At 43.5% G+C, this 461,373-nt stretch carries 377 protein-coding genes, 2 tRNA genes and 1 riboswitch (1 of these 380 running past the window's edge); of the genes, 161 read left to right on the top strand and 218 right to left on the bottom strand.

The genetic code is table 11. The features are described from left to right. Window positions 1-28: 28 nt before the first annotated feature. Window positions 29-427 carry an ExbD/TolR family protein gene (locus ACTUJY_RS00690; protein WP_463614107.1) on the bottom strand — a complete coding sequence of 133 codons (399 nt, stop codon included), beginning with the start codon at window positions 425-427 and terminating at the stop codon, window positions 29-31. A gap of 278 nt (window positions 428-705) precedes the next feature. Between ACTUJY_RS00690 and acs the strand changes: the two genes are divergently transcribed. Both acs and phaR read left to right on the top strand, forming a co-directional pair. Further along, window positions 706-2,643, top strand: coding sequence for an acetate--CoA ligase (gene acs / locus ACTUJY_RS00695; protein WP_463614108.1), 1,938 nt, complete (start codon window positions 706-708; stop codon window positions 2,641-2,643). A gap of 262 nt (window positions 2,644-2,905) precedes the next feature. Further along, window positions 2,906-3,403, top strand: coding sequence for a polyhydroxyalkanoate synthesis repressor PhaR (phaR, locus tag ACTUJY_RS00700; protein ID WP_463614109.1), 498 nt, complete (start codon window positions 2,906-2,908; stop codon window positions 3,401-3,403). Window positions 3,404-3,433: 30 nt separating this feature from the next. Here the strand turns inward: phaR and ACTUJY_RS00705 are convergent, their stop codons facing one another. Together ACTUJY_RS00705 and ACTUJY_RS00710 are read right to left on the bottom strand one after the other, a co-directional pair. Further along, complete coding sequence (locus ACTUJY_RS00705) at window positions 3,434-4,297, bottom strand: DUF1853 family protein (RefSeq protein ID WP_463614110.1); 864 nt, start codon at window positions 4,295-4,297, stop codon at window positions 3,434-3,436. After that, window positions 4,297-5,049 carry a DedA family protein gene (locus tag ACTUJY_RS00710; protein WP_463614111.1) on the bottom strand — a complete coding sequence of 251 codons (753 nt, stop codon included), beginning with the start codon at window positions 5,047-5,049 and terminating at the stop codon, window positions 4,297-4,299. The genes ACTUJY_RS00705 and ACTUJY_RS00710 overlap by 1 nt, the downstream gene beginning before the upstream one ends. A gap of 236 nt (window positions 5,050-5,285) precedes the next feature. Between ACTUJY_RS00710 and ACTUJY_RS00715 the strand changes: the two genes are divergently transcribed. Then, window positions 5,286-6,548, top strand: coding sequence for a DUF3667 domain-containing protein (locus ACTUJY_RS00715; RefSeq protein WP_463614112.1), 1,263 nt, complete (start codon window positions 5,286-5,288; stop codon window positions 6,546-6,548). Between the two features lie 17 nt (window positions 6,549-6,565). Continuing rightward, window positions 6,566-8,074 carry a hypothetical protein gene (locus ACTUJY_RS00720; protein WP_463614113.1) on the top strand — a complete coding sequence of 503 codons (1,509 nt, stop codon included), beginning with the start codon at window positions 6,566-6,568 and terminating at the stop codon, window positions 8,072-8,074. A gap of 32 nt (window positions 8,075-8,106) precedes the next feature. On the opposite strand, the gene lipA is transcribed toward ACTUJY_RS00720, so the two are convergent. The 15 genes from lipA to leuS all read right to left on the bottom strand — a co-directional run bounded on the left by lipA (window position 8,107) and on the right by leuS (window position 22,874). Next, window positions 8,107-9,087, bottom strand: coding sequence for a lipoyl synthase (lipA, locus tag ACTUJY_RS00725; RefSeq protein ID WP_463614114.1), 981 nt, complete (start codon window positions 9,085-9,087; stop codon window positions 8,107-8,109). Between the two features lie 19 nt (window positions 9,088-9,106). Then, on the bottom strand, window positions 9,107-9,766 hold the full coding sequence (gene lipB, locus ACTUJY_RS00730) for a lipoyl(octanoyl) transferase LipB (protein ID WP_463614115.1): 660 nt from the start codon (window positions 9,764-9,766) through the stop codon (window positions 9,107-9,109). A gap of 31 nt (window positions 9,767-9,797) precedes the next feature. Then, entirely contained in the window at window positions 9,798-10,079 is a 282-nt protein-coding gene (ybeD, locus tag ACTUJY_RS00735) for a DUF493 family protein YbeD (protein ID WP_463614116.1), read from the bottom strand. Window positions 10,080-10,090: 11 nt separating this feature from the next. Then, window positions 10,091-11,026 carry a D-amino acid aminotransferase gene (locus tag ACTUJY_RS00740; RefSeq protein WP_463614117.1) on the bottom strand — a complete coding sequence of 312 codons (936 nt, stop codon included), beginning with the start codon at window positions 11,024-11,026 and terminating at the stop codon, window positions 10,091-10,093. Continuing rightward, window positions 10,965-12,116 (bottom strand): D-alanyl-D-alanine carboxypeptidase family protein, encoded by a 1,152-nt coding sequence (locus tag ACTUJY_RS00745; protein WP_463614118.1) that lies wholly within the window; start codon window positions 12,114-12,116, stop codon window positions 10,965-10,967. Before ACTUJY_RS00745 ends, ACTUJY_RS00740 begins: the two co-directional genes overlap by 62 nt. 266 nt (window positions 12,117-12,382) lie before the next feature. Further along, entirely contained in the window at window positions 12,383-13,171 is a 789-nt protein-coding gene (locus ACTUJY_RS00750; protein ID WP_463614119.1) for a septal ring lytic transglycosylase RlpA family protein, read from the bottom strand. A 3-nt stretch (window positions 13,172-13,174) separates the two neighbouring features. Beyond that, a complete protein-coding gene (gene mltB, locus ACTUJY_RS00755) occupies window positions 13,175-14,197 on the bottom strand; it encodes a lytic murein transglycosylase B (protein WP_463614120.1) in 1,023 nt (340 codons plus the stop codon). A 29-nt stretch (window positions 14,198-14,226) separates the two neighbouring features. After that, the gene (gene rodA / locus ACTUJY_RS00760; RefSeq protein ID WP_463614121.1) at window positions 14,227-15,345 is read right to left on the bottom strand and encodes a rod shape-determining protein RodA; all 1,119 of its coding nucleotides are present in this window, start codon (window positions 15,343-15,345) and stop codon (window positions 14,227-14,229) included. After that, window positions 15,342-17,213 (bottom strand): penicillin-binding protein 2, encoded by a 1,872-nt coding sequence (gene mrdA / locus ACTUJY_RS00765; protein WP_463614122.1) that lies wholly within the window; start codon window positions 17,211-17,213, stop codon window positions 15,342-15,344. Before mrdA ends, rodA begins: the two co-directional genes overlap by 4 nt. 76 nt (window positions 17,214-17,289) lie before the next feature. After that, window positions 17,290-17,760, bottom strand: a complete 471-nt coding sequence (gene rlmH, locus ACTUJY_RS00770; RefSeq protein WP_463614123.1) for a 23S rRNA (pseudouridine(1915)-N(3))-methyltransferase RlmH — start codon at window positions 17,758-17,760, stop codon at window positions 17,290-17,292. Then, entirely contained in the window at window positions 17,757-18,089 is a 333-nt protein-coding gene (gene rsfS, locus ACTUJY_RS00775; protein ID WP_463614124.1) for a ribosome silencing factor, read from the bottom strand. The genes rlmH and rsfS overlap by 4 nt, the downstream gene beginning before the upstream one ends. A 25-nt stretch (window positions 18,090-18,114) precedes the next feature. After that, window positions 18,115-18,765, bottom strand: coding sequence for a nicotinate-nucleotide adenylyltransferase (gene nadD, locus ACTUJY_RS00780; protein WP_463614125.1), 651 nt, complete (start codon window positions 18,763-18,765; stop codon window positions 18,115-18,117). Between the two features lies 1 nt (window position 18,766). Next, window positions 18,767-19,786 (bottom strand): DNA polymerase III subunit delta, encoded by a 1,020-nt coding sequence (gene holA, locus ACTUJY_RS00785; protein ID WP_463614126.1) that lies wholly within the window; start codon window positions 19,784-19,786, stop codon window positions 18,767-18,769. A 12-nt stretch (window positions 19,787-19,798) separates the two neighbouring features. Beyond that, window positions 19,799-20,287, bottom strand: coding sequence for an LPS-assembly lipoprotein LptE (locus ACTUJY_RS00790; protein ID WP_463614127.1), 489 nt, complete (start codon window positions 20,285-20,287; stop codon window positions 19,799-19,801). A 4-nt stretch (window positions 20,288-20,291) separates the two neighbouring features. Further along, entirely contained in the window at window positions 20,292-22,874 is a 2,583-nt protein-coding gene (leuS, locus tag ACTUJY_RS00795) for a leucine--tRNA ligase (RefSeq protein WP_463614503.1), read from the bottom strand. 195 nt (window positions 22,875-23,069) lie between these two features. Between leuS and ACTUJY_RS00800 the strand changes: the two genes are divergently transcribed. Continuing rightward, window positions 23,070-23,852, top strand: a complete 783-nt coding sequence (locus tag ACTUJY_RS00800; RefSeq protein WP_463614128.1) for a YdcF family protein — start codon at window positions 23,070-23,072, stop codon at window positions 23,850-23,852. 67 nt (window positions 23,853-23,919) lie between these two features. Here ACTUJY_RS00800 and ACTUJY_RS00805 read toward each other — a convergent pair whose 3' ends face one another. From ACTUJY_RS00805 to ACTUJY_RS00840, 8 genes are all read right to left on the bottom strand, one after another. Next, window positions 23,920-25,443 (bottom strand): tryptophan halogenase family protein, encoded by a 1,524-nt coding sequence (locus ACTUJY_RS00805; RefSeq protein ID WP_463614129.1) that lies wholly within the window; start codon window positions 25,441-25,443, stop codon window positions 23,920-23,922. 202 nt (window positions 25,444-25,645) lie between these two features. Next, the gene (locus tag ACTUJY_RS00810) at window positions 25,646-28,357 is read right to left on the bottom strand and encodes a TonB-dependent receptor plug domain-containing protein (RefSeq protein ID WP_463614130.1); all 2,712 of its coding nucleotides are present in this window, start codon (window positions 28,355-28,357) and stop codon (window positions 25,646-25,648) included. 227 nt (window positions 28,358-28,584) lie between these two features. Beyond that, entirely contained in the window at window positions 28,585-30,156 is a 1,572-nt protein-coding gene (gene lnt, locus ACTUJY_RS00815) for an apolipoprotein N-acyltransferase (protein ID WP_463614131.1), read from the bottom strand. 1 nt (window position 30,157) lies between these two features. Beyond that, window positions 30,158-31,027: an HlyC/CorC family transporter gene (locus ACTUJY_RS00820; protein ID WP_463614132.1), complete on the bottom strand. Its 870-nt coding sequence runs from the start codon at window positions 31,025-31,027 to the stop codon at window positions 30,158-30,160. Between the two features lie 80 nt (window positions 31,028-31,107). Then, window positions 31,108-31,590 carry an rRNA maturation RNase YbeY gene (ybeY, locus tag ACTUJY_RS00825; RefSeq protein WP_463614133.1) on the bottom strand — a complete coding sequence of 161 codons (483 nt, stop codon included), beginning with the start codon at window positions 31,588-31,590 and terminating at the stop codon, window positions 31,108-31,110. Beyond that, window positions 31,590-32,576, bottom strand: a complete 987-nt coding sequence (locus ACTUJY_RS00830) for a PhoH family protein (RefSeq protein ID WP_463614134.1) — start codon at window positions 32,574-32,576, stop codon at window positions 31,590-31,592. The genes ybeY and ACTUJY_RS00830 overlap by 1 nt, the downstream gene beginning before the upstream one ends. A 34-nt stretch (window positions 32,577-32,610) precedes the next feature. Beyond that, window positions 32,611-33,936 carry a tRNA (N6-isopentenyl adenosine(37)-C2)-methylthiotransferase MiaB gene (gene miaB, locus ACTUJY_RS00835; protein ID WP_463614135.1) on the bottom strand — a complete coding sequence of 442 codons (1,326 nt, stop codon included), beginning with the start codon at window positions 33,934-33,936 and terminating at the stop codon, window positions 32,611-32,613. Window positions 33,937-34,101: 165 nt separating this feature from the next. Continuing rightward, window positions 34,102-34,440: a hypothetical protein gene (locus tag ACTUJY_RS00840; protein WP_463614136.1), complete on the bottom strand. Its 339-nt coding sequence runs from the start codon at window positions 34,438-34,440 to the stop codon at window positions 34,102-34,104. Window positions 34,441-34,508: 68 nt separating this feature from the next. Between ACTUJY_RS00840 and ACTUJY_RS00845 the strand changes: the two genes are divergently transcribed. After that, on the top strand, window positions 34,509-35,105 hold the full coding sequence (locus ACTUJY_RS00845) for an acyl carrier protein phosphodiesterase (RefSeq protein WP_463614137.1): 597 nt from the start codon (window positions 34,509-34,511) through the stop codon (window positions 35,103-35,105). Beyond that, complete coding sequence (locus ACTUJY_RS00850; RefSeq protein ID WP_463614138.1) at window positions 35,098-35,505, top strand: ACT domain-containing protein; 408 nt, start codon at window positions 35,098-35,100, stop codon at window positions 35,503-35,505. Before ACTUJY_RS00845 ends, ACTUJY_RS00850 begins: the two co-directional genes overlap by 8 nt. A 9-nt stretch (window positions 35,506-35,514) precedes the next feature. On the opposite strand, the gene ACTUJY_RS00855 is transcribed toward ACTUJY_RS00850, so the two are convergent. The 11 genes from ACTUJY_RS00855 to ACTUJY_RS00905 form a co-directional block, all read right to left on the bottom strand. Next, window positions 35,515-36,009: a hypothetical protein gene (locus ACTUJY_RS00855; protein ID WP_463614139.1), complete on the bottom strand. Its 495-nt coding sequence runs from the start codon at window positions 36,007-36,009 to the stop codon at window positions 35,515-35,517. A gap of 56 nt (window positions 36,010-36,065) precedes the next feature. Next, window positions 36,066-38,894 (bottom strand): TolB family protein, encoded by a 2,829-nt coding sequence (locus ACTUJY_RS00860; protein WP_463614140.1) that lies wholly within the window; start codon window positions 38,892-38,894, stop codon window positions 36,066-36,068. 148 nt (window positions 38,895-39,042) lie between these two features. Further along, entirely contained in the window at window positions 39,043-41,175 is a 2,133-nt protein-coding gene (gene pnp, locus ACTUJY_RS00865; protein ID WP_463614141.1) for a polyribonucleotide nucleotidyltransferase, read from the bottom strand. Between the two features lie 232 nt (window positions 41,176-41,407). Then, a complete protein-coding gene (rpsO, locus tag ACTUJY_RS00870; protein WP_463614142.1) occupies window positions 41,408-41,677 on the bottom strand; it encodes a 30S ribosomal protein S15 in 270 nt (89 codons plus the stop codon). 124 nt (window positions 41,678-41,801) lie between these two features. Then, entirely contained in the window at window positions 41,802-42,737 is a 936-nt protein-coding gene (locus ACTUJY_RS00875; RefSeq protein ID WP_463614143.1) for a class I SAM-dependent methyltransferase, read from the bottom strand. A gap of 86 nt (window positions 42,738-42,823) precedes the next feature. Continuing rightward, complete coding sequence (truB, locus tag ACTUJY_RS00880; RefSeq protein ID WP_463614144.1) at window positions 42,824-43,741, bottom strand: tRNA pseudouridine(55) synthase TruB; 918 nt, start codon at window positions 43,739-43,741, stop codon at window positions 42,824-42,826. A gap of 13 nt (window positions 43,742-43,754) precedes the next feature. Continuing rightward, the gene (rbfA, locus tag ACTUJY_RS00885) at window positions 43,755-44,141 is read right to left on the bottom strand and encodes a 30S ribosome-binding factor RbfA (protein ID WP_463614145.1); all 387 of its coding nucleotides are present in this window, start codon (window positions 44,139-44,141) and stop codon (window positions 43,755-43,757) included. 14 nt (window positions 44,142-44,155) lie between these two features. Then, complete coding sequence (gene infB, locus ACTUJY_RS00890; protein WP_463614146.1) at window positions 44,156-46,825, bottom strand: translation initiation factor IF-2; 2,670 nt, start codon at window positions 46,823-46,825, stop codon at window positions 44,156-44,158. 19 nt (window positions 46,826-46,844) lie between these two features. Then, window positions 46,845-48,344 (bottom strand): transcription termination factor NusA, encoded by a 1,500-nt coding sequence (nusA, locus tag ACTUJY_RS00895; protein WP_463614147.1) that lies wholly within the window; start codon window positions 48,342-48,344, stop codon window positions 46,845-46,847. Between the two features lie 22 nt (window positions 48,345-48,366). Then, window positions 48,367-48,831 (bottom strand): ribosome maturation factor RimP, encoded by a 465-nt coding sequence (gene rimP / locus ACTUJY_RS00900; RefSeq protein ID WP_463614148.1) that lies wholly within the window; start codon window positions 48,829-48,831, stop codon window positions 48,367-48,369. Window positions 48,832-49,015: 184 nt separating this feature from the next. Then, window positions 49,016-49,092 (bottom strand) — tRNA-Met (locus tag ACTUJY_RS00905). 196 nt (window positions 49,093-49,288) lie between these two features. On the opposite strand from ACTUJY_RS00905, the gene ACTUJY_RS00910 reads away from it, so the two are divergent. After that, on the top strand, window positions 49,289-53,770 hold the full coding sequence (locus tag ACTUJY_RS00910) for an EAL domain-containing protein (RefSeq protein ID WP_463614149.1): 4,482 nt from the start codon (window positions 49,289-49,291) through the stop codon (window positions 53,768-53,770). Between the two features lie 114 nt (window positions 53,771-53,884). On the opposite strand, the gene ACTUJY_RS00915 is transcribed toward ACTUJY_RS00910, so the two are convergent. The 9 genes from ACTUJY_RS00915 to ACTUJY_RS00955 form a co-directional block, all read right to left on the bottom strand. Then, window positions 53,885-54,898, bottom strand: coding sequence for a GGDEF domain-containing protein (locus ACTUJY_RS00915; protein ID WP_463614150.1), 1,014 nt, complete (start codon window positions 54,896-54,898; stop codon window positions 53,885-53,887). Window positions 54,899-55,145: 247 nt separating this feature from the next. Next, window positions 55,146-55,499 (bottom strand): DUF1428 domain-containing protein, encoded by a 354-nt coding sequence (locus ACTUJY_RS00920; protein WP_463614151.1) that lies wholly within the window; start codon window positions 55,497-55,499, stop codon window positions 55,146-55,148. 30 nt (window positions 55,500-55,529) lie between these two features. Next, on the bottom strand, window positions 55,530-55,667 hold the full coding sequence (locus ACTUJY_RS00925; protein WP_463614152.1) for a hypothetical protein: 138 nt from the start codon (window positions 55,665-55,667) through the stop codon (window positions 55,530-55,532). Further along, a complete protein-coding gene (locus ACTUJY_RS00930; protein ID WP_463614153.1) occupies window positions 55,664-55,798 on the bottom strand; it encodes a hypothetical protein in 135 nt (44 codons plus the stop codon). The genes ACTUJY_RS00925 and ACTUJY_RS00930 overlap by 4 nt, the downstream gene beginning before the upstream one ends. 42 nt (window positions 55,799-55,840) lie before the next feature. Beyond that, window positions 55,841-56,524: a zinc metallopeptidase gene (locus tag ACTUJY_RS00935; protein WP_463614154.1), complete on the bottom strand. Its 684-nt coding sequence runs from the start codon at window positions 56,522-56,524 to the stop codon at window positions 55,841-55,843. 68 nt (window positions 56,525-56,592) lie between these two features. Further along, window positions 56,593-58,221: a M28 family metallopeptidase gene (locus ACTUJY_RS00940; RefSeq protein WP_463614155.1), complete on the bottom strand. Its 1,629-nt coding sequence runs from the start codon at window positions 58,219-58,221 to the stop codon at window positions 56,593-56,595. An 81-nt stretch (window positions 58,222-58,302) separates the two neighbouring features. Continuing rightward, window positions 58,303-58,704 (bottom strand): SMI1/KNR4 family protein, encoded by a 402-nt coding sequence (locus ACTUJY_RS00945; RefSeq protein WP_463614156.1) that lies wholly within the window; start codon window positions 58,702-58,704, stop codon window positions 58,303-58,305. Window positions 58,705-58,757: 53 nt separating this feature from the next. Next, window positions 58,758-59,171 (bottom strand): DUF4399 domain-containing protein, encoded by a 414-nt coding sequence (locus tag ACTUJY_RS00950; protein ID WP_463614157.1) that lies wholly within the window; start codon window positions 59,169-59,171, stop codon window positions 58,758-58,760. Window positions 59,172-59,204: 33 nt separating this feature from the next. Beyond that, entirely contained in the window at window positions 59,205-61,382 is a 2,178-nt protein-coding gene (locus ACTUJY_RS00955; protein ID WP_463614158.1) for a GNAT family N-acetyltransferase, read from the bottom strand. 107 nt (window positions 61,383-61,489) lie between these two features. Between ACTUJY_RS00955 and ACTUJY_RS00960 the strand changes: the two genes are divergently transcribed. Beyond that, window positions 61,490-61,984, top strand: coding sequence for a GNAT family N-acetyltransferase (locus ACTUJY_RS00960; protein ID WP_463614159.1), 495 nt, complete (start codon window positions 61,490-61,492; stop codon window positions 61,982-61,984). Between the two features lie 94 nt (window positions 61,985-62,078). On the opposite strand, the gene alaC is transcribed toward ACTUJY_RS00960, so the two are convergent. After that, window positions 62,079-63,251, bottom strand: coding sequence for an alanine transaminase (gene alaC / locus ACTUJY_RS00965; RefSeq protein ID WP_463614160.1), 1,173 nt, complete (start codon window positions 63,249-63,251; stop codon window positions 62,079-62,081). Between the two features lie 237 nt (window positions 63,252-63,488). Here alaC and ACTUJY_RS00970 point away from each other — a divergent pair, with 237 nt between their 5' ends. Next, window positions 63,489-64,244, top strand: coding sequence for a hypothetical protein (locus tag ACTUJY_RS00970; protein ID WP_463614161.1), 756 nt, complete (start codon window positions 63,489-63,491; stop codon window positions 64,242-64,244). Window positions 64,245-64,444: 200 nt separating this feature from the next. Here the strand turns inward: ACTUJY_RS00970 and ACTUJY_RS00975 are convergent, their stop codons facing one another. From ACTUJY_RS00975 to ACTUJY_RS00990, 4 genes are all read right to left on the bottom strand, one after another. Then, a complete protein-coding gene (locus ACTUJY_RS00975) occupies window positions 64,445-65,929 on the bottom strand; it encodes a PH domain-containing protein (RefSeq protein ID WP_463614162.1) in 1,485 nt (494 codons plus the stop codon). A gap of 17 nt (window positions 65,930-65,946) precedes the next feature. After that, the gene (locus tag ACTUJY_RS00980) at window positions 65,947-66,432 is read right to left on the bottom strand and encodes a PH domain-containing protein (protein WP_463614163.1); all 486 of its coding nucleotides are present in this window, start codon (window positions 66,430-66,432) and stop codon (window positions 65,947-65,949) included. 110 nt (window positions 66,433-66,542) lie between these two features. After that, on the bottom strand, window positions 66,543-68,927 hold the full coding sequence (locus ACTUJY_RS00985; protein ID WP_463614164.1) for a zinc-dependent metalloprotease: 2,385 nt from the start codon (window positions 68,925-68,927) through the stop codon (window positions 66,543-66,545). Between the two features lie 211 nt (window positions 68,928-69,138). After that, a complete protein-coding gene (locus ACTUJY_RS00990) occupies window positions 69,139-71,703 on the bottom strand; it encodes a M14 family metallopeptidase (RefSeq protein ID WP_463614165.1) in 2,565 nt (854 codons plus the stop codon). Window positions 71,704-71,910: 207 nt separating this feature from the next. On the opposite strand from ACTUJY_RS00990, the gene nfuA reads away from it, so the two are divergent. Continuing rightward, complete coding sequence (gene nfuA, locus ACTUJY_RS00995; protein WP_463614166.1) at window positions 71,911-72,489, top strand: Fe-S biogenesis protein NfuA; 579 nt, start codon at window positions 71,911-71,913, stop codon at window positions 72,487-72,489. A 62-nt stretch (window positions 72,490-72,551) separates the two neighbouring features. On the opposite strand, the gene ACTUJY_RS01000 is transcribed toward nfuA, so the two are convergent. The 3 genes from ACTUJY_RS01000 to ACTUJY_RS01010 are packed head-to-tail and all read right to left on the bottom strand — an operon-like array spanning window position 72,552 to window position 75,366. Then, window positions 72,552-73,451, bottom strand: coding sequence for a TIGR01777 family oxidoreductase (locus ACTUJY_RS01000; RefSeq protein WP_463614167.1), 900 nt, complete (start codon window positions 73,449-73,451; stop codon window positions 72,552-72,554). Further along, entirely contained in the window at window positions 73,448-73,717 is a 270-nt protein-coding gene (locus ACTUJY_RS01005) for a hypothetical protein (protein WP_463614168.1), read from the bottom strand. Before ACTUJY_RS01005 ends, ACTUJY_RS01000 begins: the two co-directional genes overlap by 4 nt. Continuing rightward, on the bottom strand, window positions 73,714-75,366 hold the full coding sequence (locus ACTUJY_RS01010) for an HDOD domain-containing protein (RefSeq protein WP_463614169.1): 1,653 nt from the start codon (window positions 75,364-75,366) through the stop codon (window positions 73,714-73,716). The genes ACTUJY_RS01005 and ACTUJY_RS01010 overlap by 4 nt, the downstream gene beginning before the upstream one ends. Window positions 75,367-75,463: 97 nt before the next feature. Here ACTUJY_RS01010 and ACTUJY_RS01015 point away from each other — a divergent pair, with 97 nt between their 5' ends. Further along, window positions 75,464-76,099 carry a class I SAM-dependent methyltransferase gene (locus ACTUJY_RS01015; RefSeq protein ID WP_463614170.1) on the top strand — a complete coding sequence of 212 codons (636 nt, stop codon included), beginning with the start codon at window positions 75,464-75,466 and terminating at the stop codon, window positions 76,097-76,099. Window positions 76,100-76,283: 184 nt separating this feature from the next. Here ACTUJY_RS01015 and tal read toward each other — a convergent pair whose 3' ends face one another. Then, window positions 76,284-77,237 (bottom strand): transaldolase, encoded by a 954-nt coding sequence (tal, locus tag ACTUJY_RS01020; RefSeq protein ID WP_463614171.1) that lies wholly within the window; start codon window positions 77,235-77,237, stop codon window positions 76,284-76,286. A 390-nt stretch (window positions 77,238-77,627) separates the two neighbouring features. Continuing rightward, complete coding sequence (locus tag ACTUJY_RS01025; RefSeq protein WP_463614172.1) at window positions 77,628-78,371, bottom strand: putative porin; 744 nt, start codon at window positions 78,369-78,371, stop codon at window positions 77,628-77,630. A gap of 300 nt (window positions 78,372-78,671) precedes the next feature. On the opposite strand from ACTUJY_RS01025, the gene ACTUJY_RS01030 reads away from it, so the two are divergent. From ACTUJY_RS01030 to ACTUJY_RS01040, 3 genes are read left to right on the top strand one after another with little or no spacing between them, the layout of a single operon-like run. Continuing rightward, complete coding sequence (locus ACTUJY_RS01030) at window positions 78,672-79,691, top strand: DJ-1/PfpI family protein (RefSeq protein ID WP_463614504.1); 1,020 nt, start codon at window positions 78,672-78,674, stop codon at window positions 79,689-79,691. Between the two features lie 57 nt (window positions 79,692-79,748). Then, window positions 79,749-80,450 (top strand): response regulator transcription factor, encoded by a 702-nt coding sequence (locus ACTUJY_RS01035; protein ID WP_463614173.1) that lies wholly within the window; start codon window positions 79,749-79,751, stop codon window positions 80,448-80,450. Further along, complete coding sequence (locus tag ACTUJY_RS01040; RefSeq protein WP_463614174.1) at window positions 80,440-81,744, top strand: sensor histidine kinase; 1,305 nt, start codon at window positions 80,440-80,442, stop codon at window positions 81,742-81,744. The genes ACTUJY_RS01035 and ACTUJY_RS01040 overlap by 11 nt, the downstream gene beginning before the upstream one ends. 33 nt (window positions 81,745-81,777) lie before the next feature. On the opposite strand, the gene ACTUJY_RS01045 is transcribed toward ACTUJY_RS01040, so the two are convergent. Beyond that, entirely contained in the window at window positions 81,778-82,629 is an 852-nt protein-coding gene (locus ACTUJY_RS01045) for a LytR/AlgR family response regulator transcription factor (RefSeq protein WP_463614175.1), read from the bottom strand. 153 nt (window positions 82,630-82,782) lie between these two features. On the opposite strand from ACTUJY_RS01045, the gene ACTUJY_RS01050 reads away from it, so the two are divergent. Both ACTUJY_RS01050 and ACTUJY_RS01055 read left to right on the top strand, forming a co-directional pair. Continuing rightward, the gene (locus tag ACTUJY_RS01050; RefSeq protein ID WP_463614176.1) at window positions 82,783-83,982 is read left to right on the top strand and encodes an acyltransferase family protein; all 1,200 of its coding nucleotides are present in this window, start codon (window positions 82,783-82,785) and stop codon (window positions 83,980-83,982) included. Window positions 83,983-84,114: 132 nt separating this feature from the next. Further along, the gene (locus tag ACTUJY_RS01055; protein WP_463614177.1) at window positions 84,115-84,861 is read left to right on the top strand and encodes an SGNH/GDSL hydrolase family protein; all 747 of its coding nucleotides are present in this window, start codon (window positions 84,115-84,117) and stop codon (window positions 84,859-84,861) included. Here the strand turns inward: ACTUJY_RS01055 and ACTUJY_RS01060 are convergent. The 7 genes from ACTUJY_RS01060 to glnE all read right to left on the bottom strand — a co-directional run bounded on the left by ACTUJY_RS01060 (window position 84,816) and on the right by glnE (window position 97,047). Further along, window positions 84,816-85,979, bottom strand: a complete 1,164-nt coding sequence (locus ACTUJY_RS01060) for a response regulator (RefSeq protein WP_463614178.1) — start codon at window positions 85,977-85,979, stop codon at window positions 84,816-84,818. The genes ACTUJY_RS01055 and ACTUJY_RS01060 overlap by 46 nt on opposite strands. Continuing rightward, window positions 85,963-88,203, bottom strand: coding sequence for an ATP-binding protein (locus tag ACTUJY_RS01065; protein ID WP_463614179.1), 2,241 nt, complete (start codon window positions 88,201-88,203; stop codon window positions 85,963-85,965). The genes ACTUJY_RS01060 and ACTUJY_RS01065 overlap by 17 nt, the downstream gene beginning before the upstream one ends. Window positions 88,204-88,329: 126 nt before the next feature. Then, complete coding sequence (locus tag ACTUJY_RS01070) at window positions 88,330-89,175, bottom strand: MOSC domain-containing protein (RefSeq protein ID WP_463614180.1); 846 nt, start codon at window positions 89,173-89,175, stop codon at window positions 88,330-88,332. 203 nt (window positions 89,176-89,378) lie between these two features. After that, entirely contained in the window at window positions 89,379-92,540 is a 3,162-nt protein-coding gene (locus ACTUJY_RS01075; protein WP_463614181.1) for an efflux RND transporter permease subunit, read from the bottom strand. Between the two features lie 27 nt (window positions 92,541-92,567). Further along, a complete protein-coding gene (locus ACTUJY_RS01080) occupies window positions 92,568-93,806 on the bottom strand; it encodes an efflux RND transporter periplasmic adaptor subunit (RefSeq protein ID WP_463614182.1) in 1,239 nt (412 codons plus the stop codon). Between the two features lie 140 nt (window positions 93,807-93,946). Continuing rightward, window positions 93,947-94,174: a zinc-finger domain-containing protein gene (locus ACTUJY_RS01085; protein WP_463614183.1), complete on the bottom strand. Its 228-nt coding sequence runs from the start codon at window positions 94,172-94,174 to the stop codon at window positions 93,947-93,949. Next, entirely contained in the window at window positions 94,174-97,047 is a 2,874-nt protein-coding gene (gene glnE, locus ACTUJY_RS01090) for a bifunctional [glutamate--ammonia ligase]-adenylyl-L-tyrosine phosphorylase/[glutamate--ammonia-ligase] adenylyltransferase (RefSeq protein ID WP_463614184.1), read from the bottom strand. The genes ACTUJY_RS01085 and glnE overlap by 1 nt, the downstream gene beginning before the upstream one ends. A gap of 92 nt (window positions 97,048-97,139) precedes the next feature. Between glnE and ACTUJY_RS01095 the strand changes: the two genes are divergently transcribed. The 11 genes from ACTUJY_RS01095 to ACTUJY_RS01145 all read left to right on the top strand — a co-directional run bounded on the left by ACTUJY_RS01095 (window position 97,140) and on the right by ACTUJY_RS01145 (window position 110,262). Beyond that, the gene (locus tag ACTUJY_RS01095) at window positions 97,140-97,370 is read left to right on the top strand and encodes a hypothetical protein (RefSeq protein WP_463614185.1); all 231 of its coding nucleotides are present in this window, start codon (window positions 97,140-97,142) and stop codon (window positions 97,368-97,370) included. Window positions 97,371-97,394: 24 nt separating this feature from the next. Then, a complete protein-coding gene (locus ACTUJY_RS01100) occupies window positions 97,395-97,976 on the top strand; it encodes a LemA family protein (RefSeq protein ID WP_463614186.1) in 582 nt (193 codons plus the stop codon). A gap of 187 nt (window positions 97,977-98,163) precedes the next feature. Beyond that, a complete protein-coding gene (locus ACTUJY_RS01105) occupies window positions 98,164-99,429 on the top strand; it encodes an efflux RND transporter periplasmic adaptor subunit (RefSeq protein WP_463614187.1) in 1,266 nt (421 codons plus the stop codon). A gap of 88 nt (window positions 99,430-99,517) precedes the next feature. After that, window positions 99,518-100,219: an ABC transporter ATP-binding protein gene (locus ACTUJY_RS01110; protein ID WP_463614188.1), complete on the top strand. Its 702-nt coding sequence runs from the start codon at window positions 99,518-99,520 to the stop codon at window positions 100,217-100,219. A gap of 12 nt (window positions 100,220-100,231) precedes the next feature. Then, on the top strand, window positions 100,232-101,548 hold the full coding sequence (locus tag ACTUJY_RS01115) for an ABC transporter permease (RefSeq protein ID WP_463614189.1): 1,317 nt from the start codon (window positions 100,232-100,234) through the stop codon (window positions 101,546-101,548). A gap of 10 nt (window positions 101,549-101,558) precedes the next feature. After that, window positions 101,559-102,752, top strand: coding sequence for an ABC transporter permease (locus tag ACTUJY_RS01120; RefSeq protein ID WP_463614190.1), 1,194 nt, complete (start codon window positions 101,559-101,561; stop codon window positions 102,750-102,752). 151 nt (window positions 102,753-102,903) lie between these two features. Further along, window positions 102,904-104,247 carry a sigma-54-dependent transcriptional regulator gene (locus ACTUJY_RS01125; RefSeq protein WP_463614191.1) on the top strand — a complete coding sequence of 448 codons (1,344 nt, stop codon included), beginning with the start codon at window positions 102,904-102,906 and terminating at the stop codon, window positions 104,245-104,247. 111 nt (window positions 104,248-104,358) lie between these two features. After that, window positions 104,359-105,579, top strand: coding sequence for a sensor histidine kinase (locus tag ACTUJY_RS01130; RefSeq protein ID WP_463614192.1), 1,221 nt, complete (start codon window positions 104,359-104,361; stop codon window positions 105,577-105,579). Further along, entirely contained in the window at window positions 105,576-107,459 is a 1,884-nt protein-coding gene (locus ACTUJY_RS01135) for a M48 family metallopeptidase (protein WP_463614193.1), read from the top strand. Before ACTUJY_RS01130 ends, ACTUJY_RS01135 begins: the two co-directional genes overlap by 4 nt. A gap of 286 nt (window positions 107,460-107,745) precedes the next feature. After that, window positions 107,746-109,857 carry a TonB-dependent receptor plug domain-containing protein gene (locus tag ACTUJY_RS01140; protein WP_463614194.1) on the top strand — a complete coding sequence of 704 codons (2,112 nt, stop codon included), beginning with the start codon at window positions 107,746-107,748 and terminating at the stop codon, window positions 109,855-109,857. A gap of 9 nt (window positions 109,858-109,866) precedes the next feature. Further along, the gene (locus ACTUJY_RS01145; protein ID WP_463614195.1) at window positions 109,867-110,262 is read left to right on the top strand and encodes a cupin domain-containing protein; all 396 of its coding nucleotides are present in this window, start codon (window positions 109,867-109,869) and stop codon (window positions 110,260-110,262) included. A gap of 6 nt (window positions 110,263-110,268) precedes the next feature. Here the strand turns inward: ACTUJY_RS01145 and ACTUJY_RS01150 are convergent, their stop codons facing one another. Further along, window positions 110,269-110,586, bottom strand: a complete 318-nt coding sequence (locus ACTUJY_RS01150) for a hypothetical protein (protein WP_463614196.1) — start codon at window positions 110,584-110,586, stop codon at window positions 110,269-110,271. 223 nt (window positions 110,587-110,809) lie between these two features. On the opposite strand from ACTUJY_RS01150, the gene ACTUJY_RS01155 reads away from it, so the two are divergent. After that, on the top strand, window positions 110,810-111,043 hold the full coding sequence (locus tag ACTUJY_RS01155) for a DUF2789 domain-containing protein (protein ID WP_463614197.1): 234 nt from the start codon (window positions 110,810-110,812) through the stop codon (window positions 111,041-111,043). Window positions 111,044-111,434: 391 nt separating this feature from the next. On the opposite strand, the gene ACTUJY_RS01160 is transcribed toward ACTUJY_RS01155, so the two are convergent. Then, window positions 111,435-112,814, bottom strand: coding sequence for an aspartate kinase (locus tag ACTUJY_RS01160; protein WP_463614198.1), 1,380 nt, complete (start codon window positions 112,812-112,814; stop codon window positions 111,435-111,437). Window positions 112,815-112,980: 166 nt separating this feature from the next. Next, window positions 112,981-114,501: a CYTH and CHAD domain-containing protein gene (locus ACTUJY_RS01165; RefSeq protein ID WP_463614199.1), complete on the bottom strand. Its 1,521-nt coding sequence runs from the start codon at window positions 114,499-114,501 to the stop codon at window positions 112,981-112,983. Window positions 114,502-114,723: 222 nt separating this feature from the next. Here ACTUJY_RS01165 and ACTUJY_RS01170 point away from each other — a divergent pair, with 222 nt between their 5' ends. The 5 genes from ACTUJY_RS01170 to ACTUJY_RS01190 all read left to right on the top strand — a co-directional run bounded on the left by ACTUJY_RS01170 (window position 114,724) and on the right by ACTUJY_RS01190 (window position 119,968). After that, complete coding sequence (locus ACTUJY_RS01170) at window positions 114,724-115,398, top strand: TIGR00153 family protein (protein ID WP_463614200.1); 675 nt, start codon at window positions 114,724-114,726, stop codon at window positions 115,396-115,398. A 44-nt stretch (window positions 115,399-115,442) separates the two neighbouring features. Then, on the top strand, window positions 115,443-116,720 hold the full coding sequence (locus ACTUJY_RS01175; RefSeq protein WP_463614201.1) for an inorganic phosphate transporter: 1,278 nt from the start codon (window positions 115,443-115,445) through the stop codon (window positions 116,718-116,720). Window positions 116,721-116,959: 239 nt separating this feature from the next. Continuing rightward, window positions 116,960-117,556, top strand: coding sequence for a TIGR04211 family SH3 domain-containing protein (locus tag ACTUJY_RS01180; RefSeq protein ID WP_463614202.1), 597 nt, complete (start codon window positions 116,960-116,962; stop codon window positions 117,554-117,556). Window positions 117,557-117,677: 121 nt separating this feature from the next. Next, on the top strand, window positions 117,678-119,717 hold the full coding sequence (locus ACTUJY_RS01185; protein ID WP_463614203.1) for a TonB-dependent receptor plug domain-containing protein: 2,040 nt from the start codon (window positions 117,678-117,680) through the stop codon (window positions 119,715-119,717). Between the two features lie 14 nt (window positions 119,718-119,731). After that, a complete protein-coding gene (locus ACTUJY_RS01190; protein WP_463614204.1) occupies window positions 119,732-119,968 on the top strand; it encodes a DUF1289 domain-containing protein in 237 nt (78 codons plus the stop codon). Window positions 119,969-119,984: 16 nt separating this feature from the next. On the opposite strand, the gene ACTUJY_RS01195 is transcribed toward ACTUJY_RS01190, so the two are convergent. Together ACTUJY_RS01195 and ACTUJY_RS01200 are read right to left on the bottom strand one after the other, a co-directional pair. Further along, entirely contained in the window at window positions 119,985-120,632 is a 648-nt protein-coding gene (locus ACTUJY_RS01195; RefSeq protein ID WP_463614205.1) for a response regulator, read from the bottom strand. Between the two features lie 15 nt (window positions 120,633-120,647). Further along, the gene (locus tag ACTUJY_RS01200; protein WP_463614206.1) at window positions 120,648-121,769 is read right to left on the bottom strand and encodes a sensor histidine kinase; all 1,122 of its coding nucleotides are present in this window, start codon (window positions 121,767-121,769) and stop codon (window positions 120,648-120,650) included. 181 nt (window positions 121,770-121,950) lie between these two features. Between ACTUJY_RS01200 and ACTUJY_RS01205 the strand changes: the two genes are divergently transcribed. After that, window positions 121,951-122,697, top strand: coding sequence for a DUF2306 domain-containing protein (locus ACTUJY_RS01205; protein WP_463614207.1), 747 nt, complete (start codon window positions 121,951-121,953; stop codon window positions 122,695-122,697). A gap of 75 nt (window positions 122,698-122,772) precedes the next feature. Here the strand turns inward: ACTUJY_RS01205 and ACTUJY_RS01210 are convergent, their stop codons facing one another. From ACTUJY_RS01210 to ACTUJY_RS01235, 6 genes are all read right to left on the bottom strand, one after another. After that, complete coding sequence (locus tag ACTUJY_RS01210) at window positions 122,773-123,639, bottom strand: AraC family transcriptional regulator (RefSeq protein WP_463614208.1); 867 nt, start codon at window positions 123,637-123,639, stop codon at window positions 122,773-122,775. A gap of 215 nt (window positions 123,640-123,854) precedes the next feature. Next, window positions 123,855-125,141, bottom strand: a complete 1,287-nt coding sequence (locus tag ACTUJY_RS01215; RefSeq protein WP_463614209.1) for a sensor histidine kinase — start codon at window positions 125,139-125,141, stop codon at window positions 123,855-123,857. 63 nt (window positions 125,142-125,204) lie between these two features. Beyond that, window positions 125,205-126,575 carry a sigma-54-dependent transcriptional regulator gene (locus ACTUJY_RS01220; RefSeq protein ID WP_463614210.1) on the bottom strand — a complete coding sequence of 457 codons (1,371 nt, stop codon included), beginning with the start codon at window positions 126,573-126,575 and terminating at the stop codon, window positions 125,205-125,207. A gap of 105 nt (window positions 126,576-126,680) precedes the next feature. Beyond that, the gene (locus ACTUJY_RS01225; protein ID WP_463614211.1) at window positions 126,681-129,101 is read right to left on the bottom strand and encodes an ABC transporter permease; all 2,421 of its coding nucleotides are present in this window, start codon (window positions 129,099-129,101) and stop codon (window positions 126,681-126,683) included. Between the two features lie 16 nt (window positions 129,102-129,117). Further along, a complete protein-coding gene (locus ACTUJY_RS01230) occupies window positions 129,118-129,855 on the bottom strand; it encodes an ABC transporter ATP-binding protein (protein ID WP_463614212.1) in 738 nt (245 codons plus the stop codon). Between the two features lie 10 nt (window positions 129,856-129,865). Continuing rightward, window positions 129,866-131,122 carry an efflux RND transporter periplasmic adaptor subunit gene (locus ACTUJY_RS01235; protein ID WP_463614213.1) on the bottom strand — a complete coding sequence of 419 codons (1,257 nt, stop codon included), beginning with the start codon at window positions 131,120-131,122 and terminating at the stop codon, window positions 129,866-129,868. A gap of 259 nt (window positions 131,123-131,381) precedes the next feature. Here ACTUJY_RS01235 and ACTUJY_RS01240 point away from each other — a divergent pair, with 259 nt between their 5' ends. The 3 genes from ACTUJY_RS01240 (at window position 131,382) to ACTUJY_RS01250 (ending at window position 134,356) form a co-directional block, all read left to right on the top strand. After that, window positions 131,382-131,762 carry a BlaI/MecI/CopY family transcriptional regulator gene (locus ACTUJY_RS01240; RefSeq protein WP_463614214.1) on the top strand — a complete coding sequence of 127 codons (381 nt, stop codon included), beginning with the start codon at window positions 131,382-131,384 and terminating at the stop codon, window positions 131,760-131,762. After that, on the top strand, window positions 131,752-132,894 hold the full coding sequence (locus tag ACTUJY_RS01245; protein ID WP_463614215.1) for a M56 family metallopeptidase: 1,143 nt from the start codon (window positions 131,752-131,754) through the stop codon (window positions 132,892-132,894). The genes ACTUJY_RS01240 and ACTUJY_RS01245 overlap by 11 nt, the downstream gene beginning before the upstream one ends. A 184-nt stretch (window positions 132,895-133,078) precedes the next feature. After that, window positions 133,079-134,356 carry a hypothetical protein gene (locus ACTUJY_RS01250; RefSeq protein ID WP_463614216.1) on the top strand — a complete coding sequence of 426 codons (1,278 nt, stop codon included), beginning with the start codon at window positions 133,079-133,081 and terminating at the stop codon, window positions 134,354-134,356. 172 nt (window positions 134,357-134,528) lie between these two features. Here ACTUJY_RS01250 and ACTUJY_RS01255 read toward each other — a convergent pair whose 3' ends face one another. From ACTUJY_RS01255 to moaA, 10 genes are all read right to left on the bottom strand, one after another. Beyond that, complete coding sequence (locus tag ACTUJY_RS01255) at window positions 134,529-135,191, bottom strand: DNA alkylation repair protein (RefSeq protein WP_463614217.1); 663 nt, start codon at window positions 135,189-135,191, stop codon at window positions 134,529-134,531. A gap of 46 nt (window positions 135,192-135,237) precedes the next feature. Next, entirely contained in the window at window positions 135,238-135,744 is a 507-nt protein-coding gene (locus ACTUJY_RS01260) for a GNAT family N-acetyltransferase (RefSeq protein ID WP_463614218.1), read from the bottom strand. Between the two features lie 279 nt (window positions 135,745-136,023). After that, the gene (gene cspE / locus ACTUJY_RS01265; RefSeq protein ID WP_463614219.1) at window positions 136,024-136,230 is read right to left on the bottom strand and encodes a transcription antiterminator/RNA stability regulator CspE; all 207 of its coding nucleotides are present in this window, start codon (window positions 136,228-136,230) and stop codon (window positions 136,024-136,026) included. Window positions 136,231-136,483: 253 nt separating this feature from the next. After that, the gene (locus ACTUJY_RS01270; RefSeq protein WP_463614220.1) at window positions 136,484-137,296 is read right to left on the bottom strand and encodes a hypothetical protein; all 813 of its coding nucleotides are present in this window, start codon (window positions 137,294-137,296) and stop codon (window positions 136,484-136,486) included. A gap of 207 nt (window positions 137,297-137,503) precedes the next feature. Continuing rightward, window positions 137,504-137,953 (bottom strand): molybdopterin synthase catalytic subunit MoaE, encoded by a 450-nt coding sequence (gene moaE, locus ACTUJY_RS01275; RefSeq protein ID WP_463614221.1) that lies wholly within the window; start codon window positions 137,951-137,953, stop codon window positions 137,504-137,506. 56 nt (window positions 137,954-138,009) lie between these two features. Beyond that, complete coding sequence (moaD, locus tag ACTUJY_RS01280) at window positions 138,010-138,255, bottom strand: molybdopterin converting factor subunit 1 (protein ID WP_463614222.1); 246 nt, start codon at window positions 138,253-138,255, stop codon at window positions 138,010-138,012. Further along, on the bottom strand, window positions 138,248-138,745 hold the full coding sequence (gene moaC, locus ACTUJY_RS01285; RefSeq protein ID WP_463614223.1) for a cyclic pyranopterin monophosphate synthase MoaC: 498 nt from the start codon (window positions 138,743-138,745) through the stop codon (window positions 138,248-138,250). Before moaC ends, moaD begins: the two co-directional genes overlap by 8 nt. Further along, a complete protein-coding gene (gene moaB, locus ACTUJY_RS01290) occupies window positions 138,738-139,289 on the bottom strand; it encodes a molybdenum cofactor biosynthesis protein B (RefSeq protein ID WP_463614224.1) in 552 nt (183 codons plus the stop codon). Before moaB ends, moaC begins: the two co-directional genes overlap by 8 nt. 155 nt (window positions 139,290-139,444) lie before the next feature. Beyond that, window positions 139,445-139,978, bottom strand: coding sequence for a molybdenum cofactor guanylyltransferase (gene mobA / locus ACTUJY_RS01295; RefSeq protein ID WP_463614225.1), 534 nt, complete (start codon window positions 139,976-139,978; stop codon window positions 139,445-139,447). An 8-nt stretch (window positions 139,979-139,986) separates the two neighbouring features. Beyond that, window positions 139,987-140,967 carry a GTP 3',8-cyclase MoaA gene (moaA, locus tag ACTUJY_RS01300; RefSeq protein WP_463614226.1) on the bottom strand — a complete coding sequence of 327 codons (981 nt, stop codon included), beginning with the start codon at window positions 140,965-140,967 and terminating at the stop codon, window positions 139,987-139,989. Further along, window positions 140,956-141,109, bottom strand: a riboswitch (molybdenum cofactor riboswitch). (Overlaps the previous gene by 12 nt.) 117 nt (window positions 141,110-141,226) lie before the next feature. Here moaA and ACTUJY_RS01305 point away from each other — a divergent pair. Both ACTUJY_RS01305 and ACTUJY_RS01310 read left to right on the top strand, forming a co-directional pair. Then, window positions 141,227-141,667, top strand: a complete 441-nt coding sequence (locus ACTUJY_RS01305) for an FAD-binding oxidoreductase (protein WP_463614227.1) — start codon at window positions 141,227-141,229, stop codon at window positions 141,665-141,667. Between the two features lie 123 nt (window positions 141,668-141,790). Then, window positions 141,791-142,729 (top strand): ion channel, encoded by a 939-nt coding sequence (locus ACTUJY_RS01310; protein WP_463614228.1) that lies wholly within the window; start codon window positions 141,791-141,793, stop codon window positions 142,727-142,729. 34 nt (window positions 142,730-142,763) lie between these two features. Here ACTUJY_RS01310 and ACTUJY_RS01315 read toward each other — a convergent pair whose 3' ends face one another. Both ACTUJY_RS01315 and ACTUJY_RS01320 read right to left on the bottom strand, forming a co-directional pair. After that, on the bottom strand, window positions 142,764-143,636 hold the full coding sequence (locus tag ACTUJY_RS01315; RefSeq protein ID WP_463614229.1) for a universal stress protein: 873 nt from the start codon (window positions 143,634-143,636) through the stop codon (window positions 142,764-142,766). Window position 143,637: 1 nt separating this feature from the next. Continuing rightward, window positions 143,638-145,131 (bottom strand): SulP family inorganic anion transporter, encoded by a 1,494-nt coding sequence (locus ACTUJY_RS01320; RefSeq protein ID WP_463614230.1) that lies wholly within the window; start codon window positions 145,129-145,131, stop codon window positions 143,638-143,640. Between the two features lie 263 nt (window positions 145,132-145,394). Here ACTUJY_RS01320 and ACTUJY_RS01325 point away from each other — a divergent pair, with 263 nt between their 5' ends. Together ACTUJY_RS01325 and ACTUJY_RS01330 are read left to right on the top strand one after the other, a co-directional pair. Beyond that, window positions 145,395-146,696: an HD-GYP domain-containing protein gene (locus ACTUJY_RS01325; RefSeq protein ID WP_463614231.1), complete on the top strand. Its 1,302-nt coding sequence runs from the start codon at window positions 145,395-145,397 to the stop codon at window positions 146,694-146,696. A gap of 24 nt (window positions 146,697-146,720) precedes the next feature. Further along, window positions 146,721-147,098 carry a PilZ domain-containing protein gene (locus ACTUJY_RS01330; protein WP_463614232.1) on the top strand — a complete coding sequence of 126 codons (378 nt, stop codon included), beginning with the start codon at window positions 146,721-146,723 and terminating at the stop codon, window positions 147,096-147,098. A gap of 11 nt (window positions 147,099-147,109) precedes the next feature. Here ACTUJY_RS01330 and ACTUJY_RS01335 read toward each other — a convergent pair whose 3' ends face one another. The 12 genes from ACTUJY_RS01335 to ACTUJY_RS01390 all read right to left on the bottom strand — a co-directional run bounded on the left by ACTUJY_RS01335 (window position 147,110) and on the right by ACTUJY_RS01390 (window position 163,612). Beyond that, window positions 147,110-147,649, bottom strand: a complete 540-nt coding sequence (locus ACTUJY_RS01335) for a PepSY-associated TM helix domain-containing protein (protein WP_463614233.1) — start codon at window positions 147,647-147,649, stop codon at window positions 147,110-147,112. Between the two features lie 220 nt (window positions 147,650-147,869). Beyond that, the gene (locus ACTUJY_RS01340; RefSeq protein WP_463614234.1) at window positions 147,870-150,743 is read right to left on the bottom strand and encodes an insulinase family protein; all 2,874 of its coding nucleotides are present in this window, start codon (window positions 150,741-150,743) and stop codon (window positions 147,870-147,872) included. 196 nt (window positions 150,744-150,939) lie between these two features. Next, window positions 150,940-151,620 (bottom strand): carbonate dehydratase, encoded by a 681-nt coding sequence (can, locus tag ACTUJY_RS01345; protein WP_463614235.1) that lies wholly within the window; start codon window positions 151,618-151,620, stop codon window positions 150,940-150,942. A 194-nt stretch (window positions 151,621-151,814) separates the two neighbouring features. After that, complete coding sequence (locus ACTUJY_RS01350) at window positions 151,815-153,065, bottom strand: sensor histidine kinase (protein WP_463614236.1); 1,251 nt, start codon at window positions 153,063-153,065, stop codon at window positions 151,815-151,817. Beyond that, window positions 153,065-153,742: a response regulator transcription factor gene (locus tag ACTUJY_RS01355; protein ID WP_463614237.1), complete on the bottom strand. Its 678-nt coding sequence runs from the start codon at window positions 153,740-153,742 to the stop codon at window positions 153,065-153,067. Before ACTUJY_RS01355 ends, ACTUJY_RS01350 begins: the two co-directional genes overlap by 1 nt. A 24-nt stretch (window positions 153,743-153,766) precedes the next feature. Then, window positions 153,767-155,470 carry an amidohydrolase gene (locus ACTUJY_RS01360; protein WP_463614238.1) on the bottom strand — a complete coding sequence of 568 codons (1,704 nt, stop codon included), beginning with the start codon at window positions 155,468-155,470 and terminating at the stop codon, window positions 153,767-153,769. 68 nt (window positions 155,471-155,538) lie between these two features. Beyond that, complete coding sequence (locus ACTUJY_RS01365) at window positions 155,539-158,220, bottom strand: ATP-binding protein (RefSeq protein WP_463614239.1); 2,682 nt, start codon at window positions 158,218-158,220, stop codon at window positions 155,539-155,541. 192 nt (window positions 158,221-158,412) lie between these two features. Next, complete coding sequence (locus ACTUJY_RS01370; RefSeq protein ID WP_463614240.1) at window positions 158,413-159,648, bottom strand: ABC transporter permease; 1,236 nt, start codon at window positions 159,646-159,648, stop codon at window positions 158,413-158,415. Further along, a complete protein-coding gene (locus ACTUJY_RS01375) occupies window positions 159,648-160,829 on the bottom strand; it encodes an efflux RND transporter periplasmic adaptor subunit (RefSeq protein WP_463614241.1) in 1,182 nt (393 codons plus the stop codon). Before ACTUJY_RS01375 ends, ACTUJY_RS01370 begins: the two co-directional genes overlap by 1 nt. Then, window positions 160,826-161,992 (bottom strand): efflux RND transporter periplasmic adaptor subunit, encoded by a 1,167-nt coding sequence (locus ACTUJY_RS01380; RefSeq protein WP_463614242.1) that lies wholly within the window; start codon window positions 161,990-161,992, stop codon window positions 160,826-160,828. The genes ACTUJY_RS01375 and ACTUJY_RS01380 overlap by 4 nt, the downstream gene beginning before the upstream one ends. Continuing rightward, complete coding sequence (locus ACTUJY_RS01385) at window positions 161,989-162,942, bottom strand: HlyD family secretion protein (protein WP_463614243.1); 954 nt, start codon at window positions 162,940-162,942, stop codon at window positions 161,989-161,991. The genes ACTUJY_RS01380 and ACTUJY_RS01385 overlap by 4 nt, the downstream gene beginning before the upstream one ends. After that, on the bottom strand, window positions 162,935-163,612 hold the full coding sequence (locus ACTUJY_RS01390; protein ID WP_463614244.1) for an ABC transporter ATP-binding protein: 678 nt from the start codon (window positions 163,610-163,612) through the stop codon (window positions 162,935-162,937). The genes ACTUJY_RS01385 and ACTUJY_RS01390 overlap by 8 nt, the downstream gene beginning before the upstream one ends. A gap of 219 nt (window positions 163,613-163,831) precedes the next feature. Here ACTUJY_RS01390 and moeA point away from each other — a divergent pair, with 219 nt between their 5' ends. Continuing rightward, window positions 163,832-165,088, top strand: coding sequence for a molybdopterin molybdotransferase MoeA (gene moeA, locus ACTUJY_RS01395; protein ID WP_463614245.1), 1,257 nt, complete (start codon window positions 163,832-163,834; stop codon window positions 165,086-165,088). A gap of 13 nt (window positions 165,089-165,101) precedes the next feature. Here moeA and ACTUJY_RS01400 read toward each other — a convergent pair whose 3' ends face one another. From ACTUJY_RS01400 to ACTUJY_RS01420, 5 genes are all read right to left on the bottom strand, one after another. Continuing rightward, the gene (locus ACTUJY_RS01400; RefSeq protein WP_463614246.1) at window positions 165,102-167,024 is read right to left on the bottom strand and encodes an ATP-binding protein; all 1,923 of its coding nucleotides are present in this window, start codon (window positions 167,022-167,024) and stop codon (window positions 165,102-165,104) included. A gap of 77 nt (window positions 167,025-167,101) precedes the next feature. Then, a complete protein-coding gene (locus ACTUJY_RS01405) occupies window positions 167,102-169,339 on the bottom strand; it encodes an ATPase, T2SS/T4P/T4SS family (RefSeq protein WP_463614247.1) in 2,238 nt (745 codons plus the stop codon). Window positions 169,340-169,341: 2 nt separating this feature from the next. Next, window positions 169,342-170,580 (bottom strand): sensor histidine kinase, encoded by a 1,239-nt coding sequence (locus tag ACTUJY_RS01410; RefSeq protein WP_463614248.1) that lies wholly within the window; start codon window positions 170,578-170,580, stop codon window positions 169,342-169,344. A 2-nt stretch (window positions 170,581-170,582) separates the two neighbouring features. Further along, entirely contained in the window at window positions 170,583-171,251 is a 669-nt protein-coding gene (locus ACTUJY_RS01415) for a GTP-binding protein (RefSeq protein ID WP_463614249.1), read from the bottom strand. A 12-nt stretch (window positions 171,252-171,263) separates the two neighbouring features. Continuing rightward, window positions 171,264-172,085, bottom strand: a complete 822-nt coding sequence (locus ACTUJY_RS01420) for a response regulator (RefSeq protein ID WP_463614250.1) — start codon at window positions 172,083-172,085, stop codon at window positions 171,264-171,266. Between the two features lie 274 nt (window positions 172,086-172,359). Between ACTUJY_RS01420 and ACTUJY_RS01425 the strand changes: the two genes are divergently transcribed. From ACTUJY_RS01425 to putA, 5 genes are all read left to right on the top strand, one after another. Further along, complete coding sequence (locus ACTUJY_RS01425; protein ID WP_463614251.1) at window positions 172,360-174,555, top strand: GAF domain-containing sensor histidine kinase; 2,196 nt, start codon at window positions 172,360-172,362, stop codon at window positions 174,553-174,555. 68 nt (window positions 174,556-174,623) lie between these two features. Next, window positions 174,624-175,439 carry an HDOD domain-containing protein gene (locus tag ACTUJY_RS01430; protein ID WP_463614252.1) on the top strand — a complete coding sequence of 272 codons (816 nt, stop codon included), beginning with the start codon at window positions 174,624-174,626 and terminating at the stop codon, window positions 175,437-175,439. Between the two features lie 15 nt (window positions 175,440-175,454). Then, entirely contained in the window at window positions 175,455-176,765 is a 1,311-nt protein-coding gene (gene nosR / locus ACTUJY_RS01435) for a response regulator c-di-GMP phosphodiesterase, NosR family (protein ID WP_463614253.1), read from the top strand. Window positions 176,766-176,773: 8 nt separating this feature from the next. Continuing rightward, window positions 176,774-177,301, top strand: coding sequence for a response regulator (locus ACTUJY_RS01440; RefSeq protein ID WP_463614254.1), 528 nt, complete (start codon window positions 176,774-176,776; stop codon window positions 177,299-177,301). Window positions 177,302-177,557: 256 nt separating this feature from the next. After that, window positions 177,558-180,719, top strand: a complete 3,162-nt coding sequence (putA, locus tag ACTUJY_RS01445) for a bifunctional proline dehydrogenase/L-glutamate gamma-semialdehyde dehydrogenase PutA (protein ID WP_463614255.1) — start codon at window positions 177,558-177,560, stop codon at window positions 180,717-180,719. A 74-nt stretch (window positions 180,720-180,793) separates the two neighbouring features. Here putA and ACTUJY_RS01450 read toward each other — a convergent pair whose 3' ends face one another. After that, window positions 180,794-183,139, bottom strand: coding sequence for an EAL domain-containing protein (locus tag ACTUJY_RS01450; protein ID WP_463614256.1), 2,346 nt, complete (start codon window positions 183,137-183,139; stop codon window positions 180,794-180,796). 5 nt (window positions 183,140-183,144) lie between these two features. Beyond that, window positions 183,145-186,246 carry a CHASE domain-containing protein gene (locus ACTUJY_RS01455; protein WP_463614257.1) on the bottom strand — a complete coding sequence of 1,034 codons (3,102 nt, stop codon included), beginning with the start codon at window positions 186,244-186,246 and terminating at the stop codon, window positions 183,145-183,147. A 330-nt stretch (window positions 186,247-186,576) separates the two neighbouring features. Here ACTUJY_RS01455 and ACTUJY_RS01460 point away from each other — a divergent pair, with 330 nt between their 5' ends. From ACTUJY_RS01460 to ACTUJY_RS01470, 3 genes are all read left to right on the top strand, one after another. Beyond that, complete coding sequence (locus ACTUJY_RS01460; RefSeq protein WP_463614258.1) at window positions 186,577-187,764, top strand: hypothetical protein; 1,188 nt, start codon at window positions 186,577-186,579, stop codon at window positions 187,762-187,764. Between the two features lie 39 nt (window positions 187,765-187,803). Beyond that, on the top strand, window positions 187,804-189,231 hold the full coding sequence (gene rsmF / locus ACTUJY_RS01465) for a 16S rRNA (cytosine(1407)-C(5))-methyltransferase RsmF (protein WP_463614259.1): 1,428 nt from the start codon (window positions 187,804-187,806) through the stop codon (window positions 189,229-189,231). Window positions 189,232-189,326: 95 nt separating this feature from the next. Beyond that, window positions 189,327-191,636, top strand: a complete 2,310-nt coding sequence (locus tag ACTUJY_RS01470) for a putative bifunctional diguanylate cyclase/phosphodiesterase (RefSeq protein WP_463614260.1) — start codon at window positions 189,327-189,329, stop codon at window positions 191,634-191,636. 56 nt (window positions 191,637-191,692) lie between these two features. Here ACTUJY_RS01470 and ACTUJY_RS01475 read toward each other — a convergent pair whose 3' ends face one another. The 3 genes from ACTUJY_RS01475 to ACTUJY_RS01485 form a co-directional block, all read right to left on the bottom strand. Then, window positions 191,693-192,220, bottom strand: coding sequence for an SRPBCC family protein (locus ACTUJY_RS01475; protein ID WP_463614261.1), 528 nt, complete (start codon window positions 192,218-192,220; stop codon window positions 191,693-191,695). 85 nt (window positions 192,221-192,305) lie between these two features. Next, on the bottom strand, window positions 192,306-193,061 hold the full coding sequence (locus ACTUJY_RS01480; RefSeq protein ID WP_463614262.1) for a general secretion pathway protein GspB: 756 nt from the start codon (window positions 193,059-193,061) through the stop codon (window positions 192,306-192,308). Between the two features lie 22 nt (window positions 193,062-193,083). Next, a complete protein-coding gene (locus ACTUJY_RS01485) occupies window positions 193,084-194,688 on the bottom strand; it encodes an ExeA family protein (RefSeq protein WP_463614263.1) in 1,605 nt (534 codons plus the stop codon). Between the two features lie 238 nt (window positions 194,689-194,926). Here ACTUJY_RS01485 and ACTUJY_RS01490 point away from each other — a divergent pair, with 238 nt between their 5' ends. From ACTUJY_RS01490 to ACTUJY_RS01505, 4 genes are all read left to right on the top strand, one after another. Next, window positions 194,927-195,304, top strand: a complete 378-nt coding sequence (locus tag ACTUJY_RS01490; protein WP_463614264.1) for a DUF4870 domain-containing protein — start codon at window positions 194,927-194,929, stop codon at window positions 195,302-195,304. Window positions 195,305-195,311: 7 nt separating this feature from the next. After that, window positions 195,312-196,553, top strand: coding sequence for a multifunctional CCA addition/repair protein (locus ACTUJY_RS01495; RefSeq protein WP_463614265.1), 1,242 nt, complete (start codon window positions 195,312-195,314; stop codon window positions 196,551-196,553). A gap of 26 nt (window positions 196,554-196,579) precedes the next feature. Then, window positions 196,580-197,455 carry a hypothetical protein gene (locus tag ACTUJY_RS01500; protein WP_463614266.1) on the top strand — a complete coding sequence of 292 codons (876 nt, stop codon included), beginning with the start codon at window positions 196,580-196,582 and terminating at the stop codon, window positions 197,453-197,455. Window positions 197,456-197,598: 143 nt separating this feature from the next. Then, on the top strand, window positions 197,599-198,330 hold the full coding sequence (locus tag ACTUJY_RS01505; RefSeq protein ID WP_463614267.1) for a hypothetical protein: 732 nt from the start codon (window positions 197,599-197,601) through the stop codon (window positions 198,328-198,330). A 133-nt stretch (window positions 198,331-198,463) separates the two neighbouring features. On the opposite strand, the gene ACTUJY_RS01510 is transcribed toward ACTUJY_RS01505, so the two are convergent. The 7 genes from ACTUJY_RS01510 to folB all read right to left on the bottom strand — a co-directional run bounded on the left by ACTUJY_RS01510 (window position 198,464) and on the right by folB (window position 205,371). Next, on the bottom strand, window positions 198,464-201,070 hold the full coding sequence (locus tag ACTUJY_RS01510) for a M14 family zinc carboxypeptidase (protein WP_463614268.1): 2,607 nt from the start codon (window positions 201,068-201,070) through the stop codon (window positions 198,464-198,466). 385 nt (window positions 201,071-201,455) lie between these two features. Further along, window positions 201,456-202,265: an undecaprenyl-diphosphate phosphatase gene (locus ACTUJY_RS01515; RefSeq protein ID WP_463614269.1), complete on the bottom strand. Its 810-nt coding sequence runs from the start codon at window positions 202,263-202,265 to the stop codon at window positions 201,456-201,458. A gap of 41 nt (window positions 202,266-202,306) precedes the next feature. Continuing rightward, window positions 202,307-202,564: a hypothetical protein gene (locus tag ACTUJY_RS01520; protein ID WP_463614270.1), complete on the bottom strand. Its 258-nt coding sequence runs from the start codon at window positions 202,562-202,564 to the stop codon at window positions 202,307-202,309. Between the two features lie 4 nt (window positions 202,565-202,568). Next, entirely contained in the window at window positions 202,569-203,768 is a 1,200-nt protein-coding gene (locus tag ACTUJY_RS01525) for a class I SAM-dependent methyltransferase (RefSeq protein ID WP_463614271.1), read from the bottom strand. A gap of 3 nt (window positions 203,769-203,771) precedes the next feature. Next, a complete protein-coding gene (locus ACTUJY_RS01530; protein ID WP_463614272.1) occupies window positions 203,772-204,488 on the bottom strand; it encodes an SDR family oxidoreductase in 717 nt (238 codons plus the stop codon). Further along, on the bottom strand, window positions 204,485-205,006 hold the full coding sequence (folK, locus tag ACTUJY_RS01535; RefSeq protein ID WP_463614273.1) for a 2-amino-4-hydroxy-6-hydroxymethyldihydropteridine diphosphokinase: 522 nt from the start codon (window positions 205,004-205,006) through the stop codon (window positions 204,485-204,487). Before folK ends, ACTUJY_RS01530 begins: the two co-directional genes overlap by 4 nt. 11 nt (window positions 205,007-205,017) lie before the next feature. After that, entirely contained in the window at window positions 205,018-205,371 is a 354-nt protein-coding gene (gene folB / locus ACTUJY_RS01540; protein ID WP_463614274.1) for a dihydroneopterin aldolase, read from the bottom strand. Window positions 205,372-205,466: 95 nt separating this feature from the next. Here folB and plsY point away from each other — a divergent pair, with 95 nt between their 5' ends. Then, a complete protein-coding gene (plsY, locus tag ACTUJY_RS01545; protein WP_463614275.1) occupies window positions 205,467-206,096 on the top strand; it encodes a glycerol-3-phosphate 1-O-acyltransferase PlsY in 630 nt (209 codons plus the stop codon). 99 nt (window positions 206,097-206,195) lie between these two features. After that, entirely contained in the window at window positions 206,196-207,692 is a 1,497-nt protein-coding gene (locus ACTUJY_RS01550) for a dipeptidase (protein ID WP_463614276.1), read from the top strand. 79 nt (window positions 207,693-207,771) lie between these two features. Here the strand turns inward: ACTUJY_RS01550 and tsaD are convergent, their stop codons facing one another. Both tsaD and ACTUJY_RS01560 read right to left on the bottom strand, forming a co-directional pair. Beyond that, the gene (tsaD, locus tag ACTUJY_RS01555; RefSeq protein WP_463614505.1) at window positions 207,772-208,803 is read right to left on the bottom strand and encodes a tRNA (adenosine(37)-N6)-threonylcarbamoyltransferase complex transferase subunit TsaD; all 1,032 of its coding nucleotides are present in this window, start codon (window positions 208,801-208,803) and stop codon (window positions 207,772-207,774) included. A gap of 56 nt (window positions 208,804-208,859) precedes the next feature. Next, window positions 208,860-210,140 carry a flavohemoglobin expression-modulating QEGLA motif protein gene (locus tag ACTUJY_RS01560; RefSeq protein WP_463614277.1) on the bottom strand — a complete coding sequence of 427 codons (1,281 nt, stop codon included), beginning with the start codon at window positions 210,138-210,140 and terminating at the stop codon, window positions 208,860-208,862. Window positions 210,141-210,407: 267 nt separating this feature from the next. On the opposite strand from ACTUJY_RS01560, the gene rpsU reads away from it, so the two are divergent. From rpsU to ACTUJY_RS01585, 5 genes are all read left to right on the top strand, one after another. Continuing rightward, window positions 210,408-210,623 carry a 30S ribosomal protein S21 gene (gene rpsU, locus ACTUJY_RS01565; RefSeq protein ID WP_463614278.1) on the top strand — a complete coding sequence of 72 codons (216 nt, stop codon included), beginning with the start codon at window positions 210,408-210,410 and terminating at the stop codon, window positions 210,621-210,623. A gap of 42 nt (window positions 210,624-210,665) precedes the next feature. Beyond that, a complete protein-coding gene (locus ACTUJY_RS01570) occupies window positions 210,666-211,115 on the top strand; it encodes a GatB/YqeY domain-containing protein (RefSeq protein WP_463614279.1) in 450 nt (149 codons plus the stop codon). A 637-nt stretch (window positions 211,116-211,752) separates the two neighbouring features. Then, window positions 211,753-213,507, top strand: a complete 1,755-nt coding sequence (dnaG, locus tag ACTUJY_RS01575) for a DNA primase (protein ID WP_463614280.1) — start codon at window positions 211,753-211,755, stop codon at window positions 213,505-213,507. A 190-nt stretch (window positions 213,508-213,697) separates the two neighbouring features. Further along, window positions 213,698-215,536, top strand: a complete 1,839-nt coding sequence (gene rpoD, locus ACTUJY_RS01580) for an RNA polymerase sigma factor RpoD (protein ID WP_463614281.1) — start codon at window positions 213,698-213,700, stop codon at window positions 215,534-215,536. A 93-nt stretch (window positions 215,537-215,629) separates the two neighbouring features. After that, on the top strand, window positions 215,630-218,173 hold the full coding sequence (locus ACTUJY_RS01585; RefSeq protein WP_463614282.1) for an EAL domain-containing protein: 2,544 nt from the start codon (window positions 215,630-215,632) through the stop codon (window positions 218,171-218,173). A gap of 447 nt (window positions 218,174-218,620) precedes the next feature. On the opposite strand, the gene ACTUJY_RS01590 is transcribed toward ACTUJY_RS01585, so the two are convergent. Both ACTUJY_RS01590 and ACTUJY_RS01595 read right to left on the bottom strand, forming a co-directional pair. After that, window positions 218,621-221,755, bottom strand: coding sequence for an efflux RND transporter permease subunit (locus tag ACTUJY_RS01590; protein WP_463614283.1), 3,135 nt, complete (start codon window positions 221,753-221,755; stop codon window positions 218,621-218,623). Window positions 221,756-221,764: 9 nt separating this feature from the next. Next, window positions 221,765-223,135, bottom strand: coding sequence for an efflux RND transporter periplasmic adaptor subunit (locus ACTUJY_RS01595; protein ID WP_463614284.1), 1,371 nt, complete (start codon window positions 223,133-223,135; stop codon window positions 221,765-221,767). Window positions 223,136-223,361: 226 nt separating this feature from the next. On the opposite strand from ACTUJY_RS01595, the gene ACTUJY_RS01600 reads away from it, so the two are divergent. Beyond that, window positions 223,362-223,438, top strand: a tRNA-Ile gene (locus tag ACTUJY_RS01600). Between the two features lie 550 nt (window positions 223,439-223,988). On the opposite strand, the gene ACTUJY_RS01605 is transcribed toward ACTUJY_RS01600, so the two are convergent. The 5 genes from ACTUJY_RS01605 to ACTUJY_RS01625 form a co-directional block, all read right to left on the bottom strand. Continuing rightward, window positions 223,989-224,327, bottom strand: a complete 339-nt coding sequence (locus ACTUJY_RS01605; RefSeq protein WP_463614285.1) for a hypothetical protein — start codon at window positions 224,325-224,327, stop codon at window positions 223,989-223,991. A 168-nt stretch (window positions 224,328-224,495) separates the two neighbouring features. Further along, the gene (locus tag ACTUJY_RS01610) at window positions 224,496-224,972 is read right to left on the bottom strand and encodes a hypothetical protein (protein ID WP_463614286.1); all 477 of its coding nucleotides are present in this window, start codon (window positions 224,970-224,972) and stop codon (window positions 224,496-224,498) included. 2 nt (window positions 224,973-224,974) lie between these two features. Continuing rightward, window positions 224,975-225,361: a nuclear transport factor 2 family protein gene (locus tag ACTUJY_RS01615; protein ID WP_463614287.1), complete on the bottom strand. Its 387-nt coding sequence runs from the start codon at window positions 225,359-225,361 to the stop codon at window positions 224,975-224,977. A 23-nt stretch (window positions 225,362-225,384) separates the two neighbouring features. Further along, window positions 225,385-226,047 (bottom strand): peptidylprolyl isomerase, encoded by a 663-nt coding sequence (locus ACTUJY_RS01620; protein WP_463614288.1) that lies wholly within the window; start codon window positions 226,045-226,047, stop codon window positions 225,385-225,387. Window positions 226,048-226,052: 5 nt separating this feature from the next. Continuing rightward, the gene (locus tag ACTUJY_RS01625) at window positions 226,053-226,697 is read right to left on the bottom strand and encodes a YceH family protein (protein WP_463614289.1); all 645 of its coding nucleotides are present in this window, start codon (window positions 226,695-226,697) and stop codon (window positions 226,053-226,055) included. A gap of 208 nt (window positions 226,698-226,905) precedes the next feature. On the opposite strand from ACTUJY_RS01625, the gene ACTUJY_RS01630 reads away from it, so the two are divergent. The 7 genes from ACTUJY_RS01630 (at window position 226,906) to ACTUJY_RS01660 (ending at window position 236,283) form a co-directional block, all read left to right on the top strand. Beyond that, on the top strand, window positions 226,906-227,583 hold the full coding sequence (locus ACTUJY_RS01630) for a MaoC family dehydratase (protein ID WP_463614290.1): 678 nt from the start codon (window positions 226,906-226,908) through the stop codon (window positions 227,581-227,583). A gap of 194 nt (window positions 227,584-227,777) precedes the next feature. Then, window positions 227,778-228,971 carry a multidrug effflux MFS transporter gene (locus ACTUJY_RS01635; protein ID WP_463614291.1) on the top strand — a complete coding sequence of 398 codons (1,194 nt, stop codon included), beginning with the start codon at window positions 227,778-227,780 and terminating at the stop codon, window positions 228,969-228,971. Between the two features lie 149 nt (window positions 228,972-229,120). After that, window positions 229,121-229,960, top strand: coding sequence for a CvfB family protein (locus tag ACTUJY_RS01640; protein ID WP_463614292.1), 840 nt, complete (start codon window positions 229,121-229,123; stop codon window positions 229,958-229,960). A 312-nt stretch (window positions 229,961-230,272) separates the two neighbouring features. After that, on the top strand, window positions 230,273-230,992 hold the full coding sequence (locus ACTUJY_RS01645) for a hypothetical protein (protein ID WP_463614293.1): 720 nt from the start codon (window positions 230,273-230,275) through the stop codon (window positions 230,990-230,992). 26 nt (window positions 230,993-231,018) lie between these two features. Then, the gene (locus tag ACTUJY_RS01650) at window positions 231,019-231,756 is read left to right on the top strand and encodes a zinc-dependent metalloprotease family protein (protein ID WP_463614294.1); all 738 of its coding nucleotides are present in this window, start codon (window positions 231,019-231,021) and stop codon (window positions 231,754-231,756) included. A 293-nt stretch (window positions 231,757-232,049) separates the two neighbouring features. Further along, window positions 232,050-233,549: a diguanylate cyclase gene (locus ACTUJY_RS01655; protein WP_463614295.1), complete on the top strand. Its 1,500-nt coding sequence runs from the start codon at window positions 232,050-232,052 to the stop codon at window positions 233,547-233,549. A 16-nt stretch (window positions 233,550-233,565) separates the two neighbouring features. Next, window positions 233,566-236,283 carry a protein kinase domain-containing protein gene (locus ACTUJY_RS01660; RefSeq protein WP_463614296.1) on the top strand — a complete coding sequence of 906 codons (2,718 nt, stop codon included), beginning with the start codon at window positions 233,566-233,568 and terminating at the stop codon, window positions 236,281-236,283. 64 nt (window positions 236,284-236,347) lie between these two features. Here the strand turns inward: ACTUJY_RS01660 and ACTUJY_RS01665 are convergent, their stop codons facing one another. The 3 genes from ACTUJY_RS01665 to apaG form a co-directional block, all read right to left on the bottom strand. Beyond that, a complete protein-coding gene (locus tag ACTUJY_RS01665; RefSeq protein WP_463614297.1) occupies window positions 236,348-236,710 on the bottom strand; it encodes a hypothetical protein in 363 nt (120 codons plus the stop codon). 250 nt (window positions 236,711-236,960) lie between these two features. Beyond that, window positions 236,961-237,764, bottom strand: coding sequence for a symmetrical bis(5'-nucleosyl)-tetraphosphatase (locus ACTUJY_RS01670; RefSeq protein ID WP_463614298.1), 804 nt, complete (start codon window positions 237,762-237,764; stop codon window positions 236,961-236,963). Continuing rightward, the gene (apaG, locus tag ACTUJY_RS01675; RefSeq protein ID WP_463614299.1) at window positions 237,764-238,150 is read right to left on the bottom strand and encodes a Co2+/Mg2+ efflux protein ApaG; all 387 of its coding nucleotides are present in this window, start codon (window positions 238,148-238,150) and stop codon (window positions 237,764-237,766) included. Before apaG ends, ACTUJY_RS01670 begins: the two co-directional genes overlap by 1 nt. 157 nt (window positions 238,151-238,307) lie before the next feature. On the opposite strand from apaG, the gene ACTUJY_RS01680 reads away from it, so the two are divergent. The 5 genes from ACTUJY_RS01680 to ACTUJY_RS01700 all read left to right on the top strand — a co-directional run bounded on the left by ACTUJY_RS01680 (window position 238,308) and on the right by ACTUJY_RS01700 (window position 241,265). Beyond that, window positions 238,308-239,069 (top strand): SDR family oxidoreductase, encoded by a 762-nt coding sequence (locus ACTUJY_RS01680; RefSeq protein ID WP_463614300.1) that lies wholly within the window; start codon window positions 238,308-238,310, stop codon window positions 239,067-239,069. A 14-nt stretch (window positions 239,070-239,083) separates the two neighbouring features. After that, on the top strand, window positions 239,084-239,986 hold the full coding sequence (gene gcvA, locus ACTUJY_RS01685) for a transcriptional regulator GcvA (protein ID WP_463614301.1): 903 nt from the start codon (window positions 239,084-239,086) through the stop codon (window positions 239,984-239,986). Window positions 239,987-240,077: 91 nt separating this feature from the next. After that, window positions 240,078-240,329 carry a hypothetical protein gene (locus ACTUJY_RS01690; RefSeq protein ID WP_463614302.1) on the top strand — a complete coding sequence of 84 codons (252 nt, stop codon included), beginning with the start codon at window positions 240,078-240,080 and terminating at the stop codon, window positions 240,327-240,329. A 9-nt stretch (window positions 240,330-240,338) separates the two neighbouring features. Next, window positions 240,339-240,773, top strand: coding sequence for an MAPEG family protein (locus ACTUJY_RS01695; protein ID WP_463614303.1), 435 nt, complete (start codon window positions 240,339-240,341; stop codon window positions 240,771-240,773). A 9-nt stretch (window positions 240,774-240,782) separates the two neighbouring features. Next, window positions 240,783-241,265, top strand: a complete 483-nt coding sequence (locus ACTUJY_RS01700) for an FKBP-type peptidyl-prolyl cis-trans isomerase (protein WP_463614304.1) — start codon at window positions 240,783-240,785, stop codon at window positions 241,263-241,265. Window positions 241,266-241,370: 105 nt separating this feature from the next. On the opposite strand, the gene ACTUJY_RS01705 is transcribed toward ACTUJY_RS01700, so the two are convergent. The 6 genes from ACTUJY_RS01705 to ACTUJY_RS01730 form a co-directional block, all read right to left on the bottom strand. Continuing rightward, complete coding sequence (locus tag ACTUJY_RS01705) at window positions 241,371-242,429, bottom strand: S41 family peptidase (RefSeq protein ID WP_463614305.1); 1,059 nt, start codon at window positions 242,427-242,429, stop codon at window positions 241,371-241,373. A gap of 61 nt (window positions 242,430-242,490) precedes the next feature. Further along, window positions 242,491-242,847: a hypothetical protein gene (locus ACTUJY_RS01710; protein WP_463614508.1), complete on the bottom strand. Its 357-nt coding sequence runs from the start codon at window positions 242,845-242,847 to the stop codon at window positions 242,491-242,493. Next, complete coding sequence (gene folA / locus ACTUJY_RS01715; protein WP_463614306.1) at window positions 242,780-243,274, bottom strand: type 3 dihydrofolate reductase; 495 nt, start codon at window positions 243,272-243,274, stop codon at window positions 242,780-242,782. The genes ACTUJY_RS01710 and folA overlap by 68 nt, the downstream gene beginning before the upstream one ends. A 117-nt stretch (window positions 243,275-243,391) precedes the next feature. Next, entirely contained in the window at window positions 243,392-244,186 is a 795-nt protein-coding gene (locus tag ACTUJY_RS01720) for a thymidylate synthase (protein WP_463614307.1), read from the bottom strand. 27 nt (window positions 244,187-244,213) lie between these two features. Beyond that, complete coding sequence (gene lgt / locus ACTUJY_RS01725; RefSeq protein ID WP_463614308.1) at window positions 244,214-245,065, bottom strand: prolipoprotein diacylglyceryl transferase; 852 nt, start codon at window positions 245,063-245,065, stop codon at window positions 244,214-244,216. A gap of 9 nt (window positions 245,066-245,074) precedes the next feature. Continuing rightward, window positions 245,075-245,869: a sulfite exporter TauE/SafE family protein gene (locus ACTUJY_RS01730; protein WP_463614309.1), complete on the bottom strand. Its 795-nt coding sequence runs from the start codon at window positions 245,867-245,869 to the stop codon at window positions 245,075-245,077. A 57-nt stretch (window positions 245,870-245,926) separates the two neighbouring features. Here ACTUJY_RS01730 and ACTUJY_RS01735 point away from each other — a divergent pair, with 57 nt between their 5' ends. From ACTUJY_RS01735 to ACTUJY_RS01745, 3 genes are all read left to right on the top strand, one after another. Beyond that, window positions 245,927-246,739, top strand: coding sequence for an NRDE family protein (locus ACTUJY_RS01735; RefSeq protein WP_463614310.1), 813 nt, complete (start codon window positions 245,927-245,929; stop codon window positions 246,737-246,739). Window positions 246,740-246,747: 8 nt separating this feature from the next. Further along, the gene (locus ACTUJY_RS01740; RefSeq protein ID WP_463614311.1) at window positions 246,748-247,362 is read left to right on the top strand and encodes a DUF938 domain-containing protein; all 615 of its coding nucleotides are present in this window, start codon (window positions 246,748-246,750) and stop codon (window positions 247,360-247,362) included. A 61-nt stretch (window positions 247,363-247,423) separates the two neighbouring features. Next, window positions 247,424-249,883 (top strand): tetratricopeptide repeat protein, encoded by a 2,460-nt coding sequence (locus ACTUJY_RS01745; protein WP_463614312.1) that lies wholly within the window; start codon window positions 247,424-247,426, stop codon window positions 249,881-249,883. A gap of 15 nt (window positions 249,884-249,898) precedes the next feature. On the opposite strand, the gene ptsP is transcribed toward ACTUJY_RS01745, so the two are convergent. Together ptsP and rppH are read right to left on the bottom strand one after the other, a co-directional pair. Next, on the bottom strand, window positions 249,899-252,166 hold the full coding sequence (gene ptsP / locus ACTUJY_RS01750; protein WP_463614313.1) for a phosphoenolpyruvate--protein phosphotransferase: 2,268 nt from the start codon (window positions 252,164-252,166) through the stop codon (window positions 249,899-249,901). Window positions 252,167-252,298: 132 nt separating this feature from the next. After that, window positions 252,299-252,832, bottom strand: coding sequence for an RNA pyrophosphohydrolase (gene rppH / locus ACTUJY_RS01755; protein WP_463614314.1), 534 nt, complete (start codon window positions 252,830-252,832; stop codon window positions 252,299-252,301). Between the two features lie 168 nt (window positions 252,833-253,000). Here rppH and ACTUJY_RS01760 point away from each other — a divergent pair, with 168 nt between their 5' ends. The 5 genes from ACTUJY_RS01760 (at window position 253,001) to nhaA (ending at window position 258,593) form a co-directional block, all read left to right on the top strand. Next, window positions 253,001-253,603: a GNAT family N-acetyltransferase gene (locus tag ACTUJY_RS01760; protein WP_463614315.1), complete on the top strand. Its 603-nt coding sequence runs from the start codon at window positions 253,001-253,003 to the stop codon at window positions 253,601-253,603. Window positions 253,604-253,621: 18 nt separating this feature from the next. Continuing rightward, on the top strand, window positions 253,622-254,296 hold the full coding sequence (gene mutH, locus ACTUJY_RS01765; RefSeq protein ID WP_463614316.1) for a DNA mismatch repair endonuclease MutH: 675 nt from the start codon (window positions 253,622-253,624) through the stop codon (window positions 254,294-254,296). 84 nt (window positions 254,297-254,380) lie between these two features. Further along, on the top strand, window positions 254,381-256,435 hold the full coding sequence (locus ACTUJY_RS01770) for a mechanosensitive ion channel family protein (RefSeq protein ID WP_463614317.1): 2,055 nt from the start codon (window positions 254,381-254,383) through the stop codon (window positions 256,433-256,435). Next, window positions 256,432-257,394 (top strand): CorA family divalent cation transporter, encoded by a 963-nt coding sequence (locus ACTUJY_RS01775; RefSeq protein ID WP_463614318.1) that lies wholly within the window; start codon window positions 256,432-256,434, stop codon window positions 257,392-257,394. Before ACTUJY_RS01770 ends, ACTUJY_RS01775 begins: the two co-directional genes overlap by 4 nt. Window positions 257,395-257,405: 11 nt before the next feature. Beyond that, a complete protein-coding gene (gene nhaA, locus ACTUJY_RS01780; protein ID WP_463614319.1) occupies window positions 257,406-258,593 on the top strand; it encodes a Na+/H+ antiporter NhaA in 1,188 nt (395 codons plus the stop codon). Here the strand turns inward: nhaA and ACTUJY_RS01785 are convergent. Together ACTUJY_RS01785 and ACTUJY_RS01790 are read right to left on the bottom strand one after the other, a co-directional pair. Then, complete coding sequence (locus ACTUJY_RS01785) at window positions 258,590-259,405, bottom strand: ion transporter (RefSeq protein WP_463614320.1); 816 nt, start codon at window positions 259,403-259,405, stop codon at window positions 258,590-258,592. The genes nhaA and ACTUJY_RS01785 overlap by 4 nt on opposite strands. A 26-nt stretch (window positions 259,406-259,431) precedes the next feature. Next, window positions 259,432-260,760 carry an MATE family efflux transporter gene (locus ACTUJY_RS01790; RefSeq protein WP_463614321.1) on the bottom strand — a complete coding sequence of 443 codons (1,329 nt, stop codon included), beginning with the start codon at window positions 260,758-260,760 and terminating at the stop codon, window positions 259,432-259,434. Window positions 260,761-260,950: 190 nt separating this feature from the next. Between ACTUJY_RS01790 and ACTUJY_RS01795 the strand changes: the two genes are divergently transcribed. Both ACTUJY_RS01795 and ACTUJY_RS01800 read left to right on the top strand, forming a co-directional pair. After that, window positions 260,951-261,823 carry a motility protein A gene (locus ACTUJY_RS01795; RefSeq protein WP_463614322.1) on the top strand — a complete coding sequence of 291 codons (873 nt, stop codon included), beginning with the start codon at window positions 260,951-260,953 and terminating at the stop codon, window positions 261,821-261,823. A 3-nt stretch (window positions 261,824-261,826) separates the two neighbouring features. Then, on the top strand, window positions 261,827-262,540 hold the full coding sequence (locus ACTUJY_RS01800) for an OmpA/MotB family protein (protein WP_463614323.1): 714 nt from the start codon (window positions 261,827-261,829) through the stop codon (window positions 262,538-262,540). Window positions 262,541-262,571: 31 nt separating this feature from the next. On the opposite strand, the gene ACTUJY_RS01805 is transcribed toward ACTUJY_RS01800, so the two are convergent. The 3 genes from ACTUJY_RS01805 to ACTUJY_RS01815 form a co-directional block, all read right to left on the bottom strand. Continuing rightward, complete coding sequence (locus tag ACTUJY_RS01805) at window positions 262,572-263,228, bottom strand: hypothetical protein (RefSeq protein ID WP_463614324.1); 657 nt, start codon at window positions 263,226-263,228, stop codon at window positions 262,572-262,574. A gap of 79 nt (window positions 263,229-263,307) precedes the next feature. Next, window positions 263,308-263,943, bottom strand: a complete 636-nt coding sequence (locus tag ACTUJY_RS01810) for a DUF502 domain-containing protein (protein ID WP_463614325.1) — start codon at window positions 263,941-263,943, stop codon at window positions 263,308-263,310. Window positions 263,944-264,012: 69 nt separating this feature from the next. After that, window positions 264,013-264,522 (bottom strand): glycine cleavage system transcriptional repressor, encoded by a 510-nt coding sequence (locus ACTUJY_RS01815; protein ID WP_463614326.1) that lies wholly within the window; start codon window positions 264,520-264,522, stop codon window positions 264,013-264,015. 78 nt (window positions 264,523-264,600) lie between these two features. Here ACTUJY_RS01815 and ACTUJY_RS01820 point away from each other — a divergent pair, with 78 nt between their 5' ends. Next, a complete protein-coding gene (locus tag ACTUJY_RS01820; RefSeq protein WP_463614327.1) occupies window positions 264,601-265,794 on the top strand; it encodes a class I SAM-dependent rRNA methyltransferase in 1,194 nt (397 codons plus the stop codon). Window positions 265,795-265,897: 103 nt separating this feature from the next. Here ACTUJY_RS01820 and ACTUJY_RS01825 read toward each other — a convergent pair whose 3' ends face one another. From ACTUJY_RS01825 to gpmI, 12 genes are all read right to left on the bottom strand, one after another. Next, the gene (locus ACTUJY_RS01825) at window positions 265,898-266,233 is read right to left on the bottom strand and encodes a hypothetical protein (protein ID WP_463614328.1); all 336 of its coding nucleotides are present in this window, start codon (window positions 266,231-266,233) and stop codon (window positions 265,898-265,900) included. A gap of 24 nt (window positions 266,234-266,257) precedes the next feature. Next, the gene (locus tag ACTUJY_RS01830; RefSeq protein WP_463614329.1) at window positions 266,258-267,277 is read right to left on the bottom strand and encodes an NAD(P)H-dependent glycerol-3-phosphate dehydrogenase; all 1,020 of its coding nucleotides are present in this window, start codon (window positions 267,275-267,277) and stop codon (window positions 266,258-266,260) included. Window positions 267,278-267,282: 5 nt separating this feature from the next. Continuing rightward, on the bottom strand, window positions 267,283-267,801 hold the full coding sequence (gene secB, locus ACTUJY_RS01835; protein WP_463614330.1) for a protein-export chaperone SecB: 519 nt from the start codon (window positions 267,799-267,801) through the stop codon (window positions 267,283-267,285). A gap of 166 nt (window positions 267,802-267,967) precedes the next feature. Then, a complete protein-coding gene (locus ACTUJY_RS01840; protein WP_463614331.1) occupies window positions 267,968-268,393 on the bottom strand; it encodes a rhodanese-like domain-containing protein in 426 nt (141 codons plus the stop codon). Window positions 268,394-268,597: 204 nt separating this feature from the next. Beyond that, window positions 268,598-269,059, bottom strand: a complete 462-nt coding sequence (locus ACTUJY_RS01845) for an NfeD family protein (RefSeq protein ID WP_463614332.1) — start codon at window positions 269,057-269,059, stop codon at window positions 268,598-268,600. A 14-nt stretch (window positions 269,060-269,073) separates the two neighbouring features. Then, window positions 269,074-269,988 carry an SPFH domain-containing protein gene (locus ACTUJY_RS01850; RefSeq protein ID WP_463614333.1) on the bottom strand — a complete coding sequence of 305 codons (915 nt, stop codon included), beginning with the start codon at window positions 269,986-269,988 and terminating at the stop codon, window positions 269,074-269,076. Window positions 269,989-270,134: 146 nt separating this feature from the next. Next, the gene (locus ACTUJY_RS01855; RefSeq protein ID WP_463614334.1) at window positions 270,135-272,810 is read right to left on the bottom strand and encodes a proprotein convertase P-domain-containing protein; all 2,676 of its coding nucleotides are present in this window, start codon (window positions 272,808-272,810) and stop codon (window positions 270,135-270,137) included. 195 nt (window positions 272,811-273,005) lie between these two features. Beyond that, on the bottom strand, window positions 273,006-275,885 hold the full coding sequence (locus ACTUJY_RS01860; protein WP_463614335.1) for a proprotein convertase P-domain-containing protein: 2,880 nt from the start codon (window positions 275,883-275,885) through the stop codon (window positions 273,006-273,008). A gap of 421 nt (window positions 275,886-276,306) precedes the next feature. Next, window positions 276,307-277,068, bottom strand: coding sequence for a divergent polysaccharide deacetylase family protein (locus ACTUJY_RS01865; protein WP_463614336.1), 762 nt, complete (start codon window positions 277,066-277,068; stop codon window positions 276,307-276,309). A gap of 41 nt (window positions 277,069-277,109) precedes the next feature. Further along, window positions 277,110-278,282 (bottom strand): S41 family peptidase, encoded by a 1,173-nt coding sequence (locus ACTUJY_RS01870; RefSeq protein WP_463614337.1) that lies wholly within the window; start codon window positions 278,280-278,282, stop codon window positions 277,110-277,112. 234 nt (window positions 278,283-278,516) lie between these two features. Next, the gene (locus tag ACTUJY_RS01875; protein ID WP_463614338.1) at window positions 278,517-279,614 is read right to left on the bottom strand and encodes a murein hydrolase activator EnvC family protein; all 1,098 of its coding nucleotides are present in this window, start codon (window positions 279,612-279,614) and stop codon (window positions 278,517-278,519) included. Window positions 279,615-279,680: 66 nt separating this feature from the next. Next, window positions 279,681-281,222, bottom strand: coding sequence for a 2,3-bisphosphoglycerate-independent phosphoglycerate mutase (gene gpmI / locus ACTUJY_RS01880; protein WP_463614339.1), 1,542 nt, complete (start codon window positions 281,220-281,222; stop codon window positions 279,681-279,683). Window positions 281,223-281,521: 299 nt separating this feature from the next. Between gpmI and ACTUJY_RS01885 the strand changes: the two genes are divergently transcribed. The 7 genes from ACTUJY_RS01885 to ACTUJY_RS01915 all read left to right on the top strand — a co-directional run bounded on the left by ACTUJY_RS01885 (window position 281,522) and on the right by ACTUJY_RS01915 (window position 293,047). Continuing rightward, entirely contained in the window at window positions 281,522-283,117 is a 1,596-nt protein-coding gene (locus ACTUJY_RS01885) for a serine/threonine-protein kinase (RefSeq protein WP_463614340.1), read from the top strand. A gap of 51 nt (window positions 283,118-283,168) precedes the next feature. Next, complete coding sequence (locus tag ACTUJY_RS01890) at window positions 283,169-283,927, top strand: PP2C family protein-serine/threonine phosphatase (protein WP_463614341.1); 759 nt, start codon at window positions 283,169-283,171, stop codon at window positions 283,925-283,927. A 45-nt stretch (window positions 283,928-283,972) separates the two neighbouring features. Further along, window positions 283,973-284,323, top strand: coding sequence for an FHA domain-containing protein (locus ACTUJY_RS01895; RefSeq protein ID WP_463614342.1), 351 nt, complete (start codon window positions 283,973-283,975; stop codon window positions 284,321-284,323). A gap of 153 nt (window positions 284,324-284,476) precedes the next feature. Further along, window positions 284,477-285,037, top strand: coding sequence for a rhomboid family intramembrane serine protease (locus ACTUJY_RS01900; protein ID WP_463614343.1), 561 nt, complete (start codon window positions 284,477-284,479; stop codon window positions 285,035-285,037). Further along, the gene (locus ACTUJY_RS01905; RefSeq protein WP_463614344.1) at window positions 285,034-285,675 is read left to right on the top strand and encodes a hypothetical protein; all 642 of its coding nucleotides are present in this window, start codon (window positions 285,034-285,036) and stop codon (window positions 285,673-285,675) included. Before ACTUJY_RS01900 ends, ACTUJY_RS01905 begins: the two co-directional genes overlap by 4 nt. A gap of 24 nt (window positions 285,676-285,699) precedes the next feature. After that, on the top strand, window positions 285,700-287,655 hold the full coding sequence (locus tag ACTUJY_RS01910; RefSeq protein ID WP_463614345.1) for a hypothetical protein: 1,956 nt from the start codon (window positions 285,700-285,702) through the stop codon (window positions 287,653-287,655). A gap of 157 nt (window positions 287,656-287,812) precedes the next feature. Next, on the top strand, window positions 287,813-293,047 hold the full coding sequence (locus ACTUJY_RS01915) for a DNA repair ATPase (RefSeq protein WP_463614346.1): 5,235 nt from the start codon (window positions 287,813-287,815) through the stop codon (window positions 293,045-293,047). Window positions 293,048-293,934: 887 nt separating this feature from the next. Here the strand turns inward: ACTUJY_RS01915 and ACTUJY_RS01920 are convergent. The 10 genes from ACTUJY_RS01920 to ACTUJY_RS01965 form a co-directional block, all read right to left on the bottom strand. Then, window positions 293,935-296,595: a DEAD/DEAH box helicase gene (locus ACTUJY_RS01920; RefSeq protein ID WP_463614347.1), complete on the bottom strand. Its 2,661-nt coding sequence runs from the start codon at window positions 296,593-296,595 to the stop codon at window positions 293,935-293,937. An 88-nt stretch (window positions 296,596-296,683) separates the two neighbouring features. Beyond that, the gene (locus tag ACTUJY_RS01925; protein WP_463614348.1) at window positions 296,684-297,112 is read right to left on the bottom strand and encodes a hypothetical protein; all 429 of its coding nucleotides are present in this window, start codon (window positions 297,110-297,112) and stop codon (window positions 296,684-296,686) included. After that, window positions 297,105-298,190 carry an NAD-binding protein gene (locus ACTUJY_RS01930; protein ID WP_463614349.1) on the bottom strand — a complete coding sequence of 362 codons (1,086 nt, stop codon included), beginning with the start codon at window positions 298,188-298,190 and terminating at the stop codon, window positions 297,105-297,107. Before ACTUJY_RS01930 ends, ACTUJY_RS01925 begins: the two co-directional genes overlap by 8 nt. A 50-nt stretch (window positions 298,191-298,240) precedes the next feature. Next, window positions 298,241-298,558: a hypothetical protein gene (locus ACTUJY_RS01935; RefSeq protein ID WP_463614350.1), complete on the bottom strand. Its 318-nt coding sequence runs from the start codon at window positions 298,556-298,558 to the stop codon at window positions 298,241-298,243. A gap of 14 nt (window positions 298,559-298,572) precedes the next feature. Beyond that, window positions 298,573-299,211: a hypothetical protein gene (locus tag ACTUJY_RS01940; RefSeq protein ID WP_463614351.1), complete on the bottom strand. Its 639-nt coding sequence runs from the start codon at window positions 299,209-299,211 to the stop codon at window positions 298,573-298,575. A gap of 14 nt (window positions 299,212-299,225) precedes the next feature. Continuing rightward, a complete protein-coding gene (locus tag ACTUJY_RS01945) occupies window positions 299,226-299,912 on the bottom strand; it encodes a PspA/IM30 family protein (RefSeq protein ID WP_463614352.1) in 687 nt (228 codons plus the stop codon). 31 nt (window positions 299,913-299,943) lie between these two features. Beyond that, window positions 299,944-300,360, bottom strand: coding sequence for a DUF2170 family protein (locus tag ACTUJY_RS01950; RefSeq protein ID WP_463614353.1), 417 nt, complete (start codon window positions 300,358-300,360; stop codon window positions 299,944-299,946). A gap of 267 nt (window positions 300,361-300,627) precedes the next feature. Beyond that, window positions 300,628-302,379 carry a polyamine aminopropyltransferase gene (locus ACTUJY_RS01955; RefSeq protein ID WP_463614354.1) on the bottom strand — a complete coding sequence of 584 codons (1,752 nt, stop codon included), beginning with the start codon at window positions 302,377-302,379 and terminating at the stop codon, window positions 300,628-300,630. A gap of 2 nt (window positions 302,380-302,381) precedes the next feature. Beyond that, window positions 302,382-303,275 carry a DUF350 domain-containing protein gene (locus tag ACTUJY_RS01960; protein ID WP_463614355.1) on the bottom strand — a complete coding sequence of 298 codons (894 nt, stop codon included), beginning with the start codon at window positions 303,273-303,275 and terminating at the stop codon, window positions 302,382-302,384. A gap of 17 nt (window positions 303,276-303,292) precedes the next feature. Then, window positions 303,293-304,237, bottom strand: a complete 945-nt coding sequence (locus ACTUJY_RS01965) for a hypothetical protein (protein ID WP_463614356.1) — start codon at window positions 304,235-304,237, stop codon at window positions 303,293-303,295. A 265-nt stretch (window positions 304,238-304,502) separates the two neighbouring features. On the opposite strand from ACTUJY_RS01965, the gene ACTUJY_RS01970 reads away from it, so the two are divergent. From ACTUJY_RS01970 to ACTUJY_RS01980, 3 genes are all read left to right on the top strand, one after another. Then, window positions 304,503-305,963, top strand: a complete 1,461-nt coding sequence (locus tag ACTUJY_RS01970; RefSeq protein ID WP_463614357.1) for a winged helix-turn-helix domain-containing protein — start codon at window positions 304,503-304,505, stop codon at window positions 305,961-305,963. Window positions 305,964-306,089: 126 nt separating this feature from the next. Beyond that, window positions 306,090-306,395, top strand: a complete 306-nt coding sequence (locus ACTUJY_RS01975) for a hypothetical protein (RefSeq protein ID WP_463614358.1) — start codon at window positions 306,090-306,092, stop codon at window positions 306,393-306,395. Window positions 306,396-306,486: 91 nt separating this feature from the next. Then, window positions 306,487-307,632: a DUF4405 domain-containing protein gene (locus ACTUJY_RS01980; protein ID WP_463614359.1), complete on the top strand. Its 1,146-nt coding sequence runs from the start codon at window positions 306,487-306,489 to the stop codon at window positions 307,630-307,632. On the opposite strand, the gene ACTUJY_RS01985 is transcribed toward ACTUJY_RS01980, so the two are convergent. Next, the gene (locus ACTUJY_RS01985; RefSeq protein WP_463614360.1) at window positions 307,622-308,437 is read right to left on the bottom strand and encodes an alpha/beta hydrolase; all 816 of its coding nucleotides are present in this window, start codon (window positions 308,435-308,437) and stop codon (window positions 307,622-307,624) included. The two genes, ACTUJY_RS01980 and ACTUJY_RS01985, sit on opposite strands and share 11 nt — an antisense overlap. Window positions 308,438-308,669: 232 nt before the next feature. Here ACTUJY_RS01985 and ACTUJY_RS01990 point away from each other — a divergent pair, with 232 nt between their 5' ends. Both ACTUJY_RS01990 and pbpC read left to right on the top strand, forming a co-directional pair. Then, window positions 308,670-314,249: an alpha-2-macroglobulin family protein gene (locus tag ACTUJY_RS01990; RefSeq protein WP_463614361.1), complete on the top strand. Its 5,580-nt coding sequence runs from the start codon at window positions 308,670-308,672 to the stop codon at window positions 314,247-314,249. Continuing rightward, the gene (gene pbpC, locus ACTUJY_RS01995) at window positions 314,250-316,616 is read left to right on the top strand and encodes a penicillin-binding protein 1C (protein WP_463614362.1); all 2,367 of its coding nucleotides are present in this window, start codon (window positions 314,250-314,252) and stop codon (window positions 316,614-316,616) included. It begins immediately after the preceding gene. A gap of 154 nt (window positions 316,617-316,770) precedes the next feature. On the opposite strand, the gene ACTUJY_RS02000 is transcribed toward pbpC, so the two are convergent. Next, the gene (locus ACTUJY_RS02000; RefSeq protein WP_463614363.1) at window positions 316,771-318,720 is read right to left on the bottom strand and encodes a phosphatidylinositol-specific phospholipase C domain-containing protein; all 1,950 of its coding nucleotides are present in this window, start codon (window positions 318,718-318,720) and stop codon (window positions 316,771-316,773) included. 360 nt (window positions 318,721-319,080) lie between these two features. On the opposite strand from ACTUJY_RS02000, the gene ACTUJY_RS02005 reads away from it, so the two are divergent. Continuing rightward, window positions 319,081-319,305 (top strand): hypothetical protein, encoded by a 225-nt coding sequence (locus tag ACTUJY_RS02005; RefSeq protein WP_463614364.1) that lies wholly within the window; start codon window positions 319,081-319,083, stop codon window positions 319,303-319,305. A 220-nt stretch (window positions 319,306-319,525) separates the two neighbouring features. Here ACTUJY_RS02005 and cysQ read toward each other — a convergent pair whose 3' ends face one another. From cysQ to gspC, 15 genes are all read right to left on the bottom strand, one after another. Further along, complete coding sequence (gene cysQ, locus ACTUJY_RS02010) at window positions 319,526-320,341, bottom strand: 3'(2'),5'-bisphosphate nucleotidase CysQ (protein ID WP_463614365.1); 816 nt, start codon at window positions 320,339-320,341, stop codon at window positions 319,526-319,528. Between the two features lie 75 nt (window positions 320,342-320,416). Continuing rightward, on the bottom strand, window positions 320,417-320,965 hold the full coding sequence (gene nudE, locus ACTUJY_RS02015) for an ADP compounds hydrolase NudE (RefSeq protein WP_463614366.1): 549 nt from the start codon (window positions 320,963-320,965) through the stop codon (window positions 320,417-320,419). A 10-nt stretch (window positions 320,966-320,975) separates the two neighbouring features. Further along, on the bottom strand, window positions 320,976-321,632 hold the full coding sequence (yrfG, locus tag ACTUJY_RS02020; protein ID WP_463614367.1) for a GMP/IMP nucleotidase: 657 nt from the start codon (window positions 321,630-321,632) through the stop codon (window positions 320,976-320,978). 21 nt (window positions 321,633-321,653) lie between these two features. Next, window positions 321,654-322,400: a type II secretion system protein N gene (locus tag ACTUJY_RS02025; protein ID WP_463614368.1), complete on the bottom strand. Its 747-nt coding sequence runs from the start codon at window positions 322,398-322,400 to the stop codon at window positions 321,654-321,656. Window positions 322,401-322,414: 14 nt separating this feature from the next. After that, entirely contained in the window at window positions 322,415-322,882 is a 468-nt protein-coding gene (gene gspM / locus ACTUJY_RS02030) for a type II secretion system protein GspM (RefSeq protein ID WP_463614369.1), read from the bottom strand. Next, window positions 322,879-324,114 (bottom strand): type II secretion system protein GspL, encoded by a 1,236-nt coding sequence (gene gspL, locus ACTUJY_RS02035; protein ID WP_463614370.1) that lies wholly within the window; start codon window positions 324,112-324,114, stop codon window positions 322,879-322,881. Before gspL ends, gspM begins: the two co-directional genes overlap by 4 nt. After that, window positions 324,114-325,217: a type II secretion system minor pseudopilin GspK gene (gene gspK / locus ACTUJY_RS02040; RefSeq protein ID WP_463614371.1), complete on the bottom strand. Its 1,104-nt coding sequence runs from the start codon at window positions 325,215-325,217 to the stop codon at window positions 324,114-324,116. The genes gspL and gspK overlap by 1 nt, the downstream gene beginning before the upstream one ends. After that, window positions 325,214-325,837: a type II secretion system minor pseudopilin GspJ gene (gene gspJ, locus ACTUJY_RS02045; protein ID WP_463614372.1), complete on the bottom strand. Its 624-nt coding sequence runs from the start codon at window positions 325,835-325,837 to the stop codon at window positions 325,214-325,216. Before gspJ ends, gspK begins: the two co-directional genes overlap by 4 nt. 10 nt (window positions 325,838-325,847) lie before the next feature. Then, window positions 325,848-326,270: a type II secretion system minor pseudopilin GspI gene (gspI, locus tag ACTUJY_RS02050; protein WP_463614373.1), complete on the bottom strand. Its 423-nt coding sequence runs from the start codon at window positions 326,268-326,270 to the stop codon at window positions 325,848-325,850. After that, the gene (gene gspH, locus ACTUJY_RS02055) at window positions 326,248-326,889 is read right to left on the bottom strand and encodes a type II secretion system minor pseudopilin GspH (RefSeq protein ID WP_463614374.1); all 642 of its coding nucleotides are present in this window, start codon (window positions 326,887-326,889) and stop codon (window positions 326,248-326,250) included. The genes gspI and gspH overlap by 23 nt, the downstream gene beginning before the upstream one ends. Window positions 326,890-326,942: 53 nt before the next feature. Further along, window positions 326,943-327,404 (bottom strand): type II secretion system major pseudopilin GspG, encoded by a 462-nt coding sequence (gene gspG / locus ACTUJY_RS02060; protein ID WP_463614375.1) that lies wholly within the window; start codon window positions 327,402-327,404, stop codon window positions 326,943-326,945. 77 nt (window positions 327,405-327,481) lie between these two features. Then, on the bottom strand, window positions 327,482-328,705 hold the full coding sequence (gene gspF / locus ACTUJY_RS02065; RefSeq protein ID WP_463614376.1) for a type II secretion system inner membrane protein GspF: 1,224 nt from the start codon (window positions 328,703-328,705) through the stop codon (window positions 327,482-327,484). After that, the gene (gspE, locus tag ACTUJY_RS02070) at window positions 328,705-330,192 is read right to left on the bottom strand and encodes a type II secretion system ATPase GspE (RefSeq protein WP_463614506.1); all 1,488 of its coding nucleotides are present in this window, start codon (window positions 330,190-330,192) and stop codon (window positions 328,705-328,707) included. The genes gspF and gspE overlap by 1 nt, the downstream gene beginning before the upstream one ends. A gap of 64 nt (window positions 330,193-330,256) precedes the next feature. After that, window positions 330,257-332,296 carry a type II secretion system secretin GspD gene (gene gspD / locus ACTUJY_RS02075; RefSeq protein ID WP_463614377.1) on the bottom strand — a complete coding sequence of 680 codons (2,040 nt, stop codon included), beginning with the start codon at window positions 332,294-332,296 and terminating at the stop codon, window positions 330,257-330,259. Window positions 332,297-332,368: 72 nt separating this feature from the next. Next, entirely contained in the window at window positions 332,369-333,307 is a 939-nt protein-coding gene (gspC, locus tag ACTUJY_RS02080) for a type II secretion system protein GspC (RefSeq protein WP_463614378.1), read from the bottom strand. A gap of 387 nt (window positions 333,308-333,694) precedes the next feature. On the opposite strand from gspC, the gene hslR reads away from it, so the two are divergent. From hslR to gcvP, 5 genes are all read left to right on the top strand, one after another. Next, complete coding sequence (hslR, locus tag ACTUJY_RS02085; protein ID WP_463614379.1) at window positions 333,695-334,087, top strand: ribosome-associated heat shock protein Hsp15; 393 nt, start codon at window positions 333,695-333,697, stop codon at window positions 334,085-334,087. Window positions 334,088-334,153: 66 nt separating this feature from the next. Then, complete coding sequence (hslO, locus tag ACTUJY_RS02090) at window positions 334,154-335,026, top strand: Hsp33 family molecular chaperone HslO (RefSeq protein ID WP_463614380.1); 873 nt, start codon at window positions 334,154-334,156, stop codon at window positions 335,024-335,026. Between the two features lie 297 nt (window positions 335,027-335,323). After that, on the top strand, window positions 335,324-336,409 hold the full coding sequence (gene gcvT, locus ACTUJY_RS02095; protein WP_463614381.1) for a glycine cleavage system aminomethyltransferase GcvT: 1,086 nt from the start codon (window positions 335,324-335,326) through the stop codon (window positions 336,407-336,409). A 76-nt stretch (window positions 336,410-336,485) separates the two neighbouring features. Beyond that, entirely contained in the window at window positions 336,486-336,875 is a 390-nt protein-coding gene (gene gcvH / locus ACTUJY_RS02100) for a glycine cleavage system protein GcvH (protein WP_463614382.1), read from the top strand. Window positions 336,876-336,991: 116 nt separating this feature from the next. Continuing rightward, window positions 336,992-339,901, top strand: coding sequence for an aminomethyl-transferring glycine dehydrogenase (gene gcvP / locus ACTUJY_RS02105; RefSeq protein ID WP_463614383.1), 2,910 nt, complete (start codon window positions 336,992-336,994; stop codon window positions 339,899-339,901). A gap of 44 nt (window positions 339,902-339,945) precedes the next feature. Here gcvP and ACTUJY_RS02110 read toward each other — a convergent pair whose 3' ends face one another. The 4 genes from ACTUJY_RS02110 to ACTUJY_RS02125 form a co-directional block, all read right to left on the bottom strand. Continuing rightward, the gene (locus ACTUJY_RS02110) at window positions 339,946-341,292 is read right to left on the bottom strand and encodes an FG-GAP repeat domain-containing protein (protein WP_463614384.1); all 1,347 of its coding nucleotides are present in this window, start codon (window positions 341,290-341,292) and stop codon (window positions 339,946-339,948) included. Between the two features lie 829 nt (window positions 341,293-342,121). Beyond that, the gene (locus ACTUJY_RS02115) at window positions 342,122-343,246 is read right to left on the bottom strand and encodes a type 1 periplasmic-binding domain-containing protein (protein WP_463614385.1); all 1,125 of its coding nucleotides are present in this window, start codon (window positions 343,244-343,246) and stop codon (window positions 342,122-342,124) included. A gap of 11 nt (window positions 343,247-343,257) precedes the next feature. Continuing rightward, window positions 343,258-345,411, bottom strand: a complete 2,154-nt coding sequence (locus ACTUJY_RS02120; RefSeq protein WP_463614386.1) for a TonB-dependent receptor plug domain-containing protein — start codon at window positions 345,409-345,411, stop codon at window positions 343,258-343,260. A gap of 44 nt (window positions 345,412-345,455) precedes the next feature. Beyond that, entirely contained in the window at window positions 345,456-347,132 is a 1,677-nt protein-coding gene (locus ACTUJY_RS02125; RefSeq protein ID WP_463614387.1) for a DUF342 domain-containing protein, read from the bottom strand. Window positions 347,133-347,478: 346 nt separating this feature from the next. On the opposite strand from ACTUJY_RS02125, the gene ACTUJY_RS02130 reads away from it, so the two are divergent. After that, window positions 347,479-348,384: a phospholipase A gene (locus tag ACTUJY_RS02130; RefSeq protein WP_463614388.1), complete on the top strand. Its 906-nt coding sequence runs from the start codon at window positions 347,479-347,481 to the stop codon at window positions 348,382-348,384. A gap of 20 nt (window positions 348,385-348,404) precedes the next feature. On the opposite strand, the gene ACTUJY_RS02135 is transcribed toward ACTUJY_RS02130, so the two are convergent. Next, a complete protein-coding gene (locus tag ACTUJY_RS02135; protein WP_463614389.1) occupies window positions 348,405-348,797 on the bottom strand; it encodes a DUF4878 domain-containing protein in 393 nt (130 codons plus the stop codon). 276 nt (window positions 348,798-349,073) lie between these two features. On the opposite strand from ACTUJY_RS02135, the gene ACTUJY_RS02140 reads away from it, so the two are divergent. Together ACTUJY_RS02140 and ACTUJY_RS02145 are read left to right on the top strand one after the other, a co-directional pair. Then, complete coding sequence (locus ACTUJY_RS02140) at window positions 349,074-349,616, top strand: hypothetical protein (protein WP_463614390.1); 543 nt, start codon at window positions 349,074-349,076, stop codon at window positions 349,614-349,616. Window positions 349,617-349,618: 2 nt separating this feature from the next. Continuing rightward, on the top strand, window positions 349,619-350,113 hold the full coding sequence (locus tag ACTUJY_RS02145; RefSeq protein ID WP_463614391.1) for a SixA phosphatase family protein: 495 nt from the start codon (window positions 349,619-349,621) through the stop codon (window positions 350,111-350,113). Here the strand turns inward: ACTUJY_RS02145 and ACTUJY_RS02150 are convergent. From ACTUJY_RS02150 to ACTUJY_RS02165, 4 genes are all read right to left on the bottom strand, one after another. Further along, a complete protein-coding gene (locus ACTUJY_RS02150; RefSeq protein ID WP_463614392.1) occupies window positions 350,078-351,175 on the bottom strand; it encodes an SO_0444 family Cu/Zn efflux transporter in 1,098 nt (365 codons plus the stop codon). The two genes, ACTUJY_RS02145 and ACTUJY_RS02150, sit on opposite strands and share 36 nt — an antisense overlap. Further along, a complete protein-coding gene (gene zntR / locus ACTUJY_RS02155; protein ID WP_463614393.1) occupies window positions 351,159-351,581 on the bottom strand; it encodes a Zn(2+)-responsive transcriptional regulator in 423 nt (140 codons plus the stop codon). The genes ACTUJY_RS02150 and zntR overlap by 17 nt, the downstream gene beginning before the upstream one ends. An 81-nt stretch (window positions 351,582-351,662) precedes the next feature. Further along, the gene (locus tag ACTUJY_RS02160; RefSeq protein ID WP_463614394.1) at window positions 351,663-352,235 is read right to left on the bottom strand and encodes a TIGR02444 family protein; all 573 of its coding nucleotides are present in this window, start codon (window positions 352,233-352,235) and stop codon (window positions 351,663-351,665) included. Window positions 352,236-352,301: 66 nt separating this feature from the next. Further along, window positions 352,302-353,648 (bottom strand): amidohydrolase, encoded by a 1,347-nt coding sequence (locus ACTUJY_RS02165; protein ID WP_463614395.1) that lies wholly within the window; start codon window positions 353,646-353,648, stop codon window positions 352,302-352,304. Between the two features lie 270 nt (window positions 353,649-353,918). On the opposite strand from ACTUJY_RS02165, the gene ACTUJY_RS02170 reads away from it, so the two are divergent. The 3 genes from ACTUJY_RS02170 to ACTUJY_RS02180 all read left to right on the top strand — a co-directional run bounded on the left by ACTUJY_RS02170 (window position 353,919) and on the right by ACTUJY_RS02180 (window position 358,564). Further along, the gene (locus ACTUJY_RS02170) at window positions 353,919-354,422 is read left to right on the top strand and encodes a hypothetical protein (protein ID WP_463614396.1); all 504 of its coding nucleotides are present in this window, start codon (window positions 353,919-353,921) and stop codon (window positions 354,420-354,422) included. Window positions 354,423-354,524: 102 nt separating this feature from the next. Continuing rightward, entirely contained in the window at window positions 354,525-355,463 is a 939-nt protein-coding gene (locus ACTUJY_RS02175; protein ID WP_463614397.1) for a hypothetical protein, read from the top strand. Between the two features lie 545 nt (window positions 355,464-356,008). Then, window positions 356,009-358,564, top strand: coding sequence for an Ig-like domain-containing protein (locus ACTUJY_RS02180; RefSeq protein WP_463614398.1), 2,556 nt, complete (start codon window positions 356,009-356,011; stop codon window positions 358,562-358,564). Window positions 358,565-358,662: 98 nt separating this feature from the next. Here the strand turns inward: ACTUJY_RS02180 and ACTUJY_RS02185 are convergent, their stop codons facing one another. Together ACTUJY_RS02185 and ACTUJY_RS02190 are read right to left on the bottom strand one after the other, a co-directional pair. Further along, window positions 358,663-360,909: a S8 family serine peptidase gene (locus ACTUJY_RS02185; protein WP_463614399.1), complete on the bottom strand. Its 2,247-nt coding sequence runs from the start codon at window positions 360,907-360,909 to the stop codon at window positions 358,663-358,665. 334 nt (window positions 360,910-361,243) lie between these two features. Then, complete coding sequence (locus ACTUJY_RS02190) at window positions 361,244-361,615, bottom strand: YkgJ family cysteine cluster protein (RefSeq protein ID WP_463614400.1); 372 nt, start codon at window positions 361,613-361,615, stop codon at window positions 361,244-361,246. A gap of 591 nt (window positions 361,616-362,206) precedes the next feature. Between ACTUJY_RS02190 and ACTUJY_RS02195 the strand changes: the two genes are divergently transcribed. From ACTUJY_RS02195 to purH, 11 genes are all read left to right on the top strand, one after another. After that, on the top strand, window positions 362,207-362,890 hold the full coding sequence (locus ACTUJY_RS02195; protein ID WP_463614401.1) for an RDD family protein: 684 nt from the start codon (window positions 362,207-362,209) through the stop codon (window positions 362,888-362,890). After that, window positions 362,887-363,864, top strand: coding sequence for a stage II sporulation protein M (locus tag ACTUJY_RS02200; protein ID WP_463614402.1), 978 nt, complete (start codon window positions 362,887-362,889; stop codon window positions 363,862-363,864). The genes ACTUJY_RS02195 and ACTUJY_RS02200 overlap by 4 nt, the downstream gene beginning before the upstream one ends. Further along, window positions 363,864-365,432, top strand: coding sequence for a hypothetical protein (locus tag ACTUJY_RS02205; RefSeq protein ID WP_463614403.1), 1,569 nt, complete (start codon window positions 363,864-363,866; stop codon window positions 365,430-365,432). The genes ACTUJY_RS02200 and ACTUJY_RS02205 overlap by 1 nt, the downstream gene beginning before the upstream one ends. Beyond that, complete coding sequence (locus ACTUJY_RS02210; protein ID WP_463614404.1) at window positions 365,429-366,634, top strand: DUF4350 domain-containing protein; 1,206 nt, start codon at window positions 365,429-365,431, stop codon at window positions 366,632-366,634. The genes ACTUJY_RS02205 and ACTUJY_RS02210 overlap by 4 nt, the downstream gene beginning before the upstream one ends. Further along, window positions 366,631-367,665, top strand: coding sequence for an AAA family ATPase (locus ACTUJY_RS02215; RefSeq protein WP_463614405.1), 1,035 nt, complete (start codon window positions 366,631-366,633; stop codon window positions 367,663-367,665). Before ACTUJY_RS02210 ends, ACTUJY_RS02215 begins: the two co-directional genes overlap by 4 nt. Continuing rightward, complete coding sequence (locus ACTUJY_RS02220; protein WP_463614406.1) at window positions 367,662-369,008, top strand: DUF58 domain-containing protein; 1,347 nt, start codon at window positions 367,662-367,664, stop codon at window positions 369,006-369,008. Before ACTUJY_RS02215 ends, ACTUJY_RS02220 begins: the two co-directional genes overlap by 4 nt. Window positions 369,009-369,057: 49 nt before the next feature. Next, window positions 369,058-369,939, top strand: a complete 882-nt coding sequence (gene prmA, locus ACTUJY_RS02225; protein WP_463614407.1) for a 50S ribosomal protein L11 methyltransferase — start codon at window positions 369,058-369,060, stop codon at window positions 369,937-369,939. Window positions 369,940-370,088: 149 nt separating this feature from the next. After that, on the top strand, window positions 370,089-371,402 hold the full coding sequence (locus ACTUJY_RS02230; protein ID WP_463614408.1) for a zinc-ribbon and DUF3426 domain-containing protein: 1,314 nt from the start codon (window positions 370,089-370,091) through the stop codon (window positions 371,400-371,402). Between the two features lie 293 nt (window positions 371,403-371,695). After that, the gene (gene dusB, locus ACTUJY_RS02235; protein WP_463614409.1) at window positions 371,696-372,682 is read left to right on the top strand and encodes a tRNA dihydrouridine synthase DusB; all 987 of its coding nucleotides are present in this window, start codon (window positions 371,696-371,698) and stop codon (window positions 372,680-372,682) included. Next, on the top strand, window positions 372,679-372,975 hold the full coding sequence (gene fis, locus ACTUJY_RS02240) for a DNA-binding transcriptional regulator Fis (protein WP_463614410.1): 297 nt from the start codon (window positions 372,679-372,681) through the stop codon (window positions 372,973-372,975). The genes dusB and fis overlap by 4 nt, the downstream gene beginning before the upstream one ends. Before the next feature lie 122 nt (window positions 372,976-373,097). Then, entirely contained in the window at window positions 373,098-374,669 is a 1,572-nt protein-coding gene (purH, locus tag ACTUJY_RS02245) for a bifunctional phosphoribosylaminoimidazolecarboxamide formyltransferase/IMP cyclohydrolase (RefSeq protein ID WP_463614411.1), read from the top strand. Between the two features lie 78 nt (window positions 374,670-374,747). Here purH and ACTUJY_RS02250 read toward each other — a convergent pair whose 3' ends face one another. Beyond that, the gene (locus ACTUJY_RS02250) at window positions 374,748-375,356 is read right to left on the bottom strand and encodes an outer membrane beta-barrel protein (protein ID WP_463614412.1); all 609 of its coding nucleotides are present in this window, start codon (window positions 375,354-375,356) and stop codon (window positions 374,748-374,750) included. A gap of 217 nt (window positions 375,357-375,573) precedes the next feature. Between ACTUJY_RS02250 and purD the strand changes: the two genes are divergently transcribed. From purD to ACTUJY_RS02270, 4 genes are read left to right on the top strand one after another with little or no spacing between them, the layout of a single operon-like run. After that, window positions 375,574-376,857 (top strand): phosphoribosylamine--glycine ligase, encoded by a 1,284-nt coding sequence (gene purD, locus ACTUJY_RS02255; RefSeq protein ID WP_463614413.1) that lies wholly within the window; start codon window positions 375,574-375,576, stop codon window positions 376,855-376,857. 41 nt (window positions 376,858-376,898) lie between these two features. Beyond that, window positions 376,899-379,310 (top strand): intermembrane phospholipid transport protein YdbH family protein, encoded by a 2,412-nt coding sequence (locus ACTUJY_RS02260; protein WP_463614414.1) that lies wholly within the window; start codon window positions 376,899-376,901, stop codon window positions 379,308-379,310. Between the two features lie 43 nt (window positions 379,311-379,353). Next, the gene (locus ACTUJY_RS02265; RefSeq protein ID WP_463614415.1) at window positions 379,354-379,533 is read left to right on the top strand and encodes a YnbE family lipoprotein; all 180 of its coding nucleotides are present in this window, start codon (window positions 379,354-379,356) and stop codon (window positions 379,531-379,533) included. Between the two features lie 9 nt (window positions 379,534-379,542). After that, window positions 379,543-379,884, top strand: coding sequence for a YdbL family probable chaperone protein (locus tag ACTUJY_RS02270; protein WP_463614416.1), 342 nt, complete (start codon window positions 379,543-379,545; stop codon window positions 379,882-379,884). Window positions 379,885-379,920: 36 nt separating this feature from the next. Here ACTUJY_RS02270 and ACTUJY_RS02275 read toward each other — a convergent pair whose 3' ends face one another. Beyond that, a complete protein-coding gene (locus tag ACTUJY_RS02275; RefSeq protein ID WP_463614417.1) occupies window positions 379,921-380,520 on the bottom strand; it encodes a glutathione S-transferase family protein in 600 nt (199 codons plus the stop codon). Between the two features lie 19 nt (window positions 380,521-380,539). Beyond that, entirely contained in the window at window positions 380,540-382,030 is a 1,491-nt protein-coding gene (locus ACTUJY_RS02280) for an AAA family ATPase (RefSeq protein ID WP_463614418.1), read from the bottom strand. A 130-nt stretch (window positions 382,031-382,160) separates the two neighbouring features. Here ACTUJY_RS02280 and coq7 point away from each other — a divergent pair, with 130 nt between their 5' ends. Further along, window positions 382,161-382,799: a 2-polyprenyl-3-methyl-6-methoxy-1,4-benzoquinone monooxygenase gene (coq7, locus tag ACTUJY_RS02285; protein WP_463614419.1), complete on the top strand. Its 639-nt coding sequence runs from the start codon at window positions 382,161-382,163 to the stop codon at window positions 382,797-382,799. A 12-nt stretch (window positions 382,800-382,811) separates the two neighbouring features. Here coq7 and ACTUJY_RS02290 read toward each other — a convergent pair whose 3' ends face one another. The 3 genes from ACTUJY_RS02290 to ACTUJY_RS02300 all read right to left on the bottom strand — a co-directional run bounded on the left by ACTUJY_RS02290 (window position 382,812) and on the right by ACTUJY_RS02300 (window position 384,102). Then, on the bottom strand, window positions 382,812-382,982 hold the full coding sequence (locus ACTUJY_RS02290) for a hypothetical protein (RefSeq protein ID WP_463614420.1): 171 nt from the start codon (window positions 382,980-382,982) through the stop codon (window positions 382,812-382,814). Window positions 382,983-383,029: 47 nt separating this feature from the next. Further along, complete coding sequence (locus ACTUJY_RS02295) at window positions 383,030-383,548, bottom strand: hypothetical protein (RefSeq protein WP_463614421.1); 519 nt, start codon at window positions 383,546-383,548, stop codon at window positions 383,030-383,032. A 152-nt stretch (window positions 383,549-383,700) separates the two neighbouring features. Then, window positions 383,701-384,102, bottom strand: a complete 402-nt coding sequence (locus ACTUJY_RS02300; RefSeq protein ID WP_463614422.1) for an OsmC family protein — start codon at window positions 384,100-384,102, stop codon at window positions 383,701-383,703. Between the two features lie 162 nt (window positions 384,103-384,264). On the opposite strand from ACTUJY_RS02300, the gene crp reads away from it, so the two are divergent. From crp to ACTUJY_RS02325, 5 genes are all read left to right on the top strand, one after another. Further along, on the top strand, window positions 384,265-384,900 hold the full coding sequence (crp, locus tag ACTUJY_RS02305; RefSeq protein WP_463614423.1) for a cAMP-activated global transcriptional regulator CRP: 636 nt from the start codon (window positions 384,265-384,267) through the stop codon (window positions 384,898-384,900). A 232-nt stretch (window positions 384,901-385,132) separates the two neighbouring features. Beyond that, the gene (locus ACTUJY_RS02310) at window positions 385,133-386,839 is read left to right on the top strand and encodes a DUF4856 domain-containing protein (protein WP_463614424.1); all 1,707 of its coding nucleotides are present in this window, start codon (window positions 385,133-385,135) and stop codon (window positions 386,837-386,839) included. Between the two features lie 128 nt (window positions 386,840-386,967). Then, window positions 386,968-388,236 carry an imelysin family protein gene (locus ACTUJY_RS02315; protein ID WP_463614425.1) on the top strand — a complete coding sequence of 423 codons (1,269 nt, stop codon included), beginning with the start codon at window positions 386,968-386,970 and terminating at the stop codon, window positions 388,234-388,236. A 51-nt stretch (window positions 388,237-388,287) separates the two neighbouring features. Continuing rightward, window positions 388,288-390,522, top strand: a complete 2,235-nt coding sequence (locus tag ACTUJY_RS02320; protein WP_463614426.1) for a TonB-dependent receptor family protein — start codon at window positions 388,288-388,290, stop codon at window positions 390,520-390,522. A 32-nt stretch (window positions 390,523-390,554) separates the two neighbouring features. Continuing rightward, the gene (locus ACTUJY_RS02325; RefSeq protein WP_463614427.1) at window positions 390,555-391,532 is read left to right on the top strand and encodes a sterol desaturase family protein; all 978 of its coding nucleotides are present in this window, start codon (window positions 390,555-390,557) and stop codon (window positions 391,530-391,532) included. Window positions 391,533-391,537: 5 nt separating this feature from the next. Here the strand turns inward: ACTUJY_RS02325 and ACTUJY_RS02330 are convergent, their stop codons facing one another. Together ACTUJY_RS02330 and rpe are read right to left on the bottom strand one after the other, a co-directional pair. Further along, the gene (locus ACTUJY_RS02330) at window positions 391,538-392,116 is read right to left on the bottom strand and encodes an anthranilate synthase component II (RefSeq protein ID WP_463614428.1); all 579 of its coding nucleotides are present in this window, start codon (window positions 392,114-392,116) and stop codon (window positions 391,538-391,540) included. Window positions 392,117-392,136: 20 nt separating this feature from the next. Next, entirely contained in the window at window positions 392,137-392,817 is a 681-nt protein-coding gene (gene rpe, locus ACTUJY_RS02335; protein WP_463614429.1) for a ribulose-phosphate 3-epimerase, read from the bottom strand. 118 nt (window positions 392,818-392,935) lie between these two features. On the opposite strand from rpe, the gene ACTUJY_RS02340 reads away from it, so the two are divergent. Beyond that, complete coding sequence (locus tag ACTUJY_RS02340; protein ID WP_463614430.1) at window positions 392,936-393,922, top strand: zinc metalloprotease; 987 nt, start codon at window positions 392,936-392,938, stop codon at window positions 393,920-393,922. 21 nt (window positions 393,923-393,943) lie between these two features. Here ACTUJY_RS02340 and ACTUJY_RS02345 read toward each other — a convergent pair whose 3' ends face one another. Then, window positions 393,944-394,084: a hypothetical protein gene (locus ACTUJY_RS02345; RefSeq protein ID WP_463614431.1), complete on the bottom strand. Its 141-nt coding sequence runs from the start codon at window positions 394,082-394,084 to the stop codon at window positions 393,944-393,946. Window positions 394,085-394,086: 2 nt separating this feature from the next. Here ACTUJY_RS02345 and ACTUJY_RS02350 point away from each other — a divergent pair, with 2 nt between their 5' ends. From ACTUJY_RS02350 to ACTUJY_RS02365, 4 genes are read left to right on the top strand one after another with little or no spacing between them, the layout of a single operon-like run. Further along, window positions 394,087-394,908, top strand: a complete 822-nt coding sequence (locus ACTUJY_RS02350; protein WP_463614432.1) for a TatD family hydrolase — start codon at window positions 394,087-394,089, stop codon at window positions 394,906-394,908. 3 nt (window positions 394,909-394,911) lie between these two features. Then, the gene (locus ACTUJY_RS02355) at window positions 394,912-395,346 is read left to right on the top strand and encodes a GFA family protein (RefSeq protein ID WP_463614433.1); all 435 of its coding nucleotides are present in this window, start codon (window positions 394,912-394,914) and stop codon (window positions 395,344-395,346) included. Window positions 395,347-395,360: 14 nt separating this feature from the next. Next, window positions 395,361-397,241, top strand: a complete 1,881-nt coding sequence (locus ACTUJY_RS02360; protein WP_463614434.1) for an MFS transporter — start codon at window positions 395,361-395,363, stop codon at window positions 397,239-397,241. Window positions 397,242-397,255: 14 nt separating this feature from the next. Next, window positions 397,256-397,777, top strand: a complete 522-nt coding sequence (locus ACTUJY_RS02365; protein ID WP_463614435.1) for an SRPBCC family protein — start codon at window positions 397,256-397,258, stop codon at window positions 397,775-397,777. A gap of 126 nt (window positions 397,778-397,903) precedes the next feature. Here ACTUJY_RS02365 and ACTUJY_RS02370 read toward each other — a convergent pair whose 3' ends face one another. The 5 genes from ACTUJY_RS02370 to typA all read right to left on the bottom strand — a co-directional run bounded on the left by ACTUJY_RS02370 (window position 397,904) and on the right by typA (window position 402,721). Next, on the bottom strand, window positions 397,904-398,698 hold the full coding sequence (locus ACTUJY_RS02370; RefSeq protein ID WP_463614436.1) for a DUF805 domain-containing protein: 795 nt from the start codon (window positions 398,696-398,698) through the stop codon (window positions 397,904-397,906). 148 nt (window positions 398,699-398,846) lie between these two features. Continuing rightward, entirely contained in the window at window positions 398,847-399,296 is a 450-nt protein-coding gene (gene dtd / locus ACTUJY_RS02375) for a D-aminoacyl-tRNA deacylase (RefSeq protein ID WP_463614437.1), read from the bottom strand. After that, window positions 399,268-400,245, bottom strand: a complete 978-nt coding sequence (pip, locus tag ACTUJY_RS02380; RefSeq protein ID WP_463614438.1) for a prolyl aminopeptidase — start codon at window positions 400,243-400,245, stop codon at window positions 399,268-399,270. The genes dtd and pip overlap by 29 nt, the downstream gene beginning before the upstream one ends. Before the next feature lie 316 nt (window positions 400,246-400,561). Then, window positions 400,562-400,897: a hypothetical protein gene (locus ACTUJY_RS02385; RefSeq protein ID WP_463614439.1), complete on the bottom strand. Its 336-nt coding sequence runs from the start codon at window positions 400,895-400,897 to the stop codon at window positions 400,562-400,564. Window positions 400,898-400,906: 9 nt separating this feature from the next. Then, window positions 400,907-402,721 carry a translational GTPase TypA gene (gene typA, locus ACTUJY_RS02390; RefSeq protein WP_463614440.1) on the bottom strand — a complete coding sequence of 605 codons (1,815 nt, stop codon included), beginning with the start codon at window positions 402,719-402,721 and terminating at the stop codon, window positions 400,907-400,909. Between the two features lie 238 nt (window positions 402,722-402,959). Between typA and ACTUJY_RS02395 the strand changes: the two genes are divergently transcribed. The 6 genes from ACTUJY_RS02395 (at window position 402,960) to ACTUJY_RS02420 (ending at window position 411,857) form a co-directional block, all read left to right on the top strand. After that, window positions 402,960-403,421 carry a hypothetical protein gene (locus ACTUJY_RS02395; protein WP_463614441.1) on the top strand — a complete coding sequence of 154 codons (462 nt, stop codon included), beginning with the start codon at window positions 402,960-402,962 and terminating at the stop codon, window positions 403,419-403,421. A 137-nt stretch (window positions 403,422-403,558) separates the two neighbouring features. Further along, window positions 403,559-405,577, top strand: a complete 2,019-nt coding sequence (locus ACTUJY_RS02400) for a sensor histidine kinase (RefSeq protein WP_463614442.1) — start codon at window positions 403,559-403,561, stop codon at window positions 405,575-405,577. Next, window positions 405,564-406,019, top strand: coding sequence for a response regulator (locus tag ACTUJY_RS02405; RefSeq protein WP_463614443.1), 456 nt, complete (start codon window positions 405,564-405,566; stop codon window positions 406,017-406,019). The genes ACTUJY_RS02400 and ACTUJY_RS02405 overlap by 14 nt, the downstream gene beginning before the upstream one ends. Continuing rightward, window positions 406,012-407,742: a two-component system response regulator gene (locus tag ACTUJY_RS02410; RefSeq protein ID WP_463614444.1), complete on the top strand. Its 1,731-nt coding sequence runs from the start codon at window positions 406,012-406,014 to the stop codon at window positions 407,740-407,742. The genes ACTUJY_RS02405 and ACTUJY_RS02410 overlap by 8 nt, the downstream gene beginning before the upstream one ends. Before the next feature lie 152 nt (window positions 407,743-407,894). Continuing rightward, the gene (locus ACTUJY_RS02415) at window positions 407,895-410,399 is read left to right on the top strand and encodes a M14 family zinc carboxypeptidase (protein ID WP_463614445.1); all 2,505 of its coding nucleotides are present in this window, start codon (window positions 407,895-407,897) and stop codon (window positions 410,397-410,399) included. 132 nt (window positions 410,400-410,531) lie between these two features. Then, window positions 410,532-411,857 (top strand): ABC transporter substrate-binding protein, encoded by a 1,326-nt coding sequence (locus ACTUJY_RS02420; protein WP_463614446.1) that lies wholly within the window; start codon window positions 410,532-410,534, stop codon window positions 411,855-411,857. Between the two features lie 2 nt (window positions 411,858-411,859). On the opposite strand, the gene ACTUJY_RS02425 is transcribed toward ACTUJY_RS02420, so the two are convergent. Continuing rightward, a complete protein-coding gene (locus ACTUJY_RS02425; RefSeq protein WP_463614447.1) occupies window positions 411,860-413,311 on the bottom strand; it encodes an aminotransferase-like domain-containing protein in 1,452 nt (483 codons plus the stop codon). Between the two features lie 160 nt (window positions 413,312-413,471). Here ACTUJY_RS02425 and ACTUJY_RS02430 point away from each other — a divergent pair, with 160 nt between their 5' ends. The 16 genes from ACTUJY_RS02430 to ACTUJY_RS02505 all read left to right on the top strand — a co-directional run bounded on the left by ACTUJY_RS02430 (window position 413,472) and on the right by ACTUJY_RS02505 (window position 433,292). Then, window positions 413,472-414,398: a DMT family transporter gene (locus ACTUJY_RS02430; protein WP_463614448.1), complete on the top strand. Its 927-nt coding sequence runs from the start codon at window positions 413,472-413,474 to the stop codon at window positions 414,396-414,398. A gap of 342 nt (window positions 414,399-414,740) precedes the next feature. Continuing rightward, window positions 414,741-415,661, top strand: coding sequence for an AfsR/SARP family transcriptional regulator (locus tag ACTUJY_RS02435; RefSeq protein ID WP_463614449.1), 921 nt, complete (start codon window positions 414,741-414,743; stop codon window positions 415,659-415,661). Between the two features lie 185 nt (window positions 415,662-415,846). After that, window positions 415,847-416,071, top strand: a complete 225-nt coding sequence (locus ACTUJY_RS02440) for a hypothetical protein (protein ID WP_463614450.1) — start codon at window positions 415,847-415,849, stop codon at window positions 416,069-416,071. A 12-nt stretch (window positions 416,072-416,083) separates the two neighbouring features. After that, a complete protein-coding gene (locus ACTUJY_RS02445; protein ID WP_463614451.1) occupies window positions 416,084-418,192 on the top strand; it encodes a lysozyme family protein in 2,109 nt (702 codons plus the stop codon). 14 nt (window positions 418,193-418,206) lie between these two features. After that, window positions 418,207-419,421 (top strand): hypothetical protein, encoded by a 1,215-nt coding sequence (locus ACTUJY_RS02450; protein ID WP_463614452.1) that lies wholly within the window; start codon window positions 418,207-418,209, stop codon window positions 419,419-419,421. Window positions 419,422-419,436: 15 nt separating this feature from the next. Beyond that, window positions 419,437-419,766: a hypothetical protein gene (locus ACTUJY_RS02455; protein WP_463614453.1), complete on the top strand. Its 330-nt coding sequence runs from the start codon at window positions 419,437-419,439 to the stop codon at window positions 419,764-419,766. Beyond that, window positions 419,750-420,652, top strand: a complete 903-nt coding sequence (locus ACTUJY_RS02460) for a hypothetical protein (protein WP_463614454.1) — start codon at window positions 419,750-419,752, stop codon at window positions 420,650-420,652. The genes ACTUJY_RS02455 and ACTUJY_RS02460 overlap by 17 nt, the downstream gene beginning before the upstream one ends. Next, window positions 420,652-422,019, top strand: a complete 1,368-nt coding sequence (locus tag ACTUJY_RS02465; RefSeq protein ID WP_463614455.1) for a S8 family peptidase — start codon at window positions 420,652-420,654, stop codon at window positions 422,017-422,019. Before ACTUJY_RS02460 ends, ACTUJY_RS02465 begins: the two co-directional genes overlap by 1 nt. Beyond that, complete coding sequence (locus ACTUJY_RS02470) at window positions 422,012-423,994, top strand: hypothetical protein (RefSeq protein ID WP_463614456.1); 1,983 nt, start codon at window positions 422,012-422,014, stop codon at window positions 423,992-423,994. The genes ACTUJY_RS02465 and ACTUJY_RS02470 overlap by 8 nt, the downstream gene beginning before the upstream one ends. A gap of 16 nt (window positions 423,995-424,010) precedes the next feature. After that, window positions 424,011-425,108, top strand: a complete 1,098-nt coding sequence (locus ACTUJY_RS02475; RefSeq protein WP_463614457.1) for a hypothetical protein — start codon at window positions 424,011-424,013, stop codon at window positions 425,106-425,108. Window positions 425,109-425,133: 25 nt separating this feature from the next. Further along, window positions 425,134-426,240: a hypothetical protein gene (locus ACTUJY_RS02480; protein WP_463614458.1), complete on the top strand. Its 1,107-nt coding sequence runs from the start codon at window positions 425,134-425,136 to the stop codon at window positions 426,238-426,240. A 1-nt stretch (window position 426,241) separates the two neighbouring features. Next, window positions 426,242-427,201 (top strand): hypothetical protein, encoded by a 960-nt coding sequence (locus ACTUJY_RS02485; protein WP_463614459.1) that lies wholly within the window; start codon window positions 426,242-426,244, stop codon window positions 427,199-427,201. Continuing rightward, entirely contained in the window at window positions 427,201-428,832 is a 1,632-nt protein-coding gene (locus tag ACTUJY_RS02490) for a hypothetical protein (RefSeq protein ID WP_463614460.1), read from the top strand. Before ACTUJY_RS02485 ends, ACTUJY_RS02490 begins: the two co-directional genes overlap by 1 nt. A gap of 12 nt (window positions 428,833-428,844) precedes the next feature. Next, a complete protein-coding gene (locus tag ACTUJY_RS02495; protein ID WP_463614461.1) occupies window positions 428,845-430,038 on the top strand; it encodes a hypothetical protein in 1,194 nt (397 codons plus the stop codon). Between the two features lie 33 nt (window positions 430,039-430,071). Next, complete coding sequence (locus ACTUJY_RS02500) at window positions 430,072-432,456, top strand: YiiX/YebB-like N1pC/P60 family cysteine hydrolase (RefSeq protein WP_463614462.1); 2,385 nt, start codon at window positions 430,072-430,074, stop codon at window positions 432,454-432,456. 305 nt (window positions 432,457-432,761) lie between these two features. Further along, window positions 432,762-433,292, top strand: coding sequence for a hypothetical protein (locus ACTUJY_RS02505; RefSeq protein WP_463614463.1), 531 nt, complete (start codon window positions 432,762-432,764; stop codon window positions 433,290-433,292). Between the two features lie 128 nt (window positions 433,293-433,420). On the opposite strand, the gene ACTUJY_RS02510 is transcribed toward ACTUJY_RS02505, so the two are convergent. The 6 genes from ACTUJY_RS02510 to ACTUJY_RS02535 all read right to left on the bottom strand — a co-directional run bounded on the left by ACTUJY_RS02510 (window position 433,421) and on the right by ACTUJY_RS02535 (window position 449,371). Next, the gene (locus ACTUJY_RS02510) at window positions 433,421-437,650 is read right to left on the bottom strand and encodes a hybrid sensor histidine kinase/response regulator transcription factor (RefSeq protein WP_463614464.1); all 4,230 of its coding nucleotides are present in this window, start codon (window positions 437,648-437,650) and stop codon (window positions 433,421-433,423) included. A 194-nt stretch (window positions 437,651-437,844) separates the two neighbouring features. Then, a complete protein-coding gene (locus ACTUJY_RS02515; protein ID WP_463614465.1) occupies window positions 437,845-438,768 on the bottom strand; it encodes an RHS repeat domain-containing protein in 924 nt (307 codons plus the stop codon). A gap of 18 nt (window positions 438,769-438,786) precedes the next feature. After that, window positions 438,787-445,929, bottom strand: coding sequence for an RHS repeat domain-containing protein (locus ACTUJY_RS02520; protein ID WP_463614466.1), 7,143 nt, complete (start codon window positions 445,927-445,929; stop codon window positions 438,787-438,789). Between the two features lie 455 nt (window positions 445,930-446,384). Next, window positions 446,385-446,618, bottom strand: coding sequence for a LysR family transcriptional regulator (locus ACTUJY_RS02525; protein WP_463614467.1), 234 nt, complete (start codon window positions 446,616-446,618; stop codon window positions 446,385-446,387). Window positions 446,619-446,753: 135 nt separating this feature from the next. Further along, window positions 446,754-447,227, bottom strand: coding sequence for a nucleoside deaminase (locus ACTUJY_RS02530; RefSeq protein ID WP_463614468.1), 474 nt, complete (start codon window positions 447,225-447,227; stop codon window positions 446,754-446,756). A 59-nt stretch (window positions 447,228-447,286) separates the two neighbouring features. Further along, window positions 447,287-449,371, bottom strand: coding sequence for a winged helix-turn-helix domain-containing protein (locus ACTUJY_RS02535; RefSeq protein WP_463614469.1), 2,085 nt, complete (start codon window positions 449,369-449,371; stop codon window positions 447,287-447,289). A gap of 207 nt (window positions 449,372-449,578) precedes the next feature. Between ACTUJY_RS02535 and ACTUJY_RS02540 the strand changes: the two genes are divergently transcribed. The 3 genes from ACTUJY_RS02540 to ACTUJY_RS02550 all read left to right on the top strand — a co-directional run bounded on the left by ACTUJY_RS02540 (window position 449,579) and on the right by ACTUJY_RS02550 (window position 453,763). Further along, window positions 449,579-450,730: an MBL fold metallo-hydrolase gene (locus tag ACTUJY_RS02540; RefSeq protein WP_463614470.1), complete on the top strand. Its 1,152-nt coding sequence runs from the start codon at window positions 449,579-449,581 to the stop codon at window positions 450,728-450,730. A 64-nt stretch (window positions 450,731-450,794) separates the two neighbouring features. Then, window positions 450,795-452,279, top strand: coding sequence for an alpha/beta hydrolase-fold protein (locus ACTUJY_RS02545; RefSeq protein WP_463614471.1), 1,485 nt, complete (start codon window positions 450,795-450,797; stop codon window positions 452,277-452,279). 266 nt (window positions 452,280-452,545) lie between these two features. Then, window positions 452,546-453,763 carry an alpha/beta hydrolase-fold protein gene (locus ACTUJY_RS02550; protein ID WP_463614472.1) on the top strand — a complete coding sequence of 406 codons (1,218 nt, stop codon included), beginning with the start codon at window positions 452,546-452,548 and terminating at the stop codon, window positions 453,761-453,763. 203 nt (window positions 453,764-453,966) lie between these two features. On the opposite strand, the gene ACTUJY_RS02555 is transcribed toward ACTUJY_RS02550, so the two are convergent. The 6 genes from ACTUJY_RS02555 to ACTUJY_RS02580 form a co-directional block, all read right to left on the bottom strand. Further along, a complete protein-coding gene (locus ACTUJY_RS02555; protein ID WP_463614473.1) occupies window positions 453,967-455,010 on the bottom strand; it encodes an efflux RND transporter periplasmic adaptor subunit in 1,044 nt (347 codons plus the stop codon). Beyond that, window positions 454,991-458,083: an efflux RND transporter permease subunit gene (locus ACTUJY_RS02560; RefSeq protein ID WP_463614474.1), complete on the bottom strand. Its 3,093-nt coding sequence runs from the start codon at window positions 458,081-458,083 to the stop codon at window positions 454,991-454,993. Before ACTUJY_RS02560 ends, ACTUJY_RS02555 begins: the two co-directional genes overlap by 20 nt. Window positions 458,084-458,230: 147 nt before the next feature. Then, complete coding sequence (locus tag ACTUJY_RS02565; protein WP_463614475.1) at window positions 458,231-459,511, bottom strand: ATP-binding protein; 1,281 nt, start codon at window positions 459,509-459,511, stop codon at window positions 458,231-458,233. Window positions 459,512-459,520: 9 nt separating this feature from the next. Then, the gene (locus ACTUJY_RS02570; protein ID WP_463614476.1) at window positions 459,521-460,222 is read right to left on the bottom strand and encodes a response regulator; all 702 of its coding nucleotides are present in this window, start codon (window positions 460,220-460,222) and stop codon (window positions 459,521-459,523) included. After that, on the bottom strand, window positions 460,222-460,641 hold the full coding sequence (locus ACTUJY_RS02575; RefSeq protein ID WP_463614477.1) for a DUF3019 domain-containing protein: 420 nt from the start codon (window positions 460,639-460,641) through the stop codon (window positions 460,222-460,224). The genes ACTUJY_RS02570 and ACTUJY_RS02575 overlap by 1 nt, the downstream gene beginning before the upstream one ends. 98 nt (window positions 460,642-460,739) lie before the next feature. Beyond that, a protein-coding gene (locus tag ACTUJY_RS02580; protein ID WP_463614478.1) for a MipA/OmpV family protein crosses the window boundary here: on the bottom strand, window positions 460,740-461,373 show its 3' portion. The gene runs 269 nt beyond the window's last position; 634 of the gene's 903 nt are visible here — the last part of the coding sequence; its start codon lies off the right edge, out of view; its stop codon occupies window positions 460,740-460,742.

A 461,373-nucleotide genomic window follows, 5' to 3' on the forward strand; every position in this document is an offset into this window, starting at 1 on the left:
GCACAAAATAACTCAACAAAAATGAAGGTTATTTGCCCGAAAAAGGGGCCACCGTAATTTTATTGATTTGTGCTAATCGAATCTGATCGGTCACGGCTATCAGCTGTTCCGTAACCGCCTCTTCATCGGCCAACACAATCACAGACGGTGACTTTTTATCCATCGCCCAACTTTCAACTCGCGCTGATACCTGAGCCACATCGATAACCTGATCCTCAAACGAAATATCGCCATAAGCATCGATGGTAATCGTGACTGTATCGGCTTCTGGACCTGGATTAGAGCTACGTACCAACGGGTTTAAATCCACTGCAGACTCTTTCATAAAGGATGACGTCACAATAAAGAAAATGAGCATGATAAACACAATGTCTAACATAGGTGTCATATCCACATCACTGGTTTCAATGGCTCGTGCGTTTCTCATCACTTCCTCCGGCTTTTTTTGTTTTCAAACCCTGTTGCTTTATTAAACGAGATTATTTTGCGATCTGGGCTAATGTGGACATATTAATTCTCACCCACACAATTGACAGCGCTGTCATTTTCATGGACGATGTCATGCAATTCTTAGAGATACAAATTGAGCTCGTCGCGACTTTATGCTTCGTCACTTTTCGATTAATGTATGTAGCCAACAGAAATTCATAGCCATCGGCCTTTAGGATGTTTTGAGGCCAAGGAACCATCAGCAGGAGAGAATGCATGTCAGAAGTAAAAACCTATCCGGTGAATCCGGCTTATAAAAAAGACACTCTGCTTAATAACGATCAATATCTCAATCTGTACCAACGCTCTATTGATGATCCGGAAAGTTTCTGGGCTGAGCAAGCAGAGCGATTTATCGACTGGTCCCACAAGTGGCACACGGTTATGGATGTGGACTATCGCGAAGCGCAAATCGCCTGGTTTCAAGGCGCCAAGCTCAATGTGTGTTACAACTGTGTCGATCGTCACCTTGACAAACGCGGCGATCAAACGGCCATTCTCTGGGAAGGTGATGACCCTAATGAAAGCAAAGCCATTACCTATAAAGAGTTGCATCAGCAAGTTTGTCGTTTCGCCAACCTCTTAAAAGCCCGAGGAGTTAAAAAGGGTGATCGCGTTTGTATTTATATGCCAATGATCCCCGAAGTCGGATATGCCATGTTAGCTTGTGCGCGTATAGGCGCTGTTCATTCGGTAGTATTTGGTGGTTTTTCGCCGGAATCGTTAAAAAGTCGAATACTCGATTCAGACTGTCAGGTCGTGATCACCGCCGATGAAGGTGTGCGCGGCGCAAAAAAAGTGCCGCTGAAAGCCAACACTGACACCGCGTTAGCGGGTTGCCCGGATGTTCACTCCGTTATTGTTGTAAAGTACACAAAAGCCGATATCAACTGGCATTCGGATCGCGATGTCGACTATTACGCCGAAGTAGAAAAACAGCCCGCCGATTGCCCTATTGAAGAAATGGACGCCGAGGACCCACTCTTTATACTTTACACTTCAGGCTCCACAGGAAAACCCAAAGGCGTACTGCATACATCTGGTGGATACCTGCTGTACGCAGCGATCACGCATAAATACGTATTCGATTATCAGGATGGCGATGTGTACTGGTGTACCGCCGATGCGGGCTGGATCACCGGGCACTCTTACATTTTTTACGGCCCACTCGCTAACGGAGCGACCACACTCGTCTTTGAAGGGGTGCCAACCTACCCGGATGCCGGACGTTTCTGGCAAGTTGTGGACAAGCACCAGGTCAATACTTTTTACACCGCCCCGACAGCCATACGCGCGCTAATGGGACAAGGAGATGACTTTGTAACCCGCTCTAAACGCTCCAGCTTACGCCTGTTGGGTACCGTAGGTGAGCCCATCAACCCAGAAGCCTGGGAATGGTACTATCATAAAGTCGGTGATGCGCGCTGCCCCATTGTAGATACCTGGTGGCAAACAGAAACCGGTGGGATCCTGTTAACACCTTTACCCGGTGCAACAGCATTAAAACCAGGCTCTGCAACTCGTCCCTTCTTCGGCATTCAACCCGCCTTGCTCGACGGCGATGGCAAAATTCTGGAAGGAGAAGCGGAAGGCGCGTTGGTCATGACGCGTTCATGGCCTGGGCAAATGCGAACTGTTTATGGCGATCATCAACGCTTTTACGATACTTACTTTTCACAATACAAAGGCTATTACTTTACCGGAGATGGTGCTCGCCGCGATGCAGATGGATACTACTGGATCACTGGCCGAATGGATGATGTACTCAATGTTTCCGGCCATCGGTTGGGTACAGCAGAAATAGAGAGTGCGTTGGTATTGCATGAAAAAGTAGCCGAAGCCGCCGTGGTCGGGTTTCCACACGACATAAAAGGACAGGGTGTTTACGCGTACGTTACGTTAATGGCCGGAGAATCACCAAGTGATGAATTAAAAAAAGAATTAATACAGCTTGTGAACAAAGAAATTGGCGCTATTGCAAAACCGGAAGTGATCCAATGGGCTCCTGGATTACCAAAAACGCGCTCCGGAAAAATCATGCGTCGTATTCTCCGAAAAATTGCCGCTAACGAACTTGATAACCTGGGTGATACATCGACGCTGGCGGATCCGTCGGTTGTAGAAAATTTAATTGATAACCGAGCAAGTCGTTAAACTGAAGAGTTACCGTTTTGGGAACACGCCCAGAGCGGTAACTCATTTTACCGAGCAGAAATCAAAGGCTTAAAGCTTAAAGTTCCTTCACATCGCATTTAAATAAGCCCCCGAAATGAGTAAGAGCATGGCCCATTTTTCCTATGGTACGTAACAAAATATCCTGATACACTGCAACAAAGCATGAAAATACATGCGACCAAAAGCACTGTAGATAACAAAAACAACAGGCGTCATTAATTGATTGTTGGGATAAATCATCATGTCAGACGTACGTATAATAAAAAAATATCCAAATCGTCGTTTATACGATACGGCGATCAGCAGTTACATCACACTTAACGATGTAAAAGAACTGGTTTTGGGTTACATACCTTTCAAAGTCATCGATGCCAAAAGCGGTGAAGACTTAACACGCTCCACTTTATTGCAAATCATCTCGGAGCAAGAAGATAAAGAAAGCCCAATCTTCACATCAGAAATTCTGCAAAATGTGATTCGTTTTTATGGCGATTCTATGCAAGCGATGATGAGTCGTTTTCTTGAACACTCTATGAAGCTCTTTATGGAACAACAAGCCGGATTTAAAAGCCCGCTGAATACTTTTCTTGGTACCAATCCTCTGACCATGATGCAAAATATTGCTGAACAAAATTTAAAAATGTGGAAATCCATGCAAGAGAATTTCTACACGCGTAATGGTGCGGTGAATGAGCCTGGTGAAGAAGAAATTACCAATAACGACACCAAAGAAAGTTAACTCTCTATTAGTTTGCATGGCGCTGTTGACTCATTGATGACAAGACATAGCACGTGACAACCAGTCATTTGGCACCCAAAACCCTCTGGCAACTTCTCTGTTCGCTTCGAAAGCGACGACTTGCCGCGGGTGTCCAGCAAGATAGTACAATAACGTTGGTAAACGAGTAGCCGTATCATTTTTCTGCCTTGGTGCGAACCATTCGGTCTTATCTAAGATCGACCAACGCCAATGATCTCGTTGAGAAAAATGGGCACAAATTTGTTCGGAAGTCCCCCAAAAGCCTATATCACATTCGGAATTTAAATCAGACTCCATTTCAAACGACTTTTCGGAAAGCGCTCGAAAGAGCCTCCCTTTTACGATCGATTGAACGGATGGCATTGCCCAATCATTTGATGTGAATAATTGTTTTGCTGCAATATGTTCCGTGAGTGCCATCTGGTGCTCACGCAGTCGCTTGAGTTTTACATCCAAACGATCTTTTAACCCTGGGCCTATCCACCGCGATAATCCAGTAACACCCGGCAATTGCAAATAAAATTTGCAAGCCAGCTCAATGTGCCAAATTTGTTGTGACAGTTGATCGCCAACTAATAAGTCCAGTTCCCCAATTGTCTTCTTGCCATCATGAACGGGAAGGTTATGCGCTAATACTTGATAGTCTGGGTGCAGTTCAAAAGCCAACTGCCAAAAGGCCTCGAACCTTTCTCCCAGACGTCGCGTTTTTAACGTTGCCCGCTTTTCCTCAATGTACCGCTCGATCTTTTCTGGTTCTTTCATCGCCAATTGCTTTAGCGGAGAAACAAACTCATGCGAGGTAAAAAGACTCGTTGCACTATTCACTAGTGATGGTGAGTCAATACACCACAACCAATCAGCGATCGATTGCATTATTTCACCACCTCAAAAACGCGTGCCAAAATATTGAAAACCTGTTGCCCAACCGGGCTGACACTAAAAATAATAATCAGCATCAAGGAACAACAACTGGCGAGCATAAATTGAAGTCGCAGTTGTGCACGACGCTCCTGAGCCCACTTGAGTTCCAACCACCACTTTCGCGCCAGCCAGATAAACAAGACTTCCGCAATGATAAACACAGCCATGACTTCGCGAGAGCCATCCGGTAGCTTTAAAGCGGCACCCAATAAAATACCGGGGATCAGATAGAGCGGCGCCCAAATTAACCCGGATAACAGGTTAACGCTCCAAAAGAGCTTTTGGCTCATACCTGCAATTCCGGCCACTACCGGCAACACGGCTCGCAATGGCCCAATGAAACGACCAATCACCAAGCTAATGACTCCGTATTGACGAATGAATCGATCGGCTCGATGCAAAGCCTTTTGGTGGCGCTCGATCCATTGCCAATGACGAATGGCATCTCGGTAATGGAAACCCAGCCAATAACTTAATCCTTCGCCCACGACCGCACCCACCAACATGGCCAAGCACATGGTGTAAAAACCCAGCTCGCCCGCACCAACCAAAGCGCCGACCCCAAGTAAAATCAACCACCCTGGAACAACAGCACCAACAAAAGCCATAGACTCTAAAAATGCAATAACAGCGACAATCGCAAATGCCCATTCTGGCTGCCGCTCAATGAGTCCAAGAAGTTGATTTGAATAGTTTTCAAACAAGCACAGCACTCCTCAAAAATTACCCCAATTACCTGTTATCTAAATTACCGCCATCGACAAGTTTAAGGTTCAGCTCTAACAAAACGGGTTCATAATGACGTTTGTATTTTACCAGTTCGATTACTGGTTTCTGTCAGTCGCGATTTGAACAAAAATCGTGTATTGTTCAACCTGTTTTATCATGACTCGCGATAAAAGCCCAAGGCGCTATCTCAGACACAATCTAAGGCACTATGATGACGGAACCTAAACCCGCCGACAATATCCACTCGCAAACACAGGAGCAAAACTTGCAGCATCAGCAATTTCAAGGTGAGTGTAAAAATTGTCATACATCTCTTTCCGGTCCTTTCTGTCACCAATGTGGCCAACCTGCCAAGTCCATTATTCGTTTTTTCGGCTCCTTAATTCGTGAATTACTCGATGATATTATTAGCCTCGACTCTCGAGCAGCACGAACTTTTTTTGCGCTTTTGTTTCGCCCAGGATTTCTTACTCGAGAGTACATCGCCGGTCGACGCTTTCGGTACGTTCCTCCACTGCGGCTGTTTTTATTTTCCAGCATTCTTTGCATTTTCGTGTTATTGATTCTCAACAAATTCAGTGAAAACAAAATCATTAACAATGCCGCGGCTATTACCGGTGTTGAAAATACAGAAGATGCAGGTAAACCATTACCGACCATAACAGCAAGCAAAGAGTGGCAACAGCTTTCGGAACAAGAAAGGGCTGAAGCACAGCAGGGAATTGACGAAGCCAATAAAAAGCTTGCTCAACTCGGGATTCCTACCATCAAACTTCCCGATATAGAGAGTGACGAAAAATTATCGAAACCCAAACCTGTTCCAAAACCTGACAATACCTCGAACGCAAAACGTGAAACCACGCAAGAAGAAGTTGAACAGAAGAAAAGAAGCAAAGAGAGTGACATTCGAGTTAATGTTTCTCCGGGAATTCGCTACAACAATGGTAACTTTAACGTTAACCTGCCGTTTCTCAATGACGAAGACAACAAAGCGCTAGCCGAAAAACTCACCAAAAACGCGAAAAAAATTAAAGACGATCCGCAAGACTTTATCGGCGACTTGCTGGAAATGGTACCCAAAAGCATGTTGCTTCTTATCCCGCTGTTTGCGTTAATTATGAAGCTGTTTTATCCCTTTGCGCGCCGCTACTATATCGAACATATGATCCATGCCATTCACGGTCACTCGTTTTTATTTATCACCATAGTATTAGCAATTTTTCTAGAGTTAATTGCCGGAGATCTATCATCGTCGTCGAGCCGATTCGTAAGTTTTCTCGGAAGTACGGCGGCCTTTATTGAAACGCTTCTTTATTGGTGGTTGCCAATTTATTTCTTGATTTCGTTACGAGTGGTTTATAAGCAACATTGGCTACTGACCATCTGGAAATGGATACTCCTCGGGTGTAGCTATCTTTTATTGTTTTCCGTCACCGCGGTATTGATTTTAATTGTGGGAATTTTGTTGAACTGAGAAAGAGAGAGTATTGGATGAAACAATTTGTATTTAGCATATTATTAATCACTATGATGACTTCTCTCTGCAATGCAAATGCGTTAGACGATGCTCAAAGTTACAAGGGTAAAGAACGTGTTTACGCACTGTTGCTACTGGGAAATGACTTTGAAAAAATAAGGCTTGCCGCAAAAAGCATTGTGCAAGATGATAAGATCTCGACAAAATTAATCGATTTAACCGCACTAAAAATTGCTTCTGCGAAAGACTCACGCTCTTCACTGGCAATAGATACAATTGCTTGGTGTGTTCGAGTTTTGGCAGAAAAAGGAAGCGCGCAACATCTGACAATACTTAAACAGGCTCTTGAGACATTTTCGCACGATAAAATCATCGACTGGATAGAACGTGCAATCGAGCAAATTCAAACCCGGGACGGAGAAAGCAAAAACACAATTGATTCCATCGACTTATCTACTCTATTTAAAAATTTAAAGGAGCTGCCAAAGATCACTCCTAATGGAGAATTTAAAATCTCCGAAGCAATGACGATGGATCAGGTATTAGAAGTTGCGGGAACACCCTTGGAAATAAAACTTTTGTCACGTATGTGGAGTGCTACATTCATTCGTTTTTCTACATCTAATATTGGTTTCTATTATGAGAATTTCGGTCTCATACTTTTTGCCCGCAGTAAATATCGGGAAAATACGTGGATAGTGGATGAGGTATACCACGACTCTCGTATCAATCAAGATTGGATTAATGAAGGCTATGCAGCTTATAAGATCTTATTGCTTTACGCAAAAGGTCGGCAAGCGCTCAATCTGGCGCAGGCAATTTACAAAAAGGGTATGTACCAAAATGCCGATCTGTTAGACCATGTCGCAGAGCGCTTATGGCGTCAACACCATACAGCAAAAGGATATGTAGAGGATGAGATTCAATTTTTGATTTATTCTATTAAGAAAAGTCGTAATCCTCGTTATAGGACGTTGTTGAAACACATTGTCGAGACATTTCAAAATGACGATGTTATTGAGAAAGCAGAAAGCGCATTATCTGTTATTGAAGAAAAGGATGTGGAACAATATTTAGCAGGCGATTTATTTAACACCAAGAAGACTCCACAATGGGCCAAAGAGTTGCAGGTTATGAATAGAATGTTGTCAAGCCCACGAAAGTCTCCCGACAAAGAAGCCGCAATTTTAGGTCTTTCCAGTCATAAAACCGATATTGTTAAAGAAGCCACAAGGTTGATTAAAGACGCACGCATCCTTGACCAGGAAATTATGGACATGGTTGTTGAACGACTATTACATCAACCATTAATTTTGTCCCATAATCAAGCACAAATGGTGATTCTACTAGTTCGGCTTATTGGAAGAAGCGAAGACAATCGATATAAAAGTATTCTAGAAACGGTTTATCAACGATTCGACGATCCAGAAGTAAAAGAAGAAATTAAAGATGCGATGAGTGACTTAAGTGGGAAAAAGAAACCGCAGTATCAAGCCGGTATGGCAAAACTGAATATATGGTAATCGTGCGGACGCTTACGCGTCCGCAAAATGCATCAACTGATTTTCTCACCCGCCGCTTGCTTATCTGCATGATAAGATGAGCGGACCATAGGACCACTGGCGACGTTAGCGAAGCCCATATCTTCGGCGATTTGCCCTAACTCTTTAAATTCAGCCGGAGTGACAAATCGAAGCACGGGGTGATGATCTTTACTCGGTTGTAAATATTGGCCAATGGTCAACATATCCACATCGTGAGCTCGCAGGTCTTTCATCACTTCGATGATTTCTTCGTTAGTCTCACCCAACCCAACCATTAAGCCTGATTTTGTTGAAACATCGGGATAAAGCGCTTTGTGCTTTTTTAATAAATCCAAAGACCATTGATAATCAGCACCAGGACGTGCTTGTCGATATAAGCGAGGTACCGTTTCCAGATTGTGGTTAAATACATCCGGTAAACCTTCACCCAATATTTCCAAAGCGCGATCCATACGACCACGAAAATCCGGAACCAGAGTTTCGACTTTAGTTTTCGGACTTTGCCGACGCACTTCATTCACACAATCAACAAAATGCTGAGCTCCCCCATCGCGCAAATCGTCGCGATCAACAGAAGTGATTACCACGTACTTTAGCCCCATACTCACCACCGATTCGGCCAGATGTTGCGGCTCGTCAGCGTCGGGAGCCAAGGGTCGGCCATGAGCAACATCACAGAAAGGACAACGACGGGTACAAATATCACCTAAGATCATAAAAGTCGCCGTACCGTGGCCAAAGCACTCCGGTAAATTTGGACAGCTGGCTTCTTCACAAACCGTGTGCAACTTCTTGTTACGCAGCATATTCTTAATTTCTGCGACTTTGTTGCCACTGGGCAGACGAACGCGGATCCAGTCCGGTTTACGCGGCATCTCGGCAGTGGGAACGATTTTAATAGGGATACGCGATGTTTTGTCAGCACCACGTAATTTCTGACCGGGAACTTTCTTGTTCGCAACCTTAGACTGCTCAGGCATAGTTTGACTCATATGGTTCTACAGAAATGTTTCAGGCCGGCAACCCGGCGACGAAAGAGCGCGTATTATAGCCTAAATTGTCCATCAGATGCTTAATAAGCAATGGTTCTACGTCACTCAAAGAGGCTGGTCCGCCCTGATCACAAATGCGCGTAACTTCCATACCAGCATATCCGCAAGGATTAATGCGTTGAAAGGGTTCCAGATCGAGGCTGATATTCAGCGCTAAACCATGAAAACTGCAACCTTTTCTGATTCGTAACCCCAATGAACAAATCTTCGCCCCCGACTCAACGTAAACGCCGGGTGCATCACTGCGCGCATGCGCCTTAATGGACATTTCGTCCAGCATATCGACAACGGAGTCTTCTATCGCTGATACCAATTCTCTGACCCCGAGACTTTTCCGTCTTAAATCGATTAGAAAATAAACCACTTGCTGACCCGGACCGTGATAGGTCACTTGCCCACCACGATCCACCTGAACAACCGGAATATCACCAGCGGCAAGTATGTGTTCCGCTTTTCCTGCCTGCCCCTGAGTAAATACCGGATCGTGTTCTACCAGCCACAATTCATCGGAAGTACGACTGTGTCGATTATCCGTAAATTCCGACATCGCTCGCCAAACCGGCTCATAGGGTTGACGACTCAGTTGTCGGATCACAAGACTGGACGATAACTCACTCACATGAAAGCTCTTAATTAAGACGACTTAAGCATTAAAGACACATTTTTACATCAGGTATCGCACGAACTTCACTGTATAACGTTTCAACCTGATGTTTATTGTCGAATGTAACCTCTACCGTTACCGACAAATAATTGCCTTTTGCCGATGGTTTGGAAGAGGGAGCGTAATCACCGGGCAAAACACGTTGAATTACTGAAACAATTTCGACATCTATATTGGGTCGATTCACCGCCATCGCTTTAAAGGCAATGGTGCAAGGAAAATCCCACAGCTCGGAATTGATGCCCTCGGGAGTATTTGGATCAGACATAATTATAACCTTTACTCAATCTCGCCACGATACAGTTTTTGTTTGAAAATCATATAGTGTTTAATCAATTGATGCCAAAGAGGACCGGTTTTTCCGTTGCCAATGACAACATCATCCACCTGCCAAACCGGTTGAATTTCACGCGTAGAACTGGTGATCCAGATTTCGTCGGCCTGCTTCAATCGTTCTAAAGTAAACAAGCATTCCTTAAAAGGAATATTTAACGCAGTTAATATTTCAATCACCAAGTCACGCGTTATACCAGCCAGAATACGTTCGGACTTTGGTGCCGTAAATACGGTTCCATTTTCCACCATAAACAGATTCGATGCCGAACCTTCTATGGCATATCCGTCTTTAATAAACACGGCTTCGTCGGCACCATGATTTTCTGCTGCCTGTCGCGCCATACAATTTGCTAATAATGTAATTGCCTTAATATCGCAGCGCTGCCATCGAATATCTTCGAAAGAATAGAGTTTAACTCCTTGCTCAGAAGGTGTTTGTTGAACACAAGGTAATGGCGAAAGACGAAGAAAAATCGTTGGTGAAATGTCACCTGGATAGCGGTGATCACGCTGCAAATTGGGGCCTCGAGTAACTTGTAAATAGAGGCTACCGTGCTCGCACTGATTCTGCTCAATTAAATTATGGCAAAGCGTAAACCAATCAGACTCTTGTTTATTAAGCAATAGACCGATGGCCTCTAACGACCGGTTTAAACGCCCGATGTGTTTGGAAAAGCGAAACAACTTTCCAGCATAAACGGGAATCACTTCATAAACACCATCGCCAAACAAAAAACCTCGATCCATCACTGAGATCGAGGCTTGCTCTAATGGTAAAAACTCACCGTTTAAATAGACTGTATTCAAAGAACGCTCTCTAAAATAGCTCGCCAATCCACCGACTAAGACCATCGATGGTTCGAGTGAACCAACCGCCATCGGCAACGTCTTCCAGCGCCACTAAAGGAAATTCAGCAATGTCTTCACCATCTAATTGGAAGAAAATTTTCCCAACCATTTGTCCTTTTGTGATCGGCGCTTCCAATTCTTCACTCACCTGATAGTTTGCTTTGACCTGGTTACGTTTACCACGCGGAATGGTTAACCAAATTTCATCAAGCACACCCAGTTTGGCTTGTTCAATTTCACCACCCCAAACTCGAGCCTGATGCACCTCGGTATTCGCTTTTAAAGGTTTAACCGTTTCAAAAAAGCGGAAACCGTAAGTCAGTAGTTTTTTACTTTCTACCTTTCGCGCTTCTTCACTGCGCGACCCCATGACCACGGCAACCAAACGCATATCATCCTGTACCGCAGACGATACCAAACAGTAACCCGCAGCCTCAGTATGGCCCGTTTTAATGCCATCGACATTCATGCTTCTGTCCCATAACAATCGGTTACGATTGTATTGCGCAATATTGTTATAGGTAAATTCCTTTACTTTGTAGAGTTCATACTCTTCTGGAAAATCACGTATCAACGCCCGCGCCAACACAGACATATCGCGTGCTGTGGTGTGATGCCCATCGGATGTCAAACCATGTGAATTGACAAACCTAGAATTCGTTAACCCAAGCTTTTGAGCATGATGATTCATTAACTGAGCAAAGCTGTCTTCGCTACCTGCAACGTGTTCGGCCAACGCGACACTGGCATCGTTACCGGATGAAATAATTAAACCTTTGAGTAAATCTTCGACCGAAACCTGTTTATCGACTTCGATAAACATTTTTGAAGACTCTGGAAAGTTTTTGGCCCAAGCATTTTTACTGACGGTTACCAAGTCATCGAGAGCGATGTTCCCCGCCTTCAGCTCACTGGAGACCACATAACTGGTCATCATTTTGGTTAAACTTGCGGGAGGTAATGGGTTATCGGCATTATTTTCAGCAATCACCTGGCCAGAGTGGTAGTCGACCAAAATATAGCCATTCGCACCCAATGCAGGAGGTGCCGGTGTTACCGCCGTAACGAGCGAGCTGAACAAAAAACAAGCGACGAAAAGCAACGATTTCAATTTCATCATAAAAAATAAATGAGTCCTAATTTGGATGCACCAATATCAAGGTGCGGCGATTGTAACATAGGCATACAAGCTTGTGCTAAAGACACTGTTACGCAAATAAAGTTCTAAGTTCTAAGTTCTAAGTTCTAAGTTCTAAGTTCTAAGTTCTAAGTTCTAAGTTCTAAGTTCTAAGTTCTAAGTTCTAAAAACGATGTTAGATATTTTATGCCGGTCAACTCTTTCACTTAGTCTTGGTCCTTATCACTTAGCGTTTTTAACTCAAGCCTTCACTCAAACACCACTTTAGGCGTTCCCAGCTCGGGCATCGACAAGGTATCCACTAATCGATTCGCAGCATCGGTTGTTTCGATAGGACCAATTCGAACCCGGTGGAGGAACTGCCTACGCACTCGAACTTCACTGGTCGTCACCGGCCAGGGTACCTGTTGGCTAATCGCATTGACCAACCGGCGAGCCTTTTCTTTATCGGAATAGGCGCCAACCTGAACATATGTTCGTTTTCCTTCCGGGATCGCAATCGGACCGGTTTGCCTGTGAGTCCCTTCCAGCACAATCGCCTCGACTTCCACTTCGGTCGTGCCATGCTGTTGAAAACCAAGTTTTACGGCTGCTGCATAAGACAAATCGAGGATCCGTCCCTCTTTAAAAGGTCCCCGATCATTCACCTTTACAACCACCTGTTTACCATTGCGCAAATTGGTCACTTTTACATAAGTTGGAAGGGGCAAAGTTTTGTGGGCAGCACTCATTGCGTACATATCGTAAACTTCCCCTGATGAAGTGCGTACCCCATGAAATTTTGTACCATACCAGCTGGCGATACCTCGTGCTTTGTAGTGTCGGGCATCGTTCATCACGTAATAGGTGATGCCGTCTTGCTCGTATTGACTGGGGTTACCGTATACGCTGAGTGGCTCAACTCGAGGAATGGCATCTGGAATCTGAGAAACATCTCGCGGTTTATCTGGCGCACCGTCTTGTACCTGAATCACACCACAAGCACTAAGCCAGACTATAAAAAGCAATAACGAACAAAATCGAAACAAAAGAGTCATGATTTATCCATGCCAATAAGACATTGCTCGGCGCGCCGTCACTTCTTGACTGAATTGATATACCGCAAGTGCGTACAAGGTACTGTGATTATATCGAGTGATCACATAAAAATTATCGAACCCAACCCAGTAATCTTCTCCTTCTGATTGTTCAAACGGATATATCGCAGCCGTTTGTTCTGGCAACGTTTCAACCAACCAATCAAACCCTTTCGCTCGAATCGCCCCGGCAGTCGATTTTGGTTTGAGCCGCTCTGGCTTAAAGCTTTCCTCTAACGAGCCTTGCACTGTCACTGGATAGGCAACGGGCTCACCCCAGCGCCAACGATGTTTACGAAAGTAATTTGCTACACTGCCGATGGCATCGATCGGGTTATTGAATAAATCAATTTTACCGTCACCATCAAAATCGACCGCGTACTCTCGGTAACTGGAAGAGATAAATTGCCCCATACCCATCGCACCGGCATAGGAGCCTTTCGGTTCTAATACATTCCACCCTTGCTCACGGCACAAAAGTAAAAACTGCTCCATTTCCTTTCGAAAAAAGGTTGCGCGTTTCGGATAATGGAATCCCAAGGTGTAAAGCGCATCCCAAACTGGAATAGTGCCCTGTATTTTTCCATAAAAAGTTTCCACCCCGATAATACCAACGATAATCGCAGCCGGTACTTGAAAAGTTTCTTCAGCACGTTTCAACTCGGTATGATATTGATTCCAGAAGTTAATGCCTGCTTTTATACGCGAATCACGAATGAATATTTTACGATATTTATGCCAGGGCAAAGCTTCGGCAGGACGATTCATAGAGTCGATAATTTTTTGTTGCTTATTAGCTTTGGCAAACCAAACGCGAAGCTTATTTTCATCCATCTGATGTTCAGCAACCATACGCAATATAAATTGCTCTTCGGTTTCTGTTATTGTGCTTTCTGCTCGAGCCACAAGCGATAAACAAAAAGCACTAAGCAAAACGCTAAGCTTTGTTAATCGTATGCCCGTCTGAATGACTGTAGAACAATTCAAGGTTACTACTCCCTTACAAATGATTGGTGTTATCGGGAAACCAGTTTTCGATGTGTATAAATCGACATTAACATACCAAAGCCTGCAAGTAAGGTCACCATAGAAGTACCTCCATAGCTGACCAACGGTAAAGGCAAACCTACAACGGGTAATAAGCCCGTAACCATACCTATGTTAACAAACAGGTATATAAAAAATGTCAGTATAATGGCACCGGCTAACAAGCGCGAAAACGTTTCCTGAGCCTGAGTTCCGATGTACATGCCTCGAGCGATCACAAACAAATACATCGATAACAAAATGATCACACCGATTAAACCGAACTCTTCACCCAATACCGCAAAAATAAAATCGGTTGAACGCTCGGGTAAAAACTCCAATTGCGACTGCGTGCCTTCCAACCAGCCTTTGCCATCAATACCACCGGAACCGATTGCAATTTTAGACTGAATGATATGGTAACCACTGCCAAGTGGATCACGTTCCGGATCAAGATACACCAAGACTCGTTCGCGCTGATAATCGCGCATTACAAAAAACCAGTGAACCGGCGCATAGATCACACTAACAATCCCGAGACCAAAAATCATTTTCCAATTCACTCCGGAAAGATAAATGGCAAATATCCCAGAGCAAGCAATAAGCAAACTGGTTCCAAGGTCCGGCTGCTTTAGAATCAGCAAAGTGGGTATCATTACGATTGCGAGAGCTAAAAAAAGTTCGCGCTTTTTTGAAGGTAAAACCCGATCACTGAAAAACCAGGCGACCATCATTGGCACTGCCAGTTTCATTATTTCAGAAGGTTGAAAACGAAAACTACCAAACTCTAACCAGCGTTGCGCACCTTTGCCTTTGTCGCCGAACAGCAACACGGCGACCAGCAACAAAATACCTATACCATAAAGTGCGGGTGCCCATTTGGCGTAAAATCTCGGCGGTAACTGTGCCATAACAAACATGACCACACAGCCTAACCCCAAACGTGTGATTTGCCGATACATCAACGATTCACTTTCTCCACCGGCGCTATACAAAATCATTAACCCAAACGCCATGACGGCGAGCAGTCCGGCTAACAAAGGCAAGTCCAGATGTAAGCGCCACACCAAACTTTGGCGCTCTTTGTGAGTATGACTGCGCGCGTTCATGGCTGCTCACTTCTGGTTGACGGCTTGCTTAACAAAAACTGGTCCATCACCTGACGAGCAACTGGCGCAGCGTTTGATCCACCGCCACCTGCGTTTTCCACAACAACCGCTACTGCAATTTGTGGATCGTCGAAAGGTGCATACCCGATATACAATGCGTTGTCTCTTAATCGCTCAGCCGTTTTCTCCGCTTCGTAATCTTCCTCTTGCGATATGAGTTGAACGGTTCCGGTTTTCCCAGCAGACACGTATTGTGCTTTTTCGAAAGCGCCACGAGCGGTACCGATAACCGGGTTATGGTTGACCTCTCGCATAGCGTCTTGAATCCGCTTAAAGTGTTTGCCGTCGCCAATATTTATCTGCTGCGGAGCCAGTATCGGATCAATTGAAATTGCCTTACCATCTTCGGCAATACTTTTCACCAATCGCAATTGATAGCGCACGCCATCGTTGGCAATAACGGCGGAAGCGTTTGCTATTTGAAGCGGTGTTGCCAACCAGTAACCTTGACCAATACCGGTAATGATTGTTTCGCCTGGAAACCAGTGCACACCACGTGCCCCTTTTTTCCAGGCTCGGCTGGGCATTAAACCGGGAACTTCTTCCCCCATATCGATACCGGTGGATTCGCCAAAGCCAAATTGCGTCATGGTTTCGGCTATTTTATCGATACCGAGTTTATAAGCCAGGTCGTAAAAGTAAATGTCGCACGACTGAATGATCGCTCTTCGATAGTTGACCTGTTTGCCATGTCCCCACTTAACCCAGTCGCGAAATTTTCTTTGTTCATCCGTCGGCAATATGTAAGTTCCGCGATCATCTATGGCGTAATCCGGCGTTACCATTCTTGACTCCAACCCCAACCAGGCCAAATGAGGTTTAATGGTGGAGCCCGGCGAATATTGACCGCGCAATGCGCGATTAAATAAGGGCCGATCTTCATTTAACAGCGCCTGGTAATCTTTACTGGATATGCCAGTGACAAAAAGATTCGGGTTATAACCCGGTGTGCTGACCAGCGCTAACAAACCGCCATTTTTAGGATTGATCGCAACCACAGCACCGCGACTGCCATTTAACGCTTTGTGTGCGGCCAGCTGTAAAGACAGGTCGATTTCCAGATACAGATCTTGTCCTGCTACCGGTGGCTGCTCCGACAGCACGCGCAACACTCGACCCTGAACATCGGTCTCCACTTTCTGGCTGCCAATCGTTCCGTGCAAAATTGATTCGTAATACTTTTCCAGCCCGACTTTACCGATATGACGCGTTGCTTTGTAATTCTGTTGATCAATTTTTTGCAATTCACGATCATTAATACGTCCAACATAACCCAGCGCATGCACCAGGATTTTGCCATAGGGATAATAGCGAACCAATCGCGCTTCAATACTCACCCCCGGAAATTTATGGCGATCAACCGAAAATCGAGCCACTTGCTTGTCTGACAGTTTTTGCTTTAGTGGGATTTTCTTAAAGCGTTCGCGCGTACGTTTCAACTCTTCCCAAAACTGCTCCACATCCTCATCATTCAATGACATTAATTGCTGTAACTCAGAAACCGTGCGTTGCATATCTCGAATTTGTTCTGGCACTAGTTCCAAAGAATAAACCGAGCGATTCTCGGCAAGAATGGTGCCATTACGATCGTAAATCAGCCCACGTGTGGGCGCGACGGGTAAGACTCTAATACGATTATTATCCGATTCAGTACGATACTTGTCGTATTGAACGATTTGCAGGTTGGCAACCCAAACCACCAACAACACCATCATGAACACCACCAGAATAAAACCGACAAGCATACGGTTCTGATAGAGCATCAGCTCTTTAAACTGGTTTTTAATAGTGACTTTACGTTGCAACATAGAGTCAGATAAAAGCAGAATAAGAGGACATTAAAGTTACAGGCATAGTGTTGAAAACTGTTGGATTATATTTATTTTATTCACGATGATATGGGTGATTCACCGTGACCGTCCAGGCCCGATACAGCGCTTCCGCCACAACGACGCGCACCAGTGGGTGCGGTAACGTGAGCGCCGATAAAGACCACTTTTGATCGGCCATCTGCCGCAGTTCGGGGGTTAATCCCTCCGGACCACCCACTAACAAAGCGATATTGCGTCCTTGTTGCTGCCAACGCGTTAACTGTTGCGCTAACTGTGGGGTAGACCAGTTCCGACCTTCAACATCCAATGCAATCACCCAATCGCTGGGATCGATTGCGGCTTTAATGGCGTCAGCTTCTTTCGCCATAACGCGCGCAATATCGACTTGCTTCCCTCTTTTGGCTGCGGCAATTTCTATAAGTTCCAGTTTGCACTCACGGGGAAGACGTCTTGCATACTCCTGATAGGCAGTTTCAACCCAGGAGGGCATTTTATGCCCAACAGCAATCAGGCGAATGATCATGAAGTCGCTTCAGCACTCCATAACTTTTCAATCTGGTAGTAGTCACGCACATTCGCCTGCATAACATGCACGATGGCATCACCAAAATCCACCAAAACCCATTCAGAAGTGTTTTCGCCTTCCACGCCTAATGGCATTTTTCCAAGCTCTTTGGCTTTTTGTACCAGTTGCATAGCGATGGATTTCACATGACGGGAGGAGGTTCCGGAGCAGATCACCATGGTATCGGTGATGGTGGTTTTTTGTTGTACATCAATCACGCTGATGTCTTTTGCTTTGGCTTCTTCAAGTTGATCAACAATAAATGCTTTCAGTGCTTCGCTATCCATTCAATAACCTTAGTAGGACGAGAAATTAGTTAAATGTCGCATACAAATGATGCTGACCAATATATTCTATAACGGAATCCGGCAGTAAAAAACGACAGGAGTGCTTTTCTGCTATTAAATCGCGAATTTGTGTCGCAGAAATATCAAGCAGTGGGCAAAGATGGCGGTAAAGACCACCACTGGGCTCTTCCAACAGTTCTAAAATATCTTCACAGAAGGTCAGTTTATCCATAACTTCTGAAACGGGCTGACTGGCAAAATCGCCAGGCCGGGCAACCGCAATAATATTCACCGAGTCAACCAGCTCTTGCCAATTATACCAGGTATGCAAATGCGCGATCGCGTCATCCCCCATCACAAGTAACAGAGGTCGCTTGGGAAACTCTCGTTGAAACTCCAGGATCGAAAGCAACGTAAAAGATGGTCCATTTCGCTTCAGCTCCCGATCATCCACCGATAAATGAGACACGCTACGAGTCGCAAGTTGTAACATCTCCAGCCGTTGTTTAGGCGTTGCAATAGGTTGAGTTCGATGAGGCGGATAGGCGCTAGGCATTAATCGTATTTCTGCATGCGGTAACAGATTATGCAGATTTTCTACCAATCGTAAGTGACCGTAATGCACAGGATCGAAAGTGCCACCAAAAATCACCAGTGGAGTATTTCTTACCGTCAATTTAAATCACCTTGCGCCACAAAGGCTTTCCTGACATTAGCAGCAAACACGTCGTTAGCTCGTCCCATAAGTTGCCTTGTTCTTTACCTTTTGCCAATTTATCGAGATGCGAACAACGCTGAACCACGCGTCGCCATAATACAGGTGGCAGTCGATTGAGCACACCCGAAATCAATCGGCTGCGCGAACTCCATACTCGATATTGTCGGACCACTTCGCCAACATTAGAGCCCGCTGCAACCGCTTCCGACATCTTTAACATTTGTCGGGCTTCACGATACACCGTTGTGATCAAGAGCATCGGCGCTATACCTTCGGCACGCAATTGCCCCAGCATTCGCAACACTTTCGAAGTTTGTCCTGCCAGCGCGGTATCTATGAGTTCGAAGCTGGTGTATCGTGCGTTGTTGGCAACCGCATCCTGCAAATGTTCTACTTCTAACAGTTGTTCGCTCGCTAGCAGTTGCAGCTTTTCCAGATCCTGATTAGCAGCCAACAAATTCCCTTCGCTGCGATCGGCGAGAAACTGTATCGCATCGTTACTTAACTTTAACTCCAACTCGTTAGCGCGACCTGCGATCCATTGCGGCAATTGATAGGCCGCAACCGGCCAAATTTGTACGACCAATCCATGTTGTTCAACGGCTTTTACCCACTTATTGGAAAGTTGTCGTTTATCCAGCTTTGGGCAGGTAATCAGGTAACTTTTGTCTGTCGTCGGTTGCGCCAACAACTCAATAAGTGCTGCTTGCTGAGACTTATCCGGTAACTTTTCAAAGCGCAATTCGATGATTTTTTTATCGGCAAATAAAGAGAGGTTGTCGGCTTCGGCAGTTAATTGATCGAATGAAAATCCACGACCGACACTGTACAAGTTACGCTCACTAAAGCCTTGCTGTTGCAGCGCTTTGCGGATTTTATCTTGTGCCTGCATTACCAGTAGCGGCTCGTCACCAGTGATCAGAAAAGCCGGTAACGGAATCTGAAGTTGGTTCGCTAATTGTTCAAACTTAATGGCCAATCCGAGTTCCTTTCAAGGTGCGCTCTGCTCTAGTGTTCGAATCAATTGCTGAGCCAATTGTACTCGCATGTTGGTCAGTAATTCGGCTTCCTGTTGTCTTGCCGCCAGCAATTGACTTCGATCGTAATGAAAAATTCGCGAAACGGATAAATGTTGTTCCTGGCTATCTGTGTTTCCAACGGAAAAATGAAAGTTCAGCTCTAGGCGAAGTTGATATTCGGTTGCGCGTCCGCTGGCATCACGTGCCAATACACGCTTTGCCAAACGCTCAGATTTGAGCTGTAAACGGTTTTCCGACTCTGGCTGAATCTCAACACCTAACAAAGCTAACTGTTGTTGAGTCAAGACGGCTAATGTTTGGGTGTTACCCATCGACTGTAAAGCGATCGACTGTAACATCGATGTCGCCTGGTCAGTTTCCAGCCCTTTTAAATGAAAGCCGCAACTACCAAGCGAACCCAAGAGCAGACTAAAAAAAAGTGCCGTGCTGAATCGCTGCATTGAATTAACCAACAACAATATTCACCAACTTGCCAGGCACAACGATCACTTTGCGAATGGACTTATCATCGGTAAACCGTTGTACATTTTCATCGTTTAGTGCTATCGACTCAATCGTTTCTTTATCTGCATTTTTAGCAACGGTGATTTTAGCACGCAGTTTACCGTTTACTTGTACCACCAGTTCGACTTCATCTTGAACCAAAGCGGATTCGTCCACTTGCGGCCAGCTGACATCAATAACCGCCGAGTCGTTTCCAATTGCTTGCCACAAATCATGACAAATATGGGGAGTGATCGGGCTGAGTAACAAAATGACCGTTTCGATACCTTCACGCACGACACTACGATCTTCTCGGCTGTTTTGTGGGGCTCTGCCAAGGGTATTACACAACTCCATAACTGCGGCGATAGCCGTGTTAAACGTATAACGACGCTCAATATCGTCAGTCACTTTTTGAATGGTTTCGTGCGTTTTAAATCGAACCGCTTTTTGGTGTGCGTTCAGCTCGATGTCATTCAAGTGAGCGATATCGCCCGCAGCCAAATGATCGTAAACCAGCTTCCACACCCGCTTTAAAAACTTAAAAGCACCCTGCACACCGTCTTCTCGCCATTCCAGAGACTGCTCTGGTGGCGCCGCAAACATGGTGTAAAGACGTGCAGTATCGGCTCCGTATTGATCGATCAGATGTTGGGGATCCACACCGTTCATTTTCGACTTGGACATTTTTTCCATTCCGCCCAAAGTGACTTCTTCTCCGGTTTCTTTCAAAAATGCACGCAATATTTTGCCTTTCTCATCTTTCTCTACGGTGACTTCTTCAGGTGAGTAATAATGTTTTGCGCCATTTTCCACTCGATAATAAGTTTCGGAAAGCACCATCCCCTGAGTGAGCAGTCTTTTGGCCGGCTCATCACTGTTAACCAGACCGGCATCGCGCATTAACTTGTGGTAGAAACGGAAATACAATAGGTGCATGGTGGCATGTTCGATACCCCCAATGTATTGATCCACCGGTAACCAATAATTGGCTTCTTCTGGCTCTAACATGGCGTCATCGCTATTTGGTGTTGTATAGCGTGCGTAGTACCAGCTCGACTCCATAAAGGTATCGAAAGTATCGGTTTCGCGCTTGCCTTTTACACCATCCACTTCGGTATTTAGAAATGCTTCGTGGGTTAATAGCGGAGAGCTCGCTCCTTCCATTACGAGATCGGTAGGCAATGTGACGGGAAACTCTTTGGCCGCAACCATTTCACCACTTTCCAAACGAACCATAGGAATAGGCGCTCCCCAATAACGTTGCCGAGAAACGCCCCAATCACGCAGCCGATAATTGACTTGCCTTTTACCCAACCCTTTGGCTTCTAACCATTTACAAATGGCATCAAATGCTTGTTCCGAAGTTAGACCATCAAATTCACCGGAGTGAATTAAGACACCTTTTTCGGTGTAAGCTTGCTCGCTCAAATCGCATGCCTGCTCAGCTTTTTCACCCGGTTTGATAACCTGCTTGATTTCAATTTGGTATTTGTGTGCAAACTCCCAATCACGCTGATCGTGTCCGGGAACAGCCATTACCGCGCCCGAGCCGTAATCCATCAATACAAAATTAGCCACCCATACTGGTACCAGCGCTCCTGAAACAGGATGAATGACTTTAATACCGGTATCCATGCCTTTCTTTTCCATTGTGGCAATATCAGCTTCAGCAGTAGAGCTGCGATTACATTCATCAATAAAAGCCTGTAATTCAGCGTTTGAATCGGCCGCACGCTTAGCCAACGGATGTTGGGCGGCCACCGCGACATAGGTCACCCCCATCAAGGTATCCGGACGGGTCGTATATACAGAAAGTTCATCACTGCCATCGGCCAGCTTAAACGTCATGTTGACGCCTTCAGAACGACCGATCCAGTTACGCTGCATGGTTTTTACGCTATCCGGCCAACCGTCAAGCTCATCAATGCTGTTAAGTAACTCTTCGGCGTATTGAGTGATCCGAATAAACCATTGTTCGATATCCTTTTTGATCACCGGTGTATCACAGCGCCAGCATCGACCGTCATGCACCTGCTCATTGGCCAAAACGGTTTCATCATTAGGACACCAGTTCACTTGTGACTGTTTTTTATAAGCCAGATCTTTTTCAACCAACTGGGTAAAAAACCACTGTTCCCACTTGTAGTATTCAGGCTTACAGGTTGCGACTTCACGTTCCCAATCATAGGCAAACCCAAGGCTCTGCAGCTGTTTTTTCATATAAGCAATGTTTTGCTCGGTCCATTGAGCTGGCTGTGCTTTATTTTTGATCGCCGCATTTTCTGCTGGCAGACCAAACGCATCCCATCCCATTGGCTGAAGTACATTAAAACCTTGCATGCGCTTAAAGCGTGAAATCACATCACCAATGGTGTAATTACGAACGTGGCCCATATGAAGTCGACCACTGGGGTACGGAAGCATCGAAAGGCAGTAATATTTTTCTCGGCCGGTATCTTTTACCGCCTTAAACACTTGTTTTTCTTGCCAAAACTGCTGTACCTTTTGCTCGATGGCTTGCGGATTGTAATGTTCCTGCATGGTCAACGATTGAACCTCAAAAATGAATTCCACCGCAGAATCGTACGTTTACGGTCCGGGTGCGGCATTGTTAATGTATAGTAATGTCTGAAACCGGCAATAATAACGCAGCATCACCGCAAGCAACAACCGAAAAGCCGTTAAGATTACTGATTAGTAGCGACTAAAGAATAAGAAAGGATTTGTATTTATCTCATGACCACCGGAACTTTCATCGCCTATCTGGCAAAGTCACTGTTTTTACCCCCAGGGCTCAATTTATTGATGTTACTCGCCGCCTGGATAATCTGGAAGAAATGGCGAAAAACGGCACGAGGCTTGGTCGCTGTTTCCGTATTCAGTTTGTACGCTTTAAGCACTCCCTTCATCGCCCAGCTACTGCTTGATTCGTTACAAACCTACCCGGCACTCACACTGAAGCAAATTCAAGAGTTGCATATCGATAAACAGGAGGAGCCGACCGCTATTGTCATTCTAGGCGGAGGAAGACGAAGCAAAGCTGAGGAATACGGCCATACGGATACCGTAAATGCTCGAACGTTAGAAAGACTCCGGTACGGCGCTTACCTTCACAAAAAAACCGAATTACCCTTACTCGTTACTGGTGGTAGCGTTTTTGGTGAACCCACACCCGAAGCAGTTTTGATGAACCAAGTGCTTACAGAAGAATTCGGTGTTAATGTGAAGTGGCTAGAAACTCAGAGCAACAACACGCGTGAAAATGCTGAATTTAGTGCGCAGATTTTAAAGCGAAATGGAATTCAACGTATTGTTTTGGTTACCCATAATTGGCATATGGCTCGTGCTAAACTTGTATTTAATACGATGAATTTAAAAACGCTTAATGCACCCACTTCTCGTCTTTCAATTCAGTTAGACAACAAACTCATGAACTATTTACCGTCAACAAACGCAACCTATTATAGTTTTCAGGCTTTAAACGAAATTGCGGGGTTGGCTTGGTATTGGTTACAGTAATGCTAGCGTTTCTTTAGTAATGTTAGTAATGAGGCTCAAGTTTAGATTGTATCATTCGACTTATTGCTCATCTTTTTGGTTGTATACTTTTAAGTAACTCACGATGTAATGGCGTCAGCGACAAAGCTCTTCGTCTTAAATTTTGAAGATCGGTTAGAACTTTGAAACTTCTGTTACTAGGTATACTTTTTAACGTGGTATTATTCGGATGCACAAGTCTGTTCATACCCGCTAAAATATACATATAATTGGGCGCACCAAACAAACCAATTTCTTTGAGGTCTGAGTGTGAGGGTAGCTTATATTTCCAAATATTAAGTTGTTCTTGTAGCGAGTCAGAAATCGTCAATTCATGCTTGATAAAACGCCAAAACTCACTGTCTTCACGATTACTTAAACAGTAGTGTAAAACGATAAAGTCCTTCACGTCGTCGAACTTTGCAGACATTATTTGATTATATCGTTTTTGTAATACCTCATAATCTTCTTTAGCAGGAAAATAATCGCAAAATAATTCCAAACCGGTTTGAATAAACTGCAGTCCTGTTGACTCCAGTGGCTCAACAAATCCACCGGCTAAACCGATAGCTAGGCAATTTTTAAACCAAAACGATTCTGGCCTTCCAACTCTCATTTTTAATTTTTTTACGTCAAGGTTCATATCAACGTTTAAGTGTTGTTTAAATTCCAATTCGGCTTCGTCAAAAGACTGAAACCGATCAGAGAACACATAACCATTACCGTAACGGTTTGCTAATCCTATTTCCCAAATCCAGCCAGAACTCTTTGCGGTAGCGGTCGTGTAAGGCAACGCAGAATCATTTTCACTTAAATAGGGTGTTTGTAAAGCGAGCGCACTATTACATAGCAATTCATTTTCAAACGAAATAAACTTTTGATTTAATGCCTTTTCGATGAGCAATGATTTAAATCCGGTACAATCTATAAAAAAGTCTGCCTTGTGCTCTCCGGTTTTTTCAGTAATGAGCGATGAAATGTCTCCCGTTTCGCTTAATATTACTTGTTTGACAGTATCTTCAACTCGGTCCACTCCCCGAGCAAGCGCCGTTTTACGAAGATAGGCTGCCATCAATACCGCATCTAAATGATAGGCATAAAGAGTCATGCCTTCATAATCTTTCGCATTGAATGGTTTGGGAACACGAGCGGCATCACACAAAGTAGGCAGTACACCTGTCGCCTGTGCAAATGGTTCAACATTGCTACCCTTGAGTTTTTCAGCTGCCCAATGATGCGACGCTTCAATTCCATCGGAAAACAAGGGAGCTTCAAAAGGATGGTAATATCCCCCGTCCCCTTTTTCATACCAGTCAACAAATTTAATCGCAGACTTAATCGTTGCATTTGTTTCAAGAAATAACTGTTTTTCAGGAACGCCGATCTTTTGGAAGAAATCTCTAATAGTCGGAACAGTCGCTTCACCAACACCAATAGTTTCAATATCGGGTGACTCAATAACTTTAATTTTAATTTTTGAAGTTTCGGTTAAAAGCACCTTATTTAAATAGGTTGCAGCCATCCAGCCAGCACTGCCGCCACCGACGATAATGATAGATTTAATACCAGCCATTAATACTCACAATTGACAGGGAAAGAAACCGAAAAGAGGAAGCTATCACATTTGGCGTTTTACTGCATCTTGATTGGTAAACGAATGTCGTTGTTCGCTGCCTAACCAACACACGAGCAATGAGAAAAGCTTTTAAAAGAATTAACATTAAAAAAGCCAGTCAATTGCTTGACTGGCTTTGTTTTTCCTTATGACTTGTTAATTAGAAATCCCAATTAACATTCATGTATAAGGTTCTTCCGTAATGACCCGCGGTGTATAGGTCATAGTGATCGCGAGGGTATTTACCTAAGCGATCCAGAATAGGCTTCTCTTCAAACACGTTTCGAACACCTAAACTGTACTTACCCCAATCACCAGCATCGTACGAGTACACTAAGTTGTGGATAGTAAAGCTGTGTAAACCACCTTGTGGTACTAGCTTACCTGTCGCATTTCCGTTGGCATCGGTTTCAGGCGTATTGTTTTCGAAAGTGGAATCGATGTGATCTATGTTCCACGCAAACAAATGATCCGCCATTTCCCAAGTGGTAGTCAACTGGCCACGAACTTCAGGCTGTAACCCCCAACCCGCAGTGTTTTGAACTGGACCTTGGTAAAATGATTGCTCTTCATAGTTAAAGAAGTAAGACATTTGTGCTCGAACACCAATTGAGCCAAATCCACCCATGTCCCACTGTCCTTTGAAGTCAATATCCGCACCCTTGATTTCAAAGCCAGGTCCATTCACGGTACCGGTTTTTGCTTCAACTGCTCGAGTAGAAAGATCATTAGGATCCGCTCGAAGTAAACCTAAATAAGAATTATCAAACGCAGTTTGATCCATTCCTACGAAATCACCGTTTACCAACTGACCGTAGATCAAGTCTTGAACCGAAACGTACTGAATGACGTTGTCAACCGTCAGGTTAAAGTAGTCAAACTTTAAGCTCATATTGTCAGCCATGCTGTAGACAACGCCAATGTTAGCAAACTCAGAGGTTTCAGGTTCTAAGTTGCGATTGGCTTGAACAGTCGTATCAACTTGACGCTCAGAACAATCTCCGGCTGGAGTACCTTGAGCCTGACACTGTGCGTAGTCGGTCGCATCTTCTGCAGAGAACGCATCCGCTTGCGTTAACTCAGAAAGAGTTGGGGCTCGGAAACCTTCACCGATTGAAGCTCGAACCAAAAGGAAATCTGTCGGTCGATATTCAGCAGAGATTTTTGGCGATACTTCTTCACCAAAATCAGAATAGCTGTCATAACGCACCTGTAAACCGATACTAAACTGCTCGGTAAACGGCAAGCTCAATTCATAGAACGCAGCTTTCACGTCACGATCAGCACCGGAAGAGTTACCTGCGCTACCACCCACTAAGCCAGCTTCAGACTGAGCATCAACTTTTGAGAAATATTTGATGTCATAGAATTCACCACCCACATAATGCGAAATTGGTCCACCGGCTAATTCGCCAGTTTCAAAGCCCATACCTGCAAAATATTGTAAGAACTCGTTTCGATCGTTATTTAGGGTCGTTGCTTTTAAATTCGCAATCCCTTCATCGGTGTCCAGAGCGATTCCATTGGCATCGTTGTAAGCTAATCCACCAATGCTTTGATAAAACTCACCGATTGATTTGTTATCGGTAATGTTCAAATGAACATACGCTTCCCACTCTAAATTAATCGCGTTATCGGTGATGCCATTGGCACCAAAAATATAGTCTTGAGTATAATCATCGATGTTGTTATCACGAGGACCGATGCCCGTCCAACGGTACAAACCATTAAAGGTTTGAGCGGTAGGATAATCATCTCGCAATTGTTGTGGAATAACCGGGTTATCACGATCGATACCACGCCACCAAGCAGCAGGAGGTGCGTAACGACCAAACGACTGGTTATGCATGAACAACAAACGAGAGAACATTGTAATGTTTTCATTAACATCGTAGCTCGCATCAATAAATACCGAGTTTCTCTCTAAAGAGGCTTTATTTGCGGACACGTTCGCGTAGGAATACATACAGTACGTAGAACCTGGACCCCAATCGTCATCGGCAGCTAACTCACCCAAAAAGCCCGGTACATTTGCCGTTAAATCGTCACAATTGGCGGCAGCAAGCGTGTAAGCAAAGTCAGGAGCAACGATGGTCGCACCAAATAGGCTGTTCCCATCCGTTTCAGAGTAAGCTTGAATGATGCCATCACCATTTGTGTCTCGCGCCCAAGCGGCCGTATAGTCACGATCACCGTCAAAAATCGCATCCGACTTTTGGTGCTCATAAGCAAAGGTCACATTGCCTTTATCACCTGTAATACCACTGGTGATCGAGAACTGAGACGAGTCACCGCCTTCAAGGCTTGGGCGACCCACTTGGTAATTCACATTAAAGCCTTCAAAATCCTTTTTCAGGATGATATTAACAACACCCGCGACAGCATCAGAGCCATAAACCGCTGAGCCGCCGTCTTTCAAAATCTCAATGCGCTCAACCATCGCCATTGGGATTTGGTTGAGGTTTACTGCAGTACCACCCAAGGAAGGCGAACCAGGCAAACGCTTTCCATCAACCAAAACCAGCGTACGGTCTGAGCCAGCACCTAATAAACTGATTGTTGCTTGAGATTGTGCGCTAGAGCCAGAACGCTCGTTGAAAGAACCGAATTGGTTCGAAGTAGAGTTGTTCAATGCATCGGCAACGGTAAACCGGCCGGATTCTGCCATATCTTCGGCAGTCATGATTGTTACTGGTGTAGCACCTTCGATATCGGTTCTTTTAATACGAGAACCGGTGACTACAACCTTTTCGCCTTTTTCGTCATCTGCTTCTTCTGCGTATACAGAAGGCATGGCTAACGCAGTTGCTGTGCCCGCCAGAAGGGCAACACGAACCGCTTTAGCAATAGGATTGCTATTTAGAGTACTCAATTTCTTTCTCCCTGGTTGTTACATAGATTGTTTTGGAGTTATCAGTTTTTTAGCGTCTTCGTTATGCTCGACGATCACTAAAAAACGTTATTAAGGCTTTGCGCCTTATATAATCACGGTCGATACTAACCATTTTCAGTTTGAGAGGTCAATGCTTTTTTTAATAAACAGTAACAATTCATGGTAAACGTTTCTTTTCGTTCAGACGTCTATTCATGATTGAATTTTTACCTATTTTTCAATGAGATAATAACAAAAGCCGCACTCAATAAACCGCACAATAAAATTAAAGTGACAAGCATCCAAGTCGATAGTTGACTGAAAAGTGTTGCTTTAAATTTCAATTCAATTTGACGAGACAGAGTTCCTTGTTTGAATTGAGGGATCAATTCCGTTGCCTGCCCAAGATGATCGACTACGCTAGTAATCCCTGTATTCGTCGCTCGTAAAACAGGCATACCAAACTCCAGCGCACGACTTCTCGCGATTTGAAAGTGTTGATGTGGGCCCCAAGAGTGTCCAAACCAGGCGTCATTGCTAATGGTTACAATTACACTATCTTTTTGATTTTCAATATTATTTTTGAATTTTTGAAACAATCGGCTGTAGGCGATTTCATAACAAATAGCTGGTAAGAGGTTTAACCTCATGGTTTCAAAGGCGGCTTGGTCGCTGTCGCCACTCGACATAGCGGACATGGGTAAATTGAAGAACTCAATCAGTCCACGAAGCCAATTTTCAAAGGGGACATACTCCCCAAATGGCACTAAATGTTGTTTATTATACTGTTGTTTGCTTTCTCCAAGTGTGATCACAGACGCAAAAATTTTACGTTTTTCATGATCGTATATAGGGATACCGAGTATTAAGGTAGTACCACTTTCATTCGCTTTTTTATCCCAGTGATCCAACCAGTTTTCCACTCGGTGTTTTAAAGCAGGAATGGCCGCTTCAGGCCAGATGATAATATCCGCTCCCCAATGAGGTTCGGTCATTGTGTCATATCGCTGTAAATACTCCAGTAGGTTTTCGGGCAACCATTTTTCTTCTTGCGGGATATTCGGTTGGATCAATGCAACGCTCAATTCTATTTTCCGATCAGTGTTACTTTGATATTCTATTGAAAAGTTGGCAACAGCCCAACAACCAATCCAAACCGTTGCTAGCGTAATCGTCGAATAATTAAAGAAGGATGGAACGAAAGTACGGTAATGATGCAGTGAAGACTTTATAATAAGATAACTCAAGCTAACCAACCAAGTCATCACCATACCTGTACCCAATACACCCACGAGAGGGATCCAGCCCGCAAACGGGCTATCAATCAAACCATAACCCGCATATAACCAGGGAAAGCCGGTAAATACCCAACCTTGAAACCAGTCCACCATCAACCAAGCAGCCGGAAAGCTTATGATGAATCCGTATGTTGTCCATTTTTGCTGGGCGCGGCCAACGATCCAACCCACCAACCCTTTAAACAGCGCAAGAAAAAGCACGAAAACCAAGGTCAAAAAAATACTGAGCGGTAATGGTGCATTTCCAAATTGGTGAATACTGACATGCACCCAGCTGGCGCCAACACCAAAAAAGCCGGCACCATAATAATAACCGACTTTAAAAGCTTGTCTGGTCGAAACGCCATCCAATAGCCACATTAACCCTAAAGTGGAGAAAATCAGTATTGGCCACCATTGAAGAGGAGCGAGACCTAATGGATAACATGCGCCTAAAATCAGGGCATATAAATAAACAAAACGCCCCTTAGGGCGCTTGAATAACTTTTTAATGTTCATCATTCTAATTTTGACTCGAAGCCTGTGGCAGCTCCTGCTTTATTTTCATGCGAACCAGACGAATTCGACGAGTATCCGCTGACAATACAGTAAACTCAAATTGCTCCAGCGTTACGATTTCATCTTTAATAGGAAGGTGTCCAAACGCCTGGATGATCAGCCCACCAATGGTATCAAACTCGTCATCGCTGAGTTGACTGCTGAAATATTCATTAAACTCGTCGATCGGCGTTTGCGCTTTGATCACATATTCGTTCTCACCATGTGCTTTGATGTGATCGTCTTCATCGTCAAAGTCATGCTCGTCTTCAATTTCGCCGACAATTTGCTCGAGCACATCCTCAATGGTGACCAGTCCTGCGACGCCACCGTACTCATCAACAACAATCGCCATATGATTGCGATTATTCCGAAAGTCTTTTAAAAGAACGTCGAGTCGTTTGCTCTCCGGCACGATAACCGCAGGACGTAAAATATCTTTCAGGTTAAAGCGCACTTCATTATCGTTCTGCGCCTTTTCCAGCAACACCGGCAGCAAATCTTTTGCCAACAATATGCCTTCCAAATCGTCTCGATTATCACCAACAACCGGAAAGCGCGAATGTGCCGACTCAATGACAATAGAAACAATTTGCTCCACCGTCATATTTTGTTCAATCACCACCATTTGCGAGCGCGGGATCATAATGTCTCGCACTTGCATTTCCGATACTTGAAGCACACCTTCAAGCATGGCAAACACATCGTGATTGATTAAATCGTTTTGTTGGGCAGTACTGAGGATCTCAACGATATCGGTGCGATCTCTGGGCTCTGATTGAAATAACTGTGCTAAGCGTTCTATCCAGGACCGCGACGGCGGGTGCTCATCCATAGGGGGAATTAATCTCTTGTCTCATCAAACTCGGTCAGTTTAGCAAAGCTTTTTTAAAAACACTATGACATTCAACAACATCAGTCAACCGGTTGCTCGTCGCTCACCAAATAAGGATTGTCGATACCGAATTTTTTTAAAACTTCGATTTCCAGTGCTTCCATCTGCTCGGCCTCACTCGACTCGAGGTGGTCATACCCCAGTAGATGTAAACAGCCATGAATAACCAGATGCGCCCAATGATGCTTTTCGAGCTTGTTTTGCTGCTGCGCTTCTTCACGGACGCGCTCGGCACAAATCACCAAGTCGCCCAACAGCGGCGACTCGACAAAGTCCGGTAACTCCGCAGGAAACGACAACACATTCGTCGGCTGATCTTTATCGCGATATTGAAGATTGAGTTGTTGACTGACCGCACTGGAGACTATCATAACCGAGAGCTCTGCTTCGGATTGTTTAAAATCAGCACATTGGAGTGCTGATTGTATCCATTGCCGAATGTCCGATTCCAAGGGCGCCGACTCGATCCCTTCAGCAACCTCATAATCCAGATGCAACTTCATCATTGGTCCTTTTTCTGACTGTCGAGATCGAATTTCTCATACGCTTGAACCACTCGCTGGACTACCGGATGACGTACCACATCAGTGGATTGGAAAAAAGTAAAGCTGATATCCTTTACCCCTTTCAGTACTTCAATCGCCTGTCGTAGACCCGACTTGGTACCGCGTGGTAAGTCCACCTGCGTAATATCTCCAGTAATTACAGCGCGAGAACCAAAACCGATACGGGTGAGCAACATTTTCATCTGTTCCGCCGTGGTATTTTGGCTTTCGTCGAGAATAATAAAGGCTTCATTGAGTGTGCGCCCGCGCATATACGCCAACGGCGCTACTTCAATGACATTACGTTCCATCAACTTCGCGACTCGCTCAAACCCGAGCATTTCATACAGTGCGTCGTATAATGGACGTAAATAAGGATCGACCTTCTGGTTTAAGTCACCCGGTAGAAAGCCCAAACGTTCGCCAGCTTCTACTGCCGGGCGCGTCAAGATAATCCGACGGATCTCTTGCCTTTCTAACGCATCCACAGCGGCCGCGACAGCCAGATAAGTCTTTCCGGTTCCTGCAGGTCCAATACCAAAACTGATATCATTGGCCAGAATGCGCTCGACATAACGCTGCTGATTTTGCCCTCTGGGCCGGATTAAACCACGTTTGGTGGTGATCACCACCTCCGATTTTTTGTCACTTTCTCGGTCCAGCTTCAGTTGACTGGCCCGCGACTGTAAAATGACATGGACCGTTTCGGCTTTTAAAGATGGCTGTTGGTGCGTCTCTCGATAAAGTTCTTCAATCACTTCCTGACCGGCTCGAATATTGTCAGTTTCGCCGATCAACTGGAAGTTATTGCCTCGGTTATTCACCTCAATTCCCAAACGTCTTTCTATCAAACGGAAATTTTCATCCAGATAGCCGCATAAATTCGCCAGTCGCTCATTATCCGCTGGCTCCAAAACAAACTGTATACTGGTTGTGTCGCTCAAACTTAACTCTTCTCAATTATCCTAAACAAATGGCCTATTGGATCAACTGTGCGCGCAATGAATTCGGCAAAGCTTCCGTGATCATCACCTCGGCAAACTGTCCAATTAACTTGTGTGATCCAGTAAAATTCACCACTCGGTTGCATTCGGTGCGGCCACTCAGTTGCATAATATCTTTTTTACTTGGACCTTCAACCAGCACCTTTTGTTGCGTACCCACCAAACGTCGACTGATGGCCTGTGTTTGCTGGTTAATACGTTGTTGTAACAACTGTAATCGCTGCTTTTTCTCTTCCATTGGTGTTTCGTCTTCCAGATCAGACGCCGGTGTACCAGGGCGCGCGCTATAAATAAAGCTGAAACTGTAATCGAAATCCACTTCCGCAATCAGATCCATGGTGTCTTGGAAGTCTTGCTCCGACTCCCCTGGAAATCCAATAATGAAATCTGAAGACAAGCTGATTCCCGGTCGGATTGCCTTTAAGCGGTTAATTTTACTCAAATACTCATCACGAGTATGGCCACGTTTCATCGACGATAAAATACGGTTAGAGCCACTTTGCACCGGTAAGTGCAGGTGACTCACCAATTCAGGTACTTCGCCATACACTTCGATTAACCGATCAGAAAACTCCACCGGATGCGAGGTTGTAAAACGAATGCGATCAATGCCATCAACTGCTGCCACATATTGGATCAACTCCGCCAAATCGGCAATTCGTCCATCGTGGGTTTCACCCCGATAAGCATTCACATTTTGTCCTAGCAGGTTAATTTCACGAACGCCCTGCTCGGCAAGCTCTACCACTTCAGCAATCACATCATCAAACGGACGACTGACTTCTTCACCACGTGTATAAGGCACCACACAAAAAGTACAGTATTTGCTGCATCCCTCCATTATGGAAACAAAAGCCGTTACGCCGTCTGCTTTGGGCTCTGGCAACCTATCAAACTTTTCAATTTCGGGGAAAGAAATATCCACGACAGCCGCATTTTTGGTTTTCACCGACTCCATCATTTCCGGAATTCGGTGCAATGTTTGAGGACCAAATACCATATCCACATGCGGAGCTCGCGATCGAATGGCCTCCCCTTCCTGGCTGGCAACACAGCCACCAACACCAATAACCAGTTCTGGATTTTTCTCTTTAAAATGCTTCCACTGACCCAGCTGTGAAAATACTTTTTCCTGGGCTTTTTCGCGAATCGAGCAAGTGTTCAGCAATAAAACATCAGCGTCTTCAGGATTATCGGTAATTTCCAACTCGTGAGTATCATTCAGCAAATCGGCCATGCGTGATGAATCATATTCGTTCATCTGACAGCCCCAGGTTTTAATGTACAATTTCTTACTCATGACCAACTACCTAAAATCCGGTAAAAACAACCACTTCCGTGAAGTTTTAACGGGTATAAATTGACTGGAATTAACGAACAACTGCGTTTCCAGAACGGAAAGGCGGCGATTATATCAAAGGTTAATTTGCGATCACCAGCGGTAGTTGCGATTACAGAATAAAAATCAATCACCAATGGAACGGATCAGAGTTTGCTCTATCATGTCCAACTCTTCATCAAAGGAATCGAAATCATCAAGATCGGGGGTATCATCCAACGCTTCCTTTACTTCTTCGGTGCTAGCAGTCGCCTTTTCGGCTTTTCCAGCTTTAGGCTGTGCTTCCGGAGTATCACCCAATTGTGCGCGTGCAGACTCCGCGGCACGTCGCATCATTTCTCGGGTAATCTCAGAAATTCCGGTCATAAGAATGCTTAGCTGCTGATTTTCCCGATTGTCGTCGTTAGGTACCTCATTGATTTTTTTTAATATTTCAATGCAAGGTTGTCGAGTCCAGTTGGTCATGCATACCTCTAGAGTTGCAGATGCGCTAATCTAAGCATAGAAACTATCCATTAAGATTTCAAACACTGATGAATTACCTGGCTCATGCAGCACTAACCAGTACTCACCCAGCCATTACCTTCGGGAACCTGATTGCTGATCATGTCCGGGGCAAGGATCTCTCTCGCTTTCCAAGAGCGATTGCACAAGGTATCCGCATACATCGTGCCATCGACGGATACTTTGATCAGCTTCCGAAAATTGAAGCGCTAAGAGCTCAAATGCCACAAGGATTACGCCGTTTCTCGGGGATCGCTTTGGACTTTTGGTTTGATCACCTGCTGGCCCAACTATGGCAACAATATCATCCAGAGCCCCTTGATGCCTTCCAACAGCGCATCAACAGCTATTTACATCAATATTGGGAATGGGTTCCTTCGACACAGCAAACGTTTTTAGCCTATTTCATCGAAAAACAAATCTTTCTTCGGTATCGTAGTTTCTCTTTGCTTAACCAGCATCTAGAAGCCGTCGCACACAGGCTAAAACGCGGAGAACAATTGATTCAATGCATGAATCAACTCTCAACAATACAAGACGACATTGAGGTATGCTTTATCGAGGTGTTCCCGCAGATGCAGTCGTTTAGTCAGCAAATATTGAGGAAAGAGTCTTTAAATGATTAAAACGTTTCAATTGCTTCACGATCAAACGCTATTGACGATTTGCAAGGTAGAAGACGCGCTTTCGTTTCCGGCGAATGTCACTCATTTATACAGCCAAACGCAAACCCACGATGAAATTTCTGTCATTGCGCCCACCCAATTTTTAGATCAGCCCACCATTAAAGTGTTAGAGCGTGTCGATAACTGGCAGGCCATCAAAATTAATGAATCGCTCAACTTTTCGATGGTTGGTGTTCTCGCTCAACTTGCAGTACTTTTGGCAAAACAAAATATCAGTATCTTTGTCATCTCCACCTTTAATACCGATTACCTGTTAGTTCAGCAAAGTCATATTGGTAAAGCCTTGTTGTATTTACGACAACAAGGGCATTCAATTGAGTCGAAGCATTCTTTTGACTGATCGAAGCAATCATTGCTTTACTTTTCGATACACGCCAAAAAAGTTGTTTTTCCAATGCAATCCCTTGTCTTCTGAAATATCCCAAATTTGATGCACATCGCCATTTTTTTGCGGTTTCCACCGAATGCGATGAATAATAGGATTTCCCTGTTGATTTTTACCTTCACCGGTTAGCGTCATCACCTGACCGTTCCAATCGCCATCCAACTGCAACAAAAGTCCTGTGTTATCCACCCAAGTTTGGTGCCACTTGTTTCGACTTTTATCATAAATATTCAGGCTTTCACCTTCATAGTCTGTATCGGAGGTGTAGTGCTCTTTTAATACGCAACCATCCATTGCTTGACTGATCACATTGGAGCCTGCTTTTTTGCCATCGCGAGAAAAAACATCCCAACTTCCTAACCAAAAATCAAATTGACGATAGGCGGCGTCATTGCACTTCGTTTCTGCGCTGACGGAAAACGTTAAAATCAATATCCAACTTATCTTTAGGTATCGCATTGGCTTCTCCTGTTTTCTTTGTTCTAAAATTGCATCACTTATTTATTAACGTCCCATTAGAACGACGCTCCTAAGTGAATATAAACCTCGTCTTCTCCCAGCAAGTCATCGTGACCTCGGGCAAAACCAACGCGTACATCAAGCGGTAAATAATAGAACAAACGTAACTGCGCCATCACTTCGATTCCCGAGCTCGCGTAGGTTTTATCACTGATATCTAGCGGATAGTTAATGATTGACGATGCCGTATGCCCGTACACACGCGCCTTATCGTAAAAAATACGTCCGGATATTTTTTCCAAACCAACGGGTGGTGCCATAAAAGTCCGTTCAACGTGGGCAATAGGGAAACGCCATTCGCTACTCGCCAGTCGCATATGGCGACCCGTTAATTGATTGCTCAGATCGGGATAACCACGCAGCGGGTAACGTCGCTCAAGAAAATCTGGATTACGATAAAAAAACAAATCACTGAAATCACCGCCAATCCGAAACGATCGAGAACCCTGCTCACCGCTCCCTGCAACCAAACGCAATGCCAATGCATTTTCCCGATACACCTGCCAGTATTCTCGCCAATCAATCAATACTGTCTTACCACTGTAATCACTGTCCATGACATCACTACTGCTGATTACCACTCGAACGCTCCGACCGTCATTGGCACTGATGGAACGAGCAAAATATTTTGCCGAGTCATAGCTTAAAGAAATACCGGCAGCGGCATCACGAAATTCCTGAACAAAGTTTAACTCGTCATCAAACCACACATGATAACGTTCAGCATCCAAAGAAATACCGAATGCCAGATCCCAGCGTGATAAAATGTTGGACCAAGGAATGTGATAGCTGAGCTCCAAGTCACGATGTTCGATCACAAGGTCCGACGTCGCATCATTATCATCGTCGGTGATGTCGTGATAGCGCTGTAAGCTGAATTGCCAATGATGACTGTATTGATATTGTAAAAATAAATTCGCTAAAAGTCGTTCTACTTCAAGACTTGCTGCAGCGCTGTACCAGTGATTTTCTAACGCATCCATGCCGCTGGTTTGCGCCCCCACTTCAATGGTGTTTTTATTACCCACGGCAAAAGGCAACCACCAACGAGGTGATAATGACTTCCAAGGTGAATAAGGCGATACCGAAAAACTGGAGATAGGTGACTCGATAATTTCATGAGAGCCAATAAGAATAGGCTCTTTCGCTTCCCGCTTTTCGATGATGGTACTTTGCCCGGCTGGTTCGATTTCAATCAGCTGATACCCTTGCGCGGTGTAACCAATGGCGTGAATGCTTTTATTTTCTTCAGCAATCACCGATTGAAAAACACCACTGTCACTGTAACTGAGTTGTGTCAGCTCGCCCAGCTCTCGATCAAAGCGAAACAAATTAAAGCGCTGATCTTGTTCACCACTAAATTGAACATAGCGACCATCTTTTGAAAAACGCGGATACCATTGATGTGTTTGTTGCGGATAAACCGGCTGCCACTGACGCGATGTTAAAGAAAATACTTCCAGGTTGGCACGGGTAAAACCTTTACGTTGTACGGAAGCCACCAACTGTTGATCATCGGCAGATAAATCCAAATGTGAAACGATCACATCGTCTTCTCCCTGCCATAATGTTTCAATGAATTCACCAAGATGGTTTAAACGATCAATTTGAAAACGCCCTTTTTCCGCTTTTAACGCGAACATTTCCGTTCCACTTGCACTCCATTGCGCCTCTTGGTAACGACTGCAATAAGTTAAGCGCTCAATATCATTTTCAGTTTCATCGTACACATAAAGATCGTAATAGACAAAATATTCATCACACACTTCTGGCTGAGCGATAAGTATTTTCCCGTTAACGTGTCGGTCAATTGTCGCCAGTGCATTGATGTCGGTCAGTCGGTAAAGCTCTCCACGACCGTCCAATTTGGCAAGAGCTGATTGATGGACGCCATCGCTATAAACGAGATAAAGGTTACCGAAATCATCACTTTCCAGGTCGTACTTTTGAAAACCGTCGTTTGTCAGTTGCTTGACAGGTTGTGAAGAAAACTCGGTTAATAATTCTTCTCGCAAATACTCTTCAAAATCAGTCCAGAGCGCATTCAGATCTTTACCCAACACATTTTTAGCATTGGTATTGAGCAGATATGGGAACCAATTATCACTGTAATTCGAAATATAAAGATCTACTTTCGCTTTTCCGTAACGCACTTCTAGGAATTGAAAGAAATAATAACCATAAAGATAGCGTGCATTAAACGGCCAGCTAGGACTCGCCATATTCACTTCGCGAATTGACTTAAATCCTTGCTTCAACTCTTCTCGCATCATCATGGCAAACAGGCTACTTTGACCACGACCTAACTGTTGTTGATGATCGGTTTCGTGATAAGTAGCAAAGCCTTCGATGATCCAGGCGGGTTGAAAACTGTTCGGAAATAAAAATGGATTACGACCAAGAATATTTCGCAAAAATTTAGGCGCGCCGCCCGTTTTATCTAGGTGCAAAACATGCGTGTATTCGTGTTTAATCAAAGACTCCAGCCAACTGTCAAAATCCAATCGACCGGCTTCTGGTGGATGAATAAATAATACAGAACGGTTAAAGGGTAACGGCGACGCATAACCATTGGCTAAATCGGTATGGTCAGTCAGTACCAATTGCGTTTTATTTCTGGGCCACCACTTTAATTCTTTTGTTAATTGTTGATGCACTTGCTCAGCAATGGTTGCCGTTTTCTCTGCAAGCTCACGGTGCTCTTTCGCATGATGTATTTCAAAGTGCCGAGTGGATAACGTTTGCCAGTCTAGTGAAGGATCAAATGCTTGGATGGCAATACTTATTAAAGCAGAAAGCCCTAAAAGAATGGACCTGGTTTTCATAAAGTTCCCGATAATGCTATTTTTTGACGATTATATCGAGAAATCTGAGCCTGTCTGTAAACTATCAACACATTTCGATAGAAATTGATATGCTTCCAGTTTCGCTCGTACAAAAAAGGCGACTTTCGTCGCCTTTGTCTAGAGAAAATTACTCAGCCGCTGGTTGTTCACTTTCGACAGGCTTTTCATCTTTTTGCGGTGACTCAATCAACTCTTTCATACTAAGACGTACACGCCCCTGACGATCGATTTCGAGCACTTTAACTTTCACCACATCACCGACACTCAAGTGATCGGTGACTTTGTTGACTCGCTCATGTGCAATCTGCGAAATATGCACCAGGCCATCTTTGCCAGGCTTTAAAGTAACAAAAGCCCCAAAGTCAGCAATACGAGCAACCTTTCCTTCGTAAATGGCTCCGGCTTCAATATCTTCAACAATATCTTTAATACGCTGTTCGGCCGCATCACCAGCAGATTTGTCCACTGCGGCTATCCGAACGGTACCGTCATCATCGATTTCAATGGTTGCACCCGTTTCTTCGGTAATAGAACGGATGGTCGAGCCACCTTTACCAATCACTTCGGAGATTTTTTCCGGATCAATTTTCAACGATGTAATGCGAGGAGCAAAAGAAGAAATATCTGCTCGATGCGTATTGATCGCTTCGTTCATGGTTTTCAATATATGCAAGCGACCGGCTTTGGCTTGGTGTAAAGCCACTTCCATAATTTCTTTGGTGATACCTTGAATTTTAATGTCCATCTGCAAAGCCGTTACACCCGCTTCGCTTCCAGCGACTTTAAAGTCCATATCGCCCAAGTGATCTTCATCACCCAAAATATCCGACAATACGACGTAATTATCACCTTCTTTAACCAAACCCATTGCGATACCGGCGACCGGTGCTTTTAAGGGGACTCCTGCATCCATTAACGCTAAGCTGGTCCCACACACGGAAGCCATTGAACTGGAGCCGTTAGACTCAGTAATTTCCGATACCACGCGTAAAGTGTAAGGGAACTCACTTTGAGCTGGTACTACGGCTTTAATCCCGCGTTTCGCTAAATTTCCATGACCAATTTCACGGCGCTTTGGACTGCCGATCATGCCGGTTTCACCAACACAATATGGAGGAAAATTATAATGCAACATGAAAGGTTCTTTGCTTTCGCCCATCAAGCTATCAATGATTTGAGCATCTCGCTCGGTGCCAAGCGTGGCGGTAACCAACGCCTGTGTTTCACCACGCGTGAAAAGCGCAGAACCGTGAACACGTGGTAAAACGCCGGTCTTAACGTAAAGCGCGCGGATCATGTCATTATCACGACCGTCAATTCGTGGTTGTCCAGCAATAATGCGCGATCGCACTACCGACTTTTCAACGCTATGGAATACATCACGAACTTCAACAGGACATTGCTCGCTGCCTTCAGGAGATAACTCAGAAACCACACGCTCACAAATTTCTGTAAGCTTGTCTTTTCGCGCCATTTTATCGGCAATTTGATAGGCTTCGATCACATCTGCTTGAGCCAATTCCGCTACTTTCGCTTTAAGCTCGGAGTTTTCAGCTTCTGGCTGCCAGTCCCAAGCGGGTGTTCCAACGGCTTCCGCAAACTCTGAAATCGCTTTAATCGCAACTTGCGACTCAGTGTGGCCAAACATAACCGCACCTAACATTACTGATTCAGACAGCTCCTTCGCCTCAGACTCCACCATCAGTACCGCAGATTCGGTACCAGCAACAACCAGATCCAACTCACTCGTGGTTAGCTCGGTTTGAGTCGGGTTTAAAATATAGTTACCGTTTGTGTAACCAACACGAGCCGCACCCAGTGGGCCATTAAACGGAATGCCTGAAATAGCAAGAGCTGCAGATGTGCCAATCATAGCAACAATATCCGGCTCAACTTCCGGATTGATAGAGATAACCGTGATCACCACCTGTACTTCGTTCATAAAACCTTCGGCAAACAATGGACGGATGGGACGATCAATCAATCGAGCGATCAAGGTTTCACGCTCTGAAGGGCGGCCTTCACGCTTGAAGAAACCACCAGGAATTTTACCGGCAGCATAGGTCTTTTCTTGATAATTAACGGTCAGTGGGAAAAAGTCTTGACCTTCGCGTACTTCTTTTTTACCAACAACAGTGACGAGCGCCGTAGTCCCTTCGATGTCAACAACAACAGCACCAGTGGCTTGACGTGCGATTTCACCAGTTTCGAGAGTGACGGTACGGCCACCGTACTCAAAGCTTCTTTTAATCGGATTCACTTAATTTCCTTAATTGCTTTTGCAATATTTTCAGTTTTTTACTAATCCTTTTTGGCATAAGTGAAATGTTTTTAGAACTAACCAGAAAGTGATTGCTTTCTTTTCAATAAAAAGCAATCACTTTCTGGCTAAAAACAGGACAACACTTGAATGACCAAATAAGGAGTTTTAACGTTTTGGCATGAAGATAATAGCAAAAAGGGGCTGTAAAAGCCCCTTTAAGTTCAAACTGTTAGCGACGTAAGCCCAGTTTGCCGATCAGGTCCGTATATCGACCCTGATCTTTACGCTTCAGATAATCCAGCAATTTACGACGCTGGCTAACCATTCTCAGCAAGCCACGACGCGAATGATGATCGTGAATGTTGGCTTTAAAATGGTCTTGAAGATGGTTGATTTGCGCTGTTAATAAGGCAACTTGAACTTCTGGAGAACCGGTATCGTTTTCACCACGACCGTGTTCCGCAACAATTGACGCTTTCGCTTCTGCACTTAAAGACATGTTTTTCTCCATTAGTGACTTTACGTTTAAGCTCTGGACCAATCACTAATTCAGCACAGAGCTATCGATTCGGGCGCGATTTTACAGGAGCTACCACACCAGAGCAAGCCGAAACACAGAAATCTCAGTCTTTTTGAAAGAAATAAGTCTCTCCTGCAGGATGTTTATTGTCGTAGATGATTTCCCCTGTGGCCTTCAGACTGAGTCCACCGGTTTCGAAAGTTTGGTACCAATCTCGCATCTCATCCATTCGCTTATGAACATGAATCAGATCATCCAACCGTAATTTTGCCGCCATGATACTTTGCAAAAATCCGATCAATCGAGGTTTATTGGCTCTAAATTGATCAGGCGTTGCTTTAAACACTAACTTTGCGCTTTCCATCATTGGCTTTAACACGGGTGACACGCGGGTTAATAAACTACGTGCCAATTCTTCACCAACGGGTCGCAGTAAACCTTGAAGCTCTTTTTGTCCCGGATTGTGGCGCAACAACTTTTTGGCACGTTTAAAAAAGCCCGTCGACTCTAAAATTTGATACTCTTTCGCTTCGTTATTCATCTGATGCAAAATGGCGCTATTGCGAGAGTGTGTCACAAATGCCAAAGAGCCACCCGGCTTGAGCCAGCACGCAATTTTGGGCGCTACTGCAACCCAGTCGGTATACTCAATGCCATACTGACTGGTGATAAAATCAAAGCTTTCTCGCTCAAAAGTTGCGCTTTCGAGCGCAATACTGTCAAAAAATGAAATGTGATCAACAAGCTCTGCTAAATGAGGAAATCGTCTTTTAAGAGCTTCCAAATCGATACTCGCCCGATCCGTTGCAAACACCTGAAACTGCTTTTCGTTTTCTTTCGAATAGGCCATTGCCAAAAGTGCAATAGCACCAGAGCCGGAACACACATCCAAGATTCGGGAGCCACTTGCCAATTGTGCAAAGCATTGATACCAGAAAGCCTTGATCTCTTTATCGTAATTACCAACAAAGTCAGCCGGTAATGACGTTATATTTCCCTGTGACCAATAGTCACTCCAGTGTTCTGCAATTTTATTCACGAATTTGCTCTACGGTCGAATAAGTAGGAGGCTTATTTTACACGGAATTTTGTCGAGTAAAACCATAGAGGTAAAACGAGGAAAGGTCATTGCCGGACAATCAAACGCTTCGGAGCCAGTTTTAAATCATCGTCCAAAGCGGCCACACCCAGGAAGGATCCTTTTTCGTCGTAAACCTTAATAACCGTAGAAGACTCGGGCAGGTTTCCAGCTTGCACCGCCTGGCCTTGCATAAAATAAAATGCCGTGTCGAGGTCGAGAGTCACTTCTGGATAACCGTGCAATGATTCGTCACTACCAAACAATAACGCGTCCATTTCAGCAAAGGCTTCGCTTGCTTTCATTTGCTCCAATTGCTCTAAAGTCACCATGTCTTCTGATTTAAAGTGAGCCACCCAATCACGTCGAAGAGCTGTAACGTGCGCACCACACTCGAGTTTCTCACCAATATCTTCAACTAAGTTTCGAATGTAGGTGCCTTTACTGCATTCGACGTACATAGAAAAGGAATCTTCTGTGAAGGATTCAAGCACTGCGCGATAAATATGAATGGGTCTCGGCTGACGCTCTACTTCGATCCCTTGACGCGCCAGTTTATACAAAGGTTGCCCTTTGTGTTTTAGCGCAGAATACATCGAAGGCACCTGTAAGCTCTCACCTAAAAAGGATGCAATGGTTTTCTGCAGTTGATTTTCAGAGACTTGTATCGGTCGCTTTAATAGCAACTCACCTTCAGCATCCGCTGTGGTCGTTGTTTCACCGAGCTTGGCAGTCACGCGATAAGCTTTATCGGAATTAAGGAGGTATTGGGAAAACTTTGTGGCTTCGCCAAAACAAATGGGCAACATACCACTAGCAAGGGGATCGAGACTACCCGTATGACCCGCCTTTGCAGCCTTGAACATCCAACGCGCCTGTTGCAGCACCTTGTTGGATGACAACCCAGAGGGTTTATCGAGTAATAAAATGCCGTCCAAAGGACGGCCTTTTCGTTTTCTGGCCATGAAGCTTCTGCAATCAGGAGTTTTCGCTTTCGTCCTCGGGCGCGTCTTTGGAACGCGCTTTTTCGATCAACGACGACATTTCCTGACCGCGGATCAGCGAGGTATCATGTTTAAAATGCAATTGCGGCATCACACGCATACGAACACGAGTCGCCAAGGTACTGCGAATAAAGCCTTCGGCTTTTTCCAACACCTTGAGCGCTTCTGCCGCCTGTTCAGGCTCATCTTTTCCTAAAAAAGAGACGAACACTTTGGCGTGTTGTAGATCGCGTGTGATCTCTACCGCCAAAACGGTAGGCATACCAACACGCGGATCTTTAATTTCGCGTTGCAGAATTAACGCCAGCTCACGCTGCAGTTGCTCAGCAACACGATCCGTTCGCTTAAACTCTCGACTCATGCTCGCCTTATATCCTAGATGGTTCGCGCAACTTCAATCACTTCGAAGCACTCGATCTGATCGCCGGCCTTAACGTCATTGTAGTTCTTAACACCAATACCGCATTCCATACCGTTACGCACTTCTTGTACGTCGTCTTTAAAGCGACGCAGAGACTCCAGCTCTCCTTCATAGATCACGACGTTGTCTCGGAGTACACGAATCGGGTTGTTGCGCTTAACAAATCCTTCCACCACCATACAACCAGCAACTGCGCCAAACTTGGGTGATCGGAAAACGTCGCGCACTTCGGCAAGGCCAACAATTTCTTGTTTACGCTCAGGAGACAGCATACCTGACATGGCCGCCTTTATTTCGTCAATCACATCATAAATAACACTGTAATAACGTAACTCAACCGCTTCTGATTCGGCCACTTTTCGAGCGGCTGAATCCGCTCGGACGTTAAAGCCGACTATAAAAGCATCAGACGCCGCGGCTAAGGAAACGTCGGTCTCCGCGATACCACCAACTCCAGTTCCAATCACATTCACCGAAATTTCATCGGTTGATAGGTCCGTTAAAGACTTCACAATAGCTTCCACCGAGCCCTGAACGTCGGCTTTAACAATGACACTCAAGGTTTTCTTGTCAGCTTCCGCCATATTGGCGAACATGTTTTCGAGTTTGGCTTTTTGCTGACGAGTGAGTTTTTCGTCTCGTTGTTTGCTTTGACGAGTCTCTGCGACTTCACGTGCCTTACGTTCATTTTCCACAACCAACACGTCGTCTCCGGCCGAAGGCACACCTGAAAGACCTAGGACTTCCACGGGCATGGAAGGTCCTACTTCATTTACGGGTTGCCCCTGATCGTTTATGAGAGCTCGAATGCGCCCATAATGCAGACCGGCCAACATGATATCGCCTTTACGTAACGTACCAGATTGAACCAAAATCGAAGCGACCGCGCCACGCCCTTTATCGAGACGTGCTTCGATAACCACACCTTTAGCATAGCCTTCTCGAGACGCTTTCAACTCCAGCATTTCCGCCTGTAGCGAAATGGAATCCAACAGCTCATCAACGCCATCACCGGTTTTCGCCGACAGATGGATAAACTGAGTTTCACCACCCCAATCTTCGGGAATAACATCGTGTTGCGACAGCTCATTTTTAACGCGATCCGGATCCGCTTCCGGTTTATCCATTTTATTTACAGCGACAATCAGAGGGACCCCGGCGGCTTTTGAATGCTGGATCGCTTCGATGGTTTGCGGCATAACGCCATCATCGGCTGCTACCACCAGAATAACGATGTCCGTTGCATTCGCTCCGCGCGCACGCATTGAAGTGAACGCGGCATGTCCAGGCGTATCTAGGAAGGTAATACCACCCCGTTTTGTTTCAACGTGATAAGCACCAATGTGCTGTGTAATCCCACCCGCTTCGCCAGCAGCAACTTTGGCCGCCCGAATATAATCCAACAAAGAGGTTTTACCATGATCGACATGCCCCATGATGGTAACCACAGGCGCTCGTTGAGAGAGCTCGCCACTGTCGCGACTTTCTTGAGCCTGAGTAATTAACTCATCTTCTGCCGAAACCTCCGCTTTCAACTTCGCGGTATGCCCCATTTCTTCAACCAGCAAAATGGCCGTATCTTGATCAATGGGTTGATTAATGGTGACCATAGTGCCCATTTTCATTAACGCTTTGATAAGCTCAGCAGCTTTAATCGACATCAACTGTGCCAATTCACCAACAGTAATTTCTTCCGGGACTTCGACTTCCAATACTTTCTTTTCTACCGGTTTGGAGAAACCGTGTTGCAATGCTTTAGGGGCTTTGATGGGTTTGGCTACCTTTGGTTGTTCAATTTTTTCAGGTTTACGGCGTGACGCGGAATACTTAGTAATAATATCTTCAGCTTCGTTTTCATTGCCGCCATGCTTTTTCTTTTTGCGCTTTTTCTTCGGTGCGTCAAGACGCGTATCCTCGCGTACTGGCACCGATGCAACAGGCTTTTTAGCTGCCTGTCGTGCTTTACGTGCTTCCTCAAGTGCTTTTTCAGCGGCCAATTCGGCTTGTGCTTTAGCTTCTGCTTCGGCCTTTTTACGAGCTTGCTCGGTCATTCGAGCTTCAACTTCAGCACGAGCCTGAGCTTCAGCTTCTGCTTTCATTCGCTCAGCAAGTGCCGCCTTTTCCGCAGCTGCTTTATCTTCCGGGCTTTCGATAGCCTCGGCTTCAGCAGGGGGTTCAGCTTGAGCTGAATCTTGCGCTTCAGGCTTAGTTACCTCAGAAACCTCGTCTACTTCCGTTTTAGCGGTTTCTGCTTCAGCTTGCAGAACGGGTTCTTGTTCGAGGATTGGAGTTTCTTCAACGTCAACTTCAGTTTCTTGCGTTTTTTTCTTTACATAAGTACGCTTTTTTCGCACTTCAACGGTAACGGTTTTCGATTTCCCAGTTGAACCAGTCACTTTCAACGAACTTTTGGTCGTCCGCTTTAAAGTGATACGCCTAGGTTCTGCACCGTCTTTACCGCCATGACTTTGTTTCAGAAACGACAACAAGACCTGTTTTTGTTCATCGGAAACTACATCTTCAGGTCCCGATAAGCTGAGCCCGGCACTTTTCATTTGTTCCAGTAGTTTTTCTACAGGAGTGCCAACGGTTTCAGCGAGTTTTGCGACTGTGACTTCTGACATTCGTTACGGCCCCCAAGAATTATGATTCATCATTTTCAAACCAGGGCGCCCGAGCAGCCAGGATCAGTTGTCCCGCCTTTTCTTCGGTCATCCCCTCGATATCCATCAGCTCATCAACAGACTGCTCGGCCAGATCTTCCATAGTCCTAATACCCATGGAGGCCAGTTGAAACGCCACTTGTTTTTCCATGCCTTCCATATTGAGCAGGTCCTCGGCCGGCTCTGCCGCTTCCAACTTTTCTTCGCTAGCGATGGCTTTCGTTAATATGGTGTCTTTTGCTCTTGCGCGCAGCTCTTCCACCAACTCTTCGTCAAAACCTTCAATTTCGAGCATTTCGGCTAAAGGCACATAAGCCACTTCTTCTACCGTGGTAAACCCTTCTTGAACTAGAATTCCAGCCAGCTCTTCGTCAACACCCAGCTCTTCAACGAAGGCATTAATGATACTCTCACTTTCTACGCTATTTTTCTCTTCGAAATCCGCTTCGGTCATCACATTCAGCGTCCAGCCCGTTAATTCGCTCGCCAATCGAACATTCTGCCCACTGCGACCGATGGCCTGAGCCAGCTGATCTTCTGCTACCGCTATGTCCATACTGTGACTGTCTTCGTCAACCACAATGGACACCACTTCGGCCGGAGCCATTGCGTTGATGACATACTGTGCCGGGTTATCATCATAAAGCACAATGTCGATTCGCTCATTGTCCAGCTCGCCTGATACCGCCTGAACACGTGAACCACGCATACCAACACAGGCGCCTACTGGATCGATTCGTTTGTCGTTGGTTTTTACAGCAATTTTTGCTCGCGAACCCGGATCTCGAGCCGCACCACGCAACTCAATGACCTCTTCCGCAATTTCGGGAACTTCAATACGGAACAACTCGATCAGCATTTCAGGACGTGTCCGGCTAACAAACAGCTGTGGGCCACGCGCTTCCGGCTTCACAGCATAAAGCAAGCCACGAACCCGATCGCCAGTGCGAACCGACTCGCGCGTCATCATTTCTTCACGCGGAATGATCGCCTCTGCATTATTACCCAGATCCAAAATGATGCTGTCACGGCTCGCCTTTTTCACCACACCCGTTATTAATTCGCCCACTCGCCCTTCAAAAGCTCGTACGACTTTGGCACGTTCAGCTTCACGTACTTTTTGAACAATCACCTGCTTGGCGGTTTGCGCTGCTATCCGGCCAAACTCGATGGATTCGATTTGCTCTTCAACATGTTCACCAACCTGGATTTCGGGTTGCTCCACCTGAGCAGCGGACAAACTGATTTGAGTAAAGGGAGACTCCAACCCGCTGTCGGTATCATCGACTACTTCCCACCGACGGAAAGTATCGTATTCGCCGGAAACCCGATCGATGGCAACACGTACATCAATCTCACCACCGTTTTTCTTTTTGGTCGCTGTAGCAATAGCCGCTTCTAGCGCCTGAAAAATCAACTCGGGCTCAACGTCTTTTTCGTTTGAAACCGCATCAACGACTAATAAAATTTCTTTGCTCATACCTTAAACCTCGGTTCCAGTATTACTCCTGATCGCCAAAATCCGGGATCAGATTTGCTTTATCGACATTACTGTGAGCGACCTGGAACGTTTGCCCGTCCACTAACAGAGTAATATTTTCGCCTTCTACGGCCTGCAAAATACCTCGAAAGTTACGTCGTCCTTCCACTGGGGCATGACTTCGCAATTTAATTTCTTCACCCACAAAACGCTGAAAATGCTCAAGTTTAAACAAGGGACGATCCATGCCAGGCGAAGAGACTTCAAGGTTGTAATGACCCGATATAGGATCTTCAACATCCAATACAGCACTTACTTGACGACTGACATCGGCACAGTCATCGACAGTAATACCCTCTTCACTGTCGATAAACACTCGAAGCACCGAATGCCGACCTTCGGCAACATATTCCAGTCCGACAAATTCGAAGCCCACCGCTTCCACGGCTGGCTCAATCAGACGATTCAGCTGTTCAATCACCGCCACCTCGGACTCCTCATAAACTGAATTCAAAAACAAAAAATGGGCATAAATGCCCATTTTTATAACAATCTGTGGGCGGTAAAACGAGTATAAATCACCTGTTTTACCTAAGTGTGATTTCCTCCGAAAAGCGGAAAGCACAGCAAACAAAAAGCCCCATAAGTGGGGCTTCGAACAAAAAACCGGTTGGTAGCGGGGGCCGGATTTGAACCAACGACCTTCGGGTTATGAGCCCGACGAGCTACCAGACTGCTCCACCCCGCATCAAAGTGCCGAAATTTTAACGAATACCGGAAAGAATCACAAGTATACGGCATAATTTAGAGTCAATATCGTTGGTTCTTTGATAAATAACAATATCAACCGAGTGTCAACCCGGCCGAATATCAGGCCCTATAATGATTATACTCATTTCAATCGATCGCTTTGTATTGATTGTTGCAACCGGGAAAGTAAAACATTGTCACGACTTGCTTTAATCAGTCTAATGCTTTGCGGCATTTTATTTGCTGCGGAAGAGCCATTAATAGAGTCACCTTACTTCAAACAGCTTACGCTCGAGCAAGGATTGAAGTCTCGATGGATCACAGCATTGCTTCAAGATAAGCACGGTTTCGTTTGGTTGGGTTCCACCAATGGCCTGCAGCGTTACGATGGCTATCAGTTTCACGACATCAAAGGCCCATCCCATATCTTGGAAGGCAATGAAGTGTATGATTTGATCCAGGACAGTCAAGGACTACTCTGGTTGGCAAATGAGCTGTCGGTCTTTCGAATAAACGTCGACTCACTGAATATTAATCAACTCGCCTTCGAAGGCGAGCAGTTTCAAAGTGGTGACATCAATCCCATCAGCCAAATAAAAGAAGATGACAAAGGAACGCTCTGGTTTGCCCGCTGGGATGGCATTTATTTTCTTCCCCGCGGTGAACAGGTCGCGAGAAAGTTCTATACGAATTTTAACCAGCTGACTCAGAGTGACGACGGTGTCGTCTCATTAGAAGTATTAGAGAACCATCTTTTAATTGGCACCACACGCGGCCTTTATTCATTAGATAGAAACAAGCTGCACCTGCAGCGACTGAGTTTTGCCATCGAAAACGAACGTAAATTCAACGATGCGTCTGTCAATGATATCGCTTTAATCGGTGATCATATCTGGCTCACCAGCAATAAAGGCGTATTTCGCTTATTAAAACAATCACTGTTGAGCGGCTCACCGCTTTCATTAACCCCACTCATTAAGCATAAAAGTTTCGCCATCGAAAAACTGGGAAACCAATTTTGGTTAGCAACGGCTAATGGTGTCTATCAGCTCACATCAAGTTCGAAACTGCAAAAAGTGATTAACCTGAACCAAGGGAATTTAATCAACAATAACAATTCAGCTTATGGGCTGATGCAAGATGCCGAAGGATATATATGGATAGCAACAGCAGGTAGCGGAATTTACCAATGGGATCCTCGCAGTCGAGAAGTGCACTTTTACTTGCGCCAAAATAAACATTCTTCCCGTTATGGCCAAGTGTCTAATATTTGGTCCTTTTACGAATCCGAAGATGCGCTCTGGGTTGGCACTGAAAATGGATTGATACGTTTTGATTCCGATTTAAATAAATACCAACATTTTCAACCCATTCCTGAACAATGGTTTTATACCGAACGCGCCATTTACGACATCATTCCTATGGCAAATCAACTTTGGTTGAGTACTTATTATGGGATCCGCGTTTTCGATATTAAAACAGAAAACGCATCGGATTTACCAGCCGAGCATCGTGCGCTCTCTGAGATGCTGAAGCGAATTTTATTTCAAGCCGTGTACAAAGACGACCAAGGAAATATTTGGATTGGTCATGACGATGGCCTACTGCTTTACCATCCACAACAGAAAAAATTCTCTGAATCGCCTTATCGGCTGGATAACGGTCAAACGTTTGAAGGCTCGGTGCTGTTAATTAAACAGGACCAATTGGGCGACCTTTGGGTTGCTGCCAATAATGGCGTCTATCGTGTCGATAAAGGTCGTCATCGGTTACAAAAGGTGTTTCAGCAAAAATTTAAACACGACCCCCATTTAACTGCCGCGGATATTTACCGCGAAAATGAACGATCGATTTGGCTGGCTTACAGCGGCGCCGGCGTTTATCACATCGATTGGAATGGCCAAACCAGTCAAATCGTGCGTCACTTGAGCAGTCGAAACGGTTTGAACGATATGACCATTTACAGTTTACGTCGCTATCAAGACCGACTGTGGATGAGCAGTCATGACGGACTGCTCAGTTATCACCTTTCAACTCAGTCAATCTCTCGCCTTTCCGCTTTCGATGGCGTTCTAGAGGAAGAGTTCAATCAAGGCGCGCACCTCCAATTGCAAAATGGCGATTTGATATTTGGTAGTGTTAACGGTTTCATGAAAATTTCACCTGACAAGTTTATTGAACCAAAACACGATCCTTTCCCAATTAAAATTAGCAAATTGCAGATTTTAAAACCCGGTTCAACCCCATCGTTTTTTATGCCAGTAATAGATAAATTAACGCTATCTAGCCAAGATCTTGGATTTAACTTGTTTGTTACCGAGCTTAATTTTTTTAGTCGTAACCAAACTCGCTACACTTATTGGCTGGATGGAAAACACAGCATTAAACCAGTCACTTTGGAAGAGAATCAAATTACATTGGCGGGCTTACCCCACGGACAATACCAACTGCATATTGTTTCTCAACACGGACAACAACGAGCAACACTTCTCCTTCCTATCGAAATCGAACCACCACTTTGGCTTTCCAATACCGCTCTATTTTCTTATATTTTATTCTCGATACTGTTGAGCTGGTTAGTTTACTCGTTGCGTGTCAATCATTTGCGCCATAAACGAAAAACTCAACGAGTATTACTCCAAAACCAGCAACGCCTTTCTCTCGCACTGTCCAGTAGTGGCAGTGGGATATGGGACTGGACACAAAAAAACAAACAACTCACCTATCGTCGTTTTGATCATCGACAGCAAGAAATCGACAATTCGTCGTTCGAACAACATTTGGTACGAATTCATCCAGAAGACCGCGAAATGTTCGAGAGCGCCTGGCAAACTTTTACCGAACAAAAAAATACGCAATTTGATTGTGTTTACCGTTGGCGGGATGACAACGGCGATTATCGATGGCTACACGAGCTGGGAGGCATGACCGAAACTCGGCCCAATGAAAAGCAAGCCACAGGTACGTTTACCGATATCAGCGATATCAAACAAAAAGAAGACGATGCGCTCCTCTACGCGCAAACCTATCACAGTACTTCCGATGCTGTTGCGATCACCGATCACCAACACAAAATCAAAACCGCTAATCCTGCTTTTTACCATCTCACCGGCCTTAGCCGAAATGAAATCTACAATCAAAATATCAATCGACTGCATACCAGTTACATGCCCGTTGATTTTTTCACTCAAGTAATCGCGACACTGGATGAGCAGCAGAGTTGGGAAGGTGAAAGCTGGTTACCGGCTCCCAAAGGGCAAACAAAACCGGTCATACTACGAGCCGGAAAAATTCAAGCTTCACCATCGGCATTTTCTCATTATTATTTCATTTGGTCTGATATCAGCGCACTCAAAGAAGCCGAGTACAAGCTACGCAAACTGGCAAACTACGATCCCCTTACACACTTACCCAACCGTTCGTTACTTAATGACCGCATCGAACACGCATTAGAACGAGCATCTCACCTTAAATTAAAACTAGCGATTATATTTTTAGATCTTGATCATTTTAAGTCCATCAATGATTCGCTAGGCCACGCAGCAGGCGATGAAATTTTGGTGGAAGTTGCGGTAAGAATTAAACATTGCTTACAACCAGAAGATACGGTTTCACGTATTGGTGGTGACGAGTTTGTGATACTCGTTGAAGATTACTCGGAAATGGAACAGATCAGCTTTTTATGCCAACGTATTCTCGAAATTTTAAGGCAACCATTTAAAATAACAAGTCAAAGTTTGACTATATCGCCAAGTATGGGGATCAGTTTGTTTCCAGAAGATGGACGAGATGTTTCCAGTTTATTAAAGCATGCCGACGTCGCTATGTATCATGCAAAAGCGGCGGGAAGAAATCACTTTCAATATTTTACAGAACAAATGAATTTGCTCGCACGTGAGCAACTACAACTGGAGCAAGATCTACGTAATGCAATACAGCAAGAAGAATTTTACCCCGTCTTTCAACCGCGCTTTCGAACCAGAGATCGTCAACTTACTGGTTTTGAAGTGCTGCTACGCTGGCGAAAATCTTCAGGACAGCATGTGGAACCGTCTCGGTTTATTCCTGTAGCAGAAAAACTTAATCTCATACTGCCGATTACTGAATGGCTATTACAATCGGTTTGTCAGTTTTTAGAAACACACGAACAACTATTAGCGCCTTACGAATTTGCTATAAACCTTTCTGCCAATCATTTTTTAAATTATGACCTAGCAGGGGTAATCAAAGAGTGCTTACGAAAGCACGCTATCAATTATCGAAAAATAGAATTAGAAATTACCGAAGGCACATTAATGAAAAATCGAGATCGTACTCAAGAAATATTACAGCAGTTAAAGCAACTGGGTACAAAAATCGCGATAGATGATTTTGGCACTGGCTATTCTTCACTGAGTTACTTGAAAGATTTCGAAATCGATCGACTCAAAATCGACAAGTCATTTATTTTTGGTATTGGCCAAGATAACAATAGCGAAGCCATTGTCGATACAATCATTCAATTGGCAGCGAACTTAAATCTCGAAGTGGTTGCAGAAGGTATCGAGACCGAAGCTCAACTCACCTTTCTAACGGATCGACAATGCCACTTTGTCCAAGGCTATCTACTCTCTAAACCGATCACGGAGCAAGCGTTACTTCAGTATATTTCTCAACATCAAGCTCAACTTCGCTAACATTGTAAAACTCTCGAAGCAATTTTTCGCGTGGATTTTTAAATCACTTTTAAGTTATGACCATTTAGCAAGAGAATGGCACACCGTCTTAGCATGAATAGAAACTTATGAGCATTAATTCAACACTTCACTTTCCAGTGTTACTTTGTCTCGTCCAGATTCCTTCGAGTAATACAAAGCCTGGTCGGCTCGTTTAAACATCTTATGAAAATTATCACCGCGACGATATTCGGATACACCAAGTGAGATTGAAACCGACTCTGAAGGACATTGTGTATTTTCAAATTGCAACGTTTTTATTTTTTGCCTTAGCTTTTCAGCAACCATTTGGCCATTGGCAATAGGTGTTTTAGGCAATAAAATTAAAAACTCTTCTCCACCAAAGCGCGAAACGACATCGGATGCGCGAACAGAACTTTTTAACACTCCCGCTACCGCTGTAAGCACTTCATCACCCGTATCATGACCGTATTGATCATTAAATAACTTAAAGTGGTCAATATCCACAACAATGCAGGTAATCGGCAATGTATTTTTAAAATCCGCAACCAGCCTTTTATATTCTGTTTCCAACCCTTCTCGATTCAGTAGCTTTGTAAGTGGATCCGTTTGAGCTTTCACTTTTTCCTGACTGATCTGTTGGCGTAAATCATCCAGCTGTAGATAGGCGTCTTTGAGTTTGGATTCAAGCAATTGCGACTTGCTATGCATGGAGTCTGTTTCTTTAATTAAATTAGTCAACACATCTTTAACAATTAAGTCCGATGGTTTATCACCTAATATTTTTTTATTATCCGTAAGCAAAAGCCCATAATCACTTAGCTCCTTGGCCGTTTTCGAAATAGACGAATTTGCTTTTTCTATGATCGCTCTAAACCCTTCATCACGATTAAACTCAGGAATTAATTTTGACAATAAAAACTTTTTAAAAAAATCTCGAAATATTTCGTCATTGACACCTCCATTTTGAAGAACTTGATCCATTTCTTCTTTCAGCAATTCGTGGCTGTCATTCACGTAACAATAAGCAACAACATAGTTAATCGGTGATGCAGCGAGTCGCTGATCTCTCAACCAGGCCAGCGTACTTCTGGATTTCATGCCAACAGTTTTAAGTTGTTGCTCCATAGATAAAACTCAACCAACGATTCATTGTTCCAGGTGAGCAGTGAGTGACACATAGCTCAATCGAGATAAGTAATGCTCTAACCCAATTAACGACTCAGTACGATATTAGACAATTGAATAATCACATTACGAGATAAACTCGAAATGTTTTTCGACAAGCTCAGTATAGTCAAGAAAAGAATAGAAAGTGAAGTTCAAGACGGTCAACCAATTCATCGTTGCATAATGAATTGGTTGACATAAATCATCACTCATTAATTAACACATCAAAACTGCCGTAAATTAAACGCTTGCCGTCCAAAGGCATAGGGTTCTTTTCCGGATCACACTGAGGATCTTTCATGACCTTTGCCCAACCGTCTTCCTGGATCTGCTTAGAAGGCCACCATATCCAGGAAAAGACTACGGTCTCATCACTTTTACACTTGACTGCCATAGGAAATGACGTGACTTCACCATCTGGAACCTTATCGCCCCAACATTCCACTACTTTTTCAGCACCGTATTTTTTAAATACCGCCGCCATTTGCTCCGCATAATTTTTATATTTTTCCCGATTTTCAGTAGGAACGGCACAGACAAAGCCATCGACGTAACTCATAGTAAACTCCATTAATGTGTCAGAAAAGAATCAACTTTTTACAGAAACGCGTTCCTGTGGTTGATACCCAATATTGTTTTCACTCTGTAATTCACGCACCGGTCGAATCTCAATACTGCCATAACGAGCGGGCGGAATTTTGCTGGCCGCTTGAATGGCTTCATTCAAGCATCGTGCAACGCTTCTTTTGCTAAATTCATATCGCCGAGTAAACGAATGAGTGTTGCGTAAATCCGTCGATACTCATTTCGATAAACTTGATTGATTATTTGTTTTACGAACGAAACATCGTCGCTCATCACATCTATCCAGAAAAAGCTGAAAATTATCAAGAACAATTTTTAGCGCATACGCAACAACTGCAGCCAACGCCAAATATTAACCAGAGACAACAAGGCACCCGCAACATAAGTCAGTGCAGCTGCCAACAAAATTTTCCGGGCAACTTTTAGTTCGCCGTCTGAAAGATAATTCCCTTGCTCGAGAATGGGTAACGCCCGTTTAAAGCTAGCATCCCACTCTACCGGCAAAGTAACCAGATGGACAATGACCGAAAGAAACATACTGCCTACAGCAATCAGCAAAATTACCGCACCAACCGCCGGTGAGCGAGATAGTAACGCCAACACAGGCAACACCAAATAAGCAACGCTGCCCACACGCTCTGCCTGAATGGCCAGCTTCGCTAGTTGCGTGCGTATGTTTAGTAATTTATAACCGTGATGGTGCTGCAAGGCATGACCGACTTCGTGCGTTGCTACTGCGACTGCACTGAGCGAGCGGCCGTTCAAATGTTGTTCTCCGAGCCGAACCGTTTTCGACTCAGGATCATAATGATCGCCCTGATCGGTTACTTCCAACGTCACCGGCAATTGAAAACGTTCAATTAAATGCTTCGCTAGCTCACCGCCGGTACCAGGAAGTGTAGGATAGTTTATCGAGTATTTTTTCAGAGTATGCTTTACCCACCATCCTGGTAAAACGAGCACACCGAGAAATACTAAAATCGCAATGAGATAAATCATAAAATAAAACGCCCGGGAGTCGCTGCGCTATTCCCGGGTTTTAAAAACATTCAACATACTGAAAAGAATTAGCGTGCTCTGCTTTGATCACGGATCGCTCGAAACTCCGTGCCCTGATACCAGTTAGGCCAGTCGTTCGACTGCGCTAACAATAATCCGGTTTCAAAAAATACCTGAATTTCGGCAATCGCACTTTCTATGCTCCAAAGCTCACTAAATTCGTCGCAAGGCTGGTGGTAACATTTGCTTTTTAACGCACCGACTTGCTCCGCAATTTTTGCGTGCGTTTCGTTTAATGGCTCACTGCCGCCGCCGGCATAAATGGCAGGCACCCCTTTTTTCGCCAGACTGAAATGGTCGGATCGATAAAAACCGCCACGCTCCGGTTTCGCTTCGGCTTTCAACTCACGATTTTGTCGCTTAGCTGCTTCGCCTAAATACTCCTGTAATTCTGACTTGTTAAAACCGATCACGGTAAAGTCTTTTTTAAGTCCGGCCACATTTAAGCTGTCCATATTCACCACGCCCACCGTTTTTTCCAGTGGATACACCGGATTGTCAGCATAGTACTTTGATCCTAACAAACCTTGCTCTTCCGCAGCGACTGCAATAAAGGTTACTGATCGCTCTGGTTTCTCAGTCAACTTTTGGAAAGCCTCAGCCAGCAACAATAACGCTGAAGTACCGGTTGCATTATCAAGTGCACCATTGTAAATATTGTCGCCCTCTTTTTCAGGGTGCGTGCCAAGATGATCCCAGTGCGCCATATAAATGATGTGCTCATCGGGTCGTTTTGTACCCGGAATGGTTGCCAGAATGTTGTTGGACTTAGAACGCTTAATATGATTGGCCACTGCTACATTAGCATTTAACTTTAACGATTGCGCTTTAAACCCTTTCTTTTTTGCCTGTTCTTTCAATTGATCAAAATCGAGACTCGCTTTTTTCAATATTTCGCGCGTTTTCGGTTCAGACAACCACATTTCAACGTCCACTACCGGCGCACTGTTTTTATTTTTAGGTAAGTGAAATTGTGGCCCAGACCAACTGCTTTCAACGACATTCCAACCGTAACTTGCCGGTGCCGTTTCGTGAACAATGATCGCTGCCGCTGCACCTTGTCGAGCTGCCTCTTCGTATTTGTAAGTCCAGCGTCCGTAATAGGTCATTGCCTTGCCAGTAAACAGCTCAGGATCTTCCGTTGCGTATCCTGGATCGTTCACCAATATCATCACCGTTTTCCCTTTAACGTCCATCGCAGCGTAATCGTTCCAGCCAAATTCGGGGGCAACAATGCCATAACCAACAAACACCACTTCAGAGTCCTTAACCGTAATGTTTTCTTTCAACTGACTGGAATTGGAAACAAAGTCTTTTAAGTAGGTGAACTCAACATCTCCAATACTCAGATTGCGGGTTGGTTTTGACTCGATGGAAACCAGTGGTACTTGTTGTGTAAACAGATTGCCATTGCCTGGCTTTAAGCCTAACTTTTTAAAGTGTGTTACCATATAATCGATGGTTTTCTTTTCGCCTTCAGAATCCGGCGCTCGACCTCCAAAATCATCGGATGATAATGTTTTTACATGTTGTGTAAAGACATCTTTATCGAAGCTTTCATAAACCTGTTCGAAGTTGGATTTGGCTGCTACGCTGACACTGCTCACGAGCAACGATGTTAATAGAAACTTTTTCAATGCAGTCCTCCCAAAGTATTTCAAATGCTATGTCATTAAATTATTGTGATGTATGTCAACGCTTATTGATAAATGAGCATTTTATTGTTGCAACCAGACTTCCTTCACCCATTGCCATACCGAATCCCAACCATTCTCATCGATTTCACCATCGTGCCAGTAAACAACCGATCCGTCTTGTTCGACACAATAATAGCAGCCTTCTTTTTCACAAAGTGGAATTAAGTGTCTGGGCACTCCAATATCCCACGCTGAAAAGGCCACATCGGGTAAATAGGTATTTAAGTGGTCATCGGTTACCGTAACCGGCTCAATATGGCCATAAACCACATCGCTCACGGTCAGTAAAAACTCTTTAAATTCAATCGGAAGAGAAATTAGAATTTCTTCTTCAATTTCCACCAGCCGATCCAAATCTGGCAACTCGACACTGCCATAACGATCTTCATTCAATCGTCTGAGTTCTTCAATCAACTCGTTCATAAACCAGACTCATACCAAAACGCTTCGCCATCGAAGTGCATTCATTTAATGTGTTACTTAACCGTTATCGTGATTTTTTCTGAAACGACAGCGGGTTTATGAGGTCTGTGCAAGTGGTCGCCTAAAATTAATTGCAGAGTATGCTCACCGGGTTCCAAAGTTAATGTGACTTCGGTTTGTCCACCACCGAAGTGTTTTACATCACTGCCCAATGGTTGATCGAATGGCGGTATTTTATCAGCATCAATTAATAAATGATGATGACCGGTATTTTTCATTTCAATGCCCGCAGGCGCTACCCCCATTCCCGTTAAACCAAATTGAACAGTAAAAGTTTTAGGAACCACTGCGCCATCTTTTGGAGAAACAATGTATGCTCTCGCATTTTCAGGGGCTGTGGTCGGTTCCATCGCTTGTGCTGAAAATGCACCAATAAGTGCAGTAATGGTAAGGATGATTTTTCTCATTAGATTTTCCTTTATGCGTCGTAAGTTTAAATGTTAATTCGTAGTGGATGAAACACTCACGGAAGACTGGATCGTATCGACTAAACTTTTAACTTGCAATCGAAGTTTTTGCAATGCTTGATGTTTCCCTTGACATTGAAACAACCGACACCAAGTTGCAATTTCATGACATTGCCAAATTCGAGCTACAAGTCCTTGCAACGCCTCATGATCAGAATTGGACAAACCCAATCCGACCCGCAGTAATCGATCCAAAGATAAAATAACATCTTCTAAGTGACATTGCCCTTCTACAAACCGTATCCAACTGTTTAAATCTTGGCTTTCAAATGGAGTCGTAGGCGCACATCGCCACAATTGTACGATTATTTCAGCAGATAAACTTTGAAAATACAAAGGAAGCAACATTTCGGTTTGAGGAAAAAAGCGATGCAATAACGGCTCCCAATTTACGGATCGTGTGATTGGCCGAGCCATTAATAAACTGTGACAGCCTGAAGCTTTATCTTTTTTTACTCCCAACCGTAAGGGGCGATAACCGTTTTGAATCCAGAAAGGCACCAAATCTTCCGAAGCAGCAAAGCAGGTACTGAGATAATCCAGTCGTTGTGCTTTTGCAAATTGCTCAATTTGACCAAGCATCTCGCGACCCAAATGTTGACGACGCACGTCGGCCATCACCGCAATGCGTTGTATTCGCCAGCCACTTAATGTGACGAATTCTGGCTCTCCAAGGTGGTAAGCCAGTTGTTGCGGTGTTAACTGCCCCCGTAAACGGCGTTTTCCTGCTGCAATTTCATGACCTAACTCAATAGAGATTCGTCCTTCGGAAAAAACAACACTTGCGCCAATCACACGTTGTTGATGTTTTGCTATCAATAAAAATCGACCGGGATGATCCATTAATTGTCGCAAATCGTCCGGTGTGGTTTGATAATGTGAGTCGACTAACAGTGAGAAAGTTTGCTCTAATATCGGCTCGGGAATGGACTGACGTGGCAATATCCACTGCCATTTAAGCTCATCAGCCTTAAGTTCCGTTGCATGACTTTGTATTTCAGCACTTGGTTTTAAATCGGCAGCTCCGAGAATCAACCGGTCGCGAACCCAGTCTTCTAATGGATCACCTATATTCCAGCGTATTGGCTGAGATAAATGCAACGACTTCCATTGTGGCATTATCTGTTTTAACCAAGGTAAGAATCGGATCGCAAATCCGCGGCCGCTGCCTTCATAACCATGTAAAGTTGTCGAAAAAACAAGGCGATTATGCAGCAGGGTCAATCGCTTTAAAATCGACGCAGGAATAGCCGCCGCTTCATCGAGTAAAATTCCGGACACCGTCAATTTTCCGGATTCTAATTGCTCAAGTAGTTGATCCGGTGGTAAAAATTGAAAGCGACTTTCGCGATCCCCCAAAACCCTTTGACTAAACCAATAAAAAACCTGACTCACTGCAGTCTCATGGTGCGATGTGATCACAAAGCTTTTGTCGGTTTCATTTATTAATTGGGCAATGGCCATCCCCAGTGCTGAACTTTTACCCCGTCCGCGATCCGCGGTGAGAACCAGAGGACGTTTGGCATGCCCGGTAAAGACCTGTTGGATTGCCACAATGGCATTCCATTGCTCGTTAAAACTCGATTCGTTTTGGCTTACAACAAAATCCGAATTGACAGAATAACCCCTGCCATAAAATTCACCAGATGCCCAATTCAACACGCTGCAATACTGTTCGCAATTTTGTAACAGTCGCTGCATAAAATAGCTGTCACCTTCAACTGTATCACCGAACAATCGAAGAGTTTCTCGATTATCTTGTTGTACCGACTCCTGAGTTGAAGGTAAAACGACCATCAATAAGCCTCCCGCTTTCACCGTTCCAGCGGCGGCTGCAAGCAAATTCGCACGTAAACCAGCACGCGCATCAATCACAACCATAGACCATTCATTGCCCAACAATTGTTGGTAGTATTCCGGTGCTAAGGTTGTCAGTTTGGAACAGGTATCTTTTGACACCAACAGCGCGTTATTGAGCTCATCCATTTTCAACACTTGAAGGATAAGTGAATAGGTAGGTGTAGACTGAAACTCAAATAAAGTTTCCGTTTCATAGATAATAACAGGCCAACGATGACGAGCCTGCTTAAGCAATGGCAACTGCTTGCGCAGGTCGTTTTTGAATTCCACTGCTATATTTTTATTATTCATGTGTTCTGTGACTCATATAACTGTTTTTTGTATTGTGAGTTGCGGATGGCAGAGCGTACAATCGGCGCCTTTGAAAAAGGACAGATATACGTTAAACAGGCCCTAAAATGAGTTTACCGCAAATTACCATGAACGACGAATTGACAATCACTGAGGTCAACGCCAAGGATTTGGATGAGTTAGCCGCCATGTTCAATGAATATCGGCAATTTTATAAGCAACCATCGGATGAAGCTGCCGGTAGAGCCTTTCTAAAACAGCGATTGGAAAACAAACAATCTGTCGCTTTTATTGCCAGTTTGGGTGGGCAAGCCGCAGGCTTTATTCATCTGTACCCAGGGTATTCATCGGTGCATTTAAAGCCGATCTGGACCATGAACGATTTATACGTGCGATCCTTTGCTCGACGCAAAGGTGTCGGCTTTGCTTTGTTGGATAAAGCCAAAGCCATGGCGATTGAGAGTGGAGCAATATTAATCAAGTTATCGACTGAGCAGCGAAACATTGCGGCACAGCAAGTGTATATGTCGAAGGGTTATCGCCGCGATCAGTCTTTTTATCATTACACCCTACCACTTACAAAAATTAACGACACGAAGTGATAAGCTCTAAGCTAAAGAATGCGAAGAGAAGTACTATAAGGCTAAAAATATCTTAAACTCAGTGCTTATCGTTTAATGCTTCAAACTTGATTCCTTAATCAAAGGCTTTCTTTATGCCCCGTAAAGCTTGTCGGATTCGTTGCTCATTTTCGATCAAGGCAAAGCGAACATAAGGGTCACCGTATTCTCCGAATCCAATCCCCGGAGAAACCGCCACTTTCGCTTCCTGCAATAGCCATTTAGAGAACTCCAACGATCCCATATCCCGATACTTTTCAGGAATGGGTGCCCATACAAACATGGTCGCTTTTGGAGGTTCAACCGGCCACCCCAGTCGGTTAAGTCCTTCGCAAAGTACGTCGCGCCGTTGGCGATAGCGTTCTCGAATTTCAACAACGCAATCCTGCGGCCCTTCCAATGCTGCAATTCCTGCGACTTGCAACGGTGTGAAAATGCCATAGTCAAGATAAGATTTGAGCCTTGCTAATGCATGGATCAACGTCGAATTACCGCAACAAAAACCCAATCGCCAACCCGGCATATTGTAGCTTTTCGATAACGAATAGAACTCCACCGCCACTTGCTTCGCTCCTTCGACCTGCAAAATAGAAGGTGCCTGATAACCGTCAAAAACAATATCGGAATAAGCGAGATCTTGAACCACCCAAATTTTGTGTTCGCGCGCAATGTCTACCACACGTTCAAAAAACGGAATATCGACCACATCGGTACTGGGGTTAGCCGGAAAATTCAATAGCAACATTTTCGGCTTCGGCCAGGTCATGCGCAGCGTTTTTTCAACGCCAGCAAAAAACTCATCGTAGCTGGTTAGAGGCACATGCAAAATGTCAGCACCGGCGATGACGAAACCATAAGGATGAATGGGGTACGCCGGATTTGGTACAATCACCGAATCGCCACGTTCCATTGTTGCTAATGCCAGGTGCGCCAAGCCTTCTTTTGAGCCTATGGTAACAATGGCTTCCGTTTCAGGATCCAGCTGGACATCATAGTTGCGTTGATACCAATTACAGATGGCTTGGCGTAATCGTGGAATACCACGCGACTGCGAGTAGCGGTGAGTCCGAGGATCGCGTGCCGCTTCAATCATTTTATCGACAATGTGCTGCGGTGTCGGCTGATCGGGATTACCCATACTCAGATCGATGATATCTTCACCACGGGCACGTGCCGCCTGTTTTAACTCCCCAATGACATTAAAAACATAGGGAGGCAAACGTTTAATACGACTGAATTCTTGAACCATGATGTTTTCCTGTTGTATCGGAATGAAAACTCCGACTTATACTTATCTCGAGTTTGGTTAAATCATTGAGCAAAGTATATTAATTAAAAACCATCTTATATGCAGCCACGATGAAATAGCTTTTTGTTACTAGAAGTCCACATATTCCTGCATTGTCAATCATCATTAACATTCAGTCTCGGTTCAGTTTATTTTGCTTACTATAAGCGATAACACGGAAATAACGAGGAAATACCCATGAAATCGAAGGTATTACTATTAACAACTGTCGTGAGCTTTACTCTGAGTAGCATCAGCTTGGAAGCCCGTGATCAAGGTGATCGAGAATCCAAGGTGAGGCAGTCGGTCTCACAGTCTCATAGCAATAAGAACCATCGCTCAACAGTGCGTTCAAGCCGCCATTCTGAGCACCGCAGCTCCAATCGTAGCGCTCATCGCAGTCAATACCGCAGTGGATCGCGAGACTTTAAACCCGCATTATTTACAAACGATGAAAAACCGTCGAAGAACAATCGCCGCGAAACCAACCAAACGCGCGACCGTGAAGTGAAGCACTCAAACGACTCAAAATACCGTAGTCACCAGCGCAATGAACGCCGTGAAGTCACACGCCACAACAATTCCGGTAAACATCGCATTCATACCGAACACCGACGTGAATGGAAAAAAGACAAACAACGCCATATGGTAGAGCGCTATAAACATTACGACAAACACAGTCATAAATGGCATCGCAGTCGCATTGGTCATTGGCGTGAACGTTATCGTCATAGCCATCATTACCGGCACTATCACCGTCATGGCTATTACTATCGCCCGTACCGCAGTCACTACATAACGCTGCATCACCACTATCCGGTATGGGTTTATGATTACTACTACGACTATCTGGACGAGCACTATCATGATCATCATTGCCCACATTGGCACTTTCGACTGGACTGGGAAGATGTTGCCTTTGGCGTAATAGTGGGTGCACTAATATTTGATTAATTGCGAGTGCATGAACCACCACCTGATTTAACCCCAACCCCTGGCTGCTGCAGTTTGATTCTTAACGAATCAAAGCAGCCTTTTTTACCCGTTCGCGGCCTCCCTCTCCACCAAGGCAGTAACAACCAAGACGACCCTTGAGGGTAGGCCGCACCTAAACTTCCAATTCAGGTGCAAGGAACAAAGTACTGAGAGCGAAGTTACTTCCATGAATAAACAGTACCACTGACCTTAAAATACATATCGTCCAGCAATACCCGCGCAACATCCGTATTTAAGTAAGGAATCGAGACATGATGTTGATTCATATCGAGTCCGGCAATATCTACGGCGACTTTAGCCATTCCATTGCGGCGATCAAAAGGCGACTGCTTTAACATCAGCGATTGGATCTTATTGATAGGGATTGCGGTTTGATGCTTCACTAACCAGCCCGACTCAAAAACAATCGCATTGGTACTGCACCCATAACGCATGTTTGCAACGCGCTTGCGTGCAAGAAAAATTATGAATGGAATAAAACTCAATAGCCACAATGCATACCAGGAGACTTCAAAATAAGCCAAAGCAATAACCAATAATAAAAACGACGTTTGCACTCGGGTAATACGCTTCCAGGCTCGAAATTCTACGGCGAACCATTGTTGTACGTTTCGATCCAAATCTGGCTGAATGCTTTCAATAAATGCTTCTGTATTGTCATCATTAATTATGGGGGCGATCCAGCGCAAGTTTTTTCCACCCTGTTGATCGGCAATCCCCCCTGCGGTTGCAACCCTTACCGCTGCACGCGAAAAGTATCGGTGTAAAATATTACGAGTGATAGAAACCTGCTGTATTCGTTGCCGTGGCACTGTAGGATTAAACTGAGTGAACAATCCATAATGCGCAACCAGTTTATCGCCCGATTGTTGTAAGTGAAATCCGTAAAACGTAATCACATAATACAAAATAGAAAGCAATCGAATAAACAGAATAAACGTCAGTAACCCTAACGGTATCATCAATAACCAACCCAGAGGCTGTGATAAATCCAACGACACATTACCAAACCAGGTTTCAATTTGAGCTTCAATGTAATCGCCAAAGCGTTCCAACAGCCCTGTCTGTCCCATTACGCCAAAAAAAACAGCAACAATTAGCATCCCTTTATTAGAAATTATTCCTGCCTTTACCAGTTCTGAAAGTGGGATATTCAACAAAGTATCCACTTCATCGGTCGACTCTGTTTTTGGATCAGAGTTACCTGTGGGTACGTCGGCCTTTGCCTGCAACACCCGAGTTCGGATCTCTTCAACTGCCGAAAGCGATACTACCCGCATCACAGCTTCGGGTTTACCACCACTGGCAGACTCGAGTTCCAACTGTGCTACACCAAATAATCGATGCAATGGATTGCGGATCAGGTTCAGGTTTTGAATCCGTTGATATTTCACATGACGTACATTTTTCACCAGTACGCCTTCTCGAATTTCAATCTCGTTCTCTTTCAATTGATAGCGATAAACCCAGTATTGCAAAATCGCAAAAACAATGCCGGGTATAACAAAAATTGCGCCGATCGTTTCGTAATTTTTGCCGCCACCAGCAAACAGCGCAATCAATAAAGGTAAAAAGAAATGCTTGATAAACTCGATAATGATAAACAACCAGGAAATCGGATGCAGACGAATGCCTTCGGTCATAATCCTAGCCCCCCTTCTCACACTGCATCGTATTCATCTTGAACCAGCAACTCGTCACGAATGGCAACCGCCTGTTCATACGCCAAGCCCAAAACGGTCACCGACGCATTCATGGTACCGGCCGTATGAAGTACCAGCGAGGCGATGTCGTATTTTCGTTGCAGAGGGCCTTGTGTAACATCAATGTGCTGAACTCGACTGCGAGGCACCGCATATTGTTTTCGCCACCAAATCCCAGTGAAAAAATGCATCCCTTGTTCATCAAAACGCCAACGACTGTGCTGAAATTTTTTCGCTGGATGAATGACTATCATAAAAGTTCCCAAAATCACCATGACCAACAAATAACCGAGAATAAACCACCAGGAAGGAAAACGATACTGACTGATTGAAATTGCGATAATGGCGATGGCTGACAATAAAAAGATAATGCCTAACCCAATAACCGCACTCACTTTAAAGTATTCTAATGCACCAGGTGCTAACGGTTGGTTATTATTCATCTTAAACCTGTTATTTTCCAAAAGCTTTGAATATCAGTCTGCAAACATTATAAAAACTTACCCTATCGAAAGATTTTCGATAGGGTATTCACAATTGATGGCTATAACGATTATCCGATTGGCGAACCCGGTGGTAATGGCAAAGGCTTGGTGACTTGACTGCTATTATCCTGCTGTTCAATTTGCTGTTGCAACACAAGATAATAGCCGTACTTTTTGTTTTCTTTGCGAGTACGCCCCAGTTCGCGCTTTAACCAAGTTTTTAAACGCTCCAGTTGTGAAAGTGTTGCTGACTTGGCTTCTATTGGCAATCGGTTTGACGCAGACACATGAACCAGTTGATGCACATAAGCACTGAAAACTCGCATAGCAATTTGCAGTTCAATATTTTTCGAATCCAATTGCTCAATCAAGAATTGCGTAACACGTGACAATACTTCCTCGGCAGAGAAGTTGCCTTGAACTTCTTGTTGCGCCAGTCGAGTTAACCGCTCCGGATTCAGTAACAAAGATAAGGTGTGGTGCGCACTGCTTTCTGCCGCCGAAAGTGGATCAAATGAGAGTCCTGTATATCCATTAAAGCTTTCACGAGTGCGTTGGTAGCCATAGGCTTTGGGTGGAATCAGATGAACAATTCTGTAATCGATCTTTAAAAATTGAGTTGAAAGCGTCGTTAATAACGTCTCTAACGCTTTTTTCTGTTTTTCTAACTCAACAACTTCTTGAATAAATGAATCTTCGCCTTTAATTGCGTACTGGTAATGACGACCTGCGATCAGCTTAACCACCGCTTCCACTTGATAACGATGCAAATTGTAGATAGGTACCAAAACCTCCTCAATTTGCGAATATGGCGTTCCATCAGCAATCACCTGCTCAGAAAATTGATCTAATGCCACGGCACGCACTTTAATTAATCGATCTAATTCCGCACTCGCATCGCTACCGTTATCCCATAAATGAGCGCTATGATGTAATCCACCTTGCGGACGGGCATCGGGATCGCTGATAAACTGCAATCCTTTTGCTTTTGATTCAGCAATAATAGCGCTCAATTCTTCAGCTTCATTACCTAAAAAATCACCATAACCGTATTTAATCACTTGCTTGTCCCATTCACCAATTCCGCTGGCATAAGCTTCTTGCAAGGATAGATTACCCTTTTCATCAAGCGTAATTTTAGGATGTGGATAATCCATTACCGATGCGCGGTTATTAACACTGGAAGCAAAGTTATGCGCTATTCCCAACGTATGACCTATTTCGTGTGCTGACAATTGTTTAATTCGCGCTAACGCCATAGCCTGCTGCCGGTGTTGCTGTATTTCGTTTTCAAAAGGAGCAGTGAGCCCTTGTGCAATCAGCAAATCTTGTCGAACCCGTAACGATCCCAGTGTGACATGTCCTTTAATAATTTCACCGTTTCGTGGATCCGTTATCGCAGCACCGTAAGACCAACCGCGAGTTGAACGATGCACCCACTGTATGACGTTGTAACGCACGTCCATAGGGTCAATGTGTTCCGGTAAAATTTTCACCTGGAACGCATTTTTATAGCCCGCTGCTTCAAACGCTTCATTCCACCATCGCGCACCTTCGAGTAAAGCACTAAGTACTGGTTCAGGTACACCATTATCAACATAGTAAACAATCGGCTCCACCGCTTCACTCATAGCCGCCTGTGGATCTTTTTTCTGTAAACGATGCCGTGGAATAAAGCGACGGGTCATGGGTTCAGTTAATGCACTGGCATAATCCTGATACTGTTCCGCCCAAAAACCAGAAAATGGGTGGTACGCTCGTTTCTTGTATCCATCATCGGGTAGTGCAACCAACGAAACACGTTGCCTTAAGGTAAAACGGTCATCCGCAATCATAACCGACTTTAAAAATTCACCCGCTCCACTTCCAGTAAAAGTGAGTATGGATTGCAATTCCGTATTGTCCGGAAAAGCCTTTATTAATTGTCTATCCAGCGACGAAAGTTCATGACTCAGTTGAAAATTGCCTTGTTGTTTTTGCTTAAGACGCTCAACAACACCCATGTGGTCCTGCAACAGAAAAGGAGTCGCATCGACTAAAACAGTTGCGCCTGATTCCGCAACAACATTCAAGGCGGCCAACACCGACTCTGCGAATGCTTCTTTTACCGAGCGCTTTTCGGCAATATTTTTAGAGTCGGCACGGTAATCTGTATTGAGCTGCACCAGTAAAACTTTTCCTGCCGCTCTCCGAAACTCCACCAGTCGCGAGCCTCCTTGTAGCCCTCGATCGAGCCCAATATCATTAGAGCCTAACCCGTAAGGCAAACTGGTCAACAAAATAAAAGGCTTTTCCAGTTTTGCATTAAGAAATACTTTTCCCTGCTTTTGATCGTAGTAAATATCAATAAAACCCGGTTGGTGTTGAAGGCTTTTGGTAAAGTTACTCACCGAAGGAAGTGACCAGAGTGGTAAACAACAGCAGATCAATAACAGAACAAACAGTTTTTTCATTTTATTGTCTCTTATTTCGTATTTTTCAATTTTTATTTGTAAGATATTTGAACATTATGACTAGATACAAAAATACTTTAACTTTAGTCAGCAGCGGCTAATAACATGGATGCCACAGCCAAGAAAAGGTTCACGACGATTTTCTGAGCAACATTCTTGAGCTTCAAAAGAAAGACACCTACGTCATGAAACTTATTTAAATAAATACCATTTATTTCGCAGACGACTGATAAGCATAAGCAAAGTAAATACTGTTCACGAACAACTTACTGCTTCCCCACCAAAAAGCTCTAAAATTTAAATTATCCGCAAAATAAATGATTCCACCTTGGCCTTCGCGCACAGCGACAACCGCCGGAGTACCGGCTAAAGCTTGACGGTTTTCCAATGACGTATACCCAGAGATTAATGGCTCATCCGAATAACGCGCCACCACGGCAAAAGGATTGTTTTCTACCCGATAAACATCACTGCCTCGTCGAAATACCGGTAACTCCTGAGTTCCCAAGCCGAATGCCAATGGATGGCTAGAATCAATCAAAGTGTTGAAAATCGCTCCACCAATCATTTTTTTCGCTAAATAATCGTCACGCTCGGCGAAGCTCATCGACAAGGTTAGCATTTCTTCTTTCTTATCTAGTTTCAATGGCGACCAGTTTTGTTTTTCCAGCCAATGCCCTGCTGTTCGATTAACAATTAACTGACCACCGGATTTGATCCAGTGATGAATTTTAGCGTTGAGTTTTTCATTAAACTCATAATCGCCCGAAACCAAAATCAAATGCGTGTATTGATGCAAAGGCAAATCTGCTAATTGTTGTTGCATCACTTTAACCAAAGGCAGTTCAAGCCGCTGATCAAATAAGTGCCAGATTTCGCCAGCATCGTAAGCTGAAACGCCTTCACCAATCACCAGCAGTGCTTTGGGTTCAGTCAGATTCTTAATTTCCGGACTGCCCCAATCAATACCGCGTTTCGCCAGTCCTGAAGTGATTTGTGTTACCTTGACCGAGTTATCCTTTAACGCATCGCCAATACGATAAGCAATGTCTTCACGGCTTAAGCTTTGATGATCTAACGGTAACAATACGCTTCCCGTCTCGAGCGTCGCTTTCCCTTTAGTCGACTCCATCTGACTGGCTTTTGTGACAACTGATAGCCGAAGGTTCTGGCGCAACAATCGCGAAATCACTTTCGCAGCATCGAAATCTCGCCAGTCAAAAGCGACAGCAATGGCTTTCTCATCCAACACAAAAGCAGCTTGATGTTCCTCAAACATTCCGGGTTTGCCAAGCATACGCGATGAAAAGTCACCGGAATCGAGTGCGGAAAACTGCAAATGAAACGATAGTGCCAATGTCCAGCTCGACACATCATAAAAGGTGTTGTCTTTAAATTCGGTTTGCGTTTCAAATAATGTTCGGATCAATCGAAACTGCGGTTGCCCCATTGGCACAACAAAGGCTTCGCCTTGTACATATTGGTGATTGTTGAGCTTTACATCGCGAGCTAGCTGATAAAAGCGGATTTGATGTTGAGATAAGATTCGATTGAACTCTTGTAACCGTTTGCGATCACCCCGTGCATGATACACATAACCTTTTATCCTGTGACCTTTTGCTTCGTCTTGAGCCGATTGATAAAACCACTTTTGATATTGCATCAATTCTTTTTTATAGGTTTGTACCGCCTTTAACGTCGAAAAGGATGTTGTTAACTGATTACGAATGGCGAAAGGGAACGTTAGCGTTCCGTTCACAGTATCTTGCGCGTGACCACGCACGCTCGCCTGTTCAAACAAAATCCCAATGGAACCATTTAAATCCGGATAAGTAGAACCTTTGCCGTAATAAAAATCATCGAAATCTTCTTTGGTAAAATAGCGACTGCCAATGGCATCCAGCGCCTTACCGTGAAACTCAGCAATACGCGCTGTTAAATCGACATTGTCGGTGGGTGTTAACGGGTTTTGTCGGCTGGGAACACCTGGTTGGAAAAAATAAGTACTGTTACTACTCATTTCATGGAAATCCGTCAGAACCAGAGGTTTCCACTGATGAAAGTATTTAAGCCTTGCTTGCGATTCCGGATGCTGTACCAAAAGCCAGTCCCGATTAAGATCAAACCAATAGTGATTGGTTCTGCCTTTCGGCCAATCTTCCTGATGTTCTGCATCATTCGGATCGGTAGTCATTATCGATGATTTTCGCGAATTAACCCAATTGGCAAAACGTGACAAACCATCAGGATTCAGCATGGGATCGAGCAAAACCACAGCATCTTTTAAGAAAGTATTTACCGCTTCACCTTGTGCAGCCGCCAGATAATAAGCTAATAAAATAGCCGCATTCGTTCCGCTGGCTTCGTTACCATGAACACTGTAGCCCATCCAAACCACCGCAGGATCCTGTTCTGTACGATTAGCAAAATCCAGCTGTCGTTTTCGAACCTCTCCCAAACGCGCAATATTTTCTGAACTGGAAAAAGAAACCAGTAACAAAGGCCTTTGCTCCCAACTGCGCCCCATTTCTTCCACCCATACGCGTTTGGAAGCGGCCGCTAAAGCGTACATATACTCTGCAACCTGTTCCGGCCGCACATGCCACTCTCCCGGAGCATAGCCTAATACCGATTCAGGAGTTGGAACATCGGGATCAAATTTTGGGTTTGCTTCGAATGTGATCTCACCCGCAAAGTAAGCGTCGAGCGAAGTTTCGCTCGTTGCAGTGGCCCAATTAACAACCAGCATCAGACTGAAAATTAAAAATCGCTTCATGACTCAGTGATAAATAATCGATTCTAAATAGGCAGTGTAACTGGATCTTATAGCAAAATCTTATGATAAATGCAGTTTATCGCCATAACCCTATGAATTATGAGGACTATTCTGGCCTAGTAAACACGAAATAATCCAATCGGTGCTTTAGAAAAGGAAAGCAGATCTGTTAAAATCAAAGCAGTTTTCCACTCAACCAGTAATCTCATGATCGAAATCACAGCTTCAGCACAAGAGCACTTCCGCAAATTACTCAGTCAGCAAGACGACCCTGATGTTAACATTCGTGTATTTGTGGTAAATCCCGGCACACCTCACGCGGAATGCGGCGTTTCTTATTGCCCGAAAGATGCTGTCGAAGAAAGCGATGTGGAATATCCCTTCGAAGGCTTTTCCGCTTTCGTCGATCAAGAATCAGAGCCTTATTTGGATGAAGCCTTGATCGACTACCAAACCGATAAAATGGGTGGCCAACTTACGCTTAAAGCGCCGAACGCAAAAGTGCGCAAGGTAGCCGATGATGCACCGGTAGCGGAGCGGTTAACCTACTTGTTGGAATCGGAAATCAATCCACAACTGGCCAATCATGGAGGTCGTGTCAATCTGGTGGAGTTTACCGAAGAAGGGTACGCTATTTTGCAATTCGGTGGAGGTTGTCAGGGCTGTGGTATGGTCGACGTAACCTTAAAAGAAGGCATCGAAAAAACCTTACTGGAGCGCATTCCGGAATGCAAAGGCGTACGCGATGTTACCGAGCATGCCGAGGGCGAAAATCCTTATTATTAGTTGCTAGTTGCTAGTTGCTAGTTGCTAGTTGCTAGTTGCTAGTTGCTAAAAAGAATAAGCGCTTATTTCTTTTTCAATACATCTTTTAGTGCAGCTTCCAGTTGCGAAAACTCAAACTCAAACCCGGCGCGAGACAATCGTGTCGGAACCACATTTTGTCCGGTCAATAAAAGATCGGCCATCTCTCCCATCGCAAGTTTTAACGCAAACGCGGGTACGTTCATAAATGCTGGGCGACGCAAAACCGACGCCAAGGTTTCGGTAAAAGTACGATTAGTGACAGCGCCGGGCGCTGTAAAATTAAATACCCCAGATAATTCGTGGTGTTGGAGCAAAAACACAATACCACGTACCATATCGCGTAAATGAATCCAGCTCATGAACTGCTCTCCATTACCAATTCGCCCTCCCAAACCCAATTTAAACGGCAACTTCATTTTCTCCAAAACCCCCCCTTTAGGAGCCACCACCAACCCAGTACGAATAATACAAACTCGGCACATCGATTCGGCTTCCAGTGCCGCCTGTTCCCAGTCATGACACAATCGATGGGAGAACTCATCATTAGGTTCGGCATTTTCTTCCAGCGGCGCTTCATCCTGACGACCGTAATAGCCAACGGCAGAACCGGAAATTAACAAATCGGGCGTTTGCTTCAAGCTCGACATCCATTGCACAAGTTCGGTTGTTAACTCTACTCGAGAGGCCATTAACAAACGTTTACGTGCTGCAGTCCAACGTTTATCGACAATTGGCTCACCCGCCAAGTTAATCACTGCATCAGGCATAAAGTCTTGTGCTTGCTCGAAGCTTTCCACTAAAGAAATGGATTTGGGTAACCGCTGCGCTGCTTTTTCAGCATTACGCGTTAATCCAGAAACGACGTTTCCGTTTGCCACCAGCTCGCGCGCGAGTGCACCGCCGATTAATCCACTAACCCCGGTTATAAATATATTCATCATTCTTTTCGTCCAATGTTTTTTCCACTTGAATATAAACGCCAATAAAGCAATGCGAAATACGCAGGTAACGCAACCAAGACGGATGCAAGCATCCATAGTGCGCCACCATAAAACAGCCACTGCCACTCTAAAGAAGAAGCAACATACACAAACAGAACACCAACGAAGAACAACCCAGTTCCTAGTTGCATTTGTAGCAAACGTTTTCGTGGTCGAGTTGCAAACTGGTGCCACTTACCAAACAATTTAGACCATCGTCTTTTCACTTTTTATTGGTACTCGTTTGTTGCATTTGAAAACGCAAGGTTGCTGATAATCCCGTTGCGATGCGCTTATAATCATGAATAAATTCTTCATTGAGATATCGACCACTGAATGCCATATCGGCGTATAAGAATGCGCGAACTTTGTCGGCATAACGAAGCGAATGCAACAAAAAAAATTCGACGGCATTGTCTCGCTGTATAGCATCCGGCATTTGTTGCCAAATACCTCGATGTTTTTGGCGACTAAAAATCAGAAACGCAGGGCGGTCTAGAAACTTTTGCCATATTTTACATTGTGCCAAATCCACTCGTAGTACCGGTACCGGCTGAGTATTATCTTTGACCAACATGAGCAATGATTTGCAACTGCGTCTGTCTTTACCAATCGCAATAAATGATACCCTTTCCAATGGCGAATGTTGAATAAGCACATTCAATGTTTGCTGTACCGCATGTTGAACCGATTGAAAGCTATCTCCATGTTCCAATAGCTTTCGATAAAAAGTTCGTACGGCTTTGATCTGCTCACCACTGTATTCTGCAATGATTTTAGCGGAAGTGGTTCGAGTACTCGTCACTGTTGCTTGAGTACCTTTAGTTGACTTCTGCTTCTCAACATTCGACTTTGATTCGACAGTACCCTTTAACTCTGACCGACTCTTGCTTCGCGACTTCTTTGCTAAAAACTCCGCATAAGGCGCTTTCGATGGCAAATTTATTAATGCTGAACCGGGTAAAAACTTCGGAAAAACAACCCCAGTAGCAAAAAGTTTCCGACAAGCATCAATCACCTGTCGAATAATGTCACTTTCTTTATGATGACAATGAATGGCAGCGACATTAATCCATCGGCCCCAAGCATTAACCAACCATGGAGAACACATCGCTTGAGCGATGCGATTGCTTACCAGAGGCAAAACTTCTGGCGCGCCGATATGGAGTCGAAAGGCACGACTGCAATCTTCAAGCAGTAAATTGTCTTGACGCTGCAACCGAATCGCGATAAGCAGTTCTTTAGCTACCGACGAAAGAGAAAAATGAGCCAGTCGACCATTCAAATGGGGTAAATGAAACACCTCAGCAATGTTTGTCTGCATCTCGCTATAACGAAAGCCGAACAGTGTTTCGCTGACCATTTCCCAATTAAATGGCCGACGGTAAAACATCCGCCTTAATTGCCAGCTTTTTCGAGGTTGTAACCAATACATTAACCATTCGGTAACACGAGCAAAAAGTGCAACCGTTTGACTCTCTTTGGAATTGCCTCCTTTTAACCGACTGAGATTAGTCGCGATTAAAGAAGCCAGATAACTTTCCAATACAACTTGACGAAAGTTCTCATCCGATTCACCAGTATCTGCCGTTAAGTTTTCTACCATGGGTTTAATGGCATCAACGCCACAAACACTTAACGCGTGGTCTAACCCTGTTACTTCGCCACTGCGTCCAGCTTGCTTTGCTCCGGCCAAACGCTGAGCATAGAGGCAAAAAACTGGATCGTACTGAGCCAGTTTAATAATATCCCCTGCCGCTGAATCCGGTTGGGCAAGTAATGACTTTATCCGCACGAGGTCGCAACTCACCGGAAGTTGATATTCCAGTAAACGATTGCTCAAGGCTTCAATTGAATAGGATTGCTGTTGCGACATAATGCGTTATCATTGGGACTATGAAACTGCTTTCGTTTACTTATTAGTTATCAAACGGTCGTTATCCAACTATAGCCAATGTCGAGCAATCTGCCCAATGAACCGCTGTCCTCTTTGTCAAGAGATACAATCAACTTCATACTATCGAGATAAACGTCGAGACTACTTACACTGTGTCGTCTGCCATTTGGTTTGGGTTCCCAAACCATTTCATTTATCGCCAAAATTAGAAAAAGCAGAGTATGACAAACATGAAAATGACTTAAATGACCGTGGCTACCTTAAGTTTTTGTCGCGCGTTTACCACCCACTCATACAACGATTAAGCAGCAAGCAAAAAGGTCTTGATTATGGTTGTGGGCCAGCGCCTGCACTGGCTCACTATTTATCATCAGCCGGATATTCAATGGACTTATTTGATATTTACTATTTTCCTGACACATCACCTCTGCGAAAACAATATGACTTTATTACGTGCACCGAAGTCATTGAGCACGTTGCCAATCCTGTTGCATTGATGCAACAATTACAAGAATGCTTAAAAATTGATGGCATACTGGCGGTAATGACAAAACGAGTGATTGATCAAAAAGCATTTCAACAATGGCATTACAAGAACGATCCTACTCATATTTGTTTTTATAGTGAAAAAACATTTCAATGGATCGCACAACATTGGCGATTTCAGTTGGAATTTGTCGATAAGGATGTGGTGTTTTTAACGAAGAAATAGAGCGAGTTGCGAGTTGCGAGTTGCGAGTTGCGAGTTGCGAGTTGCGAGTTGCGAGTTGCGAGTTGCGAGTTGCGAGTTGCGAGTTGCGAGTTGCGAGTTGCGAGTTGCGAGAAAATTATGAAATTTCATTTCATCCTATCAAGTGAAACATAACGGTCTTTACTCGTAACTCGCTAATGATTAATTAAAATCGTTCGGCAATTAAAGTTTCCAACTTTTCTTGATCAGCCGCAAAAGCACGAATACCTTCTGCCGTTTTCTCAGTCGCCAATGCATCGTCATTAAGTTGCCAACGAAACTGCGCTTCTTTCAATGGCGAAGGACGATCCGCATGTGATTGTTGTACCAAGAGCTTGGGTAAAATTGGCTGATCATTTCTTGATAATTGATCGAGCAAATCAGGGCTGATGGTTAGCCGGTCACAACCGGCCAGCGCTAATATTTGTTCCACGTTACGAAAGCTTGCGCCCATAACGATGGTCTCATAGCCCATCGACTTATAATAATTAAATATTCGCGTTACAGACTTTACACCAGGGTCCTCATCTGCAACATAATGCGTTATTCCGGTTCGTTGTTTATACCAGTCAAGTATTCGACCGACAAACGGTGATATTAAATAAACACCGGCTTCAGCAGCAGCTCTAGCCTGCGCGAAACTGAACAACAAGGTTAAATTACATTGTATCCCCTGCTTTTCCAAAATCTCCGCTGCCCGAATACCCTCCCAGGTTGACGCAATTTTAATCAACACTCTGGATTTATCGATATCCATGCTTTCGTAAAGCTCAATCAACCGTTCTGCCTTAGCGACGGTCGCGTGAGTATCAAAAGATAATCGGGCATCCACTTCTGTCGAATTTCGCCCCGGTATCAGCGATAGCAACTTTTTGCCCACCAAAACAGCCAGGTAATCGCAGGCGTCGACAATTTGCTGCGCTTTATCGCCCGATTCGTGCTTTGCAAACTCGATGGCTTCTTTTATCAGCGTCTGATATTCCGTTTTCTGAACGGCTTTTAATAGCAAGGATGGGTTGGTGGTAGTGTCTTGCGGTGAGAAGTCTGCAATGGCATTAAAATCTCCGGTATCGGCCACTACGGTCGTCATGGTTTTTAATTGTTCAAGCTGGTTCATCAAGCGTTACTCCATTTCATCTTACTGCGCCCCATAAATACCTAATGCGTTTGAGTTTCAAGTATATAATGACGATAAAGATTCCCATTGATGTCGTCAACCGGATTCGCATTTCCATAGGTTATAACACTTTAGTAAAGCTTATGTTTTTCTAGAAGCCCTATTAAAAATAGAATTTTAATGTTTGGAGGAGCGGAGTTTACACGAAGGCCGATAATTGCTCCTGCATAATCGGCACTTCCCACAACCATGTGGGACATAAATGAGCAGTGGACAAACTTCTACAACGCTGGAAAAACATCAAAAGGCATTTTTGAGAGGGCTTCTAAATAAAAAAACCTGAGCAAGGTTTTGCTCAGGTTAATCCAAGGAGTTGTTTGGGACAAAGAGAGACTAAAAGCGACCAGTAAATCCTAACGTTATCATATCTGCGTTAGAGTCAAGGTCACTGTATCCCACTTTTATACCCATTTGTGGTGTAAAAAAGTAGGAAGCATTGAGTGAAACGGTACGCTCTGTCTCAACCTCGTCATCAAAATAGTTGTATCCGACACCGAGTCCCAATCGCTCATTCAGGTAATAGGTCGCATTGGCTCCAACCACAAAGTTTTCGGCGTAGTCTTTATCCGATGAATAAAAGCCATCGAATGCTAACCATTGATTATTCGCCATTGGCATTACGTATTTGGTCGCCATTGCCCAACGGGATTCGTTTGTCTCACTGTCCTTATCCAAAATGGTTGAAACCCGCCAATTACTTCCGATCATGTAACCTATTTGAAACTCTTTTTCATTCCAGTCAAAATCACCTTCGTCATATTCGCTATATGAACCCGCCAAATAAAAATTGTTTAGGTAGGTTTCACCATCGATACTAATAGCCTTTAAATCACCTTCACCATCCAAGTACCCTGCGCCAACGGAACTTGACCGATTTAAAAAAGCAGACTCTGCCCAAGGCCCTTTTAACTGAACTGGACTAAAATAAAATCGTCCATTGGCATTTATCGCTTCTAAGTTAGAAGAAACTCCATCTGCACTTAACTTCCAATAATCCACATCCAATTGTGTTTGAAAGTCCGTTGCCTGAACAGCGGCAGAAACCATTAGTAAAGGTAATAACATCTTAAACTTCATTTAATTTCTCCATTGAGTGTTCATTTTATTCGAGAGCCAGATTAGCTCGCGCAAACTGAATGAAAACTGAATTCTTATGTTATTTATTATTTCGATGTAACAAGTTGTTAATTCAAAAAGGGAGATTGATAAAAACCGAGACCAGTCGTTTCACGTTTATTTCACATAAGATTTCGTAAACTGGTTCAGAAATAGTCAACCGGAGAAAAACTCATGATAAATCGCTTAGTAAAACTGCTAGTACTGATATGTATAACAAACTGTCAATTCTTATACGCAAAAGAGACAAAACGCGTGTTAATGATTCTGAGTGGTTACGGAAAAGATGGAGGCAAAACACAACCAGGATATGAGTTCGACGAACTCGCTAAAGGCTATTTAACTTTGCGAGCCAATGGACTCGATGTAGACATTGCCAGCCCACAAGGTGGTGCGGTGGAAGCCGATGAATTCGACCCCGAAAAAGAATTCAATCAACGATTTGTTGACGATAAGGAAGCAAATTCAAAGCTCACCCATACCCTCAAAATTTCAAGTCTTAACGCTAACGATTACGACGCGATTTTTATCGTCGGAGGCAAAGGCGCCATGTTTGATTTGCCCGAGCACCAACCTTTGCAATCCATAATTGCGCAAGTTTACGACAATGGTGGAAGTATCGCTGCGGTTTGTCACGGACCCGCTGCACTGGTGAACGTTAAGTTGAGTAATGGGCAATACCTGGTCAGTGGTAAAGCAATCAATGCTTTTACCAATCGAGAAGAACAAATATTCGGCAAAAAGTGGGTGAAGTCGTTTCCCTTTATGTTGGAAGATAAACTCAAACAACTCGGAGCCCATTTCGAAAGCAGTCCGATGATGTTGAGTCATGTCGCATATGATGATCGTTTGATTACCGGACAAAACCCCACTTCCACGGTTGGAACTGCAGCGACGCTGGCCACTTCGTTGGGAATAAAAAATGTTCAAACGCCGGAATTCGAAGACGACCGAACCTTAAAGTTGGTCGCGCGTATTTTGAAAAATGACGCACAAGCCACTGTTGAATACCGCCAGAATCGATCGCACTACCAAACTCAACTTGTGGGAGCCTATGGATATTACGCCTTAATGGGAGCAGAATCGAACGACGATATCAAACAATCTTTGCAGCTTATGACACTGGCACAAGAAACGATGCAACACCCTAAAATGGGATTGCAAATTGCAAAAGCCTACCAACGGCTTGGCCAAATAGAAAATGCTAAAAATACATTAACCGAACTCATTCAGACTAACCCCGATCTGGAAGACGCTAAGGAAATGTTAAAACAACTATAGTGACTATTCATTTCGTGCTATGGTTTTACGGACCATAGCACGTTGTAAGAGCCAATAATGACTCATCCTAAACTTCAAATACTTATCGTCGAAGACCATCAAGCCATAGCGCAAAACATTGCTCAATTTATGGAGCAAAAAGGGCATACGATCGACTTCGCATACTCAGGAATACAAGGTCTTAACCTGGCACTGAATAACTTCTACGATGTTATTATCCTTGATTTGATGTTACCAGGAATGGATGGCTTGTCAGTTTGCAAACAGTTGAGAGCTCAGTCTGCTCGACATATTCCCATCTTGATGCTAACTGCTCGAGATACCTTAGCAGACAAACTGACTGGTTTCGAAAATGGTGCCGATGACTATTTAACCAAACCATTTGCGCTGGAAGAGTTGCAGGCGCGATGTATCGTATTGTCAAATCGACATCGAGTAAACGCAGAAAAAAGGGTTAAACTTGGCGAGTTAAAAATTGATCGTGAACAAAAGGTTGCCTATCGTGGAGACGTTCGACTTGCGCTAAATGCGATGGGGTTTCGTATTTTACAAATTCTGGCAGAAGCCTACCCAAGCGTGGTCACCCGTTCCGAACTGTGCCAACGACTCTGGAGTGATCAACCGACCGAATCCGATGCGTTACGTTCACACATTTATCAATTACGAAAAGCCATCGATAAACCTTTTAGCAGCCCCATGTTAAAAACAATTCACAGCGTGGGCTTTACTTTGGAGATACCAACCAACAATGATAAGTAAAGTTGCTAAAAAAAATATTCAAACCAACATCCAAACTGGAAAATATCGAAGCTTACGCAAGCAGATCATTCGTCAGTTCATAGTATTTTCCATAGTGCTTTCGGTTTTATTTGGCGTTATCAACTTTATCAGCCTATACAACCTTGAAGACAACTTCATTAATCAAAAGCTCCAAGAAGAAGCGAGTTACTTACAACGCCAATTCGCAATCAATCAACAATGGTCTTCACCTAGAACGAGCTATATTCAACTGCATTTGAATAGCGCAAGCTTTCCTTCCGAATTACTGACGTTGTTTAAGCAGGAACCACAACGCGTGGAATTTCCTGGCAATCAAAATCGCTACTACCATATTCATCGCTTTAATCACAATCAGGGGCCTTTTCTTGTTGCCGAAGTCAGCGATCTATTGCTGGTTCGGCATAGCCGAGAAAACCAATTACTGTTTCTCGGAATTAGCGCATTATTGCTTTCATTATTTGCAGCCTGGATTGGATCTCGATTGGGTAAAAAAACGTTAAACCCGCTGACCCGTTTATCAAAATTCGTTGCTGTCACGTCACCCGATAAACTGTCGCAATCTTTTGCGCAGGAATACCCTCGCAATGAAATTGGTCAACTTGCACACGCACTAGAAGATGCCATGCAAAGAATCCACACTTTTATTGAACGAGAGCAACACTTTACCCGCGATGCCAGCCATGAATTACGGACACCTGTTGCGATAATAAAAAATTGCATAGAACTATTAATGGGTCAAGAGCATTCATTGTCCAACAATCAGCAACAACTTGTTTCGCGAATGCTTTCGGCGTGTGAGCAAATGGAGCAAACCATAACGACACTGCTGGCTCTGGCACGAGAGGAAAACACGAACGTTCATGTTGAAACCAAGCTTTTACCTATCATCGAAAAAGTAATCGTGCAACAAGCCCACTTACTCGAACACAAAGAAGTAAGCGTCAACCTGCACGTTGATTCAACAGCGAGCGTTGACATCGAAAACACGCACTTGCATATTTTGCTTACCAATATAATAGCGAATGCTTTTCAATATACGGACAGTGGCGTGGTTACCATTGATTTTTCAAACCATCAACTGCACGTGACCGATACAGGGTATGGTATCGATCACGCCATTCAACATAAAGTTACACAGTCCTTAGTTAAAGGCCGTCATAGTACTGGGTTTGGTATTGGTCTATCCTTGGTTCAACGACTTTGTGAAAAATGCAACATACAACTATGCATTAAAAACTTAGAGCATGGCACTCGTATTACTTTGACTTTTTAGGAACGACGAAAAAGCACTCTCGATGCTTTCGTTTTATTGCATACGCAATTTAAATTGCTCTTTATATCGTCGCGACAAATTCAACTGTTTTCCATTCCTAAGACGAATTTCACTGTCACCACTGGACAGTGGTGTAATGGAATCGACCGCATCGAGATTCACACCATAACTGCGATGAATTCGAGCAAAACCCTTATCGGCAATTTTATCAATCAATCCAGCCAGGGTTGATCGCATGGGATAAATACGTCCCTTCACATGCAAATTGACATAGTTACCAGAAGATTCCAACCACTCAATATCAGAAATTCGTATAATAAACTCTTTACCCAACTTTTTGACCAATAAACGATCCGAATATATTTCTGGAGTATCGTCCTCACTTTCAGCCACCATTTTGGCTTCACCACTTAATCGACTGATAATAAAACGATAACTGTGAATCACCGCTAACAGAAAAATAAAAGACCAGGCATCTTTACGATACTCATAGACCAGCTCAAACCCTAAATCGCCAAATTGATAATGGCCTCCAGCAAACCAATAAATCATGCTTCGCAGTAACACCATGCCCGCAACATGCAATAAAGAAAACACCACGGAAGCGAGCCAATAGATGAATAAACTCAAGCCAATCCTTTGCCAATGAACTGGGTATCGATTAATCAACCAGAGAACGGCAGGAAACAACGCAATGGTTGAGATTGCGCTGGTATACTCCCAAACGAAAGGTTCCCACAACGCAAACTCGGGCTGAGCGCCTTCGCGTTGTGACTCCATAATGATGGATGTGGCTAATATCGTGTTATTGATAAAGAAAAAGCCTGCAATTAACAGCACTTCGTACCTATTTTGGTATTCTTGAAAATGCTTCAATCGTGTCATAGATCAATGATTCCGTTTGTATCGCTAAACTGCTCGTTATTTTATCCCATATAGCCACCGCTTATCCCTAGTTATTGTTTTTTAACCCTTTTTTTATTTTTCTCAAACCTTTTTTGTCAGCATAAGGGAAATATCAACTTACTGGAAAATACCATGACTTCCTCAAACACCACTCGCCGTCACGACATCGACTGGCTCCGTAATTTGGCTTTTATCCTACTCATTTTCTATCACATCGGCATGTTTTACGTCGCAGATTGGGGTTGGCATGTGAAAAGCGCTTATCAAAGTGATTGGTTACAAAATGTGATGCTGCTGGTTAATCAATGGCGGATGCCGTTGATTTTTCTGATTTCCGGAATGGCCATCAGTCTGGTCGAACACCGCATTGGTGCCCTTTCACTGTTTAAATTGCGGTTTTTGCGTTTATTTATTCCGCTGGTTTTTGGTATGTATCTTATCGTTGCACCTCAATCTTATTACGAAGCTGTTCAGCAACTGGGATTTAAAGGCAATTACCTAAGCTTTTGGTTGGCGTACATCAATCCCAACAGCCAACTTTATATAGAGCATCATCACAGCCCGTTAGGACTCGTGACCTGGAATCACCTTTGGTACCTCGCTTACCTCTGGTGCTATACAATGCTCTATCTGCTATTACGCCCTTTGTTGAGTTGTGTGGGAAGACAGCTCAACCGAAGGAGCATCGCGCCGGTACTCACATTCGCCTTACCGGTGTTATTAATGACAACCTACGGACTTTGGTTAAAACCAATATTCCCAAAAACCCATGGATTGACCGATGACTGGTATCTGCATGCACTTTTTTTAACCGTATTTCTCCTCGGGTATCTGCTTGCTAAATCGTCTTTGAGCTGGCAAAGGGTTATCGATGCTCGGCGTTGGTGGTTCATTTTAGCGATCACTTTATACGTGGGAATTTTTGCAGCCAACAACAACTACCTGAGCGTCGAAAGTGACGACTGGCGAGTGAATTTACCAGTCCAACTTTGGGTGTATGCGAATGTCTGGGCCTGGATGTTAACGGTAGTTAGTTTTGCCGGCGCTTATTTGAATAAACCCCATCGCTGGTTACCTTACTTAAACCAAGCGATTTTGCCCTGGTACATTTTGCATCAAAGTGTGACTATCATTGTTGGCATGCATTTAGCCTCGATGCAACTGGGTGGGTTTTGGGAGCCATTATTGGTGATCGTTGGAACCTTTGTCGTGTGTGGTACCGGTTACGAACTCATTCGTCGGTTTAATTTTCTGCGCTTTTTATTTGGTATGAAATTAAACTCGCGAAATATCGAAGCTAGCGACCTAAACAGTAATTTAGAAAAAGCCTGAATAGGTATTTAGAGCTCTCAGAATGTAGTGAGCGAATCGATACTTTTTAATAAACGGAGCGAAATAAAATGCTTCCTATTTCGTTTCGCTCTGCTAAATTATAAAGTAAATTCACAAATACAATTTTTCAGAATGGAAGAAATATTTGCCGCTTTATTATCCCCACTGCTAATGGTTCAAGGTCTTTATGTGCGCCTGGTAACACCAAGGTTACCGGAAGCCGAAGGTGAGCGCATGGGACATAACGGGCAAGGTGAAAAGCTCAAGTTATTGATACTAGGCGACTCCTCAGCCGCAGGTGTCGGTGTAAGCCATCAACATCAAGCATTGAGCGGAGAGTTAAACGCAATTCTCACCCAACGACTTCAATTGCAATGGCTGCTACACGCACGCTCCGGTTTAAACTGCGCCGAGCTCATTGAGTATATTGAAACCGTTCCGGTTTCGCCCTTTGATGTTGCTTTGATTTCTATAGGCGTAAACGATGTTACCGGACTCACCCGACAAAAAGTCTGGTTAAACAATCTCAACCAATTAGTCAATCAATTACAGCAGCGCTTTCATATTCAACATGTGCTTTTTACACCTTTACCACCAATGCAATTATTTCCAGCACTGCCACAGCCCTTGCGATGGTTTGCAGGCAATCGTGCAAAAAACTTTAATGAACGGTTAAAACAATTTTGTCTGTCGGCGCACAATTGCTCTTTAATGCCAATCGCCTTTCCTATTGAGCGACATTATTTAGCCAGCGATGGTTTTCATCCGGGGGCACCGGCTTATAAGGTCTGGGCGCAACAGGCAGCTATTGAAATTAAGAAAATAATAAACAATCAGTCCGACTCAGGTGTTGTGCAGGGAACTCGCATTGTACAGTAAAATCCATTACCCGGAGAGCTCTCTACATTTAACGTTCCGTGTAAATCGTGCTCAATAATATCTTTGACTATCGGTAATCCGAGTCCGCTGCTTCCTTGTGATGTATTAGTTGAAAAATAGTTATCAAAAATATGCTTCATATTTTCCATTGAAATACCACGACCACTATCTTTGTATTCCAAGTTCACATATTCATCATCCATTTGTGCTCGAATATCTATTTCGCCCCACTCGCCCTCGTCAAACCCATGAATAAGCGTGTTGTTGATCAAGTTTATAAAGACCTGTGAGAATTTCCCAGGATAAGATCTCAGTGAAATTGTATTTGGAATATCAACCTTAATTTTATGTCGAGTCATTTTTAACTTTGGCCGCAAACTTAACAGAATATTTTCCATATAGTCAGCCAAAGAAAACTCCAGAATTTTTTCACGACACTGATCTACAGACACTTGCTTAAATCCTTGTAAAATTCGCGACGCATTTTTTACGTTTACCATTGAGCTATTTAACGATTCTCGAAGTGCTTTCAGAAACGATTCTAATTCCGTTTGCGTCAATGACTTTTGATTAAATTTTTCATTTAACTCTTTAAAATCATCTTCCATGCAACTCAATAAAATACTCAAATTTCCTAAAGGAGATGCCACTTCGTGTGATATCGAACTCACCATTTCACCAAGCTCTATCATTTTTATATTTTTTCTTGCAAACTCCTGCTCGAGACGGATCCGCTCAGCAATTTTAAACTGATTTTCAACACGCGCTAACACTTCTTCCTGAATTGCTGGCTTAGCAATATAATCTGCACCTCCAACCGCAAACGCCTGTCGTAGATCATCGGGCTCTGTTTTAGCGGTGACGAAAATAATTGGAATGTCACGCGTTATGGGGTTTGACTTTAATCGACGACAAGTTTCATACCCATCAATACCCGGCATCATAATGTCGAGCAAAATCATATCGGGTTTTGACTTTTCCACCAAAGCCAACGCTTTTTCGCCACTGGTCACTGCTGAAATAATGTATTCACTACCATCAAAGTAATGACGCAATACATTGATATTTATTGGGTTATCATCAACAATCAGAATGCTAACATCATTCTTTTTTATCATCTTCCAGTCCTTTCACTAAACGCGACAATCCATCCATATCGTACTGAGAAAGTAATTGTCGCGCCTGATCAATCCAAGCTTTATTTTCGGGTTGTTGCGACTCCAACTGCTCGAGAATACCTTCGATAGTAGAAACCCGACACAAGTCTATTTCATGAAGTAGCGTTTTAACGGTAAAGTCATCGAGCTCAATGGTTAATGGCCTTAGTTCTTTTGCTTGCTCATCTGACTCAATAACGTAGTACTCATACTCTATCTGCAATAACGACTTAATGACTTCGTAAACCTCTTCAAAATAAAACGGTTTACTGATGTAACTGGAAAATCCTATCGAGAGGTAATACTCCGACTGATTCTCAACACTGGAAGCGGACAATAAGACAATGGGTATGTTTTGCCATTTTGGCTCATCTTTTAATGCACTTAAAAGTGATTTACCGTCCATTTCTGGCATGACATAGTCGGTTAACACAATATCAATTGCTTGATGTTTCAAAATTTTTAAAGCGTCCCGCCCATTTTTTGCTTCGTAAACATAAAAGTTAGCCAGAGTTAACATTCGATTCAATACCGTACGATTTATATCAACATCGTCCACCACCAAAACATTGACTTTAAACTCCGGCAACAGTCGTCTTACTTTATGCGACGATTGCATTTCAAAACTTTCATCCGCTACAGGTAATGTTACTTCGAATGCGACACAGGTTCCTTCTCCGGGCTTACTTATAAATTCCATTTCACTGCTCATAAGTTGTAAATAACGTTGGGAAATCACCAACCCAAGTCCGGTACCTCCTTTTTTAACACCGGCTTTGCCCTGCGAGAAAGGCTTAAATAAATTATCTAATTCATCTTCAGTGATCCCAGGCCCACTGTCTTCAATCATAAATCGAAAACGGTTATCACCTATCATTTCGGTAGAAAGCCGTACAAAGCCATGATCGGTAAACTTAATACTGTTATTGATAAAGTTAATCAATATCTGTCGTAACTTACCCTCATCTCCAGTCACGCTAATATTAGGCACCGGTATATCAATAACCATCGACCAGTTTAATTGTTTAGAACGCGCTTTAAAAAGAAACATATCGCTTAAGCCATTAAGCAATTCCGATAGGTTAAAAGTCGTTAAATGGAGCTCAACATTACCCATTTCAATTTTCGACATGTCAAGTATGTCATTAATCAGCCCCAATAAATGACCACCTGAATGCTCGATAACGCCCAAAGATTTTCTTTGCTCCTCACTCAAGCTCTCATCTCTTTGTAAAATTTGGGTGAAGCCTAAAATAGCATTCATGGGCGTACGAATTTCGTGCGATACATTCGCAAGAAAAATAGATTTGGTTCGATTCGCACTTTGTGCGTCTTCTTTAGCCCGCAGCGCTTCTTCAGTCGTCTGCTGTAATTGCTGTTGAGCCTCGCGACGCTGCTCTATTTCATTCTTCAAGTTTTGATTAATATGCTCCATTTGATTGTTCTTAGCGCGCATATTTCGAGCGACAAACCCAAAGACCACTAGGCTACTCCCAAGCATTATCGCAACAAGAAAAGAAAAGTTATAAAAGATGCCACGAATACCGCTAAGACCTGCTTGCATGGGAAAGCCCACTTCTAAAATGCCCCGAACATCACCTTCCCGCCAATCATTCTTGGGCGTATCAACATGGGAATTATGGCAGTCGACACAGCTGTCCCGCATTAAGTCGGCTACAGCAAATCGCATGTAAGCAACCTCATTACGCTTTTCCACACGACTGAATGGGAGGTCGCTGTTTTCTTGAAACGCCTGCCACGCCAACTCGCCAAATGTGTCTTTTAAGCCACCCTGCTGATGACGCCATGGAAAAGGATAAGGACTGTAAAGACGAGTATAAAGGGTTGTATCATTCAGACCGAGTCGCTCACCCAACATCATACTCAATGTGGCTGGTAAGGGAATGGCGTGAGCCTTACTACGATAGTCGTGAGTCACTTCTATATCAGTATCAGCCAATCGACTGACCACTTCCGAAGTGTAAAGCGTGCGAAATTCGGTGAGAATTTGTGTGTATTGAGTGGCATTTCGAATCGCCATATTTTCAATCAGTTGAACATTTAACTGATACACATAAATAAATATACCCGTCGAAAGCACGGCAAACAAAGCAGTCATCGTCAAAAGTGGCGACTTTAAGATTAGATGCAAAAACGACTGCTTCAGCTCTACTATTTTGCCCACGGCAATTGTCGTAACCTGCTAGCTTTAGGAAACTTCAGTTAACCATAGCAAAAGAAAGCCCATTTTGCGTGATCCTAGGATAGACAAGTCACGTGTAAAGCTGGCTATTTCAAACGATTGTGAGGTTTAAATCAGCGCCAACTGATCGCTAACCCGAATACGTGCACCTAGGCCGGACTGCAGACTGGCATTTTGACCAAAAGCGGCAGCATTCACTTTACCCGGCATAGGATTGAGACGGATCAGGGTTTTCAAGGGTTCCATGTTGGGATCTTTACTGCCTTTGTCCTGATCAATCGTGGTCATCACACAGCGCTCACAGGGATATTGAGCGACAAGCTGATAATTCTGGTGACTCAGAACATTCACCTTATGCTCAGCCAATGCGTCAAGTCCTTCGACAACTATGTTTGGTCGAAAGCGATCCATCGATACCGGTTGTTCAAGATGCCGATTGACAAAATCGAGCGTTGCCTGATTGGCAATTAAGAAAGGGAAACCATCGGCAAAATGGGTGATTACCGAAGTGCCTTCGCCAAGCTTATTACTTTGATCAACAACGCGATCAAAGCGTTCAGCCATGCGCACCAGGCGTAACGCAAAGGGTAAGCCTAATACGCTCGATAACCAGTTGGAAACTTCGACACCTTCATCCAGCACCTGGCAATCGTTTTGCCAAACACGTGCAGTAAAAGGTGTCGCATTTAAATGTGCCCCATCCAATGCAATCGCGCAGAAATCGTCGCTGTCGGGGTGCGATAAAATCAAGTGATTTTCAGTAATTTCAGTATTAATCAGCGCCAATTGCGGATATTGTCGTTGAGTGACAAATTGGTTTTTCGGATTGACCAGCATCCAGTAACGATCGTACTGCAATCCTTTGGCCGTTAATTGAGCCGACTCTAGTGAAATACCTTTTAAAGACTTTACTGGATATATATTGAGCTGTATTACTGAAACAAATTGCGCCATAAGTATATTTTGGAAAAAATAAAACGCTATTTAATCACAATCGAGTTAACCATTGCGAATAAAATATGGCACTCAGCCTAGAACTTGAGAGTGATGCAGAGAGAGTCGTAAAAAAGCTTCGTACAGAAATGAAAAACCCGGGCATTGCTTCGCTACTCCCGGGCTGTGTTTTTTATAGGTTTGGCGTTAATTCAACACGGTTTTTAATTTCGTTCAATGACTAAATCTACCGTTGCAGAGAGCGGTTGACGCTTTCGGCTGACTTTGCCTTTTACATCTTCAAAAATCAAATACAGTGCCGGAATTAAAACCAATGTAATAAAAGTCGCAAACATTATTCCAAAGGCTAAAGAAATCGCCATAGGAATAATAACTTGTGCCTGCATACTGGTTTCAAACATAATCGGCAGCAAGCCGAAAAAAGTAGTCAGTGACGTGAGCATAATGGCGCGAAAGCGCTTCACTCCCGCTTGTAATACGGCATCGATTAGGGCCTTACCTTCTCTACGCGCTCGATTTACAAACTCCACCATAATCAAACTGTCGTTCACAACCACACCGGTTAATGCAATGATTCCAAAGCCCGACATCATACTGAAACTTTTGCCCATCACTAGATGCCCAACGATGGCCCCAATCAAGCCGAATGGAATCACTGACATTACCATTAAAGGTTGAACATAAGATTTCAACGGGATTGCTAACAAAACATATATAAGAGCAATTGCAAAAAGCATTGAGTAGCCCAACTCTTTAAGCATATCCGCAACTTCTTTTGCCTGGCCACTGATTTCCGATTTAACCCCAGGATAATCAATCATTAATCGCGGCATAAAGTTCTGATTGACGTCCGTCATAATTTGTTGCGACTGAACTTTTTCCGGATCAAAATCCGCTTGAACCGTTACCGCACGCTTACGATCTTCTCGGTTAATAGTGGCATATCCGGTTCCCAGGTTTATTTCAGCAATAGAGGAAAATGGTACCCAATCGCCACCGGGTGTACGAATGCGCATGTTTTCCAGGTTCGCGATGGATTTACGCTCTTCCATCGGATAACGCACCATCACTTTGACTTCGTCTTTACCGCGCTGAATGCGTTGCACTTCTTCACCGTAAAATGCCTGGCGTACCTGACGGGCCAAATCACTTAAAGCAATTCCTAATGTTTCTGCGCCAGGTTTCAACGCCAATTGAATTTCCGGATTACCCGAACTATGAGACGAACGTATATCGTACACGCCCTCGTATTCCGCGAGTTTATCTTGTAACGCATCCGCAGCTCTCTCCAGATTATGATAATTGCTGCCGACTAAACGGAAATATATACTGGAGTCACCGCCAGGCCCCATCGCTGACATGATGCGCATTTCTTTGACACCTGCCACTTCGCCAATTTCGTCACGCACCGCTTGTTCAAAAGTAACCGCGTCCACTTCGCGTGTTTCGCCTTTTTTCAACTCGATAAACATGCCTCCACCGGTATCGCCATTGGTCCAGGTTAAGATATGTTGTACAACCGGCTCACCCTTATTCGCGCCTTCTTTTAATCGTTGATCAACCACATTCACGGCATTTTCCAAACGCTCGACCATCGCATCGCGGTCAGCAATTGGAGACCCTTCATTCAACTGAAAACTGGCCTGAACAAAGTCACCCGGCACGGTAGGAAAAGGTTCTGATTTCAACCAGCCAGAAAAAACCAGTGCTATGGAAACCACCAATACGCAAACAAAACTCAATAAAGTTAAGTAACGATGTTTAACAACCTTTTTTAAGAATGGCTGGTAACGAAACTTGGCAAAATTTTCCATGCCTTCACGTACCACATGTTGAATTTTCTCTAACCGATTAGCTTTGCCTTCGTTATAAGGCTCGTACTTCATGTGTGCTAAATGCGCGGGCAGGATCCATTTCGATTCCACTAATGAAAAGACTAAACAGAGAATAACCACCACCGCAATGGCTTCAAAGAAAGGCGCAAAAATAAAATCCAGCGTCAACATCGGTAAAAAAGCAGCGATCGTTGTTAGGACACCAAACGTTGCAGGAACGGCGACACGCTTAGCACCGATGATCACATTCTCTTTACTGTGACCGTTTTCTTTAATCTCTGTATACACGCTTTCGCCAATAATAATGGCATCGTCCACCACGATTCCGAGCACCAAAATCAACCCGAATAAACTTAAAAAGTTAATATTGGTAGCAAAATCGCCCACCTTATCCATAAACAAAAAGGCACCAAAGAAACAAATCGGTATACCCACTAATACCCAAAACGCCACACGTGGTTTCAAAAACAACGTCAATAAAACAAATACCAGTATCACCCCCATCAACATATTACTGAACATCATGTCGAGTCGTTGCTGTAAGTAATAGGAGCCGTCACCCCAAATTTCAATCTTGGCGCCTTCAGGTAAAATTTTATTTTTTTCATCCATGTAATGACGTACGGCTTTGGAAATTTCCAAATCGTTTTGTTCACCGAGCGATTTCACGCGGATCACCGTTGCCGGCTCGCCATTAAAGTGTGCAAAACCATTAGACTCAACAAAGCCATCATTAATATCGGCAACATCACTGAGCAATAAACGCGTACCATCTTCATTGGTTCGCAATACGATTTGTGAAAAATCGAGCCCGGTATAAGCCTGACCTTTGGTACGCAAGCGAATATCACCGCCATCGGTTTTAATGGTGCCGCCCGGCAAGTCGAAGGAGTAATTGCGAATAGCACGCGAAACATCACTCATGGTGAGATCGTATTCACGCATCAAGGCATCGGTAACTTCAATTGAAATTTCGTAAGGTCGATTACCCAAAACTTCGGCTTTGTTTACCTGAGGCAACGCCATAATTTCGTCGCGTACTTCACGGGCGATGGTTTGTCGGGTACGGCGATCCATTTTTCCGTAAATACTCAACCACAACACATCGGCAGAAAATTCTACTTTGCTAATGAGCGGCTTTTCAGTTTCACCGGGAAAGGTTGAAATAGAATCGACTTGAATTTTAATTTCGTTCAAGGATTCATCTAAATCCGCATCGTTGTGCAAGGTGGCGACAACGGTGCCAATCCCTTCACGCGCAATCGAATTGACACGTTTTATGCCCTTTACATCTTGAATTGCTTCCTCAATTTTAATAATAACGCCGTCTTCAACTTCTTGTGGTGCTGCGCCCAAATACGGCACGGAAATGCGCACCATATTGGGTTGAATATCCGGTTGCATTCGCTTGGTCATCATCATGTAGGAAATGATGCCACCGACAATGATGAATACCATTAACAGGTTGGCGGCCACCGAATTGTAGGTAAACCAGGCAATTAAGCCTTTTTGCTGGTTTGGTATGTCCATAAACAAACTCTCTCGATGGTCAATAAATTAGTGGCGAGGGTGAGATTCAGCAGCCGTTTCCGCCAGCGCTTCGCCGCCCTGTTCGTCTTTCGACTCCGGTGGAGGTTCCTGCCCTTCAATACGCACTTTCGCCCCTTGCACCGGAGATTCAATAGCGGTTAGCACCACCTGATCGCCGGTTTCCAATCCGGCACGAACATAAACGTAATCATGTTCAGAGCGTATCACCTCCAGTTCGCGCAAATGCAATTCGGAATTGGCATCGGTAACCAGAACATTTTTCAAATCACGAAACACATCACGCGGCAGTTTTACGACATTATTTTCTACGATACCTTCAATACTGGCGGTAACAAACGTTCCCATTTTAAGCGGTGCCTGATGCAGCTGATTGAATACAGAATAAGGATCCGTAACACGAGCCACGGCATAATGTACCCGGCTTTGCTTATCAACAACGCCTTCCATGCGCACTAATTTGGCGTTCCAGCGGTGTTTTTCGCCCGCGTAATTGGCCGATAACGTTACGCTCGGATATTGATCCGCTGGAAAGCTCCAGGTGGGTTTATCAATAAATGCCAAGTCCTGATCGGTGAGCGGTAAGCGCACTTCGGCATAATCGATAGCGAAGGTTATGCCGAGTTGGCTACCGGTTGCCACAAACTGCCCTACATCGGCGGTTCGAGACTTCACCATACCGTCGTAGGGCGCTCGAATCACCGTTCGTGCCAGCTTCTGCTGCGCTTTTTTAAGGTCGGCTTCGGCCGATTGTACATTCGCTTTGGCTTCCAAAAGAAAAGGCTCTCGCAACGCTAATGAGGGTGCGTTGCTTCGACTGCGGCCTGACAAGTCCCACTCTTTTTGTGCCTGTTCGGCTCGAGCCTGCTCTTGTGCTAATTGCGCTTCCATGCTGGCCAGACGAGCTTTCGCCTGCTCCAAAGCAACTTGATAATCGGTCGGATCGATTTTCAGCAGTACTTCACCTTGCTTAAAATACCCTCCGGCAACAAACTTATCTGATACCCGCTGCACTAGACCGGACACTTCCGAGATTAATGTCGTTTCTGTTCTGGGTTGAACAACACCATGACTCTCGACATAAAAACGAACCGACTCCGCTTGAGGAGTAAGAACTTCCACGAGTGGCAATTTATTCTCTGGTGGCTTTTTCGGCGGTTGTGGTTTGGTTTTAAACAAAACCGCTACCACCGCCACGGTGACGATCGTCAACACCACTCCAATCAACGTGGATTTTTGCTTGTTCATAAATACCCCGATTATGCTTAAATCAAGAAAGGAAAAAAATAATTGACCGAAGAGTCCTTAATTTGCGTAATAGATTACGAAATTTCGTCGTAAATCCGTGTGATTGGATGTAATCAAATGTTTCCGAATCGGTTACTCAGTTATGCTTCAACCAAATGATAACGCGCACCACAATAAGGACAATCCGCTTCACCTGTCTTTTCAATTGGCAGATAAACCCTTGGGTGCAAACTCCAGAGCTCACCTTCTTTCGGTGGACAAGACAAAGGCAGCTGTGCCCGAGTCACCTGGATGACTTGTGATTTTGTTGATGCATTATCCATTGATCTTGAGTCATTATTTGTAAAGTTTTGCTCTACATTAGCCATTACGAAATCTCCGGATTGTTTTTGTTCACCATGACTTTTTGCCAGCACTTGCAAACTCGATCCACATGCGTTTGCACCAACACCCGTTCAACCAGTTTAGTTTGTCCCATTAACACTTGTCGATTAAGGATTTCGCGAAAATAGCGATAGGCGTCTATTAAATGCTCTACTAACTCAGATTCCACCAACGAAAGCTCTGCCAAGCGCAAAAACTGTCGTGTGGTTCGACTGGACCAACGCTCTTCGCTGTGTTTATGAGCATGCAATAAAAGCAGGTACTGAGCCATAAACTCAATATCAACCATGCCACCTACACCTTGCTTTAAATCAAATAGAATGTCGTCAGATTTATCCAGATTGCTTCGCATTTTGGCCCGCATTTCCAGTACCTGTTCCCGCAAGGTTTCGGACGTTCGCTTTTTCGCCAACAGCTTTAATCGCAGGGTTTCAAACTCATGACCGATGATCCTATCACCAGCCACCGCTCGTGCTCGTGTTATCGCTTGATGTTCCCAAGTCCAAGCTTCATTGTTTTGGTAATCTTGAAAAGCATCCCAATGACTCACTAACAAACCTGAATTACCCGAAGGTCTGAGCCGGGTATCCACTTCATAGAGTACGCCGGATATGGTCCGCATATTTAACGTATGAATAATGCGCTGTGCCAGTCGGGTAAAAAACTGCATATTCGAAATGCATTTTTCGCCTTGAGTTTGCTCTTCAGGCTCTGCGTGATACAAAAACACCAAGTCGAGATCGGAGCCAAAACCAAGTTCCTCACCACCGAACTTTCCGTAAGCAATGACCGACAAACCTTTTAGCGTATCGCGGCTGGCGCCATCTATACTGGGAACACCATGACGTTCACACAACTTTTGCCAGGCCAGCTGAGTGACCGACGATAAAATAGCCGCGGCAATCTCGCTCAAATATCGACTTGCTTTTTTCACATTAATGGTCTGATTGAGCACCGCAGCCGCAACGCGCAGTTCATTAATTTGTTTAAAAATTCGTAATTGTTCCTGCTGTTGCTCTTCATCATCCGGCTCAATACGCAGCAATTGTCGTTGCAGTTCCTGATGCAAATTTTGCGAACTTAACGGCTGGTACAAACTGTTTGGATACAAAAGTTCATCTAACAATACAGGGTGTTCTGTTAATTGCTGGCCGATCCATTCGCTTTGCCCACAGAGTTTTACCAAATGCTCCAATACGGGAGGATTTTCTTCGAGCAGTACCAAGTAAGCCGTACGCCGATTAATGGCTCGTAATAACCCCATAATGCGCATAAAGGTTATTTCGGGACGCGCTTCTCGTGCCAATGTTTGCAATAGCAATGGCATTAATGATTCCAATCGTGATTTACCGCGTGAGGACAACTGATGAAATGCAGAAGAAGCAACAAACTCTTGCAAACACCTAAAAATGCTATCGACTTCGGCAGCTTTCAGCTCTGGCATCAATGCGACAATATCGTCACGATGTAAAATCTCCATGGCTAGTTTTTTCGGCGAGAGCTCCTGGCTCTCTTCATGCATCCGAAAAGCAGCATTAAACGCCTGCTGTATCACCTGTTGATGTTGCTGCAGTTGATGCAAAAAAGCCATGTAATTGTCGCATCCGAGTGCAAAAGCCAGTCGGTCACGATCGAAATCATTATCGGGTAATACCTGCGTTTGTTGATCGTCCATTTGCTGCAGTAAATGCTCCACTTTGCGTAAATAGAGGTAACTTGCTCGCAGTTTATCCACCTCCATCATAGCGCACTGCTCAAGTTGCGTTAATGCGCTAAGAAATCCTTGTTGTTGCAACTCGGGTTTTCGCCCACCTCGCACCAGCTGCAATGATTGTGCAATAAACTCTGCTTCTCGAATACCACCTGAACCCAGCTTAATGTTGTCTTTTAATCCTTTGCGACGCACTTCGGTTTCTATCATGGATTTCATATTCCGAATCGACTCTAAAACGCCAAAATCGATGTATCTCCGATAAACAAAGGGTTTTATGAGCTGATAAAACCCTTGCTTCTCCTCGTCACGCCCAGTAACTGCACGCGCCTTAATCATGGCAAAGCGCTCCCACTCACGCCCCTGCTCCTGGTAATAGTCTTCCATCGCTGAAAAGCTCATGGCTAATGGGCCACTGTCGCCGTAAGGTCGCAAACGCATATCAACTCGAAACACCTGACCATCACGTGTCACATCCGACAATAAAGCAATCAATTGTTGGCCAAGGCGAATAAAAAACGTCTGGTGCTCAATATTGCGTCGTCCCCCCTGTGTTTCTCCGTCTTCGCTGTAAAAAAACATGAGATCAATATCCGAAGAGAAGTTCAACTCAAAACCGCCGTACTTTCCCATAGCGACCACCACCAAATTGATCGATTCGCCTTGAGTGTTTTGTGGTGTACCCCATTGTTGGCAGAATTTAGGATAAAGCCAATGATACGCACCTTGTAAAAGACAGTCAGCCGCTTGCGATAGGTCAGCCAGCTCCTGCTCAATCGTTCGCATCGAGTTAATACCTCTGAACGCAATCAATCCCAATATGCGATTTCTCCAACGACGCAAAACCTCTTTAGCGGCAACATCATTACCGGCAGTGGCCAGTTCATTGCTGATGGTTTGTGATATCGATGACCAATTGAAGGCAGTAGAATAGCCTTGCTCAGTCATGTGTTGCACGACAAAATCCAGTTCATGTTCAACAACATGGGTAAAAAAGCCACTGACGGCAATCGTTTGCTTGACTGAAGCTGTATCGAGCGCCCGCAGAGCCTCACCATGCTTTTGATAGAGCGATTCCCAACGTGCTGTCAATGAATGTGTAAGAGAATCCGGTAATATCCGACTGATGGGTTGTGTGTTACTCACACGATTCCTTATTAAAGCTTGAAACTTTTCTATACTATACCCTGAAGTTTCAAACCGCACCAAACGACTATTATGAATGAAGAGGTAACGTTATGGAGGTTTTCAAATGGATTGCTGTTATAGTAGCAGTAGTAATGATCGCTGAGGTCTGGAAATACAAAATAAAAATGAAAAACCAGAGTGCAGTGGGTCAACAAGAGCTGGATGCTATTCGTGCCGATCTGGAAAAACTCAACACTCTGGAAGAGCGAGTACAAACACTCGAGAAAATTATCACCGATCCAGGTGAGTCTTTGAAACGAGAAATCAACCAACTCAACTAATTCGAAAAAACGAGAGGGCTTATTATGGAGTGGGTGGCTTTAATTATTGTCGCGTTGATCTTATTTTATCTGATTGCTATTTATAACAAACTGGTCAGCCTACGCAATCGATTTAAAAATGCCTTTGCACAAATTGATGTACAACTTAATCGCCGGTACGATTTAATCCCTAACTTGGTTGAAACCGCCAAAGCTTATATGAAGCATGAACGCGAAACACTTGAGTCTGTAATAGCTGCACGTACTCACGCAGTTTCCGCGAGCAAACAAGCTGCAGACAATCCAGCCGATGCAACAGCCATCCAGTCATTAATGGGTGCCGAAGCCGCCTTAACTGGGGCCATGGGTAAATTATTTGCTGTGATGGAAAACTACCCCGACATCAAAGCGAACGAAACCATGTCGCAATTAATGGAAGAGTTGACCACAACCGAAAATAAAGTTTCTTTTGCACGACAAGCGTTCAATGACTCCGTTATGTTTTACAACACCTATCTCGAACAATTCCCAAACAATATTGTTGCGGGTAAATTTAATTTTAAAACCGCCCAGCTATTTGAAGTGGATAATGAAAAAGTACGCGAAGCGGTGAAAGTTAACTTTTAAAAATCAATTTGTCAGTGTCCGCTCCTGTCCGCTTTCTCAATGCGGACAGTGTCCACTCGACAAGTAGCCCAGCCCCCAAATCAATTCAATCATAGCTTTTTATTTAATTTCAATAGGTTAAATCTAAAAATAATTTATGGCATAACTCCTGCATTAACGATGTAAAACGAATAACAGGAGTTAAATAATGATACGCGACACTTTATCGCAAGATGTTTTGCTTGAAAGCAAAAACAATAAATGGCGATGGTGGAGTTTCATTTTCGCTATTGGCTTTTTGTCAACTTTAGCAATTGCCTATCCGAGTGTTGCTCGTTGGTCAAATGGTGATCTTTCGGTAAACCGTGATCGACTGCGTATTGCTCAGGTGACACGAGGTGAATTTATTCGGGATATTTCTTTGCAAGGAAATATTGTCGCTGCGAACAGTCCAAAACTTTATGCGCCTGCCAGTGGAACGGTCACACTAAAAGCGAATCCCGGTGACCCAGTAGAAAAAGATCAAGTCATTGCGATTATTAAAAGCCCACAACTCGCCAATCAATTGCAACAAGAGCAAGCCAAGCTTGCCAGTTTAGGAATCGAGCTGGAACGAAAAAAAATTTCGGCCAAACAAAGCCAAATGAAAAACCGTCAACAAGTGCAATTAGAAAAAGTTTTACTGGAAGCAGCCAAGCGTGAAATGCGCAGAGCCGAGGAGTCGATCAAAATTAAAGCCATCAGTCAGCTGGATTACGAAAAAGCCATTGATGAATTGAAACGCTCGCAATTGACCTACGATTTTTCGGTAGAACAAGCTGCACTGGAAAAAGAAAAGCTGGCTTTTGAAATACAAACACAGGAATTTGAATACAGCCAGTATCGATTACAAGTTGATAACACCAACCGACTGGTCAAAGAATTGTCCATAAAAGCGCCGGTAACTGGCATTGTTGGCTCATGGGCAGTAGAGCAAAAATCTGCTGTTGAATTGAATCAAGCACTGCTAACGGTAGTCGATCTTTCCGCGTTTCAAGTGGAAATTGAAATCCCAGAAAGCTACGCCGATGAATTAGGTTTAGGCATGCAAGCGCAAGTCAATTACAACAACAAGGAATACTCTGCTACCATCGTCAGTATTTCGCCCGAAGTAACCAACAACCTGGTAATCGGTCGGCTGGCATTTACTGCTGAACCACCACCCGGAATCAAACAGAACCAACGCGTTACTAATCGCGTTATTCTAGAGCAAAAAGCCAATACACTTTATCTGCCGCGAGGGTCATTTGTGCAACACCATGGAGGTCGTCGCGTATTTGTCATCAACAACGAAGTCGCAACCTTACTCGAGGTTCAATTAGGTATTAACAGTATCAATAAAGTCGAAGTACTCAGTGGATTACAGGAAGGCCAGGAAGTGATTATTTCCAATACCGATTTTGTAAAAAACGCCGAAATTCTTATTTTAAATTAACCCCTACTCGGGATGAACATTCAATTGTTATCCCTAGCTCAGATTAAATGAACCTCCTGAAATCAGGAGCACCATAAGGAATCGTACCATGTTAACCATGAAAAATATTAAAAAAGTGTTTCGTACCGATTTAGTAGAAACCCATGCGTTAAGAGACTTCAGTTTACACGTAGAGCAAGGCGAATTTGTTGCGGTAACAGGGCCTTCCGGATCGGGAAAAACAACTTTCCTGAACATTACCGGAATGTTGGATACATTCGACGGTGGACGTTACGAGCTGGACGGCTACAACGTGAGTGATCTTAACGACAAACAACGCTCCAAATTGCGAAACGAAAAAATTGGTTTTGTTTTTCAGAGCTTTAATCTGATCCCAGATCTTAATTTATTTGATAACGTCGACGTGCCATTACGTTATCGAGGATTCAACGCGAGCGAACGAAAACGTCGTATTGAACATTCACTGGAGCGTGTTGGACTATCCGCTCGAATAAAACACCTGCCCTCGCAACTCTCAGGAGGTCAACAACAACGAGTGGCCATTGCGCGAGCGCTAGCCGGTGAACCGCGATTTTTATTGGCAGACGAACCAACCGGAAATCTGGATTCGTTAATGGCACGACAAGTGATGCAACTACTGGAAGAAATTAACCAACAAGGGACCACCATTATTATGGTAACGCATGATCCGGAACTGGCGCGACGTTCCCAACGCAATATTCATATTGTCGATGGTCAAGTGACCGATTTTCAGAATTTAGCCCCCGTGCTTGATCTGGCTGAAGCTTAAAGGGATTCCATTATGTTGAGTTATTATTTAAAACTTTCCTGGTTAAGCGCAAAGCGAACACCCATACTTACCACATTAATGATTGTTGCAATTGGCCTGGGAATTGGTGTTAGCATCACGATTCTCACTGTCGATTATTTAATGTCGCAAGATCCCATTCCAGAAAAAAGCGATCGTTTATTTCATGTCCAGCTGGATACGTTTCACGAAAATGGACGCGGTTTCTCGCCCGATGGTTTACCCTTTCAGTTGACTTACCAGGACGTCATGAATCTGCACCAGTCCGATATTCCGACGTTAAAAACCCGAGGACTGGAAACCGGCTTTTCGCTGATCCCGGAAAAACAAGGCGAAACACCGTTTCTAGAGTCAGCACGTGCTATTGACCGTGATTTTTTTGAAATGTTTAACGTGCCTTTTCTTTTTGGAGCACCATGGGATAAAAGTGTCGATCAGAAAGCTCGACAAGTGGTTATTCTTGGCAAACAACTTAACGACCGACTATTCGATGGTAAAAACAGTATCGGAAAAACCGTTAACTTAAGTAAAAATCAATTTACCGTGATTGGCGTGATTGATGATTGGAATCTGACACCTCGTTTTTACGACGTAAACAACGGAGGTTTTCATCCAACCGAACAACTTTATATTCCCTTCTCTTTGCTTCCGGCTCTTGAACTTCCTTCCTGGGGCAATACCAACGGTTGGAAACCAGAAGTATTAGCCACGTATCAAGACCGTTTGCGTTCAGAAAAACTTTGGCTGCAGTATTGGGTGCAACTGGATACTGATCAGCATCAGCGCCAATACAAGGATCATCTTGCCGCTTACATCGAACAACAGCGACCATTCAATCGTTTCGCAAAAAAAGAGGCCCGTGGCGACATTAAAAATGTAATGCAGTGGATGGAATACAATCGAGTGGTCAGTGAAGATAATTCGGTACTCATCGGTCTGTCCTTTATGTTTCTTGCCGTTTGTATGATCAACACTATTGGATTACTGCTAGCGAAGTTTTTACGTCGCGCACCTGAAGTTGGCGTTCGCCGAGCACTCGGTGCCAGTCGAAGACAAATATTTATTCAACATCTGGTTGATGTGGGTTTAATCGGATTATTTGGAGGCGTTCTAGGTATCTTGCTAGCGCAGCTAGGACTTTACGGAAACGCTAGATTATACGGACATTACGATGACCAACTTGCACACATGGATTTTACTCTGGTTATTGCGGCCATCGCTATCGCTTTGGGCTCCAGTTTACTCGCGGGTTTATACCCAGCATGGAAAATTTGTACAACTCATCCAGCGCTCTACTTAAAGACTCAATAGGAGAAACAGTATGTTGGAAATAAAGCCTATATTAAGCACTCTATTGCGTCACAAAAGCAGCACTTTACTGATTGTTTTGCAAATTGCTTTTACACTTGCGGTGGTTGTTAACGCGGTTCATATCATAACTGAACGCATCGGTCGGATGAATACCGAAAGTGGTGTTCCGGAAGCAGAAATATTTACCATGAACATTGCTGCTTTTGGTGACAATTACGATATGGAATACAATATCCGCGCTGATCAAGAGCTAGTTCGCAATATGCCCGGAGTGATCGACGCCGTAGTTATTAATGCAGTACCTTTGGGAGGCGGAGGTGACTCCAGTTCCGTTTCTGCCTCTCAAGAAGGCCACGATATCAATGCGGCTTTCTACACCGCAGACTCTCATTTATTAAACAGTTTAGGCATCTCACTGATCGAAGGTCGCAACTTTACCGAACAGGAAGTTGAATATACGGACAGCACTATCGATCCCAAAGTCGCCATTATTACCGAAGCGTTGGCTAAGCAATTGTTTGGTGACGAAAGTCCGATAGGAAAGCAACTTTACAGCGGCGGCTCACCTGAAACCATCATAGGCGTTGTCGGACATTTGGTTAATCCCTGGGCGAATTCCAAACACTATGACAAAATCGTTTTGGTTCCCTCCATTGGGCTGCGTAGTTTCAGGCGCATGTTGGTTCGAGTTGAGCCCAGTGCCATGAACGAAGTCATGGGCCAAATCGAACACAAATTATTAGAGCGTAATCCTGATCGTGTGATAAATGGCATTTCTACTATGGCCGAAAATCGTGAACGCAGTTATCGCCGCGACGCAGCTATGACAAAAATTTTGCTGATTGTTATCGCATTGTTATTGGTGATTACTGCGCTGGGTATTGTGGGAATTGTGAGTTTTAATATCAATCAACGCATTAAACAAATTGGTACACGCAGAGCACTTGGAGCCAGTCGTATTGACATTCAAAGATATTTTATTACCGAAAATATCTTGTTGACTTCGATTGGCGTGACTTTAGGGACAATAATGGCGGTCGGTTTCAATATGTATTTAGTCGATACATTTGAGCTGCCACCACTGGAAACCAACTATATAACGTTCGGCGTTCTGATAATGCTGTTAACAGGTATTTTGGCCGTATGGTTCCCGGCTTTACGCGCAAGCAAAATCTCACCAGCCGTAGCAACTCAAACGTTGTAATGAGTCTGGCCTTTACAAGCTTCGGCGAGTTCAACTTAAACTTGCCGAGGTTATTTCTACTTATAAAAAATAAATCAACCTTAGTTAATCAGTAGTCTTACTCCAAGTTCTACTTTAGAATAATCCAATAAATTAATAATACCGACAGCCAATGAGTCAAATTCTGGTAATTGATGACAATCCGAGCATCGCCACTGCACTGAGCGTTTTGTTTTCGTTGTACGATATACAAACCATGTACGCTGAATCACCTGAGCATGGTATTAAAATTTTGCAACAAGAAAGTATTGATCTTGTGATTCAGGATATGAATTTCAGTGAAGACACCACGTCAGGCGAAGAAGGCCGAGAGTTATTTCATCAAATTCAATCGTCATATCCTGACTTGCCCGTGATCCTTTTAACGGCTTGGGGTAACCTTCAAATGGCGGTTGAGCTCGTGAAACAAGGTGCGGCCGATTACCTAACCAAACCATGGGATGATAATAAATTAATAACTACCGTTAATAATTTGCTTGAGCTGGCACAATTGCGCCAACAAACGCATTCACTCTTGCAACAAAATACCGATCAAGCGCTTGCCCTGTCAGAAAAGTTTAATCTTTGCGGTACCGTTTTCAGTAGTTCTTCCATGCTGCAAACGCTTACCATTGCCACACAAATAGCTCATGCAGATATACCAGTATTAATCACAGGTCCTAATGGTTCCGGTAAAGAAAAAGTCGCAGAAATCATTCAGGCAAATTCGCGCGTGAACGAAAAGCCTTTTGTCAAAGTGAACGTGGGTGCATTGCCAACTGAATTAATGGAAGCAGAATTGTTTGGCGCCGAAGCAGGTGCTTTTACCGGTGCCAATAAACAACGCATTGGCCGTTTTGAAGCGGCGGATGGTGGTACGCTATTTCTCGATGAAATTGGCAACCTACCACTTTCCGGCCAAATAAAACTGTTAAGAGTTTTGCAAACCGGTGAATTCGAGCGGCTAGGCAGCTCGCAAACGCGTCGCGTGAATGTACGTTTAATCAGCGCCACTAATAGCGACTTACAACAAGCCATTACCAAAGGTGAATTTCGCGAAGATTTGTTTTATCGACTCAATGTGATAGAAATTAAATTGGCGCCACTTGCCGAACGCAGTGATGATATTATTCCACTGGCATTGCATTTTATGCCCGATAACCTGGTGCTTTCCAACGAAGCTGAACACGCATTGCAACAATACCACTGGCCAGGTAACGTACGCGAATTGGAAAACGTAATGCGGCGTGCTTCATTATTGGCCACAGATGGCTGCATTAAAGCCAATAACCTCGGCATTGAATACAACACCAATAACACACAAGATAAATTATTCCAGGAACCCGATCGAGATACACTTATCAATATATTAAGTCAAAATAAAAACAATATTTCACAAACGGCCAAACAATTGGGATTAAGCCGACAATCCTTATATCGTCGTCTCGATAAATATCAGATCCCGCGTGAGGGCTGACCTTTGAAACTACCTCTTAGTCTGGAAGCAAAGTTTGCTATATTCGTAAGCCTGCTTATCATGACGTGCATGCTCTTTGTCCTGGTTTTACACCACTGGTTAGAGGACGTTGTGCTAACATTTATGCTTGCTGCAACCGTTCTTTTTCCAGCCAGTTTGCTCGGACTACGAGTATTTTTACGCCCTGTTCATAAATCCCTTTTGGCATTAAATGATGGCTTTCAAAACTTTCTCGATAACGACTTTAGCGTGTCCATCGCAAAACATCAAAACGACGAGCTGGGTTCGCTCATTGACATTTACAACAGAGTTGGCGAGTCACTGCGCAACGAACGGCTGCATATCTATCAACGTGAACTGTTACTAGATACCGTGATTCAGTCAACACCACTTGCATTACTGCTGATTGATGATCACGATAAAATCATTTACAGCAATAGCGCGGCCCGTAACTTAGTACGAAATGGAAAGCCCATTAACGGCAGTGCGTTTCATCAGTTGTTAACACAATTACCATCGCCGTTTTTAAAAGCAGTCGATTCCGGCTTAAGTGGTTTGTTTACCATTAGTCAGGATGAACAAACCGAAACCTATCACCTGACTCAAAATCGATTTCTGCTTAACGGACGAACGCATCAATTGCTATTATTTAAAATATTAACCAAAGAGCTAAGTCGCCAAGAAGTCAGCATCTGGAAAAAAGTGATTCGTTTGATCAGTCACGAGCTCAACAATTCATTGGCTCCCCTTTCGTCCCTTGCCCACTCGGGTCAATTGCTCAGCGAACGCGCTCAGCAGCAACAGTTTCAAACTATATTTGCAACCATGGAAGAACGAGCACGTTATCTGCAACAATTTATCGAGGGCTATGCACGTTTTGCACGACTACCGAAACCTCAGTGCAGTATTATTGAAAGTCGACCTTTTTTTGAGTCGCTGAATCAGCTGAAGCCTTTTAACGTTTACGGACTGCAGAACGGAGAAACGCTGTATGCCGATCCTTCTCAATTACAGCAGGTAATGCTTAATCTGCTAAAAAATGCCTATGAGTCAGGCTCAACAACCGATGCCATTGAAGTACACTGCAAAATCAGCACCGAGGCTTTTGAAATCCAGGTAAAAGATCGCGGCAAAGGCATGAATGATAACAACCTAACTAACGCACTACTTCCTTTTTATTCCACCAAAACTGGCGGCAGTGGTCTTGGTTTGCCTTTGTGTCGTGAAATTGTCGAGGCTCACGGTGGTAAAATGCTGATTGCAAACCGCAAGCAAGGTGGATTAAAAGTCACTTTGTTATTCCCACAGAATAGTTCTAAGCTCTCATCATGAATTTTTTCGAACACCAACAGCAAGCCCGTACACACACCAAGCGACTTATTCTGTTTTTCTCGCTAGCGGTGCTTGCCATAGCCTTATTAATAAACCTAGCAGTGTACTTCGGCTTGTGCGCCAGTAATATTTATTGCACAGCCTTTGGGCTTTACTGGCAACAACCCATTGCTTGGAGCGTTACGGCAATCACTTTGCTGGTAATTATCATGACCAGCCTGGTCCGTTGGGCACAGTTAAAACGAGGTGGGGGCTTTAAAGCCGTGCTTATGGTCGGTGCCAAACCCGTAGATCTGCACAGTAAGGATCAAAAGGAACGCCAGCTCATCAATATTGTCGAAGAAATGTCGATTGCCGCCGGCATTCCCATGCCGCGTATTTTTATTATGGAAGAAGAATCGGCGATTAACGCCTTTGTTGCCGGTACTGAGCCCCACAATACCTGTTTGGTCGTAACACGTGGTAGCCTGGAAAAGCTGAATCGACAGGAAATGCAAGGTGTTATTGGTCACGAATACAGCCATATTTTTAACGGCGATATGCGACTCAATATTTATTTGATTGGTATTCTTGCAGGAATTTTAGTGATAGGCCAACTCGGTGAGTTTTTAATGCGAGGTGGGGGCAGTAGTTCGAGTCGAAAAAAAGGTGGCGCGCAGCTGGCCTTGCTGGGTTTAGCCATTATGTTGGTCGGTTATCTGGGGTTATTTTTTGGTCGTTTGATCAAAGCAGCAATATCCAGACAAAGGGAGTTTCTCGCCGATGCTTCAGCCGTACAATACACGCGCGATAAAACGGGTATTGCCAATGCGCTTTACAAAATTAAAGTTGATACCATGCATTCATTTCTTAGCAATAAATCAGCAGAAGAATTGAGTCATATGTGCTTTGAACGATCCCATCGTATTCATTTGTTTAACAATATGCTGGCAACTCATCCACCGATTGATCAGCGCATTGAACAAATCGATCCGCGATTTATTCCTCCGAAAGTTTCAACACATCGGCAGTCATCGGATAACCACGAGACTGAGAAACAAAGCTCGAGCTCTCAGGAGACATTTACACAAGCGGCAATATTAGCCAGTAGCTTAAGTGCTCAAGTAGGACAGGTTAACCTGTCACAAATCGATAACACTCAATGGCAACTCAGTTTATTGCCCGACTCGCTGAAGCAGGTGGCACGCGATACGCATCCCAATTATCAATGTGAACACTTGATTTATACGTTAATGGTGCTTTACAACACATTGCCTCGAGCTGAAATAATGCAACAATCGAGCGCTTGGTTGAGTGAAAACAACTTGCAAGCTATTGCTCACTTATTACCGGATTTGGCTCCACTTTCCACGGAGCAACGCTTTTTATTACTCGATTTGGCATTACCCAGAATTAAAAATTACTCCCAGAAAGACAAGTCGACGATCAAAAGTCACTGTAAAAAACTGGTGGATTGCGACAAGCAAGTTTCATTACAAGAGTATTTAATATTTTCTTTGCTGCTATTGTCCACCTCGGACGATAAACCCTTACCACCCACAATTACCCGATATAGCGATGTACTTCCAGAAATTGAAACTCTGCTTGCGGCCTTTATTTCACAAGGCAGTCATAGCGAAGAAAAACAACTACGGCTATTAACCGATTTGATGCAAACTTTTTCTGCCGAACCTCACGACCTATCCTTTCCAACATTTAACGCCAATCATTTTCATCGCGCGTTAACCCGACTGGCGCGGCTCAGTCCGTTATTAAAACAACCATTAATCGATACACTGGCGCAAGCAATGGCTTCAGACAATCGCTTACAAGAAAACGAATTTATGTTGATACGAGCGGTATGCGAATATCTAGACTGCCCAATACCAAAATTATTGTAATGTTGTAAATTCACATACTGATTGATCCTGGTGGTTCTACTCACAACGTCAGTCCTGCATTCTGTGAAAATCACTTCGCTCTCAAGCTACGCCAGGTGTTATGGTTTGCCAAGTTGCTATTCGTAAATTTGACGACAATATCGATGATCTGACACCCGCCCACAAGCCATTACCTGTTAAAGAAGCCTTTTTAATACCCTAATTCCAAGCTCCTTCTTATAGATAGCCAAGCTATACTTAAGCAGAGCTATAATTATCACTTAACGCTATTTGGGAGACTGGGTTAATGACAATTGGGGCAAAAAACGCAGTGAGTCTCGCGACGTTATTATTTGCGTTAATTCCCCCTTTGTCTGCCAGCGAATACCAAGATCTGGATAGACTCTCCATTGACGAGTTGTTAAATCTCAAAATCACGGTTGCTTCGAAAAAAGAAGAATCTGTTTCTCAAGCCCCTTCTGTGGTCACGTCAGTTAACCTTGAGCAGCTTAAAGCCATTGGCATCGCAACTTTAGATGATGCTTTATCTTTCATTCCTGGCGTAATGATACAGAAAAGTCATCCTGGTCAAACGCAGGTTATGATCCGTGGTTTGTTTGAAACTTTTAACCAAAAAGTGCTCTTTCTTCTCGACGGTGCACCTTATTGGATGTCTTCGCATGCCGACATTCCACTTTTTGGAATGCCTTTGGAGCAAATTGAGCGCATTGAAGTAATTCGAGGTCCCGGCTCCGTACTCTACGGTACGAACGCCTCAGCCGGCGTTATCAATATTGTTTTGAAAAAAGACAACGATGAATCGGCCTACACCATAATGGCAGGTAGTTTTGGCACCTTTAACTACAGCGCGAGTTTGCAACAACAAACCGAGTGGGGACACTTTTATTTTGGCGGTTCGGCACAGCGACAACACAAGGGTTATCGCGTTGAATGGCCACAAACCTTATTGCTGGGCAATCGCGCAACGAGTTACCGAGAAGTCGGACGCGATGGGCAAGGCAACCCCCAGTTTGAGCCATTTCCTGACTCAGGTGTTCAGTATCAAAAAGAGCAGTTTTTTACTTTAAATGGCGGGTTTCAATACCACACCATCCATACTAATTTTCATTATTTTCAAAGCGAAGAACATGGACTTGGTGGATTACCCGTGATTTTCGAACGCGCGATCTATGACAAAGAAGGCTATTTACTCGATCTCCATTATAAGGACCATAAAGATAACTTAGATTGGGATATTTACTACCGAGACAACGTGTTCTTTCTCGACTTCACCATCGAAAATTTTCTCAGTGAGGAAAATACCGAAACCGTACAATTACCCAATGGTGACTCGGTCGAAGTATTGCGAACATTTACAGGCAAACAATCCTACATCAACCCTTATCGAGACAACTATCGACGAACATTAGGAGCAATGTTAACCTGGACACTCGATGATCGACTCAGCTTACTGAGTGGACTCGAGTATGAAAAGCGAAGCGCCGGTCTTTATTACAGTACCGACTTGGAAGGAAACCCCTACTTTTTACAATCAAGTCCGACAAAAATTGACGAGCAATCGATCATTTCTCAACTTGAATGGCAAGACGAAACGTTAAGGTTAATTGTAGGTGCTCGTTACATCGATAATGAAAAAGCAGGATACCGGCTGGCCCCTCGTATGGGACTCGTATACCAATTATCCGAGGCGGGTTCTTTTAAGCTTCTTTATTCGGTTGGTTTTAATTCACCAACGATTTCTCAAACCGAATTAAATATTAATAACTTTATTTTTGGAAACCCTAACTTAAAAGCGGAAGAAATCAAAACACTGGACTTGGCTTACAGTTACTCAAAAAACTCACAATTATTGACGGCCAATTTATATGTACTTGAAACCGATAAGTTGATTGCAAGAGGTCCAAACCCACAAGGCAATGGCATTCTCTTACAAAACTTTCCTGGCTTTAAACGACAAGGAATCGAATTAGACTATCAAAATCGGTGGCAGCAAGTATCCATTAACAGCAATTTCACTTACAACCGACAAGGAAATCGTACTTTGGAAAAGGATCCTACCGCAAATTTAATCCCGAGATACACATTCAATTTTGGCGTACTTTGGCACTTGCCCAATAATCATTCATTTGGCATTTCGACACGTTACTGGAGTGAGCGAGGTGGCGATCAACTCCCTCAAAACCAGCAAGACTCACGTTACAAAGTGGATGAGCAAACCATTGTAAACATCGCGTACTTACATCGTTTTTCGAAACATTCTGAATTTCATATAAGAGTTAAAAACCTGTTTGATAAGCAAGTATTTACACCCGATCACAGTTCAGGAGGAAGAATTCCGATGGTCCCATGGGGACCCGAACGAGGTGTTTTTCTCGAGTTTAAACGCACCATAAAATAGGACACTTAAATGAATAATCAATTCGCCAATATCGCGAAAGAATTTATTGTCTTAAATGCGAAAAAAGAAGCCTTACCCATCGCGCTTTCTCCAACAATTTACCAGGATCTCGACCAGGATTTTGATGGATTCAAAAACTGCGAGCTTATTTCATGTTACGAGTTCAACAGTGACTGGCCCAGTTGGGAAAGGCACCCCGCCGGCGATGAAGTTATTATTTTGTTATCAGGCGAAACAACCGTCCTACTCGAACAGAATGACAAACAACATTCTATTCACTTATCTCAACCTGGTGACTATGCGATTGTTCCCAAGGGTGTTTGGCATACAGCGAAAACAACAAAATATAGTAAAATACTATTTATCACTCCGGGAGAGGGAACTGAAAATCGCTTGATCGACTAGTTCCCATTAGGGGTGAATGATCTCTAATATTTTTCGAGTGCTTTCATGCAGCTTTATTAAGGTAGAGTCGACTCTAATGGTTAAGTGTCCATCACGTCCTAAAGGAACAACCACTTGTCCTTGAACATAAATATCATCATCCAAACGTTCACCAACTTTTAACTTTTTTTGCCAACCTGGAGGCAACTCACCACCACGTTCCAGTTTTTTCTGTAACCCAGGTGGCAGTCCCTTATCTTTTTTATTTTTCTTATTATTATCACCTGCAGCCAAACCTCCTGAAAAAATAAGACTGAGCAGTAAAAGAGAGTTCATCATTTTCATAACGTATCACCTTCGTAATGTTTAACCATAAAAACGCCTTAAATAGCACCTTAACGCAATATCACTTATCGAAACAGGAATTCGTTCAAGTTTTACATTGCTTATATAATTACATGCTATTAAAAATTAGTTTCTTTATCCTCAAAAAGAATATTATCCTCAAAAGGATTCTTCTATACTTAAAGCATTCTTCGTTACACAACAAATACTTAGGTGATACCTTATGGAACAACCTTTTCACCCCATGAAAGAACTGTTTACTCAATTGGGATTGCCCGAAGATAAAAATGCAATTGAAAGTTTTTTACGATCGCATCGACTGCAAGACAACGAAACTTTGTCCGGTGCTAATTTTTGGAACGACGCTCAAAAAGCGTTTTTAAAAGAAGCAATAGAACAAGATTCCGATTGGTGTGAAATCGTTGACCAACTGGATGCGAGACTACGGGAAGATTAATCTGGAAAGAGATAAAATCAAAATAGGGCATCCATACCCTCAAGTTTAATCCCATAAAGAGCTTCCATACGAAACGCCCGTTTCGGCTTCTCCTTAAGCACTTTCTTGCTTCCAATTAACAGTGCGTTCACCAATTTCCTTGCTTTAGTTGAATTGTATTTTTACGGCGATTGACTCTAAAACCCATCCCGATACAAGAAAAGCAGGCCCCCAAATTAAACCTTCGACAATATCAATGCTCAATTATCAAATACAAGATTTGAAACTTCCATAGAGCATCGTTTGCCTTCGTTCAGGTACTACTTTATCGCTTATAAAAGTCACTTTTATGAACGCATTGTCATGCTTTTATTACAAAAAAGAGGAGTGTATAAGAGTTGACTGCGGGAATTTATTCAATAAACGCTAACCAGGAATCACCAAACTTTTCCTTTTGTGGGTGCTGTTCGATCACATGGTAGTGCAACCGCCGACACAACTCATCCACATCCGATTGGTGACACACAAAGGTGCATGCCGAAATCGATTCGGCAAAAGATTCCAATGCTATTGACTCTTGTTTAATCCAATTAAGAAGTGATGATTGCCAGTCACCACTGTATTCATTTCCTATTAAGGTGATCGAGGCGAGGTGTTCGACAATATTGAGTTCAAAGTTGTTTAATTGCAGCTGCAGTTGTTCAGTATCGGGTTGTTCTTGATCACTGTTCACATAACGAAACAGCCATTGTTGTTCACTTTCTGCGTGTAAGTCAAAACCCAATTGAGCAAACTGTTGTAAACAGTCATTCGCATTCCCAGAAAGTAAACGCACTCGAATTAACCCCGATTCGCTCGCCATCGCCATACACCCACTAATATTAGCGACTTGTTGTGAAATGCATGAGCCTTGATGTTTCGGTAAACTAGTGGACCTCACGTAAATGGGGATCTGTTTTTTGGCAACAGGCTCTAGTGCACGTGGGTGTAACACCTTAGCACCAGATTGCGCTAATTGCTGTGCTTGATGGTAACTTAATTGCGGTAATTGCACGGCTTGAGGAATAAGGCGCGGATTAAAACTGAAAACCCCTGGTACGTCAGTCCAAATTTCTACGCGCTTTGCATCCAACAAAGCACCAAAATACGCTGCAGAAGTGTCTGATCCTTCTCGGCCCAATAACACTGTATCGCCATTTTTATCACCCGCAATAAAACCTTGAGCAACCAGTGCTGGCGCACTGTGTTCTAATTGTTTTTTTATCGTTTCACCTTGTGTGTAATCACAACAATTACTGGTGTAATGATGCCAAGTGTCACTCATTAAACGGTCGTTCGCTCGCAATAACGTACGCGAATCCAACCAATCACAATCGATATCTTGTTGCTTTAAATAATGAAAACCTATCGTTGACGATAGTAATTCCCCTACAGACACAACCTGAGCATGCCGTAGCGGACTGATGCATTGCTCATAATGTATTGCTTCACAGGTATCGGAAAGCTGCTGAAACCACGGCTGCAATTCTTGTTGCAAATTCAAACCTAACTGGGACGCAAAACCAAGATGATGCTCTTTCAAATGTTCGATGGCCACTTGGTAAACACCCGCCACCGCTTGATGAAGTAACGCTTCCAACAAATTAGAAACATTCTTTAACGCAGACAACACTAAAAATGGTCGTTCATTTTGTTGTAAATGAAACTTCAATTGATTTCGAATGGTTTGCCAATGCTTAGCTTCTGCAACGCTGCTACCACCAAACTTTAATACGACCCAATTTGTTGACATGATAGATACAAATATTCCGGTTGTTTCTCTTCGCTAGCTCAGAGTGTATTGTTTTTAGCGATTTAATGGAGGTTCAATGTGTTTCGCTGCCACCGAAGTAACACGATGACAATCGTTGTATAATTTAACGCGCATCAATAAAAGAACATGAAATGTAACGATTCACTTACCTTAACCAATAAGGCTTTGCTTTAAACATGGCTTTACGAGTTTGCTCCATCGCCTCCATCACAGACTCCATACGATTGTCTAACCAGCGAGACAACTCTTTTTCGGTTTTTATTTCGTACTGTTGAAAAATATTAGCAACATACAAATTGAATACGATCTCACGTGTACCGGCTAATAAATCCAACCAAGGTTGTCGATATTTTTGTCTTTTTTTTGAATCAAACAAGCCACCAAAAATCAGACCCAAATCGAGAGCCCGCCTTAATCGTGAAATATGGGCAATATAACCTTCAGCATCCAATTGTATTTTGGGTCCCAGTTCTCGTTTCAACTCTCGTAAAGTATGTTCCAATTGCGCCGATGCAAATTCGATAATCGGCCCCTGCAATCGCTCCAGTTCATTTTCCTTTATAAACGAACGCCACTGTTTAAAGAACAACCATTCCGAGATACCTAGCATCACTAAGTTGTAACGCGGAGATGCCAGTACCTTTTTAAATTGTTCAACAGCTCGACTTAACGCTTCCTGATTTTTATCGATGGCTAACTGTAGCTGTTCTTCTGTCGCCAGTTCTTCATTGAGCATTTGTTGTAAATGCTGACGATCCCGAGCCACGGTGACAATTTTATCCATAAACTCCGACATCCACTCCCAGTTCGCTCGAAGATCTGCTGTGGCATGTCGAGGGATCAAACTGCCGAACACTTGATACACATGTTGAACAAATAAAAGCGCACGATACATTTGCATAATGGCATCAGGTGCCAGTGAAGAGTCTAAAAACTGTTCATAGTATTGCCAATGCTTCAGCCCAGAATAACATATGACTTCGAACGCTTTTTCTGCTTCGGTTCCTTGAGCAAGCTCTATGGTACTCATACGTCGGTGAGTCACCGGCAACGAAGAACATAAAGCATAACCGCGTCGTGCTTTACTGGCATTACTGATGGCAAAACCGTGCTCCAAAATCAGGAAGCGGCTGAGATTAAACAGGTGTTTGGCATCACCGGCAATGAGTTCGAGTTCCACTTCGGATATCGGGCTTGAGTCGTCCTCGTAATAAATGTTTCCGATATCCAGTGCCAGCTCGACTTCGGTACCATCGTCAAAATGCAGCCGCGTTTTATGTCGCGTAAAATTAGTGGTGAATATCGGCTCCAACTCACCACCTTCAGCGACTGCTTCTTCCAGTAAAATTTTCAGGTAGGGATCGTCAACTTTTTCAATATCGATTTTAAACTCGGTTAACTCGGCTTCCGACTCGTTACGTTCGTGCAGTCCACCTACAGCGGTACCGGATGATTTAACCGTTTGAATCAACTTTTGATCGTCGACACGAATACGCAGACCAATTTTCAGTTCCCGTAATTTGAAGTCGGCCGTATCGAAGTAGGTGTTCTTAAGTTCGCTGGATTGCCAGGGATCAACGGCAGATACGTCATCAAAGCCAATATCGATCAGTGACTTCACTTTTTGTTGTTCTGCGATTAGCTTTATTTCAATTTCGTTAGCCATCCAGCAGTCTATTCGTTGGATTTGCGGAAAAAAGTCAGTTTACCCAGCTAAATTTAGACTGTCACCTATAATTTTGACAGCCACAGTGTTTAAAACGGGAAGGTCGCTGTCTGAAAAATGTGTCACTTTTATGACACTTATTGGACACAGTGGACAAGTGATAGTCAGCTCTCTACAATCGCCACCTTCATTATTTCGTAACCGACATGTAACGAGAATGCCATGAATCTAATCAGCAACCTGTTTGCCGCTTCTCCGTTCCGCCCGATGCAGGACCACATCGACAAGGTTCATCAATGCGTTTCGGAACTGAAACCTTTCCTAGAAGCCATCTATGCCAAAAATTGGGATACCGTTGATGCGCTACAACAAAAAATCAGCCAACTGGAAAATGAAGCCGACGATCTGAAAAAAGAAATTCGCCTGAAACTACCCGAAGGTATATTCCTACCCGTTGCGCGTACCGATCTGTTGGGGCTGGTTTCGGCGCAAGATAAACTGGCAAATAAGGCCAAAGACATCGCGGGTCTCATGACCGGACGTCACATGGAAATCCCGGAAGGGTTGCAAGCCAGCTTTATGGCCTACTTACAACGGTGTATTGATGCCTCCGAGCAAGCTCACAAAGCCATTCATGAACTCGACGAACTGGTAGAGACCGGATTTCGGGGTCGCGAAGCTCAATTGGTTGAGCAAATGATCTCCAAGCTCGATGAAATCGAAAACGACACCGACACGTTGCAACGCCAATTGCGCCGCGAGTTGTTTGCCGTAGAGTCCGAGTTGCCTGCCGTGAACGTGATTTTCCTCTATAAAATCATCGACTGGATTGGCGATTTGGGCGATCGCGCCGAACGCGTTGGTTCCGAGCTCGAGCTGATGCTCGCCCGAAAATAACAACAAACCTATTCAACATTTCGAAATATTAAGCAGGTAATACAATGGAATTTTTCTCCGACTACGGCACATTATTACTCATATTCGCCGCAATCGTTGGCTTTTTTATGGCCTGGGGTATTGGCGCGAACGATGTCGCAAACGCCATGGGAACTTCGGTTGGTTCAAAAGCCTTAACCATTAAACAAGCCATCTTTATTGCTGCCATTTTTGAATTTGCTGGTGCTTACCTGGCAGGTGGTGAAGTGACTTCCACCATTCGTAAAGGCATTATCAGTTCAGAGCCTTTTGTCGCTCAACCCGAGCTCCTGGTGCTGGGAATGATCTCTGCCTTGCTTGCCGCGGGTACCTGGTTGGCGATTGCTTCAGCGCGGGGATGGCCAGTGTCGACGACTCACTCTATTGTTGGCGCGATCATCGGCTTTGCTGTGGTTGGTGTAGGAATGGATGCCGTAAGCTGGGGCAAAGTAGGTGGTATCGTGGGCAGTTGGATCGTCACACCAGCCATCTCAGGTATCATTGCTTATCTTATCTTTATGAGTGCTCAAAAACTGATTTTCGATACCGAACACCCCGTTGCGAACGCAAAAAAATACGTTCCCATTTATATGGCTCTGGCCGGGTTTGTGTTGGCTTTGGTCACCATTAAAAAAGGTCTGAAACACATTGTTAAATCGGGCACTTTAGAGATTTCCAGTGGCGAAGCTTACCTTTATGCCGGCTTGATTGGTGTTGGTGTTGCCTTGGTTGGCGCCTTCTTTATCAATCGCGTAAAAATCGATCCCAATGCTGACAAAGAAATGCATTTCACCAACGTGGAAAAAATATTTGCAATCTTAATGGTGGTAACCGCCTGCTGTATGGCTTTTGCACACGGCTCTAATGATGTGGCGAACGCGATTGGCCCATTAGCTGCGGTTGCCAGCGTCGTTTCCAACGAAGGTACATTTACGGCTAAAGCGACTCTCGCCTGGTGGATATTGCCGTTAGGCGGTATTGGTATTGTTGCTGGCCTAGCACTGTTTGGTAGCCGTGTGATGGCCACCATTGGTAAAGGTATTACTCATTTAACGCCCAGTCGCGGTTTCGCAGCTGAATTAGCAGCCGCAACAACAGTCGTTATCGCGTCTGGTACCGGACTGCCTATTTCCACAACTCAAACGTTGGTCGGAGCGGTACTGGGTGTGGGTATGGCTCGTGGTATCGCCGCGCTTAACCTGGGTGTGGTACGAACCATTGTGGTGAGTTGGGTGGTCACGTTACCGGTAGGTGCTTTCCTATCGGTCATCTTCTTCTTCATCTTGAAGGGCATTTTTCTGTAAAACGTTAAAGTAGAATGTGGTGAAGCAAAGCGTAACCCATCAGAAAGCATAAATAAGAAATGTTCTAGCCGAAGCGATCCCGGGAGATGCTACATCTCCCGGCACCAAAATTTCTCATCCTTCAATTTTTGACTCGCCGCTCAAAACTCGCAATTCGAAACTTATTTTATTTTTCTTACCCTATTCAGCGCCAAACGATTGCCTTACAATGCGGCAACAACGCATAAAGGGGGCACTTTGTGAAACTTAAACACATTTGCGCACTAATAGGACTGATCGCCATCTGCCATTCGGCGGTCGCAGAAAAAACCGCTTACGTCACCGACAACTTAAGTACAGCCGTTCGCAGTGGCGCGACCAATGAATATCGAATCATCTATTACCTTCCTGCAGGATCGGCTATCACCGTTCTGGATGAAGAACCGCAAGAGGGTTATATCAAGGTGAGAGACGACCGCGGCCGAGAAGGTTGGACCCTGGAGCGGTTTATTGTCGATACCAAAGGTGCACGCATTCGACTGGCCGAGACACAGCAAAAACTTGCCGATGCACTTCAACAAATAGAGCAACTGAAAACACAACACGCTGAACAATTAAAAACGATTAATGCCAAACTGACTTCAGCCAATGAGATTGTTGAAAAGAGCAAAACTTTTCAGGAACAAATCAGTGAGCTGCAAACGCGCAATACAACGCTCGAACAACAAAATCGACGCATGGCCGATCGCTTTCAGCAGGAAGTTTTTTTTGCAGGAGCGATTGTGGTTGTTGCTGGAGCATTGATTGGAGTACTAATTGGCCGCTTTTCTCGTAAAAAGCGTACAGGCTGGAACTAGTACATTTTCGCGTTGATAATTCAAATCCATTTGAGGGCTTAAGCACTCTGCATTAAGCCCTCGTTTCTTGCTGTTACTCTCGATATAATCACGGCAATGTTGCAGCTTTTGGTCATTAATCGTGAAAGGACTTTCGCCCCAACTATTCATTGCATTGGTATTAAATGCGCAACTTGTCTTCGCAGAAAATACTCCCCAGAAAAAGTCCTCAATCCATGAAGAAGTCATAGTTGTTGAAGGCAAACGTCGAGCCGATACCACCGAACCCACCGAAGACACCAAACTATTACTAAAAACGCCAGGCGCCATGGGTGATCCGTTACAAGCCGTGTTTACTTTACCAGGCGTGGTTTATTCTGGCGGTGACGGTGGTAGCGAACCCGCAGTTCGAGGGTCCTCACCAAACGAAAACACCTATCTGATCGACTTTTTTCCGGCGGGATATGTTTTCCACCTATTCGGCGACAGCGTATTCAATGAGAATATTTTGCAAGACTTCAAACTTTACCCATCCGCCTTCCGTGCGGAATACGGTGACGCAACCGGCGGTATTTTTGACATTGTCTTAAGAGAACCTCGCCAACAACCAATTACCACCACACTCGATTACAGTTTTATCCGCACGGGTGCTTTTTTAGAAGGAGAAACCGTTGAAGACCAATCCTTTTATTTGTCTTATCGCCACTCGCTGATTCACTTGTATATCGATGAAGACGAAGAAGAAGGGTTAAGCATTTACAATCCTCCCAAGTCCGACGATTATCAAGCCAAATATTTTATTGAACTCAATCATTACAATACGCTAACGCTTTCATTGAATGGAGCGAGCGATAATGCCGCATTAAACGTAACCGACGATGCACCGGCAGCCATCAGTGATCCCGATCTGGTGGGTGATCTTTCCTATTCAGAAACGTTCGATAATCAGGGCCTCACTTGGGATCGTTACTTAGAGAACGGTGCCCATATTCGCGCAGCGATCGGTGCTTATAATCACGATGTGCGCTGGCATTTTGGTGATGGACAATTTTTAAATTTCGATACCGAAACCTACTTTCTTAAGACTCGATTCCAATCGCAAATTCATCAACACCATCGTCTCATTGTCGGAGGACAATACGCCAAATACGACTATGGTTATGCCTTCGATTTTCGACCGGAAATTTGTACCGATCACGACCCCGATTGTCGTGATAACCGACAAGAACGCATTCAGGATCAAAGCGTATTACGGAACTATAACCAACATGTGTATCTTGAAGATCGTTGGCAAATTGATGACGCCTGGATCGTTACTCTCGGAAAACATCATAACTATAACGATTACACCGGCGAACGCTTCTGGCAACCCAGATTGAAAATCGAATGGTTACCAAACAACAACCTTGTGATTTCTTTGCAAGGTGGCAAGTACAATCAGTTTCCAGACCTCGATAAAATGTTACGCGCCATTGGAAACCCCGGGTTAAAATCACCGCAAGCCACACACCTTCAATTCGGTATTGAACATCAGCTTAACAACGGCTGGAGTTGGGTAAGTCAAATTTATCACAAAAATATGAAGCGATTACCATTGTCACTCGGTGCCGATGAGCCCGATGCGGCATTGTTTTACACCAATGAAATGAGTGGTCAGGCATATGGAATAGAACTGTTAATTCGCAAAGATCGCACCGAAGATTGGTACGGCTGGTTTTCCGCCAGTTGGTCACACACCGAACGTAAAAACGAACGCACCGGCGAAGTAAAAGACTATTATCTGGAAACACCACTTATAGCTAACGGCGTGCTGCAATACCAACTGAATGATCGTTGGCGTATCGGTGGTCGATTATCCATCCGCAGCGGGCAACGATACACACCCATCATCGGTATTCGAGAAAATCCCGATTATCCAGACAGTTACATTCCGCAATACGGTGATTTAAATTCAAATACATTGCCCTATTACGCGCGGCTTGATCTACGCGCGGAGTTTGAATTTGTACTTTGGGGTGCCGATGCGGTATTAATGTTTGATATACTCAACGCGTTGAACCGCGATAATGTTTCCGGTTATTTTTACGAAGCGACTGATGACGATACGCCAACCCACTTTACGATTAAAGAAGACACGGGCATTTCGTTTTTTCCTTCTGTTGGACTTAAAATCACCTTTTAATTACTGCAACGCTTATGAACAAAGTACGCACTCCCTGCCGTTCAACCTGCAAACTGAATACGCAAGATATTTGTGTTGGCTGCTATCGACACATGCGTGAAATTGCGGGCTGGAATAAACTTAATGACGTTGAAAAGCAGACTATCGTTGATGATTTATCATTGCGTCGTCAAGCGCAACCCTATAACCAACAAAATTTAGAACAGTTGCGCCCTATTACCAGTGTCGAGTACCGAAAATTCCGTCCATAGGCCAGTAACTCATCGTTCAACTCAAAATTCCCTTTTCAATGGCTAACAATACGGCGCGAGTGCGATCTCGAACCCCTAACTTCGCAAGTAAATTCGACACATGATTTTTCACAGTGCCTTCTGACTTATGCAGTACATCGGCAATTTCCTTATTAGAATATCCGCTGGCCATTAATCGTAAAATTTCAATTTCTTTTGGTGTTAAAGGTTCCACTATTTCTGAGGCAGAAAACTCAGAAACCAGTGAATTTTTTCGATTCAATAAATTTTCGGTAATTGCCGGCTGAAAGAAAGTCTCACCTAGATGAAGTTTTTCTATGGCGTCAATTAAGGTTTCCAATGATACATCTTTCAGCAAAAAACCTTTCGCGCCACTCTGTATCGACTCGAGTATCCGCTGGTGATCGTCAAAAGTCGTTAATATTAAAACAGGAGTCGAAATATTCAATAAACGCAACGCCTTGAGTGTTTCAATGCCATTCAATTTTGGCATGGATAAATCAAGCAAAATCACATCTGCATTACACGTCTTTACCGTTTCGAGCAATTCACTACCGTTGGCACATTCCGCAACAACGGCAACCTGCTCACTCAAACTTAAAAGACTTTTAATGCCATCTCGAATGAGTTTTTGATCATCGACCAGAATAACGTTTATGCTCATCAAAAAGCACTCAAATTAAATCGGAAGCACAATGTCATAGTTTAATGCCTCATCTTTTAAGGACAACTCAATATTACCACGCAAGGCTTCAACCCGCTCCTCCATTCCTCGAATGCCATTTCCCTTTGTCCAGTTGCTTTTCACTTTACCGTCATCATAAATATGGGCTTTTACCTGATCGCTATTTTTCTCAATGGTGATCCAGAGATTTTCAGCATGACCGTGGCGCAACGAATTGGTAATGGCTTCCTGAATACATCGAAATAACGTTTGCGCGGTCTGTATATTTTCAATCGACAACGAATCGTCCATATTTAAATGCACACGAAGTCGCGGTACGTTGCTAATTAGAAGTTTTAATGCATTTTCAAAATCGATGGATTCATTTTCTCGTAAAGTATCTACCGCATCGCGCACATCATTTAACAGCAACTTTGCAATCGAGTGACACTCTTCGACCTGCTTATTTGCTTCACCACTTGTAAGCCGAGCCGCAACCTGAAGTTTAATAGTCAACGCCGTAAGATGATGTCCTAATAAATCATGTAAGTCACGAGCAATTCGAGTACGTTCTGTTTGTCGCGATACCTGCGTCAGCAAATGTTGCGTGGCTTCCAGTTGACTATTTTTCGATAGCAACTCTGCAGCCGTTTCAATTTCTCGTTTGTTGGAAGCCGCAAGTAATAAGGCAAACATATGAAAAGTACCGTACAACAGTGCTTCAATAATCATCCACTGGTCGCGTAACAAGCTGTACATCGAAAACCAACCAATAACCACACAAAAAGCCAACAAAGCCGCACGAGTCATCGACATAAAATAAGCGACTACGGCAGCCCATATAATGGTAAGAATCGACAAGTAATCATACGTCAATAAATAGCCAATACCAAAAGCAATCAGTAACATGCCTACAACACATAACCTGCGACCATATTCCGGAATTTGAAAGACCGACGGGTCCCGCGTCGCGATAACAAAGCACAGTCCGTACCCCAAAAATAATCCAATAACGACAAGCAGTGTAAAGTTGCGAGGCGTTAGAAATATCGTAACCAGAAAGACAATTGCCCAGGTTCCCAGTGCAGCAGCATCAGCGACATCCGTAGATTTTAGGAACTTTTTTAATATCGACATCTTACCAACCGATTGATTTTCGACAAATATGTGCCATGACAAATCAAATTATGACAAACCTTCAGCAGAGGGCCAATAGGTCAAAAGTCATGATTTCTAAAGGTGACTACTGACACGCGAATCGATCACTCAATCCTTATAAGCTGCTAATTCATTCGTGAAGTTATAGAGAGTGTTATCTATGTTAGTCATCCATCAATCCGCACTGTATCTTCATATATTTCTCGGCGCGATTGCACTCATCGTGTTTTGGTTACCCATTTTAGCGCCGAAGGGAGATCGCTTTCACCGCAACTCTGGCCAAATATACGTATGGACCATGACAATCATAAGCATCAGCGGTATTGTTATGTGCACACTGGTTCTGTACGACCCACTCGCCATTCGGTTTCCAGGAAGGGCTTTTAATGCCGAACAGGCCTCTGCTTTATCAGAGTCTCAACGAGTACTCGCTAGCTTTTTACTCTTACTGTCACTGCTAATTCTCGCATCGGTTCGCCAAGCCACGTTAGCGCTTAAAGATAAAAGTGACCGTACGAAATTACGACATTGGACACACAGTGGGCTCATTCTTTGCCTTGCACTTACAGCAACTGTTGTTGGGTATCTGGGTCTCAAATACAACCGCATTTTATTGCAAATTTTTTCTGGTGTAGGTCTATTCGCGGCTATCGCAATGCTTCATTACATTTACAAAGCAAACGTTAAACCTCGCGAATGGATAATTGAACATTTTGGAGGAATGATTGGCACGGGTATTGGCATTTACACCGCATTTTTTGCTGTAGGAGGTCGACATTTTATGATCGAGTTATTACCGGGACAATTACAACTCATACCTTGGCTGCTGCCGGGAACTATAGGTACTGTCATCACTGTCAGGCTTAAGAAACGCTACATACAACGATACAACATAAAGAATACTTAGAGCGCTTTATAAAGGAAAAGGTTACTTCTCTTTATCCGCCACAAGGAGAAGTAACTAGATACATCCAAATGTCAGTTATTCAATCGGCAAATAAATATCCGTGATCATATCCGCTTCTTTTACATCGGGAAAAAAGCTAACTCGCTCAAAGAACAGGGGAAAGTCTCGTAATTTCGCCCCCGAGTTATCAAGCCATTCGGAATATAAATACCGTACTGGCATTCCAATGGTATCGGAGCTTCCTATATGGCGAATTACTGCGCATCGACCTGCCGGAATCACTTTAGTAACAATACCATATTCGGGATCTTTAAGCGGTTGTTGAACGGCTGCACAAAGATCAAAACGGTACACTTCATCTGGAGTTTCAGCAGGATCATCATACACCAGATTAAAGGTTCGACTACGACTGGGTGGCAATTGATTCTTTTTGCGCCATTCAATAAATCGAGCGATGCTGTTGCCTAAGCTTTTTGGTAATCCGCGATGTTCTAAGGTCGCAACCATAACTTCTTCAAAGCTAATAATTTTTACATCAAAGTAATGATTCATTGTATTTCCAAGTTGTTGTTTTAGTTCTATTACGGATTGATATTGCTTTTCAAACTCCGACCAATCTGCATTTTTCCGAAAGCCTGAAGGCGATTGACCAGTCAAAGATTTAAACGCTCGCGAAAATGCCTCGGATGACTCAAAGCCGCACTGTAAAGCGATATCGATAACTTTCAGGTTTGAGCGATAGGCCAGTTGATAGGCCGCTCGCTTCATCCGCAACCGCTTTAAGTATGTGCCAATACTGATACCTGTTAGGGTCGAAAAACGACGATGGAAGTGAAACATTGAATAGCCCGTCGTTTTCGCAATTTGGTCTACTGTTAAACCTTCATCAAGATGCTTATCGATGAATAAGAGTATGGACTCAAGTTCAGAATGATTTTTCACAATAAAAAATTAATTGTTTGACTTTGTATTTGAAGTTTAACGACTTCAATCAACAAAAACATGATATTTTTTGCTAACTAATGTGTCATTGAAAGTATCGCATCTAAAGAATGCTCCTACAGGTGCTCAGTAGAAATTTTTGAATATGCATGTTGGCATAATCTTTAGAGGCAAGAGAACAGTTAATAAATCGCAAAGTTATGAGATACAAAAATCTAAACGGGTAGAGAAATAAAGACTTCTGCCCCCTTTCGATCTTCACGATTTCGAAGTTCGATATAGCCATCATGATTAAGCAATATTTGTCGGCATAAGGTTAAACCAATACCACTGCCGTGTGCTTTGGTTGTGTAAAAAGGTACGAAAATATTGTCTTTGTTCGCGATACCTTGGCCTCGGTCACGAAGTATTATTTGTAATCCACTTTTATCGTGTTTTGCGTTCAGTTCCAACACTTTTTCCGAACAACTGTTCATGGCTTCAATTGCGTTTTTAATCAAATTAACAAACACTTGCTCTATTTGTTGTGGATCGGCTTTGATGATTTTTGGAACGGCTGACGCACTGAAACATTGGGTTAGTTGACAGTCTGGATATAAGGTCATCAATTGTTCAAATTTTTCTTGCCAATTAAAATCTTTCTTATTAATTTGAGGTAAATGCGAAAGCTGACTGTAATTTTGAATGAATTGATGCAATGACTCAGCACGGTCTTTAATAATCGATAGGCCTTCTTTAAATGCTGATACATCAATATTTGTCTTAGGCCGTTCTATTTTTTTTAGCATGGTGCGACTAAAAGTCGCGATCGGCGCCAAAGAGTTATTTATCTCATGACTGAGCACGCGTAATAAACTTTGCCAAGCTTCGCGTTCTTTTTCACGCAATAACCGATCCGCTCTGGTCAATAAATAAAGTTGATGCCTTTGATTATTCGATATAAAAACATCCCTAAACAAGAAAAACTCACCTCGTACCTGCGAAGTCTCGAGTCGCACAATACCTGACGACGTCGTCGTTTCTAACGGTTCAAGCTCTAGCTGTTTCAAATTTTCTGGAAATAGGTCCTTTTTTTCGTTTATGAATATTTGCCTGGCGGCTGCGTTCATCATTACCAATTTACCTTCCAGGTCAGTTGCTAGTAAAAGTGCATCCATTTGGTCCATTACTTTTTCTAACAGGCGTTGGCTTTCTTCCGCTTTTAACTTATGTTTTTGTAATCCGTCGGCCAATTGATTCACTTGTTTAAATAATTCGTGAAAAGCAGGATTACTTTGACGTCGGCCACGTAAGCTATAGTCGCCTTCAATCATGGCTTCCAGTAAGTTGGTGAGTGTTTGCACCTGATATTCTGATCGATATTTAACAGTCACCGCAGCGTAAATAATGAGTAAGCCGCAAACGATAATAACAAAGGCGATTAAATAACCCGAAACCTCCGCCCAGTATAAAGCAGCTATGGAAATAATTAGGCAAGGAAGTGCAGCAATCAGTATAAGCAATGCTTGCTCGTTCGCATGACTTCTCGATTTTTTTAAAATGTTGGACAAAAAGGTAAACACGCGCTAGTCAAGCCCATATTTCGATACACGACGATAATAACCACTACGACTTAAACCTAAAGACTTTGCGGTTTCCGTTGCATTCCCATTATGAAAGGCCAGTCGCTGGATCAATGTTTGTTTTTCAATTTCGTCCAGCGTCATTTGATGCTTATCGATAAATTGATCACTGTTCTGAGCAGATATCCCTAAATGTTCCAGAGTAATAATATTGTCTTGACAGGTGAATAATGCGCGCTCCATTAAGTGGCTCAACTCTCGAATATTTCCCGGCCAATGATAGCTATTTAATTTCGCAATAGATTGTTCACAGAGTTTTGGTTGTTGTCGGTGATACTTTTGACTAAAACGACTTAAGAATTGATTCGCCAAGGCTTCAATGTCTTCTACCCGATCTCGTAATGAAGGAATGTGTAATGTTACTGTGTTCAATCGATAAAAAAGGTCCTGTCGAAAATCACCTCGATTGATACACTCTTGTAGTTCGGCATTGGTCGCGGAAATCACTCGAACGTCCGCTCGCTGCGTTTTACTGCTACCCACCACTTCGTAATGATGTTCCTCTAACACGCGCAATAACTTGGCTTGTTGACTGAGTGGTATATTAGCCAATTCATCGAGAAATAAAGTGCCTCCTTCGGCCATTTCGAAGCGTCCGACACGATCTTCTTTTGCATCGGTAAAAGCACCTTTTTTGTGTCCAAACATCTCACTTTCAAAAAGAGACTCCGGAATAGCGCCCATATTCACCGCAACAAAAGGCTGTTCCGCTCGAAGCGACATGCGGTGGGTGTATTGTGCCAACATGCTTTTGCCGGTTCCATTATTGCCGGTAAACAAAATACTCATATCCGACTGTGCCAGTTGATCAATTTGATCGAGCAGATTTTTCATCACCAGCGAGTTAGCTATGATTCCATTTCGATTTTCTGGATGACTTTGTTGCGAAAGCATGCGATTTTGTTGCGTCAGTCGTCGTGCCGTTTTTTCCGCTTTGGCAAAGTTCAGTTGCGAGTAAATTGCGGATATCAAGTGATCATCATTCCAAGGTTTTTGAATGAGATCCTGCGCGCCAGCTTTTAGGGCTTCTACGGCAATATCGACCGTTGCCCAACCAGTAACTATAATGATGGGCAACTCGGGCTCTTGAGTACGAATGGTGTCGACCAGTTGCAATCCTTCCTTACCGGAAGTGGTATCGCGTTGGAAATTCAAATCACAGATGATCAGATCCACATTTTCACGAGACAAAGCCGTTACCGCTTCAGCTGGCGTCATAGCCGTGATTAAATAAAAACCTTCATCTTCTAATAAAAACTTTAAGCTGGCGATGATATTGGGATCATCGTCAGCAATTAGGATTGTTTTGTTCATTTATTTTTTACAGTAGGATGGATTACAGCCTCTTCAATATTTAGACTATCTAAGAGTCAGTTCTAATCCACTATTAAACATGTCTAACAGAAGTGTCGCGCAAATCTACTCGTAGCGCAAGGCTGCACTAGGTTCCATGGCGATGGCTCTTCGTGTTGGGAGATAAATCGCCAGCAATACCACCACCGTTAAGCCAATCACTACGGAAAGTGCCAGCAATACATACAAATGCACTGGTAGCAAGCCTTCGGTAAAGCTGTTAAACGCGATTGCAATCAATGCATAAATTAAAAGACCCAACCCATAACCAATGATCAATTGCTTACCGCCATGCTTAACAAACATTCGTACGATTGCTTTGTCAGTTGCGCCTACCGCACGACGAATGCCAACTTCGTGGGTACGCTCTGTAACACTATTAGCCGTTAAGCCGTAAATTCCTGTTAATGCCAGTATCAAAGCGAACAACCCTGCATAAAATGTTAAACTGGAAACAACGGATAAGGCTTGGTGCACCATGTTAAATTGTTTTTCAGCCGATTCAATGCGGCTGGGCATTAGATCGTTATCCAATGAATACATCGCTTGATAAAACAATTCAATCGCTTGGGTTTCTTCAATCGTTGATTTATAAAATATTGTTCGATAACTACTTGGAAAACGTAATCCGGATAGGTAAATCTCGTCTTCGCTGTTCAATTTCCCAAACAAAGAAGATCCGTTTTGACGATCACTGACCACTCCGACAACCGTTACACGGTGATATTGGTCGTCAAATAATACCTGAAACTGCTTTCCTATTGCTGACTCTTGCGGCCAATATCGTAAAGACAATGATTGACTGACCAATGCCGTTGTTTGACTATTATTATGATCGCGCTGATCTAAAACACGCCCTTCTAACAGTTGAGGCCCATAAAAGCTGGTATTACCAATTAACGTCATAACATCAATTTTAGGTTTGTCTTCATCACGATGATATTCAACACCATCGAACATGACGGTAAGCTTATCGTGATACGTTCGTGCTACAGCGTCAATAATAGAGGGTGTCTGTCGTAGTCTCGTGAGCATTTCGGTAAAATATTGAGTTTGGCGTTCAGCTTCTGAATACTCTTCATCGGGCAACTTAATGCTACCACGATAGACTTGATGTAAATTCTCACCCAACTCCATATGTATCAGACTTTCCGCAATAAATGCCGATGTTGCACCTATCATCATTAATACGGAAATCAAGAATATTTGAACGGTAACCAATACGCGTGATAAACGTCCTGCCTTACGACCTTGTGCACCACGAGTTCCGTCTCGCAATGTTGAATTAACATCCTGATTAGCGGCTCGCCAAGCCGGTAAAAAAGAGGCTAAAAACAATGTCACTAACGTAAAAGCAACTGCCATAACTAATGTTGGCCAATCCATTCCCCATTTCCACCAAAAGGCTAATCCGTTGATAAAAAAAGAACGCAACACTAAGTCGGTATAGTCAAGCGCTGCGGCAACCAATAAAACGGATAAAAGGCCACCCAGCAATGTGATTAAAATACCTTCCCACATGAGTTGAGAAACTAAACGAAACGTTGAAGCACCAAGCGCTGACCTAATTGCAGACTCTTTTTGTCGAGCGATTGCTCTGGCAAGTAGCAAATTCCCTACATTAATACAGGCGAGCAGTAAAATAAAAAAAGCGATTAAATTAAAAAAGAAAAATATAATATCACCTTCATTGCCCGTTAGAATTTTTTGAAAAGGTACAAGACGTGCATTAATTTGTCCTTCGTATTTACCATGCAATTTAACGTTTTCTTGATAAATTTCATTGATTCTTTGAGTGACTTCCTGTTCCGCTTTGAGTTGATTAACATCGCTATTTAATCGAAGGTACACATTATAGTAATACGCACTTTTTATACTAGGGTGTTGATATTTTTGCGGCATTGGCAACCATAAATGAGTCCAAACCGGAAAATGGTATCCTTTGGGCATCACTCCAATCACTTTGGTTGGTATATTATTTAAACGAATACTCTTTCCAATGATATTTTCATCACTATTGAGTTCACTCTTCCAGAATAAATGACTTATCACGACAACAGGGGATGCGCCGGCTTTTAGGTCTTCATCGGTTAGCACTCGACCAAGGGTAGGTAATGTCCGACTAAAATGAAACATTCCGGGTTCCGTATAAGTGGCTGGAATATCTTTGCCCCCTTCACCTATTGAATAACGAACTTGCAACTCATCATAGACGCCTATTTCGGAAAACGAACTTAACTGGGAACGAATTTGCTCAAACTCATATACGGGTACAATATTATTTTCGCCATAGGGAGACGCCTGCAGGCTAAAAATAGTGTCTCCTTCAGGCAAAGATAGTGGCTTATAATTTAGCGTAAATAAAAAAGAAAACGTGTATAGACTGATCGATAAGCCACCCACCAGTACCAGCAATGTCAATGCGGTAAACTTAGGCGCCTTTGCCAACATTCGTAGTGCGTAACGCAAGTCCAATAAAAAGGCCATGATAGTAGAGCTCCTATTACGCAACTTCAACATTTAGCGAATTAAAAGAGTTATTATCTCCAGAATGCTTAATTGCCGAGTCCGCTACTATTTGACCATCAAGCATGCAGACTTGCCGTTTGGCTTTTTCTGCAGAGCGAGGATCATGAGTAACCATACAAATAGTACTTCCCTCGCGGTGCAACTGCGCTAGTAGATTCATAACACTTTCCGCATTTTTAGAGTCCAAGTTTCCGGTTGGTTCATCGGCTAGTATAATGGCAGGATCATTTACCAACGCTCGAGCAACAGCAATCCTTTGTTGCTGACCACCAGATAACTGTGAAGGGAAATGATTTTTTCGGTGCGACATTTCTACTTTTTCCAATACTTGGCTCACTTTTTTGTTCATATTTTTCCGGTTAACGGATTGCTGATAAATTAATGGCAACATAACGTTTTCAACGACCGTAAGATCCGATATCAAATTAAAAGACTGAAAAACGAAACCGATTTGTTCACTCCGTATTTTTGCACGTTGATCACGAGTAAGAATCGAGCAGTCATATCCTGAGAGGTAATAGCTACCCTCAGACGGAACATCCAGTAATCCAAGTAAAGAGAGTAAAGTTGACTTACCGCACCCGGATGGCCCACTCAATGAGAGATAATCACCTTGGTAAATATCAAGGTTTACATGACTCACAGCCCGTGTTTCAATTTCTTCAGTAACGAACGATTTACAAATATTTTGCAATTGAATTAATGCAGACATACGCTTCCCCTTAATTAATCAAAATTTCGTTATGGTGTTGCCATCCGCTTGCGTCGGAAATAATAATGTGGTCACCGAAATTCAAGCCAGACAAAATTTGAATTTGATTTACAGAGCTTTGGCCGAATGCCACTCGCATTTTCCTTGCAAATCGTTTGTCGTCGGTTAAGCGAAATATATCCGTTTCGGTATTTTTAGGAGCGAATGCAGGTCGACGCACAAACAAAGTATTATTGATATCCATAACAGTAATATAGCCATCAATATTAAGATCCGGTCGCGCTTCTTTAGGCAATTCATCGATCAAACGAACATCAACCTGAACCATGCCACTGCTGACGGCCGGATCGATTCGCATCACTTCACCATTAATTTGACTGCTTCGTGTATCAACCACAACAGGCTGACCTTCTACAATGTCTTTAATTTGCAGTTCCTGCACTTGAAGCTCAGCAATTAGCGACGCCTGATCGGCAATAAGCGCTACACTACTGCCAACACCTGCTTGCTGACCAAGTTGTAATGGCATTTGTTGCACTACACCGTTTATGGTTGCTCGCACGGTTAAGTCATCAACCTGCTCTTTAATACGTTGATAATTGTTTTCCACCAATCCCAGTCGAGCTTGTTGCGCATTTTTGCTAGCTTTAAGGTTCGATCGCATTTTGACTAATCGTTGTTGCTGAGCATGCCAACGCTTTTTGGCTTGCGCGACAATCAGTTTGCTGCGTTCATAATCCAACATCGAAATAGAAGCACGTCCTTGTGTTAACAACTCAGTTTCCGCATCCAGCTTTAACTTATTAGTTAGGTAATTGTACTCGGACTCATCGACGCTGTTTTCCAGCTCTAGCAATTGCGACTCCAGTGAGACATAATCGGCATGACTTTCGGCTTGCGTTGCTTTGAGTTCCCACTCCGCTTTTTCCAACTCGCGATGCAGCTCAGGATTCGATAATCGTACCATTGCTTGATCTTTCGTTACATAAGCACCTGGCTTCACTAAAAGCTGTTCCACACGTCCTGATACCTGTGATGAAACCCAATAAATATCTTTCGGTTTTAAAACGCCCACCCCGCGCACTTCCACTTTAAAACGCCCTTGTTCTACCTGAGCAACTTGAATGTCACCCTGCGCTAACATGAAAGAAGCATTTCCCACTTTCATTTTGAAATACCAAAATGTCGAAGCCACAATAACAATGGGTAATAAATACCAGTACTTGAGCCAAAATGGTTTCGGTTTTTGTTCGATTTTAATATCCAATGGTGTTGTCCCGATTGCAATTGATAACGAAAATAAGACAAAACCTGTGCCAACACCTAAAGCATTATCTATCTAATTGTATTTAAAGGCTTTTCTAAAGTGTAAACACTCACCCTAACTCTCAGGTGTGTGCCAATTTTGAAACACTGCTAATCGAAGCCTGTATCAAAATCAGAACAAGCAGATGAAATGAAGGAAGAAATCGATTGCATAATTAGATTACATATGTAATTCTAGCTGTAAATTACAACCGTAATCGATGGAAAGCGCCACAATGATCAGCGAAGCCGAATACAAAATAATGGAAGTACTTTGGCAGAAGTCTCCACTCACTGCCAAACAAGTCATTGACCAACTGGCCAGTAAAGAAAAATGGAAAGACAAAACCATCAAAACCTTGCTGAATCGACTGTTAAAAAAACAAGCCATCTGTCATGAAAAAGTGGGGCGAGAATACCTGTACAAACCCCTGATAAAAAAACAAGATTACCAAAAGCAAGCTTCGGAGCATTTTCTTACACAGCTTTTTGATGGGAAATTAACCGCTTTTGTTTCTCACTTTACTAAAAACGAATCATTATCGGCTCAAGAAATTAATCAATTAAAAAAAGTCATCAAGGAGCTGGACAATGACAAATAGTTTTATGGACTGGTTATTGACCAGTACGTTAGAACTCAGTTTAATTATCATCGTAGTATCACTACTGCGTCCTCTAGCAAAACACTATTTAAACAGCCTGGTTCAATACGCATTATGGCTTACGATTCCAGTTTATTTATTGTTTAGTTTGGTGCCTGAGACCATTCGAAATGAAGCAATAACTATTATGGCGTTTCAACCCAATGAAACCTTTATGGTGTCGGTAGAGGCATTCAATCAAACCGACTGGTCATGGGCTTTATTTTCAATTTGGTCTGTTATTGCTTGTATACTTGTCACTCGCTTTTCATTGCAATTAATTCAAGTTCATTCGCTCAAACCATTAAAAGCCCCTTTGCATTTAACCCAATATTTTAAGTCGGTAAACTTACGAGAAGCACCGATCTCATCGCCCGCAATATTTGGAATTTTTAAGCCAACGCTTTTAGTACCGCAAAAAAATGTCCTAAACGAAAATCAATGGGACCTAATATTGCAGCATGAATATACCCACTGGCAACGCAAAGATTGTTTATGGAATGCGCTCGGCACTTTAATTAAAATCATCTTTTGGTTTAATCCACTTATCCATTGGGCCTATCAACAATTTCGTAACGATCAAGAACTAGCTTGCGACTACACAGTTACCAAAATGTTTTCTCCACAACAAAAAGCCCGTTATGGCGAATTACTATTGCAGCAGTCAACTTTGGTGAGTTGCGCAATAGTATGCCACTGGAGCAAAAAGTCACTGATAAAGGAGAGAGTCACTATGTTAAAAATGCATAACAATAAGGCTTGGAAAACAATGATAGGTATAGTATTTGTAGCTAGCTTATCAGCAAGTACATTCGCAATAACGGGCGGCCCGAAAGCCAAAAGTAAACCAGTACCACAAGATATTGTAAAACCAATGTATCCTAAAAAAGCTGCCAAAGAAGGTGTTGAAGGCTATGTACGCTTTCAGTTTGATCTAAATAGTTCAGGCAACCCAGTTAATATTAAAGTTGTGGAGTCAAAACCGGAAGGTGTATTCGATACCGAAGCAACCAAAGCGCTGTCAAAATGGACATTTAATAGTGACGTTCAATCCGATCTAAGTTATACGCTCGAATTTAAATTAGCTCATTAAGTCTATCAGGCTCGGTGAAGTTCCGGGCCATTTTTATTAATTGCCTTTTATAATCTTAGTTACATTCTTAGATTCATTATTTTTTGCTATTAGCGCAACTATACTTAAAGCTTTCGAACAGTCGGTTTAAAAGGGAGTTGAGTTGTTTCGTAAAACTTAACATACATTTAAGAGAGAAGATAAAATGACATTTAGAATAACAGTGATGTTTTGGATAATTGTAAGCTTTTTTCATCAGATTTCGGCGTATTCCGAATCGCTCAATCTTGAAGACTCTGGTAAGTTTTTTCTCAAACTGCATCAAATAAGAAAAGATAATGGAACAATTCAAAGCTTAGAGGAATATGAAAAATTACTCCTAAAGTATGAAAAAAACCTACCATTTAAAGATGCATTGGTACAGTTTTTGTCAACCGTTTACTCTTTTTCCGGCCAACATAGAAAAGCCCTTGAAACCTGGGATTACATTTCTACCCACCCGAACGAAAAACAAAAAGATATTTCAGAGCACGTGTTGAAACCCACACTGTCAGAAATTCCAAAGCTGAGCCAAAACCGAAGAATAGTCATGTTCAATGAAGAACATCATAATAGCCAACACAGAGTATTAGTCAATGAACTTTTAGCATCGTTCTGGTCCCAGGGCTTCCAATACTTAGCCGTTGAAGCGTTAAGTAAAAGTGCACAACATTCGATTGAAAAAGGATATTTAGAAAGTGACAGTGGTTTCTACACTGAGGACCCTATTTTTGCAAATTTAATATTAAATGCAAAACACTTGGGATTTAAGATCATATCTTATGATTACCTACCGTCCAGCACCTTAGTTGAAAGAGAAATTTTAGCCGCTCAATTGCTCAATGAAAAAGTATTTATGAAAGACAAAAATGCAAAGCTGCTTATACACTGCGGTTACGCCCACAACGCTAAAAATAGTGAGTGGCTAGCTTACCAAATAAAAAAAGTCACAGGGATTAGCCCCCTAACCATTGATCAAACTTCTATGACTGAAAAAAGCACACTCGAATTTGAGAAAAAACTCTATCAACATATAACTCAACAATATTCGTTTACGACACCTCAATTGCTTATAAACGCAAAAGGAGAGCCCTGGTCAGAGTCTCCTTTAAGTTATGATATTTCTGTTTTCTCTCCTCGAACGAAGTATACAAGAGGAAGGCCTCACTGGGCTAAAATCGGAAGACAAGCAATTGAAATTAACAAAAAATGGTGTAATGAAAATTACCCTTGTCTTTTAGAAGTATTTCAAGGTAAACATGCCGATGAAATCCCACTGGATCGAATTATTATTAAGAATAAAGATGATGATAACGTGGCTTATTTAACCGAAGGGCGTAACATCATTGTCACGAGGGATAAAAATAACAACGTCATCGAAAAAATTTACTTAGACTCTCAAGTTCAAAATGTCAATCGGCCTACAAATTTAAGTAAGCGATAAAATTTCGGAACAAGCGTTCTCAACGGACGTACAAAAATTGAGACTGTAAATTATTCTGTGTAACTGATAGGTTTATTTACAGTCTCAAAAATTCGATTGATGAGACTCAAAATCATTTAACCGCTATAATTTGAGCTAATCTATTTGAATCCAACAATAAATACTGAGTATATTAAACAATATGCTTTAAAGCCTCCCGTCGAGCCAATCCAACAATCTCCTTTTGCTTAACGAACGATAACACCTTTTCGGGTTGAGTTTTGGCAACTTCCCTTAAACACCAGCCAATCGCTTTCTGAATAAAAAACTCATTGTCATTGATGTTTTCCTCAATAATATCCATCAGCAAATCAAAATCCACCTTATCTCGATACTTAAGTTGAAATAATAGACAACTACGACGAAGCCATACGTTTTTCGTTTTTCGCCAACGAGTAATAACCTCTCGCCCCCGCTTAGAATAATTTTTAACTAACTCGCCAACACAATGGGTTGCCAGTAAATCGACGGTATCCCACCAGGATTTTTCGCAAATATAATATTCGATAGCCTCAAATGAGTCATTATTCAGCTTGCGTTTGTTTTGAGTTAATAAATCTAAGGCTACCAGTTGAAAGTCACGCTTTGGTTCGCTCCATAACTGTTGACATACATCCAGGATCCAATTAATACCTTGTCGTTTTGCTTCGACCAGCAGCGATTTAGAAAGCTCTCTACGCAAAACCGACTGAATACCATAAAATGAAAATTGGTCTTTCATATAGGCTTGCATTTGTGCAGCTTTTTCAGGATTTTGATGCTGTTCGAATGAGACTTTTAGCGCGTCTATATTCATAAACATTTTTCGTAAAAGTACAGTACCGAAAATTTCGGTACATAATTTATAAGCGCTTATAATACATCACAGTCGCTTGAAGTTGCCCCTTTGTATTTTTTGCGTAGTCAGGAATATGCCCTACTTGATGCCAATTTAATTGTTGATACAGGTTTTCAGCGGTACTACCTTGTTCAGTATCCAAGATTAATACATGAATTTCAGCTTCTATAGCCCACTCTTCTAAAGAACACAGCAACAATTTAGCAATGCCCTGATTTCTAAAATCGGGATCGACAAACAACTTTTGCACTTCTGCACGATGATGACCATTGGCCTTGGTACACCGCTCTAACTGAACGCTACCAACAACCCGCTCTCCTTGTATAGCAACCCAAAGCGCAATGTGCTCAGAAAAACCGTGCTGTCGACTTTGCCAATAACTCAATGCTTCATCCAAGGTGATCGATTTTAAAAAGCCAATGGAGGCGCCTTGTTGCACAACTTTCACCAATAGCGCACTGAGTTGATGCAACAGCTCGGTTTCTAAGTGAGTAATGCGAGTGATATTCATGTGTTTTGCTCTATTAAACGGGGTTGGCCGTTGCAGGGCAAAACCTGTACCAACCATTCGCGGGCGCGGGTAAAGAATGACATTAAAGAGATTGGTTTTTCCCAAATCGGGATAAAGCTCCTACGGCGGAACTGTTAAACGCCAATTTTAGGTATCCCAAGTCCAAGATAGATTACTTTTATCAGGGCAAAAAAAAGACGGATCCGAAGATCCGCCTTTATTCGTCACTTGCTGCTAATTACGATAAGACCAGGCCTTATTGCAATTAACGATCGTCAATTATATCGCGACGATTTTTTCCGCTTGAGGTCCTTTTTGGCCTTGAGTTACTTCGAACTCAACTTTTTGGCCTTCAGTCAAAGTTTTGAACCCTTCGCTTTGAATTGCGCTGAAGTGAGCAAACACATCAGGGCCATTTTCTTGAGCGATGAAACCAAAACCTTTAGATTCGTTGAACCATTTAACGGTGCCAGTAATTCTAGACATAACTTTTTCCTATAACTTTCAATAACATAGCCTTTACCATAAAGGCGCTTTGCAGGAAATCGAGCGGTACTTACTTACAAGAGACGAGGTATTACAGGTAATCCTTCGGCAGGTAGTATTGAGTAGACTTTCTTTCTAGCAGGGTGGATTATAGGCCCAGCTGATTAATTGTCAATCAAATTAGTGCGATAATCCTCAAACTGTAATAAAAATGTAACACTTAGAGCAAAACAGAACGCCTAACGTGTGTCTCTTAGTCACGCTTTAAACAATTGCCTTCAATTTCACGAAAACCTCGGTTACAGCTCCATTCATTACCCGAATGACTGATATGAGCGTTACTCGGCAATTCGATTCTGTGGCACGAATCAATACCTTGCCGATAACCATGATGACAACGCCACTTATACCCCGTGTCATCTAGATAACCATTTACCGGTACATTCACTTTTTCGCAACTGTCATATTTTCGTTTATAACCTCTTTCACAGATCCATTGCATACCAGAATGATCTAAATAACTATTCTTCGGCATTTCTATGGGTAAACACTGACCATTTGACTGAGTAAATCCACGACGACACTTCCAACCCTGTTGATAGGAAGAAGCCGTGATAACCGCATTTTTAGGAATTTCGATTTTATCGCAAGCGCCATTTCGTTCTAAAAACCCATCTTCACAACGCCAACCATTGGGTTTAGCACTTTCGTCAAAATAACTGTTGGTAGGTAACTCCACTCGGTGACACTTTTCAAACCTTGCAATATAACCTCTTTCACACCTCCACCCATTAAACATAGGAGAATCAACAATGTATGCATTCTCAGGTACCAAAATCGCTTCGCATTGATTATCTGTTTTTAAATAGCCTCTGTGGCACTGCCAACTTTTTCCCGACGGCTCAAGAAATGCATTTTCAGGAATTTTGAGTGTCATACAATCACGGTTTGTTAGCTCGGCGCCAAACTCACACGATTTATTGCTCGCAGCTTCGAGGTGACTTAAGTTCAATAAGCAAACGATAATGATAACCAATCCTTGAAATGAAATGGGAAATGAAGTCATTAGAAAAGCCATATTAACCTTAGTTATCGAGAGTTTAAGTGCGTTCACAACTGAACTGAGCAACGATTCGAAAACGAATGAAATAAAAAAAACAAGAAATCACAGAGCTGATTCGATCATCATTAAAGACAGTCTACGCCCTTCTGTCGCCACTGAACAGCGATAATAAAAATGTTTTACGCTCGATGATTTGGTTGTTTCAGATTGTCATTCCGACCATTGAGCGCGCGCCAGTTGATCCTTATCGTCGGCTTCAACCCAACGCTCACCTGATGTGGTTTGCTCCTTCTTCCAAAACGGTGCTTCGGTTTTCAGGTAATCCATTATAAATTGTACGGCTGCGAAACTGGCATTACGATGCACAGAAGACACACCAACAAAAACGATTTGATCATTTACCGCTAAATCGCCGATACGATGAATAAGCCGAATACGCCCAATAGGCCATCGCGACTTCGCTTCCATTACAATTTTTTCAAGCGCTTTTTGTGTCATGGCGGGATAATGTTCTAAGTAGAGTCCCTTAATATCATGTCCCTGATTAAAGTCTCGCACCAAGCCGACAAAAAACACCACGGCGCCGTCTTGCGGATTATTGTCGATTAATGCTTGATACTCTTCCGCTACATTAAAGTCTTGTTCGGTTACTTTGATCATCAATATTCACGTTTATTGTTGGGTTACGCTACGCTATCCACAACCTGCAAAAAATATTAGCCACCCGTAACGGGCGGAAAAAAGGCCACTTCTGAGTTGTCTTGTAACTGACTTTGGTTATCGACCATTTCCTGGTCAACTGCTACGAGTACATCGCTGGATAACGCGGAATTCCAAGAATTATTTTTTTGCTTTAATTGCTCTATCAAATCGTTCACGGTCATGTTTGCTTCAAAATCGACTTGAAGCGAATCACAGTTTAACTGCTCACGTAGCGACGCAAAAAAAAGCACTTTAATCACGTTTCCAGTCTCCGCTTTTCCCACCGGTTTTTTCGAGTACTTTAATCCCTTCGATGCACATGGTTTTATCGACGGCTTTGCACATATCAAACAATGTAAGCGCAGCAACACTCACCGCTGTGAGCGCTTCCATTTCTACTCCGGTTTGCCCTTTTAATTTACACAAACTTTCGATTCTTACTCTATTTCGATTAGCTTGTATTTCGAAATCCACGTTCACTTTGGTTAAGGCTAACGGATGACACAAGGGAATCAAATGACTGCATTGCTTTGCTCCTTGAATACCAGCAATACGGGCCACCGCCAACACGTCGCCTTTGGCATGACCGCCTTTCGCAATCAATTTGAGTGTTTCCGCTTGCATCGACACAAATCCTTCTGCAATGGCAACACGAGTGGTTTCTGCTTTTTCTGAAACATCCACCATTGAGGCTTCGCCTTTACGATTAATGTGCGTAAGTAACATGTCTTGTTCAGTAAAGTTACTCATAGCTTCGACTCTCGCATTGTTCTCGTTCGATGCGCTTTAAATGCGTTACGAAATTGCAGGGTTTATGACGGGCATCCAGTTGCTGTTTGATGATGTCATGCCATCCCGTACGACACGCATTGGTCGAGCCCGGCATACAAAAAATAACCGTGCCATTGGCTAGTCCAGCAAAAGCACGCGATTGGACCGTTGATGTACCAATTTGTTGATACGATATTTGGCGAAATAACTCACCGAAACCTTCCACTTTTTTATCAAACAAAACCTGTAACGCTTCGGGTGTTGAGTCGCGTTCGGTAAAGCCTGTTCCTCCGGTCACTAAAATAACCTGGATATTTTCGGAAGCGATCCAACGTGAAACCACAGCTCGCAGTTGATAAATATCATCTTTTACAATCAGATGTTCCGCTAGCCTGTGACCTGCTTGTTGAGCACACTCCGATAACAACTGACCAGAAGTGTCGTTGTCTTGCGTTCGCGTGTCCGATACCGTTAATACCGCGATATTTAAAGCAATAAATTCGTTAGGGGACAATTGACCCATGGTTTACCTTTTAAGTTTTAAGTTTTAAGTTTTAAGTTTTAAGTTTTAAGTTTTCGAAATCGTATCTCGAATAAAGCAAAACACCTACCGAGAAATACCACCTATTCATCTGAATCTAATACTCGAAAAATACTCTGCGAAATATCCGAAAGGCTTTAGCCAACCGCCGCCAGTTCTTCCGGTGTATTGGTATTCACTAACTTATCTGGTTCCGCACAATGTACCGATTGCGCCTTTATCGATCGAAACATGGCTTTTATGGATCGGTCTCGTGATTCGTCACTCAAAACAGCTTGCAAGTATTCCATAAGATCATGGGTTACTTGCAACAACATGGGAAACTGCGAGTTGTTAAAATGAACACTTTTATGTCCATTTGTCTGCTCTACAAGTTGCTGGAGAATTGATTCATCCAATAAAGGCATATCGACCGGAATCACCAAAAAGCGTTTTTCTTTACACGATTCAATAACACTATAAATGCCTCCGAGCGGACCTTTATTAACATACACATCAGGAACACCACCCCATTTTTCGCCACTGACAATTACTTTATCGCATCCACACCGCAACAAAACAGAGATTGCATAATCGAGCAGTGTTTGGTGTTGATTAACGGGATGGGGCAACATCGCCTTTTCCTGCTTCATACGAGAGGAGACACCTCCGGCAAGAACCACACCAATCATACGCGCCTTTAGCCTCCTAACATCGCTAAATGTCGAGTTGCGCCTGTGTGCCCTTCATGTAAAAAGTGCGATACTTTTTTGTGCGCGACATAATCGACAATTTGTTGCTGCAACGCTTCCGTGCTGCTCGTTTGACACAACTCACGCAATGGCAAGCCTTGCTCTCCAAACAAACACAAGTGCAATTTACCTTGCGATGAAATACGCAACCGATTACAACTGCTACAAAAATCGTTACTGTAGGGCATAATTAAACCGATACGTCCGACATAATCCGGATGCTGAAATTCCTGTGCCGGTCCTGCGCTTCGACTGCGCAAAACTTGCTCCCACCCTTCATTAAGTAATTGATGTTTGATGCTTTCACCGGCAATATGATTTTGCTTAAAAAATTCGTAATTATCACCCGTTTGCATTAATTCAATAAACCGCAAAGTAATCGGTTTGTCTTTCACCCAGCTTAAATAACCGGAAAATTCAGAAAAGTTGTATTGTCTGAGTAACACTGCGTTAATTTTTATTTTCGTTAACCCAAGCTTTGCGGCTTTATCTAGCCCGTTTAAAACTTCCTGCAGTCGATCGTGGCCGGTAATGGAGTGAAACATGCGCGGATCCAAACTGTCGATACTGACATTAATGCGATCCAGCCCCGCATTTACCCAACTTTCTATTTTTTCCGGAAGCTTGTAGCCATTGGTCGTAATACCAACCGACTGAATGCCAGGCGTGGATTTGCACGTTTCAACAATATTCGGAAGATCGTTGCGAAGCGAGGGCTCGCCGCCAGTGATGCGAATTTTTTGAGTACCCAGGTTTGCAAAGGCTGACGCAAGTCGAGCAATTTCTGCAACCTGTAACGGTGGTGTACACGCGGCTGATTCGTGTTTCTGGTAACCGTTTGGTAAGCAATAAGTGCAACGAAAGTTGCAAACGTCGGTCACCGAAAGCCTCAGGTAATAAAACCTGCGACCAAAGTTGTCTTGTAACATATCACGCCTTTCCAAATTCGGGAGGCCAAGCCATTTCTAACTTAACCCTGGTAACCAAAACAACGAGTCTCAGTTACGGCCAACAAAACCTATCATGAAAATCCAACGACTTAGTTTTGAAGGCTCGGTGTAATGATGGGTTCACTATACCCGCATTATAGCGAGAAAAAAATAGTCTGCCGCTAAACAAACTGAATTTTACAGGGGCAAGAAAAGTGCCTAAACTATTGCCTTCCTTTCGCTGTTTTGATCAACCGTTTTGAAAAATCTGTTATTCGTTGTTTTGTTATTCAGTTTTCCTCTTTTGGCTGCAGAACAATCCATAGCTCCTTTTACCAGCGACGGCTGTAGCCTGTTTCCAGATGGCACATTAAACCAAAAAAACCTTTGGCTCGACTGCTGTACCGCGCACGACCGCGCCTATTGGATGGGTGGCACCGAAAAGCAGCGTAAAGCTGCTGATTTAGCACTGAAACAGTGCGTCGAACAATTGGGTGAACCCCACATTGCTAAATTAATGCTTTCTGGTGTGCGTGTTGGTGGTAGCCCTTATTGGCCCACACGTTTTCGTTGGGGTTATGGTTGGCCCTTTGGCCGAGGTTACGAGCCCTTGAGTGAAAATGAGAAGCAACAAGTTAAAAGCGCTTGGCAAGCCTTTGAGCAGTCAAATACGCGCACAATACCAGACCTTCAACACTAAATACGGCACCCGACACCTTACACTTCCACTTTAAATGAAATCTCAGCAACAAATTGCTGACAAATGCTGTCGTTCCCACTGATTTGAACTATGCTTAGGGTATTCTTCAGCTCCCTGACCAGCATGAATACCTCTCAGGCAAACACATCTGCAACACCCACGCCCAACGATCAAGAGTGGCAGACCGGCGCCTGTCTTGAAAAAATAAATGTTAAGCAACTATTGGAGCAACGAGCTCGCAGTGGAGAACCCATGGTTGGCTTTAAGCTGGCGCGTTCCAATCTAGAAGCCATAAACTTGGTCAATCACAACTCGAAGCACGGTTTTCAATTACTCAACGCCGATTTATATCGTGCAAATTTGAAAAATGCTCATTTTTTCATGCTGGATCTCTCGGGCTCTTCATTGATGAAAGCTAATTTAACCCACGCGAACCTGCATTGCGCTAATCTAACTAACTGCAATTTGCTCGGCACAGTATTTGATCAGGCCAAAATTGAGCATGTGATTTGGGGCGATGAAATCATTCAAGAACGCCAAGCGCGAGAGGCGACCAATGCAAAACTAAAGCTCGACTACTACGGTCAAGCCGAAGAGATTTATCGCAACCTTCGCAAAACAGCCGAACGTCAAGGGCTGTTTGAAACCGCCGGCTTTTTTTTTCAAAAAGAAATGGTCATGCGACGCCGACAAATGCCCCGTTGGACTTTTCGTCGATGGATTTCCAAAATCGTTGATATATTTTGCGGCTACGGTGAAAAACCATTGCGTGTCATTATATTTTCAATATCCACCATTTTATTTTTCGCCATTATGTATTTTCTCTCTGGTCTATCTTTTAGCGGTGATGAACTCGGGTACAATTCAAATTTAGGATTATGGGAAAATACTAAAATATTTTTTAGTAGTCTCTATTTCAGTGTGGTGACCTTTACGACGTTGGGTTATGGTGACTTGGCGCCTATTGGAGTAGCCCGCGCGCTAGCGGCACTCGAAGCCTTTATTGGCAGCTTTACTTTAGCGCTCTTTGTGGTGGTTTTTGTGAAGAAGATGACTCGCTAGGGTGCGATAACCGCACCCAGTTTTCGTTCGTCATTTACCGCAATAACAACAACGGCCGCTGTGTTTTCTCCAACATCTTGGCGGTAAAGCTACCCAATAGAAAGTCACGAATGCGGTTGTGACTGAACGCTCCCATTATCGTTAAGTCGATCGCTTCCTGTGCTTGATAATCAGAAAGAACTTCTTCAATACACCCTTGGAGTTTCACCAAAGTGACGTCAACTCCCCCATCGCTTAATTGTTTACTTGCTTCCTGCAACATAGTATTGATTGCACTGTCTTCCTCACCCACATAAACCAGATGGCATGGTATCGATTGAAACAAAGGACTTGACGCCACCATGGTTAATGCTTTTTTCGCGGCTTCACTACCATCATATGCCAACATGATTTTTTTCGGTTCGGAAAAAGTTTTATTCACAACCAATATCGGTTTGTGTAATGCACGGATTGTCGTTTCGAGTTGCGCACCGATGCCGGCTTGATCCTGCTGGTGATGTTCTCCGCGAATGCCAACAACTAATACCCGAATTTGCGACTCCATTTCTACCAGCGATTCTGCCAATCCGCCATGGCGTTGACGAATTTCAACGTCGTCGACGCCCATATTATTCGCTCGCTCCTTCGCCGCTTTTAACATACGGTTACCTTTTTCAATCAGCAACTTTGAGCGGCTTTGTTCGACTTCGGTTAATTCATTCAGTAAATCTTCAGAGGCCCCAAGTCCTATCGCTCCGGTTAAATCGGCAACAGCGGGAATACTTTGGTGTTCAATGGTATGTAAAAACGTTAACGGCGCATTCACTGTTTTTGCGATCCAAGCAGCATAATCGCAAACCGATTCGCTGAACTTAGAGCCATCGATACAAGATAAAACAAATGGATTGTCGTTGTGATTTGTCGTCATGCTAATGCCCTCCCAATACTCGCGCGAGCTCTTCTGGCTTGTCGTGAACGCCAAAACGGTCCACTATGGTTTCACTGGCCCGGTTTAATCCGATCACTTCAACATCGGCCCCTTCGCGACGGAATTTTACCACAGCCATATCCAATGCATAGACCGCTGAAATATCCCAAAAGTGGGCTCGACTTAGGTCAATGATCACTTTAGATACCGCTTCTTTAAAATTAAATTGCGCCAAAAACTTGCTCGACGAATTAAAAAACACCTGACCGTGCACGCAATACGTTCGCGTACTGGTTTCTTCATCCAGCGCTTTTTCAAAGTACATAAAGTGGCTGACTTTATTGGCAAAAAATAATGCAGCAAGTAAAACGCCCACCAGCACTCCGTAGGCCAAATTATGGGTATAAACCACCACAACGACAGTTGCAATCATCACAATATTGGTTGACAGTGGATGCTCTTTTAAATTCCGAATGGAGCGCCAATCAAACGTACCAATCGACACCATGATCATAACCGCCACCAGTGCCGCCATTGGAATTTGCGCGACCCACTCGTTCAGAAATACCACCAGCACCAACAATACCGCGCCAGCAATAAACGTTGAAAGGCGACCGCGTCCGCCCGACTTCACATTAATTACGGACTGTCCGATCATCGCGCAACCTGCCATTCCCCCCATCAGCCCGGCACCAATATTGGCAATACCTTGACCTTTACACTCACGATTTTTATCACTTGGCGTATCCGTTAAATCATCAACGATGGTTGCGGTCATTAAAGATTCGAGTAGACCGACCACCGCTAATGCCACCGAATAAGGAAATATGATGGACAAGGTTTCGAATGTCAGCGGCACATCGGGCCATAAAAAGATCGGCAAGGTATCGGGAAGTTCCCCCATATCGCCAACGGTTCTGATTTCCAGCCCAGTGAACATCGCAAATGCCGTACAAGACAAGATACACACCAACGGTGAAGGAATGATTTTCCCGATTACTGGGACATAGGGAAACAGATAGATGATCCCGAGCCCAACCGCCGTCATGGCGTATACGTGCCAGGTAACATGGGTAAGTTCCGGCAACTGTGCCATAAAAATTAATATCGCTAGCGCATTAACAAAACCGGTGACCACCGAGCGAGAAACAAAGCTCATTAAGCTCCCAAGCTTAAGGTATCCGGCTATGATTTGCAGAACGCCGGTTAGCAAGGTGGCCGCCAATAGGTATTCTAAGCCATGATTTTTAACCAAGGTCACCATAAGTAACGCCATCGCGCCAGTCGCGGCGGAAATCATACCCGGTCGACCGCCGACAAAAGCGATCACAACCGCAATACAAAATGATGCGTAAAGACCCACTTTAGGATCCACTCCGGCAATAATGGAAAACGCAATGGCTTCTGGAATGAGCGCTAAGGCCACAACCAGCCCAGCTAAAATATCACCACGAAGATTACCGAACCAGTCGGCTTTGGTTGAATGTAAAAGCATCTTATTCTTCCAGCAAATGTGTTCGTCACTTGAGCAACAGATGACACTCAAGCAATTGATTATTAAATGTTTTTAAGACAATGACCTTAAGATTTGTTGACTTAATCCATCCGGCGGTATCTGGCCTCGAGCAATGGTTATTAATTTAAGGCAGGAAAAGGGCGCGGATTCTACCTGAGTATAGGAAAAAGAACAAATTGTGCCTCGCTGGGCTAGTCTATACTTAAACGTAATGTGGACAACTTCAGAATATTCAGTAGCCCATGCCTGTTGAGTTAAAAGAGAAAAAAGTAACCATTGGCGAGCTAGAAATCGGCATGTTTGTTACGAGACTGGATCGCCCGTGGGAAGAAACCAACTTTCTCATGCAAGGCTTCTTAGTCATCTCTCAAGAAGATATCGATGCAATCGCCGAACAGTGCCAATATGTTTATATTGAAACGAAAGAATTACCTAACTTACCACCCACAGAGCGGCGACGAGATAAGAAAGGACTTGCTGCTCGAAAATCCAAAAAAGGAAAAAGAGGCTCTAATTCAAAAGGCGGCGCAACCGCTTCCACCACTAAAGTTGAGAAAACGATCAGCTATATCAATCAAATCAACATGGAACAAGAGTTCCCGAAAGCCAAGGAGTGTTACAAATTTGCGAAATTAACCGCCAAAAACATTCTTGATGGCATTCGAATTGGTCGAACAATTGACCTGAACAAATCACGACAAGTTGTGGACCAAGTGGTTGACAGTATCATACGAAATAATAACGCTTTAGCTTGGCTTACCAAAATAAAAAACAAAGATGAATACACTGCAGAACACTCTCTCAATGTCTGCATACTTTCGGTAGCGTTTGCTAGGCATCTAGGACTCGAAAAGAAAGAAATTCAAAAAGTCGGTTTGTGCGGATTATTGCATGATGTGGGTAAAGCAAAAATACCGGATGAAATTTTAAATAAGCCAGGGCGTTTTACCGATGAAGAAATGGAAATTATGAAGCAGCACACGACCTTTGGCCGTGACCTACTACTCTCGGTTAAAGATTGTGATCATGCCACCGTCGATGTTGCCTTTTGTCACCATGAACGCATTGATGAGATGGGCTATCCGCGAGGCCTTCGCCAACATCAAATACCTCAATACGCAAAAATTATAGCGTTGGTTGATACATACGACGCCATTACCAGTGCGCGCTGCTACGATAACGGTCGTTCCTCTATGGACGCGCTCGATATTATTTATAAAAACCGCAATCGGCAATTTGACGATGCGTTGGCACTCGAGTTCATTAAATACATTGGTGTTTATCCGCCAGGCTCTATTGTTGAAATGACCAATGGAGAAGTAGGTATTGTTATCGCCTCAAATAAAGATAACAAGCTCAAACCAAGAGTTCTGATAACGCTGGATAAAAACAAGAAAAAAAATGGCGAAAATATTATTGATTTAAGAAATGCTCCAAACGATAGCGAAAACAAACCCTACATGATTGCATGCGAATTACCCAATGGTAAATACGGTGTCGATATTAAGGAATATCTAAAACGTGGTCTGGTTTTAAAGAAATGAACATTCAGGTTCTCGAGGCAAATTATGAGCGATGAAAAAAGAAACCATCCCAGATATTTATGCAACAGCAATTTTAGCGATACCATTATGCTCATAGAGGGTGAAGTTCATATTCTCGTTTCGGTTAATTTTAACCATACCGGAATTGCCATCTATTCACACGAACGTATGGATGAGAGCGACGAATGCATGTTGAGTTTTCAGTACAGTAGCGATAACAAGAACATCGTTGTACATCAAATACCTGCCATCATATGTTATCGATTTGAAACCGAAGTGGGCCATCAATACGGCATACGGTTTGACTCAAACCAAATTGAACACGATCAGCTTGAGCAATTGAAGTTGATTGAGCAGGAACTTGCCAACAATCAATCTACCGAAAATCGTTGGCAAGAGTGAAGTGAGCATTTTTACATTAAAGCAAATAAAACAAATACTAAAAGACCTGAGCCACTAATCATCAACGTTTTCTTGCGTAATACCGGTGAGGTTAACCCTAATGCCAACCCGCTGATCAGTATGAACATTAAACCGGCGGCCATAAATTTCTGAAAGTTTTTAAAGATGGTAGGGCCATGACCTTTGTGTAACTCAACAATTGTTGCAATCAAGTCCGGCGAACGTCGGATCACGTCCAATTGCCCTTCAGTAACCTTAAAAACGTAATGCTCGCGAGAAGTTGGCCGCGTGTACCAAGTCGAATTACTGCCTTTGACATAGTCAAAACGGTACTCTATATCCAACTCCTTAAGTAATCGGTTAACTTCCGTTTCGCGATCGCTTGCATCCATATTTATCATTGTAGCATCACCCTGATAAACACTTTGTTGTTCAAAATCTCCCTTTATACCCAACAGATACAAGCCGCCAGAAAGGGCAATGACCAATAAAATCGGTGCGAAAAATGAGGCTAAAAACAAATGAATAGTTATGATGGTTTGACGTTTCATTATTTGAGCTCTTTGGTAAAAATCCGAAGATCATGCAGAATTTTTCCGAAATATTCAATAGGGGAAAGCGATGTTTATTAAAAACGTTGAAAGGCTTTTCGAGTCTTTTTCACTACGCATGCAAAGTTAAATGGATTAACTAAACGAAGCATTTGCAGACCATCGATGCCTGCTTAAGGCAATGCCGACGTTCATCGGCATTGCCATTATTCAACGGTCACTATTTCTGATACTTCACCTTTTTATGAAATTCTGCCAGATCTTCAATTTTATGTTCGCCTTTCAGCGTAGCAAATGGCTTATCTTTAAACTTGGCCCCTCGAAGTTGAATAGATAATCGCGCTGCTTTTGAGTTACCAATGGTCTCATTGTAAAAAGCCTGTATGTCCTTTAACGTAACTTTCTCAACTTCAGCAATCAATTTTTTGCGCGTATTGAAATCCCATTTTTCTTCGTACCAGTCGTTCACTAAAGGCGCTTGCTCTTCTCGCAGATTTTTCGGTTTATCCTTTAACGCAACCAACACGCTGTTTTTCAACTGTGCGAACGCTTCCTCTGTGATTGCTTTAAGCGTTTCCTGGTATTCCAGCTTAAACTTATCAAAACGCTTTTGCATATCAGCTACACTTTTAACCGGAGTTTGAATAGCAAACCCTAAAGCGGTGTAGTCTTTAATCGTGGGTGCAACAGCGGTAACCGCATAAGCGAGTTGCTCTTCCGTTCGCAGCGTTTCAAAGGTTTCCGTTCGCAAGTGATCACGCAGTACTCGAGCGCGAGCTTCCTGTCGAAGGCTTGGTTCGGGATGCACGTGCAAATCGTAAACAGCCACATCCGCTACCTCAATATCTTTTTTCAACGCTAACACTTCCCCCTGACTGGGTAACCAATATTGGGTACGAGTGTATTCCGTAACTTTTCGGTTTTCCGGTAGTGATGCTTTTATTAAAGAAACATAATGCTGAATGTCGCGCTCATCATAATTACCAAACGCAAACACTCGAATGGTATTATTGGCCATCACTTTTTCCATAAAGTGCGACAGATCTTGCGGTTTTAATTTTTCAGCCACATTGATAAGGGCTTCATTGCTGTATCCGGAACTGGCCACCAAATCATTCATGTTGCCAAATACTTGATAATAGGGAAATTGCTTTTCTTCATTTTTTAGCCCACGAACATAGCGATCAACCGCTTGCTTAAAGTTATCCGCATCAATGTTAAATTTTAATGCTTGCAGTCCTTTTGCCATCAGTTGAGGCTGTTTATCGGTAAACCCACCGATATTTAACTCCAATCCGTTCGCATCGACGATGGACAAGTCCATTCCGGCAATCGATGCTTCCGTAACGAGTGCACTTTGCTGCAAGTTGTAAAGATCAGCCCAAAGAGCAAATAAAACTTGACCTTGAATACTTTTCTGTCGCTCAGGACTGTTAAAGTAAACACGCATAACCCCTTTCGGCTGGCTTGCGAACTCTTGCGATGGATAATGCCAAACCTTAATGCCTTTTTCATCATACACCACTTTAGGTTTATCCAGCTTTTTACTGTCTTGTGCTTTTATCGCGAAGCTTTCGGGTAATAACGTGTTTATTTTGGGTAAATTTAATGAATACTGAGGCGATTGATTCCAACTTGCTTGTTCCTTTTCGCTGATGTCGACAATTTTGTATTTACCATCGTAAAAGTGCAGTTCACTATCGTGTGGCTCCTGCTTACTGACGTACCAAATACGCAATCGCTCAGCGGTTAACTGATCCAGCACCTGATGAATTGCTTTTGCATCAAAGTGGCTGTAAGTAAAAGGTGCGGCAATCACTTGATGCACCGGGTAAGTTTGCATGTCGTCGGCTAAGCTCGCAACGTAATTGAACGCATTACCTTTTTCCAGAAAGCGAAAACGATTTTCCAGCGACGTTTTGATCTCTTTGAAATATTTTTCGTCGACGCCTTCTTTACGCACCTTATCAATATACGACATAACCACGTGAGTTATGGTTTCGCGTTGGTTCATTCCTGCATCTGTCAGCTCTATATTGATCGCGAACTGCCCGTAGTTACCATACATGTCTGGCGTTGCGGACGTATTTAAGCTCGCAATTAACCCCGCTTTTTTCAATTCGTACGCTGGCGTACCGGGCATTTCACTACCAATGATATAACTGAGATAACGATTGGGTTTCGATAGGTACTTATCCGCATTGTTATCAATAGTAAAATCGATGATGAGTTGCTTAATATCTGTATTAGGTACGTAATGTATGCGTTTACCGCCGAGTTTAGAAAAGTCGATCGCATGATCAACGCTCGGTTTTTCAATAGCCTTATTTTTAATCGAAGCAAAATGTTTTTCCGCTAACTTGCGCATTTCTACTAATGGAAGATGGCTAACCAACGCCACTTTCATAATATTTGAGGAATAAAAACGGTTGTAGAACTCAACAGTTTCGGGATGGAGTTTGGAATTTTCTTTATCACCTAACGTTTCCAGGTTTCCAATTAAAAAGCGATTGGCTGGATGCTCCCCCATCATCGACCGATTGAGCTTAAACATACCAAAAAAATCCATTTCTCGACGCATTGACCACTCGGCATTCACTGCATTTTTTTCTTTTTCAGTATACTCAGGATAAAGTTTTGGCGTTTTAAAGAAATCCGAAAACCGGTCCAGCGCTTCGTCGTATGCATCGTTATTGACTTCAAACATATAGTTTGTAATATCGAGCCAAGTATAGGCGTTAGACTCGCCACCATTTTTGGTCATAAATTCACTGTAACCTTTTGGTTCAGGAAATCGCTCCGTCCCCATAAACAACATATGTTCCAAGTAATGCGCCATCCCCTGCTGCGACATAGGATCTTGCAGCAACCCAACGCCTACACTGAGCGCTGCAGCCGATTTATCAACAGTAGGATCCGAAACCAACAATACCGTTATGCCATTTTTTAAAGACATGGCTTCGTAGCTTCGAGTATCACTGGGACTCGTAATGATCGGCTTTTTAGAGACACCTGCGTGTACGGTATTTGGTAACGCGGTTAAACTGGCAAAGGCAATTGCCGCAGAAATCACATTCATGGTAAATCGTTTCATATGCATTCCAAATGTGTTGAGAACTTGTGATAAAAGCCTCTATCGGTATCAGAGACGACAACAGGACAGTTGACATTATAATTTGTAAGGCAAGTGACAAACTTGAGAATTTGTATCGATATGTGACAACCGGGTGATTGACGGCTGGTAATATTACCAGCCGGCTCAAAGAGTGCTTTTACATGACTTTTATGGCTTACTTATCGAAATTTACTGGGCTAAAAGGAATATCCGGGCGAGTCGAAGAAGTGGTTTCAAACAGATGATAGATTTTGTGCAAGTTTTGACGATTGCGTTGAGTCACTTGCAAATCTTTGATCCGCCCATTTTCAATGCCATAAATCCATCCATGAATGGATAGCGATTGACCACGATCCCAAGCATGTTGTGCCATCTTCGTTTTTGCTACGTTATATACCTGATTGATGACATTAAGCTCACACAGTCGGTCAACCTTTTCATTTTCCGGAAGGTTGATTAATTTTTCTTCATTATTAAAGTAAACATCTTTAATGTTTCTCAACCAGGAGTCGACCAGTCCTACCTCACTGTCGCCCAATGACGCACGAACACCACCGCAGCCGTAGTGACCACAAACAATAATGTGTTTTACTTTAAGTACTTCCACGGCAAATTGCACAACGGACATACAATTAAAATCGGTGTGAACAACAACATTCGCAATGTTACGGTGAACAAACATCTCACCGGGCGCTAACCCCACGATTTGATTTGCAGGGACCCGACTGTCGGAACAGCCGATCCACAGATACTCTGGCTTTTGTTGTTTGGCTAAGTTTTTAAAAAAGTTGGGATCTTGGGCAACTTTAGAGTCCGCCCACTTTTGGTTGTTTTGGATTAGGTTTTCTAATGACATATCGCTTCAACTCCTGAGGTCATGAGAGGCTTACTTTTTCATCGTTCACTCACGGACAAATAGTATGAAATATTAAGCTAACTGGGCCGGTGCCTTAGTTTGCCCGCCATTTAATTTCAAATCAATAGTTTAGCCTCTCTCAAGTCGCTGGTCATATGTCCACATCAAAAAAACAAACGCGGTGTATCGCAAGTTCATCGAATGCAAAGCTCTGCGGTAAAGTAGCTATCCTTTAGCTCATGATACAGTCCCCAGTTCATGGATTGCGCCAACGCTTCCGCAATGTACAGCCCTAACCCGAAGCCATACCCCTCTTTAACTGAAACAGTAGTCTCTCGACTGACGGAGTTTATAATTCGAACTCGATATTCCAAGACATGAATGACGACCGTTTCATCCGAGGAGTATTGCAATGCATTTTTTATAAGATTTTCCAATACAATACACAGTGGTGTAATCGCAACCTGGAGCTTTGATTCGTTTTTTCCATTTGATTGGACTTCAATCGTATGTTTTGGATTTATTGTTAATAAATAACTTTTGAGCCGATGCACCAGTTCCAGCAATCGAACACTTTCTTGCGCTTCTTCCACCGGTTTACGACGCCATAATCTGAGTAGAGTATCGGCTGTTTTGTTCATTCTTCGCTGCGCGTTTCGAATTGCTTTAAGCTTATTTTTGTGTGAATCAGCAAGCAACTCAGTGTCTAAAATATCCAATGCCGCACCAATGATCGATAGAGGCGTTTTAATTTCATGACTTAAGCAAGCGACAAACTTTTTTTCGCGGTCTAACACGTGAAAATATTGACTAACGGCTTGCTGTAAACGTTTAGCAAAAGCGACTAGCTCAACAAACTTCAAATGCGGATAAGATAATTGATCGGTTGCCCCATCCGTTAAACTTTGACTCCAAGAGCTTAATAAATGAATGGGTTGAATAATACTTCTATAGATTAAACTACTCGAAAAGTAACCAAAGACCAATGCTAAAATCATCAATAACATTGTCGCTTCAAGTGGTGTTAACCCGGGTATTGACTCATCCTCTCGTTTCGAAAAAGAATGCAAAACAAAAAGCATTTTTTTGTCACCTTCGGATTTCATTGGAAACGCCAACAAGTATTCAAAATGTTTATCCGTTTCAATGTAATAAAGGTTTTCGCTTAAATCCGTAAGGTTTATGTACTGATGATAGGTGTCTGGCAACCGTTTAACACCCAAAAAATATCGACGAAAACCCGAATCTTCGGGAAGGGTTCCCGTAGCATGATATGTTTTTACTGCGTTGTATGCGTCTTGATAAAGGTAAAACTCGGAAGTATCGTCCAGCCCCCACTGATAGAACCACTTCATTGACCAGCCGCTTAAACCAATTAACACAATCACCAACAACGATAAGTGAATGATCAGAAAATGACGCAGTTTGATCGATCGGTAGTTCATCAATGAAACTCTCTGAGCGCCACACCTTTTCCTCTTTCGGTATGCAGAATTGACACTTCTTGGCCCTGATGTAAATTTTTACGCAAACGATAAAGCAGCATTTTTAGAGCATCATTAGAGGGTGCACCTTCCGGCCAAATAAGATCTTCAAGTTCGACTCGACTCACCACGCCCGGACTGCGTTGTGCCAATAAGACTAATACACGCCATTCATCTTGACTGGTCTTGACCCGTCGCTCTCCTCGAAAAGCCGTTTGATGAGAAAGATTGATTTTTAAGTCACCCACTGTTTTCACCGAAGACGATATGGGTTCAAGAAGCACTCGGATCCTTGCCACCAATTCAGGAAGTGCAAAAGGTTTCACCAGGTAGTCATTCGCCCCTTTTTCAAACCCTTGCAACTTATCATCAAGTTCACCACGAGCCGTTAACATAATAATGGGTACTGAAATTCCGAGCTCACGCACTCGGCGGCATACCTGCAATCCATCACAACCCGGTAAATTGATATCAAGTATCAATAGTTGAAGCTCTTGCGGTTGCAATGCGTACTCTTGAATCAGTTCGATCGCTTTTATCCCATTATAGGCATGATCGCATTCAAACCCTTGCTGCTCAAGATACTCGATAACTAAAGCAGCTAGCGATTGGTCGTCTTCAACAACGAGTATTGCCATAGCGGTCAAGTTTCACTTTCAAAATTAAAGCTCATATACGACACGTCCACCTAACACCGTTTTCAATACTTGGGTTCGACTGATTTCTGAGACCGGCACCTCAAAAATATTTTGATCCAATACGATAAAATCAGCCCACTTTCCAACTTCTAATGAGCCCGCCAGACTTTCCTGCCGCATTGTATAAGCACCATTAATGGTATAGGCCCTAAGTGCAACATCGAGATCTGGCAAACTTTGCTCGCCCCGAGTTAATGAGTTTTCGATTCCAACAAAAGGTGACAATGGACTTACATCCCAATCACTGCTAAGCGTGATACGTGACCCGGATCTGAAAATATCAGCAACCGGTAACATGTGATATGCTCGCTCACCTATTAAAGGCTCCATCCAGTGAGCATTGTGAGGTTTCGAAAAATCACCCGCTAACTGAAAATCGGCGATCACACCTAAGGTTTGAAAGCGAGGTTTATCGTTTTCGCTGATCATTTCCAGATGGGTCAGTCGATGTCGTCCATGCTTGCTCCCATTTGTAGCCTGTGCGCTTTCGATCGCGTTTAATGCTTCGTGGATGCCTCGATCCCCAATGGCGTGAATATGCATATCAAAACCTGCGGTCTCTAACTCAGTTACATACCGTGTGAGTCGCGCTTCATCAAAGTAATTCAACCCGTAGGGGCCCACTTCATCAAAATATTGCAAATAGGGCGTTGTTAACGCGGCAGTGGAGTTATGTAAAATACCATCGCTGTACAACTTAATCTGACTGATACGCAATAAGCTTTCCACTTTGTCGGAGTGCATCATTTTCAAAGCCGCAATTTGTTGATCATCATCGAGAGAAGGATACGCCCATAAACTCAGAACGGTTCGGGCTGTTAATCGGTTTTCATCCAACGCACGCTTCCAACTGTCAAGATATCCGCGTTGCCAATATACGCGAGCATCGACTATGGAAGTGATTCCATTTTTTGCCACTTGTTGCAGCCCATAGAGTAATCCATCATAGTGATCGTCAATCCAATCACTGTTCGGTTGAAACACCTGATCGAAAACAAGGTCGCCCGCGCTATCAAGTAGAAGTCCATTGGGTTGCCCGTTTAAATCTTTTAAAATGACACCACCAATCGGGTCCTCACTGTTAGCATCAATACCCGCTAATTCTAAAGCCAAGCTATTGACCCACACCGAATGAGAAGTCACTTCCATGATTGCAATTGGGCGCTCTCTACTTACCGCATCAAGCACTTGCCTGGGGCATTGCATTGATTCTGTTAAAGTATGTAATGAGTGCCCCCAACCCAACAACCAGTCTTGTTGATCACCTCGATTAACGCAACGTTCTACAACCCTTAAATTGGCTTCCAAACTGTTTGTTTCGTTCAAGATACAGGTGACGCTTTGAGAGCCTGCTTCTAATGGATGTAAATGTGTATCATGAAAACCAGGCAAAACCAGTCTACCATTCAAATCTATTTTTTGGACTGTCGCCGGAGCCAGTGCTCGAGCCTCATCTTCACTTCCGATATAAACGATGCGATCACCACGAATCAGCATGGCTTGTGCCCAACTTTTGTTCGCATCCATGGTATAAATTTTCCCATTGAAATAAAGCTGCTCTTCAATGCTAACCGGCTGCTGTGTGTCAATTCGACCGGTTCCATTGAATTTACAAGCCACTAACATGAACAACACTACCGAACAAAAAAAAATACACTGTTTTGTCATAGTTATCGCCTCAAGCGTTTACAAAACATGACCTTAATTGAACAAAGGTAACAAAAAGGTAACAGCCGTCAGTCTTGAGAAAAATATTTATGCAAAATATGATACACGCTATTTAAAGATATGGGCTTGGTCAGGAAGTCATTCATTCCACAGGCAAAGGCTTTTTTCTGATCGTCTTCAATGGCATCAGCGGAAATCGCTACAATTGGCGTTGTCATTTGAAGTTCGGTGCGAATCCTACTGGTCGCCTCAAACCCATCCATTTTCGGCATTTGAAGGTCCATAAATATCAAATCACATTCCGGTTTTGTCATGAGGTAATCTATTGCTTCTCGACCATTTTCGACAATATAAGTATCGCAACCAAATTTTTCCACCATAGCGGCTAAAACTTTTTGATTAACCAAAACATCCTCGACAATTAACACTTTACGTTCAGGAAAGCGTTGACGTTGTTCTTCTTCCACTTTGAGCAATGAGGGCTCCTGTCCTATCGCCAATGGTAAGCTCACATGAAATCGTGACCCTCGACCTTCTTCACTGGTCAGGCTTATTTCACCGCCCATAAGTTCGCACAATTTCTTACTGATGACCAACCCTAACCCAGTTCCTCCGAACTGTCGTGAATGCGAGTTATCACCCTGCATAAAAGCATTAAACAGTCGCTCTTGAACTTTTGGAGTCATACCAATACCGGTATCTACGATTGATATCTTCAACTCAATACGATTACCAGGAAGTGTTTCGAAGTCCACAATAAACGTTACTTTTCCCTCATGTGTAAACTTTATGCCATTCGATAATAGATTATTGATAATTTGTTCTATTCGAACTTCATCAGCGTAAAGATACCTGGGTAGAGCCTCATTAAAGTGCGTTTCCAGAAGAATATTTTTCTCATTAGCAGCAAGTTGAAACTGTTGTGCAACTCGTACCAACAAGTTTTGCAGGTTAAAATGACTTTTTATCAAGGTTTGCTGACCTGCTTCGATTTTCGAAAAATCGAGAATTTCGCTGATCAATCGCAAAAGCATGGTCGAGGACTGCAAAATACCGTCAAACACAGTACGGTCGTCTTCCGTTTGCGAGCGGTCCAAACCCAGTTGCGCAAACCCCATAACTGCGTTTAAGGGCGTTCGGATTTCATGACTCATATTGGCTAAAAACTGGCTTTTTGCCAAACTTGCATGCTCTGCTTGATCTTTTGCGTCTTGAATGGCGCGTGTTTGAGCATCCACTTGTTTCCGCAATTCGCGTTGAAAGCCCATCATAATAAGTAAAAAACCCTGCGCCAAAGTCGCAAGAATAAAACCACCAACAATTACGGTCCAACTGTTCCAGTCTTTAACCCCACCTCCGAAAGTGGGTTTAGGTTGCAACGCAATCAGCCACTGGCGCTCAAAAAAACGAAAGGTGTGAGCCAATAATTCCGGAGAGTCATTGGTTACGTTGTCAAACACTTCAACGCCATCCAGTTCCACTTTAAGTTCCACGTGAGAAACATCAATATGCTGTGTCAGTTGCTCAAACAGACGATGCAATTGCAGCACTGAAACGATAAAGCCACTGTGGGTATAGTCGCCTTCTTGCTCTAAAGCTAACGCTACTAACATGCCAGATTGATCTCGCTCATCCTGCACCAGAGAAATGGGTAAAGAGGCAACAGATTTACCTGATGTTTCTGCTAAATAAAGCGTCTGCTGGCGTCTGAGTTCCGACCCCAAGTCCAAACCCAATGCCGACCGATTTGTTTCTAATGGCACCACGTAGTACACGGGATACAATACATGCGCGAGTCCTTCGCGCTCTATGGGCTGGCCATCAAATGATTTAAAAAACAAATTCTTCAAGCCATCTTTATACGCTTGCTCTATCAATAAATCCCAGTTATCCAAAGTGACTTTAGGTACCCATTCCATGGCTCGAAGTGCGGCATTTTGCCCAAAAAAACTGGTGGTAAAAAGCCGAAACTCTTCACGATTGACGTGTTCGCTCGCTGCATAATAAGATTTGAGTGTCGTCAATTGGTCGTCAATTTGACGAAACTGCTGTTGCAAAAAATAATCAATACTCACCATTTTTTCATCGAGCTTTTGTGAAAGCAGTTCGCGATGAATATTACGAGATAGCGCAAAAATAAAGCTGATCACCGAAAACATGGTGATTGAAGCAATGACAAATCCCCAATCTACCTTTAAAGTCGACCGTTTATTCGGCCTTAAAAACACTAAGAACAGTGGTGTAAAAAACATCGTGCCCACCGAGTCACCAATCCACCAAGATAACCAGATAAATATCAGCGAAGGTATATCCAGTGACGATATTAACAATTGAGTTGCTGTTCCTATCGTTGCGGCAATCAAGCAACACAAGGGCCCAATCACCAATAGAAAATAAAATATGCGTTGGTTATAAAGCTGAGTGAATGGCCACAACCGAAGGTGCTTCACCAATACATCGGCAGTGAGAATTTGTAAGCTTGAGCCACAAGCAATGAATAAAGCCGACAGCCAACTGACCAGCGAATGAAGATTGGTGTCACCAGCAATCAGTAAATTGGCAGAAAAAGACCCCAACAAAACACCAAAAATCGCAACCCGACCCAACACCAATGATAGCGCCAGTCCTATACCGGCAGCAGGCCATATCGCACTGGCGAATCCTGGAGGAATGGCGAACAATAACCCAAACTGCGCAGCTAGAAAATAGCTCACCGCAGCAATGATTATTTTTAATGCATTGGATGACATTGATCGAGCGAAAGCGTCCCCAGTTGGAATCTTGTAAGCATAGACCAGTGTTCGATGTTACGCCTACCTTGGCGAAGAATTCCGTGCCCACTAGATAATGGGTCCAATATCGATATTTAATGATCTCTTTGTCGATAATAGGCACTCATTTTGTCATTTCACTTAATGACGACTCGATTTTAATTAATACGCCTAATCTCGCTGAAGCGCTTCAATAGGATCCAGGCGCGACGCCATCACTGCCGGGTACAACCCAAAACCCACACCGACTAATGCACACACGCCAACCGCCAGGAAGATAGCGAAAACTGAACTAGCAACAGCCCAATCTGCATAAGAGGCAATAATAAATGCCAGTACAAACCCGAGCAAAATACCCAAAACACCGCCAATAGCCGCGATCACAAAACTTTCCGTCACAAACTGAAAGACAATGTCTTTTTTACACGCACCAACCGCTCGCAATAGCCCAATTTCTTTGGTGCGTTCCAGCACCGTTGCTAACATGATATTCATAATGCCAATGCCACCAACCAACAAACTGATACCTGCAACGCAAGACATTACGATAGTAAATATACGTTGCGTTTGTTGCTGTTGCTCCAGCAAGGCGGTAGGGATTGTAATACTGAAATCATCCACCTCAGCATGACGTTGTTTTAATAACTTAGAAACACCTTTCGCCGCTAGATAAATATCGGTTTCTTTTTCTATTCTAACTTTTAGTACATCCACTTCACTTTCAAGCTTTTCCAGCTTCAGTTTTTTTAATGCCGTACTCAATGGAATATAAACTTGATTATTTTCGCCACCTAATTTAATGCCACCAATTTCCTGCTTCTTTAACTTTTTATCCGCGATGACACCTATCACTTCAAACCACAAATGATTAACTTTGATGTACTCTCCAATAGCATCTGATGATGGAAACAGTTGCTTTGCAACGGATGAGCCAAGCACCGCAACTTGAGCATAGTTTAAATTTTCTTCATCATTGAATATACGTCCTTTGGAAAGCTGGGTATTGGAAAGCTCAAAAAAACTGACGGTTCGGGCAGTAACAAGTGCATCGCTTTTCGCAAACTGACTGAATAAAGCGTAGCGCTTGATACGTTTTTCCGCTCCATGCGCCTCAATAAAGGGCAGTACGCTTCGCATCACGTCAAGGTCACGCAGTGAAAGTCCAAAAGACTTCTCTCTTACCTCCTTAAGTTGTTGCTCATCCATTTCTTTATCTTCAATGATAATATTTCTTAACCCCATCGAATCAATGAGTTGTAACGCTTCCTTTTCGGCACCCTCACCGATACTCAGCATCGCAATGACCGCTCCCACACCGAAAATCATGCCTAGCAATGTCAACATGGTGCGCAATTTGTGATGCAGCAATTCCGTTAATACGTCTTTAAGTACATCCATCCACTTCATTACATCACCTTTGGTATCTGTGGAAATATCACTATTTTAGATCCTGGCGTTATCCCAGAGTGAATTAAAGTCAAATCAGAGCCCCGAACACCGGGGGTAACAGCCACTGATTGTCCATTTTCGAGCTGTACAAAATATTCGCCCTTCTGTTCATAAACGGCGCTGCTTGGAACCGACATCGCTCGCTCTTCTTTTGCTAAAATAATACGTGCTTGCAATTGATCGCCAGGCCGCATTTTTTCGGTATCAGTCTGTTCCAAATCCACCAATACTTGAAAATATTTCACTGGATTTTCTCGATCTCGTACTTTTGAAACGGGCTCAACCGTTGCAACCGAACCTCGAAATTTCAGTTTAGGATAAGCGTCTAGATACAGTTCGACGGGCAACCCCGTTTTTAAATTCGCAGATTCATTTTCCAAAACATATATTTTCGCTTGCATAACGGATAAATCCGGCAAAGTTGCAAATTTACGGCCAGGAAAAAGCAGTTGTCCTACTTGCGTTTTCTCGCCACGCCAGTTTTTGTTAAGTACAAATACACCATCATGAGGCGCCTTAATTTCCATTTGATTGAGCGACGTTTGATACATCATCATTTTTGCATCAATTTCACCTTGTTGCAGCTCAAGTAAATCCATTTCTGTCGATGATTTATTTTGGTAGCTGCCCCAACGCCATTGATTATTTTCCAACCTTGCCTGTAAATAGTCCTTATTTTTCATTTTATCGATGATTTCATTCTTAGAAAAAAGCCGTAAATCATTTACGGTGTATTTTTCGGCAATATTCAATTCTTTTTTGATTAATTGATTGTCACTACGAATATCCGTTTCTTCCTTGGTTAAAGTCCCTTTCTTAACGCCTTTTTCTAAGGCAACCTGCTCTTTCTCAAGTTGTTTTTGCTCAGTTTCAAACTGATATTTAGTCGCATCGAGGCGAGCAATCACCTGATCTTTTTGCACTCTTTGATTTTCTTCAACCATCCAGGCCAATTGTTGTGGCTCAAAGACGCCTTGAGGAATAGTAATAGGTGTCGCCGTTTTTGCTTCCAGTTCTCCTTCTGCAGGTATCTCAATACTGACTTGAGCCAATTCGACTTTATACAATAATGACTGTGAATCATTGACTTGCTCACATCCGAGTAACAATGAAAACGCTAAGAGTGCAAGGTATCTCATAACAACACTTTCTCCTTAGCTTTCAATCCGCTCACAACGACTATGTCATTTCCAACAGTAGGTCCTAATTCGACTTTTCTAAGCTCACTGCCAAACATATACTCCACTTTCACATAAGCATTCTGCTCTTTGTATTCAATGGCATGTAACGGAACTTTCATTGCATTTTCGAGGGTATCAGTAAAAATAGTCGTCCTCGCACTCATACCTGGACGCATCAATTCGGCATCCGGTTTATCGATGGATATTTCCGCATCAAAAACAACGGAGGGCATATCTTTGGACTTTGGTCGATACACTTTACCCAAATCAGAAATAACACCGAAAAACTCTCGGTTAGTAATCGCATCGACCTGTATTTTAACTTTTTGACCAATACTCACTTTTTTTGCATCAACTTCGTCTATATCTGCTCTCACAATGATTTTGTCCATTGAAGGAATTTCCATAATACTACGGCCCATCCATACAGTGTCGCCGACAACTGGTTTTTCACCATTGTGATCACCTTTATAAACGATCATACCCGCTTTAGGTGCCTTAATTGTCAATTTACCAATATCCGCTTGCAGTTGGTTGACTTCATTTTCTAAACGTTCATTGTCACTTTTTGCAATTCCAAATTTCGCTTTCGATTCCTTTTCATAATGTTCAATTTGAAACTCAGCCTGTTCCAAATCAAGCTGACTTAGCTGGTAATCGAGCTCCAATTGCTGAGTTTGCGATACGCCATCGAGTTCTTTAGATTGCTTCCACTTACGGTAAGCTTTATCCAAATTCATTTTCTTTTCTGCAAGTGCTAATTTTAATTCCTGCCTTTTCGCATCCGCTGAAAGTTTCTCGTTTTCCAGGTTTTTTTTGGCTTTTTCCCATTCACTTTTCTTTATCATCAAACGCTGCTGTAGCTGACTGGCATCGAAAGACACAATCGGTTGACCGACATCAACTTTCGTTCCTTCAGGAACCATAAAGCTGATTTTGTATTGCCACATATTTTTAACCATTGGCGGATTGATGGTGATAACATCCGAGCTATCAAGCTCACCAAAAGCAGAAATAGAGATAGCGACATTTTCAGGCTCTACTATTTCCCAATTTTGACCTCCATCTGAGCAACCCAATAAACAGAATAAACAAAGAACGCTTAAAAACTTCGCACTCATTCCAGCTCTCCTTCTAGTATTATTTCAACCATTGCACTCATACCTGGTTTTAAATTGTCCTGTTCCCCCTCTAATTCAACACTAACCGGATACCAAGCACCATTTCCCCACTGACTTCTAATTTCTGATTGAGAGCCTATCAATGCAATATGTCCTTGAAGTGGATTCGTCAAATCAGCATCTAAAAATACCTTGACGAGATTGCCTTTTTTCAACTTTGGCCAATCCACTTCATTCACCCAAGCCGTTACTATCAGTTTGCCTCCACCAGAGATTGACGCGACATTCATCGTAGTTTGCACGGTCGTACCTGGTTGAATTTTGGTACCATTCCAAGGATGCTCCGCATAAAATACGGGCCCTTCTAACTCGGCTTTCAACTGCATGCTTTGTAACTGTTCTTTTACCCGAACCAATTGTCGCTCAATGGCTTGTAACTTTAACGCTTGCTTTTCTTTTTCTGCGAGATATGCCTGCTCCTTTAAATTTACCTCGTCATTTGCTCGACTCAGTTCATCTTTAGCTTTTACCCATTCATATTGAAATTGCGCATACTCGTAATCACTGCGGAAACGTTTTGGAATATCGGCTTCGAGTTTCGCTTTTTTCAAATTGACTTCCGCTTTCTTTTTCAAAAACTGCGCATTTATCCATTCTTTTTCTTTTAGAAGTAATGCATCCTGAGCCTGTTGCTCAGTTGACCTTAAAGCGTTTTCCTGTTGCTCAACTTCGGCATCAAGGTTTGAGGTGTCGAAACGCACTACCACATCACCCGGTTTAGCGATAACCCCCTCATCCATCATCCATTTAACTTGAACTCGCCAGCTGTCTGTCCAAGGCGCGGAAAAATATTGTGTTTTGGTGTCCTCTACCGTTCCCGTCAGTAGCATTTTTTGCGAATAACTTACGGATGACATAACAACCAGAAAGATCGATAGAAGTTTAGACATTGTGATCCACCTTAATAACTTTTCCATCTTTCAGTCGCACTGTTTTTTGCGCGTAAGCAGCAATTTCATCTTCGTGTGTAACCATAATTATCGTTTGCCCATTGCTGTGCAGTTCAGTGAACAAATCCATAATTTCTCTGGTTGTCTTACTATCCAGATTGCCGGTGGGTTCATCGGCCAGAATTATCGCAGGTTGATTGATCAGGGCACGAGCAATCGCAACTCTTTGTCGCTGGCCTCCCGATAGCTCGGAAGGCCGGTGGTGCATTCGTTGTGCCAGTCCAACTCTCATTAACAATTGCTTCCCGCGTTGATGATAATCAGCCGGATGACCATGACCGTATCGACAAGGCAGCAATACATTATCGAGTGCCGTTCGACGCGCTTGCAGGTTAAATGACTGAAAGACAAAACCGATTTTTTGATTTCGAATTCGTGCTAGTTCATCGTCATCCAGTTGAGAAACAGCTTCTCCAGCAATGTGATATTCGCCTTCATCCGCTTGAGCTAAACAGCCCAGCACATTCATCAACGTCGATTTCCCTGAGCCAGACGGCCCCATGATGGCAATAAACTCGTTGTTCTTAATGTCGAGGTTTATGTTGTCCAGCGCTTTAAAGCGCATACGTCCCATTGTGTAATATTTTGAAAGGTTGCTGACTTTTATCATGAGTTTTTTAGCGTGATATATTGTTCATTATTAGACCATTAAAAAAGTCTAAACGAACCAGAATCCATTTTGGGGTAAACTATATCAAAATCAGATATTTTTCCATCGAATAAAAAGTTTCAAAATATTTAAGTACTCACAACTCAGTTGCATTCATTTCACAATTCATTGTTTTTCCATTAGCATGAAAAGAAAACTTGACCAATAGGGTTAATTTGTATGCCAACCAATGATATTTGCCACCACCCTTCCCTCATTTCCTTTGAGATCGCTCTCACTAGACTCCTCAGTAAAGTAGAGAAACTTCCTCAACGGGAAAACATATCTTTAACAGGTGCGCTGAATCGGGTATTGGCTGACAATATTACATCACCCATTGCAGTGCCGGGATTTGACAACTCAGCAATGGATGGTTATGCACTACGAGCCTCCGATTTGGATCACACAGACTGTCTAAGATTGGCGGGAAAGTCATTTGCCGGCGAGCCTTATAATAAAACACTAAAATCAGGCGAATGTGTACGTATTATGACCGGCGCCCCAATACCAACAGGGGCTGATTGTGTGGTGATGCAAGAGGAAACTTCGCAGCAACAAACTGCCACAAATGGTGAAACCATAACGTTTATGAACAAGCCAAAGAAAGGTGATCATGTTCGATTGGCCGGAGAAGATATACAACAAGGTGAAGTTCTTTTTAATTCAGGCCACACCGTTAAAGTTGCAGACGTGGGGTTACTCGCTTCGTTAGGATTGGCAGAAGTCGCCGTGTACAAAAAATTGAAAGTTGCGGTGTTTTCTACCGGTAGCGAAATTTGCTTGCCCGGACAACCACTGAAAGCGGGCCAAATTTACGACAGTAATCGCTTTACAATACTTGCATTACTCAGCCGTCTGAACGTTGAAGTAAAAGATCTTGGCGTATTGAAGGACGATAAAAACGCAATTGAGCAAACCTTGCTGGAGGCCGACCAATGGGCAGACGTAGTGATCACATCCGGCGGTGTTTCGGTTGGCGAAGCCGATTATATAAAGCCACTTTTAAATAAATTGGGCAACTTAGAACTATGGAAAATTGCGATAAAACCTGGCAAACCATTCGCTTACGGAAAACTAAAACGCGCACATTTTATTGGCTTGCCCGGTAATCCGGTATCCGCTCTGGTTACGTTGTATCAACTCGCAGTGCCTGTGCTTCGTAAAATGCAAGGCGCAGAAGTGATAGAACCGTTGCAAATGAAAGCGCTTTGTTTATCGCCCATTAAGAAAGCACCGGGTAGAAAAGATTATCAAAGGGGCATCCTTTCCACAAACAAGCAGGGTGACTTATGTGTGGCGAGTACCGGAGCTCAAGGCTCAGGCGTCTTATCGTCAATGAGCCAAGCCAATTGCTATATTGTATTAGCCGCAGAACAAAGCTCGGTTTCCAAAGGCGAAACCGTTCTAGTTGAGCCCTTTTCCGAATTACTCCGTTAATCACAAAGCGATTTCAATCGACCACTTTTGTTTCAGATTGCTTTACAGGCAATAGGATACGAAAACACGTACCTACACCTAATTTTGATTCGGCAGACAGCTGACCACCATGTTTCTCAATTATTGAATAAGATAACGAAAGGCCCAAGCCTGTTCCTTTACCAACAGGCTTCGTTGTAAAAAATGGATTAAAAATTTTCTTTAAATGCTCTGGCGCAATACCTTTTCCGGTATCCTCTATTTCAATTATTACATTATCGTCATTGTAATTTTTCGCTCGTATTGTTATTTTACCTCTGTCTTCGATTGCATGACTGGCATTAACCAACAAGTTCATAACCACCTGATTAATCTGTGAAGGAACGCATTCAACTTGTGGGATATCTTCATATTCCTTGATAATTTCTGCTTTATATTTCAACTCGTTATGAACAATATTTAATGTACTCTCAATCCCTTTAATCAAGTCAGAGTACTGCCATTCGGCTTCATCGACATGCGAGAAGTCTTTAAGGTCTTTAACGATTTGTTTAACACGAACAACACCCTCCTTAGACTCATGTATCAACTCATGTACATCTTCCTTAATATAATCAAAATCAATTTCGCTTTTTGTATTCCTTATTTTTTCTAAAAGCACTTCATCGTCCTTTATCTTTTTTTCAACTTCACAATAAACATCAATTAACTTAAACAGATCCGTAATATAGTTCTCCAAGGAATTTATGTTAGCATTCACATAGCCCACTGGATTATTAATCTCATGTGCGACCCCTGCTGCCAACTGTCCAATCGAGGCCATCTTTTCTTGTTGCAAAAGCTGATCTTGAGTCTCTGTAAGCTTTGCTATAAGCTTTTCTTGCTCAACCTTTTCTTTTTGCAGCATTTTATTCTTCTTCTTTATTGCCCTAATAAAATAATCTTTTTCGATTATTCTTTCTATCCCTTCCGCAAACAATGAAGCTACCAACTCTTCATTTTTATCAAACTGTTTTGATTGTCTCCCCACACATAGCACAAGATGGAGTTTGCCTCCGGTATACAATGGAAATAGAAGAATTTCGACATTACCGGTCCTTTCAAGAATACTTTCATTTAAATCATTTATTTTTACTGCTTTTCGAGATTCAAATATTTCTATATCGGAATTCTCAGACAAATACGATTTCATTAACTCAACATACTTTATGTCTTCGCTATCTTCATAAAACTCTTGCTTAATTTCGTTGTCATTCCACCTAAAAGCAACTGCATTCTGTGCACCAACCAACACTTTCAATTGAAATAAAGCAGGCTTATATATTGCATCAATTTCCTTTTCACTCTCTTGTGAACTTCCCATTTCATTGAGCCAAGCAAGTGACTCCAACCAAATACTTTCTCGCTTATGATGATTCCTTAGTTTTTGTTGAATTGTCTCTCCTTGCACAGAGGTATGAATTACCGTTGCCATAATTTCAAGTAAACTTGCAATACTTTCTACGGCACTAAATTCAACATCGCTGTACACCCCATCTTTTTCATTACGCATCAAAATAAATACGAGCGACGCTTGATCCGCGGTTTCCAAAATCAAAAATGCTCCATCTAAAAATGTTTCGTTACAATTCATATTTTTTGAAACTGATAAAAGTGTTGACTCATCCATTCGCGTACACGTGTATTGCTGGTATAACAACGGTAAATCGTTAATAAAATCTTCAAGTTTTGCACTCCAGTGTTTCTCTGTATCGTACAAACTAAGAACATCATTCCGGTTATTCACAAGAACTGCAATATAGCTCGAGCCCGTGTGCTTCATAAGCAGCTCTAAAAAAGACGCGCTGTTTTCATTAAAAGTAGGCGATGAAAAATAACTTTTAGACTTCTCGTAAAAGTGTAAAACCTCTGGCCAACTCAGCAGTGTTTTCTGGATGTTATAGTCTTTCATTGCCATCAATTCTCATTAACGAATAATATTACGTAGCGAGCATGACGTGTCATTATGCTTTCCTCAAACATTCTTTAAAACCTTTAGGAGTTTCTTTGCGCTCCTAAAATACGAATAACTTCATCGAAAGAAGTCAGCCCTAAACCCACCTTAATTGCAGCATCATTAATTAGGGTTTTCATACCTTGATGCTCAACGATTTTGGACAACCCGAGTATACCCGTTTGTTCGGCAATAGCTTCACGCATACTGTCATCTGGAACGAGTACTTCATAAATCCCAATCCGACCATCAAAGCCTGTATTATTGCAATACTCACAGCCGCTACTGGTATAAAACTCCATTTCGCTCCTTTCGAAATTCTCACCCATCAACTTAATTTTGTCTTCCGAAGGCTTATGCGGAGCGCGACATTTTTGGCATATTTTTCGAACTAATCTTTGCGCAACGATGGCCTCCAAAGCAGAAGCCACAACGTAGGGTCTAAGATTTAAATCGAAAAGACGTGCTAATGTTGCTAACGCTGAGTTAGTATGCAGTGTAGAGTAGACGACATGTCCGGTGAGTGCAGCTTGAAACGCAACCTCTGCGGTCTCTTGATCGCGAATTTCTCCTAGCAAAATCACATCCGGATCTTGACGTAAGACCGCTCTTAAAATAGTTGCAAAAGAGACGCCTGTTTTTTCATTCACCATGACCTGGCCTGCTCGGTCCATATAATATTCAACAGGATCTTCAATCGTCACATAGTTTTTATCTTTACTCGCATTGCTTTTCAACATTGAATATAAGGTCGTTGTCTTACCCGACCCAGTTGGCCCTGTTGCTAAAATGATTCCTTGTGGTTTACTGTTTATATAGGTTAGCGCTCTTAATTGCTCATCGTTAAACCCTAATTCTTTAAGTGGAATCGTTTCTGAATTACGATCCAAAATACGCATGACTATTTTTTCACCGTTAATGGTCGGCATTGTGGACAATCGCAAATCCACAATGCGCAATGGTGACTTCACCGTTATTCGTCCATCTTGTGGTCTACGGCGTTCCGTTATATCGAGCTCCGCCATTACCTTAATGCGCGAAACCAAAGACATGTGATACTCCAATGGGATCTGAATTTTGTCGTAAAGCACACCATCAATTCGGAACCGTACCAATACACTCGATGCTGTCGGTTGAATGTGAATATCACTGGCTTTTAATCGAATGGCTTCTAATATGATCGCATTAGTAAGACGTATCGCTGGAGGTTCAGAAGTGCCACGAAGTAAATCTTCAATTTCGACGTTATCGTCTTCTTCTATAATAATTTCAATCGAATCTAATGGCTCACCTACAGCGACTATAGATGATAAATCTTCAATAGACTCTTCTTCACCAAATAACTGATTGAGCTTTTGCTCGATTTCCGCCACATTCGCCATTACCGGTTCAAACTCAAGCCCACTACTGAATTTAAGGTCGTCCAACATGCCTTCATCAAGTGGGTCAGCCATACATAAAGTCACACGCTTTCCACGTTGTTTTACCGGTAGTACTAATTGTTGACGGCAAAACTTTTTCGGAATCAAGCTGGCAATAGCTGGATGTATTTGATACTCATTCAAAAGTACTGGCTCGATAAAGAATTCTTTCTCGAGTATCTTTCTGATTTGCTTTTCTTGAACCCACCCTTTTTGCAACAAAAGCTTAATTGGCGGTAACTTATTCACCATCTGCTCTTTAATGAGTTGCTGAACTTGCAAGTCGGTTATTAACTTTTTCTTATTCAAAACAATAGCTAGCTGGCTTCTATTCTTCGCTGCCATTTTTGATAGCTTTGATAAATCTTTTTGTGCTTTTTTATTTTCCTCAGTTAACTGCGCATTTTTCTTTTTTAGCTCCAATTGCTCTAAAGCAAGTGCGACAGTCACTCGAAGATCATTGTCTTCCCAGGGTTTCAAAATAAATTTATAAACAGCTCCTTCATTAATAGCCGTCATCACTGCTTGAGTATCCGCATGCCCGGTAAGCATTATGCGCATAGTATCAGGATAAAGCTCTTTTATCTCACGCAAAAATTCAGCACCGTTTTTTCGTGGCATCATAAAGTCAGATATGACCAAGTGATAATTATTTTTTTCAAATAACACTAATGCTTGTTCTGCACTTTCGGAGGTGTCAATTTGGTAGTTTTCTTTTCGAAATACCCGTTGAAGTGCTTTTAGAATGGCCGGCTCATCATCGACAAACAATAACCGATAAGGCGATTGACTGATCGTTGCTTTATCAATCTTTTCTGGCGCTTTTTCTCCGGTAAAGAGATGTGAATAATCGGTCATGATTATTCTAATTCCACTAAAGTTACAATCACACGAGTTCCCTTTCCGGGTTCCGACTCCAGTAAAATATCACCACCATGTGCATGAGCAATATCACGGGCAACGGTCAATCCCAACCCGGTACCTTGACCAACATCGTGACTTGTGTAAAAAGGATTAAACGCTTTTTGAAGCACATCCGAACTCATACCACATCCATTATCAATTACTTCCAGTTGCACTATGTTTTTCTCTTCCGAAACGCTTAGAGCTTTCGCTTTGACTTGGATAACGCCGTTTTCAGCAACCGCATCAGCGGCATTTTGCAATAAATTCAGAATCATCTGATTGATATAACCCAACTTGCAAATAAGGGTCAGTTCTGGATCCGTATCAATAATAACGTCAATCTGTTTTTGGTGCATACTGCTAAATATTCGTACCACTCGCTCTAGAGCATCTTTAATATTCGCTTTATGGTGCTCTGTGTAATCGATATCGGAATAGGCTTTTAAATCAGCAACAATAGACGTTACTCGCACTGCACCACTTATCGATTCATCGATTAATACAGGAAAGTCAGATAAAATTTCTTCGATATCCTCTGATTTATCCGCTTTTGGTAGCTTAAGGTACCAATGGTTAAACTCTTCAATATATTGCTTTGCAGTGGAAAGGTTACTGTTAATAAACCCGATTGGATTATTCACCTCATGCGCCACTCCCGAGGCCAGCTGGCCGACCGCGGCCATTTTTTCCGCTTCAAATAATTTACGCTGTGTGGACTCAATGGTTGACACCTGTTCAGCAACTTTTAGTTCTAACTGTTCCGATAGCTCACGATATTTCTGCTCCGAGTGTTGTAACTGCGCATGTTTTTCCTGTAATGCCTTGTAGTCCGCTTTAATGGCTTTTAAATGCATATCGGATGCCATCAGGTAACGCCATTGTGACTGTGTAAGCATCAATAAAAAACCTTGAATGCCTTTTGCTACACTCAGTTCAATATTTTGATAAAAATTCAAATAGCCAATGACTTCTAATTCAGGTGAAATGGGTAACGATAACTGAGGTTGTTGCTCATAGGACTTACCGGCGAGTAACTCACCTTCATTATTGAATAGGGCGACTTGTTGAACACCCATTCGCTCTAGCACTTGTAAAATAGCCTGTAATAATCGCGGAGAAAACAACTGCGTAAGTGACATATCACTGTCAAAATCAACATTTTCAATATGAATTTGTTCAATTTCATTGGGCATACTCAGTCCCTACCTAATGTCCGTTGAAGAAACTCATCTTCCGAAAGGCTATGTTGGCAATGCAGATCAAATTCTTCGTTCAGTTGTCGATACACCTGCTGTAACAAACACTCAAAGGTTTCCAGTACACCTTCATTGTTTATGGCCGAAGCGTACATTAGTTGCCAAGGTGTTTGACTCCAGCGCTCTATCAACTCTTGTTCCGAAACGATATTAGGTAAATCGCGTTTGTTAAACTGAATCACCAAAGGCAAACAAGCGAAATCCAACCCTACTTTCTCTGCGTTTTGAGATAGATTTTGAAACGATTCAGCATTGTTTTGTGATTGACTGACTTGTGAATCGGCTACGAAAATCACGCCATCAGCTCGTGACAATAACGCTTTTCGTGTACTGTCATGCGCAACCTGTCCAGGTACTGTATAAAGCTTTAGTTTAATCAACATTCCACTTGCTGTGGTAATACCTAACGGTAACAAATCGAAGAAAAGGGTTCTATCGTTTTGCGTTTCAAGAATTTGCATATCACCTTTTAAATCGGGCTGAAGCAAATTGTGTAAACTGATAACATTAGTGGTTTTACCACTGAGAGCCGGGCCGTAAAATACTAATTTTACTGTGCAGCTTTTCTTGAGCTCGTTCCACTCTGCCATGATTAATTTGCGTTCCATTTAAGAATCAATTTACGACCCTCCACACGGCATGAGTACAACAAAATACCCTCGAACGCCGCCTTGATCGTCCAATTTGGAAATATAAGCATGGTATTCAATATTATTTATCTCAATGATCTTTTCAATTTTATCCTTATCGCTATCAAATGTATCGAGTAGAGATTTTGGCAAAACTTGCTCCGCAGTAAATCCAATAATACCTGCCGCATCGATAGCTAAGTATTGTATGACCAGTTGATTATAAAATGTTACCGTTCGGCCTCCATCAATAAACAACAAGCCAACGGGAATGTGTTCGAAAATTTGTTGCGTCATTTCTAACGCTCTAGTACGAATCGTAATTAATGTCTCTCTTTCTTTTGCAGCTTTCGTTAAAGCCTCGTTTGCTGCGGCTAGATTCTCATTTGCTTTCACAACTTTGTTGTTCAACAAATCATTTTCTGAGCGAAGCTCATACAGTTCGAAGGCTTCTTTTATATTTTTTCGGAGTAGCTCATCATCCCAAGGTTTCGTTAGAAATTTAAAAATAGCACCTCGATTGATTGCATCAGTAATCGACTCCAAATCGGTGTAACCGCTTAGCACAATACGAACCGAATCAGGGCACAGCTCTTTGGCTTGCATTAAAAACTCAGTACCACTCATGTTCGGCATACGCTGATCGGACAATATGACGCCCACTTGGTGTTGTTTCAGGAGCTCCAGTCCTTCAGCGCCGCTATTGGCCGTTAATATATTGTATTTATCGCGACGAAACACTCGCTTTAATGCTCGGACTATATTGTCTTCATCATCAACCAGCAAAATCGTCCGATCTTGTTCTGTCACCACAAAGTAATCCCTTAGTCGATAAAGCACTAGTTAAAACTATAGACTTTTTTTAAGCGGCAACAACTTCGAAGTTTCGCTAACAGAACATTTAAACCAAACATCTCAATAAGTGATATTGTACATCAATGAATAACCTAAATTGACTTATCTTGTGATATGAAAATTCACGCAATTGAGCGAATATTTCAATACAGGCACGGCTCGATGATATTTGCAAAAAAGTGGAATTGAATCATACTGATTACATCAAGATCATCTGGGTTTTTACGGACTTATGTTAAATCATCAGGAGTCATTCGAGCACCAAGTCTCTCTTTCAACATTGGCATTATCTCAAATTGCCAATAAAGAAGCAGGGATGTTCAATAACACACCTGCTGAAGATGCGTTATCAGCCTTATCACAGTTGTACCTGACCAAGGTCGATCTTGATAAAGTTTACCATCAAATTCTTTACTCTCTGGACAGGGTGGTTAGTGGCGCAGAAATTGAAGTTTTGGTTTTTTCCAGCGACAATATCATCGTTCCTATTAAAACTCCCGATCCTAAACAAATCGACTTCGACCCAAGCTTTAGCAACTTACCCATATTCAGTCAAATACTGAGCCGCTATGCAAAAAATAAACGAACACTGATTAAGTTTGACCGTGATGAATTAATGTATTTATTCCCAAACATAGAGCAAAAAGAATTTCATTATCCTGGACAATGGTTGTTTATACCCTTTGATCCTGCAAAGCTTGAAGGCGGGATCTCGATTCAGCTGACTGACGCGCATCCACAAGAAATATCACACAGTGAACTCAACGCAATCATATTTATGACACTCCATATCGGCAACATCTTGTCCATTCACTTTTTGAGAGAACATATTTATGAAGATGCAATAAATGAAAGCTTTAAATACGAATACTCTATGAAACAAGAGGATGAAAGCCAAACTGCAAAATCGACCGAAGACCTCTTAACGAAAAGCACTTCCCCCTCTCAGAACCAAGAAATGTTTAAGGACCTGGTTTTAGCGGAAAATAAAATTGATCGACTAAGAGAAGAAAATAAAGTACTTCAGCGAGATGCAGATATTAAATCAGCGCTTTTCGACTTGTCACAATTATATACATTTAAAGAAGGAGAGCAGGAGCTCTTTAACATTATTTTTAGTATCGTATCCGGCCTAATTCCTGTTGATAACTTTTATATTGCTATTCTTGATGACGATATGGTAAGTATTCCTTTTATCGTTGATGTAAAAGACGACTTTAAACCTCACAAATTACATGAATGCACAACACCTGAGATAGCAACAGGGCTCACAGGATACGCCTTAAAAGAAAATTGCTCATTATCCTTTTTAATGCCTGAAATTAAAGAGTTAGAAGCTAGAAAAAAATTAAAGGTCGTAGGCACTGTGCCACATCAGTGGTGCTTCATGCCATTTAGAACTAATAAATTAATAGGCGGTATATCGGTTCAAAGCTACGATAAGGAAAAACAGTTTAATACCAGTGATATCTCTGTACTTAATTTTTTTAGCATGCATATTGGAAATCTACTGTCATTACGGTTTGCCAGAAAAGAGATAGAGAACCAATATGAGGAATTAAAAAAGACACAAGTCCAACTGGTACAATCAGAAAAAATGGCTTCCATTGGACAGTTGGCTGCAGGTGTTGCGCATGAAATTAACAACCCCATTGGATATGTGAATAGCAACTTAGTTTCTTTACGCAATTACCTTTCTGATATTTTAGAGTATTTACATAAACTAGAAGAAGTCAATCAAGAAGCCTCTAAAATCTCTAATGGTACATTAAAAGAACAGTTTAGAGAGCTTGAGAAACTTAAAGATGATCTGGAAGTCGATTATCTTAAAGAAGACATTGACGAGCTGATTAAAGAATCCGTTTTTGGAATGGAGAAAGTACGTGATATTGTACAAAGCCTGAAGAATTTTTCTCGCGTAGACCAGGAAGAAGATGCTAATAAAGCGAATTTAAACGAGTGTATTGAGCAAACCTTAAAGATCGTATGGAATGATTTAAAGTATAAGTGCGAAGTCAATAAAAACTTAGGTGAAATTCCGGATATTTATTGCTATCCCGGACAAATCAATCAAGTCATTATGAACCTGCTAGTGAACGCAGGTCACGCCATAGAAGATAAAGGTGTAATCGACATAACAACCACTCAAGAAAATGACGACATCTTTATAAAAATCAAAGATTCTGGAAAAGGCATTCCTGAAGAAAATATTCCTCATTTATTTGAGCCCTTTTTTACTACGAAACCCATTGGACAAGGCACTGGACTAGGGTTATCAATTTCCTATGGCATTATTCAAAAGCATAAAGGTGAAATCATAGTTAACAGCAAAATTGGAGAAGGTACAGAGTTTACCATTCGATTACCCATTAATGCGATAGAGAATACTGAAGACAATATAATCGAAGATACGATGGGTAGGCGATGATGGGAACAACAACGAGTTCTCCCTTAAAAAAGTCAATCACGTTAAAAAGAAATTAAGCAGGTTGAAATATGACGAATATAGTTGAACAAGCATTAAAGTTTCCTCCGCCTAAGTACACCGTGCAAGAAGCACTCGCTAAAGTGACTGAATTAGACACTTCAATAGAAGAAATAGCAAACCTTGTAGGCTCCGATGCGCTACTGACTACAACAATTTTAAAACTAGCCAACTCTCCCTTTTATGGTGTTTCTAAACAGGTCAGCTCAATTTCAGATGCTTGTATTTTATTAGGACGATTTTCTTTAAGGAATGTCATATTAACATTAACAATGTACGACAAGGTGCAGCTCGTTGAAAACACCATCATCGATCGTGACGCAATTTGGCACCACTCTTTGTCGACAGGCTGCATTGCAAGACATATTGCAAAAGTGAGCAATGAGAATGGAGAGACAGCCTTAACGGCCGGGTTACTGCATAAGCTGGGAAAAATTATTCTGGTATGGTCGGACCCTGAACGCTACAGACAAGTCGTGGAATTCCAAGAAAAGTTTGCAGAACACGATTTTGTTGCTGAACAACGGCTTTTGAATCACAATCATGCCGAAATAGGGTCTAAAGTTTTAGCGTCATGGCATGTGCCTGAAGATATTGTGAACGCCATTAAACTGTATCCACAACAATACGAGCACCCCACAAATAAACTGTCTTCTATAATAGCGGCAGCATGCGCTCTTGACTCTTTACTCACTCTTGAAAAACTCGACTTTGACGTCGAGTGCAAAGTACCTCAACCGATTAACGATGTTTTAAACATCGATTCAGAGCAGCTAACGTCAATTTTAAAAGATGCTAGCGAAGATTTCAGACAGTTTAAAATTTAGGTCATCGGGTAAGCTATGGACAAAGAAAAAAAATATCAAGCACATATCCTTTGCGTAGACGATGAAAGAAATATATTGTCTGCTCTCCGGCGAACACTGCGCTCAACTGGACATACGGTTCATCTCGCAGAAGGTGGTTTAGAAGGGCTCGAAATCTTAGAGCAACACCCTATCAATCTGGTTATTTCGGATATGCGTATGCCAAACATGGACGGTGCTGAGTTTCTTAAACACGTAGAAGCGAAATGGCCTCAAGTCGCTCGCATTCTGCTCACCGGTTTTTCAGATCTTGACTCCACAATAAAAGCTGTGAACGAAGGAAAAATCAACAGCTATATGAGCAAACCTTGGGATGACAATGAACTGCGAATGAAAGTGGACAGTTTGCTCAGGCTGAATTTTCTTGAGCAAGAGCGCAAACGTCTGTTGGGTATTACCCATCAACAAAATAAAAAACTGGTCGCTTTAAATAAAACGTTAGAAGATAAAGTTCAGGCCCGCACAGCTGAATTAAAACAAACGGCGGATATGTTAGATACGGCCTATAACGAGCTTACCACCAGTTACGAAGCAGTCGTTAAGGTGCTTTCTAACTTAATCATGTCCAGAAGGAGAAAAATACAATCACAATTTTCTGAACTCTCACAACTGGCTCAAGATTTTGCAAAACAAGTCAATAATGATGAGTATTTCATCAAACAAGTCTACTTTTCCTCGCTACTGTTTGAACTTGGCAAGCAAGGCATGTCGGATCAAATGTTAAAAACGCCTATCAATCATCTAAGCGCACAGCAACTCAACGAGTACCAACAATACCCGGCAATGGGCGAAGCCGCGCTTATGAGCATTCCAACCTTATCAGACACAGGACGTGTCATTCGAAACCACTGTGAACATTTTGATGGTTCGGGCTTCCCCGATCAACTGGCCGAGCAAGCCATTCCGCTTGGCGCACGCGTTTTGGCTATCGTCATTCATTTTTACTTCTACCAATGGGGATTTATTGACGGCGAAAAGCACACCCAAGAAGAAGCCCAATCCTATTTAAAAAGCTTGTCTGAGAAACAATTTGATCCGACTTTATTAGAGCAATTTTTTAATCTGCGTCAATTTGAGTCTAAGTCACCAATCGTTGACGAAAAACAAATTAAAAGCATTCACTTATTACCCGGTATGGTACTCACACGTGACTGCATTAATGAGAAAGGTTTACTTTTACTGACCAAAGGTACTCAACTGAATGAGTTAACCATTAAAAAATTAATTGAGTTTGAAAAGTTCCATAACTCAACTATAACAATATATGTAAATGCGGCGACTTGTTGAGGAAGCCAATGACAAAAATTCTGGTATGTGATGATGACGAATTTGTGCTTTCTGCTTTTTGCAGGACTTTGCGCAAATTTGACTGGGAATTAGATCCCTATTCTGATCCGGTAAAAGCCCTAGAGGCGACCGAAAAGCATCGTTACAACCTGTTGATTTCCGACTATATGATGCCACAAATGAGCGGGATAGATTTTCTAGAGCGAGCGCGCGGCAATGTACCCGATGCACTTTTAATCATCATGAGCGCGAATATCGATTTAAAAGGACTTACCGATGCACTCAACCGTGCAAATGTGCATCGCTTTATTCCAAAGCCTTGGGATGATCTGCTATTAGCTCGCATGATTACGGAAGCCGTCATTCACCAAAATTTACTGTATGAAAACAAAAAGCTGGCTAACGAAATTCGTCGTCAAAAGCATGTGATTGATAAGCAAACCCTTGAGCTACAGCGCCTGGAAAAAGAAAGCCCGGGTATCACTCAGGTAGAGTTTGATGACGACGGCGCAATTGTTCTTGATGATACGGATTAGTCAAAGTTCTAAGTTCTAAGTTCTAAGTTCTAAGTTCTAAAAAGGATAGTCTTCAGTTACCGCGTATCAGCTTGTTCTTAATGCTGAGTACTTCAATCCTCCACTTTCGACTATATTCAAAATTGATCTAAAATCTGCCATTTCAACAGGTAGGATGTTTCACTCTATCTTTTTTATACAATATGCAAGATAATACGCGCCATTTTTAAACACCCTTATTTGATGACAGCCAGCGTAATATCAGGAGACTGGTCCTATGTTTAAAGCAAGCAAAGTACTCAACGACTCGCCTAAATCGATGGCCGAGTTGTGGCAAGCGATTACCCACAATTACACGGTGGAAGAAAACGCCTACTTGGAAGAATTGTTAGCCATTGCGTCCCCGAGCGATACCGAGATTCGATCCATCACCAGCAAAGCTTCAGCGCTCGTCGCGGAAGTGCGTAAAACGCACGATGCCAAAGATGGTATCGAAGCTTTTCTGCAACAGTACAGCTTGAGCACCAAAGAGGGTGTGATTTTGATGTGTTTGGCCGAAGCATTATTACGTATTCCCGATGCTGAAGTGGCTAACAACCTGATCAAAGACAAAATTGAAGCCGCCGAATGGAAAAAACACTTAGGACAAAGTGAATCCTGGCTCGTCAACAGTGCCACTTGGGGTTTAATGCTCACCGGCAGTATTGTCAGTTTCAAGAAAGATCCCATTAATGAAGATAAGCCGACCAATATGCTCAAACAATTGGTTAATCGATGTGGCGAACCGGTGATCCGCCAGGCAATGAATCAAGCGATGAAATTGATGGGCAAACAATTTGTCCTGGGTCGCAGTATTTCGGAGGCGTTAAAACGAGGCGCCAAGTCAGTAGAAAAAGGTTACACCCACTCTTTTGATATGCTTGGCGAAGCCGCGTTTACCATGACCGACGCACGCCGTTATTTCGACGCCTACAGCTCGGCCATTCAAGCCATTGGCAACGCACCTAAATCCGATAAAGTGCAACCGCCTTCCATTTCCATCAAACTCAGCGCACTCCATCCACGTTACGAACACGGACAAAAAGACCGCGTTATGAGCGAAATGTACGAGTCCGTTTGTACCCTCGCCCAACAGGCAAAGCAGCTCGGTGTTGCCATTACGATTGACGCCGAAGAAATGGATCGACTGGAACTCAGTCTCGAACTGTTCGAAAAAATTTACCGCTCTGAAGTCTGTAACAACTGGGAAGGTTTTGGCTTGGTGGTCCAGGCTTATTCCAAACGAGCTATGCCAGTGCTCTGCTGGCTTAATAGCTTGTCGAGAGAAGTCGGTCGCCGTATTCCTTTGCGGCTGGTCAAAGGCGCTTACTGGGATTCCGAAATCAAGTGGTGTCAACAAGCGGGCATTGAAGCTTACCCAGTTTACACCCGTAAAGCGGCGACAGACGTTTCCTATTTAGCGTGTGCCCGTTATATTTTGAGTACCGAAGGCAGCTTTTACCCACAGTTTGCCACCCATAATGCACAAACCGTGATGAATATTTTGCATTGGGCGGGAGAGCGTCGTGATTTCGAATTTCAACGCCTACACGGAATGGGCGAGCAGCTTTACAACCTGGTGCTGGAACAAAACCCAGGGATCAATGTCCGAATTTATGCCCCTGTTGGTGAGCACAAGGATTTGTTGCCCTATCTGGTAAGACGCTTACTGGAAAATGGCGCTAATACATCCTTTGTTCATCGACTGGTGGACGAAGACACTCCTATCGCTGATTTGGTGACTCATCCGTGCGTCACTTTACGTCAATACCACTCTTTAGCCAACGACCGCATTCCTTTACCCCCCCACATGTACGGTGTAGGTCGTATTAATTCCGAGGGCACTAACTTGCATATCGAAAGTCACATTCAACCCTTTTTGGAAGGCGTTTATTCCTTTAACGACACACAGTGGCATGCCACACCGATTATTGGCGGAAAAGCGACGAACGGCGACAAACAGGATGTACGCTGCCCGTACAATACTGAGAAAAAGGTGGGGACTACCATCAATGCAACGAAAGACGACGCCGAACGTGCGATTGAAATTGCACAAAAAGCCCAACCTGGCTGGAACCGTAAGGGTGCAGAGTATCGCGCATCCTTGTTAGAAAAAGTGGCTGACTTGATGGAAGCCAAAAAACACGAATTGATAGCGCTGTGCAGTCATGAAGCCGGTAAAACGCTGCAAGATGGCATCGATGAAGTACGCGAAGCGGTCGACTTCTGTCGGTACTACGCCATGAAAGCTCGCGAAGACTTTAGCCGTACTTTGGTACTACCGGGCCCCACAGGTGAAAGCAACGAAATCTATTTACAGGGCCGTGGCGTATTCGCCTGCATCAGTCCCTGGAACTTCCCGCTGGCTATTTTTGCCGGACAAGTTACTGCGGCTCTCGCGGCCGGTAATTCGGTTGTCTGCAAACCCGCCGGGCAAACCACATTAATTGCGCATCGCGCCGTGCAACTGATGCATGAAGCAGGCATTCCCGGAGATGTCCTACATTTTGTACCCGGCAAAGGCTCCGTGATCGGTAACCTTTTCTCCACCGACCCGCGCGTCGCTGGTGTCGCTTTTACCGGCTCCACCAACACAGCGGTTGGTATTAACCAGGCCTTGGCCTCGCGCGAAAACAGCCCGATATCCCCATTAATCGCCGAGACCGGTGGTCAGAATGCCATGATCGTCGACTCCTCCGCGCTGCCTGAGCAAATTGTTGAAGATGTGATCCATTCTGCCTTCACGTCCGCCGGTCAACGTTGTTCGGCATTACGCGTGTTGTATTTACAGGAAGAAATCGCACCCCGCGTACTGGAAATTCTGGAAGGAGCTATGGCAGAGCTGGTACTGGGCGATCCTACTCAGCTGAAAACCGATATAGGTCCAGTCATTGATGCAGCCGCCAAAGCGGAACTGGAAGGCCACATTCACGACTTGAAACAATCCGGAAAGCTTATTGCGGAAGCGAACCTGCCACAAAACGCCAATGGCCATTTTGTCGCTCCGGTAGCATTCCGAATTGAGCACATCAACGATTTATCACAAGAATGGTTTGGCCCGGTATTGCATGTGATCACTTACAAATCAAAAGATTTAGACCAGGTGATCGACAGTATCAACGCTTACGGTTATGGATTAACGTTAGGTATTCACTCACGCAATGAGACGACCGCGAAATACATCGATCAGCGTGTTAAAGTGGGCAACGTTTATATCAACCGCAATATGATCGGGGCAGTCGTCGGTGTACAGCCTTTTGGTGGTCAGGGACTTTCCGGTACTGGCCCGAAAGCCGGAGGCCCTCGCTACCTGCACCGCTTTGCAACCGAGCGCACACGTACGAATAACACAGCGGCCATTGGTGGTAATGCAACGTTATTATCACTGGGCGACGGATAAATTTAATCAATACTCATAAGGGAGCCAAAAGGCTCCCAATGTTCGGTCAAGCGTCCAAACGCACTGTTTTCTAGCTATCGTTGCCGATAGCTATCAAATCCCTCTTGTATCATCTGAAACAACTGCTCATTGTTCCACGGTTTGGACAGATATTTAAAAATCGCGCCTTCATTAATTGCCTGTGACAAAGAGTCGACCTCCGTCTGCCCAGAGAGCATGATACGCACTACCTCCGGATACAATGCTTTAACACGTCTTAGCAAATCAATACCGGTTATTCCCGGCATATGGGTGTCGGAAACAATTACCTCAACAGGATACAAAGCCAACAGTTCCAACGCTTCATGACCACTACTGGCCGTCAACACGCGATAGTCACACTTACGAAGCGCTCGTTGTAATGCTTTTAAAACCGGCACTTCATCATCCACGATTAACAACGTTCTTATGGATTGGTTAGAGTCGTGTGGTTTAGGCAACAGTCGAGGTGATTGTACAAACTGCAACATATCCTGAGAAGCTAGGGGGCGACTCAAAAAATACCCCTGAAGCATATCGCAACAATGTTTTCGAATAAACGCCAGTTGAGCTTCTGTTTCGACGCCTTCGGCCACCGTTCGCATTCCCAGCGAGTGCGCCATTGCAATAATAGCGCGTACCAACGATGCATCACTGACACTTTGAGTAATATCCATAATAAAAGCTCGATCGATTTTCACTTCATCGATCGGAAAACGTTTTAAATACGACAAACTCGAATAGCCAGTTCCAAAATCATCCAACGATAACCAGGCGCCAATATCCTTTAATGCGCTCAACTCTTTAATCATTTTGTCGGAGTCTTCCATCAACAAACTTTCGGTTAATTCCAGCGTTAACAATTCAGCGGGCAAACCACTGCTTTCAAGTACAGTGTTAACCAGAGCCTGTATATTCTGTGATTGAAATTGTCGAACGGAAAGATTTACAGCCACCGATAATCTTTGACTTGAGTATTTATTCCAGATTAATGCCTGCTCACAAGCTCGATTTAATACCCACTCTCCTATTGGTAAAATGAGTCCAATTTCTTCAGCTAACGGAATAAATTTATCTGGAGTTACAATATTTCCCCCATTTTGTCGCCAACGCAGTAATGCTTCTGCTCCGCAAATATAGCCATCTTTTATATTCGCTTTGGGTTGAAAATACACTTCGAACTCATCCCTTTTCAAGGCTTTGCGCAAAGCACTCTCCATATTAAATCGTAATTGCGCTCTTTCTTCCATTTCCTGTTCAAACACACGAAAACAATTGCCACCTTTTAACTTTGCCTGGTGGCGTGCAATGTCAGCATTTTTTAACAATCGTGAAATCTTACGACCATCTCTTGAGAAAAGTGCAACACCCAAGCTCGCAGTGGTTTGTATCGCCTCGAGCTTTGGCCTAGCAACGTCACGAAGAATGAATGGTTCCTTAAAAATCCCCAGTAATTTATTGGCTAACATGAACACATCATTTTGTGTTTCTATATTTTGAAAAAAAATGACAAACTCATCATTTCCAAATCGCGCCACTCGATCGTCATCACGAATATGTGAAACCACTCGAGACGAAAGCGCTTTTAAAAATTCATCACCCACTTCGTGACCATAGCTTTCGTTAATCAATTTAAAGCGATCAATATCCAATATCATTAAAACATGAATAATATTGGTATCCACTGTCTGATTTAAGATAATGGATACTTCTCGTTCAAATTGAGATCGATTGGGCAGGTTAGTTAAGCGGTCGTGCTGCTCTTCATAAGTCAGTCGATGCTTATAGCTTTGACTGATATTATGAGCAATATCGAGCGCCTTTTCTTGTTCTATAACTTGTTTTTTTAAATATCGAACCTCAGAAAAGTGAGCTTGAGAAAGTCGGCGCATTTCACATAAGGCCGTCGTAAGTTGTAAAACTTCTATCGCTTCGAAAGGCTTGTGCAACACAAACAGTTTTTCACTGCATCCTAATTGTACGACAATTTCACTCCATGAATAATCACTAAACGCGGTACATATAACGATTGGAAGATCTGGGTCGAGAGACCATAACTCCTTAATGGTTTTTAAACCATCCCAACCACCTGGCATTCGCATATCAACAAAAGCTACGGAAAAATACCTTCGTTGGAGCATGGTTCTTTCTACTAACTGGCAAGCCGATTTACCATTATCCAATACCGTGACATCAAATTTCGGTGCAATTTCCTTATCATCTCGCTTCTCATTGAATAGAGTAGCTTCCAATGTGCTTAACTTTGATGAACTATGATAGTGCTCTCCACTCAATATTTTCCTGAAAGCACTCAAAACACTGGCATTGTCATCAACGATAAGTACGCGACGATTTAAAGAGTCGTTAGCAACAGTGGTTATTGCGTTACTATTTGTATTCATTATATTCAACTTTCATGATCGATTGTGTGGTAATGGTCATCAAGCTTTACAGCAGCATAATCGTGAATGGGTACCGATAGCAAAAATTGAGCGCCCTTACCGATACCGGCACTATAGCACTCAAGCCGACCGCCCAAATCCTTAACCCAGTTAGCACTCGAATGCAGCCCAAAACCATGGCCCGGTATTTCGCTCGAAGTAAACCCTTGATTAAATATTTTTGGCAAAACATCTGGCGCAATACCTTTACCGTTATCACATACTTGAAAAAGCACGACGCCATCAATACGTTCGGTTGAAACTTGAATTTTTCGATTCGAAAAAGGATTATCTGCAAGTGCAGTTTTGGCATTGGTTAATAAATTAATCAACACTTGTATCACTTTATGACGATCTATTTCCAACTTCCCTTGAAAGTGGTAGTTTCGAACGATTTCAATAGAAGCATCGCCTTTGGTAGAAAAAACGCAATTTAAAGCCACTTCCATCAGTTCGTTCGCTGTGATGCGTGAATAATTTGATTTTACTTTTTCGGATATGGATTTTTGAACGTCCACGACACCAATGGCATGCTCTACCAGGCTATACAACTCACTGCTTTCTCGTTGCAACTCGTCTTGTTCGGCACTTAACTGGGCACTGAGCTCATTCAAAAAGGCGACGATTTCCTTACCTTTATTATCCATAGAAACTAAAGACGGCAAATCATGTATGTGTTCTTGGAAAAGTTGTGCCAACTTTTCCAAGTTAGAAGCTTTAGAGCGTCTTATTATTTCACGAATAATACCGGTGGAAACCGTGACACCATTCAACGCATTGCCCAAATCGTGAATCACCCCAGTTGCTACCGTTGCCATACCCGCTTCACGAGATTGTTCTCTTAATTGATGTTGAATATTCGACATACGCAGCGCTGCCGTAACTCGAGCCATTAACTCTTGTGGAACAAATGGTTTAACTAGGTAATCATCGGCACCACTGTCCAGACCAAAAATGCGCGCCTCTTCGCTACCTCGTGCTGTCAATAAAATAACCGGAATGTCATACAGTTTTGGAGATTGCTTGATTTTTTTTACCAATGTTAACCCATCCATGTTTGGCATCATTACATCCGATAGAATCACATCAACACGATGTTCATTTAAAAAACGCCAAGCCTCTACACCATCGTTAGCTGAATAAACATGCCACTCGTCCGCTAATAATTCCCTGAGAAATTCCTGCATATCAACGTTATCATCGGCAACCAATAATTCCGGAAGTTGCATACTTTCGTTATTAGCATTAGGAGGTGTTGCCTGTAAATCACAACCCGAGAATCGAAGCTCCCGAAGGCGTTTTTGGAGCTTTCTTGGTTGCAGGAGAGGTTCGTCATATTTTGATTGAACGTTAGTTGCTTCACTAGAATGCAACAAAGGTAATACAACACTAACAGCGGTGCCTTTTTCAGACTCACTTTCCAACTTGACCGTTCCATGCATCAATTCCGTCATCTCTTTAACCAATGCCAAGCCAATGCCAGTACCACCGACTTTTCGCGTAGTGGAACAATCGACTTGATGAAATCGTTTAAAAAGCTTGTCTTGTTGTTCTTTCGCAATCCCTACGCCTGAATCAGCTACCAGTATTTCCAGTTGATAATCATTTATAATATTGGCAGATACTTTTATCCAATCCCCTGTTCGAGTAAACTTCAATGCATTGGATAATAGATTTAACAATATACGCTCTAGAAAATAAGTATCTAAAATAACCCTTTCTAATCGCGGGTCAACTTCACAGATTAACTCACACCCCTTACTTTTTACCGTTGGTAATGCATCTGCAATTAACTTTGGAATAAATTCAACAAGCGAGATTTGCTCCCAAATTGACTCAAATTGTTTTGCTTCCGCTTTTGAAAAATCAAGGATATCATTTACCTGGTTTAATAATAACAGCGCATTTCGTTCAACACGCTGAATGTGCTTTTTATGAAGTTGAATATCACCCTTGCTTCGTAATAACTGTTCTAAAGGAGCCAAAATAAGAGTTAAAGGCGTTCTTAATTCGTGACTAATATTGGCTAAAAACTCGCTTTTCGCTTTATTTGCGGATTCCGCTTCATCTCTGGCATCACTTAATTGCTTTTCCAGTTTTTGCTTTTCAATGATTTTATTCTTCAGCTCATGATTCGATACAGACAAAGCTTTCGCTCTTTGTCGATTCTGCATTAATGCCCAAAGTACAAAAGAAAATAAGACACTGATGATGAAACCACTGACTAATATAACCAGAGGTGTGTTGTAATCAATAGTCTTGCCCAGTTCAGGCAAGGAGCGAAACAAGATGGTCCAATTTCGGCCGCCAAATTGGATTTTTGATACAAATGAAAACGTAGAATGAACGGATTGCAATTCGCTATTAAAGAGTAACTTTTCAGGTAATATTTCGTTACCTTCGTAAATTTCCAAATCCAATTCGGCTAAGGTATGTTCGTTTTGAATACCTTGCATGAGATCTTTCATACGAAAAGGCGCGTGTATAAATCCCAAAATCGCATTACGCCTTTGCTCTAAAGTCTGCAATTCGCTGTCTTTTCGATACACAGGTAGATACATTAAAAAGCCTGCCTGAATATCGATATCGGTTTCTTGAACCAACTGCACAATACCCGAAGCGGATGACTCACCACTGTCACGAGCTCGACTCATTGCCTCACGCCGCACCGGCTCAGTATACATATCGTAACCAAAGGCTCGCTGATTTCGCCAATCGAAAGGCTCTATATAAACAATCGAAGTAATAAAATCCAAATCACTCTGCGGCCAAATATTAAATTGAACAAACCCTTGTTTGCGAACCGACGCAATGAACTTAGCTTTATCATTCCGATCGATAACTTGCGAATACCCAACCCCTTGTATCCCGGGATATCGTGTATCTAATTTTAAAGCCTTGATATACGCATGCCACTCAATACGCGATACATTTTCACTCGCAGCAAACAATCCAACACAACCCAACAATACTTCTTCGTAGGCTAATAGTCTTTGCTGGATTGCGAGTAAGGCTTCTTTTGCTTCAAATTGAAACCGTTGTTCGGCATTTGCTATGGCCGATTGCATGCTTTGGTTCCAAGTCAACAGCACAATAATTGAGAGCAAAAGAAAAGCCAGGCTCGATATGTACACACTTTTGTGACGCATTAACTTGTCTAACATCACTGACCATTACTCAAAATGATTTGCCTGATTAACAATAAGTACTTCTTCTTTAGCACACGGCTTAACAATGGTGAGGCCTTAAATGAAGAGCAGCTGATACCCGTATAAAGAACTAAAAGTGACTTCTAGTCTGTTACAATAAATTTAGCGCCCGTACGCTAAAAATCCATCTATAAACGAGATAAAACACACTTTACGAAAAAAGACGTGTTCGAAAGGTTCACTCGAAATATGCGTAAAATTATTATTGTATTAACCATAATTGGAATGTTTGTTGGATACTTTATTTATGCAACCAAACATCTCGCCCCCAGTCGAACGCCATACCATTCAGCATCAACACCTAAAGTTAATGCCGGCTCGGAACAGCTACCCGGTATAAACAAAATGCCATCTCAAATTAAAACAACCATCGAAGCAATAACGAGCAACTTCAACTGGGTAGAGGTCTATGACATTAAGATTAATCCATTCTCACAACTGAATATTATTTTCGACTTGCTGCGCGTTCCGTCCGATGTGACCGAGTTTCTAGCGGTAGGCGACGTGCTATCAGCCGCATCCATACTATTAGCTGAACCCAACAGCCCGGACCATATATTGGCTTTAGAATTGATCCAATTGCATTGCCGGTCATTGATTCAACGAACCATGCATAACGAACGCGCTGAAAATGGCATAGAAAGGCAAAATTCAACATTCAATGAACAAGAAGAACAGTTCTTCCAAACCTTTGCCGAACGCAATCAACAATACCAAACCATTTATTCACAGAATTGCAACGACATGAATCTCGCGCTTAATTTAGATTTGAAGCAAATGAAAGAGGCCTTAATTAACAATAATTCTTCAGCTTTGGCGCAGTTGGTAGGAAAAAGTGATCAATTAAAGGCCGAGCAATCTCTAGCGTTATTACGCGAAATTCATAAAACAGAACAAAGTACACGCTCACTACGCAGTTTATCCCTAATGTTAATGAGCAGTAAAAACGAACAAGAAGTGTTAGAGGGCGTCAAGCTGAGTCAAAACCACTCCAGTCAAACACCACTCGAATTTCTTGCCATTGCCAACTGTTTAAAATCTCACTGTAAAAATATCAATCTTGACTTACCTCCCTTACCGAGTTGGTTACAAAAAGCCGCCCAATTTGGTGAATATCGAGAATATTTAAGCTGGCTGGAATCGGAAAAACGTTGGGAAGAACTGGCCAGCTGGAGTCAGTATCAGTTGGGGCTGGCACGCAGTGGATGTTATCAAAACGCTGACAGCTATCGTTATACTTATCGTCAATTAAAGAATCTGCAACAAGCGGCACTCGAACAGTTAAGCCCGGAACGAAAACGCGTCGCGTTAGAAGGTGCAAAAACATTGATGTCACAGCATGGTGATAAGGCACGAACTTGGCTTGGTTGCCAGTGACGAGTAAAATAGCGTGCTTTTAGCTGTCGTTTCAAAGTCATGGCCTATATACCGACCGAGTTTATTGATCACATTCGCAGTCAATCGTTGCCCGAAGAGCAACTGGACGCATTTCTAGGTGCCTGCGAAACACCACTGCGCAAAAGTATTCGTGTGAACACACTGAAAATTAAAACAGAAGATTTTAAACGACGCGCCAATGAGCTTGGTTGGCAATTAACACCTATTCCCTGGTGCACTGATGGTTTTTGGTTAAAAAGAAGCGAGAAAGACGAGCAAGAGTTTCCGTTAGGGAATTACATCGATCATTTGCAAGGGCTTTATTACATTCAAGAAGCCAGCTCTATGTTACCCGCTGCTGCTCTGCAATTCCTAGCGGATCAACCTGCCTTGCTGCTTGATATGGCCGCCGCCCCAGGCTCTAAAACCACACAACTTGCCAGTTACCTGCACAACAAGGGTACGCTGGTAGCCAATGAATTGTCCAGCAGTCGCCTGAAAGGGCTGCATTCCAATGTTCAACGATGCGGTGTGGTCAATGTGTGCTTAACCCATCACGATGGCCGTCTTTTCGGTGAACGTTGTAATGAAACATTCGATGCCATTCTGTTGGATGCGCCCTGTGGCGGCGAAGGAACCGTCCGCAAAGACCCAGACGCAATGAAAAACTGGAGTTTGGATGCACTTAAGCAGCTCTCGACGTTGCAAAAGCAATTGATTGAAAGCGCCTATCGTGCATTAAAACCGGGGGGCGTTTTGATCTATTCAACCTGCACCTTATCAGAGGAGGAAAATCAGCAGGTTTGTCAGCAATTACTCGAGCAGTATACCGATATCACCCTCTGCAATTTAACAGGCTTATTCCCAGAAGCCGCGCAATGTGTAACACCGGAAGGTTATCTGCACGTATTTCCACACATCTACGACTCCGAAGGTTTTTTTGTTGCAGCCTTTCGCAAACAAGATCAGGATGCAGCGCTAGAGCCTGCAAAACCAGCACGATCTTGGCCTTTCGCCCCACCGTCTCGCAAAATTTATCAGCAACTCGAAAGTTACTATCAACAACACTTTGGTTTCGACATATCGAGCATTAAAAATAACCTGTATCAAAGAAACGATACTATCTGGTATTTTCCAGATGCCACTCCATCCCTTGCCAGCCAGATAAAAATTGATCGAGCCGGATGTAAAGTAGCCGAAATTCATAAACATTCTTTGCGCACCCAGCACGATTTTGCCATTGCCTTTGGTGAGGCGTTTAACAAGCAACGTGTCGAATTAACCAATGAACAGGCCAACAACTTTTGCCAAGGTAAAGATCTGTACCTGGATTTACCGAAAGACGGTAAAGGGGAATATTTATTGAGTTACCGCCATTGTCCACTCGGATTAGGAAAGCGAGTTCAGCAGAAAATAAAAAATAATTTACCACGAGCACTGGTACGCGATAATCCTGTAGCGATTTAACCCCTTAAAATATTATCGTCATACCGAGATATCCTCGAAAATACGCGTGAAGCAACTATACTTTTACTCAATTTGAGTTAAAAGCAGCTGATCGCATGATCAAACCTCGTCTTTCCATAATAGCGCTCTATCTATCCCTCACGCTGCTAGGTGCCGCCCTGTCATTTCAAATTTACCGCCAAGGCATGAACGTCAATCAAAATAACCTGCTCCTGCTCAATCAAGATATTCCTATGTTTCAAAGTGTTTCTGCTTTAAGTGAGGCCTTTACCGAACACGAGCGAATTTTATATGAGTTCTATGCAACGGAAGACAATGTCATCTTGAAAAACAATTTGGAAAACAATTATAAGAGCATCAACTTGCACTTGAGCTACTTAAAAACCCAACCATTACCAAAAGAAACCATATCTCAACTTCAAGTGCTCTATCAACAACTCAGCACATTAGCCGAACAATTGCATCAAACGCTCAATCAACGCGAAATCGGCAGTCGACGTTGGGATAACGCACGTGACATATTAAGCCAACTCACTGAATACGGTAATCAAATCCGGCCCTTACTCAAGGATTTGATTGAAAATATTAAGCAACAAGTTCAAGACGGCCAAAACAACAGCGCCCTACAATTAAATAGCATGTCAACATTGGTCGCCACATTTTCCATTGTTATTTTAATTATCGCGATGATAACCGGTGCTCAATTTACAACGCGATTAAAAGATGCAAAAGAAAAAAAGCGACTTGCTAATTTTATCGAGCGGAATCCAAACCCCGTAGCCAGTCTGGACTGGCAAGGACAAATACAATATCGAAATTCCGCATGGTTTAATACAGAGCTCGAACTAAAGCATTCCCTGTTCACTGAAAAAACTGAGCAATCTCTAATAGCGCTAATGCAATCCGATAAAGAACAATTATCCTGGCAGCAAACCATTAATGATAAACACTTTTTCGCGACGCTACATAAACTTCAAGATCTACAGTCACTTAATTTATATTTGGAAGACATTACTGAAAGACGACTCGCTGAACAAGAGCTGGAGTTTCTGGCTTTTAACGATCCTTTAACGGAACTCCCTAATCGTCGTAAAATGGAAATGGATGCCAGTCAATGGACTCAGGAACACCCACAATGCGAAATGGCGGCTGTCGTATTTGGTATTGACCGTTTCAGTCAGGTTACTGCCTCACATGGCTTTAAAGTTGGCGATCAAATTATTTTATCGATCAAAGAGCGAATTCAACACAGCTTAATTCTTTTTAAAAAGCAAACTTATCACATTCAACTGTATCGTTTCACCGGTGCCAAATTCGTTTTATTAGTTCAGTGTAAGGCCAAACAGCCCGTAAGAGACTTAACGCAAGAACTCATTAACAACATTCAGCAAGCCATGTTGAATTTTATTGCAAACACACACGGCCATTTTTATTTACACTTAAGCATCGGCGCATCTTACTACCCAGAGCACAACGTTAATATCAACGCTGTTTTGCAAAATGCCGACACCGCTTACGCCATTGCACGTCGTGGAGGCAATCAGCTTTGTGAGTTCAATCAAGCAATGGCAGAATCAGAAAAACACTGGCTTGAAATGGAAGTCGATCTTCGATTTGCCCAAAGCAACCATCAATTCTACTTAATGTACCAACCTAAAGTATCTGGAAATAATGGAGAAATGCGAGGGGTTGAAGCACTGGTACGCTGGAAGCATCCCTGTAAAGGGTTTATTTCACCAATGGAATTTATACCCATCGCGGAGCAAAGTGGGCTTATCATAGAAATTGGCCAATGGATACTTTACGAAGCGTGTCGACAAACCCGGCAATGGATCGATGAACAGGTAGGTAGCCTAGTTTGCGCAGTCAATATTTCACCACTTCAATTCCTACACCACGATTTTATTTCAACGGTCCAAAAAACAATATTAGAAACCGGTATTCCCGCTCAAAACCTGGAGTTGGAAATTACCGAAGGCGTATTGATGCACGAAGTCGATCGTTCAATCAGTATACTTCAGCAATTGCATGAAATGGGGATACAAGTTTCTATTGATGACTTTGGTACCGGTTATTCTTCGCTATCTTATTTAAAATCCTTTGCCATTGATAAATTAAAAATCGACAAGTCGTTTGTTGATAACATTAATTCGAATGAAGCGGACCGCTCTATCATCCGTACGATTATTGACTTAGCAAAGAACTTGGATATGAAAGTCATTGCCGAAGGCGTTGAAACGAAAGAGCAATTATCACTATTGCTGAATTATGGATGCGACGAGATTCAAGGGTATTATTTTAGCAAACCTCTACTGCCAGAGGAGTTGGTATCTTTTGCCAAACACTGCGAAAGTAATTCGCACGAGGGGGCGAAAACGGATCGTTCAAAAGAAACTGAAAATTAACAAGTGAAATCAAATTAGCAATCTTAGCCCCCATCCAGTGTGCGAACTGCACAAATTCACCGCTCCGCAAGTATTTTAAGTTTTTCAAGTCCAGCTTCAAAATCTGGCCCAATCAATCCGTCAATAAACAAAATAAAATAACGTCCAACAATATCACTCCCAACATCTCCCGAGTCTTTCCAGGTCACACGAGTGACTCCATTTTCGGATTTCAATACTATTTCACCTATCGAGCTCATGCCCATATCCGCAAAGATCAAATCATACTTGAGATATTCGCCCGCTTTAATTTCGGTAACAATCATTTCACCATTGCCTTGGCTTTCACTTTTCCAGCTGGATTTATGACCCACTGTACCAGGCTCTCCGCTGTACGCCACCGTCATTCCCGGATCCCGTTCAAACCAGACACCCCATTGTTTCCATTTTTCAAAGTCTTCGATAAAACGGAATACGTGCGAAACATTGGAACGAATTTCGATACTGCGCGTAACCTCAAATTTGGACTCTAAACTGAAGCCGATAATTATAACGACAGCAACAATAGCAATAACCGACATTACCAAATATTTAAGAGTTTTCACTCTATTCCCCTTTATTTTTATTCATTTTATGAATCAGGTTAAAGAGATGCGCAAGCGACCAATAGGAACAATAGCCTAACGGGTACTAGGGCTTAACACGCACTCGCAATACCCCATTGTTAATGATAATGTCTTCTGGTTCAATGGAATCTAAATACCAACTGTTAACCAATTGATCGCCTTCCTGCTTAAGCGCTCCTTTGACAAACACAAAGCGTTGTTCCGCTAGTTCGGAATATACATGCGCATCAATACTCACTTCCGAAACCATCATTTGTTCGACATGCGTAAGCTGCTCCATCGTTTTGATGGGTAAATCACGATTTAAACTATTGCGTTTCAATGCACTTTTAGTCGATGTCGATTCCGCTTTTTGTTTATTCTCCGGTTTTACCGCTTTTTCTTTCTGTCGATTCGCTTGAGGTTTGGTCCGTTGTGGCTGATAGGATTCGAAGTACTCCAACGAAATTGAATTTGATTGGGCAAACGCTAACGCTTCATCTTCAACATCTGGTTGACGCTTTTTGGGCATGTCTATTGGCTTAGAATGCACAGGAATGTTTGTATCTGTCTCTAAAGATATCGAGTCATTTTTAATTTCTACCGCGGTTAATGGCTCATTCGTCGACCAACGTTCGGTTAGCAATAAAACCAAAATCATCAACAAGAGAATCACAATGGTTGCCAATAACGCGAACAGCCATTTAGGTGTTGCAGATATTGGCATGTTCGTTGGCTCTGCATTTTCGGCTTCATCAATTGGCGCTTCGATCAATTTTTCGATCTCGTCATCGCTTTCCTGATCACGAGACTTGTTCAAGGCATTCAGCAAAATGGACATGGTTCAACACTCTTCCTAAAAATTATCGTAGCTGTGGAATATCTTTTGTGGTTGAAGTATTTAATTGTATCAGCGTGTTCATACCAGCAATGCCATCGGCCTTCAAACCATGGCGCGATTGAAAATCCATTAATAAGTCCTGTAAATATTCGTCGAAGATTTCTTGCTGCCGTACCGAGTCCTCTTTATAGACAAAAGCGATTCGCTCGGACAACCAACTGACTTCGTCTCCGCGATCACCTAAGCGAACCGGACGATGATAGCCAGGCGGTGCTTGCCATAACAATTGATAGTGTCGACTCCACAGCGCTAATAACCAGTCTTTTTTGATCCAACGCCGCCCCGATAAGGACTCAATCTCAACGTTATCCTGTTTAATACCGTGTAACGTGATCCAACTGTGTTGCCCCTGATTGTTTTCCAACAGTAAGTTCATCGGACGATTGAATTCAACAATCGATTGCCAGCTCTCCAGCCCACTTTCACACTTTAAACGATAATCCGCTACAAACCGGCAAAAATCACCGTGCGAAGTCTGCTCAAAAGTGAGAGACCAGCGCTCGGCAAGCACACGTTGAGCATGATGTGCCGAAGCCTCTTCGGTCGCATGCCCTACCAGCCACTGAAAGAGTTCATCTCGATTTTGCCAGTTGGGTTCGTTGCTTGAAGGTTTAGCTATCACCGGCTTGTTAGCCAAAGGTTGGGTAGCAGGCGGACTGAGTTGGCCGATCCCATATCCGGTTGCGAGTACCACTGCTACCCCAGCAGCCAGAGCCCAACGTGAAATGGACTTCCCCGTATTCGGCTGAACATCCGTATCGATAGGTAATGCTTCACGTGCCGCTTGCAGGATATGTTTTTCACCAATGACTTTCTTTTCTGCGGAGTAAGCGGCCATCATTGAGCGGTCACAAAGGTTATTGATCAAGCGCGGGATCCCCTGAGACTGACGAAAAGCCGCTCGAATCGCCTGTTTGCTGAATATGGGTTGATGCGCCCCGGCAATACGCAAACGGTGAGCAATATAAGCGCGGGTTTCTTCTTCGTTTAGAGGCCGTAAATGATATCGTGCGGTAACACGCTGTGCTAACTGACGCAATTCCTGACGCGCCAACAACTGTTGCAGCTCGGGTTGACCCACCAGAATAATTTGCAGCAGTTTGCGCTGATCGGTTTCCAGGTTGGTTAACAGTCGGATTTGCTCTAATACCTCTGGCGCTAGGTTTTGCGCTTCGTCAATCATGAGTACCACATTTATCTCATCTTGATGACATTGCAAAAGGAATCGAGTTAAGTTATCCGTCAACTGCTTTAGTGAGTACTCACTTTGATTGTAGTCGACACCCAGCTCATCACAAAGTGTCGCGAGCAACTCAATGGCGTTAAGCATAGGGTTCAGAATAAACGCCAACCGTGTGTTTTCGGGTAACTTACGCAACACTTGACGGCAGATGGTGGTTTTTCCAGTACCGACTTCTCCAGTCAGCAACACAAAACCAGCACCGTGACGGATCCCATAAGCCAAGTGCGCTAGCGCTTCCTTATGGCGCTGACTCATAAACAAAAATCTGGGATCGGGTGCTATCGAAAAAGGCCGATCTTTTAATCCAAAGTAAGATTCGTACATTATTGTTTCCGTGGTATTACTTTACAAAATCGTCGCATGACAAGTTGGCCAGTAAATAACCAGCCGGGTTCGGGATTATATACTCAATCAACGCTAAGTTGCATGGTAATAGGACCGCTTCGTCTTTCTTATAAACGAGAAATAAAAGAGAAACGGGGTACCAATACTGACGTCGAAGAAGGGATTGGTTACACTGGCGATAATGATCTAACGATCGATTAACTCAATGGAGCCATTTATGGAACAAGACACCCAACAACAAGAAACCAAAACCGAGCTGACTCACGACGAACGCCAATATGCAATGTTTTGTCATTTAGTTGCTTTTGCCGGATTTCTGGTCCCTTTTGGTGGCATTATTGGTCCGTTGGTGATGTGGCTAATCAAAAAAGATGAATCCGATTACATCAATTATCACGGCAAAGAAGCACTTAACTTCAATATCACCATAGCGATCATCTCTATCATCTGCTTTCTATTAATGTTCGTCTTTATCGGCTTTTTGTTGTTACCTGTGCTCCTAATCCTTTGGCTGGTCTTTGTCATTATTGCTGGTATAAAGGCCAATGACGGTGTGAATTATCGGTACCCATTCTCTTTTAGACTGGTCAGCTAAAACACCAATGCAAGTTTACTTGGTCGGCGGCGCCGTACGAGACCGCCTGTTAAACAGAACCGTCACCGAGCACGATTGGGTGGTTGTGGGCGCTACCCCGGAACAATTGTTATCGCAAGGTTATAAACAAGTTGGGAAAGACTTCCCAGTATTTTTGCACCCTAAATCGAAAGACGAATACGCACTGGCCCGCACCGAACGCAAAACCGGCAGTGGCTATTATGGCTTCGATTGCTATTTCGCACCGGATGTGACACTGGAACAAGATCTGGAGCGTCGTGACTTAACAATCAATGCCATTGCTGAAGACGCTGAAGGTAACCTGTTCGATCCCTTTAACGGTGTAAAGGACATTCAAAACCGAGTGTTGCGTCATGTATCACCAGCCTTCGTTGAAGACCCATTACGCGTTCTACGTGTTGCGCGCTTTGCCGCCCGTTACCACCATCTTGGCTTTACCATCGCACCGGAAACACAAAACTTGATGGGCCAGTTGGCACTCAGTGGCGAACTCAACGCGTTAACGCCAGAACGCGTGTGGAAAGAAACCGAAAAAGCACTCACGGAACAATCGCCGCAAGTTTATTTTGAAGTCTTGCATGAAACGGGTGCGCTCAAATGTTTTTTCCCTGAGCTCGATTGCCTTTGGGGAATTCCCAATCCACGACAGTGGCATCCAGAAATCGACTCCGGTATTCACACTATGATGGTGCTTGAGCAAGCGGCAAACTTAACCGAATCCATTGCCGTGCGTTTTGCCGCACTCTGTCACGACTTAGGCAAGTGCGCAACGGCACCTGAAGAATGGCCCAGCCATAAAGGACACGAAAAACTGGGGGTTGGAATCATTCACCGAGTATGCAAGCGCTTAAAAGTGCCGAACCGATACAAAAAACTTGCCGCCATTACCTCGGAGTTTCATTTACACAGCCACCGGGTGTTCGAAATGAAAGCCAGCAGCCTGATTAAGTTGCTGGAAAGCACGGGAGCTTATCAACAACCAGACGAGTATAAAGCGTTTCTAATCGCCTGCGAAGCAGACTTTCGAGGGCGTACCGGATTTGAACATCGCGACTATCCACAGCGCCAGTTTCTACTACAATTACACAGTGCCACTATCAAAATCGATACGAAAGAATATCTCGAAAGAGGTTTCAGTGGAAAGCAAATCGGCGAACAGGTTTATCAGGCACGCGTCCGTATCGCCAAACAGTTATTACAGCAAGTCGAAGTTAGCAACAAACCTTAATATTGTTGGCATAAAAGGATAACCCTATGACCAAATACGTAGGATCCAACAAGCGCCTTTCCAGTAATAATATACATTCAATCCTGCTTCATATTTTTGGCAGCTTACTATTAGTTTTCGGATTTATTGCGCATTTTGCTCCGCAAGTTCTGCGCCAATTCATGTCGGAAAGAGACGCGCAACTGCTTCACGAGTACTCGCTGGTATTCATCGGCATTGGCTTTTTCCTTGAGGCGCTTACCCTGATTGTTCAAATACGAAAACAAATGAACGCCCGCGAGTACCAGCAAACCAGAACCACGGTTAAATCCGACGCCTTATCCAGCGAGCAAATTCAACAAGTCAAATCAAACTTACCCATTGAGTGGCATCCTATCAATACCGGTGGCGCTAGCTTTCAAACGCACAAGCTGGTTATTATTAATCATGATCGAATGGAGTTTCGTGCATCAACTTTATTGGTTTTATTTTGCATTCTTTTTTCTGGGATGGGCGCGTTAGTTGGCGGTGCATTTTTGCTCACAGAAGGAGACGTGATTCCCACATTGATCGGTCTTTTATTTGTAGGTATTGGAGTCGCCATTTATTATTTTTTTGCACAACCCCGCGTATTTGATAAGCGACTTAAGTATTATTGGAAAGGTCGTAACAAGAGCAACAGTTTGCAAGCTTTATCGGCGCTCAAAGATGTTACCGCACTTGATGACATTTTCGGATTACAAGTTTTAGAAGAATACGTAAGTGATGGCAAAAGTAACTACCACAGTTACGAATTGAATCTGATACTTAAAGATGGCAAGCGGATTAATGTTGTTGATCATGGTAATCCCCGACAGATCCGAAATGATGCCAAAATATTAAGCCAGTTTTTGGGTGTTGATGTTCTAGAGCCGCATGAATAAAGCAATATTCATGGTGCTTTTTGTAATTTTACATTTATTATTTACTTTCCAGCCTCTTCTCTAAAATAATCGCTTTTCTCGATACAGCGCGAAACTTAACGTATTGATTGCTGTCTCATCCACTTCGAGAATAGCATCTTCAAATGAGAATGAGTCTATACAGTCGTTTTAACAAGAACCGTACGCTATTATTTGCAGCACTGACATCTATTTTACTGCATAGCCTTCTGTTGGTGGTATTTTCATCCACTTCCATTTTGCCGAAACCGCCAAAACGTCATGACTCGCCCCTATTCATACACATTCAACAGCCAGCGGAAATTCTGAAAAGCGACAGCGTCACTTCTGAACCCAATTTCGAAATGAACACTGCAGAAATACCTGAATCGATAGCAACCCCACCAGAAGTACCAAAACCGGATAAAAAGCAACCACCGCAAATACAGAGCCATAAGGAAGGCTCAATAGACGCCGATACCCGCTCTAAAAAGACGGGGCTCGATATTTATAATAATTGGTCAACGACTGTCAAAAAATACGAAAACGCTCCAGAAAACGAAACAGATCGATTTATATTCGACAAGAGCATACAAACTCAACTTAAACAGCGTATGCAACGACAACAGTTGAATAAGGAATTCAAACAACTTCAGCAGTTAAAAAAGGACAACGAATACTACGAATTTTTAGGAGGACAACAGCGAATGGTTCGAATAAATGGAAAGTGTTTTATCAAAGAAGAAAAAAATCCATTGGATGAATTCCAGAATCCCATCATGCTGTCGACGGGAAATTGCGAGAAGAAAAAACCACTAAAATTTAAAAGTTACGCGCCGCACATACTGCAAGCGGAAAAACGATATGATCGCCAGTAGCGAGGAGCGAAAGAAGTTTGAAACTTCATTTCGCTCTGTAAAGTAAGATTGACGTGTTTCGCTCAAAACGACGAAAACGAGACTCAACGCTGCGTAACCTTCGCTCCTTTCATGAGTTCCGCTCGCCGGTCTATCACTCCCACGTCGCGTTAATATTCACTCCAGAATACGATGAATAGGCACGTACGCTAATGTACCAGACACCATCACCCGGATTAGCAATGCTGCAAGATTCCGTGTTACCCCAACGATAGGGTCGGCAATCGTACTGTGAGGTGGTGGGTTGACTGCCTCGTCTTACGTATAGATCCGCATCACCACTGCCACCCGACATATTAATATCGAAAGTGCTCATACCTGCAGCTAAAGTGACGGTAAAGTGTTTCCAGCCACCTTGGCTGTCCGATAAATTACTTTCACTGAATGATCCACCGCCACCGCCCGATGTCGAGAATGATCCTGTCAGTGACACTCCGCTATACGATGAATAAGCCCGTAACATAACGTAATAAGTACCTGCCTGAACATTGGAAATGGTACAGGTTTCTTCATTACCCCAACGATAAGGTCGACAGTCGTACTGCGATGCAGTCGGTGCTTGATCAAATCGCACGTAGAGATCAGCATCGCCACTGCCACCTGTGATCACAAACGTTAAATCGGTTGCACCCGCAGGCACTTGCATCACGTAATGATCTTCTGCGCCTTGCGAACCAGACAATCCGGTTTTGGGCACACCATTCTCTAACGAATTATTCGGTCCGGTTGTAACCGTAACCGTTTTGCTTTCGCTATCGGAAGCCCCGGCGTTATCGTTAACCGTTAATACAACGTTATAGTCGCCAGCCGCCGCAAAAGTATGTGAAACATTAGCACCTGCGTCGGTTTGACCGTCACCAAAGGTCCAGCTGTAACCCGCTACCGCACCACTGCTGGAAGAACCATCGAAACTACAGGTCAATGCCGCACAATTAAACGTAAATTCCGCATTCAAAGCGGGTGGCGTGCCATCGGTAATTTTCAAAAACACGGCACTGACTGCGCCGAAAGTATCGGTCGTATCTTTAGAGCGCACAAACACAATGTGTTCGCCAACACTTAACCCGGTCGTGTTAATTGTGCCGGTAATGGATTCGGTTTTGTTATTGAAACTGCCATCGGCTGCGGATAGCGTTAATGCTGTTGCGCCAGCTTGCCAAGGTGGAACATCAATATAGTATTCAGCAGCGGAAATGTTTTGGGTCGATTCAGTACCATTTCGCGTACTAAAACGTGTATCGGTAGCGCTTGCCGTGATCTGCACGGAAGTACCTGCTGGGACACCTATTGTTGATGCATCACCACTTAATGCAAGGTTTAATATGTCCGGCCCTGAAGGCGTCACATAGGGAGCTCGTACGACCTTAGCCGCATAAACCAATGCCGGTAAATTGTCGGGCTTAATGGTATTTTCATAAACCGAGCAACTTTGGAAAAAGCTAGTCCCGAGTTCAAACGTATAAGCAGGAACGCCGAGTTCGCTGTAACTGACGTTATCACTGGTGCCATCGGTTGCGTAAAGACCGATAGACTGTTGCGGCATATAATCATTGAAGTAAGCAAACTTTCTACCGAGCGATTGTAAAGCGGTGCCGTTAGGTGCCGGACTGCTTTTATCGCCCCATGGCCACAACACTAACTCACTGTAACTGTGTAAATCGATATGCATTCCGGTCGTTGTATTTGGTGCCGCATCATTATCGTTCGGTCCACGCAAGTCCGGCCATAAACTGCGCACATAATTTTCTATCGCCTGAATTTCTGGTTCTGAGCCAGCCGACGGTCCTCGGTACGTTAAGTTACATTCTGAACCACTTGAGCCAGAGCCATTCGTTATGTTCCAACGATCGGTAAAATTACGGTTAAGATCAGCACCGCGACTGCTTGAAGTGGAGCCACAATAATTTTGATTCGTATTTTTTCGCCAACTGCTGCCTGCTTCTGCTTGTTTACGACCATCCGGATTGGTTTGCAACATCAAATGAATTTCGTGGTAATCGAGCAACCAGCGCGCATCGGCATTGGTTGCGTAACCATCCACTAACCACCGCGCAAAATCGAGGTTTAATGGTGCCGTTGTGTATTCTCGTGCATGTATGGCACTGTTAATAAATAATTTAGGTTTTTCAAACGTATTACTTTTATTAGTAAGCACTAAAACTCGAATATCGTACCCTCCGATGTTTTGGTTTTTCTCCCAAGAGTTACCGACATCAATCCACTCCGCCAGGTTGGGATTACTGCTGACAATATTCTGCGCTTCGGTAAACGTTTCCTCTACCGTTTCATAACAGGAGTAACCAGGAATAGCGCTTGGAGAAGCTTCAAATAATGTGTTTTCTCGTAACTGTTGTTGGATTTGTTGCAAGCGCTCGTTACGTCGTTGAATAAACTCCGTGGCTGGCTTAATTTTGAACTTAAAAGGCTTAAGCTTTTCAATATCTTCTGGCGACAACTCCAGAATCATAAACCCTTTATCTTTATTAGTTTCGAGCAATTGACTGTGAAACGTTATCGCCAATTTATTGGCCATAGTTTCATTACCGTAATACACCCGGTAAATGTTTTGGGTTTGTATTTCATCTTCCAGTATTTGTAAGGTTTGTTGCTTAGAACTCGACTGATTTGCTTGAGCAAAGTGGGGAATACAACTCATAGACCCCAAAAATAAAATTGCGAACAACGATGTTGTTATTTTCATTTTTGGATCCTCATTGAGATTTAATTTGATTATTTTTTTACCAATTCATACTTAAAGTACCTCAATATATTCTTTAACTGATTGAAATGGTGAACAAAGAATAGCCAATCAAAGAAAGCTACTTTGAGATATTACGGGATAGTTTTGATCTTGAGATGCACCAAAATTCTTTTGTGCGATGAATAGACTAAAAATAAGAAAGACGTCAAAGTCTCATCAATAAATTCCGACTTTGAGAATTAAAATATTGAAGACAATAAATAACAAATGAGGCATTTTCTGACAGAAGTATACAACTTTGTGTTTAAGTTGCGAGTTGCGAGTTGCGAGTTGCGAGTTGCGAAAAATTTATTCTTTTATCTCGAGGCTCGCAGCTCATAAAAAATTAATTCATCCAAATCACACCGATTAACGCAGCACCTAAAGCCAATCGATACCAAACAAAAGGCATCATGCCAATTTTATCGATCAACTTCAAAAAGAAATGAATGCAAACAAAGGCGCTCACTGCAGCGATGGAAAATCCAGCGATAAATGCGCCCCACATGACGGGTTCGGGTTGTTGCATCAATTTTATCGACGTTAGACCGCCTGATAAAATAATCACTGGAATCGACAATAAAAAAGAAAATCTTGCAGCCGCACTTCGAGTTAATCCCAACCAAAGGCCAGCCATCATGGTCGCGCCGCTTCGGCTGGTACCAGGAATCAGCGCTAAAGCCTGCGCACAACCAACTATGACGATATCTTTCCAAGTAATTGAATATTCATCGCGTTGATGCTTAACATTTTTCTCAACCCACCAGAGCAGCAAGGCGAAAAAAATGGTCGTAAAAGCAATAACCGATACCGAACGTAAATAATTATCGACGACATCAAATAGACTAAATATCAGCCCCAGCAACCCAACTGGGACGGTTCCCCAAATTACCGCCCAGGCCAGCTTTGCATCTTTCTCCATGTCTTTTTTAAAACCACTGCGAAAAAATGCCGAAGTCATGTTGGTCAATTCTTGCCGAAAATAAATAACAACCGCAGTCAATGTGCCGACATGTAAGGCGACATCAAAAGCATTGCCTTGATCGGCCCAGCCAAATATTTTTGCGGGCAAAATTAAGTGTGCGGAACTCGAGATAGGTAAAAACTCGGTCAGTCCCTGAATAAGTGCTAAAAGAATGATCTGGATCCAGTCCATAATGTTTCTACTTTATTTTCGATTAATAGCCTAAAAATAAGTTAACGGAAAAACGCGTAATACACACCATACAAAATGGCTTGAGCAAACACCAATACCCAAAAGTAAACACCAAAAGCCATGATCTTCGCTGGCGTTGAGTTATAGTCTTTGTTGCGAAAAATCAAAACAAGCGAAACAACAATCGCTATACCAAGCGCAGTAAGTCCGTGCGTTTTCCAATCTAATGGTTCAGCAGCAAACGCAAAAGAAGGTATTATCAGCAAAGTCAGAAATAGTACATTTTTTCGCAACAGCATTGTTTTACAACCTTGAAGTCAATTGCCGAGACACTTGCGGCCCGGCATTCTCGCTGATGTTTTTGGTAAAAGCAATCGCCTTTACCACTTCCCCCATTTCACCAGGCAGCATCAGCTTTTGTAATGCTTGTGACAATTGAACGCGCTTGTTTAACTCGGGAGACATTTCCACCTGTTGCAACACGCCACTGTTCAACAAAAATTGCGACTGACTGCAATAACCGGCCAAAGACAACCCCATGTGTTCTGCCGTTAAGCAAAGTTCTGAGAAATTAACATGGCTGGTAATATCTTGCAGCCCGGTTAACCAGGTAAATTGTGAGTGTCGTTGGTGACGATAAAAACATTGTAAACTTCCCTCGATACGTTCCGGCGCAAAAAACTCATCTGCGCTATACCCATAATCGAGAAACAGTAGCGCACCTCGCTGTAAGTGTTGACATACACTACGAAGCCATCCGCTACGCCATGGCGCCGCTTCGTAAATGCAGTTGCTTTGCCAGTCGACTTTACTCTCGTGCTGTTGCAACCATTCCGTTAATTCATGCGACTGAATATCGCACCAGAGTGTCTCAAACGTTTGCTGCTTAATTGATACGCAAAGTTCTTCAAATCGACCATCACGATAACGGAAACGATGCGCAGGAATAGCATCTAACAGTTCATTGGCGATGATCACCGCATTGTAAGGTTTTTGTGGAGTATCGGTTAACCAAATCACCTTATCTTCATCCAACACATCGGCAGCCGCCAATGTTTGGCGTTGTTGATTTATTAACGACTCAGAAACTTCCACAATGTAATAATGCGTAATATTTGCCGCAAAATGTTTTAATAAGGTTGCGGCCAGTGTTCCGTTACCTGCTCCGAACTCCATAACCACACCATCAGTGACGGACAAACTTGGCAATATTGCATTTCCAAGCGCCTTACCAAATATTTCCGATATTTCAGGCGCGGTAATAAAATCTCCGGTTTGGCCAATCACCGTTTTTCCCGACACATAGTAACCGCTTCCGGGCTGATAGAGCGCAGAATGAATAAACTCGGCGCTACTGATGTATTGATTGGTTGAGCGGTTAATTTTGTCGGCGATGCAGGAAAAGTTTTCGAGACCGTAGGCCAGTTCCTGTTCCGTTGGCAATGCGACTTTTAACGTTTCGCATTGTTGCTGAGTCAAATTTTGGTATTGATTAACATCCATCGCCTATAAAAACTCGCCACCATCCAACGTTAAAACTTGTCCGGTAACGAACGACTGTTCAATGAAATAAGCCAAAGCTCGTTGCACCTGTTGAATATCACCGGTACGTTGTAATGGTATTTGACTTGAAAGTCGAGCGAGATGGTCGTCATCTTTTCCCGGTGGTGCCAGAATGGCTCCCAGCGCAATAGCATTGACCCGTACATTTGGAGCGAGCGCCAACGCCAAATCTTTCGTTGCCTGTTGCAGCAAGCCTTTTGACCACCGATACACCAAATGATCCGGTTGTGATTGATTCAATCGCGCATCGACAATGTTCACCACCTGCACTTTGCGACCGGCCTGACTGCTTGCCAGTTGCTGTATTAAACTGAGCGGCGCATACGCGTTAATATTCATAGTGGCAGGCCATTGTTGCTCTATGCTTTGCCAATTATCCTGTTCAGGAAAAATCGCAGCAGAATTGATCAACAAATCAACCGGCTGAAACTCCGCGGGCACTTGCTTGAAAAAGCGGTGGACTTGTTTCGGGTCGGATAAGTCACAACGCAACAGACAGTGTTCAACCCCACGCTCTTTTAATTGCTCTGAAAATGCTTTTGCCGCCTCGACCGAGTGTTGATAATGCACAATCAATCGGTATCCCATTTCGGCACAACACTCTGCTAATGCACGACCAATTCGAATTGCGCCACCGGTGATCACTGCCGTTTTTTTCATGACTTTAATTTCGACGTTTGAAAGGGCTGCATATCGATTGGCGCATCTATACGAGTTAACCGTTGTTCCGAATCGTTGAATTGTTGCCACAATTCAGCAATGGACTTGTGTTGTTGCGGATGTACCCAATTAGGAGCAATATCATTGAGCGGTTGTAGGACGAAAGCATTAAACAAGATTTCATCACGCGGTAACCCGATCGGAGTTTGACACACCAAATCACCGTAACTCAACAAGTCAATATCCAGCGTTCGAGCGCTGAACTTAGGGGCTTTATGATCCCGTCCGGCTTGCTTTTCAATCCGCTTCAAACGTTCGCGAATCGCATTCATATCCCAATCACTGATAAAGCCCGCCACCATGTTATAAAAATCGTCGCCATCGAACCCTACAGCTTCACTTTGATAAACGGGTGACAGTTGCAGCGGTCCAAAACTTCGGAACAGCTCCTGCAATGCCAATTGCAAATGGCGTCGCCGATCGATATTGGTACCGATGGATAAATAAATTTGTGGCATCGACCGTTCCTTTAACGCTTGCCTCGTTCAATACAAACACCGACAGCTTTTGAACCGCGAACCGCGCCAGGCTTGCTTAATTTAAGTTTTAGCCAGGGTACAGAAAACTCCTGCTGAATGATTTGTGCGACACGTTCGGCCAAGGTTTCCACCAGTTGAAACTCGCTGTCTTCAACAAACTGAATGACGCGTTTGGCAACGGCTTTATAATCGAGCGCTTGATCAATGGTGTCGGTTTGAGCGGCCGGTCGAATATCGGTGCCCATTTCGATATTCAACATAACTTTTTGACGGATTTTGCGTTCCCAATCGTAAATTCCAATTAAGGTTTCGATGGTCAAATCTTCGATAAATACGATATCCATAGGATCTCTTCTGTTATTTTGTCACAAGTTGGCAAGGTACACTTGCTTTGTGTGGCAGGCAATGCAATGCTAAGCCTCAAACACCGCATTATACAGTGAAAACGCTCGAATTCATGGATGCCGCCGTAATTTCTTTGATCATCGCCGCCTATCTGCTGGGCTCCATTTCCAGCGCCATTCTCGTTTGTCGCCTAGCCGGCTTGGGCGATCCGCGTGAATCTGGCTCGGGCAACCCGGGCGCTACCAATGTTTTACGCTTAGGTGGAAAAAAATTCGCGCTTATGACATTACTGGGCGATATGCTTAAAGGCGTTATTCCAGTGGCCGTTGCTATTTACCTACAACAAGCGGACTGGGTGATTGGCTCGGTTGCGGTTGCAGCATTTCTAGGTCACCTGTTTCCCATCTTTTTTCGATTTAAAGGGGGTAAAGGCGTTGCCACTTTTTTCGGTGTATTACTGGTACTGAACTGGCAACTCGGGCTGTACGCAATCATCTGTTGGCTGATTTGCGCTTGGGCATTTCGCATTTCTTCGTTATCGGCACTGATCACGGCAATCACCGTTCCGTTTTATGCGTGGCACTTCTTCACGCAACAATTTTATTTTTTAATCCTGATTTGTATTCTACTGGTGGTGCGTCATCATCAGAATATTCGCAATATGGTTTCGGGCTCGGAAAGAAAGATTGGCGCAGGAAACCAGAAAGGAAGTGCTAAGTGCTAAGTGCTAAGTGCTAAGTGCTAAGTGCTAAAAGCTTTGCTTTTTCTAATAAAGAGTGGCAAGTTACAGAGCATCTATTTAGCCACCCATTACTCAAATTTTATGCTACGTTTACTCTCCTTTATTTTATTGTTCTTCTCCGGCATTACTACCGCTGAGGTTTCCAACAAAGCAAAAGCTACCGCAGATTTTGCGGCTAAAACTTACGCCAAGGCTGCAGAAAACGCACTCGCAGAAATGGTGCAGTTTAAAACGGTTGCTAACCCAAATATTGAATACCATCAAAATGAAGCATTTAATGGCTTCCGCAAATGGTTAAAAAATAAAGCGCAACAATTAAACTTGCAGTTTTCCGATCATGGCCATGTCTTACTTGTGAGCATTGGTAAAGGTGAAAAAATACTGGGTTTAATCGCACATGGCGACGTTCAGCCTGCCAATGCCAGTAAATGGCAACAGTCACCCTTTACGCTCGATGTTGAAACTGAGCCAGGCAAACTTATTGGTCGCGGCACCGAAGATGATAAAGGCCCAATTGCAGCAGCTTTATACGCGATGAAAGCACTGAGCGAAAAGCAAGTTGCACTAAAAGGTAAAATCGAGTTGATGGTGTATATGGCAGAAGAGTCCGACTGGGATCCTTTACGCGAATTTTTGAAAACTTATCAACCAGCACCAATTAACATTGCACTCGACTCCGACTATCCGGTAGTGATCGCCGAAAAAGCCTGGTCGCATATTCAGGTCTCCTTTCCATATACCGAAATAAAAACCGAAACAAAAACACCCCAGCTGATCAGTTTGAAAGGCGGTGCTTTCCGCAGCCAAATTCCTGAAGAAGCGATAGCCGAAGCTCGGTTTCTTTCAGCCGAAGATATTGCACTGATTCGACATCAGTTGTCGCAATATCCAATTGAGTTTGAAACCACACGCGTTGGCGAAAGTGTTTTTATTTCAGCCAAAGGTCGTGCCGCACACTCGTCGACGCCCGAAAATGGCCACAATGCCATCGCTTATCTTGCGGCCGCATTAGCACAGATTGGTTGGCAACCTTCCGATGCGGCCAGTGCTGTCCTTTACCTAAATGATTTGGTTGGCACGGGTATCTATGGTGAACAATTTGGCTCATTAGCCTATCAACACGAATTTATGGGTCCGATGACTTTGTCACCCACAATGGTTAAATCAACCGACAAAGGATTGCAGGTATTTATTAATATTCGCCGCCCGCTCGGAAAAACTCAGGCACTAGTGGAAGAGCAAATCAAAACCACCATTGACCGATGGAAAGTTCAACGCGGTGTTAATATCAATATCGAAGAAGTGTATGTCGGAGAGCCTTTAATGGTCGAAAATGCGCCACACGTACCGACGTTACTGAATGTTTTCGAGCATTTCACCGGTATAAAAGATCCAAAGCCCAAATCCATTGGTGGCTCCACCAATGCAAAACTGTTTCCCAATGCGGTGAGTTTTGGCCCCTCTATGCCCGATGCGAAATATACCGGTCACTCGGAGCATGAATTTATAACGCGTGAGCAGTTTATTTTGACGATTAAAATGTATACCGCAATGATGATTGAAATTACTGGAAAGTGAAAAGAAAGGTTCGAGGTTCGAAAACACATCGAGTTCGAACCTCGTCACTCAATAAAGTTTTACCTTGTTCCCAGCTTCCTTAACCTCGCACCTTAGACGGCAGTTGGCCTAACTCATCCATAGGCCAGCGCGGGCGAGCCTGAATCACCAAACTTTCCGTTTGCCCCATCTTCAACCGACAGTAACCGGCATAGGCGATCATAGCGCCGTTGTCGGTGCAAAATTCTGGGCGCGGATAAAACACTTGTCCTTTCAGCTTTTTCATCAATTCACCGAGCTTGTTGCGCAGTTCAATATTGGCACTGACACCACCGGCAATGACCAATTGTTTGCGTCCCGTTTGCTTTAATGCTCTTCGACATTTAATTAATAACGTATCCACTACCGCTTCCTGAAACGCGTAAGCAATATCAGCTAAGGTTTGAGGCTGTTTATCACTGTCACGCAAAGTATTTGCGGTAAATGTTTTTAATCCACTGAAACTGAAGTCCAGCCCAGGGCGATCGGTCATGGGTCGCGGAAACTTGTATTGGCCAGGCCTCCCTTTCTCCGCCAACTTTGCCAACATAGGTCCACCCGGAAACCCCAGCTCCATGATTTTGGCGGTTTTATCAAAAGCCTCACCAGCAGCATCATCGATTGATTCGCCTAAAATGGTGTAATCTCCGATGCCTTTCACATCCACGAGCTGCGTGTGTCCACCAGAAACCAATAAAGCGATAAAAGGAAATTGTGGCTTATTCTCTTCCAGCATAGGTGCCAGCAAATGCCCTTCCATATGATGAACCGCAACGGCTTCACACCCCCAAGCATAGGCTAACGATCGTCCAAAGGTTGAACCAACCAAAAGTGCGCCGATTAACCCCGGTCCTTGTGTAAAGGCAACCGCGTCAATGTTTTTGCCGGACAAGCCTGCATCGGCCATCACCTGTTTGGTCAGTAATGCCGTTTTTCGAATATGATCGCGTGATGCCAATTCAGGAACAACTCCGCCGTATTCAGCGTGCGTGTCAATTTGGCTGTAAAGTGCCTGCGCAATAATGCCGGCCTTGTCATCGTAAATGGCAATACCCGTTTCATCGCAGGAGGTTTCAATACCCAGTACTTTCATCATAACTCTGGAAAACTTTAAGATGCGGGGATTTTAAGTGATTTACCACCTTCGATCTAATAAACCTCACCCACTTGATCCAACATTTGCTGGTAATGCGCTGAAACTCTCGACATATCAACCGTATTTAAAAAAGAAGAATAAGAAAGATAACAAAGTAAAAAGCGCAAATCGCTCACCCACGGCGGTAAAAAGCGCGGCCTTCGAAAAAGGCCCAACGATCGCAAATAAGACAGTGTTGGCAAATCTTCAATATCCAATCGACCTGCGAATAATAAGTGCAAACAGTCCGCTCGTCCCGCTTTAACGGCCGCACGCATAAAGTTGTGCACTCTGAGCAAACCATCGAGATAAACAATGTCTTTGGTAAACGGCGCACCGCCCGAAACCACACCGCCACGAAACACTCGACGCGCATTCTCAAAGGCTTGGTCGTCATTACCCACTTTTTCCCGAAAGAAACGAAAGACGTCGATAAAATCAGCACCGTCAATTGCCATTTGGATCGCTACCACGCGATCCGCCAAACGACGCATACGATCCAGATCCAAAGAGCCGGTAATAAACTCGGCAAATACCGCTAGCCCTTCTTGCGTTTTGGTCGTGCCCGGATGCGCTAACGACAACAGGCTCAAGTTGCCCGGCGTTTTGCCGTTCAAAATGGTCGCCACATGAATATAAATTTCGTGATGGACCAGCTGCTCAACATCCTTATCGGTAAAGCATGCAGTGCGACGAATGCGAACCCTTTCGGAACTGGCCAGTGCGTTGGCGGATAAATCCTCAACCACTTGAATTTCCGGTGCCTCGCCGCCAAACATTTCCTGAGTCGCTTTGCGCATTTGAGCGGCAACGGTTTCAGCCAAAATACAGGCTTCTGGCGGCTTGCCTAAATCCAATTTGCTCATCGGACGCAACAAATCGAGGTAGCGCTGTGCGAGTTCCAACGAGTTGGATTTTTCGTCGCGCAATGTCTGTTTGGGCAATCCATAGAGTTCACTGGAACATTCAAAAAAGCGTTGGCTGCCTCGCGACTGCAACATTTCACCCGTCGTTAATAAAATTTTAATGGTTCGCCGCATCCAGTCATCGACCGGAGTATCGCCTAAAGCCGGCAATACTCGATGTAACTCCTGGTTCATAACCGTCGCATCGTAAGGCTCATAACTCACCTCGGGTAACGACTGAGCGTTATTGGCAAAGAAAGCCTGCTTTACGCTCAGAGGCCAGGTAAGACGAGACAAAACCTGAATACTGCTAGCTACCGCAACGATTCGGTCTGATAATTGCGATAATCGATGCTGTTCTTGTTGCGTCCAGCCAGTATTGATTTCCATTTTTCTAGCGACTTTTTAAGATGAAAGATAGATTGATTATAGCCTCCTCAAATAGCATTTTTTACCGATATTTCAGATACTTTTGGGTTGTGCGCAGTTTTTGGCCAATTTTTTTGCAATCACTATTAAAACCCTTTAAGATCACCGCCCTCTCTCGATGAGAGGCTTTGGATAATAGATGAATTTCTGATGCATTTTGGCGATTTAATTACTGTCCGAAGTTATTGATATTGTTAACAATCCAACTATTTAAGGTGGTGATTTTTCATGCCAAGCGTAAAGGTAAAGGAAAACGAGCCGTTTGACGTGGCTCTGCGTCGTTTTAAGCGTTCTTGCGAAAAAGCCGGTATTCTGGCGGAAGTTCGTCGTCGTGAACATTACGAAAAGCCAACTTCTGTTCGCAAGCGCAAAAAAGCGGCTGCGGTAAAGCGTCACGCTAAAAAAGTGGCTCGTGAAAGCATACGTCGCAGACGTATGTACTAATTGGCGTTTGAAATTTTAAACAACGATTAGGACCTTTAGCATATGGCCGCATTATTGGATCAAATCAACAATGCGATGAAAGATGCGATGCGTGCCAAGGCAAAAGATCGCCTTGGCACCATTCGTCTACTCACCGCAGCGATTAAACAATATCAAGTCGATAATCGCGTTGACGATGTCGACGACGCTACCATCCTTGCCATTCTCGATAAAATGGTCAAACAACGCCGCGAATCCATTAAGGCATACAACGAAGCCGGTCGAGAAGAACTCGCCGCTGTTGAACAAGCCGAAATTGAAGTGTTGGCTGACTTTATGCCACAACCTTTGTCTGACGATGAAATCGCCTCGCTCATTGATGAAGCTGTTAAGGCAACCGGTGCCGAAAGCATGCGCGACATGGGAAAAGTCATGGGGGTTTTAAAGCCCAAATTGCAAGGCCGCGCGGATATGGGGGCGGTTAGTGGGAAGATTAAAGCCAAGCTTGGCTGATTGATTTTTTTATTTTTGAAAAACGCGCCGAAAGGCGCGTTTTTTTGTTTCTGTGGTTTTCAATTGATTGAAAGTTCACATTTAATTGTACGATTCGGTTTCACCCTGCTAGGCGAGTTACTTTTGTCAGTCGACACAAAAGCAACCAAAAAGTCTTTGACGCTCGCCGCTTGGCAAGAGATCTGAGTCGTATGGAATACAGCAAACTACTGAAACCTTAGAGTCGCTTGAATTTTGCTGTCGCTACTGGCTAAGACTCCAACTCAATGGCTTGTAAAACCTAAGCTTCCAGAAGGCTCAAAATTTGAAAAGTTCGCTAAACCCAGTTTGATCACTTGCGACAGCATTCATCAGAAAACACACCTATTTCAGGAATACATTGAACTATCAGAATATTCGGAACAAGTGCCATAGCGGCTAGCGTAGAGCTCTTTTGGTTACTTTTGCAGCGCTTGGCAAAAGTCACTCGCCCGAGAGGGCGAAACCCGTACTAAAATTTAGCAAAGAACTAAAATCAGTAAATTTTCTAAATAAGAATCTAAAACACAAAGCAAAGAAACAAAACCGGAACCTTTAAATTCCCTCAAACCCTCTGCATAATACCCCACCTCAACCCAAACAAACCTCCAAAAAACCAATGGCCGGACGCATCCCCAAACAATTCATCGACGATCTCATGTCGCGCACCGACATTGTTGAGGTCATCGAGCGCCGCGTTCAGCTTAAAAAGGCCGGTAAAAACTATCAGGCCTGTTGCCCATTCCATAACGAAAAAACACCTTCTTTCTCCGTCAGCCCCGACAAACAGTTCTATTACTGCTTTGGTTGTGGTGCCAATGGCAATGCCATCAGTTTTGTCATGGAGTACGAAGGTTTGAGTTTTGTCGAAGCAATCGAAGATTTGGCTCACGCCCAAGGTCTGGAAGTACCAAGAGAAGCGCGTTCCGAGCCAGCAAAAGAACAACAATGGCAACACAATTACTACGAATTGATGGAAAAAGTATCTCGATTCTATCAACAACAGTTACGGTCTTCCGATCACAGTGAGCGAGTTGTCACTTACCTGAAAAATCGCGGTTTAAGTGGTGAAATAGCCAAAGACTTCGGTTTGGGGTATGCCCCTGACGAGTGGCATTCACTGCAAGCTCTATTTGGCCACAATCAAAGCATTAATCAGACGCTGGTCGCTTGCGGCATGCTGATCGAAAAAGACAGCAACCGTTACGATCGCTTTCGAGATCGGGTGATGTTCCCTATCCGTGACCGTCGCGGTCGAGTAATCGCCTTTGGTGGCCGGGTAATCGATAAAGGTGAGCCTAAATATCTGAACTCGCCAGAAACCGACATCTTCTATAAAGGTCGTGAGCTCTACGGTCTCTATGAGATGCGCCAGCACAGCCGAAAAGTAGATTGGGCGATAGTCGTAGAGGGCTACATGGACGTGGTGTCACTGGCGCAGTTTGGCATTCGCAACGCCGTAGCTACTCTGGGAACGGCAACCAGCAGTCACCATTTACAACAACTGTTTCGCGTTTGTCCAAAAATTGTTTTCTGCTTTGACGGTGATCGAGCCGGACGCGATGCCGCCTTGCGCGCTCTGAATCACAGCCTGAGTCAGATCCGCGACAATCGTGAAATACGTTTTATGTTCCTGCCCGAAGGAGAAGATCCCGATACTCAGGTTAGGCAGGTCGGCGCTGAAAGTTTTAGCAATACAGCACAGAATGCCCCTTCTATGTTCGAGTACTTAATGGAACATCTGAAATCCCAGGTAGACATGGACAGCTTCGACGGTCCTGGAAAGTTGGCAAACTTAGCGAAACCTTTTATTGAACAAATGCTTGATCCCATTCATCGTGAACGTTTTATTCAACAGCTGTCGATACAGGTAGGCTTGAGTGAAGCCCGCCTCAATGAATTGTTACTGGGAAATGAAGAACAACCAGCGGCCCCCCCAGCAAAACCTGCTAGCCTACCACTGACCAACAGCAGTCAGCTCACCCCCATTCGACGCGCTATTACGCTACTGTTACATCGCACCGAATTAGTGCAACAAATCGATGACTATCAATGGTTGAGCCAATTAAACATGCCGGGACATGAAATTCTCAAGCAAATGATTGAAATTCTTAAAACCAACCCCAACATAAGCGTCGGCGCACTGATCGAGCACTGGCGTGGTAATCCGGCACAACCGCATTTGTTGAAATTGGCGAATGAAGAAATCATCACTCCGTTAGAAGGCATGCAACAAGAAATAGCTGGCATTTTTGTGAAGTTGCAAAAAGCGTTCAAAGAACAACGCTTTGAGCAACTGCAACAAAAAGCAAAGCGAGGCCCTTTATCGGTGGAAGAAAAACAGGAATACCAGAAGCTATTACTGGAACTGTAAGTTATGCAATATTCGGCCCCGTTTAAATCGCATTAAACGGTAAAATTAACCCCGCAAATTTGCCCGATTGCATCTACACTGTGTATAATTGCGCGTTTCGTGTGCAGCACGAAGGTTTTTTATTGTCTGCAGTTTTTACCGGCGTCTATCGCGGTTGAATTCTACTTAACTTGTAAAAGGTCGTTACTGAATGTCGAACGAGATGTCCAGCCAGTCACAACAATCACAGCTTAAACTATTGATCGCGCGCGGAAAAGAGCAGGGGTTCCTGACTTACGCAGAAGTAAATGATCACTTACCTCCTGATATCGTTGATCCGGACCAGGTGGAAGACATCATTCGCATGATCAACGACATGGGTATTCAGGTATTTGAAAGTGCACCCGATGCCGACTCTTTGTTAATGAGCGACTCGGTCGCCGATGATGAAGCGGCCGAAGAAGCAGCCGCAGCCCTCGCCAACGTAGATTCCGATTTTGGTCGCACAACCGATCCCGTTCGTATGTATATGCGAGAAATGGGTACCGTTGAGCTGCTCACACGTGAAGGCGAAATCGATATTGCCAAACGAATCGAAGAAGGCATACGCGAAGTTGCCGTTGCCATTGCCGAATATCCTGCCACAGTTGAAACCCTCCTCGACGATTACGATCGCTATCTGGCTGGCGAAATCAAATTGTCCGATATCATTACCGGTTTCAGCGATGGCACTGAAGACGACGATATCATCGTTAGCGCTACAAACGTCGGTTCCGAAGTACCCGATGACGAGCAAGATGACGATGACGACAACTCTTCAGCCGATGAAGATTTAGGACCGGATCCAGAAGAAGCGCAAGAGAAGTTCACCGAGTTAAGGAAACAGCACGAGAAGACCGTCAGCGCGATTAAAAAGTACGGTCGAGCACACAAAACGGCACAAAAACAGGTAACTGCCTTGCAAGAGCTCTTTATGCAGTTCAAGTTACTGCCCAAGGAGTTTGATCGCTTAACGGCCAAAATGCGTGCAAAAATGGACGCACTGCGTACTCAAGAACGTTTGATTATGAAACTGGTCGTTGATCAAGGCCAAATGCCGCGCAAAACGTTTATTTCTGAATTTCCAGGCAATGAAACGAATACTAAGTGGCTAAACTCTCATCTTGGCAAAGATGTGAAGTATCACGACTCTTTGGAAACCGTTGCAGAAGATGTGATCCGTTGCCAAAACAAATTACTGCACATCGAAGAAGAAACCAACTTATCAATCGCCGAATTTAAAGAAACGAACCGGCGAATGAGCATTGGTGAAGCGAAAGCCCGTCGTGCGAAAAAAGAAATGGTTGAAGCCAACTTACGATTGGTAATATCCATCGCGAAAAAATACACCAATCGAGGTTTGCAATTCCTTGATTTGATCCAGGAAGGTAACATCGGCTTGATGAAAGCTGTCGATAAATTTGAATACCGTCGTGGTTACAAATTCTCGACTTACGCTACCTGGTGGATCCGTCAGGCTATTACTCGTTCCATCGCTGATCAAGCACGAACGATTCGTATTCCAGTGCACATGATCGAGACCATCAATAAACTGAACCGAATTTCACGGCAAATGTTACAAGAGATGGGACGCGAGCCACAGCCAGAAGAATTGGCTGAACGCATGGAAATGCCAGAAGATAAAATTCGCAAAGTTTTAAAAATAGCCAAAGAGCCTATCTCCATGGAAACACCCATTGGAGACGATGAAGATTCGCATTTAGGTGACTTTATTGAAGACGCAACACAAGAGTCTCCGGTCGATTCAGCGACTGCAACCAGCCTAGGTGAAGCAACCAAAGACGTCCTAGCAGGTTTAACTGCTCGTGAAGCAAAAGTGTTACGAATGCGTTTCGGGATTGATATGAATACTGACCACACATTGGAAGAAGTGGGTAAGCAGTTTGATGTCACCCGCGAAAGGATCCGGCAGATTGAAGCTAAGGCACTGCGAAAATTAAGGCATCCTTCTCGATCAGAAAAACTGCGCAGCTTTTTGGACGACCAATAAACTAAAAACTCCGCTTCGGCGGAGTTTTTTTATGATAAAGATGTGATTGAATAATAAGAAAAAGCATCTCGGAATTGATACCTTTAAAAAATCATGCGCCGTATTTTTGTACTCACGTTTTTATTGTTCAGCTATAATTTCCTCCAAGCAGAGGAAGTCCTAATTCTTAATGAAGACAGCCATACATTAAGTGCACCAACCCCTCTTGCAACGTTAAAAGAAACTCACAGCGGCGAGCCTTTTACCGTTTTACAATCCATTCGCTTTAATACACGATTTTACCCAGAGTCATTAAAACCCAGCCCCAACACTTACTGGTATAAATTGCAACTGAAAGGGCAATTCTTGGATCAGCAGACCCATAAATTTGTCATTGCATTTGATACACATATTTTACGACAACTCGACGTGTATCTTTATCATAATCAACAATTGCTTGACTCAGCAAGCATAGGGCTCAAAGCACAAAGCAATTATATGGCGTTATATCAGGGGCCACACTTTCAGTTTGACATTCGTTCTGGTCAAACGCTTACATTACTCATCCGTAAACATAATAGTGGGCCCTCCATTACGCCATTCAAAATTTATTCTCACGACAGCTATCAGCAACGATTGAATGCTCAATATCTACTTTGGGGAGGCGCTATCGCACTACTGATTGCGCTGGCGCTTTATAATGTGTTTGTTTACGCACTAAACCCGGGCTACAGTTACCTATGGTATTTAGTTTTTCACGCCGTAATTTTCGTATACTTTTCTGCGCTACACGGTTTTGGTTTTTTACTTTGGCCCGAAAGTATTCAGATCCGATTAGCGGAAAATATTATGCCGATGAATGTGTTGCTGGTCTGGGTAGGTGTACAATTTACGCGCGTATTTTTACAAACTCAACAGAACGTCCCACAACTGCACCAATATATTCGCTGGTTTAATATTGTCACTCCCATTGGATTATTACTAGCCGTTGTATTACCTGAGTACCTTACGATACCGATATTTATACCATACCAACTTATCGCTTCTCTCTTTATTTTGTTATTAGCCGCTACGGCATTGAAAAACCGTTACCGACCAGCACGTTATTTCTTTTGCTCCTGGCTCTTTGTCATAATGGGAGCTGCAGTCGGAATAGCAACGTACACCAATGTATTGCCTGTAAATAACGTAACCCTGCATGGATTTTTTATCGGTTCCCTCTTGGAGCTGTTACTTTTATCCGTCGCGCTTGCCGACCGATTACGCTATGCCGAAAAAAAAGCCATTACCCGCGCTTATATCGATCCGCAACGAAAGCTACCTAACTATTCCTTTTTTGTTAACGAATTTGCTTCGCAACTGAATCATCTGTTTCGGTTGCATCAGCGAATAGCCTTGGTGGTTGTCAACATTGCAAATTACCAACAATTGGTTGGCTTTTTAGGACCCAACATTCTAGAGCCGGTGTATCGCGAGTACATCGCTAGATTACGTCGATTATTGCAAGTTGCTCCTTGGTCCGTACGCTTTAGCAACTCATCCGGTGAAGACGAATTTTTTATCGCATTACCGGGTGATCAAATCATGTTTATGGTCCGTTCCGATCATGGGCTTGAAGATATACTTAAAAAATTGGTGCTCGACTCCAGCGAATCACTTTCTATTCGTAATTTCGATGTACCGATGCAAATAAATATCGGTGCGACACAACTTTCACCCAATATTAACTTGCTGCTGGAATGCTATCGAAAAGTTCAAATAGCTTTACTCAACTGCGAAATTAACCAGAATACCTGGAACATCTACAGTGATGATCAAGATACTTCGCTAAAAGATCACCTTTATTTACTGCAAGACTTGAAACAAGCCATTGCTAATCATCATTTCGAAATCATGATTCAGCCGCAAGTAGACTTATACACTCAAGACTTGATCGGTGGCGAAGTTTTGATCCGTTGGCAACACGACGAACGCGGTGTGGTCAGTCCAAACCAGTTTATAGCTATTGCCGAAAGTACCGGATTAATTACTCAGTTGACTCAGCACATAATCGAGTACTCATTTCATTGGAACAGCATTCAAAACAATTTGCCTGCCGGTTTCTCTTTGGCAATTAACTTATCGATGCACGATCTTTACGATGAAAATCTTTTAACTTTTATCGAGCGACAAATGCAGGTTTACGACGTGCATCCACATCAGATTACTTTTGAGATCACCGAATCGTCGATCATGCGCAACACTGAACGTTCATTAGCCACCATACGTCAATTGCAATCCATGGGATTTTGTATTGCAATCGATGACTTTGGAACAGGTTATTCATCGCTTGCTTACTTGCAAAAAATTCATGCGGATAAAATTAAAATCGATCAATCCTTTTTAGTCGGCATAAATAAAAACAAAACCAATCAGGCGATTGTGCGAACCATTACCCAACTGGCGGCTTCAATAGAAGCTAAAACCATCGTGGAAGGAATTGAAAATGGTGAAGAGCTGCTTTTCATAAAACAGTTGAATTGCCATTTTGGCCAGGGCTATTTTTGGAGTAAGCCTCTGTCTCCGGAAAAGTTTACGCAAAAATACTTAACCCAGCAGGTAGTGAATAAAGAGACTTCGGGGGAGATGTTTTTTTCTGATGGTTATTCAGAGACTTAAGGTTTTGATTTTTTTAAATGAAAATTGATTCGCACCGCTGCGCTTACGTGCGAGTTACTTTTGTCAATCGACACAAAAGTAACCAAAAGGTCTTTGACGCTAGCCGCTGTGGCAAGAGATCTGCAGCGTTTGAAATATTAAATGACTACTGCCAATTCAAAGTTGTTTGAAGACTGCTGTCGCTACTGGCTAAGACTCCATCACTGTTGTTTGTGAAACCATAGACTCCAGAAGATTCTGAGTTTAAAAAGCCTTCGAAACCCAGTTTGATCACTTGCGACAGAATTCATCAGAAAAGTAAATTTTTCAGGAATACATTTATTTATCAGAATAAACGGAGCAAGTGCCACAGCGGCTAGCGTCAGGGCATTTTTGGTTACTTTTTTTGCTCTTGAAAAAAGTAACTCGCACACAGCGTAGCGATGCGAAAAATATTACATTAAAACGTCAAGAAAAATCCCGGCCAAGTTTCCCCCGAATAACGTCTTTCATATCCGAAAAATACCGCTTAAAATACCGACGAATATCCTCTAAAATCAAATAATTCACCGGCACAATAAACAAAGTAATCGCCGTAGCAAATAAAATCCCAAATCCAAGACTCACCGCCATTGGAATTAAAAATTGTGCTTGAGTCGACTTTTCAAACAGCAATGGCATGAGACCTGCGAAAGTCGTTAACGAAGTTAATAACACAGGACGAAAACGTCGCCCGCCAGCCTGAAATGCTGCGCGCATAACACCTATGCCCTGTTTGCGTTTACGATTCACAAAATCCACCAGTACTAACGAGTCATTCACCACAACACCGGATAAAGCAAGAATCCCCATCATTGAAAGTAAGGTCATATCCATGCCCATGATCCAGTGGCCTATCACAGCACCGACCATGCCAAATGGAATCACCGACATCACTATCAAAGGCTGTAAATACGATTTAAATGGAATGGCTAACAACACATAAATTAAAATAGCTAAGCCAAACAACCCATACATTAAATCTCGTGATGACTCGCGTTGATCCTTGGCTTCACCCGCAAGCTCAAAGCTGATACCGGGATAACGCCCAATAATGTCCTGCAAATAGGCTTCAACTTCATCTTGAACCGCAATCAAATCACCACGATTTTTGTCAAAGTCAGCGGTAACACTGATCGTGCGCTGACGATCAATACGCAAGATACTGGTCGGGCTTAAACCCGGAGATACCTTGGCAATCTGCCATAAAGGAACTTCCTGTCCCGAACTCACTCGGATCATCATTTGCTCTAAGGTTTCGATCGATTGCCTCGCTTCCAGTGGATACCGCACCATCACTCGAACTTCTTCACGACCTCGTTGCAAGCGTTGTACTTCAAAACCATAGACCGCCTGTCTTACTTGGCGCGCCACAGTATTTAAATCCAAACCCAGTAAAGTAGCTTCGGGTTTCAGCTCCAATTGCAATTCTTCTTTACCATCAGAAAGCGAATCTTCAATATCGAAAACCGCTTCAAATTGCGCTAACTTTTGTTTTAATGTTTCACTTAATTGTTCTAATTGCTGCGTGTTTTTTCCTTTTAACTCGATGTTAATTGGTGTTTGGTCGCGACCAATTTCGGCTCGGTAATTTAATTGCTCTGCGCCAGCCACCTGCCCAACCGAATTTCGCCACTCATTAACCAGCTGTTGACTGGTGATAGCCAAAGTGCGCTGCTCCGGTGGTGTAATTTCTACTCGCACTCGTCCAGTACTGGAGTTTCGCCCACCGCTGATAGAATAAATATTTCGTATTACGGATTCGCCAGTTTCTGGATCGATGTATTTTTCTTTTAACTTTTGTGCTTGCTCCGTCATAAAACGCACAATGCGATCGGTACTTTCAAAGTCTGTTCCGGCGGGCATGATCAAATTAGCGCGCGCCACTTCACTGGCTACACGTGGAAACCAAACAAACTTGGTTTGTCCGCTCATCATTGCACCCAACACAATAATTAAGCTCGATACCATGATCACCCAGGCTGCGTAACGCCAACGTAATGCCAGCGCCAGTGCCGGTTGATAAGCTTTTTGTACAAACGTTTCCAAAGATTGAGAAATCGATTGTTGAAAGCGCGTGAAGCGGGATACGTGGCCTACTCGAGGTCGCACATGTTTTAAATGCGCTGGCAACACCAGTTTGGACTCAATCAAAGAAAAAATAAGTACCGGAATGATCACATAAGGAATACTTTGAAACCACGCCGATCGACCTTCCATAAAGGCTAAAGGTAAAAATGCAGCAACCGTTGTTAATATACCGAAAGTGACCGGTACAGCAACTTCCTGTGTTCCTTCAATGGCCGCAGCTAACGGATCTTGGCCACGCTGCATATGCGCATAAACATTTTCCCCAGTGACAATGGCATCGTCTACCACGATCCCTAACACCAAAATAAAGGCGAATAAGCTCATCAAATTTAACGTAATATCGAATACGGGCATCAATAAAAAGGCGCCCATAAAACTCATTGGAATTCCAATACACACCCATAATGCAACCGCTGGCCGCAAGAAAAATGTCAGCAACAAAATGACCAAAATCGCACCTTGCCAGGCGCTGGTGGTTAGCGTTTTCAGCCGAGCTTTGATCGGCTCACTACGATCACGCCAGTAATCTATCGACAACCCTTGCGGTAATTGCGTGCGTTTATTTTCAATGTACTCTCTCACTGCTTTACTGATATCAATAATACTTTGATTACCGGTTCGAAAAATTTCGACTTCAACAGCAGGCACACCATTAAACCGCATGCGCAAAGGCGTTTCTTCAAACTCATCTTTTATTGTTGCAATATCACCCAGCGTAATTAAGGCACCATCCTGACTGGTTATTACTGGAATTTTTGCAAACTCTCCGGCAGAATATTTTTGTCCACGGCTTCGAATAAATATTTCGCCACCTTCGGTTTTTAAATTACCTGCCGACACATCGCGAGAATTAGCGTGTAAAATATTAGCCACTTGCTCCAAAGTTAAATCGTATTTACGCAGGGCCCATTCCGGAACTTCTATGGAAATTTCAAAACGTAACGTATTATCAACACTAACTTGAGTGACTTCCGGTAACGCTGCAATTTCATCACGAACGTCTTCCGCTAATCGTCTTAAGGTGAGCGCATCGTACTCACCATATATAATCACCCCTAAAGCATCCCAACGACGCTGCGGCATCGTCACCAATAACTGCTCAGCTTCTGCAGGAAAGTTATATATGGCATCCACTTGAATTTTAATGTCATCGAGCATTTCACGCAGATCATAGCCATCTTCTATTTCCAGTGTGACATTCGCCGCACCTTCACTGGAACTGGACGTCATTTGACGAATCCCGGTGAGATCTTGTAAGGCCTCTTCAATCCGAATGGTGATACCTTCTTCCACTTCCTGAGGTGACGCGCCGGGTAATGTCATACTGACATTTATCGTGTTCACTTCAAACTCGGGAAACATATCAACGGGAATTTTTTTTGCCAGTACAAACAAACCGGAAATGATGATCAACGCCATTAAAATATTGGCGGCGACATCGTTGCGCGCAAACCAGGCTATCATTGAGTGCATCGTACTCTCCTAATGATTAGCCGTACGAACAGCTTCGCCACCAGTGGGCTGCTGAATCCGTTTACTTGCCGCACCTTCTCCCTGCTCATTGGCTTTCTTAACCACTCGTTTATCATTTTTAGTTTGGTTTATGGCTTTCACTTTTGTGCCTTGAGGTAAGTTGGCGGTTGGTGTCAGGATTAATTTATCGTGCATGCTAATGCTCGCCACTTCACCGGGTGGTAAGTCCAACCCTTTATCTGCAGAAATCACAACGGAATGGTTATCGGTCCACAGCGGAGTCACCTTATGCTTTTTTAAAACGCCTTCCTGCGCCAGGCTAATTTTATAGTCTTGAGACACCGCTCTGCGAGGAACGACAAAGACATTTTCTAAGCGCCGCCCCTGTACTTTTGCCCGTAAAAATTGACCGATACGAAGTGCTGGCGACTCACCTTTCTCAACGAACGGTTCTTCTATTTGTGCAACAACATAAAGCATACGCGTTGCCGGATCGTATGTGCCTTCGCTGCGTACCAGTTTACCCTGCCATTGATAGGTTTTACTTCCCAGCTCCCCTTCAAAAAGCACTTTTGGTCTCTCCGTGGTAGAGTTATCTTCATCGGGTAAACGAATATGGAATAGGTCATGCGCTTTAATGGGTAAACGCACTTCCACGCGATCCGTGGAATAAATTTCGGCTATCGCCTGAGACGGGCTCACAACTTGCCCTAAATCGATCATTTGACGCCTCACTTTACCAGTAAAAGGTGCTTTTACTAACGTGCGCTTGAGATTCAGCTCGGCTTTTGCCAGCCGCGCCTTTGCCGCATCGAGAGAAGCAAGAGCCGCTTTCACTTGCGGCTTGCGTAGTGCTAAATCACGGCCTTTTGCATTACCTGGTTTAATATTCCAGTCACGCTCGGCAATGTCAGCTTGCGCCAGCTCTTGTTGATATTTTACCTCGGCATCAGCAACGGTTGCCTTAGCCACGTCTACTTCTATCTGATAATCACGTGGATCCAGCTTTACTAAAACCTCACCTTTCTTAAAGGAAGCTCCCGCTCGGATATTAGGTGACACTTCAATCACTCGCCCTGAGACATCCGAAACCAATTGCGTCTCCGTAAGTGGAACGACCGAGCCGTAAGACTCCACCCAAACCTCGTAATGAGTCGGCGTCAGTTGACCGATTTCTACCGCCACCGCTTCGGCAGGGCGCTCGCCGAATTTACGAGCCTCTGGTTTTGTGGCAAACATGAGTTTGACAAGTCCTAAGGCCAGTAACAAAATAACGACCGTGACAATAGCGTGTGTTATCCAGGGAACTGGATTATCGACCAGTGTCGCTTCGACTTCGTGATTATTTTCAGCGTAATGATGTGGATTAGGATCGGTCATACAGTTTCGGGTCGTTACCAAATTCGGGAGCTTAAGAATACTGCAAGCCTAGTTCAAAATCAGGTGCCTTTACAATTACTTACAGAAGACTGACAGTGCCAGCCCCTCGTTGAATTTCAGGATTGAATCGCAATGCAAATTCCCGTAAACTTCGCACCTCGCTTCTAAGGTTAATTGTACGTCATTTAACCGCTTTTGGAGCAATTTCCTGTACTTAGGTAAAAATGGGCCCTTAGCTCAGTTGGTTAGAGCACCCGACTCATAATCGGTAGGTCCACAGTTCAAGTCTGTGAGGGCCCACCATTTTTACTCTATCCTTAGTTATTAAAAGAAAGAGCACACGACTCGCTCTCTACAACCCGACCCAAGTCCACAGCTCAAGTCTGTGAGGGCCCACCACTTTTACCTCATCCTTAGTTTCCAAAAGAAAGAGCACACGACTCGCTCTCTACAACCCGACCCAAGTCCACAGTTCAAGTCTGTGAGGGCCCACCATTTTTACTTCATCCTTAGTTTCCAAAAGAAAGAGCACACGACCCGCTCTCTATAACCCGACCCAAGTCCACAGCTCAAGTCTGTGAGGGCCCACCACTTTTACCTCATCCTTAGTTTCCAAAAGAAAGAGCACACGACTCGCTCTCTACAGCCTACTACTTAACTAATAGAGATTGTTAAGGCGACTGAACAATTCTCCGGGCATAAACTCAAAAGACGTTAAGCAGGCAACCAATATGTTTTCAATACATTAAAAAAACAGCAACATTGTCATCACTGCTAAGGATAAATGTATTGGGTTGACCCTCAGTTACTTGAACAAATAATCCGTATGTTTATACGGATAGATAAACCATTATTACATTTCCATTTCATCGGATTCCGCTTCAGAAACCTCAGAGACTTCCTCTTCCACTTCTGGTTTAACGGCCGCTTCACACATCCATCCCCAACTTTTTTGCTTTTCTACAAAAGCAGAATATTTCGATTCGCAATAGCCGAGTTCGGTCTGTGCATTCCACAAGACTTGCATACCCGATGCCTTGGTATACTGAACTTCACACGGTACATCGGTACCATCGGGATACACCAATTCGATCTTGCGTTGCTTTTCACCAAACGTACAAATCGTTGATTGGTTTTGTGCGGCAAAAACAACAGCCGACATCAGAGTTAAAAACAGTAGAATGGTTTTCATAGCCTCTCTCTTTGCGTTATAAAATGGCGTAAAAAGTTTAGCATAAGATTTTAATTTATCATTTTTGGGTTTCAGTGAGAGTTTTGAGATTGAGCTCATTTTTCAATAACATAATAGATCCGCTCTATATATCCGATACCACATTTCCGCTCAAACTCAAACTCGTAACTAATGGTGATGTTCTTCTTTATTTGGTTCAATGTCTGGAAATCGCTTTTTAGCGAACTTGCTATGACACGAATGACAGGTGTCCAACATTTTATAATAGTAAAAATGGACCAACTCTTGATTTTGACGTTTGGCACCGTGTGCCAACATACCTGCGTACTCGTGGAAACTTTGATCCAGTGCTTTAAAGGGTTTAGGAAGTTTATGCATAAGCTCCTGCTTTATTGCCGGCGTAAGCTTTTGCTTAAACACAAAGCTTTGTTGAATGCGATGCGCGGTTTGCTCAATAGTTTTCCAATCGCCCGACACCATGGGAAAAACCAATTGTTCCATAGCGCCTCGAATATTGGTCATTTCTTCAATCAATAAAGCACGCGCTTCGTTGGACAAATGATGACTATCAAATTGATGTGACTCATCCTTTGCGAATGCATTTAAAGCAAGTAGCAAACTGCAGATTATGATGGACCCCTTCATACTTAATCCTCGTGTTGTATTTGAAAAGCTGAGCAAGGTGTACCCTGGTGAAAATACATCTGCCAGCCAGACTCCGATTTTTTCCAAATTGAACTGCGCAACGAATAACGCGTTGCGCCATGCAAAGTAATCGTGGCGCGATACGTCAGTTGTACCACGTTATCAGACAGCACTTTCAGTTGATAATCCTGGTTATGAAACCTGGGATAGACTTCGTTCGCCAGTCGAGTGAATGCATCCTGCTTCGTATAGGCAATGCCTCGACTGGTAAACTCAACAAAATCATCGGCCAGCAACTGTTCGAGTTGCTCATGCGACTGCCTTACTTCTTTACGCAATAAGCGTTGTTCAAGCTCTATAATGTCGCGTTTTAGTTCATTAGCATCCATAACTCTAAGTCCAAAATAATGAATTAGCCGTTAACCGGCTTTACATCGATACTGGCTTTTAAAATCATCAAGGGTTCTTTCGTTTTTCCATAATGTGAGCCAGCATTTTCCAATGCTTTTACCGTATCCATACCAGAAACCACTTCGCCAAATATCGTATGCTTACCATCCAAGTGCGGCGTCGGCACAAAGGTAATAAAAAATTGACTGCCGTCTGTATTGGGACCTCGATTCGCCATACTTAACAAGCCAGGTCGATCGTGCTTTACACTCGCTGAAAACTCTCCTGCATACTCGTAACCTGGGCCCCCAGAACCGGTACCGGTTGGATCGCCACCCTGCGCCATAAAGTTCGGGATCACACGGTGGAAACTCACATTATCGTAAAAGCCCAGTAGTGTGAGATATATAGTACTGGAAACATGCATCGGTGCGACGCCAGGCATTAATTTAATTTGAATACTGCCTTTATTGGTTTGCAAATTCCAAAAATAGTCTTTTTTCTTATCGAAAAATAAGCGTGGTGGTTTCGGTAAATTTTGTTTCCAATTTGGCTTTGATTTATCGATATTTTTTTCTGCAATGAATTTTTCAATTTGCGGAAACGCAGACTCAGGCTTAGAACATGCGGCGAGTACCAAAGCCAGCGAAAGACTAATGAATAAAGTAAATTTTGAAAGTGTCATTTGGCTCATCCAATAATATGTTGTTCAATCAATTGTTTTAACTCTGCAATTTCAGATTCCAAAAGTGAAACCCTATTTTCAAGATCCGAGACTCGAGCCTCATCCGACTCCTTTACATCCTCTACAGAGGCTAGCGGCAAAGACTCAGCAACTCCAGTGAATAAGTGTTGCCAGCGAGATTCCCGCTTTCCGGCTTCACGAGCCAGTTGTTGTACCAATGGCGAGTTACCCAATGCCATATTTTTTAACACAGACTCCACTTCACCGACATTCGAAAACTCGCACAGTCTTTGTGTGCGCGTTCGTAACTCACCGGGAGTTTGCGGACCGCGTAAAAACAGTACACACAGTATGCCTTTCTCTTGCTCGGAGAGCTTGAGTTCGCCGAATTCAGTATTGCAAAAGCGATGTCGATATTTGACAACTCGAGCCCCAAAGCCAGAAGCCTTAGTAACCAAGTTCATTTGCTCCAGCTCATCGACTACTATTTGCACATCTGTTTCGGATAGGTTCATTACCGGCTCACGGTTGCTTTTTTGATTGCACGCTGTTGTCAGACCGTTGATTGACAAAGGGTATTGGTCTGGCGTGGTGACTTCTTTTTCTAATAAACAACCGATCACTCGAACTTGTAGTTGCGATAGTTCCATAACCCACTCCACCTAGAAAAAACGACCTAATCTTATAGCAAAGTCCTGTAACAATGCTATGGTGTCTATAATCTTTGGTATTTATTGCCGATAGTGTAAGATCATCCTTCGCGTTTAAATACATTTCAACTGACAGTTGTTCGCTCAAGTTCAGAGCCCCGTTAAAGAGCAACACCAGGGATAACTCAACAGGCTCCAGGATAATTCAATGAAAGTATTAGAATTTATTCGAGAAAAGACCGAGCAATTACAAAAAAACAACGCCGATTTTCGGGCCAAAATTGAACCACAGTTTAAAAACTGGTCCGATAAACTCACGCAAACCATTTCGAATACTTTGAATAACCCCTGGTTTTCACTGTTCAAGCCCGACGATGATGAGAAACAAGCCGAGCCGGAACAACCGGTAGAACAAGTACCTGAAGCAGCAAAAGTGTATCAACAGCTGCAATTAAAATTAGGCCAGGAAACCTACGTTGGAGAATGGTTTACCGTTGATCAACACTGTATCGATCAGTTTGCCGATGTTACCGGCGATAAACAGTGGATCCACACCGATCCTGATCGCGCCAAAAACGAATCGCCATTCAAAACCACTATTGCTCACGGCTTTTTGACCTTGTCATTGATCCCCACATTAACCGATGCCACCAATCCCGAAAACAACCCTTACCCCGAAGCAAAAATGGTCGTCAATTACGGCTTAAACCAGGTACGTTTTCCATTCCCAGTAAAATCGGGTTCGCGAGTACGCGCTCGTACGACACTGTTGGATCTGGTGCCCATGAAGCGCAGTATCGAAGTGGTTAATGAAGTCAGCATAGAAGTGGAAAACAGCAAACGACTGGCATGCGTCGCACAAACGGTATTGCGCTTATATTTTTAATAAGTTACCAGGGCTCCTTGCAGCTCCGTCATAAAAAATCCACTGTTCGAAACAAGTTTTAAAAAGCCGCCTCGAAATGGCTACTAAAGATACCCTTTCGTTCTTTGTCGACATTTGCCAAAGAGTGGCATAATTTCGTTACCAACGCGTCATTTGCGTTCCACTTATTGTCTAGCTTTATCAATTAGGTACCTATGAAACCGCGAGATTCCGTGGCCTACCTGCCACTTTTTGCCGCAATTTTCGCTATCGCGCCATTAGCAATTGATATGTATTTACCTGCCATGCCCACCATGGCAGAGGACTATGTCACTGAGATTACGCAAATACAGTGGTCGTTGAGTTTTTTCCTGGCAGGATACGCTGCAGGCATGTTGATTTTTGGCCCCATGGCCGATCACTATGGTCGTCGCTGGTTTTTACTTGGCGGACTCTCTGGTTTTACTTTATGCAGCGCTTTGCTGGCCATTGCTCCGAATATAGAAGCCTTTAATGTACTGCGTTTATTGCAAGCCGTGTGCGGTGGAGCGGCAACGGTCACCGTTCCCGGCACCATTCGCGATTTATTCGGAAACAAAACGGCGAAAGGCCTGGCTTACGTCTCCATGGCGATGATGATAGCTCCGATGTTAGCCCCCTCCATTGGCAGTCTTATGCTGGCTTGGTTTCAGTGGCCGAGTATTTTTATTCTACTTACCTGTTACGCTTTTCTCATTTTGCTGCTTACGATATGGAAGTTTCCCTTTGTGGCTCTTGCTCCAAATGATAGTGGAGCTTTACTGGCAAGTATCGTTCGTAACTACCGAACGATATTCAGTCATCGCAAAATCTATCCCTTTTTATTCACAACCATGAGCATCACATTAATATTTTTTGGCTACATCACGTCGGTGTCTTTTCTTTATATCAGCTTGTATCAGGTATCAGAACAAGTCTTTGGATTGCTTTTTGGTGCGAATGTTGTGGCTTTAATGGGAGGAAATTTTATTAACGCACGCATTGTTACCCGTTTCGGTCCTTTAAAAATGCTTCGAATGGCCCTTAGTAATGCCCTGCTTGCAGCCGTACTATTATTTGCCGTGTTGGCAAACCAAGCCGATATTGTTTGGGTAGTTGCGGCGATATTGTTTTTAATGAGCAACTTGATCATCGTTTCGACCAATTCCGATGCATTAATTTTAATGAACTTTCCTCGACACGCAGGTACCGCAACTGCGGTGATTGGTACGTTAAAATTTGGAAGTGGTGCACTTGCTGGTTTCGTTTTAGCGCTTTTACACGATGGCAGCGCCATGCCATTTGCGTGGCTGGTGATCAGCATTGTATTTTTACTCAGTCTGCTGCATCTAACGATTCAATATTTTCGTTGGCCAACGCCAGAGAAGTGAAGTACTCGGACCTAAAGAGAAAGTGTTGAGCATTGTCAGTTTACAACTCATTTTTTACTACTTCACACTCAAAAAAGAGTACTTTTATCGACTTGCAACTCGAAACTCACTATCATAAAGGTTGATAACCATTTATTTCGGAAAACTCAGTGATTAAGCCAGGGCAATTTAATCAACTTACGATTGTAGAGAAAACACCTTTCGGTGCTTATTTAAATGCCGATAAGCAGCAGTTGATTTTTATCAGTAATAAACATTTACCTGAGCATTGCGAAGTGGGTGAAAAGATTAACGTTTTTGTTTATCAAGATTCCGATGGTCAATTAGCTGCAACCCAAGACATACCTAAAGCAAAGTTAGGTGAATTTGCCCGGCTGACTGTAGTAGCGGTTAATAACATAGGCGCATTTTTAGACTGGGGACTTCCAAAAGATCTGTTGGTACCTTTTGCCGAACAAGGAAAACCATTGAAAGAAGGTCAATCTCCAGTTGTTTATGTCTATCAGAATAAAGCCGATCAACGCGTAACGGCATCAACTAAATTGGAAAAGTTTCTCGATAAAACACCAGCAAAATATACCATAGGCCAACAAGTGGATTTGCTCATTACCGATAAAACGGATTTGGGCTTTAAAGCGATTATTAATCATCAACACTTGGGGATGATCCATAATGATGATATTCACTTAAAGTTAAAGTATGGGCAGAAAGTTGCCGGATATATTAAACATATTCGAAAAGATGGAAAAGTTGACCTGTCAGTTAAAAAACCCGGTATATCTGGTCGAGATGAATTAGCAGAAAAAATTCTCTCAACATTGAAAGAAAATGATGGGGTATTAGCCATTTCGGATAAGAGTTCTCCAGAAATCATTGCTAAAATATTTGGCGTCAGCAAAAAGCAATACAAAACGGCACTAGGAAAGCTATACAAAGAGCATCGAATAACAATTGATAACAATTTAATTCGCTTAATAAATAAGAATTAAACCTATCCACCAATAGATTTGCACGCGTTTATCTCTTGTTAAAATATTAGCAAAAAAATTAAATCTTAGAGCGACTCACCATCACATCTCAATACTGGCGATACTTAATCCTATTAATTGACAAGCATCACAAATAAATTCAATCGAATGTGAACTTGTGCAATTTTCACACATTTTTAATTCAATATTTACTCGATTTTACGGTACTCTGCTCACAAACTATTCAGCGCTATACAAGCGATTGACATTTTGCCTTAAAAACTAAAACAAGACGCTGATATAAAAATAAAATGAAGCGCGAGGACCAATTCCATGAACAAAAAAATAGTTGTACTGGCATCTTTATTTGCCGTATTCATAGCATTGTTTTATACGCTAATGCGTAACGGAACGGATCAACTCTCAACTGAATTAACAAATAAACAAGTAAAAGGCCCTGCCCAGAAACTTGACTATACAAGCAATTCTAACCATTCTGCATCCGATAACGCGGAAGTACAAAACCAAATCTCGAAAGCGACTTCGAAAATATGGCAGCAGTCAGAACAAGCACGCACGTATTTACAGGCGAAACCCGAATTATTACCCGGCGATCTTGCTGGCGAAGCTTATCTCGAAATTAATACGAGCCAGCTCACTTCCATGTCTATCGGAGAAACGTTTGAAGTCAATATTCCGCAAATAGGTGGTTCACTTGCCGCAGAAGTGGACTTTATCACTGAACACAGTAACGGTGATAAAACGGTGGAAGCTTTTTTTCCAGGTATGGAATCCTATTACAGCGCTGTTTTTACCTTAGGTGAAAATCATACCTACGCTCAATTCAGTACACCCGAAGGCGTTTATATTATGGAGGCCCAAGGTAACTACGCCTGGATCACGTCGCGTCAATCTTTGGTTGCCAGTCATAAATCCGATCACGATGACGGTGTATTTCCATCTGATAATGCAACACCCACAACAAACAATGACGAAGTCGATGTCTCATTCGACTATGTCGTTCAAGAATCGTCGCAGAACGATAATCCCTAAAAACAAAAAAGCACAGGAGAAAAACAATGAAACAACTGATAGCAGTAATGGTAGGGCTGCTGAGTACGGTAGCGGTTAAAGCCGAAACCATCGATATTATGATGCTCTACACGCAACCCGCACAAGATTACGCAGGCAGTATGAGCACCAAAGTCAATAACCTCATCTCATACGCTAATCGAGTGTATCGTAACAATGGTTTGGATATAACGCTACGAGTGGTTGCGCAAGGCCGTATTACCAACTACAACATTATGCCCACCGAAAGCCATTTGGACTGGCTTACGAATAACTCTAGCATTCAAGGTTATCGAGACTCTTATAAAGCCGATATGGTGGCTTTACTCGGCCGGAGAGAAAATCTACCTGATGGATACGTTTGTGGCATTGCTTGGGTAGGTCAAGGGCAAAACGGCTATATGTATGCAACGTCAAAAAATAACGCTTACAGTATCAGTGCCGTAGATTGTGGAAATAATACGTTCGTTCATGAGCTTGGTCACAATATGGGCTTAGCTCATTCGCGCAGACAAGGAGACTCATCCGGTGGCGTCTATTCGTACGGAATGGGGCATGGAGTCGACTACAGTTTTTCGACAATCATGGCTTACCCTCAAGCCTATTATGGAAATGTTTCGCATTTGGATATTTTTTCCGATCCGGATTGGAATGCCTGTCAATCACAACCCTGCGGTGAACAAGGTGTTTCCAATGCCTATCAAGCCCTTAAGCCCATTATCGACGATATAGCGAACTATTATTAATGCTCTTAATCATCCGGTTTTCATAAATCGGATGATTTTCTTCTTCCCTTCCAATTTTCTTCTAACGGATCTGACAGGTTAAGATTTCCTGAGCAGTCGTTGACGCCCTCATTGCTTAACGCTATATTTTTGCTTTCCAGATAAAAGTGTACGGTTACTCTTTATTTTGGGTATAGAACAAAAAAATCATGATTTCTAATGACTGGACCAACGATTCTCTCCTCTTAGCCTATCAAAAGTTACATTACGTGGAGACCAGGAGTTGCGTATAATCTTACGCTAAGGTGACTTGTATGAAACTACATATATCCTGGTTTGATGACGAAGGTCACCATTCATCAATCTTGGAGTTGAACAAAAACCGGTTAATTATTGGCAGAGATTTGTCGGCAGACCTCACGCTAGAACACTCCAGTGTATCACGACAACACGCGGTTATTTTTAAGTCAGAACACGGTATTTTTATAGAAGACCTTGAGTCACGATTTGGTACAGTCGTCAATTTCCAGCCGATTCAAGCAAAGGAACCTACCTCACTAAAAATCAATACCGTTGTCAAACTCGGCATGCAACCTATTGAAATTCGCCTACTCAATACCGAAGACGCCTGCAATGAAGACTATCAATGGTTTGAAACCTCACCGTTGCTAGAGGAAATCGAAACATTAAAACAAAAAGTACTGAATCGACTCGGTGGAAATCTAGACAGCACAAGTACGGCGCAAGAATTCAATGTCTTGATCGATTCTGCCAAAACCTGGTTAAACCGAAACGCCGTATTACATCAAATTAATTTAATTTTAAACCAGTCAGAGCTTGTTGATGACATGCTCACTCATATTCTACCTATCGTTGCGAACTTATTTTCTGCCGAAAGAGGGTTTGTCTTAACTCACAATGCAGAAAGAAAATCACTCATACCTTCAGCGACCTATTGCTACGATAAAATTAATGATAACAATCAACTCGATCAACAAAAACTCTTCAGTCAAACTGTCGCTCGACAATGCTTTGATCAAAATAAACTCATAGCCCTAGATAACCTTGATCAAAACACGGAACTCAATCAAGCGGACAGTATCAGTGAGTACCAAATAAAAAGCGTCCTGGCAATTCCTCTCAGCTATGCACAAAAAGTATTGGCCGTCATATACCTGGACAGTCAATCTTTCTACGCGAATTTTCTACAGCACAAAGATTTTATTCGCCCATTGCAAACCTATTTGGGTGCGGCACTAAAACATGCCATTCATTACAATCAAGCGATTACGGATGACTTAACCGGTGTTTTCACTCGTCGTTATTTTGAAGAGCGCATTAAGCAAGCCATGGAACACAGTAAACGGTATGGCACTACATCTAGTTTAATTCTTTTAGACATCGATCACTTTAAGAAACTAAACGACAATTATGGTCATAACTTTGGCGATCGGGTATTAATGAAAGTTGCTGATACATTGCTCTCCACCGCTCGTAAAAGTGATGTTATTGGTCGGTTAGGCGGTGAAGAGTTTATTTTATTTCTCGCCGAATCCGATAAAAAGGGCTCCTATAACCATGCTGAGCGAATTCGACAAGAAATCGAAGCATTGAGTTTTCCTTACAATAACGAAACCATCCATATTTCCGCAAGTCTAGGCGTTTCAGAATACGATCTCAGCTTTGGAACAACACCCTATAAATTCATTGAGGCCGCTGACCACGCGATGTACCAAGCTAAATCCAGTGGTCGTAATCGCGTGTGTACTTTCGAACCACCGCGTTCTTCTTCCTTTGAAACAGTTTTCAGTTAATTTTCTGGATGTCGAAATGCTGACTTGTCACCATTGCAGTACCCAATGCTCATTACTTGATACTCACTGTCCAAACTGTGGCGCCCCTATCAGTTTATCCACAAAGATACCTTCTAAGTTAAATTCCATCGGTGAAACGTCAACAGAAACCTTAATCAATGAAATGCAACAACACTGCGATGAGTTTGAAATTCTTGAGCACCTTGGGCAAGGAGGAATGGGCAATATCTTTAAAGCAAAAGACAAAACACTCGAGCGCTTAGTGGCTATAAAATCTATCAATAAGGATAAAATCCAATCTGATACTCATGAACTCGTATTACGTGAAGCAAAGCTTGCTAGTGCATTAAATCACGATAACATAGCTACAATTTACGATGTTTCTCGCTCAAGTAAATGTGACTACATCGTAATGGAATGGGTTGACGGCGAGACACTCGAAGAGCTTATTGCTAGCAATCGTCTTTCCTATCTGGAAAAACTGGATATCGCTCGTCAAATCGCAGAAGGAATCTCGCAGGCACATACCCACCAGATCATTCACCGAGATCTTAAGCCCGCCAATATAATGCGATGTTCAGGCAACAACACCGTTAAAATTCTTGATTTTGGTATTGCAGAACAGCACCACCAAGACAATAGCAAGCCCAACGAATACCAAAACACTCACAATGAGTCGATTGTCAGTAAAAAAACAACCTTGGCTGGTTCACGCGGTACTGTGCCCTATATGTCACCTGAACAGTTCAATCACGACCCTATCGACATCAAAAGTGATCTCTTTTCTTTTGGTATTGTATTGTTCGAACTCTTTACCGGCTTTCACCCCTTCGATGCTGATAGTTTTTCCGGCTTTCAAAAAAAGATAAAACAGAGTGAGCCCGATAAAGAATTACTCGCCCAATTACCCGTAAAATTGAGAGCATTAATCAGGCAATGTTTGGATAAAGATCCTCACCAACGCCCCGAAAGCGCAGAGCAAGTTCGCGATGTTATTTCTCAATTATTGCAAGAAGAAAAAAACCGACAAAGCAAGAACAAATACTACTGGCTCTCGTCCTGGCGTTTAGCGGCAATGATAGCTGCCTTTTCCCTTATCATAGGTACAGTCGTTTACTATTCCGCTGAACCGATATTAAGTGATCGCCAGCATATATTGTCGCAGGGTAAAAAAGTAGCTGTTCTACCCTTTGAAAACTTAAGTGCGGATCCTCAAATTGAGCTTTTCGCTAAAGGGCTTACCGCCGATCTCAATATCGCACTTTCGCACATAAGTAAACGCAACAACAGTTGGGTAATTCCGGCATCGGAACTTCGCAAGTTGGAAAACCCAACCGTTGAAACAGTGTACAAAACCCACAATGTCGATTTGGTTATTAGTGGTAGCATTCAACATTTTGGCGCTCAAAGACGATTAATTATTAATTTGCTGAATGCTTCTGACGCGAGAGTCATCGACTCTTTTTCTTATGATTTTACTTTGGAGGAAACTTTTCAAACTCAACACAAAGTGAAATCCGCTATAGCCACCTTATTAAATTGGAAGTTTGATGAGAGTAATGTCGATGTATCACCCACACTTATTTCGAAAGCTTATCAACATTACTTGAATGGTATCGGCTATTTGTACCGGTTTGACTACCAAGATAACCTTAGCAAGGCCATTAACGAGCTTGAAAAAGCTCTGCAAACAGATGAAGACTTTATACTGCCACTATATGAATTAACTCGTGCCTATATCCGACAAGCGAAACATGACAGCGCTCCTGAGTCACTTCTTAAAGCACTAGAACTGTCTAATTTAGCAATTACTAAATCGCCGAATTCCGAATCTTACGCTTTAAATGGTTATGCGAATTATAAAAAATCAAATTACGAAAAAGCGGAAAACAGTTTTTTAAAAGCCATTGAACTGGATAAAAACAACTCGGAAGCTTATTTGGGATTAGGGCGTGTATATCAATCCTTAGGTAAAAGCACACTAGCAGAACAAAACCTTTTAACGGCGATAAGCTTGAGTGACAACTGGATTTACTGGAATTATTTGGCGTATTTTTATTATACAACAAACCAACTGAATAAAGCTCAGAGTGCTTATTTTCAAGTTTCAAAAATGACACCTGACAATGTATTTGGCTTTCAAATGGCTGGTGCAATTTCACATGCTTCAGGAGACTTCAACAGTGCTTTAACTTCGTTTAAAAGAGCACTCACCCTACAACCCAATGATCCTAATAACAACTCTAATTTAGCTTCAGTATATTTTTATTTAGGTGAGTACGAATCAGCCATTAAATATTTTGAAAATGCTGTAAAGTTGAATAATAAGAGCTACCTTATTTATTCAAACCTAGCAGATGCCTATAAACTAGTAGGGAAAACCAACGAGTCACAAAATTCCTATAAGCATGCTATAGCAATCATTACAAAAGAGATTGAGCTTAAGCCTAATAATCGCAATCTTCTTGTTAGAAAAGCTGTCTATTTAGCAAAGAGTAGCAAACATGAAGATGCATTAAAAATGCTAGAAAATGCAATGCCAATAATAAATAGCTACAACTTGGTTTTGGCGGCCAAAGTATATGAAATCTGCGGCCTAAGAGAAAAAGCAATAGACTTTTTAAAAAAAGCGGTAAACAATGGTTATTTATCTAAAAACATTAAAATCGAGCCTGAGTTTAAAAGCTTGATACAAACTAAACAAGCATATTTTCTGAATCAAAAAAAAGAGTAAGAGAGCTTAAACTGCCATAACTATAGATGCCTATCAAAACGACATCTATAGTCATAAAAAGTAGCTAATTATTTACATCCCCACCATTAACAATAATCTCAGGATCTTTTGTATAAATAACACCATTAGACTCTACATACACTAAATAGGCGCTGTATTTAGGGACATTCACAGTGCTTGAGTCTGATTGAACCTCCAAGTTTCCTTGATTGGGCTCGTTGTTAGTAACACCGAAAGCATAATTTTTCTCATCTCCCAAAGAAAATGGGTTATTAAAGTATAACCCCCAATTACTTACAGGGCTTGCTCCTTGCTCAAGCGTTAGCTGAAATAAAATGGTATCGCCTTTACTAACACTTGGGAGATCCTGTGTCACGGTTATACTGTTATCACTGTGAAATTTAAATATTGCGGTATGTGTTGCCATTCGTTGTTCCTTTGTTGAATTGTTGATTTTCTTTGTCGGCTATACCCGAAGCATTTGAGTTTCAGGCACTTCTAACAGCTGAAACTCAAATGCTTCGGGTATACTCAGCCAAAATCTAAGATAGTTGGTTTATTAAGGTTGTTCAAGTGCCACTGCAAACCTCGATGACGCTACGCTCTAACGAGGTAACAAGTACTCAACAGTCGTTCGTAATTTTTTGTTAGAGCACATATTCTTGACGGATACCAACTCAGACACTTACCCGAATACCCGTTTTCAAATTAAGCGCCGTCAACTTCCCTCCCCAAATACACCCGGTATCCAGCGCCTGAAAGCGTTTAGAGCTTAATTTACCTTCTAATGCTGCCCAATGTCCAAATACAATACGAATGTTTTTTTCCAGTCTCAACGGCATTTTAAACCAGGGCTTTAGCGGTTTAGGTTGTTTACCCGGCTTCATCTTGTAAGACATATCCAACCGGCCATCGGGATAACAAAAACGCATGCGCGTAAACGCGTTGGTGATAAAACGTAAGCGGTCAACGCCTCTTAAAGATTCACTCCAAAGATCGGGTTGATCGCCGTACATGGTATGAAAAAATTGTTCTCGTTTTTTCGCCGATTGAAGAACGCTTGAAACGTCTTGCGAACATTGCATCACTTTTTCTAAATTCCATTGAGGAGCCACACCCGCATGAACCATCAAGGTATTTCGCTTTTTGCTGTATCGCGCAAGTGGTTGCTGATAAAGCCACTCAAACAGTTCAGTGCGATTTGGGCTATCCAATACGTCTTTAAAAGTATCTTTACGTTTTAGCGTTTGCGCACCGCTGGCAACGGCTAACATATGCAAATCGTGATTACCTAATACCAATTTAACGCGTTCGCGATGTTCAAATAAATATTGCAAGGTATTAAGCGATTGAGAACCTCGATTGATCAAATCACCACACAACCAGAGCTTGTCTTTCTGCCAATCAAATTCGATTTTATTAAGCAACTCCAGCAGCGAATGAAAGCATCCCTGAATGTCTCCAATCGCCCACGCTGCCATCAGTTTAAAATGCCTGGCTTGGTTAAACTAAACAAAGGAATAGGTGCTAAAAAATGCTCACCGTTTTCATCCAGCATTTGATAGCTGCCTTCCATAGTGCCCAGCGGTGTATTGAGAATCGCACCCGAAGTGTATTGATAGGTTTGCCCCGGATCGATAAACGGTTGTTCGCCAATTACGCCATCTCCTTTAACTTCCTGCTTTTTGCCATTCGCATCAGTAATGATCCAGTGACGACGCATTAATTGCGCACCGGTATTACTGCGGTTGGTAATGTTTATCGTATAAGCAAAAACAAATTGCTCCTGATCCGGTTTCGACTGGTCTTCCAGATAACGACAATCCACTTCGATTTCAAACGGCAATTGATCTAAAGGCTCACTCAAGGTTACAACTCCAATAAAAACACGTACAATTTTGCTCAGTGCGGTTATTGTGAAGCTTTACATCGCAAGCCGCAACCTGTGATCTCATGAATAAGATACCGAGAAAGAGTAAACCGATTCTTTCCACGTGTTCTGGCAAAAAAATTAGGATATCACCATGTCTGTTACCGTTCTTATCACTGGTGCCAGCTCTGGCTTTGGCGAGGCTTGCGCTCATCACTTTGCCGCACAAGGCGCACGTCTCATTATATGCGCACGACGCCAATCTCGAATTGAGGCTTTAGCACAAAAACTCGCCGATAAAAGCGATGTACTTGCAGAGACATTGGATGTGCGTGACAAAAAATCGGTGTTTGATTTTATTGAGAAATTACCCGCCGAATGGCAGTCCATTGATATTCTGGTGAATAACGCAGGGCTCGCTTTAGGCCTGGACCCCGCCGATAAAGCATCGTTAGATGATTGGGACACGATGATCGATACCAATATTAAAGGACTCAATTATATGACTCGCGCTGTGTTGCCCGGTATGGTTGAGCGAAATAAAGGACACATTATCAACATTGGTTCCATCGCTGCCAGTTACGCCTACCCCGGTGGCAATGCCTATGGGGCAACTAAAGCTTATGTGCAACAATTCTCTCGCAATTTGCGAGCTGATCTTCTCGGTAAAAATATCCGAGTAACCAATATTGAACCGGGCTTGGCCGAAACAGAGTTTTCAGTTGTTCGATTTCAAGGTGATATCGACAAAGCCAAAAATGTATACCAAGGCACCCATCCATTATTTGCAGACGATATTGCTCGTACTGTGGTATGGGCTTCTAATCAACCCGAACACGTCAATATCAATTCTATTGAAGTGATGCCCACTTGTCAGGCATGGGGCCCATTAGCGATCGCAAAAAACGAAGCTTAAGCCGGAATAATATTGTGAGTTTGCGCGCCCCTTCTCTGCACTTGTTAAAAATTTTTGAAGTCGCCGCTCGTCTGCTCAGTTTTAAAAAAGCCGCCGAAGAGTTGCACCTAACGCCTTCGGCGGTAAGTCATCAGATAAAAGCGCTCGAAGAGCAATTAGGGTTCGAATTATTCCGCCGACTCAACCGTCGTATTGAGCTTACCGCAGGCGGTCAGGCATACTTTGATGTGATCAGTAGTGCGTTCAATAAATTGAATAAAGGCACCAGTGATGTGCTCAACCGCTTTACTCAAAAGCGATTGAAAATATCACTCATGCCCTCGATGGCACGGCATTTTTTACTTCCTCGACTGCCACAACTTCGTCAATTGTTACCAAAAGTGGAGCTGGTGATTGATGCTACAGCAGAAATTATTAACTTCAAACAAAGTGACGTCGATTTAGCGATCCGTTATGGACCCGGCCATTGGCCAGGTGTGATTTGCTCAAAAGTGTCTAGCGTGACCACTTCACCGTTATGCAGTCCGAAATTACTAAAACAACACCCTCTCGAACATATTTCCGATTTGGCAAACGCGCCACTCATTAGCTACTCCTTTATGACAGACGCCTGGCTACGCTTTGCCGATGCCACAGGAGTTGAAAAGCTGTCGGTAGACAGCGGCCTAACGTTTAACAATTACGACATTGCCATACAAGCTGCCGAGCAGGGTCTGGGGGTGGCTATGGGACTGCTGGAGTTGGAACGAGAACTACTGCTTCAAGGTAATTTAATTCAACCCTATGATATTGAATTCACCATGAAAGATGCGCTTTACCTGGTCTACAGACCGGAAGATGAGTTAAGACCCGAGGTCCAAACCTTTTGTAAATGGTTTCAACAGCAATTCCATGAACAAAGTAATTCAGATGAATAAAATTCACCTGACAACCTGAATATTTTCCGTTTGTCGCACCGCATTAAATCCGTTGTAATAGACCAACAAACCCTTCCAACAGGAGTTGGTTATGTTTACTATGGCTCGTGTGCTGCTATTGCTCGCTGCAACATTACTGGTTGGCGGAACCTGGTTTTTTGGACTGTCATCACCCACTTGGAACTTATTAGCATTACCGCTGGCGCTTTGTGGTATCGGCCTTCTGTTAGGCATTAGTGAATACCAACAATCCTTACTGGAACAGAAGCAGGCACAAGTTTATTGCTTGATGAAACATCTGGCAAAACGACTCAAAACAGAACCCTTCAAAGACGTAGCTTAGGAGAATAAAATGAACTCAAACTGGATGCTGTTACCGGTACTCACCAACTTTGTTCTGGTGTTTGTGGTGCAAATGGTCATGTATCGACAACGAATTGGCGCCATGGTACGCGATAACATTTCACCTCAAAAAGTTGCTCACCGGCGGCAACTGGAAGAGTTACTGCCTGGTGCCAATGCTTCATCCAATAACTTTATCAATCAGTTTGAGTTACCGGTACTGCTGTACGCCGTAGTCGCTTTTTTTATGATCACCGGCTGGGCAGGTTGGATTGATTTTTATTTAGCCCTCGGATTCGTTATTATGCGCATCGTTCACGCGGCAATCCACCTCACCAGTAACCGGGTTCGTTATCGCTTTTACAGTTATATCGCCGGAACCTGGATCCTTTGGGCGCTGGTTGCCAGTCTTATTTACAGCTGGGTGCAGCATCAATTGTTTTAAAGGCAATGCATGAAAATCGAAAAAGGCTTTGTGGTAACCATCGAGTACACATTAAAAGATGAGCAAGGAAACGTCTGGGAATCATCAAAAGGGGAAGAACCCTGGGTGTATCTTCACGGCTATGGCGGTGTGATTCCCGGGTTAGAGCCGGAACTAAAAGGAAAGCAAACAGGAGATATCTTCACCGTCACTTTGCCGCCTGAGCAAGCTTACGGAGCGTATGAAAAAGATTTGGCCAACGAAGTTCCACGCAGCGCCTTTGCTGACATCGATAATCTTGAAGAAGGGTTGCGCCTATCGGCCCAAACCGAAGACGGTCAAACACATTCGGTCACTGTCACCCGCATTACCGACGATACGGTTACCGTCGATGCCAATCATCCAATGGCCGGGCATTCTGTTGTAGTAGAAGTAGAAGTGAAAGACGTTCGCCCGGCAACCCCAGAAGAATTAGAACATGGTCACGCTCATGTGGGTGGGCATTGTCACTAAGCTTTAGAAGAAAGTGAATTAAACCCAGCAATTTACATTTGTTATGCTGGGTTTAGTTTGTAGAATATTAATTAATCGTAGAGTTTAGCTAAAAATTTATGGCAATTATCGAACATTAATTTCCTCATCCGCTATATCATTTGTTTTTGTTTGCTGATAACTTTTCAATTCTTCTATCTTTTCACCGATTTCACGTCGCTGGAAGTCGTTGTTAACAGAGCTTCTCAATTGACTTAATGCTTGTGAATACGCCAAATTCAACGCATCCGACGAAGATACTTTAATGTGCGGTATGACCCCAACGCCTTCCCAGTTTGACTGTGTTATTGGATTAATGGCCATCGCGTTGGGAATCGCAGCTCGAAATCCAAATCCTAACTCAACCCATCGCCAGGGGTTAGCGCCACCTTTCGTTGGTTCTCCAATGATGGTTGCTCGTTTCAAATGTTTGAAGTTATAAGCAAACTCTTCAGCAGCAGAAAAGGTTTTGTCGCTGGTCAAAATGAAAACAGGAAAATCTTCATGGAAAATTTGTTCGATATTATCAAACGTCCAAAACTCAGAAACACTGTCCGTTTGCCTAGAGTAAAAGCTATTCAAGTGAACTTTATTGGGTAAAAAATAGCTGCTTATTAGCTGAACCATTTCTGCACTTCCGCCACCATTGTTTCTCAAATCAATGATCAACGCATCGGTATTGGCGACAAATTTGATTACGTACTCAACTACCGCTCTAGAGCGATCCGAAAGGTTGTCAAATCCCCAAAAATCAATGTAACCCACATTTCCTTTCAGTATTTCGACTTTACTAAAGCCAGAGTTATTTCGGTGCAACTTATCGAACCAGCCTTCTTTAGGGCTAACGGGAATATCTCCAGCGGTATCTCGATACAGCTGTACGGAAAAATGCTTGTCAAATGCTTTCAGGTACTGCGTTAATAATATTGAAAGTTCTTGTTTACTTGTTGCTTCGAGTTCACGGTGCAGCCCCATAAACTCTGACAACGCATGATTAATCGACGGTACTTTATTTTTTAAAACGTAATGCCGCTCAATGTTTTCTTTTAGTGAGTCAATTAAATTGTTGGGATCGAATCTCTCATTTTCTTGCGCAAAATTGATGCAACAACACAGACTTAATAAGATAAAAATAAAGGTTTTCAAGCAAAAGTCCTCAATATTTAAAACGTTATCTATTCCATAGACGAAATATTAGAATAATAAGCTATCCAAGTTTCGATCCATTCATTATACATTTCATCGCATCTTCAACGATGGATTGATCAATGGATTCAATCGCCCCCTTTTCAGACTGAGGCTGCTTCCTTGTCGTATCATTAAGTTTTTTATTATTGATGCAACGTTCAAAATTACTCTCAATCAAATCAAGACACGATTGCTCGCTCGCGCAAAGTTCCATTAACTTGAGTTTATAGTTACTTTTCGCTTGGTCAACTTCCGGCTCTTTTCCGCATGATGCAATAAAAGCCGCACTCATTACGAAAATGAATAATTTACTCCACCTGATAAGTAACAAACTCATAGGCGTAAGGATTTTTTTCATCCGACTGGTGTGATTCACGACTCACCTCCTTTACATTGAGATGCTCGAACGCGGGAAAAAACGCGTCCCCTTCGGTTTCCAAATCAATAAAAGTTAAATATAGACGATCAGCACGGTTTAGGGTCTGCTCATAAATGTGGCCACCACCGGTAATCATAATTTCTTCAGCGTCCTTAAGTAACTCAATAGCCGCATCAATACTTCCAACCACCTCAATGCCATCGGCTTGGTAATTGGCATTACGCGAAATAATCACATTACGACGACCCGGTAGTGGCCGACCGATGGATTCAAATGTTTTTCGCCCCATTACGATGGGTTTACCCAAGGTTGTTTCTTTAAAGTGCTTGAGATCGGCAGGCATGTGCCAAGGCATATCGTTGTCTTTGCCAATCACTCGATTTTTTGCCATGGCACAAACGATTGAAATAATGGGTTTTGTCATTTCTAAGTTCTAAGTTCTAAGTTCTAAGTTCTAAGTTCTAAGTTCTAAAAAATTTGTATAGTAAAGCTGGCGGTACAAAGCTCTTAAATGCTCTTCTTTACCTTATCGACGATGTCGTTATACCGCCACTGGCGCTTTAATATGAGGATGAGATTCATAACCGATTATCTCAAAATCATCAAACTCATAACTGTATAAGTCTTTGGGTTTGCGCTTGATATTCAACTTGGGTAACGGAAACGGCTGACGTGAAAGCTGCAATTGTGCCTGTTCAAAGTGATTGGCATACAAATGTACGTCACCGCCACTCCAGATAAATTCGCCGACCTCTAAATCACATTGTTGCGCCACCATGTGAGTGAGTAATGCATAAGACGCAATATTAAAAGGAACCCCTAAAAAGATATCGGCACTGCGTTGATACAACTGGCAAGAAAGCTTTCCATTGGCTACGTAAAACTGAAAGAGAGAATGACAAGGAGGCAGCGCCATTTCATCGGCTACACCTGGGTTATAGGCCACGACCATCAATCGACGAGAATTGGGATTGGCTTTAATTTGATTAATGACATTTTCAATTTGATCCACCGTGGTGCCGTCCGGCTTTTTCCAGCTGCGCCACTGCTCGCCGTATACCGGGCCTAAATCGCCATTTTCATCAGCCCACTCGTCCCAAATGGAAACACCGTTGTCCTTTAAGTATTTGATATTAGTGTCGCCGTTTAAAAACCACAACAGTTCGTAAATGATCGAACGCAAGTGTAACTTTTTGGTCGTGACCAAAGGAAAGCCTTGTTGCAAATCAAACCGCATCTGATAACCAAAAACACTGCGTGTGCCAGTGCCGGTACGATCACCTTTATCATTACCCGTTTCCAGCACATGTCGCATCATATCTAAATATTGTTGCATGGTCGTTCCAATAAATTCTGAATAAACTTAACTTTGCTTCGCTTTTTGTTTTTTATTTTTCTTGTTCGTTTTGGGTTCAGCAATATCGTAAACTGGACGTTGATAAGCCCAAATCATTAAGCCGATACCCAACAAGATCATTGGTGCACTGAGCACTTGCCCCATGGTTAACCACTCGGCCATGTGTTTCAAATGTTCATCGGGCTCGCGGAAGTATTCAACGAAAAAACGGAAGCTGCCATAACCTAAGGAAAACAAGCCGGCCACGGCCATTCGTGGTCGCGGTTTACGACTGAACCAGTAAAGAATCACAAACAGTACTACGCCTTCCAATAAAAACTCATACAGTTGTGAAGGGTGTCGATACACACCGGCAGGATCTTGCGGAAAGTGAACAGCCCAAGGCGTAGACTCTAAATTGGTCGTACGCCCATACAGCTCAGCATTGATAAAATTCCCTAGCCGTCCCGCGCCCAATCCAATTGGCACCAAAGGTGCGATAAAGTCAGCAAGGGCCATAAAAGGCTTACGAGTTTTATGACTGAAATACCAAAAAGCAGCAACGACGCCAAGTAACCCGCCATGAAACGACATTCCACCTTCGTGAATTTTAATGAGGTATAATGGGTTCGCAAGAAACAGATCCATATGGTAGAACAGCACGTAACCGATGCGCCCCCCTAAAATTACCCCAAGAAACCCATAAAAAATAAAATCGGAAATTTCCTCTTCGGTCCAAATGCTACCCGGTTGACGCGCTTTTCGCACACCCAGCCACCACGCAGCAAGCAAACCTACCAGATACGCCAGCGCGTACCAGCGCAAAGCGATTGGTCCCCAAATCTCAAAAATGACTGGATCAATTTGTGGAAATTCCATCGAAAACCGTTACCCTAAATTTTTTAAAATAATTCGAATACCGACCAATACCAGAAAAAGAGCAAACACTCGCTTCAATTGTTTTGCCGGTAGATTGTGTGCCAATCGCACACCCAGCGGAGCCGTTAAACTTGACGCGACAATGATACCCAAAAACGCCGGCAAATAGATATAGCCGAAAGAGAATTGTGGCAGTGGCGCATCCCAACCCATCACGGCATAACTCAAAGTTCCAGCAACGGCAATGGGTAAGCCACAAGCGCTGGCGGTACCGACACAACGAGTGATCTGCTCGCCCAAATAATGCAGATAAGGCACCACCAGCGAACCGCCACCAATGCCAACCAAGCCGGATGCACAGCCAATCGCCGTAGCAGTGCTGCCAATGGCTAGTTTTCCCGGTCTTTCAGGCGCTACTTCCGGTTGTTTCGCCAGCCAAATCTGAACCGCCATAATGATGGCTCCGACACCAAAAATATATGCCAGAACCTGACTGGAAAGAAAGTCAGCAACCACCCCCGACAACAAAGCACCTACAACGATTCCCGGTGCCAGTAATCGCACATAAGGCCAGTCTACCGCGCCTCTTTGATGATGGGCACGATAAGAAGACACCGAAGTCACACAGATGGTTGCCAACGAAGTACCAATGGCGACATGCATTAGATACTCACTCGGAATTCCGAACAGCGGTAAAAGATACAAGCAGGCAGGTACAATGATAAAACCACCGCCAATACCCAGCAGTCCAGCCATAACTCCGGCAAAAGCACCGGCAAGCAAGAATAACATCCAGTCCATCATTTCATTTTGTTCTAATTAAAGAGAGCTTTTCACTCAATACAAATGGGTGTAGTTTGATTGGATGGTCCATACGCAACAACTCAAACCATGTGTTTAATCGCTTTTGCATTCAACCAGCATCAGGATTATCCATTAATCCTGATGGCGAATCGAGACGAATTTTTTGATCGCCCAACCGAGCCTCTGCATCAGTGGCCCGATCACCTTACTGTTTACGGTGGTCGTGATGTTGAAGCTGGCGGTACCTGGCTAGCCATCAGCCAACAAGGACGTTGGGCCGCGTTGACTAATTTTCGCGATCCTAAATCAACCCGAGGCATTCGTACTCGCGGTGAAATCATCGTGCAATATTTAACATCTAACGTATCGACTGAAGATTGGTTGTTGCAATTACACGAAAAAAACAAAGATTACACCGGCTTCAATCTGGTTGTCGGTGATTTTACCAATTCTCAATTATTCTATTATTCAAATCAGGAAGGAAAAATTCGAACGCTTCCACCGGGATACTACGCGCTCAGCAATGGACTATTCGATCACGACTGGCCAAAAATGAAACGATTACGAGCCGAATTAATAGCCATTTGCGAACAAGAAGAGCCCTCTTCTCACTCACTTTTTACTGCACTTCAAAGCTCTGTCAGCGCCATCCATTCCGAGTTACCGGAAACGGGAGTCGAACCCGACATTGAGCAAAAATTATCCAGCGTGTTTATTCCAGCATTTGATATCGGCACTAAAACTTACGGCACGCGATCGTCGGCAATCCTATTCGTTCATCAAACAGCGGCCGTCAATTTTGTTGAACATCAGTTTGATAAGCACCAAGTGATATGCAAGACTTCCGAAATCACCTTTACCATTGAGTGAAATACAAAATGGATAAACCTTACTCACAGGCTTGCGAAAATAACAAAGGCCCAATCCTAAATGTGATCCGTGATTACTTTCAAGACGTGCATCAGGTTTTAGAAATTGGCAGCGGTACCGGACAGCACGCGGTTTACTTTGCTGAACATTTGCCTCATCTCACTTGGCAAACCAGTGACCGAATCGAAAATCACGCAGGGATCCAACTTTGGCTTAATGACTATCAAGGAAAAAACTTGCTACCGCCTTTGTCGCTGGATGTCACTCAGCCCTGGCCCGTGAAGTCTGCCCAAGCAATATTCAGTGCCAATACCACACACATCATGTCGTGGCCAATGGTTCTGGATTTTTTCCGAGGCGTCGGAGAAGTACTGCAGAGCAATGGTTACTTTTGCTTATACGGGCCATTCAATTTTTGTGGCGAATACACCAGCGAAAGCAATAAAAAGTTTGATAACTACTTAAAAACACGAGATCCCAACATGGGCCTAAGGGATTACGTAGACTTGGAAGAGCTGGCTCGCAACGCCGGACTTTGTTTCGTTGAAAAATACGATATGCCCGCAAACAACTTTATTCTGGTGTGGCAAAAGTCGGTCACATTCAATTCCATAGAACTGTAATACCCGCTACTGTTTCAATAACTTCTGACGCTGGTAGCTCTGAAAGCGATACGGTAGAATCATGGCCGAAAGCGACTCTTATACAGCAGGATTTAAATACACCATGACCACTTCAGCTCCAACCCCACTTTTGAAGCAATTGTTGCAAAGGCGTGTATTTCAAATTGTAGGAATTTACCTGGGAGCAATTGTCGCGCTCATGGAATTTACCGGCATGATTATTGAGCGCTATGGCGTTTCTGACAATATGCTGGATCTGGTATTGGCGGGTATGGTGAGCTTTATTCCTGCAGTATTGATTCTTGCCTGGCGTCACGGAGCACCTGGCAAAGATGAGTGGGGAAAAGCGGAAAAAATAGGTGTTCCCATCAATGGCATTATTACCATCGCAATATTATGTCTGATTACAATCAATCAAGACAAATCCATAGAAAGCAGTACACACACCAGTCTTGATATGCCACCAACCACACCTTCAACACCCATCAATCATGAAAGCCCCAACACCAAAACATTTAAACGCATTGGTGTTTTTCTTTTCGATCCGAATCAACTTTCAAAAGATCAACATTGGTCTACCTACGCACTGTCTTATTTAATTGGTACGCACCTCGATCAGTCCAAGTCATTAATTGTCAATTCAGTTTATTCCAATATCGACAACAGCTTTTTTTGGCAAATCAAACGTGCCGGTTTTCTCAACGGCTTTAATGTGCCTTTGTCACTTGCTCAAAGTATTGCAGTCGATTCCGGATTCGACTATTTCACACGCGGTAATTTATCCCATGTTGACAATGAATGGAGACTGGAGTTGCAACTGTTTCAAACCGGTGCCAATAAACCCATTGCCCAGTTTAGCAGCAACCACTCTAACCTTTTCGATGCTGCAAACGCAGTCTGCGAGTTCTTAAAGCAGCAACCGGTATTAACCATTCAAGGTAATGAACGACTGAACGAAATTCTATTACGCGATTTAATCACAGCCGACGTTCAAGCTCTAAAAACTTACACTCAAGCGCTTAACCGAATAATCATGGAGAATGATTACCCTGCTGCAATAGAGGGTGTTCGCGAAGCAGTGACTCAAGACCAAAGCTTTGCTTTAGCCTATTTACAATTAGCGCACTTGCTGTCACGCAGTGGTCAATTCAAAGAAAGTGAAAGCTTTATTAAGAAGGTACTGCAACTTGACTATAAAATTACCGAGCGCACTCGATTAACCGCGAAAGCTTTCGGTTATGCGTTAGCACAAAAAGTCGATCAGCAGGCAGAAACTTACCGCAACTGGATAGAGCTGGATCCAACGGATTATGTGCCACGAAATAATCTCGCAAACCTGATGACATGGAATTACAACGACTTACAACAAGCCGCGAGTCTTTTAGAAGAGTCACTGAAACTGAACCCTGCGCAAACCTGGATTTACAATCGCCTAGGTGAACTCTATATATCGACAGGTAATTTAGAGTTAGCGCAAAAAAACCTCTTATTGCTGACTGAAAAACAGCCCAGCAACTTTCGTCCTTTGGTTAAATTGGGTGATATCCAATTACAACAAGGCAACTTATCAGAAGCTCGCCGCTGGTACCAGAAAGCAAGTGTGTTACGTACCGATAAAGTCACTCCGGTGCTGTCTTTAGCAAAACTCGACTTACGTGAAGGAAAAGTCAGTGATGCTTTGGAGCATTTTGATGAAGCGCGCAGTATTTCACAAGCACCCGTACAACAAGGGCAAATTACTAATGAAGTCATCAACCTGAACTACATACTCGGTAAACCACATCACGCTTTTGAACAACTGAAGTTATTTCAGGAATTAGCGGTACAATATCTTGATCCGATGGATGCTATGTTTTCATCGGAAATTTCTAAAATGTATTTGTACGTTTTGTCAGATAACTCCGAACAGGCCTTTTTAAGACTCGAACAATTAGAGTCGAATCTGGATCAACAAATGGTTGAAGTATTAGAGTTTGGATACATGCTTTTATACATCGCACTTGGACAAACGCAAAAAGCGGAACAATCATTGGTTAAAGTAGAAAGCGTTATAGAAAAATTTAAATTGCATCATATGCATTACCTAACATCATTGGTTCACGGATGGATTGCGCAGCTAAGGCAAGAGTACGAGCCTGCATCTGAACACTTTATTAAGGCGCTTAATTTACTATTAAGTTCTTCACACCGCTCTAACAATGAAGAAATGATTCCGTTACTTTACACCGAGATTGTGCAAAGCCTGCGCAAAGCGAACAAACTCGAACCGGCAAAGGAGTACGCCGAACAGTATTTAAAGCAATGGCCTTATCACCCAGAGTTAAACCTGGAAGTTGCGTACCTCCACCAACAACAAGAAGACTATGAAGCCGCGCAAGCCGCACTGGATAAAGCACTCTTAATTTGGCAGGACTCTGAGCCGAGATTTCCTCCTAGCCAAAAAGCCAAAGCGCTTCAACAGGAGTTACAAGCCTATCGTAAGTCGATCAGCGTAAAAAACAATGCAGAGAAACTCAACTGATATTAGGTGAAAACTTTAAAGCCCGGCTCGGATCAAACCACCGAGCCCTTTGGCTTCCAGAATTTCAAACAAATAAGCGTGAACGTCTTTCGCTTTTTCTAAAAAGAGTACCTGTTTCACCACTTCTTCAGCTTCTACTAGTGAAAAACTTCGAATCACTTTTTTCACCTTTGGCAAACTGCGAGCATTCATACTCAATCCTTGAAAGCGCATCCCCAACAAAATAACAGAAGCCATAGGATCACCCGCCATTTCACCACAAATATAAAAGTCCACCCGATGTTGCTCACACAAATTGCGAATTTGATCCAATGCAGCCAACAAAGCCGGATGATAATAGCTGTATAAAGAAGAAACGCGTGTATTATTGCGATCGACCGCAAGCAGATATTGTGCCAAATCGTTACTGCCCACCGAAACAAAATCGACGCGCTTAGCAATATGTGGCAGTTGATAAATGGCTGAAGGCACTTCTAAAATAATTCCGACCGGCGGCATGGTTCGTTGTAAATCGCCAGACTCTTGATTCACTTCGTAAAATGCCTGCTGCAACAGCCGTAAACTTTCATCGACCTCTTCCACACTGGATATCATAGGAAGCGAGATGCGAATGTCTGGGAACTCTCGAGAAGCACGAAAAATAGCTCGCGCTTGAACTAGAAAAATTTCAGGGTGATCAAGCGTGATGCGGATCCCGCGCCAACCTAAAAATGGATTGTCTTCACTGATTGGGAAATAGGGCAGTTGTTTATCACCGCCTATATCCAATGTGCGAAAAGTAACTGACTTTCCTTTAAACGCTTGCAACGCCGCACGATAAATGCGCATTTGCTCTTCTTCACCCGGAAATTGTTCTCTTAATAAAAAAGGAATTTCCGTGCGATATAACCCGACACCATCGGCCCCCACATGCAAGCTTTTTTCAAAATCAGCCATCAAACCTGTGTTAACCAACAGCGGCAAATGATAGCCATCAAGCGTTTCGGCCCGATCATTGATATGTTTTTCTAATTCTTTACTGAGCTGACGTTCTTCTTTAATAAGCTGCCAATATTGCTGTTTCAAATTTTCCGACGGAGCTAAAAATAGCAAGCCTTTGTAGCCGTCGAGGATCAGCTCCTGACCTTCGAATCGGTTTATAGGCACATCTTCAAACCCAGAAACGGCGGGAATGCCTAATGCTTTCGCTAATATTGCGGCATGCGAAGTCGGAGAGCCACGCATGGAAACCATGCCAAGAATTTTCTCTGTGGGCAGCTCTGCTAACATGGATGCAGTGATTTCTTCAGCCACCAATATCGCTGGCTTATTTAACTTAGGACGTACCGTTTGATCGTCTTCCAAAAACACCAAGACACGACGCGCCAAGTCTTTTAAGTCGGTTGCGCGCTCACGAAAATAGGGATCGTCCATACTTTCGAATACGCGCACGTGCTTTTCTACCGCACGCCTTAACGCTCCCGGAGCCCAATGCCCTAACTCAACTTCCTGAATAACATCGCGGCAAAGGCCATTTTTATCGAGAATGCGCAGGTAAGCATCAAACAAACTCAATTCATCGTCACCCAGTGAGTTTTCCATGCGTGTTTTCATTGCCATCACTTCGTTGGCTGCCGACTCAAACGCTTTGTTAATTTTTTTCAATTCAATGGAAATACTTTTTGCTGGCTTATCAGGCACACCCGATAGATCGGCCGGTGGATAAAATACCATTGCGGCACCAATTGCGATCCCACTCGCGGCAGGAAAACCTTCCAACTTTCGAACCAGTCCAGGATCGTCGATGGATTCATTTAATTGAGCACGACTTTCAGAGCCAGAAATCACACCCGCTAATTGCGCAGAAAGTGTGGTTAAAAAATTAACTTCGTTTTCAGAAAACTTACGCGGTGCTTTTTGTTGGATCACCAACACACCTAGCACCTTGCGCTGATGAATGATGGGAACACCTAAAAAAGAGTGGAATTTTTCTTCTGCGGCTTCTGGCAAATAATAGAAGTTAGGGTGATGCGTGGCATCATCCAAATTAATGGGCTCTTCACGTTGCGCAACCAGTCCAACAATGCCTTGATGAAACCCAAGGTGCAGAATACCAACCGCACGTGGGTTTAGCCCTTGCGTTGCCATAAGTACCAGTTGCTGGCTGCTGTAATCTGCAAGATAGACCGAACAAACTTCCACTTCGAGCGCTTCACAAATCCGCTGAACCACTATGGCTAATGAAGACTGGGTGTCTCTTGCGGCATCAACTTCCTGAGTTATCTGTCGTAAGCGTTCAAGCAAAAGCCAGTTCCTCCATAATTAAAGGACAATAGAAAGTCAGCCACAACAAAACCGGGGGCGCCAGAACAACGACCCGTTAAACAACGCGCAAGTCACATGAATGTCTCTCACATGCCTTTTAGAAGTAAAGAATTATTCCTTTTTTCGTTGCTGGTGACGTCGACGCGTCCTTCGTTGACGCTGAAATCGCTGTTGCTCATGCATCACTGGCAACAACTCTAACAACGCTTGACGGTACACATCACGCTTAAAAGCCACAACCTGACGTAATGGATACCAATAGCCGACCCACATAAAATCGTCAAACTCGGGATGGTTGGTGGTTTCAAAATTAAGCCGACTTTCGTCAGACATCAATTTTAGCAAATACCACTTCTGTTTCTGGCCAATACACAAAGGAACACTGTCATGACGGATGTATCGAGTGGGTAATCGATATCGCAACCAATTTTTGGTTGAGCCCAAGACTTTCACGTCTTGTCGAGAAAGCCCAATCTCTTCGTATAATTCGCGAAACATGGTTTCGTCGGGCGTTTCACCGTCATTAACTCCGCCTTGCGGGAACTGCCAGGAGTTTTGCCTGGCTCGTCGTGTCCAAAGTAACTGACCAGATTCATTACAGACGATTATGCCAACATTGGCACGAAATCCTTCTGAATCAATCACTTACGTTTACCAATTAATTTTTTCTTAAAGTTATTCAACCATAAGTTTTCCAATACAGCAAACAAAAATATCTTGCCTATTGCGTAAAGAGCCGTATTCCAATAGCCTGCTGACAAAAACGCCCAATCGTTAAATTTTCGTTCATTGAACCATACAGGATGCATACAAGTGGCGCATTACCAGCTTTCACCGATAACGCTCAATGGTCTCCGAGTCACACTGGAACCCTTGCAAAGCGAGCATGCAGAGCCTTTAAAAAAAGCGGCATCTGATGGCGAACTGTGGAAACTCTGGTTTACCTCTGTCGCTCACCCAGAGCAAATGGACGACTACATCGAAAAGGCGCTGCAACAACAGTCCGACGGTTTTTCCTTGCCTTTCGCAGTACGCGATAATCACAGTGGACGTGTTATTGGCTGTACCCGTTTTTGCAATGCCAATCTACAAAATCGGCGAATAGAAATTGGCTACACCTGGTATGCAAAAAGTTTTCAACGCACCGGAGTGAATACTGAGTGCAAACTGCTTTTACTCAGCCATGCTTTTGAAAAATATCAAACCATTGCCGTCGAATTTCGCACACACCGGTTTAATCATCGCTCGCGGCAGGCCATTGCACGACTTGGCGCACACCAGGATGGTATATTGCGAAATCATGTCGTCGGTGAAGATGGCGTTATTCGCGATACCGTTGTATTTTCCATTATTGAAAACGAGTGGCCCGCGGTAAAACAGCATTTGCAATTTTTATTGAGTCGCTACGAAGAATAATTTTCCATAAATTTGAACATGGTCCGAATTCACCCGCCACAAAGTATTGATGAATTGTTGCAACGCGCCGAAAGTTTAGCCGGGCAAACGCTTCAACAGTTATCGCAAAGCTACTCAGCGCAATTGCCCGACAATCTTTTACTGGAAAAAGGCTGGATAGGTCAATTTATCGAAGCACTGCTCGGCGCCAGTGCTGGCTCATTACCCGAGCCGGACTTCCCACACCTGGGTGTAGAACTTAAAACCATTCCGGTATCGCCTAAAGGCAAACCTCTGGAGTCGACCTACGTGAGTGTCGTTCACCTACTCGATCACCAACACGAACAATGGCACAACAGCCTGGTCCGCCGTAAATTAGCTCATGTATTGTGGTTTCCTATCATCGGTCCAAAACATCAACCTGTCTCTGAACGCATCACGGGTATGCCGTTTTTATGGCGCCCATCAAAAGTCCAGGAATCCATTCTACGCAGTGACTGGGAAGAAACAATGGAAAAAGTGGCAAGCGGACAATTAGGCCAATTAAACTCGCGTTTTGGTCAAGCCCTGCAAGTTCGCCCAAAAGCAGCAAACTCAAAAGTACTTACCGATGCAATAGGCCCCGAAGGTGAGCAAATAAAAACCTTACCTCGGGGTTTTTACCTACGCAGTAGCTTTACTTACGAGATATTGCAACAACATTATTATCTCTAATCTGTCTATAATGGAAGCACTTCAGCTTGATCAAAAAGTGTAATCCATACATTATCAAAAGAATAAAAAAGCAGGAATTATGCAATGAAAAAAAATCACGTTTTCATGGCGCTTTTATTTTGTTTCGCCTATTTACAACCAATGGCACTCATTGCAGATGCCCCCTTAACCTCCTATAAACTACAAGAATATGAAAACGAGTTAGAAAGCACATTCAATGAAAGCACTTTAAACCAGTGGCTCAACGAGCTTAAAGCATTACAACTTCAACTCATTGAGTGTGAAAAAAGCCACGTCGAAGAGCTCGCCTCGCTGAGCCAACTGACAATTGATAATCCGACTATAAAACAACAGCAACAAAGCCTGTCTGAAAAGCTCCTTAAGTGTCGGCAATGGCAACAAGCCACTCAAAAGCTGCAAAAGCAAATTGCCGCCCGTATCGATAGTTTATCTTTTAATCGCTACAAACAGCGCCGCGATGCATTGATAGAGCAACAATCCATTAATAATTGGTACACGGGAATGGTTGAAATTTTTAACCTTCCAATGTTACTTGCCGCGTGGCTTTCCTTCAGTTTTGTATGGTGGGTATTGCGACTGCTCTCACGAAATAATAAAAATGAACGTTGCTACGATCTACCGTTTATGGTCATACTGCTTTTATTGGGTTATTTTATTCTTTGGTTTTCGAATACCCAAAATCGCGATCCTTCACTTGAAAGTTGGTATGTTATAGCGCTTTCGTCACTTATGTTTCAGTCGCATTTAGCGAATTATCGATTACACAGTTGGCTAAAGAGCAGTGCTATCTTGGCCATTGTATTCAGCTCTGCGGATTACTGGTTAACGGTTCCGTCAGCGGAAAAAATCATTCAGCCTGTCACGCTCGACTTTATCATCGCAGTACTGTGGTGTTTTGCTTGTTTTTGGAATCTTGAGCCCAAGTCCAATAAGTTGAAACTGATACTTGCACTAATCGCTTCGCTGTTGCTGGTACTGGAACTTGTTGGATACCATCAATTAGTTCATCAAGTATTAATCACCAGCCTAACGCTCAGTCTTGCTTGGTCTACCTTTCGTTATATTGTCACGCTGGTTCCCGTTATCATGCGTTGGTTAACGCACTATCAATCTCGACTGAAACGCCCCTCAGGTTGGCTGGCCATTATTACAGAACCTTTAGCCGGCGCAAAATGGCTCCAATGGGCGATCAGTGCAACCGCGCTATTGTGGCTGCTTATCGCACAACTGCCATTTTTGGGATTGCCATTGCATCATGTTCTGCAGTTTAAATCGTCTCTTTTAGATGGATTCAGTCTGGGAACCATTAATATCTCTTTGGTATCCGTTATCATTGCAATCTATGTATTTGGCTTACTGCTCAGTGTGTCTCGCATTATTAAACAGCGAATTGAGCAAAACGTTGATCAGCAACAATTAGTCACGCGCGGCAGTAGCGAGGCTTTTGCAGCAATATTCTGGTATTCATCCGTTGCCACTTCAGTACTGATCGCCCTTTCCGTTGCTGGCTTCAGTGTTCAAAATTTAGCGTTAGTTGCCGGAGCTTTTTCAATCGGTATTGGGTTTGGCTTACAAAACATCGTCAGCAACTTTGTCTCTGGGTTAATATTGCTGATAGAGCGTCCGATCAAACGAGGCGATTGGATATTAATTGGCAATACCGAAGGCTTTGTGAAAAAGGTCAGTATTCGAGCTACCGAAATTCAAACTTTCGATCGTGCGGATATCATTGTTCCCAACTCAGATTTGATTACGAATCAAGTAACCAACTGGATGTTGAACGACAGTATTGGACGTATCAAACTGCAAGTGGGTGTTGCTTATGGTAGTGACACTGCAAAAGTTCGAGATACCATATTAAATGTGCTAAAACAGCAACCAGATATCATTTCCGACGATCCCGATTACGCCAGTCAGGTGTTGTTCATGGGGTTTGGCGAAAGCAGCCTTGATTTTGAAGTGCGTGCATTTTTAAAGAACATTGCGAAAGTCCATCGTATACGGAGTGAAATCAATTTTGCAATTGATCAGGCGTTCCGTGAACATCATATTGAAATACCTTTCCCTCAACGAGATCTACATATACGCTCCGATCATACTAAAAAGGAAAGCGAATGAATGCGATTATACCGCCTCAGTTGCTGGAGTACTCAGCTCAAGGCTGGCATCCAGCACATTCAGTCGATGATATTAACAACGATAAACCAAGCTGGTTTATCATCGACTATAAAGACAGTGACAACGTCGATCGAATTTTCGATTTGCTCGATGTCTCTTCAACACAGGAAAGTGCATTGCGAGACCCTGACATTCGACCAAGAATATGGTTAAGTCGCAAACAACAACTATTACTCTTTATTCGAGGCATTAATTTGAACCCAAACGCGGAGCCTGATGATATGGTTGGGCTACGTATTTATTTCGATCATGAACGGCTCATCTGTTTTCGTAGCCGTCGTTTACAAGCTTTAAGTTTAATTTGTGAAGATATTGAAACCAACCCTAATAAATACCACTCTGTACAACAACTTTTTGTAACGATTTTGAAAAACGTACTTTTTCGCATTGAAAAACATATTCGCAAGCTAGCCAATCAATTAGATGATTTAGAAGATTTTATCGATGAAGGAAAAAAAGTAGACATACTTCAAGTGGAAGACATGCGGCGCTCCTCTGCCAAGCTTTGGCGTTATTTGCAACCACAACAAGAGGTCTTAAAACGTCTAACTCAGGTGGACTTTCCATGGTTAACAGAAGAGACGCACCACGAACTTCAAGAGATTGAAGATGCTATGACTTATAATTTAGAGGAATTATCTTTAGTAAGAGAACGGTGCCAGCTCATAGAAAGCCACCATAATAACCAACTTTCACAAAGAGCTAACACTAATCTTTATCTTATCTCAATAATTACAGCGATTTTCATTCCTGTTTCATTCATTACAGGTTTATTAGGAATTAATGTGGGTGGAATGCCAGGTGTTGAAAGTGGGTCGGCCTTTTGGATCGTTTGTGCTATTCTGATGGTACTAGCAATCATAGAGTCGATTTACTTAAAACACAAAAAATGGTTTTAAAGGACCCTAGCATGAGCAAGCTCATTCGTTTTTTTCATAATGAATCTATACCGGCGTTATTATTGATATTTTTCGCGCTGGTTGCCATGGTTTTAAAAAACAGTCCCGCATCGGAAGACTATATTCGCTTTCTACTTCTGGAAGTGGAAGTGCGCGCCGATACGTTTAGCATACAAAAACCGATGTTGTTATGGATCAACGATGGATTAATGGCCATTTTCTTTTTTTTAATTGGATTGGAATTAAAACGAGAAATGGTGATAGGTCAGCTCAGTCAACCGAAAAACATTACGCTCCCTATAATCGGTGCAATTGGCGGTGTTTTAATACCTGCCGGTATATACCTTGCGTTTAATTATCAAAACCAGTTAACCGCTCACGGTTGGGCCATTCCAACCGCCACCGACATTGCTTTTTCTATGGGAATATTGGCGTTGATGGGAAGTCGCATCGATAATTCATTAAAGTTGTTTTTACTAACGCTTGCTATCGTTGATGACTTGGTCGCGGTATTGGTTATCGCTGTTTTTTACACGGCACAACTGTCACTCATGACTTTATCGTTGGCCAGTATAGGCTTTCTTGGCATGTTTATTCTCAATCGAATGAAAGTAAGACGTGTCGCGCCCTATTTAATATTCGGTATATTTGTTTGGGTATGTTTTTTAAAGTCAGGGGTTCACGCCACTTTAGCCGGTGTGATAAACGCATTATTTATTCCTCTCGACAAACCCGGTGAGCATCATCCGGGATTATCCAATCATCAGCTGGCTCATAACCTTCATCCTTATGTTTACTTTTTAGTGGTACCTATCTTCGCGTTCGCCAATGCTGGTGTCGCCTTACAAGGACTCTCGTTAGAGTCATTCACCGGCAGCATTCCGATGGGTATTTTTTTAGGACTGTTTGTGGGAAAACCATTAGGGGTGGTATTGTTTTGTTTCGTAGCCATCGTAATGGGTTATACCCAGTTACCCAACAATACTAACTGGGGGCAATTTATAGGCGTCGCGTTTTTATGTGGAATCGGATTTACAATGAGCTTATTTATCGCATCCTTAGCATTTGCACATGGTGGCGCTGGCGAAGCAGGCATCGACCGGCTAGCAATACTCGTCGGTTCAGGTTGCTCCGCTATTGTTGGTTCCGTTTTAATTTTGCTGTACTCGAAAAAGAGAATTCAGAATAAATCCATTTAGGTACTTTTATCGACGGTCAACTGTTTGCTTAATTTACGCATTTCTTTACGTAAATGCATAATTTCCTGGTACAACACCTCTCGTTCATCATGAGCTTCAGATAGGGCTTCTTTGTCAGATTTGCCTTGCTCAATTTCATGATGAGCCTGCATGGCATTAACGACAACAGCGATAAACAAATTCAACATTGTAAACGTAGCAACCAGAATAAATGGAACAAAAAACATCCAAGCCATAGGTTGTGCTTGCATAACTGGCCGGACAATTCCCATCGACCAACTTTCCAATGTCATAATCTGAAACAAGGTATAAAACGTTTTACCCAAAGAGCCAAACCATTCAGGAAAATTCTCACCAAACAAAGTCGTTGCCATTACCGCTGACACATAAAAGATGAGCGATAACAAAGCAACAATTGCTCCCATTCCCGGTAACGACTGAATCAGAGCAGAAACCACAGCTCGCATGCTAGGCGCAACGGATACCAATCGTAACACCCTAAGCACCCGCAAAGACCGAACAACCGCAAAAGGACCACTGGCAGGAATCAGAGAAATAACAACGACGGTAAAATCGAACAGACTCCAAGGATCTTTAAAGAAGCGCCAGCGATAGCAATACAGGCGCAATAATATTTCAACAACAAATATCGCGAGAATTATCGTGTCTAAGCGATGCAACATGTCACCATAAGAGGACATGATTTGAGTGGAGGTTTCCATACCTAACAAAATCGCATTAACAATAATGATAGCGATGATAAAACCTTGAAATTTTGAGTTTTCAATAAAACGTTTTAATTTTTCAGCCATATACTTCGACTCTTTAGCCCTAATCTTTAGAAAAATGCACCTTGACGGTCCAGCTTCAGCAGGTAGTAGCCAAGCCCTACCGCACGAATAATCAATAACCCGTAAAATGCCAGCCAGAGACCATGGTTGCCCCAGAATTTTACCGAAACCAACGCCGGAATAAAAAATAAAAATACGGCGATGAGCATACTATTACGCATTTCTTTAACGCGTGTGATACCGATAAAGATTCCGTCCAACCAATAACTCCAAACCGCTACCACAGGTATTACTATCAAATAAGGTAGAAACGTTAATGCCACATTTTTTACCGGCGCGATATCCGTCATAAGATCAATCAAATGAGACCCAAACAACCAATACATCACCACAAACAACAAGCTGCACAATAATGACCAAAATCCGGAAATGACTATCGATGACCAAAACTGCTCACGTTGTTTTTGTCCGTAGGCTTTGCCAGCTAACGCTTCGACCGCATGTGCAAATCCATCTAACCCAAATGACATGATCATGACAAAATTCATTAACACAGCATTGGCAGCGAGAACCGTATCGCCGAGAGATGAGCCCACAGCTGTTTGTAGGTAAAACACGAGCTCTAATGCTAAAGTCCGAATGAATATATCGCGATTTAATTGCAACAATCGTTTCACCGCCGGATATTCAATCAAATGGCGCCAACCGAACGCTAATTGCTCCCTGCGAAGTGTGAGTTGCACGACCATCAGACCTACCAGTAAGCCGCAGTAGTCAGCGATTAAACTGGCCCAAGCGGCTCCGCCAACCCCCATGTGCCAATAAACCACGAACAAGATATCGAGCACAATGTTAATGCTGTTAGTAATAACCAAAATTAACAGAGGCACTCGGGCGTTTTGTCGCCCCAGCAACCAGCCTATAAACACATAACGCAGCAATAACGCCGGTATCGACCAGATGCGAATGTCGTAATAAATCGCCGCCTGATGTAAAACCGCATCGCTCGATTGCATAAACGCCACGGCCAATTGCCAAATCACCGATTGTAAAAGCAACACCAGCAACGAAAGCAACAACGCGAGCAAAACACCATTAACCAACGACTGACGCATGCGAAACACATCATTGGCACCATAAGCCTGCGCAGTAATCCCGGTGGTACTCATACGTAAAAAGCCCATCGCCCACATAACCATGGTGACAATTAAGCTACCAATTGCTGTTGCAGCGAGATACCGTGCATCGTCCATATGGCCAATCACAGCGGTATCCACCAGACCGGCAAGCGGAATGGTTAAGTTGGACAGGATCATGGGTATCGCCAGATCAAGCGTTTTTTTATGCAATGGTTTACTGCGCCAATATTTCAGCAAGGGAATTCTCAGTGGTTGGTTCTAAGTTCTAAGTTCTAAGTTCTAAGTTCTAAGTTCGCGATTTTGAACGCGAAACGCACCACTCGCAACCGGAACCAGATTTTTCCTCGCTCCTCGCTAATGTTCTACACTTAAAGTTGGTGGTCACTTCGCCGATACTCTAATTAATCCAACAAGAAAAGGAAACGCTTTGAATTTTTCTACCATTTTTGGCGTTCTGGCAGGCCTCGCCGTTGTTGGCGCTGTCATTTATGCCACTTCAATTGATGCCATGGCATTTTTGAATTTGCCCGGTTTTGCAATTGTGCTCGGCGGAACCCTGGCAGCGACATTGGTCAGCTATCCAGCGCGTGAGTTTTTTCGCATGTTCAAATTATTAGGCATCGTTCTTTACGACAATCACCTGGATGCCAAACGCCAAGTAGACGAAATTGAGCAACTGGCTCGGAAGTGGTTTCGCGATGATATTCGTGGCGTGGAGCAGGATTTAAATACCATTGATAACACCTTTTTGAAAACCGGTATTCAACTGGTCATCGATAAAACGCCAATGCAGGACATTATGGACTTACTGCATTGGCGAATTACCCGGTTGCGCGCTCAAGAACAAGCTGAAGCACAAATGTTTATGTCGATGGCCAGCTTTGCCCCCGCTTTTGGCATGCTTGGCACCTTAATCGGCTTAATTAATATGCTCAGCATAATGGACAATCGCAACCTTTCAGCGATCGGCTTTCATCTTGCCATAGCACTCATCACCACCTTTTACGGTATTTTGATGGCCAACCTGATTTTCAAACCCATTGCCATAAAGTTAGAGCGCCGAACCGAGCGTCGAGTAATGTTAATGACTATGGTCATGGAGGGCATTACCTTGATGAGCCAGCGGCGTACACCTTCTTTTATTCGCGCTACTCTGGAGTCTTTTATCGCGCACCATGAAGATGAACTGCACGAAACAGTGGATGTTGCCGAGTTAGAAGAGCCGTCACTGCGATCCGAGCGCGTTGTCGCCAATGCCGATCGCGAGTTAGCGCGACGGACTCCCGGTAAGCGAGGCTAAAGAGTGGAAGTCAAAACCAGTCTTCACCCCATAGAAAAACTGTTAACAAAGCCCAAGCAACACCACGACGACGCCTGGTTACTGCCCTATTTGGATGTCTTTATTTTGCTCACCATGATGTTTATCGTATTACTCACCATGTCGAGCGACGAATTACGTGACAGTCGCTCCAAGGTGAATGCACAAAAAGAAGAAATCTCCGACCTGGAACAACAAATCGAGCCATTACGGCAACTGGAAATGGAAGGCCGAGCGTCCATCATGCTTGAACATTGGCAAGAAAGAATTCATCAAGTACTCGATACTTTAAAGTTGCGAGATGACATAGGCCTGACGCTTGATGACGAATACGTGGCATTGCAAATAGAAGACCGCATGTTGTTCGACTCCGGTCGCGCTGAATTAAAAACGGAAGGCCAGCAAATACTGGACAACTTGTTACCGGTATTTCAATTGGCTGCCGGCACGATTCTGGTGGAAGGCCACACCGATAATCTTCCCATTCAAACAACGCAATACCCTTCTAATTGGGAGCTGGGCGCTGCACGTGCGAGCAGCGTTGTAAAGTATTTGGTGAGTCGTGGTATGAGCAGTGAGCGGCTTCGTGCCACCAGTTACGCCGATACTAAACCCATCGCCGATAACGACTCGCCAGAAGGAAGACAAAAAAACCGTCGTGTTGCCATGTTGCTTCGAATGCCGGATAAAATGGAGTAGAAATTAGGAAAGCAGAGAACTAATTATAATGTCAGCTACGTTTACGATTAAACTGTTTGATGATGCGATTGCGCGCTTTTTGATATTCTTCTTCTGACAACCATCCTTGATCTTTTAACATACGGTGCCAACGTGTTTCCTCAGCAAAATACTGAGAAGAAGCCGGTAACGTATTGTTTTTAATACGCTGCTCTAGCTGCTCTACAAACTGTTTTAAACTTTTTTTGCAGCGACAACGGTGATTCAAAGATATCAGTGGCGCTTTCCCAGAACGTGAAAAAAACGATGACATTTCGCTGTAACTGAAAAAATGCACCATAAACAAAAGCACTGAAAAAGCCCCGGTACTAAGAGCCAACACCAAGTCACTGGACAAAAAAGCCATCACCAAGGCAGCAACAGCGGTTAGCAGTGCTCCAATAAACGTCAGCCAAGCGGTGCTGCGGGTTTTTTTCGGTTGTGCTTCGAGTAAACCAACATGGAAAGCAGTATGAGCAACTTTATCGTTTTTTTTATCATGCTTTTCAATTTCAAGAAAGCACGTGTTAAACAGGCGATAGGTAAACGTATAAGGTGAAAATCGGGGGTGAATGGTGTATTCGTAGTCGATATGACGCACGTCTCGCTCTGGCGGCGTTAAATGAACGGTCGCCTGAGCAGGACTTTCTAATACGATATCTTCCACCATTGACTGAATAGGCTCGGAGAAACGGTTGACAGGATTAGTCTATAGTAACGAATTTTGACTCCTTTTGCTGTGATTTTGTTCAACCATTTGTTGACTTAACTTCACTTTTTCGCAAAAACAGTTTATCGCTCCCCGCACCACAAGCGATGATGGACTTCATCATGGCCTCAACGGAAGCACCGGGAATCTCTTCGACCAACTCACCAGGCACATGATAGATATTACCAGAGGTTGGGTTAGGCCCCGTCGGCATAAAAAAGGTGATGGTGCCATCGACATGTCGAGAAGTAACGATTCCTGTTACCGTTGTTGGACAATCAACCCCAAACAGTTTCACGCGTACCACCTCTCCACGAGCAAAAGGCGATGATTCAGGATCCCCCATAAATTGACCAATAATATCTTTTATTAGCCGATAACCCGGCGCCAATCGCACCAAGTGTTTGTCGAAATGCCCATGCAGCCACTTGCCGATACCCGTCGAAACCAGCGTACCGACCAAAAAGCACACCGCCAAAATGATAAAGACCACCATCATATCGGCCAGTAATTCTGGCATATTAATTTGAGCAATGAGAACGTCAGTTATCGGTTGTATCAAGTCCGTAACAAGTTTAAATGCCCAACGAAAAATAAACGCCAAAATCACCAAAGGTAACAATACCAGCAAGCCACCAATTAACGCCTGTCGAATAAAACTGTTCAATTTTTTCATTTTTACTCAGAGATCCGCTTTTTATTGGCAGTCAAAATAAAGCTAGCTTTCTTACAATCTATTTTTCAGTCAGTCTTCAATCACCAAATCAACCATTAAATCGTTGGCAACTTGCTCCAGTTTCGCTTGCACATCGTTTGAAGTAATACCTTGTGGAAGAGACACTTCTAATGTTGCTTTAAAAAGGTTGCCACCTGACATAGGTGCCGCTTCCACTTCGCTTGATAAGAATTCAACGTTTGCATTTAATGCGTTCAATTGCTCGGCGATTTCGTAAACAATACCCGGTTTATCATTGCCGATTAACTGTAAGTGAATGTGTGATTGCGCAGGATGTGGTTGATTATGCTCAACACGTATCTCAAGCGCATTACTTGATAAGGCTTCCAACGCTTTTTGTGCAGATTCCAGTTGTTCCACTTGAAACTCGGCTAAAACCAAACCGGCAAACTTGCCACCAAGATGAGATAAACGGCTTTCCAACCAATTACCCTGTTGTTGCTTGATAACGTCAGACACTTGTTTCACGAGCCCCGGTTTATCGTCACCGAACACCGAAATTAATAATTGGCCTAGCATGGTTTACTCCTTGCAATCGTTGATACAATACGCACGTAATTAATATTGCCATTTTGCCAGAGGTTACGAGGACCTACCATGAGCATAGCCAAACTTTGTCTGAAAAAGAACGAAGAAAAACGTATTAAAGGGGGGCACCTCTGGATTTACAGCAACGAAGTGGATACAGAAAAAACGCCGCTGAAAAACTTCAGCCTTGGTGAAGTGGTAATGATTGAGTCAGCAAACGGTCAAGCGCTCGGAATTGGTTATGTCAACCCGCATGCCCTATTGTGTGCGCGATTGGTCAACCGCGATCATAAGCGACCGTTGGATAAATCGCTGTTTGTCCATCGTATTAAAATCGCATTATCATTGCGCGAATCACTGATAAACGAACCCTATTATCGCCTGATTTACGGTGAAAGCGATGGACTGCCTGGATTAATCGTTGATCGATTCGGCGAACATCTGGTAGTACAAATTAGCACCGCCGGAATGGAAAACTTAAAAAGCGATATAATCGATGCGCTAACGAAGGTTTTAAAACCGGCTTCCATTTTGTTGCGAAACGACAGCAATGCACGCAAGGCCGAAGACTTGCCGCGAGAGTTAGAACAAGCTTGTGGCGAAACGCCGGAGCAAATTGTGATCCGCGAAAACGATACCCAGTTTGCAATTTACCCACACACAGGTCAAAAAACGGGTTGGTTTTACGACCACCGCATCAGTCGACGCCAAATTGCACAATACGTAAAAGGTAAGCGCGTGCTCGACGTATTCAGCTACATCGGTGCGTTTGGTATTCAAATGGCCAATGTCGGTGCTGAAGAGGTCTGGTGCATTGATATTTCGGGCAAAGCGCTCGATGAGCTGGAACACAACGCAAAATTGAACCAAGTGGATGATCGCATCACTTGCGTTGAAGGAGACGCCTTCACAGCCATGACTCAATTAAAGCAGCAAGGTGAAAAGTTTGATGTCGTAATCGTGGACCCACCTGCATTTATTAAAAAGAAAAAAGATCATAAAGCTGGTTTGAATGCCTATCGTAAAGTCAACGAAGCAGCGATTCGACTCCTCAACCGAGACGGCATCTTACTGTCGGCCTCCTGTTCGATGCATTTAAAAGCGAACGAGCTGCAAGATACGTTACGCGCCAGCAGCCGACATTTGGATAAAACTTTACAAATCATCGAGCAATGCCATCAAGGGCCGGATCATCCAATCCATCCGGCGATTGCCGAAACGCAATACATCAAAGGGTTTATTTGTCGCGTGCTTGGAAACTAAGTTCTAAGTTCTAAGTTCTAAGTTCTAAGTTCTAAGTTCTAAGTTCTAAGTTCTAAACAAGGATGTTTAATAACGACAGTAAAATCCATTTTTTCCTCAGCTTTTATTGCTTGCCAGTCGAAGCCTGCAATACCGAGTTGGCCGTTGCAACTGCGTCTTTTAACAATAAATTGTTATCCAATTTTGCCGATACCATCTGTACTTCCAATTGCGTCTTTTCTGAAAGCACACGGCTCTTCAGCAACATCTTTAATTCATCCAATTTATTCAGCTCTAACAAAGCGTGATACTGAATGTGATGACTGATCACTTCGGCGCGTTTCACGGCTTGCTGCTGATACTCAATTTCCCGGATCTGCTGTTGACCACTTTGTACACCCCAGAAATAACCCACCACTGCTAATGCAGCAGCAAACACAATATAAACGATTTTATCCATACATCCTCTTCGATGTTATTTTTGTTATTCGCCTTCGGCTTTCAATTGACGCCCCAACAATTCGTATGCCTGTTGCTCTGGGTCGGCACCTTCATGAACAATGCGATAGATTGCCCATGAAATCGGCATATCCACCTCATACTTTTGAGACAATAAAGTCGCTTGATGTGCATTTTTGGCGCCTTCAACAACTTGACCAATCTGTTTGATGGCCGCATCTACCGGTTGACCATGACCCAACGCCAAACCAAAACGACGATTACGCGATTGATCATCGGTACAGGTTAAAACCAGATCTCCCAAGCCCGCTAACCCTTGAAAAGTCTCAGGCTTACCACCCAACTTCAAACCTAATCGCTGAATTTCGGCTAAACCACGAGTAATTAACGCCGTTCGAGCATTTGCCCCAAACCCCATACCATCGGCGATCCCCGCGCCAACTGCAATGATGTTTTTCAATGCTCCAGCTATTTGAACACCCACCAAATCATCGCTGGTATACACTCGAAAAGAACTATTCACCAACCGGTCAGTTAAATCTGCCGAGAACTGTTCATCGTTTGACGCAAGTGTAATGGCAGTCGGCATGGCCTTAGCCAACTCTTGAGCGAAGGTTGGCCCAGACAAAACAGCCAAGGGAGTGTTGTCACCCAGTTGCTCTAAAGCAATTTCATGTAGGAAACGTGCACTACCTGGTTCCAATCCTTTACATGCCCAAACCAGACGAATTGTTTTTCCCGTAATCGACTTCACTCGACTTAAGGTTTCGCTAAATGCAGAACTTGGCGTGACCACCAAAACGTCTTTTACATCAGTCAGTGCATGTTCAAGATCGTTGGTGACTTCTAAAGTGGAAGGAAACTGCACATCAGGAAGGTACTTCTGGTTACAACCATCGCGTTGCATTTGCGCAGTTTGTTGAGCATCGCGACACCAAAGTCGAGTTGGATTACCGTTTCCCGCAAGAAGAATCGCTAACGCGGTACCAAAGGAACCAGCCCCTAGTACCGCTATGGGCGAAAACTGCTTTGGTGCAGTCGACACGTCGATTACTCAGCGGTAGCCGCACCTTCGGACTGTGCAGCCTGTTGCTGTTGTTGCTCGAGTTGAGCGCGGAACAATGCATCAAAATTAACAGGCGCCAAATAAATCGGTGGGAATCCACCTTTATTGATCAAACCAGAAATCACTTCACGTGCATAAGGGTATAGTGTTTCTGGGCAGAAAGTGCTTAGCAGATGGCGTAATTGCGCGTCGTTTAAGCCTCGAACACCGAACAATCCAGCTTGTTGCACTTCAACCAAGAACCCCGTTGTTTCTCCAGAAGCAGCGGTCAAAGTAATGGTCAACAACACCTCGAAAAAGTCGTCACCTACTTTGCGTGACTTGCTGTTCATTTCCATTTTAATTTCTGGCTTGAAGTTGGCATCTTGAAAAATCTCTGGGACATTTGGCGCTTCAAAAGAAACGTCTTTGGTATAAATCCGTTGAATACCAACTTGAATGCCATCGGCAGTTTGTGCGGTAGTTTCTGCGCCTTCGGGTTTTACTTCTACTTGATCAGTCATAGTTTTCTCACTTATTACTTCTTTAAATATTGACACCCTGTCGAAAATTGACCCTTGTCATTATCTACCTGGGTCCTACAGGAGCGATTTGCTGAAATTGATGAATACGGGAATCTCAGCTTACAAACTCGATTACAGTTTGCTTTGTTTACGAATGCAGATGAGCTTAGCTACGTACGACCGGTAAATTTTCACCAGCCCACGATTGAAACCCTCCAGCCAATTTATGCACTTGTTCAAAGCCGGCTTTTTTCAGCTTGGTACAGGCAGCCCCCGACTGCATGCCATTCGCACAAACCAAGATTATGGGTTTGCTTTTGTGCTTTTCAAGCTCTTTGTGACTTTCTACCAGTTTTGATTGCGGAATATTTTTGGCACCGGCGATATGGCCTTTGTTAAAATCGGCAATAGGTCGCATATCAACCACCATAGCATCCTGTTTATTAATCAAATGCGTCACTTCTTGAGGCACCAATGACTTGATACCATTCGACATATGCTTTATTTGCGCCAACAAGAGAGCAATCGCTACCACGACCCAGGCACCGGTCAAAACTGGGTGATTGGTTAAAAATTCGATAAATTGTTGCATAAGATCCTTAACGTGGGGACATTCGCGTTGATTCTGGGGCTGGCATTATGCGCAAAAATCGAAACAGGTGCAAAAAACTCTGCAACCCTTTGATTTAACTCAGATGTGAGGAGCGAGTTGCGATTAAATTTAAAATTTATTTTCTTCCGGTTAATTGAAATTTGACCGTCTTTGCTCGAAACTCGAAGCTCGTCACTGACGAGCTCACTCAACAGCTTTAACTCTTAAAGTCGCGCCATCTACACCTACGACTTGAATTTTAGCACCTTCGGGCAGCTCTTCATCCGCTTCAACGCGCCAAAACGTATCGTCCAGCTGGACACGACCAATACCATTTTTTAACGGCTCTCCCAATATCGCCTTACGCCCAACCAAAGAAGCCGAACGTTGATTGAGCGTTGAGTACTCCTCGGTGACCGATTCGAGACCTTTTTTCTTAGAAAGTTGACGCCAACCAAAAAAGCTAACCAAAGAAAGGGTGCCAAACAATAAAAACTGCAACTGCCAGCTAATATCCGGAAATACCCATTGCACCAAGCTAACTACGATAGCCGATACGCCCATCCACAAAAATAAAGTGCTGGGAGCCAACATTTCAAGAATAAGGAGCACAAAACCAAGGCTCAGCCAGTGCCAGTATTCAATTTGCGAAAACCACTCAACCATTTACGGTTCTCCTATCAAGACTTTTGAAAGGCATTTTTTGCCAGTTCAGCAATACCGCCAATAGAGCCAATCACAGAGCTGGCTTCCATTGGCATAAATACCAACTTTTCGTTAGGGGAGCGGGCAAATTCAGCCATGGCTTCGACGTACTTTTGCGCAACAAAATAGTTGATCGCGTTTAAGTCTCCTTTTGCAATGGCTTGAGACACCATATGCGTCGCTTTGGCTTCTGCTTCAGCCAAGCGTTCTCGCGCCTCGGCTTCAAGAAACGAAGCTTGTCGCTCACCTTCGGCACGACGAATTTCAGCCTCTTTATCCCCTTCAGCACGTAATATCGCCGACTGTTTTTCGCCTTGCGCTTCTAAAATTTGTGCACGTTTGATCCGCTCGGCTTTCATCTGTTGCGCCATCGCATCGACCAAATCTTTCGGCGGTAAAATATCTTTGATCTCGATACGCGTAACTTTTACACCCCATGGGTTGGTCGCCTGATCAACAATAGTCAGAATGCGAGCATTAATTTGATCCCGTTTTGATAGCATCTCATCCAAATCCATACTTCCTAAAACGGTACGAATATTGGTTTGCACCAGGTTCTGCATTGCACGCGTTAAGTCATTCACCTCGTAAGTTGCTTTGGCAGCATCAATGACTTGATAGAAGCAAACGGCATCGATGGTTACGGTTGCGTTATCTTGCGAAATCACCTGCTGCTCGGGAATATCCAATACCTGCTCCATCATATTCACTTTCGCACCCACTTGTTCGATTAGCGGCGTGATCCAGTGTAGTCCTGGTGGCAAGCTGCGGCGGAATTTACCAAAGCGTTCGATGTTGTATTGATAACCTTGCTTAACTTGTTTAATTCCTAGGAAAAGCAAGATCAACAAAAAGGCCAAGATACTTATAATTGTTACTACAGCGTCCATTGATTCTTCCTATTGAGAATTGTTATTTAATGGGTACAGTCTAGCGGAGAAAACATTTATTACAGCAAGGAAAGACAGAAAATGATAGAGAAATATTTGGAAGAAGTGCTCACAAATAGCTCATTTGTGAACACTTCAAATATGGTTTAATGGCTTGAATTTCTACGACGCACTAACATTAAGAGCAACATGACGGAAAGATAGTTCATACTTCCGGCTTCTACGCCAATTAAAACGACACCCGCAAGTAAATACAACAAGTTTTGAGTGTCTTCATCTTTTGGCTCTGGAATATCTTCACATACAGCCTGTGTATCCTTCACGTTGATGCTCCAAGAGTTTAACGAGCCAGTGTCCTCAGCAACAGAATCAATAATAGTTAAAGTCCAATCACCTCTTAAATCTTCCCCGTTGAAGTCGCTTAAATTTCCGACACTTGCAAAGTCACCCGGTATATTACCAACGATATCGTCCGTTGGATTATCTGATTCTGGAGAAAGCAGAATGACTTCCGTTCCAGCTGGAGAAGTGAGTTTGACCACAAGATCGCCAATAAAGGTATGACTAATATTTAAATCTATTGTGATGTTATCGTTAATTTCTAATGTTGAATTTGAAAAGTTGATTACGGATCGGATGCCATCACTATCGTTATCTGGAATGTCGCTTAGAGTAGCGTTGCTTTCAGAAGTGACCGCTCGTGTACCAGTATCCAATGATAAGCGAAACTCTTTCGACAAAGGAGTTACTGGATCCGTTTCAAGTTCGTAGTCCACAGCAAGAGTTAAATCAATATTATCACCACACGAAAATGCACGAGGCACGGTCATGATAAAGTTGTCGGTATTAGACCGTGTCGTGTAAGGTCCGATACTTGTGTATTCACTTTTAAAACTCGACAACTGAACGCTTTGAGTGGAGCTCGTTAATGTTGCTTCAATATTCGATATCGCAAACGGATGCTCATTTAAAACTGGGATTTTAAACTGAACGGCTTCCCCTGGATCGGCCGCACCATTACTTCCCCCTTGCTCATATACGACATCTTGTTGATAAATAGTATCTGAAGTCATATTCATGGTCTTAAACCAGTTATAAAAAACACTGGCATGAGGGCCTTCAGGAAACAACTCCACCGCGGCTTTTAGTGTGGATGCTGCCAAATCCGGCATGGTAATTCCGTATCCCAGTCCAAACTGCCCTTCCAAAACAATCTGATCAACTTCTTCACGAGACTGGCCTTGATTAACGAGCTCTATGAGTGACTGGAACAATGGCGTTGACCAAAGCTCGTCACCTAATTGCCCATTAACGACTTCATGCGCACCATAGGTTTCAGTTGGTTCGTACCGATAGTCCACTTGATTCAGAACCCTGCCTGGCCAAGTATCGTCGCTATGACCATCCCACGTCATTACCCAGTTGGGATGAAAGGATTGCCCATTGGGTGTGCTATAGCTATAAGAGCCTGCCCAATAGTCTCCAAAACCTTCACCTATTGCGCCCGTATCACCGCCACCCCAATTTGGATTAATTCCATAGTGAATCGCATGTCCATATTCATGCAGTATAACATCCGCATCCTCATTATCGGGAATGCCTCCATGCCCAAAAGCCAGCCGATTAGATGCTGGAAAATAAGCAGAGTTATCGGCTCCACTTTGGCCATCCGCATCAACCTCTATCGGTAAGTTTTGAATCGCCAAATCACCGACATAACCTAAGCCTTGAAGATACCGTTGATTTTGATCGACATGATAGTAAGACATAACATCATAAAATGAAGATTCACCACGTTTTCCGCTCCACATTGCGTCATTAGTCGTGCTTGGGCGTGTGTCCGGAAATTCAAAATCTATAATCTGTACATAAGGCCCAATTAAATAATACAAGCCTTCTTGTTCATTAAAAGTAACATCCTGTAGTGTGACGGATAAATACGCGGCTTCAAACTCAGAAGGATCCGAACGAAGGTTTAAGTTTTCATTATTCAATGTGGTGCGTGGATCAGGATCAAAAACGAGTCCTGTCGCATCAGCCATCATTGATGCGCTTGATTGACCCACTTGATTTTGTTTTAGCGTCTTCAACTCTTCGAGTGCTTTACTCAATGGCTTAATATTTTTTAATTTAGGAAAAGGTTTAATCTTTTCCTTTTGATTTTTTTGCTCCGATGCATTTTTAAAAGGCACATTTCGCCTCTCTGTTTTCAATACTTTTCCGGTATTCGCATCAATGAACTGTATCCAACTGCCATTAGGATCTGTGATCTCGAGTGTGACTTTATAACTTAAAATTAATTGAGAGCCCTGCGGCAAATAAACAAGTTCGGCTTGAGGTTCACCAATAAGATGACCTTGTGGCTGAAAAAACACCCAACTTTTTTCCAGTGCGTCGTAACGATTCAGCACGGCTTCAACTTTCGCATTTTGTCGAATATTTGAACTGACTTTCAAGGTGTTGTTATAAAACTTATCAACCCGCCCAGACTTTTTATTGACCGAAACAGCAAACGTCTTACTCCATACTGGAATATCATTGACGTACTGTTGAAAATGGAAGTGTTCAGCCATCAGGCTGGATTTTTTATACGATAACCGAAGGTCATCGGAAACCTCTTCAATGCCAAACACTTCAGCCCGCTGCTTAAGCATGGAAAGCACAGACGTCTCAGAGGCCTTGTTCAATTGATAATCGGAGTCTGACGGCAAGACAGTGAGTTTACTGGCGGTTTTGGAATTGGCGATGGTGTTGGAGGTAAAGCCAAAGGCTAACGCTAATGAACAACTCAGAACTAAAGATTTGTTTTTTAAAAAAAGCATATCAGTGTGAATATTGGTTTTATACTGGCTGCATCATAATATCTAATAACGACCAAAGGCAAAGGTTGGGGGTTAAATGCGCATTATTCACACCACCCCCTTCCGCTGAATGCGTTGATGTCATCCAATAAATCACCGCTCGAAAACGCAAAAAGAGCCAATGTTAGCTCTTTTTGCGATTGGACAACTTAACGATTATTTACGCCGACTCAGTCCAAGTAAGAGCAACAAACTCATGACAATACCCAGCCCACCACCACTGGAGCCGCCATTTCCACTACCTGTATTGGATGATGAATTGTTCACTGTGACGACAACATCACTCGTGCTTGCAGCACCAGAGGCATCGGTAACCGTTACTTGAAAGCCAAGTTGAGTGGCAGTATCCACTTGCGGTGCAATAAAACTTGCAACATCACTGCTTGCATTGGTGATAGTGACAGATGGGCCAGAAGTTTGCGACCAGCTAAAACTGAGGTCATCGCCATCAGGATCATAAGAAGCACTGGCGTCCAGTGTTACAGCAACACTCTCCTCCACATCGATATTGGTTTCTGCAAGCACGACTGTTGGGGTTTGGTTACCACCACCGCCACAATTTGCAGGTCCACCTGCATTCACGGCCCAACTGTTCAATGTTCCAGTATCTTGACTCGCACCGTCTACAACAGTCAATGTCCAGCTGCCAGACAAGTTTTCTCCTTGGAAAGCATCGAAACTCTGAGCTGGTGTAAAGTCACCAGGGAAGTTTCCAACGATATTGTCGGCACCTCCACCACTTTGCTGCCATAGCACAACACTGGTGCCACCGGGTGAAGTTAACGTTAATGTTAAATCACCAATATAAGTATGGGTAATATCAACATCGACACTAAAATTATCATCTATAACCGTTCCAGCTCCAGATAAGCTCAAGTTATCGCTCACTCCAGCATTGTTGCTATCGGGTATGGATGCATTCGGAGTGGACACTTGGCTCACTTGCGAGCGAGTACCGGTGTGCAGTAAGTAATTAAACGTGCTGTTTTTCGCGCTTCCGTTTTCTGAATAGCTCACGGCTAAAGATAAATCAATACTTGCCCCACAGGTGTGTGACTCAGGAATGGCTACTTGGAATGCTGTACTATTATTCTGACTTGCTTGCGCGTTAATGTTCGGATAATTGCTTTCATAACTAGGTAAAGTAATCCCCTCTGTCGAAGAAGTTAATGCTCCTGTTACAGAGCTTAATGTGTTTGGACCGCTGTTTAGTAGAGGAATAGTTACTTGTACAGTTTCACCCGGATCAGCAACATCATTATCTCCTGAGTTACTGATAGTCATTCCATTTGATTTCAATGAAGCCTGAAGAATACTCATTTCCATAAACTTATCAAAAAAGACATTGGCGTGAGGTCCATCAGGATATAATTCACTTGCAGCCTCGACAGTAGCTGCGGCTAAGTCAGGCATTCTTAATCCCGAGCCCAATCCAAATTGAGCTTCCAGAATAATTTGATCCACTTCCTCCCGAGTACGCCCTAAATTTATCAACTCAACTAACGATTGAAATAATGGTGTGGACCAGAGCTCATCACTCAATTCTCCATTGACCATTTGATGCGCGCCATAAGTTTTCGATGGATCGTAAGTATAATTAGTGCGGTTCATCACCCGGCCACCCCAACACGAACTGTGGCCGTCCCAAGTGTAAACCCATTCTGGATGAAACGTTTGCCCATTGGGAGTACTGTAACTGTAAGAACCGGCCCAATAATCTCCGAAACCTTCACCCATTGCACCGGTATCACCACCGCTCCAATTATTGTTGATCGAATAATTAATGGCATGACCGTATTCGTGCAAAATCACATCGGCATCTTCGTTATCATCGACACACCCATGACCAAAAGCCATTCGATTGCTGCTCGGGATAAAATGAGAATTATCGTTACCGTCCACACCATTGGTATCCACTTCAATTGAAACTGACTGAATACCTTTTTCACCTGTAAACCCTAACGATTGCATATAACGCTGATTTTGATCGATGTGAAAATACGTCATTGCATCATTAAAGGCGTTGTCACCTCGAGTCGCTGTCCAGTTACCATCAGTCGTAGTGCTGGGTGCCTCGCCATGAGATGCCTCTCCGGTTTCAAAATCGGCGATGGTGATCCATGGCCCAACAAGACTGTAAACACCATTGGTCAGAGTGACTTCTTTTAACGTTCGAGTAACATACGCATTTTCAAAACTCGCTGCTGGCGAATTATCCACCAAAGAATCATCATTTAACGTGGTTCTCGGATCAGGGTCAAAGACCAATGCAGTGGCATCAGCTAAAACTTTTTCTGCATCGCTATTGGCTTTTTTCTTAGATAGTTTTTGTTTGAACTCGTTTAACACTTCAGAAAAAGCACGAGCGTTTGGATTATTTTCGAAGCGCCATTTACCGTTAGGAGCGCTATCGTTTGCATTTTTAAAAGTAGGTAAATCGGTACGCTTAACAGAAAGTACACTCCCATTGTCCGCATCAATGATATGTTGCCACTCCCCTCCAGGCGCATTGGTGTATACGTGGGTTATATAAGCTAATTTCAATTGTCCGGCCATAGGAACATAAAATAACTCAGCCTTCGGCTCTGCCAATAGCATGCCTTCTGACTGCAAATTAGACCATGCTTTATTCAACGCGGTATCCGCGTCGATAGAGTGCTTACCTAACATTCGCTCAGGTTTTGACTCAAAAGTATGGTTAAAAACCTTCACTCCCGAATTCACTTTATTTTTAATCGAAACAATCACCTCGCCTCGCCATACGGGTATGCCATTGTATACTTGATTAAAGTGAAAATGTTTAGCCGTTAAGCTTTCTTTAACATGAGAGAAAGTAAGGTTTTTCAACTCTGTTTTTAAACCCACCAATTCATTATTTTGCTGAAGTAACTTGATTACTGCTTCTGGATGATTAATTTGTTGAGTTAAATTACTTGGTAGCCGGATGATTTCTGGTTTGGCTCCTGCCGACAGGGCAGAGGAAAATAACAAACCACTGGCAACTATTTTTACTAAAGGTTTCATTTTAAAAGTCATACTAAACATCTCTTATTGTTTAATTAATAGTTCGCTAGTAACGTAAATTTTAAATCCGTTTTGAAAGGAATCACCGACTCTGTCATGTACTCGAAATTAGACAGATAATAGGATGATTTTGCCCCATTGTTATCAACGTGATTGATATAGTTGAAATCAGTTCGTTGTTTTATAAGTACAGGCAATCTTTCGCTATGCACGTTTAAAAACGAGTCATAAATTCAGGTTCAGAAATGGAGCGTTTTTGAGTCGTTGCAGTTAACAATAAGTCCGAAAGGTACAATATCGATAATTTGACAACCCGTCGTTAACAGAAAATTTGCAAATTAATAAACAGGGTTAAAACTCGAAAGCGACTCCTAAATCTCTTGATTCAGGAGTCTAAAAGTCAAAGGTGTGTATCAACAGGAACTATTGCACGTTATTTATGTGAATAATGCCAATTCAAAAAATCCGAAACAGTCATCCAATCATAATGTTCCGCTAAATAAGGCAATTCCTTTTCCAATAAAGAAATGGTCGTTCGATAAGGATGGCCGATCAGCACCACACTGCCACGTTTATCGGCAATGGCCAAGGCTTTTACGAGTTGTTGCTGAACGGTTAACTTTTTATTGTCTGGATCAAGAAAAACATCTCGACCCAATGTCGGAATTCCCGACTGTCGTGCTTTGCGAAATGCTACTGATTGACTCGCTGTTCGGCTATCGACAAAAAACAGTTTTTTTTCTGCCGCATACTGCATCAACCACTCCATATGCACTTCTGACTGAGTCAGTAAACTGCCCATGTGATTGTTAAACCCCGCAACATGAGGAATCTGGCTTAAATTATCTTTAAATACTTCAAGCGTCTGGTGTTGATCGTATTCGCTGTACACGGCACCTTCACCTAACAAGTCGGGGCGTGATGTAGCTTCCATTGGAAAATGCAACATAACATCGTGACCTTTGTTATGTGCTTGTTCGGCCAATTTACGCGCAAAAGGGGTGTTGGGAAGAAAAGCCAAGTTCAATGCGACTGGCAAATCAACAATGCGCTTACCAAGACGATAGTTGTCTCCTAAATCATCCATAATCAATAACACTTTAGGCTTCTCTGGCGGTACAATCCATTCGCCTTTATCAATGGCAAACAATGCCTGCCCCCAACACAACAGGGCTAGTAACAGCAATCTAAACACAATATAAATTGAATCCGAAATTTTACGAGGGATAAATTAGGCTATAGCTTACTTTGCACCTGCTCATTGAGCAACACAATTGCCTGATTAAGCAACCAGTCACTTTTATTCTCACCATCACTTTTTACCAAAGTCACATCAGGTAAAATGCCAGTGCCCTGAATACTACGACCTTTGGGTGTAAAATATCGTGAAGTGGTCAACTTAATTGCCGCATTGTGTCGAATAGGTAGAATCGATTGAACAACCCCTTTACCGTAGGATTTTTGCCCTATGACCAAAGCACGTCGATGATCTTGCAAAGCACCCGCAACAATTTCCGAAGCCGAAGCAGAACGTTCGTTGATCAGTACGACTAGAGGCACTTGTTCCAGTTCGTCACCAGGATTGGCAAAATAACGTTGCATACTGTCTTGTGTACGACCTTCAGTCGACACTATCACACCACTATTCAATAACAAATCAGCGACATCCACCGCAGCCCGCAACACTCCACCTGGATTATCTCTTAGATCCAGCACCATGCCATTAAGTGCTTTTCCGGATATTTTGCGCCGCACTTCTTTTGCCAATTCGTAACCGGTGTCGCGTTGGAACATCGACAGTTCTATATGCCAAAAACCGTCGTGTAAGTCGTGGATACGCACACTTTTCATTTCCAGTGTTTCACGAATTAAATTCAATTTGATTGGTTCACCAATGCCTTGTGGAATAATATGCAAAACAATGCTTTCACCGGCTTTACCACGCATGGAATCAATGGCCTTTTCCGCTCCTATTTCCGCAACGAACTGCGAATTAATGGCAGCAATAATATCGTTAGCACGGATCCCGGCACGTTCTGCGGGTGAGTTATCCAGCGTATTTACCACTCGCACTTTGTTGTCTTCCGCCACCACTTCCACGCCTAACCCATCGTAAATGCCATCGGATGAAGTTTGCAGATCTTGAAGATCACTTTCATTCAAGTAGCCTGAATAAGGATCGAGTGATTTCAACATGCCATTGATGGCACCTTCCAACAACTGCTTATCATCCACCTGATCAACATAGGATTGTTTGATTTGCCAGTAGGTTTCAGCAAAAGCTTTAAGCTGCTCCATAGGGAGAGAGTTTTGCGGAGATGTGTCCGACTTATCTTTAGCCCATATGGCTGAAGGTACCGAACAACTCAATAAAAGAAACACCAATATTCGCAGACTGGAGCGCACCATAACAACGACCTCAATTTGTACGACCCTATACTCACTATAGAACATCGCAAACTGCTCTGCTCGTAAATGACATAAACGAATGAGATTAAAGATAAGGTGACAGCTGGTTAGTCTTAAATGGAATAAAAACGAGGTTTGAGGCTTGAGGTTTGAATAATATTAACATTAAATCTTCAAGATTCTGTCATCTCTGTGTCCCGTATTACCGCGCATCCCCAACTCCTCGATCCTTTTTTAACCTCGGATCCACTGCATCGGATTATTTGCTTTGCCTTGATGACGAATTTCAAAATAAAGTCCAGGTGAGCGTTGACCGCCGGATTGGCCCACCGTCGCGATGAGTTCGCCAGCTTCAACCCAATCACCGACTTCTTTAAATAACGATTGATTGTGTCCGTACAAGCTCATATATCCTTGCCCATGGTCGACAATCACCAGCAAGCCAAATCCGCGTAGCCAGTCGCTGAATACCACGCGCCCATGAAACACCGCTGCGACTTCTTTTCCTTCCTCGGCGGCGATACGGATACCATTGGAACGAATGCCCTGGTTAATCGTTTCGCCATAATTTAATGTCAGTCGCCCTTTTATCGGCCAGCTAAGCTTACCTTTAACTTTGGCCAACCCTTCCAAATCTTGCTGCTGTATGATTTCACGTAACGCCTGTTGCATTTGTCGCAACAGAGTTTCTAACTCTTCTTCGTTCTCACGTAAATTCGCCAAGCGTTTATCTGACGAAGCAATACTGCTGGCTAATGCTCGGACTTCTTTTTTACGTTGTGACTTCAACCCTAACAAGCGTTGTTGTTCGGCTTTTTGCGCAGTTTCTAATAGCGCCAATTGTTTGATGTTGTCTTCCACTTGTTGTGAGACTTGCTCAAGTTCAACCAAAGTTTGCCCTAATTTTTTTATACTTTCTGTACGTGCTTTGTTTAAATATTCATAATAGGTAATGACACGACCTAACTTGGCAGGCTGCTCCTGGTTCAGCAAGAGCTTTAAATATTCCTGTCGACCGGAAGAGTAGGCACTGCGCAGTTGTTGCGACAACAATTGTTGATGATTTGCTTTCTGTTTTTGCAGCACATTTTGTTTGGCTTGATTGCTTTTCAGTGCGGCTTTTTCTTCCCGAATTTGGCGTTGAGTTGCACGTAATATTTTTGCTGCTGAATTGATCTTTTTTTCCGTTTGCTTAAGTGATTGGGCAGCACTTCCGTATTCTTTACGCTTTGCATCGAGTCGTTTTTGCAGATCTTTGATCTGTTGTTTGATCTGCTCCAGTTGTTGTCGTGTCTGTTCATTTTTACTGGCTGCAAAAGTTGTTGCCGTCATAAAACTGAACAAACTCCACAGTAAAACTGGAATGAAACGCAACTGCCTCAGAAAAACCAATGCCTGTTATCCGTTTTTCAATTGCATTAGCGCTCGGCCAGTCATTTCTTCTGGTACTTGTAGTCCCATTAAGCTCAGCAGCGTTGGTGCAACATCGGCCAAAACACCATCAGAATATTTAACTTCCGCTTCACGTCCAAAATAAATAAAAGGAACGGGGCCGCTGGTGTGCGCCGTGTGCGCTTGGCCGGTTGATGCGTCTGCCATTTTTTCCGCGTTACCGTGGTCCGCAGTAATCAGCATTTCACCACCGACTTTACCCAATGCATTCACAATACGCCCTAAGCATAGATCAATCGCTTCGATGGCTTTAACGGCCGCTTCATAATTTCCGGTATGCCCTACCATATCGGGATTCGCAAAATTCCCAATAATCACATCATAAGCTTGTGTTTCGATTGCCTTGACTAACTCATCGGTCATTAAAGGTGCATTCATTTCCGGTTGCAAATCGTATGTCGCTACTTTAGGTGATGGAATTAATTTTCGATCTTCACCGTCAAAAGGTTGTTCAACCCCGCCATTAAAAAAGAAAGTCACGTGTGCGTATTTTTCAGTTTCCGCAATTCGCAGCTGCTTTAAGTTTAATGACTGCAAATATTCACCAAGAACATTTTTGTGACGTAACGGAGGGAAAGCCGCTGGTGCATTAATATCTGCGGCGTATTGGGTAAGCATCACAAAACCGGCCAAAGCAGGTGTTTTTTCACGCGTAAATCCAGCAAAGTCCGGCTCAACAAAAGCACGCGTTATTTGCCTTGCGCGATCAGCACGATAGTTCATAAATATCAGCGCGTCACCATCGTTAATGGTGCAACGATCTCCAATAATCGTGGGCTTAACAAACTCGTCATTTTCATCGCGTTGATAAGCGGCCTTTAACCCTTCCAGTGCCGAATCAAATTGAAAGTCCGCTTTGCCTTGTGTCATCAATTCATAGGCCGCTTGCACTCGCTCCCAACGTTGATCACGATCCATAGCGTAATAACGACCACATAGAGTAGCCACACTACCTACACCAAGCCTTTCTGCTTGCTTTTCGATGGCTTTAATTGAAGCTTCAGCACTTCGTGGTGGCATATCTCGTCCATCCAGAAACGCATGGATAAAAAGTTTTTTCGCGCCTTGCTGTTTCGCCAGTTTCATCATGGCGAAAATATGCGCTTCGTGGCTGTGAACTCCGCCAGGAGAAAGCAGTCCCATAATATGAACCGCAGCATTATTGGCAACCGCTTTTTGAACAGCCGTAACGATGGCAGGGTTTTCAAAAAACTCACCATCATCGATGGATTTGCTAATTCGGGTGTAATCCTGATACACAACGCGACCAGCACCCAGGTTTAAATGGCCAACTTCGGAATTCCCCATCTGACCTTTTGGTAATCCGACATCCAATCCGGAACCGGAAATCAAAGTATGGGGACATTCTCGCCACAAGCGATCAAAGTTAGGTGTGTTGGCAGCCATAATGGCATTATTGGAGGGATCTTCACTGTACCCCCAGCCATCGAGAACCAGTAAAACCATAGGTTTGGGCATTGCAGTCATAACTCGAAGGGAACCTTATATTAACTAACGCAAGGAAATCTATTCGGCTCAGGATTATACATCAGTTACCGCTCACTTCATCCCCCTGTTGGTTATATTGACTCTAACCGGCGTGTAGAAAACAAAAGAACTGGATAGGTGACCGGGTAATCAACCTATTAGGATTTGTGACGCTAAACCAATATTCAAAGATATTTCAAGTTCACTTTGTGACCCCTAACCGGATCCGTTATGCTTAACTTTGCGATAATTTGGGATCGATATACCGAGCAAGCGCCGGTCACACTACAATCATAAGAATGCGTTCAACATCCACATCACCCACATCCTTGCCATTACTGTCGAGCGGCTGGTTTGCCTTGCTGCTGGTTATCTATACCTATGTCTGGACCAAGCGCTGGCAGCACAATTATTTCGAACCTCTTTATTCGAAATTAATGCAACAGCTCGGCTGGTCTTTAATGGAACAACCGGTTTTAGAACCGGTGCCTTTCATCTGCGGTTTGGTCACCGCAATCTATCTGTTTTATACCGCTTTTCGCTGGCGTACCAGTGCCAGCACGCTGATTTTGCTCAGCCTGGTAATCGCCATTATTGGCAGTTTCTGGTGGATACACACGTATCAAAAAATGTATTTTCCCGCCATTGAACTTCTGCTTTTACAGGCATCAGCCTGGGTACTAGGACTGGCAGAAAAACATCACCAACGCCCTTTGGAGCCAGTACTCAGCGACCGCCAGGAGTGGGGGTTAAAAGCGGCACAAGCTTTTCAAGACAGTCAGCAATTACAGCCTGCCTGGCAAATCATTCGGCACCTCGGTAACGACAGGCGTGTAAAAGAACAAGCGTATCAACTCGCTCAAACTTGCGAACGCAAACGAGATTACGAACTCGCTCGCATCGTTTATCAGTGGTTAAGCTCAAATAAACAAGGCTATCAGGACAGTCGCGAAAAGCTTGAACGGATCGAGCAACTGGTCAGTAAAACCCCAAGTTTAGCAGGCACCATTGCACTCGATCGTACTTTGTTAATGCCAGGAGAAGGCCTGCAGCCTCCCACACTCGGCCGTTATCGAATAGAAAGTGTGTTGGGCAAAGGAGCAATGGGCGTGGTGTACCGCGGGGTCGATCCAGCCATTAATCGTGAAGTCGCCATAAAAACATTGGCTTTAACACAAGAGTTTGACGATCAAGATCAGATCATTGCACGTCGGCGCTTTTTCCGCGAAGCCGAAACAGCCGGTAAGCTGAAGCACCCCAATATCGTCACGATTTATGATGTAGGAGAAGAACAAGAGCTCGCTTTTATCGCAATGGATATGCTCAGCGGTGTGCCACTGGACCAGCACATAAAGCCCGAACGGCTGTTACCGGTTGCATTGGTGTATCGACTTATGGTGCAGGTCGCCTCAGGCCTCTCGTACGCTCACTCCAAAGGTGTCGTTCATCGTGATATTAAGCCCGGCAACCTTATTTTCGATGCCGAAAAGCGCAATGTGATCATCACTGACTTTGGTATCGCCCACTTAACAGACAACAGTAAAACTCGAACGGGTGCGATTTTAGGCAGTCCTTTTTACATGTCTCCCGAGCAAGTTCAGGGAAAAAAGATCGATGGACGTAGCGATATTTTCAGTCTCGGTGTAACCTTTTATCAATTGCTAACCGGACATTTGCCATTTAAAGGCGAGTCACTTGCTACTGTCGCACTCAATATTACGACCCGAAAACATGAACCGGTTCGCAAAATTCGGGCTGATTTACCCACCAGTGCGAGTAGAATTATAAACAAAGCGCTGAATAAAGAAGCCGACAAGCGCTTTCAACAGATTGGCGATTTTAAAGAAGCACTGATCAGCTCATTGCGTCGAGATTTTAAAGTCAATCCTTTTTAACTTGTTTTATAGGCAACAATCCGTTGCCCTAAGATGGTGACAATCACGCGTATGAAACCATTTACATGGAAAGTATCCGGCGTTTCCGATCAGGGTAAAAAACGTCCACGAAACGAAGACTCTATTGGCTGGCATGTAAACGCCGAGCGAGGCTGGCTATGTGCCGTGATCGCCGATGGTATGGGCGGGCATGCAGCAGGCGAAGTCGCCAGCGCCATGGCGCGCACTCAATTTTTAGACTTGGTAGAAGATTTATTTACTCGGCCGGGTAATTTTCCGGGTGAAATCACCATGCGCAAGGCCTTGAGCGAATACATTCAAAGGGTTGATGATCAAATCAAGCATCATGCTGACGCTCACCCCGAAGATGAAGGCCTTGGTACAACGTTAGTCGCCATGATCATCTATTCTGATCAATGCTGGATCGTCAACATAGGTGATTCCCGCGGTTATCGGTTACGTAATGGTGAGTTTAAACAATTAACACGAGACGATACGCTGGTTCAAAGCTGGCTGGAAGATGGTAAAATCAGTTACGAAAAAGCCGAGCAGTCGCCTTACAAAAATGTATTAACTCAAGCGCTAGGTGCCAAAGAAAGCCTCAACCCACAAATTTTATCGATTGATGTTGAGCAAGGTGATAAGTTTTTATTGTGCAGTGATGGCTTGAGCAACTGCATGTCAGATGCATTTATTGGCGATACACTGCAGCAAAATCCGCTGGAAGAAATTACTCGACAACTATTGGAAGAAGCCTTGTCGGCAGGCGCGCCCGACAATGTATCCTTAATTGTTGTTGCACAACCCTAGGGCTAGTTTACTCGCTCAAACCTCGTAATATCACAGGAGAATGGAATGGCATATCTGGGTTTATTGGTCGATGATGTCGTCGTGAACAAATTTGAACTCGACCGAGGCCTGCTTACCATTGGTCGCTCGCCAGACAATGATGTACAAATTGAAGACCATGCGGTAAGTAGTTTTCACGCTCAAGTTTTACAGGAAGTCGATCCTTACCTGGAAGGCCAAGTGACTTATTTTATCGAAGACTTAAAAAGCACCAATGCCACGCGTGTTAACGGTACCAAAGTGAATAAACAAAAATTGAGCCACGGTGACTTAATCGAAATCGGATACAATAAGTTTCGCTTTTTCGACAAAGAGCGCATCGATCTCGAACGCACTGCAGTGATCTTGCCCGAATAAGCTGAATACTTTTTAATCGCTCAGCCATTCTGGCTGAGCGTTAATTTAAATGGACGTAATAAAATTTTAATTATTTAGACTCCCAGAGTAACAATAATCACCTGATAAACCGTTTATAGAAGGCTCAATCGATTTGGGTGGAAAGGAAAAACCATGAAGCATCAAGTGGACGGCATTAAAGTCGTGCTAGCGGGTCTTGGCCTGCTTTGGGGAATCGAAATCATCAACCTGTTAACCGGCCATTGGTTGGATCAGTTTGGCTTAATTCCTCGCAGTATCGAGCACAGTTACGGCATTCTTACCGCTCCTTTATTGCACCATAATTTGTGGCACCTGATCGGTAACTCGATCCCTTTGGCCATTTTAGCGTTACTGGTTCATCAAACGCATCGGCTATTGGCAGTTACAATAATCGTGGTTATCGGTAGTGGAATATTGGTTTGGCTATTTGGACGCTCTGCGATTCATATTGGCGCTTCAGGATTGGTATTAGGATACTGGAGTTATTTATTAACCAATGCTTATTTTAATCGCACCATAAAAAATATTGTGATAAGCCTGCTGACCATTGTGCTATACGGTGGATTGATTTTCAGCTTACTCGACTTTCGCAGTTATATCAGCTTTGAAAGTCATATTGCCGGGTTTGTGTGCGGTATTTTAGCGGCCTTGATTTTAAAACCTTCAAAACGAACAATTGAGGAACCTTTATGAGCGCAATTTGGGAAATTGCCAGCAGCTTTCCAACTTCAATTTTCACAACCATAAATCTGATTTTAATTGGATACTGGTTGTTAGTTGCTATTGGATTATTTGATTTTGACTTTTTTAATATCGACATTGATACGGATGTTGAAGTAGGAGAAGTAGGTGGATTCATGACACTGTTGGCAACACTCGGTTTAACCGGTGTACCGATTACTATCGTACTGACCATCATTATGTTCGTTTCCTGGCTACTTTGTTACAGCATGGTCCGTTTCGGACTGTTTTGGATCGATAATACTTCCCTTATGTGGGTCGTTGGAAGCGGTGTTGTGTTATTGAGCATTGCCTTTTCACTTCCTATCACAGCGCAATTAATAAAGCCTTTACGGAAGTTGTTTGCAAAACTTTATGGCGCAAATACCAACAAAAGTTTGTTAGGTAAAGCTTGCAAAATTCGGTCAACATCCGTCAGTGAAACTTTTGGAGAAGCAACCTGCGACATCGATGGTGCAAGTTTGGTTTTAAAAGTCCGAGCGGACGAAAAACACCAATTTAAACGCGGCGATATTGCTTACATCATTGAATATGAAGAAAGTAACAGCACCTATCGAATCGTAAACGAAGCAGAATTTCACAATTTATAATTAACACTTTAACGAGGGAATTTTATGGAGCTCATTCTATTAATTGCTGGTGGAGTCCTTGGCTTACTAGTCATTTTGGGTATTTTCATCGCGTCAGTATATAAGAAAGTACCTCAAGGCTACGCCTTGATCGTCAACAACATTACGAACAAACCTAAAGTCAGCTTCACCGGCTCAATGGTCATTCCGGTCATTCACAAAATGGAAGTTATGAAAATTTCCCTCATTACACTGGAAGTTGACCGACGTGGAAAAGACGGATTGATCTGTAAAGATAATCTTAGAGCCGATATTACTGTTGCTTTTTATTTGCGCGTTAATGAAACACAAGACGATGTGTTAAAAGTTGCCAAAGCCATTGGTGTCGATCGCGCTTCTGACCGTGATGCTGTGAACGAGTTGTTTAACGCCAAATTCTCGGAGGCGTTAAAAACCGTCGGAAAAAAAATGGACTTCCTCGAACTTTTCGAAAACCGAATCACCTTCCGCGAAAAAATCGTTGAAGTGATCGGCGAAGATATGAATGGCTACGTGCTGGAAGACGTTGCCATCGATTATTTGGAGCAGACTCCTAAGTCACATCTTGATCCGACCAATATTCTTGACTCCGAAGGTATTCGTCGCATTACCGAAATCACAGCGTCTCGCAATATCGAAACCAATCGACTGGAAAAAGATGAAGAACTGGCCATCACTAAGAAAAACGTTGAGACCAAAGAAGCTTTGCTAGCCCTGCAAAGACAAGAAGCCGATGCTGAGGCGAAACAGCAACGCGAAGTAGAAACCATTCGCGCTCGCGAAAAAGCAGAAACCGAAAAAGTTCAGTACGAAGAAAAGCAAAAGTCCGAAGAAGCTCGTATCGCAACCGAAGAGCAAATTGCCATTCGCGAAGAAAACAAAATGCGGCAAATCGAAGTGGCCGAACAAAATCGCCAACGAGCGGTTGTCATCGAACAAGAAAAGGTCATCAAAGCCAAAGAGCTTGAGCAAGTGAATCGCGAGCGTGAAGTTGAATTAGAAACCATTAACAAAGAAAAAGCACTCGAAGCAGAGCGTAAAATCATCGCTCAAACCATTAGCGAGCGTATCGCGGTAGAAAAGAAAGTCGCTGAGGAAGAAGAACGTATCAAAGAAGTACAAATTGTTTCCGACGCGGATCGAAAAAAACAAGTGCAAGTACTGGAAGCGCAAGCTGAAGCTGAAGAAGCTATGATTAAAGCGGTTAAGAAAGCAGAAGCCGATGAAAAAGCGGCGGAGCATCGTGCGAAAGAAATTAACATGATCGCACAAGCCGAATTAGAAGCCTCTGCGAAAAAAGCAGAAGCTGCTAAGAAAGAAGCTGAAGGTAAGCAAGCGCAAATCGCCGCCAACGGTTTAGCCGAAGCACAAGTGACCTTGGCCAAAGCCGACGCTGATGAAAAACAAGGTCTGGCACAAGCGAGAATTAAAGAAGCGCATGCCATAGCGCTGGAGAAAGAAGGTCTAGCCGAAGCCAAAGTATTGGAAGAGAAACTAGCCGCGGAAGCCAAGGGTAGTCAAGAGCTCGGACTAGCAGAAGCGGCCGCCAACCGAGAAAAAGGATTAGCTGAAGCTTCAGTGATTCTCGAAAAGGCCAAAGCCGAAGCACAAGGTTTAATCGATAAATTCGCGGCCATGAACAACATGAGCCCGGATGCTCGCGAGTTCGAAGAGTTCAAGATGAAACTGGAAGCTCACTTGAAAGAAGAGCTGGCAAAAGTGGATGCGAGTAAAGTGGTTGCGAAAGATCAAGCCGAAGTTATCGCAACTGCGCTAGAAAATGCCAACATTGATATTGTCGGTGGTCAAGGTGATTACTTTGATAAGTTAGCCAAAGGCATGGGTATGGGCAATGCGTTGGATGGTTTTCTAGATAAAAGCCCGGTGATGGCATCACTTCTGGAGAAGTTTTTAGGTGGCAAGCCTAAAGATGTTAATGCAGCACCCAGTGATAACGTCTAAAAATAAATAGTTAATAGACAAAAGTCTTCGACAAGCTCAGCCAACTTTATCCAGTTTATAAATTGAGTCTGTCGAAGTCAGAACAGTCACAACAAAACTCCATGAATGAGCTGGTTACGAAAACAAACCAGCTCAACTTTGCATAAAGGATTCAAGCGTGGCCAATTCGTCCGATCAATCTTCTCTCGATAACCAGGTTCAACAAGCCGTCGCAGAAGGCGGTGCTTACGAAGTGATCCGAAAACGCTTACTGGATCAAGGTAAACAGTTGTCAACGTTAACAACTGCTCTAAACGAAGCACGCCAACAGGAATTTGGCAGTACCGATATGGAAGTGCTCAGTCGATTGCGATTGCGAACGGAACATAACTGTGAAGCACGAGATCTGGTTTTAGTCGGCAATTTAGTTTTATTTGGGTACAACGTTTTTCTTGGCCTACGAAAAGAAACCAAAGTTGAAGATGTTTTTTCCATCTACAAACTCATTGAAAAAAGTGATCAATACGAACTTGAACCGGTTAACGTACAAAAAACCTTTCTTGCTGATCAAAGCTTTGTTGGCGACTTTCATGAACTTTATACTTATTATAAAGATACATTTTTATCGCAACTGGTCGTTAAAAATGGAAAGCTTCTCGCAGCTTTTCAAATTGGTGAGCGCATTAGCGATGTGCGAGTGTTTCGTTGGAATATTTCAGCCGATGGACAATCCATCGACTACATCGATAATCGAGGCGAACGTGACATAGAATTACCCGCCAGTCATGACTTTGAGTGGACAGAGTGTTTGCGTGAAGATGTCATTGACGGTCGACATCCGCATATTAATGTATTAGATACAATTTTTATCGATACCTTGGGACACGATCTAACCATCAAGTTAGAAAATAACACCAATACCGGCCGTGGTATTTATTCCGAACCCGTCGAAGATGCAACACAATCATTAGATGATGCAGAGTTTTTCTACAGCCAAGTTGGTTCACTGATATTATTAAAAATAAAACCTTATCTGGAAGAAAACTGGCGTTACTTGGTTTTTAATAAAAACACAGAGCAAGTCATTCGAATTGATGCAATTGGCGACTCATGCGTACAGCTGCCAGAAGATCACGGCTTGATGTTTCCCGGTGGCTACTATTTAACAACTGGTGAATACAAAGCCTTTGATCACGAATACAAAAACCTTAAATTCAAGCGCATGTTTCGTTCGCCAAATGGTGAAGATGTGTTGTTTATTTTTTACCAGCCCGATTCCAACCTGGTTGGATTGTACGCTTACAACTTAATAAACAAATCACTGCAAAACCCTTTATTCGGTCATGGTTATGGCTTTTATGCTGATGGTCGATTAATTATTTTTTATGCGCAAGATGAAGCAACACGCATTCATCCCATTCAGATTTGGCAAACCCCATTCTTTTCCGAAGAGTTCGCGAGCACTCAACCAGAAAGCCAGAGTTTTTACGGCAAAATTGGAAATGCAGAATTAGTACGTGGTATTTCCGAGCTTTTTTCCATTAGTCGACTGATTCAATCCGATGATGCGTCTTCGGCTCACTACAATGACTTAGCCAAACGAAGCATTAAAATATTTGATGCTTACCATTGGCTCACTGATAAAACATTATCCGACATAGAGCAATGCTTAAAAGGCATCCATAAAACATCTGAACTGGTCATCGACGAATACGAGAAAGTCGCCAGTATTCAAAAGCAATCGCAAAAAGCACTAACCGAAGCGGAAACTGAACAAAAACAAATCATTCGTGATCTGGAAGCGCAAAACTGGCATACCGCTCAGGATTATGTGAATGCATTGGACCGGCTACGCCATCAACGCGGGCACTTACTGACCATTCGAGAACTCCGGTACATCGATCAGAAGCGAATTGATGAGCTAGAAAAAGAAGTGAGTGAACAGGAAGCAAAACTTAATCAACAAACCGTTGAGTTTCTTGCAAGCGCAGATGCCCTAAAAAGTTACTACGACGAAGTTGAACACATTCAGCAACACCGTAATCAATGTAAAACCGTCGCTGAACTCAAACCCTCAATAGAGTCCGTTGAAAAAATGGCCTATTCACTCGATCTTTTATCGGAGCTGATGGCTTCGCTAAAAGTACCCGATGCGACCCTGCAAACCCAAATTATTGAGTCCATATCCGATGTTTATTCCAAACTCAATCAGCTTAAAGCCAAATTAGAACATCAAAGGAAGAGCTTTGGCAGCGAAGAAGCCACAGCCCAATTTTCCGCACAGTTCAAATTACTGTCGCAAAGCGTACAAAATGCGTTAGGTTTAGCCACAACTCCTGATAAATGCGATGAACAATTGTCACGGCTTTTAGTGCAATTAGAAGAGCTGGAGGGCCAGTTCAGTGAATACGATCAGTTTCTTGGCGACATTCTAGGTAAACGTGAAGAAATATTCGAATCCTTTGAAGCCCATAAGCAAAGTCTTCTTGAAGCCAGACAACGCAAAGCAGAAACGCTTTTCGACGCCGCACAACGGATAATGCAAAGCATCAGCAGACGAGCGCAACGCTTCACCAAGCAGGATGATCTGAACTCGTTTTTTGCATCGGACGGATTAATTCAGAAAGTACAACAACTCACCGAAGAATTGCGTGAATTGGGTGATGCCGTCAAAGCCGATGATTTGGAATCGCAGATCAAAGCCGCAAAAGAAAATGCCATTCGAGCATTGCGCGACAAATCGGATATTTATGAAGAGGGTGGCCAAATCATCAAACTCGGCCCCAAACATAAGTTCAGCGTAAACACTCAAGAGCTGGATATCACTTTATTAGCACGAAATGAATGTCTCAATATTCATCTAACGGGTACGGATTATTACGAACCGCTGCAATCCGAACAACTCAATGCTCTAAAGCCCTATTGGTCGATGGCCTTACCTTCTGAATCGGAACAAGTGTATCGTGCCGAATATCTGGCCTATTGCTTAATGTTATCCGCACAACAAAACAGCGACGGCTTCGACTGGGCACAATTAATGATGGCGGCTACTAGTGACGATGAAATGCAATCATTAATAAAAGATTTCATAGCACCGCGCTATAAGGAAGGTTATGAAAAAGGTGTTCATGATCACGACGCTGCAAAAATTCTTCATCAACTGTTACCGAATTACGACGTTGCTGGCAACTTGCGGTTTACGCCGCTTTCTCGTGCTATTGCAGCCATTTATTGGGCGAATCATCAAGCACAACCTGAACAGCAATTATGGCCTCAACGTGCGCAAAATGCACTGCGAATGCGACAATTGTTTTCGGCCCAAGATGCCTCACGTCAATTACAAAATGAATTCAAGCTACACTTAAAAAACTTTATCGATGAGCAAAACATCTCCATCGATGAACTTATCCTAGAACGCGCAGCCGAATATTTGATCAGCGAACTGGGGCAAGAAAACATTGTCTTTGTTGTGTCCAAGTATGCCGATACTTTGCTTAAAGACTTCAAACTGTATCTCGAGTCGAAGGGCGCTTGGCAAGAATACCAACAGGCATTACAAAAGTTGGCCGGTCAGCCGGGTAAACGATGGCATTTAAGTCATCACTGGCTCAGCGCCTACGTACAAAGTCAAAATAAAGTCGAATTTAAAAACTTTATTCCAGAAACCGTCGCACTATTAAATGTCGAAAAGCGATTGGATCGGCAATTACACCAGGTCGACTTAAACTATCAAATCAATGATTTATTAGGACGACATAACCGCATTAAAAATCAAACATTACCACTTACTTTAGATGAATTTCTCGAACGCATGGCCCACCATCAAAAGGTGGTAGAACCAGGGTATTACGAATATCAAAAAAAACGTCAGCAAGAAATTGAACGTCAAAAACAACGGTTACGTGTGAATGACTTTGTCGCTCGTCCGCTTACTTCCTTTGTACGAAACAAGCTCATTAATAATGTTTATTTACCAATTATTGGCGATAACCTCGCAAAGCAAATGGGTACGGTTGGCGACAGTCGACGCACCGATTTAATGGGCCTCTTACTCATGATATCGCCTCCGGGTTACGGTAAAACCACATTAATGGAATACGTGGCCAACCGACTCGGTTTAATTTTTATGAAGATTAATTGCCCTTCTATTGGGCACGACATTACTTCCATCGATCCCTCACAAGCGAGCAACAGTGCCAGCCGACAAGAATTGGAAAAGCTCAACTTAGCATTAGAGATGGGCAATAATGTTATGCTTTACCTGGATGACATTCAGCATACAAACCCAGAGTTTTTACAAAAGTTTATTTCTCTGTGTGATGGTACACGACGCATCGAAGGGGTATGGAGCGGTCAATCAAAAACTTACGATATGCGTGGTAAAAAATTCTGTGTCGTTATGGCCGGGAATCCTTATACCGAATCAGGAGAACTCTTTAAAATTCCTGATATGCTGGCCAACCGCGCTGATATTTACAACTTGGGTGATATGCTTTCTGGACAGGAAGAAGTGTTTAACCTCAGCTACGTTGAAAATGCGCTGACATCCAACTCCGTGTTAGCTCCGCTCGCCACTCGCGAAATGGACGATGTTTATAAACTTATTGATATTGCCAATGGTGGCTCAACGGCAGCAACCGATTTATCGCATCAATACAGTGGCGCCGAAGTAAAAGAAATTACCGATGTTTTAAGAAAATTATTTGCCATTCAGGAAGTGGTTTCTCGAATAAACCAACAATACATTGCTTCTAGCGCGCAAGATGACAAATACCGTACTGAGCCGCCGTTCAAGCTACAAGGCTCCTATCGAAACATGAATAAGATGGCGGAAAAAGTTTCCTCTGTCATGACCGATAAAGAGTTAATGCAGTTGGTATCCGATCATTATCAAGGAGAATCTCAGTTGCTTACCACTGGAGCTGAAGAAAACCTGTTAAAACTCGCGGAACTTCGTGGCAATATGACCGACCAGCAAAAACAACGCTGGCATTCGATTAAAGAAAACTTTTTACGTAATCAATCATTAGGTGGCGATGATGCTGACGCAGGCAAGAAAATCGTGTTACAGCTCAATGACCTAGTTAAACAGGTTTCGCTTTTAGGCGAGTCGACTAACAAAGCGCAGTCACAAAAGCTCCCTGAAATAAATATCGATGGGGTCATTGAAAAGCTCGGAGCAATCGCTGAAGCCTATAAACAACCGGCACCTCATATTGAAGTTGTAAATCAACCGGTTCCTGGCATTGATAAACTGCTTAAAACGCTGGCCGAAACTTTTGAATCCAGCATACATCCCTTAATTCGGGTGATGGATGGCAAGCTTGATCTTGACCTCAAAACACATAAAAAAATGACCGAAGTCGAAGCAAAGTTGAAACAACTGGGCAAAGAATTGAAATCTAGCAAGTAAATACTTTTCGTAAGGTGGATTAGCGTTAGCGTAATCCACCTTTTAAAAATCTAACATCACCTTATTTGTTACTGTACTTAAAAAATCAGCTAAAAACTTGCAAAATTTGAATCTCTATTAAAATCAAATTCTTCCTTCTTGTTCAGATAACGTACCATATTTAGCAGTTCGCCTGTTAATGTTTTCGATACTAACTTTATTTTCATCTTACCAATCAATTTTAGATTGACACTTAATTGAAGTTTTACGAGAAGTAGTATTGATGTCTGACTTCGTATTTTTTGTACTGGCTCTTTTAAGGCATTTTTGGTTCTTATAATCATTGCCCATTGGTGAATCCTATAGTTTTAAATATGGCATCTAACTTCACTCGAAAATCTTTAGGTTTGGAATATGATTCCAAATAAAAATTGGCGATCCCATATGAGTTTGAAATAGATTTATTAAAAACAAGTCGCGAATTTGGTCCATCTACAAAGTAAGTAGCTGCCCAACCCGTGGAATACTCTTTCGTCTCTGCATCGCTAATACTTACGTCATCTCCTGAAACACTAGGCTCCGACTCAATCCTAACCTTTATAAAATCATTCAAATACTCTAGCTTTTTCTCATGCGATGGTACTTTAGTGTACTTATAAATCGAAATTGTTATTCGATCGTTCTTATTATTCGACTCATAAACCCACATATTTCGATTATTTGACTTTTCGACTAGCTCCCAATTTCCGGGAAGCGATACTGAACAATATCACTTTCTATATGCGTATCAGCAGTTACATAACTAGACAGAATAATTACAAGTAAGCTAATTAAATTTTTCACCTGGCTCCCAATGAGAAACGCTTGTTGCGAATTATCTTAGTAAACATTGAGTTTTTAATTCAAGGCTATTTTATACTTTCGATATACGAAAACAAACCATTACGATCATTCATCCAAGCAAAATAGCTAATAGGTAAAACGGGCAACCCTGCTCGCCTTAATATCTTATAATGGCTAATATCGTAAAAATCAGACGTAGGCCCAGGATACCCAATAAGGTCGATAGCCAGATACCGCTCACCAAACTTACAAAGCAAATCCAGTGTTTGGCCAGCAATCACCATGCTTTTCCAAACTTTGTAACCTCTTTGACTTAGTACTTTCGCAACTTCATCCTGAAATTCATCATGTTGAATTTCTTGTTTAACATGAGGCTGATAACTATCGATAAACGAAACATACTGCTTTAGAAGATGATCATTGCGCAATAACCGGACATCTAACGAAAGTAAAAGATATTGCTTGCTTCTTGCACGCGTAATGGCTACGTTAAACACATCGTCTTTATTAATGTATGCTGCAGCTCGAAGAGAGTTATTATCAACTGAAAAAGACAAAATCATTACATCTCGCTCTTCACCCTGAAATCCATAGGGTGTAGCAATACGAATTCGATGATTACGAATGTCGTCAGCATCAAACTTTTCGCTAATGTTTTTTTGTAATGCTTCAATCTGAGCCCGAAAGGGCGATAAAACACCAATGGAAGATTTTATTTTTAAATCTTTTTCAAACTCAATCAATTCATCAATCAAGGTTAATGTTTTATCAACTTCCTGTACGTTAACTCCTTTTTTGTTTCTGATACCGTCATTAACAAAAATTAGGGCTTGTTCTCCAATATTACTCTCAGGTCGAAACTGCATGAGACGTAATCGATTATTGTAAAATTGTTGATTACTAAACTGAATAATCTTAGGTACGCTACGAAAGTGCTCATCAAGAAAGGTATGTTTATAGGTATCAGGACTAAGTTCACAAACCAGATCTAAAATACTTGAATCTCTATAACTCATTACACTTGCATCATCTGTTGACAATGTATTTTCTTGCATTACCTGTTGTTCAGCTCGATAAGATATAAATGAATAATGTCGTAGTTGTTTGGCATCGCCTACTATCATTACTCGTTTAGCTCGTTGAATTGCGGGTAAGCAGCTGGCGATATTGCATTGTGTGGCTTCGTCAAATATAACCAGGTCAAACATATCCTTTTTCAAAGGCAATACTTTGTGTAGAGTATCCAAACTTACGAGCCAACAACTCAGTAAACGCGTAATGACTGTTTCATCCATCGAGCCAAACATTTCTTTTTGCTTAAGCGATGTTCTGGCTCGAATGGCTTTGTTCAAGTAGTGCAAACTTTCTTTATTCTTTGCAATTAATTTTGTTTTTCGTCCTTTTACTAAAGCAACCAAGTATTCAGCTGCGAGATTTTCTTTTTCGTCTAACAACCGATTTAAACGGTTGATGATTTTCCACTTTCTAGGCTCATTTGATAATATCCATTTCAAATACAACTTACGAAGCTTATCAATCAGGGAAGCATTTCCATCGACAATTAAATGTCCGAGATGAACCGAACGATTCGCCTGTTTGAGAAAGGTTTGTTCCAGATTATCTATAACTTTATTTATTTTCCGAAGCGATTTTGCAAGCTCTTTAGTACTGGCATCATGTTTAAGGTCAATATATCCCTTTAGTAGGTCATTAATATACTTTTTAAATGTCTTTAAAAACTGCTTGCTTCCTGCCCGTACCAAGCTGTCTTGAAGACCAAAATTATCTACCATTTTTTCTTCTATAACATCGAGTGCGTGCTCATTATTGGCAACGATTAACACACTTTCACCCTGCGAGATGTGCTCAGCAGCCACAGCTGCAATGGTATAACTTTTACCGGTGCCGGGAGGACCAAATAGTACCGATAAAGTAGAATTAGCGGCATTACTCAAAGCCAACTCTTGAGAAACACTTAATAAACCTGGAAGGTAATGCTGATTTACTTTTCTCAGTTTTGTTTTTCGATTTTTAACACCAGACAACAATTGAGTTAAGGGTTCGGAATAATCATTACTGCTAATAAGCAAATCCATTTCATGCAGTATGCCTCTGGAACCTCTTGCTCGTTCAATTAATGAAAGTTGCGAATACGGAATGAGCGATAAACCGCTCTGAGTTGAGTATCTTTTTAATTTTTCTCGTGTATGAAGCTTGGGATATTCAAATAATTTACTAACATCTACTTCAGGACTGTATTTTTGAAACCAGCCTAACCAGTCGCCAGGATTGAATAAACTTCCAGTATGAAAAGGATACAATTCCGTTTCAGGATTCAACCACTTTAGCAAGGATTCGTTAAGATTTGGGTTGGCAGCATCGATAGAAACGAATGCATAATCATCATTTACAGATAATTGCGCATCATAATAAACGAGAGGTGAACAGATTGTCCGAACTTCGCCCAAAAATTCTGCTTTGCCGGTAAGAAAACAGCTTGCGTAGATTAGCTTTTTTTCTCTTTCATACACCGTTGACTTATTTTCTATTTCGACGCCTTTATCCAGTTCAATGGGAATGCGAGGTAAAAATCCATTAATTAAACTTTCTTCGATTGGGCTCCAAGTATCTGATGCAGAAACTTTTAATAAATTCCAAAGATTCAATTCGCCAATGTCCTTTTTATAGCATTCTTTGTAGTAGTTGATTTTGTTTTTTATGGACATTGGTGTAATTTATCCTGAGTTTTAAAACGTTTACATATTAGACTTTGTCATCCTTTGCTTAAACTTTATTTAATAAACTGAAAGTGCATTAATCGTTCGTCCCAAAATTTCTAAGCGAACTAAAAAACAATCCCGATCCACCACCAATCAAAATCAACAACATCATAATATCGAAAGCCGACATAGGCACCAGCGTCATTCGAATATTAATAATGATGCCAGCAATTAAGGCGATGACGCTGCCACCAGACAACAGCCATCCTAACGGATTTTTACTGTTCCAAAAAACCATCACAATGCCAATGACAAAAGGCAACAAAATCATACCACCGGTAATACCAAAGCCGCCGCCGATCGAATACAAGTGCGTACCGAACCCAAAACCACGCGAAAAGGCACCGGTAGTCACCATTACTTTAGACAGAAATAAATAGGTTCCCACAGCCATCATCAACAAACCAATCAGATAACGACCGACGCCACCTGATGTACCGCCTGCACCTTTAGGTTTATGCATTTTCTATTTCCTGTTCAATCTGTTTAATCGTTTTCACAAAATCCTGATAATTCGGTAGATGTTTGTCATGGACTAACAAAAACACGGCTTTTCCAATGGCAGGCATCAAAGGGGCTGGGTTCGTATGAACATTGTTTTCATCGTCGATATAACCGACAGGCGTACCGTATCCTTTTCCCATAATCGCGCATGCCAATTCTGCCCATTGATTGACACTGAAGGTTAAATCAAATCGAATGGGACGGTCTCCTTCATGACCGAATAGGTTTTCCATCATTTGTTCTGTTCCCGGAGCCTCGATAGCACGCACAATTAACTCAGGATAGGCTCTGATTGGACGAATAACACCATCAGCACCCAGTTGCTTAAACCGACTTCGATTTTCATCTTTAACGGCTTCCGCAATAATATGTCCAGAATATTTCATGTCTTTTAAATGAAAAAGAATGTTCAATATTGTACTATCGGAAGAAGTATCACCGCTGCTCGGGCATATTAAAATAACATGAGAAGCGTCTTTAACATTTGCGCGCTCTAATACCTCACGATCGCATGAATCTCCATGAACATAAGTCACGTTTGAGTCAGTTAAAGCAACAGGTAACCCATCAGGAAATCGATCAGATACAATACACAAGTCTTTTTTATTTAGACTCGGAGTAGCACGTAATTGATTACAGAGGCGCTCTAAATAAAGTTGTGGGGCATTTAATGGTGTATTGATAATAACTATATGTTGATTCATCGCACTCCAATTCCATAAACCTTTTATTTTTCGATCTTTTTTCTCTATTCGGTACTCAATGTATTCAGTGGCAAGTTGCGCCATCAACGTAATACCTAAAACATACATTAATATTATGGTAGTCAGTCTACCTAAGAAAGTAACGCTGCTAAGATCACCATACCCGGTTGTATTAATAGTTGTCATACTGAGCCAAAGTGCGTCACCCAGTGATAACCCTTCAAACCACATCATTGCAAAACTATGGAGCAATACTATGGCCATTACCCAGTAAAAAAGTTGACGAATACGGTTCTTAGACTCTCGAAATATTCCTACTCGATTATGTCTCATCCGTCGCCAATGAAGCAACCTGGCTAATCTTTTATACATAGTCTTTCTTTTTATTGATTTTCCGCTAACTCGATCAGTTTTTTAGTGACAGCGTGCTTGATTGCAATACGGTCATTAGGATCAATTTGAAACAATAAGCCTAGCTCATAATAGTCGCTTTCGCTTAGTGTAACCGTTAATCGAGGACGTACTTTTTTTGCTTTAAACTCCAACCCCAGCATTTTCCGAATATAGTCTGATGGTTTAAGCTGCTCCTTTACCGATTGTAGCTGAACGTAATTATGAACGGATTCACTCACATCAAATGCTACTTGCGTGGCTTTTGCCGCTTGAGCTTGTTTATCCCACTTCTGATTCGCTTTCACCATAAAATCAACAGCCTCTAAGCTTTTCCGTATAGCGCTTTAATATCAGCCACCGGACGAGTCACACACAAAAACACATCGGTAGTACCATCGGCCCAAACTTCAATTTCAATACTGTGCATGTCGTTGTCAGAAGATAAGGTTACAGCCTCAAAAGCTTCGCCGTCATCATCTTCGTATTGCGACGGTTTCAATCTACGATAATCCGCTTTGTGAAAATAACCTCGACGCCATTCACCGTTTTGATAATAACTTTCTGCAAGCCAGCGTTCGTATTCGCTTGCTTCCCCGACAACAGATATCGGTTGCTCACTCACTTCATCATCAAATACCGAAGAAAAAGCATCCATATCAAACAAATGTTCTACTTCGTCACGTTCGACTTTGACGGTGAAGTTGATCCATCGCTCACCGTCTTCGTTCTCTATCGTTAAATGGAGGGGCACCCCTTCCGATCCTTGGAGTAAAAATTCCGTTTCGCGCGCATGCTTATATTCGTAAGTGTTAATTTCCATTACCTGAAATGTTTGCCCTCGTATTTCACTGGGTAGACCAAAAGAGTCCACCATTTCGAGCATATCACCCACTTGCAGATCTTCTGGCTTTTCCAGTATACGAGTCGCCTCGTCCTTCTTACCAAACCACTTACTGAACATCGTCCATCCTTAGATTATTTTTTTTCTTTTAAACGAGCCAAAATATCATTGGCTTTGCTTTTGGTTTCGCCGATACCGGCCGCTGCCAACTTGTCTTTCAAAGCTTGATCGGTATTTTCGGCATTTAACTCTTCCGACGCTTTGATCTTGTCTTCCATTCGCTGCTGACGCTCCTTAATGCGATTCAATGAGTCACGTGCCGCAGCGGTTTTAGAAACATTGGAAGACAATGAAGCGTTCACCGAAACTCGCGCTTTTTGCACACTCTCGGTGGTTTTAACCACTGACAGTTCACGCTTGTGCTCTTGAATCGCTTTTTCAGCTTTACGGATCTGATCTTTTAAGCTGGCAACACTTGCCTTGTAGTTATCCAATACCGGTTGCAATTCCGCCAATTCATTTTCGTATTCTGCAATTTTTTCTGCCACTTCAAGTGCTAAGGTTTCATCTCCTTTTTCCAACGCTTGTGTCGCATAACCTTCGTGTTCTGCTATGCGATCTTTCAACGCATTAATTTGGCGAGCAGTTTTTGATTGATCGGCCATAACTTCCGTCAAAGAGTCTTTGGCTTTAGTAATGGCGCGCTCTTGGTCCACAATTTCCTGCTCAAGTATGCGCATCGCATTGGTGTCAACAATCGCTTCGCCCACTTCTCGTGCACCACCACGAATCGCTGTTACAATTTTCTTTAAGATACTCATAGTTTTCTCCTAACGCTTCAGTTCATTCCGATTAATTTAAAAACTCTTCAAGTGCTTCCAAAGCTTCGAGCGAGTTTTCCGCTTGAGTAACCAGCTCATGTGCAATGTTTTCAACCAGTGTAGTCACACTTATAGCACCAAATAAAACGTATTGATCGTCGATCATACCGAATGAACTTAATGGTATATTCACTGTTAACTTCAACAACATGGCATTAAGCTCATTGACCAAATCCGGTTTAACTTCCGATTGTTTAAACAGATTAGTCACACACAAAATCTGCTCTTCGGTTGCCGTAATAAATATTGGCAGTTCATCAAAGCCTTCGACAATCACTTGCAATACCGTGATATCACCGTTGCCGTTCTCCTGGATGGGCAGTACATCGAGTGAAAATCCATCTTGTACAAACCCATTGAGTTGAATAGCCAGATCCTTTAATGACATGTTCAAATTTCCTCGTGGTTATGACATAAAATGTCGCGTTAAGAACTAAGATAATAAACTCGACATAAAATGTCAAGTTCGGATTTTATTAATTTATTTTGGTGCTTCTGAGCGAAAACGTTCTAACCAGAAACATGACCAATGATGCTCATTTCAGACTTTATGACTACAAGCGGAGGCCAAAGAGCGTACCAGGATGTATCTTTAGCATGTCTGAAATGGCTACTATTGGTTGCTATACCAATAATTGTAAGGCCAATTTCTACCCTATTCTGCTGCTTGACTGCGAGACAAATAGACTCCAACATCTTTTTGCCAGGCACGAGTATGGTATTGATAGACTACACCACTCCCCAGATAATTCACGCCAATACCCTCAATATCCTCATAAAAATTATTTGGCATTGCAAATGCCCCAACTAACACGTCTCGAGTAATGTAGGTATTCGCTACGGGTAAATCCTTCCTGTTTTCAATTCTTTGCCTCGGCGACTGTCCTTGCTTACTGGCAATCGTCCAACCCCATTCACCAAATGAAGGAACGTTTTGCCGATACTGTTGCACCTGGGCCAAGCCAGCTTGCTTCATGGTTTTACCAATGCTAATAAATGCGTTCTTCGCGTGGAATGGCGAAGTCGATTGAACAACAACCACCCCATCGCCATACATTAGCTGCGATACCCGAGCGTAAAAATAATCCGAGTACAACTTGTTCAAATCTGGGTGACTGGGATCGGGCAAATCGATGATCACCGTATCAAAGCGCTTTTGCGTCTCTAAAAGCCCTTCTATCTCGATGAATGCATCACCAAAAATTACGTTAACTCGCGGGTCTTCGAATGCATTTTCATTCAAAACCATTAAGCGTTTTCGCAGTTGCTGAGTTATTTCATCTTTATTTATAGCGAAACGCTCGGAAAATAATTCCACCAGACCGGGATCAAGATCAATCAAGGTCACCTGTTTCGGTTGCCAACGCAGGACATCGCGTAATGCCATGCCATCGCCACCACCGATGATAAGAATCTCGTTTTGGCGAGCTGACGCGAGAAGCGCCGGATAGGTTAACATCGTGTGATAAATGGATTCATCGAAACTTGAAAACTGCAGCCGCCCATTCAGATACATATCGAGCACGGGTTGTTGTTTGCTACCAAATGAGCGCTCAGTGAAGGTAATGTTTTGGTAGTTGGTATTTTGCTGAAACACAACGTTGTCGCGGTAAAGCACATTGGAAAAGTCGCTCATCCAGCGTGCGCCAGAGTCCGCTACGATTGCCAGGAATACCAATAAGAGCAGATGCAATGTTACTAATAATTTCGGTCGTTTAATTCTGTGCCAATAACGCCAAAGAAATATCAGCCCGGCAATGACATTTAACAATGCCGTCCAAACTGCGGCTAAAGTAATATCAAGTGACAACATCAAAGTCACCCAGATCACAGCGCCAATGCCAGCTCCTATATAATCGGCTCCATAAATGGTGCCCACATTGTTTTCCAAATGTTGCCCATAAACATCTTCTCGCACACGCGCGATGAGTGGTATCTCCATACCAATAAATAACCCCAACACAAAACCGGCAACAAACGGCATGAATCGACTGAGCGACTGCAGTTGTTCGATAAATCCACCACCAATGACGGTATCGGGCGGAAGGTTATACGTCGAAGACAAGAGCTGAGGTAACAGACCAGTGACCGCGATTAAGCCCGCTATCAACAGCGTTGCGCTGCATCCGATCAAGGCGATAATAAACTCTAACCAGGCAAAGACAGAATAAGGACTTTTAAACCACTTAGCGCACCAAGCTCCGAGACCCATCGCAACAATCATCAGCCCAATCATCGCGTATATAGTGGTTTCCATAATGCCAAGCACGCGCCCGGCATAATGAGAGAGAAGGTACTCGTAAATCAACCCGCAGGCAGCCAGCACCATCATAATACCCATCAACAGAATATCGTGACGAATGAGCTGCCAGCGGCGAGGAGGAATAGTAGAGAGTCGCGACAACACGATTAAATCAATGCGGTAAGTACCGCGCCTATGGCCACAAATATCGCCGCTTCAACCGCTGCAATGCCAACATTTTGTTCACGGTCGACTTCTTCGGCCACATTCACACCACTCAATACCAGCTTACGCACAATCATCACCAATAGCGCGTAAATGACAATAGCCACCATTGAAATGCCTGACCAAGCCGCCGCAGACAACCATTGATTTTCTGCATTGTATGGCACTAAATGAGAAGCTGCAGTAACGGTTAACGCTGCGCCTATCATAAACGCAGCGTATCGTAACGCTAATGCAGCATTGCCCAATGCAATCGCCGTTTGCAAACTGTTTTGATGGCCGTTATTACGCACCTTAAAGAGTTTAATACGATAAAAAGAAGCCAAAACCAAGACCACTTGCGAAAGTACAAACGCCACCAATAGCAGAGGAATAATGTCGTAGCCGGAATCCGGTATCCAAATCATCGCAGCGCGAACGATTAAACCAATGGCTAACATATGACCAACATCCACCAGCGCACAAGCCACATTATTTTTTGCCAGCTCAGCGTGAATATCCACCTGACGCAGAACTAACTTATCTTGCAACACTCGTCCGATTAAAATAAGGATTAAACCAATCACACCAAAAACCGCCATAGCGGTTACTTCTTGCAGCAATGAATCGGCAAATTCACCGGAAGTCACCCCGGTAAGCACCAGCCCGAGTGCAAAAATTCCGCCACCAAAACTGATACCAAAAGCCGCATTGTTTTTGTCAACCAATTCCGACTGAGCATGTACATTGGAAAGCGCGCCTTTAAAAAATTTAAGGCTAACGATTAGCGCTGTAATGATCAGCAGATCCACCGCAATCACCTGCGCACTCCAAATATCGATAGGATTTATTTGCATTGTTTTCCCCTTTAAAACTATTTTCCGCGACTCGGACCACGGCTGGTACGCGATGACCCTCGACGGCCCGAACTGGACGATGAATTACGATAAGATGATGAGCTGCGAAAGCTACCCGATGACGGTCGCGACTGACTGGCTTTACTGAGTCGGCTAGCACCGGTTCGTTTAGTCGCGTAAGGACTATTAAAACGCTTACCCTGCTGCTGAAAACTTTTCGCTGTTTTTTGTTGCAATGAATCTTGCTGTTTCAGCACGGAAGGTTTTGTGTAACGATAGCGTCCATAATCATGATAATAAGAATAAGGGCGTCGCCTGGACCAATCATGATAATAGTAACGGCCCCCACCCAGGTTAGAAAAGAGCGCGTACATACCGTACCACTCCCAAACACTCATGCCGTTGCTGCCGGTAACCCAATTACCATACTGAGGATTGCCTACAAGTTGTGATCCGGACTTTAAGTCACTGTTCGGATTGCTCTGCTGTTCTGCAGCCTGACTGATGGCTTGCACGCGCGCTAACACACCTTGTGACATATCCGCCAACACATTCACACTATCAGAAAGCGCATCATTAAAGGTCACTGGATTAAGTGCTTCGTTCAGCATCACGAGCTCACCAAAGCTTTGCTCGAGCTGCTCTATAGACCGACCAGGATGCGCTTTTACTTGCTGCAATCGCTGTCGCAAAGTCGTCAGCATCGGGCCAGACGGGTCGGCGTTTTTCGCCAGATTATCAATGAGCGTTGCATTTTCTGGCTGCAATTGCTTCAGTCGTTCAGCATAATCGTTAAGCAAAGTCGCATTAATGATCATGCCGTTTTTAAGGTTATCTTCCAGTTGCGACAATTTACGCTCAACCCCCGGAAGGTCTTGTGTGATCTGCTCCTGTAACCGCTCACTTTTACTGGTACAGGCCGCCAAAAGTAAGCCAAGTACAATAATTATCCAACGTTGCAAAGTCCAGACTCCTTATTTTTCTGTGTCTTTATCGACTTTTGGTTGGCCTAGTCTGATAAAAATCGATTGTATTACAAACTTTATGCGAGATCGCAAAAAGTTCATTAGAATGCAGAACGCTGTTATAACACAGACGCTCTACAATTTTTAAGTAGTGAATGCCAACTAAGGAATTACGCTATTGTCGTTTATCAATGCTTTCCTTAGATCAACAGCATTGTGTAATATGATGTTCTCTCGCTAGTCCGTTACGTAATATTAAGTTTTGAGCCAGATATACTGTTTCGATCAATGGCAAGTTGATCCCCAACATTACACCATTACACAGGGCACTTCTGTTATTAAAATGCGACAGAAGACTTTTTCTTTGTTGTTATTGTTTTTGCAACAACCCCAAACCATCTTGTCAAAAACGTATTTGCTGCAAACCATTTGGGATGATGCACAGGTCGATGAACAAGTGTTATTTCAATCCATTCGCGAAATCAGACAAGTCTTTACCGATATTGAAGTCATCAAAACCCACCCCAGAAAAGGATACTCCTGGCTACCAACAATTAGCCGTCAACCAAAATCAGTAAACAAAAAGGATAACCGTAAAAAGCGGCTGACTCTATTCGCAGTCATACTGCTCCTAATTATCAGTGTATCGCTGTTTCACGTTATTAATTCTTCACAGACTAAAATTGACGGTTCGGTGGTCATTCTTCCCTTTAAGGTGGATATTCAAGACAACAACCATAACTGGGTACGTTACGGAGCAATGGATCAATTGATCAACCTGTTAGCGTCCAGCCCAGACAGTCTGGTTTTTCCGGTCGATTACATCTTGTCGTTGCTAAATCGAGCTGAAATTACGGAGATGAAAAGCGCACATTCCATTGCTCGGCTTTTCGAAGTATCAGGCGCCGGAATAATTGTAGAAACAGAGTTATCTGGCTTTGTTCCTGCCTATCAGCTCAGTTATCAAATGCATACAACACATGATGTGAAGAAAGGTGTCTTATTTGGAGCATCGGTTAACAACGTTTTGGAGCAGCTTGCTAACGAAGTCATCGCCTTTACCGATCAGAATATCATCAAATCGAACTCACAAAGTAATCGCGACTTTACCAATGAATTAATGTATCGCGCGTTAGCTAGCCGCTCAAAGAGTCAACATCAATTAAGCACTCAACTCTTGAAAAGTTTGATCGAAATAGAACCCGATAATTTGATTGCCTCCCGACTGCTAGTTGATACTTTAATCGAACAGTCGCAATGGCAAATGGCCAAAGATTATGCACAGCGAGGATTAAAGCAGGCTTCACCTGACGATGTAGAATATCACAGACTCGGTTATTTTTTAGCCATTACCGAACTTGAGCTGAAAAATTTCACGCAAGCGCAAGCGCTCATCACAGAGGCCTTGCATTGGGCTGAACAACATTTCGATTGGTTGTATGCGAGTTATTTACAAGCATTAAGAGGAGAAATATTGCAATACCACCGTCAGTACCTACAAGCCGACACTGCCTTGAATGTGGCCTTGAAATATCAACAGCGCATTCAATGCCCGCTGGGGATCAGCCTGGCGTTATTAAGACTTTCTGAAAACGCAGCATTAATGCAAAAGGAACATGCCAAACAAGACTATTTTGAACGTGCAAAAGCCATGGTGGATCAACATAAATTGAAAGCTCTACAAACCAGTTTACTGGAATACCAAATAAAACTAAATCTCTAGTTCGCAATTGCCAATTTAGAAATTCGTTTAAAATCAACGATTTTAGAAAATTTCAGGGTATTTTATTGGCTTATTTTCAAGCCTTGCGGTGATATTGGGCATTCGTCGATATCACAGAAGCAAAATATGAAATTACTTCAGACTCAACTCAACAAAACTCATTTTTTTCGTCCAACTCTGGCATTAGTAAGAGGTGTGTACTTTTCCACGACAACGGTGAACTTAAATCATCCGACTTTTCCCGCTACCGAGCTCCCATACCCCGAAATCCATAAAGTCATTGATGCTTTCGGTGAAGCCTTTATCAAAAAATCTCGGCAAAAATTCCTGTTCCTGTTTTACGATCCAGCCATTGAGTGGTTGGAGGTTCTATCCAATGCGTTTTATATAGGCGACTTTAAAAGCTATCGGAATAAAGAGTCCTGCAACTGATTCGCAACCAACACGGCTATTCAATAGCCTCCATCGTATTTTCCGTCACACTCAATCCAAAACGTCACCATCGATAAACAAGGCTTTCAACATGCTTAACAAGATGTCTACTCGTTCCTTTATCAGTTTGTTAGTGCTCATGTCGTTTGTGGTCATCCTGATCACTTCAATATTAATGTTTATTCAGAAATACTCAGTAACCATTGCGCTGATACACACCATCGTTGGGTTTTCACTTTTGGCAATTGTGTTCTTTCATATTAAAAATAATATTCCGGCCATTAAACATTATTGTTCCTGGAAGAAAGAAAATTCTACATCGGGGAAAAAATGGAATACGCCATTTTTGGTCACACTATTAACGGTACTTACTCTTGTAGGGTTATCTTATGCACACTTTTCACCGTTTTTAACGTTCTATCAATGGGGAACAAAGCTTCGCATGGCCGAACTAAGCAATGAACCTGAAACCTTCAGCTATTTGAAAATCGATAAACGAAACGATCACTTAAACAGTCCACAACTCACCATCGAATTACGAAAGGGGCGCGCATATTCATGGCCACAAATTGCTATCTGGTTAGAAAGTATGGAGGGTCAATTTATACAACCGATATACGTTACGGATGCAGTAGCCAATATCGGATTTGTTGCACGTATTAATAAAAAAGAAGACAGCGTCATATTTACTAGCCACCCTATGCAAAATAACGAAGACGATTTTGATCAGCTCTTTACTTTCGATGAAAATAAAGCTGAACGCGACGCAATGACACGCCCCGAATCCTTACCGGTTTTCTTGCACGCAATAGGTAACGATTTGAACAATGGGCGATTCGCTGAGCAGTCCGATGAAAACATAGCGGATGCGTTTAGCGGCGCAACCATCAGTGACAGTTTTTTACTAAAGAGCCAATTAATAAGTACATTACCCGAACGATTTAAAGTGAAATTAGAAGTCAATCAGTCGTTCGACTTTAATTCTTATTACTCCAGCGATCGCTTTCCAGATGATCCTGTCTATTCGGGTAACGGCTTTAATGGACAGCCATCTTTAGTTTATGAAGTGATAGTTGATGCTTCGCAACAGCCCGCTATTTTTCCCATGCGCTTAATCGGTCATGGTCATCACTCTGGACAAACCGGTGAAGTTTATTCGAATATTACCAATCTGAGTACGGCTTTACACATCGTTGATCGAGTCATTGTCGAACTCGATACAAGAACTATTGAATAAACTTAGCGTATTGTTCTTTATAAACGTTAAACTGATGAGCATTGCCATGTCCGGCCCCGGGGACAATTATTATATCTTTAGTTTTGGCATTGGCTTGCTCATACAACTTTTCAGACAACCAAGCAGGTGTTACATCATCTTGATCACCAACAATAATGAGCAAAGGTGCCACTTGCCTTTTTACAACATCAAGGTTATTAATTAACTCTAACGATTTATCCCAAGTGATACTAACAAACGGCTCCAAATACCAAGAAACATATGAGTCCACCCAATCATTGATATTCGTCGCGGAAGCTTCTAAAACTAATCCATCCAATGTGCGTTCACTTGCCACGCTAGCGGCTTCAAAACTTCCTAAAGACAACCCATGTACAATTATGGGCTCTTCTGTCTGTTGTCTGAGCCAATCATAAGTATCGATAGCATCTTCGAGTAATAATGATACATTGGGCTTTCCCTGGCTCAACCCATAGCCTCTTCGGTCAATCATGACTACATTAACGCCTAATGACAAAAAGCTTTTCAAATAGCTTGCGCCAAAGCTATTGACCGAAAAGGTATTTCCACCAAAATACAATAATGTTTTATGGTTGTTTTTGTTGATAGCATGGATGCCATGAGCAACCGAACCATCACGGCGTTTAAATTGAACCCATTTCAGTTGATACCCCGAAGGCAATACTTCCTCAAAACTCTCGGTATTCGACGGATGAATAAACATCGACTCGGTCATATGAATGTTCATACAGCCACTGGTTATTAATAAGAATGCCGTAATTAATATAAAATACTTTATTTTCATGTTACCTCTACACAGCCTATTTTTTATCCTTAAGAATAGATTGTTATTAATCCTGATACTTGTTGCAACGTAAATATTACAAAGGTAACTCGGAAACTCGAATTTACTTTATTTATTGATCAGAATGAGGCCTCATTTTCGCCTTTTTGTTGCCAGATTTAGCAACTACAATCATCTTTCAATATTGATATATCGAGTATTCCTTAAAAAAATTTGGGACTGGAGCAATTCAATGAGGTCTTCAATAAAACGCGCGACATTCAGCGTGCTGCTGTTAACTTTAATATTGTCCTGCAGCGACGATGAAAAGGAGCATAAGCCAGCGATCGGCCAACCGCAAAAGGGCAAATCTTCAGTAATTGACAGTTCAGCACAGGAACTCCCCCAATGGAATCAATACATCCAAAGCCACAGTCGCGGCATCATTTCACGAAAATCACCAATCACAATACGTTTTTTCGGCCCAATTATCGATACCCAACAGATTGACCAGTCCGCAGCCGATAGAGTTGCAGTAACTCCCAAGATCGATGCCGATATTACCTACATCAATCGCCAGCAAATCGAAATTCGTCCCAAACAGCCTTTACCTTCTGGTCAGCAATTTCAAATTACAGTGAATACCGTAAATTTCCCCGGATTTCCGGAGAATTTAAAGCGATTTGATTTTAATGTATCGGTAATCACACAGGATTTCGAAATGTCGTTCGATGGTGTTCAAGCTCAGGCCGACAATCAAGTCACCATCAACGGCAACATCAGTACAGCCGACTTTGCCGATAGACAAGCCGTAGAAAAAATGCTGCAAGCACATCACCTTCAACAACCGCTCGATATTCAATGGGCACACACAGACAATGGGAAGAAACATCGATTTATCATCGAAGGTATTGAGCGGCAAACGCAAGCCACACAAATTGAGTTGCAATGGAATGGTTCCTTTATTGATGTTAATGAAGTGGGAACGCGATCAATTGGCATTCCCGCAATTGGCGAATTTAAACTGACCAGCGTAAACGCAATACAAGGCGATGGCCAATCGATTGAATTAAACTTTACCGAAGCGTTATCGACCACACAAAATTTGCGTGACTTTATTCAGCTTTCAAGCGGAAACTTTACCTTAAGGCGCGAAGGTAACCGCATTAAACTTTTTCCGAAAACTCTTTTTCAAGGTGAGGTGACCATTACGCTGGATCAAGGCATTCAAAATAAAGCTGGATTTGTACTTGGCGAAACGGTTAGTAAAACCCTTATGTTTCTCAGTGAAAAACCGCAAGTACGCTTTGTCGGTAAAGGTGTGATCTTACCCAATACTAAAATTCAATCCGTCCCCTTTGAAGCGGTCAACATCGACTCGGTACAAGTCACTGCATTTCAAATTTACGCCAACAACATTGGCCAGTTTTTGCAAGTGAATCAACTCGACGGCGACAGCGACAGTTATCGTGTCGGTCGCTACATTTGGCGGAAAACCATCGATTTACAAAGCCCGATGCAAGATACCTGGGGCCGTTACGCTTTGGATGTATCCAAACTATTAAATAAACACCCTGGTGCTATTTTCCGTTTAACATTGTCCATTAATCGCGGTAACTCGACATTTGTGTGCTCAGAAGAGGAAAACGCAGTGCCGGTTGTAAAAGAAGAGGCGTTTATCAATTACAACGCGCAAAACATGACCGAGCGCAGTAACTGGGATGGCTATGAAAATTATTATAACAATGCACAAATGCGCTGGCGTGATCGCACCAACGCTTGTAAAGACGCCTATTTTCGTTGGGGTGAAAACATCGAAAGCAGTCGAAACTTTTTTGCCAGCAACATTGGCATAATTGCCAAACAGGGTAACGATCAAAAATTAATCGTGGCGACCACCGATATCCTCAGCGGAAGACCCCTAGCCAATGTCAACCTGAGTGTGTACAACTATCAACATCAACAAATGAAACAAGTGCAAACGGATGCGCAAGGGCTGGCGGAAATTACGCTCGATTCTGCCGCTTTTTATTTACACGCACAATACAGTAAACAGTCCGGTTACTTGAAGTTGTCGCCCAACATGGCACTACCCACTTCCCACTTTAATGTCGGCGGCGAAACAGTAGCGCAGGGCATAAAAGGTTATATTTATGGCGAACGCGGCGTCTGGCGACCGGGAGATGATATCTACCTGACCTTTGTTTTGCAGGATAAAGAAAAACGACTGCCAGCCAACCACCCCGTAACGCTCGAACTTTATAATCCAAAAGGTCAATTGATTGTCAGTCGAACCAATAATCAGCCAGTCGAAAACTTTTACGCCTTTCACCTAAAAACCGATAACAATGCCATCACCGGCAATTGGAAAGCAATCGCGCGACTGGGCGGCTTGACCTTTGAAAATCGATTGAAAATTGAAGCAGTGATTCCAAATCGATTAAAAGTGGAGTTAAAGTCGACTAAAAACGTTCTACGCGCATCGGATTCACCTTTGCCATTACAATTGTTTTCTCAGTGGCTACATGGTGCCAAAGCCGAACGACTCAAGGCCGATGTACACCTGGTTTTATCACCAACCACAACTCGCTTTGATTCATTTAACAATTACAACTTTGATGATCCAGTCAGAAAATTTAACGGTCACAAACAAAAAGTATTTGAAGGACGACTGGATAACGCAGGCCAGGTTAACTTTGATGCCAACATTCAAATCAATCAGCGTCCACCCGGAATGCTGAATGCCAATTTCATCAGTCGTGTATTCGAAGAAAGTGGTGCCTTTAGCAGTGAACGCCAACGATTAACGCTACATCCTTATGATCAATACGTTGGGCTCAAACTACCGACAGGCGACAGCAAGCGCAACATGTTATTAACCGACACCAACCATACGGTTGAAATTGCATCCGTTAATGCCGACGGCAGCGAAGCTTCTTCAAGCGCAGTAGAGGTCACACTGTTTAAAATCGACTGGAAATGGTGGTGGGATCAGTCCGGTGAGTCGCTAGCCAAATACGCCAGTGCACATGCGACCGAAGCGTTGCAACGCGATGTGATTGCAACAGCCAACGGCCGAGGTCAATGGCAATTTAATATTAAATATCCGGCTTGGGGACGATACTTGGTACGCGTATGTGACACACAAGGCGGTCATTGCAGTGGCGAAATATTTTATATTGATTGGCCAGGTTGGGCCGGCAAAGCACGCGCGGAAAAATCGGCAGGAGCGAGTGTGATCCACATTTCATCGGATAAAGAAAACTACGTGGTTGGTGACACAGCAAAAATTCAATTACCCGCCTCCAATCAAGGTAAGGCGTTTATCAGTATTGAAACCGGCAGTCAGATACTCGAACGATTCTGGTTGGATATTGATCCTCTGGATCCAACATTTAATATACCGATCACCGATCATATGAGCCCTAACGCCTACGTCTCGGTAATGATTCTGCAGCCTCACCAAGGAAAAAATAACGACTTACCCATTCGGTTATTTGGCGTGTTACCGCTTTTGGTAGATGATCCCCAAACGCGTTTATCACCGCAACTCAATGTAGATGAAGAGTGGGCCCCCAAGTCGAGTGCCCAAATTTTGGTAAACGAAAAAACCGGTAAAACCATGACGTATACTTTGGCCGTGGTGGATGAAGGACTGTTAGGCATCACGCGTTTTCGCACACCCAATTTGCACGCACAGTTTTACAAGAAAGAAGCTTTGGGCGTAAAAACCTGGGATCTGTTCGATGAAGTGGTCGGTACCTACGGCGGTGAACTGGAACGAGTTTTAGCACTCGGAGGTGATGGCAGCGTCGACGACAACGAGGGTGAAAAAGATAAAAAGCGCTTTCCACCGGTGGTCCGATTTTTAGGTCCCTTCAAACTCAGTGCCGGTGCCACCAATACTCATCAAGTGGATATTCCGCAATACTTAGGAGCAGTGCGAGTCATGTTAGTGGCCGGTGATCAGACGGCTTATGGCTCTACCGAAAAGCAGGTGTTTGTTCGACAAGCCGTCAACCTGTTACCAACGGTACCAAGAGTGGTAGGTCCGGAAGAAACCATCAGTATTCCGGTTGCGGTGTTTGTGAATGAACAAGCATTAGGTGACGTTAAATTAAGTTTAGAAGCAGACGATCACTTTGAGTTAATTGATGATGCCCTACAAACACTGCACTTTGCCGAACCTGGTGATCAGTTGGGAATGATCAAAGTGAAAGTGAACGAGAAATTGGGTAAAGGCCATTTAAAATTCACCGCGCAACAGGGCAATTTTGTAGCGACACAAGAGATTTATCTCGACATTCGAAGCGCTAATCCTGTAACGCGTCGCCAACAACAATCGGTGGTCGAAGCAGGAAAACATTGGCAACACCAATTCGAACCCTTTGGTTTGTCCGGCACCAACCGATTAATGTTAGAAATATCGCAAGTTCCACCAATGAACCTCGACTGGCGTTTGAAATATTTGATCCGCTATCCACACGGTTGTATCGAACAAACCACGTCGGCGGCATTCCCACAATTGTATTTAAACGAGCTGTTGTCATTGCCACCGGAACGCGCCGATCAAATTGAGAATAACGTGGCTGCCGCCATCGAACGCTTACGCAGTTTTCAACATCCGCAAGGCGGTTTTCTTTACTGGTCGGGTACTAACAATGTTCATGATTGGGGTACCAATTACGCCGGTCATTTTTTACTGGAAGCCAAAGCGCAAGGTTATCAGGTGCCCAGTCATACGCTCTCGCAATGGGTGACCTATCAAAAAACACAAGCGAACAACTGGTTGACTGGCGATACAGATCCACAAAGTTATCGCCTCTATACTTTGGCGCTCGCCGGTGAGCCGGCACTCAGTGCCATGAATCGATTACGTGAACGCAAGGATTTAACCCATATCAGCCGCTGGTATTTGGCCGCAACGTATCAACGTGTTGGTCAACCCGATGCGGCCAAACAACTGGTGCAATCGTTACCGGTTTCCGTAAAACCTTATTCGCGAGCAGGTCATACTTTTGCAAGCGATGTACGAGACTTGGCGATTATTTTGGAAAGTCTGGTGATACTGCAAGATAAAACACGCGCCGAACAAGTAGCCGAACAATTATCAACGGTTCTGTCTTCACCGCGATGGCTCAGTACGCAAAGCACCGCTTATGCATTAAACGCTATGAGTCGCTATGTTAAAGATAACGCCAACACGCAAAGTAATAATGCAAAAGCTGAGCTGAAAATAGCAGACAAAGCAAAAGAAATCCTTCAGTTTAAAACGCCTATTTGGCAATCTGAAATTGAAGTTGACGACAACAACACACTGCCCATCAATCTTCAAAACGCTTCGGATAAAAAACTGTACATCACTTTAAATGCTGAAGGCCAACCGAAACCCGGTCATGAATTATCGGAAAATAACGAACTCACTCTCTCGGTAAGTTACCTAGATACCACCGGAGAACCGATCGATCCGGCACGTTTAACCCAAGGCCAGGATTTGCAAATTGTGGTAACGGTTAATAATCCAACGGCAGAAGATTTCCAAAATCTGGCGTTAACACAGATTCTCCCATCTGGCTGGGAAATTCACAATCAACGACTCGATGAAGGCAATAGCACCCAAAAAGATCTAGATTATCAGGATATTCGCGACGATCGTATATACAGTTATTTTGGTTTAAAGAAAAACCAGAAAATAACGGTCACGACTTTTGTAAATGCCGCTTACCTGGGGCGTTTTTACTTACCAGCATTTAAAGTAGAACCTATGTACGATGCCAGCAAATACGCAAAAACATCCGGCCGCTGGGTAAACGTTGTTAAACAAGGCGAATAAATGAATAGCAAACTTTCATCGCCGAAAAAGCGAAGCCAATGGTTACGTAAACGTTGGCTGCTGCTTTTGCTCATATCCATTTTACTTTTTTGCTATTGGCAATGGTTACCAGAACCCTTGTTTACCAAGCCGAACTCAAAGATATTGTTGAGTGAACAGGGAAACTTGTTAAGCGCACGTATTGCCGACGATCAACAGTGGCGTTTTCCACTGTCCACCCAAATGCCGAAAAAATTCAAACAGGCATTACTCGCCTTTGAAGACAAGCGTTTCGAATACCATCCAGGTGTGGATCCACTTGCGTTAGGTCGAGCAATTTTCAGTAACCTGACCAGCGCACGACGGGTGAGCGGTGCCAGCACTCTCACCATGCAAACCATTCGTTTGTCACGTAATAATCCATCACGCAGTTATTGGGAAAAACTGAAAGAAATGTTGTTGGCAATACGACTCGAAATGAGTTTCAGCAAGGAAGAAATTTTAAGTCTTTACGCCAGCCATGCGCCTTTTGGTGGCAATACCGTAGGCCTTGAAGCCGCATCTTGGCGATATTTCGGACGCGCGCCGCAACAACTCAGTTGGGCAGAAAGTGCCCTGTTAGCGGTTTTACCCAATGCACCCGCTTTGATCCACTTAGAAAAAAATAGAGACTTACTCAAACAAAAACGTGATCGGTTATTAAAGCGGCTATCGCGACAAGGTTCCCTTTCAATACTTGACTATCAGCTTGCGATAGCGGAACCCTTGCCGCTAGGAGTGCAAACGATGCCACAACTAGCACCCCACTTAATCGACAGGCTGGCAATTGAGAAAGCAAATTCAGAAAGTCGCTTTCACACGACGCTTAATCAACATTGGCAATCACAAATTAATCGCATCGTTCAACGAGCCAGCCGTCAGTTACAACAGCAACAAGTTGGAAATGCTGCAGCACTGGTTGTCGACAATTTGAATTTAAGTGTGCGCGCTTACATAGGCAACAGTGATTACAATACCGAACGCTTTTCAGGATACGCCATGGATTTGATGCATCGCCCGCGTAGTAGCGGTAGCATTTTAAAACCACTGCTGTATGCAACCATGCTGGAACAGGGCGAGTTACTGCCCACTACTTTGATCGCCGATTTACCCAGTCACTTTTCCGGTTACGCGCCGGAAAATTACGACCGCGAATATCGAGGTGCCGTACCCGCAAAAACGGCACTGTCCCAATCGTTAAATATTCCATCGGTACGCATGCTACAACAACACGGTGTCGAAAATTTCTACCGATTTTTACAGCAAGCCGGTGTAACCACATTGCACCGACCAGCAGATGATTATGGGCTGACTTTAATCTTAGGCGGTGCAGAAACAACACTTTGGGAAATGACGCAAACTTATGCGAACCTTGCGTACATGGCTCAACATGCTGGGCAAACGCATTATCGGTCGTTAAAGTTGTTTTCCGAACAACAAGACGATTTTCTTAACCCGGTTGAAATCAGTCAAGGCAGTGCCTGGCTGACGCTGGAAGCGTTAACTGAAGTAGTACGTCCGGGTATCGAAAGCCAATGGCAACATTTTCAACGCGCGCAAAAAATTGCCTGGAAAACCGGCACCAGTTTTGGATTACGCGACGCTTGGGCAATCGGCGTCACGCCGAAATGGACGGTTGCCGTATGGGTTGGTAACGCCAATGGCGAAGGTGTCGCCGGGCTCACTGGTGTTACCGCAGCTGCACCAATCCTGTTCGATATTTTTGATTTTTTACCCAAAAGCGAATGGTTTGCTAAGCCTTTCCACGATTTAAAACAAGTTGCCGTTTGCAAAGACAACGGTTATTTGGCAAATGGGCATTGTGAAGACGAACTGCTTTGGATCAATCGTACCAATCACTTTAATCAGCTTACACCACACCATCGCTTAATACACACCGACAAAACAGGGCAATTTCAAGTTCACAGTGGGTGTGAGAAAGTTAGAAACATTCACCAGAAAACCATATTTCAATTACCGCCGGAGAAAGAGTTTTATTACAAACGACTCCATAGCGACTATCCGGTTCTCCCCATCGTTCGGTCAGACTGCTTATCAATTACAAATGACAACGCTCGCTCGCCCATGGCTTTTATTTATCCATCAAACAACAGCTCGATTTATATTCCTCGTGATTTAAATGGCAAGCTTTCACATGTTGTTTTTGAAGCAGTCCACAGAAAAGTTCATTCGAATATTTTTTGGCATATTGACAATCAATTTTATGGGTCCACTCGAGAATTTCATCAAAAAACATTTCAACTTTCACCTGGATACCACACCATTACTCTCGTAGATCAGGATGGACATGTATTGCAGCGAAGGGTAAAAGTTTTAGGCTCCGAGTAATTCTAAGCATTCACTAAACAGGCAAACGCGTTCTTCGGAAGTACTTTCAATCAAAGCCAACCTTTAAAAATAATTGCGAAGATTAATTAGGTGCGTATCAATACACCTAATTAATCGTTAACACTCACTCATTGCTTTCAAATTAATTTTCTTTTTAATTAAGACTGGCATTCACCTGATTGAGTTGTATTATTTTTGACACTAACTCACCCTTATCATAAGCATCCGCTATGACAATGTTCAAGTTTTTACCATGAGCTCGTCCTATCCAATAAAGAGAATCGAGCACCCAGGAAAACTCAGGGTTCATCCAGTCTTCTGCCATTTCCAATAAACTTTTACCCGAAGCAATTGTAGTAAAATCGGGAGTTACGACCGCTTGACTGATATAAAAAGCATCATCACTACGATTCATTAAAGTTGCAACCATTTCTCCAATAACCGTATCTGAGTGCCTGGTGTTTGACCAATGGCTTTTCGTGTATTGCGCTCGATTCCAAACATATGAGTTATCTTCCATAACATGATTGATAATATTTCCGAGAACAATCACATTTTTATTTTGACTCCACATATCTTCAAACGTCATATTTGCATTTGGAGTAGCCAATTTATCCCCCAGGTGTAGTTGTAACTGGTCCAACAATCGGATTGTCGCACTTTGTGAGAAGTCTACTAATGATTGAAAATCAACAATAACTATTTCTCTTGGATGCTCATCAGTAAATTGGTCGATTTGAGCCAATACGGTATTATCAATTTGAGGATAATTCGATACCACAAAATTTGATGTCAATCCGTGGTAAGTCATTAATCCATGACTATTATTTTCAACACGAATATCCAAATATCGAATACCGTCTTTAAGCTGTCGATAAATTGACTTCGTTTGTGCTTTTCCGGCTTTATAAGCCACACCATGACCAAAAAACTTTAAACCACTGTCATAGTTTGCAGCGAAGCCATTACTCGTCGTCATTTCATCTGTGGCAGAATCATGAGTACCTGGTATAGGAATATTTTTCAGCTGGATATGCGATTTTTCATCATAAATGGAGGCCATCCAGTTCGCATTATAATCTTTTTTAATGGTAATCGTAGCATCAGAATGCATGGGTAACGAATGCGTGTACCACTTGTCATTTTGAAAATAGCTGCTGTAAAATTGCCCATTAACTCCGCGAAAAAACACATTGGGTAAACTATTATTATGGTTAATTGGGAATGCCTCAGAATCTATCCATGCAGCTTGTGTATGATTCGTCCAACTGCCTCCAAACCAAGTATCGATTAATGCACCCTGTGTATTTTTGTAATAAACATGGAGGCTATCGCCGTATTGTATTGACCGTGGGTTATTGGCAACTTGTTTAGCCAAAGTATTCCTTTTCCAGAAGCCATCAAAAAACGACTGACGAAGGTCATTGTTATTGTCACGATAGAATACCTGAAGAGTATCATAGTATTGAATAGCTGAAGGCGTACCTGTTATAGAATCATTATGTGTCACAAAGCTCCAATGGTTATCATAGTAAAAGCTATTGCGTAATCGACCGTCTTTACTTCGATAAAAAACATGCAGTCCATCATAATATTGAGTAACAGCAGGTTGTCCAGCGATATCACTGTCTATTACAGAGCTAATCCATGCGTCTTTTATTAATTTACGGACTTTTAAGAAATTATCATCCGTTCTGTAAAACACGTAGAGATTTCCATCCAGCTCGGAAATATCCGGATAGCCTTTAATTTTGTCTCCAATATTGTCATATATCCATCCTTGTTGCGCATTATAACTGGCCTGCTGGAGGATATTATCGCGGTTTGTGTAAAATACATAGTAGGTACCATTAAAGTAATGTACCACTGGGCGTCCGTAAGTTTTCTGATCATATCGATAGGTTTTCCAATGCTGCCCATTAAATAATGTTTGCATGAGATCGTTCGAATCACTGCGCCAAAATATATGAATTTTATTGTCGACCGATTGAATGGAATAATCTGATTTTGAGTCGGTTTCCGCTAAAGTATTGGTAATAATCCCCAACCACATCAGCGGTACCAAGTAAAAGCTTTTTAAGAGTTTAGCATTTACATATTGCACAATATCTGTCTCCTAAAGTTAGTTTGAATACATGAGAGTTTTTACGATAAACGCAACTAAAATTTAAACAAAAGACAGATAAAAAGGTTCGTAAACAAGCGACAACTCACAAGAAAATACCGACAATAATGTTGCGGATGCCTAACCGGAGGCTTTATTTGGTATACATTACTAAGAATCACATGATAAATAGCGAATCCAATCTTCCTTACTAACTTTATACATTCAGTATTATTATGATAATTTTAACATTGTGTCTTCGTTTTAATATATGCGAAAATCACGATAAGAAAGGTCCGAATATGGGGCTCTTTGGGTCCTTTTATCACTCAAGTAATAATTGTTAAGGAAGCAATCAATATGAATCACAAAGTAACATTGTCATTAATCATTTCAGGCTCACTCATTATTATCTCGGCAATAGGAGGCTTCTCTTATCAAGTAGGTACAATGAATGCTGCTTTAACAGCAGGGTTTACTGGCAATATAAATATCACACCACTCCCTTTTTATATGACAAGTGCCGCAGGCTTGTTAGTACTTTTAGCGGGTATAGTTATTGCCTTTAAGGAAAAACAGCACTAATACATACAACACTCTGCTGTTTTTCGCTCCGGCCATAAGATACGTGTCCTGCACAGGGCGCGCAGATGTACATCAAAAAGTAAAGCCTAGATAATGTTATTTTGAAAGAACTAAACGATATCGGAAATATCAGCTTCTGGTGCGACAGAAGGAAAAGGAGTAATACAATTCGGACAAACTCTAAATTTACACCGTCAAGTTAAATAAGAGCTACCAAAAATTACTCGATCACAATGGTTTTTTGCCAGTTTTCTTTAGGATCCCCCAACACAAGAAAATGGGGATTCAATAGCTCTTCCTTCGTATTATACCGTAAGGGTGAAAAATCCGTTTTCACTAATTGCCCACCGGCTTCTTCGACAATAATTTGCGCGGCGGCTGTGTCCCACTCAGAAGTCGGCGCGAGTCGAGGATAAACATCGGCATTGCCTTCTGCCACCAAACACATCTTTAACGAGCTGCCTCGACTGGTTAAGTCGAATTGAGGCATGTGCTGGCACATATTTTTCACTTTATCCAAACCATGCCGGCGACTGGCAACAATGGTGTAATGTTTTTCTCCCTCAACATTTGGAACCGAGCGTACCTGAATTTTCTCTTTCGCATTATTACCCGTTTGTCTATAAGCGCCAAAATACTTCGCAGCAAAATAAAAGGCATTAAACACAGGAATAAAAATCACCCCCAACACCGGTTGATGGTCATGGATCAACGCTATATTGGTCGTAAAGTCATCATTGCGCGCGATAAACTCTTTAGTCCCATCAAGCGGGTCCACCAACCAGTATGTTTGCCAGCTTTTTCGATCGTCGTAAGCAATGTTATGACTTTCTTCCGATAATGCCGGAATATTCGGCGTTAACGCTTTTAAACCGTCAACGATTATGCGATGTGAGGCCAAATCCGCTTCGGTAAGAGGCGAGTCATCCGATTTTATGCGTTCGCCAAAATCGTCACGCTGATAAACACGTAAAATGGCGTCACCCGCTTGCCTAGATAATGTAATGACTGGCTCTATCAAATCGCTATAATTCATTTATAAGTCCGAAACATTTTAAATCGAGTTAGGGATTAAATATCGAAGTTTGTGAAGGAGTCCGCTTGGCTTTCATTATGATCGATTAGCGAGATGATCTCGTACCAAATAAAGGGCAGCAATACTGCGTGCTTCGGTAAAATCCTCTTGCATTATCAACTCATCAATTTTTTCCAGTGGATAAGGAACCACTTCGATGGGTTCTGGTTCATCACCCGGCAGTGGGTCCTCGTAAAGATCCTCCGCTAATACAATACTCATGCGATGACTTAAATACCCTGGAGCCAGTGAAACCTGCTTAATCTCTGTTAGTCTACGCGCACCAAGGCCCACCTCTTCTTTTAATTCGCGCTCAGCCGCATGCAATATATCTTCACCTTTTTCAACCAGACCTTTCGGTAAAGCCAATTCATACGCATCAACACCCGCTGCGTACTCACGGATCAACATCAACTGTTGTTTATCATCAATAGCAATGATCATTACCGCACCACTGCCACCGGCTTTAAGTCGCTCATAAACTCGCTGTTCGCCGTTGGAAAACAATAAGTGTAACTCTTCAACACAAAACAGTCGTGTTTTAGCAATTTCTTGTTGCTTTAAAATCTTAGGTTTTTGTCTCATACCGGTGAATTTAATTCATAATATCGCGGAACTGATGGATCACATAATGCGGCGGTGTTTCTCGAGGAGGACGTTGACTGTCGGGTTGTGCAACACCTAAAACATACTTTATGCCATAAGTAACCGCAGAGTCTAATACCATTGCGTTATCGTCAACAAACAAAGTACGTTGCTTATCAAATCCGATGCGTTGTTCTAATTTTTTCCAAAAGTGTTGCTCTTCTTTGGGTACACCAAACTCATGAGAAGAAATCAATTCATCAAAATACTGATGAAAGTTGCTGTTTAACATTTTGATTTCAAGACTTTTCTCGTGCGCATTCGTTGCCAAATAAACTTTTTTATTATGAGCATTCAAAAACTCCAGAAACTCAATTGCTTGAGGACGAAAAGACACTTTATGCGCTATTGCTTTCTTCATCGCAACAATGTCTAACTTCAAGCTATCACTCCAATAATCCAAACAATACCAATTTAATGTACCTTTTAACGCATCAAAATGATCATAGAGTTTTTGTTGTGCTTGTTCTTGTGTGATCTTATTTTTTTCAGCGTACACTTGTGGTAAATAAGTCAGCCAAAAGTAATTGTCGAAGTGCAAATCAAGAATGGTACCATCCATGTCCAAAAGTACGGTATCAACATCTTCCCAAACAACTGGTGACATATATTATATCCTCAAACCATCTTACATTCGTAAAGGCAATGTCATGTTCAAACTACGTCGATTGTCGTCGCCTTTCTTAAGAAAAGCGATGGTACTTTTGAGCTGATCGGGCACTTGTTCAGTAACAGAAATATCGAGTTTAATTTCTTTCGGCCAGAAAATTTGCGCCTTGCCTTTCGCATCAAGTGCATTTTTACTCGGTTGCAACGCCAGCTCAATACTTCCGTCTTCAAGCGAATGCGCTTTTAAAGTAAAGTTTCCCAACCTAACGACCGGCCCTGTAATGGATGCAGCGCCTTTTAACCAATAAAGCGTAGCTTCGACATCTTGTGGGCCATGTTCTTCATTGAAAGACAAACTTTCAACATCAATTCGAAAATCACCCTGTAATGCCATGCCTCGCATCGGTAAATAAGGCGATAGCTGCTCTGCGGATACTTTAATGGTCATTTCGGAGAGGTATACCGTTTGATCAAACCCCAAACGCCAACCACCGTCGAGTTTTATACGAGGATCATCGGTTTTTATACGACCACCCAATTTGCCGGTGAACAACCAAAAAGGGTTGAATGACCAGTCAACATTAGCCATTGATTGACGATTCACTTCGATACTGGCTGCCGAGCCCGACCATAAACTGCCACCGACTCCTGAAGCATTTACCTGTATTGATTCCGGCAACAAATTAATCGCAGTGCGAGCTGGAAAAGTTCCCAATAGAAACACCAGAAACAATAAAATAGAAAGGAATACCGTTTTTTTTGTCATAATGCTTTATGCCTTTAACCGGAAATCAACCTGACATTGGCACGAACAATACCAACTTCACCACTTTGCGAAACGGAAAGGTGCGATGTGATAATGCCATACTCATTCTCCAATTGAGCTAACCAATTTAACATTTGGTCAAACGCGATGTTGTCAAACCAAACATTGATTTCGCCATTTTTCTTTTCCTCAAACCGATCGAGTCGAAAACCGTATTGCCGAGTGGTATTGGTGATCACATTGGTCAAAGAAGAAAAACTTTTTTTACCTGAGCTTTGGTTGCTCGCCGGCGCCAAACCTTGCAGCAGGACAATCGCTTTTTTATTGTCTACCACTTGGTCTTGCTTGTCATTCACCGCATTTTGAACCGGAACGATCACAGCAAAAATCAAAAGCAGAACAATAACGACCGGCGTTGCAATCTGCACCACTTTTTGATCGCGTTCGGAGAGTTGTTCATACCGTTCCATTAATTGATTCATGATCCGCTCCTTATCGACAAACGAGTGGAATATTGACTGCCTTGAGCACTGGCTGATGACATATCCACTTGTAAACCGCTTTTGCTTAATTCGTCTTTAAACTGATTTAGAGTCTGATAATCTGGAGCTAGCACATCAATGCGCAATTCAGATTTTCGACCATCGAAAGTAATACTGGTTGGCTTAATGGTACTGGTAGATGCAATTTGAGCCGATGTTTTATTCAATAACAATAAGAACTCTCCTTGTTTAGCATCGCCACCGGATCGCTTCATTAATCGTTCCGTTTGCCCCAATAAACTGCCCGCTCTAGGACGTCGAGAAAAAGCCTGGTTAAACAGCTCAACCCCTTGATTATTTAATGCTTCATACTCTTTGTTTAAGGCGTAATAGTTAGAGCCTTGAAAACCAAGATAAACGATAAATGCAACACCCATGATATAAGCGAGTGAACGATACTTTTGCCATTGCAGGTTGGATTCTTTCTTAGGCGTGTACTCTTGCTGCAATAAGTTCACCTGTGCACGGTCGAACGTTAATGCTTGCGCTTCCAATAATTCGATCGCCTTGAGTGGCTGACCAATGGCATTTTCATGTTGCTGCCAAAACTCTTCCAGCTCACCAACATGAAACACACGAATAGCATCGAACGATGCTTCATGCTCTTCGCTTTCATCTTGTGACAGCATGTCAGGCAACATCATCGGCAATAAATCGCGCTGGCACACCCAACGCTTATTGCCATGTTGATTGATGATTGCCGTTTGCTCATGCAAAATAATTTCTATCGCGTCATCGGCACCTTGAAACAGTTCCATTTCATTGATCAAGTAATCAACTTTTATTTCCGACTGCTCAAACCATTGGAGCCATTGTTGCATTTGAGAGTGCGTCGTCCACTGCACACTGATATCGCCGGATTTATCACGTTTCCCGTAAGCAAAGTGCAATTGATCAATGGGATGCGCCAACTGATCTTCAAGCATATAGGGTACCGCGCGTTGGATCTGTTTGAGTTGCTTGGCCGGAGTATTCACTTTTTTGCACGACACTTTTGATGCAGGTGCAATGGCTATCGTGTCACACTTTTGTGATTTTTCAGCCAACGCAATTAAGTCAACTGCCAGCAATTCACCCTGCTCTAGCCATTGCTGTTGATCCTGGCTCCAAATACCCCAGTACAGAGCACCGAGATTACTTTCCGGTAATCGAATGAATAATCGATTCTTCATTAAAACTCTCCAAAATAACGTGCAACAACATCAAAGTTGTATTTCGAAGGTTGCCCATTACGCTTGAGTAGTGATTTCATTTTTAACGATGCGCCCCGCAAGTCGACTTTGATATCCACAACAAAGTATTCGGTGGTGACAGTGAGTCGATCTCGAGACTTACTGTTCTGATTAGAGGTATTACTTTGTCCTAGATTTTTTAACGCTTCATTCACATCATCATAACCTTCTTCAGGACGCTCACTGATAATACTTTGCGCATCCGACAAAGAAACATTTTGCGATTTGATCACCGCATAAAGCAATGGTGCCTGCTCCGGAGTTAAGGTGTTGATGTTGATCTTATTCAACTCCGCATCCGGTAATACGCACACCCAATCTTTTAATACTTTGTACACTTTTGCCGAATAGCCTTTAATAACACGCAGTTCCGACTTGCTAGCCAATAAACTGTTTGCGGTGCGATACGGCAACTCGTAGCCGGTGTACTCCAGATCTTCAGCGCCTTCAAATCCGGTCGGCTGAATATCGTTGTCGATCCAATCCACTAGGGTCGCCATGAGTGCTTCAGGACGCACTTCGATATTTTCAACTTCTTTTAATGCTTCGTTAACGAGGTTTAAATAAATGGTTTGATCGGGGTGTTGTTGGTTGGTTGTGCCATCATCCTCTTTCCCCCCATTGTCCTCTTTCCCCCCATTGTCCTCTTTACCGCCACCACCTAAACTCGGCGGCTCTCCTGGATTATTTCGATCTTGACCGCTATTCCCACTGGAAGCTACAGCATTTAAATTAAAGCAGCTTTGCGCATCGCGCACCGTTGCCGAAATTTTGCCGCCGCCTTCAACCGGAAACTCAAACGGTGTGGTTGCCCAAGGTTGATTCAGATGCACTTTTTCTTCTTTGCCAAAGCCTTTACCCAACCATTTTTGTGCGAGAGCTTCACCACCTAGCGCCAGTTGATAGGCTTGTTCACGTCCTAAAATTAACTCGGTACGTCGCTGACTGTAGGTACCGTGTTCAATGAGTTGAGCCGCGATCAGAGTTGCCAGTGCAACCACAATCAAAACGATCAGTAAGGTGACACCCGATTGGCGTCTCATGAGCCCATACCCAACGGATAAATCTGAATGATCTCTCCCAGATCTTTAAATTCTACGATGACTTTTATCGCTTGTGGGGTGGCCACCGCATTTTGATTTCCGTCATTAGCGACCGCATTCGCATCGGGCCAAGTATCGACCCATTGTTCATCATAATAGAATTCCACTTCAAACTTGCTAACTCCGTCGATGAGCTCGCGCTTTAATACCTGATCTTCCAGCGCCAAATCCAGCACCACCCATTGCTCACGGATCAATTTGTCTTCTTCCAATTTGTAGCTAAGGCGTTCCAGTTCGGTGCGCGGCAAATTGGCCGGGTTGCGTTTACCCTGACGCGTTAAACTTAAAAAGGTTTCGTCAGCGCTTTTATCCCCCATCAGATAGGGCTGCAAATCACCGTAAGAATTTCGAACATTGCGCTGTGCAATTTGTTGAATATCAATTGAAATGCGATTAAACGCTCGTTGTAATTGAGCAAGGCGCTCATCATTTATCTCTGCATGCTCTTGGGTTTTCAATGCTTGATTAAGGATCGCGAACGCAGATACAGCAATCGTCGCTGTGATAGCCACAGCGATTAAGACTTCGATTAAAGTAAATGCGCTCGCTTTTTTCATCATGTTGACGTCCTTACATTCTGTCTTCACTTTCAGGACGCGCAAAAAAGGCGATGATTTTGCTGTATTTATAATCTTCATCGTCTTTCGAGCTAACGGCAACTTCAATACGACGTAATGTCGGCTCCGCAGTTTTAATCACCTTTTGTTCCCATTTCCACTCTCGCTTGAGCATGGAAATATCACCACGTGTTGTTCCTTCATTAGGCCAGGGTTGTTCAAGCCTTAACTCACCCAACCGATACATCGCGACATAATGTGCCAACGTTTTTTCCTTTTGATAAATTTGCGTGCGCGTTGCCTGATTCATAGAGCCGCTCAAGGCGATTAATGCTGTTGCCAGTACGGTTAGAGAAATTAAAACCTCCAACAGCGTAAAACCATGAGAATTACGACCTTTGGAGATTGTAGATTCAGTCGAAATTGAGCAGATCATTATCTGTTACCTCAACTCGTAAATTACCGGAAAAAGGACCTTCCATAGTGATATCACCCAACATAGTGCCACTGATTAAATAATAACGAGGGTCATCGTCGGTCCAGCCCAAAGCCACTTTGAAATCATTCATTTCTCCTGAGGACAAAATATAGATTTGTGGTGGCTCAACAGGCTCTTCTTCCTCTTCAAAAATATTGACATCTTCTTCAAAAATATCAACGTCTTCTTCGTCTTCAGCAAACAAGGTGTTACCGTCAACGATCAACTTCATTTCGAGTATTTCTGGAATTTGTTTCTCAGTAAAAAAGTCACTGTCTTCTATGGGCAGCCACTTTTCATTTTCCACATCGAAAACGAAAAAAAAGTATTTGTTTTCTTCCATGCGAATGCCGATATCGATGCCGCGCAACAAGGTTTCATCTTGGGCTTGCTTTAAAAGCGCGTAGAGGCGCATCGATTGCTTTTCCAGTTCTTCCTTGCGTTTGTCACCAAACGCTAACGTCGCCAATGAAATGATAGTGGCACCAATTACCAAAGCGATCAAAATTTCCAGCAGCGAAAAGCCTTTGTCTTTTCTGCTGAAAGTTGTTGCTTGGTTAAATTGTTTTGGTGCCATCAAAAGCTCTTAGTTTAAATAATGATGCTGACTAAATGGATTACAAATGATACTTAGCTTTGCTCTTTCATCGCTTCGAGCACTTCGTCGATGTTCCAGTTTGCAATATCAACACTTTGTCCTTCACCACCTTCTTGTCCATCGGCCCCCAAAGAAATAATTTCAAAATCGCCTTCACCGTACTCCGCGGGCGATAAATATAGATAGTCGTTACCCCATGGATCTTTTTGCAGTTTTGAAATGTAGCCGCCACGCGGATAATTGTTCGGTTCAGGATTAGTATCCGGCTTTTGCGCTAACGCATTCAATCCTTGTTCGGACGTCGGGTAGAAACCATTGTCGTTGTAATAACGCATTAATGCACTTTCAATGGTTTGAAAATCAGACTTCACTTTGGTGTATTTTGCTTTGGTCACTTCACCACCAAAGTTCTGTAATACAAAGGCTCCTAAAATGCCGATGATTACCAGCGCAATTAAAATTTCCATCAATGAAAAACCACGTTGCTTTTGCATCTTTAACTCTCTCCCAAAATTTCAAATTAAAATCGTTCATGGCGGAATTTGTTTCGACTCATCCACCTTTTAAACCACTAACCACTCATGAGCTGGTTCATCTGGAATATTGGCATTAATATCGCCAGAACTATGGTTAATACAAAGCCGCCCATAAATAAAATCATTAACGGTCCTAACATGGTGGTAATCACCCCGACCAAAGATTCGAATTGTCGATCTTGATTATCTGCTGCTTTCTCTAACATTTTGTCCAATTCGCCGGATGCTTCACCACTACCAATCATGTGCAACATCATGGGTGGGAAATGACCGGTCGACATTAAAGCCGCTTTTAAAGAGGTTCCTTCGCGTACTTTAAACGCTGCTTCGTGCACCGCTTCTTTCAACTCGATGTTCGTCATTACGTCACCGGCAATTTTTAAGGCTTCTAAAAGAGGAACGGAGCTTGAGTTTAAAATCGCTAACGTTCGACCAAAACGAGCGGCATTTACGTTTCGACTGACTCGACCAAACATCGGCAACTTTAAAATGCCTTGATGCCAACGCTTGCGTCGTTTCGGATTGATTAACAGCCATTTAATTCCCGCAATCAACGCTGCGACACCGACACCAACCCATAGGCCATGATTAATCACAAAATCACTGGTGTTGATCAACGTCTGAGTCAATCCAGGAAGCTCTCCCCCCATATCGCGATACTGCTCAACTATTTTGGGGACGACATAGGAGAGCAAAAAGATGATAACCAGGAAACTGACCACACCCAGAATCATTGGATACGCCATGGCAGAAGACACTTTCGATTTCATTTCCTGACGTCTTTCGGTGTAGTCTGCCAAACGATCAAGTACGGCATCCAGGTGTCCGGACTTTTCACCAGCCGCCACCATGGAGCAATAAAGTTCATCAAATACTCTTGGATATTCACGCAAGGCATCCGCCAGCATATGCCCTTCGACAACGCGTGAACGAACGCCCATCATAATGGTTTTGTGCTTTGGCTTTTCACATTGATCGGCAACGGCTTTTAACGATTCTTCAACCGGAATGGCCGCGTTGATCAAGGTTGCAATTTGACGTGTAATGAGAGCCAAATCAGTTGCACTCATTCCAGGAGAGGTAAACAATGGCTTGCTCGACTGTTGCTTTCGATGTTTCTCAGTAACAGCCTCAACATTCAATGGAACCAACCCTTTGTCACGCAAGTTGGAACGAATTTGACGCGGTGTATCGCCTTCTAAAATGCCTTTTTTTTGTCGCCCTTTGGCATCGAGCGCTACGTATTCAAAAGCGGCCATCAGTCTTCTCGCGTCACTCGCAATACTTCTTCAACCGTGGTCATCCCTTGTAACACCCGGTTACGACCATCCTCCCGGATCGAAGGACTGAACTGCCGTGCATGACGCTCGACATTTTGTTCACTTTCACCGTTGTGGATCATGGTGCGCATATGATCATCCACTAACAATAATTCAAACAATCCCTGACGCCCCTTGTATCCCAGGTTGCGGCACTCTTCACAACCCACTGCTCGATAAATGGTAGGAGGCTTAGATTTATCAAACCCCATCAATTCACATTCTTTTTCATCGGCAACATAGGCTTCTTTACACGCATTACATAATGTTCTTACCAGTCGTTGCGCTAAAACACCAAGCATGGAAGACGAAAGCAGAAACGGCTCAACCCCCATGTCCACCAAACGCGTCACCGCACCAACAGCGGTATTGGTATGCAAGGTCGACAAAACTAAATGGCCGGTTAAAGAGGCCTGTACTGCAATTTGTGCGGTTTCCAGATCACGAATTTCCCCCACCATCACGACATCAGGATCTTGACGCAAAATGGCGCGCAATCCTCGGGCAAAAGTCATGTCAACTTTGGTATTCACTTGAGTTTGGCCGATTCCATCGAGCAAATACTCCACCGGATCTTCAACCGTTAAAATATTACGTTGCTTACTGTTAAGCATGGTTAGACCGGCATATAAGGTCGTGGTTTTACCAGAGCCAGTAGGGCCGGTAACCAGAATAATGCCGTGCGGCTTATGCAGAATATCGCTCATTTGCTGCATAAGTTGTTTCGGCATTCCCAAATGAGTGAAGTCGAGTCGACCAGCCTGCTTATCGAGCAAGCGCAACACCACTCGTTCACCGTGACTCGAAGGCATAGTCGACACCCGCACGTCTACCGCTCGATTGGCAATTCGTAAAGCAATTCGACCGTCTTGCGGAATACGTTTTTCGGCAATATCGAGTTTGGCCATAACTTTGATACGCGAAACCAACAAAGGGGCTAACTTGCGGTTCGGTGACAAAACTTCGCGCAGCACACCGTCGATACGAAAGCGAACCGTCAGCTCTTTTTCAAACGTTTCAATATGAATATCGGAAGCATTTTCTTTGATGGCTTCTGTTAACAACGCATTGATTAACTTAATAATGGGTGCGTCGTCTTCGTTCTCTAAAAGGTCTTCAGTTACCGGAAGTTCTTCAGCCAACCGAAACAAATCCATTTCTTCACCAATATCTTCCATGGCTTGCATCGCTTCAGACGAATCGTTTTGATAAACATTACCAAGGTGTTGCTCGAACACTTGCTCATCTACGAGCTCAAGCTGCATGGGTCGATCGAGAAAGCGTCGCACTTCCATGACTATTTCCGGACTGGGATGCCCACGCATCACCACTTTTACTGGGTCAGAGCTGACGTCGGTGATAACCACACCATTACGACGTGCAAACCCAAAGGGCAAACGCTGTGGTATCGCTTCTACCGAAACCATCTCTGGTTCAATGGTCGCTTCGGTTAATAGGTTTTCGTCGAGCAGTTCGTCCTGCGCTTGCAACTCAGTTGACATCGTCTACCTTCTTTTGCTGCTTTTGCTTCATACTCTCATCGAACGAAGGGGGCAATGCTAGAGAATCATTCCACTCCGGGATCAAAGGTGTATCGTCATCGTCCATCAAAGACACACCCTTGGCGCGCATATCCAATTGTTTACCACGAATGTAGTTGTATTTCCGTGAGCTCAGCTCATGAATGCTTTTTTCATCGCGTAAAATTTTAGGACGAATGAATACCATAAGGTTTCGCTTCGTCTTGGTGGTCCGATTGGAACTGAACAGGTTGCCCAGCAAAGGAATATCACCTAACACCGGTACTTTTTCGGTGCTCTCTTGAATGTCTTCGTCTATCAATCCACCCAGCACCACCATGCCACCGTCGTTTACCTGCACAGTGGTTTGAATTTGTCGTTTATTGGTAATGATATCGGCACCGGTTGTTCCGGCGATGGAAGACACTTCTTGTTCGATTTGCAAGCGTACTGAATTACCTTCGTTGATTAATGGGGTAATTTTTAATTTGATACCGACGTCTTTACGGTCAACCGTGGTAAAGGGATTAGAGTTGTTATTACCTAATGCAGATCCCGTAATAATAGGCACTTCCTGTCCCACACTGATGGAGGCTTCTTCGTTATCCAGCGTAGTGATGCTGGGGGTCGACAATACGTTCGATTCGGTATCTCGTCCCAGCGCTTGTATTATCGCGCCCCACTCCAAATCACCTCTTGAGTCAGTTTCACCAAAGCCAAACACAACCCCTTGTGAGCTCGATAACGCTTGTGCCAAAGCCGCACCATTATCACCATTACGACGAGTTGGGTTGTAACCCACAATTTCACCGTCGGCATTGACGATGGCATCGCCACCTGTTTCCTGACCTCGCAAAGAAGCAATGCCAGCCCCGACACCCACCATCGAAGTCCCTGTGTTGCCAAAGTTGGTAAAGGCACCCGCCACCGACAACAGTTGAACACCCAGTTGTTTCAATCCGATATCCGACACTTCAGCAATCACCGCTTCGACATGCACTTGCGCACGGCGAATGTCCAACTGACGAATAACCGCTTCAAAAGACTTGAGCATATCCGGTTGCGCCGTAATCACTAAGGAGTTGGTATCTTCATGGGCTTTAATCGAATAAGGCTTTCCGGAAGAACGCTTTTTTGTTTGCGACTTAGGATCATCGGTTTCTATGGACTCGCCTACACCTTCCAACAACTGCGCCACTTCGGTAGCTTTGGCGTAGTTCAGATAGATAACTTTGGTATTACCCGCACTGTCGGTTTCACTGTCAAGGCGGGCTATGAGTGCTCGTAAACGCAAATTGTCCTGTTTTTCGGCACTCAATAAAATGCTGTTGGTTCGCTCATCCGCAACAAAACGCGGTTGATCAGCACCAACATCTTTTTGTGCGTTTTGCTTTTGTAGGGTTTCGATGATACGCACCACTTCTGAAGCGGCAGCATGTTTGAGCTCAATCACTTCGATTTCTTCGTTACTTTCGCGATCGAGCTGTTCGATAATTTTAACAATACGGTCGACGTTGGCTTTCGCATCGTGCAATAACAACACATTATTCGCTCGAATTTGCCCCATATGCATTTTCTGTGGAATTAATTGACGCAGTACAGGTACCAGTTGCGTCACATCGACGTTTTTCACTTTTACGACACGGGTAATCTGCTCATCGTAAGGTGCATCTAGATTACCGTAATCAACTCGTGTCGCGTCCTGCTTCACTTCCTGATCTTGGATCACCTTAACAATATTTCCTTGCTCAATCACTCCAAAATCGTTCAGCTTGAGTACGCTTAAAAACAAACTCCAAATTTCGTCTTCATCTAATGGGGTTTGTGAAATCACATTCACTTTTTTTCCTTTCACCCGATCACTCAAAATGATGGTTTTACCTGTTAATCGACTGACGGTTTCAATAAACACCTTGATATCCGTGTCTTTCAGGTTAACGGTTGCTTTGCCAGCCCAAGACAAAGGAACAAACGTCAGGGCTAGGGCTGCGAAAAGGCAGCGTTTTATCATCGAATTATCCTTACTGTTAAACGTCATGCGATTACCTGTATAACTCTTCTTTTTTATTAACGTCTCAATTTGCTACTGAGCGTCATTTAATTTGATGGTGATATCCTGCGACTGACCGTTTCGCATTACAGTTAGACTAACTTCCTGTGAAGTTGCCAAGTTTTGCTGCAACATTAATAGCTGAGAAGGATCGTTCAACGGAATGCCATTAATGTTGGTCACAATATCATTGCGACGCAGTTTTAATTCGTAAAACAACCGGCGCGCTTTTCCAGGAGAAATTTTAACGCCTTGGATTTGACCGTTTTCCATGACTGGCTCCCAGCGCAGCATATCTTTTAGACTGGTGGGATCCGTTTGCAGCTTTTCGCGTAACTCCCCGAGCTCACGTTTGACTCTGGGATTATCAACCACCTCGCCACGCATTTTTTCCGGCTCGGCCGCGGTTAACGATCGTGGAGCGTTGCGCGGTTCATTTCGATCGACTGAAATAACCGACTCTTCCTGTTCCAGAGTTAACGACTCTAACTGCCCGTTACGGTTCAAAATGACTTTGGTTGCCTGCACTTGATGCAACACTGCACCGCTACCACCCGTGATTTTGTCGCCGATAAAATAAACTTCTTGATTGCCGCCGCCAGCTTCAATAATGGCACTTGCCCGTTGCTTATCATCCGATGCATAAATACCGCGTAACTTAAGAGGCAACCGTGTTTCAGTTGCTGCAACTTCTTGCACCACTGGCTTTTCTTCGGGCTTGGCGCTGGCATCGCCAAACAAGTGCTTACTGACAATGGCATCGACGGCAACACGAGAATCGCTTGATTGCGTCATGGTACGAGGTGTTTGTCGAGGCGCGCTAATTTGATAGTCCGCCGTGAACACATCGACCCAAACCCACACTAATTTGGCCAGCAAATAAAGAGCAAACACCCATAAAAGAGCGCTGGCCAGCTTGACCCAGGGTTCTGGTTTGCTAAACGGCTGAAATAAAGATGCACTCAACTGCATTACCTATCATTCCCAAAATCGTTCAAGAGTCGCTAAGGCTCCTCTAAAAATGATCGTTTCTGTGTGTCGGACTGGCGCAGTGTCAACACACTCTGAAAAATACGTTCTCATTTTTAGAAATGCCCTAAATAATTGTTTTCACCACATTTCCCAAGTGGCTTAGACGAAAGTCTGTTAGACCGACTCGCAAGTATAAGCCCGCAAGGATACCAAAAAAAACGGGGGATCTCTCACCGAAACTGGGTAGTATTCACAAAATTAATCATCAATGGGTTAATTTGTGTGGTTTCTAACATTTTCCTGGTGGCGGAAAGCACATTACACTACTGCTTTTTTTGACAACCAGATGATTTCTACACGGCTCCAGCACGAATACAGGTATAAACGATGCAGCAATCAGAAAAGGTTCGCCTCGATAAATGGTTATGGGCGGCCCGCTTTTACAAAACCCGAACACTCGCTAAAGAGGCCATCGACGGCGGTAAAGTGCACTACGATGGACACCGAGTAAAACCCGGTAGATTGGTACAGATAGGCGCAACGGTTACGCTGAGAATGGGCTTTGACGAAAAGGAAGTGGTTATATTGGCGGTTTCCGATAAACGCGGCCCGGCTCCTGTAGCGCAAACGCTTTACCAAGAAACGGAAAACAGTATTGAACGTCGTGAAAAAGCTAGCGAAATACGTAAAATGGCAGGAATTATCCATGAACGTAAACCGGATAAAAAACAGCGGAGGCAAATTCATCGATTTAAGCGTATTAATCAAGATGAGTCCTAACGGCGCAATCGGTCAGAAATGATATATAATTCTGCCTATTAACCAAGATCGGAACATTGCTCGGTAATGACCCAACAACACGATCACATCCAACGCTTTCTATTTGAACATCACTCGGTACGTGGTGAATGGCTTACTTTGTCCGACTCCTTAGGTGACATGCTCAAAGGTCATGATTATCCTGCGGTGGTTCGTAAGCAATTGATGGAATCCGCTCTGGCGGCCAACCTGTTAACCGAAACCTTAAAGTTTGAAGGCCGCATGACCTTGCAAGTGCAAAGCACTGGGCCCATTAACCTGTTATTGGTGCAAGCCAATCATCGCCACCAGTACCGTGGCGTTGCTCGATATCAACATGATGTGCCGCAAACCGATGATCTCAAACAACTGATGCCAGCGGCGCAAATGGCTTTAACCATTGAGCCAGAGCAAGGCAAACGCTATCAAGGCATTGTACCGACGCATTACAGTTCACTGGCGCAAAACCTAGAAAATTATTTTCATCAGTCTGAACAGTTGGCCACTCGCATTTGGTTATTCAGCAATAATGAACGTGCAATGGGCCTGATGTTACAAGCAATGCCCGATAAACAAGACAAACAAGGCTTTGAGCATTTAACGCAATTGGCCGATACCTTGAAAGCAGAAGAAGCCTTAAACCTCGATACAGAAACGGTCTTGCATCGTTTATTTCATCAAGATCCGTTACGACTGTTTACACCGTCAAAAATCGAATACCACTGCGGTTGTAGCCGGGAAAAGTCTCTCGCTTCTTTATTATTGGTGCCGCGTGTCGAGCTGAACGAAATGCTGGAAAAAGAAGGCAAAATATCCATGAATTGTGAGTTTTGCCAAACACATTATGAATTTGACAGTATCGATGTGGCGCAAATTTTCGCCAATGCCGGCCACGATATGCAGAAAAATACCGAGCAATAATCTATTTCAGTTGCAGAGCACGATATACCAATCAACCGTTATAGCCTTCGGTTATGTCTAATCACTCGCCTGCAAAACCTTTTTGTAGGCGAGCCTTATTCAATTCAAGCCTAATTTTAATTACCTTTTTTTAAGGTGAATTCCTAATATTTTATACAAAATCATAAAATCCGATTTGTTAATAGATACAGCACAGGTATAATTCGCGCTCAAAAATTAAGCATAGCATTACTCATTAGAAAAACTAATCCGAGCGATTTGATACTGCTCGCGAAATACAAAGTCAAGAAGGTGACCATGGGATTACACACACCCTTTTATCAGCAACATATCAACGCTGGTGCACGCATGGTGGACTTTGGCGGATGGGACATGCCCATCAACTATGGTTCGCAAATTGATGAACACCACGCCGTACGCCAGGATGCCGGTATGTTTGATGTTTCTCATATGACCATCGTCGACGTTAACGGCACTGATGCCAAACCCTTTCTGCAAAAATTACTGGCTAACGATGTCGCCAAATTAACGCAATCCGGCAAAGCACTTTACAGCGGAATGCTGAACGAAAATGGCGGCGTGATCGATGACCTGATTACTTATTACATTAACGATACCTTTTATCGAGTCGTTGTTAATGCGTCCACTCGTGAAAAAGATCTGGCCTGGATGAACCAACAAGCCGCCGCGTTTGATGTGACCGTAGAACATAACCCAAACTTCGCGATGCTCGCAGTACAAGGCCCCAACGCCATTAGCAAAGCGCAAACGGTTTTTAGCGATGCACAGCGCCAGGCCACCGAAGGTTTGGGCGTTTTTTTTGCGGTAGAAAGTGAAGGCTTTTTTATTGCGCGCACCGGTTACACCGGCGAGGACGGTTATGAAATCATGGTTCCTCTGGCCGAAGTCGATCAATTTTGGAATGCGTTGTTGGAAGCCGGAGTAAAACCTTGCGGGCTTGGTGCACGCGATACCTTACGACTGGAAGCCGGCATGAACCTTTACGGCAACGATATGGACGATTCGGTATCACCACTGGAAGCGAATATGGGCTGGACCATAGCCTGGGAGCCCACCGAGCGTGACTTTATCGGACGCCATGCATTGGAGCAACAAAAAGCCACCGGAGTGAAAAACAAACTGGCCGGATTAGTACTGGAAGGCAAAGGCGTTTTACGCGCGCATATGAATGTGATTGGAGAAGACGGTTCCGAAGGCGAAATCACCAGTGGTACTATGTCACCGACTCTGAAAAAAAGCATCGCTTTGGCACGTATTTCCAAGACAGCTGGCGATCACGTTATGGTTGATATACGGGGCAAACAAGTACCTGCTCGTGTGGTAAAGCCTTGTTTTGTGCGCAAAGGCGAACCACAGGTTTAAGCTTTAAAAAAAACTGTGAAAATCAGAATTTACGTTAGAATAAAGTAAAAATAATTAAGCGATGAGGACGATATAAATGAGCGATATCCCAAGCGAATTGAAGTATGCATCTACCCATGAATGGGCACGACTGGAAGAAGACGGCAGCGTAGTGATTGGTATTACTGATCACGCCCAAGGACTGCTCGGAGATGTGGTTTACGTCGAATTGCCCGACGTCGACTCTGACATCAGCGCCGGCGACGAAGTCGCCGTTGTCGAGTCTGTCAAAGCAGCCTCGGATATCTACGCTCCAATTTCGGGCACGGTCATTGAAGTGAACGAAACGCTGGAAGACGCACCGGAAACCGTTAACTCCGATTGCTACGGCGACGGTTGGATGTTCCGAATTCAACCCACCGATGAAGCAGAACTTGAAGACTTGCTCGACTCCGAAGGCTACGCAGAAGCCATTGCCGACGAATAAAAATCATCGAAGATTTACCCAATAGCCTCGACACCTGTTGAGGCTATTGTTTTTCTAGCACACTTATTTAAGCGCGAATACGAAACTTCGCACTTATTGTGAAACGGGAAGACGTAATGAAACAATCTAACTCAACAACACCGTTTGCGGCGCAAAATCTGCAGCAATTGGAAAATCATCGAGAATTTGTCGGTCGCCACATCGGCCCCAGTGAAGACGAAACCGAAGCGATGTTAAAAGAGCTTGGAGTCCGTTCGCTGGACGAACTGATTGAGCAAACGGTACCCAAAAAAATTCAGCTAGACAGTCCATTACCACTTCCCGATGCACGCAGCGAACAAGAGTCTCTGGACTATCTACGATCGTTAGCGCAAAAAAATAAAGTGTTTAAAAGTTACATTGGAATGGGGTATTACAATGTTAAAACCCCAACCGTCATTTTACGAAACGTTCTGGAAAATCCAGGCTGGTACACCGCTTACACACCTTATCAGCCCGAAGTCGCACAAGGTCGTTTGGAAGCGATTATCAACTTTCAGCAAATGACAATGGATCTCACCGGATTGGATTTGGCCAGCTCCTCTTTGCTTGATGAAGCGACCGCTGCAGCAGAAGCTATGGCGCTTGCCAAGCGGGTTTCAAAAAACAAAAAGTCGAACTTGTTTTTTATCGATAAAAATACTTTTCCACAAACCATTGATGTGATGCGAGCACGGGCTGAATACTTTGGCTTTGAACTGGTATATGGTGATGCGCACGAAGCCACACAACACGATGTTTTCGGCGCTTTACTGCAGTACCCAAATAAACACGGCGACATCATTGATATCGAGCACTTGATCAGTGAGATACACGATAACAAAGCCATTGTTGCTATTGCCACTGACCTGATGAGTTTGGTCATGCTGAAGTCGCCTGGCGAACTGGGTGCCGATGTTGCACTGGGTTCCGCGCAACGCTTTGGCGTGCCGATGGGTTTTGGTGGGCCACACGCCGCTTTCTTTGCGACACGCGATGCCTATAAACGCGCTATGCCTGGTCGCATCATTGGTGTATCCAAAGACAGTCGCGATAACCCGGCACTGCGCATGGCCATGCAAACCCGCGAGCAACACATTCGCCGTGAAAAAGCGACTTCCAATATATGCACAGCACAGGTTTTGTTGGCTAACATCGCCTCGTTTTACGCGGTTTATCACGGTCCGGAAGGACTGAAACGCATTGCCAATCGCATCCATCGGTTAACCACTTTATTAGCCGAAGGCTTAAAAGCGTCTGGCGTTGAGCTGGTTAACCATCACTGGTTCGATACCTTAACGTTTAAAATTGCAGACGCTAAATCGGTGATGACTCGAGCAGAAAAAGCACAATTGAATTTGCGATTCGATAGCGAGAATCAGTTGGGTGTTTCCATCGACGAAACAACCACTCGTTTTGATATCGAAACGTTAGTGAAAGTGATTTCAGGTGATGAAAAATCATTGGATATTGAAAATCTGGATCACAAAATCACGAGCAACAATATCTCGGGAATCCCTTCGTCGTTAGTTCGCGAAAGTGACTTTTTAACTCATCCGGTATTTAACAGCTACCACTCCGAAACGGAAATGCTGCGTTATTTAAAACGTCTCGAAAACAAAGACGTTTCATTGACCCATTCGATGATCGCACTTGGCTCATGCACCATGAAGCTGAACGCCACATCCGAAATGATCCCGGTCACTTGGCCGGAGTTTGCTAATATGCATCCGTTTGCACCGAAAGAGCAAACCGTGGGTTACGATCAAATGATTAAAGAACTGGGCGACTGGTTGATCACCATCACCGGTTACGACGCCATCTCAATGCAACCCAATTCAGGAGCGCAAGGCGAATACGCAGGCCTCTTAGCCATCATGAAATACCACGAGTCACGCAATGAAGGCCATCGTAACATTTGTTTAATACCAGGCTCTGCGCACGGCACCAATCCGGCCAGCGCACAAATGGCGAACATGAAAGTTGTGGTCGTCAATTGCGATGAAAAAGGCAATGTCGATATCGACGACTTAAAGCAAAAAGCGGAAGAGTTAGCTGACAATCTTGCGGCGATCATGATCACCTACCCATCTACACACGGCGTATACGAAGAAGGTATTAAAGACATTTGTGACATTGTGCATCAACACGGTGGTCAGGTGTATATGGATGGCGCCAATATGAACGCGCAAGTTGGCATTACTTCGCCTGGTGAAATAGGCTCTGATGTTTCGCATCTTAACTTGCACAAAACCTTTTGCATTCCTCACGGAGGCGGAGGTCCAGGTATGGGACCGATTGGTGTGAAATCGCATTTAGCACCATTCTTACCCAATCACGTAGTCCGTAAAATCGAGGGCACAGGGAACGATAACGGTGCCGTTTCTGCAGCACCCTATGGTAGTGCGTCTATTCTTCCTATCAGTTGGATGTATGTTGCCATGATGGGCGGACAAGGGTTACGCGAAGCCACTGAGTACGCCTTATTAAATGCAAATTACCTGGCGAAAAAACTGGGTGAGCACTATCCGGTACTTTACACCGGTCGTAACGATCGAGTCGCACATGAGTGCATTATCGATTTACGTCCAATTAAAGCCGAAACCGGTATTACCGAAGTCGACATTGCCAAGCGATTAATGGACTTTGGTTTTCACGCTCCAACCATGAGCTTCCCGGTCGCAGGTACTTTAATGATTGAGCCAACCGAGAGTGAGTCGAAAGCCGAGTTGGATCGCTTTATCGACACCATGATCACCATCAAACAGGAAATTAATAAAGTTGCCAGTGGCGAGTTTGATAAAGAACATAATCCTCTTAAGTTTGCGCCACACACACAAACCGATGTCGCCAATTGGGATCGCAATTACTCCATTAAAGAGGCGTGCTTCCCTCTCAACGATCAATTAACGAGCAAAATTTGGCCTACGGTTAATCGTATTGATGACGTCTACGGTGATCGCAACTTAATCTGCAGCTGCCCAACAATAGACGACTATAAAGATTAATTTCTTAGATGTGTACCGCTCGCCAGAGCGGTACACTCAGCGTCTTATTTTTTTCTAAATATACCTATCAAAGAAAGCAGCAATACAAAAAAGTGAAACAAAACGCCACCTGAACTTTTTTCTTCTCCCGAATCTGTTGCATCATTCGAGCTCGAATTTAATTGAGAACAAGTATCATCAGCCCAAGTTGCAGTATTTTTATTATAGAATACAACGATTGAGTCTCCAGAGTCAGAGGTCGTTTGAACGATATCAGTTCTACCGTCATTATTTAAATCTTCTAAATAAACTCGTGCACCTTGACTCATTAACCCACTTCTTAAAAGGTTTACTTCCGAAAAAGTTCGCGAGCCGCAATTCAGTTTTATCCCGACACCGTACCCCTCTCCATCATAGTTCGTAGCTGATGCTGTAATAATTTCACTTAAATTATCATTATCAATGTCTGCTAATACGAAATGCTGATGTGTACCGACAACCGTATTTTCAGCCTCAAACTCGTTATTTCGTTGGTAATGTAAATACATTGAAGTTTGATCGGAAGTTACAATATCCTTTTTACCATCTGCATCTAGATCAGCGACGGCCACCGTACCAAAAGTTGATCCTGTCTGAGAATCAAAGGTTGAATGAATGTAAGTAGTAAATGACCCGTCATTTGCGCCTATATGGACGGCAAGCGAATTAGGTACATTGTTAGGAATATAGGTGACCAAATCAAGAGTACCGTCGTCGTCAAAATCAGTAAGTGAAACCGCTGTGCTTTCGGTTCCTGTAAGAACTTGAGCAACTTGAAACTCATGGTCTTCATTCCCCCAAAGGACTTGAGCATTCTCGAAATTCATGCCTCCAATAACTAAATCTTCAAAGGTATCGTTATTAATATCTTCAATGAATAAGTCGCGTTGGGTTCCATTAGGTGTTTCAACGTTTGAAAAGTATGTAAATGAATTGTTTCCATTGTTTAAATAGCTGATTGTAAGTCCATAATTAGTAGAGAAAACCAAGTCGACTTTTTGGTCTTTGTTAATATCCTTAAACAATATTTTTGAGCGAGTTGAAAGCCGATCATTCACATTTAAATACAAAGGAGCATTAAACCCTTCATTTTGATTATTGATTAAGGCATATAATTTCCCACCTCCATTATAGCGACCGATGCTGTCTTGAAACGTTTCACCTTCATCATTCTCAACCACATAAATAATATCCTTCCACCCGTCGCCATTAATGTCAAAGAAGCTAATGTAGTAAGGGTTTTCAACAGTAAAATGTTTTGGAGAACTAAAAGCGGTGTTTTCTTCTATGACTTCAACAGTAAACCCCTGGGTAATATAAAAAGCAAGGAAGACCAAAACACCTTTACCGGAATAAGACGACATATTGTTCATAAATAACCTGCTAACGACTCAACGTAAAATTAAGGGCCGGGAGGATAGCACGCAAGAATTGAACAGTACATAACCAAAATGTTTCCTGAATGTGTTAGTTATTCCACAGCAATAGGCTGCCTGTAATACCGAAAGCGCTTTATATCGACAGTCGCGTACCGTTTAATCTGCAGAAAGCCAAGGAACAATACTTCTTCTACTGAGCTGATTTAAAAAGCGATAGTCAGTGTAACTATCAACTGAAACTCGAAAGTCCACACTCACTTCGTCCCCTCCTTGGATATCAATCAAATCAGTTTCGGAACGATGAAATCGCTTAATTTTTGTACTTCACATCCAATTCAACACGCTTTAAGCATTCATTACCAAGGTGCTCACTAACAAACTCAAGGGCAACCACACCGTTTCGGCACATAATCGTAAAGTGCATATCACTCCAGTAATTGGAAAAAGTTCTACAGGGAAACTTCCGTAGGAGATTAAGCGAAATGAAAACATCTCATTATTGAATGATTATTTTCGCTATTTACGCTCTATAACGGCATAAAAAAGGGAATTTGGCGGAATATTGAAAGTCTTTGTCCGATTATTTAAAGCAGACAAAGCCGAATTAGCACTAATATGGCCCCTGGAACCGCGATGGTGATTTTAATTAACGGAGTACTTGTATTAAGGAAGACACACCATTGCAATTTTGTCGGCAATCTTTTGATGATTAATGTAGTTACGTCACCTCAAGCGGACTTGGAAGGAATTTCAAGTCCGTTTTTTTAGTCAATATGCGATATCACTCAGTCATAGAGCACACCGAAAGAACGTCCGAACACACTCAAAAGCTTGGACAGCTATCAAAAAATAAAGTGGGGCCAGTTTTGTACCATCGATAACCGTCCGGAGACCGAGTCCAGCGCAAGTCTTCGCTCCCGTCAGGTGCGACACCATCGGGTGGCAAGTCACCATGCAATACAAAGTAATGCAAATAATCGAGGGCCATTTTGCCCTGAAAGGTTTGCCCCTGACTGGAAGCATAAGCCACTTCACCCCGCGCTAATGCCTCACATATTGAATTACTGGTATTAAAGGTACCGATAGTGGCTTTATCGCGAGTTGCTTGCGCGATAATCGCCGTATTGTAGGCATCAATTGTGATAGGACCGTTTGCCATAACCCAAAGTCGGTCGTAACCATCGATTTCCGGCTGCGTAAAAAAATCTTCAATCGCCCTGACACTGGCTCCCGGTACCGACTCATCCCAGGCTATCGTATAAAAATCACTCGATGACAACCCGTATTGATGAATAAACAACTCTTGCGCTGAATTGCACCGACTGATAACTCCGCCGCTTTGCTGATGAATAATACAAATTACAGCAACACGATCCGTGCGGGTTATCCCATCAAACACCTCTTGCGGCGAGTTATCTCCACACATTCCCTCTATTAGTTGCAGCCCTTCACTGGCACAAATGAGCGCATTACTACCATCAATACCAACGATTGAATCATTTTGCCCAGAATAAAATAAAAACTCTGCTTTCCCTGGACCAAAAAATTCCGGATCCGGATACACGTTGATCGCAGCGATCGGAATGGATGCAGCGTTAGCTCGTTGGATAACCGCCGGCATTCCCTCGCCCCAAACCGTAGCAATAATTCCAGGAGGGTTAGCATTGATCGCTTGCTCCATTTGTGCATTCAAAAGCGCTCCCGAAGACTCAACCACAGGGTGAAGCGGAACAACATCCACATCCAATTCATCCGCTTTATCCAACGTACCTTCCAGTACATCGCCCCAAAAACCAACATCCGTTGTTGGACCGTGGGTCACCATAAAATAAACATAATTCACCGGGCTGTTCTCAAATTTAATGTCATCACTTACCGAGCAGCTAACCAACAGAATGACGCACGCAATCCAGTAGGATGATTTTTGATTGAAAAGAGTTGGCTTCATTGCTTCATACCTTAAAAACTCTGCTGGTAGGTCAAAGACACTTGCCGCCCTTCTCCGGGCACATCAATGCCACTAAAGCCCGGCTCAATATACTGCTCATTTGCTAAATTATTGATTTGTAAAATCCATTGTGAAGATGAGTCATCTTTCGGTTGACTCCCCAAATACTGAATGACCAAGTTCAACAAATAATAACTGGGCAATTGATATTCAACTTGCTCTCCGATAGGCAAAAATGGCAGGTTTGATTTGTCGGCAAAACGCTTCCCTACGTAGCGACTGTTCAAAGACCAATGAATCGGCCAGGTTTCCATTTGATACCGAATCCCCATCGAGGCAAAGTGATCAGGAAATAGACGTGGTTTATCAGAAACCTCAATTCCAAATTCGTCCTCTGACGACACTTTGCTGTCCGATAAAGTGAGTTGTAAATAACCCGACCAGGGAACGCTTACCGAACCGTATTTCAATTCAAGCTCTAAACCTCGGCTGCTGACTTTGGCTCTATTGTTGGCGATTGGGTTGGCTGCAATCGTATCGTATTCTGCATAATTTTTTATTTGCATGTCGTACAACGTTGTGTTGATTTGCCATGCGTCGTTGATGCTAGAACTGACAAATAACTCTGTGGTTTTAGCACGTTGCGGTTTCAATTTATTATTATCTGCCGGTCCTAAAAGTCGAGGGTGCTCACCAGCAAACATCAACATTAAAGACGGTGCTTGAAATGAGCTACCATGCAACAACTTAATATCCGTGTGTTGGGAGTAATCAAAAACCATTCCCGTGCGATAACTGGTTTGCTTGCTATAGATACTGTGTTCATCTTGTCTTAATCCACCGATTAACGAAACGACAGGGGAGAGCTTGTAATCCAACTGCATAAAAACACCAAGATTATCCACTTCAATTTTACGATTAGGATTTTCTAATTGGCGGCTTCCATCGATATCCACTAAGACCAGTGTCGGCAGTTGCTCACGATCAAAATAATAATCACCTCCAACAACCCATTGCAGTCTATCCGCACCTGAATAAATCATCGTAAGAGAAGTGTTGTAACTGCGAAAACGGTGTTGTCGATACGCATAATCCAGCCCAATACGAAAGGGATCAAATAGACGAGTATCATCTCGTGAACCGCCTGCATTCATCGACACAGCGGCCTTGATATCCCAATGTTCGTTCAATTCATTATTAAATCGAAACCTCGCCATCTGGTTGTCCATAGCAATAACCCCATTCGATAGCGGCTCACTGTCCGGATGAAAATTAGCACCTCGTTCAAAAAATTGATAACTGCCATCAACGATAAACTGTCCTCTTTCTGTCTCGCTTTCCGAACGCATATAAAAGGAAAGTGTTTTATCTCTTTGACTTTCTGACACCACACCTCGACTCACGCGAATCGCTTCATAACGCGGCGAAGTAGCAGGTAATTGACGCTCAGGGCGCTCAATCGACTGCACCGAAAGCGCAGCCACCACACCGCCATAAGTTAACGGACTGGACACAAAAACTTGCGAACGCCATCCACTCTCACCCTCCTCGACGACTGCACTGTGTTTCATTTTCCAATACGATCGAAGTGAACTTTGACTGTCCCATTTTTTAGAAACCACATTAATCGTACCCAAAAACGCATTAGCGCCGTAAAGAGCGGATAATGGACCACGTATGACTTCCACTCGCTCAATGGCAATATCCGGAATAAACTCAGGTCCCAAAAAGCTACTACCCGTTGTTTGAAAAGACATATCCTGTTCATCGATCATTGCCTTAACGCCTAAACTTTGCCCCGCAAGACCGGCATGTACACCGCGCAGTCCAACATTGTAATACCCTAGCGAATTAAACGTATCAATCCCCGGTTGGCTAACCAAGCTTTCAGCGATAGAGTTGTATTGAAAATGCTCAAACTCCTCATCCGTAATCACCGAAACGATGGCAGGCGCATCTTTTAAGCGAACCTGGGTTTTCGTCACACTGGTTATTTTTACATTCATTAATTCATCAATTGGCATAGTAAATAAGTCTTGCTGTTCGACACTTTCATTCTTATTTTTCTTTTCAGTTGCTTCGGCGAAACAAACTTCAGCAAAAAAACAAATGAGTATCCAGACAATGAATTGTAAGCAGTGTGGCGAAGCGATGTTAGTTTTCATTGTTTCCATCAAATTATTAAACCTATGTCGTACCAAGCAAATAATCAGTTTTGCGTATTGATAATTTTCTGTTCATTAAAAACCAAAGTTGTTGGTCCCTGTCGGCTTTGACTTAACCAGTTGATTTTGTCAAACCAAACATCCACATTGGCGAATAATTGTTTTAGTGCAGTAACTCGACTGTTGGCAAGGCGTTTTTGTGCGGAAGCTCGCAAGTAATCTATCGCTTCTCTTGCAGCAATAACACGCCCCTCAATGGATAAAATGGCGTTTCGAACTTTTTCCAAACTGGCTTTGCGATCAGGCGCTTTTTTATCTTCCAGCAATTGTTTTTGTACTTGATAGGCTCTAGCCACTTTTTCTTTCGACTGCTCAATAACTTGCTTATTTAACTCAACTTCATCGTTCATTGACTCAGATTCACTTCGAATTAAAACTTTTGTTGGCACACCCGCTGACGTACCTATTTCTCCCGCAACAACTCGGCAGCCCACATAACTTTCACCACCAATTAATTTACTGTTTCTATCTTGCTCTTGACCAAGCAGTAAACTGCATTGTGTGTGCAGCAAGCAATGTAAAATTTGTTTATCAACATGAATATCGCTATTGGCATCAAGTCGTGAATACTGAGCATATCCAGCACAAATTTTGCCTCTAGCTTTTACACTGCACTTTAACTCGCCATAATCAATTGCCGACTCATCTAATACTTTGTGCCCAATGATTCCATTTGCAACCAGAACATCTTGTCCGGCTTCGAGTTCTGCGTTATTGACGGATCCATTAACGGTGATACTCCCCGTTGCTTTCACGGATAACCCTTCACAAACATCGCCCAAAACCAAAACACTACCGTCAAAATCTATCTTTCCTGTAGACAAGTCCACCTGTTCAACCTGAAACACTTCGTCCACTTGCATTCCGTTTTCAATTTTACAAGGCAATCCAGAACGACTGGCCATTAAAAGGTTGGGATCGGTATTATCGATATATGTGCCTGAACCGGCATTCAACTCGAAATCTGAAACTTGGTCCGCCATTATCACTTCACCGAGCACAGTAAACCCGTTTCGCCCTGGTTTTGCAGGCGTACGTTTCATCAGTGGTTCACCCGGTTCAACGGTTTTTATTTCGCCTAGATCAACCAGATCGACATTACCATTTTCCAATACTCGTGGCTGCAATACGCGATCTCGAAGGGTTAGGACCAGGCACTCGTAATGCGCAGGCGTTCCCGGCTCCGGCTCTGCGCCTTCCGCCACAGCTTTTCGCACGACTTCGCCGGGTTGTGCCACTTTAAGCAGTTCAACAAATTCAGTTAAGGCAGCGTGATCGACGGTGTCCGTTACTTCCTCTTGTTTCAAGAGCTCGATCAAGGGTTCAAGTACCGGAGACTCTCCCTGAAAAGCGGCGATGCCAACGAGTTCTGCTAGCATTTTGTCTTCTGAGACTTCGACTGAAACTTCCGCATCTTGCTTTTCCGCAACTATCCACTCCAGCGCCGTCGCCTCTTGTTGATCTTCAACACCCTTCGGCTCATTATAGGCTGCAACAATTTCGGGGATTTTATCTTTAAACAGAAAGCAGTGACTGAACTTTGAACGGCGAAAGAAGTTCATAAACGCCGCTTCATGAATGGGCGTTTTTACAGCGGAAGGCACAACGGTCGCTTTTACTCGAACGCCATCATCATCCCACTTTAGATGCAGCTCACTCATGAGTTATGGCCAATTGACTTGCAAAACAATAGAAAGTATCGGCAAATAACCTAAGCTCAGAACGAGAAATGTGGGGACCTCGAGCCAATCAATGCGTTACTCATCGCTGCCATTGATAGGTTTCTGCGTTTGAATCCCATAAACCATTGTAGACACTGCCCAAAATAACGTATTCATCAGCTTTTCGACCATTCGAAGCCTCTCCCGAGCTGGGGTTAAATACTTTTAATACCCTTTGATTGTAGCCAATTTATCTCAAACAAACATAATCAACTCAGCGTTTGCCATTTGCATTGTGAGTGACTTGCATTAAGATAGCGCCAAATCCAATAAAGACTCATCTCGCATGCGCCAGATAATTTTTGTTCTGTTCTTATGCAACGCCAGTACCTTAGCCGCTATCGCGAACGAGAGCGCTGTCGCTGAACCGGAAGAAAACAATCATAATCTGGTTCGCAAACGTATCCGAGCGGAGCTCGAAGCATACAACAACACTTTTGCTCTGATTCCCCACCGAACCAACTACATATTGCCATTCACCTACCAACACAGCCCTAATGAAGGCCCATTTGAGGGAAGTAACCGCCGACTAATGCACACTGAGGTAAAGTTTCAAGTCAGCTTTAAAGTACCGGTAACTCGCGAAACCTTGTTTAACGATAATGGCTACCTATTTTTTGGTTACACCTCACGCTCGGTATGGCAGGCCTACAATACGGACGAATCCAGCCCGTTTCGAGATACCAATCACGAGCCGGAAATCATGCTTAACTTTCTTACCGACATAAACTTTTTGGGCGCACATATTCCGATGTTTACGGCAGGTTTTTCTCATCAGAGCAATGGTCAATCGGGGACTTTTTCTCGCAGCTGGAACCGCCTTTACCTCAACCTAATCATGGAATATGAAGACCTCTACATCAGCTTTAAGCCTTGGTGGCGCATTCCGGAGCGCGAAAAAACCGATATTAATGATGTGAAAGGAGACGACAACCCCGATATTGATGATTACTACGGATACTTTGAATTGAGCGCTTTTCGACGCATTCACGATAATGAGTTAAGCTTGGTATTGCGCAATAACCTACGCCAAAAGAATCGAGGAAAGCTCGAGCTAAATTATAGCTACCCCTTTAATAAAAAAGTGCGAGGATACGTGCAATTGTTTCATGGGTATGGCGAAACCCTGCTCGATTACAACCATAAAAACACGCGTTTGGGATTGGGTTTTATGCTGAATAACTGGTTATAAAAGCAAAACAACGACGCCCTTTACCAGTTGTTCCAATTCATGGGTTCGACAAACCAGCCATCTTCTTCTTGCTTCATTCGAATGGCCAATACGCGACGCTCACCGTCCACAAACTCCACTTTAACTCTTACGGTTGCACGCGACTCCTTCACATAAGCGTCTTCAATTTCCACTTTTTTCAAACCACCGCGGAACTGGCGGGTATTGCTCTTTGCTGTTGAGTCCATATCGGTGAACAGCTTATAGTCGTCCGTCGACTTATGATCCTTTTCTTGCACCAATTGCTTAAACAGAGGAAGATTAGCGTAGTAGACTGCATCGACATAATTCAAAGCCACTTCTTCTGGATTTGACTGATCTACGCCACAGGCACACAATAAAACGAGCGCAAAAAAATACGATAAAAAACGCATGATTACCTGCAAAAAAATCATTAGTTCGAGTTCTCAAGTATAGTCAATCAACGGCTATTCTCAACTTACTCTCAATCGAGCAGTACGTTTTACACGGTGTTTTAGTTCGTTAACCCCCAATCACCTGAATAAACGTTAGCTTTTCGAGGGGTAAAGCGCAGCTCTGTCTGCATCCTTAAAAAAATTTTGCACCGAGTACAAGAATCAATGAAAATTTCCACCCTAGAAAAGCGCCAATTGGTATAAGCTAGAATACTTATTTATGAGAACTTCAATATGATACGACTTTGTTTACTGTTGTTACTGTCAATTGCCAATGCCCAAGCATTGGAATGGTCTGACAACAAAAAAGACGATAAAAACCGAGAAAAACTTATCTACATCATGCCGGAAGATCTCGGATGGCAGCTGGTCGAACAGTGCACTCGAAGTGTCTATTATCCCGATGTATTTTGGCGTGTTACCGAAGGCCAGGTAACGGCCATTGAAAAGTTTTTACTCAAACACCTCAACACGCTCAAACAACAACAAGCCGAGTTTATACCGGGTGACCTAACCCTCTACAAACGACAATATATCGGTTTTGAGTTGGAAGGTCAGTCTTATTTATACGGAAACTTTTTTCCGAAAGATCTCGAGTTGGAAGTGGATCCTTATCGCCAAGGCGTGGTCAGTTGTCGTGGCGATAAACGCTTCTGGGGAATGTTGTTTAATATCGAAAGTTTCCAATTTGAAGCCATTGAACGTAACGACAAACTGGTTAAACCGCCCGGCGCATTTGATCCACGTTTTTACGATGATAAGGCACCCGAACAGTAGTCATGAATCGTCGTTTGTTGTTTATCCGTCACGCCAAATCGAGTTGGCGTCAAGCCGATATGCCCGATCATGATCGACCACTGGCCAGTCGTGGCATTTATAACGCGCAACGAATGGGTAAGCATCACCAGAAGTTATTGAGCTCTCAGCACATCATTTTTTGTTCCAGCGCCAAACGCGCTCGACAAACTTGGCAACAATTGCAGTCGGAATCTAACACGCAAACTGAAATTATCGTTGAGTCGTCGTTATATACGTTCAGCGAAACCGAACTGCTGGAACAGTGCCGACAATTGCCGGATGAATATCGCGCAATAGCATTGATCGGTCATAACCCGGCTATCACAGAGCTGATAGCCAAACTCACCGGCTGCTACTTGGTTAATGTACCTACTTGTGCGTTTGTTCAGCTGAAGTTTAAGCTCGAGCGCTGGCGCCAACTCGAGCATGCGAGTGGTACGCTACTTTACTTTTGTTGCCCGAAATATTTTAATTGACCGCAAGGCACTCGATTTAGCGCGCAAAATTAGAAACAGCAATACCACGCCAAGCAAGATCTCTAAACCAACAAAGTCATGCGACATATGATGCACACCGGTTACGGCGTCATCCCATTGAAAGTACAACAATGCGTAGTTCGTCAACCAGCCAAAAACAATGGCGGTTAATACCACACCGATTAAATAAGCAGTCAAAGATTGTCGGCCTAACTCTTTTTTAATAATCCCCAAAGTCCCGATATTGGTGGCTGGCCCGGCCAACATAAATACCAATACCGCGCCCGGTGATACTCCTGCGGCCAGAAAGCCCGCAGCAATTGGTGTTGAAGCCGATGCGCATATGTACATGGGCACGCCAATAACCGCCATCACTATCATCGCACTCCAGCCCTGCCCCCATTCAGCCAACCAGGACACCGGGATAAAAGTCTGTATTAACGCCGCGATCACAATCCCTAGCAAAAGCCAACCGGCGATATCGGCTAACAACTGCGTAATTGAATAATCAATACCAGTCCGAAGTTTTTCTCCGAAAGAAACGGCAGGTGGCTTTTTCGTCGCACAACAGCTGGAAGCCGAATCCGTTTTGGGTATATTGCTGTTGGCATCTGAAGACTCTACTGTTTTACAAGAGCCTGAAATTATCGGATTTAATTGCAACTCTTCTCGACGTACGAGTAATCCACCAACAATGGCACTGACTATTGCAGCGACCGGTCGCACAACGGCCATAAAAGGCCCCAGCAGCGCGTAAGATAACGAAATGGAATCTGGCCCAGTTTCGGGTGTTGCAACCAGAAATGAGACCGTCGCGCCTTTCGACGCACCTGCTCGCCTTAATGCCAAAGCCGCCGGAATGACACCGCAACTGCACAGAGGCAAAGGAGCACCTATAAGCGCAGCTTTAATGACAGTAAAGCGACTTTGCCCACCGAGTTGTCGGTTCATCCATTCGGTCGACAGAGACGCCTTCATCACGCCAGCCAGTAGCAATCCGAGTAATAACCAGGGTGCCGACTCCAGCCAAATGCGAATAAAGTTTTCAATAACCGGATACATAGCCATTAATCCCTTCGAGGGTTTGTAAAATGGTACACTGAGTTGCAGCTTCAGCCCCCCCGCAACAGTTGTCGTGTAACCGCTGCAACGCATTACGGATACGCATCAGCTCTGCAATTCGTTGATCGACTTCTTGTAATTTTTGTTCGGTCATGGACTTCACATCTTCACAAGACTTTTGATCCTTTTGCAATCGAATTTGCAGCAGTTCACGGATCCCTTCCAAGGTAAAACCAACATCTTTAGCATGCTTGATAAAGCGCAATCGAGCAATATCCTCTTCATTATACAATCGATAACCTGCTTCACTGCGACAGCTAGGCTGTGCGATTTCGCACTTATCATAAAACCGTAAGGTATCGATAGAAAAGCCACTCATTAATGCGGCTTGTTTAATCCGAAACATAACCCCGTTACCGTAAGCTCTATAAGGAATACACAGTATAAACCCTGGAGCTAACTCAAGAGTCAAGAAACGTCTAGAAAATCAGGCAGCCTGATGCTGTTCAGGAAACTCCAGCAAATTATGAAGTAATACCTGCTGCGCTTGCCACAGTCGAGGATGATGGTTGGGATGCAAAAATCGAGTATAGGTATCAAGGTTTTCGTGCGCGATAAAATCCAGTGCGATTGGGTTAATGTCGTTATGTTCCAGCTCGGTTTCGGTTAGCAAGTGCTTATTTGCGTACTCAATTATTGCGGCTTGTACTTTGGCTTCCAATGTCAATTCAGAATCCAGCAGTGCCTGACGAACATCACGTAAATCCTCATCGTCACTGTCTGAAATTCGTTTCCAGAAGTCTTTGCGGAACTGGCGAAACTCGATAACCCATTCCTCTTTTTGCGCTATCGCATCCAATAAACGCTCGATGTGAGAGCTGGATATAATGCGCTGTGTACCTACTGAATACCACAGCAAAAATAGGACAAGGTTAACGTTCAGTTCAAACTCGTCCTGCAAACACAAACACGCTTGCTCTACCTGTGGCTGCCGGTAAAAGTCGAAACTGAACTGCCAAAATGACTGTTTATCGAACACGTTGGACGGGTCGTCGTTCATCAATTCACCTCATAGTAAGAATAGCAGACATAAAGTGTTCGAAAGACGACCCTTTCCGTTCCTTTTTTAAAATGCCGATGGCCTAGGCGACTCTTCTTGAGTTGATTTCGCCTGTGATTGGGTCGTTTTACCGTTTGCCAGATAATCTAGTGCTAGTTGACTCATGACTGCCACGCCCAACTTCATTCCGGATTCATCGATAAAAAACTCCGGAGTGTGGTGTGCCGGGGCCTGCTCTACCGGCAGGTCAGCTTTTTTACCGCCAAGGAAAAAATAAAGGCCCGGAACTTGCTGCTGGAAAAAAGAGAAGTCTTCGGCGCCAGTGATCGCATCAATTTCATAGACATTGTGCTGTTTTGCCACTTTTTGCAGCGTGGGTAACATCTGTTTCACCAGCTGCGGATCGTTATAAGTGACTGGATAATGCGTCGAATAAGGGAGTTCAAGCATTGCACTTGCGCCCATTACTGCTGCGGAATGTTTCACAACCTCATGCATCCGTTGATGCAACCGGGTACGCATGCCCGCATCCAACGTACGGATGGTGCCGAGCATTTCAACCCGGTTTGGAATAATGTTCGATCGCACACCACCATGAATACTGCCAACGGTGATCACCGCTGCGTTTTTGGTCAAAGGCAGTTGTCGCGAAACAATGGACTGAATGTCGGTGATGATCTGCGCAGCAGCAACCACAGGATCAACGCCATCCCAAGGTGTTGAGCCGTGCACCTGTTTACCATCAACCGTTATCTTAAAATTATCCACAGCGGCCATAATACCGCCACTGCGATAACCAATCGTGCCAACATCCATTTTTGACGAAATATGCAGACCAAAAATTGCGTCCACTTTCGGGCTGTCTAACACACCCTGCTTTACCATCAACTCAGCGCCGCCCTCTTCACCTTTTGGCGCCCCTTCTTCTGCCGGTTGAAAAATAAACTTTACCGACCCCTGTAACCGTGCTTTTTGCTCTACCAGCAGTTCAGCCACCCCCATCAATATTGCCATATGAGTGTCATGGCCACACGCATGCATTACACCAACCGACTGTCCGTTGTATTCGCCGGTCGCTTTAGAAGCAAAAGATAAATTGTTTTGCTCCACCACTGGCAATGCGTCCATATCGGCACGCAACGCAACGACAGGGCCTGGATGGCCACCTTTTAAAATGCCAATCACACCCGTATGTGCAACATTTTCCTGCACTTCCAAACCTAATCGTTGCAAATGCGCACTAATATACTTAGCGGTATTAAATTCTCGATTGGATAACTCTGGATGTTGATGTAAATGGCGCCGCCATTCGATGACTTTTTGTTCTAATTGCGGCGAAACATTTAACTCTGCGGTGCTAGAAAGACTGACCAAAGCACAAATAAAGGTGCCCAATAAACTGCGTTTTATCATAAAGAACTGTCCTGATTGAATTTATAGTTATGGCAGGTGAGAGGTTTATCACACCCTGTTATGACATGGCAATCCGATCAGGTCGATTTCGAAGTTCGAATAACAGCGAAATGCCAAAATACAGGTATTTGGTTGAAACAGGTAATCATGTAGACGTAACCTTGCGGTTATCGTCGCACCACGGCTCAGTCACTTGCATATTCCAAGTGCGAAAGAGACAATAGCTCAGGACAATAACCTAGGCTCATTATCAATAATAGGAAGAACGCCATGCTGCGCCTCGCATTTGCGATTTTACTCTGTTTGTTTCTTTTCAGCTGCGGCTCCACTCCGGTAGTCAAAAAAGACGGTCCCTTATTCGAACAGCATTTAAAAATTTTTACTTACGGCGACAGTTATAAGGAAATTGATAAAAAATTACGCCTGGTGCACGGTCGTCAATTAAGCACCGATATAACACAACGCAAGTGGTTTGCCTCTTCCGAGTTTGTCGGAGATGGTCGAGATATTGCCGGTTACGACACTTTACTTCGGGTAACCTTTTTGTATGTACATCAAGGAAAAACCGAATACCCACTGGAAATCAAAGCCCACTATATTCTGGAGAATGGTGGTAATACCGTGTTCAATCAGGTGTATCAGGTAACCGCCACTCAATTTAATGCTCAATCCGTCTGTACACAATGCGCAGCGGAAGAAGCCGCATTAAAAATGCTTACAAACAAATTATTACCTGAGCTGTCGCTTTCTTTAAATAACTCGTTACGACAATAAATTAATCGCAAAATTATTGAACCCGTTCAGTAAATATTCCGTTTTATCGCGCTATACTTTTGCTCTCGACGTAACGTTTTCACGTTAATCTGGGAGAAGAGTATGCGCACTTTAATCATCCTATGCCTGGCTTTTTTTATATCGGCCTGCCTTGACGACGACAATAACAACGATACACCGTCAACTATTAACAAAAACAATGCCAAAGAGGTTGTCGCTAAGTCATTTGAGTCACTTAATGGGCTCAATGTGGCTGAAAACTTTATCCCCGAAGATGAGTCACTCAGCACGTTTAACCTGCAACCATCTCATAAATCGATGATACCTTGGTATTGTGGTGAAGACCCCAACCAAGATACCGGCCACGGCATGATTGATTTTACGATCAGTGGCACTTTGTTTACCGACTACACCTTTTCACTTATTTTTAATGACTGCGATGTGACTGACACTGCAACCGTCAATGGCGGTTACGAGTTTGACTTTGTGGGTGTTGGATTACTCGGCCCTAACTTTGAAGAAGGCAGCAACACCGTTACCCAAACGTTCACCAATTTATCGGTAGTCGATACCGAAGAAAACCTCGAAGCTTCCATCAATGGCACCATTCTCTCTGTAAGAAGCTACCAAGCTCCGCAGTTCAGCTGGACCGACACACTGAATCTCGACTTATCAGGCACTAATGGTGAAGTCAGTTTTAATAACTGGCAACGCCAAATCACTTACAACCTTGAAACTTTCGTGCTTACTCTCAATGTCAGCGGAAGTTTCTTCGCCGCTGACGAAAATGGAAGCTTCACATTCGAAATGATTGAGCCGATCCTATTTGAAGCTACCGGCAATGGTGATGATGTAGAACCAACAATCATTGTATCCGGTAAATTTAAAGTAACTGCCGAAGACAACACTTCGGTTACTGTGACTATTATGAATGCCATGGAAGCTTTGCTTGAAATCGATGAAGACGGTGACGGTGAAATAGATGTAACAATTACCGTAACGATTGATGAATTAAACCTGTTTGATGCGGTTGATGATTAACCGCATCAAAAGTCACAGCTATACAACAAAACAGCTTTAACCCAAAATTTCTTTTAATTACAATTATTAAAGACAAAAGATCTAGCTACACAACTAGCTCTTCAATACATTCAAACCAGAACCCCACTCTTCTGGTACAACTTTGCAACAATCGGAACCTGTTCAAAAAAAAGTCAAAAATATTTGAAATTTAGATATTTCATCAGTATATTGCGCCTCCTCATATTGGCAGGGATAGCTGGTAGTAACTATTTACGTCGGCTTTACCTGTAATCCCAAATTATTTTCTCGGAGCATCTATAGTGTTCAAAAACTACACCTTAACTAGTGTATTGTTGGCTTGTTCCTTCAATATCCAAGCAGATTCACCAAAGTTTTCAACAGAACAACTGGCAGCAACTAAGACCGGATACCACTCTGAACAACATGTTACTTTTTCTCCAGCTCAATTTGATGAAAGAGCTAAGATCTTTGACATCAATTCGGCAGCAAGTGGGACTAACCTACATATTGGATTCACAAACTCCCACTTCGGTCTGTTCGCAATGAACTCACCCACCAATTTGACACAATATACGGAATACTCCTTAAGAGAATTAGGGATTTACACCCAACAAAATGATGCAACTATTCTTACGGCTTATATCAATCGAGACGATAGCCTTTTAACCTTAATTGTTCGCGAACGTAAGTACTCGAACCAAAGTTATATCTCTCAAACCAACGCCTATTTTTTCACGATCAATGACGACTCAGAGATTTCTCAAGTTGCTATTGCCGAAAACATTACACAGTCAAGCTATTATTCCAATAAATACGTTGTATCTCATGATAGAAACTTGTTAGCAATAGATAATTCTAGAGGCACACTAACAGTACTTCAGTTCAACCCTACAAACTATACTTTCACAACAGTTAATAGCGCCAGTTCTACGGGCAATTACAGCGAACATGTTCTGTTCAGCGCAGATAATAATCACATCATTAAAACGTTTAATACTTACCAAGGCAGTACTCCATGTATTCGCTCTTATGCATTGAATGATAACGGCGACATTACTGAAACAGACTCAGTGACTTGCCCAAGTCAATACAGCTTCAATATAAGTTCAGCATTGATTGATCGTAGCAATGGCCGATTACTTATCACGGGTTCAAGTCAACTCGGAATTTTCGCTATCGGAGCTGACGGTTCACTCTCACAAATTGTATTTGATACGAGACAAAACGTAATTCCGAATGTAAACTCTGTATCACCTATAGCTTTTGATAATTCAGTATTTACGACCACTAATTACTCGAATCAATTTTCACACTACACCGTAAACTCACAAGGTGAATTTACGTTTATCAGAAACGTGAACCCAAGAAGTGAATTCAATTTTGATGGATATGCCGACCGCATAGGCTACTTAGGTAATGGTGTATTTTACAGCTCAAATAATCAATTCGATTACGGCTTTTATCGACTTGATAATGCGCATGCAATTACCGATAAATTCACCACGTCAATTGAAGAGGAATTTTTTGGTAATAGTTACAATAGTGGTGGATTATTTATCCCACTTAGCAGCGAGCTTTTTATTAAGTCCCGAAATAACAGCTTATACCTCGTTGATGCTACGGAAAGTAAGAAATTTACCGTAGCCAACGAGTTAAATAACGAGTATATCCACAACTATCAATCGATGTATTTCAAGCTAAATGACACGACTTATCTACTACTCAGTAATAGCAGCTATCTAACTTTTCAAGTCAATATCGAGAATAAATCACTGTATTTACTAAATGCAGGAAACCTGGTCGATGGCGACAACAACTCAATTTATCTAAATAATGGTTATTATGACGCAATCACTGCCGCGTTGTTCGACAGCAACAAAATCATTGCGCAGTCTAACAATGATCGACTTGCAATATTTGAACTCAATGAAAGCCAGCAACTCATTTTTAAAGAATTTTATGTCGATTACGTAAATGGCATGGAGGGCATTAACGGTACTAACTTTATCTACGCAAAAAATAATAATATTGCCTTAATCGACATTAACACACCGGAAATTTATACGTTTACTTACAGCGACTCAGGGTTACAAGCTAAGGAGCATTTCGAAAACGAACCTTTAAGCGGTAGTAGCATATTAGTAAACAATGAACACTTGATCATTTCGAATGATTATGTCGCTCATACGTATCACTTTTCCGAAAGTGGAGAGTTCGAATGGTTAAGCACATCGGCCGTTCCTCGAGTACTTTCAAGAACCTACAGTGCCTTTCTGGATGAAAATCATATTGTACAAGTATATGATCGAAGTTTGAATATACTGCTAATGGACAGCGTTACAGGTGAAATTAAGTTAAAACAAAGCATTGATCTGGAAGAACTAAATGCTGCAGTTAGTCTGAATTATGGTAACCGTATTCATTACGACAACCAAGGATTATGGTTATCCAACGCCTACTCTGATTCGATAACCCGCCTTGATTTTAATCGCGCTCCTTATTTCCATGATACAAAAGAGCTAGTGATCGATATTAACGAGGGTGTAAGTCGCACTTACGAACTAACAGATTGGTTGTTCGATTATGATGAACATTCCATGACATTTGGATCAGAAAACTTACTTGCTTCCATGAACCTGGAGTCAACAACGGGAAATTTGAGTTATTCAGGTGAAGAGTCGTTATCTGACGAAATCAAAATCGAAGCAACCGACGAACTGGGTGCAAAGACAAACTTTACTTTCGATGTGCAATTTAACAGTGCACCGTTTCTCATCAATGAAAATGCAATTACCGGAATCACACAAAATGAAAATGTTGCCTATGACTTGCTTCCTTTATTTTCTGACGCCGAAGGCGATTATATCTTCGTAACCTCAAATAACTCTAATGGCATGAGAGTAACAAGTGGTGGCGTATTAACAGGTCAATTCACAAGATCGGGTTTACAAACCGTTGAGTTCGAAATTTCCGACTCACGCGGCGCCAAAAGAACTGTAACGGTTACTTTTGATATTACAGCAGCACCGGGTAAAAGTGGAGGAACGCTTATTTACTTGTTATTCTTATTGCCGTTACTTAGACTCAGGCAAAAATGAGTCACTAATAGCTCCGGTAGGAGCACTTATTTCCCTACTTATAAAAAACACCCGAACAATATTCGGGTGTTTTATAGATTAAAAAGTCACCTTTTTATTTAAATTTTCAAAGTGATATAACCCGTAGAGCTATAAGTCTCGTTATAACACGTAGTGGTCGCCGTAAAAGGAACACTGTATGTGCCATTACTTGACGCGGTTAAACTGAACGTTGCCGATCCGTTTCCTCCGTCAGCAATGTTTCCAATCGAAGCACTTGATGTACCCGAAATTCCACTGACGGATCCTCGTGTAATTGAAACACTGCAAGTATCTACACCGCCGTTGTTATTCACTGTAACATTGACAGCGATGGGCGAAAATGGCGAACCAAAGTAGGTTTTTGAAGGTATTTGCAGAGAAGGCGGTGTCGTTGCACTGAAGTTCTCTTCCGTTGCCAAAGCAAATGATTCACTGCTGGTTCCGTCAAAACTGCTACTCCAAGCATAAACTTTGATCACCGCATCAATGGTTTCAGGTGCCGCAACTTGATGCACATTATCGTTTCCATCGAAGTCGTAATCTTTCAGCGAGTTATTACCTTCTTGGTACAAACGTAAGTTTAAATCACTTAAGTTGTAAGCATCGCCTGTTGGACCCGATGCAAAGTTTGCGCGACGTTGCCATACCAGTGTCGCTTTTTCATTGGTATACATTTTTCCTTTAAACAACTTGTAATCATTAGCGACATTATTATTGTTTTTAGGAATCACCGAACTCACAAAATAATCGCCTCGATTGAAATGCGACTCCCACATATCGATGTAGCCCCAGCCATAACTTTTATCCCAATGAGATCCAGAAACCGCACCATCATCGCCGGTTCCACTGGTATCGTTACTGGTCCACGCATCCGCAGTGTTGATAAGGACGGCCTTTTGCGCCATCGGCGTATGATTACCACCGTCTTCTAACAGTATCACCGCGCCGGCAACATGTGGAGCAGCCATACTAGTGCCCGATTTTGAAATAAAGTCGGCTTCAGTTGACCAGTCGCTGTTGGTGGACATTATGTTCGATCCAGGCGCAGCGATGTCGGGCTTTTTACGGTTGCTTAGCGTGGGCCCTACACTTGAGCTACTGCGACGAACATCGTCGGAACGTGTGCTGGTATTTTTATCATCCATGTTCGCAACCGCCATTAAATTGTAGGCCGGTGCCGGATGTGTGATTGTCGGATCGGTATCACTCCAACCAGAGTTACCTGTCGATTTCGTCACCATAACATTATAATTTTGAACAAAGGCATCATAAAACGCATCGGTCGCGGAATAATCGGTATCATCGGCTCTTCCGTAACCCAAACTGTGATTCACAACTTCTGGCCCTTGGCAGCTACCGGTTATCATCCATTGCATATTGGACATTGTGGTGGATTGCCCTCCAGAGTTTGCCCAAATCACGGAGTCGGTACCGTAAGCTGTGCCTTTATAAGTATTGTCGTTGCTGATGACGATGCCTGCCACGTGTGTTCCATGGTCACCGGTAACTGAAGAGCCTGATTTACTGCAAAAATTAATATTTCCACTGGTAAACGCTGGATGGTTTTCTCTTACGCCAGAATCCACAACACCAAAGTCATAAGGATAACCATCAAAATTGTCATTATGCCAAGTATTGTAACGGGCCGAAGGCATGCTCACATCCAACTCGTAATCCACGGGTTGATCGATCACAATACTTTTAACCCCCGGATAATCCGACAGTTGATGCAACAAGCTAGCATCAATGCGAGCACTGACCGCGTGACTTAATGCGATTTTGTGATTCACTTTTCCACCTAGTGAATCCACCACTTTTGCCATCTCATCCAACTTGCTTACCGCAACAGTTTCCACAATACGCGCTTTTTCTTTTCTTTGTTTATCTAAAAGACTGTCTAGCTCTAATTTAATACCACGTGTAATTGCTTTATCTTTCGCTGACATTTGCGCCGCTTTCGAACGCATAAACGCTTGCTCTTCCTTTTCAGAAAGAGAATGAGCAGGACGATATTTTTTATCCACCAATCGCAAACGCTCCGACAAATCTTTTAATCGCATTTTGTAATCTTGATCAATTTGTTCGAGCTTTTTACCGATTTCTTCTCCTTGAAAGAAAATAATCACATCCAATTGCTTCTCAGTTTTTGCTTTTGCAAGTAAGTCCGCACCGATTTTATTATTGATATTTTTATTTAAAGCTTCATTAAGAATATAGCTTTCACCATCTTCTCCACGATGAATGTTACTTCCTTTTGCGGCGCTTAGTGTCATTGTAGTAAGAACACAAGCAGCAACCGTTGTCATCCTGAAAAGTGTTTTCATATTATAACTCCATGAGCGATGGGCTATTTGCCCAAGTTGAAAATGCAAATGGAATTATAAAGAAATGGCAACCTCGACAATTCCATTTGCTCGATATACCAAACAACTTCGCTACTCAGCAGTTTGCCTCCCCTTGTTTGGCGAGCGCATCATGACATTATCATCGAGTGAGCCATATACGAATTTGTAAAAGCAGGTTGTAAGCTTTTCGCCATAGTTTATTTTTTTATCGCAAAGATACGATGCGTTTTATTGACTTACGAAATAATTGTGCATATAGAAATATATATTTTATTTTTTTAGTAAGCAGAATAAAAACAGTAAAGATTTAATTTTAAGAATATCTGACAATCTCAAAGTCGCTTTCATATGACGCAACAATCGATTGTTCAACGCTAAGACCATGAGCAACGCGAGCGCGAATGCAATCCTCCGTTCCCATTTCAAACTGCCGACAGGATGAAGAACGATTTGGGTAAATACGGCAACGCACTAGCTCACCGATGTTACCTTCTAATGCAACACAGCGTGGTTGTCGTTTATTGGTTCCTTGCATACACACCCGAAAAGGATTGATCGGCTCAACGTATTCGATTGGAACACCGTCCAAATAATGGGAACTGCATTCACCAGCATAAAAAGAAACACGAAAAAAAGCGCAACATGCGCCACAGGTAGTGCAATCAAAAGTAGGGACAGAAAACATTAAAAGAACACCGCGTACAACGAGAACAAAAAACTTCGCGATTTTGCCTCAATCGATATTTTTACCGCAAACGAAAGCTTTTTATCGAAATGATCAAAGATTTCAATGCTAAGCATGCCAAATCGATTTTTGGCAAACGATGCGTTTAGAAAGGTTGGCCAGATAAAAAAAGGCCCCGCTATTAAACGGGGCAACATTAGGGGTCGAAATATCAGTCAGTTCAACTAGGATGAAAACCAAATATTCAAACCGCGTTGACTGCACCGGTACTCCCTCAGGAATGAGTCCGTGCGACTCATAGAGTCTGCTTGAGTCTCATTCCTAAATGCTACGGTTTGCATCTTAAGCTTTCGGAGTTCACATTATCGACTTCCAAATTAAACATAAAGTGTGGATCTGCTGTTTTGAGAAAGCAGACACACTTTGTTAAAAATCATCGCCCAAATCACCACCATCATCACAACCTCGTACTGAATATAGGCAGCTGCAATATTTTCCAGTACACTGTACGAGTGTAAAAAACAGCGATAACATTCATTGATAAGGATGCATTCCCCCTAAACGATTAATGAGCCAAGAAGTTAACGATTAATGCTGGATACAAATCATACGGTCGAAGTACCAGAAGGGATTGAGATCAAGTTGCCACTTGCAGGGCCAGTTGCCCGTTCGCTTGCGTTTATGCTCGATATGTTGATCCGTATTGGCATCTATCTGGTGGCCGCCATGGTTTTTAGTAGTTTTGGTAGATTCGGAATGGGTCTGTTTTTAATCTTTATTTTTCTACTTGAATGGCTATATCCGGTACTGTTTGAAATATACAACCAAGGGGCTACGCTGGGCAAAAAACTTATGGGGATCGCCGTGGTTAACGACGATGGTACGCCGGTAAGCTGGAGCAGTTCCGTCGTTCGAAATTTACTGCGTGCAGCCGATATGTTCCCTCTACTTTACTTGACTGGCTTGCTCTCTATGATGATCAATCGAGAGTTTAAACGATTAGGTGATTTAGCTGCCGGGACTATCGTGATCCATCGTAAAGCTTTCACACACAGTGGTCACCTTCCAAAGCAAAAACCAATGCACACGCCACTATCTCTCACATTAGATGAACAAAGCGCCATCTTACACTTTGGTGAACGCAGCCACAGTTTGAGCGAAGCTCGACGTTATGAGTTGGCTGATATTTTATCTCCGGTGGCACATGGTCACTCTTCCGAACAACGCTATCAACATATTCTTGCCATCGCTAATTGGTTACGAGGTCGCCGATGAGGCAAGAAGAGTTTGAGCAAAAATACAAATCGCGTTGGCAAGCCTTTGCTGAATTGCTAAGTCGTTACGAGGTGCGGGCAAAGCGTAAAGAGCTAACCAACGATGAGCTTAAAGTATTACCGACAGAATATCGCTCTCTTTGTCACGCACTTGCCATTGCTAAAGAACGACAATACAGCCCAATTTTAATTGAGCATCTGGATAATCTGGTATTACGTGGTCATCAAATTCTTTATTCACGACGAATGCGACTACCACATCGCGTATTACATTTTATCGCGCACGGCTTTCCTTTGCAGATCCAGAAACAACAAGGTCTGTTCTGGATATCGATGTTGATTTTTTATGGCCCAGCTCTATTAATGCTTATCCTCACATTGATGAAGCCAGAGCTGGTGTACAGTCTCGTACCGCCCGATCAAGTGAATCAAATAGAAGCCATGTACGATCCGGAAGCACGAGTGCTTGGTCGTGAGCGGGAGTCTGACACTGACTTTTATATGTTCGGTCATTACATTCGAAATAATATCGGCATTGGCTTTCGCACTTTCGCTACGGGTATTTTGTTTACCATTGGCTCACTGTTTTTTCTCACTTTTAACGGCTTATTTTTCGGCTCCATCAGCGCTCACATTGTCAATGTGAAGTACACTTCCACGTTTTTTCCATTCGTTATTGGGCATGGCTCATTTGAGCTGACAGCAATTGCAATTTCGGGAATGGCGGGAATAAAGTTGGGTTGGTCATTGATAGCTCCGGGTAATTTGTCACGCCTAGACGCGCTTAAATTGGCAACACAAAAAGCCATTTTATTGATGTACGGTGCCACTTTGTTTCTGTTAATTGCGGCTTTTATTGAAGCTTTTTGGTCTTCCAGTACCAACCTGACCAACGCCACCAAATACTGGGTCGGCAGCAGTCTTTGGATCTTGGTTTACGCTTATATGTTATGGCCACGTAAAGAGGTAGCCTAGTGAAGTTAGAAGCCATTACTGCCAAAGTAAGACCACGACTGGGTTGGGAAGCGCTGGACTTGGGATTTCGAATGGTGCATCTGCACTGGAAAGCGCTCTATGGTATTTGGTTTGGTCTGACGCTGCCTTTGTTTCTTGTCGCGGTATTACTCTTTAATGATCACTTATTTTGGGTATTGTTTGTTTTTTGGTGGCTGCGCCCATTATTTGAAAGTGCGTTACTGAACTATTTAAGTCGCGCGTTATTCGGTGAGTACCCCACATTAAAAAGCACTTTAAAAACCTTTCACCGATATGCGTTTATTCAATGGTTTGCAAATATAACGTTTCGTCGGTTCAGCCCAACTCGAGCAATGGATCTGGCCGTTTCACAGCTGGAAGGATTAAAGGGACATCAGCGCTCTCGACGTATTCGAACGCTACATGCATTCAATGCCGGAGCAGCCAGTTGGTTGACAATATTGCTTTTGTTTTTACATTGTCTGTTTTACATCAACCTGGTCTTTCTGATGTTATGGTTAATACCGGATATTTATTTAGACGATCTTGGCAATCGGTTTTGGGACTTTTTTTGGAATGAGCAACAAGGATTTTCCCAGAGTTTACAAGCGTTTCTACTGTTTTTAATTATGAGCTTTTTCAGTCCGTTTTACATTGCCGGTGGTTTCGCAATTTACATCAATCAGCGCACCATACTTGAAGCCTGGGACATCGAGCTTATCTTTAAAAAATTAGCGCTACGCACTCAAGAGAAAAAGCAAAAAACGCGATTGCGTAAACTTGCCACTAAAACCGGTGCAATTGTACTATCCGTTACTCTTGGGCTTACACCACCAGAGCTCTATGCAACAGAGGCGTCATCGCCTGTCGAACAAACGGATGTACCACAAAACTTAACTCATGAAGCATCGAAAAATCAAATAGAGCAAATACTAAATCAACCACCGTTTTACCGCAAAGAACAACACGAAAGAATTGTTTACGACTTCGATTGGGAATGGTCAACTTCGAATAATGACAATGCAAGAAATAGAGAATCCAATGAAGCCTTATTTGGAATCTTTGGTGCCTTTGCAGCACTGGCCGAAGCGGTACTATGGGTTGCAGTCGCAGCACTGGTGATCTGGTTTGTGTACAAAATTATTGGATTGAAGGGCTGGTTACCGGAACGTCGCCGCATGCCGATTAAAAAGCAAGCTCCGGTAGTACTATTTGGACTGGAACTGACACCGGAAACCTTACCGGAAGATCCTGCAACACAAAGCTGGCAACTATGGCAACAAGGACACCACCGTAAGGCCTTGTCGCTATTATTACGGGCAACTTTAGCGCAGTTAATCCAGCAGCATCATTGTGAATTTGAAGATGGCTTTACTGAACTGGAATGCGCTCGCGTTGTACAAGCTAAAGCGCAACGAAAAATCAGCGCTTATTTTGATCAATTGATACGCTACTGGCGATTGTTTGCTTACGGACACCAGTCACTGGAAGAACAATCAGTAAAACAACTTTGCGAACAATGGAGCGAAACATTCCGAATACTGCAAAATTCGGAGACGCACTCATGATTGATTGGCAAAGTCGCGCCGTGCGTCCAGGTTTCGGGTTGTTTGCTGTATTTCTTCTGCTCTTTGGTTTGCTCTACGTGTTTTTGCTTTCCCATGCCAATAAAGAAGTTTATTACCAAGACATCGGAGCCAGTGCAGAGGTTCGTCGCAATCCATTTTTAGCCGCCCAGCTTTTTAAAAATCAACTTGGCAGCAGCGTCGAAATGAAACGCGACTTCAGCTTGCTCGATGAACCGCTTTCACCCAACCACGCCATTGTAATCACCAATAGCCGAAAGCCACTAAATCAACGTCGCGTTGAAACATTGAAGCAGTTCGTTGCCGAAGGTGGGCATTTAATTTTGGCCGCGACAGAGTTGTATGATGATGATCGAGGAGCCAGTGGAGAACCTCTCCTCGATGAGCTCGATGCCCGTTTGTATGAGTACCGGGGCATGATAGGAGCAGAAAATGAAGACGACGATGAGTGGTCGAAACGCTATGATGAAAGTCGCGCTTCACAATTTACTTTTGATGGATTTGAAACACCAACCAAAGTATTTTTTCAAACTGAACGTTATCTGATAGATGGCAGTGGTAAAGCCGTATTTACCGGCGGCACATCCGACAGCCATCATATCATTCAATATGAACTTGGGCATGGAATCATTACGGTTTTGAGCGATGTACAGATCTGGAACAACCGACGTATTGAAAAAGCGGATCACGCAATGTTTTTGCATCAATTAACCGAAAATTACAGCAAGGTATGGATCATCTACAATCCACAAGTAGCCAGTTTAATGTCGCTTATTTGGGAGCACGGCTATTATGTGGTTATTTCAAGTGTGCTATTGCTACTGATGATCGTTTGGTTTCATCAGATAAAAACAGGTCCGGTATTTCCAAGGTTTTCCAACGACAGCCGAAAACTGCTACAGCACATTGCCGCTGCAGCCGAGTTTAAATGGCATCGTTGTGATCCAGACCTACTGTTGCAACAAACGCGCGAAGAACTGTTAAATCGCATAAAAAAGCGTGTGCGCGGATTTCACCATTGGTCACGTAGTCAGCAGCTGGAGCATCTGCATCATCTCACACAAATTACCAAAACACGCCTGTCACGAGCCCTGTTTGACAGCACCAAAGATAACACTCAGTTTGTCGAACAAATGAAAACCTTACAAACCCTCAGCCTTCAATTGTATGGGAAATCCTTATGACCGAGTTTACCCGAGACAACGACAATAGTGCCGGCAGCAATGACGCACCGAGCAACAATGTCGCTAACAATCAAGAAATCGAACATTGCAGTCAATTAATGGACCGGATGCAACAACAAATCAATCGGGTATTAATCGGTCAGCAGGAAGTTTTACAACAGTCGTTAGTGTGTTTGTTAGCGGCCGGACACTTATTGTTGGAAGGTGTGCCCGGAATCGGTAAAACCTTATTGGTACGATCGTTGGCACAATGTTTTAAAGGTAACTTTTCGCGCATTCAATTTACCCCTGACTTAATGCCAAGTGACGTTACCGGCCATGCGATTTATGATCCAAAATCAGAAAAGTTTCGCATTCGTAAAGGCCCAGCATTTACCAATTTATTGTTAGCCGATGAGATCAATCGCGCACCGGCAAAAACTCAGGCGGCGTTGCTGGAAGTGATGCAAGAACAACAGATCACAATTGAAGGAAACTCTTATCATTCCGATGTCCCTTTTATGGTATTGGCAACACAAAATCCGTTAGAACAAGAAGGCACTTATCCACTGCCAGAGGCCGAACTGGATCGTTTTTTAATGAAGGTCTACATGCGTTACCCAGAACAGGCCGATGAAGTGACTCTAGTTAAGAATGTGACGACGGGGCAAGTTTCCAGCTCGAGTTTGTTAGAGCAGTTGAATACCGTAGCTAGTCCGGATGAAATTTTACAGTGCCAACAAGTGACCGCCAATATTCAAGTGGACAACTCTCTGTTTGAATACGCCGTACGTCTGGTAGCTGCCACGCGAGATTGGGCCGGCATACGAATGGGCGCCAGTCCGCGTGCCAGTATTGCATTGATACGCTGCGCTCGAGCATTAGCGTTACTGCGACACCAAAGCTTTGTTACACCCGATGAAATCAAATCAGTCGCTATGCCAGTTCTTCGGCATCGCATTCAGCTTTCAGCCGAAATGGAAATCGAAGGAATCCTTGAAGACGAAGTGATCGATGATATTCTCAATTCTGTGGAAGCTCCGCGCCAATGAGACCATCGCATCGCTTGCTCTACCTGATGATTGCCTGGTTGTTGCTTGCCTGTGTAACTGCAGCGGCAGCGATCATCGAACAGGCTTTTGAAAGCCTACCCAAAGCCAGCGGACATCTGCTGATCGCTTGGCAATGGTCTGGCGCTTTAATGTTGCTCATCACTCTTTTGGATGCGCTTACCTTGTTAAGGACAAAAACAATAAAAGCCGAACGCAAGGTGTCACAAAATATCGCAGTAGGCGCAAACAGTAATGTGCAACTTATCGTCACTAACCCGACACCCAAAGAGCAAACCTTGATTGTCAATGATCATTACCCGCCCCATAGTGAGGCCAGCGATCTACCTCAAACAGTTACCATTCAACCCGGTAACTTCGCAGAAGTGAGTTACCCAATCAAAATGCTGCAACGAGGGGATGCCGCTTTTGGCGCTATTCGTTTGTTGGCTCATTCTCAACTCAAATTATGGCAACGCGTTTTGTTAAGAGGGGAATCTCAACACGTTAAGGTGTACCCCAACTTTGCCGCCATTCATCATTATATTTTGCTGTCTGCGGACCAGCAGACCACACAAATGGGTATTCGCTTATCACAACGTCGAGGTGATGGTCTGGAGTTTCATCAATTACGTGAATACCGTATTGGTGATTCGCTTCGCCAAATTGATTGGCGTGCCACTTCTCGTTTGAGCAAGTTGATCTCAAAGGAATACCAGGAAGAAAAGGATCAAAACATTATCTTCTTGCTCGATTGCGGTCGTCGCATGCGTACACAAGACGATGAGCTGTCGCATTTCGATCACTCATTAAACGCCATGTTGCTACTCGCCTATATCGGATTAAAGCAGGGAGATGCCGTTGGTTTACTCAGTTTTGGCGGCGTGTCTCGTTGGCTGGCACCGCAAAAAGGCACACAGTTTATTAATACCCTGCTGAATCAAGTTTACGATTGTCACCCCACCTTGCACGCGTCCGATTTTATCGAAGCCGCCACTGAGCTGAACAAACGCATTCGAAAGCGCTCATTAATTGTACTGGTCTCTAACCTACGTGACGAAGACAGTACCGAGTTGGAGCCAGCAATACGACTGTTAAACCAACATCATCTGGTATTACTGGCCAATTTACGCGAACAGGCGCTGGACGATGTGCTCCAACAGTCGATCGAAACTTTCGAACAAGCACTTAGCTACGCAGAAACCGTCGACTTTCTTAAAAATCGTCACCGAATAAATCATTTGTGCGCCAATCAAGGTGTAATCGCGTTAGATACTGTACCGAAGCATCTGGCAACGCGTATGGTGAACAGCTATTTTGAGATTAAGCGCAGCGGTCGACTTTGATATCATTCGTTTATCGTTATTCACCCATCAATAAATTTTCAGGAACACTATGCCCTGGTTACAGCTGAAATTCTCCACAACGCAAGCGCACGTCGATCCAATATCCGATTTTTTAATGGAGCTCGGTGCCCTCTCGCTGACTTATCAGGATGCACAAGACAACCCCATCCTTGAACCCTTACCTGGCGAAACGCCTTTATGGCAAGATTTAATCGTATCTGCTTTATTTGATGCGGAAATTAATACCGACAACCTATTAAATAATATTAAAGAAAGTCCGCTGGAGCAGCATCTGGAAAACCCCATTTTCGAACAACTGGAAGACAAAGACTGGGAACGCGCCTGGATGGATAACTTCCATCCTATGCAGTTTGGCGAGCGTTTATGGATTGTTCCGAGCTGGCACCAACCTCCGAGAGGGGATGCGGTAAACATTTTGCTCGATCCCGGCCTTGCCTTCGGTACAGGTACTCACCCCACCACCTCACTTTGCCTGGAGTGGATGGACACTGCGACCATCAGAAATAAAACCGTGCTCGATTACGGTTGTGGCAGCGGTATTTTAGCCGTTGCTGCTGCCAAACTGGGTGCAATGAGCGTCACCGCTATTGATATTGACCCTCAAGCCTTGATCGCAACACGCGATAATATGCAGCGTAATTCAGTGCCTACAGAGCGTATTAAAACGGGCATGCCCGAGTTAGCCGATGACCAAACTTACGATTTGGTGGTTGCCAATATTTTGGCCGGCCCACTGAAACAATTAGCGCCTTCCATTGCCGCAAAAGTTTCCAGCGGTGGCCAGTTAGTATTATCCGGGTTACTCAAAGCGCAAGCACAAGAAATTAGCCAATGTTACGAAAAATGGTTTAATATGAATCCTGCGGTTGCCAAAGAAGACTGGATCAGACTTGAAGGCACCAAGCGATAAGGGAACCTCTAATCCAAAGCCAGTTCGTTACTGTAAATAGGAATCTGGCTTTGTCTGCTAAACTGTAATTACGATAAAACAAGATATTAGAGCGACCCATTCAATCGGATCAAATAACAAAAAGAGCATTTAAAGGAATCCCTTAACCGATGCCGCAATCGATTTATACCCGCTGTCCGGAATGCGCAACGGTATTTCGAGTTACCGATCAGCATCTTAAGCTGGCTAAAGGCCGAGTACGCTGTGGTGCCTGTCTGAACATTTTTAAAGCCACAGAACACCTTGTTCGCCCTAAAAACTTTGAAACAGCAGAAACACCCACTTCGCAAGCCGACACCAGCATCACCCGCTCACAAGAAGTTTTAAATACGGAAACGGCGCCCAACTCAGAAGAGCAAACAATCCACGAATTTACCGACAACTTGATGAAAGCTCCGCCAGAAGCTGAACTGGAAATACATCTGAATAAAAAAGAAGACGAAAAAGTCAGTTTCCCGATCGATCAATTCGGAAACTCTGAAAGAACCGACTCACCGACTCCGCACGATTCCTTTGCCACAGAACAAGATCCGGAATTTACCTCAGGCATAACCAGTGAAACACCAGATGAAGAGCAAAACGCCATTACGTCAATGGGAGTTGATTTTGAGCCTACCACGGATGATATAAACCAGTTTACCGAAGGATTGGATGAAGAAGAATCGTCCATTACTGAAGCAGAAGATACATTATTCACCATTGACGATGCTTCAGAGACAATGGCTCCCGACTGGACTGATGAAGCCTCGGAATCGCAATCACCGGAGTTTTTAAAGCCTGAGAGTGAAATACCACCGACCGACAGTTTAAATGAAGAGCTCTTAGAAGAAGAGCTCCGTACATCGCAGAATGCAGATAACGAAGCATCTATTAACCAACTGAATGTAAATTTGCAAAGCGAACGTCTAGAGCCAGATCCGCTCGATGAGTTTGACGACATCGTCGAGCGCAAAAGTCATAAGTGGAAGTGGTTAGCCGCAAGCGGTTCCGTATTTATTGTGTTAGTTTGGAGTGGTCATTTCCTTTGGAGTGAGCGTCAGGTATTGGCCTGGGATAACAGTTGGGGTGGCTTGGTACAAAGCATGTGTACGCTTTTACCCTGTGACTTAAAACCTAGACGAGATCTTACCTCCATCGAATTACTTTCTCGCAACTCTCAACCCAGCGACGACAATCCTGATATCACTGAATTCAGTCTAATGATTCGCAACAATGCCGCCTTTGAGCAACCTTATCCTGTTGTCGAAATCCGCTTCACTGACTCGAACGGAAATCCGGTTGCCAGTGAGTTCCATACCCCTGAGGATTATTTGGCAAAAGAATTCCAAGGGACACAAATGCCCATCAATCAACCCATCAAGATCCTAATCCAGGCAAAACAGGCACACACCAATGCCTTTGGTTTTGAATTCAATTTTCAATAAATTTCAAAACAAGTCGCCCCACTTATAACAGAACAGACCAATAGAACTTACCGCTATAAGTTGTAAAAATTTATTACTTTGCGCAGTTCATTAAGCCTTTTGAGCACTATTTATTATCGGTACTTACCCTCATTTACCGTAATTTTACTCCTTTACTTTAGCTAACTGTTTGTTTTGCCGTTTTTCCTGAAAATCAAGCCCAAAACTGCAGATATTTTCGTTTCCAAAGCAGATTAAAAAGTGTATGATTTGGCGCTTTCTTAACCAGCTCTGGCAAGGGTAGTTGTTTGTCAATGAAAATAGGTCCGTACCAACTGGAAAATCAGTTAGTTCTGGCACCTATGGCTGGGGTTACTGATCGTCCTTTCCGTATGCTCTGCAAAGAACTCGGCGCAGGCTTAACGGTTTCGGAAATGATCGCTGCGAACCCTAAATTGCGCAATACCCGAAAAAGTCTGCTTCGTTCTGATCATTGTGGTGAAACCGGAATTCGTTCGGTACAGATTGCGGGTGCTGAACCTGCAATGATGGCTGAGTCAGCCATTTACAATGTCGAGCAAGGTGCCCAAGTGATCGATATTAACATGGGCTGTCCTGCTAAAAAGGTATGCAATAAAGCCGCTGGATCCGCATTAATGCGCGATCCAGTACTGGTAGAAAAGATTCTAAATGCTGTCACTAACGCGGTTAGCGTTCCGGTCACATTGAAAATTCGTACCGGATGGGACAGCGATAATAAAAATGGGCTAGCAATAGCTCAAATTGCAGAACAGGCAGGCATACAGTCGCTGGCCGTTCATGGCCGCACCCGTAGCTGTGGGTATAAAGGAGAGGCTGAATACGACACAATCCGATTAATCAAGCGGTTCGTGTCTATTCCCGTGATTGCCAATGGCGATATCACAAGCCCCGAAAAAGCCCATGACGTTTTAAGCTACACAGGTGCAGACGCCATTATGATCGGTCGCGCAGCTCAGGGTCGCCCTTGGATTTTCAGAGAAATTGATCACTATCTGAAAACCGGGCACAGGTTAGCGGAACCAGAAATAGACGAAGTAGAGGACATAATGCTAAGGCATATCAGTCACCTGCATTCGTTTTATGGGGAAGGTCAGGGAACACGCATCGCCCGAAAGCATGTTTCCTGGTATTTGAAGGAGCAGCCGGATAGTGATGAGTTTCGTCATACGTTTGTTCGTTTGGAACAAGCTGATGAACAGTTATCGGCTGCGAGGCAGTTCTTTCAACAACAAAAATTGAAACAGGCAAGAGTAGCATGAGCATTCTAGAAACAATGGAAACCGTAGCAACCACAGAATCCGTTAACGCGGCTCCAGTGAGCGCACAGCCGACGTTACGTGAAAGTGTTAACACAGCCATTAAAAACTATTTTGACTCTTTAGAAGGTCAACAGCCTTCTGAGTTATACGAAATGGTTTTGGCTGAAATCGAAGCGCCTTTGTTAGAGCGTGTTATGGAGTTCACTCGTGGTAATCAAACCAAAGCCGCGATCATTCTTGGTTTAAACCGTGGGACTTTACGCAAAAAGCTGAAGATTTACGGCTTAAACTAATCGCTTGTTACCGGTAAAGCACTCGCTTTGCCGGTTTTTCTCTTTTCTTGTAATCTTAATTCTTACCGATCCCGTTTGAGGCATTTTTCATAACCCTCATTAAACGACTAAGAGGCAATCCCATGCAAAGCTTACGGCCTGTTCGGCGCGCTTTAATCAGTGTTTCGGATAAAACTGGCGTTATTGAATTTGCTAAACAACTTTCCGATCTGAATATTGAAATTTTGTCCACCGGTGGCACTGCTAAGCTGTTAGCAGAAAATAGTATTCCGGTTTCTGAAGTTTCCTCCTATACAGGCTTCCCAGAAATGATGGATGGCCGTATAAAAACGCTCCACCCGAAAATTCATGGCGCTCTATTAGGTCGGCGTGGTACTGACGATGAAGTCATGGAACAACACGAAATTGTCGGTATCGATTTATTGGTCGTAAACCTCTATCCTTTCGAACAAACAGTTGCAAATGACGATTGTACTTTACCCTTAGCCATTGAAAACATTGATATTGGCGGACCAACGATGTTGCGAGCCGCTGCCAAAAACCACAACGATGTAACCGTTGTGGTCGACTGTAACGATTACGGTCGCATTGCCACTGCGTTAAAAAATGATCAGGGTACCGACTACGACCTTCGATTTGAATTAGCGACGAAAGCTTTTGCTCACACAGCAAAGTACGATGGAGCCATTGCTAATTATTTAACAGCACGCTTGGATGATAAAAATCAGCCGACTCAATTTCCAGAAACCCTGTCGCTGCAATTTAAAAAAGCACAAGACATGCGATATGGTGAAAATCCACATCAAAAAGCCGCTTTTTATATAGAAGATAATGCGACCGAAGCCAGTGTAGCCACCGCTAAGCAATTACAAGGTAAAGCGTTGTCCTTCAATAATGTAGCGGATACCGATGCAGCTCTCGAATGTGTAAAAAGCTTTCAATCGCCGGCCTGTGTGATTGTAAAACACGCCAACCCTTGTGGAGTTGCCAAAGGCAAAGATATTCTTGAAGCCTACAACAGGGCTTATCAAACCGATCCTACTTCGGCTTTTGGTGGCATTATTGCGTTTAATCGCGAGCTTGACTCAGCAACCGCACAAGCCATTATTGATCGGCAATTTGTCGAAGTGATTATCGCTCCAAAAATTTCCGACGCAGCCCAAAATATTGTATCAAGTAAAGCCAATGTCCGCTTATTGACTTGCGGGGAATGGGGAAATCCAGTTCCAGGATGGGATTTTAAACGCGTTAATGGCGGCCTTTTGGTACAAGATCGAGATCTCGGTACCATTGGCGTCAATGATTTAAAAATTGTATCTAAGCGTACACCTAGCGAACAAGAAATTCGTGATTTATTGTTCAGTTGGAAAGTTGCGAAATTCGTTAAGTCAAACGCCATTGTTTACGCAAAAAACGAACAGACAATCGGTGTAGGTGCAGGACAGATGAGTCGAGTGTACTCGGCTAAAATTGCAGGAATCAAAGCCGCCGATGAGAGCTTGGTGGTTAAAGGTTCAGTCATGGCTTCCGATGCTTTCTTCCCATTTCGAGATGGTATCGACTCGGCTGCCGAAGCGGGTATTACTGCAGTGATCCAGCCAGGTGGCTCAATGCGTGATGAAGAAGTGATTGCCGCTGTTGATGAACATGATATGGCGATGGTGTTTACTGGAATGCGTCACTTTAGGCATTAAACTCGTCATTTCAGTGTTACGCACTTTTTAGCCTATAATGGAAGCAAGGTGATGACGGTCATCACCTTGCTTCAAGCGTTAAAAATTCATTCGCATTTTTAATGCCCATATATCTTGATCCAGCTCCCCTTTCCACTCGCCAATAACCCCAAAATTTTGCACCAAAAAGTAAATAACCTGCACTCTTCCTCCGGTATCATCCTTAGATTCACCATCCCAAAACTTATAGTCTCTCATTTTAACGCTGCCATCGATTTCAAGCTGTGGCATGACTCGAAACCGAACGCCCAAATCGACACCTTTCGCTTTTGAAATGAGATGCTGGTACGTTTCATTTGGGTCCACATCATAGTCGACTACATCAAACCTGTTCCAATTTGCACTCAGATAGCTCGACAATCGAGTATTAAAGTCATATTTATACCCCACAGCGTATTCTTTAACGGTTTCATTGGTTGGCCGCGCTAAAGAATCTTCGCGCTTTGAGTAAGAAATTGCCGCAAAAACATTCTCTGTAAAAATAAACCCCAGATCTAGCGTATAACCATCCATATCGTACTCAGAACTCTCTTTATTTGGAAGGAATGAGTAACCAAAGTCAAAATAGCGGTAACTGACACCTTCCGGTTGCTTTGCAGATACCCAGTTAACCGACATTAAAAGTGCAATGCCTATAAGCTTTTTCATAAACTCCACCCTAAAAGTTTCTCTAATTCTCTAGTGTATTAAATTATCAGAATATTACCAATAACGCTTCTTGCTTGTACTCTAAACAACCGAATGACTGTTTCCTTCAGATAGAGCAAATTGTTGAGTATCAGTGGACAGAAAATGAAACCCTTTCACCCCCTAAACATTCACGTTAAAATTCAGACTATCTTTCAGTACTTAAAGAGATTCACTAATGAACGTTCTTATCATAGGCGGCGGTGGCCGCGAGCACGCTCTGGCCTGGAAGGCTGCACAATCGAAAAAAGTCAGCAAAGTTTACGTCGCACCAGGTAACGCAGGAACAGCCAACGAGCCGAAGTTGGAAAACGTTGCTATTGGAGTGGAAGACATTGATGCATTAGTGCGTTTTGCAAAAGACAAACAAGTTGAGCTTACAATTGTCGGTCCAGAAGCGCCATTAGTCATGGGCGTTGTCGATGCTTTTCAGCAAGCCGGGCTGAAAATTTTTGGACCAACCAAAGGCGCCGCTCAATTGGAAGGCTCTAAAGCGTTTACTAAAGACTTTCTTGCACGCCACAAAATACCAACGGCAGCTTACGGTAACTTTACCGAAATCGACGCTGCAAAAAATTACGTACGCGAGCAAGGCACTCCCATCGTCATCAAAGCGGATGGCTTGGCTGCAGGCAAAGGCGTGATTATCGCAGAGAACGAACAGCAAGCGTTTGATGCTATAGACGATATGCTGGCTGCAAATAAATTTGGTGATGCCGGGTCTCGAGTTGTAATAGAAGAATTTTTAACCGGCGAAGAAGCCAGCTTCATCGTAATGGTAGACGGTAAAAACGTATTACCTTTAGCGACATCACAAGATCATAAAGCACGCGACAATGATGATAAAGGACCGAACACCGGCGGCATGGGTGCCTACTCTCCTGCACCGGTAGTCACACAAGACATTCACGATCGTGCTATGCGTGAAGTCATTTGGCCGACGGTAAAAGGCATGGCTGCAGAAGGACATCCTTACACTGGGTTTCTATATGCGGGCTTAATGATCGATAAAAACGGAACACCGAAAGTATTGGAATACAACTGCCGCTTCGGCGATCCAGAAACACAGCCTATCATGAGTCGTATGCAATCCGATTTGGTCGATCTTTGCTTACAAGCCATCGACAAAAAACTCGACATAGCAAAATGCGACTGGGATCCACGCGCGGCACTGGGAGTGGTTCTTGCCGCTGGCGGTTATCCGAACGCTTACGCTAAAGGCAATGCCATTTCGGGCTTGAACGATGAAATTGCAGACACCAAAGTGTTCCATGCTGGCACAAAACTCGACGGTGACAAAGTTGTTACTGCCGGTGGTCGAGTGCTGTGTGTTGTCGGGCTAGGCAAAAATGTTACCGAAGCACAGCGTAAAGCATATCAGCGTGTTAACATAATACACTGGGATAATGTGTACTTTCGTACTGATATTGGTCACCGCGCTATCGCACGAGAAAACAGTTAAAAATAAAGGCCAGTGACTGGCCTTTTTTAATGATTCTCACGATGCCTCTTAAACGACTCCTATTATTTTTCATTTCCGCACTTATTCTTTTGAGTGCGCTCACTTATTGGTTCTCACCACAATGGATACCATGGCTCGTTACAAAATCGCTTCCTAAAAACGTTCACCTGAAACAATTAGAAATCAGCCGACCTGATCGCAACGGCGTTTTTATACAGCGCGTGATTTTGAATCATCAACAACCTGATCTGCAAATTGAACTCACCAACGTCCAACTCGAGATCGACTGGCTGGTACTCGCCCCCTCTCGAATCAATGTGCAAAATCTAATTATCCAGTTGCAACAATGGAATCCCGTTGATACCGATTCACAAACACCGTTCGCGCTTCCCAAACTACCAAATATAACTATCGAGAATATTTTATTCAGCTTACCAGACAAGGCGCCTGTGCCGTTGCAAATAAAAGGACAACTTACTGTTGAAAATAATCAGTGGCAATTGCCTCTCGCATTGGTGCAAAACACCTTACTGAATGGCGAACTAAACCTATTACTTAATCCAGAGGAAGTGTTTGCCAAGTTAAAGCTGAATATACCAGAGCTTGGTGAGGTAGTTCGCTCGCTTGAACCTTATATTCCCGATTTAAAACAGCTCGACACTCTACGAGGCCAACTTGACTCGGAAGCAAGCACCGAGATCGAATTCACATCGCACCCACCTCGACTAAAAAAGTTGCAGTTAAAGGCCACGGCGGATCAAATTTCATTTAATCATCCAGCACTACAACTCGATCAAGGCACCTTAAATTTTCAAAGTGTGTTTTCAGAAAATGCATTAAAAGTACAACAGCTGCAAGCCAAAGCGGCAGTGAATTTAAGCAAAGAGAAGTATCCAGTCAGTAAAAGGAAGTGGTTGCTCCATTACCGGCTCAATAAAATGAACGAATTAGACGACCAATGGCACATCGACAGTCAATTGTTCATCGATAAAAAACATCAACTAGAGGTCGCCAGCACCTTTGCAAAGTCATCGCCGAAAACATCACATCATGATTTTAAACTAGAGTTGTCTAAGTTAACCGAAAGTAATGGGCTGCCAATACCTAAACTGGAACTTGATCAGTTAACTTCAACAGGCTCAATCACGCTGCAATACGATAAAAACAACTCTCACATATCCAATATTGTTATTGAACCGATAACCATTCTAAACCTTCAATACCACAAAGACATTCAACTGAAAATACCAACACTTTCAGTGATATTAAATATAAAAAGTGAACCATTGAAAAATTTAACCTGGGAAAAAATTACCTTATCTACTCCACTTTTACAGTTAACTCAACCCTCTTATAAAAGCCAATGGGCAAGTAAAGTGACCGCACAATTCGAAAATACCAACAGTCAAATTAACTATTTAGCACAGCTTTCTATCCCCAATGACTATCAAAATAATATCGCTAATGGTTTATTAACAACCGACGCACAACTGAAAGGCCAAATGTCAAAATCATTCGACAGCGCACAAGGTATTTTTAAAGGAAAAGTGATCATCAACCGTATTAAACCATTACTCAAATCGCTACTACCTGACACGACAGTATTAAATAAACTCACGATTAATAACGGTCAACCATTGGTTATTGAATCCGATTTGCAGTTTCACCAGCAGCAACAATTTCAATTACACGGACAACTTAAGTCGATAGTGAATTCAATGACATTGGAAAAGATTAAAGCAGAACAAACAGAAGTTACTTTCAATTGGTCGGAAAAACAAGATTGGCATAAGTTTCATTTTTCCCTCAACAGCCAATTGGATTATGCGAAAGTCGACCGCCAGCAACACCAATTAACCAGCATTATAGAGATTAACGAAAAATTAATGCTTTCCGATTTAACGCTGAATTCACAGCTGCTTGGTGGTTCATTGCAATTAAAGACGGATCAGAAAAAGCAATTTTTCGATAATCTTGCCGGTGAAATAACTTTAAAGAATATTGATATGATGCGAGTCAATCAACTGATCAATAAACCCGAACTTTCACTTTCCGGCCGACTACAAGGTCGATTACCTTTTTATCGAAAAAGTGGGCAATTACACTTTTCGAAAGGTCAACTGACCTCTGGAAATGGGATCATTCAGTACTTACCCGAAGGAAAGAAAAAAACACTGACTAAGGAGAATATGGGTGACTTTGCCAATATCGCATTACAAAATTTTCATTATCAACTGATGGATGTCGAGCTGCGAAAAGGGGGACCTTGCGGTTTTGATATAGGAATACGGCTTGATGGTCGAAACCCCGATCTTGGTGACCGCGCCAATCAGCGATTTAATATCAACTACCAACCGGTATCTAATGTTAACCTCTATTATCTGATACTATTTGGAGAAGAATCGGTTCAACAGCTGCAAAGTAATCTGGACGATTCAGGCTGTATTCATTAAGTCAAACTATACTGAACTCATAATTTTGTCAGGAGATACCTCAATGGATAAACCAATGTTTCTGGTCGCAGGGCTCTCAATACTGCTCAGTGCCTGTAATCCAACCATTCGTGTTGAAGGAGGCGATAAACCTATGGAAATTAACCTCAATATCAAGCACGAAATTCTGGTTAAAGTACAAAAAGACGTAGAAGATATTCTCAGTGACGACGAATTATTTTAGGAGAGCACAATGAACATGAAAAGCATATTCCATCGATTTCTGCTGGTTATTTCAATCGTGTTTTGCGGCATGCAGCCGTTATGGGCGGCTGATCTCGACTCCGCCAAAGCGCAAGGTTTAATAGGTGAGCAACCTAATGGATATCTCGGTTTAGTAGTAAACTCTGCACCTTCGGATGTAAAAGCGCTGGTTGCCGATGTCAACGCCAAACGTAAAGCCAAATATCAAGAAGTGGCTCAGTCGCGCAATATCAGCTTACAAAAAGTTGAAGAAATTGCCGGACAAAAAGCAATCGAGAAAACGCAGTCCGGTCATTTTATTCAGGTGAATGGTCGCTGGGTAAAAAAATAAATTAACGTTTATCTTTGTAGCGTTATTTTAATCGAATTAGCCGGAGGGGCGCGTTAACACAAAAGAAGCGCGCTCAGACCATTCTTGATGTATTTTTAACAACGCTTCATGGCACTTCCAATTAAAATCTTCGTGTCGAAAATCCATATACTCTAATAAGCATATTAAGTTGATATGAAGTAGCGAAAAATCTTCCGGAAGGTTCGAAATTTCATTATTTAAATGCTCAAAGCCACGCAACAAACCATCTTCAAACCTTTGCCACCAAAAATCCGAACGTAGCCCTTCGCTTTCTCGCACTTTCTCCTGTCGATACGCCACGGCCAGATCGAGCAAACCGGAAACTTCGGAATACATCGTTCGACGTTTCCAATTGCTTTTTATCGGTTGCCACAAACGTTCTTGATTGTATTGATAATCTAGATATTGGCAAATCACTTCACTGTCAAAAATCGAAGTTTTATCATCCAATACCAAACAGGGTACTTTACCGAGAGGGTTCGCCGCTAAAAAATCGACTTCATTGTCAAAAGGGTGCGATGCTTTTTCAATAGCTCCGGCATCCAGTTCAACTTCACGCAGAGTCACCTGAGCAGTACGCGCATAAGGCGAAGCGGAGGAGTAAAACAGTTTCATACTTTTTACCTTATGTTGCTTAGTTTGCTGGAACGGTTCGACTGCTGGCCCAATCGCGCAGCGCTTGTAATTTTTCAGCCATCACCACGGATAAAGGGCGAGTACTATTGATTTCTTCAATCAGAATTCGGGTGGATAGGCGGCTGTCTTGGCCATAACTGTGATAAAGTCCGGAGACAATCGCTTGTTCAATTTCCGAGCCAGTAAAATCTTTCGAGGCTTTTGCCAGTTTATCCAAATCAAACTTTTTAATATCCTGTTTGCGCTTTTGCAGGTGAATGGCGAAAATCTGTTTTCGCGCGTTAATATCCGGCAAGTCGACAAAAAAGATTTCATCAAGACGACCTTTACGGATCAGTTCCGGAGGCAAACGAGAAATATCATTGGCTGTTGAAACCACGAACACTGGCTTTTGATTTTCCGCCATCCAAGTTAACAATGTGCCCAAAACGCGTTGTGATGTGCCACCATCGTTGTCCTGGCTGGAAATACCTTTTTCAATTTCATCGAACCATAACACACAAGGCGCCATCAATTCTGACATGGTAAGCGCTTCACGTAAATTGCGTTCGGTTTCTCCGTGGTATTTATTATACAAAGCGCCGAAGTCCAACCTTAGTAAAGGCACATTCCACATACCAGCAACCGCTTTTGCCGCCAAACTCTTTCCGCCACCTTGAACACCAACCAGCATCAGGCCTTTTGGTGGATCCAGCTCCAACTCTTCGCGCCGATGAAATACCACTTCACGTCGCTTTAACCAGCGCTTTAAGTTTTCCAATCCACCGACTTCAGCAAATTTTGAAGTTTCGTACTCAAAACTTAATACGCCTTCCATATTTAACAGTTCAAATTTGGCTTTATTGATGACCGGTAACTCATTTTCCGTTATAGCGCCATCGTCATTGATCACATTGCGAATCAATCGTTTCGCATCAGAAAGCGTTAATCCTCGTAGATTATTGATCAAACGCTCAAGCGTCTTGGAATCCGTTCGAACTTTTTTACCGTTGCGCACCGACCACTCTTTAGCTTCGCGTCGGATCAACTTTTCCAGTTGTTCTTTATCAGGTAATGCCATATCGAAACGTGATACAAACCGTTTAACTTCTTCAGGAATCGCCAGTTCGTGCGAAATTAACACCAGTGTATGTCCATGCTCATGTGATTTCAGTACCATTTCTTTTAACAAGCGAATAATTTGAGGGTCATCGTTGGTGTAAGGATGGAAGTCGCACAAAGCATAAATGGAGGGCCTATGAGCCGATAAGATATGCTTCAACATATCTTCCGGGTTATGCGTTTCGTTGACTGCATCAAACTCATCGTTCAAGTCGTATCGCTTTAAACCCTCTACAACATCCCATGTAAACATGGGCTTATTCAGCTCTTGAGCAATACCCGAAAGCAGCTTGAGCGCTCGATTTTCTTCGTGCGTTTCGATACTGATAATTGGGTTACGCGATTTGATCAGTAGCGCCAAGTCATGGCGATCATCTTTTCCACTCATTACAAGTCAGTTGCCTTTTACTTTATAAAATTGAGTTTAAATAAAAAGGTTAATTTCTCACACCAGAACGATGTTGTCCTCTGTCGGGTGAGTATATAATTTACCTTTGTTTATAGCCTAAGTACTCACTATGCGACAGCTCAGTTTTATCGACTCTTTAATTTGCACCGCCGATAACGCCTTGCGAACCCTTGCCGGTGGCTACCAAACGACAGACAGGCGGTCGCCAGCCAACGCTCACCAAGACATTAAACTTTCGGATGATGAGAAAAAGCATGTTGCTGGGTTGATGCGCATCAATCACTGTGGTGAAGTCTGCGCACAAGCTTTGTATCAAGGCCAATCGCTAACCGCGCGACTGCCGGAAGTTCGAAAAAAAATGGAGCTGGCAGCAATGGAAGAGAATGATCATCTCGACTGGTGCCATCAGCGCCTGCTTGAACTGGATGCCCACACCAGCTGGTTAAGTCCTTTTTGGTACTTAGGGTCTTTTTCATTGGGCGCTTTGGCCGGTGCCGTTGGCGATAAATGGAGCCTTGGTTTTGTCGCAGAAACCGAGCATCAAGTAGTCCAACACTTGGAAAGTCATTTGAAGCTGCTCCCTCCAGAGGATGAAAAGTCTCGTGCGATTTTGACGGAAATGAAAAAAGACGAGTTGCAACACGCAACTCATGCTCTTGAAGCCGGCGGTGTCGAACTGCCAGGTGTAGCTCGAAAAGCCATGAGTCTGATGTCAAAAGTGATGACGTCCACAGTCTACTATGTATAAGTGGTAAAGATTTCAATTTTTCAACCATTGCGTCATTGAGTGAAACCGTACGTTAAAACTTTGACGCCAACGCCCAATTAACAACCAACCTAAAGAGCTCAGCCCTGCAACAATCGACAAAATTTCCAAACTCCATTGTGGAAAAACCATAACGCCCAATACCAGCAGTATCACCACAGCCATAACCCACCTCCTATCGTTGCCTATCGCAACATCATCCGATGATCGGCTCAGGAAGTGGCGTTTTGCTCCATCATGTTCATCAACTCGATCAGTTGGCGAATGCGAGGAAGACGCTTTTTTACCACCTGAGGATCATAACCTTCACAATCTTGCGTCACAGCAAGGCGTAAAAATCCTTCTATTAACCGGAACACGCGGTCAGTTATCCGTCGTTCCAGTTGTTGCATGTCTTCGTTTCCGGGATCACCTTTCAACTTAAAGCGTTGAGCAACCAATTCGGCCATGGCTTCCGGGATCCACTCCAACCCAAGATGAAGCAGCTGCGAATATTGTTCATGATCCGCTTCGTAATCTCGGACTTTATCCACTAATGGTTGGATCAATCGCCTGAGTTCCATTTGCGATTCAGAAAATCCCCCCATGGCGTCTTCACGTCGACGCGCTTCATTAATTAATGCTCTCAGTTTTTCGCTCGGTGTATCGGCGCCTTCAATCTCAAAGGACGCCAAAAAGTCCGCATCATCGTGCGACACACGAACGCTAAGTGGTACCGTTCGGCCAGTCATTTTCAGACTCCGTATTCAATGCAAGCTTGCTTAAAAACAATTGTATTCATATGTATACAAACTGTCAACAAAAACAAGTCATAATATGTCAAAAAGTATTTTCTCTTTAAAATTCAATTCATAAGAGGTTGCTTTCGGTTAAAACCATCTCATCAATTGTTGTCAATAATTTCAAAACTGTGCGTTATCTCCACATTTCCCTTCAACATTAATGAGACTGAACAATATTTTTCCATCGACAAGTTACAAGCACGCTGAACCTGTTTGTCACTTAAGCGAGTTCCTGTCACTTTGTAGTGCGCATGTATTTTTGTGAAAATCCGTGGTACATCTTCGGCACGCTCAGCAGTCAACTCACATTCACAATTTGTGATTGACTGCCTTGCTTTTTGTAAAATCATAACTACATCGATAGAAGAGCAAGCGCCTACCGCTTGTAAAACCACTTCCATTGGTGAAGGGTGATCACCTTCACCACTGAGTAAAATGCTCTGACCACTTTCATTAGATGCTTTAAAATTCAAATTGTCTTGCCAAGTTACTGTTGCTTTCACAGACCTTTCCTCGTTGAAAATAAAATTAACAGAGTTTTTAACATTCAAAGATAAGCTGTTGAATTAATTAAATCTACACCTCGCTCGTTACTTTATGCTAAAGTTAAACAATTCGTGAAAAGCAAAAGTTCACTGTGGTAACAACTCAGGGCGAGCAAAATTATGTCACTACCTCGATTTATCGCTAAAGACGAAACTATGGAATGGTTTGTTTCTCATTGTCATCGACGTCGCTATCCTGCAAAAAGCACCATCATTTATCAGGGTGATAAGTCCGACTCGTTGTACTTTATTCTGGAAGGCTCCGTCAGTGTTGTGATTGAAGACAACGATGGGCGCGAATTAGTGCTGGCGTATTTAAATGCGGGGGATTTCTTTGGCGAAATGGGGCTGTTTGACGGCCAAGACATTCGTAGCGCATGGGTAAAAGCAAAAGTTGAAAGTGAAATTGCCGAAATTGGCTACAACAAATTTCAACAACTCATTCAGGAAAACCCAGAAATTTTGATGCGACTGTCAAGTCAAATGGCACTCCGATTGCGCAACACCAGCCGCAAGGTAGGTGACTTAGCCTTTATGGATGTCACGGGTCGTGTTGCACGAGCTTTGTTGGAGCTGTGCAAAGAGCCAGACGCCATGACGCATCCGGATGGTATGCAAATTAAAATTACCCGGCAGGAACTGGGCCGTATCGTTGGTTGCTCACGCGAAATGGTTGGCCGAGTATTAAAAGTACTCGAAGAACAGGATCACATATCAGTAAAAGGCAAAACCATGGTGATTTTTGGAGCGCGTTAGCCGATAACTAGCGCGCTTATCACCTCGCCCGTTTCCACTCTCATCAGCACACGTCTTATCCCCCCTTCTATAAACTGATAGTCATTTCGAGCCGTTGCATTTCACTTTGCATAATGCAGCACCGTTGATTCATTAATGGCTTAAATAAAAAGTGTAAACATAATACGACTGAGATTGATTTGCATTTAGCTGCGAGGTATAATTTTCGCACAATAATGAACAGGATCCCAAAATGAACACCATCAATAACAAATTATTGATCACATCGACTGCCGCTATGGCACTGTTTACCCTAAGTGCTTGCGACAGCTCATCGAATAATCCAAGCAACAGCGCGCCAACCGCCATCAGTCTGTCATCGACCTCTGTATTAGAAAACGTCGCCGGCGCAACGGTCGGAACTCTATCTGCTACCGACGCTAACTCAGGCGATACCTTCACTTTCACGACCAGCCATGACGACTTCGAAATTTCTGGCACCAACTTGAAACTGAAAGATGCGATCGCATTAAATTTTGAGAAAACTCCTAGCGTTAATGTTTCGGTAACCGTGACCGATAACGGCGGTTTAAGCTACACGCAAAACCTGATCGTTGAAGTATCTGACGTTCTGGATACCTACACCTTTGTTAATGCCGATGGAGAGTCAACCGTTTCTTATTCTGGCCAAATCACACGTCATGTGCTGATTGCTGAACTTAACCAGTACATTGGTAGTGAACTGCAAGCGGATTTGGATAGCGGTACTTTAACGAGTCGCCAAGCGGTTATAGACAAACTGAATTCATTCTATGAAATTACGGAATACGATTTAATTGCCGACACTTTTGTTGTGGACTTTATCGAAAACTCAGAGCAAACCAACTTACGTCAACTGTCTAACTCTCACAAGGATCTAGCTGGTAAAATTGCAGGTAATGATCCTGTCGGTCAACATAAAAGTTGGAACGATGGCGCATTCGAAGGTTGGGGCGCACCGGGTTCCACTACGCCCCATGATTTGGTCCAAACCTTTTTCGGCATGTTAGCGGATAACGCGCAAGACTATATCGATGGAAACATTCGCACCGATTTCAATGGAAATGAAATCAACCAAGTCTACTTAACCAGTGATGGACGCGACTTGAAGCAATTAATCCAAAAATTCCTGTTGGGTGCCATCGCCTTTTCACAAGGCACCGATGACTACTTCGATAATGACACGCAAGGAAAAGGACTCTTAACCTCTAACATTGCCGATGGAAGTGCTTACACCACACTTGAGCACCAATGGGATGAGGGCTACGGTTATTTCGGCGCGGCACGTGACTATCTGGAGTACTCCGATGACGAAATTTCAGGAAAAGGTGGACGTGATGATTACCGTTTAGGTCGTCACGACAGTGATGGTAATAGTCGTTACGATTTGCTGTCTGAAGTTAACTTGGGTAATTCCGTTAATGCTGCCAAACGCGATCGCGGAACCGCTTCATTAACCAGCCCAACCGACTACAGCACAGCAGCATTCAATGCGCTATTGGCCGGCCGAAAAATCATTAATGAAAATATCGGTACCGAACTTACAGCAGAGCAAATGACGGCACTGATTGCCGAACGTGACTCAGTGGTCGAGTACTGGGAAAAATCAATTTCAGCAACCGTTGTTCACTACATTAACGACACACTAGACGATCTGAACGCTCTAGGAACCGATGATTTCAACTACGCCGACTTGGCCAAGCACTGGTCCGAAATGAAAGGGTTTGCTTTGAATCTGCAATTCAGTCCGTTTTCACCCTTATCCGACGAAGACTATGCTCAGTTGCATACATTAATACAAGATGCTCCCGTAATTTCACCGGTAGAAGAATTAACACAGTATAAAGCCGATCTTTTGGCAGCGCGTGACTTGTTGCAACAGGCTTATGAGTTCGATAGCGAACATGTTGCAGCTTGGTAATAGCCTGTGGTTGTAAATTCGTTTACAACCCGCTATTGTCGACCTCGCAAAAAGGTTAAGTCGAATGACTTAGCCTTTTGTTGTTTCAACTCTCTGGTTTTTTAATAAAATAATCTTGGAACGCTAAAATGAAAACCCAGTTTCTCCTGCACCCTGTTTCACTATCGATTTCACTAATGTTATTGACCTCCGCCTGCAGTGACGGCATTAACAGTTCCGCCGGAGCGGGTTTCAATAATGGAAATGATAATGGAGGTAATACTGGCGAGTTTAACGAAGCGGCGCTATTGACTCACCTGACCAACAATGTACTGACACCAACCTTTACCAGCTTTGAATCGGTCGCCAATCAATTAGAACTTTCGGTTTCGCAATATTGTGAGTTGGAGAAAGCATATAATGCAGGCTCGGCCAGCGAGCAAGAGCGAGATCAGTCCTTAACATCAACTCGTGACGACTGGAAAACATCAATGGTCGCCTGGCAAAAAGTGGAAGTGATGCAACTAGGACCACTGTTAGAAAACCAAAGCAGCCTGCGCAATAAAATATATTCTTGGCCGGTAACCAGCAGTTGCGCAGTCGATCAAGACGTCGCTTATTTTAATGCTGGCGAAATCAATGGAGTACCATACGATATTAAAAATCGAGTCGTTTCTCGACGCGGCCTTGATGCCCTGGAATACTTGTTATTCAACACCAATTTAGCTCATTCTTGCTCCGCGCAAACCGCACCTCAAGGTTGGGATAATTTAACGGACAGCGAAAAGCGCGAACAACGCTGTGAGTTTGCTTACGAAGTTGCAAAAGATATTGCCGACAGTGCTCAAACACTTTTAGAAAGTTGGAGCGGTAGTCAAGGATACGCCCAGTCTCTGATCAACGCGGCCAACCAAGCCGGCAGTGACTTCGACAATTTGCACGACGCCGTAAATCGCGTTTCCGACGCCATGTTTTATATCGATAGCGTAACCAAAGATGCCAAACTCGGTATCCCACTCGGCCTATTCGATAACGATTGCCAGCAGAACATTTGTCCGGAGAACCTTGAATCCCAATTTGCCAATCACTCACTGGAAAATATTCACAGTAATTTGCTTAGCCTGAAAGCTCTATTTACCGGTGAAGTTACAGGGCAAAACGAAACATTAGGTTTCGATGACTTTCTGATTGAAGAAGGTGCAACAAGCACGGCTAACGACTTGCGAACCGCGATTGATGCTGCTATCGCGCAAGTTGAAGCTTACCAATCCAATTTACGCGACGCTATGGAAACGAATGTAGAACAAGTGCAAGACAGCCACCAGCGAGTGAAAGAAATAACCGATCAATTAAAAACCGACTTTATTACTCAACTCGCGTTAGACCTGCCAGCCAGTTCTGCCGGCGATAACGACTAATATTGTTCCTTAATTTTAGGAATATACGCTTTCAAAAAAAAGACACCTGAAATGATAATATCAAGAAACACTTACCCATTGACAGCACTGGCATTAACTCTTTTCATTTCCCAAAACAGTTTGGGTGAACAAGACAATTCTGAAAAAGAGAAAGCCAAAAAGAAGCAAGCCGACTACAGCGAACGCATGTTGATCATTGGCAAAAAAAATCGCGTCAATACCGATGCGGGCTCAGCAACCATTATCGATGAAACCCAATTGGAAAAATTTGAGTACGACGATATCCACCGCATATTGTCGCAAGTTCCGGGCGTTAATATTCGACAGGAAGATGGTTTTGGATTGCGCCCAAACATTGGCTTTCGCGGCGTAACTCCAGAGCGAAGTAAAAAAATCAATATTCTGGAAGACGGTGTATTAATTGGTCCCGCTCCTTACTCTGCACCTGCGGCTTATTATTTCCCGATGGTCAGTCGCGTAACTTCGGTCGAAGTGTTTAAAGGTCCAGCAGCAATACTTTACGGCCCCAATACCGTTGCGGGAACGCTTAATCTGCAAACCCGTCCTTTGTCCGGTTTTAATGAAGGCATGCTAGATATCGCCATTGGTGGAGATGGTTATCGCAAAGGACACGCTTATACGATGTTGCACTCAGGTAATTTAGGCGTTCTGTTAGAAGGACTAAATGTGCAAAGCGATGGCTTTAAACAGTTGGACTCAGGCACAGATACCGGTTTCGATAAAAACGATTTTATTGCCAAGTTTCAATACAACCTGGACACCCGTCATTTCACGCAACTGTTGGAACTCAAACTCAGTTATGCTGACGAAGTATCTGACGAGTCTTACTTAGGACTGACCGACGCTGATTTTGCCGCAACGCCTTACCGGCGTTACGCTGCCAGCCAACTCGATCGCATGGAATGGGAACACAGCCAAGTCCAACTCAATCATTTTCTGGCGGGCGATACTTTTGATCTCACGACTCGTTTATACCACAACGAATTTGACCGCGCCTGGCGTAAGCTTAACCGGTTTGGCGACATTTCCGCGCCAAGTCTTCAAGATGTATTGCAGGATCCAAACAACCTCGCATTCTCCGACTATTATCAAGTTTTGATCGGGGAAAAGGATAGCGATAACCGCCCCTCTCAATTGCTCGTTGGCATCAATGATCGTTCTTTCTATTCGGAAGGCGTACAGTCCGATCTTCGTTGGCAAACTCATACGCTAGGTTTCGATCACAATTTAAAAGTAGGCGTTCGCTATCATGAAGATCAGATTCAACGCCACCATACCGAAGACAGGTTTAATATGGTGTCCGGTCGTTTAACTACCAGTGGCAATCCAACCGACATTACTACCGCTAATTTGGAACGTGCCGAAACCTGGTCACTTTACTTTCAGGACACTATGAAACTGAATCAATGGGAATTCACTTTAGGATTGCGTGGAGAATGGATTGACGCTTTTTATCAAAGCCATCAACTCGGAGAAGAAGATAATTGGTTGCACAAAGAAACGCGTGTTTGGCTGCCAAGCGCAAGCGTGTTTTACGAGCTTGATCCTAGCTCTGGAATTTTTCTCGGCCTCCACCGTGGTTTTATCCCTACCAGTCCTAAACAAGCGCCAGAAATCGAAATAGAGGAAAGCATTAATCTAGAAGTCGGTTATCGCTATTATCAACAAAATACACAAATCGATTTGGTGGGATTTATTAGCGATTTTAAAAACCTCAAAGAAAGCTGTACCGCATCTGCTTCATCAGACTGCTACTCCGAAATCGATCAAGAGTACAGTGCTGGAGAGGTTAACGTGTGGGGTTTAGAGGCCAGCTTGAGTCACCGGCTGGAAGTCGCAAACGCGACCGATCTGCCTTTCTCAATCATTTACACCTACACCAGTGCTGAGTTTCAGGAAACCTTTAGTTCTGAATTTGACCTTTGGGGTAACTTAGCCGCAGGAGATCCGGTCCCTTACCTGCCGAAACAACAATTAACGTTAACAATCGGCTTAGAAAACGTAAACTGGCGCGCTAACTTGCTGGCACATTATACCGACACCATGCACGAAGCAGCAGGTACTGATGTTCCTCTTTCGGGCGTCACCACCGATTCATTATGGACCCTCGACTTTTCGGCCGCCTATGAATTGGGCGATTATGGAAGCGTCTATTTCAAAATTGATAACCTGTTAGACGAAACCAAAATCGTCAGTCGACGTCCTTACGGTGCACGACCGAATAAACCGCGACAACTTTTTGCCGGTTATAAATATTACTGGTAAATTGAAAGCTCGCTCTTGATGCAAAACTAATCATGCAAATACTGGAACCCATTACTGGCAGTTTATATGAACTTAGCCGCTATCTGTTCGATGCCAGCCAGCGCATTTATCTGATTTATTTGGCAGGTGCCTTGCTATTAGCGATTCCAGTATTTTTAGCACGCGCAAACTCAAAATCTGTCGCAGAATTTTTCAAATTTATGTTTCCCCGAAAAATTTGGCTGGCACCATCGGCACGACAGGATTACCTGCTTTTGGTGATCAATAAAATCATTAAGGGTGTTTTATGGGCCCCCCTATTACTCACCGTTGTGCCTATTGCCCTTTCAATAACCGACGTAATGCAATGGTTGTTTGGCCCAATAACTCCAGTGACTCACTCAAAGCCAATCGTTATTTTTTGTTTTACGGCTCTGCTTTTTTTACTCGATGATTTGTCACGCTTTTTGTTGCACTGGATGCTTCATAAAATTCCATTTTTATGGGAAATACACAAAGTACATCACTCTGCTAAAGTGCTTACACCAATCACCATTTACCGGTCTCACCCAATCGAAAATTATCTGTTCGCCTGTCGATTGGCATTAGCACAAGGGCTTGCTATAGGGATCGCTTTTTACCTGTTCGGTACGGCCTTATCCGTCATTGAGGTGGCAGGAGCAAATATTTTTGTGTTTGCTTTTAATGTGTTGGGTTCGAACTTGCGCCACTCGCATGTGTGGTTAAGTTGGGGAGAAAAGGTGGAACGTTGGTTTATCAGTCCGGCGCAACATCAAATTCATCACAGTGATAATCCCATTCATTTTGATCGCAATTTGGGATCCGCATTAGCGATTTGGGATCGCATGGCAGGCACTTTGATCATCGCAAAAAATTGCGGTCGCATTCGATTTGGTGTGGGTCGGAACTTTCGTGATCACGATTCTTTGGTGGGTATTTACTGGAAACCGATACAAGCTTCGGCGTTACGATTGGCATCCTTATTCAGCCGAAAGAAACGTGCAGACTGATGTAACTATCGATTAAGAAAATTGCTCAACAACTGATGCCCAAACTCGGTCAAAATCGATTCTGGATGAAACTGTACGCCTTCCAATGGTAAATGTTTGTGGCGTATTCCCATAATATATTCCAACGCGCCACTCGCCTGTTGAGTCCAGGCGGTTACTTCAAAGCAGTCCGGTAATGTATCGGCATCAATCACTAACGAATGGTAACGCGTGGCGGTAAAAGGGTTATCCAAGCCTTTAAATACACCCTGATTATGATGATAAATGGGTGAAGTTTTACCGTGCATCACTTGTTTGGCCCGCACTATTTTCGCACCAAAGTTTTGCGCAATGGCCTGATGGCCTAAACAAACACCTAATATTGGCAATCGCTCAGCAAATCGCTCAATCGCTGCCAGAGAAATGCCAGCTTCGCTCGGACTGCAAGGACCGGGCGAAATCACTATTTTTTCCAGTTGAAGGCGTTCAATATCGTCCAGAGTGATTGCATCGTTGCGCTCAACTCGAATATCCGCGCCAAGCTGCTGAAAATATTGCACCAAGTTAAAGGTAAAGGAATCGTAATTATCGATCATCAGGATCATGATGTTCCTGATCCCACTCGTTATACGTTTTTTTGTTGGGTGATTTTAGCACGCATTTGAGCAATGGTTGCTGAATAATCTTCGGTATTGAAAATCGCCGAGCCAGCAACAAAGCTGTCTGCACCTGCCGCATAAATTTCGCCGATGTTATCCACTTTAACACCGCCATCGATTTCGAGACGAATGTCATATCCACTTTGATCGATGATCTCTCGAACTTGTCGTAGCTTGTCCAACGTGGAAGGAATAAACGATTGACCACCAAAGCCCGGATTCACTGACATCAACAATATCATATCCAGTTTATCCAACACAAAGTCGAGATAATGCAACGACGTTGCCGGATTGAGCACTATCCCTGCTTTACAACCTTCGTTTTTGATCAATTGAATGGTTCGATCAATATGCTCCGACGCTTCTGGATGAAAGGTAATGTAAGTCGCACCCGCTTGAGCAAAGTCGGGAATGATGCGATCAACCGGTTTCACCATTAAATGCACATCAATGGGCGCTGTGATGCCGTAATCACGCAATGCTTTGCACACCATAGGGCCAATGGTTAAATTCGGCACGTAATGATTATCCATCACGTCAAAGTGTACCCAGTCAGCACCCGCCGCCAGCACGTTATTAACTTCGTCACCGAGTCGGGCAAAGTCAGCGGATAAAATGGAAGGAGCGATAACAGGAGATTGTTGCATGGTTCTACTCGCGCTGAGAAATTATAGACAGGCCAACCGATAAAGTCAGTCTTTTCCGAATGGCTCGATAAAAGATGGTATATTCTACTTGAACAAGAATCCTCAATAAACACCACTCATGGCACGATTGATCCCGCTCCTACTCTTTTTTTTGCTAAATGACTCTTTGGAAGCCGCCGTAGTGATACCGGAACAGCGCTGGAACAACGGTTCTACTCTCAATGTGTGGTTTTTAGATGGTCAGCCAAGCTGGCAACAATTGGTGCGTTCTTCGGCAACACAGTGGAGTAAATACGGCAATATCCACTTTCGCTTTTTTCAGAATCAACCACCAGAAGGGACCCACATACGAATCAGCTTTAACGGTTACGATGGCTCAACGCAAGGCGCTCATCAAGATTTGCAATCAACCAGCCCAACCATGCGACTCGCCAGCATTGGTCGAGAAGATTTGGCCATCGAATACAAACGCCGCATCGTTCTCCATGAGTTCGGCCATGCATTAGGATTCGAACACGAATACCGCCATCCTGACTGGCCTTACGGTGAAGAGTGGTCCAAATACCAAGTAAAAAAGTGTCAACAAACACTTTCTGAACTCTATCAACCTAAGGCGCTTTCCGAACATTGCACCAATATAAACAAGGTATTCGCTCGAAAGAATGACAGTATCTTTCCTTTCGATGAATATTCCATTATGAATTACCCGGTGAAAGCTCAGTGGCTGGAACATCGCTCGCGAGATATCGCAGTCAGTTATCAACTTTCAGCATTGGATAAAATTGCGATGGCAACCAGTTATCCGTTTCAAACAAACCGTACTGAAGGGTATGTGGTTGAATTTATCAATCAATGTCATGAGCCCGTTAATATTCGCTGGCGTGGACAGGTCCAATCACTACAGCCGCAGCCGTTTACCGAACACTTATCATTTCTACAATATTCTGGTCGGTTTTTGCTGGAATCGCCCTATTTTCATTTTCAAGCCACCAGTCGAAGTGGCCAATTTCGTTGGAAAAATGAATACGGCTCGTCAGAATATTTACGCATTGGGTTAAAACAATGGCATAACCAATTGATTCAAATACCGTTATACTGTGACTAAACGCACTTTTGTTGAGTAGAGTTATTGACCCAATCGATTAACTTCACTACAAAAGAAGCTCAACATTTGCCGAGTATCGTCGAGCGCCACTTTCGGCATCATTAATAAACACTCAGCAACAAGGGCATTGGCCTGCTGATGCACCAGCAATAGGATAAACACCTATGAATATCTGGACGGACATTTGCGTCAACTTGACCAACAGTCGATTCGAAAAAGATCGCGAATCCGTTATCGAGCGCGCTCTCGATGCTGGAGTAAAACGAATGATTGTTACCGGAACTGACCTAAAGCATTCTAAACAAGCGGTGAAGCTCTGTGAGCAATATCCTATGCATTTACGCTGTACCGTTGGCTGTCACCCCCACGATGCTAAAACCATGAACGATGAAAAGTGGCAGCAGTTAGAAGAATTGTACGCTTCGCCTTTTGCTGTTGCAGTGGGTGAGTGTGGCCTCGATTTTGATCGTAATTATTCCGACCCCACCCAACAAATTGAAGTATTTACTCAACAGCTCGATTTGGCCGTGAAATATGAGTTACCGGTTTATCTTCATGAACGAGCAGCACACCATGAAATGATCAGCATTCTGCACCAATATCGTAACAAGCTGACCAAAATACTTCTGCATTGTTTCACCGGTGATGAATTTCAATTACAAGATTATCTGGAACTCGATATGTATATTGGAATCACCGGATGGCTGTGTGACGAACGTCGAAACCAATCGTTGTTGGATGCGGTTCCTATGATTCCGAATGATCGATTAATGATCGAAACAGACGCTCCTTATTTGTTGCCACGTACTCTTAGCAAAAAAAGAAAATCAAACCGAAACGAACCCGCTTTTATTCAGGAAGTTGGAAAAGCATTAGCCAATGTTCGAGAAACCGAAGAAGAAATTATCGCGGCAATCACCACATTGAACAGTGCTACTTTTTTCGAGTGGCCAGTGGATTTGAGCGCCATTGAAGCTAGGCATTAAATAATGAATAACGAAACCTCTCGGCTTATCGCTTCTTGTTTGTGTCAGAAAATTCAACTTTCCTTACCGGCGAAAGTGTTATGGGTGGCTCATTGTCATTGTAATATGTGTCGCAAATCACACGCCGCAGCTTTCGTTACCTGGGTGGGCATTGCCAAAAGCGACTTAAGCATTTTATCGGGGAAGGCGTCATTGAAGTGGTATCAATCGTCTGAAAGTGGTAAACGAGCGCACTGCAACGAATGTGGAACACCCATGTTGTTTTGGGCAGAGCGATGGGCCGAAGAAATGCACGTGGCGCGAGCCATAATAGACGACGAACTCAATCATCCAGTTCAGGCGCACGCTTTTTATGATCGTCATGTTTCCTGGTGCTCAACCGATCCTCACTTACCTAAACGTGGTGGCCCGAGTGGCACCAACCCTTTAAACGATTAACTCCGGATATCATCATGGCAGGAAGTCAATTTCAATTACTGAAGCAACGACGATTTTTACCTTTTTTTGTCACTCAAGCTTTGGGAGCGTTCAATGACAATGTTTATAAAAATGCTTTTATTAGCCTGATTACATTTCAATTGTTCACTGACAACGCCGCTGAAAGCGGCATGTTGATCAATCTAGCCGCCGTATTATTCATTTTACCTTTTTTTCTATTTTCTGCGGTAAGTGGACAACTGGCCGAAAAATACGAAAAATCCGGAGCAATCCGAAAAATCAAATTACTCGAAGTTTGCATCATGTGTTTTGCGGCCATCAGTTTTTATCTGCAAAGTACGGTCTTATTATTTATTGTACTTTTCTTAATGGGGTTTCAATCCGCTTTATTTGGCCCAATAAAGTTCAGTATTTTACCCCAACATTTAAAAGACAATGAATTGATTGGTGGTAATGGATTAGTTGAATCAGGAACTTTTCTGGCGATTTTAATTGGCATGATAGCCGGCATTTCATTGGTTTCGATTCCCGAATATGGCACTTCAGTTGTGTCTTTCATTGTGATTATTATCGCAGTAGGTGGGTACTTATCATCAAGATCGATCCCACATACTCCTGCGGTTTCACCGAAACTGAAAGTGAACTGGAATATTTTTTCTGAAACAGTAAAAAACTTCACTTATATACGAAGTAATCGCACTATCTTTTTATCGGTTCTGGGTATTTCCTGGTTTTGGTTTTTCGGCGCAACCGTGCTCTCTCAAATTCCAAATTACACCAAAAATACGTTAGGTGGCCAACAAGGTACCATGCTCCTATTATTAGCAGCGTTCACCATTGGTATTGGTATTGGTTCTTTGCTTTGTGAAAAGCTATCGGGTCGAAAAATCGAAGTGGGTTTAGTGCCTTTGGGTGCGATAGGCATGACGCTGTTCAGTATTAATCTCTATTTTGCCAATCATACAACGGATGCTGAACCCATATTAACAGCCTATGAATTTATCACTAAGAGCGCCAGCTGGTATGTGTTACTTAATGCGTCGTTGATTGGTGTGTTTGCCGGATTTTTTGTGGTGCCATTACAAGCCATGATCCAACAACGCTGCGAACGACATCATCTGTCGAGAGTTATTGCTGGCACTAATATTCTCAATGCCTTGTTTATGGTGCTCTCGGGTATTATGGCAATTGTGTTAATCAGTCTCGGTTTTTCGATACCGGAAATTATACTGGTCACCGGAATCATCAACGCTCTAATCTCCGTATATATATTCCTTTTAGTGCCGGAATTTATAATGCGCTTTCTGGTTTGGGTATTGGTGAACGCTTTGTATCGAATCAAATTAAAAGGTTTAAACCATATTCCGGAAGACGGTGCCTGTGTATTGGTGTGTAACCATGTCAGTTTTATGGACGCACTCATTATTGCCGGTTGCAGCCCTCGCCCAGTTCGATTTGTAATGGATCACCGAATTTTTAAAACGCCAATACTCAGTTTTATTTTCAGAACAGCAAAAGCAATTCCAATTGCTTCCGCAAAAGAAGATCCACAAATGATGGATAAAGCTTTCGATACCGTTGCCGAATACTTAAAACAAGGCGAAGTCGTTTGTATTTTCCCAGAAGGAAAAATTACATACGATGGTAACATTAATACCTTTCGCCCCGGCATCGAAAAAATTATTACCCGCACACCAGTACCCGTAATCCCCATGGCACTCAGCGGCTTGTGGGGCAGCTTTTTCAGTCGTAAAGATGGACCGGCGATGGGCAACATTCCGAAACGATTCTGGTCGAAAATTCGTTTTTCCGTGGGGCAGCCCATTGCACCGGAAACAACGTCAGCCCAGCAGTTACAAGAAAGAGTCGCCGAACTGCGTGGTCAAATTGCCTAACTTTGGATTACTTTATGAAGATTATTTTACGTATAGTACAAGTTATTACTGCACTCGTTCTCATTTTTTTTAGTATCGGTCTGTTTGTGGATGAGTTCGAGTATCAAACAGAAACCTTGATTAATGCCGATCGTCAAGCCAGCTTTACTGCTTTTTCGAACCCAAACCTTACCGATGAGTGGCTTACTGACTTTGTTCGATTCGAACCTGTGACAGGTACAACCATAACAGCAGGCAGCCAGTGGAAATTAATTTTCGATCACGATGGAGCAACTACGGAAATGCTAGAAACTGTCACACTCGTTAAGCCCAACCGACAGTTCTCTTTTGAGCTAGATAACGAAATGATGTTAATGGATATTGATGTTTATTTTGAATCAAGAGGGAATAAAACGTTAATTCGGACGAACAATAAGGTGAGTGGAAAAGGATTATTTTGGCGCTCATTATTACCTTTATTCCAGTCGCTGATGAAAAGTCACACTGAAGAAAATTACGAAAAACTAGCACATTTGATAGAACAAAATGCTCATTAATGTTTTATGCGTACTGGACGAACTATGGTTGAAATGTGCGGCATGAGCTTCTACAAAATGGCCCGATTAAAACGTGGTCACTTTGCAGAAGCTATAATTGATACTCAGACTAACTTTATTGATTCGTTAGGCTTCTGGATAACCAAACCGGTTTGCGCCTTCGTTACCGGCAATAAAACCGTTTAATATCCAAATTATCAGCGAACCAAAAGGAATTAAATTAAGCAATACCCACCAGCCAGACATATCAATATCATGCAATCGCTTTACAGGTACGGCAATCGATGCCCAAATCCAAGGTATAAAAGTTATAAGTAGGACGACTAAACTTACCGTTGGGGTAACGACACTTAAACCAGTTAGAAATATCATAAAGAGAAAGTTAGGTAAAAAATATTTCAACCAATAGGTTGTGCGATTGATACGCCCTTCAAAAGAAAAATAAACCTGCATTAAACTGAGAGGATTAATAAAGTCCGAATCATCTTCGAATACATCGCTTTCCGGTGAAGCATACAAATTCTCTTCATCTACTGTTGGCTCGGAACGATCAATCGCGGTAGCGATCAAAGATTCGGAACGAACATCACCGGCTTCAAAACTGACTTTGCCTTCGTTAGAAGACTGTTTGACAACTTGCTCAAGTTCATCTTCCGTTGGCTCTAGCGACCAAGTTTCATGCAGTTTCAACTTGTTTTCATTTAACGAAACTTTCGCACCACGTTGCTCAATGGCAATTTGGTATTTTTTCGCGGTAATGCCATCCACTTCTTTTTTGATTGCAACCGGAGCTGCGTGGAATAGCTTTTCAATTTGATGTTCACTTTTTTTGAATAATTGTGCCAAGGCGGCAATGACTTGGGTACGCTCAGCGGTTATTTCACCGGTTATCATAATGTCGAAAGTTACTGCATCTGACATTGATTAATCCTCAAAACTTATCAATTAAAACTTAAATTGGTCGAAACTTGTACTGATTAAAACTTCGACAATATACGCGTAATTCCTTTAAAAATCAGGTAAATATTACCGAGAATATCCTATCGGGAGATACATTTTCAAGCATCGATTAGTCTTTTGGGGGCATCCGCAGCCAAAAAGTGACTGGACCATCATTGCACAAGCGAACTTTCATATCAGCAGCAAATACACCACAGTGCACTTTGCCATATTGTTGCTCACATGCCTTTTTCAGCTCCTGAAACAGCCGTCTCCCTTCAGCGGGATCGGCACCGTTGCTAAAACCTGGGCGCATGCCTTTTCGCGTATCCGCCGGTAACGTAAATTGAGGGACTAACAATAAACTGCCTTCGACTTGAGTTAGGCTTAAATTCATCTTTCCTTGTTCATCAGAAAAAATCCGGTAGCCAAGCAATCGTTTCGACAAACGATTCACTTCATCGATAGAGTCGCCGCGTTCCACACCGATCAGCGCGAGGATCCCTCGGTCAATTTGTGCAACACATTGGTTGTTTACTTCGACGGAAGCTTCAGTCACTCGCTGAATCAGAGCAATCATGAGTCACTATCCGGTGCATGTCGCGGGTGGCTCGAACCAGCGCATCAGTAATGCCAGGATCAAGGTTGGCGTGTGATGCATCTCGAATGATATGAAGCTCCGATGTCGGCCACGCTTTTTGTAAATGCCAGGCGCTGTCCAATGGACACAACAAATCGAATCGACCATGGACAATAATGCCTGGAATATTATTCAAGCTATCGGCATTATTCAGTAGTTGATTCTCCTTCAAAAAACACTGATGTCGAAAGTAATGCGCTTGAATTCGAGCGGTTGTACTGGCGACGTGAGGATCACTGAATCGCTGCAACCAGGCACTGGAATGATGCAGCAAACTGCTACGAGCGTACCAGACAGCCCAACTTTTCGCTGCGGCCATACGAGCCAAGTCGTCGTCGCCTTCCAACCGACGGGAAAAAGTCTCTAGAATGTTTTGGGTGTCATTAGTGTGCAAGGACTGCACAAACTCTTCCCAGTAGTCAGGCACAAGTCGCGGAACACCGCTTTCAAAAATCCATTCGATATCCCGTTGGCGCCCTAAAAACACGCTGTGAAGAATCAAGCCCAACATTTGTTGAGGAAACATTTGTGCGTAAAGCAACGCTAGAGTTGCCCCCCAGCCTCCACCGAATATAACCCAACGATCAATACTTAATGATTCGCGGATGGTCTCCATATCTCGCATAAGGTGTTCAGTGGTGTTGGCTTTAAGCGGCTCTGAAGCGCGCGAGCGCCCACAACCGCGCTGATCCATTAATATAATGCGATACTTCTCCGGATCAAAAAAACGCCGATGATAGCTGACGGAACCGGTGCCTGGTCCACCATGCACATAAAGCACTGGCGTTCCATTTTCAGAACCGCTTTCTTCAAAATAGATCTGATGTCCATCACCCACATCCACCGAATGTTTGGCATAGGCTTTGATTTCCGGAAATAGTACCTGCATAAAACTCCATTGATTTCAGAACAGGTTTTAGAGTACATCACTCTAAATGGAAGTTCCCGTCTCGATACACTACTTAGTATGTTACCCCAAGATCAGTTAAATGGTAGCATGAGGCGCCTGATTTTCCGCGCTGGTAATGAAAAAAATCTCCCAGTGCGAATGGGCATTGTCTTACAGTGAATTGGGAATGCACTTACAGATGTCAGCGGGTGCAAGCACTAAACTGATTAACGTCAATCTCCTACCTGCAAAACATTGACACAACTACCGGCCACCTTGGCCGGTTTTTTTTAGTCTTTCCATTCAAAAAAAGCGTTTAAGGTTGTTCGCCCGACTCTTCATCAACAGGCTTTTCCATTTCTTCCTGAATGATAACAACGTACCCTTGAGGAATCGGCTTCGGGTCAAGCCCTTGAGTGACACGCACTTTGTCATAAGCAAGTTGTACACAATCGCGATCACTGTCGATGGCCATACAGCGCTGATATTCTCTCTTCAGCGAGTCCATTACCGACTCTGCTTTGGGGGGCTCGATGTAGCCAAACAACATACGCGTGATCTCCAATGCTGACTGGTTGGCACAGGCGGCCAACCACAACACGCAGATCAAGGTTGTAAGTTTTAATGTGACTTTCAACCCGACTGACTTCATAACGTCTCCTTAACCTTGACGCGACGCGCGCTTGCGTTCGTGTTCCTTTAACAACTTTTTACGGATACGAATGTGGTTGGGCGTCACTTCAACCAGCTCGTCGTCATCGATAAACTCTAACGCCTGTTCCAGTGTAAAGATAATTGGCGGTGTTAGCACCAGATTTTCGTCGGTTCCGGCAGCACGTACGTTTGTTAACTGTTTGCCTTTTAATGGATTAACCGTCAAATCGTTATCACGTGAGTGGATCCCGATGACCATGCCTTCGTAAACTTCAACACCATGGCCTATAAACAGCCGACCACGCTCTTGCAAACTGAACAGTGCATAACCGAGAGCTTTACCATCGCCGTTACTGATCAAAACGCCGTTATGTCGTTGTGCTAACGCGCCCGGTACTGCAACATCGTAACGTTCAAATGTATGGTAAATCAGACCTGAACCCGAAGTAGCAGTTAAAAACTCAGTTTGAAAACCAATCAAACCACGCGAAGGGATCACAAAATCCAATCGCACTCGGCCTTTCCCATCAGGTACCATATTTTGCATCTCGGCTTTACGTTCGCCGAGCTTTTCCATAATGGTCCCTTGATGATCTTCTTCTATATCGATTGTCAAATTCTCATAGGGTTCCATCAGAACACCATCGATTTCGCGCATAATAACTTCTGGACGCGATACCGCGAGCTCGTAACCTTCACGACGCATATTTTCGATCAATACGGACAAATGTAACTCACCTCGACCGGAGACCTTAAACTTGTCAGGATCATCCGTCTGCTCAACACGCAACGCTACATTGTGGATCAGCTCCTGCTCAAGACGCTCCAAGATCTGCCGAGAAGTCAAAAACTTACCGTCTTTTCCGGCAAAAGGAGAAGTGTTGACCTGAAAAGTCATGGTAACGGTAGGTTCGTCCACTGTCAGTGCTGGTAACGCTTCCACGGTTTCCTGCGCACAGATGGTATCGGAGATTTTCGGTGCTTCAATACCAGTTATAGCAACGATATCGCCCGCGGTTGCTTCTTCAACTTCGCTACGCTCCAAGCCCATGTAACCAAGTACCTGACCAATTTTACCGCGACGAGTTTTACCCTCTCGATTGATGATGGTTACCGGCATATTGGTTTTGACTTTACCGCGCTTAATGCGGCCTACCGCAATGGCACCAACGTAACTTGAATAGTCAAGTTGCGAAACCTGCATCTGGAAAGGCCCGTCAAGATCCACCTGCGGTGGCTCTACCATATCCACAATGGCCTGAAATAACGGTGTCATATCGCCTTCAGTAACCGTTGGATCATCACTGGCAAATCCATTTAATGCCGATGCGTAAATCACCGGAAAATCGAGTTGCTCATCGGTTGCACCAAGTCGGTCGAACAAATCAAACACCTGATCCATAACCCAGTCCGGACGTGCGCCAGGGCGATCAATCTTATTAATAACCACTATGGGTTTGAGGCCTTGTGCGAACGCTTTTTGCGTCACGAAACGGGTTTGTGGCATCGGGCCATCAACGGCATCCACCAACAGTAGAACCGAATCAACCATCGACATAATGCGCTCCACTTCACCGCCAAAATCGGCGTGTCCGGGTGTATCGACGATATTGATGCGATAGTCGTTCCATCGAATGGCTGTATTTTTCGCCAAAATGGTAATCCCACGCTCTTTTTCCAGATCATTGGAGTCCATCACTCGCTCGGTGGGCGCAGCACGATCGGAAAGCGTACCCGATTGTTGCAATAATTTGTCAACCAAAGTAGTTTTGCCATGGTCAACGTGCGCAATGATGGCAATATTTCGTAACTTGTCTATCACAGGAGGTATCTCTGAAGCTATTTTGAGGCGCGCTATTATACGTGTTTCATTGCCAAATGGGACTTTTAATTGGATTAATTTTGTACTACATCATTCCGATAGGATCGCATTAATAGATAAGCGGTCCACAGTTTATCCGAAAGTCTGCCCGAGTCAGCGATCCTTGCTTGACATTTTTTCTCTATTTTTCAAGTCTATAGCTCATTCGATTTGATCCGAACTTCGCTGGAGATTAACCATGAAGTCTTACTTGACTGCATTATTGGCATTAATTGGTACCTCAATCATACAAGCACAAACCATTAACAGCGGCGATCCGCAAATTGATCGCTGGTTGGTCAACATCGACTTTGTCGCACAAGACAACCAATCAGCAGCCATAGAACAAATTGCAAAACGATTCGCGATAAAAAAGGCATTACTGAATGAGCTGCAAGCGAACTTCGAATATTCGGTTGCCGATTTGTACGCCATTTGCGCCCTGTATAAAACTGCAGAAACCGACTGGGATGCAGTACTCAACAGTTTTCGACGTTTTCGTAGTAACGGCTTGCAAGCGGTACTAAAAGATTTGGGGCTACCAAAGCACAGTCAACAGTTTGCAGCTTTCAAGCAAGCTGTAAAAGAAGGCGCTCCAGAGCAGGATCTGGAAGCCGACAGTCGCAATATCTTCAAACAAAAGCGTCAAAAACAACCTTAACAAGAGCACCGTTCGAAATACCTGCGAATTACCCCACCATATTCGATGACGTGTTCTATAGTTAAAGAATTCGCTAAGTTATTGAGTTTTAGTGAATTCCGCTTTTGCGTTATCGATTTTGCAGGTATTCGCGTTCAATGGGTATAAACTGGACACTTAAAAACAAATTCCTGTCCATAATTTTGTTATTGGTTATTGTGACGTCATTAGCCATTGTTGGCGTCATGTCGTTACAATTGTCCTCATTATTGACCAATGAAAAGTTCACTCAACTCAATCAGAGCTTATCTTTTATCAAGCACAATTTGCGCAATGATATAGAGCAACTGCGCAACGATACGATAAACCTTGCCAACTCTAGGTTGATAAAGGGGCTTGTGGAATCCGGTGAAACCGATGCCGATGACATTCTCGACTTGATTCAACAGGAAGAGTGGAAAGAAAGCTTGAAGGTGTTGTTTTACCAAACATTGGCAGCAAATCAGCAGTACTTTAAAGTCCGCTATATTAAATACCAAAAAGATGCTGGGACACCGTCGGCATTAGAACAGGTTGTGGCCTGGCAAAAAAATAACGAAATCTTTCTATTGCCTTCCAGCGAGCTGCAAAACAAAATTCACCGAGATTATATTCAGCAAGGGCTATTGCTACAACCCAACCAAGTGCTGCTGTCCAAACTCAGCCTGAACCGAGAACATGAGAAAATCAGCGATCCCAAAATCGCGACTTTACGCGCCGTCGCTCCGATTTTTAGCCGCGATCAACTGCACGGATTTATCATTATCAGTATGGATTTAACGCGGATGTTTCAGGCCGCTTCCCAGGTTATCGGCGATGAAGCTCAGCTTTATGTCTTACGTGAAGATGGCGCGTTTTACTTTCATCCAGACTTGGAAAAAACCTTTACCTTTGAAACCGATGATCAGATCCGATTTCTGATGCAACAAGAATTTAGGGACAGCGACACTTTAATTGCCTCTGAGGAAGACTCCAACGGTATTGTTTACGACAACAGCACTATCAAACAGGCGATGGTTAAACAAAGCCTTTATTTTGATCCATTACAGCAGCAAAGGCTGTTGCACCTGGTGTTAATCCAGCCCTACGCGAAAATCGATGCCATTACCCTTAAACTCAACCTCACTTTACTCACTACTGGATTGGTTATCGCTCTGATCACCACTTTATTCGCTCTATTGATGCTCCGTACACTGGCGAACCCAGTGCAGCAATTACTCAAAAGCATTCAACAATTTGGCAAAAACCAACGCATCGAGTCATTGCCTACAGAGCGCCAGGACGAAATCGGCTTGCTAGCGCGCAGCTTTCGAAAAATGTCACTCGATATCAAGGAGCAGACCAACCGTTTAAATCAGGAAATACTGGTTCGGCGCTTTACTGAGCGTCGCTTACGTGAACAGGAACGCGAGCTGAAACGCTCTAACAGCGAACTGGAAAAGTTTGCCTATGTTGCTTCTCACGACTTACAAGAGCCACTGAGAAAAGTTCAAGCCTTTGGCGACCGTTTAAAGGAGAGAAACAAAGGCACACTCGATGAAAAGTCCGTTGATTACCTTCACCGCATGCAACAAGCCGCTAATCGCATGAGTCTGTTAATTAACGATTTACTCACTTTTTCCAGGGTTTCCACTCGTGGGCGGCCATTTAAAAAAGCAGATATTGGCGATATTTTACAAGGGGTATTGCAAGATCTGGAAATTGCCATTGAACAGTCAGGCAGCGTCATCGAGGTCTCCGATTTGCCAGTACTGGAAGTCGATGATTTACAAATCAGGCAGTTGCTGCAAAATCTGGTAGGCAATGCCATAAAGTTCCGTAAACCCGATACCGAGCATCGCATTCAGATATGGTCTAAAGTTAATAAGGCGGAGAACTCTGTGGCGATCCATATCAAAGACAACGGCATTGGTCTCGATCAAAAGTACGCTGACCGCATTTTTGAGGTTTTTCAAAGACTTCACGCCCGCAACGAGTATGAAGGTACCGGTATCGGGCTGGCGATTTGTCGCAAAATAGTAGAGCGCCACCATGGCACGATTCGGGTAGAGAGCGCACCAGGCCAAGGTGCAGAGTTTATCATCGTGTTACCGCTCAGTATTTCAAAGCTGGAGAGAGACAACGATGGTCAAAGCTGAAGATCCTATCCTGATCCATATGTGCGACGATGATCCCGACGATCGCCTGTTATTCAAAGATGCCATGGAAGAGGCCAATATGATGAACGAAATCACCTTCACGCACGATGGACAGGACTTGATGGACTACCTGAATCGGGAGGGTAAATACCAAGAATTGCGGGGGCAACCATTACCCGATATTATTTTGCTGGATTTGAATATGCCCCGCAAAGATGGCCGCGAGGCGTTAAAAGAAATAAAGAGCAGCCCTACTTTGAAACACGTTCCGGTGGTGATACTGACCACATCCAAACAGGAAGAAGATGTTCTACGTAGTTACAACCTCGGCGCCAATTCGTACATCAGTAAACCCGTGACCTTTGAAAAACTTGTTGAGTTAGTGCACAAGCTTTCCGACTACTGGTTTAAGATTGTCAAACTGCCTGTCAATCATGAATGAACCGTTAACTCAAGTTGATAATGAAACGCCTGATATCATTCGCCTACTGCTGGTAGAAGATGATGAAGACGACTTTATTTTAGCGGAAGACTATTTAAAAGAAGCTTACGGAAAAAATGTAAAAATCACATGGGCAGCGAGCTTTGACAAAGCGCGAGAGCTGATGGCTCATCACTCTTTTGACGTATTTCTTATCGACTATATGCTCGGCGAAAAAAATGGGATTGAATTAACCAGTGAAATTACTTCCAATACATTTGTTGTAAACGCAGTAATCTTATTGACCGGACTCGACAACCGAGAAGTTGATATGGAAGCAACTCGCTCAGGAGCCATGGACTATCTAGTAAAACAAGAGTTAAACGCTTCATTATTGGAGCGTTCTATTCGTTATGCTTTAAAAAGAAAGCGCATCGAAGAAAAGCTCATTGCGTTGGCACAGCACGATCCGCTCACTGGCCTGGCCAATCGCACCAAATTTAATATTTCATTATCGGAAAAAATACAAAAAGCACGACGAGAAGACAGGCAGTTTGCGGTGTACTTACTCGATTTGGACAACTTTAAAGAAGTCAACGACACGCTGGGTCATTCCACCGGTGATGCATTATTAAAACTGACCGCAAATAAAATCAGCGATACTTTACGAGGTGTTGATATTGTTGCTCGGCTGGGTGGAGACGAATTTGCCATTATTGCCGACTTTAAAGACATTGCCGAAGGTAGTGCGCAAATAGCCGAACGCCTGAACCATGTCCTGTCGGAACCCCAAATTGTCGATGAACAACCAATTTCTACGAGTACCAGCATCGGTATTGCAATATACCCTCACGACGGAATTACACCGGAAGACTTATTAAAAAGTGCCGACTTGGCAATGTATAAGTCGAAGCGAGGAGGACGCAGCACCTATCGCTATTACGATCCAGAATTCGAGCTTGAGTTAACACAAACCAAAAAGTTACACGACGAGTTGCAAAAAGCCATAGAAGAAAAACAATTTCAATTGTTCTATCAACCCATCATCAATACCGAAACCAATCAGATAGAAAAAGCCGAAGCTCTGTTACGCTGGAATCATCCGGAACGTGGTTTGCTGAGCCCTTACCACTTTATCGATGCCGCAGAACGTAACCGACTAATCATTCCGATCGGTCAATGGGTATTAGAACAAGCAACTCTCGATTGCCAACGTTGGCGGCAGGAAAACAAGTTGAATGACATAGGTGTTAATATCAATCTTTCTCCACACCAGTTTCGCGACGAAAACCTTACCGAAAGCATTAAAGAAGCACTTGGTAAAAGTGCTTTAAGTAAAAAAGCCGTGACCTTGGAAATTACCGAAACCACGTTAATGGAAGTCGGTGAAGATATGCTGCAACGTTTAAAACAGCTGGATAAACTTGGTGTCGATTTGGCGATTGATGATTTTGGTACCGGCTATTCATCCTTAGCCTATTTAAAACAGTTTCCGGTTTCCACATTAAAAGTGGATCGCTCCTTTGTTGCTGAAGTCGATAAAGACTCGGACGATAAAATCATTGCGCGCGCTATTATTAATTTAGGACACTCATTAAACAAGCGAGTGATCGCCGAAGGAATAGAGCAAGACTCGCAGCTCAAAGTGATCAATCATTTTGGCTGTCATTTAATACAGGGATATTTATTCGCTAAGCCCATGCCTTTTGATGATTTTATCAAATGGGGAAACGCGTTTAAATAGTCGACTTTAACAACACTTAAAAAGCACTTCATCTTTTTCAATACTCTAGAAACAGTGAACGTTTTCCAACTATTTTGTGCACTATTTACCGAAACCTCACTCCAAAGATCTGATACAGTGAATGAGTTTTCCAGTTTAAGAGTATACATTTTATGTTTAGAACATTTGGCTTCTGTTTTTTGCTCAGTAGTCTTATTCCCGCTTACGGAGAAAAGCCAATCACCCATTGGGCCATCGCTGAACAGGCAAGCTGGCAAAATGTGGTGCAAGTAAAAGCCCGCAATCGCACCGAGTTCATCAAAATCAGCGTCAGTCATCACGGCGAATTACTCGAAAGTGACCCTCAACAACTGACGCATATTTTAAATTTATCCGATCAACAACTAAAACGCCTTCACGAGTTTGGCATCACCACTCAACCGGCACAGCACTGGACAAAAAAACGTACGGCCGAACTACAACAGCTGATGGACAACCCTCAGGCCCAAAATATGGCAGGTATTCCAGGCTATCCCTGCTACCCAACGGTTGAAGAAACGTTTACACAAGCCCAACAGTTGGCACAAGCTAACCCAACACTTGCCCAATGGATTGATGTCGGCGATTCCTGGCAAAAAACGCAGGCTCAAGGCGGTTACGATTTAATGGTTCTTAAAATGACCAACCAGTCGATTAACGGCACCAAACCGATTTTGTTTATTCACAGCGCCATGCACGCACGCGAATACACTACCGCGGCGTTGAATCTTGATTTCGCCAAAGATCTTTTGAACAACTACACAACCAAGGCCGACGCACGCTGGTTGATTGACCACCACGAAATTCACTTGATGTTTCATATGAATCCCGACGGCCGCAAGCATGCCGAAACTGGCATCTTATGGCGAAAGAACAACAACGAAACTTACTGCGCTGGTAGTAACCCAGGGGCCGATCTGAATCGGAACTTTAGCTTTTTCTGGAATGAAACCAACGGCGGTGGCTCCAGTGGCAATCAATGCGACTCCACTTATCGAGGACCTTCAGCCGGTTCGGAACCCGAAACCCAAGCCGTAGAAAACTACATTCGCAGCATTTTTGCTGACAACCGCGGTCCCTTGGATACCGACGCAGCTCCACTGGATACCACCGGAATGCATATCGACTTGCACAGTTACAGCCAATTAATTCTATGGCCATGGGGGCACACATACAATGCCGCACCTAATGGTTCGCAGCTGCAAACACTCGGTCGCAAACTGGCCTATTTTAATGGCTACGAACCCGAGCAAAGTGTCGGCTTGTACCCGACTGACGGTACCAGCGACGATGTCAGCTATGGCGAACTGGGAGTCGCTGCCATCACTTTTGAGCTAGGCACGGCTTTTTTTCAACAATGCAGCACCTACGAAAACACCATTCGCCCCGATAACCTCGAAGCGCTTTATTATGCTGCTAAAGCGGTGCGTGCGCCTTACCGGTTACCTGCCGGACCGGATGTGATCAATGTATTGGCCAATGGCGAAGAAAATCCATTTATTCTGGCGGGTGAAAGCCTTACGGTAACCGCCACCGCCGATGATACACGCTTTGAAAACCGCAACGGCACTGAGCCCACACAAACGGTTTCTGCGATTCGCTTGTATATCAATACGCCACCTTGGGAAGATGGCGCACAGGCCAATTCTCTGCCAGCAGAAGATGGCAGCTATAACGAGAGCAGCGAGTCCATCTCGGCCGAAGTCGATACAACCAACTGGACACCAGGTGACCACCTTTTGTACGTCCAGGCTGAAGACAGTAGCGGCAGCTTGGGCACCGTCAGTGCTGTTTTGGTAACGGTGGGCATTAACCGCCCTCCAGAAGCATCGTTCATTTACAGCTGTGACCGGTTGAATTGCTCATTCGATGCCTCTGCCAGCACCGACAACTCAGCCATCAGCGGTTACCAATGGTCGTTAAGCGATGACACCCAGTTATCGGGGGTAACAACAAGTCACCAGTTTGCAACAACAGGCAGTTATACCGTTGAATTAACGGTGACCGATGATATGGGGGAAACGGACACAGAACAAATGACCGTTAACGTGAGTAGCAATGTTCCGCCGCAGGCATCGTTCACTTTCAGTTGCGATGAATTGACATGCAGTTTCGATGGTTCAGCCAGCAGTGATGACTCTGCGATTGCCAGCTATCACTGGTACTTTGGTGACGGCACCGAAGCGAATGGCGTTACTGCCGTCCATCCGTTTGCCAGCAGCGGCAGCTATACCGTTACCCTCACAGTAACCGACGATATGGGCGCTACAAGCAACCAGCAAATGATCATCGAAGTGAGTGGAAATGCCTCTCCGCAGGCCTCTTTTACCTACAGTTGTGAAAACTTAACCTGTGCATTCGATGGTTCAATAAGCAGTGACGACTCAGCGATCATCAATTACCGTTGGAACTTCGGTGATGGATCGCAAGGAAATGGTGAGAGCATTAACCATCAATACGCTGCATCAGGAAATTACACTGTAGAGCTCACCGTAGAGGATGATGGAGAAAAAACACACTCGTATCAACAAACAATTACTCTATCAAGTTCCTCAGGAAACGTGTCACCTTCTCGAGGCGGCAGTATTTTCTGGCTGTTCGGACTATTTTTGATCGCTGCAAATAGGCGGCGTAAATAAATACGCATAAGCACCTATCGAAAATAAGCGCTTAGGGCGCTTATTTCACTATACTTAAACAATGCCTTTTTATATGAAGCCTCTGACGAATGAATCGATAATTCAATTTTCAGGCGTTCAATCGTATGTAATATGCTAATACGAACAATTCTTTACGTACTTTCGCTTATTTCATTTTCAACTAATGATGCAAAAAGTGACGAGCTGCTCTCGCTGAGTTTAAAAGAATTGCAGAGTATTCCACTTCAGTTATCCGATCGGGGTAAAGGAGTGTTTCAGTCTTCCAACCATCGAATCTCCAAAAACTCGATAAACTTTGGGATGGTCGTTTCTTTCAAGTACCCGAATTACGCCTCAGAATTGATCGCGGCAGCAGACACTGCTGTATCAGACATCAACCGAATGGGAGGAATAAGTGGTAAACCATTGGCCATCGTTTATGCTGATGATGCGCACTTTTCTGATGTGACTCAATCTGTCGCAACAACTTTAATTAATCAATTTCATGTTCAAGCCATTATTACGACAACGACATCGGACAACACCAAAGGAGTTCTTAAAACATTACCAAAGTCAAAACCCATTCCTGTTTTTTCTATGGCTTCTTCCAACTTACTTCATAGCATTGAAGGTGGTGAATGGCATTGGCGAATGGTTGCCGACAATCAAAAGCAAGTCGATGAGTTTGTTCAACAATTGAAGTTTTTAAATCGCTTAGATCGAGTATTTCTGGTGTCTGCACGTGGAAGTTATAGCGATGAGATCACTAACGGACTCGTTAATGCACTCAATCAACTCAATACCAAGTTAGTCGGACATTTGCCCATTAGCGAATTAGTAAACATTACCGATATTAATTTGAAGTCTGACATTTATAAAATACAAAACACAAAGCCTACCGCCATTGTTATTATTACCCATCCAAAACATACGGTTGAGTTTCTGATTAAACTCAATAATCTATGGCAAGGACCTATGCCGACTCTGCTACTCGGAGATATACTTAAACCAGAATACATTAATAATGAAACAGCAACCAAGTCTTTCGCGTGTGTTCGTTATCTGGTATCTTCACAACCTCATCAAAGAGCGTCCCTTTTACATCAAAAACTTACTGCCTATATGCTGAAGAATATTTCCGGTGTCGACACGACTTATATTTACGATGCCGTTACTATTTTGGCCATGGCAAAGTCCATAGAACGTCACTACAACGTCTCTATCAAAAAAGCGATTGCGCAAGTAGCGAATAAAGGCATTCCGATTTTACCCGAAGAATATCAAGAACTATTAGCGCGCTATAAAAAACAGATGTCATTCACTTATCAAGGTTATAGTGGTGATGTTGTATTTGACGAAGATAAAAATAACACAACCGCTCAATTTCAATTTAAAACCTTAATCACAAACCAGCCAACACCAGATTGCCTACTACCCATCGGTAAAGAAGCACATTAAATTTAATGTCTGTTTTTTAACAATTGATAGACAAGCGCCCCTAATTGTTTTATTCCATTGTCCAATTGCGTACTCCAAGGCAAACCATAACTGATCCGAAAGCAGCTTTTAAACTTATTAGTTGGTGAAAAAATCGCACCGGGAGCAATACTGATTTTATGCTCCAACGCGTTATAGAACAATTCTACTGTATCGCAATGACTCGGAAGCTCTATCCAGAGTACCGAACCGCCTTGAGGATCACTCACGCGAATTGACTCGGGAAAATGCTGTTGAATACAAGCAATCATACGATCGCGATTGCACATTAATATATTGCGTAACTGTTTCATATTTCTATCGTATTCACCGCTAGCAATAAATTCCGATAGCGTCCATTGATTGAGCAACGATGAAGCGCATGACAACGCACGTTTAAATCGTCGCGCTTTATCAATATAACGCGAAGTGATCATCCAACCAACACGATAGCTGGGAGCGGCCGTTTTAGAAAACGAAGCACAGGTAATCACCAAACCTTTACTGGAAAATCGCTGTGCAGGCGTACCACGTTGACCAGTGAAATAAAGATCGCCGTACACATCGTCTTCGATTAAAGGAATGTTTTTTTTCTCCAGCATTTTTACCAATTGCTGTCGCCTGTCATCGGGCATAAAACTGCCCATCGGATTACTGATAGACGTTGAAAACACGCAGGCTTTAATCACATGCTTATCGAGTACCTGCTGAAGATCTTCAAGCCATAATCCATCTTCAGAACACACCGGGATTTCGTAAGCCATCATGCCTAAACTTTCGATGAGTTCCAAAATGCCAAAATAGCACGGTGATTCCACCGCAATGACATCGCCGGCCTTGGCAACACATTGAAGAGCAATGGCAATGGCTTCTTGCGCTCCGTTAGTCACCAAAATATCGCCCGGATCAATTTGTAAGCCATAATCAAGATAACGCAATGCAAGTTGTCGCTTTAAAGGCTCAAAGCCGTCCATAGGACCATACGAAATTGCCTGCGCGCCACTTTTCGCCATCACCCGTCGCATCGCTCTCGTTAAGGTTTTATCGGAAGGATAAGCGGCAACCGGACTTGCAATACCAAGGGGTAAGTTGCCTGGCGTATGAATAGCGTCATAAACCTGTTCAATCAATGACTGGCGCTTTACCGTTACTGGTTTTTGTGCCAACTTGATCCGCTTCGGACGATGATGTTCTACCGGTGTTGCTTTCAAGTAGTAGCCCGATTTAGGACGCGCTTCAACTTCCCCTAATCGTTCCAGCTCTTCATACGCCTGCTTTACCGTAGGAACACTAATGGCCAGCTTATCCGCCATGCTTCGCAATGATGGTAATTTGTCTCCAGAACGAAGAGTGTTCTGCTGCTTCATTTCTTTAATGAGCTGGATCACTTGCTGATACAAATAAGCATCGCCGTCTCTTTCAACCGCAACTGACATAACGTTTCCTTATATCAAAGTTCAGAAGCCATCTGTGTAGGTTACATTTTAAGTTTTCTGTATATGTTAAGTATACAGAAAAACATTAAAATGGATACCCATGCACTAACGAATTTGTTTTGCGAGCAAAAGCATCTTCACTCAATGGAAAGTGTCACTCATGAAAAATACACTGTTATACCTGATCACAATATTAATCTGGGGTTCCACTTGGTTTGCCATTGAGTTTCAATTAGGCGAAGTTGCAATAGAAGTATCGTTGTTTTACCGCTTTGGATTGGCCGCACTGCTGATGTGGCTTTTTTGTTGGTGGAAAAAGCAGGACATGACACTATCGTTACGCAATCACGGTTTTATCGTTCTGCTCGCTCTCTGTAATTTTGGACTCAATTACTTGGTACTTTATTGGGCACAAAATTATTTAACGTCAGCAATGACTTCTATCGCGTTCTCAACGCTCCTACTAATGAACATTGTTAACACTCGATTATTTTTCGGCAAACCCATTGCCGGACAAATTTACCTGGGTGCTTTAATGGGTGTTATCGGTATTGCAGCACTTTTTTGGCAAGATCTGAAACAGTTTGACTTGTCCAACGATGCTTTGATCGGATTGATTTTATCTTTAAGTGGAACTCTGATTGCGTCATTGGGCAATATGGTGAGTGTGCGCAACAGCGCTAAAGGTATCCAAGTGGTTCAAGGGAATGCCTGGGGAATGCTTTACGGAAGCCTTCTACTTGCACTTTACGCGGTTTTCAACGGCTCGGAGTTCACCTTCTCTAACCAGCCAAGTTACTGGATCAGCCTGTTGTATTTGGCTTTGTTCGGTACAGTCATTGCGTTTGCGTGCTACTTTGCCTTACTGAAAAACATAGGTCCTGAAAAAGCCAGTTACGTTATTGTCCTTTTCCCTTTAGTTGCCGTAGTACTGAGCAGTCTTTATGAAGGCTTTACCTGGCATCAATCAACAGTTATCGGTTTTTTACTCGTGCTTTTTGGAAACGCTATTGTCTTAACCCCGTTCGGCAAACTAAAGCGTTTAGTTAAGTTGTCTGATTCTCCTGGTTTTCAGCAATCAACTTAATTTTTTTCCTTGAGGCCTTTCCTGAGATAGCCTCCAAAACCCCAAGGTTTCTGCCGCTTTTGCGGCAGTTTTTTTATCAATAATTCAACTTACCGAGATAAAAATTACTTTGTTTGTCATCTGCGTTTTCTATCTATACACCATCGCAAAATGAGACTTGACTAACTTATACACAGCACATTTAATTAATCGCTGTCTCTTGTTGTAGCACTCATTCGAACACCACTAATAATCAGAGTTCATCTCAATCTATTGATTTTTAATTAAGGGTTTACGCAACGTCGTTGTTCAATCGTCCTGAACAATATAAGGACCAGTTATCTGTTTTACTAAGGAACCCAAATGCTACAAATTTATCTGTTCGGCAGCCCACGTTTTTTACTCAACGGTGAAGTACTCACTGCGCTCCAACGTCCGAAAGCCATTTCATTAATGGCTTATCTTATTTTGGCAAAAAACAAACCTGTTTCACGAGACTTTATTTCTTCAGAATTTTGGCAACGATTACCCGAAACACGTGCTCGTAAAGCATTGAATTCTGAATTATGGCGTATTAGCCGTGGTTTGCGCGAGTCAGGCTTGCCCCCTGATCAATATTTAAATGCTTGCAACAACAGCATTACCTTTAATCCTGCTGCGCCTTGCTGGATAGACGTTGACAGTTTTGAAAAAAGTTTACGACCCATCCATGAAAAAAAAATCGATGAAATGGATATCGACCAAATCACCCGTCTAGTGAAACACCTTTCTCTTTACCGCGGTGATCTACTGGAAGGCTGCTACGACGATTGGTGTTTAGTACATCGAGAATCATTACGCGCAAAACATCAACATGCGTTGGAATTTTTAATGCACCACTATATGAAAATGCAACTTTGGGAGAACGCCTTAGAATGGGGAAGTCGGTTGTTAACCTTTGATCCCCTTGTTGAACATGTGCATCGCGATATAATGCGATGCCATTATCTTTCGGGCAATCGCCCCGCCGCAGTCAGTCAATACAAGCAATTTCAAGTACAGTTAAAAAGAGAACTTGGCATTGAGCCAATGCCGGAAACAACCCGTCTTTATCAAACCATTGCCCGGCAGATGGAAGTCGCTACAGAATCGGAGTTGTCTTTTTCTCTTGATCAACAAGCGACGCTGTTTTCTGCTCCAGCCGGTGAAGGTCAGCAGTTAAGTTTGGCTTTGCAGGATCTGTCTAGCGCGAGTTTGGCGATTGATCAGGCTCGGCAACGGTTAAATGTTTTAAATAAAATTTAGTTTTTCGCACCGCTACGCTTGCGTGCGAAACAACTCACTTAAAAACCTAAAATACAAAACCTCATTTTGAGCTATTTTCGCATCGGTGATACCGCTGTGATACCTCTGTGACCCCACCGTGACCCTTTCCCCTTAACCTAGGTGAGGCAACAAAATTTTATTTAAAGGAAACCAGAAGGCATCCAGTGATCAATAACTCCCACCAGCAACGATACCGATTCGTGGTGTATTACGGTCAAGAACCCCGCGAACTTAAGGACCAGCAAGAAGAGTGGCGAGGCTATGTGGTTAAGGTGCCTGACTCCCCACATCGGGCGACTGAGCCTCAAGCAGAACAAAGGCTCTGGTTTCGTGAATTGCAAGAGCTACCCGACATATTCGAACGTCTGCTGGGTCGTCACACTCAATAAAAGGAGGACACGATGTTCACCCATCCCCAAGCACTGGGTCGACAGCAAAGTTTCAATCAGGCTCCCGGAGCGTCACCACAACCCAACCCTCAGCAACAACCCAATTATAGCGACGGCTCATCGGTTGACTCCTTTATCACTCCCTCTCAGCAACCCATTAACATTCAGCCAACCCGAGAAGAAATCAACGATCGCTTTCCGGAACTCGGCTTTTTGCTATCACTTGGACCTTTGCAATATTTCGAAGTGCTGTTAACGATCGATCGCAATTTATTCGATCCCACACAGGCTCCAATGCGTAATGCTCAAAACTTTTACTCCAGCCGTCAGGATTCGGGATTGATAGAGGCTTACGAAGGTCGTGGACGCTATCTGGTGCCTCCGGTGGTATTGCAACAATTAGCTCGTCAACCCAACATCACCGCCATTTATTACACTGCTATTGGTTACCCCAATCCACACGGTAATCAGCCAGTGTTTGCTCATGATCCCAATACGCTAACCAACCAGGCTCCAGGCATTCGAATTGCTCCCGGCTTTTCCGGCCATACACTATCCGCAGTACTCGGTGTTGCCAGTGAAAAATTACGAACCGTCGGTGTTCAAGGTATTCTAGCCGGGCAAATGTCGAGCGCACTGTCGCAACCTTCCACACCTCACTCTGGGTACGTCACGGGCCCTGGAGGATTACCGTTACGCGATGACCATTCACCGAACGGGATCAGGCGAGCATCAACCGATACCGTCCCTACTCCACCCGCAGAGATTAACAATGGCAGCAACGGAAATGCATCAGATCGTTCCCAACACGCCGAATCCGTCATTAGAAATGAAGAAAGCTTATCCCCAGAAGCTATTCCTCCCATCGATTACGACGATGGTTATGGTGAATTCGAGCCAGAATCTCAAATCGAACCGAACAGGCAGCCTAAGCAAGCTGCATACGAGGGTTTAAATGGCAACGGTGCCAACGGCGAGCGTAATGCAGCCTCTCGGAATGGTCAGCTACCTGAACACGCGTATCGCGATGATGATTTCGACTTAGCTCCCCAGCCATCCGCCGACGCACCGCAAAGGGTAAGTGAAGAGTCGACTCCACAACCTTCGGAGTCCGAAATGAGCCGAGCTTCTCCTCCGTTGGACACCGTTGAAGGGTTGTCCTATCGAGATCTCGACACCGCTTTTGATCAGCCAATACCAGAAACAGCGCAACAGCCTGCAACCCACAATGGCACCGAACACCCACTGGATGCCGCTGCAAAACGTGAGGTCATCGAGTTCATTGCCGAATTTGAATCTGGAAGCGCTCGTTACGGAGCCATGAACTTGGACGGCGAATTCCGAGGCCGTTTCGGGCAGGATAACCCCTACTATCAAACCGCTCATGTCGGTTTGTCGTACGGTTTAATCCAGTTTACTCAAGACTCGGGTAACTTGGGCCGATTGCTGATGCGCATGCACCAACGCGACAGTCAAGCGTTTGAAGAAATATTCGGTGACCATTGGCCCCAATTGCTCGATACCACCACCGCCGATGGTCCACGCTCACTGGACAGCGAAGGTGGACGATCCAATCGAGTGCAACCGATCGGCGGTGCAGATTTATGGGAAGAACCCTGGATCAGCCGATTCCGTCAAGCGGGCGATCACCCACCCTTCCAGGCCGCACAAAATGAGCTGGCCGCAGAACTGTTCCTTGACCCTATCCTGCCCTATTGCCGTTGGTTAGGGCTTTATACGCAACGTGGTGTCGCCATGTTGTACGACCGCGCCGTTCAAATGGGAGTCAGTGGCGGACTCCGATTTGTGGTCGATGCCGTAGGTCCGATTAAAACAGACGCCATGCGCGCTAACGCCCTCAATGCATTAGGTCATGAAGCCTTGATCGATTTCCAACGCGCCACACAAGGTGTCGATGCCGATGGTCAATGGGGTAAACAATCGCATGCGGCCCTGACACACGCACTCCGTCAACTGGGTACCGCTTCACCCATCCAGCTACCCACTTATGAAGAGTCCCTCGACTTACTCGTGAGTGCAGCTGCCCAACGTTCTTGGGCACATCGAGTCAGTGGACTACGCAACGATGAACGCCTGTCCGATCAAACCTACAGTGCTTGAAAAAGGATAGTCTGATGAACACAGCTCACGGCTTGTCCCCCCACGCGATGGAGCAAATGCTTCGTCAGAGCCCAGCCTTTCATTCGCTGACACCAGCACAACAAGCGGAAATGAGTCAGTCGATGACCAAGGTGTTCGGTTACTTGAAAGAACCAGCGGGCAATATGGCACCGGCACAACCTTTTGCCCCGAATCTCGACTCGCTGCGTCGCGATTCGAGTTCGTCCGGCAACAAACAACAACCGAACCCAATTCCGTCTTCAGGTGGTACACAACCGCAAGCAAAAGGAGGAGCCAGTGTTATCGATCGCGCCGCAGGTGCAGCAAAAACCATGTTGGGTGCGGTGGATTTTCCTGGCTTCGTGGCTTCTCTGGTACAAGGAACTTTTCAGGCCATTGTGGATGCTTCCATTCAACAAATGGAAGCTTACGCTAATTTATTGGCCGAAGTGGCGAAAAATGTTGACGCCTTCATGGACGACAACATCACCGACGACATGGCACGCGATCATCTGGCCGACAATTTTGGCGATGTTTTCCGCAAAGACTTTTCACGAGGCCAACCCCAATTAACGGTCGATCCACAAACCACTCAAGCCGGACAACTACCCAGCTTTTTGAAAGACCTGGGATTTGACAGCCCGATGGACATCGATCAGCAAGCCGTCGAAGAAGTCATTATTCCGAAAACGCGCCACAACCTCGCCGAATTGCGCCACCAAACCCTCGCTACTATGGTGATGATGGGCATCAACCGCATCGTTGTTAGCGATGGTGAAATCAACGCCAAGTTGATGTTCCACGTCGACGCCAGCGAGTCCATGAGCCTCAATTTTAATGAGCAAAAGCCCACACAATGGAATCTTTCAGGCACCGTTGGCCGCAACCCTTTTGCTGCCAGTGGCATCTTGGTAAACACCACCGATGTTAACGCACAGTCCGATATAAATTTGCGCACCGATCTCACGGGCGAAGTCAAAATCCGGTTTAAATCCGACGTGTTCCCATTAGAGCGCTTTGCCGACTCTCATGCGATCCAGCTGATCAATATGCATGCTCGGGTTCCAGAGAAAAAAGCGGAAACACCGACCAACGCAAACAGCGGAACGCCCGCCGCCACTCCGGCTCCGGCTGCAGGAGCAGCCTTGCCCAGCCAAAGCTTGAACTATACGCCAGCCAGCGACCCAAGCGATCCCTGGCTCCCACAAAATCAACGAAAAACACGTTAGGTGAGGTGACTGCTCGTGCCCGTTGAATTGAAAGACACCTTACTCGAATTGTTGAGCGGTCTGACCGCATCGGAGATAGAAGGCATTTCGGTAGACTCCGCAGAAATCACTTTGCCGCTTGAAGTCCAACTGTTCCAACATCAGGGACAATGGTTATTAGGCGCGCGGCCTCCGTACAGTATTTATCGTTATGGAGTGGATCCGGTGGTCCATAAAGTCCGCTTTCATGCAGTTCGGCTGCCCCAAAATGAAACGGAGCTTAATGAAAACGAATTAGTCCAATTAAATTTATTAGAACCCAAAGCTTTACAGCACCCGGGTAACGAAGATGTTGGGAAACGGTAGTTTTCCCGTTGAGGAATTTTTAGAGGCCATTACGGCGCAACTGGATAAAACCCAGGATGCGCTGCGGCTTAAGGCGGTCAATCGTCCGTTGACCTTTGGCTTAAAAGATTTTGCTCTCGATCTACAGGTATTCGTGGAAATGGATGCATCCGGAAACATTCGCTTTCGACCCGCCGGCCCTAATGAGTCAGGCGCCAGTACGGTCCGCATTGGATTTATTACAGTGACTCGTCCCATGATCGAAGAAAACACCATCTCGATGGAAATGACACAAAGTCCAACGCTGGAAGAAGCCGGACTGGAACCCGAAGAGCGCCGCCGACTGGAACGACTGGGGGTACGTAACGCAGCGCAACTGAAAAACCTCGAAGCTCAAGCAGGCGATCAAAACTTGTCGCGATTATCGGGAGTGAATATCAGTAAATTGCGTCAAGCCTTAAAAAAACCATCGCTCGCAGCAGAACAGCTCAATCCATCCCCAGAGCCTGACATAATGACTCCGCCATCCCATGCGACCATTAGCCCAGAGCCTATCCACACCAAAGCAGACATCGCAAAGTCACCGCGGATCACCTTACGACCGGAACCCGTCGCGATAAAGCCAGAACCAATGCCCAGGCCACAACTAAAAGTACAGCCGGATATCCAGCGACTGCGTCTGAGTGGACAACCTTTACATCCAGACAAGCAACTGCCCAAAGCGCGACTCGGTAATCGTGTACTCCCCATCAATCGCATCAATGATCACGAACTCGCTTTAGAACTAGGGTTCCCATTGCAATCGGACGTTCTGCACATTGAATACGGTGATGGCACTGTGGATCAATTCGATTTATTGGTCGAACCGGTATCCGATCCTTGGCTACCACGGAGAGGAACCCACTGATGCGACGAGACGGTCATTTACTGATTAAGCTCCGTAGTGGTGTTTCGACTCGAGCCCCCAGTCATCTCGATGTTTTGATAGGCGCCAGCCGAGCCGCCCCCACCGTCGATGGCGGAGGTATTGTCGATCGGACTTTAAAACATCGAGTGGATGCGATGCGAGTTCGACGCTGTTTTCACGCCGCTTGCTCTTTAGATCATTGCGGCGAACAAGCCGCTCACTACAACGAACTCGAACATCAATTAGGTCTGTCCCGCACTGTCGCAGTAGAGCTGTCACATTGTGAATGCGATCAGCATCTGGTTAATGATCTACGGTCGTTGGAACAAGTGGAATGGGCCATGGTGGAACCCTTGGCAATGACCGGTCTCGATACCCAAGCTTTTGCGCAAACGCTCGACCGAAATCAGATTTGGGCACCGCATATTGCAGTGGGTGCTTTGGAAGCCTTGCGGATGGAAACCGGTGATCGCCATGTACCGGTTGCCGTGATCGATACCGGTATTGCTCTCGAACATACTGAATTTCCAGGGCGTCTGGCGCAAGGATTCGACACCGTCGACCTCGGTATTGGCAATGTCTCCAACGGCGTTACGCTAATAGGAGATTCGCTGGGTTGGGATTTTTGCGCTCGCGATGAAACCGGACACGGCAGTCACGTTGCCGGCATTATTGGTGCATTGGGGTTGCACTTACCCAAAGGTCTTGCTGGCGATTGTCCCATCATTCCCATTCGATCACTCGCAGCGGCTCGAATGCGCTCCGGTGAAGTGGTCGGTGTCGGAGGCCTTCTCAATATCGATGCGGGTATTAAGGTCGCTGTCGATCGCGGCGCTCGTGTATTAAACATGAGTTTCGGTACAGCAGCCGATGACATCGATCCAGAAGCCCCCTCACCACACGCCGATATCATTGCCTACGCCGTCGCCAAAGGTGCCATCCCAATTGCAGCCATAGGTAACAGTGGCAAGCAAGAAAATTACTTTCCCGCCGCCCTCAAAAACACCATCGCCGTCGGTTCGATGTCAGCGCAAGGCGAACGTTCAGATTTTTCCACCTGGGGCGATCATATCGATTTATGTGCGCACGGTGAAAAGGTGATCAGTGCAGGACTGAAAGGTTATCGCAGCAGTACGGGCACTAGCCACGCAGCCCCTTTCGTGAGTGCAGCAGCGGCTCTGCTTCTGTCCAGAGCTCTGCGCGCAGGGCATCAACTCAGTGTCGATGACGTACGACAATTGTTATGCGGTACTGCCAGCCACGCCCAACAACCCAATAATCAGATTGGAGCCGGTCTTTTAAACGTGCCCGCCGCGTTACGCCGACTCGATCAGCACCTGGAACACAAGGAGACCTCTCATGACTGAAGATCGCGACAAGGCTGACAAACGCATTGTCCAGTATTTGCTCAAGCAGGCATTCAAAGATGAAAAATTACCACTGGATACGCTAAAAAACGCGTTGTTTTCGCGACTACGTTCTACGCGCAATCGGTTCGGTCGTTACGCCGACAAATGGGAAAGCAAAGTTACCCAACTCGGGGCCAATGCCAGTGATGACGAGCTCGCCAAAATCATGCGCGAACCCCTTGAGCAAATGGTACGCGATGCCGAACTGGACGTGTTTGACCTTCAACACCAACCGGTTCCGGAAAAACTTAAAAAGGCTCTGCTCCAAGCAGTGTCAAAAGCAGATGACATGAAACTGTTTGATTATCTGCGCCAAATCATTCGTCGCGCGCTGTCGCCCGACTCGTCAACGTCGACTGAACTTCATCAAATGTTGCTGACACAGGAGAACCAAACCATGACCAATGCAGTCACCCTGGAGGCGAATGACTTTGATTTCGATCTCAGTCGATTGCCAGCCGTTTTTGCTAAGGACGAGTTTCGCAACGCCTATCGCGAAGCCGTTGCCCACGCGCTAAAAGTGATAGGCAAAGAAGACGTCCTCTTTACCGCAGCGACCATTGGTTTGCTGCTTTCGGAGGGCCACTTCGACCCCAACTCGGCCAACTTTTATAAAATGGTCAATCGAGCGCACAGTGAACTGGTCGCTTCCGCTAACCCAAAGCGCATTGAGTCGATCGGCGGATTTAATATGCACGTGCCCGATGGAGACGACCAAAATATTTACATTTATCGAAAAGTGGCAGAGGTACTCAAAGAACATCTTGGTGGCGACTCGATTTTTTATCAGGACTTGTCTCGTCTGGGTCGCAGTGCTTCCAAACGGTACTTATCACGAAATCCTGATGGTAAAGGATTTAAAGCTGCCGTAATCGCCAACTTCCAAAGTCAAGCATCCGGCAACGATAACCTGGGTGTCACTCAATTAAATCTCCCACCTCTTACCGATCCTCATGGACAAGACGATGAAATCGAACCGGATAATATCCGTGCTGTCGCAACCATTTATGTGGCTTTCCAGTTGGAACAGATCTACTTCTTCCAAACCGTGGATCGTATTGCAGAGTTGGCTTCCGTTGGTCTCATGCCCTTCACCTTCGATGAAAACATGCGCAAAATCGACCAATGGTTGTGGGATCGCGACGCGCAACTGAATATTACCGCTCGAGGTTCTGTTTTTGGTCGTGTACTCGGCGCACCAGGTGGTCAGGTCAGTCGCGAAGTGGAACCCAACACCGAGTTTAATACTTTGTTGCTGCGTTTCATTTCATCCGTTGCTGAGTTTGAGCAGTATCTAAACGCGATCCAGTCCAACTATTTGGGCTTTATTTCTCGTGGAGAGTATGTTCGAAAAGCCGGTCGTGATCTGGCCGCCAATGTCTCACTTTACGGCTGGGCCGGAACCCATTTCGTCGCCGAGCGATTGATTCAACAAATCAACAAAGCAATTGAAATTCTGCAATTACCACAAGTTAGAGAAGCTTACGGTGTGACGAATATGTGGCAAGTTTTGGAACGTGTCGCACAACGCGAACACAGAACCAACATCAATGTGGTAAAACACCGTACTTTGGCCGACGAAACACGCAACATTCTCAATATGATTGCGGATAATCACACCGTTTGGAACCGAACCACTTCACGTGATCTTTTCACCGTTCGAGATAACGACGGCAATATGATTGTCGGTGATCTGGATGAGCAGCAAACCCGAAGCTTGTTACGTTCAGCGCAATATTTTCTTGCGGTTGAAGGCATTCAAGACAGCCAGGTTGATCAATACAGCCAGCCACAGCCAACACTGGCAACGCCCAGCTTACCAGCCCTCGGTGGAATGAACGGTCACGGCAAATCAAACGGTAGCCTTGATCAAATCAAGCAAATGGTTGCAGCTGGGCAAATGCCTTCACTGGAAATGCTGAACAACCTGTAATCGCGGGGTATCGGTTATGACTTACTCACTTCGCGCCGCTGATGCGGCACGTAATTTACTGCACAACGCATCCAAGCGCCTTCTCACACGCGACCCGACCCAAAGCCGGCAACTGAATTACGCCTTGGACGAGTCTTTAGATTGGCCGTTGGGTTATCCGTCCCGCTCAACACCACAACCTCGGCCGTTCGAACCCAACTTCTCAGAGTCGACGGCCAACACGCTCGCTTTTTTGGTAAGCCCGACGGGAAACGGCGTTCACGCTCGAGATGGCGATGAAATTGCCACCGGCATAGTCCGTAACTTGGTCGGCGAGCAATTCGGTAAAGATGCGCTGCACTGGTTTGATAGCCGAACCGAGGCCATGCGCGCGCGCCATTCACCTTTCCACCACAGTCAAGGAGCCATGTTTTCCGCATCGGTGGATCGCAGTGGTCTGGCCGAATCCTCGGTAAGTTACGCATGGGGACCAGAAGTGATGAATATTTTGCCGCCACCGGTTCATGCGATGGCGCAAACCGCCATGCAATCCCTGCCCGGACTGGTGCCTTTTTATACGACGGTACGATGCGGCCGCCTTTCCGGAGGACAGCAGATCAGTTTCGACATTGATCGTGATCTGCCTCTTTCGGACTTACAACCGTTAATGGACGCTTTTCAGATGGGCCATCGACATGGTGGCTTAATGAGTTTGACCGCATTCATTCTCGGTGCTCGGTTCACCCTACCACGTCACAGCGCAACAATAACGTTGTTACGTAATCAATCGGGTGTTGAACTTCGGCTCGACATCAATCTCGATGCATTACCCGATACACCTCAACAACTGTTGCCGTTACTCCGCTTACCCATGGTCGAGCGTCCCCGCAGTCTTAATGCACTCGATCGATGGATGACCGCCATGACGCCCGATGGTTATCACGGTCCGGGGAATGTGAGTGTGTTATCGATCCGAGTGAATCCGGAAAGCCCGGCCCGCGTCGCCCTGTATTTACGACCGGTAGCCTTTCAACCGGAACAACCAACAGCCGATGAGCAACCATCGCAACGAGCGCCTCAACACGCCCCAAACCCGCTCGATCAAGAAATTCCGGCAGACCGAATGCCGGTTTAGCAGAAACTGTTTAAGGAGAATTCCCATGACCGCCATGGCCGCTCATTCACCCCCCGAACAGCAGGCGCTGCCACTGGTTCGTGACAAAGTTCGCTCACTTTTGACACAGTCAGAGGCGTTCGCAAAGTTACCGGATCACAAGCGCAAAGAAGTGGCCAACGCTATGGTAAAAATCGGCAGTTACTTGGTCGATGGTGGTGGCGAAACCGCCGATTTACCTATGAACGCCCTTATTGCTAACCCATTAGCCAACGATAGACCACCCGATACGGCCGGCGACAAGTTTGCTAACCAGGGCGGCGCCGTCGCTGCCGATGCCGGTGTCAACGCCTTGGGAAATATGATTAATAAGGCCGATTTTCCGGGATTTGTCGGTGGTTTAATTGATGGTGTGTTTAACGCCGTAGTGAAAGCCTCAATTGATCAAATGGAAGCCTATGCGGAACTGGTGGCCAATGTCGCGAAATCGGCCGATGCCTATATGAAAGACAACGTTACCGAAGATCAAGCTCGCGACTACCTGCTGGAGCGCTATCCGGATCATTTGGAGTCCGACTTTTCTGGAGGCAACGGTCGCGTTGTCCCCAAGCGCGATGCCGATGAGTCGAGCATGCCGAATTTTATGTCGGATTTGGGGCTGCCGTTTCAACTGGACAGTATGGATGAAGAAACCGTCGAAGAAACCCTGGTTCCGGCCGCGCGCAAACGCATCGCCATGGATCGACAGCAACTGTTAGCAACGATGGTGCTGATGGGCATTAACCGTATCGTCGTCACCGATGGCAAAATCAGCGCTTCCGTGGTTTTTACGCTAAATACTGAAGATGCTGTAAAACAGACCGAAAAAAGAAACCTAAGCTTTGAAGCCAACAGCAAATACACTCGCGAATCGAACCCCTGGTTCCGACCGAAAACCAGTTACAGTCGCGATACCAAACTGAATATTGAAACATCGCAGGAAGAAGATTCCGAAGCCAAAGTGAGCTTAAAAACCACAATGAAAGGCAACGTCGACTTGCGTTTTAAATCAGAAACTTTCCCACTCGAGCGAATGACCGAGATGCTGGGTGTCGGCCAAGAAACCATTCATCAAACATCGACTCGAGCCAGTAATCCACAACGGGCCGCTTGACATGATTCATTCGTCACGCCAATTAACTTTGTCTCCGACGCCATCGCTACCGGCCAATATTCCTCTGCCTCGCTCGATGGCTTTAGTGGCCGGACTTTTGTCTCAACCAAGTTTAACGCTGGCGTTCGATTATCGGGCGGATCCCCTCAATATTGATTTACCTCCACTGGGCGACAGTCACAGCCTCGACAGCGAAGCCGTGCAAGTGATGGCTTCACTCTATTTTCAAGCGGAATTGGAAATGGCCGGAGTGATCCCAGTTACGGAGTTGTTAGCCGAGTCGCGCTACCAGTTGCAATTGACTGATCGTGAAGTAGCCGGTTGGCTGGAAGAGTTTGCGCGCAAAATGCGAACCGAGTGGTACCCCCGAGAACAGCGAGAAATTTTGTTTGCCCGTACTTTTGGGCTCGGAAATACTCAAACAGCACCAGGAGTTGGACCCAATCGCGACTTTCAAAATCGATTCGCACAGTTTTGCCATGCCCTATTAAACTATCAACAACAGGGACAGCGATGGGGAGCCGCTGGAAGCGGAAACTTGGTAAGCATCGAATTTTCACTCCGGGGCTTGCTCGAGAATCTGGCGCGGCAGCGATATGGTAATACGCTTATTGCTGCTCAACGTATTCAGCAACAATTGCAATCCTCATTACAGATCCTGAATCATCAAGGAATGACCCGATTGTTTGAAGCCCGCAACCTGTGGGAAGTCATCCGTAACATTCTCGGCCCCGATACACCCGACTTACGACGACTGATCGATAGAGCTCAGTCAGGGCTACGCCTATTGAACTGGCTGGCGCAAAACTTGAGCGGCTTGCAAACGCCCGGAGGATTACAGTCAGCACTGCGCAGCTCTGCCGAACCCTTTCACAATGCCATAACTTGGTTACAAGCCAGCGGATTCAATGATACGGGCGCAGCCAAATTGAATCCAACACCCGCAGCAAGGTGGCATTGATGAACAACGCCCCAAACCTTGGTCCACTGCCACCCGCGTTACCGGCGCCCTATAACCGATTACCTTCGCCAGAAGGTATTGCTGCCGATGCTGCAACCGAGCGATTGGTTTCCAGCCAGATCAATGCTCTTCTGACACAGACACCTTCATTCCAAGCACTTTCAACCGACGATCAGTCCAAACTGCAACAACAATTAATAAAAGTAAGCACTTACGCAGCTGAATTGGTCCGTGATGATTGGGCGCAGTCCGAACGTTTAGGGCAACGCCCTTTAATAAAGCAAACCGTGGAACGGGTACAACAGCCACCACCAAAATCGCAAACGCAATCAGCAACAAGCCACAAACCTAGACTCGCTCGAAGCCTCACCGCGGGGGATGATTTTCGACCGGCAGCGGCCAACCAAATCGCGCGTGTTACCGAACAAACGCTCAACGCCATCGCGTTTCCGACCTTTGTCGCCGACCTGCTAAAAGGCACCTTTAAAGCCATAGTGGATTGCACCATTGAACAGATGGATGCCTTCATGGAGCTGGTAGAAAACGTATCGAAAACCGTTGAAGAGTTCGAATCAGATAACATCACGGACAACCAAGCTCGCGATTGGCTGGCAGCGCGCTACGCACCTTATATGCGTCTTGAAATGGGCGACGGCAATCCAACATTGGTCCCCACAGATGCCGCAGATGAAGGTCCCTTACCTGACTTTCGTCGCGATTTGAACTTACCCGATGCCGTCGACAGCCTCGACAGCGATGTGATTGAAGAAACCCTGATACCTGCCGCACGACGTAAACTGGCACAATCACGACTGCAAATGCTGTCGACTTTGGTGATGATGGGTCTGCAACGGATTGTGGTGAAGCACGGCCGCATCCGCGCCACCATGGGCTTTCATATCGACACCAGCGACACTGCAAGGCAAGAAAACGCCAGTATGTTTGACTTTAATACCGCCATTTCAGCCGCAGGCAGCTTTATGATGTTTTCGGCCAGCGCATCCACCTCCATTACCTATGTGCGTTCCACCAAGGCCGAATCTAACGCGGAACTGAACGTATCTGCAGATTTAACCGGCGAAGTGGATATCACTTTTGAATCCGATTATTTGCCATTAAACCGAGTCGCCAGTGCTGAGCGCATCGAAACCATTCGCGCCAACACTCCAGTGCCCGAACAGAATGCTCCCAGAGCCGAAACCGCAGGCCGAAGTTCCGGCAGTTCACCTTCAGCCAGCAGTATGTTGGATACCCACTTGCAACGACGTACAGCGGTTACCGCACCCGCACTACCGCCCGTCCGAACACCTCAGCAAACAACGTCACCCGCGCCAAGTACAGGTGGAAGTGGTTCCGGTAGTGGTGGAGCTGGAGGAGGCACTGGAGGAACGGGTACCGGAGGAGGTACCACAGAAAGAACATCAAGCGGTTCAGCAACGGGTGGTACGGGAACACCACCACCTGCATCAAGTGGTTCAGATCGCGGCTCTGGCTCAACCTCCGGTAGCGGTGGTGGGACTCCACCAACCAGTGGCGGTGCGGCAACAGAAAGCCCATCAGGTAGTACTCCCCCTTCAACCACAGCTCCCGCAACCAGCAGCAATTACCGTCCCGGACGAGCCGTGGCTTAGGAGAAAGAAACAATGAATTTCAATACACAACAATTACCGGCCCCTGATCCTTTACCCGGACCATTTAATGTTCCTCCGGGTGAAGAAATGAAAATCAGCCCGGCGGTGGCTCACCTGGTGAATACGCAAGTTCAAGCCTTGTTGGAATCCAGTCCCGCTTATCAACAAATGACTCCCGCGGCGCGCGAAGATATGGCAGAAAACCTGCAAAAAATTGCCAGTTACAGCGCAGCGCTCATTCACGACGACTGGTCACAATCTCAAAAACTTGGTCAACGTCCAGTAGTGCGAGAACAAAAAGTTGTTCACGGCCGTACTTCCGCGCCCGCCCGCACAGCAGAAGAAGGCAAAGTTGCCGCCGATGAATTCGCGCCTCGGGCTGCAAATCAGGTCGCGCGCATTACCGAAGATACGTTAAACGCCATCGCCTTTCCCACCTTTGTCGCCGATCTCATTAAAGGAACCTTTAACGCCGTGATCGACGCATCGATTCAACAAATGGAAGCGTTCAGCGAGCTGCTCGCCAATGTTGCTAAAACCGTTGATGAGTTTATGCAAGACAATATCACCGATAATCAGGCCCGTGATTGGTTGGCTGGCCAATACCCACAGGTGATCCGGGTGGATGTTTCCGGTGGTGCTCCACGAGCAAGAGTTAACGAAGCCGGTGCCGACGAAGCACCGGCTCCTGATTTTCGTCGAGATCTAAATTTACCCAATGATGTCGAAGCCGATGACGAAACCATAGAAGCTGAGCTGGTTCCCGCGGCGCGACGTCGACTGGCTCAAAATCGCCAACAGGTCTTAGCGACCATGGTGCTGATGGGGATTAATCGTATTGTGGTCACCAGTGGTCGCATCAAGGCGGCTATGGGTTTTCGCATCGATACCACCGACAGTGCGCGTGCCGAGTCGGCCAGCAGGTTCGACTTTAAAAACGAAACCAACATTCGGTACGGACACTTTTTCACACCCGTTAAAGCCACCAGTAAAACCACCGTTGCCTATGTCAGCAGTTCGAAAAAAGATTCCGAAAGTGAAATAGACGTAAGCGCTAACCTCACTGGCGAAGTCGACTTGAAATTCAAATCTGAAACCTTTCCGTTAGAGCGCTTTGCCGATGCCGGCGTTCTGACCAGTATTCAAGATAACACACCGAACCCCGCCGCAAATAAACCGATCACCGGTAATACTGCGGCGGCCTAAGGACACCAAATTCACTATTGAGGAGACACTATAATGCGACCCTACGGACCCCAAACCTCACCTTATTCAGCCCAAACGTTACAGGCCCCCCAAACACCGGATCCCAATATTCCGTTGTCACCCACCAGTGGTGGTATGTCAATCGGCCCAGATGCATTGCAAGTGGGTGACATCATTGTCTCCACCAGCAGTGGATTTGTTTCACAACAAATTCGGCGATCAACCGGTAGTTTAGTTAGCCACGCGGCTCTCTACGTGGGTGATGGCATGGTGGTGGAATCGGTGGGTGAAGGTGTGGTATTGCGAACTTTAGAAGAGGCTTTAGCCGATGATCTCTACGCCGTAGCCTTTCGTCACCCTCAATTAACCGATCAACAAGCCTTAATAGTGCGCGATTTTGCCGGACAGCAAATCGGTGCCAGTTACGACTATGTCGCCATCAGTAAACATTTGTTGTACCAACTGGCCGGCAACGTCTGTGCCCGCTTAAGTATGGCGGACCGATTGCGCTGTGAAGCCGCACGTTACCTGGTCAGTTTTGGTAATGACGATGACGATCGCTGGTATTGCAGCGAACTGATTTTTGCCGCCTACGAACATGCGGGAAGATCTCTGGGTCAACCTCCCCATACCAGTACACCGGAATCCATTGTTCAATTAAGCACCACCCTGGCTTACGTTGGTCACCTGAAAACACCCGATACTGCTGTTACTCAATCCTGGCAACGAGTTACCGCTCAGCCCTATTCGCACTCGCACGGAGGACATTCCATGAGACATGACCATCAAGAGGGGCGTTATGGACGTCCATTCGCTGGTAACAACTCAGGCTCACAAAGTGATATTACCCGTCAATTAGTCGCTCGTGGCGCTAACGAAGCGGAAGTACGCGAGTTTTTGGACACATTAAATGCACCAGTCAGTCAAACGGCATCCATCTCACGCAGCTTGTCGGACGTGACGGTTCATTTACCCGGTTCAACGGTACTTGACGGCTGGCGTGCGGATGCGTTTATTTTTGCCATGAGAACCGCTTTAAGTGCGAATCCTGCGATGGCACCTATTGCTTTGGTTTTCCCCGATGCCATATTGGCCCTTTGTAACCGACTGAACATCACTATCGGAATTGGTCCATCAATCAGTGGCGGCTTTGGAGAAGGCGCTGGCTTTGGCGTGGGTATTGTGTTTGCGCCCGGTAACCGAATTGGATTTTATGGCTCGGTATCGGGACTAGCCGGATACATTGGTAGCATATCCGCTTCTTTGCAAGTCACCGTGATCAAGGGCGGCCCCTCTAACTTCAGCGGTGATGCCGTTGGCGTTGCGGGCTCCGTCGATCTCAGTGAAGGCCCTAGTGTTGGTGTCCATTTTTTGTGGTCACCGTCAGGGCGTTTTCTTGGCGTTACCGCCGAGGTTTCCGTGACTATTGGTGTACCGGCATTAACCGTATTTGAAGTATTCGCCGAAGCGCAGCATACCGAAACCACATTCGGTCTCAGCCACCGTCCCCATGCTTTAGGTTATTCCGCACCAGCTCCGTACCCACAAAGCATGAATTACAGTGGAATGGGACAAACTTTAAGTGTCGCCCCACAAGTTGAAGTGAAATTGCGTGCGTTTATTCCGTCACCCGCCATTGGAATGGATTTACCGGCGATTGGAACAGTACAAGCCTTTGGTGGTGATGGCCGTGGTTTCTCCTACAATTCCGGCACTCACCGCGCGCAAATTACTGCGAATGTACAAGTTGGCGTAGGCAGTACAGCGCCTCAAGTGAATATCATTAATCGAAATTGGGGGGAGTCTACTCAGTATTCCACTAACGATGTGGTTGCGGTAGCCGGCAAACCCAGCTGGTACAAAGACAAACGTGCAGGTGCATCACCCACCGCTCGTGAAACATTATCCGCAAACAACAGCAACCTTAACGCCGAATTGGGCAGCAGTAGTTTGGCCAACAACATCGAATCTTTCATGTCGACAGCCACGTTGGTCAGCTTTACCGTCGACGGTGGCAACCCATTACTTCCGGACGTCGCACCTAATATCACCGCTGATCTTATCTTGCATTTAAAAGTGGAAAACGGGCGTCTAAAAGCCAAACTGGTTGGCGATCACGACGGATTCCCGGCGTACGAAATGTATATCGATGGCACTCGAATTTATGAGTTTGACCCCGTTCGTGCTGGTACCACGCCCAATGCCTTGTTCCCACCGTCAGACATTGACGTCGATACCGGATGGATCGATCTCGGTGCGATATCAACCACACAAAGTCTGGCCGCACCGGGCTACTCAATTCCCGCACAATACGGCCATTCACAATACAGCCCTTCAAACCATCAAGGATACACTCAAAGTGCATACCCCAGCGCACATACGGCAACTCGATTGATTGGTGGGTTGCCCGTTAAGTAAGACATCGGAAAGTATTCGAGCAGGCTCGTCTGTGCCTGCTCAACTTTTCAAGTGCGAAAGTAATCGTCAATTTTGGTGCTCGTTCACAGTAATTCTTATCATTCTCACTATAATACGCCGTCAACTCGCTCTCAATTGGGCGCGGAAATTATCGAGCATCGCTCACTTTAATTCGCATATGCGAAAGCTTTAAGGACGAAGTAGGTTCAACTGACTGTCTCTCTCATAAGTTTGTAACGACCCATCCGTCATTAAGTGAAAAAGCAGAATCAAATTTGGAATCCTATTAAACGTTAGGAGATTTTATGGATCATAAACTATTAAAACTGTTAGTACCGGCTCTTACATTGACACTTCTCGGTTGCAATGAAGAAACCAACACAACCGAAAATACTTCAGGCAACCCACCGGTAAACGATGTACTCAATTTAAGTAATACGGCATGGCTCTCCACATGTCAGCGAGTAGAAGAATCGGATATCAATGATCCTTCTCGTGCCACAAACCAAACCATGGAGTTTGATTTTCATCAAGGAGCTACAGAAGTCGATGTCGTCGCTAGAATTTACAGCGAAAGTAACAGCGACTGTAGCGGAAACCCGGAATACCGTTTTGAAGCGACTTATCAAGTCAGTTTTGGCGACATACAAATAACGTCGGGTGGCTTTGAAGCTCGAACATTCAGCGGCACAGTGATCAGCAATCCAGATAATGTATTTGAGCGGTTTCAAGATACACTTATCTACCGTGATGAAAATACACTTTATTTTAGTTACGAAGCGGAGGAAGGTGATACTAACGCTTTAAACTTTGAGCGTCCTTTTAACCTGCAATAAACCACTCACAATAGCAATATTTGTTCAATTTGGATTTCAGCCTCGTACCCACCACTTCTACGTGGGTACGTGCGTTTCACCTTTCTTGTGTTGTTAGTTATCTGTTCAGAGCGATTTATTTAAGTTGTTCAATTTGGCGGTCCGCCAATCTCGGACGAAGCGTCTAGAAACTCGCTCGGCGCGTGTCCAAAATGCGCTTTGAAACAGCGCCCGAAATAGTTCAGAGAGGCAAACCCTACTTGATGAGCCACTTCACTGACACGCGCACCTTGCATCAATAGTTTCTTCGATTGTTGCAGTCGAAACAATCTTAAATAGTCAGATGGCGTCAAATCCGTCACCGCTTTAATTTTGCGTTGAAATTGACGTAAGCTCATCGATAATCCCTCGGCCATTTGTTCACTTTTAAAATTTTCATCGGAATAATGCTGTAATAATAAATTGTTCAAACGTTCAATAAATTGTGCGTCTTTATGATTGTCGATGATTGCAGTAGTTTCATTGGACGGTGAAAAGTACACAGCTCCGAAACGTTTTTTGAGTAATTGTCTGATGGCCAGTAAATTTTCGATTCTTGCGAGTAATTCATGAGAATCGAAAGGCTTGGAGATGTAATCGTCTGCCTGCTCGTTGTAGCCTTGAATCCGACTGTCGGTGTCTCCTCGTGCTGTCAGCAAAATAATGGGTATATGAGAAGTTGCATCCTGCCCTTTTAATTTGCGTGTGAGAGTAAAACCATCCTGTCCAGGCATAGCGACGTCGCTCACAATGAGATCGGGAATCCATTGCAATGCCTGAGACTCACCATCAATACCATCGGCCGCCTCAATGATCCGGTAATGAGGAGTAAGCAGATCAACTAAAAATTGACGCAGTTCAAGATTATCTTCGACCACTAATACCAATGATTTACTGGTATCTTCCAATAGTCCGTTTTTTCGATTGGACAACACTTGTCGAGAAGAATTCATCATTCGCAAGTAATCCATTTCGGATTCCATCAAATTGACCGTCGCTTTCGGATAGCTAGTGAGTGTGTTAGTTATTTGCACTTCGGAAGGAATAACTCGTACCTGAGGCAATGTAATACGAAACCTGCTGCCTTGATGAAGTTCACTTTGAAGTTCAATCGTTCCTTGGTGAATGTCGACAATTTCTTTCACTAAAGTGAGTCCGACACCAGAACCTGACGCAACTTCGCTTCCGATTGCGGCTCTCTGGAATTTATCAAATACAAGTGGTTGCTGATCTATCTCAATACCTATGCCTGTGTCTTCAACAATGATTTCTAAACACTGACCTTGAGTCTTAAACATCTGCAAGCGAACGGAACCCTCAGGCTTATTGTATTTAAATGCGTTAGACAGCAAATTAAGAACAATAGTCTCGACCGCATCAGGCAATGAATAGACTGACAATTTCGGTTCAACGGAGTAAGTCAATTGAATCGAACGTTCGCTCGCGAGTAGATGAAAAGATTGTAGGATAGGCTCAATACTGGATGACACCTCTCGCCAATCCCAATCTCTATGTTCGTTATTCGATGTACGCGCGAGATTGAGTAATTGCTCTACTAGCCTTAATAATCGTTGAGTATTGCGCTGAATGACACCGAGCTGTTGTTGTGTATCGATATCTAGATTGTGTTCAAGCAATCGAGCAACAGGATTTGAAATGAGCGTAAGTGGCGTTCGAAATTCGTGAGAAATATTGGTAAACAGATTATTTTTTTCTGCAAGTAATTTTTTCAGTTGTTGTGTTTGAGATTCGATGAGCTGTTTTTGTTGTTCAATTTCGATCGTTCGCTTTTCAACCTGTTGCTGCAGTCGTATCGCACTTTGCTTCAATGCTTTTTCACGGTAGCGGAAAAGAGCATAAAGCAATGCGAGAATAATCAACCCGTAGCCTATGTAAGCCCAGATGGTTTGCCAAGGAGCTGGTAAAATATGAAGGTCAATGTTGTTCATTGACTCACTCCATATTCCATCTTTATTACTGGCTTTAAATTGAAAATAATATTTTCCCGCGGGTAAATTAGTGTAAGTTGCTCGCCGATTGCTGGCATCGGCTGTGTGCCACTCACTTTCGAATCCTTCCAGTCGAAACATAAACCGGTTTCTTTCCGGCGTGGCAAAGTTTGTTGCAGCGAGTTCAAAGCTGATGTTGTTTTGTTGATGAGGTAACAAAAGACTTTGACGCTTGTTAAAAGATTGTAACAACGAAGGCGATTTGGAATCGTTTAACAAACTGATGTCTTGGTTATTAATATAAAGTGCGGATACGGCAACTTTCGGTGCGAAAGAGTCAAAGAATATTTGTGAGGGAAGAAAAGTCGTTACGCCGCGCTCACCGCCATAAAAAAATCGGCCTTCTGCATTACTGGCGTAAGCTGAATCGGCGTAATTGGTTTGTAATCCATGATCCGGTCGAATGAACGCGATGCGCTCCTCATCTGGATCCAGTCGCACTAAGCCGCGATTGGTCATTAACCATAACATACCAGCATGATCTTCTTGAATGGAAACAACACTTTGAATGCCCGAAGAGGATGCCAGATCAAACCATCGAAAATCATCGGTTTGGTATCGATATTCGTTCAAGCCTCTGTCAGTTCCAATCCATAGTCGACCTTTTGAATCTTCCAACATGCCATAACTGGCAAAACCCACTAAAGGGTTTGCTCTGCCACTGCGTGAAAAATAACGACCAAAATTGTCTTGAGAACGATCATATCGACAAAGGCCATTGAATAAACTGATCCAAATATTTCCCCGACTGTCTTTATACAAGTTATTGATATTATCACTACCTAAACTCCGACGATTACCGGCTTCACGTCGATAGTGTCGGAAATCGCCTGTAGTTTTATCTAAAACACTCAACCCACTCTGCAAAGTGCCTACCCACAGTTCATTGCCGTCATCGACCAATGTCGCTACCGAGTTCGAAGATACACTGTTTGAATCGTTTGGTTCATGAAGAAATCGCTTAAACGTCCCGGATGTCCTATCAAAACGATTCAGTCCACCTTGAAGTGTCGCAATCCATAAATGGTTTTGTTTGTCTTCAACTAGGTCTAAAACGGCGTTATCACTTAAGCTATTGTCGTCATTCGGGTCATATTTATAGTGAGTGACCGTGTTTGCTTTTATATCCAGATGATTAAAACCATCGGCGGATGTTCCGATCCAGACTTGATCGTTGTTTCCTTCGACGGGCGCAATTGCACTGATGTTCTGACCACTCAGGCTTAATGGTGATTTTGGATCGTAGCTGTATTCATCAACCCCGATGTTGTTGAGGTTCAGCTTGTTTAATCCGTTGGTCGTTGCAACCCATAATAGATTGGTATTGTCGCGAAACAGGCTGATGGCAAAAAGACTATTAAAGCTGTTTGGATTGGCTGGACTGGGCCGGTGTTGTACTAGTTTTAAATTCTTCGTATTCAGTTGGAACAAACCGTTCGAAGCGGTACCAATCCAAAGCATGCCTTCAGCGTCTTCATGCAAACTTAAAATCCACAGGTTATTCAATTCGGAAGTGGACAACAATTGATGGTCGTATCGTACAAATTGCTTTTTCTGGTGTTGATACCGAGCTAATCCAGCGTTAGTTCCAACCCAGATATCACCATTGGCCGCATGCGCCAAAGACAGTACAACGTTGCTTGGCAAACTGTTTGTGTCTTGAGTGTTATGGCGGAAAAGCTCAAAGGATTCCTGCTCAGGATCAAATCGATTGAGCCCTTTGCCGACTGTGGCCATCCAAATTTTCCCGTCAGCTGTTTCTAAAAGTGAGCGAACATGCCCGTATACAAGGGCATTAGAATCACCGGGTTTTTCATTGTAAATAGTAAATTGTTCACTGGACTTATCAAAACGATTGACACCATCAGACGTTGCAAACCATAGGTTACCTCGACGATCCTCCATCATTCCGTGTACGGTGTCGTTACTGATTGCTGTATCCTTCTTTTCGTCCGGAAGATAAACATAAAACGCATCGTTAATCGCATCGTAACGATTAAGCCCCCCATAGTTGACGCCGACCCAAAGTGTGCCGTCGCTGTCGACAAATAAGCTTTCAATTTTATTTCCAGATAGGGAGTAAGGGTCGTTTTCGTTGTGCAAATAATGTTTAAATTGAAAGCCATCGTAGCGATTCAATCCGGCTTCTGTGCCGATCCAGAGAAATCCTTGGTGATCTTGCGCAACCGCTGTGACGCGATTGCTCGACAGTCCCTCATTAACCGAAAAATGCTCGAAACGAGCGGCTGTGGCTGATTTATGCCATCCAATCAGTAAACTGATTAGAATAAGAAAAAAGAAAAAATAGCGAGCTTGCCACGAGGAAATCATCAGGTTTTTTGTTTGCTGGGTTGGCTTAAGAGAAGAGTGGCGATTCTCTCATACCTCGGGTTATAAGTTAATTTGCGCGATTAAAATTGTGATCCGCTTATCATCCTTATAGATAATTATTCGTAATCTGGAAATTGTAAACAGGCTGGTAAACAAAAAATCGATTTACCAGCCGTGAATAGTGAACAATAAAATTAACGAGGTGTTGAACTGTTCGCCGGAAATAAATCCGAAAAGGTTTTCATCAAACGTTGACTATAAGTAACAGGCGCCATATAGCCTTGTCCAACAGGACCCTCTCGTAAATCATCAACTGCGCCTTTAGTACCTCCTGGATAAAAAGCATCAACAGCCCCTTTAACTGCAACAATCGCAGCTAGTTCAGGATGGCATGCAGCGATTGTATACTCAGCTAACAATTCGGCTCGGTCAGCATTGTTCCCCGTCGCAAATTTATAGGCATCTCCAGCAAGAGACAAATTTCCAGCTGCTTTGGAAACCGCATCCATATGTAATAATGGAACTTTTGAAGAGCCGTCGTTTTTCGGCACGGATAATTCAATACTCCAGGTAGAAGCATTTCTTGTGTCGTACCAGTAAGCGTTGCCTTTTTGCATTGTATCCATTTGAATAGCTTTTTCTGAGCCTTCGAAAGCGTAATTCACGACATTCGCCGCAGTTTGCGCTTTTTCAAGATCAGTATTCTCTTCCGAACTTTTGCCATCGGGATCGATATAACGATATGGGTTGTTATTGCCGTACGCATAACGGTTAAAGCTGTGCACATCACGAAATAAAATGGGATCCAATGACATAAACCGGCCGGCGGCGGGATGATACCAACGAGCCTGCATATACGTGAGGCCCGTGGATTTATCGTCTCGATGACCGGTAAAGCCGATGTTGTTGTCGTCGTCCTGATTGATCAATTGCTCACCGTAAGCTTGATAAGCCTCACGCCACTTTTCATTGCCTTGTTCATCGGTCGCCAATATTGGCGACCCCAGATGATCATTTAATAAATAGGTGACTTCTGTCGTTTTGGCGCAAACAGCAAGTGTGTGAATTGACATCCAAAGCACCGCTAGACTCGCCAATGTGTGATTCATTTTGTTCATTGTTGTCTCCTCAAAAAATTACAGTGCGCAGCCGGAACTGGGATAGTAATTCGCGTATGCGTTTTTATCGTTCATATAGAAGTAGTGTTGTGTCTGAAAGGTGTCCAACGTATTGTTGCTGATTTCTCCGGTATACACTTCTTCCATCGTGATGTTCCCATCTTTGTTCCAATCCAGTTTTTCCGTCGGGGTATTTGGAAAATAACTGCTGTAATAGCTTGGGTAGTTCAGATAGATATAAACAGCGTAATAAATGCCTTCGTAGCTCTCACTAAAGAAGTCTTTTTCTTCAACGACACCATTTCCGTCAAAATCCAGCTCACAACTGCCGGTTGGTGGTGGAGCGTCGGTGTTGAGAACGGTAACGGTAATGTCATCACTGCTGCTTGCGCCACCGTTATCGGTTACCGTTAAACGAAATACAAAGTCGGAATCGAAAGCCACATTAGGCGCTTCGAACTGTAATGTACCGGGTTCAGGACCTGCCTGAAGTGTCACATTTCCACCACTCACCAGACTCCAGTTTAAACTCAATCCACTGCCATCGGGATCGCTCGAAGCGCGACCGTCCAGAATGACAGTGGAACGTTCGTTTACGATTTGATCCTCACCTGCGTTTGCGATCGGAGGTTGATTGCCACTGGTATCGTTAACGGTAATCGACACTGTTGCTGTATCGGTTTCCTGATTGCTCGCACTGACTTGAACCTGAAATACCAAGGTTGTTGTGGTTGACACATCCGGTGCAGTAAAACTTGCCGTTTGACTATTGGCGGTATTAATACTGACGGTAGGCCCAGACAATTGAGTCCACAAATAGGCGGTGATGCTTTCGCCTTCTGGAGCTTGAGACGCTGCCGCCGTTAAGTTAACGAGACTGAGTTCTGCAACCGATTGATCGCTGCCGGCAGAAGCCACTGGAGCAGCTGTGGGCTCTGGTGCAATCACGGTAATGGCTACATCGTCTGTCGATACATCACCTTCATCATCGGTAACGGTTAATCGGAATTCGAGAACGGTATCGATAGTGACGTCGGGGGCCGTAAATTCGAAAGTTCCTGATTGACTGCCCGAAGAAAGTTGTACTGCGTTACCGGCAATTTGACTGATTCCAATTGAAATCGAACCGTAGTCAGGATCGTGCGAAGCGCTGTAATCTATCACGACGCGATCACCCGGATTGACGACCTGATCGGCTCCTGCGTTTGCGACAGGTGCTTTGCTGAATCGAACGAGAATTGGAACCGTGCGTACAACTTCTTGTTGACGCTCGGTTGTAAACTTAACTTCTATGTCGATTTCTGAGTCTTCATTCACATCGGGGGCCGTGAATAAAGGAGACTGAAGTTGCGCATCATTAAACGTCCCCATTGGGCCCGAATATTGTCGCCATTCATAGCTGACAATTTTATTCGCTGAAGCTTCATTGATTATTAATAACTCAATTTGAAACGTATCGAGATTATCAACCACTTCCGGAGCAATTAATTTCACATCAGGAATTGCGGCGGGGTTATTAATATTAAGTTTAACCACATCCGTAGATTGGGCACCTTGATCATCTGTGACGGTTAACTCGAACACGAGCTCTGCTGTTTCAATGGATCCAATGCTAATTGCAGCTTGTGAATTTTGTTCACTTTCCATAACAACTGTAGGCCCAGCAATTTGGCGCCATTGATAGCTAACAATAAAACCATCGTTGTCTTTCGATTGTCGGCCATCGAGAGAATGCCAATATTGAAGATCGTGTGTATGCGGCGTTAATTCACCAAGCGATTCATCTTCACCTGCATTTGCAATGGGTGGTTGATTCACAGGAACTGGCGTTGCATCGAACACATACAGTGGCCATTTGCCACTAATGTTACTGTCATCTATTCTTGCGGCCATACCCGTCGAGGTAAATTTCGAAGCTTTCATCTGACTTGATTGAGTTGGTAACTCTTCGCTCGAAACAATCGTACCGTCCAACTCACGGGCAGCAATCCAGGTTTCGGCATCCTGACCAACCATCAATCGATTCCCGCCAGACAAAGAGGACTGAATAAACGTTTTTTCCCATGCGGCGTTTAGAGAAGTAACTTGCCCTATTGACCAATTGCCAGAAGAACTCAGGCGCGAAATTTTCAACTGTTGATTACTTGCTGTAAAAAGACTGGCAGACCGATCGGACGCCATCTCGACATGAATCAATCCTCCGGAGTTAACAACCTGATGAATATCTTGAATGGCGCCTTCCAGATTATCGATGGTGAATCGTTGGCTTTTATAAGTTCGAATGGATTGAGAAACATCTTCCCAGACCGCAAGCCCATCACCGGAGTCGGTTAATGCAACACTGAAGCGGCTTGCGTTATCGACCTTTCCTAAGTTAAATAATTGGATGGCTCCTTTTTCGGTTACAGTCATCAATTCAACGTGATCGACTGAACCGCTCTCGCTTGTTGATGTATTAAAACTCCACATTACAGCGAGCTCACCAGAGCGATTAACAGCAAGAGAATGAATGCGTCCATTGTACCGGTGTTTCTGCTCTGCAGTGTTTTTCAGCTTGATTGGATCTCGCCAACCTCTACCAGGGCTCCATTGCGCAATCCAGCGATAGGACTCGGTATAGCTGTTTTCCCACCAACTCACAACAAACTGCCCATTCGGTGCCGAGGTAATACCAATGTTATATTTGATGGATAATCCATAAGTTGCATACTTGATTGGTTCTGAAGTCCAGCTTTGTGTTTTTGGATTAAAGATTGCTGCCCAAACTTTTACGCCATCCGTTGCTAATAACATTGCCCAACCAGTTTCCGAAACTTCTAACTGATACGATTGAGGTTTAAAGCCAAACAATTCGTTTGTTTGAAGGCTTTGAGAAGATGATAACCATGTCTGAACGGTCGTGCGATAATCAACCGCTTTTACAACGTGAATGTTGCCTAACGAATCCATCACTGGGGCATTTTTTGAATACTCCAATTCAGCAACAAATCGCCAACCGGGCTCAGCTATTGAAATCGATTTTATTTCACTTGCGCCAGAAACTTGGCTTCCTTTTTTTGCAACGACTCGATAGTAAAGCGTTTCTCCAACATTAACATTGCTGTGCAGATAGGGTGGAGTAGCATTTTCTATTCTTTGCGCCTGACTCAATTGAGTAAAAGGCTGGTTACTCCAATACAAATCATAATTATTAACATACGGCAAAGTCGACCAAGTTGCTGCGACCTGATTGTCAGTTACCGTCAGGTATAACTGCTGCGGAGTTTGCAAAGGTGTGAAAGCATTTAAATCCGTTGATAAATAAATCTCTTCAACGTTGCTGTAACCGTCACCATCGAAATCTTCATCGGCATCAGCATAAAGTGGATTCAAACCATGAAGTAACTCAATGTCATCACGAAGACCATCCCCATCGGAATCAATATTGCGTGGATTCGTTCCTGCATTAAACTCTTCGAGGTTACTCAAGCCATCACCGTCGACATCACCACTGGCATCATTCGCGTTGTAAGGATCAAAATCGTAGAGACGCTCATAGCAATGTCCCATACCGTCCTCATCTAAATCATCACTGCACTCGATGATTTCGTCATGATAAGCGACTCGTTGATCGCCGAGATAAATGTGTGAGCGTTTTAAATCGCCATCATTTTGTTCTTCATACAATAAGGTTCCAGCTTGATTGTATGCGAGCAAATCAGTCATCCCATTTGCTAATTTGGAAACCATTCGGTTGTTACCATCGTAACGATAAAGACTGATTGCTCCATCCTCAAGTGAAGTCGCTCTTATTAAACTATCAGAAAAATCGTAAAAATATTGATTTGCACCGTCACTGATTACTTTACCCATTTGATCGTAAGCAAAAGGTTTGTCATCGAAACTAATCAGTCGATTTTTAGAGTCGTAGCTGTAATCAAATTCTTGTTCTCCAATCGCTTTATGCTCAATGTTGCCTAGTGCATCATAAACATAGTTTCCATTGCCCCATATGCCATCGGCGGATAAGAGTCGATGGAGACCGTCGTAGGACATTGTGCGCGTATTTTGCGCATTCATTTTGTCTTTAATGTGCGTTAAGTTTCCAGCATTATCATAGTCGTAAAACAGGTCAATTGATGAACCCGAACCAAGTGACATGGTTAATGTTTCGGGAAACAATCGGTCGTTCAATGTAAAGTGTGCCGTGCGTCCGTTTCCGTAAGTTATGCTTTTAATTTTTCCTGAGTCGTAATATTGAACGTCATCTACAAAATTTCCCACTTGAGTCGCACGACCGAATGCATCTGGAAGATAGGCGACTTGCATTTGATTTGGATAAGTCAGCGCACTTAAATTTCCCTGATTATCATACTGGTACGAAAACTTGATTGTTCTATTTTGGGTATTTAATGTTTCGCTGGATAATCTGCCTTCGATATCGTAGGTCATTGCCCATCGGGTGCTCTCAGAATAAGACTTAATGCTAGTACTGGGTGTTACACGTAATTCTTGTCCGCTCAGTTCACGATTAAGTTCTAGCAACAATCCTTGTGCATCGTATTGAAATTCATCTTTAAGAAAGTGAGTTTTAATATTACAAGTAACATTGGCGGAGTCTAAACAACCCAAAGCATCGTCTTGATCATAATTCGCATTTTGGTCACGATAATAAGGAGGGTATTGAACGGTAATTAGCCTTCCCATAGGATCGTAGGAGAACGTTTTATCGTAAGCTTTTTCACCAACAACTTGCCTTTCAATTGTTTTTTGACCGGCAGCGTTGTACCCAAAAGCCATTTGCCCTTCCGCTTCTGGTTCGATGTAACCGCTGACCAACATGGCATCGTTGTATTGGTATTCTCTTACCAAGCCATTTTGTGTAATTGAAAGAGGCAATCCGAGTTCGTTTCTTTCGATATCAATCACGACACCCTCAGACGCTTCAATTTTAACAAGGTATTCTTCATCGGGCCCATAACGATGGAAGCTACGCTTAGTGACGTTGCAATTTGCATCGATCGCGGTCACGCTGTTTTCACCACGATGATATTGGGACAATTCACCGCCTGACGTCCATGATTTTATCAGTTCTCCGTATATGTTGTATTTGTAGAAAATTCCTTTTTCTGGCTCATTTATAAATGACTTAAACGTCATTTGGTTTCTTTCGTTGTATCGAAAAAATTGAGTTAATGTTTTTTCACTGTTGAGGTCGACACGTTCATGTTTAGTAAGATTACCAAATACATCATAGTAATAGCTGTCTTTTAGAGCGCCCTTAGTATAGGTTTTTCGTCGACCATTGTCAGAGTAGTCGACCACAATGGCAGCACTTAAGGGTAATTCGATGAAAGTCACACGTCCCAAATCATCGTATCGATATTTTGTGGTCACTAAATTTTGATTGGTATGAGAAGTGATTAAACCACGACTGTTTACTGTGAGGGTTTCAGTTGTTTCATCTGGATGTGTAATTTTTCGCGCGACTCCTCGATAGTAATCGGAGTAAAAAGTAGCATATTCCAACGCATTGGTGCTGCTTTTTAACAGACCGTTACCGTAGTAGTCGTAGTTGGTAACGATACCGCGTTTGGCTTCCTTAGCAAGGTTTCCTTCGTTATTGAATCGGTAACTCGACTCGTAGAAGTAGCCGTTGTTAGGTTCAAAATTTGCTATTTTTACCTGCTCATCAGTTATTAGGTCAATCAGCCAGTTACCACCTTTGCTTCCTGAGTAACCATAGTCCGTTTTATAATATTTTGATTTGTTTCCAGTGATTTTATGCTTTAGAGGTAACCCAGTAGGAGTGACTTCGAGTACCTCGTAGGTATAATCTTTTCCATTTTTGGTGCCAGTCTCCTTACTGCGATAGGCACTTTGATATTGATCATCGACGCGTAAAACTCCGTTCACTTTATAATCGCGATTATCGTCCGCGAGAATATAACTGTCCCAAGTATATTCTATGCTGTCTATGAGTGAGCCAGGGCTTATTTCAAGTTCATTAGTATCCGGACAAGTGTTTTGAGGCTCTGAACCTTCGGAAAATAGCGTACCACCGTCTCGATAACGCTTAACGGACTTTAGAAGACCAATCTTCCAGACTTCGCCATTAATAATACCGAATGGGCTTATGTGGCGATATTCTTCTCGGGTGTCGTAAGGTGTTGTTACCTTCGTGAGATCGGTCGCATTAAAACCATCTTCATTTACTCGCTCATAACGGTATTTCCAACAACGATCTTCGATGCATTTTTCTGTCACAACCGGATAATCTTTAGTTAAAAATAAAATATTATCCCATTTAATGGAAACTTTGGCGCCGTTAGGAGCTATAACATCAGAGAGTAACCGAGTGGAATCTTTGTATTGGAAACTCCAGGATTGTTGCTCCGGAAAAGTGACATTGGTCAGGTGTATACCCGAATAAGCGTATTTAACATTAAAACGACCGTCATCAACCTGAGTGAGTAAATTCCCGTCGTATGAAAAATTGACTTCTCGACCATCGGAAGCGCGAATGCGAGTAGGGCGAGTGAAGGCATTCGCAATTTCGTACTCAATATTCAGTGAGTTTTCGTGCGAATCTTCAATTTTAATGACGACCTGTTTATTGGTTGATTCCTTACCAAAATAGTAATCATTGTCCCGTTTATCGGTGAGAACTAATCCGCTATCACGACATTCGGCACGCCAGAGATCGGTCGTGATGTGGGTAGGTTGATAATCAGAGCCATTGTCGTAGTCAACAGTGACCAAATTCTTTTTAAGAATTTTAACCTGACTGCCATTTGGCTTAATGAAGTAAAGATTTTTTGTTGAGAACCAAATGTCGTTATCGCCCGTACAGTTATATTGACCAACAATACGACCGAAATGGATGTCCCAGCCCGGTCCCATGTAGGAATATTCGCTGATAACGCTAGGTGTCGAATTATAGGATCGCTTAACTACGATATCGGGACCGGTACCCGAAAGAACAAGGTCATTATTTGACCAGTGCAATGTTCCCGAGAAAGTATCAATGTCCAGATTTAACGATGACTCATATCCACGGCCGCCACTTTTTCCGGGAACGGCATAAGCGTCGGGTGTATCGGTGATCTCAGGTTCGCTGGCTAACGTACTCAGAGATACCAAACAGAAGCTTTTTAATATCAAGCGTATATTAAAGTTCATGACTTCCTCAATGTATTGAAAGGTATAAATTAAAGCTGCTGTCGCCTTTTTGGTGACGCAGATGTCTATTCCCAATGATTAAATTTTTGTTTCGAAATACTTGCTCGAGTCAATTATAAAAAGGTGTCAAAAACCAACAAGCAGCACAGCGACATTCAGTCACACTACAGCGACAACTACGCTGTACGCCTTATATTTAGAGAGATTTCAAGAACCAATGTCCAATTCTGAAGTGAATAAAAGGTTTGAATGCGACTTGTTCAAGCAATGAAAAACGTATAGAAAAATGTAAAACAGTCTATGACTGGGAATGACGGTCTAGTAGTTGTATATATCGACTAGCTGTGCAAATGCGCACCAGCTTGCCAAACAATTATTAGACAACTTTAATTTCACTCGCAACAATGCAAACTCGCCTGAAACTTCGGTATTCTAAAACGACAATGCATTGCATTTTAGCGATAAAACGAAGATATGTGAGTCGAATAAATAAAGGCTAACCCTGCCCATGACTCAAAATTTTTAATTTGTTGTCCGACCGCCGATGGGGTAATTTCAAGTTCTTCAGCAGCCTTTTTAAACCTTAAGTGCCTTGTCGGTGCTTCAAAAACGGGCAAGTACTGAATTGGTGGTGATGCTTTGTAAATCATTATACTGAGCAAAAGTAAATATTTAAGCCGATTATACATTTAACCGGCTAACTAGGCTGCGTTATAGTTCACCTCAAATTCTTTACTAGCTGCTTCTTAAGTTGTTCGCTGTTGGTTCATTAAATTGAATTTAAATTGATTAAAGAATCCATTAACCTGCTTAACACACAAATATCAATATTCCCTTCTTCTATCATTGTGAATCCATTGCTCAAAAACCTCTGTCGCTTCAGCGAGTGGCACATGCTCGCATGGTATCACTTTTTGCTTATCGCCCTGATGAATTGCGTTGTAAATTAAATCATCATCAAAACCGGCTTCAGCGGCGCCGTACCTTGTTTCAGCGTAAACAATTCGATCAAGCCTTGCCCAAATTGCAGCACCGAAACACATAGGACAAGGCTCGCAAGAAGTATAAAGCACACAACCGTCTAGCTGATGTGAGTTTAACGTTTTACATGCCGATCGAATGGCTACGACTTCAGCATGTGCGGATGGATCTTGTGAAGTAACAACTTGGTTCCATCCTTCGGCAATGACAATACCTTCCTTTACAATAACAGCTCCAAAAGGACCGCATGAACCATCTTTTGAATTTTGAGAAGCCAGTTGAATAGCTCGTTGTAAAAATTCTTTATCTTGTTGCATGCTCTCTCCTGTAAAAAATAGCGTTATTTCATTATGGTGAAGCTTATCTCGACTGCTTGTTATTGAAACAGAACAATTTCTTTTTCTGAAGAGACCATACTGGACAATAACAACCGTTTATTCTTAAAATCAATATCATCAATAGTTGTAATAAAATCATCACCGTACAGCAATGGCTCTTGTGTATTCGAAAGTGTATCGTACTGCCATAAAATACCCTTATCTTCTAATAAAAACAAACGTTGATCACGGTATAGAAATTTAGGATTTAATTTTAGCGAATTTAAAGTTTCCATTTTTTTCGCCACTCCGTTTTTAATCATAAGAAAATCGCGTTCCAAATTCGACAGGTAAAGCGTATTGTCATCTGCTTTCTGTGCCCATCGAGTACCCCCCCGATAAAGTGTGTTGTGTTTACCAGAGTCGATATCATAAATAACGACCTGATGCTCAGACTGCTTTACAAGGTTTAACAATACATGACTATGCCGCAAGCTCTGGTACACATTTGTCACTCTAAAAGGTGTATTAACGGATTCCAACTGGCCGTCCATATGGAGCAAGTATAAGATTCCATCCACAACCAACACAATCACGTTGCCGTCAGTTGTCCATACGAAAGATTGAATTTTCGAACCATCGGGTAACCGACTTAATTGCAGAGGTTGGTCGCCATCACTTAACCAGATTTGCGATGAACCGCTGCGCTCGGATATAAAAGCAACTTTGTCAGTTCCGGGTTGATACTGAGCATCATGATCACTCACCGTTGAACGGTAAAGAGTGGTTTTAGAAAATGTGGGAGAAGTAAAGGCTCCCGCTTTTTCGGAAGGCCACTTTAGTTCAGCAATGTCATAATCCAAAATACCCATAGATGCCACTATCGATTTTCCCTGCGGATGAACGACCGGTCCCCAAATGTTGTGCATGCTAGGTATTGGGTATTCCTGTATGTTTCCTTGTAAGTCTATCTCTAGCAAGTTTTTTCCTACGGATGAGATCAATACATCTTTTAGCGGATGCCAATAAATATCGATACGACTGTTCTTATATCGAGCTGGCAAGTTTAATGGAATGACATCGAATGCTTGAGTGTCGGGATCAAGTAACACAATTTGCCCATTATGCTCTGCATCATATTGCATTATCGCTATTTTATTCAGTCGTGGGGAGAAGTCTAAAGCGTACATTTGATGCGTATCGGATGTGTAGAGCTGGCTTAAAGTGTTATTTAGCAACGACAAGCTCATAACTCGCCGCTTATCCTTCTCACTTTCAAAAAAAGCGATCCGTTCATTATTTAACCATACCACAGCGCCGTAGTTGTATTGGTCACAAGCAAGTAATTTTCTTGTAAGTTGCGGACTGTTTTTTGCCAATGAGAAATTAAGGGTTCGAATATCGACACAGCCTCGATACTCTTGCTTCTCACTACAATGAGTCACGTTTGAAAAGGCAATGTGCTTACCGTCGGGTGACCAGGCCAAAGCACCATAAATACCTGGTTCTTTAGAAAGCTTGAACTCCCGGTTACGTTCCAAATCTTTCGCCCATACGTGATTTTCACAGTGACCGACAAACCGTTGAAAAGCAATGTAACGGCCATCAGGAGAAAAGCTGGGAGCAAACTCTCTGTTATCTGTGGTTGTTAACGGCGTCAGTCGACTCAAGGGTAAAGAGTGGTTGGAAGAAGGAAGAAGCCAAAAAGTTAAAGCTAAAAAAATGATAATTACGCCGATAGAATGCCAGTACCCATACCTTTGTTTGTTTTTATTGACGCTCTGCCTTTCGTCAATTTTCCACTGAACATTCGCCAATAAGCTGTAGCCCACTTTCGGATGTGTCGCGATGACTCGTTGGTTTTTAGCATCATCATTCAAGGCTTTACGAAGCTGAGCAATGCATCGCTGCAACGCATTCGGTGCCACTTCTACATTTGGCCAAACTTTGTCCAGTAGAGTTTCATGGGTAACCACTTGTCCTTGTGCTTCCGCCAGCACCAACAGTACTTGTAACACTTTGGGCTCCATCGACACAATTGCATCTTGTGCGATGATTTGCGATCGCCCCATATCAATACGAAATTTTCCAACGTAAAACTCATTCAATTGCATATCAATCAGCCCAATCCGACTAGACCACAACGATTATACCGAGAAAAGTAGCGCTCGCCATCGCTGCAGATTGCTAAAAAAGACCACCGTAAACCGCTAATTGAGCGGCATCAGCAAATCATCAGCTTTTTATCAGCGTTTTATTAGAGATTCGCTGCTCCGTCATTCGTAGGATGATTTCATAGCAAAGATATCCCCTTTCTAAACGCATGACATCGTATATAAAAAGAGAGAATTATGAGCCGCATAATTTACCTAACCTTTGTTCAGTTTGTGCTGTTAACAATGTGTACCAAACTACATTCGGAGCCAGAAGCTTATACACCGATTAAGGTCACAGACAATGTTTACGTACTTTATGCCAATGTCGGTGTGATTATTGGAACCGACTATGTCACTCTCATTGACTCTTGGCTTGGCTTTTATGAAGAAGGTGCTTCAGAACGGATCGTCGAAGAAGTAAAAAAACTGACACCAAAACCCATTCGATATGTGATTAACACGCACTCTCACGGAGACCACAGTGGTGGGAACCCATTCTTTCTCAATAATGGCGCAACGGTAATTGTCCATAAGAACTCGACTTTCAGTCCCTTTATTCCTAAATCCGGACAACCTAAAGGAATTCTTCGATTTAGCGATCGGTTATCTTTAGACACTGGAAGCGAGGAAATACAAATTGAACACCTCGTCGCTCATACTTTCGATGACGCCATTATTTATTTGAAAAAGGACAATGTGCTGTTCGTCGGCGATAATTTGATTACAAAATTTTGGGTGGGTTTAGGCGTTTTTGGTATGGAAAGTTTTGATGAATGGACAACCAAAGCGCTGGCATTGATGAATGACGAAACGCAAATCATTCCTGGTCACGGCTATACCATTATGAACAAAGCGCAACTTATCACTTATATGAATAATGTTAAAGCCTGGGTTAACCGAACAGCCAAACTTCATAAGCTGGGTTTAAGCTTTGAACAAATTGCCAAGGACGACGATGTCAATCAATACTACCGACAATTAATCCTTGATACAGTGAGTGATTTAGAACCATTAAATCGCAACATGTTAAAAGCACTGATCGACCTGAATGAGCCAACAACGGAACAAAAACTCACAAATTATATTGGTCGTTATCGCTTTGATAAACGAAATGATATCGAAATATTGCTGCAAAATGGAAAGCTTGTCGCACGACAAGAAGATAAGTTTTACACCTATTTAAAGCCAATCGCTGAATTCTCTTTTGAGTTAGCCACTTTAAATAAGGGAGAACGGTTTTATTTTCATCGAGATTTGAATGGAGAAATAGTCGGGCTAACCCCTAAAATTCCATTAAACAGCCGCTATAAATCACTGATAACTGGTCAATGGAAAAAAATCAATTAAAACATTCAAGTACTGACAATAGAACTCAGAGTAACTTGTTGAATTATTTTTTACGAGGAAAATAATGAAAATTCGATCAATTATATTTTTTTTAGTGTGTACATATTGGCATCCATTAAATCTATTTGCAACTGACAGCATTCATACGAGAACCGTTGTATTAGGTCAAAAGTACCCCCTCAAGTCTCAAAGTTTGAATCAAATGAGAGAGCTTACTGTACGGTTACCAGAAAATTACAGCACAAGTAAACAACATTACCCGGTAATATTTGTGCTCAATGCTAGCCCCTTTTATCGCGGAAATATATTCAGCCACGCGGTCACTGTGATTGAGCAACTTGAAGAATATAAACGCATTCCTAAATCCATAATAGTGGGAATAGAAAGTGAACAGTGGTATCGCGACAGCATTCAAGATTCAAAACCCTTTCAGTTGTATCTTTCAAATGAACTGATTCCGTTCATTCAAAGTCAATTTCGAACGTTGAATATGAATTTACTCGTTGGACATTCTTATGCAGCTGCATTGGCGATCAAAACGTTTGCTGTAGGCATCACTCCAATTGATGGCTATTTGGCTATATCACCCGTTTTCCCCGATCAAAACTTCATAAAGCGTATTCAAATTCCGGCAACGATAAAAAATGATTCGCGCTTACTACTTTTAACCGAGGCGGAACATACCAGTGATGTCATTGTTTTAAAAAAGCAATTAGCCCAAATTGAATCAAATGTACAACATTTAAACATAGCTAACGAAGATCATCACTCAGTCTTTCCTATGGCGTTAAGTCAAGGATTGTCGCTCCATTTTTCAGATTTTCGACTACCCAATATAACTCAGCTAGAGAAAATCAACTTAGGTTATCCTGAGATCCATGAATATGTAAAAAAACAAAATAGTAAATATCAACTCACTCAGTCTGATTCAGACATTGATCAAGCGGTTACCAACATCGCACAAAAATATTTAACCTTAAAAAAGTTTGACCAGGCATGGCCCTTGTTTGAAAAATCTCGTTCTAAATGGAAACACTATATTTTAAATCGTGCTGCAAGTCGATTCATGAGTATGGACGATATTTATACGTCTAAAATAATTTGGGAAAAAATGAGTCAAATATATCCTAACAACCCGTTATCGTATCACCAGCTTTCTAAAATAGCACGACAATCGAATAACTCAGAAATCGTTCACTTAATGAATAAAAAAATAGACGAATTAGTAAACAACGTTAATGAACAGACGGACAATGGATCACTTACCGATTACGCGCTTCACTTATTAGAGGACGGTAACAATGAAGAAGCGATTGCGGTTCTTAAAAACCTAACGCACGCCTACCCTGAGTCTGAACAGACCCATCGCTATTTAGCGGAAGCGTACATTGCAAGTCAACAGCTTCCTTTAGCCGTTAGTGCGCTGAATAAGGCTAAAACACTCGCAGAAAAAAACAACTCCAAAAACCTGGCGCAAATTCGTAAGCAACTCAAACAAATAAAATTGAAAATGGGCCAGATAGAATCCAAAAATGCGATACTGCAGTAATGCATCGTTAGATTACTTATAAACCAAAGTCATTATAATCGACAAAGGTTTGTCGAAGAGGGTTGCTCATAGTATATTGGCACATTAAAGCCTGCTGCATCGTAAGTAAGAGAAGTAATTATCTATACAATGAGGTCAATCAGTTAATTTGAGTCATCAAACGATATGAATTCAAAGCTATTAACCGTATGGATTAAATGATAATTTAGATGAATATTATGTCGCCAGGTCCAAAATAATCCGATAAAGGTTGAGAGTAAATAATCATGAAAAAAAATTTTACATATACAATTATTTTTCTAATAATGGCTATTTTCAACATCACCCTATTTGCCGAAAGCTCGAGTAAATCCCAAACAGTAAATATGAGCCCTATGGTTAATGGTGAAATTGTTCAATTATTTTCCAAATCGCTACAAGAGCAAAGAGAGATATTTGTCTCTCTGCCTAACAAATATAAAGAACATATACAATCCTACCCTGTAATTATTGTACTTGAAGGTGAATATTTGTTTGATATCACGCGATCCATTACTGCGTTCATGTCAAAACGAAGTCAAATTCCTCAAAGTATTGTCATTGGCATTCCGAGTAAAGATAGCGATGAACGCTATACGACGTACGACAAAGATTCTCGAAAAAATATTCTAAAGTTCATAAAGAATGAAGTTATTCCTTTTGTTGAAAATAATTATCGAGCTAACTCTTACAGAACGCTCATTGGGCTTTCACCGACCACCGAAATTCTCTATGAAAGTTTATACACTGAGCCCGGACTGTTTACTGGGATAATTGCTTTATCCGCTCATTTAGAGTGGGGACCAAGAAAAAATGTAAAACTTATTGATGAAATATTGTCGACTGTGAGCGATAAAAATTATCCGAAGACCATTCTGTATATGTCCCGAGCTGATAATGATATTGTAAACAACACTTTTGTTAAAGACGCTTTTAACGATGCCAAGAAAAAGCTGGAGGCCTTTAATAGCGATAAAATTACCATTCATTTAGAAGTATTAGAGAACGAAGAACACTATGGACACGCAATCAAAGGGATTACCACTGGTTTGAAAAAAATCTTTCCATTAAGTGGTCAGCATAATTATGTTTTCCATCACTTGATGAAATCGGATACGTTAGTTGATGATATTAAGGAACTCTATACTGAACAATCCAAAGCCTATGGTTTCGACGTTTTTCCAGTTGAAGACGGACACGTTGGTGCAGATAATTTACTGGGTATGGGTAAATGGTTTAAAAAGAATAAACAATACAATAAAGCCATTGATGTTCTGAATCTTGCAATCGAATACTACCCCAATTCATCAGCATTACATTTAGAATTAGCCGATGCGTATCGACTCACTGGAGATAAAAAACACGCCATTGCACTTGCAAAAAAGTCTCTGAAACTGGCGCAAACATATCACCCAGAATTGAAAGATAAACATCAAGATTTGTTTGCGCTGCTTGAAATAAAATAAGAAGTTCCAATTAGCACACAATCAATAGGGCGTGATTATTCTTCAATTATCATCACTGGCGCGTCAATCGTTTAGACCATGTAAAGATGATAAGTAAAAGCGCCCTAGAGACATATGGAATAGAATACTCTTAAGTAACAAAAAGGCATTTCAATTGCTGCGTTTTGATGCTGAGTCAAGACTTACGATGACAATTATATCCATTATTGAATAATACTTACCGCCTGTCCTGGCATCAGCCGTTCCGCACCACGAATGACAATTTTATCGCCGCTGTTTATTTTGTTTTTTAAGGTAACCCAATTGCCATCAATGGCGGCGATATCGGCTTTTATTTGTTCAGCCATACTGTCGGCATTCACCCGATACACAAACACATCGCTACCTTTAATCACTAAAGCATCACGTGGAAAAGCAACCGACGCTTTCGATGCTTCTCGTGGCAAACTCACCGTTACAGGCGTGCCTATTAACCAGCTGTCTTCTGGAACCATGAGTCGCAACTCAACCATTCGTGAGACCGCATCTCCTACCGGTACCAGTGTTCGCACAACCAAGGGTTGAGATTGATTGTTCGCTTTAACCATCACTTGTTGGCGAGATTGTATAAACGGTATCAAGTGCATCGGCGCAAACACACTCACTTCCAGATGCTGTGTATCAACGACTCGTGCAACGGCATCGGCTTCCGACAAAAACTCACCAACACTAGCAAGTCGTTTTACTAAATGTCCGTTGAAAGGCGCTTTTATTCGCGTTAATGACAAATCACGCTTTGCCAATTCTAACTGGGCCTTGGCGTCTTTTATATCGTGCAATAACATATCCCGACGTGCTAGCTCTTCTTGCAATCTCGCTTTTGAAGCACTATCGCGCGACGCCAACGTACTGAATCGCTTTACTTCCTGCTCTCGAAATTCTAAGTCCGCCTGCAGTCGACCAATTAGGGCCTGCGCGCGCTGTACGTTTATTTTATATACCTGATCATCAATGCGTGCGATCACTTCACCTTTTGCAACAGCAGAACCAACATCGGCCAACCATAACAATTGTCCTTTAACCTGAGTAGCAATCTCTGAATCATTCACACTTAGCACCGATCCGGTTACTTCCATGGTCGGCGCCAACATGCGTTGCTCCGCCGCAATAACTTTAACCTGTGCCGGAGGCATTTCCTGTTGAGCCATTGCTGCAATAGAAAAGGCTAAGCCAATACTCACGAACACTTTATTGATGGACTTCCGCATGCTTTACTCTCAATGTTGAATTTCGTTCTAACGTCGATTGCAGCAAGCTGGGCAACAGCACGAGAGTAAATAATGTTGATACACTCATACCACCAACAATAGCCGCAGCCATTCCACGATATATTTCACTACCTGCACCGGGGAAAAGTAACAAGGGCAACATACCAAACAGACTGGTTAACGTACTCATAAATATAGGACGTAATCTAAGTTTTAATGCCTGATGGACTGCTTCTTGACGTGACATTCCTTCTGCTAACGCTTTTTGCGTTTGTGCCACCAACAAAATGGCATTGTTGACGACAAGGCCAAGTAAAATGATAAAACCGATCATACCTAATAAGTCCAGCGGCTGAAATTTGATCTTGTTCATCAGCCAGATCATCAGTACCCCACCCACACCGGCCAAGGGAATTGAGATCACAATAAGTGACGCCAGCTTTAACGATCGAAATAACGCCGCCATAATCAATAAGAGTAATAAAAACGCCATTATAAAATTACCACCAAGCGTCCCTACCGCACGTGTTAGGTCTTCCGCACTTCCTGCGTAATGAATCGCTCCATCGGAAGGCAAGCTAGCCAACAGTGCTGGCTCTATTTTTGTCTTTAATTCATTGATTAATTGCTCAAGAGACATACCTTCGGGTGGATTAACGACGAGACTATAACCTCGTTTACGCTCAAATCGAACGATCGCACTGGGCGATGGCATTTGCGCAATTTCAGCCAATTCGCCTAAAGGAACAACACCGCCTTTAGGGGTTTTAACCGGAATTGCGGCCATCTCCTCAGGGGAATTATACGGAATGGATTTAACATAAATATCGAGTCGATCTTGACCATCGAAGTATTCACCCAACCACGCACCTTGACCCAGTTGTAAGATGACAGTGGCTAAGTCCTGACGAGTCCAACCCACTTCAGCCAATCGCACATCTTTGGGTATAAAACGTAACTCTGTCGCATCGGCAAAAGGATCAGGGATCGGATTCGCAGTAGCGCCCGGAATTTGCGACATCACCATGCCCATTCCCTGCATGGCAGCACTTTTGGTTGCTTCCAAATCTACCGAAGTAATTTCCATTTCCACACTGTTGGTATCACTGAAGCCACCAAACAAACTGCGTCTTAAGGAAAAGCCAAACAAATCGGGAATACCACTGATGATTTCGGTTTGAACTTTCTGTTGAAGTTGCTCCAAATCACTGTCTTCACCACCATTGATTGCCAGCCATCCGCCAGAAGCACCAGGAAATGACCAGAAAAAATAGTCACGAATGGCCGGTTGTTGATCGCCTTTTAAATAAGGTTGCAATCGCTGATCGATCACCTGCGCAATTTCACGATCGGCGGTTTTTACATTAGTACCGGGCGGAAAAAACAGAAAACTGTCGATAGTGTCGCGCTTTACCGGTGGAAGATAATTACTGCTCGGCCACAACAACACCGTCAATGCGATGGGCAACGTGATCAACCCAACGATCCAACTCCAGCGTTTAGCCGGTGTGTCGGTAATCGCCATGAGTCGATCAGCTAAACGATCCCAAACGGTTTCACCTATTGGTTCTTCCGGTAACTGCCGCATTAAATAACGTGCACTGGTTGGTAATAGAGTCACCGCGACCAATAACGAAACGCTAACCCCAATCGCAATGGTGAATGCCAAATCGGCAAACATTTGCCCTTCGGCATCTTCTAAAAACATGATCGGAATAAAAATGGCGACCGTCGTTGCAGTGGAAGCCAATAATGCCCCCCAAACTTGCGTTGCGCCTTTGTCACTGGCCTCATCCGACGACTCGCCTTTTTCACGCAGTCGTACAATATTTTCCAACACCACAATGGCAGCATCGAGCACCATTCCGGTAGCGAAAGCCAACCCTGCTAGAGAGATCACATTTAACGAACGACCGGCCAACGCCAATACCACAAAGGTTGTGAGTAACGAAACCGGGATCGCCATCGCAATTAAAAACGTGGCGCGCCATTGCCGCAGGAACAACCACAACACACCAATGGCTAACAACATGCCTATGACTAAGTTACTCCCCAACAAACCCATTGAACGTTTAATGTAGCGACTCGGATCGAATGCAAATTGTGCGTGCAATCCGCGCTCAGCAAATTCACCGGCATTCAACTCTTCCATTTTCTGTTTGATGGTGTCCAACGCTTGCAACACATTGGCATCGTTGGTTTTCGATACCGCCAAACGAAAACTTTTATTGCCATTTTGATAAATAAATCCATCTTCTCGACCCGGACCAATTCGGAACTCTGCCATATCTCCAAGCTTTACCGGTAAACCGTCACGCCACTCGAGAATCAAATCCGACAACTGTTGATAATCGTAACGTCCTTCAAAACGCACAATGTATTGACGTCGACCAACATCAACAAATCCGCTGGAAATATCAGCAGAACGTCCAATTTGTTGTGTCACTCGAGCGATGTCAATTCCAAGCTCTGCAGCACGATAAGGATCAAAAATAATTTGCAGTTGATTTCCACCTCCACCACTGGCGTCATCAAATTCAATGCGCGAAACACCGTATAAACTTTGCAACTCAGGTACAATTTTATCGCGCAAATATTTTGCGTTTGCCAAGCGCTGTGCATCGTCTCCATTTTGTTGTTGAATAAAGTATTCAATTAAGGTGTCGTTGGCATCACCCCATTCGCCCATCATTATTTGCGGCTTTTCTGCATTCGCTGGTAAAGGGCGCAATCGATTTAAGCGACTGATGACTTCAATTAAGGCTCGTGTCATATCGGTTTCAATCGCAAATTCAAGTTGCATAAAACCAAAATTTGCCATATTCCACGACACCAGATCGGTCATGCCCGGTGTACCTATCAACACTTCTTCTACCGGAACCGATATTTCGGCTTCAATTTCTGCCGGAGAGGCACCTGGCCATGCATTGATTACTGAGATAATGGGCTTTTCGATATCCGGCAACAACTGCGCAGGTATACGCCATATGGAAATAAGCCCCAGCAGCAATACGATCGCTGTGATTGCCAAAATAGCGACGGGATTTTTTAAACTGATTTGTGTAAGACGCAAAAATATTCCTTATGCTTGAATAACGATGACTCCCAATAGTATAGAGATTTCATTTCGATAACCCAAGAGAAATCCAAGTTGCGAAAAAACCATGAAGCAATGCTAAAGCATGCCAAGTGACACTTGACAGTGTTTACTCGAAACTCGTTACTTGGCACTCGAAACGGCTTTCCCCAATGGCAAATCGATTACAAATCGTGCTCCCCCCAAAGGCGAGTCATCAATAAAAATCATACCTTCGTGTTTTTCAACGATTCGCTTTACAATAGCCAACCCCAATCCAACACCTCCCGATTGCTTTTCGCGGCTGGACTCGCGACGAGCAAAGGGTTCAAATAAACGTTCGCGATCGTCTTCTGGTATACCACAACCGTCATCTTCAATGTGAATGAATAATCGTTCATTGTGCTTCAATATTTTCAATTGAATTTCATGTTTGGCAAATCGCTGCGCGTTTAATATCAGATTGCTTAATGCACGAGCCATCAAATGAGGATCGAGAGTGACGTGTTTCACGTGGCAATCAATAAAAATGTTTTTTTCTTCACCAACGTTGCGACAGTCTTCCACGATCGACTGTAACCAATTTTCGGTAGCAACAGACTGCCACTCCACGGGTGTGTCAAGGTTATCCAGCCGGGCATAACTTAACATTTCTTCGATCAAAGTATTTAACTCATTCACATCGTCGAGCATTCTATTAACATCTTCCGGAGCATTAGAACCTTGAACACTTGATGCCAAAGCAAATTTCAGCCGCGCCAATGGTGTACGCAATTCGTGCGAAACTGCAGAAGTCAGCAGTCGTTGCTCGCGGATTAAATATTCAATGCGTGCAGCCATGCGATTAAAGGTGTCGCTGATGCTTCGAATCGCTGACGTTTTCGGTAATTCTAATCGCTGTTCAAAGTTATCCTGCGAGAACTTCTGTACGCTTTGCTCCAGTCGATTTAGGTCACGCGTTAATGGCCAAAGAAGAACCATTAAAGGCAAAGCCAACAACAAATAAAACAATAGGGTCGATGTAAAATAGCTTTGTTCTGTGATGGGTAATGATATGGCAATTAACTCCTCTTCATTGAGACCACGTAATAGTAACCGACGTTCATCAGAAAATAAGTCAATTACTTTGCCTTGTTGAAGTTGTGACATAGTCTTAGCATCAAGACTGAAATCATTTCTCTGCAGTATTCGCGCATCCAATGCTAAAGTCTTCTTCGCATCATCAAATACCGCTTGCCAATCTGAAGGTTCCGATTGATTCAGGCGGCTCTCCAGATATAAAAAACTAATCAAGTGTTCGTGACGCAGTTGTTGATATTGCCGTTGCCATTGTGTTTGTAAATAGTTATCGAATGCAAAACCTAAGGCAGCAACTGTAATCACTAAAACCAAATAAAGCTTGATAAAAAGTCGACGAATTAACATGCTTTTTTGTTACTGCCATGCACTGGGCACAAACAGGTAACCTTTACCCCAAATGGTTTTAATGCGATGCGGTTGATCACTATCGTCACCCAGTTTTTTACGCAATTTGGAAATACGTACATCTACGGTACGATCCATGCCATCGTAGTCGAGGCCACGAGTACGCGCAAAAATTTCATCGCGACTAACGATCTGTCCAGCATTTTCAGCCAGTATCCACAGCAATTGAAATTCTCGAGTCGTTAATACGACTTCCTCTCCCGACAAACGAACGGTTTGAGCTTGTGGATCGATAACTAATTGATCAAAAACCATCGGTAGATCCGTCGCATCCGTTTTGGTATTTACGTTTTCACCCATTCGACGCAGCAAAGCCCGCACTCGTGCTAATAATACATGTGGGTCTACCGGTTTAATCACGTAATCGTCGGCACCCACTTCTAATCCCACAACTTGATCAAACGATGAACTTTTAGCCGTCATCATGAGTATTGGTCCGTGAAACCAACTTCGTATTTGTCGGCATATTTCAACTCCTTCCACTCCGGGAAGCATCCAGTCGAGAATGATTAAATCTGGTTTTAATTTAGGTAACGCCAATAATGCTTGATCGCCTCGATCAATGATCGACACACGATATTGATTCTGTTGTAAAAAATCACCAATCAGTTGCGCAAGGCGTTTATCGTCTTCAACAATGGCTAAATGCATTAAAATAAACTCCAGGGATGCCGATGGCGCCGCCGTTTATTAATCGGTTCGTATTGTTTGAGCACTTCGATTGCTTTTTCTGCATAAATGATTTCATTATGCTTTAAAAAAAAATTCAACTTTTCTGTCGTGCGTAGCAATTCCATCCATTCACCATGGTCGATTTGTTGCCAGCAATTGAGTGCTTGTTTTTTATCGTCACGATACAAACAGAGATCTAATTCCGTATCGCTCTGCCATTGGATCAACACTTTATCTTCACAACTTTGTCGACTGCTGGTCAATACACACAAGCTGGGCTTAAGTGTTAACGTCACTTTATTCTTGGTATCAACTATCGTGCTTTCCGCCCACGCCGAGCCCTTCCCAGTAACCAATACAGAGAATATAAATAGAACCAGCCATCGTTGCAGGATCACCATGCCTGCTAAATCAATCGGTCTCGGTTTCTTAGTGTGTGTCTACCCATTATTTTAGATATCGTGCGCATAACGCCCGTCCTTCATTTTTAATTATTCTAAAATTGATAATAGAACCCAATAAATCGGGTAAAACTTTTCTCTTCTTTCACAATAGGACTCTGTTGAATCGAGTCTCCCAGGTTTTCTTGTTCGAAGACACCAAGAATTCGCCAGTGTTCCGACAAGCGATAATTCAATACCAGCCGCCACCATACATTGGTTGAGGCTTTTGCAGTATACGCTGGACGAACCACTGTATCATCCAGTTCACTGATAATGATTTCATCATTACGAACACCGTAAAAATAATTATTCCAAGCGTCACTTTTTCTTTTCAAACCCAACGTTGGTGTAAATGAAACGTTTAGCCAATGAAGCGGGTAACTGTAAGCCATCCAAAATTCGTGACCACTGTGCTTACCGCTGACATCCTTCATCCATTGAAACTGCCATTCGCCCAATGAAGAATCCAACAACCACTCAATACCACCATCAACGGGTCGCTTTCGCTTTGGTGGTTCGATCGGCTGCTGCTGATTATTGGCGACGGCAGTACTATCAATAGGGACATACTCACCCGCGGCTAACGAGTTATCGATCACCAAGCCTAAACGGTTCAGATGGTCAAAGTAATACCGCTCACTGTTTACCCCAACAATTAAATTCCAAGAAGAAGTTGAAGTATTGCTG

Source organism: Pleionea sp. WD8-19 (genome assembly GCF_055326765.1).

Excerpts from the sequence above, each read along its gene's own strand:
- ACTUJY_RS00690 (WP_463614107.1), bottom strand. The coding sequence starts at position 427 with ATGAGAAACGCACGAGCCATTGAAACCAGTGATGTGGATATGACACCT.
- acs (WP_463614108.1), top strand. The coding sequence starts at position 706 with ATGTCAGAAGTAAAAACCTATCCGGTGAATCCGGCTTATAAAAAAGAC.
- phaR (WP_463614109.1), top strand. The coding sequence starts at position 2,906 with ATGTCAGACGTACGTATAATAAAAAAATATCCAAATCGTCGTTTATAC.
- ACTUJY_RS00705 (WP_463614110.1), bottom strand. The coding sequence starts at position 4,297 with ATGCAATCGATCGCTGATTGGTTGTGGTGTATTGACTCACCATCACTA.
- ACTUJY_RS00715 (WP_463614112.1), top strand. The coding sequence starts at position 5,286 with ATGACGGAACCTAAACCCGCCGACAATATCCACTCGCAAACACAGGAG.
- ACTUJY_RS00720 (WP_463614113.1), top strand. The coding sequence starts at position 6,566 with ATGAAACAATTTGTATTTAGCATATTATTAATCACTATGATGACTTCT.
- lipA (WP_463614114.1), bottom strand. The coding sequence starts at position 9,087 with ATGAGTCAAACTATGCCTGAGCAGTCTAAGGTTGCGAACAAGAAAGTT.
- ybeD (WP_463614116.1), bottom strand. The coding sequence starts at position 10,079 with ATGTCTGATCCAAATACTCCCGAGGGCATCAATTCCGAGCTGTGGGAT.
- ACTUJY_RS00740 (WP_463614117.1), bottom strand. The coding sequence starts at position 11,026 with ATGGCGGTTGGTTCACTCGAACCATCGATGGTCTTAGTCGGTGGATTG.
- ACTUJY_RS00745 (WP_463614118.1), bottom strand. The coding sequence starts at position 12,116 with ATGATGAAATTGAAATCGTTGCTTTTCGTCGCTTGTTTTTTGTTCAGC.
- ACTUJY_RS00750 (WP_463614119.1), bottom strand. The coding sequence starts at position 13,171 with ATGACTCTTTTGTTTCGATTTTGTTCGTTATTGCTTTTTATAGTCTGG.
- rodA (WP_463614121.1), bottom strand. The coding sequence starts at position 15,345 with ATGAACGCGCGCAGTCATACTCACAAAGAGCGCCAAAGTTTGGTGTGG.
- mrdA (WP_463614122.1), bottom strand. The coding sequence starts at position 17,213 with ATGTTGCAACGTAAAGTCACTATTAAAAACCAGTTTAAAGAGCTGATG.
- rlmH (WP_463614123.1), bottom strand. The coding sequence starts at position 17,760 with ATGATCATTCGCCTGATTGCTGTTGGGCATAAAATGCCCTCCTGGGTT.
- rsfS (WP_463614124.1), bottom strand. The coding sequence starts at position 18,089 with ATGGATAGCGAAGCACTGAAAGCATTTATTGTTGATCAACTTGAAGAA.
- ACTUJY_RS00790 (WP_463614127.1), bottom strand. The coding sequence starts at position 20,287 with ATGCAGCGATTCAGCACGGCACTTTTTTTTAGTCTGCTCTTGGGTTCG.
- leuS (WP_463614503.1), bottom strand. The coding sequence starts at position 22,874 with ATGCAGGAACATTACAATCCGCAAGCCATCGAGCAAAAGGTACAGCAG.
- ACTUJY_RS00800 (WP_463614128.1), top strand. The coding sequence starts at position 23,070 with ATGACCACCGGAACTTTCATCGCCTATCTGGCAAAGTCACTGTTTTTA.
- ACTUJY_RS00805 (WP_463614129.1), bottom strand. The coding sequence starts at position 25,443 with ATGGCTGGTATTAAATCTATCATTATCGTCGGTGGCGGCAGTGCTGGC.
- lnt (WP_463614131.1), bottom strand. The coding sequence starts at position 30,156 with ATGATGAACATTAAAAAGTTATTCAAGCGCCCTAAGGGGCGTTTTGTT.
- ACTUJY_RS00820 (WP_463614132.1), bottom strand. The coding sequence starts at position 31,027 with ATGGATGAGCACCCGCCGTCGCGGTCCTGGATAGAACGCTTAGCACAG.
- ybeY (WP_463614133.1), bottom strand. The coding sequence starts at position 31,590 with ATGAAGTTGCATCTGGATTATGAGGTTGCTGAAGGGATCGAGTCGGCG.
- miaB (WP_463614135.1), bottom strand. The coding sequence starts at position 33,936 with ATGAGTAAGAAATTGTACATTAAAACCTGGGGCTGTCAGATGAACGAA.
- ACTUJY_RS00840 (WP_463614136.1), bottom strand. The coding sequence starts at position 34,440 with ATGACCAACTGGACTCGACAACCTTGCATTGAAATATTAAAAAAAATC.
- ACTUJY_RS00845 (WP_463614137.1), top strand. The coding sequence starts at position 34,509 with ATGAATTACCTGGCTCATGCAGCACTAACCAGTACTCACCCAGCCATT.
- ACTUJY_RS00850 (WP_463614138.1), top strand. The coding sequence starts at position 35,098 with ATGATTAAAACGTTTCAATTGCTTCACGATCAAACGCTATTGACGATT.
- ACTUJY_RS00855 (WP_463614139.1), bottom strand. The coding sequence starts at position 36,009 with ATGCGATACCTAAAGATAAGTTGGATATTGATTTTAACGTTTTCCGTC.
- ACTUJY_RS00860 (WP_463614140.1), bottom strand. The coding sequence starts at position 38,894 with ATGAAAACCAGGTCCATTCTTTTAGGGCTTTCTGCTTTAATAAGTATT.
- rpsO (WP_463614142.1), bottom strand. The coding sequence starts at position 41,677 with ATGTCTTTAAGTGCAGAAGCGAAAGCGTCAATTGTTGCGGAACACGGT.
- truB (WP_463614144.1), bottom strand. The coding sequence starts at position 43,741 with ATGGCCAGAAAACGAAAAGGCCGTCCTTTGGACGGCATTTTATTACTC.
- rbfA (WP_463614145.1), bottom strand. The coding sequence starts at position 44,141 with ATGAGTCGAGAGTTTAAGCGAACGGATCGTGTTGCTGAGCAACTGCAG.
- infB (WP_463614146.1), bottom strand. The coding sequence starts at position 46,825 with ATGTCAGAAGTCACAGTCGCAAAACTCGCTGAAACCGTTGGCACTCCT.
- nusA (WP_463614147.1), bottom strand. The coding sequence starts at position 48,344 with ATGAGCAAAGAAATTTTATTAGTCGTTGATGCGGTTTCAAACGAAAAA.
- ACTUJY_RS00915 (WP_463614150.1), bottom strand. The coding sequence starts at position 54,898 with ATGGAGCAACAACTTAAAACTGTTGGCATGAAATCCAGAAGTACGCTG.
- ACTUJY_RS00920 (WP_463614151.1), bottom strand. The coding sequence starts at position 55,499 with ATGAGTTACGTCGATGGCTTTGTCTGTGCCGTTCCTACTGAAAATCGG.
- ACTUJY_RS00930 (WP_463614153.1), bottom strand. The coding sequence starts at position 55,798 with ATGAGCGACGATGTTTCGTTCGTAAAACAAATAATCAATCAAGTTTAT.
- ACTUJY_RS00935 (WP_463614154.1), bottom strand. The coding sequence starts at position 56,524 with ATGATTTATCTCATTGCGATTTTAGTATTTCTCGGTGTGCTCGTTTTA.
- ACTUJY_RS00945 (WP_463614156.1), bottom strand. The coding sequence starts at position 58,704 with ATGAACGAGTTGATTGAAGAACTCAGACGATTGAATGAAGATCGTTAT.
- ACTUJY_RS00950 (WP_463614157.1), bottom strand. The coding sequence starts at position 59,171 with ATGAGAAAAATCATCCTTACCATTACTGCACTTATTGGTGCATTTTCA.
- ACTUJY_RS00955 (WP_463614158.1), bottom strand. The coding sequence starts at position 61,382 with ATGAATAATAAAAATATAGCAGTGGAATTCAAAAACGACCTGCGCAAG.
- ACTUJY_RS00960 (WP_463614159.1), top strand. The coding sequence starts at position 61,490 with ATGAGTTTACCGCAAATTACCATGAACGACGAATTGACAATCACTGAG.
- alaC (WP_463614160.1), bottom strand. The coding sequence starts at position 63,251 with ATGGTTCAAGAATTCAGTCGTATTAAACGTTTGCCTCCCTATGTTTTT.
- ACTUJY_RS00970 (WP_463614161.1), top strand. The coding sequence starts at position 63,489 with ATGAAATCGAAGGTATTACTATTAACAACTGTCGTGAGCTTTACTCTG.
- ACTUJY_RS00975 (WP_463614162.1), bottom strand. The coding sequence starts at position 65,929 with ATGACCGAAGGCATTCGTCTGCATCCGATTTCCTGGTTGTTTATCATT.
- ACTUJY_RS00980 (WP_463614163.1), bottom strand. The coding sequence starts at position 66,432 with ATGAATAATAACCAACCGTTAGCACCTGGTGCATTAGAATACTTTAAA.
- ACTUJY_RS00985 (WP_463614164.1), bottom strand. The coding sequence starts at position 68,927 with ATGAAAAAACTGTTTGTTCTGTTATTGATCTGCTGTTGTTTACCACTC.
- ACTUJY_RS00990 (WP_463614165.1), bottom strand. The coding sequence starts at position 71,703 with ATGAAGCGATTTTTAATTTTCAGTCTGATGCTGGTTGTTAATTGGGCC.
- nfuA (WP_463614166.1), top strand. The coding sequence starts at position 71,911 with ATGATCGAAATCACAGCTTCAGCACAAGAGCACTTCCGCAAATTACTC.
- ACTUJY_RS01000 (WP_463614167.1), bottom strand. The coding sequence starts at position 73,451 with ATGATGAATATATTTATAACCGGGGTTAGTGGATTAATCGGCGGTGCA.
- ACTUJY_RS01010 (WP_463614169.1), bottom strand. The coding sequence starts at position 75,366 with ATGTCGCAACAGCAATCCTATTCAATTGAAGCCTTGAGCAATCGTTTA.
- ACTUJY_RS01015 (WP_463614170.1), top strand. The coding sequence starts at position 75,464 with ATGAACCGCTGTCCTCTTTGTCAAGAGATACAATCAACTTCATACTAT.
- ACTUJY_RS01025 (WP_463614172.1), bottom strand. The coding sequence starts at position 78,371 with ATGAAGTTTAAGATGTTATTACCTTTACTAATGGTTTCTGCCGCTGTT.
- ACTUJY_RS01030 (WP_463614504.1), top strand. The coding sequence starts at position 78,672 with ATGATTCTGAGTGGTTACGGAAAAGATGGAGGCAAAACACAACCAGGA.
- ACTUJY_RS01035 (WP_463614173.1), top strand. The coding sequence starts at position 79,749 with ATGACTCATCCTAAACTTCAAATACTTATCGTCGAAGACCATCAAGCC.
- ACTUJY_RS01040 (WP_463614174.1), top strand. The coding sequence starts at position 80,440 with ATGATAAGTAAAGTTGCTAAAAAAAATATTCAAACCAACATCCAAACT.
- ACTUJY_RS01045 (WP_463614175.1), bottom strand. The coding sequence starts at position 82,629 with ATGACACGATTGAAGCATTTTCAAGAATACCAAAATAGGTACGAAGTG.
- ACTUJY_RS01050 (WP_463614176.1), top strand. The coding sequence starts at position 82,783 with ATGACTTCCTCAAACACCACTCGCCGTCACGACATCGACTGGCTCCGT.
- ACTUJY_RS01055 (WP_463614177.1), top strand. The coding sequence starts at position 84,115 with ATGGAAGAAATATTTGCCGCTTTATTATCCCCACTGCTAATGGTTCAA.
- ACTUJY_RS01060 (WP_463614178.1), bottom strand. The coding sequence starts at position 85,979 with ATGATAAAAAAGAATGATGTTAGCATTCTGATTGTTGATGATAACCCA.
- ACTUJY_RS01070 (WP_463614180.1), bottom strand. The coding sequence starts at position 89,175 with ATGGCGCAATTTGTTTCAGTAATACAGCTCAATATATATCCAGTAAAG.
- ACTUJY_RS01075 (WP_463614181.1), bottom strand. The coding sequence starts at position 92,540 with ATGGACATACCAAACCAGCAAAAAGGCTTAATTGCCTGGTTTACCTAC.
- ACTUJY_RS01080 (WP_463614182.1), bottom strand. The coding sequence starts at position 93,806 with ATGAACAAGCAAAAATCCACGTTGATTGGAGTGGTGTTGACGATCGTC.
- ACTUJY_RS01085 (WP_463614183.1), bottom strand. The coding sequence starts at position 94,174 with ATGGCTAATGTAGAGCAAAACTTTACAAATAATGACTCAAGATCAATG.
- ACTUJY_RS01095 (WP_463614185.1), top strand. The coding sequence starts at position 97,140 with ATGGAGGTTTTCAAATGGATTGCTGTTATAGTAGCAGTAGTAATGATC.
- ACTUJY_RS01100 (WP_463614186.1), top strand. The coding sequence starts at position 97,395 with ATGGAGTGGGTGGCTTTAATTATTGTCGCGTTGATCTTATTTTATCTG.
- ACTUJY_RS01105 (WP_463614187.1), top strand. The coding sequence starts at position 98,164 with ATGATACGCGACACTTTATCGCAAGATGTTTTGCTTGAAAGCAAAAAC.
- ACTUJY_RS01110 (WP_463614188.1), top strand. The coding sequence starts at position 99,518 with ATGTTAACCATGAAAAATATTAAAAAAGTGTTTCGTACCGATTTAGTA.
- ACTUJY_RS01115 (WP_463614189.1), top strand. The coding sequence starts at position 100,232 with ATGTTGAGTTATTATTTAAAACTTTCCTGGTTAAGCGCAAAGCGAACA.
- ACTUJY_RS01120 (WP_463614190.1), top strand. The coding sequence starts at position 101,559 with ATGTTGGAAATAAAGCCTATATTAAGCACTCTATTGCGTCACAAAAGC.
- ACTUJY_RS01125 (WP_463614191.1), top strand. The coding sequence starts at position 102,904 with ATGAGTCAAATTCTGGTAATTGATGACAATCCGAGCATCGCCACTGCA.
- ACTUJY_RS01135 (WP_463614193.1), top strand. The coding sequence starts at position 105,576 with ATGAATTTTTTCGAACACCAACAGCAAGCCCGTACACACACCAAGCGA.
- ACTUJY_RS01140 (WP_463614194.1), top strand. The coding sequence starts at position 107,746 with ATGACAATTGGGGCAAAAAACGCAGTGAGTCTCGCGACGTTATTATTT.
- ACTUJY_RS01145 (WP_463614195.1), top strand. The coding sequence starts at position 109,867 with ATGAATAATCAATTCGCCAATATCGCGAAAGAATTTATTGTCTTAAAT.
- ACTUJY_RS01150 (WP_463614196.1), bottom strand. The coding sequence starts at position 110,586 with ATGAAAATGATGAACTCTCTTTTACTGCTCAGTCTTATTTTTTCAGGA.
- ACTUJY_RS01155 (WP_463614197.1), top strand. The coding sequence starts at position 110,810 with ATGGAACAACCTTTTCACCCCATGAAAGAACTGTTTACTCAATTGGGA.
- ACTUJY_RS01160 (WP_463614198.1), bottom strand. The coding sequence starts at position 112,814 with ATGTCAACAAATTGGGTCGTATTAAAGTTTGGTGGTAGCAGCGTTGCA.
- ACTUJY_RS01165 (WP_463614199.1), bottom strand. The coding sequence starts at position 114,501 with ATGGCTAACGAAATTGAAATAAAGCTAATCGCAGAACAACAAAAAGTG.
- ACTUJY_RS01170 (WP_463614200.1), top strand. The coding sequence starts at position 114,724 with ATGAATCTAATCAGCAACCTGTTTGCCGCTTCTCCGTTCCGCCCGATG.
- ACTUJY_RS01175 (WP_463614201.1), top strand. The coding sequence starts at position 115,443 with ATGGAATTTTTCTCCGACTACGGCACATTATTACTCATATTCGCCGCA.
- ACTUJY_RS01190 (WP_463614204.1), top strand. The coding sequence starts at position 119,732 with ATGAACAAAGTACGCACTCCCTGCCGTTCAACCTGCAAACTGAATACG.
- ACTUJY_RS01195 (WP_463614205.1), bottom strand. The coding sequence starts at position 120,632 with ATGAGCATAAACGTTATTCTGGTCGATGATCAAAAACTCATTCGAGAT.
- ACTUJY_RS01200 (WP_463614206.1), bottom strand. The coding sequence starts at position 121,769 with ATGTCGATATTAAAAAAGTTCCTAAAATCTACGGATGTCGCTGATGCT.
- ACTUJY_RS01205 (WP_463614207.1), top strand. The coding sequence starts at position 121,951 with ATGTTAGTCATCCATCAATCCGCACTGTATCTTCATATATTTCTCGGC.
- ACTUJY_RS01220 (WP_463614210.1), bottom strand. The coding sequence starts at position 126,575 with ATGAACAAAACAATCCTAATTGCTGACGATGATCCCAATATCATCGCC.
- ACTUJY_RS01225 (WP_463614211.1), bottom strand. The coding sequence starts at position 129,101 with ATGGCCTTTTTATTGGACTTGCGTTACGCACTACGAATGTTGGCAAAG.
- ACTUJY_RS01230 (WP_463614212.1), bottom strand. The coding sequence starts at position 129,855 with ATGTCTGCATTAATTCAATTGCAAAATATTTGTAAATCGTTCGTTACT.
- ACTUJY_RS01240 (WP_463614214.1), top strand. The coding sequence starts at position 131,382 with ATGGAAAGCGCCACAATGATCAGCGAAGCCGAATACAAAATAATGGAA.
- ACTUJY_RS01245 (WP_463614215.1), top strand. The coding sequence starts at position 131,752 with ATGACAAATAGTTTTATGGACTGGTTATTGACCAGTACGTTAGAACTC.
- ACTUJY_RS01250 (WP_463614216.1), top strand. The coding sequence starts at position 133,079 with ATGACATTTAGAATAACAGTGATGTTTTGGATAATTGTAAGCTTTTTT.
- ACTUJY_RS01255 (WP_463614217.1), bottom strand. The coding sequence starts at position 135,191 with ATGAATATAGACGCGCTAAAAGTCTCATTCGAACAGCATCAAAATCCT.
- ACTUJY_RS01260 (WP_463614218.1), bottom strand. The coding sequence starts at position 135,744 with ATGAATATCACTCGCATTACTCACTTAGAAACCGAGCTGTTGCATCAA.
- cspE (WP_463614219.1), bottom strand. The coding sequence starts at position 136,230 with ATGTCTAGAATTACTGGCACCGTTAAATGGTTCAACGAATCTAAAGGT.
- ACTUJY_RS01270 (WP_463614220.1), bottom strand. The coding sequence starts at position 137,296 with ATGACTTCATTTCCCATTTCATTTCAAGGATTGGTTATCATTATCGTT.
- moaE (WP_463614221.1), bottom strand. The coding sequence starts at position 137,953 with ATGATCAAAGTAACCGAACAAGACTTTAATGTAGCGGAAGAGTATCAA.
- moaC (WP_463614223.1), bottom strand. The coding sequence starts at position 138,745 with ATGAGTAACTTTACTGAACAAGACATGTTACTTACGCACATTAATCGT.
- moaB (WP_463614224.1), bottom strand. The coding sequence starts at position 139,289 with ATGGGTCAATTGTCCCCTAACGAATTTATTGCTTTAAATATCGCGGTA.
- mobA (WP_463614225.1), bottom strand. The coding sequence starts at position 139,978 with ATGATTGGTGTGGTTCTTGCCGGAGGTGTCTCCTCTCGTATGAAGCAG.
- moaA (WP_463614226.1), bottom strand. The coding sequence starts at position 140,967 with ATGTTACAAGACAACTTTGGTCGCAGGTTTTATTACCTGAGGCTTTCG.
- ACTUJY_RS01310 (WP_463614228.1), top strand. The coding sequence starts at position 141,791 with ATGAATACCTCTCAGGCAAACACATCTGCAACACCCACGCCCAACGAT.
- ACTUJY_RS01315 (WP_463614229.1), bottom strand. The coding sequence starts at position 143,636 with ATGACGACAAATCACAACGACAATCCATTTGTTTTATCTTGTATCGAT.
- ACTUJY_RS01320 (WP_463614230.1), bottom strand. The coding sequence starts at position 145,131 with ATGCTTTTACATTCAACCAAAGCCGACTGGTTCGGTAATCTTCGTGGT.
- ACTUJY_RS01325 (WP_463614231.1), top strand. The coding sequence starts at position 145,395 with ATGCCTGTTGAGTTAAAAGAGAAAAAAGTAACCATTGGCGAGCTAGAA.
- ACTUJY_RS01330 (WP_463614232.1), top strand. The coding sequence starts at position 146,721 with ATGAGCGATGAAAAAAGAAACCATCCCAGATATTTATGCAACAGCAAT.
- ACTUJY_RS01335 (WP_463614233.1), bottom strand. The coding sequence starts at position 147,649 with ATGAAACGTCAAACCATCATAACTATTCATTTGTTTTTAGCCTCATTT.
- ACTUJY_RS01340 (WP_463614234.1), bottom strand. The coding sequence starts at position 150,743 with ATGAAACGATTTACCATGAATGTGATTTCTGCGGCAATTGCCTTTGCC.
- can (WP_463614235.1), bottom strand. The coding sequence starts at position 151,620 with ATGTCATTAGAAAACCTAATCCAAAACAACCAAAAGTGGGCGGACTCT.
- ACTUJY_RS01350 (WP_463614236.1), bottom strand. The coding sequence starts at position 153,065 with ATGAACTACCGATCGATCAAACTGCGTCATTTTCTGATCATTCACTTA.
- ACTUJY_RS01355 (WP_463614237.1), bottom strand. The coding sequence starts at position 153,742 with ATGGCAATACTCGTTGTTGAAGACGACCAATCGCTAGCTGCTTTAGTT.
- ACTUJY_RS01360 (WP_463614238.1), bottom strand. The coding sequence starts at position 155,470 with ATGACAAAACAGTGTATTTTTTTTTGTTCGGTAGTGTTGTTCATGTTA.
- ACTUJY_RS01365 (WP_463614239.1), bottom strand. The coding sequence starts at position 158,220 with ATGTCATCCAATGCATTAAAAATAATCATTGCTGCGGTGAGCTATTTT.
- ACTUJY_RS01370 (WP_463614240.1), bottom strand. The coding sequence starts at position 159,648 with ATGAAGTGGATGGATGTACTTAAAGACGTATTAACGGAATTGCTGCAT.
- ACTUJY_RS01375 (WP_463614241.1), bottom strand. The coding sequence starts at position 160,829 with ATGAGATACCTTGCACTCTTAGCGTTTTCATTGTTACTCGGATGTGAG.
- ACTUJY_RS01380 (WP_463614242.1), bottom strand. The coding sequence starts at position 161,992 with ATGAGTGCGAAGTTTTTAAGCGTTCTTTGTTTATTCTGTTTATTGGGT.
- ACTUJY_RS01385 (WP_463614243.1), bottom strand. The coding sequence starts at position 162,942 with ATGTCTAAACTTCTATCGATCTTTCTGGTTGTTATGTCATCCGTAAGT.
- ACTUJY_RS01390 (WP_463614244.1), bottom strand. The coding sequence starts at position 163,612 with ATGATAAAAGTCAGCAACCTTTCAAAATATTACACAATGGGACGTATG.
- moeA (WP_463614245.1), top strand. The coding sequence starts at position 163,832 with ATGCCAACCAATGATATTTGCCACCACCCTTCCCTCATTTCCTTTGAG.
- ACTUJY_RS01400 (WP_463614246.1), bottom strand. The coding sequence starts at position 167,024 with ATGGCAATGAAAGACTATAACATCCAGAAAACACTGCTGAGTTGGCCA.
- ACTUJY_RS01405 (WP_463614247.1), bottom strand. The coding sequence starts at position 169,339 with ATGACCGATTATTCACATCTCTTTACCGGAGAAAAAGCGCCAGAAAAG.
- ACTUJY_RS01410 (WP_463614248.1), bottom strand. The coding sequence starts at position 170,580 with ATGCCCAATGAAATTGAACAAATTCATATTGAAAATGTTGATTTTGAC.
- ACTUJY_RS01415 (WP_463614249.1), bottom strand. The coding sequence starts at position 171,251 with ATGGAACGCAAATTAATCATGGCAGAGTGGAACGAGCTCAAGAAAAGC.
- ACTUJY_RS01425 (WP_463614251.1), top strand. The coding sequence starts at position 172,360 with ATGTTAAATCATCAGGAGTCATTCGAGCACCAAGTCTCTCTTTCAACA.
- ACTUJY_RS01430 (WP_463614252.1), top strand. The coding sequence starts at position 174,624 with ATGACGAATATAGTTGAACAAGCATTAAAGTTTCCTCCGCCTAAGTAC.
- nosR (WP_463614253.1), top strand. The coding sequence starts at position 175,455 with ATGGACAAAGAAAAAAAATATCAAGCACATATCCTTTGCGTAGACGAT.
- ACTUJY_RS01440 (WP_463614254.1), top strand. The coding sequence starts at position 176,774 with ATGACAAAAATTCTGGTATGTGATGATGACGAATTTGTGCTTTCTGCT.
- putA (WP_463614255.1), top strand. The coding sequence starts at position 177,558 with ATGTTTAAAGCAAGCAAAGTACTCAACGACTCGCCTAAATCGATGGCC.
- ACTUJY_RS01450 (WP_463614256.1), bottom strand. The coding sequence starts at position 183,139 with ATGAATACAAATAGTAACGCAATAACCACTGTTGCTAACGACTCTTTA.
- ACTUJY_RS01455 (WP_463614257.1), bottom strand. The coding sequence starts at position 186,246 with ATGCAATCGGCCATAGCAAATGCCGAACAACGGTTTCAATTTGAAGCA.
- ACTUJY_RS01460 (WP_463614258.1), top strand. The coding sequence starts at position 186,577 with ATGCGTAAAATTATTATTGTATTAACCATAATTGGAATGTTTGTTGGA.
- rsmF (WP_463614259.1), top strand. The coding sequence starts at position 187,804 with ATGGCCTATATACCGACCGAGTTTATTGATCACATTCGCAGTCAATCG.
- ACTUJY_RS01470 (WP_463614260.1), top strand. The coding sequence starts at position 189,327 with ATGATCAAACCTCGTCTTTCCATAATAGCGCTCTATCTATCCCTCACG.
- ACTUJY_RS01480 (WP_463614262.1), bottom strand. The coding sequence starts at position 193,061 with ATGTCCATTTTGCTGAATGCCTTGAACAAGTCTCGTGATCAGGAAAGC.
- ACTUJY_RS01485 (WP_463614263.1), bottom strand. The coding sequence starts at position 194,688 with ATGTACGAATCTTACTTTGGATTAAAAGATCGGCCTTTTTCGATAGCA.
- ACTUJY_RS01490 (WP_463614264.1), top strand. The coding sequence starts at position 194,927 with ATGGAACAAGACACCCAACAACAAGAAACCAAAACCGAGCTGACTCAC.
- ACTUJY_RS01495 (WP_463614265.1), top strand. The coding sequence starts at position 195,312 with ATGCAAGTTTACTTGGTCGGCGGCGCCGTACGAGACCGCCTGTTAAAC.
- ACTUJY_RS01500 (WP_463614266.1), top strand. The coding sequence starts at position 196,580 with ATGACCAAATACGTAGGATCCAACAAGCGCCTTTCCAGTAATAATATA.
- ACTUJY_RS01505 (WP_463614267.1), top strand. The coding sequence starts at position 197,599 with ATGAGAATGAGTCTATACAGTCGTTTTAACAAGAACCGTACGCTATTA.
- ACTUJY_RS01510 (WP_463614268.1), bottom strand. The coding sequence starts at position 201,070 with ATGAAAATAACAACATCGTTGTTCGCAATTTTATTTTTGGGGTCTATG.
- ACTUJY_RS01515 (WP_463614269.1), bottom strand. The coding sequence starts at position 202,265 with ATGGACTGGATCCAGATCATTCTTTTAGCACTTATTCAGGGACTGACC.
- ACTUJY_RS01520 (WP_463614270.1), bottom strand. The coding sequence starts at position 202,564 with ATGCTGTTGCGAAAAAATGTACTATTTCTGACTTTGCTGATAATACCT.
- ACTUJY_RS01525 (WP_463614271.1), bottom strand. The coding sequence starts at position 203,768 with ATGGATGTTAATCAATACCAAAATTTGACTCAGCAACAATGCGAAACG.
- ACTUJY_RS01530 (WP_463614272.1), bottom strand. The coding sequence starts at position 204,488 with ATGAAAAAAACGGCAGTGATCACCGGTGGCGCAATTCGAATTGGTCGT.
- folK (WP_463614273.1), bottom strand. The coding sequence starts at position 205,006 with ATGCCACAAATTTATTTATCCATCGGTACCAATATCGATCGGCGACGC.
- folB (WP_463614274.1), bottom strand. The coding sequence starts at position 205,371 with ATGGATATCGTATTTATCGAAGATTTGACCATCGAAACCTTAATTGGA.
- ACTUJY_RS01550 (WP_463614276.1), top strand. The coding sequence starts at position 206,196 with ATGCTACGTTTACTCTCCTTTATTTTATTGTTCTTCTCCGGCATTACT.
- tsaD (WP_463614505.1), bottom strand. The coding sequence starts at position 208,803 with ATGAAAGTACTGGGTATTGAAACCTCCTGCGATGAAACGGGTATTGCC.
- ACTUJY_RS01560 (WP_463614277.1), bottom strand. The coding sequence starts at position 210,140 with ATGGAAATCAATACTGGCTGGACGCAACAAGAACAGCATCGATTATCG.
- rpsU (WP_463614278.1), top strand. The coding sequence starts at position 210,408 with ATGCCAAGCGTAAAGGTAAAGGAAAACGAGCCGTTTGACGTGGCTCTG.
- ACTUJY_RS01570 (WP_463614279.1), top strand. The coding sequence starts at position 210,666 with ATGGCCGCATTATTGGATCAAATCAACAATGCGATGAAAGATGCGATG.
- dnaG (WP_463614280.1), top strand. The coding sequence starts at position 211,753 with ATGGCCGGACGCATCCCCAAACAATTCATCGACGATCTCATGTCGCGC.
- rpoD (WP_463614281.1), top strand. The coding sequence starts at position 213,698 with ATGTCGAACGAGATGTCCAGCCAGTCACAACAATCACAGCTTAAACTA.
- ACTUJY_RS01585 (WP_463614282.1), top strand. The coding sequence starts at position 215,630 with ATGCGCCGTATTTTTGTACTCACGTTTTTATTGTTCAGCTATAATTTC.
- ACTUJY_RS01590 (WP_463614283.1), bottom strand. The coding sequence starts at position 221,755 with ATGCACTCAATGATAGCCTGGTTTGCGCGCAACGATGTCGCCGCCAAT.
- ACTUJY_RS01595 (WP_463614284.1), bottom strand. The coding sequence starts at position 223,135 with ATGACCGATCCTAATCCACATCATTACGCTGAAAATAATCACGAAGTC.
- ACTUJY_RS01605 (WP_463614285.1), bottom strand. The coding sequence starts at position 224,327 with ATGAAAACCATTCTACTGTTTTTAACTCTGATGTCGGCTGTTGTTTTT.
- ACTUJY_RS01610 (WP_463614286.1), bottom strand. The coding sequence starts at position 224,972 with ATGAAGGGGTCCATCATAATCTGCAGTTTGCTACTTGCTTTAAATGCA.
- ACTUJY_RS01615 (WP_463614287.1), bottom strand. The coding sequence starts at position 225,361 with ATGGATGCTAATGAACTAAAACGCGACATTATAGAGCTTGAACAACGC.
- ACTUJY_RS01620 (WP_463614288.1), bottom strand. The coding sequence starts at position 226,047 with ATGACACTTTCAAAATTTACTTTATTCATTAGTCTTTCGCTGGCTTTG.
- ACTUJY_RS01625 (WP_463614289.1), bottom strand. The coding sequence starts at position 226,697 with ATGGAACTATCGCAACTACAAGTTCGAGTGATCGGTTGTTTATTAGAA.
- ACTUJY_RS01630 (WP_463614290.1), top strand. The coding sequence starts at position 226,906 with ATGAAAGTATTAGAATTTATTCGAGAAAAGACCGAGCAATTACAAAAA.
- ACTUJY_RS01635 (WP_463614291.1), top strand. The coding sequence starts at position 227,778 with ATGAAACCGCGAGATTCCGTGGCCTACCTGCCACTTTTTGCCGCAATT.
- ACTUJY_RS01645 (WP_463614293.1), top strand. The coding sequence starts at position 230,273 with ATGAACAAAAAAATAGTTGTACTGGCATCTTTATTTGCCGTATTCATA.
- ACTUJY_RS01650 (WP_463614294.1), top strand. The coding sequence starts at position 231,019 with ATGAAACAACTGATAGCAGTAATGGTAGGGCTGCTGAGTACGGTAGCG.
- ACTUJY_RS01655 (WP_463614295.1), top strand. The coding sequence starts at position 232,050 with ATGAAACTACATATATCCTGGTTTGATGACGAAGGTCACCATTCATCA.
- ACTUJY_RS01660 (WP_463614296.1), top strand. The coding sequence starts at position 233,566 with ATGCTGACTTGTCACCATTGCAGTACCCAATGCTCATTACTTGATACT.
- ACTUJY_RS01665 (WP_463614297.1), bottom strand. The coding sequence starts at position 236,710 with ATGGCAACACATACCGCAATATTTAAATTTCACAGTGATAACAGTATA.
- ACTUJY_RS01670 (WP_463614298.1), bottom strand. The coding sequence starts at position 237,764 with ATGGCAGCGTGGGCGATTGGAGACATTCAGGGATGCTTTCATTCGCTG.
- ACTUJY_RS01680 (WP_463614300.1), top strand. The coding sequence starts at position 238,308 with ATGTCTGTTACCGTTCTTATCACTGGTGCCAGCTCTGGCTTTGGCGAG.
- ACTUJY_RS01690 (WP_463614302.1), top strand. The coding sequence starts at position 240,078 with ATGTTTACTATGGCTCGTGTGCTGCTATTGCTCGCTGCAACATTACTG.
- ACTUJY_RS01695 (WP_463614303.1), top strand. The coding sequence starts at position 240,339 with ATGAACTCAAACTGGATGCTGTTACCGGTACTCACCAACTTTGTTCTG.
- ACTUJY_RS01700 (WP_463614304.1), top strand. The coding sequence starts at position 240,783 with ATGAAAATCGAAAAAGGCTTTGTGGTAACCATCGAGTACACATTAAAA.
- folA (WP_463614306.1), bottom strand. The coding sequence starts at position 243,274 with ATGACAAAACCCATTATTTCAATCGTTTGTGCCATGGCAAAAAATCGA.
- ACTUJY_RS01720 (WP_463614307.1), bottom strand. The coding sequence starts at position 244,186 with ATGCAACAATATTTAGATATGATGCGACATGTGCTGGAAACGGGTAAT.
- lgt (WP_463614308.1), bottom strand. The coding sequence starts at position 245,065 with ATGGAATTTCCACAAATTGATCCAGTCATTTTTGAGATTTGGGGACCA.
- ACTUJY_RS01730 (WP_463614309.1), bottom strand. The coding sequence starts at position 245,869 with ATGATGGACTGGATGTTATTCTTGCTTGCCGGTGCTTTTGCCGGAGTT.
- ACTUJY_RS01740 (WP_463614311.1), top strand. The coding sequence starts at position 246,748 with ATGGATAAACCTTACTCACAGGCTTGCGAAAATAACAAAGGCCCAATC.
- ACTUJY_RS01745 (WP_463614312.1), top strand. The coding sequence starts at position 247,424 with ATGGCCGAAAGCGACTCTTATACAGCAGGATTTAAATACACCATGACC.
- mutH (WP_463614316.1), top strand. The coding sequence starts at position 253,622 with ATGGTCCGAATTCACCCGCCACAAAGTATTGATGAATTGTTGCAACGC.
- ACTUJY_RS01770 (WP_463614317.1), top strand. The coding sequence starts at position 254,381 with ATGAAAAAAAATCACGTTTTCATGGCGCTTTTATTTTGTTTCGCCTAT.
- ACTUJY_RS01775 (WP_463614318.1), top strand. The coding sequence starts at position 256,432 with ATGAATGCGATTATACCGCCTCAGTTGCTGGAGTACTCAGCTCAAGGC.
- nhaA (WP_463614319.1), top strand. The coding sequence starts at position 257,406 with ATGAGCAAGCTCATTCGTTTTTTTCATAATGAATCTATACCGGCGTTA.
- ACTUJY_RS01785 (WP_463614320.1), bottom strand. The coding sequence starts at position 259,405 with ATGGCTGAAAAATTAAAACGTTTTATTGAAAACTCAAAATTTCAAGGT.
- ACTUJY_RS01805 (WP_463614324.1), bottom strand. The coding sequence starts at position 263,228 with ATGGTGGAAGATATCGTATTAGAAAGTCCTGCTCAGGCGACCGTTCAT.
- ACTUJY_RS01810 (WP_463614325.1), bottom strand. The coding sequence starts at position 263,943 with ATGAAAAAATTGAACAGTTTTATTCGACAGGCGTTAATTGGTGGCTTG.
- ACTUJY_RS01815 (WP_463614326.1), bottom strand. The coding sequence starts at position 264,522 with ATGCTAGGCCAATTATTAATTTCGGTGTTCGGTGACGATAAACCGGGG.
- ACTUJY_RS01820 (WP_463614327.1), top strand. The coding sequence starts at position 264,601 with ATGAGCATAGCCAAACTTTGTCTGAAAAAGAACGAAGAAAAACGTATT.
- ACTUJY_RS01825 (WP_463614328.1), bottom strand. The coding sequence starts at position 266,233 with ATGGATAAAATCGTTTATATTGTGTTTGCTGCTGCATTAGCAGTGGTG.
- secB (WP_463614330.1), bottom strand. The coding sequence starts at position 267,801 with ATGACTGATCAAGTAGAAGTAAAACCCGAAGGCGCAGAAACTACCGCA.
- ACTUJY_RS01840 (WP_463614331.1), bottom strand. The coding sequence starts at position 268,393 with ATGCAACAATTTATCGAATTTTTAACCAATCACCCAGTTTTGACCGGT.
- ACTUJY_RS01845 (WP_463614332.1), bottom strand. The coding sequence starts at position 269,059 with ATGGTTGAGTGGTTTTCGCAAATTGAATACTGGCACTGGCTGAGCCTT.
- ACTUJY_RS01850 (WP_463614333.1), bottom strand. The coding sequence starts at position 269,988 with ATGGACGCTGTAGTAACAATTATAAGTATCTTGGCCTTTTTGTTGATC.
- ACTUJY_RS01855 (WP_463614334.1), bottom strand. The coding sequence starts at position 272,810 with ATGCTTTTTTTAAAAAACAAATCTTTAGTTCTGAGTTGTTCATTAGCG.
- ACTUJY_RS01860 (WP_463614335.1), bottom strand. The coding sequence starts at position 275,885 with ATGACTTTTAAAATGAAACCTTTAGTAAAAATAGTTGCCAGTGGTTTG.
- ACTUJY_RS01870 (WP_463614337.1), bottom strand. The coding sequence starts at position 278,282 with ATGGTGCGCTCCAGTCTGCGAATATTGGTGTTTCTTTTATTGAGTTGT.
- ACTUJY_RS01875 (WP_463614338.1), bottom strand. The coding sequence starts at position 279,614 with ATGACGGCAACAACTTTTGCAGCCAGTAAAAATGAACAGACACGACAA.
- gpmI (WP_463614339.1), bottom strand. The coding sequence starts at position 281,222 with ATGACTGCAATGCCCAAACCTATGGTTTTACTGGTTCTCGATGGCTGG.
- ACTUJY_RS01885 (WP_463614340.1), top strand. The coding sequence starts at position 281,522 with ATGCGTTCAACATCCACATCACCCACATCCTTGCCATTACTGTCGAGC.
- ACTUJY_RS01890 (WP_463614341.1), top strand. The coding sequence starts at position 283,169 with ATGAAACCATTTACATGGAAAGTATCCGGCGTTTCCGATCAGGGTAAA.
- ACTUJY_RS01895 (WP_463614342.1), top strand. The coding sequence starts at position 283,973 with ATGGCATATCTGGGTTTATTGGTCGATGATGTCGTCGTGAACAAATTT.
- ACTUJY_RS01900 (WP_463614343.1), top strand. The coding sequence starts at position 284,477 with ATGAAGCATCAAGTGGACGGCATTAAAGTCGTGCTAGCGGGTCTTGGC.
- ACTUJY_RS01905 (WP_463614344.1), top strand. The coding sequence starts at position 285,034 with ATGAGCGCAATTTGGGAAATTGCCAGCAGCTTTCCAACTTCAATTTTC.
- ACTUJY_RS01910 (WP_463614345.1), top strand. The coding sequence starts at position 285,700 with ATGGAGCTCATTCTATTAATTGCTGGTGGAGTCCTTGGCTTACTAGTC.
- ACTUJY_RS01920 (WP_463614347.1), bottom strand. The coding sequence starts at position 296,595 with ATGTCCATAAAAAACAAAATCAACTACTACAAAGAATGCTATAAAAAG.
- ACTUJY_RS01925 (WP_463614348.1), bottom strand. The coding sequence starts at position 297,112 with ATGCATAAACCTAAAGGTGCAGGCGGTACATCAGGTGGCGTCGGTCGT.
- ACTUJY_RS01930 (WP_463614349.1), bottom strand. The coding sequence starts at position 298,190 with ATGAGACATAATCGAGTAGGAATATTTCGAGAGTCTAAGAACCGTATT.
- ACTUJY_RS01935 (WP_463614350.1), bottom strand. The coding sequence starts at position 298,558 with ATGGTGAAAGCGAATCAGAAGTGGGATAAACAAGCTCAAGCGGCAAAA.
- ACTUJY_RS01940 (WP_463614351.1), bottom strand. The coding sequence starts at position 299,211 with ATGTTCAGTAAGTGGTTTGGTAAGAAGGACGAGGCGACTCGTATACTG.
- ACTUJY_RS01945 (WP_463614352.1), bottom strand. The coding sequence starts at position 299,912 with ATGAGTATCTTAAAGAAAATTGTAACAGCGATTCGTGGTGGTGCACGA.
- ACTUJY_RS01950 (WP_463614353.1), bottom strand. The coding sequence starts at position 300,360 with ATGTCATTAAAGGATCTGGCTATTCAACTCAATGGGTTTGTACAAGAT.
- ACTUJY_RS01960 (WP_463614355.1), bottom strand. The coding sequence starts at position 303,275 with ATGCAAATAAATCCTATCGATATTTGGAGTGCGCAGGTGATTGCGGTG.
- ACTUJY_RS01975 (WP_463614358.1), top strand. The coding sequence starts at position 306,090 with ATGAAATTACTTCAGACTCAACTCAACAAAACTCATTTTTTTCGTCCA.
- ACTUJY_RS01980 (WP_463614359.1), top strand. The coding sequence starts at position 306,487 with ATGCTTAACAAGATGTCTACTCGTTCCTTTATCAGTTTGTTAGTGCTC.
- ACTUJY_RS01985 (WP_463614360.1), bottom strand. The coding sequence starts at position 308,437 with ATGAAAATAAAGTATTTTATATTAATTACGGCATTCTTATTAATAACC.
- ACTUJY_RS01990 (WP_463614361.1), top strand. The coding sequence starts at position 308,670 with ATGAGGTCTTCAATAAAACGCGCGACATTCAGCGTGCTGCTGTTAACT.
- pbpC (WP_463614362.1), top strand. The coding sequence starts at position 314,250 with ATGAATAGCAAACTTTCATCGCCGAAAAAGCGAAGCCAATGGTTACGT.
- ACTUJY_RS02005 (WP_463614364.1), top strand. The coding sequence starts at position 319,081 with ATGAATCACAAAGTAACATTGTCATTAATCATTTCAGGCTCACTCATT.
- cysQ (WP_463614365.1), bottom strand. The coding sequence starts at position 320,341 with ATGAATTATAGCGATTTGATAGAGCCAGTCATTACATTATCTAGGCAA.
- nudE (WP_463614366.1), bottom strand. The coding sequence starts at position 320,965 with ATGAGACAAAAACCTAAGATTTTAAAGCAACAAGAAATTGCTAAAACA.
- yrfG (WP_463614367.1), bottom strand. The coding sequence starts at position 321,632 with ATGTCACCAGTTGTTTGGGAAGATGTTGATACCGTACTTTTGGACATG.
- ACTUJY_RS02025 (WP_463614368.1), bottom strand. The coding sequence starts at position 322,400 with ATGACAAAAAAAACGGTATTCCTTTCTATTTTATTGTTTCTGGTGTTT.
- gspM (WP_463614369.1), bottom strand. The coding sequence starts at position 322,882 with ATGAATCAATTAATGGAACGGTATGAACAACTCTCCGAACGCGATCAA.
- gspL (WP_463614370.1), bottom strand. The coding sequence starts at position 324,114 with ATGAAGAATCGATTATTCATTCGATTACCGGAAAGTAATCTCGGTGCT.
- gspK (WP_463614371.1), bottom strand. The coding sequence starts at position 325,217 with ATGAGACGCCAATCGGGTGTCACCTTACTGATCGTTTTGATTGTGGTT.
- gspJ (WP_463614372.1), bottom strand. The coding sequence starts at position 325,837 with ATGATGAAAAAAGCGAGCGCATTTACTTTAATCGAAGTCTTAATCGCT.
- gspI (WP_463614373.1), bottom strand. The coding sequence starts at position 326,270 with ATGATCTGCTCAATTTCGACTGAATCTACAATCTCCAAAGGTCGTAAT.
- gspH (WP_463614374.1), bottom strand. The coding sequence starts at position 326,889 with ATGGCACCAAAACAATTTAACCAAGCAACAACTTTCAGCAGAAAAGAC.
- gspG (WP_463614375.1), bottom strand. The coding sequence starts at position 327,404 with ATGCAAAAGCAACGTGGTTTTTCATTGATGGAAATTTTAATTGCGCTG.
- gspF (WP_463614376.1), bottom strand. The coding sequence starts at position 328,705 with ATGGCCGCTTTTGAATACGTAGCGCTCGATGCCAAAGGGCGACAAAAA.
- gspE (WP_463614506.1), bottom strand. The coding sequence starts at position 330,192 with ATGGTTTCGGTAGAAGCGATACCACAGCGTTTGCCCTTTGGGTTTGCA.
- gspD (WP_463614377.1), bottom strand. The coding sequence starts at position 332,296 with ATGATAAAACGCTGCCTTTTCGCAGCCCTAGCCCTGACGTTTGTTCCT.
- gspC (WP_463614378.1), bottom strand. The coding sequence starts at position 333,307 with ATGCAGTTGAGTGCATCTTTATTTCAGCCGTTTAGCAAACCAGAACCC.
- hslR (WP_463614379.1), top strand. The coding sequence starts at position 333,695 with ATGCAGCAATCAGAAAAGGTTCGCCTCGATAAATGGTTATGGGCGGCC.
- hslO (WP_463614380.1), top strand. The coding sequence starts at position 334,154 with ATGACCCAACAACACGATCACATCCAACGCTTTCTATTTGAACATCAC.
- gcvT (WP_463614381.1), top strand. The coding sequence starts at position 335,324 with ATGGGATTACACACACCCTTTTATCAGCAACATATCAACGCTGGTGCA.
- gcvH (WP_463614382.1), top strand. The coding sequence starts at position 336,486 with ATGAGCGATATCCCAAGCGAATTGAAGTATGCATCTACCCATGAATGG.
- gcvP (WP_463614383.1), top strand. The coding sequence starts at position 336,992 with ATGAAACAATCTAACTCAACAACACCGTTTGCGGCGCAAAATCTGCAG.
- ACTUJY_RS02110 (WP_463614384.1), bottom strand. The coding sequence starts at position 341,292 with ATGAACAATATGTCGTCTTATTCCGGTAAAGGTGTTTTGGTCTTCCTT.
- ACTUJY_RS02115 (WP_463614385.1), bottom strand. The coding sequence starts at position 343,246 with ATGAAGCCAACTCTTTTCAATCAAAAATCATCCTACTGGATTGCGTGC.
- ACTUJY_RS02120 (WP_463614386.1), bottom strand. The coding sequence starts at position 345,411 with ATGAAAACTAACATCGCTTCGCCACACTGCTTACAATTCATTGTCTGG.
- ACTUJY_RS02125 (WP_463614387.1), bottom strand. The coding sequence starts at position 347,132 with ATGAGTGAGCTGCATCTAAAGTGGGATGATGATGGCGTTCGAGTAAAA.
- ACTUJY_RS02130 (WP_463614388.1), top strand. The coding sequence starts at position 347,479 with ATGCGCCAGATAATTTTTGTTCTGTTCTTATGCAACGCCAGTACCTTA.
- ACTUJY_RS02135 (WP_463614389.1), bottom strand. The coding sequence starts at position 348,797 with ATGCGTTTTTTATCGTATTTTTTTGCGCTCGTTTTATTGTGTGCCTGT.
- ACTUJY_RS02140 (WP_463614390.1), top strand. The coding sequence starts at position 349,074 with ATGATACGACTTTGTTTACTGTTGTTACTGTCAATTGCCAATGCCCAA.
- ACTUJY_RS02145 (WP_463614391.1), top strand. The coding sequence starts at position 349,619 with ATGAATCGTCGTTTGTTGTTTATCCGTCACGCCAAATCGAGTTGGCGT.
- ACTUJY_RS02150 (WP_463614392.1), bottom strand. The coding sequence starts at position 351,175 with ATGTATCCGGTTATTGAAAACTTTATTCGCATTTGGCTGGAGTCGGCA.
- zntR (WP_463614393.1), bottom strand. The coding sequence starts at position 351,581 with ATGTTTCGGATTAAACAAGCCGCATTAATGAGTGGCTTTTCTATCGAT.
- ACTUJY_RS02160 (WP_463614394.1), bottom strand. The coding sequence starts at position 352,235 with ATGAACGACGACCCGTCCAACGTGTTCGATAAACAGTCATTTTGGCAG.
- ACTUJY_RS02165 (WP_463614395.1), bottom strand. The coding sequence starts at position 353,648 with ATGATAAAACGCAGTTTATTGGGCACCTTTATTTGTGCTTTGGTCAGT.
- ACTUJY_RS02170 (WP_463614396.1), top strand. The coding sequence starts at position 353,919 with ATGCTGCGCCTCGCATTTGCGATTTTACTCTGTTTGTTTCTTTTCAGC.
- ACTUJY_RS02175 (WP_463614397.1), top strand. The coding sequence starts at position 354,525 with ATGCGCACTTTAATCATCCTATGCCTGGCTTTTTTTATATCGGCCTGC.
- ACTUJY_RS02180 (WP_463614398.1), top strand. The coding sequence starts at position 356,009 with ATGAACTCACCCACCAATTTGACACAATATACGGAATACTCCTTAAGA.
- ACTUJY_RS02185 (WP_463614399.1), bottom strand. The coding sequence starts at position 360,909 with ATGAAAACACTTTTCAGGATGACAACGGTTGCTGCTTGTGTTCTTACT.
- ACTUJY_RS02190 (WP_463614400.1), bottom strand. The coding sequence starts at position 361,615 with ATGTTTTCTGTCCCTACTTTTGATTGCACTACCTGTGGCGCATGTTGC.
- ACTUJY_RS02195 (WP_463614401.1), top strand. The coding sequence starts at position 362,207 with ATGCTGGATACAAATCATACGGTCGAAGTACCAGAAGGGATTGAGATC.
- ACTUJY_RS02200 (WP_463614402.1), top strand. The coding sequence starts at position 362,887 with ATGAGGCAAGAAGAGTTTGAGCAAAAATACAAATCGCGTTGGCAAGCC.
- ACTUJY_RS02210 (WP_463614404.1), top strand. The coding sequence starts at position 365,429 with ATGATTGATTGGCAAAGTCGCGCCGTGCGTCCAGGTTTCGGGTTGTTT.
- ACTUJY_RS02215 (WP_463614405.1), top strand. The coding sequence starts at position 366,631 with ATGACCGAGTTTACCCGAGACAACGACAATAGTGCCGGCAGCAATGAC.
- ACTUJY_RS02220 (WP_463614406.1), top strand. The coding sequence starts at position 367,662 with ATGAGACCATCGCATCGCTTGCTCTACCTGATGATTGCCTGGTTGTTG.
- prmA (WP_463614407.1), top strand. The coding sequence starts at position 369,058 with ATGCCCTGGTTACAGCTGAAATTCTCCACAACGCAAGCGCACGTCGAT.
- ACTUJY_RS02230 (WP_463614408.1), top strand. The coding sequence starts at position 370,089 with ATGCCGCAATCGATTTATACCCGCTGTCCGGAATGCGCAACGGTATTT.
- dusB (WP_463614409.1), top strand. The coding sequence starts at position 371,696 with ATGAAAATAGGTCCGTACCAACTGGAAAATCAGTTAGTTCTGGCACCT.
- fis (WP_463614410.1), top strand. The coding sequence starts at position 372,679 with ATGAGCATTCTAGAAACAATGGAAACCGTAGCAACCACAGAATCCGTT.
- purH (WP_463614411.1), top strand. The coding sequence starts at position 373,098 with ATGCAAAGCTTACGGCCTGTTCGGCGCGCTTTAATCAGTGTTTCGGAT.
- ACTUJY_RS02250 (WP_463614412.1), bottom strand. The coding sequence starts at position 375,356 with ATGAAAAAGCTTATAGGCATTGCACTTTTAATGTCGGTTAACTGGGTA.
- purD (WP_463614413.1), top strand. The coding sequence starts at position 375,574 with ATGAACGTTCTTATCATAGGCGGCGGTGGCCGCGAGCACGCTCTGGCC.
- ACTUJY_RS02260 (WP_463614414.1), top strand. The coding sequence starts at position 376,899 with ATGCCTCTTAAACGACTCCTATTATTTTTCATTTCCGCACTTATTCTT.
- ACTUJY_RS02265 (WP_463614415.1), top strand. The coding sequence starts at position 379,354 with ATGGATAAACCAATGTTTCTGGTCGCAGGGCTCTCAATACTGCTCAGT.
- ACTUJY_RS02270 (WP_463614416.1), top strand. The coding sequence starts at position 379,543 with ATGAACATGAAAAGCATATTCCATCGATTTCTGCTGGTTATTTCAATC.
- ACTUJY_RS02275 (WP_463614417.1), bottom strand. The coding sequence starts at position 380,520 with ATGAAACTGTTTTACTCCTCCGCTTCGCCTTATGCGCGTACTGCTCAG.
- ACTUJY_RS02280 (WP_463614418.1), bottom strand. The coding sequence starts at position 382,030 with ATGAGTGGAAAAGATGATCGCCATGACTTGGCGCTACTGATCAAATCG.
- coq7 (WP_463614419.1), top strand. The coding sequence starts at position 382,161 with ATGCGACAGCTCAGTTTTATCGACTCTTTAATTTGCACCGCCGATAAC.
- ACTUJY_RS02290 (WP_463614420.1), bottom strand. The coding sequence starts at position 382,982 with ATGGCTGTGGTGATACTGCTGGTATTGGGCGTTATGGTTTTTCCACAA.
- ACTUJY_RS02295 (WP_463614421.1), bottom strand. The coding sequence starts at position 383,548 with ATGACTGGCCGAACGGTACCACTTAGCGTTCGTGTGTCGCACGATGAT.
- crp (WP_463614423.1), top strand. The coding sequence starts at position 384,265 with ATGTCACTACCTCGATTTATCGCTAAAGACGAAACTATGGAATGGTTT.
- ACTUJY_RS02310 (WP_463614424.1), top strand. The coding sequence starts at position 385,133 with ATGAACACCATCAATAACAAATTATTGATCACATCGACTGCCGCTATG.
- ACTUJY_RS02315 (WP_463614425.1), top strand. The coding sequence starts at position 386,968 with ATGAAAACCCAGTTTCTCCTGCACCCTGTTTCACTATCGATTTCACTA.
- ACTUJY_RS02320 (WP_463614426.1), top strand. The coding sequence starts at position 388,288 with ATGATAATATCAAGAAACACTTACCCATTGACAGCACTGGCATTAACT.
- ACTUJY_RS02325 (WP_463614427.1), top strand. The coding sequence starts at position 390,555 with ATGCAAATACTGGAACCCATTACTGGCAGTTTATATGAACTTAGCCGC.
- ACTUJY_RS02330 (WP_463614428.1), bottom strand. The coding sequence starts at position 392,116 with ATGATCCTGATGATCGATAATTACGATTCCTTTACCTTTAACTTGGTG.
- rpe (WP_463614429.1), bottom strand. The coding sequence starts at position 392,817 with ATGCAACAATCTCCTGTTATCGCTCCTTCCATTTTATCCGCTGACTTT.
- ACTUJY_RS02340 (WP_463614430.1), top strand. The coding sequence starts at position 392,936 with ATGGCACGATTGATCCCGCTCCTACTCTTTTTTTTGCTAAATGACTCT.
- ACTUJY_RS02350 (WP_463614432.1), top strand. The coding sequence starts at position 394,087 with ATGAATATCTGGACGGACATTTGCGTCAACTTGACCAACAGTCGATTC.
- ACTUJY_RS02355 (WP_463614433.1), top strand. The coding sequence starts at position 394,912 with ATGAATAACGAAACCTCTCGGCTTATCGCTTCTTGTTTGTGTCAGAAA.
- ACTUJY_RS02360 (WP_463614434.1), top strand. The coding sequence starts at position 395,361 with ATGGCAGGAAGTCAATTTCAATTACTGAAGCAACGACGATTTTTACCT.
- ACTUJY_RS02365 (WP_463614435.1), top strand. The coding sequence starts at position 397,256 with ATGAAGATTATTTTACGTATAGTACAAGTTATTACTGCACTCGTTCTC.
- ACTUJY_RS02370 (WP_463614436.1), bottom strand. The coding sequence starts at position 398,698 with ATGTCAGATGCAGTAACTTTCGACATTATGATAACCGGTGAAATAACC.
- dtd (WP_463614437.1), bottom strand. The coding sequence starts at position 399,296 with ATGATTGCTCTGATTCAGCGAGTGACTGAAGCTTCCGTCGAAGTAAAC.
- pip (WP_463614438.1), bottom strand. The coding sequence starts at position 400,245 with ATGCAGGTACTATTTCCGGAAATCAAAGCCTATGCCAAACATTCGGTG.
- ACTUJY_RS02385 (WP_463614439.1), bottom strand. The coding sequence starts at position 400,897 with ATGAAGTCAGTCGGGTTGAAAGTCACATTAAAACTTACAACCTTGATC.
- ACTUJY_RS02395 (WP_463614441.1), top strand. The coding sequence starts at position 402,960 with ATGAAGTCTTACTTGACTGCATTATTGGCATTAATTGGTACCTCAATC.
- ACTUJY_RS02400 (WP_463614442.1), top strand. The coding sequence starts at position 403,559 with ATGGGTATAAACTGGACACTTAAAAACAAATTCCTGTCCATAATTTTG.
- ACTUJY_RS02405 (WP_463614443.1), top strand. The coding sequence starts at position 405,564 with ATGGTCAAAGCTGAAGATCCTATCCTGATCCATATGTGCGACGATGAT.
- ACTUJY_RS02410 (WP_463614444.1), top strand. The coding sequence starts at position 406,012 with ATGAATGAACCGTTAACTCAAGTTGATAATGAAACGCCTGATATCATT.
- ACTUJY_RS02415 (WP_463614445.1), top strand. The coding sequence starts at position 407,895 with ATGTTTAGAACATTTGGCTTCTGTTTTTTGCTCAGTAGTCTTATTCCC.
- ACTUJY_RS02420 (WP_463614446.1), top strand. The coding sequence starts at position 410,532 with ATGCTAATACGAACAATTCTTTACGTACTTTCGCTTATTTCATTTTCA.
- ACTUJY_RS02425 (WP_463614447.1), bottom strand. The coding sequence starts at position 413,311 with ATGTCAGTTGCGGTTGAAAGAGACGGCGATGCTTATTTGTATCAGCAA.
- ACTUJY_RS02430 (WP_463614448.1), top strand. The coding sequence starts at position 413,472 with ATGAAAAATACACTGTTATACCTGATCACAATATTAATCTGGGGTTCC.
- ACTUJY_RS02435 (WP_463614449.1), top strand. The coding sequence starts at position 414,741 with ATGCTACAAATTTATCTGTTCGGCAGCCCACGTTTTTTACTCAACGGT.
- ACTUJY_RS02445 (WP_463614451.1), top strand. The coding sequence starts at position 416,084 with ATGTTCACCCATCCCCAAGCACTGGGTCGACAGCAAAGTTTCAATCAG.
- ACTUJY_RS02450 (WP_463614452.1), top strand. The coding sequence starts at position 418,207 with ATGAACACAGCTCACGGCTTGTCCCCCCACGCGATGGAGCAAATGCTT.
- ACTUJY_RS02460 (WP_463614454.1), top strand. The coding sequence starts at position 419,750 with ATGTTGGGAAACGGTAGTTTTCCCGTTGAGGAATTTTTAGAGGCCATT.
- ACTUJY_RS02465 (WP_463614455.1), top strand. The coding sequence starts at position 420,652 with ATGCGACGAGACGGTCATTTACTGATTAAGCTCCGTAGTGGTGTTTCG.
- ACTUJY_RS02470 (WP_463614456.1), top strand. The coding sequence starts at position 422,012 with ATGACTGAAGATCGCGACAAGGCTGACAAACGCATTGTCCAGTATTTG.
- ACTUJY_RS02475 (WP_463614457.1), top strand. The coding sequence starts at position 424,011 with ATGACTTACTCACTTCGCGCCGCTGATGCGGCACGTAATTTACTGCAC.
- ACTUJY_RS02480 (WP_463614458.1), top strand. The coding sequence starts at position 425,134 with ATGACCGCCATGGCCGCTCATTCACCCCCCGAACAGCAGGCGCTGCCA.
- ACTUJY_RS02485 (WP_463614459.1), top strand. The coding sequence starts at position 426,242 with ATGATTCATTCGTCACGCCAATTAACTTTGTCTCCGACGCCATCGCTA.
- ACTUJY_RS02490 (WP_463614460.1), top strand. The coding sequence starts at position 427,201 with ATGAACAACGCCCCAAACCTTGGTCCACTGCCACCCGCGTTACCGGCG.
- ACTUJY_RS02495 (WP_463614461.1), top strand. The coding sequence starts at position 428,845 with ATGAATTTCAATACACAACAATTACCGGCCCCTGATCCTTTACCCGGA.
- ACTUJY_RS02500 (WP_463614462.1), top strand. The coding sequence starts at position 430,072 with ATGCGACCCTACGGACCCCAAACCTCACCTTATTCAGCCCAAACGTTA.
- ACTUJY_RS02505 (WP_463614463.1), top strand. The coding sequence starts at position 432,762 with ATGGATCATAAACTATTAAAACTGTTAGTACCGGCTCTTACATTGACA.
- ACTUJY_RS02510 (WP_463614464.1), bottom strand. The coding sequence starts at position 437,650 with ATGATTTCCTCGTGGCAAGCTCGCTATTTTTTCTTTTTTCTTATTCTA.
- ACTUJY_RS02515 (WP_463614465.1), bottom strand. The coding sequence starts at position 438,768 with ATGAACAAAATGAATCACACATTGGCGAGTCTAGCGGTGCTTTGGATG.
- ACTUJY_RS02520 (WP_463614466.1), bottom strand. The coding sequence starts at position 445,929 with ATGAACTTTAATATACGCTTGATATTAAAAAGCTTCTGTTTGGTATCT.
- ACTUJY_RS02525 (WP_463614467.1), bottom strand. The coding sequence starts at position 446,618 with ATGTATAATCGGCTTAAATATTTACTTTTGCTCAGTATAATGATTTAC.
- ACTUJY_RS02530 (WP_463614468.1), bottom strand. The coding sequence starts at position 447,227 with ATGCAACAAGATAAAGAATTTTTACAACGAGCTATTCAACTGGCTTCT.
- ACTUJY_RS02540 (WP_463614470.1), top strand. The coding sequence starts at position 449,579 with ATGAGCCGCATAATTTACCTAACCTTTGTTCAGTTTGTGCTGTTAACA.
- ACTUJY_RS02545 (WP_463614471.1), top strand. The coding sequence starts at position 450,795 with ATGAAAATTCGATCAATTATATTTTTTTTAGTGTGTACATATTGGCAT.
- ACTUJY_RS02550 (WP_463614472.1), top strand. The coding sequence starts at position 452,546 with ATGAAAAAAAATTTTACATATACAATTATTTTTCTAATAATGGCTATT.
- ACTUJY_RS02555 (WP_463614473.1), bottom strand. The coding sequence starts at position 455,010 with ATGCGGAAGTCCATCAATAAAGTGTTCGTGAGTATTGGCTTAGCCTTT.
- ACTUJY_RS02565 (WP_463614475.1), bottom strand. The coding sequence starts at position 459,511 with ATGTTAATTCGTCGACTTTTTATCAAGCTTTATTTGGTTTTAGTGATT.
- ACTUJY_RS02570 (WP_463614476.1), bottom strand. The coding sequence starts at position 460,222 with ATGCATTTAGCCATTGTTGAAGACGATAAACGCCTTGCGCAACTGATT.